The sequence below is a fragment of the Massilia sp. 9I genome, from assembly GCF_902506415.1.
In the GTDB taxonomy this organism is placed as follows: Bacteria; Pseudomonadota; Gammaproteobacteria; order Burkholderiales; family Burkholderiaceae_D; genus Telluria.
This window is the reverse complement of sequence record NZ_LR733275.1, coordinates 4,506,945-4,961,007: the sequence shown is the minus strand read 5'-3', so window position 1 is coordinate 4,961,007 and position 454,063 is coordinate 4,506,945. Positions and strand designations below refer to the sequence as shown.

Below are 454,063 nucleotides of genomic sequence, written 5' to 3'. Positions count from 1 at the left end.
CCTTCGCCGCGGATCAGGGCGTCGAGCGCGCGCAGGTTTTCCGGCAGGTCGTCGACGATCAGGAGTTTGCTTGGGTCTTGGGCGCTCATGAATGGTTCCTCAGCATGGGAAGCAGTGTCCGGATGCCGGACAGGGGCAGCACGAGATCGGGTGCGCAGCGGCGGATGGCTTCCTCGGGCATCGCGCTGGCCTGGGCTTCATTCGGGTCCTGCACCACGGTCAGGCCGCCGCGTTCGCGGATGTGGCACATGCCGGCCGCGCCATCGTGGTTGGCGCCGGTCAGCAGGATCCCGGCCATCAGGGGACCGTAGGCGTCGGCGCTGGACTCCATCAATACGTCGATTGCCGGACGCGCAAACTGCACCGGCGGCTCGCAGCTGAGCGAGAAGCAACGGTCGCGCTCGACAGACAGATGATAGCCCGAACCGGCGAAATAGATGACGCCGGGCTGGAGCGGCTCCTTGTCGCGCGCCTCGCGCACCGGCAGCGCGGCGCGCAGGTCGAACAGCTCGGCCAGGCGGCTGTCGCGGTCGGCCGGCACGTGCAGGATGCAGACCACGGTCGAATCGTAATTGGCCGGGATCTCCGGCAGCAGGCCGATGAGCGCATCGACGCCGCCGGCCGAGCCGCCGATCACGACCAGCTCGGTGCGGCGGCCGTGCAGGGCTTCCCCGACCTGCTCCAGGGTGCTGACCGGGATGCTCACGCGGTACCCTTGCGGTAGATGCGCTCGCGCCGCAACAGCACGTCGAAGCGCCCGGCGTAGCTGGAGAACTCGATGCTCTCCTTGCTGCCCAGTCCCATGAAGCCGCGGTAGCACAGCGATTCGTGGAACAGGCCCAGCACCCGGTCCTGCAGCTTGCGGTTAAAGTAGATCAGCACGTTGCGGCAGCTGACGAAGTGGGTCTCCGAGAACACGCTGTCGGTGGCCAGGCTGTGGTCGGCGAAGGTCACGTTCTCCGTCAGGCCGCGGTCGAACAGCGCGCCGTCGTAGGCCGCCGTGTAATAGTCGGAGAAGGCGCGCTTGCCGCCCGCCTTCTGGTAGTTCTCGGTGTACTGGCGCATGGCCTCGAGCTTGAATACGCCGCGCCGCGCCGCTTCCAGCGATGCCGGGTTGATGTCGGTGGCGTAGATCAGCGAGCGCTCCAGCAGCCCTTCTTCCTGCAGCAGGATGGCCAGCGAATACACTTCCTCGCCGGTGCTGCAGCCGGCCACCCACAGCTTGAGCGATGGGTAGGTCTTCAGGAACGGGACCACGTGTTCGCGCAGCGCGAGCCAGTATTCCGGGTCGCGGAACATTTCGGTGACGGGAATCGTCAGGTACTGCAGCAGCTGGGCGAAGCCGTCCGGCTCGTGCATGACCTTGGCCTGCAGGGCGGACACGGTCTCGCACTCCATCTCGCGCATCGCCACCAGGATGCGGCGCTTCTGCGACGCGCCGGTGTAGTCGCGGAAGTCGTAGTTGTACTTCAGGTAGACGGCTTCCACGAGCATTTTCAGCTCGATGTCGAAGTCGTCCGGCGGGTTCGGGTCCAGCGGGTTCAAATGCGCTCCAGCGCCGGCATCCACACACGCAGCAGCGAGTACAGGCGGCTCAGGTCAATCGGTTTGGCCAGGTAGTCGTTGGCACCGGCGGCCAGGCACTGCTCCTGGTCGTCCTTCATCGCCTTGGCCGTGATCGCGATGATCGGCAGGCGGTCGAAGCGCCCGTCGGCGCGGATGCGGCGCGTCGCTTCCAGGCCGTCCATACCCGGCATCATCACGTCCATCAGCACCAGGTCGATGCCCGGCACCTCGTCCAGCTTGGCGAGCGCTTCGAAGCCGTTGCGGCCCACTTCGACCTTCGCGCCGCGCGACTCCAGCGCGCTGGTCAGCGCGAACACGTTGCGCACGTCGTCGTCCACCAGCAGGATGGTACGCCCTTCGAACACGCGGTCGCGTCCGCGCACGGCCTTCAGCATCGTCTGGCGCTCGGACGAGAGCTCGCTCTCGACCTTATGCAGGAACAGGGTGACTTCGTCCAGCAGGCGCTCGGGCGAGCGCGCGCCCTTGATGATGATCGAGCGCGAATACTTGAGCAGCTCGGCCTCTTCGTCGCGCGTCAGGTTGCGGCCGGTGTACACGATCACCGGCGGGAAGGAACACAGCTCCTCGATCGACATGCGCTCGAGCAGCTCCCTGCCCTGCATGTCGGGCAGCTTGAGGTCGATGATCATGCAGTCGAAGATCTGCGCTTTGAGCAGGCCGAGTGCTTCGCCTCCGGTACCCACCGCGGCGATCTCGACGTCGGCATCGGCGATCAGCTTCACCACGCTCTCGCGCTGGCGCTCATCGTCCTCGACCAGCAGCACGCGCTTGATCTTCTGGCTCGATTTCTCCTGCAGCTTGCGGAACACTTCTTCCAGCTGCTCGCGCGAGGTGGGTTTCAGGGCATAGCCGATCGCGCCCAGGTGCAGGGCTTCGCCGCCGTTCTCGATGCTCGACACGATGTGCACCGGGATGTGGCGGGTGGCCGGGTTGTCCTTCAGCTGCTGCAGCACCGACAGGCCGGAACTGTCCGGCAGGCGGATGTCGAGCAGCACCGCATCCGGCTTCTGGGTCGCGGCCAGCGCCAGGCCTTCGCCCGCGGTCAGGGCCACCAGGCAGCGGTAGTCGAGTTCGTGCGCCAGGTCGAACAGGATGCGTGCGAATTCGGGTTCGTCCTCGATCACCAGCACCGTGCGCTTGCCCGTGCCCGCCTCGTCGCGGTCGTCGGCGAAGCTGGCCGGCGGCTCGCTCACGGCCGGCGCAGGCGCAGTCGACGCCGCCAGCGCCGGAGTGGCCGCCGGCAGCGGCTTGGCCGCCGACAGCACCGGTGCGGCCGGCGGGGTCGCCGCCACCGCGCCGCTGCGCGGCAGGCTCAGGGTGAACAGGCTGCCCTCGCCCGGATTGCTCGACACGTTCAGGGTACCGCCCAGCAGGCTGGTGAGGTCGCGCGAGATCGACAGGCCCAGGCCGGTGCCGCCGAAGCGGCGGCTGGTGGTGCCGTCGGCCTGGTGGAAGGCATCAAAAATCTTTTCCTGCTGGTCCGGGGCGATGCCGATGCCGGAGTCGCGCACGCCGAACTGCACCCAGCCTTCCGGCGTCACGCCCACCGTCATGGCGACGCTGCCGCGGTCGGTGAACTTCACGGCGTTGGACAGCAGGTTCTTGAGGATCTGCTCCACGCGCTGGCGGTCGGTATTGATCGCGGCCGGCACGTTCGGATCGATGCTGATGCTGAACTCGAGCGATTTCTGGCGCGCCAGCGGCTCGAAGCTGCGCGCCAGGCCCTCGACCATGCGGCGCAGCGGCACGTCTTCCGGCACCAGTTCGAGCTTGCCTGCCTCGACCTTCGAGATGTCGAGGATGTCGTTAATCAGGTGCAGCAGGTCGTTGCCGGCCGAGTAGATGGTCTGGGCGAAGCGCACCTGTTCGTCGTTCAGGTTGCCGGCCGCGTTATCGGCCAGCAGCTTGGCCAGGATCAGCGAGCTGTTGAGCGGCGTGCGCAGCTCGTGCGACATATTGGCCAGGAACTCGGACTTGTAGCGGCTGGCACGCTCCAGTTCGAGGGCGCGCTGGCGCAGCTCTTCCTGGGCGCCGGTGAGGGCCGCGTTCTTCATGTCGAGGTTCAAGGCCTGTTCGGCCAGCTGGTCGTTGGTGGCGCGCAGCTCGGACTGCTGGTTCTCCAGCGCGCTCTGCGACTCTTCCAGCGCGCGCGACTGCTCTTCCAGCTCCTCGTTGGCGGTACGCAGTTCTTCCTGCTGCACCTGCAGTTCCTCGTTCAGGGTCTGGGTCTCTTCCAGCGCATGCTGCAGGCGCAGGCGGTACAGCACGGCCGCCATCGAGGCCCCGACCGCCGGGGCGATCAGCTCCATGAACTCGCGGTCGCGCGCAGTCACCGGATGCAGGAAGCCGATCTCGATCACGCCTTTGATCTTGCCGTGGTTGTGCACAGGTGCGATCAAGAGTTCGCGCGGGGGCGACTCGCCCAGCGACGAAGACACCTTGATGTAGCCCGGCGGCAGGTCACGCAGCACCAGTACCCGGTTCTCGGTAACGGCGCGGCTGGCCAGCGAATCACCCGGCATGATGACCTGGGCGTCGTCGGCCTTGTCGTAGGCGAAGCCATAGGCGCCGATGCGGCGCAGGACGCCGTCTTCGCCGTTGACGTACATGGCTGCGACCAGACCGTCCAGGTAGCGCGTCAGGTGGCCCAGTACGGTGTCGGCCAGCGGTTCCAGCGAGTGGATACCGGAGCTCAGCGCCGCCAGTTCGGTCTGGCCGGAACGCAGCCAGTCCTGGTGGCGCAGCTGGGCATTGTGTTCGGCCTCGTGCTCGAGCGTCTCCTGGTAGGAATTCGACAGGCTGACCAGCTGGCGGCGGCCGAACAGGGCCAGGCCGATGCCGACCAGCAGGCTCAGGACCAGGAAGCTGACCACCGACCAGGTGGTAACGCGGCGCGCCGCGTCGTTGCGCTCCTGCAGCAGGCGGCGCTCGGCGTCGAGGAAGAGCTGGAAGGTGTTGCGGATGTCGTCCGTCAGGTTCTTGCCGCGGCCCGAGCGCACCGGCGTGACCACGTCGCCGTCGGCGCGCCGCACCCTGATCATCTCGTTGGCGAATGCTTCCCACTGGGTCTGCGCCGACTGCACCCGGCGCACGCGGTCGGTCTGGACCTGGTTGTCATCCACCAGGCGGCCGAGGTCGCGCAAGCCGTCCTGCATGCGCTGGCGCGCCAGCTGGTAGGGCGACAGGAAAGCCTCGTCGCCGGCGATCAGGTAGCCGCGCATGCCCGTCTCCATTTCGGCGGACAGCTTGCTGACTTCCTGGGCCTGGCCGATCACCCGCTCCGAGTGCTCGACCCAGTTCAGGACATTGATCAGGTAAGCGATGATGCCGACGAAGACGATCGCCGTCACGACGCTCAGCGCCAGGGGCAGGGCCACATTGCGGGTCAGAATGCGGCGAAACTGTGAATTATCGATGGATGGGCCGGGCATGCGTGACGAAAAGTGAGGAAAAAATATCCTAAGTGTAATGCATTGACCCGTTTTCCCTTCACACAATTGAATGCATTAAAAACATCTCAATTGACGCATTGAAAATACATTTTCACAAATCTAGCTGGGCAGGTGTTTCGCCAGGTGGGGCGCGGTGCGGCTGGCGCGGCAGGCCGCGACTTCTTGCGGCGGCCCGGCGCAGATCAGCTTGCCGCCTTCGTCGCCGGCGCCCGGCCCGACGTCGATCACCCAATCGCAGCCCGCGACCACCCGCATGGTGTGCTCGACTACGATCACCGTATTGCCGGCATCGACCAGGCGGTTCAGCTGGACCACCAGGCGGTCGGCGTCGCGCGGATGCAGGCCGGTAGTCGGCTCGTCCAGCACGTACAGCGTGTTGCCGCGGCCGGCGCGCTGCAGCTCAGCCGCCAGCTTGATGCGCTGCGCCTCGCCGCCCGACAGTTCGGTCGCCGGCTGGCCAAGGCGCAGGTAGTCCAGACCCACCTCGCTCAGCACGCCCAGGGCGCGCTCCACCAGCGCTTCACCCTCGAAGAAGGCGATCGCCTCGCCCACGGTCATGCCCAGCACCTCGGCGATGTTCTTGCCGCGGTAGCGCACCTCGAGGGTCTTGGCGTTATAGCGCGCGCCTTCGCAGGTCGGGCACGGCGCATACACGCTGGGCAGGAACAGCAGCTCGACCATGACGAAGCCCTCGCCCGCGCAGTGCTCGCAGCGGCCCTTGGCCACGTTGAAGGAAAAGCGGCCGGCATCGTAGCGGCGTTTCTTCGCGTCCGGCGTGGCGGCGAACAGTTTGCGTACCTGGTCGAACAGGCCGGTGTAGGTCGCCAGGTTGGAGCGCGGGGTGCGGCCGATTGGCTTCTGGTCGACCCGCACCATGCGCCGCACCTGGTCCATGCCGGCCACGATGCGCCCTTCCAGCGGCAGCGCGGTTTCCTGTTCCAGCCCGGCTTCGTCGGTATCAGGCGTCTCGGCCTCCGGCGCGGCCTGGCCGAGGGCGGCGCCGACCAGCTCCACCAGCACCTGGCTGACCAGGCTCGATTTGCCGGAACCGGAGACGCCGGTGACGGCGCTCAATACGCCGAGCGGGAACTCCGCCGAGATGCCGTCCAGGTTATTGCGGCGCACGCCTTCCAGGCGCAGCCAGCCGCTCGGCTGGCGCAGCGCGCGCTGTTCCAAGGGCGCCTCATTGAACAGGTAGCGGCGGGTCTCTGACTCCTTCACGCGCTTCAGGCCATCCGGTTCGCCGCTGTACAGCACCTGGCCGCCCTTCTCCCCCGCTGCCGGCCCGACGTCCACGATCCAGTCGGCCTCGCGGATCACGTCGAGCGCGTGCTCGACCACGAACAGCGAATTGCCCGCAGCTTTGAGCTGCGCGAGCGCATCGAGCAGGGCCTCGGTGTCGACCGGGTGCAGGCCGGCCGAGGGCTCGTCCAGCACGTAGACCACGCCGAACAGGTTGGAGCGCACCTGGGTCGCCAGGCGCAGGCGCTGCAGCTCGCCCGGCGACAGCGTCGGCGTGCTGCGCTCCAGCGCCAGGTAGCCCAGGCCCAGGTCGAGCAGCACGCCGAGGCGCGCGCATAGGTCCTGGGCGATGCGCTGGGTGACGATCATCTGTTCCGGGTGCGCCTTCGCGCGCGACTTGTCATTGGCCGCCTTGCCCGACGCATAGGGTTTCAAGAGATCGGCGAGTCGCGCCAGCGGCATGCGCGACAGTTCCATGATGTCGATGCCGGCAAAGGTCACCGACAGCGCTTCCCGGCGCAGGCGCTTGCCGCGGCACATCGGGCATTCGGTACTGACCATGTAGCGCGCCACGCGCTTCTTCATCGAGGCGCTTTCGGTATTGGCGAAGGTCTGCAGCACGTAGCGGCGCGCACCGGTAAAGGTGCCCTGGTAGCTGGGCGTTTCCTTGCGCCGCAGCGCCGCTTTGGTTTCCTTCGGCGTCAGGCCGGCGTACACCGGCACCGTGGGCGTCTCGTCGGTGAACAGGATCCAGTCGCGGTCCTTCTTGGGCAGGTCGCGCCAGGGCGTATCGACGTCATAGCCCATGGTGACCAGGATGTCGCGCAGGTTCTGGCCGTGCCAGGCCGGCGGCCAGGCCGCCACCGCGCGTTCGCGGATGGTGAGGGTATCGTCCGGCACCAGCGACTTCTCGGTCACCTCATACACCCGGCCCAGGCCGGAGCATTCGGGACAGGCGCCTTCCGGCGTGTTCGGCGAAAACGACTCCGCGTACAGCAGCTCCTGGCCGGCCGGATAGTCGCCGGCACGCGAGTACAGCATGCGCAGGGAATTCGACAGCGTGCTGACGCTGCCGACCGAGGAGCGCGCAGTGGGCGAGCCGCGCTGCTGCTGCAGGGCGACCGCGGGCGGCAGGCCGTCGATCTCGTCGACCTCGGGCACCGGCATCTGGTGGAACAGGCGGCGCGCATAAGGCGAGACCGATTCCAGGTAGCGCCGCTGGGCTTCCGCATACAGGGTGCCGAAGGCAAGCGAGGACTTGCCCGAGCCGGACACGCCGGTGAACACCACCAGGCTGCCCCTTGGGATGTCGACGTCGACGTCCTTGAGGTTGTGTTCGCGGGCGCCGCGCACCCTGACGTAACCCGCCCGGCTCTCGCCGGCGTGCGCGCTGCTGTGTTCATGCTGCGTTGGCTTGTGGCGCATGGCTTCCCCGGCATCGTCAACTCGAAGCGCCCATTTCAGCCTACGCAGGAGAAATTGACTGTGCGCTTACCCACAGTTCATGCAGCAAGCGCCGCCAGGGCGTCACATAGCGGCCACAGATCGGCCGGGCGGCTTGCGGAAGCTACCCTGCGGCAAGCTTCCAGCACGGCTTGCCTCCCAACAATCCGGTCCAGGCGCCGCGCGAGCCGTCCCGGACTGATGTGCGCCGCGCGCAGGCTGGCGCCGACACCCAGCGCGCGCACCCGCGCCGCGTTATCGAACTGGTCGTGGGCCAGCGGCACCACCAGCTGCGGCGTGCCCGCACGCAAGGCCTCGGCCGTGGTGCCGATGCCCCCATGGTGGACCAGCGCCGCCACGTGCGGGAGCAGCAGGCGCAGCGGCACGTAATCCTGCCACAGCACCGGGGTCGGCAGCTGGGCCGGCAACTGCTCGCGGTGCGGCGTGAGGAGGATGGCCCGGTGGCCGCGCCGCGCGCAGGCATCGAGCGCGCAGCGGAAATAGTGGGCCGCCTGGCGGTTGCCGGTGCCGGGCGTGAACACGACCGGCGGCGCGCCCGCCTCCAGGAAGCGTGCGACTTCCGGCGCCAGCTCGGCGTCAAGCGCCGGGTCGTACAGGGGAAAGCCGGTGCGTAGCATCGGCTGCGGCCAGTCGGGCTGGGTCGGCGCGAACCACTCGGGAAACAGGGTGATAGACAGGTCCGGCACCTGCATCAGGTAGTCGACGAGGCCTGCCACCGGCGCCAGGCCGTGCTGCGCACGCGCCGCGTTCACGTCGGGCAGGGCCACCGGGTCGATCAGCGCTTGAGCAAGGCGCCGCCACAGCCAGCGGCGCGCTCCGTGCGGCACCCAGCGCGGGACTAGCCAGGGTCCCAGCAGCAGCGGGTCGTGCACGGTCGGCAGATTCGAAGGCGCGAGGTAGGCCGCCGCCACTTTCAGGCCCGGCCGGTGCGCGCGGCACAGGTCGGCCTCCGGCAGCGCCAGTGGATGCACCAGCAGCACGACGCGCTCGTCCGGCGGTAGCGCGGCGACCAGTTCCGGCACCTGTGCCATCGCGGGCCGGGTCGCGCGCCAGACTACGGCCAGGCCGCGGGTCGGATGCCACAGGTCGGGATGGTCGAGCACCGCCTCGTCCGCCGGCAAGCCGTGGAACGCCAGGCCGGTCGGCGCGACGAAAGGCGCGTGCTGCATCGGCCCCAGCATGCTGACCCGGTGCCCGCGCTCGCGCAGCGCGAGCGCCACGCGCATGAAGGGGAACAGGTCGCCGGCCGAGCCGATGGTGACGACCACGAAGTGCGGCGCAGGCATCGGCGGGCTTAGAAGCTCAGCGTGCCTTCGATCGAATCGTCGAGCGTCTTGCCGATGACGGCGCCCACCACCACCTTGGCGCCGGCCACCGCGTTGCCGTGCTTGTTGTCCCAGTAGTAGCCCTGGCGCGGGATGACGCGGATGACGGTGATGCGCGGGTCATCCTCGCCTTCGGTGAACCAGGTCTTGAGCATGAAATTCCACAGCGCGTGAATGCGGGCGCGGTCGGTGAGCACTTCGGCATAGCCGTCGACTTCGAGGAAGCCCGCATGCGCGCTCTTCTGGAAGTACAGCTTCACGGCCGGGTTGGCGGCAATCTCGGCGTTCTTGTGGCTGTCGCTGGCGCTCAGGAACCAGAGCTGGCCGGCGTCGTCCGCCTCGCGCACGCTCATCGGCCGCACGCCGCGGTTCGGCCCCAGACCGCCGCCCGTCACGAAGAAGCAGCTGTCGGCGTCCTCCACCATGTCTTTCATGCGGTGTACGGCGTCCTGGCCGCTGAGGTCGAGCCGGTTGGCTTCCGGCTGGTTACGGTTGATCGAATCCATGAAGTCTCCCGAATGCGCGTTGGCGATGGGAGAACTTTACTTGTGCTGCAAGCGCCGGTATGTGGGCACGCGTACGCTGGCCGTCGCTGCCCAGGTCAATCCCGTTGCGGGCCGGGTTCCAGGGCCGCGGCCTGCGCCAGCCAGCGCGCGACAGTCTGCAGTTCTTCCGGCGAGAAGCCTGCGCTGAGCCGGCTGTTGAGCTCGACCAGGTAAACGCCTGCCTGCTCGGCCGCGGCCAGGCCCGCCATGCTCAGGCGCAGCCGGGTCAGGCGCGCATCCCTGGCGTCGGCAACGCGCTCGACCAGACCGGCCGCCTGCATGCGCTTGGACAGGTTGGTCACGGCGGCGGGCGCCACGCCGAGGGCCGCGGCGATTTCGCCGATGGGAGCGTCGCTGCGCGACTTCAGGAGGAACAACAGGCCTACCTGCGCCGCGCTGGCCCCATCCCAGGCGCCGGGACGTCCTTCGATCCAGCGCTGGATGGCGCGCTGGGCGTGGTTGAGCAGGTTGGCGAAACGCGGGCGCGCGGCGCGCGCAGCCGCTGCGCCGGCCTTGCCCGGCAGGTCCGGGGGAAAATCAGCCGGCCGCATACGCCACCTCCTCGATGTCGTAAGGTTCGCGTTCGAGCTGTGCCGCCAGCCAATCGGCCACTTGCGGCCACAGGCTCGCTTCGCAGCGGCGCCGGAAGAAACCCATGTGCCCCACCGCCGGCACCCCTAGCGCGCGCGGGTCGATGTCGCGCCGCTCCATGCGCGCGTTCACCAGGTGCGATACCAGCATGTCGACCGCCTGGGGATTGGCCCAGGGATCGTCGTCGAAGCCGAGCACCAGCAGCGGGATGTCGACCCGCGCCATGCGCCGCGCCGCGTCCATCGCCGGGTCGTCGAAGAAGTAGCGCGGCAGCGCGGTCCAGCGCGCCCACTGCAGCATGACGCCGCGCGGCAGGTCTTCGCCCAGGCCGAAGCGCTTGCCCGGCATGTAGCCGCAGACGGCGCACAGCAGCGGCGCCAGCACGCGCAGCATGAAGCGCACCCGCAGCCGCTCCCGGAAGCCGCGCACGGTGCGGGTGGCGCCGGCGTGCGAAGCCACCAGCACCGCGGCGCGAAGGCGTGCGCTCTCGGGCGACAGGCCGATCGCGTGGCCGCCCACGCTGTGCCCCACTGCCAGCAGCGGCAAGCCCGGGAAGCGCCCCTCGGCCCAGCGCGTGACGACCGCCACGTCCTTGTCGATCCAGGCCGACATGGTCGCCTTGAAGCCGCGCAGGCTGAGCGGGCGCGAGCGGCCGGTGCCGCGGTAATCATAAGTGACGACGTTGAAGCCCTGCTGCGCCAGCCAGCCGGCAAACGCCGCGTAGTAATCCTGGGTGACGGCAGTGGCCGGATGCAGCACGACGGTGGCTACGGCGCCGGGAACGGCCCAGCAGGTGGCTTCGACCGGGATCCGGCCGGCGGGGATGGACAGGTGTTCTGGCTTCATGACGCTGGTTCCGTTAACGTGTTAACGACTTTAGCACCAGCATGCAGCCTTTGCAACAGGCCTGTATGGGATTACGGAATCAGACGAGCGGCGCGCAGCTGGGCGAACAGGTCGAAGAAGGACTCGTCGGTGGCCTGGTAGGCCGCGAAGCCCAGCTTGCGGCTGCGCGCCATGTCGGTCATCACCTCGATCGGGCGGCCGAGGTCGAGATCGGTATGCCAGGGCGATGCCAGGCGGTCGAGATCGGGCTCCGCCAAGCCGTGACGCGCGGCGATGTCGCGCCACAGGGCGTGGTCGTTCGCCATCGCGGCCTCCAGGGGCTGCACCGTGCCGCTGAAGTCCGCGGCCTGGACACCGAACCAGTCGGCGATGCGGCCCCACAGCCAGCTCCAGCGGAACAGGTCGCCGTTGACGATGTTGAAGGCTTCGTTGCGCGCGGCATCGGTATCCGCCGCCCAGACCAACTGCTTGGCGAGCATGCGCGCATCGGTCACGTCGGACAGGCCGTTCCACTGCGCTTCCGAGCCGGGGAACTGGAAGGGGCGCCCGGTTTCCTTGCAGATGGTGGCGTACACCGCCAGCGTGGTGCCGAGGTTCATGGCATTGCCCACCGCGAGGCCAACGATCGAATGCGGACGGTGCACCGTCCAGGTGAAGCGGTCGCGTGCGGCCGCGGCATACACCTCGTCTTCCTGGGCGTAATAGAAATTCTCGACCGGCAGACGCGGCTGGCTTTCGCGCAGCGGCGTGTCCGGCAGCGTGCCGGAGGCGGCATAGGCCTCGAAAGGACCAAGATAGTGTTTGAGGCCGGTAACCAGGGCGACGTGGCGCAGCGTCTTGCGCGACGAGAGCGCGGACAGCAGGTTGCGCACCATGGCCGCGTTGACGCGGATGTTCTCCGCCTCGGACTCCTGGCGCATCCAGGTGGTGATGAAGACGTGGGTCGGCGACACATCGGCCAGCGCGGCGGCCAGGCCTGCTTCGTCGAGCAGGTCGGCCGCGACCGGGATCACGCCATCGATGGCGCTGGGGCGGCGCGCCAGCCCGTAGACCTGCCACCCATCCGCCACCAGCGCCCGGGCCGTGTAGTTACCGCCGATACCGCTTGAGCCCACCACCAGTGCAGTCCGTTGCATTGCCGCCTCCCTTCAGAAATCTGGAGGAAGACCTTAGCACGGATGGCAAACAGGCTGCGTCTTACAGAAAGCGGTCGAGGATCTTGCGGCTGTGCTTGTCGATGCGCCACATGTCGCGCACCAGGAAGTTGATGCCGTGGCTGTCCGAGACCAGCAGCGAAGCCTCGCCGACGCGGCGGATGTCTTCGTCCACCTTGAGCACGAACTCGGTGTCGCCGCGGTCGGTCTCCACGAACCAGGTGCAGGGCGTGGCAAAGCTCGACACGTCCTTGATGTGCAGGATTTCGGGGATGAACTCGCGGCCGTCGATCTCTTCCTGCACCAGCGCCCGGATCTGTTCCGGCACCTCGGCCAGGTCGTCGATCCAGGCCACTTCCTTGCCGCCCTCGCGCACCAGCGAGATGCCGCGCGTCGGCGCCTGGATCGGGAAGGCGCGCACCGGGATCACACCGACGTGCTCTTCCCCCTCGGCGCTCGTCAAGACCAGCTTGCCGAAACTGTCGCGGCGGAGTTGAAAAGTCGTCGTCATCAGTCTTCCTTATCGTCCGGATCCTGGTCCACGTTGCGCGCCTGCGCTTCGTAGAGGCGGTGGTAGGCGCCCTCGCGCGCCATCAGCGCGTCGTGGCTGCCCTCCTCCACCACCACGCCGCGGTCCAGCACCACCAGGCGGTCGGCCCGGTGCAAGGTGGACAGGCGGTGCGCGATGGCGATCGTGGTGCGGCCCTGCACCAGGTTGTCGAGCGCCTTCTGGATCTCTTTTTCGGTTTCCGAGTCCACCGACGACGTCGCTTCGTCCAGGATCAGGATCGGCGGGTCGATCAGCAGTGCGCGCGCGATCGAGATGCGCTGGCGCTCGCCGCCCGACAGGCCCTGGCCGCGCTCGCCCACCATCGAGTCGTAGCCCTGCGGCAGGCGCAGGATAAACTCGTGGGCGTGGGCCGCGCGCGCCGCCGCGATGATCTCTTCGCGGCTGGCGCCTGGCTTGCCATAGGCGATGTTCTCGGCAATCGTGCCGAAGAACAGGAAAGGCTCCTGCAGCACCAGGCCGATGTGGCGCCGGTAGTCCGCCACCGCGAAGGAGCGGATGTCGGTGCCGTCCAGCAGGATCGCGCCTTCGGCCACATCGTAGAAGCGGCAGATCAGGTTGACCAGGGTGCTCTTGCCCGAGCCCGAATGACCGACCAGGCCGACCATCTCGCCGGCCTTGATTTTCAGGGAGATGCCGCGGTTGACGGCGCGGTTGCCGTAACGGAAACCGACTTCGCGCAGCTCGATGTTGCCCGCCACCTTGTCGACCTTCACCGGGTTCACCGGGTCCGGCACGCTCGAGACATGGTCGAGGATGTCGAAGATGCGCTTGGCGGCCGAGGCCGACTTCTGGGTCACCGACACGATGCGGCTCATGGAATCGAGCTTGACATAGAAGCGGCCGCTGTAGGCGATGAAGGCGGTCAGGGTACCCACCGTGATCTCGCCTTGCGACACTTGCCAGATACCGAAGCACCAGATCACGAGCAAGCCGATCTCCGTCAGCAGCGACACGGTCGGCGAGAACAGCGACCAGACCTTGTTCAATTTGTCGTTGACGGCCAGGTTGTGCTTGTTCGCTTCGCGGAAGCGCAGCGCTTCGCGCTTTTCCTGGGCAAAGGCCTTCACCACGCGGATGCCGGGGATCGTATCGGCCAGCACGTTGGTGACCTCGCCCCAGACCCGGTCGATCTTCTCGAAGCCGGTGCGCAGGCGGTCGCGCACCACGTGGATCATCCAGGCGATGAAGGGCAGCGGCACCAGCGTGACCAGGGCCAGCCAGGGGTTCATGCTGAACAGGATCACACCCGTCATGATGATCAGGAGGACGTCCGACAGGAAGTCGAGCAGGTGCAGCGACAGGAACACGCTGATCCGGTCCGAGCCGCTGCCGATGCGCGACATCAGGTCGCCGGTGCGCTTGCCGCCGAAGTACTCGAGCGACAGGCGCAGCAGGTGTTCATAGGTGGTCGAGCGCAGGTCGGCACTGATGCGCTCGGACGCCAGCGCCAGCACGTAGGTCTTGCCCCAGCCCAGGGCCCAGGCCAGCAGCGCGGCGCCGAACAGGCCGCCCATATATAAATAGACGAGCGAGGTATCGATGGTCTGGCCGTTCTGATACGGGATCAGGACGTTGTCCATCAGCGGCTTGGTCAGGTAGGGCGGAATCATGTGCGCCCCGGTCGAACCGAGCATCAGGAGAAAGCCGACCAGCAGCTGGCCTTTGTACGGCCTGGCGAAGCGCCACAGGCGGAACAGGGTCCAAGTGGACGGTGGGGTGTGCAGCACCTTGGCGCAGACGGCGCATTCAGCATCGTCGGCCTCGAGCGGCGCCTTGCAGCTCGGGCAGCTGTGCTGCTCCGGGGCCACCACCGCCACACCGGAGACTGCGCTCTTGACCTGCTCGTTGAAATGGTCGACCACCCGGATCGCGCCCAGGTTCTGGCCCAGGGTGAAGCGCCAGCCGGCCAGCAGACCTTCGGTATCGACCAGCTCCAGGTGGCCGACGCCGGCATGGTCATGGTGGCGCAGGGTCAATCCGGGACGGTAGCCCCAGTCGCGCCAGCCGTCCTCTCCCGGGGTCTTGGCCAGCAGGCGGCGGTCGGTCACGACCACCAGGCCCTTCTTGAAACGTAATTTCGCATCGAGGTCAACCTCGACGCCGGTTAAAACGTTTTCCCCTGGTGCAAGCTGTTTCGCAACGTCATTTTGCCAATGTTCGGGCAGAACGCCGGCGGTCACCGCCAGGGACGACGGAATAGCAAGTTGTTGAGTTGTCATGTATTGCGCCCGACATCAGGCATTTTTGGTTCTGGTGGGAGGGGTAAATCAGGCGCTTGACGCGGCACAGGACTGCCGGGATGCCCATTTGCGTGAAACGCTCCACAAACAGGCATAACGTTTCTGCGTATCCTTTGGATGACAGGAATAACGGCAACTGGCAGAAAAGGTTTCGACCCGGTAAGCTTCGGGCCGGCAAGTATACATGATGTGCGCTGCGGAATACCTTCTTTCGGTACCGTGGCAACAGGCAGGCAACCAAAGGTAACGCAGGCGGCGTGCAGGAAGCCCGCAGCCGGCAAAGACATTTTTTCATGAACAAGAAGAACGACATCAAGTTCCTCCGCGTGACCCACCTGCGCGGCCCGAACATCTGGACCTACCGACCGGTGATCGAGGCCTGGCTCGACATCGGCGAACTCGAAGACTTCCCCTCGAACACCCTGCCCGGATTTACCGAGCGCCTGACCGCCTGGCTGCCGGGCCTGGCCGCCCACCATTGCGGCGTCGGCTACGAAGGCGGTTTCCTGGAGCGCCTGCGCGACGGCACCTGGGCCGGCCACATCCTCGAACACGTCGTGCTCGAGTTGCAGAACATGGCCGGCATGAAGACCGGCTTCGGCAAGACCCGCTCCACCAGCCAGCGCGGCGTGTACAAGATGGCATTCCGTACGCGCGACCCGGTCGTCGGCCGTGCCGCGCTCGACGCCGGCCATGCACTGATGATGGCCGCCATCAACGATACCCCCTTCGACATGGCCGCCACGGTGCAGGAGCTGACCGACCTGGTCGACCGCTGGTGCCTGGGTCCGTCGACAGCGCACATCGTCGATGCCGCCACCGAGCGCCGCATCCCCTCGATCCGCCTCACCGAGGGCAACCTGGTGCAACTCGGCCACGGCGCCGCACAGCGCCGCATCTGGACTGCCGAGACCGACCGCACCAGCGCCATCGGCGAAGGTATCGCCAGCGACAAGGACCTGACCAAGACCCTGCTTGCCTCCTGCGGCGTGCCGGTGCCGGAAGGCGCCCTGGTGCGCTCCGCCGAAGCGGCCTGGGAAGAAGCGCAGGACATCGGCCTGCCGGTGGTGGTCAAGCCGGTCGACGCCAACCACGGCCGCGGCGTGACCCTGAACCTGATGAACGAAGCCGACGTCACGGCCGCCTACGCCATCGCCGCGGAAGCCGGAGAGAGCAGCGCCGTGCTGGTCGAGCGCTTCATCCCGGGCAACGAACACCGCCTGCTGGTGGTCGGCCGCCAGGTGGTGGCCGCCGCGCGCGGCGAATCGCTGTGGGTGACGGGCGACGGCAAGTCGAACGTGATCGCCCTGTGCGACAGCCAGATCAACATCGATCCGCGCCGCGGCGAGAGCGAAGAGCATCCGCTCGGCCGCGTGAATCCCTTCGACAGCGAAATCATGCTGGACCTGAAGCGCCAGGGCCTCACGCCGGAGTCAAGGCCGCAGGCGGGCCAGAAGGTGCTGATCCAGCTGAACGGCAATGTAGCGGACGACGTCACCGACCTGATTCACCCGGAAGTGGCGCATGCGGCAGCCCTGGCCGCGCGCATCGTCGGCCTGGACATCGCCGGCATCGACCTGGTGTGCGAAGACATCACCCGCCCGCTGGAAGAACAGCGCGGCGCGATCATCGAAGTCAATTCGAGCCCGGGCCTGCTGGCCCACATCAAGCCGGCTAGCGGCAAGCCGCGCAACGTCGGCAAGGCCATCGTCGACCACCTGTTCGCGCAAGAGGAAACCGGCCGCATCCCGGTGGTGGGCGTCACCGGCACCCTCGGCACCAGCCTGATCGCACGCCTGGTGGGCTGCTTGGTCCACATCACCGGCAAGCACGTCGGCGTGGCCAACGGCGAAGGCCTGTACCTGGACGCACGCGAAGTGAGCAGCCGCGACTCGACCGGCTTCGAAGCCGGCCAGCGCATCCTGATCAACCGCACCGTTCAAACCGCCGTGTTCGAATCGAACGCGCGCACCATCCTGGCTGAGGGCCTGCCCTACGACCGCTGCACGGTCGGCATCGTCACCGACATGGAAGGCCTGGATGGCCTGGCCGAATACCACGTGCACGACCAGGACGCGCTGCGCAACGTGATCCGCAGCCAGGTCGACGTGATCCTGCCGGAAGGCGCAGCGGTGCTGAACGCGGCCAACGAGCAGGTGGCGGAGCTGGCCGAGCTGTCCGACGGCCGTGTGATCTTCTATGCGCTCGACGAGCACAACCCGGTCATGGCGGCGCACCGCGCCAGCGGCGAACGCATCGTGTTCGTGCGCGACAACCGCATCGTGCTGGCCGAAGGCGTTGAAGAAACCGCCCTGCTCGACCTGGCGAAGATCCCGCCGGCGACGGTGAAGCATCCGGACAGCGTGCTGGCAGCGGTGGCCGCGGCCTGGGCGCTGGGCGTGCCCTCGGACCTGATCTGCGGCGGCCTGCGCGCGTTCGACGCCACCCCAAAGAAAACGCATCATTAAAAAAGAACGGCCTGGCACGTGTCGGGCCCTGGCGCAGCTTGATGCTGCGTCCCGAAAGGACTGAAGGTTTATGGAAGTATCTCGCGTACGGGCCCTGCGTGGCCCCAACCTCTGGAGCCATCACACCTCGGTGGAGGCGATCGTCTCCTGCTCGCCGGACGAAGAATCGATCCGCGAGCTGGCCGGCTTCGAGACGCGCCTGCGCGCGCGCTTTCCGCAGGTAGGCGAACTGCAGCCCGCCGGCCATGACGACACCGTGTCGCTGGCCCAGGTGCTCGAGCGCGTGGCACTGGCCCTGCAGGCCGAAGCCGGCTGCCCGGTCACCTTCAGCCGCACCACCGCGACCATCGAGCGCGGCGTCTACCAGGTGGTGGTCGAATACAGCGAAGAAGACGTCGGCCGCCTGGCGCTGGAACTGGCGCAGCAGCTGGTCGAAGCGGCGCGCAGCGACAATGCTTTCGACCTCGAAGGCGCCCTGACGCGCCTGCGCGAGGTCGACGAGGACGTGCGCCTCGGCCCGTCCACCGGCTCCATCGTGCAGGCCGCCGTGGCCCGTAACATCCCGTTCCGCCGCCTGACCGAGGGCAGCCTCGTGCAATTCGGCTGGGGCAGCCGCCAGCGCCGCATCCAGGCCGCCGAGATCGACGCCACCGGCGCCATCGCCGAAACCATCGCCCAGGACAAGGAACTGACCAAGAAGCTGCTCGACGCCGCCGGCGTGCCGGTGCCGATGGGCCGCAGCGTGAGCGATCCGGAAGACGCCTGGGCCGCTGCCCTCGAAGTCGGCCTGCCGGTCGTGATCAAGCCGAAGGACGGCAACCAGGGCAAGGGCGTGACGGTCAACGTCACCACCAAGGAGCAGCTGGTGGCCGGCTTCCATACGGCCTCCGAATTCCGCGACGACATCCTGGTCGAGCGCTACCTGCCGGGCCACGACTACCGCATGCTCGTCATCGGCGACAAGCTGGTGGCCGCCGCGCGCCGCGATCCGCCCTTCGTGGTGGGCGATGGCGTGCGCACCGTGCGTGCGCTGGTGGAAGAAGTCAACAAGGACCCGCGCCGAGGCGAAGGCCATTCGACCTCGCTGACCAAGATCCGTTTCGACGACATCGCCCTGGCGACCCTGGCCGCACGCGGCCTGAACGCCGACTCGGTGCCGGACAAGGGCCAGCGCGTGGTCCTGCGCAATAACGCCAACCTGTCGACCGGCGGTACCGCCACCGACGTCACCGACGACGTCCATCCGGACGTGGCCGAACGCTGCATCGCCGCCGCCCACATGGTCGGCCTGGACATCTGCGGCGTCGACCTGGTGTGCGACAGCGTGCTGAAACCCATCGAGGACCAGCACGGCGGCATCGTCGAAGTCAACGCCGCACCGGGCCTGCGCATGCATCTGTCGCCCTCCTTCGGCAAGGCGCGTCCGATCGGCGAAGCGATCATGGACACTCTATTCGCACCGGGCGACGACGGCCGCATCCCGGTGGTGGCCGTGACCGGCACCAACGGCAAGACCACCACCGTGCGCCTGATCGCCCACCTCTTGACCGCATCGGGCCTGCGCACCGGCATGACCAACACCGACGGCGTCTACATCGAAGGCCGCCGCATCGACAGCGGCGACTGCTCGGGCCCGCGTAGCGCGCGCAACGTGCTGCTGCACCCGGACGTCGATGCCGCCGTATTCGAGACCGCGCGCGGCGGCCTGCTGCGCGAAGGCCTGGCATTCGATCGCTGCAAGGTCGCGGTGGTGACCAACATCGGTGCGGGCGACCACCTCGGCCTGAACTACATCACCACGCTGGAAGACCTCGCAGTCCTGAAACGCGTGATCGTCCAGAACGTGGCGGACGGCGGCATGGCCGTACTGAACGCCGCCGATCCGACCGTGGCCGCGATGGCCGAAGTCACCCGCGGCGACGTCACCTTCTTCGCGCTCGACGTCGGCAACCCCTTGATGTCGATGCACCGGGCCCAAGGCCGCCGCGTCGTCTTCGTCGAAGACGGCCACCTGGTCGCCGCCCAGGGCAGGTTCGAAGAGCGCGTGCCCCTGACGGACGTGCCGATCACGCGTGGCGGCGCGGTCGGCTTCCAGGTCGAGAACGTGATGGCCTCGGTGGCCGCGGCATGGGCCGTGGGCATCAGCTGGGACAAGATCCGCGTGGGTCTCAAGACCTTCGTAGGCGAGAGCGACAACGCGCCGGGCCGCTTCAACGTGTTCGACTACCGCGGCGCCACCGTGATCGCCGACTACGGCCACAATCCGGACGCGATCGCGGCACTGGTGAATGCCGTGGAAGCGATGCCGGGCAAGCGCCGCTCGGTGGTGATCAGCGGCGCCGGCGACCGCCGCGACCAGGACATCACCCAACAGACCGAAATCCTCGGCAAAGCGTTTGACGATGTGCTGCTGTACCAGGACCAGTGCCAGCGCGGCCGCGCCGACGGCGAAGTCGTGGCGCTGCTGCGCAAGGGCTTGACGGGCGCCACCCGCACTGGTCACGTCGAGGAAATCAATGGCGAATTCGTCGCCATCGACCGCGCCCTGTCGCGCCTGGAATCCGGTGACCTGTGCCTGATCCTGATCGACCAGGTGGACGAAGCGCTGGCGCACATCAAGCAGCGCGTGGCCGAGGGCTGATGCCCGCTTCTTCTCTTGCCCATGTGCCGGCGCTGCCGGCCATGGGGCCTGCCATCCTGCTGCGGGCGCTGTTCAAGCGTCCGCGGCGCCCTCTTCCTTCCGCGCTGCCGGAAATCGTCAGCGAATACCGGCTCGACAGCCTGCCGCTGGACGATATAGCTCGCTATCGTGCGGCCTTCGGGTTCGCTGGCGAGCACATTCCGGTGACGTGGTGGTATCTGCTCGCGCAACGCGCGCACCTGGCGACGATGTTGCAGCCTGCGTTCCCGTTCAAGATCGCCGGGCTGGTTCACATGGAGAACGCGCTAGAAGAACATGGTCGCGCGACGCCCGACCAGCCACTACTGATTCGCACCGTGCTGCGCCTGCTCCCGCCCTCCTCCAGCGGCGCGCTGCGCTGCGTGCTCGAGACCACCGGGAGTGCGGATGGGACACCGGTCTTCAGCTGCAGCAGTACCTACCTGATCCGGCGTGGCACCAGCGGAGGCGCGAAACCTTCTGAACCAGACTCGCTTCCTTTCGGTTCGCAGGTCGCACATTGGACACTCGACAGCGCAGCTGGCCGCCGCTACGCACGCCTGTCCGGCGACTGGAATCCCATCCACCTGTATGGCTGGAGCGCCCGCCTGATGGGCATGCGCGCGCCGATCATCCATGGCATGCACACGCTGGCGGCAAGCTGTGCTGCGTTGGAGCGCGAGAGGAACGCCCGTGCCACCCGCATCACTTGCCGCTTCCAGGCGCCGGTTTCCCTAGGAAGCAGCGTCGCGCTATTGGCGATGCAAGGCGAGGAGTTTGTCGTGAAGTCCCGCGACAAGATCGCAGTGACGGGAAACTGCATGTTGCTCTAAACGCGAGCGGCAGCATAGTTCGTTTCATAATAGTCATGCTAAAGCTGACACTCTGCACGACTAACAAGCGACTTCTATTGGTAATGCATCATGCGAAGAATTCGCCCATCACGTTTTGAGATCTCGATCACAAATGCACCCCCTTGCGGGGCGAAATTAGGTAGCGTCCCTTCAACGTTCCAGGTCGTTCCACGACGGATAAGTGTTACCTTGAACGGCCGCTCACTATCGATTAGCTTCTGACCGTACACGGGAACTAGAACAGCGTAAGCAATTTGTTCCGCAACCTTTGCGTTAGGCACATATCCTTCAGGTGGGAGATAGTTTTCCTTGTCCGACTGCTTATAGTTTTGCGCACTCGCTACCGGTGTTACTCCGATTATTCCCGCTAACGTAAGCGTAATTAGCAAATTCTTCATTTGACTTCACCCCTTAAGTGATCAGAACACACTCTCTAAGTGTGCTTCAAGCAATCCTACGTGCCCGCCCCTCTACTTGAAGCGTAATGGTGATGAGCACGATGTGAGCTCGCATCACCGCCAATATTGACGCAGTCGGCAGATAAGTTTACTTTGGAACCGATTCCAACCATCCTCCAAGGCCATCGCTGATGAAACTGTCGCGTCTTTTTTTCTATTCGATATGGGCGGCCCTGACGCCGCTGACCGCGCTTGCACAGGCCGACGCAGGTACTTTGGCAGCAGTGCATGTCAGGACGTCGATCGCGGCGATCCCCTATCCTTTGACAGTTCAGGCACCGGATGGCGCGGCAACGATTAACGGTAGTGAGCTGACCCTCAGTGCGGCCAAGGGCACCGACTTGTATGCCAATGTCGATGGCAGCAAGATCGTCGACGATACCCCGCGCGTGCTGTTCGCGCCGTGCGGCGATTTTATTTTCTCGGCCAGAATCCAGGCTGGCTTCCACGGCGCATTCGATGGAGCGGCGCTGCTGGTGTATGCAGGCAAAGCGGCGTGGGGCAAGGTTCTGTTCGAGCGCATGCCGGACGGCAGCAATGCGGTCACGACGACCATTACCAAGGGCACCGGGGACGACGCACTTCACCAGCAGATAGAAGGCAACGTAGTGCATTTAAAGATCGCGCGCAAAGGCGGTGTGTACGTGTTCTACCTCTCGGCCGACGGTGCCGCCTGGCGCATGCTGCGTACCTTCGCGCTGCCGACAGATCAGCCGCTTCAGGTAGGCTTCTCTGTGCAGTCACCGAAAAGCGAGCAGTTCACAGCGCACTTCTCCGACCTGCGCTGGCGCGCGCGCGGCTTCGACAATTACTGGCAAGGCGAGTAGCTTGCATACAGCGGGCTCAGAGTATGAAAAAGTCTGTCTACGCCAATTGAAGAAGCATTTGCGTAGTGCTTAGCAGCAATGCAACGCGGCGCGGCCGGGATTGTCCGTCTTACAGCGTTTGGCCACCCGATCGCGGTAAAATGTTGAGCCCTGGCTCAGCACCCGCCTTGCCGTACTGAATCACAAATACATGAACGCTCCCAACGAAATCAATGCCGCAGCCATCAAGACCGGCGCGACGGAAAAAGTCACACCGATGATGCATGGGTGCTTACTAGAACAGGAAGGAGCCAAGAAGGATAGAAGTTACGCCAAAAGTTACGCCGGAAGGTTTCCTTTCATCAACGCTAACTAGTAGAATCGCGGACGCGCTCAACTTTTAGACGCTTTAATTCGATGACTACACATATCCCTGATCTTCCTCAGCCCGCAAGGTCAAACCGGTGGTTCGATCCTCATACTGCGTTTCTTGACCTGAAGATCGTTCGTCGTACGGTTACTGGAATCGTCTTACTTATGGCGATTGCCGCTATTTGTATATTGGTAAACGATCGCCTTATTTTTGATCTCTCAAGCGATGGACTGAATACAGCTGCAACTTTATTTAAAGTGCCAATTGGAATTGGGACTTTGTCGATTCCGGCCTTGGCACTGTTAGCTGCCAATCACCGTTCCGAGCAAACAAGACAGCAGATGGCACTGACGCTGGACCAAATTAAAAGAACAGATCTACAAATAAACATTGCTCAAGGTCAAAATATTTTCTCAAACTACTTCAAGCACTTTGAAGAGTTTGAGAACAGGTACCAAAAAAAAGAAGGCGTCTTTGATGCCGCCTATGTTAAGGACACCCATAAGGCTCACCGAAACATATTCCCAGCGGCGCGGCGTGGTGACTTGAGCGTTGGGAAAGATTTTCTCCATTTCTTCACAGAACGCACTCGGGTTTTTTTGCAGCTATGCAAAGGATACGGGTCGTTTGACAGTTGGGAAGCTACTTCATATTCGATAACGCTGCTAATTTCTGAACTAAAGCGTCACTTCCACATTGAGCGCCGATTGATTGGCAGCGAAGTGACAAGCAGCGGATATAACTTTGTACTCCCTGGAGGTTCGGTAGTATCTTCGTTAATATATTATCAAGAAATATTTGCGTATATGGATGAAATACTTTCTTTCGATCCAGATTATGTTACACCCCAAGAAGTAAAGCGCTTTTTAGAAATCGACCTAGAGGATCTGCGTGCGCCGAATTATAACAACAGCATGCATCAACCATTCGATGCAGAAATTTTCGCGTAGAGAGATGATTGCCTCAGTTATTTCGAGCGGCCTCCTCCTAAGCTTGGGAAGCCGTATGGAGAATCGCTGAACCATGCGGCCTTGACAGCCTTTTTTGCTCCACAATACCGCAGAATTTAACCGGCTAAAGCGCAGTATCCATGCGGCGCTTGTCGAGTTTGTGGAGCAATTTAATTCATGTTCATTAAGGCTCAGCAGCATCCAGACATCGAGTTCAACCCGGCAGGCGGTCAGACGGAACCCACCTTGGTACACCACTTCAGCAACCGCGGTGACCCGTCCAAGTCTGTGCTGCCGGTGCTGGCCGGCGCTGAGGGTGAGCAGGTGTTAGTTGTGCAGTCGCCGCTGGCGGAGCTGGTCGACTGGACGATCCAGCTGCATGCGCATCCAGACTTCCCTGGCCGCGCCGTGGTCGACCAGAAGCACCGGGCGTTCTTCGAAGCGGTGAAGGCGTCGCTGGACCAGGTGACGGCGAAGCTCGAGCAGATCGAATATGTCGCGCTGGACGATGACTGAGGCACGATCCGGAGCCAATCCAACCGCTGCACGCCATTCCGATTGGTCCGCTTTCGACCCATTGCGGACAGTCAGGCATGCTTTCGTCAGCGCTAGATGCTTCTCCCTCTAAGTGCAAAGCCTTATGCGGTGTTCCTCGCGCAGAGCATACTTAGGTGCTCACTTCTTTGAGTACGTCTTCCCGTTGAAGCAGAGCTTTCCGACATAAGTATCGATGTCGAAGTGGCCGTTGTGTTTCGTCCGAAGCACCTTATAAGCACCGCCTTCCATGCCGCACCAGTTCGCAATCTGGACCCACTTCATGTCCTGTTTCATGAAGACGTAATGCTGCTCTCCGCACGAGCCACCGTCGTAGGCGAAGATGATCTCCTTCTTGCCATCGCCGTTGAGGTCGACCGCAGAGAAGGCATCGACGCCCTTTACGTCGCATACCGGAACGCCCACCTCTTTGCAGATCTCTTTCGGAAGAATCTCCCCAGCATTTGCTGCCTGGGATGTGAAGAGGATGTGGAATAAGGTGACTAGACAGAATAGATACCTTGAGGCTTTCACGAGTTTTCCCGGAGGTGTTGACTACTGTTAGTTGTTGGCGTTTCTGGCTTAGCCAAGGTCCCCTCCTGGCCGAGTGCGGCCGTCGCGCCGAGCACGGCAGGTTGCCAAGCCCGAAAATCGCTGACTGTCACAAACGACAGAATCCGACCCCTAGCGGTCGTAAGACCACTCTAAGAACTCGCCAACAGTATCCGATGAGGTCAGTTCTAGCAATGCCTCTGCAAGCTCGTGTTGTCCTTTGGCGGCGGCGGTAGCAGACAAGGCACATGCCGTAAAACCAGTGCTCCATTGCGTTCCTGCGAGTCTTGGAACCAAAGCAGGGATGCGGCTTAGTGAATCGAAATAATCTGCCGCCAGCTCATCGGGAACATCGACGCCATTCTTGTGTCGACAGATTTCGACCCATGCCGGGAAGTGGAAATACACATCGGACACACGTTCTGGGGAACTAACGATTGCCGCGATCACGTGTGGAACCGCTGCGAACGAAGCAGAGTACACATCGCCTTGGTGAGCAAGGGCGCTCCATAGACCGGACCACGGCTCGGAACTGCCATCATCACTGGGAAAAGTCGATAGCTGCCGAAGAAGCTCAGGAATCGTTCCAGCGCTGCCGTACGCATCGCTCAGGTCATTCCATCGTGGACTATTCAGTTCCAGCATCTTTTCCCTTCATGTTGTGACGTACTGCCTCGCCAACGTCTGCTCTTGGCCGATTGCAGACCTATTGTAGCGTCCGCTTCGACACAGAGCGGACGTTGTAGGACTCAAGGCAACCTTCAGTAGTCCCCCTATCCTGAAGTCGCAGTTGACGCTCCCTAGGAGAGCATTCTGAGCTACCCGCCAGAACGCTGCCTGACGACATATGTCCGACGTTATTATGGCCTATCACTCCTGCTGCGATAGCCAATGAAATCGCTTCTTACGACGCTCGCAATTATCATCGCCATCCTCTCGCTACCAGCCTGCACCAGCATCGCTGCATATCCGGTGATCGAGCAGAGCATATATCGACCCTTGCCACTGGCAGTCGCTGTCAAGCAACGTTTCTACGTGCGTGAGCGAGAACGACCGCTCCTGCCGACTATCGAAAGCGCCAGCAATGCAATTGTCCGGTTCCTGCTTGACGTCAGTCATCCGTTCAAGGGAGCAGTCGCAGACGTCCGGCCTGTGCTCGAAGAATCGCGCCCTCTACTGCGCCTGCCGCCGGCCAGATCCATGGGGCCGGGCCGCTATGTCGGCATGCTGGTGTACTGCTGGGAGAGCGAGGGAAGCGATCGGCTGCGCTTCCTGGTCGAATGGGCGGATGTGACGAGGGCGCGGTACACCGATTCATATGTCTTCGTGCGACGTGGATCGTCCTGGTATTTCGAAAAACACGGTGCCATAGAGCCTTGGCATTGGACTCAGACGCAGCTCTGGTTCCAACGGGAGTGTCCAAAGTGAGCCCATGCACAGACAGCATGGATGCGTGCAGCATTGCCTCGCCGCAGTAAGGCGACGTGCTGTTGCGTAGCACGGTTGAACAGCTTCCTCATACGTTGAGCATTCGAACGACCGCTTTTGGCCGGTAGCAGACATTGGAATAGCTCAGTGTACGAGGTTGACGCTCGACCCACAATGAAGAGAGCAATCTGCAAACTAAGCTTCGGGTGTCAGCTTCGGGAATTCCTTAATGCAGGGTTCCTCGGCCAGCTTGGCGCGCAGGGACGCTAGCAGATCGCCCTGTTGCCCTGGCAAGGTCCCCAGCATACGCTGCAGCTGATCTGCGTACAGCACCAGGGAGCGCAGGCGGGCAATCTCTTAGAGCGCTGCGCGCATGTCGTCCGAGTCGAGGTTGCTCGCTTAGATAGCCTCGAGGTCGGCGCGCGTTAGGGGCGTCTTGAATCGCATGTGCCAAGTATAGCAGCGGAATTAATTTACCGTATATACAAATAATGCTTGCATTTTGCATTTGCTGTATATACAGTAATTACATGGACATCCAATTCGACACCGCCAAGGACCAGACTAATACCGAGAAGCACGGCGTCTCGCTGGCAGCAGCAGCTGGTATCGAATGGGACGATGCTCTTGTTTGGTCCGACGAGCGCGAGAACTACGGCGAGCAGCGCATGTGCGCCATCGGATACATCGGCCTGCGCCTGTTCTACGTGGTGTATGTCGATCGCGAGAACGTCCGCCGAATCATTAGCCTGCGCAAGGCAAACAACAGGGAGATCAAACGATATGCCGAAGCTTAAACCGGGGACGGAAGTCCCTACGCTCGAAGAGGACTCGACGATCACTAGGGCCGCAATGGAGGACCCCGATGCGAGGCCGTACACGGATGAGGAATGGACGGCCGTGAAGCCTAAGCGCTCGCGCGGTCGGCCGAAGACTGATGCGCCCAAGCAGCCGATCAGCATCCGGGTGGATAGCCGCGTGCTCGACGCTTTCAAGGCGACGGGAGACGGGTGGCAAACTAGGATGAACGACGCCCTAGTCGAATGGGCGGGGCAGCACGGCATGCTGGCCGAGGGCGCTGAGAGTTGATCGGGATCATTCAGCGCCTAATAAGAGAAGGAGAGTTCCCAAAACCTCGCCAGTTATCTGGGCGACGGGTAGCATGGCTAGTGAGGGAGGTGGAACATTGGACAGAGCAACGGCCGGTATCAAATCTAGCGCCGCCGGCTAACACTAGCCGTGGCACTAGACGCCAACCTGCTAATTCAGGATCCTGTCCAAGATGAAATCCCTCAATGGGGTAGGATTTCCGTCTCTGTGGGCAACGATTGCAGCACTGTAGTTTGGCCGATCATCCAAAGGCCATGACTGAGGGTCCAGCTGAAAACGCTTCAGGATGACCAACACTATCAAACGACCGGTATGCCCGTTCCCGTTAGCGTAGGGATGAATCGTAAAATAGTACACTAGGTACTTCGCCAGGAGCTCTGCCAACGAGAGGAGAAGTTTACGATCAAATTTACCGGCTTTTTGCAAATCCTGAGCGAACGTCTTGACAGCAAAACCAAGGTGAGCTTCAAACAGACTCATCTCGAACTTGACATCCTTAGGCGGTGTACCAACGCGACTATCATTGCCGGCAATAACGCGGTACTCTTTGAGACAGGGGAAGTTAGAACCTCGGTAATTACCTGCAAAGTAGCCGCAATTTTCAGGGGTGACCCCATGGAACATGTAGCGATGAGCTCTCAACGTTGAATACCCGTTGAAAATCCGTGGTCGACCTTTAAGCATCAACACCAGACGGCGACACCTTTCGGTAACACGCTCCGCCTCAGGATGGTCCTCGTACTCCCACTCCGAACACTTTACGTCGATCCCATCTTTCATCGGCGACTACGTTATGCCTTTCCAGAAGAAATCTGCTCAAGCCATTCGCTAGAGAAGGAAGGCAAGTTTGCATTGATACGCTCAAGCGCTTGGTCGGCCTTTGCAATGGTCGACGCGTCAAATTGTCCTTCTTGAGTAAGGTGTCGATTTCGAATACTGTCATTGATCTCAGCCCGAAGCCGTACCAAATCACTGTCCATCGCAGGCAGGATCGTTCGGGAACTGTGTTGTACAGAGACATCCGCAGGTATCGAATGGACAAAAGCGACATGTTTGTCGGCTGTCGAACTTGGTCCTACGCTGACAGTCGCTGCTGCAGCTGAAACAGCGAACACCGCCATAGCACCCGCTCGAGCAGCAGTTGACTTAACAACTTGAACTACATCATTTGCGGCATTTATTAGACCTTCGCTCAGCCATGCCGAGACTCGAAAATCGTCGAAAGCGTGAAAGTTATTCATTATTCAGCCTTTATTCGCCAGCAGCAATACGCTCTGCAATCTTGCCCAGTTCTACGCTAAACGGCGCAAACAGGGAAGTCCTTAGGTCCACGCGCACAACAGCCTCAATGTCAAGCTTACTGGAGGTAGCCAGCTTAGCGTTAGCATAAGCATTAACGTGATAAAAATCTATGCACGTCTCATGCCCAGATAATGCAAAGTTCGCAACGTTCGCAATCAATTTAGCCGAGTGTGCTGGCTCAGCATTCACCTGGACAAGCTGTTCATCCTTGAGCTTAATCAGCTGCCTAGCACGCTCCAGTTCCGATTGTACATTCACATACAAAGCCCGAACTATGTCATTAAAAGCATTCAAGTTGATCTTGATTGACAGTGCCGACTCAAGACCTTGCCCGAAAATCTTAGTTTGGGCGAACACAATGTTAACTTCGAAACCATTGTAATCAACTGTGGCAATATCGGCAACATACCTTCTTTGAGGCACAGGTGCGTTGTTCAAGTTGACGGCGTAGCGCACTGAGCCGTCTGGATATCTCTCGACCTCCATGCCGTCCACCGCAGCCCCTTCCGAACGCGACGGCGTAGCTTGAGACGTCAAGCCCATCAGCAGCTTAGATGGCGGGGCCTTTTGAACTTGCGCAGTGTTGACTCTATTTTTTGCCATAGCCAAGTGAAATTCGAGGAAACGGGAATGATAGCATGCTAGCGGCCAGATATAGGAAAGCAACTTTACAGCTTAGATCGTAGCCAAATGTTCGAGTCTTTCGCTGAGAAGCACTGGCCACTCGCGGCCTTCCTCGTCGTAACGATGACGATTGTATACATTCGTTCCCGTGTCTGGCGGTATGTGGCCAATCAGAGCCTCACCTATAGGATCGGGGCACCCCATCACAGCAAGCAAAGTACGACAAGGCCGGCGTAAGTCGTGTGGAGTCCAATATTCGACAGGGAGCCGCGGTCGATGCTGCTCTGGACGCGCGGCCGAGTAAGGCATGTGCGTCCACACGACCACCCCGATCGTCTTCTACTCAACATGGGGACTCTTTCCGCTCGAAGGGAACAAGTAACCTGCGCCCGCTACTTCCAGGCGCCTGCGCACGATGGCCTCAGCCCGCCCCACAAGTGGCACGCGGTGATCCACCGCACGTTCACGCTGTCGATTCTTTGTCTCGGCCTTCGGGATCGTCCACCAGAGCCCGTCCTTCTCTTCTGCAATATCTTTAGAATGCATCGAGGTGATCTCGCCGCCGCGCAGCAGCGTCCAAAGGTAGAGGGTCAACGCGTCGTTCACCATGCGCGAGAAGTTCGGAAGCCCGCGGATCACCTGGCCCAGCTCGGCCTCGCTCAACACGCGCTTCCCCGCTCCGACTCGCTCGCCCTGACGCACGCGCCCCTCGCTACGTAGCTTGCCGCGCATGATCAGCCGCCACCAGCTCGGCACGTTCTCGTTGAGGCGCCCGGCATCTAGCGCGTGGTCCGATGCGGCACCAAGCTTACGGCGCAGGTTCGATGCCACTACAGGCGTTTCGATCATTCCTTGCAACAGGTCGAAAGCCTGCGAACGCGTGAGCTTGGCCGGGATGGTTCACATGGATAACGCGCTGGAAGAACACGGACACGTCGCGTCGGGCCAGCCACTACTGATTCGCACCGTGCTGCGCCTGCTTCCGCCCGCCTCCAGCGGCGCCCTGCGCTGTGAGCTGGAGACAACCGGAACTGCGGACGGGATGCCGGTCTTCCGCTGCGCCAGCACTTACCTGATCCGCAGAGGTGCGCGCAGCAGTGCGAAACCAGCCCAGCCAGAGATCCCTTCCATCGGCATCCCGATCGCCCGGTGGGTTCTGGATACTGCGGCTGGCCGCCGCTACGCGCGGCTGTCCTGCGACTGGAACCCGATCCACCTGTTTGGCTGGAGCGCGCGCCTCATGGGCATGCGCGCCCCGATCATCCATGGCATGCACACGCTGGCTGCAAGCTGCGCCGCTATCGAACGCGACCGGGACCGGCATGTCACGCGCATCGAATGCCGATTCCGGGCGCCGGTCGCGTTGGGAAGCAGCCTCACGCTGCGCGCCGGACAAGACGGCGACTTTGTCGTGGAGTTCGCGGACAAGGCGGCGGTGACGGGGAACTGTTCACTGTCCTGAGCTGACCTTGCAGCGTGAGCGACTGTTTGGGCTTACTCAGCCCGGCAGCTTCGCCGCCAGAACGTCCACCTTTTCGATTGACGGGGGCGTGGCGAACAAGTCCCCAGCTTTTTCCATCAGCGCGGCCGCGACCTTTCCGGACAAATGAGCTTGTCGCCCAGCCTCATCTGGAAACGCGTCAAAAATCCCGAAGGTGGACGGTCCCAGGCGGATGCCGAACCAGGCTGTCGTAGCCGGCTCTGCCTGAACCAGGGGAAGACCGCTTAACAGGAAGCTCTCTACCTCTTTCTCCTTACCCGGCTTGGCTTCCAGACGAACGAACAACGCGAGTTTGACCATGATATTTCTCCTGTTGTTAAACCAACCGCCTCGTGAGACGTTTCCAGTATCTGACAGGCTCGCCCCGGAGTCGAGCGGCGTCCTCGTAGCATTTCGGCAGCAACGCAACGCGCGTTAGCCGGGATTGTCCGTTTTGCAGCATTCGGCTAGCCGAACGCGGTAAAATGACGAGCCCTGGCTCAGCACCCGCCTTGCCGTACCGAATCACGACCACATGAACGCTCCCAACGAAATCAACGCCGCAGCCATTAAGACCGGCGCGACGGAAAAAGTCACACCGATGATGCAGCAGTACCTGCGCATCAAGGCCGATTACCCCACCATGCTGGTGTTCTACCGCATGGGCGATTTCTACGAGCTGTTCCACGAAGACGCGCAGAAGGCAGCGCGCCTGCTGGGCATCACGCTGACGGCGCGCGGCAGCTCGAACGGCCAGCCGATCCCGATGTGCGGCGTGCCCTTCCACTCGCTGGACGGCTACCTGGCCAAGCTGGTCAAGATCGGCGAATCCTGCGCGATCTGCGAACAGATTGGCGACCCGGCCCTGTCCAAAGGTCCGGTCGAGCGCAAGGTGGTACGCGTGGTCACGCCGGGGACGCTGACCGACAGCGACCTGCTGCCGGAAAAGGCCGAGCGCCCGCTGCTGGCGATGTGCCTCCTCTCACAGCGCAAGAATATGACCGTCGGCCTGGCCTGGCTGTCGCTCGCGAGCGGCGTGCTGCGCCTGATGGAATTCTCGGGCGACCAGCGCGCCGTCGAGACCCGCCTCGCCCAGGAACTCGAACGCATCGCGCCGGCCGAGATCCTGCGTGCCGACTGCGCAGACATGTTCGACGCCGAGCCGGTGGCGCACACCAACCGTGTGCCGGAGTGGCACTTCGACGTCCTCAAGGGCCACGGCGCCCTGCTCGAGCAACTGGGCGTGGCCACCCTCACCGGCTTCGGCGCGGACGGCATGGGCGCGGCCTTCGGCGCGGCCGGCGCGCTGCTACGCTATGCCCAGTCGACCCAGGGCCGTGGCCTGCAGCACGTCAAGAGCCTGGCCTGCGAAACCGAAAACGAATACATCGGCCTCGATGCGGCTACGCGCCGCAACCTGGAGCTGACCGAGACCATCCGCGGCCAGGAATCGCCGACCCTGTTCTCACTGCTGGACGGCTGCCGTACCGCGATGGGTTCGCGCCTGCTGCGCCACTGGCTGCACCATGCGCGCCGCAACCAACGCGTGGCGCGCTCGCGCCACGAGGCCATCGAAGCGCTGGCCCAGGCCGACGCCACCCACGGTTTATCGAGCACGCTGGCGAACGTCCCGGACATTGAACGCATCACCACCCGCATCGCCCTGCTGTCGGCGCGCCCGCGCGACCTGTCCTGCCTGCGCGACGGCCTAAAAACATTGCCGGCACTGCGCGAGATGGTGGCGCGCTGCTTCATCCCGGGCGACACCTGCCTGCTGCGCGAGATCCACGACCTGCTCTCTCCGCCCGAGGCCTGCCTCGACCTGCTCAGCCGGGCCATCCTCGAAGAACCGAGCGTGATGGTGCGCGACGGCGGCGTGTTCGCGCGCGGCTTCGACGCCGAACTCGACGAGCTGCGTGCGCTGTCCGAGAACGCCGGCCAGTTCCTGGTCGACCTCGAAACCCGCGAGCGCGCCCGCACGGGGATTGCCAACCTGCGCGTCGAGTACAACCGCGTGCATGGCTTCTACATCGAAGTCACCAACGGCCAAGCCGACAAGGTGCCGCTCGACTACCAGCGCCGCCAGACCCTCAAGAACTGCGAACGCTACATCACGCCGGAACTCAAGGCTTTCGAGGACAAGGCCCTGTCCGCGCAAGACCGCGCGCTGGCGCGCGAGAAGATGCTGTACGACCAGCTGCTTGGCGACCTGGCCCCGTTCATCGGCGTGCTGCAATCGGTCGCCGGCGGCCTGGCGCAGCTCGACACCCTGGTCGCGCTCACCAGCCACGCGGTGCGCAACAACTGGTGCGCGCCGCAGCTGGTCGACGAGCCATGCTTGAACATCGTCGAAGGCCGCCACCCGGTGGTGGAAAACCAGATCGAACGCTTCATCTCCAACGATTGCCGCCTGTCGGACGAGCGCCGCATGCTCCTGATCACCGGCCCGAACATGGGCGGTAAATCGACCTTCATGCGCCAGGTGGCATTGATCACGCTGCTGGCCTACGTCGGCAGCTACGTGCCGGCGACCAGTGCCACGATCGGCCCGATCGACCGCATCTTCACCCGTATCGGCGCCAGTGACGACCTGGCCAACGGCCGCTCGACCTTCATGGTCGAGATGACCGAATCGGCCGCGATCCTGAACGGCGCCACCGAACACTCGCTGGTGCTGATGGACGAAGTCGGCCGCGGCACCTCTACTTTTGATGGCCTTGCGCTGGCCTGGGCCATCGCGCGCCACCTGATCGAAACCAGCCGCAGCTTCACGCTGTTCGCGACCCACTACTTCGAACTGACCCAGCTGCCGGAGACCCACGCCAGCGCGGTCAACGTGCACCTGTCGGCGGTCGAGCACAAGGACAGCATCGTGTTCCTGCACGCGGTGCAGGACGGCCCGGCCTCGCAGAGCTACGGCCTGCAGGTGGCGCAGCTGGCCGGTGTGCCCCCGGCCGTGATCCGCGCCGCGCGCAAGCACCTGGCGCGCCTGGAATCACAGGCAGTCGGTGCAACGCCGCAGCTCGACCTGTTCGCCGCGCCCTGCGACGACGTCGAGGAAGCACCGGTCGCGTCCTACGACGCAGCTGCCGATGGCGTGCAGGACGAACTGCAGAAGGCCCTCGCGGCCATCGATCCGGATGCCCTGAGCCCGCGCGAAGCGCTCGAGCGGCTCTATGAGCTGAAGAGGCTCGCCGCCTGATGCCGGCGCGCCGTCACCTCCTTCTCGCTAGCCTGCTCGCGGCGGCCGTGATCACGGTCCCGGGCACCGCGCGCGACAGGAAGAAGGCGACGGAAGTGCTGGAGGATCCGCGTGTACACAGCTTCGCCGTGGTCGGACACCGCGCTGCCGAGGGCGGCGAAGCCGCACTGAAGGACGTGCTGCAGGAGGCCAAGGACGAGGACCTCGCCTTCCTCGTCGTCACCGGCATCAAAGGCGAACAGGAAGCCTGCGGCGACCGCGTCTACCAAAAGCGGCGCGAACTGTTCGACAAGGAAAAGCGCCCCGTGATCCTCTCCTTGAGCGGGAGCGACTGGACCGGCTGCCGCAATTCGGCCGGCCGCACCAACGCCATCGAACGCCTGAACCGGCTGCGCGAACTGTTCTACGGCGAGCCCGAAGCGCTGGGCAAGGAAAAGCTGCCCGTCACGCGCCTGTCAAGCAGCCCACGGTTCCGCAGCTACGCCGAGAACGCCCACTGGCAGGTCGGCAAGGTACTGTACGCCACCATCAACCTGCCCGCTGCCAACAACCACTACCTGCCGGCGGCGGGACGCAATAGCGAATACGAGGACCGGTCGGTGGCCAACCGCTTCTGGCTGAACCGGCTGTTCGCGATCGCCAAACAGGACAAGGTGGACGCGGTGGTGCTGTTCGCGGAAGGGAATATGCAGCCCTTGCTGCAGCCGGCCAATGGCCTGCGCGCGCTGCTGCAGCGGGCGCCGACCGGGCATGACGGCTTTGCCGATACGCGCCGTCAGGTGCAGACGCAGGCGGCCAAGTTCAAGGGACGGGTACTGGTGGTGGACAGCGCTGGGCTGTCCAAGGATGCGCGGCCGGGAATCGAGTGGCGCGGCAATCTGGGGCACTTGTCCGTCGGGGCGCACGCAGTCGAGGTGCACGTGGCGGGCAAGGGCGAGAATGTGTTCAGCCTGGGCGAGGCCTCACGCTGAGGGTTTGATCTACGGTGGGCGGAAACCACCCACCGTACGAAGGTCTTAGTTCAGCGGCTGGCTACGGAAGTGGTCGCCCTGTTCGCTGTCTTCCATCTCTTCGTGATGGTGACCATGCGCGCCATGCACGTGGCCGTGGGCGATTTCTTCGGCGGTGGCTTCGCGCACGTCGATCACCGACAGGTCGAAACGCAGGGCCATGCCCGCCAGCGGGTGGTTGCCGTCCAGAACCACCTTGTCGTCCGCGATGTCGGTCACGGTGAAGATGGTCGGCTCGTCGTCCACGCCTTCCGCCATGCCTTCGAACTGCATGCCGACTTCGAGCGGCTCCGGCAGGCGCTTGCGGTCTTCGACCTTCACCAGTTCCGGATCGTAGTCACCGAAGGCGTCTTCCGGCTCGACCTGGATCGTCGACGAATAGCCGGTTTCCTTGCCGTCGAGTTCTTCTTCGATCTTCGGCAGGGTGTTTTCGTAGCCGCCGTGCAGGTACACCATCGGCTGCGAGCCCTCTTCGATCAGGTTGTTCTGGGCGTCCGACAGTCGATAGTTGACCGACACGACCGTATTCTTGGCAATCTTCATCGCAGATCCTTTCGTTGTAAGCCCCGGATTATACCCCTCACGCGACCGTGGCACTTATCACACTGGTTATAATGGCGCATGAAAAAATTACAGCTTCTCGGGAATATTACTCCCGCCCAGTTCCTGCGCGATTACTGGCATAAGAAACCCCTGCTGATCCGCCAGGCGATCCCCGGTTTCAAGCCCCTGCTCACCTTCGAGAAACTCGCCGAACTCGCCCGCCAGAATTACGTCGAATCGCGCCTGGTTACCCAGCGCGACGGCCAGTGGGACATGCAGCACGGTCCGCTCACCGAACTGCCGGCGCGCAATGAGCGCGAATGGACCATGCTGGTGCAAGGCGTCAACCTGTACGACGAGCGCGCCGACGAGCTGCTGCGCCAGTTCCGCTTCGTGCCGGATGCGCGCCTCGACGACCTGATGGTGAGCGTTGCCGGCGATGGCGGCGGCGTCGGTCCCCATTTCGATTCCTACGACGTGTTCCTGCTGCAAGCCCAGGGCAAGCGCCGCTGGAAAATCAGCGCCCAGCAGGACCTGAGCCTGGTCGAAGGCCTGCCGCTCAAGATCCTCGCCAACTTCGAGGCGGAAGAAGAGTTCGTGCTGGAACCGGGCGACATGCTCTACCTGCCGCCGCATTACGCCCACGACGGCGTGGCCGAGGGCGAATGCATGACCTATTCGATCGGCTTCCGCTCGCCCTCCTATCAGGAACTGGGCGAAGCCTTCCTACAATTCATGGCTGACTCGATCGACCTGCCGGGCCGCTATGCCGACCCGCAACTGCAGCAGCCGAAGAACCCGGCCGAGATCCCGCGCGAGATGCTGACGACCATCACCGAGGAACTGAACAAGGTGCGCTGGGACGAGGAAGACGTGACCATCTTCCTGGGCGAACATCTTTCCGAACCGAAGCACAACGTGTTCTTCACCGGCCCGGCCAAGCCGCTGACGGTGGGACGCTTCATGGAGACGGCGGCGAAGAAGGGGCTCAAGCTGTCGAGCAAGACCCTGATGCTCTACCGCGGCAAGAACGTCTTCATCAACGGCGAATCCTTCGCCGTCGGCCGCGCCGACAAGGCCGTGCTGGACGTGCTGGCCAACGAGCGTCGCCTGAGTGGCGCCCTCCTGGGGAGCGCGACCGACGACGTGCTGGAAGCGCTGTACACCTGGTACCAGGACGGCTGGATCGAACTGGGCTGACAAGGGGGAGCCATGCAGGAAGCGACTTCGACGCGTTTCGATACCCGGGCGGAATGTGAAGCACATTTCCGCGCCTGCCTGGCCGCCGCCCGTACCCGGCTCGACCTGTTCGACCCGGACTTTGCAGTGTTCCCGCTGGGCGCGAGCGACGTCGACGCGACGCTTCGAGAATTCTTGAAACGTGGCGGCGTGCTGCGCCTGGCGATGCACACACCCGGCCACATCGAGCGCCACTACCCGCGTTTCCTGCGCCTGCTGCGCGACTACAGCCATGGCGCAGAATGCCGCGCCACGCCCAAAACTCTACATCAACTGACGGATTCGTTCTGCATCGTGGACGACGCCCACGTGCTGCGGCGTTTCCATAGTGACCACATGCGCGGTGAAGCGGCATTCGCCTCTCCGGGCGCCGTGGATCTGCCGCGCCATCGTTTCGATGCGATTTGGGAAGAATCAAAAGCTGTTTTACAGTCAACCAAAACCGGCTTGTGAACGTTATATGTGGACTGGTCGGCCAAATGCTCCAGCAGGTTGCATCTTGTAACAAGATAAACCTTGTTGGAGCTGAAAATACTTTCGCTAGAGCATGAGTTTGCTATTGCGATTCAGTAAATTTGGCTATAATATCAGGTCAGGAAGGTTCCGTTGCCTATCTGGCAGTATTGCTTTTCTTAAAAGCACGAGAATTCCTCTGAGCAATAATTACCGGTAATTATTATTCAAACAAGCAGTACTTACTTTTGAAATATTAAGGAAAATCATGAAAAAATCCCTGCTGATCGTTTCCCTGATGGCTGTTGCTCTGGCTGCTTGCAGCAAGAAAGAAGAAGCTGCTCCGGTCGCTCCTGCTGCTGTCGAAGCTCCTGCTGCTGCAACCACCGACGCAGCCGCTACCCCGGCCGCTACCGACGCAACCACCGCTGCTCCGGCTGCTGACGCTGCTGCTGCCGCTTCGGCTGCTGCTTCGACCGCTGCTGACGCTGCTGCTGCTGCTTCGACCGCTGCTTCGCAAGCTGCTGACGCTGCTGCAACCAAGTAATCAGCTCGATCTGATTCAAAACCGGCCTTTCGGGGCCGGTTTTTTTTCGTCGGTACGTTTTAAACGCGATCGGTACGCCTCCAAAATTGGATCCCGGCCTTCGCCGGGATGACGGTCTTTAGGCTAACGAAACTTCGTTGTGGCCACCCCTCTCAGCACGTCGTTCCGGCGCAGGCCGGAACCTAATTTCTCAAGCAAACCACCCACGCATAAAAAAACCGGCCTAGAAAGGCCGGTTTCTCATTGAAGCTCGAACGTCCGATTACTTCAGCTCATCCGTCAGCAGCTTCAGGATCTTCGCGCCGGTCTCGCCGGTTTCCGATTTGCCGTCATTGGTCTGCACGCTCACCTGGCTGGTCGACGCGCCCTGCTCCGCCTTGACGAGCACGCGGTAGCGCTGCGCTTCCTTGGCCTTCTCTTCCGCGCTGCCGAAGGTGAACAGCTTCTTGAGGAAGCCTTCCTTGTTGGCGGCGTCCGGATCGACGTAGCGCACGAAGTACACGCCCTGCACGCGGTCGCGGTCTTCGACGGTGAAGCCGACGCGGTCCAGCGCCAGGCCGACGCGGCGCCATGCGCGGTCGAAGCCTTCGTCCAGCTCGACGACGTTGCCGACCAGCTTGGCGTGCTGAGCGGCCACCGGTGCGTTGGCGACCATGGTCTCGGCCTGCTTGGTTTCCTTCACGCCGGTCAGCTGCGCGACCAGGCGGCCCAGGAATTGCGACTCGAGGCCCGGATCGTTCGGACGCACGGTCCAGATCGTGGTTTCCTTCTGCGCGCCCTGCAGCACTTCTTCGGCGCCGCGGTGGCTGATGTAGACCTCGGTCGAGCCGTCCGGCAGGCGCTCGAGGCGGGTGCGGAACTTGTCGCGCTCGCCGGTCGAATAGGCGCGGTCAAACACTTTGCCCAGCGCGTTGCGGATGAAGTCCTGCGGGATCTTCGAGCGGTTCTCGACCCAGTTGGTTTCCATGGTGCCGGTCGTGGCCGATTCGGTCTCGATCGCGAAGCCCTGGTTCTCCCAGAACTGGCGCAGTTGCGGCCACAGCTGTTCCGGGGTCTGCTTGACCACCAGCCAGCGCTGGTCGCCGTTGCGCTGTACGCTCACCGCCTCGGTCGAGAGCGGACCGATGGCTTCCATCGAACCCGCGACCGGCGCGGCGCCTGACTGGCCGGCGCGCTGCTGCATGCCCGAGGCAGTCGCCACGCCCTTGCCGTCGGGGACGGCGTAGCGGTTGTCGCGTTGCAGAGCGGTGAGGTCGGGCGGGACTTCGAGGTTGGCAGCCCGCTTGGCGCCGCGGTAGTCGACCTTGTCCGATTCGAAGATGGTGGTGCAGGCCGAGAGGCTCAGCGCGATCGCGGTCAGCGTCAGCACGCGCGCGGCGGCAGGAGTCGTGTTAGTGCGGTTAGTCATGGCTTTCGATATCAGGTACTGGGAACCGGAACCTTGCGGGTTCAGGCAGTGAGAAGGCCCGCCTGGGCCAGCGCGCCACGCACGGTATCGTGGTACGACGAAGACAGCGGCGCCAGCGGCAGGCGCAGGCCGAACGGGATCTTGCCCATTTCGCCCAGCGCCCACTTGACCGGCACCGGGTTTGGCTCGACGAAGAGCTTGGCGTGCAGGTCGAGGACGCGGTTGTTGATCTCGACCGCGCGCGCGACCTCGCCCGCCATCGCGGCCACGCACAGTTCGTGCATCGCGCGCGGGGCCACGTTGGCGGTGACCGAGATGTTGCCGGCAGCGCCGCAGAACATCAGGGCCATCGCGGTCGGATCGTCGCCCGAATACACGGCGAAGGATTTGTCGACCATGCGCAGCAGCTCGATGCCGCGGCCGATGTTGCCGGTAGCGTCCTTGATGCCGACGATGTTGTCGATCGGCGCCAGGCGCGCGACGGTCTCGTTGCTCATGTCGGCAACGGTGCGGCCCGGCACGTTGTACAGGATGACCGGCAGGTCGACCGCTTCCGCGATCGCCTTGAAGTGGCGGTACATGCCTTCCTGGCTCGGACGGTTGTAGTACGGGACTACCTGCAGCGTGGCGTCCGCGCCGACCTGCTTGGCGTGGGTGGTCAGCGCGATGGCTTCAGCGGTCGAGTTGCCGCCGGCGCCGGCGATCACGGGGATGCGGCCGCCGGCGTGCTCCACCGCGACTTTGATCAGTTCTGCGTGCTCCTCTGGGGAGACAGTGGCCGATTCGCCCGTGGTGCCGACGATCACGATGCCGTCGGTGCCTTCCGCGATGTGCCAGTCGATCAGCTTGCGCAGAGAGTCGCGGTCAAGACTGCCGTCCTCGAACATCGGGGTGACGATTGCTACGATGCTGCCCTTAATCATATGCGTTGGCCGTGCCGGAAAGTAAATAAAAGTCTGATTGTAGCGGATCGCCCGCCTCTATGGTTCATTCACGACCACATTATGGTCGAGCTTCGCTTCGGTTTTGGCAAAGCCTGGACCCGCCGCGCATAGGCGCTGTACCTGGGCCGGGTTGGGACGGTCGACGTGGCCATCTTCATAAGCCAGCACCTGCAGCCCGCCATCGCGCGCCAGGTCCAGCAACTCGCCCGGCGCCAGCAGGAAGTCCGGGTTCGAGGGCTTGCCGTAGACCTGGTTGCCCTGGGCGAAGGTTTCGTAGATCAGGATGCCGTCCGGACGCAGGCTGGCGGCCAGCTGCGCGAACAGCGGACGGTACAGGTAATTGGTCACGACGATCAGGAAGAAGCGGCCAGGCTCGAAGGGCCAGACCGCATCCCCGGTTTCCAGGTCGTGCTGCAATATGGTGACGTTCGGGCCCGCAAGCGGGCTCAAGAGCTCGGCCTTGCGGTCGAGCGCCGTCACCTGCAACCCCTGCGCCGCCAGCAAGCGCGTATGACGGCCGCTGCCGCAGGCCAGGTCGAGGGCTTCGCCCGGTTTGGCCAGGGGCGCGAAACGCGCAACCCAGGGCGAGACCGGCAGGTTCATCATGTTCATGTAAGCAGCAGCGTCAGCGGCGACGCGATCAGCTGCAGCAGCATGCGGCCCAGGGCCATCACCGGCATCACCCAGAAGGCCAGCAGGTTGAAGAAGATCAGCGCCAGCACGATGAAAAAGCCGTACGGCTCGATGCGCGCGAACTTGTAGGCCAGGCGATTCGGCAGCATGCTGGTCACAACGCGACCGCCATCCAACGGCGGGATCGGCAGCAGGTTGAAGGCGAACATCAGCAAATTGGTGAACAGGCCAGCTTGCGCCACCTTGTGCGGGAATTCCTCGCCCACGTTGAAGGCGACCAGCAGCACCGCCAGGATCAGCCACATCAGCGCCATGATGAAATTGGCGCCGGGACCGGCCAGGGCCACCCAGGCCATGTCGCGCTTGGGATTGCGCAGGCGGCCGAAGTCGATCGGCACCGGCTTGGCGTAGCCGAACACGAATCCGGTGGTCAGGTAGAGCGCGATCGGAATGACGATGGTTCCGAAGATGTCGATGTGCACCAGCGGGTTCAGGGTCATGCGCCCGGCGGCATAGGCGGTGTTGTCGCCGAAATAGCGGGCGACGTAGGCGTGGGCGGCTTCGTGCAGGGTAATCGCAAAAAGAACGGGCAGCGCGTAGACAGCAATGTTGCGTATGAGTTCATCCATGTGCGCGATTCTATCAGAGGCGGGAAGCCCGGCCGTTAAGGGATGCTGAAGCCACCCTTACAGCCCGAAGGCGGCCGGATCGCCCCTGCCCTCGCGCACCAGCTCGGGCGCCGGGCCGGTCAGGTCGATGACGGTGGTCGCTTCCAGGGTACCGGCGCCGCCGTCGATCACCAGTTCGATCTGCTTGCCGAGGCGCTCGAGCACCTCATCCGGATCGGACAGCATGTGGTCGTCGCCCGGCAGCTGCAGGGTGGTGCCGATCAGGGGTTCGCCCAGTTCTTCGATCAGCGCCAGCATGATGTGGTTTTCCGGAATACGCACGCCGATGGTCTTGCGCGAGGGATGCGACAGGCGGCGCGGCACTTCGCGCGTCGCTTCCAGGATCACGGTGTAGGGGCCCGGCATGGTCGCCTTGAGCAGGCGGTACTGGGTATTGTCGACGCGCGCGAAGTGGGCGATCGCGGACAGGTCGTGCACCAGCAGCGTCAGGTGGTGCTTGTCGTCGACGCCGCGGATGCGGCGCAGCTTCTCGACCGCCGCCTTGTCGTCGAGGCGGCACACCAGGGCGTAAGCCGAATCGGTGGGCGCGGCCACGATTCCGCCCGCGCTGATGATCTGCGCGGCCTGCTTCACGAGGCGCGGCTGCGGGTTTTCGGGGTGGATCTGGAAATGTTGGGCCATGCGTAGCCGCCTTTCTGATTGTTGTTTAGCGCAGCGCCTGCAGCGCGGCGATGCGCTGCTCCATCGGCGGGTGGGTCGAGAACAGCGCACCCCAGCCGCCGCCGCTGCCCGAGATGCCGGATGCGGCCATCGAGGACGGCAGCGCGCCCGGTTCGAGGCCGCCGAGGCGGGCCAGCGCGTGCTGCATCGGCACGGACGAGCCCATCAGCTTGGCCGAACCGGCGTCGGCGCGGAATTCACGCTGGCGCGAGAACCAGGCGACGATGATCGAGGCGACGATGCCGAACAGGATCTCGCACACGAACACGGTCACCATGTAGCCGATGCCGGGACCGCGGTCGTCGCTGCGCAGCAGCACCTTGTCGACAAAAAAGCCGACCACGCGCGCCAGGAACACCACAAAGGTATTCACCACGCCCTGGATCAGGGTGAGCGTGACCATGTCGCCGTTGGCGATGTGGGCCACCTCGTGGCCCAGCACGGCCTCGACCTCGTCCTGGTTCATGTTGGCCAGCAGGCCGGTGGACACGGCCACCAGCGCGGAATTTTTAAAAGCGCCGGTCGCGAAGGCGTTCGGCTCGCCTTCGTAGACGGCGACTTCCGGCATGCCAATGCCGGCGCGTTCGCTCAGGCGGCGCACGGTATTGACGAGCCACTGCTCGGTGCTGTTGGCGGGCTGCTCGATGACGCGCGCGCCGGTCGACCACTTGGCCATCGGTTTGCTCATCAGGAGCGAAATGAAGGAACCGGTGAAGCCGACCACCAGCGAGAACACGGCGAGCGCGCCAACGTCGATGCCCTGCCCCGTCACGGCACGTCCCACCCCAAGCAGGTTGAGCACGAGCGACACCACCAGCACGACGGCAAGGTTGGTGGCGAGGAACAGAACAATACGTTTCATGGACGAGCCTCCCGGCAGCTTGATGATGTCAGGCTGCCAAGATTGGGCTGTCCAGCAGGATTTTCAAGTAGGGTGGGCGGGTCTTCCCGCCCACGCGGTCAACGGCCGCCAGCAATACGACGGATCAAAACCAGTCGTGCCACACCGGCGTCAATCCGGCGGGCAATGGTGGCAATTCGGCAAACTCGACCCGGGCTTCGCCGGGCGCATGGAAGTCGGTGCCGCGCGAAGCCAGGAAGCCGTAGCGCCGCGCCAGTTCGGCGTAGGTCTGGTACTGGTCCGGCGTGTGGCTGCCGGTCACCACTTCGATGGCCGTGCCGCCCAGCTTGCGGAACTCGTCGAACAGTGCGCCTTCGGCAGTGTCGCTGAAGGGATAGCGTCCTGGATGCGCGATCACGGGGATGCCGCCGGCGCCCTTGATCCAGCCGACGGCCTGCTCGAGCGTGGCCCAGCGGTGCGGCACATAGCCCGGCTTGCCTTCCGTAAGATATTTGCGGAACACCTCGGAGGTCGAGCCGCAGGCGCCGATCTCGACCAGGTAGCGGGCGAAGTGGGTGCGCGAGATCAGGTCCGGGTTGCCGACGTAGCGCAGCGCGCCCTCGTAGGCGCCGGGGATGCCGGCGTCGGCCAGCTGGGCCGAGATTTCCCTGGCACGCTCCTGGCGGCCGTTGCGGGTGGCGGCCAGGCCCTGGATCAGGGCGGGGTTGTCCTCGTCGATCTGCAGGCCGACGATGTGCACGGTCTCGTTGGCCCAGGTCACCGAGATCTCGACCCCGGCCACGAAGCGCATTCCGAGCTCGCCGGCAGCAAGGCGCGCGGCCTTGATGCCGCCCACCTCGTCGTGGTCGGTCAGCGCCCAGACGTCGACACCGCTTTTACGGGCATACGCGGCGACGGCGGCGGGTGCGAGCACGCCGTCGGAGACGTTGGAATGGCAGTGGAGATCGACTTTCATAAACCGGCGACGACAATGGCAATGGAGCGAAACATTGTACGCGCCAATCGGCCTGCCGTGCGGCCGGCAAACCGGATCAGTTGGACTGCAGCATCGAACGCACGGTGCCCTCTTTCGCCAGCACGTAATCGTGGCCGGCGAGCACCAGGTTGGTGGTCGGCTGGATCACCTTGACGTTCACGAACACCGCTTCGCGGGTTTCGGCATAAGAACCGACCACGACGGCCTGGGCATTGTGGGTGTGGGCCACGTCGCCGATCTCGCGCGTGAGCATCAGTTCGCCCTGGTTGCGCTTGAGGTAGACGCTGTTGCGCAGCTTCATTTCCAGCATCTTCATGCCGCCCTGCGCCAGGCGCGTCGACAGCTGTTCGGACACCAGGCGGCCCAGCATCGAGGTCTGTTCGAGCGCATCGATGTTGACGATGGTGGCCATGATCAGGGGCTTGTCGTCGCCCAGCTTGCCGCGCAGCTGGAGCGCCAGCGCATCGGCGGCGCGGTAGTTGGCGGCGACGAAGGCGTTGGCCGAGACCGAGGTGTAATTGGTGTCTTCCTGCGGCTGGGTCGAGCAGGCGCCCAGCAGCAGCGGCAAGGCCAGGACGGCGGCGCGGAGGAGTCGGGAGCGCATCATGGGCCTCACTGGTTACGGACCGCGAAGGTCTTGGAAGGCGAGAAGGCGGCGTCGTACAGGGTACGGTCGCTGTCGGTCGTGTAGTAGACGGAGGTGGCGCGCGCGTAGTAGCGCGACTCGTCCGCCAGCGACAGGTTGACGATGATCTCGGTTTTGGGCGTCTCGCCCGTGGCGAACTGCGAGCGGAACCAGGAATAGGCGTCCTGGCCGGCGATGGCCGCCGTGGCCAGCCATTCGATCGTGTGGTCGATACCGGTCAGCACCCAGGCGCCGGCCACCAGCGCGGTGCGCTCGCCGGCGAACTTGTACTGCGGACGTTTGGCGGAGAAAGCGACCACCTGGGTATCGAGTTCGATGCGCAGCGTGTTCGCGTCCGGCACCTTCACCACGATGTAGCCGTCGTTCACCAGCGCCGTCACCAGGTGCGCGCTGACGCCCTGGGCGAACGCGCTCGACTGCTGCGAGCTCACGTACAGCGGGCGGCGCGCATTCACCTTCAGTGACGGGCTGAGCTGGGTCGCCATGTGGCGCGCGATCACGCCCCAGTGGGCAGCTGCCTGCAGCTTGGCCTGCTGGGTGCTGGGGAAATTGGTGGCTACCGGGGCCGGGCTGTAGGGAACGGCGCAGCCTGCCGTCAGGAGGGCGCCGCAAAGCGCGAGGCCGGCTCGAAATCGCATGTGTGTCCTGTCCGTCTGTCTCGATGGCGCCAAGGTAGCGCCGGTTCGGGATGGGACTGTAGCACAGGCATTTCCCTGCGGCAATTCTCGGAGGGTGAGTGAGGGGTGCTTACAACGCTAGCGAGACGCGAAGGAAAATTGGGTTCCCGCCTGCGCGGGAATGACGGTCTTAAGGCCAACACGGTAAGCACCGTCCTTCCGGCGCAGGCCGGAATCCAATTTTGGTGATCAGCCCGGAACTTCGTCGCCCGTCAAAAACGCCTCGATCATCCGCGCCAGCAGTTCAGGCTGATCATGGTGCAGCATGTGCCCCGCCCCCGGCATCATGCGCGCCGTGACCTTGGCGAGGTGCTCGCGCCGGCGGTCGATCTCTGCCCGCGCCTGCTCCTTCGGGCCCATCCAGCGCCACATCTCGGTGTCTTCCGCCTCGATCCACAATACCGGCGCCGTGATCTGGGTCCAGCAGGCCAGCACTTCGTCGGCGTGGTACAGCAGCGGCCCGGTCATCTTGTGCGCCGGGTCGCCCAGGATGCGCCACTGGCCGTCGGCGTCCAGGGCCGACCAGTGCCCCGCCAGGAAGGCCGCCCGTTCACCTGATAAACGCGGATTGGTCTTCTGCAGCCGCCCCGCCACCTCTTCCAGGCTGGCGTAGCCGCGCATCTCGGGCCTTGCCTTCAGTTCGTCCAGCCACTTGGCGTAGCGGCCCGGCGCCTGCGACGGGCGCGTGGCAGGCAGGCCAAAGCCTTCCAGGTTGATCAGTTTGGCGATGCGCTGTGGCCGGATGCCGGCGTACAGGCTGACGATATTACCGCCCATGCTGTGGCCGAGGAGATTGACTTGTCCCTCCGGCTGGTAATGGTCGAGCACCGCTTCCAGGTCGGCCAGGTAGTCCGGGAACCAGTAGGTATCCGAGTGGGCGCGCTCGCTCAGCCCGAAACCGCGCCAATCGAAGGCGATCACGTGCCAGTCCTGCTGCAGGCAATCGACCACGAACTGGAAGGAGGCGGCCACGTCCATCCAGCCGTGCTGCATGAAGATCTTGGGGGCGCCTTCGCGGCCCCAGTGGCGCACGTGGGTGCGCAGGCCGCGCACGGTAAGGAATTCGGAACGGGACGGGATCATGGATATCTGCATTAAAAAAAGTACGACCGTTCGCAGTATAGCGTCCCGCTTGATATTGCGCTGGACAGCCCCATCTTCCACCGACCGGACGATAGCGGGCAGGCGGTTTACAATAGCGGCATTCCAACCCTTCCCGAGCACATCCATGGCGATTTACCAGCTGGGCGAGCACGCCCCCGAGATCGACGCGTCGAGCTTCGTGGCCGATTCTGCAACCCTGATCGGCAAGGTCACGCTCGAGGCCAATGCCTCGGTGTGGTACGGCGCCACGCTGCGCGGCGATAACGAACGCATCACCATCGGCGAGAACAGCAACGTGCAGGAAGGCACGGTGATGCACACCGATATGGGCTTCCCGCTCACGCTGGGCAAGAACGTGACGGTCGGCCACCAGGCCATGCTGCACGGCTGCACGGTCGGCGACGGTTCGCTGATCGGCATCCAGGCCGTGATCCTGAACGGCGCCCGGATCGGCAAGGGCTGCCTGGTGGGCGCAGGCGCCCTGGTGACCGAAGGCAAGGAGTTCCCGGACGGATCGCTGATCCTCGGTTCCCCTGCCAAGGTGGTGCGCACCCTGACGGAAGAAGACCTGCTGCGCCTGCAGGCCAGCGCCGCGAGCTATGTGGCGCGCGGCCAGATGTTCAAGGCGCAGCTCAAGAAAATCGGATAAAGAATGACCACTACTGACACCCGCGACACCCTGCAAAAATTCATCTTCGATAACGCCGCCGTCCGCGGCGAGCTGATCGAGATTTCCGACACCTGGCGCGAGATCCAGGCCCGCCACGCTTACCCGAAGGCGGTGCGCACGGCCCTCGGCGAAATGGTGGCGGCCAGCGCCCTGCTGTCGGCCAACCTGAAGTTCAACGGCGCCATCGTGATGCAGATCTTCGGCGACGGTCCGGTGCGCCTGCTGGTGGTCGAGTGCGACGCCAACCTGCGCATCCGCGCCACCGCCAAGCTGGCGCCGGACGCCGAGATCGCCGAGGATGCGAGCCTCGAGCAGATGTTCAATGCGCACGGCAAGGGCCGCTTCGTGATCACCCTCGACCCGGTCGACAAGGTGCCGGGCCAGCAGCCCTACCAGGGCGTGGTGCCGCTGATCGGCGAAAACATGGCGAGCGTCATCGAGAACTACATGCTGCGTTCCGAACAGATGGACACGCGTCTGTGGCTGGCGGCCGACGACCAGGTCTCGCGCGGCATGCTGCTGCAAAAGCTGCCGCGCCACAGCGGCAAGGACGACCAGCAGAAGCAGGCCTCGGAAGCCGAAGACCTGGAAACCTGGAACCGCGCCGTGATGCTGGGCCAGACCCTGAAGCGCGAGGAACTCCTGAGCACCGGCATCGAGACCCTGCTCAAGCGCCTGTTCTGGGAAGAGACCATCCGCGTGTTCGATCCGCAGCACCCGCAATTCCACTGCAGCTGCACCCGCGAGAAGGTCGGCAACATGCTCAAGATGCTGGGCCAGGCGGAAGTGGATTCAGCGCTGGCCGACCTGGGCGAGCTGGGCATCAACTGCGATTTCTGCGGCAAGCACTACGCCTTCGACAAGGTCGACTGCGCCCAGCTGTTCGCCAGCGATACGCCGGTGGAAACCATGATGCCGCCGAGCGGCGCGATCAACTGAGGATTGCTTGACGATGAAAGACACGCCCCGCAGCGCATTCCCCCATTTTCTGTCGATCCCGACACGCTGGATGGACAATGACAGCTACGGGCACGTCAACAACGTCAACTACTACAGCTTCTTCGATACCGCGGTGAACCGCCACCTGATCGACCAAGGCGTACTGGACATCCACCAGGACGGCACGGTGGGCCTGGTGGTGGAAACCGGCTGTTCTTACTTCAGTTCGATTTCCTTCCCGGACACGGTGCACGCCGGCGTCCGGGTGGCCAAGCTGGGCAACACCAGCGTGCGCTACGAGATCGCACTCTACCGGAACGACGAGCCCCTGCCCTCGGCAGCCGGGTATTTTGTTCACGTCTACGTCGATCGGGCCTCGAATCGCCCGACCCCGATTCCCGCCAAGGCGCGAGCCGTGCTCGAGCGTCTCATACCTGAGTAACTGTCGGGATTCCTTACATCATGATTCCTACAGTTAATGACTTTTAAGTAAGTCATTGATCCGTTTAACAATTCACATACTGGCATGGATCGTGCTACTTGCTGGGGACTTTAACGTACGGAAAGGTTCCTAATGCGCAAGGTTGTAGCAGGTTTATGCTTGATGGCCGGCATTGCCGCCTCGTCGGTCGCCGGTGCGACTGTCCTCAACGGCACGATTGCCAACTTCGATGCCGACGCCGATGGCATCGCGGACGATCTGAACATCGCGCGGATCACGTTCAACGTGAGCGCCGGCACCCAGGTCTTCTTCGATGTGCTGGCGCGCGAATCGACCGGCGTCGACCTGAACGGCGACGGCCTGATCACCGGCTTCGACAGCTACCTGATGCTTTTTGATGCGCGCGGGAATACCCTGACCATCGGCGACGACTGGATGGCGCCCACTCCCGACGGCTCGGTGGATTTCTTCGATTCGGCGATCCGCTGGACCTTCGCCGAAGCCGGCACCTACATGATCACGCTCGGCCAGGGCACCTACTTCCAGGACGAAGCCCTGCAGGGCTATGAAGCGAACCGTCCTTACGACGCCTTCATCGGCAACCAGAACTTCGGCGCCTGGCGCCTGACCATGACCGCAACCGGCGGCACGCTGTCGGACGTGGTGCAGGACGGCGTGCCCGTCTCCCAGGTGCCGGAACCAGGCTCGCTCCTGCTGCTGGGCGCCGGCCTTGCCGGTGTCGCGGCCGCGCGCCGCAAGCGCGCAGCGCGCCTGTAACACCTCCCTGCGCCGGCGGCTCAGGGCTGGGTGCCCGCCACCGGCGCGACGAACTCGTAGACCACCAGGGTGTCGTTGTCCCAACTCTTGTCGCGCAGCGGCACCGTATAGCCTTCTCCATGCGGCTGTAGAGGCAGCCCGGCCTTGCGCGTGCCCGACACCAGCGTGGCCTTCGCCAGCGGCTTGGGCGAGCGGTAGATGTAGCCCACCATCGGCAGATTGCACAGGCCGCCCGTCGCCACCGCGCCGGCGCGGTACAGCAAGGGAATCTCTTCCTTGCGCACCGCAACCGACACTTCGCACTCCAGGCGCAGGTCGCCCAGGCGGCGCGCGTTCTCCGGCACGCCCGGCGAACGCACCAGTGGACGCCAGCGGAACTGGTCTTTTTTGCGGTTCAGCAGCAGGTCAGCCTTGTCGTCCAGGGCTTCCTGGCTGCGCGGCAGCGCGAAGGTGCTTTCGGCGTCGATCGGCAGCGGAATATCCACCTTGTCGCCGGCGATGCGCAGTTGCAGGCCTTCCGGTGCGGCGATCTTGCCGTCCGCCGTCCGCAGTTCGAAGCGCAGGCTGGCATTCGGCGCCAAGGCCCGCTTCTCCTCCCAGGTATCGAGGCCGCGCACCATATGGCTGTAGGGGCGCAGGGCCGGATCCTTGATGCTGCTGACCCGCACCTCTTCGGTCACGGCGGGCCCCGCGGCCGTTTCCCCGTCCTGGGCAAACGCGGGCGCAGCCATGACCAGCAGCGCAGCCATGATGGAGAATCGCTTCATGCATATCCTTGATAAGTTGATAACCGGAGTACATGGATTGTAAGTACTGCCGGGCAATCAATCCACAGATATTTGCTTGTCCCACTCTCGAACCGGGACACTCAAAATACGCATTTTCCTTGTCGGTGCTAAGCTGATGCTTCTTTGACAGTGTTGTCATTTCCACACAAACACGACCGTTGACCTGAGGAGAAACACAATGCACATGGATACCGGAATCGGCACCGAAGACCGTGCCAAGATCGTCGAATCGCTGTCCACCGTCCTCGCGGACGCCTACATGCTGTACCTGAAGACCCACAACTTCCACTGGAACGTCACCGGACCGATGTTCTCGGCCCTGCACGTGATGTTCGAGGAGCAGTACACCGAGCAGTGGAATGCGCTGGACGAGATCGCCGAGCGCATCCGCGCCCTGGGCCACTTCGCCCCGGCCACCTACAAGCGCTATGCCGAACTGTCCAGCATCAAGGAAGAGCCGGAAGTGCTGTCGGCCAAGGACATGATCCGCCAGCTGGTGGACGGCAACGAAACCCTGATCCGCACCCTGCGTGCGGGCGTCCGGGTCGCGGACGAACTGGACGATTATCCGACCGCCGACATGCTCACCACCCGCATGGAAGTCCACGAAAAGAACGCCTGGATGCTGCGTTCCTTCCTGGAGCAAGGCGCCGGTTCGCACCAGGGCGACGCCTCGTCGGAATAAGCGCAGCGCGCCCCTAAAGCAGAAACGCGCCGGAAGGCGCGTTTTGCATTGAGGCGCGGGCGCTTCAGCCGCGTCCCGACATGTGCAGGTCGACCACCTTCATGATCTCGAGGGTGAGATCGAGGTTGAATTCTTCCGCCGTCAACGCGGCCTGCAGTTCTTCGCGCGGCATGCCGACGGCGGCGGCCAGCAGTCCGAGGCCGGGCGCCTGCGCCACGGCGCGCATGGCGGCCGTGATTGCGGCGCCGTCGCCGTCTTCGAACGCGTTGGCCAGCAGGTCGGCGATCGCGTCGAGCGAATCGAGGGAGGGGTTCTGTTTCGTCATGGGGTGAAAACGAAGCTCAGTGCTTCGTCTTGTCTTTCGGCTGTGGCGGTGGCGGCGGCACGGTCATCGAGACCGAGGGCTGTTCGTCCTTGCGCAGCACCTGCACGAAGATTTCGTTCTGCTTGATCATGCCCAGCTCGTAGCGGGCGCGCTCCTCGACCGCGCCGAAGCCGTCGCGCAGGTCGCGTACTTCCGACTCGAGCTTGTCGTTGCGCGTTTCCAGCATCTCGGTCTTGCGCCGGGTCTGGTCGACCTGGTAGCGCATGTCGGCGACGTCGAGCCAGCCGCCCTTCCCCAGCCACAGCGGGTACTGGATCAGCAGCAGCAGGACGGCAAGTGCAATGGTAATGAGTCGCATGGTCGTACGCGCAGCCGGACAACCCGTTCGGGCTGTCCGGCTCGAGGTCTTACTTCAGGTTGTAGAAAGCGTCGCGGCCCGGGTAGCTGGCAACGTCGCCCAGGTCTTCCTCGATGCGCAGCAGCTGGTTGTACTTGGCCATGCGGTCCGAACGCGACATCGAGCCGGTCTTGATCTGCAGGGCGTTCAGGCCCACCGCGATGTCGGCGATGGTCGAGTCTTCGGTTTCGCCCGAACGGTGCGAGATCACGGCCGTGTAGCCGGCGCGCTTGGCCATCTCGATGGCGGCGAAGGTCTCGGTCAGGGTGCCGATCTGGTTGATCTTGATGAGGATCGAGTTGGCGATGCCCTTCTGGATGCCCTCTTTCAGGATCTTGGTATTGGTGACGAACAGGTCGTCGCCCACCAGCTGCACCTTCTTGCCCAGCGCGGCGGTCAGGATCGCCCAGCCTTCCCAGTCGCCTTCGTGCATGGCGTCCTCGATCGAGATGATCGGGTAGCGGTCGCACCAGGTGGAGAGCATGTTGGTGAAGTCCTGTGCGCTCAGGGCCAGGCCGCCTTCGCCTTCGAGCACGTACTTGCCGTCCTTGTAGAATTCGCTCGCGGCGCAGTCCAGGCCGATGGCGATGTCCTGGCCGGCCACGTAGCCGGCCTGCTCGATCGCCTGCATGATCAGCTTGATCGCTTCTTCATGGTTGGCCACCGACGGGGCGAAACCGCCTTCGTCGCCGACCGCGGTGTTCAGGCCCTTCGAGTGCAGGATCTTCTTCAGGGTGTGGAACACCTCGGCGCCGTAGCGCAGCGCTTCCTTGAAGCTCGGTGCGCCGATCGGGATGATCATGAATTCCTGGATGTCCAGGTTGTTGTCCGCGTGCGCGCCGCCGTTGATGACGTTCATCATCGGGACCGGCATCTGCATCGCGCCCGAACCGCCGAAGTAGCGGTACAGCGGCAGGCCGGCTTCTTCGGCCGCGGCCTTGGCGACGGCCATCGAGACGGCCAGCATCGCGTTGGCGCCCAGGCGGCTCTTGTTTTCGGTGCCGTCGAGATCGATCAGGGTGCGGTCCAGGAAGGCCTGTTCATTGGCGTCCAGGCCCATGATCGCTTCGGAGATCTCGGTGTTGATATTCTCGCAGGCCTGCAGCACGCCCTTGCCGAAGTAACGCTTGGGGTCGCCGTCGCGCAGCTCGATCGCTTCGCGCGAACCGGTCGATGCGCCCGACGGGACGGCGGCGCGGCCCATCACGCCCGACTCCAGCAGGACGTCGCATTCCACGGTCGGATTGCCGCGCGAGTCAATGATTTCGCGGCCGATGATATCAACGATAGCACTCATGTTTTTCAGTCTCCGGAAGGGTAAGAATCTGGTGCGGCTAGCAGGCTAGCCCAAATCGATTGGCATTGTAACAAATGCGCGCGAGCGCCCGGCCGCCGGGCACAACGCGCGCATTTTCGTGCTGCAGTGTTACTTGAAGCTGGCTTCCAGGAAGCCGGTCTTCTTGACGATGCGGTCGATCTCGACCAGGGTCGTCAGCAGTTCCTTCATGCGGCCCAGCGGCACGGCGTTCGGGCCGTCCGACATCGCGTTGGCCGGATCCGGATGGGTCTCCATGAACAGGCCGGCGACGCCCGCCGCCACCGCCGCGCGCGACAGCACCGGCACGTGCTCGCGCTGGCCGCCGGACGAGGTGCCCTGGCCGCCCGGCAGCTGCACCGAGTGGGTCGCGTCGAACACCACCGGGCAGTTCGATTCGCGCATGATGGCGAGCGAACGCATGTCCGACACCAGGTTGTTGTAGCCGAAGGAGGCGCCGCGTTCGCAGGCCATGAAGTTGTCTTCCGGCAGACCGGCGTCGCGCGCGGCGGCGCGCGCCTTGTCGATCACGTTCTTCATGTCGCCCGGCGCCAGGAACTGGCCCTTCTTGATGTTGACCGGCTTGCCCGAACGCGCGCAGGCGTTGATGAAGTCGGTCTGGCGGCACAGGAAGGCCGGGGTCTGCAGCACGTCGACGACGCTCGCCACCTGCGGGATCATCTCTTCGTCATGGACGTCGGTCAGGACCGGCACGCCAATCTCCTTGCGCACGTCGGCCAGGATCTCCAGGCCCTTGTCGATGCCCGGGCCGCGGAAGGTCTTGCCCGACGAGCGGTTGGCCTTGTCGAAGGACGACTTGTAGATGAACGGGATGCCAAGCGCCGACGTGATTTCCTTCAGCGTGCCGGCGGTGTCGAGCGCCATCTGGCGCGATTCGATCACGCAGGTACCGGCGATCAGGAAGATTGGGTGCTCGAGGCCGACCTCGAAACCGGCGAGTTTCATGCTGCATCTCCTTGCAGTGCCGGCGCCCTTGGCGCCGAATTTGCGTCATTTACCGCTACGTTGGTCTTGGCCGCCTGATGCTTCAGGGCGGCCTGGATGAACGACGTGAACAGCGGGTGGCCGTTACGCGGAGTCGACTTGAACTCCGGGTGGAACTGCACGCCGATGTAGAACGGGTGGACTTCGCGCGGGAGTTCCATGATCTCGAGCAGGTCTTCGTTCGGGGTGCGCGCCGAGACCACCAGGCCCGCCGCTTCGATCTTCGGCAGGTAGTAGTTGTTGCCCTCGTAGCGGTGACGGTGGCGCTCGGTCACGACATTGCCGTAGATCTCGGCCGCCAGGGTACCCGGGTTCACCGCGCAGGTCTGGGCGCCCAGGCGCATGGTGCCGCCCAGGTCCGAGTTGACGTCGCGCTTCTCGACCTTGCCGTCATGGTTCTGCCATTCGGTGATCAGGGCCACGACCGGCTGGTCGGTTTCCGCATCGAACTCGGTCGAGTTGGCGTTCGGCAGGCCGGCCACATGGCGGGCGTACTCGATCAGCGCGACCTGCATGCCGAGGCAGATGCCCAGGTAAGGGATGCCGTTTTCGCGCGCATAGCGCGCGGCCATGATCTTGCCTTCCACACCGCGCTTGCCGAAGCCGCCCGGCACCAGGATGGCGTCGTACTTGGCCAGGTGGTCGCAGCCACGGCTTTCGATCTCTTCCGAGTCGAGGTATTCGATGTTGACGCGGCTCTCGGTATGGATGCCGGCGTGGCGCAGCGCCTCGGTCAGCGACTTGTACGATTCGATCAGGTCGACGTACTTGCCCACCATGCCGATGGTGATTTCGTGCTTCGGGTTTTCCAAGGTGTGAATCAGTTTGGTCCACATCGACAGGTCGGCTTTCGGCGCTTCCAGGCCGAGCGCTTCCAGGATGATGTCGTCCAGGCCCTGGTCGCACAGCACCTGCGGCACCTTGTAGATGGTGTCCACGTCCCACACCGAGATCACGGCCTGCTCTTCCACGTTGGCGAACAGCGAGATCTTGGCGCGCTCGTCGTCCGGGATGCGGCGGTCGGCGCGGCACAGCAGCGCGTTCGGCGAAATACCGATCTCGCGCAGCTTCTGCACCGAGTGCTGGGTCGGCTTGGTTTTCAATTCGCCGGCCGAGGCGATATACGGGACCAGGGTCAGGTGCACGAAGGCGGCGCCCTTGCGGCCGGAGCGCAGCGACAGCTGGCGCGCGGCTTCCAGGAAAGGCAGCGACTCGATGTCGCCCACAGTGCCGCCGATCTCGACCAGCGCCACGTCGACGCCTTCGGCGCCGCGGCGGATGTAGTCCTGGATCTCGTTGGTGATGTGCGGGATCACCTGCACGGTCTTGCCGAGGTACTCGCCGCGGCGTTCCTTGCGAATCACGGATTCGTAGATCTGCCCGGTGGTGAAGTTGTTCACCTTCTTCATGCGGGTGCTGATGAAGCGCTCGTAGTGGCCCAGGTCCAGGTCGGTTTCGGCGCCGTCGTCGGTGACGAACACTTCGCCGTGCTGGGTAGGACTCATCGTGCCCGGATCCACGTTGATGTACGGGTCGAGCTTGAGCATGGTGACTTTGAGGCCGCGGGATTCGAGGATCGCGGCGAGGGAAGCGGCAGCGATCCCCTTGCCCAGGGAAGACACGACGCCGCCAGTGACGAATACGAATTTGGTCATTTGTACTGAAGGTGCCGAATGGCACGCGCGGGAAATAGAAATTATACCTTAAAGCGCGCAAATACTTCTGGTCACCATGCCAAGGCGGGCCGAAAAAGCGCGGGCAGCGCGAGAATATGCCTCATCAATTGACCAACGGGCCGGGTGGCCACCTATACTGGGCTTTTTGCCCCGTCAACATGCATACCCTGATCGACCCGCCCGGCCCCTTCAGCCTGGATGCACCTGCTCCCATCCCTCAGCCGCGTCCGCTGTCGCTGGCCTTCACCGGCGACGGGCGCGAGTATTTCCGCATCTGGGTCGTCAACCTGCTGTTGAGCTTGGCGACTTTCGGTATCTACTCGGCCTGGGCCAAGGTGCGCCGGCTGCAGTATTTCGACCGTAACACGGTGCTGGCCGGCGCCAGCTTCGATTTCCACGGCAACCCGCGCGCCGTGCTGGTCGGGCGCCTGCTGTCGGTGGTGATGCTGGTGGCCTACCATTACGCCTTCGGCTTTTCCAGCAGCTTCGGCATGGTGGTCATCGGCGGCCTGCTGCTCGCCTTCCCCTGGCTGATGCGCGGGGCGCTGCGTTTCAGGCTCGGGAACACCAGCTACCGCGGCCTGCGCCTGGGCTTCGACGGCTCGGTTGGCCAAGCCTACCTGGCCTGGCTGCCGCCCGCCTTCACCTTCCTGATGCCGGGCGTGCTGCTGGCCCTGTACCCCGAAAAACCCTACCTGGCGGCGCTGCCGGTGCCGCTCTACCTGCTGTGGCCCCTGATGCATGCGCAGATCCGCCGTTTCCAGCATGCCCACTTGCTGTTCGGCGACCAGCATGCCCAGTACGCGGTCAAGTCGCGCCGCTTCTACCGCTTCTACCTGGTGGCGGGCGGCCTGGCCCTGGTGGCGGTGCTGGCCGCCGGCGTGGCGGCAGGCGTAGCGGGCGCCATGGCCGGCAACAAGCCGGGCGTGGCCCTGTTCATCGGCCTCGGCGTCGGTGTGGTGTCGGTCTACGTGGCCTATCTGCTGGTCGGGCCCTACATGGTGGTGCGGGTATCGAACCTGGCCTGGTCGAATACCAGCTTCCCCGGCCTGCGCATCCGCTCGACCCTGCCGGCGCGCGCCTTCATGAAGCTGCAGACCAAAAACGTCCTGCTCACCCTCCTCACGCTCGGCCTGTACCGCCCGTTCGCGGTGGTCAACGTCTACCGCTTCCGCCTGGCGCACCTGCACATCGAGGTCGACGGCGACATCGAAGCGACCGCCGCCCACGTGGCGACGCGCGCAGGCGCGGCCGGCGACAGCGTCGCCGACGGCTTCGGTATCGATCTCTCCTGGTAAGAAAGAGCAATCATGAGCGCAGCACACTACTTCGACGGCCGCAGCGCACGCCTGTACGTGGTCGACCTGAGCGCCGGCGACGGCGCCATCCACCTGCGCGGCGAAGCCACGCGCAGCTATTCCACCGCCGGCACCCGCCTGGCCGAACCCTTCGAACACGCCCCGACCGTGCTGTACTTCGAGGACGGCACCCACGCCGAGCTGCAGGACCCGGCCATGCGGCAGGTCGTGGCCGCGGCGCTCGGCTACCGCAAGCCCTGGGTGGTGCGCTGGCAGGAACACACTGCGGCCGCGCTGGTAGCGCTGGCGCTGCTGGTGGCCCTGATCCTCGCCGCCTGGCACTGGGGCGTCCCGGCTGCCGCCGAGCGCTTGTCGAACCAGGTGCCGCCGCAGGCCGACCAGGCCCTGGGGCAGCACGCCCTGTCCCTGCTGGAGCGCCAGGGCATGTTGCAGCCTTCGCGCCTGAGCGACGACCGCATCGCGGCCCTGGGCGCGATCCTGCAGCGGGTGCAGCCGGCCGCGCCGCGCATCCCGCTGCGCCTGCGCGTGGCGTCCGCACCGCGGCTGGGAGCGAACGCGCTGGCCTTCCCGGACGGCACCATCGTCCTGACCGACGAAATGGTGCGCCTGGTGATGGGCAAGAACAACGACCTGGATGCCCGGGCGGCGGCGGCGCTGGCCGGCGTGCTGGCGCACGAAGTTGCCCATGTCGAGGAGCGCCACAGCGTGCGCGCGATCACCCGTTCCTCGCTCACCGCGGCGCTGTCGGCCACCCTGTTCGGCGACTTCAGCGCGGTGGCTGCCGGCCTGCCGGCAGTGCTCACCAATACTGAATATTCGCGCGCCAACGAACAGGCCGCCGACGACTACGCGGCGCGCACGCTGCGCGCGCGCGGCATCCCGACCGCGCCGCTGGCCGACCTGTTCGAACATCTCGACAGGAATGACGACAAGATGCCGAAGTTCTTCCGCCAGGCGATGTCGTATGCGGCGACCCACCCGGACGGCGATGCCCGCAGCCGACGCCTGCGCCAGGGTGAACCCGAACAGGTCGATTGAGAATGTTGTAAATCGTCTATACAAGCACCGATAATAGTTGCATAGAGACAACAAAAAGCTGCGCTCGCGTTTCGGTTGGGCAATAATTGTTACTTTCAATTGTATGCATGGGCGGGCCAAGCGGGCCTGCCCCCCTACCTGACCTATGCGCACTTTCAATAATCTCAGCATCGGCATGCGCCTTGCGGCCGGCTTTGCCCTCACCCTCCTGATGGTCGTGCTCATCGCCGGCACCGGCGTCTGGCGCCTCAGGCAAGTCGATGCCGCCACCCAGGCCACCCTGGCCGAGCCGCTCACCAAGGAGCGCCTGATTGCCGAGTGGTACACCCAGATCTACGCCGCCGTGCGCCGCACCGCCGCAATCGTCAAGAGCAGCGACCCGTCGCTGACCGCCTATTTCAAGGAAGATTCGGCCGCGACCGCCAAGCTGTCGACCGAGCTGATCAAGCAGATCGAGCCCTTGATCAGCGGTGACAAGGAAACCGCCCTGTTCCAGCGCATCCAGGAACAGCGCAAGCTGTACGGCGCCGCGCGCGACAATGCGGTCAAGGCCAAGTCCGAGGGCAATCCCGAGTTGGCCGACAAGATCCTCGAAGAGAGTTTCACCCCGACCGCCAAGGCCTATCAGGAATCGGTGCGCGAACTGGTCTCCCTGCAGCGCGAGAACATCGCCGCCACCGCCGCCGGCATCGACGCCATCTCCGCGCGCGGCGAGATGGTGATCGCCGGCCTGACCGCGTTCTCCCTGCTGCTCGGCGCGCTGTCCTCGTGGCTGCTCACGCGCGGCATCGTCGGCCCGATCCGCACCGCGGTGCTGGTCGCCGAAACCGTGGCCGCCGGTGACCTGACCCAGCGCATCGAAGCCGATACCAAGGACGAAACCGGCGCCCTGCTGCGCGCCCTCGCCCACATGAACGAGAGCCTGGCGAAGATCGTCAGCGAAGTGCGCAACAGCACCGACACCATCGGCACCGCCTCGGGCGAAATCAGCGCAGGCAGCCTGGACCTGTCGAGCCGCACCGAACAGCAGGCCGCCTCGCTGGAAGAAACCGCCGCCTCGATGGAGCAGCTGACCGGCACCGTGCGCCAGAACGCGGACAATGCGCGCCAGGCCAACCAGCTGGCGATCACCGCATCCAACGTGGCGGTCGATGCCGGCAGCGTGGTGGGCCAGGTGGTGACCACCATGGGCTCGATCAACGAATCCTCGCGCAAGATCGTCGACATCATCGGCGTCATCGACGGCATCGCCTTCCAGACCAATATCCTGGCGCTGAATGCGGCGGTGGAAGCGGCGCGCGCGGGCGAACAGGGCCGCGGCTTTGCCGTGGTGGCATCGGAAGTGCGCACCCTGGCCCAGCGTTCGGCGGCAGCGGCGAAAGAGATCAAGACCCTGATCGGCGACTCGGTCGAAAAGGTCGACGCCGGCACCAAGCTGGTCGACCGGACCGGCGCCACCATGGAACAGGTGGTCACCTCGATCCAGCGCGTCACGGACATCATGGCGGAGATCGCATCGGCCAGCCAGGAACAGATCCATGGCATCGAGCAGGTCAACCATGCCGTGGGCCAGATGGACGAATCGACCCAGCAGAACGCCGCGCTGGTGGAAGAATCGGCCGCCGCCGCCGGCGCCCTGCAGGAACAGGCGCAGCGCCTGGCCGGCATGGTCGGCGTGTTCAAGCTGGACGCGCGCCTGGCAGCGCAGGCCCCGGCTGCGCCTGAAGTCAAACTGCCGGCGCGTGCACTGACTGTCGTGTCCAAACCCGTGCGCAAGGAGCCGCGCATGGCGGCGGCCAAGTCGGCTGCACCTGCCACGGCAGAGGAGTGGGAAGCCTTCTGAACCGCACAAAAAAAATGACGAAACGCCCGGCCCGTGAGCCGGGCGTTTTTGCTTTTGTGCACATATTTTTTCAAATTACTGGATCAAATAGCCAGAATTTGACGATTTCGCGCGACAGTCGCACTTTGTTTCCTTGACGCACTACTGGCACTGGGGCACAGTTTTGCCTGAGCAGCGGCCTCGCCGCATCCCCTTCATTTCTTGCCGATCCCATGCCCGTCGATTACCAGCAGCCGCCCGCCGAAGTCGCCCAGGTCCAGCCTGCCGCCACCGCTTCCTTCGATGAACAGTACGAGCAGGCGCGCAGCCTGGCCAATACCGTCCAGCCAGAGCTGGCGCTGGCCGCCTACAACGCCCTGCTGGCGCGTTCTCCCGGCAACGTCGACGTGCTGCTCGGCCGCGGTATCGTGCTCAGCCGCCTGGAGCGCTGGAGCGAGGCCGAAGCCGACCTGACGGCGGCGGCGAAGGCCTCGCCCGACTACGCCGACGTCTGGTTTGCCCTCGGTAACCTGCATCAATGGCAGGGCCAGTCCGCCAAAGCCGCCGAGGCCTACGGCCGCGCCGCCGCCCTGCGCCCTGACGACGCCGCCGCGCCGGCTGCGCGCGACCGTGCATTGCGCGCGCTGCAGCCGCGCCCGGGTACTCCAGAGGCAGCCGTCGCCGACGGCATCACCTGGTCCGCCGGCCTGTCCGGCAGCTGGCAGGATGTGGGCAGCGGTCCGCGCTGGAACGACCAGACCCTGAGCCTGCGCCATTACATGAAACGCGGCTCGATCGGCTTCGAAGCCCTGCGCGCGCACCGCTTCGACCAGACCGGCCGCGCCTGGGCGATCGACGCCTACGCCAGCCTGTGGGACGGCGCCTATGCCAACCTGCGCTACCAGCGCGCGCCCAGCGAACGCCTGTTCCCGGCCAACTCCGGCCGCATCGAGCTGTACCAGTCGCTCGGCGGCGGCTGGGAAGCCTCGCTCAGCGACGACGTGCTGGGCTTCGATTCGCGCGTGAACATCTATGGCGTCGGCCTCGGCAAATACACCGGCAACTTCTACCTGCAGCTGCGCCACCAGAACATCGTGTCCGAAGGCTCGCACAGCTCGGGCGACCGCCTGCTGGCGCGCTGGTACTACGCGGGCGACGGCGACAGCTGCCTGGAAATGACAGCCAACCGCGGCCGCAGCGACGATCCGCTCTCGCTCACCGGCGGACGCGCGCGCTCGGGCGGCGGCAGCGTGAACTGGGTGCACTACCTGTCACGCCACTGGGGCGGCAAGGTCGGCGCCAGCTTCGCGCGCAGCGGCGCCAACGAGGCGCGCGAACGCGGCCTGACGTTCGGCATCTACCGACGCTGGTAAGCCATGGACGGCTTGCGGACCCGCCTCGCCGCGGCGCTGGACGCCGCCGCGTTCACCCTGACATTGCTGCCGGCGCTGGCGCTGGCCTGGCTGTGCCTGCGCATCGCCGAAGGCATCCATGCCGGCGCCGCCGGCGTGCCGCAGTCGACCCTGTTCGGCGTCGGCATCGGCAACGACGCGCTGTCCCTGCTGCGCTACGGCTTCGTGTTCCTGCTCGCTTCCCTGCCGCTGGCCTTGACCGCCTCGCGCCGCCTGCACCTCGCCTGTCTCGGCACGCTGTGGAGCGTACTGCTGGTCGCGCAGGCCGCGCTTCTGCAATACCACTGGGTGTCGGGCGTGCCGCTTGGCGCCGACCTGTTTGCCTACAGCGGCGTTGAAATAGCGACCACCGTCGCCGGGGGTTGGCAGGCAAGCGGCCTGCTGGCCGGCGCGCTGATGCTGAGCCTCGCCGTGCTGTGGGGCCTGCTCCTGTTGTCGCGCCATGAACTGTGGCCGCGCGCGAGCGCCCGCGGCACGGCGTATGTGCTAGCGGCCAGCCTGCTCGCCTTCGTACTCTTGCCGGGACGCGTGGCCCCAGGCGTGGTCCGCACCGACGCCGACCTGAATTTCGTCACCAACAAGGCCGCCTTCTTCGCCGACAGCAGCCTGGCCGGCCTGCGCGGCGATGCAGTCGCGGACACGCCGGCCCAGACGCCGGGCCAGGCGCCCTGGGACGGCAAGGACCCGCGCTATCCTTTCGTGCACGCCGAGCGCACGCCCGACACCCTCGGTCCCCTGTTCAGGAAAGCGGGCGCGCCGCCCAACCTGGTCTTTATCATCGTCGAAGGCCTGGGCCGCAGCTTTTCCGGTCTTGGGGCGCGCCAGGGCAGCTTCACGCCCTTCCTGGATGAACTGGCCGGGCGCAGCCTGTATTTCGAGAACTTCCTGGCCGGCCAGGGCCGCACCTTCGGCGTGCTGACCACGGTGTTCGGCTCGCTCCCCTTCGGCGAGCAGGGCCTGGCCGCGCTGGGCGAGCGCATGCCGCGTCACAGCTCCCTGCTCTCGGTCCTGAAAAGCCAGGGCTACGGCCTGCGCTTCTATTCCGGCTCAAACGTCGAATTCGACAACGAAGGCAGCTTCCTGCGCCGCCAGGGCGTGGACACGATCGTCAGCGAACGAGACTTCGACCACGGCGCCCGGCGCGCCAATGACTGGGGCTACGCCGACCGCGACCTGATGCAACTGGTCCTGCGCCGCGAAGCCGAGGCCAAGGCCCGGCCTTTCGTGAGCATCATCCAGACCACCAGCATGCACACGCCCTTCAGCTTCCCCGGCAAGGAAGACTACCTGCGACGGGTGGACCAGCACGTCGCCCGCCTGGGTCTTGGCGAGCGCCCCGAATACCGCAGCCAGCGCGAGATCTTCGCCAGCATCCTCTACACCGACGACGCCCTGCGCCTGTTCTTCGAGCGGGCCGCACAGCTGCCCGGCTACGACAACACGGTGTTCGTCATCACGGGCGACCACCGCCTGCCCGAGCTGCCGATGGACACTCGCATCGAGCGCTACCACGTGCCGCTGATCGTGTATTCGCCGCTGTTGAAAAAGCCGGCCGCGATCAAGGCGGTGTCCTCGCAGTTCGACATCGCGCCGTCGCTGCTGGCCTGGCTGTCGAAGGACTACGGCATCAAGACGCCGCAACAAGTGACCTGGCTCGGCACCGGCCTCGATACCGAACGGAGCTTCCGCAACCTGCATGCGCTGCCGCTCAAGCAGACCAAGACCGAGATGAGCGACTTCGTCTCCGGCACCGCCTACCTGGCGCAGGGCAAGCTGTACACGCTGAGCGACGGCATGACCGTCGACCGCGCCGACAATCCGCAGTCGCAATCGCAGGCGCAGACCCAGTTCCGCGCTTTCCTGAAAGCCAACCGTCAGGCCGGCGGCAGCGCCGCACTGGCGCCGGAAGGCGGCGGCCTCTCCAGTTACGGCGGCGAGCGCAGCCTGCACGGCGTGCCGCTGGTGCAGCAGGCCGGCGAGGTCGTGGTGCGCAGCCTGCGTGCGCGCCCGGGCGCCGGCGCGCTCGTGGTCGAAGCCAGCATCAGCAACGGCGGGAAAGCGGCCTCGCGCCCCTTCGCCCCGCTGCTCGTGCTCAGCAACGAGCACGGCCTCGAACTCGGCGAGACCACGGGCGAGGTCAGGGCACTGGGCGCCGGCGAAACGATGCGGGTGTCCTTGCGCCCGGACCTGAAGCGCCTGCCGCCGGGCACTTATTACCTGTCGGTGATTCCGTCCGATCCCGATACCGGGCATTCGATCGGCGTCGGTCAGTACCACGTGGAGCTGAAGCTATGAAGCGCGCCTTCGCCCTGCTCGCGCTGCTGCTGGCCTGCGCCACGCCGCAGGCCGCCGAGGCGCCCGGTCCGCGCGCCATCTGGACCTGGGAAGAAGACAGCAGCGCCATGCTGGAGCGGCCTGCCGCGGCCACACGCGCGATCGACTTCCTGAAGGCGAAATCGGTGGACACGGTGTTCCTGTACGCCGACGCCTTCGAGGGACGCAACCCGATCGTCTCCGACCCGGCGCGCTACCGCCGCCTGTTGCGCCGCCTGCATGCCTCCGGCCTGCGCGTCTACGCCCTGCTCGGCTCCGGCTACCTGCACACCGAACGCTACGTGCTGCCAAAGCACCATGCCGACGCGGTGGCGATGCTGCAGCGCGTGCTCGACTACAACCGCAGCGCGGCGCCCGAAGAGCGCTTCGACGGCGTCAACGTCGACATCGAACCGCACATCCTGGCCGAGTGGCCGGCCCGTAAGATGGACCTGCTGGCGGGCTTTCTCGACATGTCGGACGCACTGATGCGCACGGTGCGCGCATCCGGCCAGGCGCTGCCGGTCGGCCCAGCCATCCCGTTCTGGTGGGACGGCATCCAGCTGGAGTGGAAAGGCCGGCGCAAGGCCGTGAGCCAGCATGCGCAGGATACCTACGACTACGTGGCGCTGATGGATTACCGCGACCGTGCCGAAGGCGGCGACGGCATCGTCAGCCATGCGCTGGACGAGCTGCAGTATGGCGAGACCATCGGACGCAAGGTCCTGATCGGGGTCGAGACCATGCCCAACGCGATCAAGAAGGTCTCCTTCCACCACCTGGGCGAAGCGGACCTCGAACGCGAGCTGGGCGAGACCCGCGACGCAGTCGGCCGCATGCCGTCATTCGGCGGCTTCGTGGTGCACCACTATGGCTCCTACCGCAAGTGGCTCGGGCTGGATTGAACAGCCCAGGCTCCTGTCCGGATTTTTCGGATAAAATATACACCGTATAAATAAAGGAGCTGCCATGATATCGGGACACGTCTTCATCGCCACCAGCCTGGACGGCTACATCGCCCGCCTGGATGGCGACATCGATTGGCTGCTGCAGCGCGACGATCCTGCGGAGGACCACGGCTACCACGACTTCATCGCGGACAAGGACGTGATCGTGATGGGACGGGGCAGTTTTGAAAAGGTACTGGGTTTCGATCCCTGGCCCTACGACCGGCCGGTACTGGTGCTATCGCGCCAGCTCGCCGGCACGCCGGTGCCGCCGGGTCTCGCGGATAAGGTGCGCTTCTCCAACGCCACGCCGGAACAGGCCATGGCGCAGCTGTCAAGCGAAGGGGTACGCCGGGTCTATGTGGACGGCGGCCAGCTGGTGCAGTCCTTCATCCGCGCCGGCCTGGTCGAGGACATGGTCCTCACCACCGTGCCGGTGCTGATCGGCGCCGGCCGGCCACTGTTCGGCACGCTGCCGCAGGACCTGGACCTGAAACTGGTGGCGAGCCGCAGCTTCCCTTCCGGCCTGGTGCAGTCCACCTACCGCTTCGCACCATGAGCCGGCCACGCGGCCGTCCCGCCGGCGCACAAGGCTTGAGCCGCGACGCCATCCTGTCCGCCGCCCTCGACCTGCTGGGCGAGGACGGCGCCAGCCTCGGCATGCGCTCACTCGCCGCGCGCATGGGCGTCACCCCGATGAGCCTCTACCGCCACGTCGGCGACCATGCATCCCTGCTGCAGGCGCTGTCCGAGCGGGTGTACGGCGAGGTGCTGGAGGAAGTGGACGACGGCGCCGACGCACCGGCACGGGTACGAGCGCTGCTCACGCGTTATCACGACGCGGTGGGGCGGCATCCGCAGCTGACCCTGGCCATCTTCGCCGAACCGGCCGCCTTGGCCGGCACGGCGCAGCGCATCACCGAGCGCCTCACCGGGCTGCTGGCTGCCATCACGCCCGAGTACCTGCTGTGGCGCGATATCCTGGTCGATCACGCCCATGGCAGCGGCCTGGCCCTGTGCGCGGCGCGCGGCGACGGCGCGCAGCTGGATACCATGCGCGCGCAGTACCAGCGTGCGCTGGACTGCATGCTGGAGCGGCTCACCGGACTGGCCGCCGGTGGCCCGGGTTAGATGGGACGACATTGGCCGGGGAGGCGTTCGGCGCTACAATCCCCAAACCCTTGCAACCGCCCTGCTCCATGGACTTCCTTCCTGTACGCCTGCACCCCGACCAGGACTTGCGCTGCGCGCTGGAAGCGCTGCTGTCCGAACGTGGGATGAGCGCCGCCTTCGTCCTGCAAGGTATCGGCAGCCTGAGCGTGGCCCGGATCCGGTTCGCGGGCCGGAGCGAAATCACGGAACTGCGCGAAGACCTGGAAATCCTGAGCCTGGGCGGCTCGCTGTCGCCCGACGGCGCGCACCTGCACATGACGGTGTCGGACGCCCGAGGACACGTCACCGGCGGCCACGTTGCGCCGGGATGCATCGTCCGCACCACGGCGGAAATCCTGCTGGCGCCCCTGCCGGACCACCGCTTCAGCCGCGAGCCGGATGCCGCATCCGGCTGGGACGAACTGGTCATCCGGCTGGCACGGTAGCGTAAGCCGAACCTGCGCAAGGCAACTGGCGCTACTTTGCCGCTTCCTGCTGCACAGTCGTTGCGGTGGCGCTAATATCTGCGCCGCATTCACCCCATTGAGCGAACATCATGCACTTTCCTTCCCTGCGCGCCGCGCTCCTGCTTGCCGCCCTGCTATTCCCGGTTAGCGCTTCCGCCGGCATCCTCGACGAGGTGCCGGACATCGGCGCCGTCACCGATTACCGCCCCAAGATCCCGCTGCGGGTCTATTCAAGCGACAAGGTCCTGATCGGCGAATTCGGCGCCGAACGGCGCGACTTCGTGCCGATCGCGAAAATTCCGCCGCTGATGAAGGCAGCCGTGCTGTCGATCGAGGACGCGCGCTTCTACGAGCATGGCGGCATCGACTGGATCCGCGCGCTGGGCGCGGCCAAGGCCAACCTGGCTTCGCTCGGCGGCGGTTTCCGCCAGGGCGGCTCGACCATCACCATGCAGGTGGCGCGTAATTTCTTCCTGTCGCGCGACAAGACCCTGCCGCGGAAGCTGACCGAAGTGGCGCTGGCCTACAAGATCGAGCAGGCCCTGTCCAAGGACCAGATCCTCGAGGTCTACATGAACCAGATCTACCTGGGCCAGCGCTCCTATGGCTTTTCCAGCGCCGCGCGCACCTATTTCGGCAAGCCCCTGGAAAACCTGAGCGTCGCCGAAATGGCGATGCTGGCCGGCCTGCCGCAGAACCCGTCGCGCCACAATCCGGTCGCCAATCCGGAACGCGCGCAGCAGCGCCAGCGCGTGGTCTTGCGGCGCATGTTCGAGCTGGGGAAAATCACTGAGCCGCAGTACCGCAAGGCGCTGGCCGAACCGCTGCGCGTACGGCAGGGCGGGGGCGGCCCGGACGTCAACGCCGACTACATCGCCGAGCTGGCGCGCCAGGCCGCCTACGCCCGCTTCGGCCAGGCCGCCTATGAGCATGGCTATACGGTCACCACCAGCATCGTCGCGGCAGAGCAGAGCGCGGCCTACGAGGCGGTGCGCCGCAACGCCATCGCCTACGACCGCCGCCACGGTTACCGCGGCCCGGAAGCGCGCATTACGCTGCCCAAGGCGGCGGAGAAACGCGAGGACGCGATCGCCGAGGCGCTGCAGAAGCGCCCGGCGGTCGACGGCTTCACGCCAGCCGTGGTCCTGTCGGCGTCGCCGAAGCGCGTAAAGCTCGCCACCCGTGACGGCGAAGAGATCGAGGTCAAGGGGGCCGGACTCGCCTTCGCCGCCCCTGCCCTGGCGCCGGCGGCCAAGGCGAGCCTGAAGCTCTCGCCCGGCGCCGTGGTGCGCATTTCCTCCTCCGGCAAGGACGGCTGGGCGATCAGCCAGTTGCCACAGGTGGCCTCGGCCTTTGTCGCCCTCGACGCCCAGACCGGCAGCGTGCGGGCACTGGTTGGCGGCTTCGACTTCCAGCTGCAGAAGCTCAACCACGTGACCCAGGCCTGGCGCCAGCCGGGCTCCAGCATCAAGCCATTCGTGTATTCGGCGGCGCTGGAACGCGGCTTCTTCCCGGGCACCACCATCCTCGACGAGCCGCTCGATTTTTCGGACGAGAAGGCCTACGCCAACTGGTCGCCGCGCAACGACGACAACACGTTCGAGGGTCCGGTGACGGTGCGCCATGCGCTCACGCACTCGCGCAACGTACCGACGGTGCGCATGCTGCGCGCGCTCGACGTCGACTATGCCCGCGGGCACCTGGCACGCTTCGGCTTCGACATGGCGCGCCACCCGAGCAACCTGACCCTGGCCCTGGGCACCGGCGCAGTGACGCCGCTGCAGCTGGCCGGCGCCTATGCGGTGCTGGCGAATGGCGGCTACCGGGTCGAGCCGCAGCTGGCAATGAGCATCCAGGATCGCGACGGCAAGCTGCTGTTCGAAAGTGGCAAGCCGCGGCCAATCCAGGAAAGCGCACGCGTGCTGGATGCACGCAACGCCTTCATCGCGGACAGCATGCTGCGCGACGTGGCAAGGGTCGGCACCGGGGCCCAGGCTTCGCGCCTGCTCAATCGCACCGACCTTGCGGGCAAGACCGGCACCACCACCAATGCCATCGACGGCTGGTTCGCCGGCTATGGCGGCAACGTGGTGGCGGTGGCGTGGATGGGCTACGACGAACCGCGCTCGCTGGGCGGCCGGGAATTCGGCTCGACCCTGGCGCTGCCGATCTGGGTCGACTACATGCGCGTGGCGCTGGCGAAGACGCCGCAGCGCGAGCGCACGCCGCCCGAGGGCGTGGTGCGCGCGGGCGGTGACTGGGTGTATGCGGAATTTGCCGAGCCGGCGCCCACGAGCTCGGAAGCCGCGGCCGCGGCGATCATGGCGCAATGAAGCGCAGCGCCGGGCTTCGCCCCGGGAGGCTTAGTTCGGCGGCGCCGGGAACAGGATCACCGGGCCGGCCGGCTTCACGCCGGGCGCCAGTCCGGCCGGCGCCGGCTTGCCTGCCGGTCCGAGGTGGCGCACGAAGCGGTAGATCGCGCGCAGGTCTTCCTTGTCCATGATGTTCACGGCGAACCATGGCATCGGCGGACGCGCCTTCAGGGTCTGGGCGCGCTTGATCCAGTCGTTCTCGCTCATGGCGTTGATCGACAGGCGCAGATTCGTCGGGTAGGTGGTGCCCCAGGGACCGTGCCAGCCCAGCTGGTCGCCTTGCAACCATTCCTTTTCCGGCACCTGGCCGGCGCTCATGCCGTAGCCGGCGGTGTGGCAATCGTTACAGCCGCCGACCTTGACCAGGTAGCGTCCGCGCTCGATGTACTTGCCCTGGGCCGAGGCGTTGGCGCCAGAAGCCGGGGGGGTGTTCTGGGCCGCATGGGCCGGGATGCCGAGCACCAGCAGCATGGTTGCGTGCACGGCGGCGTGCTTGGCTGCATGGGTGAGTGCGAGCGAAGTCTTGTACAGAAGCTTGATCATGGTGGTCCGTTCCAGGTGTTTTTATCGAATGGCGACAAGATAGTCGTCATTCGCCACCCGGGGCAGCCCCACGCCGGGGGGGATCGACCATACCCCCGGCACCGGTTCAGGGCAGGCCCTGGACCGTCCCCTCTTTCGGATAGTCGATCACGTAGTCGACGTTGAAGCGGGCGGTCTCGTTCGGCTTCAGGCTGCGCTCCCAGCCGACCAGGCCACGGCGCTGCTGCCAGTCCTTGACGTTCGCTTCCGGGCTGAGCGCCACCTTCACACTGACCTTCTCGTCCTGGCTGACCGGCGTCGGCTCCAGCACCAGGATGTCGACCGGCTGGCGATGGAAGCTGGTCACCACGTAGGTGTCGGCGACGCGCTTCTGGTTCTCCTGCTTGAAGATGCCCACCTGCCCCGACTTGGCGTTGCGGTTTTCCACCGTGACGCGCACCAGCGGATCGCGGCCGAAGGACATCGAGAAGCGCTCGCTGTCCTGCGGATTCCAGTAGATCGCGCCGACATAGGAGCCGTCGCGGCGCAGCTGCACCTGGCCCGGCAGCCAGACGCCGTCGGGACGCGCTGCATCGGCGGTCAGCACCGCCGTGTCCCGGCTCACGCGCGGGGCGATACGCACCAGCTGCTTGACGCTCAGGTTCTGCTTGCTCAGCCCGACCGAGATCTCGCGCCCGTCCGCCGCCAGGCTGACCTTGGCCGGCACCTCGTATTCGGTGACGAAATTCCCCTGCGTTTCCACCATCGGGGCGATGTAGTCGTCCGCCCCCTTGGCGAGGCGCGAGCCGGTGACCGTCACCGGTGCCGGTGGTGCCGGCGGCGCAGCGGGCCTGATGCTGCGGTACAAGGCCGTTCCTGCACTTCCTGCACTTCCTGCGGCGGCTTCCAGGTCAGCAGCCACGGATGGGGATCGGGCGCATAGGCCGTCCGGCTCGGCTGGCCGGTCGACAGGCGCAGCCTGACGTTGCTCCAGTCCTCGCCGGTCTTCTGCGAGATCGTGGCCATCCGTTCCAGTTCGATGGCCGATGCATTCGAATCGAGCGAGGCGCGATACAGCGGCATCCATCCGGCGCGGTTGACCTGGTAGCTCAGCACCAGCCTGCCCGCCTGCTTCACCGCCACGGCCACCGTCATGGTCCGGCTCTCGCGCGTATTGGCCTGGACCTTTTCCAGGTCGCGCTTGAGCGCTTCCAGTTGCTTGTTCACGGAGCGTTTGCGCACCTCGGCTTCATGCATGCGCGCCAGGGCATCGCTGCCGCCCTTGCGGATCGCATCCAGGGTACCCAGCAGGGCCTTGGGATCGCTCGGGACAGCGCGGCCGGCGCCCTCGCCGCCTCCCAGGTGCTCGAGGTAGCCCTGCACCAGCTGGGCCGACTTATAGTCGGCATCGATGACGGTGAGCTGGTCCTGCAGCGCCTGGATCTTCGCTTCGAGCTCCGCCTCGCGCGGATTGCGGCTGTCGGCCGTCGCCTGGTCGCGCGTGACGACCTGCCCGACCTGGATGCCCGGGTCGGCCTGCAGCAGCACGGTGTCGCTATTGAAGTTGGCCAGCAGGCCCGTGATCTCGACCTGGGTCATGCCTGGCGTGAGCTGCACCACGCGCTCGACGGTGGCGCTGCCGGGATACAGGGTGACACTCTGGATAGGCGCCTCGACGGCGGACGCATGGGAAGCGACGAGCGCCAGCACGACGGACCATTGCTGTTTGATTGCCATGGAATCTCCCTTGGAATGGATGATTCGGCGAGATTAACAGATGGCAAGCTTAGGAAAAACACAAATACTCACCCTCAGGCAACTCTTGTGTAAGCAGACGTTTCAAGGGCGCGGCGCTCAGTCGGTGACGACGTGCCAGACACCATTTTTCTTGTCGCCCTTGCGTTCGCCCGGCTTGTCGTCGCCGCTGTACAGGTAAAGCGGCCTGCCCTTGTAGGCAAGCTGGCGGCTGCCGTCGTCCCGTGTGACGATCGAGTAAGGCGATTCGATCCAGTCGACGTTCAAGGGCACGGGCGGCCACATCTTCGCGCACTGGCCGTTGCAGCTGCTCTTGCCGGAACCGGCGACGTCCTTGTCGAAGGTATAGATGGTCATGCCCGCGCCGTTGACCAGGATGCCGTCGCTTACATTGATCGGCTGCGCCATGGCGGCGCCAGCGGACAGCACGAGCCCACCGCCCAGCGCGGCGAGTACAGCGTGAATCGTTCTCATGGCATGCTCCCGGAAGTCGACCTGCATGTTCAGTATAAGTCGCGGCAGCGAACGCTCAAGGTCTGGTTGACAGCGCCAGCGCCTGCTTGACAAGCACCGCCGGCGGGTCACGCACATCGAGGGTGACGCCGCACTCATCGGCCTGCAGGGGCTCGAGATCGCGCAGCTGGCTGTCGAGCAGCGAAGGCGGCATGAAGTGACCACTGCGCGCCGCCATGCGCTGGGCGATGAGCGCGGGGTCGCCATGCAGGTGGACGAAGCAGACCTTGCCGTCACCGCCGCGCAGCACGTCGCGGTAGGCGCGTTTCAGCGCCGAGCAGGCCAGCACCGGCACCTCCCCTGCCTGTTGCACGCGCTGGATTTCGGCCCGCAGCGCGCCGAGCCAGTCCCAGCGGTCGGCGTCCGTCAGCGGCACGCCGGCCGACATCCTTGCCAGGTTCCGCGGCGGATGGAAGCCGTCGCCTTCGATGAAGCGCGCGCCCAATACTTGGGCCAGCCGTTGGCCGACCTCGCTCTTGCCACAGCCGCTCACGCCCATGACGACCCAGGCGGTCGGCGCTTTATCGTGTGTGCTGGTTTCCATCGTCGTATTGTCGCGCAATCCGGTCTGGACCAGGCATCAGCAGAAATCCCGGCTCGGCGCGCGCAGCTTGCCGAGCAGGTGCGACATGTCCACCAGCCGCTTGGCCACCAGGTGGCGCACCTCGCCCTGTTTCTGCCAGATGCCGTACACGCCCAGCAGCGGCGCATTCAGTACCTCGCGCCGCTGCTGCTCCACCAGAGTCGGCCAGACGATCACGTTGATGTTCCCGGTCTCGTCCTCCAGCGTCATGAACAGCACGCCCTTGGCGGTGCCGGGGCGCTGGCGCACCGTCACCAGGCCGCAGGCGCGCGCCAACTGGCCGTCGGCGTAGTCCGCCAGTAGCGAAGCCGGCATGAAGCGCTTGGCCAGCAGCCCTTCGCGCAGCAGGGCCAGCGGATGGCGGCCGAGCGTGAGGCCCTGGGCCCGGTAATCGCCGACGATCTCGTCGGCCTCGGTGGGTGCGGCCAGCTGCGGCATCTCTTCCTGCGGTGTGGTCGGGCGCAGCAGGTCGCGGTCCGGCACCGCGCCCACCGCCTGCCACAGTGCTTCGCGCCGGTGGCCGGCCAGCGACTGCAGTGCATTGGCGCCGGCCAGCACCTGCAGGTCGCCGCGGTCCAGCTGGGCGCGGCGCGCGAGGTCGGCCACGCTTTCGAATGGACGCACGGCGCGCGCCATCTCGATGCGCAGGGCCACTTCCTGCTTCAGCCCGCGCTGTAGCGAGAGACCGAGGCGCACCGCCGGCTGGCGCGCGCGGTCCACCGGGTCGAATTCTTCCAGGGTCGAATCCCAGCCGCTGATGGCGACGTCGCAAGGGCGCACCTCGATGCCGTGGCGGCGCGCGTCCTGCACCAGCTGCGAGGGACTGTAAAAGCCCATCGGCTGGCTGTTGAGCAGCGCGCAGAGAAAAGCCGCCGGCTCGTGGCACTTGAGCCAGGAGCTGGCATAGGCCAGCAGCGCGAAGCTGGCCGCGTGCGATTCGGGGAAACCGTATTCGCCGAAGCCCTGGATCTGGCTGAAGATCGCCTCGGCGAATTCGAGCGTGTAGCCACGCTCCAGCATGCCGCGCACGATGCGGTCGTAGTATTTCTCGAGCCCGCCCTTGCGCTTCCAGGCCGCCATCGCGCGGCGCAGCTGGTCGGCCTCGCCCGGCGTGAAGCCGGCGCCGAGGATCGCCACCTGCATCACCTGCTCCTGGAAGATCGGTACGCCCAGGGTGCGTTCGAGCGCCACTTTCATCTCGTCGCTGGGGTAGTGGATCGGCTCCAGGCCCTGGCGCCGCCGCAGGTAGGGATGGACCATGCCGCCCTGGATTGGGCCGGGACGCACCACGGCCACTTCGATCACGAGGTCGTAGAAGCGGCGCGGGCGCATGCGCGGCAGCATGCTCATCTGGGCGCGCGACTCGATCTGGAACACGCCCACGGTGTCGGCCGCGCAGATCATGTCGTAGGTGGGCTTGTCGTCGGGCGGAATGTCCTGCATCTCGAACAGGTTGCCGTAGCGCTGGCCGACCAGCTCCAGCCCGCGGCGCATCATCGACAGCATGCCCAGGGCCAGCACGTCGACCTTCATCAGGCCGAGTTCTTCCAGGTCGTTCTTGTCCCACTGGATCACGCTGCGGTCCGCCATGGTGGCGTTCTCGATCGGCACCAGGCGCGACAGCTTGCCGCGCGCGATGACGAAGCCGCCCGGATGCTGCGACAGGTGGCGCGGGAAGTTCAGCAGCTTGTCGGCCAGCGTGGCCCACTGCTGCGCCAGGCGCGATTCCGGGTCGAGGCCCGCCTCCGCCAGGCGCGCCAGCAAATCGGCGCGGCTGTCGAACCAGTGGTGGGTCTTGGCCACCTTCTCGACGATGGCCAGGTCGATGCCGAGCGCGCGCCCGCTGTCGCGCAGCGCGCTCTTGGGACGGTAGCTGATCACCACCGCCGCCAGCGCGGCCCGCTGGCGCCCATATTTTTGATAGATATACTGGATCACCTCTTCGCGGCGCTGGTGCTCGAAGTCGACGTCGATGTCGGGCGGCTCGTTGCGCTCCCTGGAGATGAAGCGTTCGAACAGCAGGCTGGCGCGCGCCGGGTCGACCTCGGTGATGCCGAGGCAGTAGCACACCGCCGAATTGGCGGCCGAGCCGCGGCCCTGGCACAGGATGTGCTGCGAGCGCGCGAAGCGCACGATGTCGTACACCGTCAGGAAGTAGTGCTCGTACTTCATCTCGGCGATCAGCTGCAGCTCGTGCTCGACCTGGGCCTGCACCTTGGCTGGGATGCCGTCGCGGAAGCGCCGGTGCGCGCCGATATAGGTTTCCTGGCGCAGGAAGCTGGTGGCGTCGTGGCCGGGAGGGACCACCTCGTCCGGGTACTCGTAGCGCAGCTCGTCCAGCGAGAAGGTGCACAGGCGCGCGATGCGCAGGGTCTCGTCGAGCGCCTCGCGCGAATAGATGTTGGCCAGGCGCAGGCGCGAGCGCAGGTGCTGCTCGGCGTTCTGGGCCAGGCCGTAGCCGCAGTCGGCCACCGGCTTCTTCAGGCGGGTGGCAGTGAGCGTGTCCTGCAAGGGCTTGCGCGAGCGGACGTGCATCACCACGTGGCCCAGCGCCGTGATCGGCAGGCCGTGCTGCCAGCCCACCTCTTCCACCGTCTCGCGGTGTGGTTCATCGAAGGCGCGGTGCAGCAGCACCAGGCCGAGCCAGGCGCGGCCCGGGAAGGTCGAGGCCATCCACGCGGCCTGCCGGTGCAGGCGGTCGACGTCCGCCGCCTCGTGCGAGGGATAGTGCGGCAGCAGGATGGCGAGGCAGTCCGGCATGTGCTTCAGGTGCGCATATTCGGGTGCCGGCCGCGCCAGGTCATCGAGCGTGAGGAAATAGGTCCCTTTTTCGCTGCGCGTGCGGCCCAGGGTGATCAGCTCCGCCAGGTTGCCGTAGCCGTTGCGGTTCTTGGCCAGAAGGATGAGCGACAGCGCCGCGCTGCCGTCCGGGTTCTTCAGGTGGAAGTGGGCGCCGATCACCAGGGGAAGGCCGGCCTTCTTGGCTTCGGCATGGGCGCGCACCACACCGGCCAGCGAGCATTCGTCCGTGAGCGCCAGCGCAAAATAATCCAGCTGCACCGCGCGCGCCACCAGTTCCTCCGCATGCGAGGCTCCTTCGAGGAAGGAGAAGTTCGACAGGCAGAACAGCTCCGCATAGGGCGGAAGGATCTGCGGCGGCTGGGAGAGCGGATCGGTCATCGGCAAGCAAAGGGCTAACGGGCTACAATGCTAGTCAAACCAGCAATACTGTATAAAAACACAGTATAACCGAGACGACCAGATCGACAAGGAAATCGCATGCAGATCCGTGCACTGACCTGTTTTGGCGCCACGCCCGGCACCGGCAACCCCGCCCTCGTCATCGAAGGCGACGCCTCGGATGAAGCGGCGCGCCGCGCGTTTGCGAAAGCGCGCAACACGACCTGCGTCTACCTCGACGGCGACATCGTTGATTTCTACTATCCGCACACGCGCAGTCCGCTGTGCCTGCACGCCACGCTGGCCGTGGCCCATGTGCTGTTCGCGCGTCATCCTGAAGCCAGCGTGCTGTCGGTGATGACGGCGATGCGCGGCCAGCGCCTGGAGCTGCTGCGCGGCGAGGACGCCTTCTTTATCCGCCTGCAGGCGCAGGAGATCGCGCAGCCGGAGCTGGCAGGCGACTTACCGGCTCGCTTGCTAGCAGCGCGAGGACTCGTTCCTGCTTCCCCTCCACGCGTCGCCTCGGTCGGCAGCCCCAAGCTGCTGGTCGAAGTCGCCGATGCGGACACACTGCACGCGCTGCATCCCGACCTGGAAGCGATCACGGCATGGGGCAAGGAGGCCGGCATCAACGGCATCTACGCCTGGTGCCGCCTTCCAGATGAACGCTTCGAAGGCCGCAACTTCAACCATCTCGATCCGGCGCTGGAGGACAGCGCCACCGGCGTGGCGGCGGGCGCGCTCACCGCGCTGCTCGGCCATGGCATTACGCTGCTGCAGGGTCATGCCACCGGCCAGTCCTGCCTGATCCAGACGCAGGTGATCGACGGCGCGATCCTGGTTGGCGGCCGCGCGGAGCCGGCTGCCGTTGTCCAATCCGAGCGGAAGTCCTGATACGTTTGGTAGCAATCCTTACCGATTCAATTCACCTGCCAAGCCCGGTTCGCGGTGTAATGGACCCATCGCGAAAGCACACGCGTCACCAGGAGAATGAAAATGAAATCGACCTTGATCGCATCGGCACTGATTGCCCTGACCATGAGCGCAAGCGGCAGCGCGTTCGCCCAACGCGGCGACCATGGGTACGACCGTGACAGCCGCAACGGCCAAGCCTACGGGCAGGACAGCCGCCGTTACGACAATGATCGCCGTGACAACGACCGTCGCTACGACAACGACCGCCGTGACAACGATCGCCGCTTCGACAACGACCGTCGCGACAACGACCGCTATTACGATGCCCGCCAGTTTCATCGCGACGACCGGCGCGGCGGCGGCCCGCGCCACGACCTGCGCCGCGGCCAGCGCCTGGACAGGGAATACCGCGACAGCCGCTATGTCGTCACGGACTGGCGTGCCCGCCACCTGAGCGCGCCTCCGCGTGGCCATCAATGGGTCCGCGCCGGTAACGACTACGTACTGGCCGCGATTGCCACCGGCCTGATCGCACAGGTCCTGCTGAGCAACTAAGCAGCTATCCGGCCGCGCCGTGCAAACGGCGCGGCCGTACTTACACCACAAGCAAGGCTGTCCGCCGCCCGCGAGCTGGTATACACTTCCGCGCACGCTCTACCGGAGCTCACCCATCCCGCGGACATGAAACCACAACTCCTCACTTACGCCCTTCCCCTGCTCCTGCTCGGCGCCAGCGCCACCGCGCGTGCCGACGTCGATTACCAGCTGAAGATCACCGATGCGGCCCAGCACCTGGCCGAAGTGCGCGCCACCTTCCCGGCCGCCACCAGCACCACGCTGGACGTGCAAATGCCGAACTGGCGCACCGGCCGCTACAACATCCTGAACCTCGCCAACGGCGTGCGCCTGTTCAAGGCCTTCGACGCCAAGGGTCAGGCACTGCCGGTCGCCAAGACCGACAAGGGCACCTGGCAGGTCCGTACCAAGCCAGGCGACGCGGTCACGGTGCAGTACGAGCTGTACGCCAACCTGCTGGGCGAGCGCACCCGCCACATCGACGATACCCACGCCTACCTGGATGCCAGCGGCGTGTTCGTCTACGCCGCCCCGTTCCGCAAGGAGCCGGTCAAGGTCAAGCTGGACGTGCCGCAGGGCTGGAAATCGCGCTCGGGCATGGATTCCGGTAGCTGCGACCACTGCTTCGTCGCGCCCAACTACGACGTGCTGATCGACGCGCCGATCGAGACCGGCATCCACGAGTTCTACACCGACAAGGTCGATGGCCGCAGCATCGAACTGGCGATCTGGGGCCGCGGCAACCACGACGGCAAGCAAATGATGACCGACCTGAAGAAGATCGTGCTTGAAACCGCGAAGCTTTATGGCGGCAAGTATCCCTTCCAGCGCTACCTGTTCATCGTCCACGCCACCGACGGCGTCGGCGGGGCCACCGAGCACGCGAATTCCACCGTGATCCAGAAACCGCGCTGGACCTACGGACCGCGCAAGGGTTACCTCGACTTCCTGCGCGTCGCCGCGCACGAGTTCTATCACACCTGGAACGTCAAGGCCTACCGTCCGAAGGAGATGGTCCCCTACGACTACCAGAACGAGAACTACAACCGCCTGCTGTGGATCGCCGAAGGCCACACTTCCTACTTCGAAGAGCTGATCGTGCTGCGCGCCGGCCTCGAAAAGCGCGACGAATTCCTGGAGGAGTATGCCAAGCTGATCGACGACTACCAGCACCAGCCGGGGCGCTTGCAGCAAAGCGCGGCCGACGCCAGCTTCGACGAATGGATCGCCGTCGGCGGCGAGCGTGCCCGCAACGCCTCGGTCAACATCTATTCCAAGGGCCAGTTGCTGGCCCTGATGATGGACATCGAGCTACGCCGCCAGACCAAAGGCAAGAAGGGCCTGGAAGACATGCACCGCATCCTGTACGAGCAGCACTCGACCGCCCAGGGCGGCTACGACGTGGCGGCCGTGCTGGCAGCGCTGCGCGCCGTCAGCGGCCAGGACTGGAGCGGCTGGTGGGCCCAATACGTGGATGGCCTTGCGGAGATCCCGTTCGACAGCCTGCTGGCCCAGGTCGGCCTGCAGAAGCTGGTGGACGTGCCGAAGGATGCGGACCAGAAGACCGAATGGTGGGCCGGCTGGACCCTGCGTGAAGGCAGCGACCCGGCGGTGGTCACCGTCGTCGAGCGCGACGGCCCGGCATGGAAGGCCGGCGTGGTAGCGGGCGATACCCTGGTCGCGGTGAACGGCGTGCGCGTCTCAAGCAAGGACATCGGCGACAAAATGTCGCTCTCCAAGGCCGCGCCTTTCAAGCTGCACCTGTTCCGCCGCGACGAGCTGGTCGAGATGCCGATCACGCCGCGGCAGCAGCCGAAAGGCAAGGCCAAGATCAAGTCGGTCGACAAGACCAGCAGCGCGCAGCAGTCGATGAACGCTTCCTGGCTGGGCGTGGCCTGGCCAAAGGACGATTCTGCGAGGGCGGAATCGACACCGAAGAAGCCGTAAGCGCTTCACGCAATCCGCGCAAAACCGCGGCCCCGGTCCCGCACCGGCGCCGCGGTTTTTTCATGGGCGCCGTTCCAGCACCCGGTCGATCAGGCCGTACTCCGCCGCCTGGCCGGCCGACATGAAATTGTCGCGGTCCGAGTCCCGTTCGATGCGCTCGAGCGGCTGTCCGGTACGCTCGGCCAGCAGGCTGTTGAGGCGGTGGCGCTGGTACAGGATCTCGCGCGCCTGGATTTCGATGTCGGCCGCCACGCCCTGCGAGCCGCCATGCGGCTGGTGGATCATGATGCGGGCGTTCGGCAGCGCGTAGCGCTTGCCGATGGCGCCCGCCGCCAGCAGGAAGGAACCCATGCTGGCGGCAAAACCCGTGCACAGGGTCGACACATCAGGCTGGATGAACTGCATGGTGTCGTAGACCGCCATGCCCGCATATACCGAGCCGCCGGGCGAGTTGATGTAGAGCGCAATGTCCTTGTCCGGATTGTCTGACTCCAGGAACAGCAGCTGGGCCACGACCAGGTTGGCCGACTGTTCGGTCACCTCGCCCACCAGGAAGATCACGCGCTCCTTGAGCAGGCGCGAATAAATGTCGAAGGCGCGTTCGCCGCGCCCGGTCTGTTCGATCACGGTGGGCACCAGGCCCAGTCCCATGGGAGAAATTGAGGAATTCGGCATCATGCTGTCCTTTCGCGGTAAAGTGGAACTACCCGCATGACGCCCGGCCCTGGTGCCGTGTGACGGCCCCAAAAAAATATCGCTCGCCTGTCACATCCTGGCGCGCTAGAGCGTCAAGTGGAGAGACCACCATGACAGGAGACCACCATGCCACCCACCCTTGACCCGGACGGCGCCGACTTCGAACGGCTGCGCCCGCGCCTGACGGCGATCAGCTGCCGCATCGTCGGCAGTGCCGCCGAGGCCGAGGACATCGTGCAGGATTGCTTCCTGAAGTGGCACGGCGCCGAGCAAAGCGCGCTGGCGACGCCCGCCGCCTGGCTGACGACCGTGGTGCAGCACCAGTCGATCGACCGCCTGCGCCGACGCGCCCGCGACGAGGCGGCGGCGCGCGTCGCGATGGAACTGCTGCCCGAGACGCCGCCCGCGCTGCCCGAGGAAGGCCTGCTGCGCCAGGCCGTCCTGGGCGAGGCGCTGGCCCGCCTGCTGGCGTATTTGTCGCCGGCCGAGCGCCTGGCCCTCGTGCTGCACGAAGCCTTCGATTGCAGCCATGCCGACATCGCGGCGATCCTGGGAACGAGCGGCGCGAACGCGCGCCAGCACCTGGCTCGGGCGCGCCGCCGGCTGCGCGCGCGCTCGCTGGAGGCGCCGCCGGAAGAAAAGCTGTGCCGCGCGCTGCTGCGCCGCTTCGAGGCCGCGATCAACGGCATGGACTTGCCCACGCTCGTCAACCTGCTCGCCGGCGAACAGCCGCTGTCGGTGTATGCGCCGCCGGCGCCCCAGCTACGCAACAGCGCCGCCGCCAACGATGCCTGCTACCGCCCCACCCTCGCCGCATGAAATGCGGGTCCTGCATGAAAATATTGCAATACATCCACATATAATGCCGGAGGACGTCCAACCAGGTACGTCACCGTCACAGGGAAAGCAATGGACCAGCCCAGCCGGCTTCACGCATTCGACAACCTCCGCGCCGTGATGATGTGGCTCGGCATCCTGCTCCATGTCGCCATCAACCACACGACCGGCCCTTCTCCCCTGCCCTGGCGTGACGCGCAGACCACGCCGGTGGCCGACCTGATCCTGGTCTTCATCCACGCCTTCCGCATGCCGGTGTTCTTCATCCTGGCCGGCTATTTCGTGGCCCTGCTGATCGCGCGGCGCGGCCCCAAGGGCATGCTGAAGCACCGCATGCGCCGCCTGGCCTTGCCCTTCGTGGTCTTCTGGCCGGTGCTGATCGTCTGCACCACGGTCTTGATGCTGGTCTACGTGCACCTGATGGCGCGCGGCACCGTCGGCATCGACGTCTCGCTGCTGGCCCGCAAGGGCGCCGGCGCCTCGCCCTTCAACACCATGCACATGTGGTTCCTGTACTACCTGATCTGGTTCTGCGTCCTGAGCGCCGCGTTGGCGCCGGTCTGGGCCAGGCTGCCGGCTGCGCTGCGCGCCGGCGTCGACACGGGCTTCGTCAAACTGGCCGGCAGCTGGTGGGGGCCGCTGCTGCTCGCGGTACCGCTGGCGATCGTCGGCTCCTTCTACCGCGCCGGCATGCTGGCCGCGAACGGCTCCTTCATCCCGCAGCTGCCCGACCTCGTGCACCACGGCCTGTTCTTCACCTGCGGCCTGCTGGCCTGGCGCCACCAGGACAGGCTCTTCCCCTACCTGACCCGGACCTGCTGGCGCAATCTGCTGCTGGGTTTCGCGGTGTTCGTCGTGGCGCTCGCGGGCTTCAAGATCTTCACCACGCGACCGGGCAGCGTCCCCCATCTGGAAGCCGGCATCGCCTACGTCTACAACCTCACCAGCTGGCTGTGGAGTTTCGCCCTGATTGGCCTGTTCCTGCGCTATGTGCCGCACCAGAACCGCGTGCTGCGCTACGTCTCCGAGAGCTCCTATTGGGTGTTCCTGGTGCACATGCTATGCACGATCGGCTTCGGCGCCATGCTCTACACCCTGCCCGCCGGCGCAATCACGAAAATGGCGCTGAACATCCTGGCCACGACGGTGGTGTGCCTGCTTAGCTACCAGCTGCTGGTGCGCCACACCTTCATCGGCGTGCTGCTCAACGGCAGGAAGCAGGAGAAAACCGGGCCGGTCGCGGCGGGCAGCGACCAGGCGCTGGCCTGACACCTCTGACATTCTCATCATGGACGACGCCGCCACCATCCACGCCCGCTTCAATCCCCTGATCAAGCCCTTCCTGGTGGTGAAGATCGGCTTTGTCATGATGTCGACCATCGTCGGCATCCCGCTGGCGATCGTCTGGTTCCTCGGGATCGGCCGCTGGTGGGCCCAGCATTATTTCGACCGGCTCGAATGCCAGCTCGACGCGCGCAGCCTGCGCTACCGGAAAGGCATCCTGGTCACCACCGAAAAGACCATCCCGCTCGAGAACATCCAGGACGTGACCTTCGTCGAAGGGCCGATCCTGCGCCGCTTCGACCTGAGCACCCTGAAGTTCGAGACCGCCGGCCATAGCGCGGGCCAGGCCGCGGACATGCAGCTGACCGGCATCATCGATGCCCAGGCTTTCCGCGCCAGCATCCTGCAGGCGCGCGAAGCCCTGCGCCACCGGCCGCAGGAAGGCGCGGGCGACGCGCAGCTGGCCGCGCTGCGCGCGATCGAAGCGAAGCTGGACCAGATCGCCGAGCTGCTGCGCGCCCGGCAGTAAGAGGCTTCGCCCGCTCAGGCGATACGGAACACCTCGACCTGGCGCGCCAGGTCCCGGGCCTGGTCGTGCATCGATTCGGCCGCCGCCGCAGCCTGCTCGACCAGCGAGGCGTTCTGCTGGGTCAGGTCATCCACCTGTCCCACTGCGGCATTGATCTCGCGTACGCTCACGGCTTGCTGATCGCTGGCGGCCGCGATCCGCTCGATCAGGACGTTCACGCGCTGGACACTGTCGAGGAGTTCGCGCATGGTCTTGCCGGACTGGTCGACCAGGGCGGCGCCGTCGTCGATCTTCGACACCGAGGCATGGATCAGTCCCTTCACGTCGCTTGCGGCATTCGTGCAGCGCTGTGCCAGCTGCCGCACTTCGCCCGCCACGACCGCGAATCCGCGTCCCTGCTCGCCCGCGCGGGCCGCCTCGACGGCCGCGTTCAGCGCCAGGATATTGGTCTGGAAGGCGATGCCGTCGATGACCGAGATGATGTCGACGATCTGGCTCGATGCATGGCCGATGTCGCCCATGGTCTTGACCACTTCGCCCACGATCGCGCCGCCGCGGTCGGCGATGCGCGAGGCTTCGGCTGCCAGCTGGCTGGCTGCGCGCGCGTCGGCGGCATTGCGGCCGACCGTGTCGGTCAGCACATGCATCGTGCTGGCGGTTTGCTGCAGCGAACTGGCCTGGGCTTCGGTACGGGCCGACAGGTCCTGGTTGCCGGACGCGATCTCGCGGCTGCTGGTGGAGATGAATTCGGTGCCCTGGCGCACGCCATGGACGATGCCGGCCAGGCCTGCGCTCATCCGCGTCAGGCTCTGGAGCAGTGTGCCGATCTCGTCGCGTGAGGAAGCATCGATGCGGGCGGTCAGGTCGCCTACCGCGACGGCTTCGGCAAACCGCGATGCCTCGCGCAGTGGACGGGTGATGCCGACCGTGACCCAGTAGGCCAGGAAAGCGCCGATTGCCAGTGCGATCGCGGCGATGGCGACGACGATGGTCTTCGAGCTGGCCAGCACGGTGTCGACGCGGTCGCTCGCCGCATTCATCTGCGATTCGATGTTCCGGATGACCACGTCGAGGTCCGCCACGATCTGACGCCGCAAAGGGCTGCATTCGTTGACGAGGAAGGCGCCGAATTCGGCCATTTGCTTGGCACTGCGGTACTGGCGCGGACGCGCAAGTTCGCGCGCCATGGCCTGCAGGCCGGCATTCGCCTTCTTGAAATCGGCGCGCTCGCCAAGGATCGGCTCCAGCTTCTGGAGGCGATCCACGAAAATGGCGCGTTGCTGGTCCAGCAGGTCGAGCTCCCTGCTCGCATCCTCGTCGCGCTCGTAGATGTAGGCATTGCGGGCCGCCAGGCCGGTCTGTCCCAGCGCCTCACGCAGTTCGACCAGTTGCGCGAGCTGAGTCGTGCGGATGTGCTTCTCTTCGGCCACCGTTTGCGCCGTGTCTCCCATGCGCAGCAGGACAATCGCTGCCAGCAGCAAGGTCAGCATGCCGATGGCGCCGAAGCCGAATGCGAGGCGGGCGCCGATTTTCAGGTTCTTCAACATCGTTGTCTTCCTCTTATGTGATGGGGTCTTGCACAAGTTCTCACCAAAGAGAGGGATGCACAGGCCTGATCCATACTAGAGCAAAGTAAGACAACTCCTACAAAATATTAATTTTTAGTTCATCAAATATGAAATGTTGTTGCTCGGATTCAACAGAAAATCGACCGTGTGCGAAATAGGCCTAGGTTATATGTTTACAACGTTGTGTTAATGCTACAGCTCCTTGGTACTCATCCGTCGGATTGTTTAGTATCCAGCTTTCCCTCGGAGAAAACTTGTGCTCACACTCAAACGCCTTCCCCAATCGGTCCTGCTCGCCCTGTACGGCGGCGCCGCACTCAGCCTTCTGAACCCAGCCGCCCACGCCCAGAGCACGGCGCCGACGGCCCCTACTCCCTCAGCGTCGGCCAACGCCGACGGCAGCAACATCCAGAGCGTCAACGTGGTCGGCTCGCGCCGCGTCGGCAACTCGTCCGCGATCGAGACGCCGGTGCCGGTCGATACCATCTCGATGGCCAAGGCTACCGAACAGGGCGGCCAGTTCGATCTGGCCCAGGTCCTGACCAACGTGTCACCCTCGTTCAACTCGACCCGCCAGACCGGCGCCGACGGCGCCGACCTGGTCGATTCCGCGGCCCTGCGCGGCCTCGGTTCCGACCAGACCCTGGTCCTGATGAACGGCAAGCGCCGCCATACCACCGCACTGGTGAACCTGTTCGGCGCGCGTAACCGCGGCAACACCGGCACCGACATGAACGCGATTCCGGTCATGGCGATCCGTAACGTGCAGGTGCTGCGCGACGGCGCCGCCGCGCAGTACGGCTCGGACGCGATCGCTGGCGTGATCAACATCGAACTGAAGAAAAGCCTGGGCTGCGAAATGGTGGCAGGCTTCGGCCAGTACACCGAAGGCGACGGCGACAACTACCTGGCCTCGGCCTACTGCGGCGTGGCCGTCGGCGGCGGCGTGCTGGGCATCACCGGCGAGTACTACGACCGTGGGCGCTCGAACCGCGCCGAGGAAGGCAATCCGCGCATCATCGGCGACACCAAGTCGCAGAACAGCACCCTCTACCTGAACGGCGAAATTCCGGCGGGTCCGGGCAAGGTCTACTTCACTGCGGGCGTACAGAACCGCGATGCCTCGTCGGCGGCCTGGGCGCGCGAAGGCGTGGGCTCCGAGGACATCCCCTCGCGCAACTCGGCCGCGATGTACCCGAACGGCTTCGTCCCCTTCATCAACGGCGACATCGACGACCGCTGGGGCACCGTCGGCTACCGCTTCGACGTGGCCGGATGGAACACCGACCTGTCGCAGACCCTCGGCTACAACAGCATGAAGTACCACATCGCGAACACGCTGAACGCGTCGATCGCGAACCGCGACCTGAGCCGCGGCGGGCGCGGCATCAGCGCCAGCATCTTCGACGCCGGCGGCTTTTCCTTCCGCCAGGCCACCACCAACCTGGACTTCTCGCGCTTCTACGAAGGCCTGGGCAATGGCACCAACGTCGCCTTCGGCTTCGAGCACCGCCGCGAGAACTACAAGATCGAGGCGGGTGAACCGGGTTCCTACATCGACGCCGACGGCGTCGGCGTAGGCGGCAATGCCGGCAGCCAGGGCTTCCCGGGCTTCCAGCCGGGCGACGTCACCGACAGCGACCGCCACTCGAGCGCGGCCTACCTCGACATCGAGACCGACCTCTCCGAGCACCTCAAGCTGCAGGCCGCGCTGCGCCACGAACGCTATTCGGACTTCGGTTCGACCACCACCGGCAAGCTTGCCGCGGGTTTCCGGATCAGCCCGAGCGTGCTGCTGCGCGGCTCGGCCAGTACGGGCTTCCGTGCGCCTTCGCTGCAGCAGGTGTACTTCTCCTCGACCTTCACCGACTTCGTCAGCGGCCAGCCGCTCGACGTGGTGCTGGCGCCGAACGGCGGCCGCGTCGCCAACGCCGCCGGCATCCCCAAGCTCACCGAGGAAAAGTCGAAGAGCTACACCCTGGGCCTGACCTGGTCGCCGAGCCAGGCGACCTCGCTGACGGCCGACCTGTACCGCATCAACATCGACGACCGCATCGTGCTGTCGGGCCGCTTCGACGCCGACAACTACCCTGCCCTGGGGACCACCCTGCAGCAGCTGGGCGTGGGCCAGGCGCAGTTCTTCGTCAACTCGGTCGATACCAAGACCCAGGGCCTGGACGTGACGCTGTCGAACCGCAGCGACCTGGGCGCCGGCAAGCTGAATACCTTCCTCGCCCTAAACTTCAGCAAGACCGAAGTGACCGGCGTCCATGCGCCAAGCGCACTGCGCGGCTTCGAGGACGTGCTGCTGTCCGAGCGCGAGCGCCTGTTCATCGAGGAAGGCGCGCCGCGCCGCAAGGCCACGCTGGGCTTCGACTACAGCCTGGGCAAATGGGAGACCGCGCTGCGTGTCGTGCACTTCGGCCCGCAGACCCTGGGCACCTTCTCGGGCCCGCCGGTGCCGAACCAGTACTACAAGGCGAAGACTTCGGCCGACCTGTCCTTCACCTGGGCGATGGACGCGAAAACCAAGTTCACCGTCGGCGGCACCAACATCTTCAACGTCAAGCCGAGCGAACAGGATCCGAACGAAACCGACAACGGCTTCAAGTACGAGAGCGTGCAGTTCGGCCTGAACGGCGCGGCCTGGTTCGCGCGCCTGTCGCACCGTTTCTGACCGCGGCTGGGGTCGCAGACAGCAAGGGTCCCTGCGGGGACCCTTTTTTATTAAAAGTTGTATCTGCGTTTGTAACAATGCGGAATCAACACAATTGCTTGCGTATATAATGCCTCGCATAATCGCGTCGGCAGCATGCGACGTTCCCCACCCACGCCGCATGATGCGGCACCTGCAGGCCGCACTATGACCACCGCCGTACCCGACCGTATCTCCACCGGCATCGCCGGTCTCGACGACATCCTCGGCGGTGGCCTCACGCCGCAGCGCATCTACCTGGTGGAGGGCTCGCCCGGCGCCGGCAAGACCACGCTCGGGCTCCAGTTCCTGCTCGACGGCGCGGCCAAGCAGGAAAGCGGCCTGTACATCACCCTGTCCGAAACCGCCGACGAACTGGCGGCGGTGGCGGCCAGTCATGGCTGGGACATCGGCGTGCTGTCGATTTATGAACTGGCCGGCGACACCGACCTCGATCCGGACGCCCAGCAATCGGTGTTCCATCCTTCCGAGGTCGAACTCGGCGAAACCACCCGCAACGTGATGGACCGGATCGACGCCGTACGCCCGGTGCGCGTGGTGTTCGACAGCCTGTCGGAAATGCGCCTGCTGGCGCAGAACCCCCTGCGCTACCGGCGCCAGATCCTCGCCCTCAAGCAGTTCTTCGCATCGCGCGCCTGCACTGTCCTGCTCCTCGACGACAAGACCAGCCAGTCCGACCAGCACCTGCATAGCATCGCGCATGGCGTGATCAGCCTGGAACAGATCGCCAAGGAATTCGGCAAGGAACGTCGCCGCGTGAACATCATCAAGATGCGCGGCATCCGCTTCCGCGGCGGCTACCATGATTATCTCCTCGACACCGGCGGCATCACCATGTTCCCGCGCCTGGTCGCGGCCGAACACGCGAGCGACTTTGTCCCCATGGTGCACCCGACCGGGTCCGACGGCCTGGATGCCCTCCTCGGCGGCGGCCTGGTGCGCGGCACCAATACCCTGATGGTCGGCCCTTCCGGCATCGGCAAGACCACGCTCTCCACCCGTTGCCTGCTGAGCGCCATGGAGCGCGGGGAGCAGGCCTCGTTCTACCTGTTCGACGAAGGTCTCGGCACCTTCTTCGCGCGCAACCACGCCTTCGGCATGGAGCTGCGCAAATACGTGGACAGCGGCCAGCTGCGCATCCACCACATCGACCCGGCCGAGCTGTCGCCGGGCGAATTCGCGCAGATGCTGCGCGATGCAGTCGAAGTCCGCAAGGTCGGCTTCATCGTCATCGACAGCCTGAATGCCTACCTGCAGGCGATGCCGGGCGAGCAGTACCTGATCCTGCAGATGCACGAACTGCTGTCCTACCTGAACCAGCAGGGCGTCACCACGATGCTGGTGCTGGGGCAGCACGGCATGATCGGCGAAGTGAAATCCGACGTCGACCTGAGCTACCTGAGCGACAGTACGGTCCTGCTGCGCTTTTTCGAATCGAACGGCCGCCTGCGCCGCGCCATTACCGTCATCAAGAGCCGCGCGGCGGAGCATGCGCTCACCATCCACGAGCTGCAACTGGGCGCCGATGGCATCAAGGTCGGCGCACCGCTCGAAGGCTTCGATGGCGTGCTGACCGGCCTGCCCAGCTACCGTGGTGCGACGCCGATGATGTCGGACATTCCTCCCGATGTCAGCGCCTGACCGGCACGAAGAACGTATCCTGATCCTCGCGCCGCGCGGACGCGACGCCGAGGTCATGTGCGCCGTACTGGCACAGGACGGTGCTGCCTGCGCTGTCATCTCCGACTTCAGCATGCTGACGGCCGCCGTCGGCGAAGGGGCCGGCATGGCCATCCTGGCCGAAGAGGCCTTGCATGGCGCCGATCTCGTTCCCCTGTACGCCTGGCTGGCGGAGCAGGAACCGTGGTCGGACTTTCCCTTCGTGCTCCTGCTCGGCAAGGCGCTTGGCCCGGCGGCGGCCGCGGCCCGGGCACGGCTGGAAGAACTGGGCAACATCATCCTGCTCGAACGCCCGTTCAATGCCCAGACCTTGCGCAGCGCCGCCAGCTCCGCACTGCGCGCGCGCCGCCGCCAATACCACGCGCGCGACCTGCTGGCCGACGGCGCGCGCACCGCGGCGCGCCTGGAACAGAGTCAGCAGGCCTTGCTGCTGCTGAACGAAACCCTGGAATCGCGCATCGAAGAGCGCACCCGCGCGCTGGCCCAGGCCAACGACCGCCTGATGAACGAAGTCATCGAGCGCGAGCGGGTGCAGCAGGCGATGGTGCAGTTCCAGAAAATGGAAGCGGTGGGCCGGCTGACCGGCGGCATCGCGCACGACTTCAACAACCTGCTCAACGTGGTCCAGGGCAGCATGGACCTGATCCTGCTGCTGTCGAAAGACGAAGTGGCGCGCCAGCGCGCCGAGATCGCGCGCCGCGCTTGCCAGCGCGGCGGCAAGCTGACCAGCCAGCTGCTCGCCTTCGCCCGCAACCAGAACCTCGACCTGCGTCCGGCGGAGGTGGATGCCTTGTTCGACGGCGTGCGCGAACTGGTCGCGACCTCGCTCGGTTCGCGCATCGGCCTGCGCTTCGAGGTTGCGCCAGACTGCGCGCGCGTGTTCGCGGACGCCAACCAGATGGAGATGGCGTTGCTGAACCTGGCCATCAATGCGCGCGACGCCATGGATGGCAGCGGCCACCTGCTGTTCCAGGCCGGGAATGCCCGGCCGCCGGAAGGCCTGTTGCCGGCGGGCGACTACGTGCGCATCGCCGTGACCGACGACGGTCCGGGCATGCCACCCGAGCTGGTGGCCAAGGTGTTCGAGCCCTTCTTCACCACCAAGGCGGTCGGCAAGGGCACGGGCCTCGGCCTGAGCCAGGTGTATGGCATGGCTCAGCAATCGGGCGGTGCGGCGCGCATCCTGAGCCAGCCCGCGGTCGGCACCACGGTCGAGATCTGGCTGCGCGCCTGGGACGGCAGCAGCGAGCAGGAAGTGGCGCCCCTGCCGGTCGCGGCGCCCGACGCAGGACCGGGCGTGCACATCCTGGTGGTCGAGGACGACAATTTCGTGCGCGAATCGATGGTGCTGTCCTTGGAAGCCTTTGGCCACGCGGTGAGCCAGGCCGCCAGTGGCGAAGCGGCCCTGCGCGAACTGCAGCACGGACGCCCCGACCTGATCATCACCGATTACCTGATGCCCGGGATTACCGGCGCCGAACTGATGCTGCGCGCGCGCGAGGTCTTCCCCGGGATACCGATGATCATCGCCACCGGCTACGCGGACATGCATGCGATCGACGAGGTGCTGGGCGACGACATCCTGCTGCGCAAGCCCTTCCAGCTGGCGGAACTGGCGCGCAGCGTCGAGCGCGCGCTCGGGCGCGTCAACCCGTCCGCGCCGCACCACTGAGCGGCCCGGCAGCGAGCCGGACGCCGCCCAAAACCGCCCTGTGCCACACTGGCTCCATCATCGTTTGGACCATGGCATCCGGGAGCACATCATGAGCAACGAACAGAAATCGCAGGAGCAGGCGCAGGGCGCGCCTCAGCAGGGGCAGCAGAAGGCGCAGCAGGACGCCGCCGCCGAGCTGGATGGCCTGGCCAACAAGAAGCCGGAAGAGCTGACGCCGGAAGAGTTAAGGCTGATGGCCGACACCATGCCGGGCGAAGGACCGGGGGACTGATGTTCCTATTCTTCTCGAACAAACTCGGCTGCCTCGGCTCCATCGTGGTCTCGGTCGTGCTGACCCTGATCGTCTTGCTGATCTTCGGCGTCCTGTAAGAAGGCTTACTTCTTCAGCGAGCGGACAAAGGCCAGGACCTCGTCCTCGCGTCCCTCGCCCACCGCCTCGGCGGCGCTCTTGCCGCCGAGCGCGCCCTGGGCTTCGTTCATCCAGGCGCTCGCCGCATCGTCATTGCCCACGATGGCGCGCACTTCGTGCATCACCGTGTAATAGGCCTGCGCCTTGCGCGACTGCTGGCCGAAGCGCTCCTTCAGCGCTGCAAAAGCATCCGGTTTGATGGGATCCTCGCTCGTCATGCTGCCGCTCCTTATTTGGTGACGCTCAGGACCGAGCGCTTGCCGCCCTTGAACGAATACAGCGTGATGGTGCCGTCGCGGATGTCGCCGCGTGCATCGAAGGCGATTGGGCCGGTGACGCCCTTGTACTGGATCTTGGCCAGCACCGGCAGATACTTCGCCGGCTGCGAAGAGCCAGCTTTCACCATTGCCTCGGCCATGGTCATCACTGCGTCATAGGCGTAGGGTGCGTTGATCTGCACGTCGATGCCGAAGCGCTTTTTGTAGTCGGCGCGGAACTTGTCCATGCCGGCCTTGGCCTCGCCCTGCACACCGCCCGCTTCCGCGCACACCACCTGGCCGTCGACCATGGTGCCGCCGGAGAGCTTGTGGATCTCGTCCGAGCAGATGCCGTCGCCGCCCATCATGCGTACGTTCATGCCGAGCTGCTTCATCTGGCGCAGCATCGGGCCCGCGGTTGCGCTCATGCCGCCGAAGAAGACCAGGTCCGGCTTGGTGGCGCGGATGCGGGTGATGATGGCGGAAAAATCGGTCGCCTTGTCGTTGGTGAACTCCTTGGCCACCACCTTTCCGCCCTGCTTCTGCAGGCTGCGCGAGAACTCGGTGACCAGGCCCTGGCCGTAGGCGGTGCGGTCGTCCACCACGGCGACGCGCTTGGCCCCCATGCTGCCGATGGCATAGCGGCCCAGCGCCTGGCCCAGCTGCACGTCGTTGGCCACCACACGGAAGGTCGTGTTGAAGCCCTGCTGGGTGTAGGCCGGCGAGGTGGAAGACGGCGAGATCTGCGGAATGCCGGCGGTATGGTAGATCTTCGAGGCCGGGATGGTGGTGCCCGAGGTTTCATGGCCGACCATGCCGTTGATCTTGCGGTCCACCAGCTTCTGCGCCACGGCGGTGGCCTGCTTCGGATCGCCGCCGTCGTCCTCGGCCACCAGTTCGAAGCGGACCTTCTTGCCGGCGATGACCGCGCCTTTGGCATTGAGCGCCTCGATCGCCATGCGCGCGCCGTTCTCGGTGTCCTTGCCGAAGTAGGCCACCGGGCCGGTCACGGCGGCCGCATGGCCGATTCTCACCACTTCCTGCGCGGAGGCGCTAGCCGCCAATGCGCACGTCGCCAACAGGACTGCATGCTTCTTCATCGATTCCTCGTCAATATCCGCCGGGGGTGCGCCCCGTTGAGCAAAACGGCCATTCTACCGCCTGCGCGTTCTGCTTGCCGAAGCGGACATGCTCATACTGTTACAATTGGAGAGAATTCAATACGGAAACTCTTGTATCCTCCCGGACTCACATAAATACGAGAGGAGCCGGCGAGGCCGAGCATCCTCCAGCATCACGGAGACCACCATTCTCACCATCGCCTCGCGCGCCGCGGTTCTCACGACCGGCGCCCTGCTCTCTTGCTTGCCGGCGCACGCCCAGCCATCTTCTTCAAGCCTGGATGCTGCCGCAGTGCGACCGCGCGCCGGCCTGCAGCACAAGCACGAATGCCGCCGCCTGCGTGCGGCCATCCTGGAATCGGAACAGGCGGACCGGCGCACGCGCGCCGCCGTGATGGAATCGGTGCAGCAGGACCTGCTCATCCTGCGCGAACGCTACCGCAAGCTGGGCTGCCAGGGCGGCGCTAGGACTTGAAGCTGACCGTGGCGGACAGGCCGCCCAAGCGTTCGGACTGGCCGAGCGTCAAGGCAGCGCCATGGCGCTCGGCGATGGCCTTGATGATGGCCAGGCCCAGCCCACTGCCCGCCGCTTCGCTGCCGGCAACCCGGTAGAAGCGATCGAACACGCGCTCGCGTTCCTCAGGCGGGATGCCGGGACCGCTGTCCTCGACCGTGACCACCACCTGCCCCGCGTCGCTGCGCACCGAGATGTCGGCGGTGCCGCCAGCCGGCGTGTACTTGATGGCGTTGTCGACCAGGTTGCGCAGCAGGATGTGCAGCGCGTCCGGCTGCCCTTCGACGACTGCCGGATCGGCGTGCTGGACGCCCACGTCGACGCCCTTGGCCGCGGCCACCCCGGCCAAGTCGGCCACCGTGCGGCGCGCCAGCTCGGCCAGGTCGACCGGGCGGGCCGCCGTGCTGGTGGCGGCCGCTTCCTGGCGTGCCAGCACCAGGAGCTGCTCGACCAGGCGGGTGGCGCGGTCGATGCCGGCGGTCAGGCGCGACACCGCGAGCTTGCGTGCGTCCAGCGATTCGGCGCGCTCCAGGCTCTGCGCCTGCAGCCGCAGCGCGGCCAGCGGCGTGCGCAATTCGTGCGCGGCGTCGGCGACAAAAGTCTGCTGGGCGTCGAAAGCGGTCTTCACGCGCCCGAACAGCAGGTTCAGTTCCTGCACCAGCGGGCGCACCTCGTCAGGCAGGCCGGCTTCCGACACCGGCGACAAATCGTCCGCCTGGCGCGACGCCACCTGCGAGCGCACCCGCGCCACCGGGTCGAGCGAGCCGCTCACCACCCACCACACGACCAGCATCAGGATCGGCATCATCACGGCGATCGGGCCCAGCGTGCGCAGCGCCAGGTTGCCGGCCATGTTGCGGCGCACGGCGAGATCCTGGGCCACCTGCACCGTCTGGTTCGCGGTCTGGATCGAGAACACGCGGTAGACCGTACCGTTGGCCTTGACGTTGGAGAAGCCCAGCACCGCGCGCTGCGGCAGCTTGGCGCGCGAGACGCTATGGAAGACCTGCACGCCGTCGGGCGACCACATCTGCACCACCATGTCGTCGTTGTTGGTCCCGCCTTCGGCCTGGGCTTCCAGGCGCTGCTGCGCCTCGGTGTTCGACAGCGGCGTGCCCGAGCGCAGCGACAGCGCCATCTGCTGCATGTGGTAGTCGAAGATCTGGTCGGCGTCGTGCAAGGCCGTGCGGTAGGCGATCGAAGCCTGCGCCAGCGCGGCGAGGGTGATCGCCGCCAGCAGGTACCACAGCAGGCGCCCACGCAGCGAGTGCGTGACCCTGGGCCTGATGAACTTCATGCCTTGGGGACCATGTAGCCGACGCCGCGCACGTTCTGGATCAGGTCACTGCCCAGCTTCTTGCGCAGGCCGTGGATATAGACTTCGACCGCATTGCTGGAGACTTCGTCGCGCCAGCTGTACAGCTTTTCTTCCAGCTGGGCGCGCGACAGCACCGCGCCCGGGCGCGCCACCAGGGCTTCCAGCACGGCCCATTCGCGCGCCGACAGCGCGACGTTGGCGCCGTCCACCAGCACTTCGCGGGTGGCCGGGTTGACCGAGATGTTCTTGTATTCGAAGACCGGTTCGCCGCGTCCGGCGGCGCGCCGCAGCAGCGCGCGGATGCGCGCCAGCAGTTCGTCGAGGTCGTAGGGTTTGAGGACGTAATCGTCGGCGCCGGCGTCCAGTCCGGCAATGCGCTGGGCCACCGAGTCGCGTGCGGTGGCGACCAGCACCGGGGTACGGTCCTTGCGCGTGCGCATCGAGCGCAGCACTTCGAGGCCGTCCTTGCGCGGCAGCCCCAGGTCGAGCAGCACCAGGTCATAGTTCTGGTTCTGCAGCAGGGCCGTGTCGGCCATCTCGCCGTCCTTGACCCAGTCGACGGCGTAGTGCTCGGCCCGTAACAGGTCGAGCACTACTTCGCCGATCATCGTATCGTCTTCTACCAGCAATAGCCGCATGAATTCCCCGTTCTTGAAACCGTGCGGGCCGAGGACGCTACGCTTCCCTTAACCAATCCGCACCGGAATGAAGATTCTGTCATTCCCGCGCTGGATCAGCAAGGCCACCGACTTGTTGGCTTTCGCCACCACGTCGCGGACCTGGGCGAGCGAGTTGACCGCCCGCCCGTTGACTGCTACCAGAACGTCTCCCGGCTCGACGCCGGCAATCGCGGCAGCGCCTTGCGCATCCTCGATCACCAGGCCCGAGGCGATGCCGCTCTGGCGTCGTTCGATCGGCTCCAGCGGACGCAGGGCCAGGCCCAGCTTGGCGCCATTGCCGTCATCGTTCGCCGCCAGTTCTTCCGGCGCGCTGCGCTTGGCTTTCTCGTTGGCGTCGCCCAGGGTCGCATCGATGCGCACCAGCTTGCCGTCGCGCCAGACGTCGAGCGCCACGCGCTCACCCGGCTTGGACATCGAGACGTTGCTCGACAGGTCGATCGAGGCCAGGATGGGCTGGCCGTTGATGCTGCGGACGATATCGCCCGGCTTCAGGCCGGCGCGGTCGGCCGGACCGCCACGCTCGACGCTCTGGATCAGGGCACCGCCCGGCGAATCGAGGCGGAAGGAATCGGCGAATTCCTGGCCGACTTCCTGCACTCCCACGCCCAGCTTGGCATGCTGCACCTTACCGGTCGTCATGATCTGGTCCTTGATCTTGACCGCGACGTCGATCGGGATCGAGAAGGACAGGCCCTGGTAGCCGCCGGTCTGGCTGTAAATCTGCGAGTTGATGCCCACCACTTCGCCGCGCGTGTTGAACAGCGGGCCGCCGGAATTGCCCGGGTTGACCGCGACGTCGGTCTGGATGAAGGGCACCTGGTTGTCCTGCAGGTTGCGGCCGGTGGCGCTTACCACGCCGGCGGTGACGGTGCTCTCCAGGCCATATGGCGAACCGATGGCCAGTACCCATTCGCCCGCGGCGACCTTGCTCGATTTGCCGAGCGGCGCCACCGGCAGGTTCTTGGCATCGATCTTCAGCACGGCCACGTCGGTGCGCGGGTCGGAGCCCACGACCTTGGCGCGGAATTCGCGGCGGTCCTGCAGCTTGACGGTGACTTCGTCGGCGCCCTGCACGACGTGGGCGTTGGTCAGGATGACGCCGTCCGGGCTTACGATGAAGCCCGATCCGGCGCCGAAAACGGGTGCTCCACGACCGCTGCTGCGCGGGTCCTGGAACTGTCGGAAGAATTCATAGAACGGGTGGCGCGGATCGAGTTCCGGTACGTTGCCCCGGTTCGCGGTCTTGATGCCGCCGACCACGCGGATGTTCACCACGGCCTTGCCGTTCTGCGAGGCGATGCGGGTGAAGTCCGGCAGGGTCACGGTCGTCGCGGGCGCGGCGGCAGGCGCCGGAGCCACTGCGGCAACAGGGGCGGGTGCAGCGACAGCGGCGGGCGCAGGTTCGGCTGCAACGTTGTTGTGGTTGACTGCAAGCGCACCGACCGCTCCGCCAATGACGCCCGCGGCACACAGGGCCAGCGTCAGTCCTTTGGCAGTGATGGCAGTGACGGCACCTTCGTTACGCATGTATGTGCTCCTGATGGAAAATGGTTGACCGATGATGGTGTCTATCGATGGATGTAGTGTCCCAAAGCTGGCTTAGACCATGCTTAAGCTGGCAACTTTCACGCTTAGGCTACTCTTAACCGCAGTGGGTAAAAACCGCGTCCCCATCGTCAAAAAGGGCGCCCCGCGGGACGCCCTCTTTCAAGCTGTTACTCTGTACGGCGGGCGTTCGGTCCCTTGTGAGACTTACGCCGCCTCGCGCTGTTCCAGCGCCTGGACATTGCCGGTGTTGCCGTTGGCGTCACCGATCGCGATCTTGCGCGGCTTGAAGGCTTCGGGCACTTCGCGCACCAGTTCGATGGTCAGCATGCCGTTGTCGAAGGATGCGGTGGTGACCTTCACGTGGTTCGCCAGCTGGAAGCGCTGTTCGAAGTCGCGCGCCGCGATACCGCGATGCAGGAAGGTGCGCTGGGTCTCGTCCTTCTGCTTGCGGCCGGTGACGTGCAGGGTGTCGCGCTCGGTCACGATTTCCACTTCGTCGCGGGTGAAGCCGGCCAGGGCCATCACGATGCGGTATTGGTCTTCGCTCACCAGTTCGATGTTGTACGGCGGGTAGCTCGGCTCGCCACGCTGCTCGAGCAGGTTGGCCAGGCGATCGAAACCGATGGCGGAACGGTACAGGGGAGTCAGGTCAAAAGTACGCATGATAAATATCCTTTTTAGGTTAAGCGATAAGTTGCCGGACCTCATCGTGAGCATCCGGTGAGTCCAATCTAGTGCCATGCCAAGGCTGTTTCAAGGCATACGAAATATGGATTTTTAAGCGATTTTGCAAATATTATTTGCATCACGTTTGACGATTGAAACATTGCCTCGCGTGCTACACTCGGCCGCTGGATAGCCTGGAGGGGAGCAAAACGTGAAGACCATTGGCCTGATCGGCGGCATGAGCTGGGAGTCCACCGTCCCCTACTACCGCAGCATCAACGAGACCGTGCGCGAGCTGCGCGGCGGCCTGCATTCGGCCAGGCTGGTGCTGGTGAGCGTCGACTTCGACGAGGTCGAGCGCCTCCAGCGCTCGGGCGACTGGGACGCGGCCGGGCTTCTCCTGGCCGACTGCGCACGCAGCCTGGAACGGGCGGGCGCCGACTTCATCGTCCTGTGCACCAACACCATGCACAAGGTGGCGCCCGCGATCGAAGCGGCCGCCGGCATTCCCCTCTTCCACATCGCCGACCCTACCGCGGAAGCGATCCGCGCCGGCGGCCAGCGGAGAATAGGCCTGCTCGGCACGCGCTTCACCATGGAACAGGACTTCTACCGCGCGCGCCTGGAGCAGCAGCATGGGCTGGAGGTCCTGGTGCCGAATGAGGCCTCGCGCGTGCTGGTGCACCGCGTGATCTACGAGGAGCTTTGCCAGGGCAAGGTGCTGGACGCTTCGCGCGAAGCTTACCGGGCGGTGATCCGCGAACTGGTGGACGCCGGCGCCGAAGCGGTCATCCTGGGCTGCACCGAGATCGCGCTGCTGGTCGGTCCCGGCGACAGTCCGGTGCCGGTGTTCGACACCACCGCACTACATGCGCGCAAGGCCGCCGAATATGCGCTAAGGTGATGGCCCCAAGCCACGTCCGTTGCCTCCATGTTTTCGATCGTCCTGAATATCGTCGGTACCCTGTTCCATCTGTACGTCGCCGCGCGCCTGTATTCGCTCGATGCGGTGCGCACGCGCATCCCGCGGCGTGCCTGGTGGATCGGCGCTTTTCTCATCTGGCTGCTGTATTTCGTGGGCGTGCGCGTCGGTGACGAGGCGCTGGACTGGCGCTGGTGGCCCGGCCAGTTCGCACTGACCTGGCTCGGGATCACTTTCGTGATGTCGCTCTGCATGCTGGTGGCGGACCTCGCGAGCGGGTTTGGTTTCTGGTGGCGCGCACACACGCAGAAGCTGCGTGCGCTCGGAGCGAGCGCCGGCCTGCTGTTGGCCGCCTTCGCCCTGTTCCAGGGCATGCGCGCACCAAGCATCGTCGATCAGGAAGTGGTAATGAAAGACCTGCCCAAGGCGCTGGACGGCACCGTGATCGTGGCGGTGAGCGACATCCACCTCGGCGCCCAGCGCCGCTCGGAATGGCTGGCGGCGCGCGTGGAACAGATCAATGCCTTGACGCCTGCCGCGGTGCTGATGCTGGGCGACCAGGTCGAGGACAATCCCGTCGGTGAACCCCAGCTTGCCCCTACCCTGCGCCGCCTGCGCGCGCCCTGGGGCGTGTGGGCGGTGACGGGCAACCACGAGTTCTACGGCGACGCCGAGACCACGGTGCGGGAGTTCGAACAAGGCGGCGTGCGCTGGCTGCGCGACGAACAGGTGGAGCTGATGCCCGGCCTCGTGCTGGCCGGAATCGAGGACATCGGAAGCCGTATGCGCAATGACCGCGATATCAGCTCGGGCCTGGTGCGCACCCTTCCGGCTGCGACCAACACCGCCACCATCCTGATGGCCCACATCCCGGCCGCCGCAATCATCGAAGAAGCGAGGGCGCGCGGCGTCGACCTGATGCTGTCGGGGCACACGCACGGCGGCCAGATCTGGCCCTTCAGCTACGCGGTCCAGCAGCGCTTCGCCAAGTATGCCGGCGCCTACGACGTCGGCGGCATGCTCTTGTACGTGACGCGCGGCGCCGGCAGCTGGGGGCCGCGCATGCGCCTGTGGCAGCCGGGCGAGATCATTCGGCTGACGCTCAGATCTCCCACTGCAGCTTGAGCGTCAACGATTTGCTGCGCGTACCCACCAGGGGCATCTTCTCGTCCACGTAGCCGGCCGACGCGGTGCGGCCGTGGCGCCACTGGTAGCGGTAGAGCAGCGAGCGGTGTACCTGGCGCTCGTTCCACACCTCCAGCTGAGTGACACCATCGTCGCGCCGCGCGGCCCAGGTGTTCTGCGCCAGCAGGCGCAGCGAAGCGCGCGGGCTGAAGTGCAGGTGGGCGAGCCAGCGCCAGGCATTGTCGGCAAAGGCCGGATGGCCCAGCGTGCCCTGGACCCAGGCGCGGTTCACGTGGTGGTCGAGTTCCAGCGACCAGCCGCGCAGCAAGGGGAAGCGCAGGCCGACGTCCAGCGTCACGTTGCCGCCGGGCCCCACGCGGTCGGCGTCGGCGTCGAGCTGGCGTCCCAGCGCCACCTCGCCTGCGATCTTCGACACCCAGGGCAGCGGCGTGCTGGCGAAGCCGAAGTGCAGCGCACGCGTGTCGTGCAGCCGGCCGTGTGGACGGGCGCGCTGGCGGTCGAAGCCGAGCAAGGTCCAGAACTCGGTCTGGCGCGGCCCCATCATCCACAGGCCCGGACGCAGGTGGCGCTCGACCACTTCGCCGCCTGGCTGCCCGGACGCACGCTCATGCAGGGTGCGCACCTCGGCCAGCTGCAGCAGGGTTTCGAACTCGTAGAGTTCGATCCCCGCGAACGACTGCTGGCCGCGTTTGCGGCTGAGCTCCGCTTCGGCCTTGACGATGCCGGCCTGCGGCACGAAGCCGTTGTCATTCACAAAACCGGGCGCGATCGCTTCCAGCACGAACTCGTTCCACCAGTCGTCGGAACTGTGGATGTACTTGCCGTGCAGGTAGCTGCCCGACTCGCGGCTGCTCTTCAGCGGGCGCCCTTCCCCGTCGAAGCCGGAGGTGGTGCGCGCATGCATGGCGGTGAGGCTGGCCTGGCGCTGCGCGCCGCCATCGAGCGCCGCGCTGCGCCACTGCGCGTCCACGCCAAGCACGTCGTTGGATCCCAGGCCCTCCACTTCGCGCTGCGAGGCGAAGGCGCCCAGCAGCAGGCCGTCGCCGTGCCAGCGCGAGCGCCACAGGCTGGCCCGGGTCGGACGCGGCTGGATAAATTCGACGGTCTCGTAGGGGCGGCCGCGCAGCACCAGGCCGCCCTCGGCGTCGCGCAGGCTCATTGCGGTGGCGTCGGCGTCGGCGGCGCGCCAGGTGGCGCGCAGGCCCCAGGCCGGATTGCCCACCGTGCGCGAATAAAAGGCCGGCAGCGGCAGGCCGAGCACGTCGGCGCTCTCGAGGAAGAAGCCGCGCTTTTCCGGCAGGCTGAGGGCGATGTTGCCGGCGCCCTGGGATACCGGCTGGTCGAGCTCGACCTGCGAGTAGTCCGGGTTGATGGTGGCGTTGAACACCCAGTCGGCGCGCGGGCGGGCGTTGATTTCCAGGCCCAGGTCGGCCTGGTGGCCGCGGTGCGGCGCACCCTCGCTGCGGCCACGCTCGGCGCGCAGCGTGAGCTCGGGCCGCAGCTCGATGAAGCGGCGGTCGCGCACCGCGGCCACGGTCTCGCCCATGCCCTCCACTTCGCGCAGGAAGGACAGGTGGCTCAGGGCGTCCAGGCGCAAGGGCGCGCTCACCAGGAGCGTGCCGTCGGCATGCGGGACGCTGCGCTCGACCAGCAGGCGCCAGTCCTTGCCGCCGCGGTAGGGAAAGCGCAGGTTCGACAGCGGCCAGCGCACTTCCATGCTGTAGCCGTCCGGCAGTCGCTCTACCCTCGCTTCGACCGGGAAGTCGGGGCCGAGGTCGGATTCGTTGTCGCTTGCCCTGTGCAGGCCGTCGCTGACCACGCCGGCCAGGTTCACGCGCACGAACTGGGCCGCGCGCCCATGGCCCACGGGATCGATCCAGATGCCGATGAAGTCCTGGTCCATGTCCACCTTGTCGCGCCGCGCCAGCGCCCCGCGCATTTGCTGCGGGTCTGCATCCCACGCGCGGATGCCGAACACCAGCGCATGCTCTTCGACCAGCAACCGCACCGTGGTGCGCAGGCCGCCCGGCGCCGCCTTGCCGTCGCGAGGGGCGTGCTTGTGGAAGTCGTCGTAGACCGGGGCGCCCTGCCAGGCCGGCTCGTCGAGCAGGCCGTCGATGGTGGGCGCAGGCAGGCCGGCGCTGCGCGCGGCGCGCAGGGGCTGGCGCTCTTCGACAGCGCCGGCGTCGGCGGCGAGCATGGCGGACAGGAAAAGGCCGGGAAGGCGATACGGGAAACGTGACACGTCGGGACCGGAAGCTGGCAAACAGCCGGCGAGTGTAGCATGTGCGTTTGTCAACAGGGACCTGGGCCGCCCTCCCCTTGGGGAGAGATGCAACAGGCTTAGTCGGGCAGGCGCGCGTCGTTGGTGACCATGTCCTGCAGGGTCTCGCGCGACAGCGCGGGGCTGAAGTAATAACCCTGCATCTGGTCGCAGTCGTGCTGGCGCAGGAAGGCGATCTGCTCGCGCGTCTCGACGCCTTCTGCCACCACCTTGAGCTTGAGGTTGTGGCCGAGCGCGATGATGGCGCGCGTGATCACCAGTTCGCCGTTGTGGCCGACGCCACCGAGGAAGGAGCGGTCGATCTTGATGTAATCGACCGGGAATTTCTGCAGGTGGCTCAGGCTCGAATAGCCGGTGCCGAAGTCGTCGATCGACAGGCGCACTCCCAGCGCCTTGAGCTGGGCCAGCGCGTCCAGCGCCTCCTCCGGGTGGTCCATCAGCTGGCTTTCGGTCACTTCGAGTTCCAGGTTGCGCGGGTTGACGCCGTGGCGGCGCAGGCGCTCGCCGAGCCGTTCGGCGAACTGGCGCTGGCGCAGCTGGCGCGCCGACAGGTTGACCGCGATGACGAAGTCGTCGATGCCGAGCGCCGCCATCGCCTTGAGCGCCCCGCAAGCCTCGTCGATCACCCATTCACCCAAGGGGACGATGAGCCCGGTCTCCTCGGCCACCGGGATGAAGCGGTCGGGGGGAATCACCCCCTCCACCGGATGGCGCCAGCGCACCAGGGCCTCGGCGCCCACCACCTTTCCGCTGCGCAGGTCGACCTTGGGCTGGTAATCCAGCATCAGCTCGTTGTCGCGGATCGCGCGGCTCAGGTTCGCTTCCAGCAGCAGGTGCTCGTGCACCACCTGGTTCAGTTCCGCCGAATAGAACTGGAAGTTGTTCTTGCCGATGGTCTTGGCGTGGTACATGGCGGCGTCGGCGGCGCGCATGATCTTTTCCAAGCTGTCGCCATCGTCCGGAAAGATGCTGACGCCGATGCTGGTGCCGGGCACGATCTCCTGCCCGTCCACCCGCACCGGCGCCGTCACACTGATGCGGATGCGCTCGATCAGTTCGGCCACCTGTTCCCGGCTGGCCGGGTCGCAGATGATGAGGACGAATTCATCGCCGCCCATGCGCGCGATGGTGTCGTCTTCGCGCATGTTGACGCGCAGGCGCTGGGCCACTTCGCGCAGCACCGCATCGCCCGCCTCGTGGCCGAAGTTGTCGTTGATGTGCTTGAAGTTGTCGAGGTCGAGGAAGGCCAGCGCGACCAGGAAGTCGTCGCGCGCCGCGCATTCGATCGCGTGGCGCAGGCGTTCCTGCAGCAGGGTGCGGTTGGCCAGGCCCGTGAGCGGGTCGTGGTGGGCCAGGTGGTGCAGCCGGCGCTCGTAGTGGCGGGCCTCGGTGATGTCGTTGATGACCCCGACGAAATGGGTGATCTCGCCGTCGAGGTTGGACACCGGATCGATGCGCAGGTCGTTCCAGAACACTTCGCCGTTCTTGCGCGCGTTGCGCAGCACGGCGCGCACACCTTCCTTGCGCCGCAGCGCCTCCCGGATGCGGCGCCGCTCGTCCTCGTCGCAGCCCTCGATGCGCATGAAGCGCGGGTCGCGGCCGCGGATCTCGGCCAGGGTATAGCCGGTGATGCGCTCGAAGGCCGGGTTGACGTACTCGATGCGGTGCTCGTTCTCTTCGCAACGGGTGATGAGGATGGCGTTCAGGCTCGAGTAGATGGCGCGCTCCCGCACCCGCAGGCCGTGCTCGGCCTGGCGCCGCGCGGTGATGTCCAGGCCGGTGCCGAAGACGACCGGCACGTTGCCCAGGCTGCTGCGGGCGCACTGGAACAGGAAGGAGGTGCGCTTGCCGTGCTTGCCCACCAGCTCCGCCTCGTGGTTGGAGCAGCCGTCCTCGAAGGCGCTGAGGATCTTGTCGACGATGAGAGGCCGGTCCTTCTCGTCGAAGAAGAACTTGACGTTGGAAGTCGGCAATTCTTCGGGCTCCATCTGGAGCGCTTCTTCCAGCGGGCGGTTCCACAGCAGCAGGTGGCCGCTCTGGTCGATCACGTAGAACACGCAGGGCAGCGACTCGATGATGTCGGCCACCGGCAAGTCCTGGATCAGTGCGTAGCGCGGCGGGATCTTGCTGGTGCGCGGGATCAGGATGACGCTGAAGCTGCCGGGCGCCTCGAGGTCGAAGGACTGGGGCGCGACCGTGATGCGCACCGGCAGGCGGCGGCCATCGGCGGTCTTCAGGACGCCCTCGTTCTCGGCATCGGCGCGCGCGGCCAGGCGCGGTTTGACCCCGGACGCAGCGCCCGAAGGCTCATCGAACTCGACGATCCGCTCCAGCGTCATGCCCTGGATGTCGGCCGCGCCGTAGCCGGCCAGCTTTTCGCACGCCTTGTTCCAGCTCGTGACGGTGCCGGCGGCATCGACGACGAACACGGCAAGGGGCAAGGGCGAGAGGTTCAAAGGTCCTCCTGGGTGGCCACGCATGCGTGCACGCGGCTCGCTATGAACTCGTATCGTAAATACATCATAGCGCAGCGGGCGAAGACGGGGTCGCACGCGAGGATATGTCGTGCGGTGAAGATAGAAAACAGGCGGCTTGCCTTACAATGCGCGGGATAAAAGGAAAGGCAATGGTGGAGATCGATCCGGCGGAAGTCGAGTTCAGCGCGATCCGGGCCCAGGGGCCGGGCGGGCAGAACGTGAACAAGGTGTCGTGTGCGGTGCACGCGCGCTTCGACGTGGCCGCCTCCTCGCTGCCGGCGGCGGTCAAGGAGCGCTTGCTGGCGCTGCGCGACGCCCGCATCACGCAGGAAGGGGTGATTGTCCTCAAGGCCCAGGGCTCGCGCAGCCTCGAGCAGAACAAGCTCGATGCGCTGCAGCGCCTGCAGGCCCTGGTCGACCGCGCTTGCGCCGTGCCGGTCGTGCGCCGCGCCACCCGGCCAACGCGCGGCTCGCAGCTGCGCCGGCTGGATGGCAAGACGCGCAGCGGACGCGTCAAGGCGCTGCGCGGCAAGGTCAGCGAATAAGCACGCTCAGGCGGGCGCGCCCGGCCCCGCCTTCTGGATCATGGCGGCCACGTTCTGGAGCTCGCGCACCACGCCGATGACGGTGGGCTCGAAGCGCTCGAACATGTACTGGGTGGCGGCCTCGGCGCTCAAGCCTTCCGGCGTCTCGTGCACCAGGCTTTCGTGCCCCGGGCGCTTCATCGCCAGTTCGCGCACGTGGTAGGCGAACAGCAGTTCGCTGTAGTCGGTCTTCGCTTCCATCGTTTCCTCATCGCTTGGTAGAGCCGTGACGATAGCATGCGGCGGCAGTATCATCGCTTTGTCGACAACCTCGAACCCAGCGCCCATGCCCGTCTCCCCTGCCCTGCATGCCACACTCGACCGGCCGGTCTGGTCGGCCCTCGACGGCGGCCACCGCCACTTCGCCCTCGGCGGTGCGCTGGCCAGACGCTACCCGCGCGAGATTGGGCCATTCGCGGCCGTGGCCGACGATAGCCGGGAAGCCTGGGACGCACTGGCGGCATTGCTGTCGCCGGGCGAAGCGGCCATGCTGGTGACGCCCTGCGCGCCGCCGCAGATGGCGGGCTTCACGGTAACGCCGCTCGACCCGGTACTGCAGATGGTGGCGACACGCGCGCCTGAAGCCGCTACGCTGCCCTTCCTGCTGCTGGGCGAGGCCGATGCGCTTGACATGCGCGCGCTGGCCGAGCTGACCAATCCGGGCCCCTTCGCGCAGCGTACCCACGAGCTGGGCGAATTCCTCGGCATCCGGGAAGATGGCCGGCTGGCGGCGATGACGGGAGAGCGAATGCGCCCACAGGGGGCGGTCGAGGTGAGCGCCGTGTGCGTGCATCCCGCGCACCGCGGCAAGGCGTATGCGCGCCACCTGCTGGCCGAGCGGACGCGCCGCATCGCCGCGCAGGGCGACCAGGCTTTCCTACATGTGTATCCGAGCAACAAGGGAGCGATCGCGCTGTACGAATCGCTGGGCTATGTGGTGCGCACGCAGCTGCACCTGACGCGCGTGGTGCTGGCGGGGTGATCAGGTACGCAGCAGCTGGAGAAGATTGTCGATCTTGTAGGGCTTGGCAATGAACAGCTGCTTGAGCGGCCGGCCGTCGAACATGGACGGCGCCATGTAGCCGGAGGCGAGGATGATCTTGACCTTGGGATAGTTGCCGGAGATACGCTCAGCCAGTTCCAGGCCGTTCATGCCGGGCATCATGACGTCGCTCACGACGGCGTCGATGTCGGGATGGGCGGCCAGCATGTCGAGGGCCTGGGCGCCCGAATAGGCGACCACGGTATCCATGCCGTGTGCCGCCAGCAGCATCTCGGCCAGGTCCGCGACGTCGGCCTCGTCGTCGACCACCAGCACCTTGCGGATGGCGCCTACCTGCGCTTCGGCGTCCTGCCCATAGGGCCGTGCAGCTCCGGGCGGGAATCCCGGACGCCCCGTCTCGCTACACCAGCTGCTCATCAAGCCGAACACTCAGCCTTCCCTCCATCCGATTGTCGCTCGCCAACACAGGCGCGGTGCACCATGCACGCGGCCTGTCGGCACAACGTTAGTATCGCCCAAGCGCGCGGATTGAAGCGCCCGGTTAGCGCCAGCTTAGTGCCCGATGAGCGCCAGGATGGGTAGGGATGGGCCGCGCTAGCCGAACAACCCGTGCAGATACCAGCGCGGTTCGGCATCCTCGCCGGAGCCGACGATGCGCTCGCGGTAGATCCAGTACAGCGTATGGTCCTGCCCTTCCGCAATGAAATAGTCGCGGGTCTGGGTATCGCTCCACCAGCCGGCCTCGATGCGTTCGGGCGTCGTGGCCACCTTCAGCGGCGAGCCATAGAAAGGCCGGTGGTTGCGCATGAGCAGTGCGATCGGCTTGGCCAGCAGCCAGCTCGGGCGCGGCAGGCTGGCGACGTCCGGCGGCAGGCGCGCCGCGCCCGCCGCTGCACGCTCGGCCTTTTCCTGCACCGGCACCCACTCATTGGCAACCTCGGGCCGGTAATCGGCCTGCGGCAGTGCCTGCAAGACGTTGTCCGCGCCCAGCCGCGCCACCAGCAGCTCGAGCATGCGCATCCGGTCTTCTTCGGTGCCGCCCGGTTCGGGAAACAGCGATTCGGTGGGCGGCGCCATCGCCTTCACCTGACCCGCTTCCAGGCCGAGCCCGATCACGGGCGCCGGCAGCTCCTGCCGCGCCAGGCGTTCCTTGAGCAGGCGCACCAGGTGCTCGTCGCGCCAGGTAGGTTCGGCCAGGGCGATTTCCAGGGCGGTCGGCGGCATCGCCACCCTTCCCCGCTCGTGTTCCATCAGCAGCGTGATGCGCTCGACCGCGAGCTGGCGTGCGCACAGCCAACCGACCAGCTGCAGCACCAGGTGGTGGGCGCCGGCCAGCAGCAGATCGGCCTGCTCGATGCGGTCGAACAGTTCCAGCCGGGCCCGGAAACTTTCGGGCGGCGCCACCCATTCGAACAGTTCGGGGCACAGGCCATAAGCGGCGTCGAGCACGTCGAGCAGTTCGCGTCCGCAACGCCGCTGCAGTCCCGGGCGCGGCAGGCGCCGCAATTCTCCCAGGCGTTCGCAGCCGATGCCTTCGAACCAGGACATGTAGGGCCGTGCCGGCAGCAGTAGCGCCACCGGCAGCCGGTCGAGGCGGCGCTCGAGCGAGGCCATGCGCAGTGTGCGTGCGCCGCTGCGGCCGCGGCCGCGCGCCTTGTCATGCGCAAGCTGCTGGGCCCCGGCGCGCGCCAGCAGCCAGGCCGCGCGCGCCGTCGGCGCGCAGCTGACGGCGGCGGTGAAGCCGAGCGCGCGCAGGCTGGCGCGCACGCGTGCGCACAGGGCGCGGATGCCGCCGAACAGGCGCAGGCTGGCGCCGATGTCGAGCAGCAGGGTCGCTTCCTCGGCCAGCGCGACCTGGGGCGTAAATTGCAGCATCGCCAGCGCGACCGCATCCAGCGCCTCGGCTTCGCGCGCGGGGTTGCGCTCATACAGGCGCGCCTCGGGCATGAGCATCAGCACGCCGCCGCGGCGCATGCCGCGTCCGACGCCGGCCGCACGCGCCAGCGGCGAGACCGCCAGCACCCGCTCCTGCTCGAGCACGACGCTGCCCGGGTCACTGCACCAGTTGGGGCTGAAGACCTCGAGCGGCAGCTGGGGTAAGGACAGGCCGATCCACAAACGCATGTCGTTGCAAGAGAGAAGAAGTAAGGGGTAAACCAAGCGGCAGGAACAGCGGCGCATCGCGCTGCGGCCCCCGGCGCTTGACGAAGTCGATGTGCATGCCGCCGGCCGCCGGACGCAGCCCCAGGCGCAGGGGCGCGGGCGACGCGTCCTGGGCCGCGGCCAGCGGGCGCAGCATGAAGAACAGGGTTTCGCCGGCCTGGGCCGCCAGGTGCAGGCGGCGCAGGCTTTCGCCACGCGCATGGTTGGCCCAGAACAGCAGCGCACCGCAACTGCCGCTGCGCAGCACCTGTTCGGCCGCCCACAGGGCGTCCGCGCTGCGGCTGGTGCGCAGCCACAGCAGTTGCGAAGGCGGCAGGCCGAGCGCGGCCAGCGCCAGGGCCTGGGGCGGATGGGGCGGCTGCAGCAGGACAATGCGGCGTTCGGCGCAGGCTTGCAGGGCCGGGCGCAGCAGGCGCATTTCGCCGATGCCGGGCTGCTGCTGCAGCAGCTCGACCAGAGTGCCGGCGGGCCAGCCGCCGCCCGGCAGCTGGCCCGACAGCGCCGCATGGCCGGTATCGACGCAGCGCGTGCCGGCGCGCGCCAGCTGCGAGGCGCGCCAGAGCGAAGGATGCAAAGCCTCCGGCGCAGCCAGCGGGGATGCCCCCGTAATGGATGAGCTGTTCATGATGAGTTGGCAAACAAATACTGTATAAACATACAGTACTCGCTGAGCCCGGATTTGGCAAGACGTATTCATTTCGGCCATACCAGTCGGGTGATTGGTATTGACAGAACCTAAAGGTGCGCAATGCCCGTAAATCCGGGGCCCCTGCTCCGAATCATGGAATAATGCTGGCTCGTCCATTTACATCCAGACAATGCGCAATCTGTCTCCCGCACGCCACGGAGTCCGTCCGTGAATACGCTCCAGCTCACCGGCGCCATCCTGTTCGCGATCGCCCTGGTCCACACCTTCTCCACCAAGCTGTTCCACTCGCTGGCCCGGCGCCACCCGCGCCATGCCGGGCTGTTCCACCTGCTGGGCGAAGTCGAGGTGGTGTTCGGCTTCTGGGCCTTCGTGCTGGTCCTGTCCATGGCCCTGCTGGCCGGCGGGAGCGAAGCCGTCCGCTATGCCGAGACGCGCCAGTACACCGAGCCGCTGTTCGTGTTCGTGGTGATGGTGATCGCGGCCTCGAAACCGGTACTGGACGCCGTGCGCGACCTGCTGGCCCTGCTGGCCCGGCTGGCGCCGGTGCGCACCGAGGTGGCGCTGTGCTGGCTCGGGCTGGCGCTGGTGCCGCTGAGCGGCTCCCTGATCACCGAGCCGGCCGCGATGACCCTCGCCGCCCTGATGCTGGCGCCGCAGGTGTTCCGCCCCGGCATCCCGGAATGGCTGAAGTACGGCGCGCTCGGCGTCCTGTTCGTCAACGTCTCGATCGGCGGCACCCTGACCGCCTATGCCGCGCCGCCAGTACTGATGGTCGCCAAGACCTGGGGCTGGGACAGCGCCTACATGGCCTCCACCCTCGGCTGGCGCGCCGCACTGGCGGTGGTCTTCAACGCCACCGTCATCACCCTGCTGCTGCGCCGTCACCTGGCGCCGGGCGCCGTGGTGCAGGACGCGCGCATGCCGCTCGTCGTGTCCTTCGTCCACCTGGCCCTGCTCGCGGGCGTGGTGCTGCTGGCGCACCACCCGGTGCTGTTCATCGGCCTGTTCCTGCTCTTCCTCGGCTATACCCAGGCCTACCCGAAGCACCAGTCGCCGCTGATCCTGAAGGAAGGCCTGCTGGTCGGCTTCTTCCTGGCCGGGCTGGTGGTCCTGGGCGGCATGCAGCAGTGGTGGCTGCAGCCGCTGGTCTCCAGCCTGGAGCCGACCGCCCTGTTCTTCGGCGCGCTGGCCCTGACGGCAATCACCGATAATGCGGCACTGACCTACCTCGGTTCGCTGATCGAAGGCCTGTCCGACCACGCCAAGTACATGCTGGTGGCCGGCGCGGTCGGCGGCGGCGGGCTGACCGTGATCGCCAACGCGCCCAATCCGGCCGGCGCCGCCCTGCTGCGCGACGGTTTCAATGAGGGCTCGATCGGCATGGGGGGATTGTTTCTGGGGGCGCTGGGGCCGACCTGCGTGGCGGCGGCGCTGTTCCTGATCTGATGGAAGTGAAAGGCGAAACACGATGGACGACGACATCCTGGTACACAAAGCCGGCACCATCGAACGCTGCTGCCGGCGTGCACGCGAGGAATACGAGAAGGACCCGACCACGTTCGTCAGCGACCTGACGCGCCAGGACGCGGCCACCCTCAACGTGATCCGCGCCTGGGAAGCCGCCATCGAGATGGGCGACTACGTGATCGGCAATGCGCGCCTCGGGCTGCCGCACGACGAACGCGAAGTCATCACCCTGCTGGCCGAACACGGCTGGATCGCGCCGGCGCTGGCCGAGGACCTCAAGCGCACCGGCGAATTCTGCCGCGCCGAATGGGATTACCAGGAAGCGCCGCTGCCGGCGCTGGTGACGATCATCAAGCGCGGGCTGGACGACTTCAGCGTCTACGCACAGGCCCTGGTGGCGGGCGCCGCTAGTGGAGGCACCTCGGGAGCCGAATGATGGTGCAAGACCGCGCTGCGCTCCTGGCCTGCTATGCCATGCTCAAGCAGCCAGGCGAGCGGCTTCAGTCCGTCAGCGAACCCTGCCGCACTGCCATCATTGTCGATACTGCCCTCGGCATAATCGGCAATGGCGGATTCCAATACTTTTTCGAAGCGAATTTCCCGGACGATCCCGACTACAGCCTGTTTATCGAGGCATTCGATCGCGTTGGCCTAAGCGAGATAGCACAGGGGATGGCCACCCTCGTTACCATGTTCCCCTTCGAGGCGCCGCACCAGTCCGCCGAACGGCGCCTGCGCTTTCTCGAGACTGGTCCGGCCGAATTCGAACAGGCAGCGCAGCAGCTGGAAAACAGCATCTATGCCCGCACGGACCTGGATGCCATCGTGGACGATTTCCTGCGGCGTTCAACGGCGTCGTAAGCCTGGGTTCAGGGCTGGGGCTCGTGCACGTCGTCGACCGTCACATCCTCGGCGGCGATCTTCTCTTCCGCCAGCGCGTGGTCTTCTTCGTCCGCCACCAGGCCTTCCTGGCCGGCGCCGCGTGCGCTGTCGTAGGTCAATTCGACAAGCATCGGGAAATGGTCCGAGCCGAAGGATGGCAGGCGCCGGATGAAGGACAGCGTGAAATGCTCGCTGTGGAACAGGTGGTCGAGCGGCCAGCGCGCAAACCAGTAGCCGGCGTGGAAAGTATTGAACATGCCGCGTCCGATGCGCGGATCGAGCAGGCCGCTGATCTTGCGGAACAGCCGCGTCGTGGTCGACCACGCCACGTCGTTCAGGTCGCCCGCGACGATCACCGGCGTCTCCAGGCCGGCCTCTGCCACGCTCTTGGCGACCACCAGCAGTTCGGCGTCGCGCTGGGTCGATTCCATGTGCTCCGTCGGGCTGGGCGGCGTTGGGTGCACGAAATGCATGCGTACCTTGTGCCCGGACGGCAGCACCACCAGGGTATGCATCGAGGGGATGTCGTCCTCGACCAGGAACTGGATGGCGCTGTCTTCCAGCGGGAAGCGTGAGTACACGTGCATCCCGTACAGGTTTTCGAGCGGGCACTTCAGCGTATGAGGATAGTCCCGTTCCAGCACGTCCAGCCTGTCCTCCCACCACTGATTCGTTTCCAGCGTGACGAAGATATCAGGCTGATGCTCGCGGATCAGGGCGATCAGGCCTTCGGTATTCCGGTTCGGCATCAGGACGTTCGCCGTCAGGATACGGAACTGGCGATGGGAGTCGGCGACCACCGCAGCCTTCACTTCATGCGGGTAGGCCTTGGTATAGGGAAGGATCCACCAGGCCTGGTAAGCCAGGCAAGCGGCATTCGCCAACAGCAGCAGGTAGAAGGGACTATCGCGCCAGTCGAGGAAGGCGAACTGTCCGGCCAGCACCACGAGCGACAGGACCGCCAGTTGCAGGCGCGGAAAATCCAGGTCGCGGATCCACCAGCCCGTACATCGCAACAAGGGCAGCAGTGTCGCAAGGACGATTACGGCAACCAGGGTTACGAAGGTCGGAAGCAGCATGGCGATCTCAAGTCGGTAGTGGCTCATCAATGTGATGACCTCGACTATGCGCTGTCCGGGTGCAGCAGTCTGTGCGCTAGCGTGCGTACGCGCTAGGAAACAGTAAAAAACAGGTGAAATGCCGCATGGAAATTTGTAACTATTCTTTTCAGTTTGCGTTTAACACTTGAAACTTTTGGCAGAGGCCGTAATCTCACTCACGTAAGCGGACACCACGGAGGAAACATGAATACCATCCGAGTAACGCACGCGAGACATTTCCCAAAAAGGCAATCGCTCCGCAGGCAGCGCATCGACTACTACCCGCTCCTGGGCCTTCTCATGGTCGCACTGGCAGCCGTACTCGGCTACGGCGCCCTCTACCTTCTCCTCTGGGCCTGAGGCCCGCAGCCGCTCAAGCGGCTGCAGCCATTTTCGGCTATTGGGCGATCCTCACGATCAGCTTCCCAAAATTGCGTCCCTGCAGTAAATCGATGAAAGCTGCCGGCGCCTGCTCCAGCCCGTCGACGATGTCTTCGCGGTAGCGCAGCGACCCATCGGCAATCCAGCCCTGCGCCTCTTGCAGGAAGGCTGGCCGCAGGCCGGCGAATTCGCGCTGGATGAAGCCGCGAATGCTCAAGCTTTTCTTGAGCACGTCGCGCATGACGAGGGCCAGGCGATCGACGCCCGGCTCGGCCTGCGGCAGTGCGTTGTACTGCGCGATCAGGCCGCAGACCGGGACCCTGGCGAAGTCGTTCAGTAGCGGGAACACCGCATCCCACACCTTGCCGCCGACGTTTTCGAAATACACGTCGATCCCGTCCGGGCAGGCTGCGGCCAGTTGCTGCGCGAAGCCGGGCGCGCGGTGGTCGATCACGGCGTCGAAGCCGAGTTCGTCACGCACGAAGGCGCACTTGTCGGGACCGCCCGCGATGCCGACCGCTCGCGCGCCCTGGATGCGCGCGATCTGCCCCACCGCCGAGCCGACCGCACCGCTGGCCGCGGCCACCACCACGGTCTCGCCTGGCTTCGGCCGGCCGATCTGCAACAGGCCGGCCCATGCGGTAAAGCCCGGCATGCCGAGCACGCCGAGCGCGGTGCTGGGCGGCGCCGCGCCCGGGTCCAGCTTGCGCAGGTTCTCGCCATCGGACAGCGCGTAGCGCTGCCAGCCCGAATGGGATAGCACGATCTCGCCCACCGCGTAGTCGGCATGGCGCGAGGCGATCACGCGCGCCACCGTGCCGCCTTCCATGACCGCGCCGATCGCGACCGGCGCGGCATACGACTTGGCGTCGTCCATGCGGCCGCGCATATAAGGGTCGAGCGACAGGTACAGGACCTCCAGCAGCAGCTGGCCATCAAGGGGAACGGGGACCGGCTCCTGCACGATCCGGAAATTCTCCGGCCGTGGCAGGCCCTCGGGACGGGAAGCGAGCAGGACCCGCTGGTTCGGCGCTTGAGTCATGGTTGGCGTCTCCTGACGAATTGGCAAACGAATATGCTACGCCGTAACGAAAAAAATTTCTGGCGGCCCGATTACAAGCCCTTACAGAATTTCGTACTGCCGCGCCTTCTCAAGCATTCGCCGGACTTGTACCATAGGCGGTATCTCGTCAGCTCTCCGAAAGACCCGCAATGAATCAAAGTATTTTCTCGCGCACCCTGTGCGTGGCCGCCTTCGCGCTCGCCTGCGCTGCACCGACTCAGGCCACCAGCCTGACCTCGTCCGCCTCCAGCGCGGGCTCGGCTTCGTCCGGCAGCATTTCCGATTCGATCGGCGGGTCCAGCAACAGCTCCAGTGGCGACAACAAAGTAGCCGCTGGCGACTACCGCGTGATCGACATCGCCCAGGCCCCGGCCAAGGTGGACACCACTCGCATGACCCTGCGCGCGGTGGCTGCCGGCCCGGCCCGTGAGTTCTATCTCGACGTGCCGAACCGCGCGCTGGCCGCGCGTGCCGTGAGCAAGGGTGAGCTGGTGCAGGTCAGCGAGCGTGTGTATGGCTTCGAGTTCGCCCACGCCGACACCAAGCGCTCCTTCTTCCTGGCCCTGCAGGACGACTGGTACCGCGACCTCGCCTCGCGCAAAGTCACCATCTGATCTGATGTTCAGCAAGTTCGCCGTCGCCGCGCTGCTGCTGGGCGCGAGCGCCGGCGCAGCGGCCGGCCTGCCGGTCTTCTGCCAGCAATCGATCGACATCAGCGCCGCCGAACAGGACCGCGTGCTGCGCTTCGCGGGTGCGGTCAAGAACGAGCTACAAGCTTCCGGTGCGCGGGTCGCGCTGATCGCACGCGCGGGCCTCGACCTGAGCCGCTTCGGCCAGCTGTACTCGCACGCCGGCGTCGCCCTGCGCGACAATCCCGGCGGTCCCTGGGCCGTGCGCCAGCTCTACTATGCCTGCGACGAATCGCGCCCGCGCCTGTTCGACCAGGGCGTGGCCGGCTTCGCCTTGGGCGCCGATGCGCCGACGCGTGGCCATGTCGCGCTGCTGTTCCTGCCCGAAGAAGATGGCGCCCTGCTCGAGCAGGCCGCGCTCGACAAGCGCCTTGCCCTGGCCTTGCTGGCCGGGCAATACAGCGCCAACGCCTATGCCTTCGGCACCCGCTACCAGAACTGCAACCAGTGGGTGGCCGAGCTGCTGGCCAACGCCTGGGGACGCCTCGACGGCAGCGCCAGCGCACATCCGCGCGAAGATGCCCAGCAATGGCTGCGGGCCCAGGGCTATGCCGCCGGGCCGGTCCGGATTCCTTCGCACTGGATGATGTTCGCGGGCCAGTTCGTGCCGCTGGTGCACCTGAACGACCACCCGCTGGAAGACGTGCAGGCGCTCGCGCTGCAGGTCAGCGTACCGGCCTCGATCGAAGCCTTCGTGCACAAGCGGGCGCCGCAGGCGCGCAGGGTCGAGCTGTGCCATACGCAGGAGCGCATCGTGGTGCGGCGCGGCTGGGAGCCGCTGGGCGCCGCCTGCGAACCGGCGCCGGGCGACGAGGTGATCGCGCTGGCGCCCTGAGCCCGCGTTCAGCGGCCGTTGATGCTGAGGATGTTCCCGTCAGGGTCCTTCAGCCACAAGGCCTTCATGTTCATCGCGTCCATGACGTGGATGTCGCCTTCCAGGCGCATGCCTTCGAAGCTGTAATGCTCGAAGCGCGCGCCCTTCTCTTTCAGCGCCGCGGCCACATCTTCGATCCGGTCGCCGACGTCCCAGGTGATCGCCGTGGCCTGGTTGGTGCCGGCATAGTCCGACCGGTACACCTGGATGCGCGAACGGCCGCTTTCGAAGATCAGCACCTCGGCCGGACCGTCGCCGCCGAGCTCGCGCAAGCCCAGCAGCTTGCCGTAGAACTCCCTTGCTTTCACCACATCGCGCACACCCACTGTTGCAACCGCATCCGCATTTGCCAGCATGATGGTCTCCCGACAGGTAGTGCCGTCAGCCTAGCGCGTCCGGTTCAGGAACAGCGCAGCCTTGCCTAAAAAAAAGCCCTGCTCGCGGCAGGGCTTGATCGGGTCTGCGGACGGCTTACTTGGCTGCGGCCTCGGCCAGCTTGCGCAGGACGGCGGGCGACACCGAGTCGCGGCCGCGGCTCAGCTGGTACAGGGTACGGAGGTCGACCTGGCCACTGCGGGCGACGGCAGGCACCGGAACATAGAACAGGCTGCGGAAGAATTCGATGATGGTAGACATGATGGTTTTCCCTGAAATCTCTTTTGGATGACATCAGTATGGGCGCTTTCAGATAGAAATCAAATTGCGATTCATGATGAATGCCATTCACCAATCAACTATCTTCAACACATGTTCATTTGCCAAAACATTTGTGCAAATGCATGTTGTGTTAAACTAACGCCCACTGGTCCCAGGGACCAGTGTCCATATCCCTCGCCAGTCAGGACCATTGCGCAAGTGTGACAAGCACGCGGCACCCGGTCCATACTGAAGCCTGTCATGCAGGCTATCCGTCCAAAGTGCAAAGTGGCAGCAGCGCCAGGGCAGTTTCGTGCCCGGGCCGCGCCCTTATGCACCAATCAGGAGAACTCATGCAAATGCTCTGCTCTGCGGGCTTTATTTTCCTCATCGTCTTATGGGGGATCCTCGCCCCGGACAACATGGCCTCCGTCTTCGAGACCATGCTCGCCTCCCTCACCCGCAACTTCGGCTGGTTCTACCTGTGGGTAGTGCTCGCGCTGGTCCTGTTCGCCGCTTTTGTTGCCTTCAGCCGCTACGGCAGCCTCAAGCTCGGTGGTGAAGACGAAGACCCCGAATTCACGGTCGGCAGCTGGTTCGCCATGCTGTTCGCCGCCGGCATGGGCATCGGCCTGGTGTTCTGGGGCGTGGCCGAACCGATCTCGCACTACGTCACCGCCCCGCCCGGGATCAAGGCCGGCACGCCGGAAGCGGCCAACGCCGCCATGCGCTACGTATTCTTCCACTGGGGCCTGCATCCCTGGGCCGTGTACAGCGTGGTTGCGCTGGCGATCGCCTTCTTCCAGTACCGCCGCGCCGGCAATCCCCTGATCAGCACCGTCACCAGCTCCCTGCCCTGGCGCCCGGTGCGCGCGATGTCGGGGCTGTTCAACGGTCTCGCCGTGGTGGCCACCGCTTTCGGCGTGGCCGCTTCGCTGGGCGTGGGCGCGCTGCAGATCAACAGCGGCCTGAACGCGGTGTTCGGGCTCGAGATCAGCCCTGGCGCACAGGTCGGGATCATCGTCGTGACGGCCGCCATGTTCATCACATCCGCCGTGAGCGGCGTCGAAAAAGGCGTCAAGCTCCTGTCCAATGCCAACATGATCGTGGCAGCCCTGCTCGCCCTGGCCGTGTTCCTGCTCGGGCCGACGGTCGCGATCATCGATACCTTCACCAATACCCTGGGCAGCTATGCCAGCGAACTGGTTCGCATGAGCCTACGCTCCACGCCCTTCCGCGATAGCACCTGGGTCGGCAACTGGACCATCTTCTACTGGGCCTGGTGGATCTCCTGGTCGCCCTTCGTCGGCCTGTTCATCGCGCGCGTCTCGCGCGGGCGCACCATCCGCGAATTCATCCTCGGCACCGTGCTGGCGCCTTCGCTGGCGGCCTTCGTCTGGTTCTCGATCTTCGGCGGCACCGCGCTCTACCTGGAAATCTGGCAGCACGTGCCGCTGAGCGAGGCCGTGAAAGCCGATGTCGCGACAGCCCTGTTCGCGATGTTCGATGCGATGCCCTTCGGACAGGTCATGTCGGCGGTGGCGACGCTACTGGTGGTGGTGTTCTTCGTCACCTCGGGCGACTCGGCCGTGCTGGTGCTGGGCATGATGAGCCAGGGCGGCAACCCGAATCCGAGCACCCGCGTGAAACTGGTCTGGGGCGCCCTGATCGCCGGCATCGCCATCAGCCTGCTGCTGGCGGGCGGCATCGACGCGGTGCAGACCGCCACCATCCTGTTCGCCCTGCCCTTCGCGCTGGTGATCGTGCTGATGGTCATCGCCCTGTGGCGGGCCCTGCGCGAGGACTGGCAGGAAGAGGCGCGCCGCGAACGTGCACTGCGGCGCCGGATGCGCGAGATGGCGGCGCACTGAGCCGGTCGGGGTCGGGGACGCGCGTGCCTCGGCTGTAGCCAAACTGGTATCATGCGCGTTTTCCGGATCCCGGCCCGGACTCTGTCCGACAGCGCCGCCGTCCCTTACCCTACAGAACATCAAGAATGACTACTCCGACCAATCTGCCGGGCTTCTTCAGCCGGCTTTCGATCGCCTTCGGCGCCTTCTTCAAATCACTTGGCGACGCCGAGTTCGCGGCGCGTGTGCGCGATGACGGAGTGGGCCCGGTGGCCATGCCGACGCCTGCCCCGACCGCCGCGCCTACCGCAGCACCGACGCCGGCCCCGACCGCCGCGCCGCTGCGCGCCCCGAGCGCCGAGTCGGCCCTGCAACTGCTGGGCCTGTTCCAGCGCGAAGCGCGCCTGATCGACTTCACCCAGGAAAACCTGAGCGCCTATTCCGACGCCGACATCGGCGCCGCCGCCCGCGTGGTGCACGAAGGCTGCGCGCGCGTGCTGCGCGAGCACTTCACGATCGAGCCGGTGCGCCTTGAAACCGAAGGCACCCGCATCACGCTGGAAGAAGGCTTCGACGCCGCCAGCGTGCGCCTGACCGGCAACGTGGTCGGCCAGGCGCCGTTCAAGGGCACGCTCTCGCACCGCGGCTGGCGCGCCAGCAAGGTCCAGCTGCCGCAGCTGGCCGAGAAGCATGATGCGCGCGTGCTGGCGCCGGCGGAGGTGGAGCTGTGAGCGATCCTCGCTACGCCATCGGCATCGACCTGGGCACCACTCACAGCGCCCTGTCCTATGTCGACCTGCAGGCCAGCGACGGCGAGAAGACCGTCGACGGCGTGCTGCCGGTCCCGCAGCTGACCGCTCCCGGCACCGTCGAAGCGCTGCCGCTGCTGCCCTCCTTCCTCTACCTGCCGCACCCGGACGAACTGGCGCCGGGCGAAACCGCGCTGCCGTGGAGCGCCGGCGGCGAAGGCTTCGTGGCCGGCGAGATGGCCCGCAGCCGCGGCGCCACCACCCCGATCCGCCTGGTGTCCTCGGCCAAGAGCTGGCTGAGCCACCCGAGCGTGGACCGCCGCGCCGCCATCCTGCCGCACGACGCGCCGGAAGAAGTCACCCGCGTCTCGCCGCTCGAAGCCTCGACCCGCTACCTGGCCCACTTGCGCCAGGCCTGGAACGCCGCCCATCCGGATGCGCGTTTCGAGGAGCAGCAGGTCACGGTCACGATTCCCGCTTCGTTCGACCCGGGCGCGCGCGAACTCACCGCGGAGGCGGCGCGTAACGCCGGCTTCGCGCCGACCTTGCTGGAAGAACCGCAGGCGGCCCTGTACAGCTGGATCCAGGGAAGCAAAGGCGCGTGGCGCAAGCAGGTCAAGGCCGGCGACATCGTGTTGGTCGTGGACGTGGGCGGCGGCACCAGCGACTTCTCGCTGATCGCGATCCTCGAACGCGACGGCACGCTGGAACCGCACCGCGTCGCGGTGGGCGACCATATCCTGCTGGGCGGCGACAACATGGACCTGGCGCTGGCCCACTTCGTGGCACGCAAGCTCCAGGCGGGCGGCACCCAGCTCGACTCCTGGCAGATGCGCGCCCTCACCTACGGCTGCCGCAGCGCCAAGGAACACCTGCTGGCCGATGCGAATGCCACCGTGTGGCCGATCGTGGTGCCGAGCCGCGGTTCGAAACTCATCGGCGGCTCGATCCGCACCGAACTCACGCGCGACGAAGTCACCGCCTTCATCACCGACGGTTTCTTCCCGCGCGTGGAAGCCACGGCGCGTCCGGCTACCCGCACCCGCGCCGGCCTGACCCAGGTCGGCCTGCCGTACGCGCAGGACGCCGCGATCACGAAGCACCTGGCAGCCTTCCTGGCGCGCCAGGCCGGCGCCACTGCGGAGCTGGAAGGCTTCGGCCGCGCGGTGAATCCCGAACACAGCTTCCTGCATCCGAGTGCGGTGCTGTTCAACGGCGGCGTGTTCAAGTCGGCCATCCTGGCCCAGCGCGTGATGGACACCATCAACGACTGGCTCTACATGGAAGGCGCCGAGCCCGCACGTATGCTGGAGGGCGCCGACCTGGACCTGGCAGTCGCGCGCGGCGCGGCCTACTTCAGCTACGCGCGCCGTGGCGGTGGCGTGCGCATCCGCGGCGGCACCGCCCGATCCTACTACGTCGGCGTGGAATCCTCGATGCCGGCGATCCCCGGCATGGAACCGCCGATCGAAGCCCTGTGCGTGGCGCCTTTCGGCATGGAAGAAGGCAGCGAACTCGAACTGCCGGGCCAGGAATTCGGCCTGGTGGTGGGCGAGCCGGTCACCTTCCGCTTCTTCGGCTCGACTACGCGCCGCCAGGACCGCATCGGCGAGGTGCTGGAATTCTGGGGTCCGGACGAGCTGCAGGAGATGAACGAAATCCAGGCGACCCTGCCGGGCGAAGGCCGCGTGGCCGGCGACGTGGTGCAGGTGAAGCTGCACGCGCTGGCCACCGATGCGGGAACGCTGGAGCTGGCCGCTGTTGCGCGTGACGGCCAGCGCTGGAAGATCGAGTTCGACGTCCGCCAGCAGTGAGCTACCTCGTCAGCATCGACCTGGGCACCACCAACACGGTGCTGGCCTATGCCGCACTTGGTGCGGCACAGGTCGAGCTGTTGCAGATCGAGCAGCTGGTGGCGCCCGGTGAAGTAGCAAGCGCGCCACTGCTGCCCTCGATGCGCTATCACCCTGCGCCGGAAGAACTCGCCCCTGGCGAACTCCAGCTCCCATGGCCTCAGCAGGACCCGGCCGGCATTGAACGCGTCGCCGTCGGCCGCCTGGCGCGTGCGCTGGGCGCGCAGACGCCGGGCCGCCTGGTCGCCAGCGCCAAGAGCTGGCTGTCGCATGCAGGCGTGGACCGCATGGCGGCCATCCTGCCCTGGGGCGCCGAGGAGGCCGACGTCGCGAAGCTGTCGCCGGTGGCGGCCAGCGCCAGCTACCTCGCGCACCTGCGCGCGGCCTGGAACCGGCGCTTTCCCAAGGCGCCGCTCGAGCGCCAGCAGATCGTCCTCACCGTTCCCGCGTCTTTTGATGAAGGCGCGCGCGCACTGACCCTGCAAGCGGCGCGCATGGCCGGCCTGCCGGAGCTGCGCCTGCTGGAAGAACCGCAAGCCGCCTTGTATGACTGGCTGTACCGCCATCGCGCGACATTGGCCCAAGACCTGGCGCACACGAAACTGGTGCTGGTGGCCGACGTCGGCGGCGGCACCACCGACTTCAGCCTGGTCAAGGTCGAGCTGGAGGACGATGGCCAGCCGAAGCTGACACGTATCGGCGTCGGTAATCACCTGATCCTCGGCGGCGACAACATGGACCTGGCGCTGGCGCACTTGGCCGAATCGCGCCTGGGCAATCCAGAGCGCCTGTCCGCCGGCCGCCTGGCGCAGCTGACGGAACGCTGCCGCGCCGCCAAGGAACAGCTGCTGGCGCCCGATGCGCCGGACCAGGTGAACGTGACCCTGCTCGGCTCCGGTTCGCGCCTGATCGGCGCCAGCCGCTCGGCCACCATCGCGCGCGATGATGTGCAGCGCATCGTGCTCGACGGCTTCCTGCCGCCCAATGAAACTCAGGAGGCGGCCAAGCGCGCACGCGCCGGCATCGTCGAATTCGGCCTGCCGTATGCGAGCGATCCGGCCATCACGCGCCACCTGGCCGGCTTCCTGCGCCAGCACGCGCAGGCGGCGCGCGAAGCGCTCGGCATCGGGGACGACGGCGCTTTGCCCGTGCCCGACACCCTGCTGCTCAACGGCGGCGTGTTCCGCGGCGCCGCGTTGGCGCAGCGCCTCGCGGACGTCCTGTCGGCCTGGCGTGGGGCGCCGATCCAGGTGCTGCACAACGAAGATCCGGACGTGGCCGTGGCACGCGGCGGCGTCGCCTATTCGCTGGCGCGTGCCGGCCAGGCGCCCGCCATCGAAAGCGGCTCGGCGCGCAACTACTACCTGCTGCTCGATGCCGAGCAGTCCGGCGACTCCGTCCGTGCCGTCTGCCTGCTACCGCGCGGTGCGCCGGCCGGCGAAGAAGTGCGCCTTGAAGGCCGCAGCTTCGCCCTGCGCCTGGGCCGCCCCGTGCGCTTCCATCTGGTCTCGTCGACGGCCGATCCGGCCGGCGTGCTGCCGCAGGCCGGCGATTTGCTGGACCTGCCCGCCACGGACATCGTACGCCTGCCCGCCATCTCCACGGTATTACGCAGCAAGCGCAGCGCCGACATTCCGGTGCAGCTTGCCGCGGTGCTGTCCGAAGTGGGCACGCTCGAGGTCTTCTGCATCGCCGAAGAGGATGCGTCCCAGCGCTGGCGCCTCGAATTCCAGCTGCGCGCGCAGGACGAACCGGTCGAGGAGGAAGCGCTGCCGGTCGAACTCGATGAAGCGATCGCCCGCATCGACCGCATCTTCGGCAACCGCTCGCTGCAGGTCGACCCGCGCGAAGTGCGCCAGCTGCGCGGTTCGCTCGAACACCTGCTGGGCGGACGCGAACGCTGGACGACGCCGCTGCTGCGGCGCCTGTTCGACGCTCTCTTGGTGCGCGCCAAGGGCCGCCGCAGGTCGAGCGAGCATGAACGCGTGTGGCTGAACCTCGCCGGTTACTGCCTGCGGCCCGGCTTCGGCCATCCGCTCGACGAATGGCGCATCGAGCAGCTGTGGAGCATGTTCGAGAACGGCGTCCAGTACCACAAGGACAGCCAGGCGCGCGCCGAATGGTGGACGCTGTGGCGCCGCGTGGCCGGCGGCCTGTCGACTGAAGCACAGCTGCGCCTGCTCGACGACTTCGCCTTCAACCTGCAGGCCGACGAATCGGAACGCGGGCGCCGCCCTGTGACGCTGGTGGACGGCAGCGAAGACGACATGCTGCGCGTCGGCGCCTCGCTCGAGCGCATCCCCTCCGCCTACAAGGCCGAGATCGGGGATTGGCTGATGGGACAGATATTGGCAATGCCGAGCGGCGCGAAGATCGACGCTCGCGCCGCGGCGCGTTATGGACGCTACCTGTGGGCCCTCGGCCGTGTAGGCGCGCGCCAGTCCTTCCACGGCGCCGCGCACGAAGTGGCGCCCGCCGCTTCCGCAGAAAGCTGGCTGGGCCAGCTCCTGCAGCTCGACTGGAAGAAGATCGAACCGGCCGGCTTTGCCGCCGCCCACATCGCCCGCATGACCGGCGACCGCTCGCGCGACATCAGCCTGGCGGTGCGGGACGAGGTGCTGCGCCGCCTGGCCGCCAGCGGCGCACCGCCAGCCTGGGCGGCCATGGTACGCGAGGTAGTGGAGCTCGACCAGGCGGTCGAGACCCGCATGCTGGGCGACGCGCTGCCGCCCGGACTCAAGCTGCTGCGCTAGGCACCGCGGCGGCGGGCCGGCTGTAGGCGGCCCAGGCGACCAGCAGGAGTGCGAGGATGCTCATGGCGGCGCCGCCGAACAGCACGGCCGGATACGCCATGCCTGCGTTCAGGACCGCCGCCCCCAGTGCGGCGCCGATCGCATTGCCGAGATTGAAGGCGCCGATGTTGACCGAGGACGCCAGGCCCGGCGCTTCGCTTGCCGCGCGCATCACGCGCATCTGCACCGGCGGCACCAGCGCGAACGCCGCGGCGGACCAGACGAACAGGCCGATGGCCGCACCCGCCTTGCTCGCAGCCAGCCACGGGAAGGCGATCATCGTCGCGGCTTCGACCAGCAGGAAGAACAGGATGGTGCGGTCGACCGAACGGTCGGCCATCTTGCCGCCGATGGTGTTACCGACCGTGAAGCCGATACCAATCAGCGCCAGCATCATGGTGATGAAGCCGGGCGAGGCCTGCGTGAAAGTCTGCAGCACCGGATTGATGTAGGTGTAGAGGGCGAACATGGCGGCCGAGGACAGCACGGTGGTGAGAAGCGCCTGCAGCACCACGGGGCGCGCCAGCACCTTGAGCTCGCGCTTGACGTCCAGTGCCCGTCCGCGGCTCCCGGCCGGTAGGAACATCATGAGGGCCGCCATCGCGGCCACACCGAGCATGCCGATGGCGCCGAAGGACTGGCGCCAGCCCAAGTGTTCGCTCACCCACGTCGCCGCCGGCACGCCGCCGATGTTCGCGATGGTCAGGCCCAGGAACATCATCGCCACCGCGCTCGCCTGGCGCTCGCGCGGCACGATGCTCGCCGCCACCACCGAACCGATGCCGAAGAACGCGCCGTGCGCCAGGCTGGTGACCACGCGCGCCGCCATCAGGCTGGCGTACTGCGGGGCGAGCGCCGACAGGATGTTCCCGAGCGCGAAGATGGCCATCAGGGCAACCAGGGCACGACGCCGCGGCCAGCGCGCCAGCAGCAGGCTCATGACGGGCGCGCCCGCCATGACGCCGATGGCGTAGGCGGACACCAGCATGCCGGCCGCCGGAATCGAGACGCCGACGCCGCTCGCGATCGTCGGCAGCATGCCCATGGGGCCGAACTCGGTGGTGCCGATGCCGAAGGCGCCGACGGCCAGGGCCAGCAGGGCCAGGCCCGCGCCGCCTTTGGCGTGCTGGGAGGAAGAGATATCGCTTGAAGAAGAAGGTGCGTGCATGGACTCGGCTTTCGTGTAACAGGCCGAGCATTATCGCGAAGATCATTTTTCAGATAAAGTAGGCAATCCGAGAAATACTTTTGCTGAAATCGAGAAAATGAAGATCGAGCTGGACGAGCTGGTTGTGTTCCTGGCCATCGTAGACACGGGGTCGATGACGGCGGCCGCCGAGCGCCTCGGGCAGCCGGTATCGACGGTGAGCCGGCTGCTCGGCCGGCTGGAAGAAAAGCTGGCGACGACACTGCTGCGCCGGACCACGCGCCGGCTCGATCTCACCGACGAAGGCGATGCTTTCCTCAGCGACGCCCGCGGCATCCTGCATGCCGTGCAGGCCGCCGAAGACCGCATCGTGGAACGGCGCGGACAGTTGTCGGGCCAGCTGCGCATCGATGCGGCGACGCCCTTCATGCTGCACGTGCTGGTGCCGCTGATACCGGAATACCGCGCGCTGCATCCGAACGTGACGCTCACGCTCAGCAGCAACGAAGGCTTTATCGACCTGCTGGAACGCCGCGTGGACCTGGCGGTGCGGATCGGCGAACTGAAGGACTCGACCCTGCACAGCCGCCTGCTGGGCCATGCGCGGCTGCGGTTGGTGGCCAGCCCCGACTACCTGCACCGGCGCGGCACGCCGGCGAATGTGGCGGAGCTGATGGGTCACGAACTGCTGGGTTTCAGCGAACCGGATAGCCTGAACGTCTGGCCGCTGCGCGACCTCGAGGGCAAGCGGGTGCGGATCGAGCCGACCCTCAAATCCTCCAGCGGCGAAACCCTGTGCCAGCTCGCCCTGCAGGGCATGGGCATCGCCAGCTTCTCCGACTTCCACACCGCGAGCGACCTGGCCGCCGGCCGCCTGGTGCAAGTGCTGCCCGAGCTGACGATCCCGGCAAGCCGTCCGATCCATGCCGTGTATTACCGGCATTCCGCCGTCTCGGCGAAGATCGAATCGATGGTGAACTATCTTGCCCAGGCCCTGCCGCGCCAGCCCTGGCTGACCTGAGCTACGGCTCAGCAGAACACGAAATCTTCATTCGATTTCGGCAGCGCGGCCATTACACCACGCACCACGGACCATCCAAACCCGGCGACGGGGACCAGCAGCAACCAGAACGCAGACATGATCGACTCCTTGTGCACAGCTCGTTTCGCACACCTGTGCGAAATCATTTCAAAAAAAGGGACAGGCATGGCCGGTCCCGCACTTCCCTACTCCAGGTCGTTGAAGCTCTTGTACGTCGAGATCAGGCGGTTGAATGCCCGTTGCGCCCGCCGCGGCACCGCGTTCGCGCGCAGGAAGCGGGCGTCGTGCATCACACCGATGGCCAGGCTGTAGATCTCGAACACCAGCTGCTCGGGTTCGGTATCCGGCCGCAGGTGCCCGGCTTCCATCGCCTGCAGCACAGTCTTGCGCATCGACCCGCGCCAGCGGTTCACCCCGGCCTCGATACGGTCGCGCAGTGGACCGGGCACGTCGTCGAACTCGAAGGCGCCGGCCGTGTACAGGCAGCCTCCGCGCGTGGTTTCGTTGCCGATCTTCTTGAGCCACAGCTCGACCTGCATGGTCAGGCGCGGCAAGCCGCGCTCCACCTGCAGCGCCGGCATGAACACCTCTTCGCCGAAGCGGCGGTCGTACTCGTCCAGCACCGCCGCCTGCAGGGCCTCGAGCGAACCGACGCGCGAGAAGATGCCGCTCTTGCTGATGCCGGTCCGCTTGGCCAGTTCGCCCAGCGATACCTTGCCGATGCCCTCGGCGGCCGCCATGTCGTAGGCAGCTTCCAGGATGGTCGCAAAGGTGGCTTCGCTTTTGGCAGTGGTGTTCATGCATCCACTTTAGCACACCTGTGCGAAAGAACAAGGATTATCGTTGCCCTCCCGTTACCAGAACTTGTAGCTGGCCGAGAACGCGAACTGGCGGCCGAACAGGTTCTGGCTGTGGTCATAGCCTTCCCAGCCGTTCGGATCGTAGTAAGGCTTCTTGTCCAGCACGTTCTTGATGTTGAGCCCCAGGTTCAGGTTCTTCAGCGGTTTCCAGTTGAAGCCCAGGTTGACCGTCGTGTACGACGGCGCGCCATCGCACAGGTTAGCCGGCAGCGATACGCCGGCAGCAGTGCAGTTGGCCGGCACGTTGTCGGTGTCGTAGTCGCCGTAGGCCCACTTGGTCTTGCCCGTGTAGTTCACGAACAGGCTGGTGGTGAACTTCCCGTAGGTCCAGTCGGCGTTGAAGGTGCCGCGCAGGCGTGGCGAGCCGTAGTAACCGACGTAGTTGCCCGAGAAGCCGCTGCCGTCCTCGTAGTTGTAGGTCTCGCGGCGGCGGATGGTGAAGGCCACGCCGGTGTTCAGGCGGCCATAGTCGCCCAGGCCGATGCGGGTGCGCGCGTCGATGTCGAAGCCGTCCACCAGGGTGCGGCCGCGGTTCAGGTAGGAGTTGATCAGGCCACCCAGGTTACCGACCGAGTAGGTCGGCAGCTTGCCGGTGCAGGCCGCGGCGTTGGCCGGATTGGCGCACATGGTGGCCACGGCCGCCATGTTGGCGCGGTCGGCGTCGGTCAGCGCGTTGCGGATCGCCTTGTCGGTGCCGGCCAGGCTCGGGCCGTATTGATCGACCAGTTCGGTGAACAGCTGGTTGAAGTCCTGGCGCACGATCTCGTTGCGGCGGTTGACGATCCAGTAGTCCAGCGAGACGCTGACGTCGCGCACCGGCTGCAGCACCAGGCCGAGGGTGGCGATCTTCGCCTTCTCCGGTTCCAGTTCCGGGTTCGGGGGAGTCAGGCCGCCCGCCGTGGTCGAGCAGTTCGAGTTGAGCAGGTTGCGGCCCAGGTCGACCTCGGTCGCCGAGACGGATTTCATCAACAGGCGCGCAATGGCATTGGTCTCGTCGCAGCGCACGGTGTCGCGGATGCCGCCCACCTGGGCGAACACGCCGCCAGAGCCGGATTCGGCCAGGTTGGGGGCGCGGAAGCCTTCCGAATAGGTGCCGCGCACCATCACTTCCGGCGTGGCGCGCCACACGGCGCCGATCTTCGGCGCCAGGTTGGCGCTGAAGTTCGGGTACTTGTCCAGGCGCGCCGCGGCGTTCAGTTCCAGCTTGTCGGTGAGCGGCACCACCACTTCGCCGAACAGGGCCGAAATGGTGCGCTTGCCGTCGAACCAGGAACCGCCCTGCTGGGTGATCAGGCCGTTGGCGGCGTCCGCATTGCCCGGGGTGTCGAAGCTTTCGCGCATCAGGCTGGTGCCGAAGGCGGCGCGCACTTCGCGCCCGCCGATCTTGGCGAGCGTCCCCTCGACCTTGGCGTCCCAGGTAATCAGCTTGGTCCAGGACTGGATGTCGAAGGTCGGGTAGGCCTGGCGCAGCAGGGCCGCATTGGCTTCGCTTATCTCGCCGAATTTGTAGGCCGGGTTGTCGGCGATGTAGGTGCGGCCCGTCACCGGGTCGGTGGTGAAGGGACCGAAGGCCTTGGCAAAGCCCGCGGTATTGATGTTGATGGTCTGGTACAGGGTCGAATGGCTGCCCGCCACCGCCAGCGCGGTCTCGAATTCCCAGTCGCCGAACACGGTGCCGCGCACGCCGGCCAGGGCGCGGTAGCTGTCGTCGATGTTCTTCTGGCCGAAGTGGCCGGTGGCGTCCTGCATCAGGTAGTTCAGGCCGGCCGCGCCGCCCATCTTGGCCGCCATGTCCGGATCCAGCCTGCCCTTCAGGTAGACGTTGTTCGGGCCCAGGTAGGGAATCGCGAAGGTGTTCAGCTTGGTGCCGGTGTTACGCGCGAACCAGTTGTTGGTGCTGCCGCTGTTGAAGCTGCGTGGGCCGTTCTCGCCGCGCATCTTGATGTGGGTGTAGGCCGCTTCGGCGAAGCCTTCGAAGCCATTCCCGAAGCGCATCCGGCCGGCCAGGTAACCGGTGGCGCGCTTGGACGACGGGCCGGTGTCGAGCGCATACGGCAGGTTGTTCCAGATGCAGCGGGTGCCGGAAGCTTCGGTGATCATGGTCGGGCAGCCCGGCACCGCACGCTGGGTGCGGGCATTGTTCTTGGCCGGGTCGAACACGAAGAAGGTGCCCTGGTTCAGCACGCCCGGCTCGCTGCCGGTGCCGATCCGGAAGTTCGGGATGAAGCTCGGGTTGTTGACGTAGAAGTGCTCGGGGCGCTTGTCATAGGTGTCGGCCAGCGCGATGCGGTCGCGCTGGTAGACGTTTAGCGAGCCGATCACGTTGTAACCGTCCTCGCCCAGGTCGCCGGTGCCGAACACCAGGCCGCCCTGGCGTTCGCCGTAGGAATCCACTTCGGCCGAGGAATCGTGGCTGAACTTCGCTTCCAGGCCCTGGTAGTTCTTCTTGGTGATCACGTTGATCACGCCGGCCACCGCGTCGGAACCGTAGACCGCCGAGGCGCCGTCGGTCAGGATCTCCATGCGTTCGATCGCCGCGGCCGGAATCGCGTCGATGTTCACGAACATGGTCTGGAATCCGGACGGCGCGCCGTAGAAGGACAGACGGCGGCCGTTGAGCAGCACCAGGGTGCCTTGCGCGCCCAGGCCGCGCAGGTTGGCCTGCGAGCCGCCGTCGGAGCCGGTGAACATCGAGCGGAAGTCCTGCTGGGCCGGACGCGCGGCAGGCAGGTTGTCCAGCACCTGCATCAGGGTGCGGGCGCCCATGTTCTCGATCTGCTTGGCGTCCACCACCTGCACCGGCGACGCAGTTTCGGCGTTGATGCGCTTCAGGCTGGAACCGGTGACTTCGACGCGCGCCATCTTGGCGTCCTTGCCGTCCTCGGTCTTGGTAGTGGTGGTTTCCTGCGCCAGCGCGCCGGATGCCAGGCCGGCGGCCGCCAGCGCGGCCATCAGTGTGTTGAGTCTCATTGCCTCTCCTTTTGTTATAGATGTGTGCCCTGTGGGGCGATGGTGGGTCTCGTTATTGCAGCGGCAGCGTGTCGACGTTCACCGCGGGCGCGCTGCCGGTCGCGGGACGGGTGAAGCTCTGGTTGATCGGCACGTAGTCGCTGAAGAAGCCGCCGTTACGCAGGTAGAAGCGGCCGTTGCGCAGGCCGCCCGCGTAGTCCATGCGCTGGGCGTTGGCGGCAGTGGCGTCGCCGGTGAAGCGGGCGTTCAGGATCTCGGTCCAGGTCCCGGCCGTGCTGCGCGCCCACTGGTTGCCGTGTTCGGCCTGCCGGCCCAGGTAGCCGCGGGTGTCGATGAAGTTCTCGAGGAAGGAATACACGCCGGCGTGGTAGGTCGTGGTGGCCGGGCGCTTCCAGGTGGCGATGTAGCGCCAGGTGCCGAGTTCCGGCGCGAAGAACCAGGCCGAGAAATCGGTGGCGCCGGCGCCGTCCGGCCGCGCACGGGTCAGGAAGCGATAGGTGTTCCCCGCCAACCAGTTGTAGACCAGGTAGCTCTGTCCGCCCGTGCCCTCGCCGCCGAAGCCGTTGTCGACCACGCCGGCGCCCTTGCCCGCCAGGGTGGTCTTGGCGCCGTTGTCCGCGTCCCACACCGAGAACAGCACCCAGCGCTCCGATGGCGATTTGACCTGGATGCCGAAGTAGCCGCCGTTGAAGCCGTTGGCCATGTAGTAGGAACCGATCGGATCCTGCCCGCCAGGTACCGTGATCTCGCTGTAGAAGTACTCGGTCTGGGCCGGCACGGTGTACCCCAGGTGGACCGATGGGCCGCGCCGCGACCAGTAGTAATTGGCCGCGTCGTTGGCGTAGTTCAGGCCGGAGGTTGTCGTCACCTTGATCCCGGAGACTTCGCCAAACCAGGTGCTGTCCTTGCTCACGCCCTGCAGGTCGACCCGGATGTAGCCGGCCGGCAGGCTGAGGGTGCCGACCGCGTAGGTCTTCTGCGGTCCCTTGCTCAGCTTGACTTCGAAAGGCGTGCCGTTGACCGTCACCCGCACGGTGCTGTTTTTACCCTTGGACAGGCTGGCGTCCAGGCCGATCGTGGCGCTGCCCGCCTGCGCCATCCGGAACCAGGCGCTGCTCACGGTGGAGGCGCTGGTCCAGTTGGTGAGGCCGGCGGTGGAGATGGTCTCCGTCGCGCCGCTGCCTGCCGTGGTGACAAAGGCGTTACCCTGCAAGGCGACCGTGGCCTGGGCCGCGGCCTGGGTGCCGGCCAGGCCGAGAGCGAGGGACAGCGCGGCGGTATTCAACATCAGCATCGTGCGTTTCATCGGGTCCTCCCGGGAAGGTGGATGGGTTTAATAGCGGTCGTCGAAGGCGAAGATCGGCTTGCGGCTGCGCCAGCTGCCGCCGGTGAAATCGGGGAAGTCGAGGGTCTGGAAGCCGAGCGCGATGGACTGCTCGGACAGCGGCGTGATCGCACTCCAGGTGATGGCGTCGTAGATATCGATGGGCATCGGCGCGTTCTCCTTCAGCGCGGAGATGAAGGCGTGGATCACGAAGTAGTCCATGCCGCCGTGGCCGGCGCCGGCCGCCTGCTCGGCGTACTTGCGCCACAGCGGGTGGTCGTACTTGTCCTGCCAGGCCTTGAAGTCGTCCCACTGGTGCGGCTTGCTGATGCCCTCGATGTGCATCCCGCGGTTCACGTCCATCCACAGGCCTTGCGTGCCCTGCACCCGGAAACCCAGCGAGTACGGGCGCGGCAGCGAGGTGTCGTGCTGCAGGATGATGGTCTCGCCGTTGTCGCAGGCCAGCGTGGTGGTGACGATGTCGCCCAGGCGGAAGCGCGACTTGGCGTTCGGATGGTCCTTGCCGCCTTCGCGCAGCACGTACTCGTGCAGGCCGGCGGCCTTGCTGGCAAAGGTGTTGATGCGGGTGAAGCGGTTGCCGCGGTTGATGTTGGCGTACATGGCGAGCGGGCCGATGCCGTGGCTCGGATACAGCTCGCCGTTGCGGCGGACCGAGTGCTCGGTGCGCCAGCGCGCCTCGGACCATCCCTTCGTGCCGAACTCGACGCCGCTGCCATATGGCTTGGCCGGATCGCCGCTGTTGAACTTCACGGCGCGCAGGTCGTGCTGGTAGCCGCCCTGCATGTGCACCAGTTCGCCGAACAGGCCGGAGCGCACCATGCGCAGCACCGCCATCACGTCGCGCCGGTAGCACACGTTCTCGAGCAGCATGTAGGGGGTGCCGGTCTTGAGCTGGGCGTCGAGCACGTCCCAGTGGTCCTGCAGGGTGACGCCCGCCACCACCTCACAGCCGACCGGCACCTTGGCGCGCATTGCCTCGATCGCCATCGGCGCATGCCATTCCCAGGGTGTGGCGATGATCACGCCATCGAGCTTGCTTGGGTCGAGCATGGCGCGGTAGGCCAGGCTGCCTTCCGCGCCGTAGGCGGCCGGACGCGGCTTGCCGGCGGTTTCGACCATCTTGAGCGCGCGCTCCAGCATGATCGGCTCGATGTCGCACAGCGCCACCACCTCGACGTCGTCGCGCCGCACCAGTTCACGCAACAGCACCTGGCCGCGCATGCCGGTGCCGATCATGCCGATGCGTACGCGGTCACGGGTAGCCGCGCCGGCGCCGGGAGCTGCGCCGGCCAGTAATGCGCCGCCTGCCAGTGCAGGGCCGAGGGAGAGAAAATTGCGTCGCTTCATGTGCTGTTTTCCGTTCAGTTTTCAGGTCGAAGGATGAGCGAGGCCCTCCCCGTCCGAAGAGGGGCTCGCAGACTACGTTGAAGAGAAAGGGCTTAGCGCTGGCGGACCGTGGCGCCCTCAAGTCCGGTCAAGGCCGCGTTGGCCCAGTTGCCACACGAACGGGACGACTTGTCGCCCAGTGTGCGCAGGCTTAGTTGCGTCAGGCCGCGCACGTCGATCTCGGGCTTGACCACCGCCGGCGCCGTAACCACGCCGCTGTCGTAGAGCAGGCGTTCGCCGCTCCAGACCTGGAAGCGCATGCTGCCCGCGCTGCGGCAGCTGTCGTCCACGCCGAGGTCGGCGCGCAGCAGGTGCCAAGTGCCGTCCAGTTGCAGGTCGAGGCGGCTGTTCGCTCCCACGCCGATGCCCTTGTTGAAGCGCAGGCCGTTCATGCGCATCTCGCCCGCTTTACTGAGCGGCTTGTCGCGCCCGAAGTTCTTCGGCAGTGGCAGCTCGCTCAGGTAGCGGCGCAGTTCGCGTCCTTCCGGCGCCTGGTGCTCGAGCACGCGGAATTCGGACAGCGTGATCGGCGACACCTCCAGTGGTGCGGCGGCATCGAAGGCGCGCGCCGGCGCTGCGCCGTTCACCGCGGTCACCATCGGGTCGGTGCTGGCGGCGCCGCTGCCATCCGGGTTCTGGGTGCTCAGCACGCGGAAGCGCAGCAGGCGGCCGGCGGTGGCCGGGAAGGCGATCGCCTGCATGTTCTCCGCCAGGTTCAAGCGGCCACGCTGCACCGGCACGCCCCACTCGCCGTTGCTGTCGGCGATGTAGATCTCGTAGTCGCGCACCTGGCCGTGCTTCCAGTTCTTGTCGCTGCGCGGGGCGATCTCGATGCCGTCCACCAGGCGGCGTTCGGTGAAGCCGATCACCCACTCGTGGGCGCCGCTCTTGACGGCTTGGCTGCGCACCGTGCGGAACCAGGTCTCCGGCTTGCCGTCGAAGGCATTCTCGAGCGGATGGCCCGGCTCTTCCGCTGGGCGGTTGACGACGATCATCGCGTCCGCCGGCAGCGCGCGGCCCTGCACCGGGGCAGTCGGGAAGGCATCGTCGGCGCCTGGCGCGGTGACGCCCTGCAGCGCGAAGGACAGCGGCCAGCGGATGTCCTGGACCGGGGCCTTCACGTGCACAGTGCCGAGGCGTTCGGCGGCGTCGAAGAACCAGCCGGCGTCGAGCGCATCGAACTCGGCGCGGCTGGCGGCCTGCTTCAGGCTGGCCGCACCTAGCTGCACCTGGGCAGGCTGCTGGCGGCTCGGCAGGCGCAGGCTGTAGCCGCGCCGCGCTTCCTGGCCGTCGTAGCTGCCGTCCACCGGATGGATGGTGACGTCCACCTTGCCGCCCTGCTCGCGCATCGCGATGCGCTGGCGGCTGAATGCGCCCTGCTGGTAGCGGCGGGTGTTGCCGTCGTCTTCGTACAGCACGTACTCCGACTCGCCCTGGGGGTAGAGGTCGAGCGTGAGCCTGTCCTTCGGCTTGTGGCCGTCGTACAGCATGTCCGGATACATCGGGATGATGGCGCCGGCCCGCACGAACACCGGCAGCTTGTCGAGCGTGACTTGCAGGTCGATGTCGCGCCCCTCTTTGCCGGCCGCGAGCTGGCGGCCGTCCCAGTAGTCGATCCAGCGGCCCTGCGGCAGGTGGATGCCCTTGCGCCAGCCCTGGCTGACGGCCTGGCTGCGGTAGACCGGGGCGACCAGCAGGTCGCGCCCAAGGAGGAACTGGTACTTGTGCGCCTCGCTCAACGCGGCCGGGTCGTTCGGGTAATCCCACATCAGGCCGCGCACCAGCGGCGCGCCCTTCTCTTCCGCCTCGTGCGCCAGCGTGTACATGTAGGGGGTCAGGCGCATCTTGAGCTTCAGGTAGCGCCGGTTGATGCTGCGATAGGGTTCGTCGAACCACCACGGATGCTTGCGCGCGCTGGCCGACCAGCCCGACATGCCCATCAGGACCGGGGTAAAACTCTTCCACTGCAGGTCGCGGGTATAGGTTTCCGGGCTGCCGCCGAAGATCGCATCGACGTCGCCGGTGGCGTAGGCCTGGCCGGACAGGCCGGAGCCGATCAGGGTCGGGACATGCCAGCGGATGTAGTCCCAGCTGGCGCTCTGGTCGCCGGTCCAGGCCACGGCATAGCGCTGGGTGCCGGCCCAGCCCATCACGGTCCAGATGAAGGGGCGGCTGTCGGAGTTGTTCAGGATGCCGTCGTAGGCCGCCTTGTTGGCGTCCAGCGAGAACTGGTAGCCCTTGCCGGTCCAGGCCACGTCCAGCTTCTGGGCGCGGGTGCCGGCCTTGCCGACTTCCCAGGCGATCTTGTCGACGCCGTTCTCGGTCCACAGGCCGGTGCGGAAGCCGTATTTGGCCAGGCCCTGCACGGTTTCCGGCAGCGCGGTATAGCCGCAGCCGTAGCCGTCGTTCGGCAGGATCCAGCCGCCCGGCATGTCGTGCTCGCGATACTTGCGCGCCACGCTGTCGATGACGTCCGGGGTCTTGCCGGTGGGGCCGTCGCTCCAGCCGCGCGGCGCGGTGCCGGGCTTCTTGACGTTGTCGCCGTCGTTGTAGCAGTCGGCGTCGCCGTATTCCAGGGCCCAGCGCGGCAGCATGCGCGCGCGGCCGGTCCATTCGGTGTAGCGCGCCAGCACCTCGTGCATCGACTTGCCGACGAAGTAATAGGCGTCGAAACGGCCTTCGTCATGCTGGAGCGTGAGCTGTCCGTCTTCCCGCAGGTCGTAGTTCCCGTCGGCCCAGGTATTGCGCAGCATGCCCCAGCCGCGGGAACTCATCAGGAAGGGCGCCGGATTCGGGCGGTCACCCTCTTCCCAGCCGCCCGAATACGAGACCGGCAGCTCGCGGCCCTTGAATTCGAACCGGCCATTTTGCTGGCCTCCGCCGTAGAAGCGCTCGGCCTTGTCGCTGGAAAGCACCTGCACGTTCTGCTTCTCACCCAGGTCGAGGGGCTGCAGTTCGCGCCACAGCGGCTGGGCGTCGCCGGTGCGGTACAAGCTAAAACGCAGCGGGGCGCGGTCGACGCGCAGGGTCAGCGCGGCGGTGCGCAGCACCAGTTGGCCGTTCTCTTCCTTGAATTCATGCGGCACGTCCTTGCTTGCTTCGGCCACCACGATCGGTGCCGCCTTGTCGCCGGGGCCGCTCAATTCCTTGCGGCCGGCCTGGATGCGCAGCACGTCGGCACGCGGCAGGCTGACGCGGATGCGGGCGCCGGATTCCGCCACCAGATCCCATGACGGGCCATCGCCCTGCGCGGCACTGAAGCTGTGCAGTTTGCCGATCGGCGCGGCCGCTGCCAGGCTGGGGAGCGCCGACAGGACTGTCAGCGCCAGTACGGGCACGGTAAAGGAAGGTCGCAGGCGGGAGTCGTATTTCATGAGGTCTCGGGGATCCGTGTTGCGTTTTGATGAAGATAATGTATGAACAAAAGCAAGGCAGGTCAACAGAAAGGAAAGGAAAAGTACAAAAAAGTTCGAAATAATGCGGAAATCATGCTTAAAACCTTTCGTTTAAGCTAAAAACTCAGCACATACCTTTCGATTAGGGCATAGCCTGTAGCCTTGGAACCACAAACAGGGAACGAAACGATCATCTATTCGCGCTTTTCGATCTTTCATATCTTTCGTTTTCTTTCGTGTTTGACTTTCGCAAACTTTCTATTTAAGATTGGTCGCACTGAAAACTTTATACATTTCTTTCGATGACTACTCTTCTGCAGCGAAGCCAACAAGCGTGGAGCGACATCGGCGGTTTGCATACCGCCGAGGAGATCGTTCACCAGCCCGCGCTCTGGGGCGAATTGTCCACTCGCCTGCAGGACGGGCGTGAGCGCGTCGCCGCCTTCCTGGAGGGCTGCCTGGCCAATCCGCTGCAACGCGTGATCCTCACCGGTGCCGGCAGCTCGGCCTATGTGGGCGAGATCATCGCCGACGAACTAAATGCCGCCTGGCCGGCCCAGGTGCGCGCCATCGCCACCACCACCCTGCTCACCCATCCCGAGCTCTATATAGAGACCGGCGCGCCCACCCTGCTGGTGTCCTTCGCCCGCAGCGGCGACAGCCCGGAAAGCCTGGCCGTCGTCGAACTGGTGCGCGAGCTGCTGCCGGACGCGCGCCTGCTGAACATCACTTGCAACCCCGAAGGCCGCCTGGCGCGCGACAGCGCCGGCGACCGCAAGGCCTTCAATCTCCTGATGCCTGCCGCCAGCTGCGACCGCGGCTTCGCCATGACCAGCAGTTTCACCTGCATGCTGCTGGCCGCGCTGGCCGTCCTCGGCAAGGAGGATCAAGTCGACCGCATCGCCACCCTGGCGCGCCTGGCCGAACCAGCAATGACGGCCTGGGAAGCGCCGGTGGCCGCGCTGGCGGCGAGCGAAGCCGGCCGCGTGGTCTACCTCGGCAGCGGCCCGCTCGAAGGCCTGGCCAAGGAAAGCGCCCTCAAGCTGCTCGAACTCACGGCCGGGCGCGTGCCGGCGATGGCGAACACGCCGCTGGGCTTCCGCCACGGGCCCAAGTCGGTGCTCAACGCCGATGCGCTGGTCTTCGTGTTCGGCAGCGCCAAGAAGCTGGCGCAACGCTACGAGGCCGACCTGGTCGACGAACTGCGGCGCGACGGCGTGGCCGGCCGCATCCTGACCATCGGCCCGGGCGGCGACATCGGCATCGAGGTCCCGAACTGGTCCGACGCCTGGCTGGCGCCCCTGTGGCTGCTGGTCGCGCAGCAGGTGGCCCTGCACCAGTCGGCCGCGCTGCAGCTGCGCCCCGATAATCCTTTCGCCAGCGGCACGGTCAACCGCGTCGTCAAGGGCGTCACCATCTACCGCCATGACGAACACTGAACATACGGGTTGCCACGGCATCGACATCGGCGGCAGCAAGATCGAGCTGGTCTCCTTCGCCATCGACGGCGCCGAGCTGCGCGAAGTCTTCCGCGAACGCGTCGCCACGCCGGGCCATGATTTTTCCGCCTTCGTGCAGGCCGTCGCCGGCCTCGTCGAGCGCGCCGATGCGGCCCTGGGCGGCGCGGCGCCGGTGGGCATCGGCCTGCCGGGCGTGGCCGATTCCCGCACCGGCCGCCAGCTCAGCTCCAACGTACCGGCCCTGAACGGACGCCTGGTCGCTCCCGCGTTGGAACAAGCGCTCGAACGCCCCGTCGTGAGCGGCAACGACTGCCAGTGCTTCGCCCTGTCCGAAGCGCAGGGCGGCGCGGCCGATGGTGTGCCCACCATGTTCGGCGCCATCCTCGGCACCGGCGCCGGCGGCGGCTATTGCGCCGGCGGACTCCTGCTGCGCGGCTTCAATGGCGTGGCCGGCGAATGGGGGCACTGGTCGGTACCGGGCCACCTGCTGGCCCAGTACCGCCTGCCCTCCATCCCCTGCCCCTGCGGGCGCGAAGGCTGCTTCGAACGCTACGTGTCCGGCCCGGGAATGCGCATGCTGCACCGCCATTTCGGCGGCGACGGCCTGGAACCGATGGAGATCGCCGCGCGCGCCAACGCCGGCGACAGCCTGGCGGCCCTCACGCTGGGCGCCCACCTCGACCTGCTGGCCCACGCCCTTTCTGGCCTGGTGCTGGCGATCGACCCGCACGCCATCGTGCTGGGCGGCGGGCTGTCGCAGCTGCCCCACCTGTACCAGGAGCTGCCGGCCGCCGTGCGTCGCCACCTTTTCTCCGGCGCGCAAGTGCCGCCGATCCTGCCGCCGCGTTTCGGCGACGCCGGCGGCGCCCGCGGCGCCGCCCTGCTGGCCCGCCAACAACTGAACGCTACCGCACCATGAACCAGGACCTTTCCCCCATCCAGCAGGTCATCAAGGCCCACCGCCGCGGCGAGCCCGCCGGCCTGTACAGCGTCTGCTGCAGCCATCCGATCGTGCTGAGCGCCGCGATGAGCGTGGCCGCGCGCTACGATACCCTGCTGCTGGTCGAAGCGACCTCGAACCAGGTCGACCAGTTCGGCGGCTACACCGGCATGAACCCGGCCCAGTTCCGCGACTACGTGCGCCGACTGGCGCAGGAACGCGGCTTCCCGCTCGAGCGCCTGGTGCTCGGCGGCGACCATTTGGGCCCAAACGCCTGGCAGGGCCGTCCGGCGCTGGAAGCCATGGCGCATGCCGATGAGCTGGTCGCGGCCTATGCGGCCGCCGGTTTCCACAAGATCCACCTCGACTGCAGCATGCGCTGCGCCGACGATCCGGCCACCCTGGACGACGAAACCGTGGCCGCGCGCTCGGCGCGCCTGGCGGCGATCGCCGAAGCCGCTGCAGCGCAGGCCAGCCATCCGCCGCCGGTCTACGTGATCGGCACCGAGGTGCCGGTGCCGGGCGGCGAATCCTCCCTGCTTGATGCCGGGGCGCCGACCTCGCCGCAAGCGGCCAAGCGCACGCTGGACGTGCATTGCCGCGCCTTCCTGGGCGCCGGCCTGCACGCCGCATGGCGCCGCGTAATCGCCATGGTGGTGCAGCCGGGTGTCGATTTCGACCACAGCCACATCCAGCACTACGACGCCGCGCAGGCGGCCAGCCTGTCGGCCTTCGTGGCCGGCCGCCCCGGCCTGGTGTTCGAGGCGCACTCGACCGACTACCAGCGCGAGTCGAGCCTGCACGAGATGGTGCGCGACCACTTCGCCATTTTGAAAGTCGGCCCGGCCGCGACCTTCGCCCTGCGCGAAGGCCTGCTGGCCCTGTGCCAGATCGAGGACGAGCTGGTGCCGCGCGAACAGGCCTCGCGCCTGATGGCGGTGCTCGACGAAGTCATGCTGGCCAAGCCCGAACACTGGCGCAAGCACTACCCGGGCAGCAGCGAAGAGCAGCGCGTGATGCGCCGCTACGGCCTGTCGGACCGCTGCCGCTACTACTGGAACGAAGCCCCGGTGGCGGCCGCCGTCGAGACGCTGTGCGCCAACCTGGATGCGATCGAGATCCCGCTGCCGCTCCTGAGCCAGCACTTGCACGAGCAGTACCTGGAGGTGCTGCAGGGCCAGCTCGGTACGGGCGCGCGCGAACTGCTCGAGGACAAGGTGGGGCGTGTGCTGGCCCAGTATGCGCGCGCCTGCAAACGCAATGCGGCGGTGGCAGTCGATCACGCCGCATCGATCTGTTAAGCTCGGCGTTTTCGACCGCCAACCCGAGCCGCCACCATGCGAAACACGACCCAACGCCGCGAAGCCATCCTCCAGCAACTGACCCGCAACGGTGCGGTCCAGGTGACCGACCTGGTGCAGGAGTTCGGCGTCTCGGCCGTGACCATCCGCAACGACCTGAGCGCGCTGGAGACGCAGGGGCTGGCCACGCGCAGCCATGGCGGCGCGACCCTGATGCGCACCCCGCCGCCGGAGCAATCGATCCGCCAGAAGGATGCGATCAACCAGGAGCAGAAAGACCGTATCGGCGCGCTGGCCGCGACCCTGGTGCAGGAAGGCGACAACATCATCATCGACTCGGGCACCACCACCATCTCGCTGGCGCGCCACCTGCGCGACGCCAACGGCGTGACCGTGATGACGAATGGCCTGAACATCGCCTGGGAGCTGGCCGACACCGCCGGGGTCGAGCTGATCCTGACCGGCGGCCTGCTGCGCAAGCAGTCGCTGTCGATCCAGGGCAGCCAGGCCGAAGCGACCCTGCAGGCCTACAACTTCGACAAGCTGTTCCTGGGCGTGGACGGCTTCGACCTGCAGTTCGGGGTCACCACCCATCACGAAGCCGAAGCGAGCCTGAACCACAAGATGGTCGAGCGCGCGAAGAAGATCATCGTCCTCACCGACGCCTCCAAGTTCGGCCGCGTCAGCCTGCACCGCATCGTGCAGGCCGGCCAGGTCGATACCGTCATCACCGATGCCAGCATCAGCCCCGAGTACCGCGAGGGCCTGCAGAAGCTGGGCATCGAATTACTCATAGCGGACTAAATGCTCAGCGGCAGAATCCTCACTCCCTCCGGCTGGATCACAGGCAGCATCGATTTCAGCGAACGCATCCACCGGATCATCGAAGGCCCTGCCGCATGCGGGCACACCATCCTCCCCGGCTTCGTCGACTTGCACGTGCACGGCGCGGCCGGCACCGACATCATGGAAGGCGGTGAGGCCGGCGCCGTCGTCGCCCGCACCCACGCGCGCCACGGCACCACCGCGCTGCTGGGCACCACGCTGACGGCCAAGGAACCGGACATCCGCCGCGCCCTGCACGGGCTGGCCGGCGTAATCGAGAAGCGCCCCGCCGGCGGCGCGCGCATGCTGGGCGTGCACCTGGAAGGCCCTTTCCTGAACCTGCAGCGCCTCGGCGCCCAGCCACCCGACGTGATCCCCGCGCGCCTGGACCTGGTGCGCAGCCTGCACGCCATCGCGCCGATCCGGGTGCTGACCATGGCGCCCGAGGTCGATGGCAACTTGGCCTTGATCGCGCCGTTGAAAGAACTCGGCATCCGCGTCCAGATCGGCCATAGCGCCGGCAGCTACGAGGACGGTGTCGCCGCATTGAATGCGGGCGCGGCCGGCTTCACCCACCTGTTCAACGGCATGAGCGGCCTGCTGCACCGCGAGCCCGGCATGGTCGGCGCGGCGCTGGCCCATGCCGAGTACGCGGAAATCATCCCGGATTTGCAGCACGTGGCCCCGGGCGCCCTGCGTGCCGCCCTGCGCGCCATCCCGCGCCTGTACGGCGTGACCGACGCCACCTCGGCCACCGATATGCCGGACGGCGAGTATGCACTGGGCAGCCAGCGCGTGTTCAAGTGCGGCGCCTGCGTGCGCCTGGCCAGCGGCTCGCTGGCCGGCAGCGTGCTGACCATGGACCAGGCGCTGCGCAACTTCGTCGAGCTGGGCCTGGACCTGGCCGAGGCGTCGACGCGCCTGTCGCGCTACCCGGCCGACTACCTGGGCGAATCGGAGCGCGGGCGGCTGGCGCCGGGCGCCTGGGCCGACATCGTCGTGCTCGACGCGGCGCTGCGGCCGGTGGCCGTGTTCGTCGAAGGCGAAGCGATCCAGCTCTGAAGTACACACCTTAAAAATCACTGGAGACACCATGACCGCAACCGACCTCGCGCCCGTGGGTGCCAAGCGCTACCTGCTGTTCATCGCCGGCATGGGCGGCCTGCTGTACGGCATCGACGTCGGCATCATCGCCGGCGCCCTGCCCTACCTGGAATCGACCGCCACCCTGGCCTGGAAGCTGAGCACCCAGCAGCTGTCCTTCATCGTCGCCGCGGTACTGCTCGGGTCGGTGTTGTCCTCGCTGTTCGCAGGTGCCCTGTCCGACCTCATCGGGCGCCGCTGGGCCATGGTGCTGGCCGGGGCGCTGTTCACGATCAGCATCCCGATGATCGCGCTGTCCGACGGCTATTCTCCGCTGCTGCTCGGACGCCTGCTGCAGGGGATCAGCGGTGGCCTGATCGGCGTGGTGGTGCCGCTCTACCTGGCCGAGTCGCTGCCGGCGGCCCAGCGCGGCCGCGGCGCCGCCCTGTTCCAACTGATGCTGACCATCGGCTTGGTTGGCGCCGCCATCATTGGCCTGAGCCAGGCGCGCACGGTCGATGCCGTGACCCAGGCCGCCGCCGCACTTGAACCAGGTGCGCGCAGCGCAATGGTGTTCGCCGCCCAGGACCATGCCTGGCGCACCATCTTCTGGCTCTGCCTCGCGCCGGGCCTGGTGTTCACCCTCGGCAGCCTGGCTTTGAAGGAATCGCCGCGCTGGCTGGCGCTGCGCGCCGGCGGCCAGGCTGTCACCGACGCGAAGCTGCCCGTCGTGGCGGCGCGCGATTCGCTGGCCAGCCGCCGCTACGTGCTGCCCTTCCTGCTGGCCTGCCTGGTGCTGGCCCTGACCCAGGCCACCGGCATCAATTCGATCCTGGCCTATGTGGTGACGATCCTTAACCAGGCCGGCCTGCCCGGCTCCACCGCCAACACGGCCGACGTGGCCCTGAAGGTGCTCAACGCCCTGATGACCGTGGTGGCCGTGGTGCTGGTCGACCGCAAGGGCCGCAAGTTCCTCCTGATGCTGGGCAGCGGCGCGATCGTGGTGGCGCTGGTCTCGGCCGGGATGCTGTTCCGCGGCGCCGAGGGCGCACAGCGCGACGTGCGCGCCCAGGTCGAGGCCCAGGTGCGCGACAACAGCCTGTCCCTGCGCCTGGATGCGGACCAGCTGGTGCGTCTTGGCGCCGGCAGCAGCGCGCCGCAGCAGCTTACCGTCGCCTACGCCTACGGTCCGTTCACCAATGTGAAATCGCTGCGCAGCGACGACCCGCTTCTCCCAAGCGTGTTGCTGAGGCGCGAGGATGCGATCGACGAGGATAGCGTGATCGGCGCCACCCTGCGCCGCTGGCACCTGAACCCGTTCGCCGATCCGGCCGCGGGGCGCGCGGCGCCGCTCACCATCGAGCGCGCCTGGCTGGGCGCGGTGCCGTCCGAGGCGCATGGCTGGCAGGTGGCGTTCGCGATCTGCCTGTTCGTGGCCGGCTTCGCGGTGGGGCCTGGGGTGTGCGTGTGGCTGGCTTTATCGGAGCTGATGCCGACCCGTATCCGTTCGAACGGCATGAGCATTGCGCTGCTGATCAACCAGTTCGTGTCGACCGTGATCGCCGCGACCTTCCTGCCGACGGTCGGCTACTACGGCTACTCGGCGGTGTTCTTCGCCGGCGCGGGCTTTGCGGTGCTGTACTTCCTCACCGCCGCCTTCCTGCTGCCGGAGACCAAGGGCAAGACTCTGGAAGAGATCGAGCTACATTTCACCAGCGCCGGCCGGCCGCAGCCGGGCTAACGAACTCCGTGCCTGCTCAATAAGGACTACCATCAGGCGCTCCCCAACTCAGGAGCCCAGCATGGATTCGGACAGCAAGAAAGACGGCGTCGCTCCTTCGCGGCGCCGCTTCGTCAGCAGTGTCGCCACTGGCATCGCGGCATCGGCCGCCGCCGTTCCGGCACTGGCCCAGCAGGCTGAAGGCAATCAGCCGCCGCCGGGCCGCGCCCGCGAAGCCGCCGCGCGCTATCCGGCGCCGCCTTTCCCCAACCAGCAGCAGCCCTGGCCAGGGCTGGCCAGCAAGATGACGCCGCGTCCGGACCATGGCGAAACCACCTACCGCGGCAGCGGACGCCTGGCCGGACGCAAGGCCTTAGTCACCGGCGGCGACTCGGGCATCGGCCGCGCCGCCGTGATCGCCTTTGCGCGCGAAGGCGCGGACGTGGCCATCAACTACCTGCCGGCCGAGGAGCAGGATGCCCAGGAGGTGGTGCAGCTGATTCGCCAGGCCGGCTGCAAGGCGGTGGCGATTCCCGGCGACATCCGCGACGAAGCCTTTTGCCGCAAGCTGGTGGAGGAAGCCGTGCGCCAGCTGGGCGGGCTCGACATCCTGGTCAACAATGCCTCGCGCCAGAAATCGGCCAACTCGATCCTCGACATCTCGACGGCGGACTTCGACTGGACCATCAAGACCAATGTGTATGCGATGTTCTGGATCACCAAGGCGGCGCTGCCGCACCTGAAGGCCGGCAGCTGCATCATCAACACGGCTTCGCAGCAGGCCTACGACCCGTCGGAGAACCTGCTGGATTACTCGATGAGCAAGGCGGCCGAAGTGGCGATGACCAAGTCGCTGGCCAAGCAGCTGGCCTCAAAGGGAATCCGGGTCAATGCGGTGGCGCCGGGGCCGGTATGGACGCCGCTGCAGGTGTCGGGCGGCCAGACGCAAGAGAATCTGAAGAAGTTCGGCAGCGATACGCCGATGAAGCGTCCGGGCCAGCCGGCCGAATTGGCGGCGACCTATGTCACGCTCGCTTCGGACGAATCGAGCTATACCACCGGACACGTCTACGGGGTGTCCGGCGGCGGTGGCCAGCCCTGAGGCTAGCCTGGATTTGGTCCTGAGACTGGCGCGCGGGCTGGGGCCAACCCGCGCGCTGCGCCCCGGTTCAGCGGCGGCCGAACCAGCTCAGGGAGGCGAAAACGGATGCAAGTGCAGACGTCACCGAGCGGGTCGGGATACGTTTGCTGAACAGACCGGTGTAGTGGCAGCGCTTGGTAACAGTCATTTCTTTTTTCTCCGAAACATTACTTAGCACAATAACTACAGTGCAAATACCGTTCTGTGCGCTACCTCGCTTAGCGCGCAAGCAACAATGTCCTGTCGCGCGCGCCCCACGACGATTGAGCCATATCATGCGATCAGCAGGGCTGGGTTCTACCCTTGCCGGGTAAACCCGCTGTCCTGCGGGTACTTCAAGCACAAGGAGGCAAGCGATGAGCTACGCAGATCGTGACAGATATGGCATGTACAGGAACACGCGCAGTACCGGTCCGGGGCCTGCGCTGATGGGCGCCGATACGCTGATCGGCGACAGCGTCGTCAATGCGCAGGAGGAAGACCTGGGCGACATCAAGGAGATCATGCTCGACATGCAGACCGGCCAGGTCGCCTATGCCGTGCTGGCCTTCGGCGGCTTCCTTGGAATGGGCGAGAAGCTGTTCGCCGTGCCCTGGCAGGCCCTGCACCTGGACACCGTGAACAAGCGCATGGTGCTCAACGTCGACAAGGAAAGACTCAAGAGCGCCCCCGGCTTCGACAAGGACGCCTGGCCGGACATGAGCGACACGAGCTGGTCCAGCGGCATCCACAGCTTCTACGGCACCGATCCACAGCGCTCTAGCGCACCGACGATGGGGCCGGGCAGCGGGGGCGGTGGCCTGGTCGGCAGCGCCAGCTCGGACGCGGGTTCGGCAATGGGACGTGGCATGGGCTCGAGCATGGGCGCAGGCTCGGCCGGGACCGGCGGCGGCGCGGGCAGCAGCCTGGGCGCTAGCGTCGGATCGGGCAGCGCGCACGGCGACTCGTATGGTGTCGGCGGCAGCGCCGATCCACGGCCCAGCCATGAAGGCGACGACAAGGACCTGAGCCGCATCCGCGGCAGCAATATCGGGTGATCTAGCGTTGCACTTGTAGGGTGGGCGGCTATGCCGCCCACGCGGCCAACCGGGCTGTGAAGAGACACGTCGCGTCAGTTCATCTGGAGGCTGACCGCGTGGGCGGGAAAACCCGCCCACCCTACGAACATCATCGAATCATCGACTCCCACACCTTCTGCAGGCGCTTGGCCGATACCGGCATGGGCGTGCGCAGTTCCTGCGCGAACAGCGACACGCGCAGCTCTTCCAGCATCCAGCGGAACTCGATCATGCGCGGATCGTTGTTCTTGCCCGCCTGGTTCTTCAGCGTGCGCTGGAACTGGCTGGCCGCGTTCTGCCACTCCGCCATCAGCTGCGCATCGCGCGACGGATTGCCGCGCAGCTTCTCGATCCGCACATTGATCGCCTTCAGATAGCGCGGGAAGTGCGCCAGCTGGCTGTACTCGTTGTCGGCGATGAAGCGCTTGTGGATCAAACCCTGCAGCTGCGCCTGGATGTCCTGCTGCACCGCCGGCGCCAGGCTCTGGATGCGCTTCGGCATGCCGTGGAACTCGGCCAGAATCGACCCCACCAGGCGCGCGATCTCGTTGATCAACAGGCCAATGCGGCCCTTGCCTTCGTCCTTGCGCTTGTTGAACTCTCCCGAGTTGATCGGCAGCGGGTCCTGCAGGCAGGCGATGTCGATCGCCTTGGCGATGATCTGGTCGCGCAGCTCTTCCTGCGTGCCCACACTCATGAACTGCATGCCCATGCCCTGCAGGCCGGGGATGTTCTTCTCCGCGAACTTGAGCTGGTCCTTCAGCTGCAGCGCGAACAGGCGGCGCAGGCCGATGCGGTGGGTGCGCGCCGCAACGTTCGGGTCGTCGAACACTTCCAGGTCGCAGTGCGTGCCCTTGTCCACCAGCGCCGGGAAGCCGATCAGGGTCAGCTTGCCCTGCGTGATTTCCAGCAGCTCGGGCAGCTCGCCGAAGCTCCAGGTGGTGAGGCCGGTGTGCTGGACCGCACCCGGCGCCGCCGCCGGCGCCTGGGTCGCGGCCGGCCCTGCCGCCTTCGTGACCGGCGCATTGCCCTTGCCTTTCGCCGGCGCCGCGGCCGGCTGGGCAGCGGGCTGCAGGGCCTGCAGCTTCGCCGGCGCGGCCGGCGTCGCTTCCGCCATCTTCTGGAAGCTCTGGCGCGCCTGCCCGCCCAGCTCCGCCTGCAGCGTCGCCAGGTTGCGGCCCATGTCGAGCTGGCGCCCGTGCTCGTCGATCACCTTGAAGTTCATCGACAGGTGCGCCGGCAGGGTTTCGAGCTTGAAGTCGGTCGTCAGCACGCGCGCGCTGGTGTGGGCGTGGATGTCGGCGATCAGCGCGTCGATCAGGTCGCCCCGGCCGAAGCGCACCGGGTCCTGGTTGCGCTCGAAGAAGTTTGCCGCGTACTCCGGCAGCGGCACGCAATGGCGGCGCAGCTTCTGCGGCAGGGATTTCAGCAGCAGGTGGACCTTCTCCTTCAGCATGCCCGGCACCAGCCAGCCCGCGCGCTCCTGCGGGATCTGGTTCAGTGCGAACAGCGGCACGGTGAGCGTGACGCCATCGCGCGGGCTGCCCGGCTCGAAGTGATAGCTCAGGCCCATCTCGATGCCGGTGACGTTCATCGTCTTCGGGAACAGCTCGGTGGTGACGCCGGCCGCTTCGTGGCGCATCAGCTCCTCGCGGTTCAGGAACAGCAGCTTCGGGTTGTCGCGCGAGGCGTCCTTGTACCACTTCTCGAAGCCCGCGCCGTTCACCACCGACTCCGGGATCTCCTTGTCGTAGAAGGCGGCGATCAGCTGCTCGTCCACCAGCACATCCAGGCGGCGCGACTTGTGTTCGAGGTTCTCGATCTCGCGCACCAGCTTGTGGTTGTGCGCATAGAAGGCTGCGCGCGTCTCGTAGTCGCCCGCCACCAGCGCGTCGCGGATGAAGATCTCGCGCGCTTCCCGCGGGTTGTGCTGACTGTAGTTGATGCGGCGGTTGCTGTAGACGACGATGCCGTACAGGGTCGCGCGCTCGGTCGCCGTCACCTGCGCCTGGCGCTTTTCCCAGCGCGGCTCGCCCCAGGATTTCTTCAGCAGGTGGGCGCCGATCTTCTCCACCCACTCCGGCTGGATCTGGGCGATGGTGCGTGCGTACAGGCGCGTGGTCTCGACCAGTTCGGCCGCCATCACCCAGCGTCCCGGCTTCTTGGCGAGGTAGGAACCCGGCCAGATGTGGAACTTGATGCCGCGCGCGCCCAGGAACACCGGCTCGTCCTCGGCCTTGAAACCGATATTCCCCAGCAAGCCGGTGAGCAGCGCCATGTGCAGCTGGTCGAAGGTGGCGGGCGCCGCGTTCAGGCGCCAGCCCTGCTCGCGCGCGACCGTGAGCAGCTGCGAATGCACGTCACGCCACTCGCGCAGGCGCAGCTGCGACAGGAAGTTGGCGCGGCAGTTTTCCTGCAGCTGACGGTTCGACTTCTTGTGTTCGATCGCGTCCTCAAACCAGGCCCAGATTTTGAGGTAGCTGAGGAACTCGGACTTCTCGTCGGCGAACTTCTTGTGCTTCTCGTCGGCCTGCTGCTGGTATTCGATCGGGCGGTCGCGCGGGTCTTGCGTGGACAGCGCCGAGGCCACGATCAGCATCTCGGTCAGGCAGTCGTTGTCGACCGAGGCCAGGATCATGCGGCCCACGCGCGGGTCGAGCGGCAGCTTGGCCAGCTTCTTGCCCAGCGGGGTCAGCTCATTGACGTCGTCGACCGCGCCGACTTCCTGCAGCAGCTGGTAGCCGTCGGCGATCGCGCGGCCCTGCGGCGGCTCGATGAAGGGGAAGGTCTCGACGTCGGTCAGGTGCAACGATTTCATGCGCAGGATGACCGAGGCCAGCGACGAACGCAGGATCTCCGGATCCGCGAACTTCGGACGCTTGTTGAAATCGTCCTCCTCAAACAGGCGGATGCAGACGCCGTCGGCCACACGGCCGCAACGGCCGGCGCGCTGGTTGGCCGAGGATTGCGCCACCGGCTCGATCTGCAGCTGCTCGACCTTGTTGCGGAAGCTGTAGCGCTTCACGCGCGCCAGGCCCGTATCCACCACGTAGCGGATGCCCGGCACGGTCAGCGAGGTCTCGGCCACGTTCGTCGCCAGCACGATGCGGCGCGCGTTGGTGGTGCGGAACACGCGGTCCTGCTCTTCGACAGACAGGCGCGCGAACAGCGGCAGGATCTCGACGTGCGGCGGATGGTGCTTGCGCAGCGCTTCCGCGCAGTCGCGGATCTCGCGTTCGCCCGGCAGGAACACCAGCACGTCGCCCGAGCCGATGCGGCACAGCTCATCGACCGCGTCGACCACGGCTTCCATCAGGTCGCGCTTGTCGCGTGCGACTTGTGCTTTCGGCGCCGGCTCGCCCGGTTTCGCGTTGGTGGTCGTGACGGGGTCGCGATCCACTGGGCGATAACGCACTTCCACCTTGTACAAGCGGCCCGAAACCTCGATGACGGGCGCCGGTTTCTCCGGCGTGCCGAAGTGGCGCGAGAAGCGCTCCGCATCGATGGTGGCCGAGGTGATGATCACCTTGAGGTCCGGGCGGCGCGGCAGCAGCTGCTTCAGGTAGCCGAGCAGGAAGTCGATGTTCAGGCTGCGCTCGTGCGCCTCGTCGATGATGATGGTGTCGTAGGCGCGCAGCAGCGGGTCGGTCTGGGTTTCGGCCAGCAGGATACCGTCGGTCATCAGCTTGACCGAGGCGCCCTTGGTGAGCGTGTCGTTGAAACGCACCTTGAAACCGACGTTCTCGCCCAGCGGCGAACCGAGTTCCTGCGCAATGCGCTTGGCGGTGCTCGAGGCGGCGATACGGCGCGGCTGGGTGTGGCCGATCAGGCCCTTCTGGCCGCGGCCCAGTTCCAGGCAGATCTTCGGCAGCTGGGTGGTTTTACCGGAACCGGTTTCGCCGGAGACGATGACCACCTGGCTTTCTTGAATCGCTTTCGCGATCTCCGCGCGGCGCCCGGAGACCGGGAGGTCTTCGGGGAAGGTAATCGGCGGGATCGGGTTGCGGAAGCGCGGGCTACGATCGTCCTCGCGCGGTGGGCGCTCTCCACGCTCACGCGGCGGCTTTACAGCACCCTGCGCGTTCGCTGGACGCGGGCCGTTATCGGTACGCGGCGCCGGCGCACGGCGCGGTCCGCTGCCTTCCTTTTTGGTCTGCAGTTCGCCATCGCGCGTCTGCGTCATGGGCGTGCGCAGTTCGCCCGCGGGCCGCTGTTTACGCGGCTCGTTGGCGGAAGAATTCTGGGAAGCGGCGCGCGCCTGCTGCGGCGAAGGCTTGTTACTCTGTTCAGACATTGATTTTTACAAGGTATTTGGTGCGCACAACGCGCAGCGAATTATAATGCGGCAAATGGAAAACCCTACCCAATTCGTCCAGTGGCTGCGCTCTGTCGCGCCATACATTCACACCTTCGGCGGCAAGACCTTCGTCGTCGCTTTTCCGGGCGAACTGGTCACCGCCGGCGCACTGCCGGTGCTGGCCCAGGACTTGTCCCTGCTGCTCGGCCTCGGCATCCGCCTGGTGCTGGTGCACGGATCGCGTCCTCAGGTGGCCGAACAACTCGGCCTGCGTAACGTCGAAGGCCGCTTCCACAACGGCATCCGCGTCACCGACCCCGCCGCGCTGGAATGCGCGAAGGAAGCCGCCGGCGAATTGCGTCTCGACATCGAAGCCGCCTTCAGCCAGGGCCTGCCGAACACCCCGATGTCGCACGCCCAGATCAGCATCGTGTCGGGCAACTTCGTCGTCGCCCGCCCGCTCGGCGTGATCGACGGCGTCGACTTCGAGCTCACCGGGGTCACCCGCAAGATCGCCGCCGACAAGATCCAGCCGATCCTGCAGACCGAAGACAGCCTGGTGCTGCTGTCGCCGCTGGGCTTCTCGCCGACCGGCGAAATCTTCAACCTGACAATGGAAGACGTGGCCGCCTCCGCCGCGATCGCCCTGCACGCCGATAAGCTCATCTACATCACCGAAACCGGGATGATGACGGATGCCGCCGGCGCCGAGATCCGCGAACTGTCCTCGCACCAGGCCGAAGCCGTGCTGCAGGCCGGTTTCCTGCCGGCCGATGCCGCCTTCTACCTGCAGCATGCCATCAAGGCCTGCAATGCCGGCGTCGACCGCGCCCACATCGTCCCGTTCGAGATGGATGGCTCCGCCCTGCTCGAGCTGTTCACCCACGACGGCGTCGGCACCATGATCAGCCACGAAAACCTGGAGAGCCTCCGCCAGGCCACAATTGAGGACGTTGGCGGGATTATCAAGCTCATCGAACCACTGGAAGCCGATGGCACCCTGGTGTATCGCGGCCGCGAGCTGATCGAGCGCGAAATCGAGCAGTTCTCCGTGATCGACCACGACGGCGTGATCTTCGGCTGCGCGGCGCTCTACCCGTTCCCCGAATCGAAGATGGGCGAGATGGCCTGCCTGACGGTGAGCCCGGACGCCCAGACCCAGGGCGACGGCGAACGCATCCTCAAGCACATGGAGAACCGCGCCCGCGCGGCGGGCCTGACCAAGCTGTTCGTGCTGACCACCCGCACCGCGCACTGGTTCAAGAAGCGCGGCTTCGTGCCCGCCACGGTGGACGACCTGCCCAAGGACCGCCAGCACATGTACAACTGGCAGCGCCGGTCACAGGTTTTCATCAAGACTTTATAATGGCGGTCTGGCAGCGACCCGCATCATTAACAGAATTACAGGAGTAAGACCATGGCCCGCACCGTCCAATGCATCAAACTGAACAAGGAAGCCGAAGGACTGGACTTCCCGCCGGTACCAGGCGAAATGGGCAAGAAGCTCTACCAGTCGGTTTCGAAAGAAGCCTGGCAGGCATGGCTGAAGCACCAGACCATGCTGATCAACGAAAACCGCCTGAACCTGGCCGACGACCGCGCCCGCAAGTACCTGGCGACGCAGATGGAACGTCACTTCTTCGGTGACGGCGCTGCCGACCAGGCGCAGGGCTACGTGCCGCCGAGCGCGTAAGTCTTTTAGTACCGTCAGCCTCAAGACCGTCATTCCCGCGCAGGCGGGAATCCAAGTTCTTAGCGCTCCACTACCTCCAAACGTAGTGGTTTGCATAGAAAATTGGATTCCCGCCTACGCGGGAAGTCAGGGGCGCCAGTGGCGCCCCTGACGTTTTTACGCTAACGAATACTGAAACGTCGCAGGTCCGCGAGAATCACATCTTCACGCACTGGCGCAATTCACAACGCGCCGTAAACACCTTGCCGTTCTCACAGCGCATCCGGTACACCTCCACCGGCCCTGCTTCCGTCATCAGCCCGGCGCCCTGCCCGCCCGTGCAGCCTTCCTGCTTCGCCATCTTCTCGACCGTCGCCGAGGACACGCCCGTCCTGAACGGCACGCGTTCGATCGGGGTGCCGTTTGCGTCGAGCAGCCCCGGCGTCGCCGGCTTTGCGGCCGCCACGGGTGCCGGCGCCGGTTTCACCTTGCTCTTGAAGTGGGAACAACCGCCCAGCAGGATTGCCACCAGCACCAGTGCGCGCTTCATCGTGCGTTCTCCGCTCAGAAAGTCAGGGTCTTGACGCCTTCGGACGTGCCCAGCAGGCAGACGTTGGCGCCCGCCTTGGCGAACAGGCCGACGGCGATCACGCCCACGATCTGGTTGATCTGCTCTTCCAGCGCCACCGGGTCCGTAATCGACAGGCCGACCACGTCGATGATCTCGCCGCCGTTGTCGGTGATGAAGGCCTCATCGCTGCCTGCCTTGGTACGCAGCCGCGGCTGGCCGCCGAGAAGCGCCAGCTGCCGCATCACGGAAGCGCGCGCCATCGGGATCACTTCCACCGGCAGCGGGAACTTGCCTAACGTTTCGACAAGTTTCGAACCGTCCGCGATGCACACGAATTTCTTCGATACCGAGGCGACGATCTTCTCGCGCGTGAGCGCCGCACCGCCGCCCTTGATCATGGCGCCGCTGTCCGTGATCTCGTCGGCGCCGTCGATGTAGACCGCCATCGACGTGACCTCGTTCAGGTCGAACACCGGGATGCCATGGCCGCGCAGGCGGCTTGCCGTCGCTTCCGACGAAGCCACGGTGCCCTTGATGCGGTCCTTGATCTTGGCCAGTTCGTCGATGAAGAAGTTGGCCGTCGAGCCGGTGCCGACGCCGATGATCTCGCCGTCCACCACGTAATCGATCGCGGCGCGCGCCACGGCTTGCTTGAGTTCGTCCTGGGTCATGATGCTGTTGGAGTAGATAAGGGAAGCCGACATTTTAGCGGATCACGCGCTTCAATCCCCGGAAACGACGCTTCATCGCATGCAATGCATAGTGCATTGCCAAGCTGTCATCTCATACAGCACACTGGGTCTTTCCGCAGGCATACCGAGAGAACGATGAAACTGTTTACCAAGAAGCGCGTGGCGATCGCCGCCGCGGTGATCGCCGTGGGCGCCGGCGCCTTCGTGGCGCTGGGGCCGAAAGGCGAACCCAAGGTGCCGCCGTCGAAGTACCGCAGCACGGCGGTCGACATGGGCACCATCAACCAGACCGTCACGGCCACCGGCACCATCAACCCGGTGGCGCTGGTGAACGTCGGCTCGCAGGTGTCCGGCACCGTGGTCGAGCTGAACGCCGACTTCAACGACCGCGTGCGCAAGGGCCAGGTGCTGCTCAAGCTCGACCCGACCATCTTCAATGCCCAGATCCGCCAGGCCGAAGCCAGCCGCGCTTCCGCCACTGCGAACCTGAAGCTGGCCGAGGCCAACTACCACCGCAACCAGCAGCTGGTGGCGCAGAACTTCGTGTCCAGCACCGCGCTCGACCAGTCGCGCCGCGAGATGGACGTGGCGCGCGCCAACGTCCAGCTGTCGCAGGCCCAGCTCGACCGCGCCAGAGCGGACCTGAACAACAGCGTGATCCGCTCGCCGATCGACGGCGTGATCATCAAGCGCACCATCGACCTGGGCCAGACCGTGGCGGCCTCGTTCAACACGCCGAACCTGTTCCAGATCGCGCGCGACCTGACCAAGATGCAGATCGATACCAGCGTGTCGGAAGCCGACGTCGGCGCCCTGAAGGACGGCCTGCCGGCACGCTTCGTGGTCGACGCCTACCCGGACCGCGAATTTCACGCCACCATGCGCCAGTTCCGCCTGGCCGCCAACGTGGTGCAGAACGTCGTCACCTACAACGTGGTGCTCGACGTCGACAACAAGGACGAGATGCTGAAACCCGGCATGACGGCCCAGGTGCGCCTGGTGGTGGACAACCGCGCCAACGTGATGCGCATCCCGACCACCGCCCTGCGCTTCACCCTGCCCGAGGAAGAACTGGAAAAGCAGCGCAAGCAGGACAAGGAAAAGGGCAATGTGAAGCAGGTCGCCTTGACGCCGGCGTCGACGCCGGACGACGACCTCGCCTTCCGCAGCGCCAGCGAGACCGCGCGCATGTTCAAGGTCTACCGGCTCGACGCGCTGAACCAGCCGCAGCCCGTCGACATCCGCATCGGCCTGTCGAACTTCCGCTATACCGAAGTGCTGTCGGGCGGCCTCAAGGTGGGCGACAAGGTCGTCACCCGCTCGCTGGCCCAGCCCAAAGAAGATCTATGAACTCTCCGCTGATCGACATCCGCGGCGTCACCAAGACCTATGTCAGCGGCAGCGTCGAGACCCGGGTCCTGCACGGCATCGACCTGCAGGTCATGCGCGGCGACTTCGTCTCCATCATGGGCCAGTCGGGTTCCGGCAAGTCGACCCTGATGAACATCCTCGGCTGCCTCGACCAGGCCAGCGGTGGCAGCTACCACCTGGATGGCGTCGACACGCTTTCGCTGTCGCGCGCCCAGCTGGCCGACATCCGCAACCGCAGCATCGGCTTCGTGTTCCAGAGCTTCAACCTGATCAAGCGCATGAACGTGGCCGAGAACGTGGCGCTGCCGCTGATCTACGCCGGCGTGGGGCGCGGCAAGGCGCATGCGCGCGCACTGGAGGAACTGGACCGCGTGGGTCTCGCCGGCCTGGCCAAGCGCACGCCCAGCCAGCTCTCCGGCGGCCAGCAGCAGCGCGTGGCGATCGCGCGGGCGCTGGCCACCGAACCACCGATGCTGCTGGCCGACGAACCGACCGGCAACCTCGACACCCAGACCAGCGACGACATCATGAACAGCTTCCGCCAGCTCAACAAAGAGCGCGGCATCACCATCGTGCTGGTCACCCACGAAGCCGACGTGGCGGCCTACAGCCGCCGCCTGGTACGCCTGAAGGATGGCCGCGTGCTGTACGACGGCCCCTCGCAAGAAGGGCTGCGCCAGCTGAACGCCAGCCACGTTGAGGTGCCTGCATGAACTTCATCCAGATCCTGATCGAATCCTTTCGTTCGATGGCGGCGAACCGCCTGCGCACGGCCCTGACCATGTTGGGCATCATCATCGGCATCGCCTCGGTGGTCCTGCTGCTGGCCATCGGCGACAGCATGCAGCGCTTTATCGGCAAGGAGCTGCAGCAGCTGGGCACCAACATGCTGTTCGTGGTCCCGGGGGGCGACCGCACCACCGCGCAGCGTGCCCGCGCGGGCGCCGTGCCCTCGCTGTCGATCCACGATGCGGAAGCCCTGAACGCCCTGCCCAGCCTGACCGGCGCGGCGCCGGCACTGCAGGGCAGCTTCAAGCTCAGTGCCGGCAACGAAAGCACCAACAGCCAGGTGCACGGCGTCACCCCGACCATGTTCAAGATCCGCAACTGGAAGCTCGACCAGGGCAACCTGTTCAGCGAAGCGGACGTGCGCGCCTCGAGCCGCATGGTCGTGATCGGCCAGAAAGTGGCGGACCAGTTCTTCTACAAGAGCGATCCGCTGGGCCGCTACATCCGCATCGAGAACGTCGCCTTCCAGGTGATCGGCGTGCTGGCCGGCGAAGGCAAGCAGACCGACGGTTCCGACCTGGCAGAGCTGGTGCTGGTGCCGATCAGCGCCGCCAGTGCAAACCTGATCAAGACGCCCTTCCCGCAGAACGTCCACTACATCGCGGCGCAGGGCCGGCCGGACATGGCGCTGAACGATGCGGTCGAAGACATCAAGGAGACGCTGCGCGCCCGTCACCGTATCCGCGGCGGCGATCCGGACGACTTCCGGGTGCACAACCTCGCCTCGTTCGCGGAGACCGCGGGCAAGATCAGCGCCGGCGTCGCCCTGCTGCTCGGCCTGATCGGCGCGATCTCGCTGCTGGTCGGCGGCATCGGCATCATGAACATCATGCTGGTATCGGTCACGGAGCGCACCCGCGAGATCGGCATCCGCATGGCGATCGGCGCGCGTCCAAGCGCGGTGCTGCTGCAGTTCCTGGCCGAGTCGGTGGTGATCTGCGTGGCCGGCGGCCTGGTGGGCGTGGCAATCGCAATGGGCGGTGCGGCCGCGATCACGGCCACAGGCAAGTTCGATGTGTTCCTGACCTTCCAGGGCGTGCTGGTGGCCTGCGGCTTCGCGACGGCGGTGGGCGTGTTCTTCGGCTTCTATCCGGCGCGCCGCGCCTCGCGCCTGCTGCCGGTGGATTGCCTGCGCTATGAATAAGGCGGTCTTGCGGCAGGCCTGCAGTGCCGACATCCCTGCGATGTCGGCGATCCGGCTGTCGGTGCGCGAAAACGTGCTGTCCGATCCTTCCCGCGTCACCTTGCAGATGTACGAGGATTACCTGGAACGGGACGGGCGCGGCTGGGTCGCCGAGGTCGAAGGCAGGGTGGCCGCGTTCTGCTACGCGGACCGCCACCGCGCATCGATCTGGGCGCTGTTCGTCGACCCGGGGCATGAAGGCCTGGGGCTCGGCAAGGCGCTTTTGGCGCTGGCCGTGTCCTGGCTGTTCGAGCTTGGCCACCAGCGGGTTACCCTGGGCACCACGCCCGGCACCAGGGCCGATCGCTTCTACGCCGCCCAGGGCTGGACCCGGATGCCGCAGGAGGGCGCCGAGGTCGGGTATGTGCTTGCGCGGGCTGCATCATCGACTGGAACGAACTCACGCCCATGAAGCTCTCTTTTCCTTTCCTACTGGCCGCCCTTCTCGTGCTGCCGGCGGCATCCGTCGCAGCCCAGCAGACGCTGGTCACGGCAGCGAAAGACGTCCCCAAGGTGAACATCCACCGCAAGACCAATCCCGGCGACCTGCCCTATCGCAGCTTCTTCGGGATGCAGAACTATGTGACGAAGCTGCTGCCGACCGGGAGGCGCGTCATCGACCTGCGCCTGCGCGTGAACTTCGCTACCGACAAAAGCCCGGCCTACGACCAGTTCGACCCCAAGTCCTGGGCCGTGGCCATCGTCGGCGAATCGACCGACCAGGTCGTCCCCACCAGCCGTGGCGGCTACTTCCTGCTGCCCGAGCTGCCCGATGCCGCGCACGAAAACGCCACCATCATGTTCAACACCCCGACCCGGGAAGGACGGATCGCCGTCGAATGGAAAGTGCGGGTCGGCGCAAGCCAAACCCTGTCTTGGGCCGAGTTCGCGCAGGCGCTTGACGAAGCCAGGGCGGTACAGCGCAAGATTCCGTGGGATCGCAGCGGCATGCGCGAGCTGCGCCTGGTCGAATACGACGGCCTGCGGGCGTGCTTCCGCAGCGGCGAGGGACGCATCGAAGTCGGTGGACAAGAAGTGGCAACGAGCTTCGACGGCGGCTGCCGGGTGCTGAAGTTCGATCCGGCCAGTGTGGCGCCGGGCGACATTCGCTTCGTCGGGCCACTCGACATCGTCACCCTGAGCCGCAACAGCGTCCTCTAGGCGGCGCGCTCGATGCGCAGCGCGTAGCAGCCATAGGTCGGAAAGCGCGCCAGCACGAAGCTGACTTCCTCCTGCGCAAAGAACGTCGCCAGCTCGCTCGCGGCGGCATGCGGGCTGCTCATCCGGGCGTCGACAATCCGCTCTTCCCGCGAATAGGCGCGCAGCACGAAAGCCTCTCCCAGGTAGGGCTGCGCTCCACCCACCGGTAGCGTGCCGAGAGGCGGCTGTTGCTGCGCGTCCGCCGCCACGAACACCGGCCCGTACTCCCGGTAGGGCCCCGCCACCGTGAAGGGACAGTAACTCGCCAGCAGGATCGCCTCTCCGGGACTGGCGCGGCGCAGGCAGTCGCGCAGCGGTTCGCCGCCTTTGGCAATATGCCGCTCCACCGGCTGGTCCAGGTCGTCGCGACCATCGCGCACCCACGCGAGGTAGGCGGTAGGAAGCGTAACGATGCGCAGGGCGGGCGCCAGCTGCGTGGCGATGGATTCTAGAGCTGCGTGCATGGGTTTCCTCAGAAGTGGCGAGTCCGCGCAAGATGCCCTGACCGTCCCTTCCCGGCACTCCGCTTCTTGCGCGCGAATCCCGGCCGCAGTGCGATATGCATGCATATTGCCGCACTCAAAAATTGTCAGATGTCCTAAATTTGTATCCTCAAAGCAACTTCCACCATCGAGGGGGGAAGCGTTCGGCGCGCCGTCAATACCGGCGCAAACGCTTTTAAAATCTCGCCAAAACCCACCCTTTCCACATTGGCAGCCGATTCCGTCCCGGATGGCTTACCAGCTTCCCAGGACCTGATCGTGCACAGTAACCCAAGCAGGACTAGCCAGGCCGCCGGCGACAAGCCGCAACGACGCCGGCTCCTGATCGTCGACGACAACGCGGATGCGGCCACGCTGCTGTCCCTGGCCCTGACGCGCCAGGGGCACCACGTCGAGACCGCGTTCAGCGGCACCGATGCGCTGGCGGCGGCGATCCGCTTCCGGCCCGAGCTGGTCTTCCTCGACCTCGTCATGCCGCGCATGAGCGGCTTCGAGGTGGCGCGCCGCCTGCGTACCCTGCCCAGCCTCGCAGGCACCCGCATCGCCGCGCTCACCGGCCGCACCGATCCTGAAACCCGCGCCGCCACCGCGGCGGCCGGCTTCGACCATCACCTGGCCAAGCCGCCCGACCTGGCCGAGATCGCCGCCGTGCTGGACCGCGCGGAACCCGCCGCCAGAGGCACTAACTGAAACGGAGCACGTCCATGTTGCCCAAGACCCTGAAAGGCAGGCTCACCGCCGCCGTGACGGCGCTGGTCGCCGCCGCTTGCGTGATGGTGACCGCCGTCGCGCTGGAAGTCGCCTACCGAGAGATGAAGGAATCGACCGGCCAGCAGCAGTACTCCCTGCTCACCAGCGCGGCCGCCCACCTGGCCTTTGAGCTGGAGACCAAGCACACCTTGCTGCGCACCCTGGCCGAAGAGATCGCGCTGCAGCAGGCCGACGGCGGCGCGCCGATCCAGGACGTGCTGGCGCATCATCCGGGCCTGCGCCAGGCCTTCGCCGACCTGGTCGTCCTCGACACCGCTGGACGCATCGCCGGCCTGCAGCAACCGGGTTACTTCCTGCGTTCGCAGCTGGCCGACAGCAGCTGCCTGCAGGAGACCCTGCGTGCGGGCGCGGCCCTCACCCTGCAGCCGCCTGCCGGCAAGGCGAATGGCCGCGCCGTCGTGGTGCTGAGCCAGCCGGTGGTCGACGCCAAGGGCCGCACCGCCTTCGTCCTTTGCGGCGGCACCAGCCTGGAAGACTCGTCCTTCTTCGGCCAGGCGGCGCGCCTGCGCCCTGGCGCCACCGGCTACCTGTTCGCCCTGACGCGCGACGGCACGCTGCTGTACCACCCGGACCGCGGCCGCCATGCGCTCAAGGCCGGCGAGGCCGCGCCCCTGCCCGCGATGGCGCGCGCCGCCATGGAAGGCTGGGATGGCTGGGCCTTCGGTAACGATGCGCAAGGCACGCCTTCGCTGCTCACCTACAAGCAGGTCGGCAATTCGGGCTGGGTGCTGGCCTCGGCCTTCCCGGCGGACGAAGCGCTGGCCGGCATCGCCAGGGCACGCCACCACGCCTGGATCTGGACCGCGGCGCTCGCGATCTGCGCCGGGGTGGGCGGATGGGCGATCATGGTGGTGCTACTGCGGCCGCTGCGCGCGCTGCGCCGCCATGTCCACGCGGTCGAGCGTGAAGAAGCCGAGATCGGCGTGCTCGATCTCGAGCGCGAGGACGAAGTCGGCGCGCTGGGCCGCGCCTTCCACTCGCTGTCCGTCAAACGCCAGATCGCCGAACAGCAGCTGAAGGAGCTGAGCCTGACCGATACCCTGACCGGGCTCGGGAACCGGCGCCAGTTCGACCACGAAGTCGCGCTCCTGATCGACCAGGCCTCGCGCTACCGCTTCGGATTGGCGGTCGCCTTCCTGGATGTGGACTGCTTCAAGGCGATCAACGACACCTACGGCCATGCGGCGGGCGACGCGGTGCTGCGCGAATTCGCGCGGCGCCTGCGCACCGTGACCAGGCCCACCGACCGCACTTACCGCCTGGCCGGGGATGAATTCGTGATCGTGTCGGAGCGCCTGGAGTCGGGCGAGAACGCGCGCCGCTTCGCCGCCAAGATCCTGCGCGCGATCCGCCGCCCCTTCGATATCGGCGCAGGGGTGTCGCTGCCGGTCACCACCAGCATCGGCCTCGCCGTCGCCCGCTTCCCGGTAGCGCCGGTCGGCGACATGATGCAGCACGCCGACGCGGCCCTGTACCAGACCAAGCGCAATGGGCGCGACGGCTACACCATCAAGGAGCTCGGCATGCCGGCAGTTGCGTCCACGCCTAGCCGGCGCCCGGGCCTGCGCACGGTCGCGCCCTGATCCCTAGTAGACCGAGCCGCCCGGCTGGGTCGAACTGAGCACGCCCTGCACTGCTGAAATCGAATAATTGGTCGTCGATCCGTAGCCGGCCCAGTTGTTCAGGTCGAAGCTGCCGACGCCGGACAGGCGCTGGACGCCCAGGCTACGGTAGGTCAGCGGCGTCTTCGGCGCGCACACCTGCGGCAGGCCGACGGTCTGCAGGAAGTAGACCGAACCCAGTCCCACGCGTCGCGCCTGGCCGTTCTCGACCAGCAGCGCCGTCTCGACGTCGACGCCGAGCCCGCGCGCAGTGCCGCTCCAGCCATCCTTGACGATGCGGCCCAGGAAGGCGACCAGGCGGCCGATGCGGTCGCGCGTGTCCAGGTGCGAATCCGTGATCACCCGGCCCATGGTCGGGAGCGTGAGGAAATCGCGTCCGAGGGTGAGGTTCTTGTTGTAGGGGTCCGCCAGGGCTTCCGGCGATGTGACCGACTGGTTCTCGCCGGTATAGATGAACTGCCCCAGCACCGCCAGGCCCGCGCTGGTGCCGCCGATGGGGATTTTGCGGTTGGCCAGCTCCTGCAGGGTGTCGTCGAGCGGTGTGCCCTTCCAGAAGCGCATGTAGTCGCTCTGGTCGCCGCCGGCGATGAACACCGCTTCGGCATTACGCACGCGTTCCAGCACGAAGGGGTCGCTTGCGGCGGTGCGGCTCGGGATGATCAGGGTCTCCACCGAACGCACGCCGCCCATCGCGTAGATGTAGGGGTTATACGCATCCGTGCCGGTGGCGCGGATGACGACGAAGTTGCCGCCGCCCGACTTCTGGATCATCCATTGGAAGGCCGCATCGACGTCGGGCCCACCGCCCATCAGCACCAGCGACGGATAGGCCGGCTTGGGCAGATTGACGTTGCTGCCGTCGCCGACGACGAAGTGCTGGTAAGGCTTGCCTGCGAGCGCGGCTTGCGAGGCGCCGAGTGCGATCGTGAACAGTGCGGTGCGGAAAATCCGCGAGAGGAAGGAGGTGCTCATGGGACCCTTTCAGAACAGAAAGCGGGAACCCATTCTCGCATTGAATATCAAGCGAGCACAACCGGTCGGCAGGAATCAGGCTGCAGTTCGTTGCCGCGCCAGCCAGCGCGCCGGACCGCGATGAAGATGGCGGCGGTCCGAGGGATCGGCCAGGAAAGCGCTCAGGACCTGCTCGTACAAGGCCAGGCTGTCGCGATAACGCCCCTGCCGCATGGCCTGCGGCTTGCGCAGGAATTTCAGCACGAAGTAATCCGCCAGCAGGTCGCCCTGCGCTTCCATGTTGTAGTCGGCCAGGCTTGCGCCTTCGCGCAGGGTGTAGGCATACGGCAGCCCGATGCGCACGGCGCCGCGCAGGCGCACCGGATAGCCCAGCTGGTGCTGCCACACGTGCACCATCTCGTGCATGAACCAGTGGATCGCGCCGGGGTCGCCGCGGGTGTAGTCGGGCAGGAAGCAGGAACGGTGGAAGTACATGCTGCCGTTCGGGGTCATGCAGCAGTTCTTCGGCTGGAAGGGCATGTAGCGGCGGCCGTGGATGCGCACGCGGCCGTAATCGATGGCGTCGCCGAACAGCAGCGACGCCATCGCGATCTCGTTCTCCGTCAGCGGACGGGAACGAGCCTGTTTCCTTGAATGCTTATGCAGCACGCAGCGCGGCGGCCGCTTTCGCCAGTTCGGTGATGCCGGCCCAATCGCCGGCGGCGATCAGGTCCTTCGGCGTCAGCCAGGAACCGCCAACACAGGCCACGTTCTTACAGGCCAAGAACTTCGGCGCGGTCTCGATCGAGATGCCGCCGGTCGGGCAGAAGGTCACGTCCGGCAGCGGGCCGGCGATCGCGTTCAGCATGCCGACGCCGCCCGCCGGCACTGCCGGGAACAGCTTCAGTTGCTTGAAGCCGTGCTCGCGCGCGGCCATCACTTCGGACGGCGTCATCACGCCAGGCAGCAGCGGCAGGCCGCTCTTCTTCGCGGCCTCGATCATGGTCGCGGTCAGGCCCGGCGAGACGCCGAACACGGCGCCGGCGTCGCGCGAGGCTTCAAACTCGTGCGGCTGGGTCAGGGTGCCGACGCCGACGATCGCGCCTTCCACGCTGCTCATGTCACGGATCGCCTGCAGGCCGTGTTCGGTGCGCAGCGTGACTTCCAGCACGCGGATGCCGCCCGCAACCAGGGCTTTCGCCAGCGGCACGGCGTGGCTCGGGTCGTCGATGGCGATGACGGGGATGACGCTCGCCGAGCGCATGATTTCAAGTAAGCTCATTTGTGCCATTATTTCTGCGTCCTAAAGAGAAAGTCTTCGTCCGAACCGGGCTGCCCTTCTTCGACGTGGGCGCCTTCATGCAATGGTACGGTAGTTTCGATTGGCGAAGGCAGCGGGAAGGTCGCCGCGCCCTGCTCCGCCGGGCTGGAATGGGTGCGGAACATGGCGAACAGTTCGCGGCCCATGCCGATGTGGCTCTTCGACAGGTCGGCCGTGGCCATGCTGCGCCCGGCCCATACTTCGTCCGGCACCAGGGCGTCGAGTTCGCCGGTGATGGCGTTCACGCGAATCAGGTCGCCGTCGCGCACCAGGCCGAGCGGACCGCCGGCCAGGATCTCGGGCGAGACGTGGATCGCCGCCGGCACCTTGCCGGAGGCGCCCGACATGCGGCCGTCGGTGACCATCGCCACCTTGTAGCCGGCGTCCTGCAGGTTCGACAGCGCCGGCGTCAGCGCATGCAGTTCCGGCATGCCGTTGGCGCGCGGGCCCTGGAAGCGGATCACGGCCACGAAGTCGCGGTTCAGTTTCCCCGCCTTGTAGGCGTCCATGAAAGCTTCCTGCGAATCGAAGGTGATGGCCGGCGCCTCGACCACGTGGTACTCGGCCTTCACCGCCGAGATCTTCATCACGGCGCGGCCCAGGTTACCCTGCACCAGCACCATGCCGCCGTTGTTCGCGAACGGATTGCTGGCCGGGCGCAGTACCGCTTCGTCGCCCGATTGCGCAGGCACGTCGCGCCATACCACGCGGCCGTCTTCGCCCAGGAACGGCTCCCTGCAGTGGGCGCGCAGGCCGTGGCCGAGGATGGTGTTGACATCCTCGTGGGCCAGGCCGGCATCGAGCAGTTCGCGGATCACGAAGCCCGGACCGCCGGCGGCCTGGAAGTGGTTCACGTCGGCTTCGCCGTTCGGGTAGATCCGGGTGAGCGACGGCACCACCTTCGAGAGTTCGTCGAAGTCATTCCAGTCGATCACGATGCCGGCCGCGCGCGCGATCGCCACCAGGTGCAGGGTGTGGTTGGTCGAGCCGCCGGTCGCGTGCAGTGCGACGATCGCGTTGACGATGCTCTTCTCGTCGACGATGCGGCCGATCGGCATGTATTCGCCGCCCTGCTGCGAGATCTTCACGGCCTGGTGCGATGCGGCTTTCGTCAGCGCGTCGCGCAGCGGCGTACCCGGGGTGATGAAGGCGGAACCCGGCAGGTGCAAGCCCATCATCTCCATCAGCATCTGGTTGCTGTTGGCGGTGCCGTAGAAGGTGCAGGTGCCGGCGCCGTGATAGGACGCCGATTCGTTCTCCAGCAGTTCCTCGCGGGTGGCTTCGCCCTTGGCGTAGCGCTGGCGGACGGCCGCCTTTTCCTTGTTCGAGATCCCGCTGGTCATCGGGCCGCCCGGCACGAAGATGCCCGGGATGTGGCCGAAGTGCAGCGCACCGATGAGCAGGCCCGGCACGATCTTGTCGCAGATGCCGAGGTAGAGCGCGGCGTCGAACATATTGTGCGACATCGCCACCGCGGTCGCCATGGCGATGGTGTCGCGCGAGAACAGCGACAGTTCCATGCCCGGCTGGCCCTGGGTCACGCCGTCGCACATGGCCGGCACGCCGCCCGCGAACTGGGCCACCGCGTCGACTTCGCGCACGGCCTCCTTGATCACCTGCGGGTAATACTCGAAGGGCTGGTGGGCCGACAGCATGTCGTTGTAGGACGAGACGATCGCCACCGACGGCTTCTTGTATTCCTTCAGCTTGAGCTTGTCGTTGGCGGGGAAGGCGGCGAAGCCGTGCGCGAGGTTGGTGCACGACAGCGCCCCGCGCTGTACACCCTGGATGCGGGCGGCTTCGAGATGGGCGAGGTAGGCCGCGCGCGAGGGACGGCTTCGCTTGATGATCCGGTTCGTTACCTGTTCGACTACGGGGTGCAGCGCCATGATCGTTCCTCTTAAATTTGGTATCTGAAATTTTACTACAGATTGTTGGAGAGCGCAGAAAGCGAGATTCCCCTATCACGGCCGACTTAAGCCATCGGCGCCGGGAATCTCGCATGCCGGCAGCTGCTGACAAGCCGCTACCTATTTATGTAGTGAATTTACGCTAGCATCCTGTATTATTCGATAATCTGCTATTGACAATATTGTTTCTTCAACACCGACCCCATGCGCCAGCCTTCTTCGACCCCATCGCTCACCAGTACCGCCAGCTTCCAGGCCCTTGAAAACCACGCCGTTCAGGCCGAAGACTGGGAGATGCGCAGCCTGTTCGCCGCCGATCCGCAGCGCTTCGAGAAGCTGTCGGTCGAGGCCGCGGGGCTGTTCCTAGACTATTCAAAAAATCGTCTCGACGGGCGCACGCTTGAACTGCTGGCGGCGCTGGCGCGCGAGCGTGGCGTCGAGGCGCGCCGCGATGCCATGTTCGCGGGCGAACGCATCAACAATACCGAGAACCGCGCGGTCCTGCATACCGCCCTGCGCGCGCCACGCGGCAGCCAGCTGGTGGTCGATGGCCAGGACGTGAACGCCGACGTCCATGCGGTGCTCGACCGTATCCGCAGCTTCACCGATGCGGTGCGCAGCGGCGAATGGCTGGGCCACACGGGCAAGCCGATCACCGACATCGTCAACATCGGCATCGGCGGCTCCGACCTGGGCCCGAAGATGGTGGTGCTGGCCTTGCGCCACTACGCGCACCCGCGTCTGCGCATGCACTTCGTGTCGAACGTGGACGGCCACGACATGGATGCGGCCTTGTCCCAGGTCGATCCGGAGACCACCCTCTTCATCGTCGCCTCCAAGACCTTCACCACCGCCGAGACCATGATGAACGCGCAGACCGCGCGCAGCTGGTTCCTGGAGCGCGCCCCGGAAGAAGCGCTGGCCAAGCACTTCGTCGCCGTTTCGACGAATATCGAAGCGATCAAGGCCTTCGGCATCGACCCGGCCAACATGTTCCCGTTCTGGGACTGGGTGGGCGGGCGCTACTCCGTGTGGTCGGCCATCGGCCTGTCGGTCGCGCTGGCGGTCGGCTACGGCTACTTCAGCGATTTCCTGGCCGGCGCCCACGCCATGGACGAGCACTTCCGCACCGCGCCCGTCGAGCAGAACATGCCGATGCTCCTGGCCCTGGTCGGCTTCTGGAACCGCGAGTTCCTGGATGCGCACTCGGTCACCATCGCGCCCTACCACCAGGACCTGAACCGCTTCCCGGCGTATCTGCAGCAGCTCGACATGGAAAGCAACGGCAAGTCGGTCACGCGCGAAGGCGCGCCGGTCGACACCCCGACCTGCCCGGCGATCTGGGGCGAGCCGGGCACCAACGGCCAGCACGCCTACTTCCAGCTGCTGCACCAGGGTACCGACGTCACCCCGATCGACTTCATCGCCGCCCTGCGTCCGGCGCACGAGATGGAGCACCACCACAGCGCCCTGCTGGCGAACTGCTTCGCGCAGTCGGAAGCCTTCATGAAGGGCAAGACCATCGACGAGGTGCGCGCCGACCTGCATGGACAAGGCCTGGCGCCGGACGAGATCGAGCGCCTGGCGCCGCACAAGACCTTCCCCGGCAACCGCCCGAGCAACACCATCCTGATGGAGCGCCTGACGCCGTCGACCCTGGGCGCCCTGATCGCGCTGTATGAGCACAAGACTTTCGTGCAAGGCGTGATCTGGAATGTCAACAGTTTCGACCAGTGGGGCGTTGAACTCGGTAAGGTGCTGGCCAAGAAGATCGAGGCCGAACTGACGGGCGACGCGCAACCGGCGAATCACGACAGCTCCACCAATGGCCTGATCGCACGCGCGAAGGCCGCTTTCTGAACCTGAACGCACAATCACATGGCAAGCGATAAATTCGAAGTGGTGCACGACGCGCCGATGCTGGTCGGCGAAGCCGCAACCTGGCACGAGGTCGAGTCGGCCCTGTACTGGGTCGACATCAACGGCCGCACGGTCAACCGGGTCCACCCGGCGAGCGGCAAGTTCTCGAGCTGGAAGATGGACTCGGAGCCTTCGGCCCTGGCGATCGACAGCGACAACAACCTGGTGGTCTCGCTGCGCACCGGTCTGGTGTGCCTGAACACCACCAGCGGCAAGGAGACGCCGATCGCCGGCGCGCCCTACGACACGAACATCGTCCGTTTCAATGACGGCCGCGTCGATCCGGCGGGCCGCTTCTGGGTCGGCACCATGTACGAACCGCGCGACAAGCCGGCAGCCGAGATGTATGTGCTCGAGCGTGGCCAGTTGCGCCAGGCCTGGGCCGGCAACATGACCAACTCGAACGGCCTGGCCTGGAGCCTGGACGGCCGCACCATGTACCACGCCGATACCACCACGCACCGGATCGACTGCTACGACTATGATCCCGAGACCGGCGTGCACGCCAATGGCCGCACCTTGAAGACCTTCTCGACGGACAAGAGCGCGCCCGACTACGGCGGCCGCCCGGACGGCGCCACGGTCGACAGCGAAGGCGCCTACTGGGTGGCGATGTTCGAAGGCGGGCGCGTGCTGCGCCTCGCCCCGAACGGCGAGATCCTGCGCGAGATCGCGCTGCCGGTGCGCTGCCCGACCTCGGTCGCCTTCGGCGGCCCGGACCTGCGCACGCTGTATATCACCACGGCCAGCCATGGCCGCTCACCCGAGGAGCTGGCGCATTATCCGCTCAGCGGCAAGCTGCTGTCGATCCGCGTCGACGTCGCCGGGCGCGTAGAGCCGGAATACGTCCACCATTGATCCCGGAGGTGGCCAGCCCGGCCACCCCAGAATTGCGTAGTAGAATTTCTTGTCAAGCGAATATCTGTGTAGTAAATTTACACAAACGCTTCCACCCCTCAATCAGATATTCCCATGGCTCTTCTCGACTTCGACCTCGTTTTCTTTGGCGGCAGTGGCGACCTTGCGATGCGCAAGCTTCTCCCAGCCATGTACGCCCGTGACGTCTGCAACGACCTGCCCGACACCGCCCGCATCGTCTGCGTCGGCCGCGATGACTTCACACAGGACGAGTTCCTGCAATTCGTCGAGAAGAACTCGAAGCCGAACATCAAGGAGACGCCGGACGAAGCAACCTGGGCCCGCTTCCTTAAACGCATCGTCTACGTGGCGCTGAACGCCACCGACCTGACAAGCTTCGGCCCGCTGGTCGACACCCTGCGCAATGACGAGGGTCTGACCCGCGTCTACTACCTGGCCACCCCGCCGCACCTGTTCGCGACCATCTGCGACAACCTGGCCGCCTCCGGGCTGGTGACGCCGACCTCGCGCGTGGTGCTGGAAAAGCCCCTGGGCCGCGACCTGGCCTCGGCCAAGCAGATCAACCTGGACGTCGGCAAGGTGTTCGCCGAATCGCAGATCTACCGCATCGACCATTACCTGGGCAAGGAGACCGTGCAGAACCTGCTGGCCCTGCGCTTCGGGAACATCCTGTTCGAGCCGCTGTGGCGCCGCGAGTGGATCTCGGACGTGCAGATCACCATCGCCGAGAAGATCGGCGTCGGCAACCGCCTGGGCTACTATGACACCTCGGGCGCGCTGCGCGACATGCTGCAGAACCACCTGCTGCAGCTGCTGTGCATCGTGGCGATGGAGCCGCCGACCTCGATCGCGCCGGACGCCGTGCGCGACGCCAAGCTGCAGGTGCTCAGGTCCCTGAAGCGGTTTACCCCGACCACGCTGGCGCAGAACATCGTGCGCGGCCAGTACCGCTCCGGCCACATCGACGGCCAGGCAGTGCCGGGCTACCGCGACGAACCGGAAGCGCCGAAGGGCTCGAAGACCGAGACTTTTGTCGCCATGAAGGCCGAGATCGACACCTGGCGCTGGGCCGGGGTGCCCTTCTACCTGCGCACCGGCAAGCGCATGGCCGACCGCCTGGCCGAGATCGTGGTGCGCTTCAAGCAGATCCCGCATTCGATCTTCAACCAGCCGACCAACAGCTTCCAGCCGAACAGCCTGGTGATCCGCCTGCAGCCGGACGAAGGCCTGTCGATGAACCTGATGGCCAAGACCCCGGGCGACTCGATGCGCCTGAAGCAGGCCGAGCTCGAACTCGACTTCCGCGAACAGTTCACCAGCCCGCGCATGGAAGCCTACGAGCGCCTGCTGGTCGACGTGCTGCGCGGCCAGCTGACCCTGTTCATGCGCGGCGACGAACTGGAAGCGGCCTGGGAATGGGTCGAACCCATCCTCGAACACTGGGAACAGGACGACAGTGCGCCGGTGCCCTACACTTCAGGCACCTGGGGCCCCGCCGCCTCGAGCGCCCTGATCGGGCGCGACGGGCTGCAGTGGCGCGAAGAAGTGCTGCCGGAAGACTGAACGGGACGACACCATGCTGCTCGACTCCATCCGCACCCAGCTCGACTCGCTCTCCAAATCCGAACGCAAGGTGGCGCTGGCCGTACTGGCCGCCCCTGCCAATACGGTGAGCCAGAACATCACGGCGCTGGCCAAGAGCGCCCAGGTGTCGGAGCCGACCGTGGTGCGCTTCTGCCGCACCCTGGGTTACGACGGCTGGCACGAGTTCAAGCTCAAGCTGGCCCAGGGCCTGGCGCTGGCGCTGCCGGGCGCGAACGAGCAGCCAGCGCCGGACGACCTGGCGGCGGACCTGGTGAACAAGATCTGCAGCCGCTCCATCAATACCCTGCTCGACCTGCGCAACAACCTCAAGCCGGAACTGGTCCAGAAGGCGCTCGACATCCTGTCGCGCGCCAACAAGATCGAGTTCTACGGCCAAGGCTCGTCCGGCTTCGTGGCGGCCGACGCCCAGCACAAGTTCTTCCGCTCGGGCGTGCCGACCGTGGCCTATACCGACCCGGCGATCCACTCGATCGCGGCGGCCCTGCTGCGCCAGGGCGACGCGGTGGTGGCGATCTCGCAGCGCGGCAACAACCCGGCGCTGACCCGCTCGGCCAAGCTGGCGCGGCGCGGCGGCGCCGACGTGATCGTGCTGGCGCCTTCGGGCACGCCGCTGGCGGAAATCGCGACCCTGTTCATCCCGATCGACCTGGTGTTCGCGATCGACCCCTACACGCCGATTTCGGCGCGCCTGGCATATCTCGTCGTGATCGACGTGCTGGCAGTCGGCCTGGCGCTGCAGCGCGGGCCGGAATTCCGCAAGAAGATGCAGAACGCGCAAAAGGCGCTGCAGGAATTCGACATGCAGTTCGATTCCTTCATCGGCTGAGTGCGCGGCTGACGCACGGCTGACACGAGCGCAGCGAAGCCGCCACGGGTGTAAAATACCCGGTTTCCATAGCATCCCGGGTACCGCAATGCACATCAATCCCGAACGCAGCTCCCGCCCCGACTACGCCCTGCTGGTGCGCCAGGTCGAGAGCGTCCTCGAAGGCGAACGCAATCTGATGGCGAATGCCGCCCAGTTTTCCGCTCTCGTCTACGACACCCTGGCCGACCTGAACTGGGCCGGCTTCTACTTCACCGTCCCGGCGCGCAAGGGCGACGGCAATGACCTGCTGGTCGGGCCGTTCCAGGGTAAACCTGCCTGCGCCCGCATTCCCTTCGGGCGCGGCGTCTGCGGCGCCACCGCGGTCGAGCGCAAGACCATCGTCGTGCCGGACGTGCATGCCTTCCCGGGCCACATCGCCTGCGATTCGGCCTCCGCATCGGAGATCGTGATCCCGGTGATCAAGGACGGCGAACTGCTGGGCGTGTTCGATATCGACAGCCCACTGCCGGACCGCTTCTCGGACGAGGACCGCGCCGGCCTCGAAGAAATGCTCGCCGCCTTCATCGACGGCACCGACTTTTAATCTGCACTCCATCCCGCCATGAACCAACTCGAACAGCTCAAGCAGTACACCACCGTGGTCGCCGACACCGGCGACTTCCAGTCGATCAAGGCCTACGCGCCGCAGGATGCGACCACCAACCCGTCGCTGATCCTGAAGGCCGTGCAGAAGCCGGAATACCGCCCGCTGCTGGAAAAGGCGATCGCCGACGCGCCGCACGCGACGGTCGATGAAATCGTCGACAACCTCCTGATCGGTTTCGGCGTCGAGATCCTGAAGTACGTGCCGGGCCGCGTCTCGACCGAGATCGACGCCGCCCTCTCCTTCGACACCGAAGCCACCGTCGCCAAGGGCCGCGAGCTGATCGCCCTGTACGAAAAGGCCGGCGTTTCGCGCGAGCGCGTCCTGATCAAGATCGCCTCGACCTGGGAAGGCATCCGCGCCGCCGAGATCCTGGAGAAGGAAGGCATCCACTGCAACCTGACCCTGCTGTTCTCGCTGTGCCAGGCGATTGCCTGCGCCGACGCCGGCGTCAAGCTGATCTCGCCGTTCGTCGGCCGCATCTACGACTGGTACAAGAAGTCGACCGGTACCGAGTACACCGGCGCGGACGATCCGGGCGTGCAGTCGGTCAAGCGCATCTACCAGTACTACCGCAAGTTCGGCTACAAGACCGAAGTGATGGGCGCGAGCTTCCGCAACACCTCGCAGATCCTGGAACTGGCGGGCTGCGACCTGCTGACCATCTCGCCGGACCTGCTGCAGAAGCTGGCCGACACCGAGGCGCCGGTCGAGCGCAAGCTGACGACCGACGCCAGCGCCGACATCGACAAGATCACCGTCGACGAGAAGACCTTCCGCTTCATGCTGAACGAAGACGCGATGGGGACCGAGAAGCTGGCTGAAGGCATCCGCGCCTTCGTGGCCGACTCGATCAAGCTGAAGAAGATGATCGAAGAGATGAAGAAGTAAACAAGAAAGCGCACCCTCGGGTGCGCTTCTCACATGGGGCGGCGGTTTACGCCGCCCGCAAGCCATCCAGATAGGTATCGATCACCGTCCCGCCCAAGGTCATCAAGTCGAACATGGTCGGCTCGAAGATCCAGTTGCGGATCAGGCCATCGACCATGATCCAGCCGCCCTGCGCGGCCGCCAGCGTTTCCACACCCGCGCGTAGCAGGCCTTTTTCCTGCGCCTGCTTCAGGTGCCCTTCCATCCGGTCCTGCCACAAGCCGATCGATTCGCGCCGGCGCGCGCGCACCGAATCCACCTCGTCGATGAATTCGGTTTTCAGGGTAGCGATCTCGAACACGCGGCGCGCCTTCTCGTCCTCGACCACGATGCGCAGCACCGTCATCATGTCGTCGCGCAGGCATTGCAAGGGGTCCTTCACGTCGCGCTGGTTGTCGAGCACCTGCATCGCCTCGTCCATCGGCATCTTGGCGCGGTCGAACATGGCGTTGAACAGCGCGCCCTTGTCCAGGAAATGCCAATAGATCGCACCGCGCGTCACGCCCGCAGCGCTTGCAATATGCTGTAAAGTCGTCCTTGAGACGCCTTGTTCAGCAAACAATCTTTCAGCAGCATCCAGGATGCTGTCGCGGGTCGCCGCGGCTTCCGCTTTCGTTTTACGCGCCATTTTTTTCAGTGCCCTCCCGTTTGAAGGGGTGTCCGGCAATAAACATACAGCCGTGATAGTATATAAAACTGTTCGTAAAAGCCAGTGACGATTCGAGTGCAGTGGAAGTGTCTGCGCCGGATGTCGAAACAACAATGAGAAGGAAGCATACGTAATGCGCTCAGACCACTCCTCCCTTTCCCTGACCCGCATCGCCGCCGGCACCCTGGTCGCGCTAGCCCTGCTCTCGGGCTGCGGCAAGAAAGACGCCGCCCCTGCCGCAGGCGGACCCGGCGGCGGCATGCCGGCGCCGGAAGTCGGCGTCATCACCACCAAATACGAGCCGGTCGCGCTGCTGACCGAACTGCCGGCTAGAGCCGAACCGATCCGCACCTCGCAGGTGCGCGCGCGTGTCGATGGCGTGGTGCTCAAGCGCCTGTTCACCGAAGGCAGCATCGTCAAGCAGGGCCAGTCGCTGTTCCAGATCGACCCGGCGCCCTACCAGGCGCGCCTCGCCGCGGCCCAGGCCGACGTCGGCAGCGCCCAGGCGACCCTGAACCAGGCCACCGCCCTGGCCGAGCGCTACAAGCCGCTGGTCGAGGCGCAGGCCGTCAGCAAGCAGGAATACACCAACGCCGTCGCCGCCCAGAAGCAGGCCGAAGCCGCCGTGGCGGCCGCCCGCGCCCAGGTGCGCATCGCCCAGATCAACACCGGCTACGCCAACGTGTATGCCCCGATCTCGGGCCGCATCGGCCGCGCGCTGGTGACCGAAGGTGCGCTGGTCTCTGCCACCCAGGCCACCGAACTGGCCCTGATCCAGCAGACCGATTCGATGTACCTGAACATCACCCAGTCGGCCAGCGAGCTGCAGCGTCTGCGCAAGCAGGCCGGCGGCGGTTCCGATGCCTCGGTCAGCGTGATCCTCGACGACGGCACCGAACTGGCCACCAAGGGCCGCCTGCAGTTCTCCGACATTACCGTCGACCCGAGCACCGGCCAGGTCACCCTGCGCGCGACCATCGCCAACCCGGGCAATGCCCTGCTGCCTGGCCAATACGTGCGCGTGCGCCTGGCCCAGGCCCAGATCCCGAACGGCATCGTGGTGCCACAGCAGGCCGTTACCCGCGGCGGCCAGCAGGGCGACACCCTGATGGTGGTCGGCGCCGACAACAAGCCGGCCCAGCGCGTCGTCAAGATCGGCTCGCAGCAGGGCTCGAACTGGATCGTCACCGATGGCCTGAAGGAAGGCGAACGCGTGATGGTGGACGGCTTCCAGAAGCTGCAGATGCTGCCGCCGGGTACCCCGGTCAAGCCGGTGCCGTGGACCTCGAACGCGGCAGCGCCGGCCCCAAGCACCGCCAGCGCGGGCGCCGCTGCCGCCCAGACCGCGGGCCAGGTCCCGGCCTCGGCGCCGTCCGGCTCCACCACCAGCGCCACCCCGGCCGCAGGCACGCCGCGCCGCTAAGCGCCGCAGGAACAGAACAGGACTAAGCAATGGCTCGTTTTTTTATTGACCGCCCCATTTTTGCCTGGGTGATCGCGCTGTTCATCATGGTGATCGGCGGCGTGTCGATCACCCAGCTGCCGATCGCACAGTATCCGAACGTGGCCCCGCCATCGATCGTGATCAACGCCGCCTACCCGGGCGCCTCGGCACAGACCCTGGAAGACTCGGTCATCTCCGTCATCGAACGCGAGATGAACGGTTCCCCAGGCCTCGTTTACATGGAATCGAGCAGCACCGCCAACGGCAGCGGCTCGATCACCCTGACTTTCGAAACCGGCACCAACCCGGAACTCGCACAGGTGGACGTGCAGAACCGCCTGTCGCGCGCGGCTCCGCGCCTGCCGGCGGCGGTGAACCAGCAGGGCGTGCGCGTCGACAAGGTGCGCGCGAACTTCCTGCTGTTTACCATCCTCTCCTCGGACGATCCGAAGTGGGACCCGATCGCGCTGGGCGACTACGCCTCGCGCACGGTGCTGCCTGAAATCCAGCGTATCAAGGGCGTCGGTACCGCGCAGCTGTTCGGTACCGAGCGCGCGATGCGCATCTGGATCGACCCGGCCAAGCTGGTGGGCTTCCGCCTGTCGCCGGCCGACGTCAACAACGCAATCCGCAGCCAGAACGCCCAGGTGGCCTCGGGCACCATCGGTGAACTGCCGCTGGCCAAGGGCCAGGAAATCAACGCGACCGTGGTCGTGACCGGCCAGCTCTCGACCGTCGAACAGTTCGGCAACATCGTGCTGCGCGCGAATCCGGACGGCTCGACCGTGCGCCTGAAGGACGTGGCGCGCATCGAGATCGGCGGCCAGGCCTACGGTACTTCGGCGCGCCTGAACGGCAAGCCTTCCACCGGTATCGGCGTGCAGCTGGCGCCGTCGGGCAACGCGCTGGAAACCGCGCGCCTGGTGCGCGAACGCATGGACCAGCTGTCGAAATTCTTCCCGGCCGGGATGAAGGCCACCGTGCCATTCGACAGCTCGAAGTTCATCGACATCTCGATCGAGCAGGTGCTGCATACCCTGGTCGAAGCGCTGGTGCTGGTGTTCCTGGTGATGTACCTGTTCCTGCAGAACTTCCGCTACACGGTGATCCCGACCATCGTGGTGCCGGTCGCGCTGCTCGGCTCGCTGGGCACGCTGCTGGCGCTGGGCTATTCGATCAACGTGCTGACCATGTTCGGCATGGTGCTGGTGATCGGTATCGTGGTCGACGACGCCATCGTGGTCGTCGAGAACGTCGAGCGCATCATGTCCGAAGAGGGCCTGCCGCCGCTGGAAGCCACGCGCAAGGCGATGGGCCAGATCTCCGGCGCGATCGTCGGCGTGACGGTGGTCCTGATGTCGGTGTTCGTGCCGCTGGCCTTCTTCGCCGGCGCCGTCGGTAACATCTACCGCCAGTTCGCGGTGGTGATGGTGTCCTCGATCGCCTTCTCGGCCTTCCTGGCGCTGTCCCTCACCCCTGCCCTGTGCGCGCACCTCTTGAAACCCGTCGAAGCCGGCCACCACCACGAGAAGCGCGGCTTCTTCGGCTGGTTCAACCGCCGCTTCGCCAAGACCGCCAAGGGCTACGAAGGCTGGGTCGGCAAGCTGATTCGCGGCTCCGGCCGCGCGCTGGTCGGCTTCGTGCTGGTGTGCGGCCTGGTCGCGCTGCTGTTCACCCGCATGCCGAACTCCTTCCTGCCGAACGAAGACCAGGGCTACGTGATCGCCAACATCCAGCTGCCGCCGGGCGCCACGCTCGAACGCACCAATGAGGTGATGCGCACCGCCGAAGCCTTCATCATGAAGCAGCCGGAAGTGGCCAACATGGTCAGCGTGCTGGGCTTCTCGTTCTCGGGCGCCGGCCAGAACATGGCGCTGGCCTTCATCCCGCTGAAGGACTGGAGCGAGCGCAAGGGCGAAGGTTCGAGCGCGCAGGACCTGGCCGGCCGCATCATCGGCGGCCTGTCGGGCGTGCGCGATGCCTTCATCTTTGCGCTGTCGCCGCCGCCGATTCCCGAACTGGGCCGCGGCACCGGCTTCAGCTTCCGCCTGCAGGACCGTGGCGGCAACGGCCACAATGCCCTGCTGGCGGCGCGTAACCAGCTGCTCGGCATGGCGGCGCAGAGCCCGATCCTGGCCGGCGTGCGTCCGGAAGGCCTGGAGGACGCGCCGCAGGTGATGCTCGACATCGACCGCGACAAGGCGCAGGCGCTCGGCGTCACCTTCGACGCGATCAACACCGCGATCTCGACCTCGCTCGGTTCGTCGTACGTGAACGACTTCCCGAACGCCGGCCGCCTGCAGCGTGTCGTGGTGCAGGCCGATGCCAGCGCCCGCATGCAGCCGGACGACCTGCTGCGCCTGAACGCGCTCAATACGCAAGGCCAGCCGGTGCCGCTGTCCTCGTTCGCGACCACGCGCTGGGTGACCGGCCCGATGCAGACCCTGCGCTACAACGGCTATCCGGCGATGAGCATCTCGGGCGACGCCAAGCCTGGCTATTCGACCGGCGACGCGCTGGCCGAAATGGAGAAGCTGGCCGCCAAGCTGCCGCCGGGCTTCGCCTTCGAATGGACCGGCCAGTCGCGCGAAGAACAGCTCTCGGGCGGCACCATGGGCATCCTGATGGCCTTCTCGCTGCTGGCGATCTTCCTGGCCCTGGCCGCGCTGTATGAAAGCTGGACGATCCCGGTGTCGGTGCTGCTGGTGGTGCCTTTCGGTATCCTGGGCGCGGTGCTGGCGGCGTTGATGCGCAGCTACCCGAACGACGTGTACTTCAAGATCGGCCTGGTGACCATCGTCGGCCTGGCCGCGAAGAACGCGGTGCTGATCATCGAGTTCGCGAAGGACCTGCAGGCGCAGGGCAAGTCGCCGGCGGAAGCGGCGATCGAGGCGGCGCACCTGCGCTTCCGCCCGATCATCATGACCTCGATGGCCTTCATCCTGGGCGTGCTGCCCCTGGTCATCGCAGGCGGCGCCGGCTCGGCATCGCAGCGCGCGATCGGTACCGGCGTGATGGGCGGTATGATTACGGCTTCCACGCTGGGCGTGCTGTTCGTCCCGCTGTTCTTCGTCGTGGTCCGCAAGATCTTCAAGGGCAGCAAGCGCCAGACCGAGAAGTATGCGCACCACGGAGACACCGCTTCGGCAGTCGAAGGAAAACAACCATGATCGATACGATGAAAAAACTGACTCCGCTGGCTCTGGCAATGATGCTGGCAGGCTGCATGTCGCTGGCGCCGAAGTACGAGCGTCCGGCGGCTCCGGTGGCCCAGGCCTTCCCCGAGCTGCCGAAGGCCGCCAGCGCCCCCGCCGCCCAGCTGGCGAACGAGGCGCCGGCGAGCATCGCCTGGCAGCGCTTCTTCCCGGACGCGCGCCTGCGCAGCCTGATCGAACAGGCGCTCACCAACAACCGTGACCTGCGCGTCTCGATCGCCAACATCGAGCAGGCCCGTTCGCAATACCGCATCACCCGCGCCGATCGCCTGCCGACCGTGGGCCTGGGTATCAGCGGCCAGCGCCAGACCACCGGCGAGGACCAGCCGATCTCGAGCCTGTACCAGTCGGGCTTCTCGGTTTCCGCTTTCGAGCTCGACCTGTTCGGCCGCGTGCGCAACCTGTCGCAGGCGGCGCTGGCGCAGTACCTGGCGACCGAGGAGGCGCGCAAGTCGGCGCAGATCAGCCTGATCTCCTCGGTGGCCAACGTCTACCTGCAGCTGCTGGCGGACGAAGAGCTGCTGGCGATCACCCAGCAGACCCTGGGCACGCGCCAGGAATCGATGCGCCTGACCCAGCTGCGCTTCGACAACGGCGTCGCGTCGCGCTTCGAACTGCAGCAGGCGCGCTCGCTGGTCGAGACCGCGCTGGCCACGCTCGCGGCGCAGCAGCGCCAGCGTGCGCAGGACATCAACCTCCTGACCCTGCTGGTGGGCACCCCGGTGCCGGCAAGCGCAGCCGCCGGCGCCACCCTGGCCACCACCGAGCTGCCTGACCTGCCGGCCGGCCTGCCTTCGGACTTGCTGGCGAACCGTCCGGACATCCGTTCGGCCGAGCAGCAGCTGATCGCGGCCAATGCCAACATCGGCGCGGCGCGCGCCAACTTCTTCCCGCGCATTACGCTGACGGGCAGCGTGGGCAGCGCCAGCACCGAGCTGTCGGGACTGTTCAAGTCCGGCACCTTCGGCTGGACCTTCGCGCCGCAGGCGATCCTGCCGATCTTCGACTACGGCCGCAACACGGCGGTGCTGGGCTCGGCCCGTGCGCAGCGCGACATCGCAGTGGCGCAGTACGAGCGCTCGATCCAGCAGGCTTTCCGCGAAGTGGCGGACGCGCTGGCGGGCCAGTCGACCTTCAGCGAGCAGCTGCGCGCGCAGCGTGCGGTGGCGGAGGCGGAAGGCGACCGCTTCAACCTGGCGGACCTGCGCTACCGGAACGGCGCAGCCAGCTACCTCGAGCTGCTGGACGCCCAGCGCGCGCTGTTCCAGGCGCAGCAGCAGGCGGTGCAGGCCAACCTGCAGCGCCTGCAGAACCAGGTCACGCTGTACAGCGTGCTGGGCGGCGGCTGGACCGAGGCCGCGACGCCGGTGGCTTCGCGCTGAGCTGTTCTTCGCTTTACCGAAAACCGGGCTGTGCGCAGCCCGGTTTTTTTTCGCCGGCGTTTCCTGAAGCGGGCACGAATTGAAGCGCGGAATTGAAGCGATGCCAGATTCGCAAGCTCGCTACACTGGACGCATGAACGCTTGCAGGCTCGCCGCCCGACTGTCATGCGCAAATTCGCACGCTCACACTGGAAAGTCCTGATCCTGATCCTGCTGGCGGTCGCGCTGGCTACCTTGACCTTGGAAACCGACTCCGCCCCTCCCACCAGCCCCGGCCCGGAACTCGCCACCCGCCTGCGCAATCATGTGGAGGCGATCGCCAGCGAGGAGCACAACACCGCCAGGCCGCGCGCGCTGGAACAGGCCGCGCGCCACATCGAGGCCACGCTCGAAGGCTACGGCTACCGCTTGACGCGCCAGGAGTACGAGGCCGACGGCCAGAAGGTGCGCAACATCGAGGTCTCGGTCTCGAACACCGTGGCCGGCGCGAAGCCGGAACGGATCTTCATCGTCGGCGCGCACTACGATTCCGCACGCGGCGCGCCCGGCGCCAACGACAACGGCAGCGGCACCGCCGCGGTGCTGGAACTGGCGCGCCTGCTCAAGACCATGCAGCCGAGCCGCGGCACCGAAGTGAAGTTCGTGTTTTTCGTGAACGAGGAACCGCCCTTCTTCATAGGCGAGGAGATGGGCAGCATGCAGCATGCGCGCGCGCTCAAACGGGGCGGCCACAACGTAGCCGGCGCGCTCATTTTGGAAACCATCGGCTGGTATTCTCAGGAGAAGAACAGCCAGAAGCTGCCGCCGGGGCTGGAGAAGCAGTACCCGAGCAGCGGCAACTTCATCGCTTTTGTGGGCACGCTGGAATCCTCGGCGCTGGTGCGCCAAGCGCTGGCGGCCTTCCGCGCGCAGTCGGATTTCCCGGCCGAGGGCCTGGCCGCGCCGGCCCATGTGATGGGCGTGACGCTGTCGGACCACAGTTCGTACAACCGGCAGGGCTACCCTGCCCTGATGATCACGGATACCGCCTTCCTGCGTTATCCCTACTATCACACGGCTGAGGACACGCCGGACAAGCTTGACTACGCGAGCATGGCGCGGGTGGTCAAAGGCCTGGCGCGTACCATCGACGCGTTGGCGGGTGCCACGAAAACGTAGGGTGGGCGGCTTGTCCGCCCACGCGGTAATTGTCGAGGACTCCGCTTTCGCGCCGGATGATCTCGCCGCAAACAATCAGCGCGTGGGCGTTCGTAATCCCGGGCATTGCCCGGCATTACCCCGCCCACCCTACGACCCCAAAAACATCTCCTGCAGATCATTCAGGAATCGCTGGCCCAGCTCGGTCGGCTTGATCAGCTTGTGGTCGCGGTACAGCAGCCCCTTGCCTTCCGCCTCGTTCAGCGCCTTGGTGATGGCGCTGATGCCCATGCCGGTACGCTCGCCAAACAGGTTCGGATCAAAGCCCTCGGTCAGGCGCAGCGCGTTGAGCATGAACTCGAAACCCATGTCGCCGCGCCCGATCTCGTGCTCTTCCTGCACCGGGTTGCCGCGCTTCGCCGCCTCGATGAAGGAGCCCGGCTGCTTGTAGCGCGCCTGGCGCAGTACGCGGTGCGGGAAGGAGATCTTGGAGTGAGCGCCGGCGCCGATGCCGAGGTAGTCGCCGAACTGCCAGTAGTTGAGGTTGTGCTGGGCGCGCTTGCCCGGCTGGGCATAGGCCGAGACCTCGTAGTGCTCGTAGCCCGCGTTGGCGGTCGCCTCCAGAATCATGTCCTGCATGTCCGCACTCGTATCGTCGTCCGGCAGGGCCGGCGGGTACTTGGCGAACACCGTGTTCGGCTCCATCGTCAGGTGGTACATCGACAGGTGCGGTGGCGCAAACGAGAGCGCGGTCTCGAGGTCACGGCGTGCCTCCGCCAGCGTCTGCGACGGCAGCGCGAACATCAGGTCGAGGTTGAAGTTGTCGAAGGTCGAACGTGCGATATCCACCGCGCGGCGCGCCTCGGCTTCGTCGTGGATCCGGCCCAGAGCCTTGAGGTGGGCCCCGTTGAAGCTCTGGATGCCGATCGACAGGCGGTTGATGCCGCTGTCGCGGTAAGACTTGAAGCGCTCGGCCTCGAAGGTGCCGGGATTCGCTTCCATCGTAATCTCGGCGTCCAGCGCCAGCGGCAGCAGGGTGCGCACGTCGGACAGCAGGCGGTCGAGCCCCGCGGCCGACATCAGGCTCGGCGTGCCGCCGCCGATGAAGATGGTGTGGATCTTGCGGCCCCAGATCATGGGCAGCGACTGCTCCAGGTCGAGGCGCACGGCGTCGAGGTAGTCCTTTTCCGGCAGCTCGCCCTTGGCCTCGTGCGAATTGAAGTCGCAATACGGGCACTTGCGCACGCACCACGGGAAGTGGATGTAGAGCGACAGCGGCGGCAAGGCCGTCAGGTTCAGCGCGCCGGGCTGCAGGTATTGAAGCGCTGTAGTGGCCGGGGAGCGTGGTTCGCCCGGCACGGGGCCGGCGACTTTAATCGGGATCATTTCAGTTTTTCTACCAGTGCACGCAGGGCCTGGCCGCGGTGCGAATGGGCGTTCTTCACGCCCGGTTCGAGTTCGGCGGTGGTCTTGCCGAGCGACGGAATCAGGAAGTGCGGGTCGTAGCCGAAGCCGTTGGCGCCGCGCGGGGCGGCGATGATCTCGCCGTGCCACTGGCCGTCGGCGATCACCGGCTGAGGGTCGTCGGCATGGCGCACGTAGACCAGCACGCAGTAGTAATAGGCCGACTTGTCGGCGTGGCTCGCCAGGTCCGCGACCAGTTTTTCGTTGTTGCGGGCGTCGGATTTCGGTTCGCCGGCGAAGCGGGCCGAATACACACCGGGGGCGCCGCCCAGCGCGTTGACGCATACGCCCGAGTCGTCGGCAAGAGCCGGCAGGCCGGTCAGGCGCGCGGCATGGCGGGCCTTGGCCAGGGCGTTTTCCACGAAGGTGCCGAAGGGCTCTTCCGCTTCCGGGACATTGAATTCGCCTTGCGGGTGCAGTTCGAAGCCGATGGGTTCGAGCAGTTGGGCGAATTCCTTGAGTTTGCCGGCGTTGTTGGAGGCGAGGATCAGGCGTTGGGTCATGGGGGCTCGGGCGGTGTTTTTTGCGGAGGGGGGATATTTTAGCGCGTTGGGGTAAAGGGCGCTGTGGCGGCTGCGGTGCGAACTTGGATCCCGGCCTGCGCCGGGATGACGGTTTATCAGCTAACAATGGTCGTTACTATTCGACCCGCAGCCTCCGCACGTCGTCCCGGCGAAGGCCGGGACCCAAGTTCCAGACCGAAGTCGAGCAAGCTGATCAGCCAACCAAGCCGAGAGATTGCTTTTGCAACCTAATCAGCTCCGCAATCCCCAGCTGCCCCAGGTCCAGCAGGCGGTTCATCCCCGCCCGATCAAACGCCGCACCTTCGGCCGTGCCCTGCACTTCGATGAAGTGCCCCTGCTCCGTCATGACGACGTTCATGTCGGTATCGCAATCCGAATCCTCGACATAATCCAGGTCCAGCACCGGCGTGCCCTTGTACACGCCGACCGAGATCGCGGCAACGAAGTGCTTCACCGGCACGGCAGGCAGGACGCCCTGCCCCACCAGCGCCTGGAAGGCGTCGTAGGCGGCCACCATGGCGCCGGTGATCGAGGCAGTGCGGGTGCCGCCGTCGGCCTGGATCACGTCGCAGTCCAGGTGCAGGGTGCGCTCGCCAAAGGCTTCCAGGTCGAAGGCGGCGCGCAGCGAGCGGCCGATCAGGCGCTGGATTTCCTGGGTACGGCCGGTCTGCTTGCCGCGCGCGGCTTCACGGTCCATGCGGGTGTGGGTGGAACGCGGCAGCATGCCGTATTCCGCGGTCAGCCAGCCCTGCCCCTTCCCTTTCAGGAAGCCCGGCACCTTTTCTTCGATGCTGGCGGTGCAGATCACCTTGGTGTCGCCGCACTCGATCAGCACCGAACCTTCGGCATGTTTGGTGTACTGGCGGGTGATGCGGATCGTGCGCAGCTGGTCGACCGCGCGACCGCTCGGGCGTTGTTCGAAGCTCATGTTGGACCTTTTTATTTAAGTAATTGGGAAGACTTCTCGATCGCCTCGCGGATCTCGGCAATCGCTTTTTCGATTTCGTCTTCGTCGAAGGCGTCCGCCCCGGACGGCAGGGGCTGCCCGGCAGTGATGGTCGAGCTGACCGCATCCTCGGGCAGCATCTGGGTCGAGATCATGTCCGGCGTGGTGGCGCCGGCCGCGTCCGCGCCCTGCCAGGTGATCGCCAGCGCGGTCGTGTTGTCGGCGCGCGCACCACCGATCGCGGCGGCCATCGCCACCAGGTCCGGCACCGCCTGCACGATGGTCGAGGTGGCCAGGCGGTGCACGATCTCGGTCTCCGGCAGCATCGACCACAGGCCGTCGGAACATAGCAGCAGGGTGTCGCCCGGTTCCAGGCTGACCTGGCTTGAGATGTCGATCTTCGGCGCCTGGCCGGCGCCCACGCAGTTGTACAGCTTGTTGCGGTCCGGGTGGGTATTGCGCTCGGCTTCCGTGGCGCGGCCGCGCTCGATCAGGTATTCGAGGTGCGAATGGTCGCGCGTGCGCGCCAGCACCTGGTTGCGGCGCATCCAGTACAGGCGCGAGTCGCCGCAGTGCGCCCACACGGCGCAGTTATGCTGCACCAGGCAGGCCACCACGGTGGTGCGCGGGGTCTCGGGCATCTTGTGCTTTTCGGCGTAGGCCAGGATGTCCCAGTGCGCCTGGTTCAGCGCATCTTCGAGGAAGCGCTCGGGCTTTTTCACATACGGGCGCGCCTGCATGCGGAACATCATCGACAGGGTCTGCAGCGTGATGGTGGCGGCGATCTCGCCGGCCAGGTGCCCGCCCATGCCGTCGGCCAGCACCAGCAGCAGCGCATCGCGCGTGAAGCTGTAGCCCATGCGGTCCTGGTTGACCTTGCGGCCGCCGATGTGGGTCTGCTGGTAGACGGAAAACTGCATGTTCGCTCCCTCAGGTTCAGGCCTTGCGGCCGATGCCGCCGAGACGGCCGACCAGCCCGCGCCAGCCCCCTGGCCGCGCCGGCTCGCCGTCGTCATCCTCGTGCTGCGGCGCCAGCGTGGGCGGCGCCTGCAGTACCTTCTGCATCGCGAACACGCTCTGGGGCCGCGCCAGCGGATCGAGCGCCATGCAGGAGCGCACCATCTCGACCAGCTCCGGCGAATAGCTGCCCGCGAGCTTCGCGAACTGGGCCTCGGTCTTGTCCTCTTGCCGGCGCGCTTCCACCGCCGGCGGCATCGAGCGCGTCATGCAGGCATACATGGCAGCGCCGATGCTGTAGATGTCGGTCCAGGGACCGAGCGTCGCGACCTTGCTGTACAGCTCGGGCGCGGCGAAGCCCGGGGTGTACATCGGCGCCAGCATGGGCGCGTCGATATTGATGGTCTGGCGCGCGGCGCCGAAGTCGAGCAGCAAGGGCGATCCGTCGACGCGCAGGTAGATGTTGGCCGGTTTCAGGTCCAGGTGCAGCAGCTTGTTGGCGTGGACTTCGCGCACACCGGCGCAGACGCCCTTGAACAGCTGGCGGATCGAGGTTTCGCTCATGCGGCTGCCGCGCGCATGCAGGCGCGCGATGTGATCCTGCAGCGTGTGGCCGGACTCGTAGGCCATCACCATGTAGACCGTCTCGTGGGCGCGGAAGAAGTTCACCACCCGCACCACGTTCGGATGGACGATGCGCGCCAGGGCCCGCCCCTCTTCGAAGAAGCACTTCAGGCCGATGCGAAACACCGCTAAATTGGGCTTGGAGACGCTGGGCGCGAGCTCCCCGGGGGCGCGCAGGGCGAGCTGGCTGGGCAGGTATTCCTTGATGGCGACCGCGTTGCCTTCAGCGTCATATGCCAGATAGACAATACTGAACCCACCGGACGCAATTTTCTTTACAATGCGATATCCGGCAATTTCCAGGCCGTCGGGCAGTGGGGCGTTATTCTGTGCGGCCATCGGGGAAGGTTTCCTTGCTTAACAAGGGGATTGTGTGGGATAAATGTCGGCTTTGTAAAGGCCACCCCGCGAAACCGACACGGGGTGTATAAAGAATAAGAAAACGGGGAATTCATTGAGCATTTCAAGCATGACAGGTTATGCGGTGGCCACCAGCGAAGGCGCTGCGGGCACCCTCACGATCGAGATCAAGAGCGTCAATTCGCGCTTCCTCGACCTCCAGTTCCGCATCAATGACGACCTGCGCGCGCTCGAGCCCGACCTGCGCGCCGCCATCATGGCGGCCATCACGCGCGGCAAGGTCGAAGTGCGCCTCTCCTTTGGCCGCAAGACGACCGGCGGCTCGCAGGCGCTCAACCAGGAACTGCTGTCCGACCTCGCGCGCCTGCAGACCGAGGTAACCAAGCACTTTGCCCAGGCGCCGCAGATGACGGTGGCCGAGCTGCTGCGCTGGCCCGGCGTGATCGAGGAATCGACCGTGGGCCAGGAGTCGCTGCAGGCGGACGTCGCCGCCCTCACCGCCACCACCGTCGCCGCCTTCGTCGACAGCCGCAAGCGCGAAGGCGCGGCGCTGGAAGGCATGCTGCTGTCGCGCATCGAGGCGATGGAAGGCATCGTCAAGCGCATCAGCCCGCTCATCCCGCAGGTGATCTCGCAGTTCCAGCAGAAGGCGGTCGAGCGCATGCAGGACGCGCTGGGCCTGGCCGGCCACGGCAACCCCTCGGTGCTGAGCCGCCAGGAAGTGCTGGAGCGCATCCGCCAGGAAGTGACGCTGTACGGCATCCGCATCGACGTCTCCGAAGAGCTGTCGCGCCTGTCGGCCCACCTGAACGAGACCCGCCACATCCTGAGGAAAGGCGGCCAGGTCGGCAAGCGCCTGGACTTCATGATGCAGGAGCTGAACCGCGAGGCGAATACGCTGGGCGCCAAGGCATCGGTGAAGGAGCTGGCGGATGCGTCGATGGAGCTGAAACTTCTGATCGAGCAGATGCGCGAGCAGGTGCAGAACCTCGAATAATTTGATTTAGATTGTTGTCGTTGCGCAACATAATGCAACGGCGCATTGAACGCGTGGGCGGGAGACCCGCCCACCCTACGAACGGCATACAGCGTTTCGTAGGGTGGGCAAGTTTCTTGCCCACGCGTTCAACGTTATGATGAACACATGCAGCGAACGATATCGCTGCGCGATACACACGTCACAAGGAATTAACATGATTACTCCCGCCCTCTCCGGCAGCCTGTTCGTCGTCGCCGCACCCAGCGGCGCCGGCAAATCGACCCTGGTCAACGCCCTGCTGAAGCTGGAACCGGGCATCAAGCTGTCGATCTCGACCACCACCCGCCCGCCGCGTCCGGGCGAGCAGGATGGCCGCGAGTACCACTTCACGACGGCGGAAGACTTCGTCGCGCGCGCCGACCGCGGCGAGTTCCTGGAATGGGCGGAAGTCCATGGCAACTATTACGGCACCAGCCGCGTGACCGTGGAACAGGAAATGAAACTGGGCACCGACATCCTGCTGGAGATCGACTGGCAGGGCGCGCGCCAGGTCAAGAAGCAGTTCCCCGACGCGGCCGGCATCTTCATCTTGCCGCCGTCGATCGAAGCCCTGGAGGAGCGCCTGCACAAGCGCGGCACCGACGAGCCTCACATCATCACCCGCCGCCTGCTGGCCGCCGGGGGCGAGATCGCTCACGCTCCGGAGTTCGAATATGCTATCATCAACGAAGAGTTCAACGTCGCCCTCGCAGAGCTGCAGGCGATTGTCAAAGCGACACGTTGCCGTTTCGCCCAGCAGGCGGCGCGCAACGCCGACTTGTTTGCCCAGCTGGGAATCCACGCGCAACAACCTACGTAATACCAAGCGCGGCGTCCGCAAGGACGTCGCTGATTGTCATTCAGGAGTGAGAACATGGCCCGCATCACCATCGAAGATTGCCTCAAGAACGTCCCGAACCGCTTCCAGCTGACCCTGGCCGCGACCTACCGCGCACGCCAGCTGCTGCAGGGCCACACCCCGAAGGTCGAAGCCAAGGACAAGCCGACCGTCGTCGCCCTGCGCGAAATCGCCGCCGGTAAAGTCGGCCTCGAGATGCTCAAGAAAGTGCCGATGTAAGACCCTTGCAGGGCCTGGGTTTCGTCATATCGATATTCTGTTATTCTGTGCCTACACTGGCTGATCGATATTACATATGAGTTTGTCTTCCCCGGATTCGACCCATCCAGGCCCCGCTCCTACCCGGAACAAGCGTCCGGGTAAACCGCAAGACGCCGAAGCACCGGCGCCCGCTCCGGGCGTCGCCTCGGTGACGCAGCTCATCAACAAGCTGTCCGATTACCTCACCCCCGCCGAGCTCAAGAAAGTCAAGGAAGCCTACCGCTTCTCGGACGAGATGCACCTCGGCCAGGTCCGCAAGTCGGGCGAGCCCTATATTTCCCATCCGATCGCCGTCGCGGAGATCTGCGCCGAGTGGAAGCTCGATGCCCAGGCCATCATGGCCGCGCTGCTGCACGACGTGATCGAAGACCAGGACGTCAAGAAGGACGAGCTGATCGAACGTTTCGGCGCCCAGGTCGCCAACATGGTCGACGGCCTGTCCAAGCTCGAGAAGATCGAGTTCCAGAGCCAGATCGAGGCCCAGGCCGAGAACTTCCGCAAGATGCTGCTGGCCATGGCCTCGGACGTGCGCGTGATCCTGATCAAGCTCGCCGACCGCCTGCACAATATGCGCACGATGGGCGTGATGATCCCCGCCAAGCGCCGCCGCATCTCGATCGAGACCATGGAAGTCTACGTCCCGATCGCGCACCGCCTCGGCCTGAACGACATCTACCGCGAGCTGCAGGACCTGTCCTTCTCGCACCTGTACCCACTGCGTTATTACACGCTGGCCAAGGCCGTCAAGGCGGCGCGCGGCAACCGCCGCGAGGTGGTCAAGAAGATCCTCGACACCGTCAAGAACCAGCTGGCGACCGCCGGCATCCAGGCCGAGGTCTACGGCCGCGAGAAGACCCTGTACGGCATCTATAAAAAGATGCGCAACAAGCACCTGTCGTTCTCGCAGGTGCTGGACGTGTACGGTTTCCGGGTGGTGGTCGACACCGTCCCGAACTGCTACGTGGCGCTCGGCACCCTGCACGCCCTGTACAAGCCGATGCCAGGCAAGTTCAAGGACTACATCGCGATCCGCAAGATCAACGGCTACCAGTCACTGCACACCACCCTGATCGGCCCCTACGGCACCCCGGTCGAATTCCAGATCCGCACCCAGGACATGCACCGCACCGCCGAAAGCGGCGTGGCGGCGCACTGGCTGTACAAGACCGGCGACTCGAACATGTCGGACCTGCAGCAGCGCACCCACGCCTGGCTGCAGTCGCTGCTCGACATCCAGCAGCAGACCGGCGACTCGGCCGAGTTCCTGGAACACGTCAAGGTCGACCTGTTCCCGGATTCGGTCTACGTGTTCACGCCGAAATCGAAGATCATCGCGTTGCCGCGCGGCGCCACCGCGCTCGACTTCGCGTATTCGATCCACACCGGCATCGGCGACCACACGGTCTCGGTCAAGATCAACAACGAGCCGGCCCAGCTGCGCAACGAACTGCACAACGGCGACATCGTCGAAATCGTCACCGATCCGGAGTCGCGCCCGAGCCCGACCTGGCTGGGCTACGTCCGCACCGGCAAGGCGCGTTCCGCGATCCGCCACTACCTGCGCACGGTAAACGTCAACGAGTCGGTCGAGCTGGGCCAGGAACTGCTGGCCGGGGCCCTCGCCGCGCGCAACATCGGCGCCGAGCTGCCCCCGAGCACCGTGGAAAAACTGCTGGCCGAGTCCTCGGCCAAGTCCTTGGAAGAGCTGTACGCCGACATCGGCATCGGCAAGCGCATGCCGCAGCTGGTGGCGCGCCACATCTTCGGCCTGATGGACGCCGACCCCGAGCAGAAGCCGACCGCCCTGCCGGCGCCAAGCAGCGACATCGACCCCGTCACGATCTACGGCAGCGAAGGCGTGTCGGTGCAGCTGGCGCCCTGCTGCCTGCCGATCCCGGGCGACCAGATCATCGGCCAGCTGCGCCGCGACCAGGGCCTGGTGGTGCACACCTGCGAGTGCCTGCCGGCCAAGCGCATCCGCGCCAAGGAACCGGACCGCTGGATTGCCGTCCAGTGGGGCGAAGAGCTCAACCGCCGCTTCGACTGCCGCATCCGCCTGCTCATCAACAACGAGAAGGGCATCCTGGCGCGCGTGGCCGCAGAGATCGGCGAGTCCGACGCCAACATCACCTATGTCGGCATGGACGAGGACGACGAACACCTGATGACCCAGCTGCGCTTCACCATCCAGGTCAAGGACCGGGTGCACCTGGCGCAGCTGATCCGCAACCTGCGGCGGGTGGCGGGCGTCAACCGCGTCGAGCGCGAACGCTCGTAACGCGCTTTCCTCAGTGCCGCCGCGCCTTTCCCGGCGCGGCGGGCACCAGCTCGGTAAAGACCAGCGTTTCCCCCGACAGCAGCGTGGCTTCGTCATGGCGGAAGCCGGACAAGGCGTTCGCCAGCATCAGCGGCACTTCGAACAGGCAGTCGACGTCGGCCTCGAGGCCGCCGTGCTCGTCCTGGGTCGCCCGCATTTCGTCGTGAATGGTGGCCAGCAGCGGCGGCGGCGTGCCGCCCACCGCCAGGTGGTACAGGCCCTCCTCCGACAGGTGCGCCACGTCCCAGACCTTGGCGCCATCCCTGTACTGGAAGGCGGCGCTGGCCATGATGTGCTCTTCCACCTGGCAGGCGAGCGCTTCGCAGCCTTCGGACAGCCGCGTCATGCTCTCCGCCTGGACGGCCGGGTGGGCCATGTCGTTGAAGAAGACCAGGTAGCCGCCGCCCGGCAGCGCCGCGCCCAACACCGGGCATTCGCCCGCCTCGTCCGGCGCGCCGGTGTCAAGCAGCGCCAGCTGGGCCAGTATGTCCTCCTTCGATTTGCCGCGCACCGCGATCCAGGCGATCGAATATCCCATGATGGTCTTCCTTTTCTTGCTGTTGAACTGCCGGGCAGGCGCCAGTGTGGGGCAAGCGCGGGCCCTTGGCAAATCACTATCCAGCAATTGTGTCGAAGGGCGTATGATGTGGCCATCTTTCCATTCGTACTGGACGCTATGCTCTCGTTGGACCAGATCCAGGCAGTCTTCAACAGCTCGGCGATTCCCACCGCCCTGTTCTCGCCCTCGGCCGATCCGGTCTTCATCGCGGTCAACAACGCCTTCCTGCAGATCAGCACCCGCTCCCGGGAAGAGCTGCTGGGAACGCGCCTGTTCGCGGCCTTCGACGCCCCGGGCAGCCCCGCGGACGATCCGCGCGTGGCCCTGCGCGACTCGATCGCCGAGGCGATCCGCAGCGGCACGCCGCAGACCATGCCGGCGCAGCACTACCCGATCCGCGTGCGCCAGCCGGACGGCAGCGAGGTGGTCGAGGAACGCTACTGGAACGCCGTCAACGCGCCCGTGTTCGACGCCGCCGGACAGCTGATCTTCATCCTGCACTACACGCTCGACATCAGCGAACAGGTGAAGGCGCAGGAACAGCAGCGCACCACCACCGAGCTGTACAGCAAGCTGATCGAATCGATGGACGACGGCTTCTGCATCGTCGACATCCGCTATGACGAAGACGGCAAGCCGGTCGACTACCGCTTCCTCGACATCAATCCCGCCTTCGAGGCCCAGACCGGCCTGGTGAACGCGCGTGGCAAGTACGTGCGCGAACTGGTGCCGGGGCTGACCGACACCCACTGGGCCGAGTTGTACAGCAGCGTGGCACTGACCGGAAAGCCGCTGCGCCTGGCCGAGGAACCGTCGCCGATCGGGCGCTGGTTCAACATCTACGCGACCCGCGTGGGCGACCCGGCGCTGGGCAAGGTCGCGGTCCTGTTCAACGACGTCACCGAGAGCCGCCGCACGCGCGACGACCTGCGCAGCCTGGCCAACGACCTGGCCCGGGAGAACCGGCGCAAGACCGAGTTCCTGGCCACCCTGGCGCACGAACTGCGCAATCCGCTGGCGCCGATTCGCACGGGCCTGGACCTGCTGCGCCTGTCGGGCGCGACCCCGCCGGCGCGTATCCACGACATGATGGAACGCCAGCTGGGCCAGTTGGTGCACCTGATCGACGACCTGCTCGACATCGCCCGCATCAACAGCGGCAAGGTGGAACTCAAGCGCGAACGGGTCGTCCTGCGCGATGCCATCGCCACCGCGGTGGAGACCGCCCAGCCCCAGATCCAGGCGGCCGGCCACACGCTCGACCTGTCGATTCCGGACACGCCGCTGCTGCTGCACGCCGACCCCACGCGCCTGGCCCAGGTGTTCAGCAACCTGCTGACGAATGCGGCCAAGTACACGCCTGCCGGCGGACGGATCGGGGTGCGGGTGGAACACGACGGGCGCAGCGTGCGCGTTGCCATTACCGACACCGGGATCGGCATCCCCGCCGAGGCCTTGTCCGAAGTGTTCGAGATGTTCAACCAGGTGTCGCGCAACATGGGACGGGCGCAGGGCGGGCTGGGGATCGGGCTGGCGCTGGTGCGCGGCCTGGTCGAGATGCATGGCGGCGCGGTGCACGCCGAGAGCGCGGGCGAGGGACAGGGCAGCAGCTTCGTGGTGGAGCTGCCGCTGGCCGGCGCCCTGCCGGATGCCCAGGCGCCGCAGCCGGCATCCGCCGGCGACGCTTCACCCGGCAGGCGGCTCAAGGTACTGGTCGCGGACGACAACATCGACGCCGCGCACACCATCATGGCCCTGCTCCAGCTGGACGGGCACGCGGTGGACGTGGTGCACGACGGCCGCCGCGCCCTGGAGCGCGCCAGGACCGGCAGCTACGAGCTCGCGATCCTCGACATCGGCATGCCGGGACTGGACGGCTACGAGGTGGCGGCCGCGCTGCGCGCCGACAGCGCCTGCCGCCAAACCTACCTGGTCGCGCTGACCGGCTGGGGCTCGGAAGGCGACCGCGCCCGCGCCAGAGCGGCGGGCTTCGATGCGCACCTGACCAAGCCGGCCGGCAGCGCGGAAATCAAGCGCCTGCTGGCGCACCTGCCGGCAAACGCAGCAGGGCGCTAGCGCGGCGGCGGCTTCCATCAGCGGCAGCGCCATTCTTGACGCTGGCAGGGTCATGCTCTATCGTAATGGCCAGAAACCGCCCTCCATCCTCCGGCGCCAGCCTCCCTGCAGGAACCATTGATGCCTCCCCCCACCGACGAACTCCAGACGCTTGCCGACGAAGCCCTGCATGCTGGCCTGAACGAGCTCGAAGCCGGCCAGTTCGAGCAGGCCGGCGCGCTGTTTCGCGCCGTGCTCGAACTCCAGCCCGCCCGCGCCGAGGCCCACTTCGGTCTGGGCATGCTGGAGCGCCGCGCCGGCGATGCGGGCGCGGCGATCCCGCACTTCGCCAATGCGCTGCAGGCCGCGCCAGAGGAAGCGTCATACTGGATCGTCTACCTCGATGCCTTGATGGAAGCCCGCCAGTACGCGACCGCGCGCGAGCTGATCGCACTCGGACGCAGCCAGGGCCTCGAAGGACCGGAAATCGATGCGTTCGAGCAGCAGCTGGATCGGCAAGGCGCGCCCTCGGATCAGCGGATCGAGGCGGCCGGCGCCCTGTACGCGAAAGGAAAAAAGGAAGCCGCGGGCAGGCTGGCGCGCAAGCTCACCGAGGAATTCCCGCAGCACCCCTTTGGCTGGAAGCTGCTGAGCGGCGTCCTGTACAGCCAGCGCGATTTTCCGGAAGCACTGGCGGCGATGTCGAAGGCGGCGCAGTACGGCCCCGACGATGCCGAAACCCTGTGCAACCTGGGCCTGATGCTGCGCGGCGCCGGCCAGTTGGACGATGCAAAGAGCGTGCTGGAGCGCGCCGCGGCGCTCGACCCGGACAACATCAACGCCTATAACCACCTGGCCGCGACCTTGCAGGAAATGGGGCGCCCGACCGAAGCGCTGGCCGCCGTCACGGCCGCCCTGGCCATCGACCCGGAGGATACCGGCGCCCTGGCCAGTATCGCCGTGATCCTCGATAACCTGGGCCGGGCCGACGAAGCGGTGGATGCTTACCGGCGCCTGCTGGCGCGCGAGCCGAACCATTCGAACGCCTACGGCAACATGCTGTTCTGCATGAGCCACATGGAGCGCTTCACGCCGGACGAACTGTTCGCCGAGCACGTACGCTTCGGTCAGAACTTTGCCAGCCGCATCAAGGCGGCGCGCAAATGGACCAATACGCGCGAGCCGGGCCGGCCCATCAGGATCGGCTTCGTCTCCGGCGACCTGCGCAACCATGCGGTCGCGAGCTTCATCGCGCCGATGTTCCGCGAACTGGGCAAGCGCCCCGGCCTGGCGCTGCATGCCTATTACACCCATCCAGTGCAGGACGACACCACCGCCGCCCTGCGCAGCCATGTCGCGCACTGGCGCGAGGTCAGTGCGCTGGAGGACGACGCGCTGGAAGCGCTGATCCGCAAGGACGGCATCGACATCCTGGTCGACATGAGCGGCCACACCGCCTACAACCGCCTGCACGTGTTCGCGCGCAAGCCGGCGCCGATCCAGGTGTCCTGGCTGGGCTACCCGGGCACCACCGGACTGGCGACCATGGATTACTACCTGTACGACCGCCACTTGCTGCCGCGCGGCGAATACGAGCACCTGTTCACGGAAGCGCTGGTGCGGATCCCGGTGGGCTCGGCCTTCGAACCGAACGCCGAGGCGCCGGAGGTCACGCCGCTGCCGGCGCTGGCGAACGGCTACCTGACTTTCGGCAGCTTCAACCGGCTCAGCAAGATCAGCCGCGAAGTGATCGCCCTGTGGAGCGAGCTGCTGCGGGCACTGCCGAATGCGCGCCTGGTGGTGGCCGGCATGCCGGTCGAAGGCGGCGGCCACGAGCAGCTCGCTAGCTGGCTGCAGGAGGAAGGCATCGACGCGGCGCGCACCAGCTTCCATCCGCGCACCGGCACCCCCGACTACCTGGCCATGCACGGCGGGATCGACATCTGCCTCGATACCTTTCCCTACACGGGCGGCACCACCACCCTGTTCGCGCTCTACATGGGCGTGCCCACCCTGAGCCTGGCGGGCCGCTCGATCGCGGGCCGCCAGACTGCCGCCCTGCTCGCCCACCATGGGCTGCAGGATTTCGTCGCCCGCGACGGCGCGGATTTCGTGGCGAAGGGGATCGCGGCCAGCAAAGACCTGGCGGCGCTGGCGCAGGTTCGCGCCACCCTGCGCAAACGCTCTCCCTTGTGGACGCCGGCAGGCGTGGGCGCCATCGTCGACGCCTTCGAATATGCGCTGCGCCACATGTGGGAACGCTGGTGCGCGGGCTTGCCGGCGGAAGGTTTCGAGGTGCCGGCGCAGCATCCGCTGGAACCGGACTGAACCCTCCGGCAATTCCATATTGCTATTAAAACCCGGACGCTCTAAGCTTGGCGCTCCTCAACTAGGAGAAAAACATGAAACGGGTTACCGGCATCGGCGGCATCTTCTTCAACGCACAAGACCCGGTGGCCTTGCGCGCCTGGTACAAGCAGCATCTGGGCGTCGACGTACTGGACTGGGGCGGCGCGGCCTTCACCTGGAGCGACGAGGCGCGCCAGCCGGACGGCGGCGTGACGATCTGGTCGATCGGCCAGGCCGGCAGCGACCACTTTGCGCCGGGCAAGGCCAATTTCATGATCAATTACCGGGTCGCCGACCTGGACGCCCTGCTGCAGGCCTTGCGCGAGGAAGGCTGCAATGTGCTGGACAAGACCGACGACTCGGAGTTCGGCAAGTTCGGCTGGGTGGTGGACCCCGAAGGCAACAAGGTCGAGCTCTGGGAGCCGCCCGCGGGGCAGTAAGCCGGCTTGTTCAGCCCGCCAGCGCGGCGCGCTGGCGTTCTTCCTGCTCACGCAGTTCCGGCGTCATGGCGTCGCCGAAGTCTTCCATGTCGAAGATCTGGCGGATCTCGATCTCGGCTTCGCCGCCGGCCATCGGCATCGGCACGCGCTTGACCCATTCGATCGCCTCTTCCTTCGACTTGACCTGCCAGATCCAGAAGCCGGCCAGCAATTCCTTGGTCTCGGCGAAAGGACCGTCCACGACCCGGACGCTTCCACTTTTGTCGAAATGAACGCGCGCGCCGCGCGAGGACGGATGCAGGCCCTCGCCCGAGACCATCACGCCCGCCTTGATCAGTTCGTCATTGAAGTTGCCCATGTCGGTGAGCAGCTTCTCGTCCGGCATTTCGCCCGCTTCGCTGTGTTTGTCGGCTTTCAGCAGAATCATGAATCGCATCGCAATCTCCTTCAGTTGTTAGATATGGCGATTTGTCCGCCATTTGACATGACGACGATCGGCGCGCTGCGAAATCGACAGCCGCGCCCAATTCTTTTGAATTATTTTCTCAAGGGAGCCAGGCCCAGGATGGCGTCGAAGGCCGCGCAGGCGCCGGCGCAGGCTTCGGCGATTTCTTCCGGGCTGGTGACGTGGGCGCGCAGGGCCAGCATGAAGGCGCGCCAGCGCGGGCCCGGGCCGGCCGCGTCGCCGCGCAGGTAGCGCAGCGGGTGCGGGGCCAGCGGCCCGGCCAGATTGCCGTACAGGACAGCCCCGCCCAGCTGCGATCCTTCGATCACGTAGGCGACGCCCCAGCGGTAGGCGGTGCTGGCATCCAGCGGCCATCCGGCGGCCAGGCGCGGCGGCGCGTCGACCATGCCGGGTTCGGCCAGGTCGGCATCGATCAGGGCCAGCCGCGCGGTGGGCGGCAGCGTGGGCTCGCGCTGGGGGCCGTCGGCAAAGCCGGCCAGCCAGCGCTCGAGCGGCGCCAGCCAGTCGCGCACCATTGCCAGGTGCGCGGCGTAGTCTTCCAGGCTGGGTAGGGGTGCGGACAGCGGCAGGCCGCTGTCGAGCCGCCCGTGCCGCGAGGCAGTCGCAGTCCGCAGCGCGGCCAGTACATCGGTGTCGCGCACGGAATCGTTTGGACGGTTCATGAAGGCTCGAGGAGGTTCTCGATGGGCGGCAATCGTCCATCTTACCACCCGGGCGCTTCAGTCCGTGATGGGCTCCGGATATTCGACCGAAAGAATTTCAAGCTCGTCCGTACCGAGCGGGGTCTGTAGCGTGGCAACATCACCTTCCCGACACTTGGTGAGGGCGCGCGCCACCGGCGAGACCCAGCTGATCTTGCCGCGCAGCGGATCGAGCTCGTCGATGCCGACGATGGTGACGGTGTGCTCCTCGCCCGCCTTGTTCAGGTAGCTGACGGTGGCGCCGAAGAAGACCTGGTCGTTGCCGTAGTGCACGCTGGGGTCGACCACGAAGGCCGAATCCATGCGCTTGGTCAGAAAACGGATGCGGCGGTCGATCTCGCGCAGGCGGCGCTTGCCGTAGATGTAGTCGCCGTTTTCCGAGCGGTCGCCGTTCGACGCCGCCCAGTGCACGACCTTCACCACCTCGGGGCGCTCGACGTCGATCAGCTGCAGGAGCTCGTCCTTGATGGCCTGGTAGCCGGCGGGCGTGATGTAGTTCTTGGCCCCGGCCGGGATGGCCTGGGCCAGCGCCAACGCGTCCGCGTCGTCGTCGTCGTTGTCGGACTCTTTTACGAATGCCTTGTTCATGGACCTTATTGTAATGGCAAGCGGCGCCCGGGCGCTCCCGCTTACCGTATCATGCACACCATGAAACGAGCGAAACAAGCACGCTCCCGGCTTCTGGCGCCGCTGGTGACCCTGGCGGCGCTGATCCTACTCGTCGAAGCCTGGACCTGGGATGTGGGCAGCCGCGCCGCAGCCCGCATGGGCGCCTGGCCGCCGCTGCGCTGGCTGGAAGCCGGCATCCGACGATTGCCAGCCTGGGCCGCCCTTTGCGCCTTCGTGCTGCCCGGATTATTACTGCTGCCGGTGAAGCTGCTGGCCCTGCTCGCGATCGCCCACGGCCACGCGCTGGCCGGCGTGGCCGGCTTCGTCGTGGCCAAGCTGGGCGGCGCGGCGGTGGTGGCGCGCATCTATGTGCTGACCCTGCCCACCCTGCTCACCCTGGGCTGGTTCGCGCGCTGGCACGGGGGCTTCCTGCGCCTGAAAGACCGCCTGCTGGCGGCCCTGCGCGCCAGCCACTTCTGGCGCCAGGTACGCGCCGCCGTCTCGAATACGCGGCGCGGCCTGCGCCGCGTGCTGCGCCGGGCCGGACGCCAGCCCAGCCACCTGATGCGCGTGCTGCGCCGTTTCAAGAACCGCGTCAAGGCGCGCGAAGCGGCGCGGCGACAAGAAAAAACAGAAACCGAACTGCCATGAGCCCACTCCCCTCCCTGGCCGCCGAGATGCAGGCGGCCGCATCGGAAATCTACCTGCTCGACGCCGAGACCCTGGCGGTGGTCGACGCCAACCAGGCCGCGCGCCTGAACCTCGGCATGGACGCCGGGGCGCTGGGGGGCACCGATATGTATACCCTGGCGCCGGGCCTGGAGCGCGCCGCCCTGGCCGAGCTATTGACGGGCCTGGGCGACGAGATCGGCGCCCAGGTCGGCCTGCGCACGCATTTGCGCCGGCTTGACGGCAGCAGCTACCCGGTGCGCCTGTGTTTCCTGCGCATCGTGCGCGACGACCGCGCCCTGCTGCTGGCGATCGCCGACGACCTCAGCCTCGAGCAGGCCTCGGCTCGGGCCCTGGCCCAGTCGCAGGCGCGCTTCGACGCCATCGTCCGCAACACGCCCGGCCTGGTCTACCAGTTCGTGCTGCATCCGGACGGGCGCGCCGACTTCCCCTGGCTGAGCGACGGCTGCTCGGCCCTGCTGGGCCTGTCCGTGCTGGAACTGCAGCACGACGCCAGCCTATTCGAGCGCCTGATCCTGCTTGACGACCGCAAGGGCTACCTGGAATCGATGCAGGCCTCGCGCGCCGCAATGTCGGGCTGGAACTGGGAGGGACGGATCTGGATCGACGCCTGGAAGGACGTCAAGTGGATCAACCTGCGCGCCACCCCGCACCTGGTGGACGGCGGCGCGGTGCAGTGGGATGGCATCATGAGCAACATCAGTGCCAGCAAGCAGGAGCAGCAGGAAGTGCTGCGCTCGCGCGCCCGCCTGGCCGAGCTGACCGACCACATCGAGCAGGTGAAGGAACAGGAACGGGCCCGCATCGCGCGTGAAATCCACGACGACCTGGGCGGCAACCTCACCGCCATCAAGATGGCGCTGGCGATGCTGGCCGCGCGCCTGCCCGACAGCCAGCCGGCGCTGCTGGAAAAGGCAAATTACCTGGACGACCTGGTCGACCGTACCATCGAGGCGGTGCACCGCATCTCGCTCGACCTGCGCCCGACCATGCTGGACCTGGGCATCGTCGCCGCGCTCGAATGGCAGGCGCGCGAATTCGAGAAGCAGATGGGGATCGCCTGCGTGTTCCGCGGCCCGGACGAGGACATCCTGCTCGACGACGACCACGCCACCGCCCTGTTCCGCATTTTCCAGGAAGCGCTCACCAACATCGCCAAGCACGCCGGCGCCACCCGGGTCACGGTGCTGCTGCGGCGCCAGCGCGGCCACCTCAGCCTGGATATCTGCGACAACGGCCGCGGCATCCAGCCAGCCGACCGCCTCAAGCCCCATTCCTTCGGCCTGCGCGGCATGAGCGAGCGCGCCAAGGCGCTGGGCGGCACGCTGAGCTTGTCGTCCGCGCCCGGAGGTGGCACGATGGTGACTATCAAAATCAGGCTGGCAACACCGCAACGCACCGAGACATCCAAGGAATGAGTGACAAGGCAACAATTCGTGTATTCATCGCCGACGACCACGCGATCGTCCGCGAGGGCCTGAAGCAGATCCTCGCCGAGCAGCGCGACATCATCGTCGCCGGCGAGGCCGAGACCGGGCTCGATGCCGTGAAGCTGGTCGGCAAGGCCAAGCCTCACGTGATGCTGCTCGACATCTCCCTGCCCGACCGCAACGGCATCGAGGTGCTCAAGCAGATCAAGAAGGACCGGCCGGAGCTGGCCGTGCTGATGCTGTCGATGCACCGCGAAGACCAGTACGCGATTCGCTCGCTGAAAGCCGGCGCGGCCGGCTACATGACCAAGCAGAGCGCGCCGCGCGAGCTGGTCACGGCGATCCGCCAGGTGGCGGGTGGCCAGAAATACGTCAGCGCCGCGCTTGCCCAGACGCTCGCCGCCCAGGTCGGCGAAGACCACGAGGCGCCGCCGCACGACAGTCTGTCCGACCGCGAATACCAGACACTGACGATGATCGCCTCCGGCATGTCGGTCAGCGACATTGCGCGCGAATTGTCGCTGTCGGTGAAGACGGTGAGCGAATACCGCGCCCGCCTCTTGGTAAAAATGAAACTCAAGAATAGCGCCGAGCTGACCCATTACGCGATCCGCAACCAGCTGGTGGGCTGAACCCGCAACTGTTGCAGATGCGCGGCTGAAACGGTTTGTTTCTGTTTTTTAATTGATGGTTGGCAAGAAAGCTGCTTATCATTACGCTAAACAGCAATTCCTGTCATTACACGCCATGTCCATCTCGCCCCCGCCCGCCACCGGCCAGAATCCCGCCGATATCGCCCGAGAAGCCTTCCGCCGCCTCGCGACACGCCGTATCGCGCCTACGCCGGATGCCTACCGCGCCATCTACGACGAGATCGCCGGCGTGCCGCCCGCGCCCCCTGCCCCTCTCGACACCGGCAGCGGTCCCGCGGCCGAGCTGCTGGAAAGCTTCGCGCGCAAGCTGGCCGATACCCCGGGCGAAGTGTCCGACTACGGCCGCCGCATGCTGCGCGCCGTGAAAGTGAGCGACTGGACCGGCTATGCCCAGGCCTTGACCCAGGTGGCCGACCGCCACCTGCGCCGCAACACCCCGGTGATGGCGCTGGGCGACGAGGATCCCGACGCGCGCCACCTGCGCGAGATGCTGAACCGTTCGCTGGCCTTTGCGCTGGCCACTTTGCTGGCCGGCAGCCCGGCCCTGGTACAGGAGGCCGAAGCGCTGGGCGGCGCGGTGAAACTGGCGCGCGGCGAGGCCGAGCTGGGCGATCTGTCGGCCCGCCTGAAGCAGCTGTGCTACCAGATCGAACTGCGCAGCGGCGACACGGCCGAGGAGCGCGAACTGCTGCTGCGTCTGTTCCGCCTCCTGCTCGACAATGTCACCGAGCTGCTCGACGACGACAGCTGGATGCGCGGCCAGATCGCCGCGGTGCAGGACCTGATCGCCGGTCCGCTCGACGCGCGCGCCCTGGAAGACGCGACGCGCAGCCTGAAGGACGTGATCCTCAAGCAGGGCCGGCTGCGCCACAGCATCTCGGACGTGCGCGCCACCATGAAGAACATGATGATGACCTTCATCGACCGGCTCGGCTCGGTGGCGGCCTCGACCGGGGACCACCATGCGCGCCTGGCCGGCTACTCGGAGCGCATCGGGCGCGCCGGCGACATCAACGAGCTGAACGAAGTCATGGACGAAGTGCTGCGCGAGATGCGCGCCGCCCAGGAAGAGGCGCTGGCCTCGCGCGACCGCATGGTGGCGGTGCACAAGGAAGTGCAGGAAGCCGAGGACCGCATCCGCATGCTGGAGGCGGAGCTGCAGCACATGAGCGAGCTGGTGCGCGAAGACCAGCTCACCGGCAGCCTGAACCGGCGCGGCCTGGACGACGTGTTCGAGCGCGAGAGCGCGCGCGCCGACCGCCGCAACACGCCGCTGTGCGTGGCCATCCTCGACCTCGACAATTTCAAGAAGCTGAACGATACCTACGGCCACCTGGCCGGCGACGGCGCCCTGAAGCACCTGGTGAAGGTGGTGCGCGACACCCTGCGCTCGATGGATGTGATCGCCCGCTTCGGCGGCGAGGAATTCGTGATCCTGATGCCGGAAACCGCGGTGGAAGCGGCGGCCGCGGCGATGGTGCGGGTGCAGCGCGAGCTGACCCGCCATTTCTTCATGCACGACAACGAGAAGATGCTGATCACCTTCTCCTGCGGCGTAGCCCTGCGCCTGCCGAACGAGGACCAGGCCAGCCTGGTGGCGCGGGCCGACCGCGCCATGTACCAGGCCAAGCAGAGCGGCAAGAACCGCGTGGTGGTGTCCGACTAGCGCTTGACTACTGAGAGGACAGCGGACGCGGCGCGTTCGCCATCTCATCCTTCGCACCCTGGGCGCCGACCGCCTTGAGCATGCGGTCGGTCGACGTGCGGTCCTTGATGCGGCTGCCGGTCATCTGGTGGCCATCTTGGCCGGCGGTATTGCCGGCACTGGCGACCAGTTCCTGCTCGGTCGGGCCAGGGCCCACCTCCTGGGTGGCGCATCCTGCGAGCGCCAGGGCAAAGCATGCTGCTGCGATCATCTTCATGTTGTGATTCTCTCCGGACAAGGATTGCTGGGAGCTCGTCAGTACGGCAGAGCTTGTCAAAATCCTAGCATCCGATTGGCGCTGGCGCGCGTTTCCCGCCAAATTATTCCTGCCGGGTGAGCAAATTGACAAGCTTCCTCCCCTTTTCCAGCCTGTCCGGCTCCACCTTGAGGAAAAAAATAAATGTTTTTTCGCCCTAAAGTTCCCGTTTTCGCTGTCGTCTAAACGCGTCGCCAGAGGGAACTTGAGCAGAAAACCGCAGAATTATTTTCAGTGCTGAGCATCAAGTTTTTGCCGTGGAGCACGTTACCAGCAACAACAGCGGTGTGATCGTCACGGAACAGGGTGGCGCACCAAAGTGAACAGGGCACAGCGGCCCACCCCGAAATAAAGTCTGGAGAAATACCATGGCATCCGTAATCAATACCAACGTTGCATCCCTGAACTCGCAGCGTAACCTGTCGACCTCGCAATCCTCCCTGAACACCTCGATCCAGCGCCTGTCCTCGGGCCTGCGTATCAACAGCGCGAAGGACGACGCAGCCGGTCTGGCCATCTCGGACCGTATGAACGCGCAGATCAAGGGCATGACCCAGGCGACCCGCAACGCGAACGACGGCGTGTCGATGGCCCAAACCGCGGAAGGCGCCCTGTCGAGCTCTGGCGACATCCTGCAGCGTGTCCGCGAACTGGCAGTGCAGTCGTCGAACTCGTCGAACTCGGCCAGCGACCGCAAAGCCCTGCAGACTGAAGTCACCCAGCTGACCTCGGAACTGAACCGTATCGCCAACACCACCGAATTCAACGGCCAGAAGCTGATGGACGGCACCATGGGCACCGCCAACTTCCAGGTCGGCGCCAATGCAGGCCAGCTGATCTCGATGGGCGGCGCGAACTTCACCACCTCGACCTACGGCAACAACAACGCCGTGTCGGGCGCCCCGTCGGCATCGTCGACCGCCGCCATCAGCGCCGGTACCATCACCATCAACGGCTACCAGGGTTCGAAGCAGATCAGCGTCGGCAGCGGCAGCGCCACCAGCGCCAAGGGCGTCGCAGCAGCGATCAACGCCGAAAGCGCCAACACCGGCGTGAGCGCCACCGCCAAGACCGAAGCCAAGGTCAGCGCCGCCGCCAACTCGTCGGTGACCATCAAGCTGGCGTCGGACAACGCTACCAGCGATCCGGTGACCATCTCGTTCAAGGTCGGCGCCAACCAGGATGCCGACGGCTACGCCGCCGCCATCAGCGCCTTCAACGCACAATCGGCCAAGACGGGCGTGACCGCTGCCTATGACAACGGCGGCATCAAGCTGACCAACACCAGCGGCGCCAACATCAAGATCGACAACGACGCCAGCTCGGGCGCTGCCGTGAACGTCGGCAACTTCGCCGCGGACGGCACCCTGCAGTCGGCCTCGGTGGCTGTCGGTGGCAGCTCGACCGCGATCGGCCGCGTGAACCTCGACTCGGAGCAAGGCTTCTCGGCCGTCGATACCGGCTCGAACATGGGCCTGACCAAAGCGTCGGATCTGAAGTCGGTTGCGAATCTGGACGTCACCACCTTCGACAACGCCCAGATGGCGATCAAGATTGCCGACGCAGCACTGGCATCGGTCAACAGCAAGCGCGCCGAATACGGTGCACTGCAGTCGCGTTTCGAATCGGCGATCTCGAACCTGTCGTCGTCGACCGAGAACCTGTCGGCATCGCGTAGCCGCATCGTCGACACCGACTTCGCTGCTGAAACCGCGAAAATGACCCGCGGTCAGATCCTGCAGCAGGCTGGTACCTCGATGCTGGCCCAGGCGAACTCGCTGCCGAACGGTGTCCTGTCGCTCCTGCGTGGCTAATGATTGACGGACTAACAAGTCCATCCGTGCAGTAACCCATCCTCGGCTGAAGAAATTCAGCCGAGGATTTTTCGCTAGGGAGTCACATGAACATCCAATCGCTTGGTTCACCCGTGGCAGCGCCGCTCGTGGCGCCCGATCAGCCGGCAGCAGGGCCCGTCAAGGCTGCCGTCGCCGCCAAGGCCGTCGAAGGCCGCGAAGCCGAAGCCGCCGCCGCGCCCTCGCGCGAACAGGTCGGCGATGCCGTCAAGAAGATCAACGACGGCATGCGCGCCTCGTCGCAGAGCCTGGAATTCGCGATCGACGAGGACAGCAAGGACATCGTGGTCAAGATCATCGACCAGAACACGCGCGAAGTGGTCCGCCAGATCCCTTCCGTCGAAGCGCTCGAGATTGCCAAGTCGCTCGACAAGATGCGCGGTCTCCTGATCAGCCAGACGGCCTGAGCCACACCGCTGCCGCTGCCAGTCGGGCCAGGGCGCGCTTCCTGCCAGGGAAGCGCGCGGCATACTTGCGCGCCTGACAATCTATTCTCAACTATTTGAATTGGGACACATTTCCCACTCTTAAGTCCGGTTTGCTTCTGTCGATAATGACTTACATTATCGCTTTCACGGGAGAAACAAAGTGGGCATCAGTTCATCCGGCATCGGTTCCGGGCTCGACGTAGACGGTCTCATCAGCAAGCTGATGGCTGCCGAGTCGGCGCCACTGGCCAACTTCGACAAGAAGGCGTCTGCGCTGCAGCAGCGCATGGCTGCCCTGTCCAAGGTCAGCGCCGCGGTCGGCTCCTTCCAGGGCGCCCTCACCTCGCTGAATTCTCCCGCAACCTTCAGCGCCCTGAACGCCAGTTCCGGCGACAAGGACGTGCTCACCGGCAGCGCCGGCGCAGGCGCGGTGGCCGGCAAGTACAAGATCAACGTCAGCCAGCTGGCCTCGGCCCAGAGCCTGACCACCAGCGGCCGCGCCAGCATGTCGGCCACCATCGGCGGCACCGCGAAAACCACCCTGACCTTCCAGTTCGGCAGCATCAGCGGCGGCAGCTTCGGCGTGGCCGGCAGCACCCTGGCCGCGTCGACCGCCACCGGCGGCATCAGCAACGGCTCGCTCACCATCAACGGCACCGCGATCACCACCAGCGCCGCCACCCGCAGCGCGGCCCAGCTGGCCGAAGCGATCAATGCCAAGAGCGAAACCACGGGCGTCACCGCCAAGGCCAGCGCCGCCACCAGCGCCGCCAACCTGTTCGCCGGCTTCGGCGCCGTCACTACCGACTCCAGCTCCAGCTACGCGCTCACCGTGGGCGGCGTGCAGATCGTGTCGCAGGCCGGCACCGGCGCCTCGCTCGATGCGACCGACATCGACACGGCCCTGGCCGGCGGCACCGTCGGCGCGGCCCTAACGGCAGCCAACATCAGCTTCACCGGCCGCGCAGACCTCGGCACGCTGCAGTTCACCGCGGCCGACGGCTCCAACCTGACGGTCGCCGAAGTCATCGGCGGCACCGGCACCGTGCAGGGCGGCACCAAGGGTGACGGCGTGGACAATACCGGCACCAGCGCCACCAGCACCGCCGGCCTCACCCTGGCCTCGCGCGACGGCAACCAGATCCTGATCGGCGGCACCAATCCGGCCGCCGCCGGCTTCAGCGCCGGCAGCGCCGGCAGCTACCTGGGGGGCGCCAGCTTCAGCCAGGACGGCTCGCAGGCCAGCGGCGTCGTGACCCTGGATGCCGGCGACCAGTCGCTGCAGGGCATCCGCGACGCCATCAACAAGGCCAACATCGGCGTCACCGCGACCATCGTGTCGGACGGCGGCACCAACCCCTACCACCTGGTGCTGACCTCGAACAAGACCGGCGAAAAGTCCTCGATGAAGATCAGTGTCGACGGCGTCGACGGCCAGGCGGCGGACCCGGCAATCGCCGCCCTGCTCGGCCACGACCCGGGCGGCGTGCAGGGCCTGACCCAGACCAGCGCGGCCCAGGACACCCTGATCAACATGAACGGGATCGACATCCGCAGCACCAGCACCACCGTCACCGAGGCGGTGCAGGGCGTGTCGCTGGACGTCACCGGCCTGGGCAGCACCACCCTGAACGTGACGCGCGACACCGCCGCGGTCTCGAGCGCGGTCAACAACTTCGTCAAGGCCTACAACGACCTGAACAAGACGATCTCGAGCCTGGCCGGCTACAACGCCGAGACCAAGACCGCCGGCGTGCTGCAGGGCGACGCCTCGGTGCGCTCGATCCAGAGCCAGCTGCGGCGCCAGCTGGGCGCCTCGGTCGAAGGCCTGGGCGGCAAGCTGACCACCCTCAGCCAGGTCGGCATCACCTTCCAGAAGGACGGCAGCCTGGGCGTCGATACCGGCAAGCTGAACAAGGCCGTCACCGAGAATTTCGCCGAGATCGGCGGCCTGTTCGCCGCGATGGGCTCGACCACCGACGGCCAGATCAAGTTCGACAAGTCGAGCGCCGCGACCAAGCCGGGCAACTACGCCGTCTACATCAGCGACCTGGCCACCCAGGGCACGCTCACCAGCGCCTCCCCGCTGGTGGGAACGGCGACGATTCCCGCGAACACCACCTGGCGCGTGACGCTGAACCAGACCGACCCGGTCACCGAAAGCAAGATCCAGGAGATCAAGCTGACGGCCGGCACCTATACCAATGTCCAGCTGGCCGCCATGCTGCGCGCGGCGATCAACGGCAACACCACCTTCTCCGGCGCCGGCGACACGGTCGAGACCAAGGTCGAGGACGATGGCCGCATCTCGATTTCTTCGAGCAAGTACGGCGAGGCCTCGAACATCCAGATCAGCCACATTGGCGGCTACGACCCGGCCCAGCTGTTCGGCGGCGCCCAGGCCAAGGGCGCGAACGTGGTCGGCACGATCGGCGGCGTGGCCGCCACCGGCAATGGCCAGTCGCTGACCGCGGCCGCCGGTTCGCCGGCGGAAGGCATCCAGATCTCGATCACCGGCGGCGCCACCGGCGAACGCGGCAATGTCAGCTTCTCCAAGGGCTTCGCCTTCGAGCTGACCAACCTGGCGGCCGGCTTCACCGGCAAGGACAGCCTCCTGACCAGCAAGACCGACGGCCTGAACGTCACCCTGAAATCCATTTCGACCGCGCGCGACCGTTTCGAGACGCGCCTGGAGTCGATCGAAAAACGTTACCGGGCCCAGTTCACGGCGCTCGACACTGCCCTGATGTCGATGCAGTCGACCTCGGCCTACCTGACCCAGCAGCTTGCGGCGCTCACCGCGAACGCAGGCTAAGCAACCACCTGGAGAACACGATGTTTGGAACCATGCAACGCGGCGTCGGCGCCTATGCGAAAGTCGGTCTCGAGACCGGCGTCGCTAGCGCCTCCCCGCACAAACTGATCGTCATGCTGTACGACGGCGCGATGGTGTCGATCCTGAGCGGCATCAGCAACATGAAGGCCGGGAACGTCGCCGCCAAGGGCGCCGCCATCTCGAAGGCCATCAACATCATCGACAACGGCCTGCGCGCCGCCCTCGACAAGAAGGTCGGCGGCGAGATCGCCCAGAACCTCGACGCCCTGTACGAGTACATCAGCGCGCGCCTGCTCAAGGCCAACCTGAGCAACGACCCGGCGATCCTGGAAGAAGCGCATTCCCTGCTGTCCGAGCTGCGCGACGCCTGGAACGCGATCGATCCGCAGGCCGCCGCCGACCAGAGCGCCGCCGCTCCCGCGCCGATGCGCGCCCCGACCCTGATGAGTGCCTGAACACCATGCCACAGATGACCAGCGAAGATATCGTCGACGTGTACGAAACGATGGCGGTGATCACCGACCAGATGCTGCGCGCCGCCAACGACAACGATTGGGACCGCCTGGCCCAGCTCGAGCAGCAGTGCGCGCTGCACGTGCGCCAGCTGAAGGAACACGAGCCGCAGGCCCTGGCCGGCGCCCAGCGCGTGAAAAAGGTGGACGCGATCCGCCGCATGCTCGCCGCCGACCGCCAGATCCGCGACCTGACCTCCCCGTGGATGGCGCGCCTGTCGGCCCTGATCAACAACACCTCGACCGAACGCCGCGTCGCGCGCGCCTACGGCGTCTAAGCCGCGGGAGCCGACGCACCGCCATGCTGCCGCGCGAGCTCGTCGCCGCCGTCGTGCGCACCGGGCCGGTCCTGCCGGTCGAGCAGCTCAATGACCCGCGCCAGCAAGCCTTCCAGCGCGCCCTCGCCCCCCAGCTGGGCAAGGCGCTGCACGGCGAAGTCCTGGCCAAACTGACCGACGGCAGCTTCGTCGTCAAGGTCGCCAATATCCCCGCCCGCATGCAGCTGCCCGCAGGCGCCCAGGTGGGCGCCGACGTGCCGCTGACCCTGGTTTCCGTCAACCCGCGTCCCACCTTCCAGGTCGGGACCGGCGCCAATCCCGTCTTCAGCGAAGCCGGCCCGCCGCTGCCGAAGGGAGCAGACCCGGGCAAGGCGCCGCTGGCCATGCGCGAAGGCAGCGCGCCCCAGGCCGGCGCCGCGGTCGGGCGCGCCAGCGCGCTGCTGCAGGCGACCGCCGCCGGCGCCGCAACGCAGACCCTCGGCGCGGAGGCCAACAACACCACCCTGAGCCAGGCCGGCAAGACCATCGGCGGCGTGCTCGCGGCCGCCCAGAAGGCGGACGTGCCGATGACCGCGGCGCTCGGCCGCGCTCCGATCGTGGCCGCGGCCGGCCTTGATGCCGCCAGCATCGCCGCCGGCCTGCAGCAGGCGATCGGCAAAAGCGGCCTGTTCTACGAATCGCACGTGGCCGAATGGGCCCAGGGTGCGCGCCCTCTGGCCGAGCTGAACGCCGAACCGCAGCAGCAGCTGGCGCGCGAGGGCGTGCGCCAGTCGCCGCTGGACCCGGCCACCGCCCAGTTCATCAACCTGCAGCTGGCGACCCAGGAGCAGGCGCAGCTCGCCTGGCAGGGCAACCTGTGGCCGGGCCAACCGATGCAGCTGGAAGTCCAGCGCGACACGCGCGAAGGCCACGAGGAGGCGGGCGAGCCCGAGACCTCCTGGCACAGCCGCCTGCGCCTGCACTTCCCCGAGCTGGGCGAGCTCGACGCGCGCCTGACACTCTCCAACGGGCGCCTGCAGCTGCAATTCGCGGCCGGCAGCACGGACACCGCGGATCTGCTGCGCCGTCACATGGGCAGCCTGGCCGGCGCCCTGGAAGCTGCCGGCACCCAGCTCGCCGGCTTCGACGTGCGCGCGCTCCCGGACGCTTCTCCCCATGACTGAAGCGAAGGACGGCGCACAGGCGCGGCGCCAGAGCGCCGTCGCCATCGCCTATGGCAGCGGTGACGCCGCGCCCAAGGTCGTGGCCAAGGGCCAGGGCCTGGTGGCCGAACAAATCATGCGCCGCGCCAAGGAAGCCGGCGTCTTCGTGCACGAATCCAAGGATTTGGTGCAATTGCTGATGGGCGTGGACCTGGACCGCGAAATTCCGCCCGCGCTGTATCGCGCAATTGCGGAACTGTTGGCCTGGCTATATCATATTGAGTCGGCTCAAAAGCAGGGGGCCCCGCTTGGGCAACCGCTTCCGCCCCCGCCCGATCCGACGCCCCACCTCAACCTGGACGACGCGGCAAACGCTGGTACAAGTAATGAATGATCAGGACCTGGATAATTGGCACGACTACGAGGTGGAGTCGCGCCGCGAGATCATGGCGCTGTTGCGCCAGATCGGCGAGAAGCACCAGCTGGTGCGCATGCTGATCAAGGGCGAGGCCGACGTCTGCGTCACCACCGTCCTCGAAGTCGACCCGGATACCAACAGCATGGTGCTGGACCGCTCGATCGAGCGCATGCAGAACGAGCGCATCATCGACGCCGGCACGGTGCGCTGCGAGACCTCGCTCGACAAGATCCGCATCCTGTTCAAGGCCGAGAACCTGCGCCCCACCCTGTACAAGGGCGATAGCGCGCTGCGCGCCGACATTCCCCCCAGCCTGATCCGCCTGCAGCGCCGCGAGTACTACCGCATGGAGACCCCGGTCTCGAACCCGGTGCGCGCGATCATCCCGCTGCCGCCCGAACTGGGCGCCGGCACCGCCGTCTTCCCGCTGCACGACATCAGCTGCGGCGGCATCGCCATCCTCGACAACAAGTTCCAGCTCAGCACCACGATCGGCGAAACGATCCCCAACTGCCGCATCGAGCTGCCCGAAATCGGCCCGGTCACGGTCGCGCTGCAGATCCGCAACTCGCTCGACATGACCCTGCTGAACAACAAGACCAACCGCCGCATCGGCCTGCAGTTCATCGACATTTCGCGCGGCGGCATGGCCGGCGTGCAGCGCTATATCACCAAGCTGGAACGCGAACGCAACGCCCGCCTGGCCGGCCTCGCCTGAGCCATCGCCGAACTTTACCGCTTGGCAATTTTGCTGTCTTTTTAACATCGTATCAGCTACACTTCAGGCACTTTCTTGCCGAGTGCCCTGGATGTCCACGCCTGCTCCCGACATAAATCACTACCATGCTGCCTTCTCCCAGTCGGATACGGGTATGGCGCTGCTCGACCTGAACGGACACTGGATCGACGTCAATCCTGCGCTGTGCCGTCTGCTGGGATACACGCATACATCGCTGCAGCAGCGCGACTGCAAGGACATCAGCCATCCCGACGACCACGTCAGCGATCTCGACTGGGTCGAACGGCTGCGCACAGGCGAGATCGACGCCTTCAGGTCGGAAAAACGTTACCGCCGCGCCGACGGCAGCATCATCTGGGGCCTGCTGACCGCAACACTGTGCCGGGACACGCTGGGCCGGCCGCATTTCGTCGTCGTGCACATTGTCGACATCACAGAGCAAAAGAAGGCGCTCGAAGACCGCGACGCCTTGTTCGCCCTGTCGCCCGACCTGCTGTCGATCTGTAATCCCAATGGCTACCTGGTCCAGGTCAATCCTGCCTGGCGCGAGCTGCTGGGATGGGACGAAGTTGAGCTGATGGCGCGGCCATTCATGGAGTTCATCCATCCGGACGATGTGGGCCGCACCACCGAACAGGCGAGCACGCTTGCCGGCGGCGGCTCGGTGCTGGGCTTTCGCAATCGCTTTCGCCACGCCAATGGCAGCTGGCGCTGGATCGAATGGAGCACCCGCGTCGACAGCGACGGCCGCATGTTCTGCATGGGGCGCGACGTTTCCGAGCAGCGCCGCATGTCCGAGCAGCTGCACTACCGCGCCACCCACGACTTCCTGACCGGCCTGCCCAACCGCTACGAATTCATGGGCCGCCTGCAGCACGCGATCGACGCCCTCGGACGCGCGCCGCGCCCGCTGGTGCTGCTGTTCATCGACCTGGACGGCTTCAAGGCCGTCAACGACCTCTGCGGTCACGAAGCCGGAGACGCGGTGCTGAGCGCCTTCGGCCAGCGCCTGAGAATAGCGGTACGTCGCACCGACGTGGTGGCGCGCCTGGCGGGTGACGAATTCGTGGTCCTGCTCGATCACCTGGGCGATACCTGGCACGACGCCGAACAAGTAGCCGGCAAGATCCTGCACGCGGCAAGCCAGCCCTACCCCGAACTGGCCGGCCGTACCGAGCCCGGCGCAAGCATCGGCATGGCCCTCTACCGCCCGGGCGACAGCGCCGACCGCCTTCTGTCGCGCGCCGATGGGGCCATGTACGTGGCCAAGAACGCGGGCAAGAACAGGATGGCGTGCGAGCGCGACGGCCAGTGGGTGGTCGGCGTCGCCTGAGGAGAAAAGCGGCGGCATGTCACACCGCGTGCGGCTGGCTCGTCTTGCAGGCATGGAGGGCGCAAAGGGCGCCTTCCCCATTCCTGAAAGGACCCGCAGCATGACGCACGCAGCCCGCATTCCCCTGTTCACCCTCGCCCCCGCCAACCTGAAGGCGATGATCGCCCTGTCCCAGTCCACCAAGAACAGCTCGCTCGGTGCGCGCCTGGTGGAACTGGTGCAACTGCGCGTCTCGCAGCTCAATGGCTGCGGGGTCTGCGTCGACATGCACTGGCGCGACCTCATCAAGCAGGGCGCGGATCCGCGCCACCTGAACGCCCTCGCCGGCTGGCGCGAAGCGCCTTTCTTCAGTGCGCGCGAACGCGCCGCGCTGGCCTGGGCCGACGCCGTCAACGCCCTACCCGGACGCGACGAGACCGACAGCGCCTGGCCGGCGCTGCGCGAGTATTTCAGTGACGTGGAAATTGCCGAACTGGGCTATACGATCGCCGCGATCCGCGGCTGGAACGTGATCAACCTGAGCCTGCGCAACCCGCTGCCGGAGCACCCGGCGCCGGGCATGTAAGGATTCAGGCCGAGCAGGCCTGGGCGCCGGCGCCGCCGGGGCGGATCAGGCCGCGCTGGGTGGCCACCACCACGGCATGGGTGCGCGCGGTGGCGTCGAGCTTGCTCATGACTCCCTTCACGTGGGTCTTCACGGTGCCCACGCCGATGCCGAGCTTGCGCGCGATCGACTTGTTGCAGCAGCCCTGTGCCAGCAGCTGCAGGACGTCGGTCTCGCGGCCGGTGAGCGACTCGCGCGTCAGGCTGTCGGCGACGCTGCGGGTCATCGATTCGCTCAGGTAGCGCTGGCCGCGCGCCAGCTGGTCGACCGCGTGCGCCAGTTCGTCGGTGCCGCAGGACTGCAGCAGGTAGCCGGCCACGCCGGCATCCATCGCCAGGCGCACTTCCCATTCCTTGTCGAACTGGGTCACGACCAGCACGTTGGGCGCCAGCCCGCCCAGGGCCGGCTGGCGCGCCAGCGCGATGCCGCTGTCGTAATCGGTGACGAGTACACGCGCGACCCGCTGTGCCTCGGGCTGGCGCAAGTGGGTGGTGACGCGCAGACCCGGCTGGTCGGCGAGGACGGCATGCAGCCCGACGGTCATGATCGGGTCGGCGTGCATGATATGTACGGCGGAAGAGATCGGTTGCATGTGCTTGCTCCGGCAAACGGCGACGGACGGTAAGGACCTGTGGTCCGGAATTCCGACATATTGAAACGGCAAGAACGGTTAGGCAAGTAATGCTTTGTAATAACTGGTCGATATGTATGCCATCTGCATGCCAAATGGCGTTCGGCGGCGGTGGTATGGGGTATACTCCGCTGATCATGCGCCTGACCTCCTTCACCGATTACACCTTGCGGACCCTGCTCCATCTGGGCAGTAATCCGGGCCGCCTGGTGACGATCCAGGAGATCGCGGACCTGCACAGCATCTCGAAGAACCACCTGATGAAGGTAGTGCACGAGCTAGGCCGTAACGGCGTCATCGAGACTATCCGCGGCCGCAATGGCGGCTTCCGGCTGGCGCACCGTCCGGAAGACATCAATATCGGCGCCGTCGTGCGCCAGAGCGAAACCGATTTCTACATGGCCGAGTGCTTCGACCCGGCCGGCAATCCCTGCGGGCTGGTCAAGGCCTGCAGCCTCAAGGGCGTACTGACCAACGCCACCTCGGCCTACCTCGCCGAACTCGACCGCCACACCCTCGCTTCGCTGCTGCCGGAACCGGCGCCGCGCGACGGCAGCATCCCCGTTACTTTCCAGCGCAAAGAAACCCGCGCAGCATAAGTGGCTTCCGTCGGACAGACCTAGTCCGGCCGGTCCAGCACCTCATATTTTCCATCGCAGGCGCCGCAGGCGCAGGCCATCGCTACATGCCGCGAGCCGGATGCACTGCGTTCGCCCTCCACCGTGAGCAGGATGAGCGCGCGGCAATCGGGGCAGCGCGCCCGGGCGGCCCGCCCCGCGCGGAAATCGACCAGGGCGGCCCGCACCGCCTCGTCGACCGGGCGGACCACAAGTGGCGGCAGGGGCACAGCCGCTTCCCGGCGGGACACCTCCCGCATGGCGCAGATCGCCACCGCCGACACCGCCGCGATCCAGAGATAGCCGCCGGCGCCGAGGCCGAGCGACAGGGCCGCAGTGCCTGGGTCCCCGGCGCAGCCGATTGCGGGCAGCACCGAGGCAGCGGCAAGCACGAGCGTGAAGACACCGCCCAGCACGGTGTATTTGCCGCGTGAACCGAACAGGGCCGAGCAAAGCATCCAGAGGGCTAACGGATTGGCCAGCCAGCGTGGATCGAGGGCGAGCAGACCGACCCAGCCCGTCATCAAGACTTCGTAGCCGAGGAAACCCTCGCCCGTGGCGCAGATAAAGGCCGGCGTGGCCAGGCTGGCGCCGTAGGCGGCGAGGGCCAGCAACAGGATCGGGCGCAGGTAGCGCGGTGCAGGAAGGCGCAAGGATGACGGAATGGCTGGCATGGCGGTGGGTGCTGACAATATCCGTCCAGCTTATCAGTTGCCCCTTAGAAAAAACTAACCAATCTCCACGATCATTCCGCCATAAAAAACCGGCCGCGCAGTATTCAGGGTCACGTCTAACATTCATACACGACCTCGACAGTACGACGAGTGCTAGCCGCTTTTGCGCCTGATACTTCAACGAAAATCGGGTCTACGGTAGAGGCCGTGTAGAAATGTTAGACCTGACCCCGGTAGGGGCTTCAAAGACTTATCGGCAATAAAAAACCGGCCGCGCGGGCCGGTCTCTTGACTGGAACTTGCCAGGCTTACACCTGCATGTTCATGATGTCGTGATAGGCTGACACCAGTTTGTTGCGTACTTGCACCGTACCCTGGAAAGCGATGCTGGATTTCTGCATCGCGATCATCGTGTCGGACAGACTCACGGTATCATCGCCCATCGCAAAGCGTTGACCGAGCTCCTCCGCAGTTTTCTGGGTATTGCTGACCTGCTGGAGCGAGCTCTTCAGCGCATCGGCGAAGTCGAGCTTGGCGACGGCCGGCTGGGCCACGCCACCAATGCCTGCCGGCGCAACGGGACTGGCCGCCGGCTTGGTTGCCGCGGATTTCAGCTGCTCCATCATCGCCTGGATGCGGCTACTGTCGATGCCGCCGATTCCACCAATACTCATCGTTCTCTCCTGCTCGTGAGGCAATCCACTTTGTTCAGGCTGTCAGAATATCAGTGCCCAAGCAATTTCCTCGTGTGAAGAAGCACGGTTTTCCACCCCTATTTCAGGGTTTGAATGTTGCTCTGTGGCTTCATAATCTCGTCTAATCCCTCCATCCTGGACAGTTAACCCACCATGGCAGCAGTTGCTGAAGAACTGATCGACACCCCGGCGCCCGACCAAGAGGCGAAACAGGGCTTTTTGCAAACGACAATGGGCAAGCGCGTCGCCCTCGGTGGCGGCATCGCCCTGGTCGTGGCCATCATGGCCGCCCTCTGGATGTGGAGCCAGGCGCCGGAATACCGCGTGCTGTTCTCGAACTACAGCGACCGCGACGGCGGCGCGATCACCGCCTCGCTCGACCAGATGGGGGTCAAGTACAAGTTTTCCGAAGGCGGCAGCGCGATCCTGGTCCCGGCCGAACAGATCCACGACCTGCGCCTCAAACTCGCCGCCCAGGGCCTGCCGAAGGGCGGCAACGTCGGCTTCGAGCTGATGGAAAACCAGAAGCTGGGCACCTCGCAGTTCGTCGAACAAGTCAATTACCAGCGCTCGCTCGAAGGCGAGCTGGCGCGTTCGATCCAGTCGCTCGGCTCGGTCAGCGCTGCGCGCGTCCACCTGGCCCTGCCGAAACCCTCCGTGTTCGTGCGCGACCAGCAAAAGCCGACCGCCTCGGTGCTGCTCAACCTGCAGCCGGGCCGCGCCCTCGATCCGGGCCAGGTCAGCGCCATCGTCCACCTGGTCGCCTCCAGCGTGCCGGAACTGACGGTCGGTAACGTCACCGTCGTCGACCAGAACGGCAACCTGCTGTCCGAGACCGGCACCAAATCTCCGGGCAACAAGGGGCTGGATGCGACCCAGCTGAAATACGTCGACCAGGTCCAGCAGAACATCATCAAGCAGGTCGAATCGATCATCGCCCCGCTGGTCGGCAAGGAAAACGTGCGCGCCGAAGCGACCGCCGAGATCGACTTCGCCCAGGTCGACACCGCCGCCGAGATGTACAAGCCGAACTCGCCGCCGGAACCGCAGGCGATCCGCAGCCAGCAGACTTCCGAGTCGAGCCAGCCAGGCGCCGGCGCCTCGGGTGTGCCGGGCGCACTGTCGAACCAGCCGCCGGGCGTGGCCACCGCACCGATCGACGGCCAGCCGGTGCCAAACGGCGCCCCAGCCGCGAACGGCCCGACGCGCAAGGACGCCACCACCAATTACGAAGTCGACAAAACCATCCGCTACGAACAGCGTCCGATGGGCGGCGTCAAGCGCCTGACCGTGGGCGTGGTGGTGAACTACCGCCGCTCGATCGATCCGAAGACCGGCAAGATCGTCGTCAAGCCGCTGGCGGCCAACGAAGTCGCCCAGATCAACGAGCTGGTCAAGCAGGCGATGGGCTACTCGCAGCAGCGCGGCGACACCCTGAACGTGACCAACGCGCCGTTTGACGGCGTGGATCGCCCGGACGACACCCCGCAGGCGCCGGACTGGTGGCGCGACCCGGCCAACCTGCCGCTGGCCAAGGAGATCGGCAAGTACCTGCTGCTGTTCGCGGTGCTGGCCTTCCTCTACTCCCGGATCCTGCTGCCGCTCATGCGCCCGGCGATCAAGAAGTTCGACGAGGTCACGGCGCTGCCGCCGGAACCGGAACCGGAAGTGGTCGACGAGGTCGCCGAGGAAATCGCGGCCGAACTCGCCGAAGAAGAACTGGAAGAACAGGAAGTCGAACGCAGGAACCAGGGTTACCGGAAGAACCTGGAAATGGCGCAGGAGCTGGCCCGCCAGGACCCGCGTATCGTTGCTAACGTCGTGAAAGCATGGTTGGGATCAAATGAGTGACAAGGACAAGGAAGGCGTACAGCAGGCAGCGATCCTGATGCTGGCCCTGGGTGAAGCTGAAGCGGCCGAAGTGATGAAGTTCCTGGGCCCGCGCGAAGTGCTGAAACTCGGCGGCGCGATGGCGCAGATGAAGGCGGTGCAGCACGGCGAAGTGGTCAAGGTGCTGGAAGCCTTTGTCGAAGAAACCAACCTGCATTCGACCGTCGGCCTGGATTCGGACGAGTACATCCGCCAGGTGCTGACCAAGGCGCTGGGCGACGACAAGGCCGCCGTGCTGCTGAACCGCATCCTGGGCGGCAAGGACGCCTCCGGCATCGAAAGCCTGAAGTGGATGGATTCGCCGTCGGTCGCCGAACTGATCCGCAACGAGCACCCGCAGATCATCGCCACCATCCTGGTGCACCTCGAGCGCGACCAGGCCTGCGAGATCCTGGCCAACTTCACCGAGCGCCTGCGCAATGACGTGGTGCTGCGTATCGCGACCCTGGACGGCGTCCAGCCGGCCGCCCTGCGCGAGCTGAACGACGTGCTGACCAAACTGCTGTCGGGTAACGAGAACATCAAGAAGTCCTCGTTGGGCGGCGTGCGCACCGCGGCCGAGATCCTGAACTTCATGAGCGGCGAACAGGAATCGGCCGTCATGGACAACATCAAGAACTACGACAACGACATGGCGCAGAAGATCATGGACGAGATGTTCGTGTTCGATAACATCATCGACATCGACGACCGCGGCATCCAGCTGCTGCTGCGCGAAGTCCAGTCCGAGATGCTGATCATCGCGCTCAAGGGCGCCTCGCAAGACCTGCGCGAGAAGATCTTCAAGAACATGTCGCAGCGTGCCAGCGAGATGATGCGCGAAGACCTGGAGTCCAAGGGTCCGGTGCGCCTGTCGGAAGTGGAATCCCAGCAGAAACAGATCCTGCAGATCGTGCGCCGCCTGGCGGACGAAGGCCAGATCGTGCTGGGCGGTAAGGGTGAGGATTCGTTCGTCTGATGATTCCGAAGGAACAGCAAAGCGCTTACCAGCGCTGGGAAATGACTTCGTTCGGCGACGAGCGATCGAGCGCCCAGGCGCGCCGCGCCGCGATGGCGCCCCCGGTCCCGGCGCCGGCGCCGGAACCGATCGAGATCGTGCCCAATGTGGTGCTGCCTACGCTCGAGGAACTCGAAGCGATCCGCGAGCAGGCGCGCGCCGAGGGCTATGCCGAGGGCTATGACGAAGGCCGCGCCGCCGGCCAGGCCGAGGGCTACGCAGACGGCGCCAAGGCCGGCCAGATCGAAGCCGAAGGCGAGCTGGAACACCTGCGCGCGATCGCGGCGACCTTCAGCGACGCCGTGGTGCAGGCCGACGAGACCATCGCCCACGACGTACTGGAACTGGCCCTGCGCCTGGCGCGCGGCATGGTGCGCACGGCTTTCGATGTGCGCCCTGAACTGATCCTGCCGGTGGTGCAGGAAGCGATCGGCTACCTGCCGGTGCTGTCGCAGCCGGCCACCCTCACCCTGAACCCGCAGGACGCCGAGATCGTACGCCAGGCCATGGGCCAGGAGCTGATCAAGGGCGGCTGGCGCATCGTGGAAGACGCCGGTATGGCGCGCGGCGGCTGCAAGGTCGATACCGCCAGCAACCAGATCGACGCCCAGGCCGGCGCCCGCTGGGCGCGCCTGACGCACGCGCTCCAATCCAACGTGGACTGGCTGGGCCATTGATCCCGTAACCGACATGACGACCAACACCGCCGACCGCCACACCGCCCGCTGGAAATCCTTCATCAAGGACTGCGATTCCCTGGTCGGCTTTGCCGAACCGATGCAGGTCTCGGGCCGCGTCACGCGCGTGGCCGGCCTGGTGATGGAATGCGTCGGCCTCAAGCTGGCCGTGGGCAGCGCCTGCACCATCCCGGTGGCCAACGGCTTGCGGATCGAGGCCGAAGTGGTCGGCTTCGAGGGCGAGCGCCTGTTCCTGATGCCGCAGAGCGATGTCGAAGGCGTGGTGCCGGGCTCGCGTGTGTTCCCGGTCGAATCGGCCCTGCCCAAGCCGGGCACGGTGCAGCACCCGCGGCGCCGTCCGAGTGACCGCGCGCGCCACCTGCCGGTCGGGATGCAACTGCTGGGCCGGGTGGTGGACGGCGCCGGCCGCCCGCTCGACGGCAAGGGCCCACTCAATACCGACGAGGTCGGCCCGCTGAACGCGCGCCCGATCAACCCGCTCGACCGCGCCCCGATCTCGGACACCCTCGACGTGGGCGTGCGCGCCATCAATGCCATGCTGACGGTCGGCCGCGGCCAGCGCCTGGGCCTGTTCGCCGGTACCGGTGTCGGTAAATCGGTGTTGCTGGGCATGATTGCGCGCTATACCACCGCCGACGTGATCGTGGTCGGCCTGATCGGCGAACGAGGTCGCGAGGTGAAGGAATTCATCGAGCAGATCCTCGGACCGGAAGGCCGCGCCCGCTCGGCCGTGGTGGCCGCGCCGGCCGACGCCCCGCCCCTGATGCGCCTGCAGGGCGCCGCCTATGCCACCGCGATTGCCGAGCACTTCCGCGAACAGGGCAAGAATGTCTTGTTGATCATGGATTCGCTGACCCGCTACGCCATGGCCCAGCGCGAAATCGCCCTGGCGATCGGCGAGCCGCCGGCGACCAAGGGCTATCCGCCCTCGGTATTCGCCAAGCTGCCGGTGCTGGTGGAACGGGCCGGCAACGGCGTCGAAGGCGGCGGCTCGATCACCGCCTTCTACACCGTGCTGTCCGAAGGCGATGACCAGCAGGATCCGATCGCCGACGCCGCGCGCGGTATCCTGGACGGCCACATCGTGCTGAACCGCCACCTGGCCGAAGCCGGCCACTACCCGGCGATCGACATCGAACAGTCGATCTCGCGTGCGATGCACGGCATCACCACCCACGAGCACCAGCTGGCGGCGCGCAAGCTCAAGCAGCTGTACTCGCGCTACCAGCGCTCGCGCGACCTGATCAGCGTCGGCGCCTATGCCGCCGGCAGCGACCCGGTGCTGGACCAGGCGATCGCCAAGCACGAGCAGATCGAGGCCTTCCTGTGCCAGGAAATCCACGATAACGCGGGCATGCTGGAGAGCTTGGGGCAATTGACCTCTCTATTCGACTGATAAAAGGATTCCTCTGGGCACTATACTGTGCCCATAACGTGAACCTTTTATGGCCAATACTTCCGCACTCGAGACCCTGATCGACCTCGCGCAACGCGATTCCGACGACATCGCCAAGCGCCTGGGCGCCGCCCTGAAGGCGGTCGAGGATGCCGAGCAGAAGCTGGTCATGCTGGATGGCTATCGCGACGAGTACGTCCGCAAGCTCGACGCGGCCCAGATGGCGGGCATCACGCCCTTCGCCTACAACAACTTCGTCGCCTTCATCGGCAAGCTGGACAACGCGCTGATCGGCCAGCGCGAAGTGATCAAGCATGCGAAGTACAAGGCGGACATGGAAAAGAAGGCATGGCAGGAAAGCGAGCGCAAGCGCCTGTCGTACCGCACCCTGAACGAACGCGCGGCCGCCGAGGCGCTGGCGATCGAGAACAAGCGCGACCAGAAACTGATGGACGACCACGCAGCCCGTGGCGCCCGCTACAAACAACGCTGAAGAAGCCGAGCTTTTCACCATGACGATGCAGACCACCACTCTCCCGTTCCAGGTTTCCGGCGCCAACGCGCTGGCCCAGCCGCAACGCAATGCCGCCGCGGGCGTGCAGGCCCCGGATGCCGACGCCTTCAGCGCCTCGCTGTCGCGCGCGATGGCGCCGACCATGGCGCCATCGCCCGCGCCGAGCGCGGCGCCGGCGCCTGGCCCGGCCAACAAGCAGGCTACGCCGGCCAAGCAGGCCGACAAGCCGGCCGCGCAAGGCCCGAAGACCGCGGCGCGCGAGCCGGCCAGGCAGAACGAGGCAGCGGATGCGCCGGCGACGGCCCAGCAGGCGGCTCCCGGCGCCGAAGCCGCCGACCCGGCCAAGGATGCGGCAGCCGCCGCGGAATCCGCCAGCGCGGCCGCCGAAGCGGCGACCACGCCGGTCACCGACATGCTCGCCTTCATGGCCAGCCTGGCCCAGCCGGCCCCGGCTGCGCCAGTGGTGGCCGCGCCAAGTGCGGCGCAAGTGCCTGCCGCGGCCGTCGCCGCCGGCGGCGCCGAGCTGCAGCTGGCCGCGCTCCAGTCCGCGTTCGCGAAACTCGAGACCACCGATGGCGCCGCAGTGGCGACCGACCCTGCCCTCGCGACCGCCACCGATGGCGAAGCGGCGGCGAGCGGCTTCTCGCTGGCGGCCGGCGTGCAGCCGGCGGCGCATGACAGCGCCGACCTGCGCGCCCTGCAGCAGAGCGCCCAGGCCGCCGTCCAGCAGGAACCGGGCAAGGTCCAGCCGCAGGCGCGCGATGCCGCGGCCGTCCAGGCCAACCCGGCCGTCGAGGCGCCGGCGCCGTCCGTCACCCAGCTGCAGGCCCAGGCCGCCAAACTGGAAACCGTGCCGAACCCGGCCGCCGTGCCGACCGACCGCATCCCGGCGCGCGTCGGCACCCAGGCCTGGGACAACCAGGTCAGCCAGCGCATCGTCTACATGGTGGGCAAGGAGCAGGCCGCGACCCTGACCCTGAACCCGCCGGACCTCGGCCCGGTGCAGGTGGTGCTCAACGTGAGCAATGACGGGGCCAGCGTGGCCTTCTCCTCGAACCAGCAGGAAGTACGCCAGGCCCTGGAAAACGCCCTGCCGCGCCTGCGCGAGATGATGGGCGAGAACGGCATCGCGCTCGGTAACGCGACCGTGGACGCGGGCATGCCTGACCAGCGCCAGGCGCAGCAGGACGGCGAGCGCCGCAACCAGGGAGGTAGTGGCGGCTTCGGCAACGCGGGCGGCACGGGCGCGGCGAACGAAGACAGCGCAGCCCGTCCGGCGACCCGGACCGTGGCCCTGGGTGACAACGGCCTGGTCGATACCTTCGCATAATGCGTTTCTGATCGGCTAACGATCTACCAAATCGTCAACACGTCGACGCAACAATCGGCGGGATTACCATCGCTTATTCCCTCTTTTCGGGGCATGGCAGGCTTTGTTTCCCCGCGATAATGCCATAATGACGGACACATTCTTTAGGCAGTAAGAGGCATCTTGATGGCGAATGCAAAAACCAAAGTCGACCCGAAGGCAGACGCAGCGGCGGCAGCCCCGGCCGGCTCCAAGAAAAAGCTGATCGTGATCGCCGCGGCGGCAGTGCTGCTGCTCGGCGGTGGCGGCGGTGCGGCCTGGTATTTCATGCATGCGGGCGGCGACGCGGCTGCGGCCGAGCACGACAGCCCGAAGGAATCGAAGAAAAAGAAAAAGAAGGATTCCGAAGCCAAGGCCGAGTATGTCCCGGTCGAAGCCTTCACCGTCAACCTGCAGCCGGAAAATGGCGAGCAGTACCTGCAGGTGCAATTCACCCTGCAGGTGGCGGGCGCCGAACAGGCGACCTTGGTGAAAGACAATATGGCGATCGTGCGCAATCGCGTGCTGCTGCTCCTGTCGGGCAAGAAGGCATCGGAAATCAGCACGGTCGAAGGCAAGCAGCAGCTCGCCGCCGAGATCCAGGCAATCGTGCAGGAACCTTTCGAGAAGGACGGCGACGAGCAGGACGTAACCGACGTATTATTTACCTCGTTCATCATCCAGTAAGCCCGACCTACCATGGCCGATAATTTCCTCTCACAGGAAGAAGTCGATGCCCTCTTAAAGGGGGTCAACGGCGATCAGGACGACATTGCGACGCCTGAAGACACCTCGGGAGTCCGCACCTATAACCTGGCAACGCAGGAGCGGATCGTCCGCGGCCGCATGCCGACGCTCGAAATCATCAACGAGCGTTTCGCCAGGTATCTGCGGGTTGGCCTGTTCAACTTCCTGCGCCGCAGCGCCGAGGTCTCGGTGGGCTCGGTGCGGGTCTCGAAGTACAGCGAGTTCATCCGCAACCTGGTGGTGCCGACCAACCTCAACCTGATCCACATGAAGCCGCTGCGCGGCACGGCGCTGATGGTGTTCGACCCGGGCCTCGTGTTCCTGCTGGTGGACAACCTGTTCGGCGGCGACGGCCGCTTCCACACCCGCGTGGAAGGCCGCGACTTCACCCAGACCGAGCAGCGCATCATCATGCGCATCCTCGACATCGTGTTCGAGGCCTATGCCAAGTCGTGGGAACCGGTGTACCCGATCGAATTCGAGTACATCCGTTCCGAGATGAACACGCAGTTCGCCAACATCGCGACCCCGAACGAGGTCGTGGTGTCCTGCACCTTCACCATCGAACTCGGTTCGGTGTCGGGCCAGATCCACTTCTGCATGCCCTACTCGATGATCGAGCCGATCCGCGACGCGCTGACCTCGAGCATCCAGGGCGAGGCGCTGGAAGTCGACAAGCGCTGGGTGCGCCTGATGACCCAGCAGATCCAGGTGGCCGAAGTCGAGCTGGTGGCGGTGCTGGGCGAAGGCCGCGCCAACTTCGACGAGATCCTGAACATGAAGATCGGCGACATCATCCCGATCACGGTCCCGGAAACCCTGCAGGCCACGGTCGACGGGGTACCGGTGATGGATTGCACCTATGGCGTCTTCAATGGCCAATACGCCTTGAAGGTCGAGAAGCTGCTTGCCAACAGCGACAACTTCAACAAATAACAGTATGAAACGGCCTGCGCACGGCGCGGGCGACACAGGAGAGCAGCATGTCTGATACCCAGGACGACCAGGACAATCTCGACGACGATTGGGGCGCGGCGATTGCCGAGCAGGCCGCGGCCGAAGCGGCGGCGCTCGAACGCCAGCAGACCCAGCAGGCGACCGCCAGCGCGGCCGTGTTCAAGGACTTCTCGAACAAGGGCGCGCGCAACGAAACGCCGAACGACATCGACTTCATCCTCGATATCCCGGTCCAGCTGACCGTGGAACTCGGCCGCACCAAGATCGCGATCAAGAACCTGCTGCAGCTGGCCCAGGGCTCCGTGGTCGAGCTCGACGGCCTGGCTGGCGAACCGATGGACGTACTGGTCAACGGCTGCCTGATCGCCCAGGGCGAGGTCGTGGTCGTGAACGACAAGTTCGGTATCCGTCTGACTGATATCATTACGCCATCGGAACGGATCAGAAAACTGAATAAATGACCTCGCGCAACGTCGCCACTCGGAATCCCACGCGTTCAAACCCGGCGAGATTCGCCCGTGCGGCGTTGCACCTGCTAAGTGCGCTGATGTTTGCGCCCCTGGCCGCCTGCGCGTCGCCCGTCGTCGCCGATCAGGCCCCCGCCGCTCAGCAGCAGCAAGCCACTCCGCAGGCAGCCCCGCAAGCACAGCCGGCGCCCGACGCCACCGCACCGATCCCGGTCCCGGCGCCTGCCTCGCAAGAAACCCAGGCCCTGCCCCGCGGCGCCACCACGACCGGCCGCCCGGCCACGCCTGCCCGTCCCGCACCTTCCGGCCCGGTTTCGACGCCGGTCCAGGCGCCCGGCCCGGCGCCAACGGAAGCCGCACCCGCAGCCGAACAGCCTGCCCCGGCTGCTTCTCCCGTGAGCACCCCGGCCCCGGACCAGCGCCCGCCGCAGGTCGTGATGCCCGGCTCCGCGGCGCCGGCAACCGGCGGCCTGCTGCAGACCATCATGGCCCTGGTGCTGGTGATCGGCCTGCTGCTCGCCCTGGCCTGGTTCATGAAACGCTACGGCCCGCGCGCCATGGGCGCGAGCGCCAACATCAGGCTGGTCGGCGCCCTCAATATCGGCGGCCGCGAGCGTATCATGGTGGTCGAAGTGGGCGACCAGTGGATCGTCGTCGGCGCCTCGCCGGGACGCGTCAATGCCCTGGCCACCATGCCGCGCCAGGAAGGCGCGCAGTCCGATGGGCCGCAGGCCGCGCTCGCCGCCCATATGCCGAGCGCCGGATCCTTCGGCGACTGGCTCAAGAAAACGATAGACAACCGTAATGCGAAATAAAAAACTCCTGCTGGGAGCTGGCCTGGCAGGCCTGGTACTGCTGCCGCTGGCCGCCCTGGCCCAGCCCGGCATCCCCGCCTTCACCACCAGCCCGGCCGCAGGGGGCGGCACCGCCTATTCGCTGCCGGTCCAGACCCTGATCCTGCTGACCGCGCTGACCTTCCTGCCGGCGGCGCTCCTGATGATGACCGCCTTCACCCGCATCATCATCGTGCTGTCGCTGCTGCGCCAGGCGATCGGCACCCAGACCGCGCCGCCGAACCAGGTGATGGTCGGGCTGGCGCTGTTCCTGACCTTCTTCGTGATGGGCCCGACGTTCGACCGCATCTACACCGAGGCCTACCAGCCGCTGCAGGAAAACCGGATCCAGATGCAGGAAGCGCTCAACCGGGGCGTGGTGCCGCTGAAGGAATTCATGATCAAGCAGACCCGCCAGTCCGACCTGGCGCTGTTCGTCAAGATTTCGCGCTCGCCTGCGCTGCAGGGACCCGAAGACGTGCCGCTGCGCGTCCTGATCCCGGCGTTTGTCACGAGCGAGCTGAAGACCGCGTTCCAGATCGGCTTCGCCATCTTCATTCCCTTCCTGATCATCGACATGGTGGTCGCCTCAGTGCTGATGGCGATGGGCATGATGATGATGTCGCCCGCGGTCATCTCGCTACCGTTCAAGCTGATGCTGTTCGTGCTGGTCGACGGCTGGCAGCTGCTGCTGGGCTCGCTGTCCCAGAGTTTTTACTAGGGAAAACCAACATGACTCCCGAATCCGTCATGACCATGGGCCGCACTGCGATGGAAGTCACGCTGATGGTGTCCGCCCCGCTGCTGCTGGTGGCGCTGATCATCGGCCTGATCATCTCGATCTTCCAGGCCGCGACCCAGATCAACGAAGCGACCCTGTCCTTCATCCCGAAGCTGGTCGGTATCTTCATCGCCCTGGTCGTGGCCGGGCCCTGGATGCTGTCCACCATGCTCGACTACATGCGCCAGGTGTTTACCAGCATCCCCAGCCTGATCGGTTGAGCACATGTTAAGCCTGACCACGGGCGAGATGAACGCCTGGATCGCGGGCCTGATCTGGCCGCTCACGCGCATCCTCGGCCTGGTCGCCTCCGCGCCCCTGTTCGGCAATGCCGGCGTGCCGATGTCGATCAAGGTCGCGCTCGGCGTGCTACTGGCCTCGGTCATCGCCCCTACCGTGCCCGAAATTCCGGCCGTCGACCCGAGCTCCTGGGCCGGCATCCTGATCCTGGTAAAAGAACTCCTGATCGGCGTCGCGATGGGCTTCGCGATGCGGATCGTCTTCGCCGCCATCGAGTACGCCGGCGAGATCGCCAGCATGGCCATGGGCCTCGGTTTCGCCGTTTTCTTCGACCCGATGACCAGCGGCCGCTCGGCGGCGGTGGCCCAGTTCCTGGCGCTGGTCGCGACCATGGCCTTCCTGGCCGTGAACGCGCACCTGATCCTGCTCGCGGCGCTGGCCGAGAGCTTCCACGCGCTGCCGATTTCCGCCACCCCGTTCTCGGGCAACGCCCCACTGGAGCTGGCGCGCTGGGGCGCCAAGATCTTTTCGAGCGGGCTGCAGCTGTCGCTGCCGATCATCGCCGCGCTCCTGATCACCAACGTCGCCCTCGGCATCCTGACGCGCGCCGCGCCCCAGCTGAACATCTTCGGCATCGGCTTCCCGGTCACCCTGGGCGTCGGTTTCCTGACCCTGAGCCTGGCCCTGCCCTACCTCGGCATGCCGATCGTGAACCTGTTCAACGAGGGCATCGAGGCCGGGCGCGCCGTGCCGCGCGCGGGCCTGCAGCGCAACGCCGCACCGCCGCCGGCGCCGTCGGTCCCCGCACCGCGGCCCGCACCCGGCTAGTCGCGGGCGCGCCTGAAAGCGATTTTTCGGTTAGGGTTGTGCATCCGAACTACCCTGCGATTCCCATGCCAAGCTTCCAGCCCCTGCGCCTCCTGATCGCTGCTGTCCTGGGCAGCATGTGCCTCGCCGCCAGTGCCGCCCCCACCCCGCCCGCCATACGCGCCGAGATCGACGGCCTGATGGCGCGCATGAGCGACTCAGGCTGCCAGTTCGAGCGCAACGGCAGCTGGCACAATGCCGCCGACGCGCGCACCCACCTGCTGCGCAAGCTGGACTACATCGAAGGCCGCCGCGAGACGCTGCAGAGTACCGAGCAGTTCATCGATCTGGCGGCATCGAAAAGCAGCTTTTCCGGCCGCCCTTACCGGGTCAAGTGCGGCAGCGGCGAAGCCCTTCCCAGCCGCGATTGGCTGCGCCGCGAACTGAAGCTGCTGCGCGCCCCGGGCCGCCAGGCGGGATAGGCAAACTCTTGCGTGGCGACAGTTCGGCGCGAGCCCGGCTACAGTCGAGTCATCGATTGCCACTTGCACAGGAGTTTTCCATGTCTATTCGCAGCCTGCTCCCTTCCTTCCTGATCGGCGCCGTCGCCAGCGCCCGCTCGATGACCCCCATGGCCACCATCGCGACGGCGCGCCTGAAGGGTCGTGATACGCCGGGAGAACTGTTCCTGCTCGATCGCCCGCTCTTCAAGTACGGCGCGCTTGCCATGGGTGTGGGAGAACTACTGGGAGACAAGATGAAAACGGCGCCCGACCGCACCGTCTTCCTCGGCCTGCTGGCGCGCGTCATGAGCGCCGGTATCGCCGGCGCCGCGCTGGCCGCGCCCGGCCGCGAACGGGCCGGCGCGGCGGCTGCGGTCGCTACCGCGGTTCCGCTCGCCTACCTCACCCTGGCCGGCCGCAAGCGCGCCATGGAGAAGATGGGCCAGACCAAGAGCGGCCTGATCGAAGATGCCCTGATCGTCGCCGCCGGCACCGCGGTGGTGGCCCTGTCGACCCGGCCGGAATACCGCTGACGGGTCTATACTTGCGGCCTCTGCAACCACCCTGAATCGATATGAAAAGTAGTTCAAGCGGCGGCCTGGTGTATTCCACCGAGAGCGGCCGCATGTGTCCCGAGTGCCGCAACGCGATCGCGCAGTGCACCTGCAAGGCCAGGGCGGCCCCCTTGGGCGACGGCGTGGTGCGGGTGTCGCGCCAGACCAAGGGCCGCGGCGGCAAGTGCGTCACCCTGGTCAAGGGGCTGGCGCTGGACGCCGTCGCCCTGGCCCAGCTGGGCAAGCAGCTGCGCACCGCCTGCGGCTCGGGTGGCACGGTGAAGGACGGGGTGATCGAGGTGCAGGGAGACCACTGCGACCTGATCATGGAAACGCTCAGGAAACTCGGCCACGACCCGAAGCGGGCCGGTGGCTGAGCCTTACAGGTAGTTGAACAGCGACAGTCCCGACATCGTCTTGAACGACATCTGCGCCGCCTGCAGCGTGGTCTGCTGCATCGAGAAATCGGAGATCGCCTTGACCATATCCAGGTCCTGCAGGTCGCCCAGGGTGGTCGAGTACTGGATGTCGAGGTCGTCGCCGGCGCTGTCGAGGTAGTCGAGTTCCTTCATGTGCGCGCCGACCGAGGCCTGCACCGTCAGCACGTTGTCGTGGGCGCCCTTCAGGTTGTCGATCGCGGTATTGAGCTTGTTGGTGAGCGCGGCCTTGCCGCTCGAGCCGTCGACCGGGGCGCGCAGCGCCGCGATCAGGTCGGTCACGGTGGTGAACACCGACTGCTTCTCGCTCGGCTTGGCCGTGAAGGTGTCGCCGTTGGCCGGGTCGCCCTTGATGTCGAAGCTCAGGCCGCCGAAGCTGATGGTCTTGCCGGCCTCGTAGGTGATGGCGGTCTGGCCGGGCACCGCGACGTCGGTGCCGGTGGTGGTGTCGACCACGCTGTAGGTGGTCACGGCCGGGGTGCCGGTCACCGCGAAGGTCAGCTTGTAGTCGCGCCCGGCATTGACCTGGGCGCGGTCGACCACCGCGCCCGACGAGATGATGGCGGCGCCGGTATTGGTGGCGCCGGCCTGGGTCTGGAAGCTGCCGTTGCCGGTCGGATTCGCTTCGAACACGGCCGAGCCCGAGGCCGACAGCGGCATCTTGCGCGAGGCCGCCACCTGCAGCTGGCGCTGGCCCTGGTCGCCCTGGTAGGCGGCGCCGCCCGGCGTGCGGGTGAAGGGCTGGGTGGTGGCCTTGTAGCCGGAGAACAGGAAGCCGCCGGCGCCGTCGGTGGTGTTGGCCACGCCCAGCAGGTCTTCCAGCCGGCCTTCGAGTTCGATGGCGAGCGCCTCGCGGTCCTGCGGCAGCATGGTGCCGTTGCCGGCGCTGATCGCCAGTTCCTGGATGTCCTGCAGCAGGTCGCCCGCGTTCTGCAGCGAGCCTTCCACCGCCGCCAGCGAGGAACGGGCGCTCGCGCGGTTGGTGGCGAAGCCCTCGTTCATCGACTTCGACTGGCTCACTTCGAGCGCGCGCGCCGAGGCCACCGGGTCGTCCGCCGGGGTCAGGATGCGGCGGTTGGTCGACAGCTGCAGCTGGGTGCGCGCCAGGGCGCTCTGCAGCGTGTTCAGCTGCGAGGTGGCGTTGCCGTAGATCGAGAGGGTACTGATGCGCATGGGAGCCTCGTGTTACGTCGGTTTTACTCGTCAGCGGCCGATCGACAGCAGGGTGTCGAAGATGGTGCCGGCGATCTGCATGACCTTGCCCGCGGCCTGGTAGGCCTGCTGGTACTTGATCAGGTTGGTGGCTTCCTCGTCCAGGTTCACGCCCGAAACGTCGGAAGCGCTGGCCTTGGCCTGGGTCAGCAGGGCTTCGGCGGCTTCGCCGTTGACCTGCACTTCGCGCGTCTTGTTGCCCACGGTGCTGACCAGCTGGGCATAGGACGACTGGATGGTCGCGCTGCCGTTGTTGAAGATGTTCTTGGTCTGCAGGTCGCCCAGCAGGCTGATGTTGCGGGTGTCGCCCACGCCGCCGCTGTTGGCTTCGATCTTAAAGGTGTCGCCATTGCCCGGCGCGCCCGTCATGGTCACGCTGACGCCGCCGAAGGTGTAGGTGGCGCCGGCGGCGAAGGCGACGGTGGTGGCCGGCGCCGGGTAGTTGGTCACGGTGCCGTCCGATGCCGTCACGCGCACCGGCAGGCCGGACGGGAAGCCGTTCAGGTTGCCGGTGGTGCTATTGAAAGCCAGGGTCACCGGCAGCGCCGGCGCGCCGCTCAGGAAGCTGCTGTCGACCTTGCCTTCGCTGATCTTGGCGGTGCCGGTATTGCCCACCGGGGCGCTGGTGGCGATCGGCGCGGCGGCGGCGATGCTGGCCGTGTCCTTCACCAGGAGGTTGAAGTTGGCGGCGCCGCCGATGGTCGGGCGCACCAGGAAATTGTCTTCCTTGGCAGCCGTGCCCGAGATCGTGAACTCGACGCCATCGATGGTCTGGGTGGTGCCGGACGCGCTGTAGGGCGTGACCGGAGTGACCTTGTTGTCCGACAGGCGGATCACGTTGAAGTTGGTGCCGTCGAACTCGACCTTGTAGTCGCTGTCCATCAGCTTGGCGGGGTCGGTCACCTTGGCCTGCACCGCGGTGGTGCTCGACAGCGCATTGTTGATGTTCTTGCCCACGTAGGCCGGCGCCACGTTGAAGAAATCCTTGCCGGCCACGCCGTTCTGGTCCAGGCCCAGCTTGTGCTGGGCATTGAATTCGATGGCCAGGCCGATCGCGACCTTGCCCAGCGCGCTCTGGGCCGGATCCAGGGTCTTGCTGCGGAACTCGAGGGCGCCGCCGAGGGTGCCGCCGCTCAGGGCGTTATCGGCCAGCACCGACACCTTGGTGCCGGCCACGTAGCCGACTTCCACGCGGGTCAGGTCGGTCGGCGACTTCATGGCCGCCAGCTGGAAGGTACGCTGGCCGACCACCAGCGGCTGGCCGCTGCCGATCGAGATCGTCAGGCTGTTGTTGTCGCCCGGCGTGACGGTGGCCTTGACCTGGCTGTTCAGTTCCAGCACCAGCTGGTCGCGCTTGTCGAGCAGGTCGTTCGGCGCGCGCTGCTGGGCGGCGGCGAAGGTGCCGATCTTGTCGTTCAGGTCGGCGATCTGCTGGGCGTAGGAGTTGATCATGGTGACGCTCGACTCGATGGTGCTGTTGACACCGTCGCGGATCTCGTCGAGGCGCGCGTCCAGCGCCTGGAAGCGCGTTGCCAGGGTGTCGGCGCTCGACAGCATCGACTGGCGCGACGGCACCGAAGCGCGGTTGGCCGCCATGTCCTGCACGCCCTTGAAGAAGCTCTGCATGGAAGGCGACAGGCCGGAGGTCTGGTCGGCCAGCATGTTGTCGATCTGGCTGATCTGGGCGTAGTAAGAGTCGAGGCCGCTCTTGCTGGCCTGGGCGTTGCGCACCTGCGAGTTGAGGAATTCGTCGCTGTAGCGCTTGATCTGGGAAACCTGGGTGCCGGTGCCCTGGAAGCCGACGCCGGTATCGAGCATCGGGCCGGTGGCCTGCACCACCACCTGGCGGTTGTAGCCGGCGACGCTGGCGTTGGTGATGTTGTGGCCGGTCGTGGCCAGGCCCGCCTGTGCTGCGAACAGGCCGCTCTTGCCAATGCTGAGGAGGTTACCGGACATATGCTTGTTCTTTCTCTGACTGGTCTAACAACGGCAGATTTTCGGGAAACTTGACCGTGCTCTTATGCCAATGAATTTTTGATAATGCGGGTCAACTTGGCCGCGTACATCGGATCGGTGGCGTAGCCGGCGCGCTGCAGGCCGTGGGCGAAGGCCGCGGCATCGCCGCCGCTGGCCAGCACTTTCTCGTAGCGCGGGTTCTTGGCCAGCATGTTGGCGTAGTCCTTGAAGGAATCGGCCGGGGTGTCGTAGGCGCGGAACTTCTCGACCTTCTGGTGCGCGCGGCCGTTGACGTATTCGGTGGTGACGGCGGTGGCGACCTTGCCCTTCCAGCCCGGGCCGGCCTTGATGCCGAACAGGTTGTTGCTGTTGGTGCCGTCGGCATTCCTGATCATGCGCTTGCCCCAGCCGCTTTCCAGCGCCGCCTGGCCCAGCATGAACTTGGCCGGCACGCCGGTGGCGCGCTCGGCTTCGGCCGCGTGCGGGTGCAGCTTTTCCTGGAAGGCGCGCACATGCGGCGCCTGCACGCGGCCGGAATCGGTCGTGAGCGGCAGCGCCGGCGCGCCCGGCTGGCGGGCGCCGCTCTTGATCATGGTAGCCGCGTCCATGCCCGGACGCATGCTGCCGTCGAGCGGCGCCAGCGCCGAGGCTGCGGCGGCGGCCTTGCCGGCGGCGACGCCGTCGGCGCCGATGGCCAGCGCCTGGGCGCCGACCTGGTTCGAGGTCAGCTGGCGGGTCAGCACGTCGGCCAGGCCCATGCCGCGCTTGGCCAGGTTCTGGCTCATCTGCTGGTCCAGCATGCCGGTGAACATCTTGCTCTGCTGGTTATCCAGCATCCCTTCCTGCGGCGTCGCATCGCGCATGCTCTTCATCATCATGTTGATGAACATGGCTTCGAACTGCGTGGCCGCCTCCTTCAGCGCGGTGGGCGAGCCGTTCTTGGCGCCTTGCTTGAGTTCGCCCAGGCCCTTGGTGTCGAGGGCGAACTTGCTGGTCAGGTCAGTGGAAGGAGAGCCGATCATAATGTGCTTTGCGACTTGTTAGATGATCTCGAGTTCGGCGCGCAGCGAGCCCGCGGCCTTGAGTGCCTGCAGGATCGCCAGCAGGTCTTGCGGGGTGGTGCCGATCGCGTTCATGGCCTTGACCACTTCGGCCAGCGAGGCGCCGCCCTTGATCATCAGGACGCGGCCCGGATCCTTCTTGACGTCGACCGAGTTGGTCTGGGTGATGGCGGTGGCGCCGCGCGAGCCGGCCGGCGGCTGGCTGACGTTGGTGTCGGCGCCGACCGTCACGGTCAGGTTGCCGTGCGAGATCGCGCAGTTGTCCAGCATCACGGCCTGGTTCATCACGACCGAACCGGTGCGGGCATTCATGATCACCTTGGCCGCATCCTTGGCGCGGGCGATATCGATGCTTTCCAGCTGGCCGATGAAGGCCACCCGCTGGTCGCTCGAGGACGGGGTGCGCACGCGGATCACGCGGCCGTCCAGGGCGGTGGCGATGCCGGCGCCGAACTGGTCGTTGATGGCTTCCACCACGCGCGCGGCGGTCGAGAAATCGGTCTGGTTCAGTTCCAGGCGGATCTGGTTGTCGGCGCCCAGGTTCGAGGCGACGGCGCGCTCGACGGTGGCGCCGCTGGACACCTTGCCGACCGACAGGTGATTCACCTGCACCTGCGCGCCGCCCGACTGGGCGCCGACGCCGCCGACCAGCACGTTGCCCTGGGCCATGGCGTAGACCTGGCCGTCGGCGCCGTGCAGCGGCGTCATGAGCAGGGTGCCGCCGCGCAGGCTTTTCGCATTACCGATCGAGGACACGGTGATGTCGATGGTCTGGCCCGGCTGGGCGAAGGCCGGCAGCGAGGTCGTGACCATCACGGCCGCGACGTTCTTCAGCTGCAGCTGGGTGCCGGGCGGCAGGTTGACGCCCTTCTGCTGCAGCATGGCCTGGATCGACTGCACGGTGAACGGGGTCTGGCTGGTCTGGTCGCCGGTGCCGTCCAGGCCCACGACGATGCCGTAGCCCGACAGCTGGTTCTGGCGCACGCCGGCGATGCTCGCGAGGTCTTTCAGGCGCTCGGCCTGGACCAGGGGCGCGGCGCTAATCATGGCTGCGGCGATCAGGGCGATGGAAGCGAATTTCATGATGATCTACCCTCGCCTCAGAACGGCAGCATCGACTGGAAGAAGCGCGAGAACATATTGCTCAACTCGGCTTTGTCGACGCGGCTGTTGGTGCGGTATTCGACGCGCGCATCGGCGACCACGGTCGACGCGACCATATTGCCCGGCTGGATGGTGTCGGGCGCGACCATGCCCGAGAAGCGGATGTACTCGATGCCCTTGTTCATGGCGACCTGCTTCTCGCCGGCCACGATCAGGTTGCCGTTAGCGAGCACTTCGGTGACGGTGACGCCGATCGTGCCGGTGAAATTGTTCGAGGCGCTCTGGGTGTCGGCATCGGCAAACTTGTTCGCGCCTTCCACACCGACGCTCCCGCCGATGCGCGCCTGCAGCGGGCCCGGCACCGCGAAGCTGGCGCTGCCCGACTTGCTGCCGGTGCTGGCGCCCGACTTGCCGGCCGAGGTGCGCTCGGTGATGTTCACCGTCAGCAGGTCGCCGATGTGGCGCGCGCGGCGGTCTTCGAACATCGGGCGGTAGCTGTTGGCGTTGTAGATGGCGCCGTCGTTGCTCGGGGCGGCCTGCACCAGCATCGGACGGGCCGTCAGCGGACCCTGGACGATGCTGCTCGGGGTGGTGGAGCACCCGGCAATGGCGACCAGCGCGGCCGCAGCGAAGAAGGATTTCATGTTCATTGACTTTACAGCTGGGACAGTTTCTGCAGCATCTGGTCGGAGGTGGTGATCGCCTTGCTGTTGATCTCGTAGGCGCGCTGGGTCTGGATCATGTTGACCATTTCCTCGACCACGTTCACGTTCGACGATTCGACATGGCCCTGCATCAGCACGCCGGAGCCGTTGGTGCCCGGCACGTTCAGGTTCGGATTGCCCGAGGCGCCGGTCTCGACGTACAGGTTCTCGCCGCGCGACTCGAGGCCGGCCGGGTTGATGAAGGTGGCCAGCTGGAGCGAACCGACCTGGGTCGGGGCGGTAGTGCCCGGCAGTTTCACGGACACGACGCCATCGCGGCCGACGGTGATCGCTTCGGCATTCGCCGGAATGGTGATGGCGGGCTGGACCACGAAGCCGCTGGACGTCACCAGCTGGCCGTTCTGGTCGGTCTGGAAGGAGCCGTCGCGGGTATAGGCCTGGGTGCCGTCCGGCAGCAGGACCGGGAAGAAGCCCGAGCCGTTGACCATGACGTCCTTCGAATTGCCGGTCAGCTGGGGATTACCCTGGGTGAAGATGCGCTCGGTGGCGACGGTGCGCACACCGGTACCGATCTGCAGGCCCGAAGGCAGGTTGCTCTGCTGCGAGGACTGGGCGCCGGGCTGGCGCACGTTCTGGTACAGCAGGTCCTCGAACACCGCACGCGAACGCTTGAAGCCGTTGGTGCTGACGTTGGCGAGGTTGTTGGTGATGACGTCGAGGTTGGTTTGCTGCGCTTCGAGGCCGGTCTTGGCGATAAACAGCGAACGGATCATGGAATTCTCCTTTTGTGGCGGACAAGGTTCGCCACGTACAGGAGAATTATGCTGCAGCAACTATCAATTCAAAGCGAGGATCTGGGTGGCTTTCGCGGCGTTATTCTCGGCGTTCTTTAACAGGCTCATTTGTGTCTCGAAAGAACGTGCCAGGCTGATCATGTTGACCATGGAATCGATTGCGCTGACATTGCTGCCCTCGAGCGCGCCGCCGGCCACGCTCACCGCCGCGTCCGGCTGGGCGGTGCCGCCGTCCCTCAGGCGGAACAGGCCGTCGTCGCCGCGCACCATGTTCTCGCTTGGCGGATTGACCAGTTTCAGGCGGCCCAGGATGTTGGCGACGGCCGGCTGGTCGGTGGTGGACACGGTCGAAATGGTGCCGTCGCCGCCCACGGTGACGGTGACGTCGGGCGGGATCGTGATCGGACCGCCCTCGCCCGCGATGGTGGCGCCGCCGGCGGTGGTGAGCAGGCCGTTGGGACTGGTTTGCAGGGAACCGTTGCGGGTATAGGCCTCGGTACCGTCAGGCATCTGCACCGCGAACCAGCCCTGGCCCTTGATCGCGACGTCGAGGTCGCGCCCGGTCACCTGCAGCGCGCCGGCGCTGAAGTCCGAGGCCGGGCTCGAATTGACGACGAAGGCGCGCGTCGGCAGGCCTTCGCTCTGCACCGGCACGGCGCGGAACACGTCCAGCTGGGCGCGAAAGCCCGTGGTGTTCACGTTGGCCAGGTTGTTCGAGGTCGTGGCCTGCTGTTCCAGGATGTGCTTGGCGCCGCTGCCGGCGGTGTAGATCAGGCGGTCCATCTTGTTTTCTCCAATGTACGGCTGCGCTTGCGCCGGTTGAACGCGTGGGCGGGAAACCCGCCCACCCTACGGCTCGTGGCTTTCGTAGGGTGGGCAGGTCCCCTGCCCACGCGTTCAACGTACGCCAAAGACTTCCATTAACGCAGATTGACCAGGGTCTGCAGCACCGAGTCCTGGGTCTTGATGGTCTGCGCATTCGCCTGGTAGACGCGCTGCGCGGTGATCATGTTGACCAGTTCGGCCGTCAGGTCGACGTTCGAGCTTTCCACCGCGGACTGCTGCAGCACGCCGAAGCTGCCCGAGTTCGGGGTGCCGACCAGCGGCACGCCCGAGCTGGCCGATTCGGCCCAGGCATTGTTGCCCAGCGGCTCGAGGCCGTTCGGGTTGGTGAAGTTGGCCAGGATCACCTGCCCCAGCGGCTTGGTCTGGCCGTTGCTGTACTGGCCCAGGATCACGCCGTCGGCGCCGGTGGTGAAGCGCTGCAGGTTGCCGGCCGCGTAGCCGTCTTGGGACAGTTTCTTCTCGCTCATCTTGGTGCCGTACTGGGTGGTGCCGTCGAAGTCGATGGTGATCGGCATGGTGTTCTCGGAACCGGTCGAGGGGAACACCGGCAGGGTCACCGCCAGCTTGCCGGCGTCGGTCGAGGTCACCTTGTTCAGGCCGCCGTTGGTGTCGAACACCAGCTTGCCTACCGGGACCGCGGGCACCTTGATGGCCTTGGCCATGGCGGCGTCGATCTCGTCCGGGGTACCGCCCGGCACCGCCGCGGCGGTGGTGGCGGCAGTGGTGATCTCGGTCTGGTTGGCGGCGGTGGCGCCGGCGGTGCCGGCGGCGGCCGACACCATGGCGCTGGCGGCGGTGGCGTAGCCGCTCAGGGCGGCGGCGATGGTGGCCGGCACCGGCGGCACGGCCTTGGTCGCGGTTTCCCAGGCGGCGCGGGCGGTATTCACGGCGCTGTAGGCGGCGCCGGTACCGGTGGCGGCGCCGGCGACCTTCAGGTTGGTCACTTCGGTGCCGTCGTTGGCGGCGTACACGTCCCAGGTGCCCGGACCGCTCTTGACGTAGTAGGTCGACAGCACGTGCGGATTGCCCAGCGTGTCGTACACGCTCATCGGGGTCTGCTTGTTGTAGGTGGTCGGGTCGTCCGCGTTGAAGGGCGAATTGGTCGGATTCAGGCTGCGCGAGTCGAGGTTCAGCTCCATCTTGACCGCCGTGGTGGTCACCGGCTCCAGGTCCGCGGTGTCGATCTGCAGCGGGGTCGGGGCGCCCGCCACCAGCGCGCCGTTGGCGTTCAGGCCGTAGCCGGTCAGCTTGGCGCCCTGCGCGTTGATCAGGAAGCCGTTCTTGTCGAGCGAGAACTGGCCGTTGCGGCTGTACTGCACCATGCCCGAGGCTTCGGTACGGAAGAAGCCGGCGCCGTTGATGGCGATGTCGAGCGGGTTGTTCGAGGCTTCGACGTTACCCTGGGTGAACTGCTGGGCGATGTTCGCCACTTTCACGCCGATACCGGCCGAGACGCCGCCGGCGCCGTTCAGCGAACTGGCGTAGACGTCGGCGAACTGGGTGGTCGAGCCCTTGAAGCCGACCGTGCTCGAGTTGGCGATGTTGTTACCGATGACGTCGAGGGATTTGGCTGCGCCGTTCAAGCCGCTCAGGCCTTGTTGGAAAGACATGGTGTACTCCTGATGTAAAGTGCTACGAAGTAAGCGGCTCGGCTTACAGAACTTGTTTGATATCCGCCATGGTGACGACACCCTTGACCGGCAGGTTCAGCTTGACGCCGTCCTTGCCGTTGGTGGTCACGCTGGCCACGCTGTCGAAGGACAGGGCCTTGGCGTCGGTGAGCGCTTCGCCGCTGCGCGTCGCAGTCACCTTGTAGGTATAAGTGCCGTCGGCCAGCACCTTGGGCTTGCCCTCGGCGTCGAGGTCGTCCTTGTCCGGCACGCCGTCCCAGGCGATCGGCACGATGCCGGCTTCCTGGGCGCCGAGGTCGATGGTGGCGACCACCTTGCCGGTGGCTGCGCTGGTGATTTCCACTTCGACCTTGTCGGCGGCGCTGCCGAGTTCCACGCCGAGGATCGCCTTGCCCTGGCTCAGGCCGAGCTTGTTGCCCTCGACCAGCACGCCGTGGCCGATCAGATTGGTTGCCTGCATCGCTTCGGACGACTGGTAGCTGCTCTTGAGCGATTCCAGGGTAGCGTTCAGCTTGTTGACGCCGGTGACGGTCGACAGCTGGGCCAGCTGGCTGGTGACCTGGGCGTTGTCGAGCGGGTTGAGCGGATCCTGGTTCTTCAGCTGGGTGACGAGCAGGGTCATGAACTTGTTGGTGTCCGCTTCGACGCCGTCGACTTCGGCCTTCTTGCCGTTCATGGTCGACATCAGGTCGTTGATGTTGTTGGCGGCGCCGGTGGTATTGGTGACTGTGGTCATGGCTTAATCTTGTTTATTGACCCAGGGTCAGGGTCTTGAGCAGCATGGTCTTGGCCGCGTTCATGGTCTCGACATTGGTCTGGTAGGAGCGCGAAGCCGACAGCATGTTGACCATCTCGTCGACCACGTTCACGTTGGGCATCGAGACATAGCCCTTCTCGTCGGCCATCGGGTGCTTGGGGTCGTAGACCTGCTTCAGCGGCGACGGGTCCTCGACCACTTCGCGCACGCGCACCGCGGTGGCGCCGGACTGCTGGGGCACCGCCTCGAACACCACCGCCTTGGCGCGGTAGGCTTCGCCGGTGGGGCTGGTGGCGCTGTCGGCGTTGGCCAGGTTGGAGGCCACGGTGTTCAGGCGCTGGGCCTGGGCGCTCATCGCGGAACCGGAAACGTTGAAGATATTAAAGAGAGACATGGGGGTGATCCTTTAGCCTTATTGACCCTGGATGGCCGCCAGCAGGCCTTTGATCTGGTGGTTGATCATCGTGATCCCTGCCTCGTAGCGCAGCGCGTTGTCGGCAAACTGGTTGCGCTCGACGTCCATGTCCACCGTATTGCCGTCGACATTGCCCTGCACTTCGCCGCGGTACTGCACCGGAGTGCCGTTGGCCAGCACGTCGCCGCTCGGCTTGCCGCGGCCGATGTGTTGCTGGGCGGTCGTCGCCAGGTTCGCATTGCCGGTCTTGCCGGCCAGGGCGTTCTGCAAGGCGTTGGAAAAATCAATGTCGCGCGCCTTGTAGTTCGGGGTGTCGGCGTTGGCGATGTTCGACGCCAGCAGTTCCTGGCGCTGGGCGCGCAGGGACAGGGCCGTTTCATTGAAACTCAGGTACTGGTCGATTTTGCCGATCATGCCGCCTCCTCGAGAGACTTGTTGGGACAGGACCGATGATACGGACAGGCAACAGTTCCCAATCGATCGATAAAGACGGCCAAACCCCGGCTATTCAAAGTTTCACTACGGAATCACGCTGCCTAAAATGGCAGCATTCCCGATTTCCCCTGTCGCTAATACTCATGAAACGCCACCTTGCCGCCCTCCTGCTCCTGGTCGCACCGTTCGCGGGCGCGCAACAGCCTGCCGCACAGCGCCAGAACCTCCCTGCCCTGCGCACGGTCGTCGAGCAATACCTGCAGACCCAGACTGCCGGCCTGCCCGGCCAGGTGACGATCAAGGTAGGCCAGGTCGATCCGCGCACCAGCCTGGCGAGCTGCCCGGCGCCGGAAGCCTTCCAGCAGCCGGGCGCACGGGCGTGGGGAAAAACAACGGTCGGGGTGCGCTGCACCGCGCCAAGTCCATGGACGGTGTATATTCAGGCCACCGTGAACGTCGTCGCCGACTACGTCGCGGCCGCCGTGCCGCTGGCCCAGGGCCAGGCGGTGGACGCCAGCCAGCTGGTCATGATGAAAGGCGACATCGCCGCCATGCCGAACGGCATCATCACCGACATGGCCCAGGCGATCGGCCGCACGCCGACCGCTTCCCTGCCTGCCGGCACCCCGCTGCGTCTCGACACGCTGAAGTCGAAGCCGGTGGTGCAGCAAGGCCAGGCGGTGCGCCTGGTGACCAAAGGCGCGAATTTCTCGGTATCGAGCGAGGCGCGCGCCATCAACAATGCCGGCGAAGGCCAGGTGGCGCAGGCGCGCACCCAGTCCGGGACCGTGGTAAGCGGTACGGCGCGCCTCGGCGGCATCATCGAAGTGGCGATCTGACGCCGTTCCCGGGTAAGCCGCATATTTTCATTCCAACGCCCTTTTCTGCACTAAAGTTTGTGAAATCCTTGCCGATACAAATGCAGATCCCGGAGTTTCCGGCTCCGAACAGAGAAGGATGATGCTGTGAAAATCAACGATACCCTCAAGGGCAACCCAGGCCTTCAGCCGACCAACACCAACGGCACCGCGAATGCACGCGGCGCCGACAAGGCGGCCACGACGTCCACCGCCGCCGCATCGTCCACGGCTGCGGCCGCGACCGACAGCGTCCGCCTGTCCTCGGCCGGCCAGGCCATGGCCAGCGCCGTGAGCGGCAACAACCAGGTGTTCGACACCAAGAAAGTCGAACGCATCAAGATGGCCATCGCCGATGGCCAGTTCCAGGTCAACTCCGAGAAAGTCGCCGACGGCCTGCTCGACACCGTGCGCGACTTGCTCCATTCACGCAAGCGATAAACCTTCATGCCGACCAGCCCCATCTCGACCGTTTCCCAAGAACAGCAACACGTCAGCTCCCTGATCGAGCTGATGAAACAGGAACAGCAGCTGCTCGTCGCAGCTGACGCCGATGGGCTGGCGGACACTACTCCCCGCAAGAATGCACTGCTGCAGGCGCTCGCCGAGCTGTCGGCCCAGCGCCACGCGGCGCTCGCCGCGGCCGGCTGCGAAGGCTCGGAAGCCGGCATGGAACCCTGGCTGGCGGTGAGCGGCAACGATGAGGCACGCGCCCAGTGGGAAGCCCTGCTTGGCCTGTCACGCGAAGCCAAGGAACTGAACCGCGTCAACGGCATGCTGATCAACAAGCAGCTGGCGCATAATCAGGGCGTGCTGAACGCCCTGCGCATGCCGGCCGGCGCCGAAGCCGGCGGCGTGTATGGCGCCAGCGGCCAGGCGGTCGGCAGCGGTCCGTCGAAGCGCTACGTGATCGGCTGAGCGCCCCTTCCCCGCTACTCCAATGAAAAATGGCCGCGCATGCGGCCATTATCGTTTCCATCATCGCTGTTATTTGAACGCGCTCATGTCGGTCTTGCGCAGCAGGGCGACGTTGGCGCGCTGCTCCTTGGTGAACGAGGCCAGCATGTCGGCGGCCTGCTTCTTGTTCATGCTCGGCTCCAGCCCCACGAACATCCCGGCGTGCAGCATGGCATAGGTGGACAGCGCGAACTCGCGGGTGCCCAGGCCGTGTTTGGCCAGTACCGCTTTGGCGCGCGGCTCCTTGTCGAGCACGCGTGCGAAATCTTCCGCCGACAGCTTGTCCTTGCCATCCTTGGCGTCCTCGTCCTTCTTCTCCAGCTTCTTGATGTCCGGCGCGGCGGCCTTGAGCTTGGCCAGCAGCGCCGGCGTGAGCTGGAAGTGCTCTTCGGGTTCGGCGGCATTGGCGCCGGCGTGGCTGGCGCCCAGCAGGATGGCGACGAAGGCGGCGGCGAACAGGCGGTTGAGTTTCATTGTTTTCCTATGTATGTTGCGAATAGGAAATAAGTCTAGGACCTTAGCCTGTTCCTGACGACCCCCACCAGTGGTGTAATCGACGAGATTTATGCTTGGAAAATAATGTTTGTCGTAAGAGCAATCAGGGTCGTAGACTGCACTCGGAAGTCAATACATCTACCTGTTCGGGAGCGGCTTTTTCTCATGCATATTCCACGAGTACAAGCTGTACTTCGCCCGGCCTGCTTCGCCACGGCAGCGGCTCTACTGTTCGGCTGTAGCGCGCTCCCGTCCCCTTATTACATGGGCGAAGATGGCGCCACGCTCGCGGTGACGGTGCTGACGAGCAGCGGGTTGCCGCCTACGTTGACGCTCCGGCGTATCGACAATGCGAAAGAAATCGACATCGAGTTCGTCAAGCACTTTGACAGGATTCTCGCGCCGGTAGCGCCGGAAGATAAGCAGGTCAGGCTGGGCATGATTCGCCGTGTCCAGCCTGGCGAGTACGCGCTGGTCAGCGCCAGCCTGGGCCCGTCCTCCGGCCCCTTCCAGTTCCAGACAAGGCTCCAGGCGCCGCTCCGCTTCACCGTGAGCGCGCGCGAAGTCAACTACATCGGCTCTTATCATGTAAGCGTGAAACCCATGCCGGATGCGACAGAAACGACCAGCAAGGACGGGAGCGTCACGACGATCACTGGGCTCGGCATTTCCTTCTCCGCCGCCGACAACATGCGCTCCGACTTGCGGGCCTTCGCCGCCGCAGATCCGGCACTCCAGCTGACGGGTGCAAGAAACGCTATGCCAAGGCTCGACGGGAAAACCGACTAGGCTGACAGTCCACGCAGCATCGCCTCGATATTGCCCGGCGCGACCGGCCGGCTGAAGCAATAGCCCTGCATCTGGTCGCAGCCGCGCTCCTGCAGGAAAGCCAGCTGCTCGCTGGTCTCGACGCCTTCGGCGATCACGTTCAGCTTCATCGAATGGGCCAGCGCGATCACGGCGTTGACGATGGCGGCGTCGTCGGCGTCCTGGGTCAGGTCCATCACGAAGGAGCGGTCGATCTTCAGGCTGTGGATCGGGAAGCGCTTCAGGCTCGCCAGGCTCGAGTAGCCGGTGCCGAAGTCGTCGATCGCCAGCTGCACACCCATCGCCGCCAGCCGGCCCATGGTCTCGGTGGCGGCGGCCGGGTTCTCCATCAGCACGCTCTCGGTGATCTCCAGGGTCAGCATGGCCGCGTCGCATCCGGTTTCCTCGAGCAGCGTGCTGACGCGCTGGGCCACGTCCTGGCCCAGGAACTGGCGCGCCGACAGGTTGACGCTGATGCGCACCGGCGGCAAGCCGGCCTCGCGCCAGGCCACCTGCTGGCGCATGGCGGTCGCCAGCACCCAGTCGCCGATCGGCACGATCAGGCCGGTCTCCTCGGCCAGCGGGATGAATTCGGCGGGCGAGACCATCGGGCGATCCACCGGCTGCCAGCGCAGCAGGGCCTCGACCCCGGCCACGCGGCCGCTGCCGATGTCCACCACCGGCTGGTAGACCAGCAGGAATTCCTGGCGCTGCAGGGCGCGCTGCAGCGCCCCTTCCATGCGCAGGTGCAGGGCCGCCTGCTCGCCCATCTCGGCGGCATAGAAGGAGTAATGGTTGCCGCCCTGCCCCTTGGAGCCGTACATGGCGTTGTCGGCGCACTTGAGCAGGGTGGCGCTGTCCTCGCCGTCGCGCGGGTACATCGCGATGCCGATGCTCCCGGACGGGAACACTTCCTGGCCGCACAGGCTCATCGGCTGGAACAGGTTGTCCAGCAGCTTGCGCGCCACCAGGGTGGCGTCGTCCTGGCTGGCCAGGTCGGGCAGCACCACCACGAACTCGTCGCCGCCCTGGCGCGCCACGGTGTCGCTCTCGCGCAGGCTGTTCGACAGGCGGCGCGCGATCTCGACGATCAGGGCGTCGCCCGCATCGTGGCCGAGGCTGTCGTTGACGTGCTTGAAGCGGTCCAGGTCGATGAACATCACGGCCACCTGGCGCTTGGCGCGGTGGGCGTGCATGATGGCCTGGCTCAGGCGGTCCTGCATCAGGACCCGGTTCGGCAGGCCGGTCAGGGCGTCGTGGTTGGCCATGCGCAGCAGCGCTTCCTCGGCCTGTTTCTGGCGCTGGATGTCCTTGATGACGCAGATGAAGCGCTGGTTGCCGTTGGCGTCGCGCATGCTCGAGGCGTTGACGCTGACCCAGACCCGGGCGCCGTCGCGCCGGATCAGGCGCTTCTCGCGCTGGTAGTCGTTGATCTCGCCGGCCTTCAGGCGCGAGATCATGGCCAGCTCGTCCGCCAGGTCTTCCTCGCAGGTGAGCTGCTGGAAGAAGCGCTGCAGCAGTTCGATCTCGGAGTAGCCCAGGATCTGCGACATCTTGCTGTTGGTGCGCAGCACGCGCCCGTCACTGCCGAGCAGCACGATGCCGACCGCGGCCTGGTTGAAGGTCAGGCGGAAGAATTCCTCGCTTTCCTGCAGGCGCATCTTGGCCTTGCGGCGGAAGGTAATGTCCTGCCCGATCAGGAGCAGCATGTAGCTGCCGTCCTTGCGCGCGCGGCGGATGTTGAAGTCGACGTAGCGCACGCCGTCGGCGCGGCCATCGAGCGTGACCAGCACGTTGTCGTGCGGCGCACCCGAGGCCAGGGCCTCGGCGGCGCGGTTGGCCAGTTCGGCGCCGGGAATCAGATCTTCCAGCGCGATGCGCTGCTCGAGCAGCAGGCCGTCGGGCACGCCCAGCAGGTCGGCCATCATGCGGTTCATCGAATGCGCGCGCAGCTCGGCGTCGACCACTACCAGGCCGGCCGGCATGCCGTCGATGACCTGCTCGAGGTAGTTCTGGTTCTGCAGGCTGCTGCGCTGGTCGGCCTGGGCATAGGTATCGAGCGCCAGGCCCATGTCGAAACCGACGATCTTCAGCACCGCCTCGACCGCGGCATGGAAACGCTCCGGCTGCCCGTGCAGGCGGCGCCACAGCATGCCGACCAGCTCCGACAGATACTTGCGGTAGGCCCCGATGTACCACTTCGGATCGAGCCCGATGCGCTGGTGGGTGGCGCCCACGCGCAGGCGTTCGCGGATGTAGTCCTCGCCGTACTCCCCGGCCGTGAGGCTGCTGAAGTAGGACGCCTGCACGTGGCGCAGGCGCGCCTCGGCACCGTCGCCCAGCATGCCGCGCAGCTTCGGGAAGGACATCAGGTGCGCGTAGAAGCGGTCCGAGAAGGCGTCGCGGTGGCACTCGAGCAGCTCGTGCACGTCGCGCAGGGCCGCGACGTCCTCGTCACCCAGCTCCAGGTAGGCCTTGCGCGCCTCCACCTCGTCGCGGTCGAGTCCGATCTCGCGGGCGAGGTCGTCGACGTAGTCGTGAAGGGCGGTCATGACCGGCCTCCCACGCGTCCGGGGCGGAGTCTGGGCTGGGGTTTCATCGGGGAAATCCTGCAGGAGAAAGCGGTATTTACTTGCGGATAGATTGATTGCATCATAGCAATCGACCGATGATTGATCGAGTAAACCTTAAACAAATGTTTACTAACAAGCGCATTTGTTGTTAATTGGCCATACCGTCAGTGTGGTTTTGTTGCCCATAGTAAATAGACGCTTGGGATTGCTCAAAGACGAGGCCCTGCGCGGGCGCACAGTAGGCTGGTACCCATCCAAGGAGCCCGCCATGCACCGCCCTCGCTCGCCCTTTGCCCTGCTTCCCCTCCTGCTCGCCCTCGGGCTGCCCGCCCTGCCCGTCCTGGCCCAGGACGTGAGCGTGACGATCGCTCCGGCGCGCGACAAGTTCGCGCGCAGCGACGAGGTACTGGTGCGCGTCACCCTGCAGAACACCAGCGCCACGCCGCAATACCTGCTGAAGTGGCACACCCCGGCGGGCGGCGTCGAGGCGCCGCTGTTCGAGGTGCTGCGCGACGGGCAGCCGGTACGCTACCTGGGCATCAAGGTCAAGCGCGCCGCCCCCGGCCCGGACGACTACCTCAAGCTCGAGCCGGGCACTGCACTGAGCAGCACGGTCGAATTGTCGTCCCTGTACGAGATGAACGTGACCGGCCCCTACCAGCTGCGCTACCGCACCGCCTCCGGCAACCTGGTCGCCGCGGCGGGCATGCGTCCCCAGCCCGGCGCGCTGGCCTCGAGCCCGGTATCGATCTGGATCGACGGCCGCCTGCCGCGCGGGGCGCAGCCGCCGGCCAAGCAGGCCGCCGGCGGCGCTGCGCTGGAATTCAGCAAGTGCTCGAACCCACAGCAGGAACAGCTGGCGGCGGCAGTGGATGCCGGGCGCGCCATGACGGTCGACGCCCACCAGTACCTGGCGGCCGGCGCCGGCGGCGCCCAGTACGGCGCGCGCTACGGCACCTGGTTCGGCGCCCTCGACGCCGGCCGCGCCGCCATTGTGAACACCAACTTCACCGCCATCCGCGAGGCCTTCGAGACCAAGCCGGTGAAGATCGACTGCGGCTGCAATGCCGATTACTTCGCCTACGTCTATCCGGCCCAGCCCTACACCATCTATGTGTGCAAAGCCTTCTGGAATGCGCCCCTGACCGGCACCGATTCGCGCGGCGGCACCCTGCTGCACGAGATGAGCCACTTCGACGTGGTGGCCGGCACCGACGACAAGGTCTACGGCCAGCAGGGCGCGTCGGACCTGGCGCGCACCGACCCGGCGCGCGCGGTGCGCAATGCCGATTCGCACGAGTATTTTGGTGAGAATTCGCCGCCGCAGCAGTAGAAAAACCGGCGCATGCAGACAACGAACATGCGCCGCGCATAGGCCCGCCGGCCGGGTCCATTCCCGGCCAAAAATCCCCCCTTGCAGGGTGGTTTCTTCCTCGCAACTTCTGCAGCACACTCCAGCCCGAAACAGATCGCACGCCGCGCGTGCATCTCGTCAATCCCGCCTTCGTTCCGTGAGCCGGGGAGCCGACAGAATCTGAGGCGCACATGCGTGCAGGCCCCGTCCGACGCACGCTTGTCCGATCAGAGCACCCGTAACCAACCGGGAAATTTTGATCCTGAAAGGAGCAGTACATGTACGATAGTAATTCCCAGGCCCTCAGCGACAAGCTGAAAGCGGCCTCGTCGACGGTCTTCACCCAGGAGACCATCGACAGCATCCTGTCCCTGGTCTCGACCAGCACCGACACCAAGGTCGTGGTCGATACCGTCGATGGCGCCAACAACGGCACCGTCAGCGCCGCCGCAGGCACCGAAGTGGTGTTCGTCAACACCTCGGAAAGCTCGGTCACCAAGCTCACCGTCAGCGCCAACACCCAGGCCGTGTTCTTCCAGGGCGCGGGCGGCGTCGACGCCACCATCACCACGCCGCCACCGAACGCCGCAGGCAACCAGTCGGCCGCCACCGTCGACCCCGACGCCATCCAGCGCGTCGTGGTGGGCACCGCGGGCGCCGACACCATCCGGATCGCGGACAACAAGAACACCCAGGTCATCGCCGGCGACAAGGACGTGATCATGGCGGGCAACGGCCATACGGTCGTGGTCGCGGCGCAGGGCAGCAGCAAGGTGATCGGCGGCGCCGAGACCATCGTCCAGGCCAAGGGCGACGACGACGACTTCACCATCGTCGTGGATGGCGCCCATGCCAAGATCAGCAATGCGGCGACCAAGGTCGCGGTCGACCTGGTCAACGTGAGCTACGTCCAGCTCGACAACAAGCAGGCTCTGATCTTCGCCGACAACCTCAAGCAGGCCACCGTCGCCAACCTGTACCAGGCCGTGCTCGGACGTACCGCCGACTTCTCCGGCCTCGACTACTGGTTCCACCAGGCCGACCTGGGCGTTTCGGTGAAGACCATCGCGCAGGGCTTCATGTCCTCGAGCGAGTACAAGCTCGGTGCGCTGAACAACACCCAGTTCGTCGACGCCCTGTACCACGGCATGATGGGCCGTAACGCCGACGCCGCCGGCGCCCAGTACTGGGTCGACGCGCTGGCGCACGGCGTCTCGCGCGCCGACGTGGCGATCGCCTTCGCCGAAGCCGCCGCCAGCAGCTCGGGCGAGGTGAGCGTGGTCGGTTCGGTCACGATCGTCCCTGACATCGTCACCCACCAGTAACACGGCCGCCATGCAAGATCCAAAAGGGGGCTCCGCCCCCTTTTTCCCTTCCCAATGCGTGCCGCGCCTGCGCGACGACGCACTCCTGACCCGCGCGCTGGAAGCGTTCGCGGCGGGCCGGCACGCCGATGCGCTGCTGGCCGCCGAGCATGTTTGCCGGCGCTTTCCCATGAAGTCGATCCCGGCCATCCTGCGCGCCCGCATCGTGCAAAGCGCCTATCCACAGCTCGGCGCGCGCGCCTGGCACGCGGCCTGGGCGACCGACCCCGAGAATCCGCTGCTGCAGGACCTGATGCTGAAAAGCTGGCTGCAGGACGGCGGCCGCCGCGACGTCGCCAGCCTCGGCCCGGCCTTCCTGCCGGCGCGCTGCCGCAGCGGCCGCCACGCCAGCCTGCTGCCGCTGCTGCGCGCGGCCGGCGCGGTCCATGCCGGCGCCTGCTGGAAGGACGGCGAGGCGATCGAAGCCATGGTCTTCCTCGGCGCCGTCGCCGGCGCCAGGGGCGCGGCACCGCGCGCCACCCTGCTGCTGTCCGACGAGGACAGCGAATACCGATTCGAGGTGCCCGGCGACGGCAGCCGCGTGCGCCTGGCGCCGCCCCGTCCCGGCGCCGTGTGGTCGCTGACGCTGCTCGCGCCCGACGGCCGCCGCCAGCTGCTGCCCGGTTCGCCGCTGGCCTACTACGATCCGCCCGCGATCGTCCAGGCGCCGGCGCGCGCGAGCGCGGCGCGGGAGGTAGCGATCGTGGTGCCGGTCTACCGCGAGCTGGCGCTGGTGCGGGCCTGCCTGGACAGCGTGCGCGCCAGCCTGGCGCACAACCGTACCCCCGCCCGCATCGTGGTGGTGGACGACGCCAGCCCCGAGCCCGCCCTCTCGGGCTGGCTCGACACCCTGGCCAAGGCCGGCCACATCACTCTGCTGCGCAACCGCTGCAACCTGGGCTTCATCGAAACCGTCAACCGCGGCATGCGTGCGCTGCCGGACCGGGACGTCCTGCTGCTCAACGCCGACACCCAGGTCCATGGCGACTGGATCGACCGCTTAGCTAGCAGCCTGTACGGCGACGCGGACGTGGCCTCGGCGACGCCCTGGACCAACAACGGCGAGATCAGCAGCTTCCCGGTGCTGCGCCAGGCGGCCCAGGCGCCCGACACGCGCGAACTGGCGCTGCTGGATTCGGCCGCGGCGCGCGTGCGCGCGGCGCCCGGCGGCGTGGACGTCGAACTGCCTTCCTGCTGCGGCTTCACGATGCTGATCCGGCGTGAGGTGCTGGACGCCGTCGGCATGCTGGACGGCAGCGCGCTGCAGCGCGGTTATGGCGAAGAAGTCGACTGGTGCATGCGTGCGCGCGCCGCCGGCTGGCGCCACCTGCAGGCCACCGGGGTGTTCGTGGCCCACGCCGGCACAGTCTCGTTCCGCGCCGAGAAGACCCTGCGCGTGGCCCAGAACCGCAGCGTGGTGGCGGCCCGCTATCCCCACTACTACCCCGAGTTCACGGCCTTCGTGCGGCAGGATCCGCTGCGCACGGCGCGCGCCGCGCTGCGCGCGGAACTGGCGCGCTGCGGCATGCAGGCATGGCTCGACAAGGCCACTGGCGCCGAACACGGCGCGGCCCTGCCGCAGATCGTGGCCGCCACGCCGCTGCCGGCCGTCCTGCGCCCCCTGGCATCGAGCCACCGGCGCATCGGCGTCTGGGGCCTGGCTGGCGGCACGCCGGCCGCAGCCCAGGTGCTGGCGCTGGCGCGCCTGGTCGCCAGCCGCCCGCAGCTCGGCCTGCGCCTCCTGGTCAGCGGCGACGCCGGCGAAGCGCTGTGGCGCACAGGCGTGGTCGACCACCTGCCGGTGCTGGCCGAAGCCGCGCTGCCGCTGCTGGACGACGCGCGCCTGATGCAGGCGGCCGGCTGCGCCAGCGTGCTGGCCGCCGACCCGGCGGGCCTGCCCGCCGGCCTGCCGGCCGTCCTGCTGGACCAACACTTCGACGCCGCCGCCTGGCTTGCCGACTGGATCAACCGCAACGAGGGCGCCAAGGCCGCCTGACCGGACAACCTGACATGAACATCGACTCCGACCTCACCATCGCCGCCACCGCATCTTCCGTCCGCTGGCATGGCGCCGTCGACGGCATCCACCAGCGCCTGCTGTACGGCTGGGCCTTCGACAGCGCCCGCCCCGACGCCAGAGTGGTGATCGAGATCTGCCTCGACGACGTCGCCGTCGGCTGCGTGGTGGCCGATTGCGCCCGCATCGACCTGGCCGGGCAGCTGGAGCCGCTCGGCGCGGCCGACCTGTGCCATGGCTTCGTGGCCGACCTCGGCAGCCTGCCCTGCGACGCCGGCGGGACGATGTCGGCGCGCGTCGCCAACACCGCCGCCCTGCTGGCCGGCGGCATGCGCCTGGAGGCGCCAAAGGCGCCACCGGCGGGCGCGGTCAGCACCGTCATCGGCGACGGCGGCCTGCGCCTGCACGGCTGGGCGCTCGACCCGCTCGATCCGAAGCGCACGCTGGCGGTGCGCGCCTACGTTGGCCACACCCTGGTCGCCGAGGCCAGCGCCAACGTGATCCAGCCGGCCATGCGGGGCCACATCGACGGCGCCCACGGCTTCGACCTGGCACTGCCTGCCACGCTGGCCGACGGCCGCGTGCACAGCGTGCGCGTGGTGGACGAGGAGGGCCGCCCGCTGAACGGCAGCCCGCTCACGGTCTGCTGCAGCCTGGACGGCCTGGCCGCCCTGCTGCCCGCCGCCAGCGACGATCTCCTGCTGCGCGTGGCCGACATCTATGAGCGCCACCTGCCGCGCAGCCTGCCCTTGTCGAACTGGCCGCACTGGCCGGCGCGCTTCGACACCGATGGCCCCTCGTTCCTGCCGGCGCTCTCGGCCGCGGTGATGGTGACCGGTGCCGCCGACTCCGAGCTGCTCGACGCCACCATCGCCAGCGTGCACGCCCAGCGCGGTGTCACACTGCGGGTGTTCGCCGGCGAGCCCTTCGGCGTGATGCTGGCGCAGGCGCTGGAATCGAACTGCGAGGTGCTGTGCTGCCTGCGCGCCGGCGACATCCTGGCCCCGCAGGCCCTGGCCTGGGCCCTGCAGGGCTTCGCGCTGCCACAGGCGCAGCTGGTCTATGCCGACAGCGAGACCGATGGCCAGCCCTGGTTCAAGCCGGCCTGGAACCCGGACTATGCGCTGGCCAGCGACTACCCGCTCGACCTGCTGCTGGTGCGCCGCCCCGTGGCGCGCGGCCTGGCCGATGCGTGCGACGGCGCCGGGTTCGCATGGTCGGCGCTGGCGGCCGTCTGGGCGCAGGGCATGGAAGCGATCGTGCACGTGCCGCGCGTGCTGGTCAGGAGCTGCGCGCCGACGCCGGCCGAACGCGCGCAACGCTTCGCTGCCGCCGCACGTGCCCTGCAGCGGCTCGCGCCGCAAGCGGCGCTCGAAGAACTCGGCGATGTGCCGGCCGGCGTGCACCACGCCGCGCGGCGCGTACGCTACCCGCTGCCGCCAGAAGCGCGCGAGATGACGGTCAGCCTGGTGATCCCGACGCGCGACCGCGCCGACCTGCTGCAGCGCTGCCTCGACACCATTCGCCAGTACACCGACTGGCCAAAGCTGGAGATCATCGTCATCGACAACGGCTCGGTGGAGGAAGCGACCCACGCCTATTTCAAGCGCATCGCGCAGGAAGGCGTGCGCGTGCTGCCGATGCCCGGCCCGTTCAACTACGCGGACCTGAACAACCGCGCGATCGCCCAGGCCGGCGGCGAGATCGTCGGCCTGGTCAACAACGACATCGAAGCGCTGCACGCCGGCTGGCTGGAAGAGATCGTGTCGCAGCTGCTGCGCCCCGAGGTGGGCGCGGTCGGCGCCAAGCTGCTGTGGCCGAACGGCATGGTGCAGCATGGCGGCGTCGTGATCGGCGTCGGCAACGTGGCCGGCCACTTCGGCAACCGCCTGCAGGATGCGGACTGGGGCGACCATGGCCGCAACCAGCTGGTCCAGCAGTTGAGCGGCTGTACCGCTGCCTGCCTGTTCCTGCGCCGCCAGGATTACTTCGCGCTCGGCGGCATGGACGGCCACGCCTTCCCGGTGGCCTTCAACGACGTCGACCTGTGCCTCAAGGTGCGCGCCAGCGGCAAGGCGATCGTGTGGACCCCGCACGCGAAGCTGCTGCACGCCGAGTCGGCCAGCCGCGGCCACGAGGACACCCCGCAGAAGAAGGCCCGGGCCCAGCGCGAAGTGGACCAGCTGCGACGCAAGTGGGGCCATGTGCTGCTGCGGGATCCGGCCTACCACCCGAGCCTGAACCTGGACCCGGCCAGCCAGGCCTTCGGCGGGCTGGCGCTGCCGCCGCGCGAGCGCACTGCCCGCAACGGCGCCTTCCCCCATCGTTGAAACGGATAGGACAAGCATGCAACGTCATAATAACTATTCCACCACGATTGCCCTGACCATCACGGTGCATGAGGAGGGCCTGCTGCTGGTGCCGGCCCTGCAAAGCGCCTTGGGCGCCGCCGAAGCCTGCCAGGCCGAGGGCGTCGCCTGCGTCGTCGCGGTGCTGGGTTGCGCGCCCGACGCCCGGACGCGACGCATCGTCGAACGCTTCCAGGCCAGATCCAGCCTGGTCGGCTACACCGAGCTCGCGCCCGGCACGCCTTTCCACCAGCACGCGCTCACGCAGATCAACGCCGAGTTCTACTGTTTCCTGAACGGCGACGACATCCTCCAGCGCGAGTGGCCGCTCAGCGCCTACCGCCACGCACGGCAGTCGAAGCACCTGAACTGCATTTACCACAGCGAGCTGCTGGCGGGCTTCGGCGACACTCTCTTCGTGCGCACCCAGCTCAAGAGCAACGACCCGATCTTCCACCCGCTGCACTGCCTGCTGTCCCAGCACTTCGGGCACAACATGTTCTGCCACGCCGCGATCCTCGAGCACGCGCCGGCCCTGGTGCGACAAAGCGCCGCCCCGCACGCCTTCGAGACCTGGCACTGGGGCTGCGAGACCCTGGCCCTGGGCATCGGGCGCGACTGGGTGCCTGGCACGGTCCAGTTCTGCCGGCTGGATGCGGCGCCGGCCAGGTGCGAGGCAGTCGCCGCGCGCTGCGCGCTGTTGCAGGATGCGCTGGCAACCGGTTCCTACGGCGCCTTCAGCGGCCTGCACGACGGCGCCCGCGCGGGCCAGCTGGCGGCGCAGGGCGCGCTGCGCTACCGCGACGCCCTACCCGACTGGCTGTACCGCGAGGCCAAGCGCGCCAGCGCCTTCGACAGCGAGGTGTACGCGCTGCTGAACGCGTCCGGCGCCCTCGCCTGCGAGACGCCCCCGATCAGCCTAGGCGCCGGCTACCTGCTGGCGCGCGCGGCGCGCTTCTGCGCCGAGTCCTATACGATGGTCGCGGTCGACTGCGACGCCCTGGGGGCGGAACAGGCCGCGACACTCGAACTGGGCCTGCGCCAGGCGCGCCAGCGCCAGCGCATCCTGGTGCTGTGCGGCGACGCCCTTACCCATGGGACGCTCGCGCGCGAGGAAGCCGGCATCTGCTACCTGAACCTGCGGATGGCGGCGCGCGCCTGCGACGGCCCCGCCCTGCCGGAACGCGTGCTGGCGGCGGTACTGGCGAATTGCGCGCCGCGCGCCCTCGTCAACCTCAATTTCGACCTGGTCGACGAGTTCTGCGGACGGCAAGCCCGCCTGCTAGCGGCAAGCCAGGTGCCGACGGTGCGCTACCTGCTGGACGCGCTCGAGGACGTCCACACCGGCTACAACGAGCGGCGCGTGCTCGCCGCCCTGAACCAGGGTCGCTTCGCCTGCACCCACCTGGCAGTGACGCACTTCGACAACTACCGCTATGCCAGGTCGCTGTACGGGGCCGCCGGCCTGGAAGTCCTGCTGGTGCCGGCGCGCCTGAGCCATATCGGCGCCGTGCTCGAACACATGGCCAAACAAAGCATGTCCGGCCTGCCTGCCGCGGCGCCTGCGCCGGCGACGGTGCAGGCGCCGGGTCCGGTCGACGTCAGCTGCATCCTGAACCTGCATCGCGAAGGGAACATCCTGATCCCGACCTTCCGTTCGATCGCGCGCATGCTGCACTTCGCGCAGCAGCAGGGCATCGTCTGCGAACTGGTGCTCGTGCTCGACCGCGCCGACGGCCACAGCCGCCGCCTCGCGATCGAAGCGCAGTCCGGCGTGCTGGCCGGGCTGCCGAGCAGCCTGTGCGAGGTGGACAACGGTGACCTCGGCCGCTCGCGCCGCGACGGCGTGGCGCAGGCCCGAGGCAGCTACATCGCCTTTCTCGACGGCGACGACCTGTATTCGGAAAACTGGATAGCCGAAGCCTTCCTGCTGGCGCAATCGGAAGCCGGCCAGGCCACCATCTACCACCCCGAGCTGAACGTCTACTTCGGCGAGCATCACCGCACCTTCTGGCATCCCGACGCCCAAGCCCTGGGGGCCACTGAAAAGGCCGGCCTGCTGCTGGAGAACTTCTGGACCTCGCTCTCCTTCGGCCCGCGCGCGCTCTACCAGGCCCACCCGGTCGACGACAACGGGCTGCAGCAGGGCTTCGGCTACGAAGACTGGCAGTGGAACATGCGCACCAGCGCCGAGGGCATCGCGCACCGCCCGGTGCCGCGCACCCTGCACTTCATCCGCCTCAAACCCTCGGGCAGCCTGAACAGCCATTCCTCGAAGCGCAGCGTGATCGTGCGCCCGTCGCGTCTGGCGGAGCGCCTGGTGTTCGGCAAATCCGGCAAGGCGCAGCAAGGCCAAGCCCCAACCCTGACTGCAGGCTGAAGCCATGAACGAAGCTACTTCAACAACGCGCGCCCCGGCGCCCGCGGTCCCGGCGCACTGGGACGAACAGGCCTACCTGGCCGCCCACAGCGACGTCGCGGCCGCGGTGCAAGCGGGGGAGCTGGACAGCGGCTATACGCACTTCATCGCGCAAGGGCTGTGGGAAGGACGCGAGCCGGCCTTCCGCTCCCAGGGCGCCGCCGGCGCGATGGCGGGCGCGCGGTTCTGGCCCTGGTCGGACCAGCTCTACCTGGAAGCGAATCCCGGCCTGAAGCTGGCGCTGGCCATGCATGGCCAGGCCCCGTCCGCTCACTACCAGCACAGCGGCAGGGAAGAAGGCCGCCCCACCGGACTCGAGTCGCGCCTGCAGGACTGCGTCGAACGCACCGGGCTCCCGGGCTGGGTGCTAGACGAGATGGGCGCGCAGTCGCATTTCGAGCCGGGCCTGGATTGCCTGGCCTTCCCGGCGCCCCTGCACTACAGCCCGCTGTCGAAGACTGCCTGGGCCAGCGGCATCCTGGAGATCGGCAAGCACCTGCGGCATGCGAGCTACGACTTCCTATTCTTCCTGCCCTGGCTCAAAAAGGGCGGCGCCGACCTTGCGAGCCTCTACCACATCAAGGCCGTCGCCAGCCGCGGCACCCGGGTTGCCGTGGTCCTCACAGAGAACACCGAATCGGAGTGGGTGCAGCGCCTGCCGGCGAACGTCGACGTGATTCCCTTTGGCGCGATCTTCGATGGGGTCGACTTCCATTGCCAGGCGCAGCTGGTCTACCACCTGATCCTGGCTTTGCGCGCCACCCGGGTCCACATCATCAACAGCAATACGGCCTGGGAATCACTGCGCCGCTTCACCCTGCCGATGAAGTCGGCTGCCGCGATCTACGTCTCGCTCTACTGCTACGACTACACCGACATCGGCGAACCGGTGGGCTACGCGCGCCTGATCCGCAAATGCATCGACGGCGTGGCCGGCATCTACACCGACAACAGCACCTTCAAGCAGCACTTGGTGGAGGACATCGGGATCGAGGCCGACATGATCCACGTCCTGCCCCACCCGGTGCTGAACCGCCCGGCGGCGCGGCCCTATCCCCACTTGTCGCGCAAGGTGCTATGGGCCAGCCGTCTCGACCGCCAGAAGCAGCCGGAGATCCTGCTCGCGATCGCCAGGCGCATGCCGCAGTTGGTGTTCGAGGTCTACGGATCGGCCGTGGTGGGCCAGGAAAGCCAGCTGCTCCAGCAGCTGCAGGCGGCGCCCAACATCGTCTACAAGGGAGGCTTCTCGACTCCTTCGGAACTGATGCGCGAACAGTACCGCTGCTTCCTGTACACCTCGCTGTGGGACGGCCTGCCCAACATCCTGCTCGAGATGCTGTGGGCAGGCATGCTGGTGGTGGCCCCCGACATCGGCGGCATCCGCGCCGACATCGGCCCGGAGCACTGCCTGATCGTCGACGACGCCGCCTCGGTGGACGCCTATGTGCGGGCGCTGCAATGGGTGATCGAGCATCCGTTCGACGCCGAGCAGCTGCGCCTCTCGGGCCAGGCTTACGTAAAGGCACGGCACACCAGCGAGAACTTCGAAGGCGTGCTGGAACGCAGCGCGTATTTCCCGGCGCCCGCGGCCACGCGCACACTGGCACATGACACCGAAATGGACAAGCAATGAAAATACTGATCTTGTGGCCTTCGGGCTCGGTCGAACAATCGCGCAGCGGCCCGGTCGTGCGGCGCAAGGTGTTCGAGTCGGTCACGGAAGACATGAACCGGGGCGACCTGTTCGTGCACGAGGCGACGCTGCGCACCCTCGACTACGACTACATGGAAGAGGTGCGCCCCACCCTGGATGAGATCACCGAGGAAGTCTATGCGTACTACAACACCAGCTTCGATTACCTGGTGATCCGCGGCTCGAACTACATCCGCAACGACGGCAACCTGGGCGAATGGCTGCCCTTCTTCCGGCGCATCGAGATCCCGATCCTGGCCTTCGGCATCGGCGCGCAGGCGCCGAGCGCGGACCAGCCGGAGGCGCTGCAGCCGGACGTGGTCGAGGCCCTGCACGAGATCGCGCGCAAGTCGGTGCATTCGATCGGCGTGCGCGGCGAGTACACGCGCGCCCTGCTGGCCGGCCTGGGCATCCGGAACGTGACCGCGATCGGCTGCCCCAGCATCTTCAGGGAGCGCAATCCCGACTTGAAGATCAGCTGGCAGCCGGCCAGGACGCAGAAACTGGCTTTCACCACCCACCCCTACCTGGCCGGCCTGTACACACGCAACGTGTGGAATTCGCGCGTGCTGCAGACCCGCCTGATCGGCAAGCTGCGCGCGGCCGGCTATCAGCTCGCCTACCTCACCCAGGGCATCGCGGCGGAGACCAAAATCGCCTACGACAAGGATGCGGAAAGCGGTGTGCACGAACTGCGCGAGATCGGCTGGTTCGGCGAGGACGAGGGCTTCGTCGAGGACTTCCGGCGCCACGCCGTCTGCTTCGAGACGGGGGACGACTACTACCGCTTCTCTGCAACCTGCGACCTGAACATCGGAACCCGCCTGCACGGCAACATCACGGCGCTGGCGATGGGCCGGCCGGCGATCTTCGTCACCTACGACACCCGCACCGCGGAACTGGCCGAGCTGTTCTCGATCCCGACCCTATCGGAAGATCTGATAGGCGAGGACTTCGCAGTCGAGGACTTCTTGAATAAGGTCTCCTTCGCTTCCTTCAACCGCAAATTCCGGCATCGCTACAATGCTTTCGTCAGGTTCCTCGACGATAACAAGGTGACCCACCGCATGCGTGACAAGGTCGCCGCATGAGGAACCCGCTGCCGGGCGTGCCGCATGTCGAGTCGCCCTTCTTCTCGCGCCTGTTCAGCGGCCCGGAGACCGACCCGGAAACCCGCCGCATCGCCCTCGAACTGGCGGTGCGCGGCTTCGCCATCATCGACTTCCCCGAGCCCGGTTTCGACAACATGGCCGAACGCGTCAAGCGCGACCTGCACGGCCACTACGACTTCGCCGGCTGGCGCGCACACGGCCACGCGGCAGGCAGCAGCCTGCGCGTGCAGGACGCCTGGTCGTTCAACGAGGACGTGCGCCGCATCGCCTGCAACGAGCGCGTGATCGCCCTGCTCTCGCGCCTGTATGGGCGCCAGGCCTGGCCCTTCCAGACCCTCAACTTCCCCGTCGGCACCCAGCAGCACTTCCACACCGATTCGTTGCACTTCAGCTCCAGCCCGGAGCGCTTCATGTGTGGCGTCTGGGTGGCGCTGGAGGACATCGATGCGAGCAACGGCCCGCTGATGTACTTCCCCGGCAGCCACCGCTGGCCGATCTATACCAATGAACACATCGGCGCTTGTGTCGCCGAGCTGGGCGGCACGCCGACCCAGGCGATCTACGAGGCGATGTGGCGCGAGCTGGTGGAGGCGCACGGGGTGCAGCCCGAGTACTTCCACGCGAAGAAGGGCCAGGCCCTGATCTGGGCCGCCAACCTGATGCACGGTGGGACGGTCCAGCGCGATCCGGCGCGCACCCGCTGGTCGCAGGTCACCCACTACTTTTTTGAGGACTGCGCCTACTACACGCCGATGATGTCCGATCCCTTCTACGGCAGCATCGCCTTCCGCACGCTGACCAGTATCGCGAGCGGCGGGCCGGTTCCCAACCGGGTCGCCGGCGACGATGTGCCGGAGAAATTTATCGAGGCGACTACGCCGGGCCAGACCCGGTGGCGGGAGGAAGACGCTTTCGACCCGGCGCTCTATCTGCTGGCCAATCCGGACGTCGCGGCGGCCGGCGCCGATCCCGCCGCCCACTACCTGCTGCACGGGCGGCGCGAGAAACGCAGGCTCCGTCCGTAAGTAGCCGCCTAACACTTGTGTAGACAAATTACCAGCGCACGATTGCGCTTTTTGGCGTTTTGTTGACACTTCACAAAAATTGTCACGCTTTGCCGGATTCAACTTTACACATGTTCATGTTTCCGTAAATATCGTGTTGAGTTATCTCATGTCATATGGGTAACTCGATAAGGCCAAGATAAGGCCACATAACTATTTTTCATACGGAGAATGAACATGAGCTTGAAAGGCATCTGGAAGTCGGCATTGGGCATGGCTGCGCTCGCGGCAGCCTGCAACGTGGCCGCGGCGCCGAAAGGCGTGGCGGTCAGCGTGGTCCCCGAGAAGAATGCGCTGGGGCAGAACGACGACGTGGTGGTGCGCGTCACCATCACCAACAATTCTGGCGCGCCGCAGTACATCCTGAAGTCGCGCACGCCCTTCGAAGGCGTGGAAGACGCGCTGTTCGAGGTCAGGCGCGACGGCCAGCCGGTGCCCTACCTCGGCGCCCACGTCAAGCGCGCGGCCCCGACCGCGGCCGACTACTTCCTGCTCAAGCCGGGCGCCAGCCACAGCATGAAGGTCGAGCTCTCCAGCCTGTACGACATGAGCGTGAGCGGCGACTACCAGATCAGCTACAAGCAGGTGTCGCCACAACTGTTCCTGCCGACGCAGGCCGCCGCTGGCCGCAGCGGCGCCGCGGCCGCCTTCGATGCCGACAGCGACAACGCGAGCCTGGTATCGGCGCCGGCCACGGTGTGGATCGACGGCCGCGTTGCGCGCGGCCAGAAGTCGCAGGTGATGCTGGACATCGAAGCGATGAAGCAGGCCGCAGCGGCACCGGCTGCCGCCAGCCTGAGCTTCAGCAAATGCACCACCTCGCAGCAAACCACCATCACGCAGGCCATGTCGGCCGGCTCCTCCATGGCGAGCGACGGCGACGCCTACATGCAGCGCGGCGTGATCGGCAGCCGCTACACCAAGTGGTTCGGCGCCAACGATGCCGGCCGCGTGGCTACCGTCAAGTCGCACTTCGCCGCCATCAAGGACGCCTTCGCGAACAAGCCGGTGACGGTCGACTGCGGCTGCAACAAGACTTATTACGCCTACGTGTATCCGACCCAGCCGTACAAGATCTACGTCTGCAAGGCCTTCTGGGCGGCGCCGATGACGGGTACCGACTCGAAGGGCGGCACCCTGGTACACGAGATGAGCCACTTCAACGTGGTGGCCGGCACCGACGACCACGTGTACGGCCAGTCGGGTGCGGCCAGCCTTGCAATCAGCAATCCGGCCCAGGCAATCGACAACGCCGACTCGCACGAATACTTCGGCGAGAACACTCCGGCACTCAACTAAGCCGCATGGAGCAAGACGGCGCGGCCAAGGCCGCGCCGTTTTCATTGGCGCTTCAGGGCGCCGGCGGCCGCAGCCCGCGCTGGAAGATGTAGTCCACCACCTGGTGCGACACCGCCCTCCCCGCCTGCTTGTCGAACTGCCAGTGCACACCGAGGTAGATGCGGCTCTGCCCGGCCTCCTCTTCCGCATGCGTCAGGTTCCTGTAGCTGCGCGGGATCTTCGGACGCACCCGGCCGTCGTTGTCGCGCGTGACGCCGTCGTACTCGTCGGAGACGAAGGTGAAGGGCTGGCTGTCGCCGTAGAGCTTACGCAGCACATGGAACAGGGCGCCGCCCTCGCAGGCGTGGCCCGACGGGTAGGACGGGAACGGCGGCGTGAAGTCGGGGCCGGTCAGGTTGCTGGCGGGCGCACCGAGCGGCGTCCAGTTCGGGTCGCCGTGGGTATCCGGATTGCCGTCGCCCTTGCCGGTCGGGCCGGTGCCGGGACTGGCTTCGCGTACACCGTGCACCGGGCGCCAGAAGTCGTAGTGGTACTTGGCCGCCCAGCCGGCGATGGTGGCGTCGGCAATCCCCACGTTGACCAGGGCCAGGGCACGCGCCAGCTCCATCGCGTCGCTGGTCTTCCTGAGCAGCAGCTGCATGGCGATCTGGTTGTACATGCGCACCGGCGTACCGAGCCAGGCGACGCTGTCGTAGCCCCAGAAGATACCGGTCACGGTCTGGTCCGGGGTGCGCCGCGTCGGCGTGCTCACGCCGTCGCCGCCCAGCGCCTTGACCTCGTTGAAGGCCTGGGTGTACGCGCTGCTGGTCAAGGCCGGCGGCGGCGGCGCGCGGAACTGGCTGCCGGATGCGAGCACAAAGGGCCGCACCTTGCCCCAGTAAGCGCCGACCGCATACGGGATCTGGCTCACCGGGTCCGGACGCCACTCGCCCGGCTCCTTGCCGAGCGGGTAGTCCTGGCCTACCACCGGCTCGCCCTGGTAGCTGCCGTCATCGGCGCGCAGCGCCAGGATGGCGGCGGCGGCGCGCCGTCCGACGTCGATGCCATTGAGCTTGGCGCGCCCGTCCGGCAGGCGCGCCAGGTCGTCGCGCAGCCAGGCGTCGATGCGCGCGGCCTGGCGCGGATACAGCGCCACCAGCGTGTCGTGCGCGGCCTGGGCGATGGCGGCGTCACGCGAGCTGTCCGGGTAGGCGGGCAGCGTACCGACGTAGGGCCTGTAGCGGGCGCAGATCGCGGCCAGCGCATCGTGCATGGCGATGTGGACGATCGCGAATACGCGGCTGACCCGGGTGCGCCCCATCTGCTCCGGCTGCCAGTTTTCAGTGGGACTGGTCGGCGGCGCGTGGTCATAACCCTGGACCCGCTGCGCCAGCTCGTTCCACCACGCCAGCCGCGCCAGGGCATTCGGGCCGCCGGGCGCGGCATAGCGCCACGGCGGCTCCTGGGAGTCCGGCTGGGTCAGGTATTGCACGGGCATCGGCGGCGGCGTCGAGAAGCTCGCCGGTTGGGGGGCGCTTGCGGCCAAGGTCGGCACGAGCAAGGCACAGAGCAGGATCCTGATGCGCGAAGTCATGATGGCACACTCCGGTGGATAGCCCGGCTCCGGATGAAGCCGGCGCGGGAAGCGAACTAGCTGACTCGACAGTACAAGCTCGCCCACACGCTCACAAGCGCAACCCGGAGCGCCATTGATCAACCACAGGACGGATGCCAGCCGGCATGAAGCCGGCGTTGGCCCGGCGCAAAACGATTCAAATTCTTGCGTTTTTACATGTCTCGGAGGACAGGCTCAGCGCGCCGTAAAGCTGAAGCGCACCGGCGCCGCAGGGCTGTGCCGGACCGCATCGAGCTGGGTGGTATCGAGCAGCCAGGGGCCGTCGTAGCGCACTTCGTAGTTGCCCGCGCCCTTTCTGAAGGCGTAGGTCGGCGTGATGTCGATGGTGTTCATGTGCATCGTGTGCGGGGCCACGGCTTGAAAATCCGCAGCGCTCAAGGCGGCGCGCTTGACCATCATGCCGGTATAGGCCAGCGGCGCGCCGGCCTTGCCACCCTTGACCTCGCGCAGCTCGAAGCGCGGGCCGGTCAGCTCGTCGCCGGCGGCGACTTCGCGCGGGACGTAGATCGTGGTCTCGCCGCGGTTCTCGACCAGCAGGCGCAGCTTCACCTTGCCGCCCGTGGTTTCCACTTCGAGCTGGTGGCGCACCTGGTCTTCGCTCTCGACCGCGCCGACGGTACTCACCAGGCCTCCGAGGGCGAGCAGCAGCGGTGGCAGGATGCGTTTCGCATGCATGTGGACTCCTGAAATATTATTTCAAAACAAGCACGAAAATGAAATATTATTGCACGCCTGTCGGCAAGGGCTCCGGCAGCGCGGCCAGGATCATCACCGCCACGCGCCGGTTGCGGGCCTGGTTGGCGGCGCTGTCGTTCGGCGCCACCGGACGCGTGGCGCCGTGGCCGATCGCCGCCAGGCGCGCATCCTGGATGCCGTTCTCGATGAACAGCCGCACCACGCTGGCCGCGCGCACCGCCGACAGTTCCCAGTTCGACGCGTATTTCTCGCTCGCGATCGGGGTGTTGTCGGTATGGCCTTCGACCTCGATCCGGTGCGGATCGTTCTTGAGCAATCCTGCCACTTCGCCCAGCACCTCGCGTGCGTCCGGCTGCAGCGTCGCCTCGCCTTGCGCGAACAGCACGCTGGCATTGAGTTCGATGCTGATGCCGCGCGCATTCTGCGTCACCCGCACCTGCCCCGATTTCACCAGGGGCAGCAGGGTCGCGTTCAGGTCGCGCGCCAGGGTCTCCATGCGCTCGCGTTCGCGCTTGGCGGCTTCATGGCGCTTGCGGTTGACGATGTGCGACAGCGGCAGCACCGGCTCGACGCTGGTATAGGCCTGCGGCGCCATCTGGCGTCCGCCAAAGGCGTCGCCCAGGGCTTCGGACAGGACCGCGTACTTGCCCTCGTTGACGATCGAGATCGCGTACATGACGACGAAGAAGGCGAACAGCAGCGTGATGAAATCGGCATAGGAAATCAGCCAGCGCTCGTGGTGTTCGCCCGTGCCTTCCTCGTAGCGTTTGCGCGCCATGATGTGCTTAGTGGCGCGTCAGCAGGCTGGCCACCCGCTCGTCGACGACGCGGGTGTGGTCGCCGCTGGCGAGGTCGTGGAAGACTTCGGCGAGGATTTCGTACTGGGCCACCTTGTCGCTGACGATGGCCTTCAGCTTGTTCCCGACCGGGTAGAAGAACAGGTTGGCCAGACCCACGCCGTACACGGTGGAGACGAAAGCCACCGCGATGCCGGAGCCCAGGCGCGCGGGATCGGACAGGTTTTCCATCACGTGGATCAGGCCCAGCACCGCGCCCAGGATGCCGATGGTCGGTGCATAGCCGGCCGCCGATTCCCAGATGCGCGCGGCCTGGCGCTGCGCGAATTCGTAGGCGTTGATCTCGTTCTCGAGCAGGCTGCGGATCTTGTCGGGGGCGATGCCGTCGACCACCAGGCGCAGGCCCTTCTGGATGAATTTGTCTTTGGTGGCCATGTACTGCTCGAGCGAGAGCAGGCCATCGCGCCGCGCCGAGAGGCTCCACAGCGCGATCTCGCGCGACAGTTTGTCGCGGTCGGATTTGGGCGGAACGAACACCCAGCGCAGCATGCGCAGGCCCAGCATGAAGCTGCGCCGTTCGCTCTGCAGCAGCACGGCGCCCGCGGTGCCGATCACCACGATGGCGAAGGCGGCCGGCTGGATCAGCGAGGCGAACTTGCCGCCATCCAGGGTATGGCCGACCAGTACGCCCGCGATCGCGAGCACCAGGCCGGCTACGCTGGCCCAGTCCATAGCTGCTCCTTGAGTGCGGCGCGCAGGCGTGAAACGGCCTGGGTGTGCAGCTGCGACACCCGCGATTCGCTCACGCCCATGACGGCGCCGATTTCCTTCAGGTTGAGTTCTTCCTCGTAGTAGAGGCCCATCAGCATCTTCTCGCGCGGCGGCAGGTTATCGATGGCGTCGATCACGGCCTGGCGGAAGCCGGTATCGAGCAGGCTGCGCAGCGGATCGTCGTCGTCCACCGCATAGCGGTCGAGGAAGCCGTCACTGCCGCCTTCTTCGTCGTGGAAGTCTTCGTAGTACAGCAGCTGATGGCCGCCGGAGTCGCCCAGCATCTCCTGGTAGTCGCCGAGCGACATCTTGAGGGACTTGGCGATCTCGGATTCGCTGGCCGGACGGCCCAGGCGCTGCTGCAGCGCTTCCATCGCGGCTTCGACCTTGCGCATGTTCTGGCGCGTCGAGCGCGGCATCCAGTCGCTGTTGCGCAACTCGTCCAGCATGGCGCCGCGGATGCGCAAGACGGCATAGGTCTCGAACTGGGCGCCGTGGTTGTCCTCGTAGCGGTTGATCGCGTCCAGCAGGCCGATCATGCCGGCCTGTACCAGGTCATCGACTTCCACCGAAGGCGGCAGCTTGGCCTTCATGTGGTGGGCAAGACGCTTCACCAACGGCATGTGCTCCGTCAGCAAATGGTTCTTGTCCGCTTTCCCTTTGACCGTGTACATGCGTTCTGCTTATCTTTCCCGCGTTTCGTGTTCTTCTTAATGCCCGACGTGTGCACTGCCTCCCCTGCCCAGCCCGGGCATCGCGTGCAGCGCGAACTTGCCCGCCAGGCGCCGGAAGGCAACCGAAGCCCCCGCCAGCGGGAAGGCATCGACCACCGCACGGCCCAGGCGCGCGGCCCGGTGCAGGTACTCGTCGGCCGGCACCGAGCCCATCGAGCCCAGGCTGACCGCCAGGTAACGTGTTGCCGCGGTAGACATATTATCGTATACCACCTTGGCCTCCGCCTCTGTCGCGCCGGTAACAAGGATGCCGAAAGGACGGCGCCCCAGCTGCTGGGACAGGCGCTTGATCAGCGCGTAGGCGTTGGTGATCGAGGCGGCGGAGGTTCCCACCTGCACCACGATCTCGGAACTGGCCATCAGGGGCAACGGGAAGTCGCCATCCGGGCCCAGTTCGCCGTCGACCATCACGATGCCGGCCTGCTTGACCAGCACGTCGAAGGTCTTGGCCAGGCGGCGCGCATCGGACGTCCCGGCCGGCGTACCGAGCGAGGCCACCGAGAAACCCTGCGGCACCGCGTGCAGCACCTGGTTCAGGCCGCACTCCTGGCGCGCCACGTTCGCCAGGCTGGCGGCGCGGCTCAAGCCCAGGCGGCGTGCCACGCCATAGTCGCGTTCGCAGGCGTCGACGATCAGGACTTCGTTGCCGGTCTGAGCCAGCGAGGCGCCCAGGTTGACCAGCATCGCGCCCTTGTCGTCTTCAGGGGTGGCGGAGAGGAAGGTGACGATGCGCGGGCGCGGGCCCTGCAGCATCCGGCGCAGGCCTTCGGCCTGGTCGAAATCGAAACTAGCCAAGGTGCACCTCGCGCAGCGAACGGTCGGCGGCGGCAGCAGCCATCATCAGCGGCAGGTCGGCGTCGCCGAACTGGGCGGCGCTATTCCTGGTATTGCGGAAAGCGCGGTCGATCAGCATGGCGCGGTCGGCCAGGTGCAGGTCTTCCGGCACGCGCTGGCCGTTCGAGATGTAGTGCAGGTTCAGCTTCTGGCGGATCACGACGTCGAGCACGTTGCCGATCGAAGCGGCTTCGTCCAGCTTGGTCATGATGCAGCCGGCCAGGCCCGAGCCTTGATAAGCGCGCACCACTTCGTTCAGGGTCTCGTTGGTCGAGGTCGCGTTCAGGCACAGCAGGCGCTTCACGTCGGCGCCGGATTCGGACAGCATCGCCACCTGTTCGGTCACCATCTGGTCGCGCTGCGACATGCCGATGGTGTCGATCAGCACGGTGTGCTTGTTCTTGAGTTCTTTCAGGGCGATGCGCAGGTCGGCTTCGTCCTTCACCGAGTGCACCATCACGCCCAGGATCTTGCCGTAGATGCGCAGCTGCTCGTGGCCGCCGATACGGTAAGCGTCGGTGGTGATCAGGGCCAGCTTGTCCGGGCCGTGGCGCATCACGCAGCGCGCGGCCAGCTTGGCGGTGGTGGTGGTCTTGCCGACGCCGGTCGGACCGACCAGGGCGAACACGCCGCCGCGGTTCAGCAGGTCGTCTTCGTTGGCGATGGTGGTCAGGTTACGCGCCAGCACGGTCTTGATCCAGCGCAGCGCTTCAGCAGCATCTTTGGTCGCCGGCATCTTGTCGATCAGGTAGCGCGCCAGGGTCGCCGAGAAACCGGCGGCCAGCATCTCGCGCAGCACGGCGGCCTTCTGCGGCTCGCGCTGGGCGGTGGCGTTCCAGGACAGCTCGGCCAGCTGGGTTTCCATCAGGCCGCGCATGGCGCGGATCTCGTTCATCATGCCGCTCATCTCTGCGGCGGCCGATTCCTTGGCAGAGGCGATGGCGGCGCTCATCATCTGGGTCATGGCGGCCATGTCGATGCCCGGTTCCTGCGTCGGGGCGCGGCGGTTGACGTAGGTCGGCGGGATTTCCGGCTCGGCCAACGGGGCGGCGCGGCGTTCGACGTAAGGCTGGCCGGCGAACGGGTCCAGCTTGGGCTGGGCGGCGCGCGGGGCCGGGGCCGGGGCGCGGGCAAATACCGGTTCCGGGTCGAAATCGTTGTCGAAAGCCTGGAAGCTCGGCACCTGCGGCTCTTCGATGGCCGGGGAAGCCAGCGAGGCGACGTCGTCGTTGTCGAGTGCGAGGATCTCGACCACGCCGTCGACCGGACGGTTGGAGAGGATGACCGCGTCAGGGCCGAGCGCCTCGCGCACCTTGCGCAAGGCGTCACGGGAAGTAGCCGCTGTAAATTTCTTCACGTTCATCGTTTCTCTCCGCACTTCACTTGTACTGTTCTATGTTCGTCGCAGGCGCAATCGCCCGTCCATAGTCAGCATTATTGGCGATGCCGTAAGGAAACCATCGGGAGAGAAAGAAGGGGAAAACGGCTTATTTCAAAAGGCGGAGGTTTGCTGCGCGAGGAGCGGCGGGACGACGAAAGATGCCGGATTGGCTACTGGCGATGCCAACGTCGCGTAAGTACGCGTTATCTACCCTCTATCAACGTCGTCCCGGCGAAGGCCGGGACCCAATTTCCCGTCCGAAGTCGGGCCATCGACTATTCAACAAAATTGGGTTCCGGCCTTCGCCGGAACGACGGTTTTGCTGCTAGGTGAACAAAAGAAGGCTGACGGTCCACTACTTACATCGGCACGCCGACCAAACTGGTCACCCGAATCGTCTTGGTCTCCGGAATCTCGTTATGCGACAGCACCTTCAGCTGCGGCACCGCGCGGCGCAGGAAGCGCGACAGGAGCACGCGCAGCGGGGCCGGCACCAGGAGTACCGGGCTCAGGCCCATCTGCTCCTGCTGCTGGGCGGCATTCGCCGCCTGCTGGGCGATGGTGTCGGCCAGGCCCGGTTCGATGCCGGCGCCATCGCCGCCCGCGCCCATCGCCTGCATCAGGAGGCGCTCGAGGCGGTTGTCGAGGGTCATCACCGCCAGCTCGCTGGCGCCGGGGAACAACTGCTGCACGATCGCGCGGCCCAGCGCCACCCGCACCATGGCGGTCAGTTCGTTCGGGTCCTGGGTCTGGTTGGCATATTCCGACAGCGCTTCGATGATGGTGCGCATGTCGCGGATATGCACGCCTTCCTGCAGCAGGTTCTGCAGCACCTTCTGCAGGGTCGACAGCGAGACGACCTTCGGCACCAGGTCTTCCACCAGCTTCGGGGTTTCCTTTTGCAGGTGGTCGAGCAGCGCCTGCACTTCCAGGCGGCCCAGCAGTTCCGAGGCGTGGGTCGTGATCAGGTGGTTCAGGTGGGTCGCCACCACGGTGCCGGCGTCGACCACGGTGTAGCCCATGCTCTGCGCCTCGTCGCGCAGGCTGGCGTCGATCCAGGTTGCCGGCAGGCCGAAGGCCGGATCGACCGTCACCAGGCCCGGCAGCGTGCCGCTGGCCATGCCCGGGTTGATTGCCAGGAACTGGCCGTTCATGGCTTCGCCGGTGCCCACTTCCACGCCCTTCAGGGTGATGCGGTAGGCCGAGGGCTTCAGTTCCAGGTTGTCGCGGATGTGCACCGGCGGCGCCAGGAAGCCGACTTCCTGGGCGAACTTCTTGCGGATGCCCTTGATGCGCTTGAGCAGCTCGCCGCCCTGGGTCTTGTCGACCAGCGGGATCAGGCGGTAGCCCACTTCGAGGCCCAGGGTGTCGACCGCCATGACGTCCTGCCAGGTCGCCTCTTCCGACTCGGCCGGGTTGGCCGCGCCGCCCGCCGCAGCGGTGGCCGCCGCTTCGGCCGCCGCTGCCGCTTCCTTCTCCGGCTGTTCCTTCTTGCGCTTGGCAATCATGTAACCGCCGCCGCACAGGGCGCTGCCCAGCAGCAGGAACACCAGGTTCGGCATGCCCGGGATCAGGCCCAGCGCGAAGATGATGCCGCCGGTGATGTACAGGGCTTCCGGGCGCGCGAACAGCTGGTTGGTCAGCTGGCTGCTGATGTCTTCGTCGCTGGCGACGCGCGACACCACCATACCGGCCGCGATCGAGATGATCAGCGAAGGAATCTGCGCCACCAGGCCGTCACCGATGGCCAGCAGGGTGTACAGCTTCGAGGCTTCGCCGAAGGACAGGTCGTGCTGCACCACGCCGACGATCAGGCCGCCGATGACGTTGATCAGGGTGATCATGATGCCGGCGACGGCGTCGCCCTTCACGTACTTGGAGGCGCCGTCCATCGCGCCGTAGAACTCGGCTTCCTGGGCCACTTCGTTGCGGCGCTTGCGGGCGTCGGCTTCGCCGATCAGGCCGGCATTCAGGTCGGCGTCGATCGCCATCTGCTTGCCCGGCATCGCGTCCAGTGCGAAACGTGCGCCGACTTCGGCGATACGGCCCGCGCCCTTGGTCACGACGGAGAAGTTAATGATGGTCAGGATGATAAAGACCACGATACCGACGGTGTAGTTGCCGCCGATGAGGAAGTGGCCGAAGGCTTCGATGACCTTGCCGGCGGCGGCGCCGCCGGTGTGGCCTTCGGTCAGCACGATACGGGTCGAGGCCACGTTCAGCGACAGGCGCAGCATGGTGGAGACCAGCAGGATGGCCGGGAAGGCCATGAAGTCGAGCGGCTTGACCGTGTACAGGGCGGTCAGCAGGACGATGACGGACAGCGCGATGTTAAAGCTGAAGAACACGTCCAGCACGAAGGCCGGCAGCGGCAGGATCATCATCGCCAGCAGGACGATGATCAGGAGCGGCGCAGCCAGGGCGCTGCCGCCCCGGCTACCGAGGCCGCTCATCCATGCCGGCAGTTTGATGCTGTTCATTAGTGCAGTGCTCCGTCGTTGTCGCTATTCGTTGCGTTGCTGCCCGGCCCCTTGTAGGCCGGATCGTTCGGGTCCATCTCGGCCGGCACCGCCAGCTTCTTCGGACGATCCGGGTAGTCGCCCTCGCCCTTCTTGTAGGCGCGCAGCTGGTAGACATAGGCCAGCACTTCCGCCACGGCCGAGAACAGCTTCTCCGGGATCTCTTCGTCGATGTCGGTGTGCTTGTAGAGCGCACGGGCCAGGGCCGGGGCTTCCAGCAGGGTTACCTTGTGCTCGGCGCCGAGTTCGCGGATCTTGGCGGCGACCTCGTCGATACCCTTGGCCACCACCCGCGGCGCGCCCTTCTGGCCGTCGGTGTACTTCAGCGCCACCGCATAGTGCGTCGGGTTGGTGACGATCACATCGGCAGTAGGGACATTCTGCATCATGCGGCTACGCGCCATTTCGCGCTGCATCTGGCGAATCTTCCCTTTAATCTGCGGATTGCCGTCCGATTCCTTCGATTCCTGGATCATCTCCTGGCGCGTCATCTTCATCTTGTCGTGGTAGTGCCACAGCTGGTACGGGCCATCGATGGCCGCGATCACGCCCAGGGCGCCGACGATGAACAGGAAGGCCTTGGCCACCATGGCGCCCACGTGGGCGCTGCTTTCGCCCAGCGGCTCGACCGCCAGGCCCAGCACCGCTTCCTTCTGGCCCATGATGACGACCCAGGCCACGGCGCCGACCACCAGGGTCTTGGCGATGGCCTTCAGCAGTTCGATCAGGGCATTGGTGGAGAACATGTTGCCGATCCCGCTGATGGGGTTCAGCTTCATGAAGTTCGGCACGAAGGCCTTGGAGGAGAAATTCCAGCCGCCGATCAGCAGCGGCGAGGCCAGCGCGACCAGCATCACGAGGCCGGCCAGCGGCAGGCAGGCGAGCAGCACCGCCACCAGGTCGACCGTGATGCGCTCGATCAGGACGTTCGGGTTGTAGACCTGGTCACGGGTGAGCGACAGGCCGGAATGCAGGGCCTCGCCCAGCTTGCCGACCAGCGAGCCGCCGGTCATCCACAGGCCGGCGCCGGTGGCCATCAGGACGGTAAAGGTAGCGATTTCGCGCGAACGGGGAACGTCGCCTTCCTCACGGGCTTTCTCGAGCCTTCTGGGTGACGCTGGTTCTGTCCGTTCCGCGTCGCTGTCGTCCGCCATCCACCGCTCCCGTTAACGAAATCTATCGAAAACAGGATTATCTCAGGTGTTGCCGTACGGCTATAAGGGGAGAAGGATGGGAAAAGGCTGCCTATTCAGCGCCGCCCCTTGTCAATCGAACAGTTCGGCGGCCGGGAAAGGCAGGCCCTTGTCATCCTTGCCGGAGACGATCGGCGCGCCCTGCAGCGGCCAGTCGATCGCCAGGGTCGGGTCGTTCCAGGCGATGCAGCGCTCGTGCTCGGGGGCGTAGTAGTCGGTGGTCTTGTACAGGAACTCGGCCGACTCCGACAGCACCAGGAAGCCGTGGGCGAAGCCTTCCGGCACCCAGAGCTGGGTACGGTTCTCGGCGCTCAGCACCTCGCCCAGCCACTGCCCGAAGGTGGGCGAGGAACGGCGCAGGTCGACCACCACGTCGTAGACGCTGCCGGCGGTGACGCGCACCAGCTTGCCCTGGGGCTGGCGGATCTGGTAGTGCAGGCCGCGCAGCACGCGCTTAGCCGACTTCGAGTGGTTGTCCTGCACGAAGTCGAGCCTGCGGCCGATCGCTTCCTCGAAGCGCGCCTGGTGGTAGCTCTCGTAGAAGAAGCCGCGCTCGTCGCCGAACACGCGCGGCTCGATGCGCAAGACATCGGGAATGGCCAGCCGGGTGATCCGCATGCTAATACACCTTCTCCTTCAGCAGCCGCATCAGGTACTTGCCATAGCCGTTGTTCTTCATGGGCGCGGCCAGGGTTTCCAGCTGGGCGGCATCGATCCAGCCCTTGCGGTAAGCGATCTCCTCAGGGCAGGACACCTTCAGGCCCTGGCGCTTTTCCAGCGTCTCGATGAAATGGCTGGCGTCCAGCAGCGATTCGTGGGTGCCGGTATCGAGCCAGGCGTAGCCGCGCTGCATGATCTCGACCTGCAGCCGGCCCATGTCCATGTAGGCGCGGTTCATGTCGGTGATCTCGAGTTCCCCGCGCGCCGACGGCTTGAGGGTGCGTGCGATGTCGACCGCCTGCGCGTCATAGAAATACAGGCCGGTCACCGCGTAGTTCGAGCGCGGCTGGAGCGGCTTTTCTTCCAGGCTGACGGCGCGCCCCAGCGAGTCGAACTCGATCACGCCGTAGCGCTCCGGGTCCTGCACGTGGTAGGCGAACACGCTGGCGTTCTCGCTCTGGTTGGCGCGCTCGAGCATGAACATCAGGTCGTGGCCGTAGAAGATGTTGTCGCCCAGGACCAGGGCCGACGGACTGCCGGCCAGGAAGTCGGCGCCGATCAGGTAGGCCTGGGCGATGCCGTCGGGCGACTCCTGCACCGCGTAGGTGATATTCAGGCCCAGGTGGGCGCCGTCGCCCAGCAGCTGCTGGAAGCGCGGCGTGTCCAGCGGGGTCGAAATCACCAGGATGTCCTGGATCCCGGCCAGCATCAGGGTGCTGAGCGGGTAGTAGATCATCGGCTTGTCGAACACCGGCAGCAGTTGCTTCGAGACGGCCAGCGTGGCCGGATACAGGCGGGTGCCGCTGCCGCCCGCCAGGATGATGCCCTTGCGCTTCATGGTTTTCCTTGTCCTTGTTCTTGTGCCACCAGTTCGTCCACCAGGCGATCCACGTGATGCCGCCAGTCCGGCAGCACCACGCCGAAACGGCTGCGGAACTTGATGCAGTCCAGGCGCGAATTGGCCGGCCGCCGCGCCGCCGCGGCGAAGTCGCTGCTCGACACCGCCCGCACCCCCTCCGGCCCCGCCTTCAGCATGGCGCCCTGCTCGCGCGCGCGCGCCAGCACGTGGCGCGCATAGTCATGCCAGCTGGTGGCGCCGCCCGCCGCCAGGTGATAGGTGCCGGAATAGCTGTCCGCCTCACGCCCGCTGAGGGCGATGCGGTACAGCGCCAGCGCAGTGGCGTCGGCCACCAGCGCCGCGCCGGTCGGGGCGCCGACCTGGTCGGCCACCACGTCCAGCGTGTCGCGTTCGCGCGCCAGGCGCAGCATGGTCTTGGCAAAGTTAGCGCCGCGCGTGCCGAACACCCAGCTGGTGCGCAGGATCAGGTGGCGCGCGCCGCTGGCGCGGATGCGCTCCTCGCCTTCGCACTTGCTGCGGCCATAGGCCGACAGCGGCGCGGTGGCATCCAGCTCGTTCCAGGCGCCCTCCTTGCTGCCGTCGAACACGTAGTCGGTCGAATAGTGCACCAGCCAGGCGCCGCGTGCCTGCGCCTCACGCGCGAGCACGCCGGGTGCAACGGCGTTCACCAGGCGCGCCCGGTCTTCGTCGGTCTCGGCGCGGTCGACGGCGGTGTAGGCGGCGGCGTTGACGATCAGTTCGGGGCGCACGGCGCGCACGCGTGCGCCCAGCGCTTCCGGGTCGAGGAAGTCGGCGTCCAGCCTGCCCCACGCGACCAGGTCGCCCAAGGGGGCCAGGCTGCGCTGCAGTTCCCAGCCGACCTGGCCGTCCTTGCCCAGCAGGAGGATCTTCATGGAGCCGCTTGCCCGTACTGGCGCTCGACCCAGTCGCGATAGTGGCCGCTGGTGACGTCCTGCACCCAGTCCTGGTTGGCCAGGTACCACGCGACCGTCTTGCGGATCCCGGTCTCGAAGGTCTCGAGCGGACGCCAGCCGAGTTCGCGTTCCAGCTTGCCGGCGTCGATCGCGTAGCGGCGGTCGTGGCCGGGGCGGTCCTTCACGAAGCTGATCTGGGTGGCGTAGGACTGGCCGTCAACGCGCGGACGCAGCTCGTCCAGGATGGCACACAGGGTCTGCACGACCTCGATGTTGGCTTTCTCGTTGCAGCCGCCGACGTTGTAGGTCTCGCCCAGCCGGCCTTCGGCCAGCACGCGGCGGATCGCGCTGCAATGGTCGCCCACGTACAGCCAGTCGCGCACCTGGCGGCCGTCGCCGTAGACCGGCAGCGGCTTGCTGGCCAGCGCGTGGTGGATCACCAGGGGGATCAGTTTTTCCGGGAAGTGGTAGGGACCGTAGTTGTTCGAACAGTTGGTGGTCACCACCGGCAGCCCGTAGGTGTGGTGCCAGGCGCGCACCAGGTGGTCCGAGGCGGCCTTGCTGGCCGAATACGGACTGTTCGGCTCGTAACGGTGCTGTTCGGTGAAGGCCGGTGCGGTGGGCGCCAGCGAGCCATAGACTTCGTCGGTCGAGACGTGCAGGAAGCGGAAGCCCGTCTTTTCTTCGCCTTGCAAGCCATCCCAGTAGGCGCGCACCGCTTCCAGCAGGCCGAAGGTGCCGACCACGTTGGTCTGGATGAAGGCGGCGGGGCCGTCGATCGAGCGGTCGACGTGGCTTTCGGCGGCAAAGTTGATGACGGCCCGCACCCGGTGCCCGTTCAACAGGCGCGCCACGAGCGCGCCGTCGCCGATGTCGCCGCGCACGAAGTGGTGGCGCGGGTCGTTCGCGATCGAGGCCAGGTTGCCGAGGTTGCCGGCGTAGGTCAGCTTGTCGAGGTTGACGACCGGCTCGCTGTGCTGCGCCAGCCAGTCGATGACGAAGTTCGCGCCGATGAAGCCCGCCCCGCCCGTTACAAGAATTGTCATGCGCTGCAGTTTCCGAGTATCCGATTGCCCATTCTCGGTTGACATGGCGGCTGGGTCAACCCGCCGCCGTGGGGGGAAACTGCAGGTAGCGTTTTAGAGCGCCTAACAAAACCCTCAGGGCAAGGCGCGTCGTCGAAGACAGTACGCTAGTACGGCGAGACGACGCAACGCCGCCATGAGGGGAATTGTTAGGCGCTCTACAGGCCGCGCTGGATGAAGGAGGAGTTGGGCGACTCGAGGGCAATGTCGGCCAGCGGGGTGGCCAGCGGCGCCGGGCGCTGCATGCGGCGGCGGCGCGCCCACCAGGCCGACACCACGAAGGCGTACACCGACAGGTACAGCAGGAAGCTGGCCAGTACGCCCTGCAGAAGGGCTTCCGGCACGGCGGCGAAGCGCACCGCCGTCATGGCCGGCACCAGGGCCACCGCCCACGAGAAAGGCGAGACGCAGGCATTGCGCAGCGGCGCCGGCAGTGCGCGGAAGTAGCGCGCCGCGATCGCGGTCTTGACCAGGCTGTGCAGGTGCCAGCTGTCCGGGTGGCCCGGATGGCGGCGGCACCACAGGCGGCGCACGATGGTGAACACGGTCTCGAAAATCGGATAGCCGCAGGCCAGCAGCGGCGCCCAGGGCGAGACCAGCGGATTGCGGTAGACCAGCATCACCGACAGCCAGGCCAGCAGGAAGCCGAGCAGGTAGGCGCCGCCGTCACCCAGGAACAGCTTACCGAAGGGGAAGTTCACCACGAAGAAGCCGGCCGTGACAGCGCAGACCACGAAGCAGAGCTGGCCGAGTGCGGCGTCGCCGGCATCCTGGGCGATGATGCCGAGCGCGGCCATGCCGATCAGCACGGTGCCGCTGGCCAGGCCGTTGAAACCGTCGATGATGTTGACGGCATTGGCCACGCCGCCCACCGCGAAGGCGGTGAACAGGACCGAGGCCGGCAGCCAGCCGAGCAGGATGTCGAGCGGCGCGACGCCGATGTGCAGCAGGGTGACGCCGGTCAGGCCCCAGCAGCAGACGCCGCTGGCCATGGTGGCGAGCAGGCGCGCGCGCACCGACACGTTGCGGGTCAGGTCTTCGGCCAGGCCGAACACGAAAGCGGGCATGGCGGACACCAGCACCGGCAGCAGCAGTTCCTGCTGGTCGGGCGGCAGCACGCCGAGCGAGAGCCAGAGGCCGAGCATGATGGCGGCGCCACCGATGCGCGGGGTCGGGGTGATATGGAACTTCTGCACGCCGTGCGTCGCGTCCAGCGAATAACGCCCGTGCCAGCGCGTCGTGAGGACGAGCAGCAGGGAACAGGCAAGCGACACGATAAACCCGAGCTCGAGGCCGGCGAATGGCAAATTAATAATACTCATAGAACCACTTTGTTAACTCGTCAATTCTATCGCATTTCTATTTAACCAACCCCCAATCGTGTTACAGACTGTTTCCTCGCTTGGCGGCGCAAGTTGTTGATTGTTCAAGCACAATTCGGCGATTCTGAGACTTTGAGGAGTCGCAATCAAGCTCCCATAAACTTCTCCTAATATTTCTCGACAATTTGAGACACTTTATTGGCGGCAATTTTCCTGCTGGTTGAACCCAGCATAGAGGAGACAGCATGGGGTTCAGCCGACGTGTCATCCTCGCCGCATCCCTCCTTCCCTGTTTCTGCCTGCAGCCCGTGCTGGCCCAGACGTCAAGCGAACTGGCCGAGCTGCGCATGCGCCAGTTGGAAGCCGAAACGCGCCAGGCCGTGGCCGAAGCGGAACGGGCCGAACTGCTGGCACGCCTGCCGCCCAGCCAGTCGAAACCCCTGAGCGGCGCGGTCGACACGCGCCAGTTCGGGGCCGCCGGGCTGGTGCGCGCCTTCGACCTGGCGCGCGAACTGGCCGCGCTGCTCTGCACCCGTCTGCCCGCAGGCCGTCCTGCCGCCCTGTACGATCCGTCCACCGCCCAGGGCATGGTAGCGGCGCGCACCGTGGACAGCGCCCTCGCCCGCCTGTCGAACGACATGGCGGAGCGCAACAAGGAATTGCAACGCTACCTCGACACCCACCGCCAGCCGGGTTCGAGCGCGCTACCGGCCGCCCTGTTTACCTTTCTCACCGTGGTGCCAGCCACCGTGCGCGCCGGCGCCGACCTCGCCGCCCTGCTGCGCAGCGACGTATTGGCGAGTGGGATCGGCTACGGCGAAGGCGCGCGCAGCCTGTTCGCCAGCGCCCTGGCCCAGTCCTGCCCCGAGCGCATCAGCGGGCTCGGCGCCGGCTACCTTGGGGAACTCGACTGGGCGCGCTACGAGAAGCTGCTGGGACGGCTGAAGGCCCTGGCCGACCACCGCGCCGGCTACGCCCAGCGCATCGCCGAACTGCAAGCTCTGCTTGACGCAGTCAAGGGCGAGGAAAAAAAGGAGTTCGCGCAAGTGGCACAGGCCGCGCTGGCCCAGCTGAAGGTGGTGGACGCCTTTGTGGACTCCCTCAAGGCTGGCGAAGCAAGCGAGAAAAGCCCGCTGTTCAATGCCGCGCGCTATCTCGGCTACAGCGAGCGCACCGCGGGCAGCCTGGTGCTGGACATCGACCTGCGGCTGGAAGGCATGAGCATCGTGAAGGAAAACCTGTTCAGCGGCCAGCAGCTGCGCCTGTCGGGCACCGCCTTCCTGTGGTACCGGCTGCACGAGCCGGACGGGCGGCTCGTGAGCGCCGAGGTGCTGCGCCGCATCAGCCGGCCCGTGGAGGTGGATCTGCGCGGCAGCGGCGCACCCGACGCCTTCTGGTCGGGGCCGTGAGGCTCAAGGTTCCAGACGTTTGACCGTCTGGTCGATGGCGCCGAAGATCGACTTGCCCTTCTCGTCCAGCATCTCGATGCGGATGCTGTCGCCGAAGCGCATGAAGGGCGTGCTGGGCGAGCCTTCGGCGATCGTCTCGAGGCAGCGCTGCTCGGCGATGCACGAGTAGCCGCGGCTCACATCCTTGTTCGAGACCGTGCCAGAGCCGATGATGCTGCCGGCCCGCACCCGGCGGCTCTTGGCCAGGTGCGCGATCAACTGCGGGAAGTTGAACACCATGTCGGTGCCGGCATCCGGCTGCCCGACCAGATGGCCGTTCCAGGTCGAGCGCAGCGGCAGGTGCACCTTGCCGTCGCGCCAAGCCTCGCCCAGTTCGTCCGGCGTCACCGCCACCGGCGCGAAGCTGGTCGCCGGCTTCGATTGCAGGAAGCCGAAACCCTTGGCCAGTTCGTCGGGAATCAGGTTGCGCAGCGAGACGTCGTTGGCCAGCATGAGCAGGCGGATCTGGCCATGCGCCTCGTCCGGGGTCGCGCCCATGGGCACGTCGCCCGTCACCACCGCGACTTCCGCCTCGAAGTCGATGCCCCACTCCTCGTGCGCCAGCATGATGTCGTCCATCGGCCCGATGAAATCGTCACTGCCGCCCTGGTACATCAAGGGATCTTCCCAGAACGAAGCCGGCATCTCGGCCTTGCGCGCCTTGCGCACCAGTTCGACGTGGTTGACATAGGCGGAGCCGTCCGCCCACTGGTAGGCGCGCGGCAGCGGCGCCATGCACCTGGCCGGGTCGAAGTCGAAGGGGCGGCGCGCGCGGCCTTCGTTCAGCAGCAGAGACAGGTCGGCCAGCTGGGGCGCGATGAAGCCCCAGTCGTCGAGCGCGGCCTGCAGCGTGGGCGCGATGCCGTCGGCGACGTGGGCGGTCTTGAGGTCGCGCGATACGACCAGCAATTGGCCGTCGCGGGTACCGTCGTTGAGGGTGGCGAGTTTCATATGGCGGACTCCAGTGAGCAGTCCGCCATTGTAATGTCGGCTTGGCCGCCCGTCAGTATTGGACCACCACGCCAGCGCCGATCGTGCGCTGGAAGTAGTTGTAGTCGATCAGGCTCTGGCCGTATCCCGAGAACCAGTGCAGGTAGCCCTTGAGCGGACCGGCCAGCGGGAAGGCCCAGCCGAGCTGGGTCGCACCCTTGCGGGTCGAGAAATTGCGGCGCAGCAGGGCGGAGAACTCGTGGCCGTCGACGCGATAGGTGCCGGCCAGCTCGGCGCGGCCCATGTAGTCGGTGATGTCCGGGTTGTTGTCGTCCTCAGCCGATTCCTTGATGCGCTTCCACACCCGCCCCGTCAGGGACAGGCGCCCGCGCTCCAGGCCGACCTCGGCATAGAGCCGGTTCCAGCTGCGCGACAGGGTCGAGGACTGGCCGTTCGACTGGTGGTTCAGGCCCAGGTTCAGGTATTTCAGGTTGGCGCCGAACACGCCGAAGTTCAGCGGCGTCACCACCATCACCTCGGGCTGGTAATTGGTTTCGCGGAATGGGCTCGAGGCCTCGCGGTTGCCGGCCTGCCAGAAGCTGTTCTGGGTATAGCCGAACCAGACGTCGACCGGCGATTCGAAGGCCGTCTCGACCAGCTTCATCTTGAAGCCGAGCTGGTACTGCAGTTCGGCATGCGACAGCTTGCCGGTGAAGTCGGCGGCGCGGAAGGGCTCGTAGGGCGCCTCGTTGGGGCGGTAGGTACGGGCCGCGATCAGGTAGTTCGGGTTGTGCGGGCGGAACACGAAGGTGCCGCGGCGGTGCTTGTCGTCCAGCTCCCAGTGGCCGGCCATCGTGTATTCGGCGGCGGCCTCGACCACCGGGTCGACCGACGCGGCCGGGTCCGGCTGCGGCTTGACCGGGAAGGCGGTCGGCTGCTGGCCCGGCGTCATGCTTGCCACGGCGGGCGCCGGCGCCGCTTCGAGAGCGGGCGCAGCGGGCGTGGCGCCATGGGCGACGGCCAGGCGGTCGAAACAGGCCAGGCGCGCATTCGTTTCGACGAGCTTGCTGCAGTCGCCCAGCTGCTGCTGGATCGACGGCGGAGTCTGTTGGGCGGTGGCTGGAAGGGCGAACAGGAGCGGCAGCAGCGCTGCAGGAATCTTCTTTAAGTGCATGGGCTTTCTTCGGAAACGGCTATGCGGCCGCGCTGCCATGCACAAGAGCTTGCATGACTTGGCGGATTGTCAACAGCAGTGTCGCGGAAAACCGGGGAAGATGGCGCACCGTTTGCCGCAGCGCGGCAAACGTATCTGGAAGCTCAGGGTACAAGAAGGTCGAGCTGTTCCTGCTCCAGGAAGCACCACTCCCCTTCCTTCAGGCCGAGGGATTCGAGCGTCAGCCCGCCGATCTGCGAACGGTGCAGCGCGCTGCAGTGGTTGCCGGCGGCGGCCAGCATGCGCTTGACCTGGTGGTACTTGCCCTGCTCCAGCACGATCTCGAGCAGGTGCTCGCCGCGCTGCACGCAGGACACCGCCTTCAGGGGCGCCGGCTCGTCATGCAGCTGCACGCCCGCCAGCATCTGATCGACCAGCGCCTGGGTCACCGCTTCGGCAGTGGTGGCCTGGTAGACCTTGGGCACGTGGCGCTTGGGCGAGGACTGGGCGTGGATGAAGGGGCCGTCGTCCGACATCAGGAGCAGCCCGGTGGTGTCGTGGTCGAGGCGGCCGACCGGCTGCACGTCGCGCCAGCCGAACTGCTCGGGCAGCAGGGTCAATACACCCGGATGATGGCTCGGCTTGCGCGAGCATTCGTAATTGGCCGGCTTATACAGGGCCAGATAGACGTGCTCGCGGTAGCGCCATTCCTCGTCGAACACGGTCAGCACCAAATCCGAGGTATCGAAGGTCGCCTTGAAATTGTCTTCGACCGTGCCGTTGACCAGCACGTCGCCGTCCTCGATCAGGGCGCGGCAGTATTTGCGGGTGCCGAAACCCTGCGATTGCAGGATGCGGTCCAGGGATAATTTGCTCATGGGGCGCCACTGTAACAGAAGCGGCGCGCAAGGGGCAGGCCCGCCAAAATACCTCCAAAGTAAGAAGCCTTACCCACCCTGCCTGAACCGCTCCCCCTTTCCTGGGGTAAAGTATTCCGACAGCCTTCGGATGCATCCGTTCATTTGACGAGCGTCAAGCCTAGGAAGTTTCCTATTGATAGACTTCAACGCGTTAGGAATCCGCCTAATCACTTGAGGACTTTTAAGCAAAGTTTCTCCATACTAATAGGACAAGACCGTGCACACCAACGCGCAACCGACCAAAGGCCCGATCCCGTTCGACGTCGACCCTGACGAACGGCGCCAGATTGCCCGATACCACGCCGCCCTCTTCCCCACGCGCCTTGCCTTGTCGCGCTGGCAACATGGCGGCCATATCCCGCACCTGCACCATGGCGCCCCGGCTGTGCGCGCCGCCTGGTATGCCGCCGCCCGGCGCGATTTCCAGGCCTGGCTCGACCGCGGCGGCTTCATGCAGCACGAAGACGCACCGCTGCCGCTGCGCCCGCCCGAAATCACCGATTGCCAGCCGGCCCGCGACGGCGATACCCAGCACCTGGGCACCTGCACCTGAATCTGCCGTCCCGAAAATGAAAACGACGGCCGAGGCCGTCGTTTCCATTTCCTGTGAAGGAACACCACTGTGAGGAATTGAATTCTCTCGAAGCTGCACGCGCGGTGCAGTGGGGGAGCGTCCTTCGAGCAAGTGGTGATAACGCTATGTGTCGCCACCGGCCTGCCTTCAAGTCGCTACACCCAATATAGAACAAGTTCCGCAGGATGCAAGCAAAATGTCATCTTACCTGCGGAATAGCGCCCTTGTAGGCGGCGCTGACGGCGCCATTTCCCACTGCCGCGCCGAATTTCTTCAGGACGCGTTCCGGCAAGCCTTCGTGGGCGGTGTAGTCGACGATGTCCTCGGCCTTGACGATGTCGCGCGCCACCGTATCGACGGTGCCGAAGCCATCGGCCAGGCCCATCTGGACTGCCTTGGCGCCGGTCCAGTACAGGCCGGAGAAGGTTTCCGGGGTTTCCTTCAGGCGCTTGCCGCGGCCCGCGCGCACCACCGAAATGAATTGCTGGTGGATTTCGTTCAGCATCGCCTGGGCGTGCGCCTTGTGCTTGTCCGACTGCGGGCTGAACGGATCGAGGAAGCCCTTGTTCTCGCCGGCGGTGAGCAGGCGGCGCTCGACGCCCAGCTTTTCCATGGTGCCCACGAAACCGAAGCTGTCCATCAGCACGCCGACCGAACCGACGATCGAGGCCTTGTTCACATAGATGCGGTCGGCCGCCGACGCGATGTAGTAGCCGCCCGAGGCGCAGATCTCGTCCACCACCACGTAGAGCGGCTTGTCCGGATAGGCGCGCTTGAGGCGCTGGATCTCGTCGACGATGATGCCGGCCTGCACCGGGCTGCCGCCGGGGCTGTCGATGCGCATCACCACCGCGGCCGAGCCCGCGTCGGAAAACGCCTTGTTCAGCGAAGGAATCACGGTATCGGCTGCGCCGCTGCCCTCGGATTCGATCTCGCCGTTGATTTCGATGAGAGCGGTGTGGCGGCCCAGGTTCTCGTCGCCGCCGAAGCCGAAGGTGGAATCGTAATAGGTCAGCAGGGCCAGCACGGCCACCAGCAGGAAGCTGAGCTTGAAGAAGATGCCCCAGCGGCGCGCCGCGCGGCGTTCCTGCACGGTGGCGAACACCAGCTTTTCCAGGGTGGCGCGCTCCCAGTTGCTGATCGTGGGATCGGCGGCGAGCCGTTTATCGAGCGGGCTGTCGCCCGCGGGGTCGTGGTCGTGACGCGTTTGGTCGCTCATTCGCTGGGCATTCACTTAATGTTCGGTGTTGATTCCTCGGGTGCGGGTGGACGCACCATGTCGTCGGGCTGCCACCAGATGCCGCCGTCGCGTTCGCTCACGGCGATCGGCCGCAGCCGGCCGCCGCGGCACGGACCGCCGGCGCACTTGCCGGTATCCGGCTCGTACACCGCACCGTGGGTCGCGCACATCAGGTACAGGCCGCTCGACTCGAAAAAGTCGCCTTGCGACCAGTCGAGTTCGATCGGCACGTGTGCACAACGGTTCAGATAGGCAAATGGTTTACCGTCATAACGTACCACAAAGCCCGTCGTCGGGTGCCCAAAGGCAATGACCGCAAAGCGGACGCCCTTGCCGCCGTCAAGCAGCGCATCCGCTTCGCACACGAACAGGCTGTGATCGTCGGCCATCCTTACGCGTTCTCCAGCAACCACGCATGCAGCTCGGGAATCGAGCGGGCCGAGAAGATCGGGTTGCAGGCCTGCAGCTGGTGCACCGGATGGGCGCCGAACTCGACCGCAATGCCGGAGGCGCCGGCATTGTTCGCCATCATCAGGTCGTGCGTTGTGTCGCCGATCATCACGGTGCGGCGCAGGTCCTGGCCCAGTTCGCGCGTCAGTTCCTGCAGCATCGCCGGGTGCGGCTTGGAGAAGGTCTCGTCGGCGCAGCGGGTGGCGTCGAACATGGACAGCAGGCCGGCCGCGTTCATGGCCCGGTTCAGGCCTACCCTGCTCTTGCCCGTGGCCACCGCCAGGAAGTAGCCGTCGGCCGCAAGTTCGCTCAACATCTCGCGAACTCCCTTGAACAGCACCAGTTCGTGGTCTTTGGTCAGGAAGTGATAGCGGTAGCGCTCGACCATTTTCGGGTACAGCACCGGGTCGATGTCCGGCAGTACGGTCTGCATTGCTTCGGACAGGCTGAGGCCGATGACGTGCGAGGCCGAGGCATCGCTCGGCACCGGCAGGCCGAGATCACGCGCCGCCGACTGGATGCAGCGCACGATCGCGGCCGTACTGTCCATCAGGGTGCCGTCCCAGTCGAAGACGATCAGGTCAAATTGCTTTCTTGGCATGCTCTTTATATGCGCGAGAGGCGGATTTCCCGCCTCACATTGCTATTTATATGATTGGTTGCCCCAAGCTTACCAAGAATCGGTCGCACTCGGCCGGCAGCGGCGCGCGCAAGGTCATCGGCTGGCCGGTGTCGGGGTGGGTGAAGGTGATCTGGTAGGCGTGCAGGAACATGCGCTTGAGGGCGCCGCGCTCATTGGTTGCCTTCTGAAGCTGCTTGTTCAGCGCAAAATCGCCGTACTTCTCGTCGCCCAGGATGGGGAAGCCACTCGATGCCAGGTGCACGCGGATCTGGTGCGTGCGGCCGGTCTTGAGTTCGGCTTCTAGCAAGGCGAAGTCTTTCCATTTGCGCTTCAGGTTGAACACCGTGTGCGCTTCCTGGCCGCCGGCCTGCACCACCACGCGGCGCTCGCCGTCGGGGGTCGTGAATTTATGTAAAGGGAGCTTTACATGCTGGCGCTTGTTGGTCCAGTCGCCGACCACCGCGGTCAGGTAGCGCTTGTCGGTCACGCCGTCGCGCATCTGGTCGTGCAGGTTGGTCAGGGCCGAACGTTTCTTGGCGATGAGCAAGAGCCCAGAAGTTTCCCGATCGAGCCGGTGCACCAGTTCCAGGAACTTGGCCTGCGGCCGCGCCGCGCGCAATTGTTCAATGACACCGTAGGACACGCCCGAGCCGCCATGCACGGCGACGCCGGCCGGCTTGTCGATCACGAGCAGGTGCGTGTCCTCGAACACGATGGGGAATTCGAGGCCCGGTGTGGCCTGCTGGCTGGCCTTCTCGGCAATGCGGATCGGCGGGATGCGCACCAGGTCGCCCTCGGCGAGGCGGTACAACTGGTCGATGCGGCCCTTGTTGACCCGCACTTCCCCCGAACGGAGGATGCGGTAAATATGGCTCTTGGGGACGCCTTTGCAGACACGCAACAGGTAGTTATCGATCCGCTGACCGGCTTCTTCTTCGGTAATTGTGACGAACTGCGCCTGGATTGTTGGCTGTGATGAAGGGGGAACAACATCGTTCTGTACCACTGTTCGCATTGTCTTCCCAGAAATTCTCTCTAAGTCCTTCATTTTGAATATATAATCGACAGGCGGCGGTCAAACCTCTGCTGGTGTAAGAATTAAAACGATATTTTACACAGGGGCGCGCTCCACCGGCCCCGCTTATCAGCAAATTCGGTGGAAAAAAACGTGTACGCACATTCAGGCGCCGATCAGGGTTGCACCTGCAGTTGCAATCGGGTTGTGTGGCTGAGTGCAGGATTGGTTTGTTTGGATTTGTATGGATAAGTACCGGAAAGCCACCCAATGGCGGCTCGCCGGTTGATGGTGTCGATAACGCTTGTCGTCTTCGCCCGACCCGATGTAGGCCTCACCTGAAGGCTGGAATAGCGAAGGCTGATTGATCGCCTCGGTATCGAAGTCTCGGTTGTTCGCTGGCTACGGTCTGGCCCGTTGTTGCACACCGACCCGCTGTCCCCGCCGTGCCCACCCCAACGTGGTGGCAGGCGGGCCAGTCGCTGGTTACGGCGTGCGTAGACAATGACGTTCGGCTCCATTTGCGCCCTGTGTGGCAGCGATGCCTGGCATCGCCCTGCCCCGTCCCGGGTATTCCCCCCTCCAACATTCCCTTCTCCGCGTACATTCCATGTACTTTCGCCGCGCCTAACCAGCGCGGCATGACACGGCCTTCGGGTCGCGGAGTTAATAAAAATGAAACGCATGTTGTTTAACGCTACGCAGCAAGAGGAGCTGCGCGTAGCGATTGTCGACGGCCAGAAGCTGATCGACATCGATATCGAGACCGCTGGTCGCGAGCAACGCAAGTCCAATATCTACAAGGGTGTCATCACCCGCATCGAACCCTCCCTCGAAGCTTGCTTCGTCAGCTACGGCGAAGACCGCCACGGTTTCCTCCCCTTCAAAGAAGTTGCCCGTACCTATTTCCGCGATGGCGTCGACGTGCGTAACTGCACGATCAAGGAAGCCCTCAAGGAAGGCCAGGAAATCATGGTCCAGGTCGAGAAGGAAGAGCGCGGCAACAAGGGCGCAGCCCTGACCTCGTTCATCTCGCTGGCGGGCCGCTATCTGGTCCTGATGCCGAACAACCCGCGCGGCGGCGGCGTGTCGCGCCGTGTCGAAGGCGAAGAGCGCCAGGAACTGCGCGAGACCATGGACAAGCTCGACCTGCCGCAGGGCATGTCGGTGATCGCCCGTACCGCCGGCATCGGCCGCACGGTCGAAGAACTGCAGTGGGACCTGAACTACCTGATGCAGCTGTGGCGCGCGATCGAAGGCGCCGGCAAGTCGGCCGCCGGTCCGTTCCTGATCTATCAGGAAAGCTCGCTGGTGATCCGCGCGATCCGCGACTACTTCCAGCCGGACATCGGCGAAGTGCTGATCGACACCGACGAGATCTACGAACAGGCGCAGCAGTTCATGTCGCACGTGATGCCGGACATGGCGCACCGCGTGAAACGCTACAGCGACGACGTGCCGCTGTTCTCGCGCTTCCAGATCGAACACCAGATCGAGACCGCCTACGCGCGCACCGTGCCGCTGCCGTCGGGTGGCGCGATCGTCATCGACCACACCGAAGCCCTGGTCTCCATCGACGTCAACTCGGCGCGCGCCACGCGCGGCTCGGACATCGAGACCACCGCCTTCAACACCAACTGCGAAGCGGCCGACGAAGTCGCCCGCCAGCTGCGCCTGCGCGACCTGGGCGGCCTGATCGTGATCGACTTCATCGACATGGAAGTGGCCAAGAACCAGCGCGAAGTGGAACAGCGCCTGAAGGACGCCCTGCACCATGACCGTGCACGCGTCCAGATGGGCAAGATCTCGCGCTTCGGCCTGATGGAACTGTCGCGCCAGCGCCTGCGTCCGTCGCTGTCGGAAGGCTCGCACGTGACCTGCCCGCGCTGCTCGGGCACCGGCCACATCCGCGATACCGAATCCTCGGCCCTGCAAGTCCTGCGCATCATCCAGGAAGAGGCCATGAAAGAGAATTCGGCCGCGATCCACGTGCAGGTGCCGGTCGACGTCGCCGCGTTCCTGCTGAACGAAAAGCGCGGCGAAGTGCTCAAGATCGAGAACCGCCACCGCATCACCGTGATCCTGATCCCGAACAAGCATCTGGACACCCCGCACTACAAGCTCGAGCGCATCAAGCACGACGATCCGCGCCTGGAAGACGTGGCCGCCAGCTACACCATGGCGGAATCGGCCGAGACCGACATGAGCTTCTCCAAGCGCCAGAAGGAAGAAGCCAAGCCGCGCCAGGAAGCCGTGGTCAAGACCATCACCCCGGCCCAGCCGGCGCCGATGGTGGACCGCAGCGAAGCGGCCAAACCGGTCAAGGCGGCAGCGCCTGCCCCGACGCCGACGCCAGCCGCACCGGCCCCGAGCGAACTGGGCTTCTTCGCCCGCATCAAGAACTTCTTCATGGGCGCACCGGTTGCACCGGCGCCGGTACCCGCACCAGTGGTGGCCGAGAAGCCTGCGTCGCCTGCAGCAGCCGAGCGCGGCGAGCGCGGTGGCCGCAACGGCCAGCGCACCCGCAACGGCCGCGGCGCCAAGGGCGGCCGCGAGCGCGACGAGACTGCAAAGCTCGACGACAGCGCCAAGCCGGTGGAAGCCGAAGGCAAGCCGGCCCGTCCGCCGCGCGAGAAGCGTGAACCGCGCGAGCCGCGTGAGCCACGTGCGCCGCGCGAGCAGGTCGAAGGCGCACCGGCACGTGCCGAACGCGAACCGGGCGAACGCAAGGAACGCGCACCGCGCCAGCCGCGTGGCGAACGCGCTGCCCAGCAGACCGAAGCCAAGGCTGAAGAGCTGAGGCTCCAGGCCGTCCCGGCGCCGAGCGACGAAAGCGAACTGTCGACCACCACCCCGCACGGCGACGTGCTGGACCACGCGGTGAAAGTCGCGGCAACCGGTCCGGATGGCGAGGAACTGGAAAGCGAAGGCGGCGACGAGCCGCGCCGCCGCCGCCGCCGCGGTGGCCGCAACCGCAACCGCCGCGACCGTGACGGGCTGGATGGCGTCGAGTCGGGCGAAGGCGTCGACGGCGCACCGGCATTCACCCCGGTGGCCGACGAGGAAGCCGCCAAGGTAGCTGCCGAAGCCAGGTCGCCGAAGAAGGCTGCCCAGCTTGAGGCGGGTCCGTGGCCGTTCCCGACCTCGGCATCGATGGCTGCCAAAGCGAAGGCCGAAGCCGACGCCGCTGCCCGCGCTGCCGCCAAGGCCGCTGCTGCGGCAGCCGCTGCGGCTGCACCGGCGCCGGCGCCGGTTGCTGCAGCACCTGCTCCAGCTCCGACCGTCGCAGCCGATCCGGGTCCGTGGCTGTTCCCGACTGCAGCATCGATGGCCGTCGCCCAGGCGCCGGCAGTGGAAGCCGCACCGGCGCCGGTCGCCGAAGCGCCCGCCGCTCCGGCCGCTCCGGTCGCTCCGGTCGCTCCGGTCGCACCTGCACCTGCCCCGGTTGCTGCTGCTCCGGCCCCGGTTGCTGCTGCTCCAGCCCCGGTCGCCACCCCGGCTCCCGCGGACCTGAACGAAGTCCTGTCCGCCGCCGGCCTGCAGCTCGCGTCGACCGACCCGGAAAAGCTGCGCGCCGCCCAGGAAGCCGCGGCCCAGGCCAACACGCCTCAGCGCGTCGGCCGTGCCCGCAAGAAGGTAGAGGCGCCGGTGGACGAGCCGCTGGTCCAGGTGGACACCCGTCAGTAATCCGCTGACCGCCACGTAAAAAAGGGGGAGGCTTCGGCCTCCCCTTTTGTATTGATGGGTTAGCATTAAGCCCATGCACGCTCCCACACCCGTCAGCTTCCGCGAAGCCCTGCTCTACTGGCTCAAGCTGGGCTTCATCAGCTTCGGCGGCCCGGCCGGCCAGATCGCACTGATGCACAGCGAGCTGGTCGAGCGCCGCCGCTGGATTTCCGAGCAGCGCTTCCTGCACGCGCTGAACTACTGCATGCTGCTGCCCGGCCCCGAGGCGACCCAGCTGGCCGTCTACATCGGCTGGCTGCTGCACCGGACATGGGGCGGCATCGTGGCCGGGCTGCTGTTCATCCTGCCTTCGCTGCTACTCCTGATCGGCCTGTCCTGGATCTACCTGGCCTGGGGCCACTTGCCGGTCATTGCCGGGATCATGGCGGGCATCAAGCCGGCCGTGGTCGCGATCGTCATCGCGGCTGCCTGGCGCATCGGTTCGCGCACGCTGCGCAATGGTGCACTGGCGGCGATCGCCGTGCTGGCCTTCATCGCCATCGCCCTGTTCGAGGTCCCCTTCCCGCTCATCGTGCTGGCGGCCGCACTGGCCGGCCTCGTGGGCGGACGCGTGTCGCCTCAGCGCTTCGGCCCCGGCGGCGGCCACCCGGCCGACCGCAAGCACTACGGTCCGGCCCTGATCGACGACGACACGCCGACGCCGGCGCACGCCCGCTTCTCGCTGCGCGGCCTGGTGAAAGCCTGTGCAGTCGGCATCGGCCTGGCCCTTGGCGCCTGGCTCCTGCTGGCCCTTGTGTACGGCGTGGACGGCACGCTCACCCGCATGGGCTGGTTCTTCACCAAGGCGGCGCTGATGACCTTCGGCGGCGCCTATGCGGTGCTGCCCTACGTGGTGCAGGGCGCGGTCGAGAAATACGGCTGGCTCAGCGCCACCCAGATGATCGACGGTTTGGCGCTGGGCGAGACCACGCCCGGACCCTTGATCATGATCGTCGCCTTCGTCGGCTTCGTCGGCGGCTGGACCCATGCCCTGTTCGGCCCGGCCGCGCTGCCGTTTGCCGGCATCGCCGGCGCGCTGGTGGCGTCGCTGTTCACCTTCCTGCCCTCGTTCGTCTTCATCCTGGCCGGCGGTCCGCTGGTCGAGTCCGGGCGCGGCAACGTGCGCCTCACCGCGCCGCTCACCGCGATATCGGCCGCGGTGGTGGGCGTGATCGCCAGCCTGGCCGTGTTCTTCGGCCAGCACGTGTTTTTCGCCGGCGGCCGGGTCCAGCCGGCGGCGATCGCGATCGGGGCTGCCGCCAGCGTCGCCCTGCTGCGCTACAAGGTGGGACCCATCAAGCTGATCGCCGCCTGTGCGCTGGTGGGCGTCGTGCTATCGTATTGGCATGCCTGAAAAAATCATCCTGCTGAACGACCTGCGCTCGCCCGCGCTGGCTGTGCCGAGTGCGCCGGAAGCCCCGACTGGCCTCCTGTCGGATGCCCTCGGCCGGCCGCTGCACGACCTGCGCATCTCGGTGACCGACCGCTGCAATTTCCGCTGCGTCTACTGCATGCCGAAAGAGGTGTTCGACAAGGACTACGCCTACCTGCCGCACAGCGACCTGCTTTCGTTCGAGGAAATCACGCGCGTGGCGCGCCTGTTCATCGCGCACGGGGTCGAGAAGATCCGCCTGACCGGCGGCGAGCCGCTGCTGCGCAAGAATCTCGAACGCCTGGTCGGCATGCTGCGCGCCCTGGGCACGCCGAGCGGCCGCCCGCTCGACCTGACGCTCACCACCAATGGCTCGCTGCTGGCGCGCAAGGCGCGTGCGCTCAAGGACGCAGGCCTGGACCGCGTGACGGTCTCGCTCGACGCCCTCGACGACGCCGTATTCCGGCGCATGAACGACGTCGACTTTGCCGTCAGCGACGTACTGCACGGCCTGGACGCCGCGCATGAAGCCGGCCTGGGGCCGATCAAGGTCAACATGGTGGTCAAGCGCGGCACCAACGAGGACCAGATCCTGCCGATGGCGCGCCACTTCAAGGGCTCGCCCTTCATCCTGCGCTTCATCGAATACATGGACGTTGGCGCGTCGAACGGCTGGAACATGGATGAAGTGATTCCGTCCGCCGAGGTGATCCGCCGCATCGGCGCCGAGCTACCACTGGCCCCGGTCGGCGCCAATTACCTGGGCGAGACCGCCGCGCGCTGGCGCTACCTGGACGGCAGTGGCGAAGTCGGCGTCATCTCCAGCGTCACCCAGGCCTTCTGCCACGACTGCACCCGCCTGCGCCTGTCGACCGAGGGCAAGCTGTACACCTGCCTGTTCGCCACCCAGGGCCACGACCTGCGCGCGCTGCTGCGCACGGATCGCAGCGATGCGGACATCTCGGGCGCCATCGCCCAACTGTGGCGCGGCCGCGCAGACCGCTATTCCGAGACCCGCACCATCGACACCTCGGGGCTCGCGCGCGGCAAGAAAGTCGAAATGTCGTACATCGGCGGCTGATACTTCGAACAACATGGAAAAGACACTCATCACCGGATTGATCCTGGCGGGCGGGCGCGGCTCGCGCATGGGCAACGTCGACAAGGGCCTGCAGCCTTTCCGCGGCAAACCAATGGCGCAGCACGCGATCGAGCGCCTGCTGCCGCAGGTCGGCTCGGTCATGGTCAACGCCAACCGCAACCTGGAAAGCTGGCTGGAGCTGGCCGCGCCGGTGTGGGCCGACGAGACGCCCGGCTTCGCAGGGCCGCTGGCCGGCCTGGAAGCCGGCTTGATCCACTGCGCCACGCCCTGGCTGCTGGCCGTGCCCTGCGATTCGCCCTTCCTGCCGCTCGATCTGGCCGCGCGCCTGTCGGCTGCGGTCGAAGAACAGGACGCCGACCTCGCCTTTGCCGTCACCCAGGAAGCTGGCATGCGCCCGCAGCCGCATCCGGTGTTCTGCCTGGTGAAAGCGAGCCGGCTGCCGGTGCTGTCGCGATACCTGCGCGAGGGCGGCCGCCGCATGGACGGCTGGTACAAGGATTTGAAGACGGTCGAGGTGCTGTTCGAGGACGCGGACGCGTTCCGCAACATCAATACCCTGGACGAGCTGCACGACCTGGACCTGACGCGGCCACCCAGCATGGCGCAGGTGGTCAGCTGCCTCTCCAGCTACGATCCCGAAGCCTTGCCCGTGCGCGACGCCCAGCGCATCATCCGCGAGTTCGTGCAGCCCGTGCGCGCCATTGAGAAGGTCGCGCTGCGCGCTGCGCTCGGCCGCGTGCTGGCGGCGGACATCATCTCGCCGATCAACGTGCCGGCCCACGACAACTCTGCCATGGACGGTTTTGCCCTGCGCGGCGCCGACCTGCAGGGCGATGCGCCGGTGACGCTGCGGGTGATCGGCACCACCTTTGCCGGTAATGCCTCACCCATAGTCCCCGCCAGCGGCGAATGCGTGCGCATCATGACGGGCGGCGTCATGCCGGAAGGCTGCGACAGCGTGGTGCCGCAGGAGTTCGTCACCCAGGACGGCGACCTTATCACCCTTCCGGCCGGCGTGATCCGGCCAGGCGACAACCGCCGCTTCGCCGGCGAAGACCTGAAGGCCGGCAGCGCGGCCCTGCAGGCGGGCCGCGTAGTGCGCCCGCCCGACCTCGGCATGTTGGCCTCGCTCGGCATCCCGGAAGTCGCGGTGCAGCGGCGCCTGCGCGTGGCCTTCTTCTCGACCGGCGACGAACTGCGCTCGGTCGGCGAGCCGCTGGGCGAAGGCTGCGTCTACGACAGCAACCGCTACACCATCTACGGCATGCTGCAGCGCCTGGGCTGCGACATCATCGACATGGGCGTCGTGCGCGACGACCCTGCTGCGCTGGAAGACGCCCTGCGCGGCGCCTGCGAGAACGCGGACGCCATCATCACCTCGGGCGGGGTGTCGGTCGGCGCCGCCGACTACACCAAGCAGATCATGGCCAAGCTGGGCGACGTGACCTTCTGGAAGATCGGCATGCGTCCCGGGCGTCCGCTCGCCTTCGGACGCGTCAATTCGAACGGCCGCAGCGCCTTCCTGTTCGGGCTGCCGGGCAATCCGGTGGCGGTGATGGTTTCGTTCTACTTTTTCGCGCGCGAAGCGCTGCTGCGCATGATGGGTGCGGAAGCGCCGCTGCCGCTGCTGCGCGCGCGCTCGAGCGGCGCGATCCGCAAGAAGCCGGGGCGCACGGAGTACCAGCGCGGGATCCTGGCGCGAGGCGCGGACGGCGAGCCGGAAGTGCGCATCACCGGCTCGCAGGGCTCGGGCATCCTGCGCTCGATGTCGGAGGCGAACTGCATGGTGGTGCTGCACGACGAGCAGGGGAATGTCGCCGCGGGCGACATGGTCGATGTGCTCGTGTTCGAGGGTTTGATGTAGGGTGGGCGGCTTTGCCGCCCACGCGGTGATAGTTGCGACGTGAGCAGCCGCGCAGGCTGCAGTACCGTGATTTGAACGCATGGGCGGGAAACCCACCCACGCTACGTCAATCGTCTGCGTCCAGCCTGTCCGGCCCCAGCATCAGCTGCGCCGCCTCGGTCGGCAGCGCCTCCACCGACTTCAGCTTCTTCGCCATCGCGCGGCTGCGCACCTCGGCGCTCTCGATGTTCTTGGCGGCCTTCTCCAGCGTCGCCTTGGTGGTGGCCAGCACGTCGCCGAACTTGGTGAACTCGGTCTTTACCGCACCCAGCACCTGCCACACTTCGGACGAGCGCTTTTCCAGCGCCAGCGTGCGGAAGCCCATCTGCAGGCTGTTGAGCAGCGCCGTCAGCGTGGACGGGCCGGCGATGGTCACGCGCAGCGAACGCTGCAGGTCGTCGGCCAGGCCGGGACGGCGCATCACTTCCGCATACAGGCCTTCGGTCGGCAGGAACAGGATCGCGAAGTCGGTGGTCTGCGGCGGCGACACGTATTTTTCGCAGATGGTCTTGGCTTCGCCCCGCACCGCGCGTTCCAGCTCGGCGCCGTAGCGCGCCACACCCTCGGCGTCGGCCAGTTCCGAGGCTTCCAGCAGGCGTTCGTACTGCTCCTTGGGGAACTTGGCGTCGATCGGCAGCCACAGCGGCGCACCGCCGTCGACCACGCCCGGCAGCTTGATGGCGAATTCGACGCGCGCGCCGGTGCCGGCCACGGTCTCGACGTTCTTGGCGTACTGGTCGACGGTCAGCACCTGCTCGAGCAGCATCTCGAGCTGGACTTCGCCCCAGGTGCCGCGCGTCTTGACGTTGGTGAGCACGCGTTTCAGGTCGCCCACGCCGATCGCCAGCTGCTGCATCTCGCCCAGGCCCTGGTGCACCTTCTCCAGCCGCTCGCTGACCTGTTTGAAGCTCTCCGTCAGGCGCGTTTCCAGGGTCGCGTGCAGCTTCTCGTCGACGGTCTGGCGCATCTCTTCCAGGCGCTTGGCGTTATCGAGCTGCAGGTCGCGGATCTTGGTTTCCAGCGTGCCGCGCACTTCCAGCATGCGCTGGGCATTCGATTCGGTCAGGTTGGACAGGGTGAGCTGCAGGGTGTCGGCGAAGCGCTTCAGCGCGCGCGCCTGCTCCTCGCGCCCGCTGGCCGAATGCAGCTGCATCTGCTGGCGCATGCCGTCCAGCTGCTGCACGGTGGCCGCGTGGTACTGCCCCATGTGGCCGGACACTTCCTGGCGCGTGGCCTGCGCGGTCGATTGCATCTCGAGCCGCAGCTCGCGCTCCAGGCGTTCGATGTGGCGGCCGTCGCCGTTGGGACGGGCGCGCGCCAGCAGCAGGAACTGCAGGACGATGACGATCGCCACGGCGACCAGGATCAGGATCTCAATGATGCTCATGCGTCTCAGTCAGCCTTGTTCCGCATCCAGTCGGCGGTATGGTAGAAGGACTGCATCATTCGCATGCGCAGTTCTTCGTCGTAGCCCAGGTCTTCCATCGCCCAGGCCATGGCGCGCAGCCACTGGTCGCGCTCCTGCGTGCCGATGGCGAACGGGAGGTGGCGCGCGCGCAGGCGCGGGTGGCCGTAGCGTTCCACGAACAGATCGGGACCGCCGGTCCAGCCGGACAGGAACATGAACAGTTTTTCGCGCGAGCTGTCGTTAGGTTGCGGGTGCATGGCATGGATGCCGGCGAACTCGGGCTCCAGCTGCATCAGGTCGTAGAAGCGGTCGACCAGTTCGCGCAGGCGCTCGGCGCCGCCCATCACCTCGTAGAGGGTTTGTGCTTCGGGGGTGTTCGGTTCAGACATGCCGCCATCATAGCTTGCCGGGGCCGCTCGTGGCCACCCCGGCGCTGCACTGTTGTCAGCTTAACGCATCATGCCTCACGCAGGGTCTGCAGCGGCGGCTGGCGCAGCACGCTGCGCAGGCCTAGCCAGCCGCCGACCAGTGCGCACAGCGCGCCGACCACGACGCCCGCCAGCCACACCTGCGGCTCGAACTTCCAGGCGAACTTGAAGACGTACTCGGCCAGCACCCAGCCCATCGCCGCCGCGCCGGTGGCGGCCAGCACGCCGGACAGCCCGCCGACCAGTACGAATTCGATCCGCTGCGCGCTCGCCAGCTGGCCGCGGGTGGCGCCGAGCGCGCGCAGCAGGCCGGCTTCGCGCGTGCGCTCCGACTGCGATCCCATCAGGGCCGCGTACAGCACCAGCACGCCGGAGGCCAACGTGAACATGAACAGGAACTCGACCGCCACCACCACCTGGTCCAGCACTTCCTGCAGCTGGCGGATAATGCCGGAGACGTCGATCACGGTCAGGTTCGGATAAGCGCGCGTGAGCTTGTTGGTCAACTCCCCGCCACTGCCGGGAACGTGGAAGGCCGTCATGTAGCTGGTCGGCGCATTCGCCATCGCCGCCGGATTGATGATGACGAAGAAGTTGGCGCGCATCGAGCCCCACTCCAGCTTGCGCAGGCTGGTCACCTTCGCTTCGACCGGCAGGCCGCCCATGTCGAAGCGCATGACGTCGCCCAGCTTCAGGCCCAGGGTCTTGGCCAGCCCCTGCTCTACCGACGCTTCGGCCACGCCCGGCGCGTCCTTGTACCAGCTGCCCGCGACGATCTCATTGGTCTCCGGCAGATTGGGCACCGTCGACAGGTTGAACTCGCGCTCGGCCAGGCGGCGCGCGTCGCCGTTCTGGTAGCTGTCGCGGGTCAGCTGCTTGCCGTTGACGGCGGTCAGGCGGCCGCGGATCATCGGGTACAGCATCACGTTCTGCACGCCCGCGCCGCGCAGCTGCTGCTCGACGCCCTTGGCCTGCTCCGGCTGGATGTTGATGATGAAGCGGTTCGGCGCGTCCGGCGGCGTCGCCGTGCGCCAGGCAGCCATCAGGTCGCCGCGCACCACGGTGAGCAGCAGCAGCGCCATCAGGCCCAGCGACAGCGACACCACCTGCACCACGGTGGCGCCGGGACGTCGCTGCAGCGAAGTGATGGCGAAACGCCAGCTCTGGTTCCTGGAGGCGCCGCGCAGGCGGCGCAGCAGGCGCAGGCCGAGCCAGGCCACCAGGGCGAACACGCCCAGGCCGCCGAGGAAGCCGCCGGCCGTCATCATGGCCAGCTTCGTATCGCCCGCCTGCCACAGCAGGAGCAGCAGGAACACGCCGATGCCGAGGCCATAGGTGGCCAGCGCCAGCGGCTGCGGCGCGGCGGCCTCGCGCCGGATCACGCGGTTGTGCGGCACGTTGCGCAGCTGGAGCACCGGCGGCAGCGCGAAGCCGACCAGCAGCAGCATGCCGGTGGCGATGCCCTGCAGGGCGGGCAGCAGCGAGACCGGCGGCAGGTCCGGCGGCAGCAGCGTGCCGATCATCTCGAGCAGGACGAAGTGGGCGCCGAAGCCCACCGCGACGCCCAGCACGCTGCCGGCCAGGCCGACGATGGCGAACTCGATCAGGTACAGGGCGCCGACCTGGTTCTGGGTCATGCCGAGGCAGCGCAGCATCGCGCAGGCGTCCAGGTGGCGCTGCATGAAGCGGCGCGCCGCCATGGCGACCGCGACTGCCGCCAGCATCGCCGACAGCAGGCCGACCAGCGACAGGAAGCTGTCGGCGCGGTCCAGGGTGGCGCGCATCTCGGGGCGGCCGTTCTCGAGCGTCTCGATGCGCACCCCGCGCACGTTGCGCGCGGCGATGTCGGCGCGCAGCCACTTCTCGTAGGCGGCCACGCCGGCGGTGTCGTTCCTTGACTTGGACGCCACCTGCAGGCGGTAGCTGACGCGCGAGAACGCATCCACCAGGCGCGTGGCCGGCAGGTCTTCCATCGCCAGCATCACGCGCGGCGCGAAGTTGGCAAACGAGGCGCCCTTGTCCGGTTCGGTGGCGATCAGCTGCGCGATGCGGAACTGCTTGTCGCCCAGCTGGATGGTGCCGCCCACCTTGGTGCGCAGGGCCGGCAGCAGGTTGGCGTCGACCCACACGGTGCCGGGCGCGGGGATGGCCGTGGTCTTCTGGCCGAGCGCGCGGCTGGCCTGTTCGGGATCATTGCTGACGGTGAGCTGGCCGCGCAGCGGATAGCCGGGAGTGACCGCCTTCACCGCCGCCAGCTGGGCGCTCGAGTTCTCGCCCTCGCCCGCCTGGGCCATGCTCTGGAAAGTCGCCGTTTCGGCGATGAGCAGGCCGCGGCGCGTGGCCTCGTCTCGCCAGCGCTGCTGGATCGGATCGTCGGCGTTCAGCAGCAGGTCGGCGCCCAGCAGCTGGTGGGCGTCGCGGTTCAGTCCCGCACGCATGCGGTCGATGAAGAAGCCCACCGAGGACAGCGCGGACACGGCCACGATCAGGGCCACCAGCAGGAAGCGCAATTCGCCGGCACGCCAGTCGCGCGCGGTCATGCGGAAGGATTGGATCAGCATGGGGTCCCTAACGTGGCGGCGTTGGCGAAGAATTCATCCACCTCGGCCAGGCATGCGCGCTTGCGCTCCGGGTCGAGGAAGGAGGCGGCGAAGCTGTTGCGGGCCAGCTGGCGTGCGTGGCCGGCGTCGAGCGGCAGCGCCTCGAAGGCGGCGATGAAGTTGTCGTTCATGTAGCCGCCGAAGTAGGCCGGATCGTCCGAATTCACCGTGGCGGCCAGGCCCGCATCTAACAGCTCGCGCAGGTTGTGGCTGCCCATCACGTCGAAGACGCGCAGCTTGATGTTCGACAGCGGGCACACGGTCAGCGCCATGCCTTCGCGCGCCAGGCGCTGCACCAGCTCCGGGCTCTCCAGGCTGCGCACGCCATGGTCGATGCGCTCGACCTTGAGCACGTCGAGCGCGCTTTCGATGTAGGCAGGCGGGCCCTCCTCGCCCGCGTGCGCCACCAGGCGCAGGCCGAGCTGGCGGGCACGCTCGAACACGCGCGCGAATTTTTCCGGCGGGTGGCCGACCTCGGACGAGTCCAGGCCCACGCCGATGAACTTGTCGCGGTAAGGCAGCGACTCGTCCAGCGTGGCCAGCGCTTCTTCTTCGGACAGGTGGCGCAGGAAGCACATGATCAGGGTGGCGCTGATCGGGCCTTCCTGGCAGGCGCGCCAGATGCCATTGATGACGGTCTCGAAGGGCACGCCGCGCGCGGTATGGGTCTGTGGGTCGAAAAAGATCTCGGCATGCCGCACATTGTCGGCATGGGCACGCGCCAGGTAGGCCGCCGTCATATCGTAGAAATCCTGCTCGGTGAGCAGCACGCTGGCGCCTGCGTAATAGATGTCGAGGAAGGATTGCAGGTCGCTAAAAGCGTAGGCCTCGCGCAACGCCTCCACCGAGGGATAGGGCAGCGATACGCTGTTTCGTTGTGCCAACGCAAAGATCAGCTCGGGCTCCAGCGAACCTTCGATATGGATGTGCAATTCTGCCTTCGGCATGTTCTGCAAGATGCTGCGCAGCTGGTCATTCAGCATGATGTTCTCCGGCGCTGGACAAGGGTCGATGGGACATGGCCGACAAGTGTAACGCATGCCCGCCAAGGCCTTGCGCCATAGGCGAAATGGTCCGATTCAGGCCAGGCGGTATTGACAGTACGCGTGCGCCACAGCTTGAGCATATCGTGCACTATCGGATCACACCTGTTGATATTCAGGCAGCCTGAAGCGGCCCGAATCGACCGCTTCAACACCACGTCAAAGGCTGTTCCGGAACACGTTTCGAAGGGGCCGCGGAAGCCGCTCGAAATCGCGTTTTTCTTATTCGATTCAAGCACTTGCATATGCATTACCTGCACGCACGACACTGCTTTGACTTCGGGAACTAATAGGCACATAATAAATTTCACAAACGCAAAAAAGACGCTCTCCAAGCAACGGGAGACCGGCAGGGCCGATCAGGACCTCACCGGGACCACAACAAGAAAATCGCCAGCATTTCCGGCGCCGGCCAACCCGGTTCCGCATGCGGCGACCCACAAGGAGTACGCCATAAAAGAGACCGGGGCCTGAGGCAGCCCTGCACAGTCGGCTGCCATGACGTGATCGTTGTTCGCACATTAAAGGACATTCGAAATGAGCATCTTTGACAACTACACCGCCCGTTATGAGCGTACCCGGGAAGAGGAATACTCCATGACGGAGTTCCTTCAACTGTGCAAGAAAGACCCACTGACCTATGCCAGCGCGCCGGAGCGCATGCTGGCGGCCATCGGCGAACCCACCCTGGTCGATACCCGACTCGACCCGCGCCTGTCGCGCATCTTCGCCAATAAAGTGATCAAGATCTATCCAGCCTTCCGCGAGTTCTACGGCATGGAAGAAGTGATCGAACAGGTCGTCTCCTACTTCCGCCATGCGGCCCAGGGGCTGGAAGAACGCAAGCAGATCCTCTACCTGCTGGGCCCGGTCGGCGGCGGCAAGTCTTCGATCGCGGAAAAGCTGAAACACCTGATGGAGCAGGTCCCCTTCTATGCCATCAAGGGCTCGCCGGTGAACGAATCGCCGCTCGGCCTGTTCAACGAAGAAGAAGACGGCACCATCCTGGAAGAAGACTACGGCATCCCGCGCCGCTACCTGCGCACCATCCCGAGCCCCTGGGCCGTGAAGCGCCTGCACGAGTTCGGCGGCGACATCAACAAGTTTCGCGTGGTCAAGCGCTACCCGTCGATCCTGAAACAGGTGGCGATCGCCAAGACCGAGCCGGGCGACGAAAACAACCAGGACATTTCCTCGCTGGTCGGCAAGGTCGACATCCGCAAGCTCGAGGATTACGCCCAGGACGATCCGGACGCCTACAGCTACTCCGGCGGCCTGTGCCTGGCCAACCAGGGCCTGATGGAATTCGTCGAGATGTTCAAGGCGCCGATCAAGGTGCTGCACCCGCTGCTGACGGCCACGCAGGAAGGCAACTACAAGGGTACCGAGGGCTTCGGCGCGATTCCTTTCGAAGGCATCGTGCTGGCGCACTCGAACGAATCCGAGTGGAAGACCTTCCGCAACAACCGCAACAACGAGGCATTCCTCGACCGTATCTACATCGTCAAGGTGCCTTACTGCCTGCGCGTGTCCGACGAGATCAAGATCTACGACAAGCTGCTCCACAACTCCTCGCTCGACAAGGCGCCCTGCGCGCCCGGCACGCTGCGCATGATGGCGCAGTTCGCGATTCTGTCGCGCCTGAAGGATCCGGAGAACTCGAGCGTCTATTCCAAGATGCTGGTGTACGACGGCGAGAACCTGAAGGACACTGATCCCAAGGCCAAGTCGATGCACGAATACGTCGACTACGCGGGCGTGGACGAAGGCATGAATGGCCTGTCGACCCGCTTCGCCTTCAAGATCCTGTCCAAGGTCTTCAACTTCGACAATACCGAAGTGGCGGCCAATCCGGTGCACCTGCTCTACGTGCTCGAGCAGCAGATCGAACGCGAGCAGTTCCCACCGGAGACCGAGCAGCGCTACATGTCCTATATCAAGGAACACCTGGCGCAGCGCTACGTCGATTTCATCGGCAAGGAAATCCAGACCGCTTACCTGGAAAGCTATTCGGAATACGGCCAGAACATTTTCGACCGTTACGTGACCTTCGCCGACTTCTGGATCCAGGACCAGGAATTCCGCGACCCGGACACCGGCGAGAGCTTCGACCGCGAATCGCTCAACGCCGAACTCGAGAAGATCGAGAAGCCGGCCGGCATTTCGAATCCGAAGGATTTCCGCAACGAGATCGTCAACTTCAGCCTGCGTGCGCGGGCCACCAACGCCGGCAAGAATCCGGCCTGGACCAGCTACGAGAAATTCCGTAGCGTGATCGAGAAGAAGATGTTCTCGAACACCGAAGAACTCCTGCCTGTCATTTCCTTCAATGCGAAAGCGAGCGCCGAGGATGCTAACAAGCATGCCGACTTCGTGGCCCGCATGGTCGAGAAAGGGTATACGCCGAAACAGGTGCGGCTGCTGTGCGAATGGTACCTGCGCGTGAGGAAGTCCTCCTGACAAGGGCACCGCGCCGCGAAATGAGGCGTGCGCCGTACGCGTAATTGCGCTGCGTATTAAGATGGATGCATCGAGATGCCGCCAGCCCACCCGCAAAGTACTGGCGGCACTTCGTGCCACCACAGGAGGTTAGTTTGACTTACCTTATTGACCGTCGCTTGCAGGGCAAGAACAAGTCCGCGGTCAACCGCGAACGCTTCCTGCGCCGTTACAAGGCGCAGATCAAGGATGCGGTCGGCCGCGCGATCAAAGGCCGCTCGATCACCGATATCGAGAACGGCGAAAAAGTCACGATCCCCGTCAAGGACGTGAACGAACCCCACTTTGGCCACGCCCACGGAGGCGTCTGGGAAACCGTCAACCCGGGCAATACCGAATACCAGAAAGGCGACCAGTTCAACCGTCCGCGCAGCGGCGGTGGCGGCTCGGGACGCGGGCGCGCCGGCAACAGTGACCAGACCGTCGAGGACGATTTCATCTTCGAGCTGTCGCGCGAAGAATTCATGAATTATTTCTTCGAGGATCTTGAGCTGCCGAACATGATCAAGACGCAGCTCACGCAGACCATCGAATTCAAGAACCAGCGCGCCGGCTACAACGTGTCCGGCACGCCCTCCAATATCCACGTGCTGCGTTCGCTGCGCGGTGCACTGGGACGCCGCATCGCGGTCGGCGGCCCCGCCAAGCGCCAGCTGAAAGAAGCCGAGGAAGCGCTGCAAGCCCTGTTCGACGAAGGCGCGCCTTCCGATGATGAGCAAGTGATCGAACTCAAGGACAAGATCCACCACCTGCACATCCGCCTGAACGCGATTCCCTTCATCGACCCCTTCGACCTGCGCTATTCGAACCGGATCAAGGTGCCCAAGCCGAGCACCTCGGCCGTGATGTTCTGCATCATGGACGTGTCGGGCTCGATGGACGAAACGCGCAAGGACACCGCCAAGCGCTTCTTCATCCTGCTCTACCTCTTCCTCAAGCGCGTCTACGAAAAGATCGAAGTCGTCTTCATCCGCCACCACACGGCCGCGGCCGAGGTCGACGAGAACGAGTTCTTCCACTCGCGCGAATCGGGCGGCACCGTCGTGTCCTCGGCCCTGCACCTGCTGCAGAAGGTGCTCACCGAACGCTACGGCAGCGCCGACTGGAACGCCTACGTGGCCCAGGCCTCGGACGGCGACAACTGGGACAACGACTCGGTGCTGTGCAGGCAGATCCTGACCAACGCGATCATGCCGCGGGTCCAGTACTACACCTACGTCGAGATCACCGACGGCCCGCCGCAGAACCTGTGGGAACAGTATTGCGAGGTGGCCGACAACCACAAGAACTTCGCGATGCAGAAGATCGTCACCCCGGCCGACATCTACCCGGTCTTCCGCGAGCTGTTCAAGAAACAGCCCCGGTGACCAACAACGGAGGCCCGCCATGCCAAGAGACCCGAACAACCCGCGCGCCCTGCCTGACCAGTCGGAATGGACCTTCGACCTGATCGAACAGGCGCACGAGGAAATCAAGCGGGTGGCCAAGCGCTACGGCCTGGACACCTACCCCAACCAGCTCGAGATCATCACCGCCGAACAGATGATGGACGCCTACACGTCCGTCGGCATGCCGGTGTCGTACAACCACTGGTCTTTCGGCAAGCACTTCCTGAGCACCGAGAAGAGCTACAAGCGCGGCCAGATGGGCCTGGCCTACGAGATCGTCATCAACTCGAATCCCTGCATCGCCTACCTGATGGAGGAAAACAGCCTGACGATGCAGGCGCTGGTGATCGCCCATGCTGCCTACGGGCACAATTCCTTCTTCAAGGGCAACTATCTGTTCCGCACCTGGACCGATGCCGACGCCATCGTCGACTACATGGTGTTTGCGAAGAACTATATTGCCGAGTGCGAACAGCGTTACGGCATCGATGCGGTGGAAGAACTGCTCGATTCCTGCCATGCGCTGCAAAACTATGGCGTGGACCGCTACAAGCGCCCGGCCAAGCTGTCGGTGGCGCAAGAGACCGCGCGCCAGAAGGAACGTGAGGAATACGCCCAGTCGCAGGTGAACGAAATCTGGCGCACGCTGCCGCTACGCGAGGAACAGGTCGCCAGTGCGGCGCCGATGCGCTTTCCGCCCGAGCCGGAAGAAAACCTGCTCTACTTTATTGAAAAGTATGCGCCGCTGCTGGAACCCTGGCAGCGCGAGCTGGTCCGAATCACCCGCAAGATCTCGCAGTATTTCTATCCGCAGCGCCAGACCCAGGTGATGAACGAAGGCTGGGCCACCTTCTGGCATTACACCATCCTGCAAGACCTCTATAAAGAAGGCATCGTCGGCGATGGCTTCATGCTGGAGTTCCTGCAGAGCCATACGAATGTCGTCTACCAGCCGCCGGCGACCAGTCCGTATTACAGCGGTATCAATCCGTACGCGCTCGGTTTCGCGATGATGACCGACATTCGGCGCATTTGCGAAGACCCGACCGATGAAGACCGCCAATGGTTCCCGGACATCGCCGGCAGCGACTGGCTCAAGACCCTGGACTTTGCAATGCGCAATTTCAAGGACGAGAGCTTCATCGCCCAGTACCTCTCGCCCAAGCTGATCCGCGAGTTCCACTTCTTCGCCGTGCTCGACGACGACCGCAGCGACAAGCTGACGATCTCGGCGATCCATGACGAGCAGGGCTACCGCTACGTGCGCCACAAGCTGGCCGACCAGTACAACATCGGCAGCCGCGAACCGAACATCCAGGTCTGGCAGGTCAATACCCGGGACGACCGCGCCCTGACCCTGCGTCATACCCAGTTCAACCGCCGCCCGCTGAACCAGCAGGCCCAGGAAGTGCTGAAGCACGTCGCCCGCCTCTGGGGCTTCGACGTGCGCCTCGAAACCGTGGACCCGAGCGGCCACGTGGTCAGCTTCCTGGAGTGCAGGCGCGAGAAACGCGGCCGCTGAACCGGGCCGGGCGCATTCCCCAGGCCGAGCGGCGCCCGCCCGGCCACCCGCCAGGCTGTCTGCCCGGCCACTAGCCGACCGGTCTCCCTCACGCGTCGCGTGCGGAGTTCCTTTTTTTCTACGACCGCGCTACACTGGCAGGCCGCTACTCGGCCGTGGCATATGTCCACATGCAGTTGCGCACCGCACTTACCTACCGTCCGCAGCACTAGCTTCCATGCCTAGCCGCATGTTTTGCCACCCCTCCCCCATTTAAATGACCAGTGCCACGTAATTTTTTTGCGCGTCGGTGCGCGAACGCACTGTTCAAATCGCTCATTTCCGTGTAGTTTTGCCATGCATGAGAAGCAGATATCTCGCGTTCGGTTGACAGAAGCACAACTGAAGCATATCAAGACGCGTTTCTCCCATGAGTTTCAGCTATGGGCTGGAGAGGGAAAACGGGTTGCGATGCGCTGCTCAACAGGACGCGGGGCTTCCGAGAAACTGGCTATAGTTTGTAAAAAGATCCACAAACTGGTATATGAAATTTGCCATTTAGCTGTTTTGGCATGAAATATTTGGCAAAACCGACATCCATGCCTGATGATCCACAGATGGAGGACACGCACTACACAAAATTACAAATCACCCCTGCTTTCTGGACCACGCACACCCCGGTGCCAAGCTTGTATAGATGAGCTCGTTTGGGCGTTTTTAGAGGCAGTTTAGACCCCTTTTGGCGGTGTAAAAATGTCTCCTCAAAAAAGAATTCGTAGGTATAATTCTTTGATGTCCCGGATGCGGCCCTAGGTTTTTGTCGTGTTTAGTGGGTTTAGTGGCAACAAAAAAGAGTTGGTATTGGAGAAAGATGGCATGAATTTTACGCATGATAAGCAACCGGGTAGGAATTTCACCGGCCTCGCCATTGTTATCCTGTTGCACGTTCTGGTTGCTTGGGCCGTCATCAATGGCCTGGGTACCCGCATCGTGAGCAAGGTGGCCGAGGCTGTGGAAACGAAACTGATCGAAGAGGTGAAGCCGCCGCCACCGCCGGAAACGCCGCCGCCGCCACCACCGCCAGAGATGAAGGCTCCGCCACCGCCGTTCATCCCGCCGGTCGAAGTGCAGGTGCAGACGCCGCCGCCGCCGCAGAACGCGATCACCACTGCAACCAATACGCCGCCGCCGACCACCTCGCTGGCTCCTCCGGCTCCTCCGGCGCCGCCGGCCCCGCCGGCAGCACCGCGCGGTCCAAGCGTCACCCAGGCAGTGGTCGACTTCAATACCTGCTCGCGTCCGGAATATCCGCGTTCGTCGCAGCGTAACGAAGAAACCGGCACCACCACCCTGCAGTTCCTGATCGGCGCCGATGGCGGCGTGAAGGAATCCAAGCTGCAGAAGTCGAGTGGCTTCCGTGATCTGGACCGCGCAGCACAGGCGGCTCTGAGCAAATGCCGATTCAAGCCGGCCATCGTCGATGGTCAGCCGAAAGAAGGTTGGACAGCGGTGCAGTACGTCTGGACGCTGGAATAAACCGAGACAGAACACCGTCTCAACACTATGATTTTCGTTGTTACTAAGTTCAGCGAACTGTCTATTTTATATTTTTGGAGGAAGCATGTTTAAGAATACCCGTTTGTCCGCTATGCTGGCGGCTGTCCTGTTCTCGGTATCGGCAGCATCGGCCCTGGTCTCCGCACCGGCCTTCGCTGACGCACCTGCCGCAGGCGCTGCTGCTCCGGCGGCTGACGCGGCTGCAGCACCGGCTGCCGACGCAGCTGCTGCACCGGCTGCCGACGCAGCCGCCGCTCCGGCTGGCGACGCTGCCGCTCCGGCCGCTGGCGCGACCGAAGAAGTCAAGAACCCGTACGGCTTCGCAGCCATGTGGGAAGAAGGCGACTTCGTCAACAAAGGCACCATCATCATCCTGTCGCTGATGTCGATGGGTTCGTGGTACATCATCATCACCAAGCTGATCGACCAGCAGAAGATCATGCGCCAGTCGAAGGAAGCTTCGGCCAAGTTCTGGAAAGCACCGTCGATCGCCGCTGGCTCGGCTCAGCTGAAAGAAGGCTCGCCGTTCCGCTTCATCGCTGAAACCGGCACCAAGGCAACCCAGCACCACGACGGCGCCCTGCTCGAGCAGATCGACCTGTCGACCTGGGTGACCATGCAGATCCAGCGCGCCGTGGACCGCGTCCAGTCGCGTCTGCAAGATGGCCTGTCGTTCCTGGCAACCGTCGGTTCGACCTCGCCGTTCATCGGCCTGTTCGGTACCGTCTGGGGCATCTACAACGCGCTGACCGCCATCGGTATGTCGGGTAACGCATCGATCGACAAAGTGGCAGGCCCGGTGGGTGAAGCACTGATCATGACCGCATTCGGTCTGTTCGTGGCAGTCCCGGCGGTTCTGGGTTACAACTGGCTGGTTCGTCGTAACAAGTCGGTCATGGAAGACATCCGTTCGTTCTCGGCTGACGTTCACTCGGTCCTGATCTCGGGTGCCATGTCGACCTCGAACGCAGCTGCTGGTGCCAAGAAGGCTGGTTAATCATGTCGATGAGTGTCGGCTCCGATTCCGGAGATGAAGATGCCGTGATGTCAGAGATCAACACGACGCCGCTAGTCGACATCATGTTGGTTCTTCTGATCATCTTCCTGATCACCAGCCCGGTGGTTCTGAATCTGCAGAAAGTGAACCTGCCTGCAGAAACGAACCAGGTCACCAAGTCCAAGCCGGAAGACGTCAACATCACCATCAACAAAGATGGCGAGATGTACTACAACCAGACGCGCATCGCGAACACGGACGAGCTGTTCAAGTTCCTCGCGGAGCAGTCGGTGAAGCAGCCGCAGCCGGCCGTAAAGGTTCGTGGTGACCAAGCGTCGCGTTACGAAGCTGTCGGCCGCGTGATCTACACGGCTCAGCGTGCTGGGATTCAGAAGGTCGGTTTCATCATCGAACCGCCTGACAAGGGCTAACGTCCTGTCCGCGATATCGGGGTTTTCTACGGAAGACCTTGATATCGCGTCCGTGACCCCAACATTTGAAAAGGAAACACCATGGGCATGAACGTAGGTTCAGGCTCCGCTAAAGGAGCTGATCCAGAACCGATGATGGAAATGAACATGACGCCGTTGATCGACGTCCTGCTCGTTCTCATCATCATGATGATTATCACGATTCCGAAGCAAGACCACTCGGTCAATCTGAACATGCCGGTCGGCACCCCGCCGCCGCAGACCACCCAGCCGGTGGTCGTGACGATTGACGTGGACTTCGACGGCACCATCCTGTGGGATGGCCAGGTTGTCCCGGATCGTGCGAGCCTGGAAGCCAAGATGAATGCTGTGGCAGCAATGCCTGACCAGCCGGAAGTGCACCTGCGTCCGAACAAGCTGGTCGAGTACAAGGTGGTCGCCGGTGTCATGGCAACCGCCCAGCGTCTCGGTGTCACCAAGATCGGCATGGTCGGTAACGAGCAGTTCCAGTAATCGATCCATGTATGACCAACACGGCAGGGTTTCCCTGCCGTGTCCATTTTGAAGAAGGATGTTTTCAGATGATTAAATTCCGTCTCGCACACCTTGGCCTGGCACTGGCCGCCCTCGGCTTCACCGCCGCCCTGCCGGTCATCGGCCTGGCACCTGTGCACGCCGCGGTCTCCCTGCGTCCGGAAGTCGGCAAGCCGCTGCAACAAGCGCAGACGCTGATGAAATCGGGTAACGCCAAGGGCGCACTGGCCGCCCTGCGCGACGCGGACAAAGCTGCGAAAACCGACGACGAGCGCTTCCTGATCGAGCGCGTGCGCGCCTCGGCGGCCTCCTCGGCCGGCGATTGGGGCACCGCTGCCAAATCCTTTGAAGCCCTGCTCGATTCGGGCAAGCTGAGCGCCGGCGAGCGTTCGCAGTTCTCGGAAGGCCTGGTCGGCATCTACATGCGCGCAGGCGACCTGAACAAGGCAAACGAGACCATCAAGAAGCTGCTGCAAAAGGGTAACGATCCGAAGCTGCGCGCCTACCTGCTGCAGAACTACTACAAGCAGGGCAATGTCGCCGCGCTCGAGCAGGAACTGCGCGTCGCCGAAAAGAACGGCCGCCTGTCCGAAGACGAACTCGGCATGCTGGCGAACATCCAGCTGAAGAAGAACGACAAGTCGGGCTATGTCGACACCATCGAGAAGCTGGCCGCCAGCTATCCGAAGGCACAGTACTGGAACGACCTGCTGAACCGCGTGCAGGGCAAGCCTGGCTTCTCCGGCCGCCTGATGGTGGACGTGTACCGCCTCAAGCTCGCCAACAACCTGATGAAGAAGCCGAGCGAGTTCATGGAAATGGCCCAGCTGGTGCTGCAGGCGAAAGCCCCGGCCGAAGCGCTGAAGGTCATCGACAAGGGCTACAAGGCCGGCGCACTGGGTACCGGCGCCGATGCCGAACGCCACAAGCGTCTGAAGGACCTGGCCGACAAGAACATGGCCGAGCAGAACAAGGCCGTCGCCGCCCTCGAAGCCGAATACACGGCTGCCAAGGACAACGACGCGCTGGTGGGCCTGGGCTACGCGCTGGTGCAGGCTGGCCAGGCCGACAAGGGTCTGAAGATGATGGAATCGGCCGTCAAGGCTGGCGGCCTGAAGTACGCTGAAGAAGCCAAGCTGCGCCTGGGCGAAGCCTACGCCGCGGCCGGCAAGAAGCAGCAGGCCATCAGCACGCTGAAGGGCGTCTCGGGCAAGGACGGCACCGCCGACCTGGCTCGCTACTGGATCATGGCGATCAATCGCCCGATCTCGGGCTAAGACGACGCTTCGAACTTCATCGAAACGTCAAACGCCGCCTGTTCGCAGGCGGCGTTTTTTATTGCGGCACCACATCGGTGTCCGGCATTCTCGCGAGTCCCCGCCCTACTCTGGGGCATCGTTGCTGTGCAACATGCGAGTTACCGTATAATCAGGTATTTCGCGCCGGAGCGGCCGGCTGCGCATTTGGAACATTGATGAAGGTATTTCGCGGACTTCCCAACGACAGGGCGCGTGCACCATGCGCCCTCACGATCGGCAACTTTGACGGTGTCCACCGCGGCCACCAGGCATTGTTGGCGCACGTGCGCGGCGCTGCCGCCGAACTGGGGATCGAAGCCGCCGTGATGACCTTCGAACCGCATCCGCGCGAGTATTTTGCCCGCCGCGCAAACGACCTGTCCAAGGCCCCGGCCCGCATCGCCAACCTGCGCGACAAGCTGGGCGACCTGTCCCATGCCGGCATCGACCGCGTCATCGTCGAACACTTCAACGAACACTTCGCGTCCCAGTCGCCGCAGGATTTCATCGAACGCGTGCTGGTCGAGGGCCTGCACGTCAAATGGCTGATGGTAGGCGACGACTTCCGCTTCGGCGCCCGCCGTGCGGGCGACATCGCCATGCTGCAGGAAGCCGGCCGCGAATACGGTTTCCAGGTCGAGACCCTGAAGGCCGTGATGCTGGGCGAACGCCGCATCTCGTCCTCGGCCGTGCGCGAAGCGCTGGCTGCGGGCGACTTCCGCGCCACCCAGCAACTGCTCGGCCACCCCTACACCATGTCCGGCCACGTGATCCACGGCCAGAAGCTCGGCCGCACGCTGGGCTTCCCGACCCTGAACCTGCGCGTGGCGCACCGCCCCGCCCTGGCCGGCATCTTCGTGGTGCAGGTGCACGGCCTGGCGGACTCGCCGCTACCGGCGGTCGCCAGCCTGGGCGTGCGCCCGACCGTGGAAGACGCCGGCCGCATGCTGCTGGAAGTGCACGTGTTCGATTACGCGCAGCCGTCCTACGGCAAGCTGGTGCGGGTCGAATTCCTCGCCAAGCTGCGCGACGAGGAAAAATACGTCGACCTGCCCACCCTCACCGCCGCGATCGAACGCGACGCCGCGCAGGCACGCGCCTACTTCACGCACCGCAACGGCGCCCTGACGGCGACCGATCGAATTTGACACGCGTCCGCCGCGCCTTGCAGCGCGGCCGGCGCATGCAGCCACCGCATACGGCCGGCAGTCCACCGCGGCCACATGGAATCCCCTTGAGAAGAGCTTATGTCCGATACCAAATCAATGAATAACGGCGCAGTCCAGAACGGCAATCAGAAAGCCGCCAAGAAGCCAGAGAGCAAATACCCGGTCAATATGACCGACACCCCTTTCCCGATGCGCGGCGACCTCGCCAAGCGCGAGCCGGGCTGGGTCAAGCAATGGCAGGACAAGAAGATCTACCAGCGCATCCGCAAGGCGAGCGCCGGCCGTCCGAAGTTCATCTTGCACGACGGTCCGCCGTACGCGAACGGTGACATCCACCTGGGCCACGCCGTCAACAAGATCCTGAAGGACATGGTCGTCAAATCGCGCACCATGGCCGGCTTCGACGCGCCCTACGTACCGGGCTGGGACTGCCACGGCATGCCGATCGAGATCCAGATCGAAAAACTGTACGGCAAGAACCTGCCGACCGCCGAGGTGCTGCAGAAAGCCCGCGCCTACGCGCTCGAGCAGATCGACCGCCAGCGCGCCGGCTTCATCCGCCTGGGCGTGCTGGGCGAATGGGAAAACCCCTACATGACCATGGCCTACGGTAACGAGGCCGACGAACTGCGCGCGCTCGGCAAGTTGCTGGAAAAAGGCTACGTCTACCGCGGCCTGAAGCCCGTCAACTGGTGCTTCGACTGCGGCTCGGCCCTGGCCGAAGCGGAAGTGGAATACCAGGACAAGCGCGACCCGGCGATCGACGTCGGCTTCCCGTTCGCGGAACCCGAGAAAGTGGCGGCTGCCTTCGGCCTGCCTTCGCTGCCGAGCACGAACGGCTTCATCGTGATCTGGACCACCACCCCGTGGACCATCCCGTCGAACCAGGCGCTGAACGTCAATCCGGAAGTCACCTACGCGCTGGTGCAGGCCGAACGCGACGGCCAGCCGCTGCTGCTGATCCTGGCGCAGGACCTGGTCGAAGCCACCCTGCAGCGCTACAAGCTGGAAGGCAGCGTCATCGCCACCACCCTGGGCGAGAAGCTGGACGGCCTGCGCTTCAAGCACCCGCTGCATGCGCAGGATCCGTTCTACGACCGCACGTCGCCGGTCTACCTGGCCGACTACGTCACGGTCGACAGCGGCACCGGCGTGGTCCACTCGGCGCCGGCCTACGGCCTGGAAGACTTCCAGTCCTGCAAAGCGCACGGCATGAAGGACGACGAGATCCTGAAACCCGTCATGGGCGACGGCCGCTTCACTTCGACCCTGCCGCTGTTTGGCGGCCTCACCATCTGGGAAGCTTCCAAGCCGATCTGCGAAGCCCTGCGCGGCGCGGGCGCGCTGTTCGAACTGAAGATGTTCGACCACAGCTACATGCACTGCTGGCGCCACAAGACCCCGATCGTGTACCGCGCCACCAGCCAGTGGTTCGCCGGCATGGACGTCACCCCGAAAGATGGCGGACCGACCCTGCGCGAAACCGCGCTGGCCGGCATCGCCGAGACCCAGTTTTTCCCGGACTGGGGCCAGGCGCGCCTGCAGGGCATGATCGCCAACCGTCCGGACTGGACCCTGTCGCGCCAGCGCCAGTGGGGCGTGCCGATGGCCTTCTTCATCCACAAGGAGACTGGCGAACTGCACCCGCGCACTCCCGAGCTGCTGGAGCAGGTCGCCAAGCTGATCGAACAGAACGGCATCGACGCCTGGCAAAACCTCGACCCGGCCACCCTGCTGGGCGCGGACGCCGCCACCTACGAGAAGAACAAGGACACGCTGGACGTGTGGTTCGACTCCGGCTCGACCCACCAGACTGTGCTGCGCGGCTCGCACAAGGAGCAATCCGCCTTCCCGGCCGACCTCTACCTGGAAGGTTCGGACCAGCACCGCGGCTGGTTCCACTCGTCGCTGCTGACCTCCTCGATGCTCAACGGCCGTCCGCCCTACAAGGCGCTGCTGACCCACGGCTTCACCGTCGACGAGAACGGCAAGAAGATGTCCAAGTCGCTGGGTAACACCCTGGCGCCGCAGAAGATCTCCGATACGCTCGGCGCCGACATCCTGCGCCTGTGGGTGGCCTCGACCGACTACACGGGCGAGCTGTCGATCGGCGAAGAGATCCTCAAGCGTGTGACCGAATCGTATCGCCGCATCCGCAACACCCTGCGCTTCCTGTTGGCGAACACCTCGGACTTCGATCCGGTGACGAACGCCGTGCCGCTGGCCGAGATGTTCGAGATCGACCGCTACGCGCTGGCCGAGACCGAGAAGCTGCAGCGCGACATCGCAGCGCATTTCGAGCGCTACGAATTCCACCCGGTGGTGGCGCGCCTGCAGAACTTCTGCTCGGAAGACCTGGGCGGCTTCTACCTCGACATCCTGAAGGACCGCCTGTACACCACGGGCGTGGACTCGCTGGCGCGCCGTTCGGCCCAGACCGCGCTGTGGCACATCGCGCACAGCCTGCTGCGCGTAATGGCGCCGATCCTGTCCTTCACCGCCGAGGAGGCCTGGGCCGTGTTCGCGGGCCAGCAGAACTTCCAGGAGTCCGACGAGACCATCTTCACCCAGACCCTGTGGAGCTTCCCGCAGCAGCCGGACGCAGAAGCGCTGCTGGCCAAGTACGCAGCGCTGCGCGAAGTACGCGCCGATGTCACCAAGCAGCTGGAAGAAGTGCGCGCCTCGGGCGCCATCGGCTCCTCGCTGCAGGCGGAGCTGGCGATCAAGGCCGCCGGCGAGAAGTACGCGCTGCTGTCCAGCCTCGACGATGACCTGAAGTTCGTGTTCATCACCTCGCAGGCGACGGTCGAGCAGGCGGCGGACGCCGCCAACGAAGCGGTGAACGTGACCCCGTCGGACGCGGAAAAGTGCGAGCGCTGCTGGCACTACCGCCGCGACGTCGGCCACGACCACGCGCATCCAGGCCTGTGCGGCCGCTGCACCAGCAACCTGTTCGGCAGCGGCGAAAAGCGCCGCTTCGCCTGACGACATCCCCTCGCGGGGTCCTACCGCCATGCCGCGCTCAGGAGATCAAGCGCGGCATGGCGGGCACCACCACCTCTACCATGGCCACTAAAAAGAAAACCGCATCGCCGGGCGCCAAGCCGGTCTACAAGTCTTCCGCCAGCCTGCTGCCCTGGTTCGGCATCGCCGTGCTGGTGATCCTGCTCGACCAGGTCACCAAGCTCACCGTCGAGCGTAGCTTCGCCTACGGCGAGACGCTGCCGGTAACAAGCTTCTTTAACCTGATCAAGGTCTACAACCCGGGCGCAGCCTTCAGCTTCCTGGGCGACGCCGGCGGCTGGCAGCGCTACTTCTTCACCGGCATCGCGATCGCCGCCGTCGGCTTCATCCTGTACCTGATGAAGAAGCACGCCACCCAGCGCCTGTTCTGCTTCGCGCTGGCCCTGATCATGGGCGGCGCCATCGGCAACGTGATCGACCGCCTGGCCTACGGCCACGTGATCGACTTCCTCGATTTCTACTGGAAGGGCGTGGGCCACTTCCCTGCCTTTAACATCGCCGACATCGGCATCTCGGTCGGCGCCTTCCTGTTCATCGTCGACGAGCTGCGGCGCGTGAACAAATCCTGACCACCCAGGAGGCATCATGAGCATGGAGCTCAAGGACAAGAAAATCGTTCTCGGCCTGACCGGGGGCGTGGCCTGCTACAAGGCGGCGGAACTGTGTCGCGCCCTGGTCAAGCAGGGCGCCAGCGTGCAGGTGGTGATGAGCGAAGCCGCCACCCACTTCATCGGCACCGTGACCATGCAGGCCCTGTCCGGCCGCCCGGTCTACACCGACCAGTGGGATGCGCGCATGGCCAACAACATGGCCCACATCGACCTGACGCGCGAGGCCGACGCGATCCTGATCGCACCCTGCTCGGCCGACTTCATGCGCAAACTGGCGCACGGCGCGGCCGACGACCTGCTGTCGACCCTGTGCGTGGCGCGCCCGCGCCGCGTGCCGCTGCTGGTGGCGCCGGCGATGAACGTCGAGATGTGGGAAAACCCGGCGACCCAGCGCAACGTGAACCAGCTGCAGGAAGACGGTGTGTGCCTGTTCGGTCCCGCGGCCGGCTCCCAGGCCTGCGGCGAGACGGGGCTCGGGCGCATGCTCGAAGCCGACGAACTGGTCGAAGAGCTGGTGGCGTCCTTCCAGCAAAAGGTACTGGCCGGCCGGCGCGTCCTGATCACGGCCGGGCCGACTTTTGAGCCGATCGACCCGGTGCGCGGCATCACCAACCTTTCCTCGGGCAAGATGGGCTATGCGGTGGCGCGCGCAGCGCGCGAAGCCGGCGCCGAAGTCACCCTGGTCTCGGGCCCGACCGCCCTGCCCACCCCGCACGGCGTGCGCCGCATCGACGTCCTGACCGCCCAGCAGATGCACGACGTGGTCATGGCCGGCATCGAAGGCCAGCACGTCTTCATCGGCGTGGCGGCCGTCGCCGACTGGCGCGTGGCGAATGCCAGCGACGAGAAGATCAAGAAGGCCGAGGGAGGCGGCGCGCCGCAGCTGGAATTCGTGCAGAACGCCGACATCCTGGCCACCGTCGCCGCCACCACCACGCTGTCCGGCTGGCCCTACTGCGTGGGCTTCGCCGCGGAGTCCGGCAACCTGATGGAATTCGGCGCGGCCAAGCGCGAGAAAAAAGGCATTCCCCTGTTGGTGGGCAATATCGGGCCGCAGACCTTCGGGCAGGATGAGAACACCATCATCCTGTTCGACGAAAGCGGCCATACCGTGCTGCCGCGCGCCGACAAGCTGAGCCTGGCGCGCCAGCTGGTTTCCGAAATCGCGAAACGCCTGGAACGGCGCTCGCTCCTGACCTAAAAGAAGAAGATGAAACGTATCGACCTCAAGATCCTCGACCCGCGCATGCAGGAGCTCCTGCCGGCCTACGGCACGCCCGGCAGCGCGGGCCTGGACCTGCGCGCCTGCATCGACGCGCCCCTCGTCATCGAGCCCGGCCAGACCGTGCTGGTGCCGACTGGCCTGGCCATCCACATTGGCGATCCGGGCTATGCGGCCATGATCCTGCCGCGCAGTGGGCTCGGCCATAAGAACGGCATCGTTCTCGGCAATCTGGTAGGCTTGATCGACTCCGACTACCAGGGCCAGCTCATGGTCTCGACCTGGAACCGCGGCCATTCCACCTTCACGCTGCAGCCGATGGACCGCCTCGCCCAGCTCGTGATCGTGCCGGTGCTGCAGGTGGAATTCAACGTGGTAGAGGAGTTCGCATCGAGCGAACGGGGCGCCGGAGGTTTCGGTAGCACCGGCAAACAATAACAATAGAGTACTCTAGGAGGAACATGAGCCGTATTCATTTGCGCAAGGCTGCGCTGGCAGTCGCAACCGCCGTGCTGCTGTCGGCCTGCGCCACGCAGGGCCCGATGCGGCCAAGCCAGCCGCTCCCGCCGGGGCAGACTGCACCGGAAACACCGCAAGTGACGCCGGAGATGACGGCGGCAGCCGAGACCCTGACCCGCATGGCGGCACTGCAGGACCGCCTGTACAAGGTGGCGGCGCCCCTCCTCATCGACAACGCGGAACTGTGCACGCGCCACGCGCGCAACCTGCTCGGCTTCACGGCCAAGAACCGCTACACCTACCCCGGCAGCTACAACGAGGCCGCGCACGCCGTGCTCGGCATGGGCGAGCGCCTGCAGGTGACCAACGTGCTGGCCGGCAGCGGCGCCGCCAAGGCCGGCCTGCGCCAGGGCGACGAACTGGTGGCCGCCGCCGACAAGCCGCTGCCGACCGGGCCCAATGCGCTGTCCCAGGCCGGCGCCGTGTTCGGCCCGATCGTGCAAAAGCAGGCCAGCCTGCCGCTGACCATCGAACGCCGCGGCCAGCAGCGCGACCTGACGGTACCCGTCACCCGCGCCTGCGCCTTCGGTATCGAGCTGGGCAACGCCGACAACGTCAACGCCTATGCCGACGGCCAGCGCGTGATGGTCACGCGCGGCATGATGGGCTTCGTCAAGAACGACGACGAACTGGCGTACGTAGTAGCGCACACAATGGCGCACAACATGCTGGGCCACGCCGCCAGCCAGCGCAACGCCGCCACCATCGGCAGCATCATCGACAACCTGACCCGCATCGCGCCGGACACCTCGATGCTGATCGGCAGCGGCGGCATCAAGGCGATGCCGGCCACGCTCGACACCGCGGCCGACCGCCTCGCGGTCTACCTGCTCGCGCGCGCCGACTACCGCATCGAAGGCGTGTCCGGTTTCTGGAAGCGCTTCGCCGACACCTATCCGGCCACGGTCCTGAACGGCCACACGGCCAACCACCCGTCGATGGCCCAGCGCACCGCCACCATCGACAAGGCGGTGGCCGAGGTTAAGGCCAAGAAGTCGGACAAGAAGCCGCTGACGCCGTAAGGCTTGAGGCTTGCCCATCCAGGACGGACGCCGCGTGCGTCCGTCGTCGTTTTCAACTGGCGAGACGGCGTTCGGCAAGCTGGGCCCGTTTTTTGTATCATTGTCCATCCGGACCACCATTGCCCACCATGGACAGCATCGACCTCGACGTACTCAAGACCTGCGACGCCTGGCTTGCCGCGGGCCGCCGCTGCCAGCTGGTGACTGTCATCAAGACCTGGGGCTCGAGCCCGCGCCCGATTGGCGCCACCCTCGGCATCTGCGAAGACGGCAGCGTGGTCGGCTCGGTCTCGGGCGGCTGCATCGAGGACGACCTGATCGACAAGGTACGATCCAACGGCATCGAACTGGCGCGGCCCGAGATCGTCAGCTACGGCATCAGCGCCGATGAGGCGCACCGCTTCGGCCTGCCCTGCGGCGGCACCATCGAACTGGCCATCGAGCCGCTCGGCCCCGAGAGCCGCATTGGCGAACTGCTGGCGCGCCTGCTTGATGGCGAACTGGTGGAGCGCCGCGTGGACCTTGCGAGCGGCGCCGTGAGCCTGGCGCGCGCGCAGGCCAGCGCCATCCAGCGCGTCGAAGACGGCGCGCTGTTCACCCTTCACGGCCCGCGCTGGCGCCTGTTCATCATCGGCGCCGGCCCGCTGTCGCGCTTCCTGGCGCAGGTGGCGAGCGGCATGGACTACCGCGTGGTCGTGTGCGACCCGCGCGAGGAATACCGCAGCGGCTGGAATCTCCCTGGCGTGGAGCTGGTGCACGCGATGCCGGACGACCTGGTAATCGAAGCGCGCCTGGATGCGCGCAGCGCGGTGGTCGCCCTCACCCACGACCCGAAGCTGGACGACCTGGCGCTGATGGAAGCGCTCAAGTCGGATGCCTTCTACGTCGGCGCGATCGGCTCGCGCCTGAACAACGAGAAGCGGCGCGAGCGCCTGAAGCTGTTCGACCTGGATGATGTCCAGCTGGCGCGCCTGCACGGCCCGGTCGGCATCTATATCGGCAGCAAGACCCCAAGCGAGATCGCGATCTCGATCATGGCCGAGATGACGGCCGTGAAGAATGGCGTCCCAAGCCACATGCTGGTGCCGCATGCGGCGGCCCCGCAGCCGGCGACGACTGTGGCCTGCGTCGTCGAGCGCTCCGCTTGGTCCGCCGCGTGAATTCGACCGCAAGAACCGGATGGCGCGGCGCGTCCCCATCCGCCACCATTGTCCCTTTGCCAGGTAGTCCCCGATGAACACCGTGAACATGCTGCGCCTGGTGGCGCTGGCCGCCATCTGGGGCGGCTCCTTCCTCTTCATGCGCATCGCCGCGCCCGTGCTCGGCCCGGCCGTGCTGATCGAATACCGGGTGCTGTTCGCAGCCCTGTTCCTGGCCGCCGTGGCCTGGGTCATGGCGCGCCGCGGCAAGGGCAGCCCCCTCGAGCTGCGCCAGCACTGGAAGCACTACCTGATGCTGGGCTTCTTCAATTCGGCGCTGCCCTTCCTGCTGTTCGCCTTCGCCGCGCGCACCCTGTCGGCCTCGGTGCTGTCGGTGCTGAATGCGACCGCACCGATGTTCGGCGCCCTGGTCGGCGCCGTGTGGGCGCGCCAGAAGGTCTCCGGGCGCGCTGCGCTTGGCCTGGTGCTGGGCACGGTGGGGGTAAGCCTGCTGGTCGGCTTCGACCACGTGTCGGAGCGTCCGGGCGCGGCCGCCGCGATTGCCGCGGCCCTCGTCGCCGCGTTCAGCTACAGCGTGGCCAGCCAGTACGCCAAGTCGGCCAAGGCGGTGGCGCCCTTCGCCAATGCACACGGTTCGATGTGGGCCGCCACCATCTGCGTGATCCCAGCATTGGCCTTCTTCCCCGCGCCGGGCGAGCCGACCGTCGGCATCATGGCCGCCGTGCTGGCGCTGGGCGTGCTATGCAGCGGCATCGCCTACATCCTCTACTTCAAGCTGATCGAAGAAGTCGGCACCACGTCGGCACTGACGGTGACCTTCCTGAATCCCATGTTCGGCATCCTGTGGGGCGCGCTCTTCCTGCACGAGGTGATCGGCTGGCATACGATACTTGGCTCGGCCATCGTGCTGGTCGGCACTGCGCTGGTGACGGGCTTCGTTCCCTCTTTCCTGCGCGCGCGCAGCGCCCAGGCCCGCTAAGGACCCGCGATGCGCCTTGATCTCGCGATCGAGCTGCCGCCTGGCTACCGCAGGGAGGACGTGCTCACCTTTCACAGCCGCGATGCTGAGGCGGTCGCGGAACAGGTAAGTCCCGGCGGCCTGCGCAAGGGTGTGCTGCTTGGTGGCGTGCCGGTGGTGCTGGAAGTGGCGTTCGATGCGGATGTTGCCGACTGCACGGTGAACGCGGATGGGGACATGACGCCGGCCCTGCTCGAACGTGCACGCGAGGCGCTGCTGAACATCCTCGGCCTGCGCATCGACCCGGCCGCGTTCGCGCAATTCGTGCGCGACGATCCCGCGCTGGGGCCGGTGGTAGCGCGCCAGCCGGGCCTGCGCATCATCCAGTCCGCCACCGTATTCGAGGCCCTAACCTGGGCCATCATCGGCCAGCAGATCAACCTGCCCTTCGCGATCTCGCTGCGCCGGACCTTCATCCAGCTGGCCGGCCGCACGCATGCGAGCGGCCTGTGGAGTTATCCGGAAGCGGCGGACGTAGCGCGCCTGGAATTGGAGGCGCTCACCAGCCGCAAGTTTTCGCGCGCGAAAGCCGAGACCCTGCTGCGCCTGGCGCAGCTCGTCGTCGATGGCCAGGTACGCCTCGACCGTGACTTGCCGGTCGACCAGTTCGTGCAGCAACTGCTAGCGGTAAAGGGCATCGGACCCTGGACCGTCAATTACACCTTGCTGCGCGGATATGGCTACCCCGACTGTTCGCTGGAAGGCGATGTGGCGGTGCGTACCGCCCTGCACCGCCTGCTGGGCGGTGAAGCGCGTCCCGACATTCCCACTGCGCAGCGTCTGCTGGAGCGCTATGCGCCGCACCGCACGATGGCGGCCGCTTACCTGTGGGCCAGCCTCAGCGACCAGGCCGGCTGAGCTGTCCGATCAATTCCAGCGTGGTAAATCGTCGAACTGCTGCGCACTTTCCCCAGAAAAACGGATCAGTTCCGGCAAGGGCACCGTGGCCAGGTTGTCGCGTCCGTAGTGCCCGCCGAGCGCACTAGGAATCTTGAGGCAATATTTTCTTCCCTCGGCCAGCGGACCGAGCGTGGATTCCGCCAGGTGTACGACTTCCGGCATGTACCAGTCGTTGAGGAAATCCTGATTGTAGGCCAGCGCGTCGAGCGCGGCGCGGCTGTCGGCGACCGGCTCGCAGCACAGGTCTTGCGGACGCAGCCGCCAGTAGCGCCCTTCGTCGTCGCGGATGATGAGGTTGCCGAAAGGATTGGACCCAAGGACCTCGACAGCGGTCAAGCCGACCCAGCCCCAGGCCTCGTTGATGTCGTCTACGTTGATCATGTCTGCCTCCTCCAAACCAGCGGTTCGCATGTTGGACAAGGCTGGCTCGACAACATTCCGGGCGGCTGCGTCCGGTTTGCGCTGTGTCGTCTAATAGCGTCTAACAAAAGCCTCAGGGCCAAGGCGCATCGTCGAAGACAGTACGCTAGTACGGCAAGACGATGCAACGCAGCCATGAGGTTTTTGTTAGGCGCTGGAATTGAAAAAGCCGTTGATCCTTGCGGATCAACGGCTTCGAATTTGGTTGCGGGGACAGGATTTGAACCTGTGACCTTCGGGTTATGAGCCCGACGAGCTGCCAGACTGCTCCACCCCGCGTCTGATGGAATGAATTATACGCCGAATGCGCCTTTTAGGCAAACCCAATCCTCCCCAGGTGTGCGATTGCAGCACAGTATGGCTCATCGGTCATCATTGGAGCACGCGCCGGCGCCGGCATAAGCCGCGTAAATCAGTGTAAAGTAAGCACAATTCCAACCTGCCGCTGACCTATGAAATTCTGTTCCGAGTGCGCCCACCCTGTCGCCCTGGCCATTCCCGAAGGCGACAACCGGCCGCGCTACGTCTGCCCGCACTGCCACACCATCCATTACCAGAATCCCAAGCTGGTCATCGGCTCGATTCCCGTCTGGGAACAGGACGGCAAGCTGCAGATACTGCTGTGCAAGCGTGCCATCGAGCCCCGCTACGGCTACTGGACCTTGCCGGCAGGCTTCATGGAGAACGAGGAGACCACCGAGCAGGCCGCCATGCGCGAAACGGAAGAGGAAGCCGGCGCCGACGTCGAGCTGGGCAAGCTGTTCACCCTGCTCAACGTGGCCCACGTGCACCAGGTCCACCTGTTCTACCTGGCGCGGCTGCGCAACCTGGACTTCGCGCCGGGTGAGGAAAGCCTGGAAGTCCAGCTCTACACCCAGGACGAGATTCCCTGGGACGACCTGGCTTTCCCGACGGTACGCACCACGCTGGAACTCTTCTTTGCCGACCGCGTCAAAGTGCGCGAGGGCGGCGAGTACGGTTTCCACAGCCGCGATATCGTGCGGCCGATGCTGGCTCCCCGCGAACCCGACTGATTCATCGAGGGCCGCATGATCCCCTGGCTCGAGCCGACATCGCCGTTTCCCGACGTCTCCGAGGCGCTGACGATCGACGCGCCCGGCCTGCTTGCGGCCGGCGCCGACCTGTCGCCGCAGCGCCTGCTGCTGGCCTACCAGAACGGGATCTTCCCCTGGTTTTCGGAAGGCCAACCCATCCTGTGGTGGAGCACCGACCCGCGCATGGTGTTGCGTACCGAGCAGTTCAAGGTGAGCGACAGCCTCAAGAAGACCCTGCGCAAGGTCGAGCGCAGCCGCATCGAGGGCGGCCCGTGGACCGTGCGTTTCGACAGCGCCTTCGAGGAGGTGATGCGCGCCTGCGCCGCACCGCGCAAGGATGGGCCGGGCACCTGGATCTCGGAAGAGATTATCGACGGCTACACCGGCCTGCACGCGATGGGCTACGCCCATTCGGCCGAAGTCTGGCTGGACGGCGAGCTGGTGGGCGGCGCCTACGGGGTTTGCATCGGCCGCATGTTTTATGGCGAATCGATGTTCGCGCGGGTATCAGATGCGTCCAAGGTGGCGCTGGCCTACCTGGTCGCCTTCCTGCGCAGCCAGGGTGTACAAATGGTCGACTGCCAGCAGGAGACCGGCCACCTGGCCTCGCTGGGCGCCGCGCCGATTCCGCGCAGCGCCTTCCTGGCGCACCTGGCCAAAGCCATCCGTGAACCGTCGATCACCCGCTGGGAACCGGTGGCACCGTTGACTGCCTAACAGTGGCGGCGCCTTGATTTCGCTAAAATAGGTTCATCACGTCGTCTCGAGAGCTTTTGCATGACGCACCTAAATGACCTGCCCTTCGCCACGCTCCAGTTCTACACGACGGCGCCGTATCCCTGCAGCTACCTCGACGCCCGCCAGGCCCGGTCCCAGGTGGCGACCCCGTCGCACCTCATCAATGCCGACGTGTATTCCGAACTGGTGCGCAACGGCTTTCGCCGCAGCGGCATCTTCACCTACCGCCCCTACTGCGACGGCTGCCAGGCCTGCATCCCGGTGCGGGTCAAGTGCGAGGACTTCACCCCCAGCCGCACCCAGCGCCGCGCCTGGAAGCGCCATGGCAACCTGGTGGCAATGGTGGCCAACCTGGCGTTCTCGGACGAGCACTACGCGCTCTACCTGCGCTACCAGACGACCCGCCACGTCGGCGGCGGCATGGACCAGGACAGCCGCGATCAATACGCCCAGTTCCTGCTGCAGAGCCGCGTCAATACCCGCCTGGTCGAGTTCCGCGAACCCGACGGCCTGCTGCGCATGGTGTCGATCATCGACGTGCTGTCCGACGGCCTGTCCTCGGTCTACACCTTCTTCGATCCGGACCTGCCAGGCGCGTCCTTCGGCACCTACAACGTGATGTGGCAGGTGAACCAGGCACGCGAGCTGGGCCTCCAATATGTCTATCTCGGCTACTGGATCGAGCAGAGCCCGAAGATGGCCTACAAGATCAACTTCCGCCCGCTGGAAGCGCGCATCAAGGGCGTCTGGAGCGTGCTGGAAGCCTGAGCCGCGCCTGCGCCAGGCTGTAAAATGGCGGGAGTCCAAATTTTGAGTCCCCCATGTCCGACAAGCTCCTGTATTCCCTCGCCCGCCCGCTGCTGTTCTCGCTCGACGCCGAGCAAGCCCACAACCTGACCCTGCCGCTGCTGCGCCGCGCCGCCGCGCTCGGCCTGACCAAACTTGCGGCCAAGCCGGCGCCGGATCCGCGCACGGTCATGGGCATCAGCTTCCCGAACCCGGTGGGCCTGGCCGCGGGCCTGGACAAGGATGGCGCCTACATCGACGGCCTGGCCTCGCTCGGCTTCGGCTCGATCGAGATCGGCACCGTGACACCCCGCCCGCAGGGGGGCAACCCGAAGCCCCGCATCTTCCGCCTGCCGCAGGCGCAGGGCATCATCAACCGCATGGGTTTCAATAATGGCGGCGTGGACGCGTTTGTCGCGAATGTCCAGGCCTCGCGCTTCTACCAGGACAAGCAGGGCGTGCTCGGCCTGAACATCGGCAAGAACGCCGACACCCCGATCGAGCGCGCCGCCGACGATTACCTGCACTGCCTGCGCAAGGTCTATCCCTTCGCCAGCTACGTGACGGTCAACATCTCCTCGCCCAACACCAAGAACCTGCGCCAACTGCAGGGCGAGTCCGAACTGGACGCGCTGCTGTCGCAACTCAAGGAAGAGCAGTTGCGCCTGGCCGACCAGCACAAGCGCTACGTGCCGGTGGCGCTCAAGATCGCGCCGGACATCGACGGCGACCAGGTACGCAACATCGCCGGGGCCCTGCTGCGTCACAAGATCGACGGCGTGATCGCCACCAACACCACCCTCAGCCGCACGGCCGTGCAAGGCATGCAGCATGGCGACGAGGCCGGCGGCCTGTCGGGCGCGCCGGTATTCGAGCTGTCGAATACGGTGATCCGTTCGTTGAAGAGCGAGCTGGGCGACGCCCTGCCGATCATCGGCGTGGGCGGCATCATGCGCGGCGAGGATGCGCGCGCCAAGATCGACGCGGGTGCCCAGCTGGTGCAGCTCTACACCGGCTTCATCTACGCCGGCCCGGCGCTGGTGCGCGATTGCGCGGCCGCGCTGCGCCGCCGCTAAAGGAGGCAGCATGGAACGCAGGCAGCTGGGACAAACCGATCTGCAGGTCTCAAAAGTGTGCCTCGGCACCATGACCTTCGGCGAGCAGAACACCGAGGCCGAGGCACACAGCCAGCTCGACTACGCGCTCGAGCGCGGCATCAACTTCATCGACACCGCCGAGATGTATCCGGTAATGGCGAGCCCGGATACGCAGGGCTCGACCGAGCGCTTTATCGGCAGCTGGCTGAAGAAGAGCGGCCGCCGCGCCGACATCGTGCTGGCTACCAAGGTCGCGGGACCGAACAAGATGATGCCGTGGATCCGCGGCGCCAATCACAACCTGGACGCCACCAATATCCGCGCTGCGGTCGAGGACAGCCTGCGCCGCCTGCATACCGATTACATCGACCTGTACCAGATCCACTGGCCGAGCCGGAACCTGCCGATCTTCGGGGCCAACAGCTACAACCCGGAAGGGGAACGTCCTGCCGTGCCGATCTACGAGACGCTGCAGGCGCTGGACGAACTGGTGCGCGAAGGGACCATCCGCCACATCGGCGTCTCCAACGAAAGCACCTGGGGCGTGTGCCAGTACATCAAGCAGTCAGAGATGCGCGGGCTGCCGCGCATCGCTACCGTGCAGAACCTGTACAACCTGACGGCGCGACATTTCGAGACCAGCCTGATGGACGAGGCCTGCCACCGCGAAGGCGTCAGCCTGCTGGCCTACAGCCCGCTGGCCTTCGGGCAGCTGACGGCAAAATACCTGGACGATCCGAATGCGGTCGGGCGGCTGACGGTGTTCCCGAAAAACTGGAGTCCGCGGTATGTGAGGCCGGCGGTGCTGGCGGCGACCGCGGAGTATGCGGCGCTGGCGCGGGCGCATGGCATGTCGCCTGCGCAGATGGCGCTGGCGTGGTGCTATTCGCGCTGGTTCGTGGGGTCGACCATCATCGGGGCGACCAATCTCACGCAGCTGAAAGAAAACATCGATGCGGCGGAGCTGGTGCTGTCAGCGGAGGTGGTGAAGGGGATTGATGAGATTCATGTGCGGTACATGAATGTGGGGCAGTGAGGCGCTAGGGGTGCGCTGACAAGATTGGATCCCGGCCTTCGCCGGGATGACGTGCTAAGGGAGCGGGATAACGAAACGTCCGTAAGCTGCTAGCCTAAAAGCCCTCGTCCCGGCGAAGGCCGGGACCCAAGTCCGCACTGCAATCACTCCGCCTGCAGCGCCTTCTCGATATCCGACCGCGTATACCCCTGAGCAAAGCGCTCGATGAAGTGATACGCATACGCCCGCAGGTAGGACCCCTTGCGCACCGCCAAGCGCGTCACGTTCGGCGCAAACAGGTGCGACGCCTCGATCGCCCGCATCCCCTTGTCGCGGCCATGATCAAAAGCCATCGACGCGACGATGCCCACGCCCATCCCCAGCGACACGTACTGCTTGATGACGTCCGAATCCATCGCGGTCAGCACGATGTCCGGCGCCAGTCCCGCTTCGACAAAGGCTGCGTCGATATGGCTGCGGCCCGTAAAGCCGACGTCGTAGGTGATGAGCGGATACTCGGCCAGGTCTTCCAGGCGCAGCGGCTGGGGCGCGCTGAAGATCGGGTGGCCTTCCGGCGCCACGATCAAGTGGCTCCAGCGGTAGCACGGGAAGGACACCAGGTCCGTGAATGCCGACAGGCCTTCGGTCGCGATGCCGATGTCGGCCTTGCCCGACAGGACCCATTCGGCGATGTGTTCCGGTGCGCTCTGCTGCAGGGCGATGCGCACCCCCGGGAAGGCGTTGCGGAAGGACTGCACCACTTGCGGCAGCGCGTAGCGCGCCTGGGTGTGGGTCACGGCCACCGTCAGGGTGCCGCTATCCTGGGCCGCGAATTCGGCGCTGGCCTGCTGCAGGTTCTCGGCCTCCACCAGCAGGCGCTCGACGATCTTGAGGATGCCCTTGCCCGGCGGCGTCAGGCCGGTCAGGCGCTTGCCATTGCGTTCGAAGATGACGACCCCGAGCTCTTCCTCCAGCTCGCGGATCTGGCGCGACACGCCCGGCTGGGAGGTGAACAGCGCATTGGCCACCTCGGTCAGGTTGAAGTCGCGGCGTGCGGCCTCGCGCACGGAGCGCAGCTGCTGGAAGTTCATATGCCCTCTCCTGCATCCACGAACACTTCGATACGGCGCGGCTTGACCACCAGGGTGTCGCCCTCAACGAAGCCGTGACGGGCGAACACTTCGTTCGGCATCACCGCCTCGATCAGTTGCTGGTTGTCGGCGCGCTCCAGGTCGAGCTGGGCCAGCGGACCGATCGCATGCGCGCGGCGCAGCTTGGCCACCACGCCGCCCTTGTCGCCTTCGCCGGGCGTGTAACGCTCGACATCGAGGTCGTGCGGGCGGACGTAGCCGACACCCTCGCCGCTGCCGGCGTGCTGCGGCACGTCGAACTTGACTTCGCCGCTGGCCAGCACGCCGTCATGCACGCGGCCGTGGAACAGGTTGACGTTGCCCAGGAAGCCGTAGACAAAAGGCGAGGCCGGATTGTTGTAGACCTCGCCGGGCGCGCCGAGCTGCTCGATGCGGCCCTTGTTCATCAGGACCACCTGGTCCGCCACTTCCAGCGCTTCTTCCTGGTCGTGGGTGACGAAGATCGAGGTCACGTGCAGTTCGTCGTGCAGGCGGCGCAGCCAGCGGCGCAGTTCCTTGCGCACCTTGGCGTCCAGCGCGCCGAATGGCTCGTCGAGCAGCAGCACGCGCGGCTCTACCGCCAGCGCGCGCGCCAGGGCGATACGCTGGCGCTGGCCGCCCGAGAGCTGCGGCGGATAGCGGTCGGCGATCCAGTCGAGCTGCACGAGTTCCAGCAGCTGGCGCACCTTGTCGCGGATCTGCTGTTCCGACGGGCGCTCCTTGCGCGGTTTCACGCGCAAACCAAAAGCGACGTTCTCGAACACGGTCATGTGCTTGAACAGCGCGTAGTGCTGGAACACGAAGCCGACCTGGCGCTCGCGCACGTGGCGGTGCGAAGCGTCCTGGCCGTCGAGCAGCACGGCGCCCGAATCGGGATGCTCGAGACCCGCGATGACGCGCAGCAGCGTGGTCTTGCCGCAGCCTGAGGGGCCCAGCAAGGCGGTCAGCTGGCCGTCGGGGAACTGAAGCGAAACGTCGTCGAGCGCGGTGAACTGGCCGAACTGTTTGCGGATGTGCTGGACTTCGATGGTCATGCTGCGTGCTCCAAAATGCGGCTGTCTGCTTTACGTGCCTGGTGCAGACGCCATTCGACAAAACTCTTCACCGCCAGGGTCACCAGTGCCAGCAGCGCCAGCAGCGACGCCACGGCGAAGGCGGCCGTGAAGTTGTACTCGTTGTAGAGGATCTCGACGTGCAGCGGCATCGTGTTGGTCTCGCCACGGATGTGGCCGGACACCACCGACACCGCGCCGAACTCGCCCATCGCGCGGGCATTACACAGGATGACGCCGTACAGCAGGCCCCATTTGATGTTCGGGATCGTCACGCGCCAGAAGGTCGACCAGCCCGAGGCGCCCAGCACCAGCGCGGCCTCTTCCTCTTCGGTGCCCTGCTGCTGCATCAGCGGGATCAGCTCGCGCGCCACGAACGGGAAGGTGATGAACACGGTCGCCAGCACGATGCCCGGCACCGCGAACAGGATCTTGATGTCGTGCGCGGCCAGCCACTCGCCGAACCAGCCCTGGGCGCCGAACAGCAGCACGTAGATCAGGCCCGCGATCACGGGCGAAACCGAGAACGGCAGGTCGATCAGGGTCAGCAGGAAGCTCTTGCCGCGGAACTCGAACTTGGCGATGGCCCAGGCGGCGGCGACGCCGAACACCAGGTTCAGCGGCACCGAGATACCGGCCGCGATCAGGGTCAGCTTGATGGCCGAGACGGCATCCGGATCCTTGATCGATTCGAGGTAGGTGTCCCAGCCCTTCTTCAGGGCTTCGGTGAACACGGCGGCCAGCGGCACGAACAGAAACAGCGTGAGGAAGGCCAGCGCCACCGCGATGAGTGTGTAGCGCACCCAGTTCGGTTCCAGCACATTGGTCTTGGGGCGGCGGGCCGGGACGGCAGCCTTTGGCGCCGCGTTCAGCTTGTCGAGGACGGCGCTCATTTTTTCCCTGCCCGTTTGCGGGTCCACGCCTGCAGCAGGTTAATCGTCAGCAGCAGGATGAACGAGATGATCAGCATGACCACCGCGATCGCCGTGGCGCCCGCATAGTCGTACTGTTCCAGTTTGGTGATGATGAACAGCGGCGTGATCTCGGACACCATCGGCAGGTTGCCGGCAATGAAGATCACCGAGCCGTATTCGCCGGTGGCGCGCGCAAAGGCCAGCGCGAAGCCGGTCAGCAGCGCTGGCACGATCGTCGGCAGCACCACGCGCCAGAAGGTCTGCAGCGGCGAGGCGCCCAGGCTGGCGGCGGCTTCTTCCAGCTCGCGCTCGGCTTCTTCCAGCACCGGCTGCACCGTGCGCACCACGAAGGGCAGGCCGATGAAGGTCAGCGCGATCAGCACGCCGAGCGGGGTGAATGCCACCTTGATGCCGACCTTGGCCAGCTGTTCGCCGATCAGGCCGTTATGCGAATACAGGGCGGTGAGCGTGATGCCGGCCACCGCGGTGGGCAGCGCGAACGGCAGGTCGACCAGGGCGTCGATGATGCGCTTGCCGGGGAAGGTATAGCGCACCAGCACCCAGGCCACGATGCCGCCGAAGATGACGTTGATGAGGGCTGCCAGCAGCGAGGCGCCGAAAGTGAGGCGGTAGGAAGCCATCACGCGCTCGGAGGTGACGGCGCTCCAGAAGGCGTCCCAGCTCATCGTGAAGGTCTTGAGGAAGACCGCCGACAGCGGGATCAGGACGATCAGCGTCAGGTAAAAAATCGTGAAGCCCAGCGAGATGCCAAAGCCGGGTATCACCCGGCCCGGGGATCTGCGTGGCGCACTGTGCGTTTGCACGAGGGAGGTCATGGAAGCCTTATTACAAATTCTTCTAACGGGCTACCATAATCTCACGCAGCCCTTATATTACAAACGAAGCATTCCTTATTTGCATAGACATATCAGCTATTACGATTTACAGGACCAGCTTGGCCGCGACACCGGTCAGCGTGGTCGCCAGCAGGCCCCGCAGGAAGCGTTCCGGCACCTTGCGCGCCGCCATGGCGCCCAGCGTAATGCCCGGCACCGAGCCGATGAGCAGGGTCAGCAGCAGCATCCAGTCGATCGAACCCAGCCACCAGTGGCCGAAGGCGGCAATTGCCGTCAGCGGCACGGCGTAGGCGATGTCGGTGCCCGCCACTTCGGCCGGCGTTAGGCGCGGATAGAGCATGACCAGCAAGGTGGCGCCGATCGCGCCTGCGCCGATCGAGGAGACGGTGACGAGCGTGCCCAGCACGGCGCCCGCGGTGATGGTGGCGATGGTGAGCGCCCTGCCCTGCAGCTGGCGCTCCGGTTTGGCGTTGACCCAGGCCAGCATGCGCGCGCGGAACATCAGCGCGACCACGGTCAGCATCACGGAGCCGGCGATCGAGTAACGAATCAGCTGGCCGATCTCTTCGTCGAGGCCGCCGAAGTGCTTGAGCGCGAGCGTCGAGAGCAGCGCAGCCGGCAAGGCGCCCAGGCACAAGCGCCGCACGATCGCCCACTGGACGGTGCGGTTGAAGCGGTGGGTGACGGTGCCGACACCCTTGGTGATGGAAGCGAATGCCAGGTCGGTGCCGACGGCAACCGAGGGCGAGACGCCGAAAAGCAAGGTCAGCAGTGGCGTCATGAGCGAGCCTCCGCCCACGCCGGTCATCCCGACCAGCAGCCCTACTGCGAAACCCGCGAACATATACGTCGTCGACATGCAAGAACCCTTACGTTAAGCCACAGCGTAAGGGGACTCGGCAGTGAAGCAAACAACAGGTTTCTTATTTGCTTATGCGGCGAATGCGGAACGATGACGCCGGCGTTGTCAACGTCCGGCGTCAAACAAACACATTACTTGTTCGGCTGCGGCGTCAGGCGCAGGTAAGGACGCGGCGAGGTGTAGCCCTTCGGATACTTCTGCTCGATGACGGCCGGATCCTGCACGGTCAGCGGGATGATGACGTCGTCGCCATCCTTCCAGTTGCCCGGGGTGGCCACGGTGTAGCCGTCGGTCAGCTGCAGGGCGTCGATCACGCGCAGCACTTCGTCGAAGTTGCGGCCGGTGCTCATCGGGTAGGTGATGATCAGGCGCACTTTCTTGGCCGGGTCGATGATGAACAGCGAACGCACGGTGGCGGTTGCCGAAGCTTCCGGGTGGATCATGTCGTACAGGCCGGAGACCGATTTATCCGCGTCGGCGATGATCGGGAAGCCGACCACGGTCTGCTGGGTCTCTTCGATGTCCTTGATCCAGTCGCGGTGCTTGTCGGCCGGGTCGACCGACAGCGCGACCGCCTTGACGTTGCGCTTGTCGAATTCCGGCTTCAGTTTGGCAGTCAGGCCCAGTTCGGTGGTGCAGACCGGGGTGAAGTCGGCCGGGTGCGAGAACAGCACCACCCAGGAGTCGCCCGCCCATTCATGGAAGCGGATCTTGCCGATGCTGGAATCCTGCTCGAAGTCGGGGGCGGTATCGCCGAGGCGTAAGGTCATTGTCATCTCTCCATGGTTTGGACTGCGGGGAGCCGGTCGACGCCGGCCACATCAAGACATAGTCTAAGAGGACTTGGCAATCAGGCAAACGACTGCTTTGTTATTTGCTTGTACGACAGCTGACTTAAAGATAACGGTTGTACAACACTACCGCCCAGGTCGCAAGCGCCAGAAGGAGGGTCAAGGCGACGGCCGCGCTGCCCATGTCCTTGGCCACCTTGGACAGGGGATGACGTTCCAGCGAGATACGGTCGACGATGGCTTCGATGGCCGAGTTGAGGATCTCGACGATCAGGACCAGGATCAGCACGCCGATCAGCACCAGCTTCTGGAAACTGGATACCGGCAGCGACAGCGCCACCACGGTGGCGATGGCGATCACCACGACCTCCTGGCGGAAGGCGGCCTCGCTGCGCCAGGCCCAGGCCAGGCCGTCCGCGGTATTGCGGCAGGCCGCCAGCAGGCGCGCGATGCCGCGCTTGGTCTTGAATTCGCTGATCTCCATGTATTTCTCGTATGTAAATGCCGGGATGCCATTATGCCGCGCTGTGGGCCTGTTGCACACCGCAGCCCATCGGTTTGCATCTGCGTTTCACATCATGGTATAAAGGTGTGAATACTGCACTGCACCAACCACATCATGAAAATGGAAACCCCAGAATTGGCCGCCGCGGCACCCGCCAAAACCTCGATCCAGGTGATCGAGCGCATGATGGCGCTGCTCGACGCGCTGGCCAATTACTCCGATCCGGTGAGCCTGAAGGAACTGTCCAAGGTCTCCGGCCTGCATCCCTCGACCGCGCACCGCATCCTGAACGACATGGTCGTTACGCGCTTCGTCGACCGCGTCGAACCGGGCACCTACCGCCTCGGCATGCGCCTGCTGGAACTGGGGAACGTGGTGAAAAGCCGGCTGTCAGTGCGCGAAGCGGCGCTCGACTTCATGCGCTCCCTGCACAAGAAGACCCAGCAGACCGTCAACCTGTCGGTGCGCCAGGGCGACGAGATCGTCTACATCGACCGCGCCTACTCCGAACGCTCGGGCATGCAGGTGGTGCGCGCAATCGGCGGCCGGGCGCCGCTGCACCTGACCTCGACCGGCAAGCTGTTCCTGTCGATCGACGACGCCAAGGCGATCCGCGCCTACGCCACCCGCACCGGCCTGGCCGGCCACAACAAGAATTCAATCACCGACCTGGCGCGCTTCGAGCGCGAGCTGAGCCTGGTGCGCGCGCGCGGCTATGCGCGTGACAACGAGGAATTGGAACTGGGAGTGCGCTGCATGGCCGCCGGAATCTTCGACGACAGCGGCAAGCTGGTGGCGGGCCTGTCGATCTCGGCCCCGGCTGACCGCCTGCAGGAAGAATGGCTGGAGGACCTGGTGCAGACCGCCTCGAGTATCTCGGCAACGCTGGGCTACCGCCCTACCCCCGCGATCTGAGCGCCAGAAAAAGCCCGCATGGCGGCGTTGCATCGTCTCGCCGTACTATCGTACTGCCTTCGACGATGCGCCTTGCCCTGCAGGCTTTGTCCGACGCTCGTTATTGCAGCGCCGGCGCCGCCACGGTGGCGGTGCTCATGATCGGCGTATCCCTTGCGCCGAGCGTCCCCGGCGCCAGCACGTCGAGCTTGCTCGGGGCCAGCGCCTCGAGGAAGCGGCGTACACGTCCCGCGTCGGCGGTGCGCGACATCTTGCCCTTCGAATCCAGGAACACCATGATCACGTTGCGCCCGTGGATGGCCGCCTGCATCACCAGGCAACGCCCCGCTTCGTTGATGAAGCCGGTTTTCTGCAGGCCGATGTTCCAGTCCGGCAGCGCCACCAGGTAGTTGGTGTTGGCGTAGCGCATCGGGCGGCCGCTGGCCTTCACGATCGAGTTCGGGGTGGTGGAATATTCGCGCAGCAGCGGTTCCTGGTGGGCGGTGGCCACCAGGCGCGCCAGGTCGCGCGCGCTCGACACGTTGCGGCTCGACAGGCCGCTGGAATCGACGTAGTGCGTGTCCTTCATGCCCAGTTCGTTCGCCTTGGCGTTCATGGCTGCGACAAAGGCGTCGATCCCGCCCGGATAGTTGCGGCCCAGGGCCGAAGCGGCGCGGTTTTCCGAGCTCATCAGGGCAATGTGCAGCAGTTCGCGGCGCGTCATGCGCGTGCCGACCGGCAGGCGCGAGCTGGAGTACTTGTGGCGGTCGACGTCGGCGTCGGTGACGCGCAGGACTTCGTCGAGGTCTTGCTTGGCCTGCACCACGACCAGGCCGGTCATGAGTTTGGTGATCGAGGCGATCGGCAGGGCGATGTTGGCATTCTTTTCGAACAGCACTTCCGAACTGTTCTGGTCGAGCACGAAGGCAACGTTGGAACGCAGCGACAGCGGATCGACGGTGCGGCGCAGGCCGGCGACGTCGCCCAGGCTGCGCGGGTCGATGGCGGGCGCGGCGCCGGCGGCGCGGCGCACCACCTGGTAGGTCACTTTGCGTTTACCGCGCACCATTTCCACGCGGCGTACCATGCGCTGGCGGTTGTCGTCGGCGATGGCCTGGGCCAGGTCCTGGCGCTTGGCGCGCGCCTTGCGAGCCGGCTTAGCGGATGCGGCGCGGCGCTGCTTCTTGACGAGCTTCTTCTTGCCGGCCTTGGCCTCGCTCGAAGCGCCTGCGCCTGCGCCGGCTCCTGCTCCGGCCCCGTAGACGGGCTGGAACGCAAACAGCAGCGACACGACGGCAGCCAATGCAAGTTTAAACATCTGGAACCCTTCGACGCAAACTGATGAGATACGGAATGCAGTTTAGCTGAACGAGGCCTGATCGCAAGCGAAAGTTATATTCCGTGCGGCAACGTTCTGAAAAACGACATTCCTTATCAATCAAGTATTTACGTCAGATTTTATTCCCGGAACTGAGCGAAATCTTGAACAGGAACACGCTCTGTCACCAGGGAATTTTCTATGCAGGCAGGGTCGGCCCAGCCGAGCGCCATGCCGCACACCACCATTTCATTTTCCGGCAACCCGAGCTGTTGCGCAATCACGCGGTGATACTGTGTGAAGGCCGCCTGCGGACAGGTATCGAGCCCGCGGCCACGCGCGGCGACCATGATGTTCTGCAAAAACATGCCGTAATCGAGCCAGGAACCCTGTTCCATGATGCGATCGATGGTGAAGATCAGGCCTACCGGTGCGTCGAAGAAGCGGTAGTTGCGCGCATGCTGGGCCGCCATGCCGGCCTTGTTGTCGCGCGTCAGGCCGAGCAGCGTGTACAGGTCCCAGCCCACCTTGCGGCGCCGGTCGACGTAGGGCGAGACCCACTCCCGCGGGTAGTAGGCGTATTCCTCGGTGTGCTGGCGCGCCTGCTCCGGATCGGCATTCACCGCCAGGATCGCGTCGCTCAGGTCCTGGCGCGCCTGCCCCGTCAACACGTAGACCTTCCACGGCTGCGTATTGGTGCCGGACGGCGCCCGTGCCGCCACCGCGAGGATGCGCTCGATGTCGGCGCGCTCGACCGGCTTGTCCAGGAAAGCGCGGATCGAGTGGCGCGCGGTGATGGCCGCATCGACGGCTTCCTGCTGGGGGCTGGTAATCATGGAGGGTCTCCTTATTTTCGAACGACAAATGCGACGCCCAGCACGGCGATCGCCATGCCGGCCAGTGCGAGCGGGCTGAAAGACTCGCCAAACAGCAGCCAGGCCATGACGGCGGTGGTGGGCGGCGTGAGGTACATCAGGCTGGTCACCTCGGTGGCGCGACTGCGCCGGATCAGGGTGAATAATAAAAAGATGGCGCCGATCGACAGCGCGAAGACCGACCAGAGCCAGGCGACGATGAAGTCCGTGCTCCATGTGACGGTCGAGAATCGCAGGTCCAGGCCCTCGAACAGGATGGCCAGCGGCAGCAGCACGGCCACGGTGGCGCCGAACTGGATCACGGTGCCGGTGCGCAGGTCGAAGCTCGGACACCAGCGCCGCTGGTACATGGTCCCCGCGGTGATGCAGAACAATGCGAACACGCACAGAACAATGCCGGCCGTAGTGAGGCCGGCCAGGTGCAGCTTGGCCTGCACCACCAGCGCCACGCCCGACAGGCCGAGCACGAAGCCGATCCACTGGCGCGGCCGCACCCGTTCGCCGATCAGGGGCGCGGCCGCGGCGGTAAGGATCGGCTGCATGCCGACGATCAGCGCGGTGAGTCCGGCCGGCATGCCCAGCTTGATGGCGGCCCAGACACCGCCCAGATAGCCGGCCTGCAACAGCAGGCCCGCAACTGCAACGTGCAGCAAGCGGTCGCGCGGCCACGGGGCGCGCAGGAGGAAGACCACCGGCAGCAGTACCGCCAGCACGCCGAGGCAGCGCAGGATCAGGAAGGTGAGCGGCGGCGCGTAGGGCAGCCCGAGCTTGGCGACGATGAAGCCGGTGCTCCACAAGAATACGAACAGCAATGGAACGGGCGACAGCCAGGAGCCGCTTGTGCCAGAATGCGTGTTTGTTCGGGTGCTGGGCGACATGGATGGAATGCTGCACAGCAGCTTATCTTGACTCGGCCTGGTGATGGACTTGTTAGTCTAGCATGTTGGCGCGCCCGGCTTCGCCTGCCCTTACCGGGCGCATGTTTCTTGCGTTAAATCAAATGTAAGTCCTTGAAATTTCTTGTAATCAATGCATTCAAGAAATTTATGCACACTTTATGGTGCATCGCATCAAATCTGCTTGACTCCCCCTGAAACTTGGTTGAAAATTTGCCCTGTTGCGGTGCACAAAAAAGAGTTTCGTTGCAAGACGACGGAAAAAATCTGCCTCACCGGTCCAAGCAACATTTCATCCACTGAACACATTGAACTTTTGGAGAACCACATGTTTGCAATTCCTGAGCAGTTCTCGAACGCCACCAAAGCCAACCTGGAATCGCAGTTTGCCCTGCTGTCCTCGCTGACCGCCAAGACCTTCGAAGGCATGGAGAAGCTGGTCGACCTGAACATCAGCACCGCGCGCAGCACCCTGGAAGATTCGTCGAACGTCGCCCGCCAGCTGCTGGGCGCCAAGGACCCGCAAGAGTTCTTCTCGCTGACCGCTTCGCAGGCCCAGCCGACCGCTGAAAAAGCCCTGTCGTATAACCGCCAGCTGGCCGCCATCGCTTCGGGCACCGGCGCCGAGTTCTCGAAGGCCGCCGAAAGCCAGATCGTCGAAACCAACCGCAAGGTCATCGCCCTGGTCGACGAAGTGAGCAAGAACGCCCCGGCCGGTTCGGAAACCTTCGTTGCCGCCGTCAAGACCGTGATCAGCAACGCCAACGCCGGCTACGAGCAGTTCAGCAAGACCAGCAAGCAGGCTGCCGAAGCAATCGAAAACAACGTCAACGCTGCAGTGAGCCAGTTTTCGGCGACTGCTCGCAAGGCTACTGCGACTGCTACTGCTGCGACCCAATCGGCCGCCGCCTAAGCTGCGACTCGTCAAATAGAAAAGCCGGAACGGTAAGGTTCCGGCTTTTTTGTTTTTCGGCGAAGCCGACCGCCTACTCCCCAAGATACGCGGCCTGAACCCGCGGATCGTTCAGCATCTGCGCCGCATTCCCGGTCATCGTCAGGCTGCCCGACTCCATCACGTAGCCGCGGTGCGCGGCCTGCAGCGCCAGCTTGGCGTTCTGCTCCACCAGCAGGATCGTGATGCCCTGCTGCGAGACGTCGCGGATCACCTCGAAGATCTTCTCCACCATGATCGGCGACAGGCCCATCGACGGCTCGTCCAGCAGCAGCAAGGTCGGGTGGCACATCAGCGCGCGCGCCATCGCCAGCATCTGCTGCTCGCCGCCCGACAGCGTGCCGGCCAGCTGGCTTGACCGCTCCTTCAGGCGCGGGAATACCGCATACCACTTCTCGATGTCTTGCGCGATGCCCGCCTGGTCATCGCGCGTGTAGGCGCCCATGAGCAGGTTCTCGTGGATCGTCATGCGGGTGAACACGCCCCGCCCTTCCGGCACCATGGCGAGCTTCTGCTGCACCATGCGGAAGCTTTGCGTGCCGCGCAGCGGCTTGCCGAGGTAGCTGATCTCGCCCTCCACTTTGCAGGGCGGCAGCGTGCCGGTAATGGCTTTCAGGGTCGTGGTCTTGCCGGCGCCGTTGGCGCCGATCAGGGTCACCAGCTCGCCCTTGTTCACTTCCAGGTCCAGGCCTTTTACCGCCTTGATGCCGCCGTAGGCGACCTTCAGGCCAGATACTTTCAGGATGTTGTCGGTCATTGGTGCGCTCCGCCGAGGTAGGCCTTGATCACGGCTTCGTTCTTCTGGATCTCGGCCGGCAAGCCTTCGGCGATCTGCTTGCCATATTCGAGGACCGTGATGCGGTCGCACAGGCCCATCATCAGCTTGACGTCGTGCTCGATCAGCAGCACGGTCTTGCCTTCGTTCTTGATCTTGACCAGCAGCTCTCGCAGGGCCAGCTTTTCGGTCGCGTTCATGCCGGCCGCCGGTTCGTCCAGCGCCAGCAGCTGCGGATCGGTGGCCAGCGCACGCGCGATCTCGAGGCGGCGCTGGTCGCCGTAGGACAGGTACTTGGCGGTGCGGTTGCCAAACTGGCCGATCCCGACGAAGTCCAGCAGCTCCTGGGCGCGCCGGCGGATCGCCGCTTCTTCTTCGCGCGCCGCCTTGTGGCGGAAGATCGCGCCGATCACGCCCTGGCGGGTGCGCACGTGGCGGCCGACCATCACGTTCTCCAAAGCGCTCATCTCGCCGAACAGGCGGATATTCTGGAAGGTGCGCGCAATCCCCGCCTTGGCCACCTCGTGCGGGGCCGAAGGCGAATATGGCTTCCCGGCCAGCTCGAAGCTGCCACTGTCCGGCTGGTACAGGCCCGTGATCACGTTGAAGAAGGTGGTCTTGCCGGCGCCGTTCGGGCCGATCAGGCCATAGATCTGGCCGCGCTCGATGCGGATGCCGACGTCGGTCAGCGCCTGCAGGCCGCCGAAGCGCTTGTTCACGCCGGAGATGTTGAGAAGGATCTGGCTCATGCCTTGGCCCCCTCCTCTTCCTCGCGCGCCAGGGCGGCGTTGGGCCGCTCTTCCTTGTTCGGCGAGGGCCACAGGCCGGCCGGATTGACCAGCATGATCAGGACCAGCGCCAGGCCGTAGAGCAACTGGCGCAGCACCTCGGCCTCGATCACGACGGTGCCGAACAGCGCCTGCTGCGCCGGCTCCACCACGTGGCGCAGCACTTCCGGCAGCGCCGCCAGCAGCACGCCGCCCAGCACCACGCCGGGGATATGGCCGATCCCGCCCAGCACCACCATCGCCAGCACGGCAATCGATTCGGTCAGCGAGAACGATTCCGGCGACACGAAGCCCTGGAAGGCGCCGAACATCGCGCCGGCCACGCCGCCGAAACTCGCGCCCATGGCAAAGGCGAGCAGCTTGACGTTGCGCGTATTGATGCCCATGGCCTTGGCCGCGATCTCGTCCTCGCGGATCGCCACCCAGGCGCGGCCCAGGCGCGAGTGCTGCAGGCGCGAGGTCACGAAGATGGTCGCAATGGTCAAGGCCAGGAACAGGAAGTAGTAGGCGTTCACCGAGGGCATCGAGAAGCTCCCGATATGCACCGTGGCCTGCGACCCCGCCTCGCCCGCCAGCGACACGCCGAACACGCGGATCGGGTCGATCATGTTGATCCCCTGCGGCCCGTTGGTGAAGTTGATCGGGTCGTTCAGGTTGTTCATGAAGATGCGGATGATCTCGCCGAAGCCGAGCGTCACGATGGCGAGATAGTCGCCGCGCAGCTTCAGGGTCGGCGCGCCCAGCAATGCACCGAACAGGCCCGCCACCAGCGCGGCGAGCGGCACGATCGCCCACACCGACAGGTGGATGCCGTTCTGCTGGATCTCCGGGCCGAAGAAGGCGACCAGGGCTTCGCCCAGCGCCGGCGAATAATAGATGACGGATTCCAGCAGCGCGGCAAACTGCGGCGAGGAGAACAGGCCGACCAGGTAGGCCCCGACCGCGAAGAAGGCGATATAGCCGAGATCCAGCAGGCCGGCGAAGCCGACCACGATGTTCAGGCCCAGCGCCAGCATGATGTACAGCAGCGCGATGTCGATGATGCGGACCCAGGAGTTGCCGAACTGGGAGGCAATAAAGGGGAAGACCAGTGTCAAGACGAGCACCACCGCCATGCTGGTATAGGCCTGGCGCGGCTTGTGCTGGACGTCGAAAGTCAGGAGTGCCATGGTGTCTGTCCTCCCCTCGTCAAGCGCGGTCCGCCACGCGCTCGCCCATGATGCCGGACGGGCGCAGGGTCAACACGAGGATCAGCACGACGAAGGCGAAGATGTCCTGGTAGTGGCTGCCCAGGAAGCCGCCGGTGAGGTCGCCGATGTAGCCGGCGCCCAGCGCTTCGATGATGCCCAGCAGGATGCCGCCGATCATGGCGCCGTAGATGTTCCCGATCCCGCCCAGCACCGCGGCGCAGAAGGCCTTCAGGCCCGGCAGCACGCCCATGGTGAATGTAATCGAGGCATAGTTCGCGCCCCACATCACGCCCGCCACCGCGGCCAGCGCGGCGCCGATGGCGAAGGTGGCGACGATTACGCGGTTCGAATCCACGCCCATCAGGCCGGCAACGCGCGGGTTTTCGGCCACGGCGCGCATCGCGCGGCCCATGCGGGTGCGCTCGACCAGCAGCACCAGGCCGACCATCGCGAGCGCGGCCAGCACCAGCAGCAGGATCTGGGTATGCGAAATCAGGGCGCCGCCGATCGACACCGGTTCGGGCGAGAGCAGCTGCGGGAAGGGCAGCGGGCTGCGGCCCCAGATCATCATGGCGAAGGTCTGCAGCAGGATCGACACGCCGATCGCGGTGATCAGGGGCGCCAGGCGCGGCGCATTGCGCAGGCGGCGGTAGGCGACGCGCTCGATCAGGATGTTGACCAGCACTGCCACGGGAATCGCGCCGATGATCGCGACCGCCAGCTGCACGTAGCCCGGCAGGCCAGGGGCATGGGCTTCCAGCAGCTTCAGGATGGTCAGGCCGATCATGGCGCCGATCATGAGCACGTCGCCGTGGGCGAAGTTGATCAGGTTGAGTACCCCGTACACCATGGTGTAACCGAGCGCGACAAGGGCGTACATACTGCCCAGCACCAGCCCGTTGAGGATTTGTTGGATGAATGTTTCCATCGTGCGCCTTGTTCTCCCGTTGCAATCCAAGAAAAACGGCACTCCGGGTCGCCCCGCAGTGCCGTCTGGCCTGGCGTTCATTTCCGATGCCAGCATCATAACTTGGCAAATGGAAAACTTACACCGGAAAACAAGTGATACGACGAATTTTTACGCAGCCTTGGCGCCGTCCAGGCCTTTCGGCAGCGGGAACACCACGTGCTCTTCCACGCCTTCCAGCGCGCGCACGCTGGCCGCACCGAGTTCCTTGAGGCGGTCGATCACGGCCTGCACCAGCACTTCCGGCGCCGAGGCGCCGGCGGTCACGCCGATACGCTTTTTGCCGACGATCCATTGCGGATCGATGGCGGCGGCATTGTCGACCATGTAGGCCGGGGTGCCCATCTTGTCCGCCACTTCGCGCAGGCGGTTCGAGTTCGAGCTGTTCGGGCTGCCGACCACGACCACGACTTCCACCTGCGGCGCCATAAACTTGACGGCTTCCTGGCGGTTGGTAGTGGCGTAGCAGATGTCGCCCTTCTTCGGCTCGATGATGTTCGGGAAGCGCGCCTTGAGCGCGGCGATGATGTCGGCGGTGTCGTCCACCGACAGCGTGGTCTGCGACACGTAGGCCAGCTGGTCCGGGTTATTGACCTGGAGCGTCGCCACGTCGGCCACCGTCTCGACCAGGTGCATGCCCTCTTCCGCCTGGCCCATGGTGCCTTCGACTTCAGGGTGGCCGTCGTGGCCGATCATGACGATCTCGCAGCCCTGCTTGCGCATCTTGGCCACTTCCACGTGGACCTTGGTCACCAGCGGACAGGTGGCGTCGAAGATGGTCAGGCCGCGTGCCTCGGCATCCAGGCGCACGGCTTTCGAGACGCCGTGGGCCGAGAACACCAGGGTATTGCCGGCCGGGACATCCTCGAGCTCCTCGATGAAGATCGCGCCCTTGCTGCGCAGGTCTTCCACCACATAGGCGTTGTGCACGATTTCGTGGCGCACGTAGATCGGCGCGCCGAACTGGCGCAGGGCGCGCTCGACGATCTCGATGGCGCGGTCCACGCCGGCGCAGAAGCCGCGCGGCTGGGCAAGCAGAATTTCGTTTTCCATGAAGGTTTCCTGTTTTACAGAACCGAAATCAGTTTCACTTCGAACTGCAGGGCCTGGCCGGCCAGCGGGTGATTGAAGTCGAACAGCGCGGTGGTCTCGCGCATTTCCAGCAGCACGCCGGCGAAGCGGCCGCCCTTGGGTGCATTGAACTCGATCAGCTCGCCCACCTTGTAGTCGGCATCGGGCACCGAGTTTTCCGCCAGGGTCGCCTTCGACACCGGCTGGATCAGGTCAGGGTTGCGCTCGCCAAAGCCTTCCTCGGCGGTGAGCTGGAAGGTCTGGTGCGCCCCCTCCTCCAGGCCGATCAGTTTTTGCTCGAGGAACGGAGCCAGCTGGCCCTGGCCCAGCAGCAAGGTGGCCGGGGTGCCGTTGAAGGTAGTGATGAGATCAGTACCGTCGGCGGTGGCCAGCCGATAATGCAGGGTCAGGTAGGACGATTCGTTGACGACGTTGGACATGTTCTTTGTGATGACAGGCGGGCCTGTTGCGGGCAAACCGCTATTGTAAGCCACCGCTGGCCGTCGCGCCTTGGCGTGCCCTTTTTTATGGCAAGGATCAGACAATGAGGATCACTGAATGGCCGGAAGAGCAACGCCCGCGCGAACGGCTGCTGCGCGGCGGTCCCGGCGCCCTGTCGGACAGCGAACTGCTGGCCATCTTCCTGCGCGTGGGAGTGACGGGCAAGAGCGCGGTGGCGCTGGCGCGCGACATGCTCGACCATTTCGGCTCGCTGCACCGGCTGCTGCACGCAACGTCGAGCGAGTTCGGCGCCCTGCACGGGCTGGGGCCGGCCAAGTACGCCCAGCTGCAGGCGGCGGTGGAGCTGACCCGGCGCGCCGTGGCCGAGGAATTCGAGCGCGAAGGCATGTGTTCGCCGGAAGCGGTGCGGAGCTACCTGCGCCACCAGTTCGCGCTGCAGGCACATGAATCCTTCGTCGTGCTGTTCCTGGACGTCAAGAACCGCCTGATCAACTACGAAGAGATGTTCCGCGGCACGCTGACGCATACCAGCGTCTATCCGCGCGAAGTGGTCAAGGCGGCGCTGCGCCGCAACGCCGCCGGCGTGATCCTGGCGCATAACCACCCGTCCGGCGTGGCGGAACCGAGCGAAGCCGACCTGCGCCTGACCTCAGCGCTGGTACAGGCGCTGGCGCTGGTCGACATCCGGGTGCTCGACCATTTCGTGGTGGCCGGCACCCAGGTCCACTCCTTCGCCGAGCACGGACAGCTGTAAACCTTATTTGCCGCCGAGCGCTTCCTCGATCTTCTTGCGGTCCACGAACTGGACATAGGCGCTGATCGATTCCGCCACCGACGGGTTGGAGGTCAGCTCCATCATCGCGACTTCGCCCAGCGACTTGAACGAAGCCAGCATGCCCGCCGGGCCTTCTTGGCCGGCTGCACGCGCCTGGGCGGCGCAGTTCACGGTCAGCAAGCGGGTGACCAGGTCGGCCATCTGCTTGTTGGTGCCGGTGCGAATCTGCTCGTTGACGGGCGCGAAGCTGCGGATTTCCGGATGTGCCGACATCGAGACAAAGATCCAGCGTGCCAGGTCCTTGCGGTCCTTGCCGCTGGTGTTGTCCTTCAGGCAATTGCCCAGCGCATCGGACGCGGGAGAGGCCATGGCGGCTTGCGGAACGACGATGGCGAGGCTCAGGATGAGGGAGGCGAGTATGCGCATGGAATAGCTTCTTTCAACGAGAGGACACGGGGTCAAAACCGGACGACTCTAGCATGTATATCCGTGAGGCAACAAGGCCACTGCCCCCTCTGTTGTTGCAGCGTTTTCACACGCAAAACCGCTACTGGCTGTTCCGTAAACCGGCATCAAAACAAGGGACTAGCCAACTCATCGGCAATTGTTAAATATGTTAACTGACGAAAGACACAATTGTTTTCTGCAAGTGATTGATTTGCTTTCAGTTTTCACGCTATACTCTCGTTTTTCCAATCCTGGATATTCTTAAGGAGTGCACTATGGCACGTGTCTGCCAAGTTACCGGCAAGGGAGTGATGGTTGGCAACAACGTCTCCCACGCTAACAACAAAACCAAGCGTCGTTTCCTGCCGAACCTGCAGAACCGTCGCATCTACGTGGAATCGGAAAACCGCTGGGTCTCCCTGCGTCTGTCCAACGCCGGTCTGCGCGTGATCGACAAGCTCGGCATCGACGCCGTGCTGGCCGACATGCGTGCCCGTGGCGAAAAAGTTTAATTAGGGAGCTATCATGGCAAAAACTGGCCGCGACAAAATCAAGCTGGAATCGACCGCAGGTACCGGTCACTTCTACACCACCACCAAGAACAAGCGCACCATGCCGGCGAAGATGGAAATCACCAAATTCGACCCGAAGGCACGCAAGCACGTGATCTACAAGGAAACCAAGATCAAGTAATCGATCTGGTTCCGCGAAAAAGCCGCCCGCTTCATGCCGGCGGCTTTTTTATTGCTTGCGCTCCATGCGCGCTCCGGTAAGCTGGCGCCACGATGACAGAAACGCAAGCTCCCGCCTCCACCAGCCGCATCGATGCCCTCGACGTATTGCGCGGCTTCGCGCTGGTCGGCATCTGCCTGGTCAACGTCGAATTCTTCAATCGCCCGGTTGCCCAGTCCGGCGCCGGCATGCCGCCCGGCCTGCAGGGCCTGGACTGGCTCGTAGCGTGGGTGGTCGCTTACTTCTTCAGCGGGAAGTTCTGGACCATCTTCAGCCTGTTGTTCGGCATGGGCTTCGCCCTGATGCTGGAACGGGCGCGGCTTGCGAACCGTCCCTTCCTGCCGGCCTACCTGCGCCGCATCGGCGCCCTGCTGGTATTCGGCCTGCTGCATTACTGCCTGCTGTGGAGCGGCGATATCCTGATCAGCTACGCGATCGGCGCCCTGTTCTTGCTGCTGACCCTGTTCACGCGCGGACGCTGGCTGCTGGCGGCGATCCTGGGCTGCATGGCGCTGTCGCTGCTGCCGGCGCCCTGGCGCACCCTGGGCGGACTGGCGCTGCCGCTGGGCTTTGTCGGGCTGGTAGCGCTCTACTTGCGCGGCAAGCCGGACAAAGCCGGGTTTGCGCTGGCCATGTTCCTGCCCGGCGCGCTGATCCTGATCGCCGCCCTGTTGCAATTCTTGCTCGACGCGGGGGACGCCTTGATGCTGGCTGTAGCCGGTGGGGTGTTGGTCGGACTCGGCTGGCTGGCGCTGCGCCATGGCGGTACAGGCACTGGCCGCCTGTGGCGCGCCGGCATCGCCATCTACGTCCTGACTTTCGGGCTGGTGACGGCGGAAGGCGGCTTGCGCTACCTCTCACCCGGCGCGGCCGCCCTCGGCCCGGCGGCAGCGACTGCGATAGACGGCCGCGAAGTCGACGCGGACGTCGCGCGCGGACTGCGCCATCGTGAACTGGTCCAGCGCAGCGCGCAGGAGCGCAGGGTGCTCACGCAGGGCAGCTACGCGGATGCGGTCGCCATGCGCATCAGCCATCTGGGCGAACGCCTGCGCGACGAAGCGGGATTCTCGGTCATCCTGGTCGGCGTATTCCTGATCGGCGCCTGGTGCGTGCAAAGCGGCATGGCGGCCAATCCCGCTCCCTGGCAGGCGCTGCTGCGGCGCCTCGCCTGGATCGGCCTGCCGCTTGGCATCGGCCTCGGCCTGGCAGGCAGCCTGATCGCCACCGGACGCCCTCCCGGGGTCGACGACCAGGGCTACGATTTCGCCTATGGCCTGCTGGCGCTGGGCAGCTTGCCGGCCTCGGTCGGCTACATGGCCGCGCTGCTCCTGCTGCTGCCGCGCTGGCCCGTGCTGGCCCGCGTGTTCGCGCCACTCGGGCGTATGGCGCTGAGCAATTACCTGCTGCAATCAATCGTACTGTCGCTGCTGTTCTACGGCTACGGCGCCGGCCTGTGGGGCATGGGACGCGCCGCCCAGAGCGGGGTGGCGCTCGCTCTGTGCGGCGTGCAGGCCTGCGCCAGCGCATGGTGGCTGGCGCGCTACCGCTACGGTCCGGCCGAGTGGCTGTGGCGCGCCGTCACCTACCTGCGCCTGCCGCAAAATACGACAAAGCCTTGACGGCGCTCAGCAGCGCGGGATGCATATATTGCTATTTTCGCTGGACCGTGAAAGCATAAGGCGTTGTCGACTTCACCATCCATGGCATGTCCCCGCTGCTGAAGCTTCCCGTCTTGTCCGCCCTGGCCGCGCTGCTATGCGCCCTGCCGGCGCATGCCCAGTCCGAGCTCCCGGCTCCCGAGCAGATCCAGACGGTCGAAGTCAAGGCCGCGCATACCCGCCTGGTCCCGTACAAGGAATTGTTCTACCCGATGGCCAAGGCGGTCCAGCAAAGCCTGGCCGGGCGCGCCGCGCTCGCGGTCCAGCTGCGCCCGGCACGCGCCGGCGTACGCACCGACGACCTGGCCGTCTGGCTGGAGGGCGGCGGGGAGTCGTTGCAGGTGCGCCCAGGCGAGCACGGCCTGTACATCGTTCCCGTCGCCGACCGCACCGCGCAGCAGGACGGCAGTTTTTCGATCAACAAGAACCCATCCGACCTGCGCGCCAACCTGGTGATCGTCCCCACCCTGGCGCCGGATGCCTGGACCATCGGCGAAGTACGGCGCCTGCTGCACGACGTGCACGCGGCCATCGATCCGCTGGTGCCCTGGCACCACCGCTTCCTGATGCGGGCCTTCACGCGCAAGCTTGGCGTGTCCGTGTGCAGCCTGTCGCCCAGCGGCCACGTCGACGTGCGCGACGGCGAGCGCCTGCTGGCCACCTACCCCACCAGCGAACCGGGGCGCAACCACGCCAATGCGCCGGTCTACTGCCACCGCTTCACCGGCAACGAAGACTTCGATCCGCGCGCGCGGCTGGTGCTGCCGGATGATGCGCAGGTGCTCCTGATCTAGAAAAGAAAACGGCTCCCCGCGGGGAGCCGTCTTGCTGGCAGGCCTGAACGCTTACGCGTAGCTGCGCAGGCGCAGCGAGAATTCCTGCAGGGCCTTGATGCCCGAGGCTTCGGCGCGCGCGCACCAGTCCTGCAGCTGCTGCAGCAGCTGCTCGCGGGTCGAGTGCGAACGTTCCCAGATCGCGCCCAGTTCCACGCGCATCTGGTGCATGGTTTCCAGCGCCTTGCTGTGCTGGAACAGCTCGACCAGCTGCTGCTTGTGCGAGGCTTCCAGCTTGGCCGGCTCGCGCTGCATCAGCTTGCGCGAGCTCTTCAGGAAGCGCGCTTCCAGCTCGGCCTTGTGCTTCAGGTGCTCGAATTCCTCGCGGAAAGCGTGGCGCACCGACTTGGCGTACTTCGCCATCACGTCATAGCGGTTGGCGATCACCGACTGCAGGGTGTCGAGGTCGGCCACCAGCTTGTCCTTGGCGAATTCCGGCTTCGGCGCCACCTTCTTGACCTTGGCCAGGCGCAGGGTTTCCAGGATGCGGATATAGCCCCAGCCCAGGTCGAACTCATACCACTTGCTCGACAGCTTGGCCGAGGTGGCGAAGGTGTGGTGGTTGTTGTGCAGTTCCTCGCCGCCGATCAGGATGCCCCACGGCAGGATGTTGGTGGCAGCATCGCTGCAGTCGTAGTTGCGGTAGCCCCAGTAGTGGCCGATGCCGTTGATAATGCCGGCGGCGGTGATCGGGATCCACATCATCTGCACGGCCCACACCGAGATGCCGACGATACCGAACAGCGCAAAGTCGATCAGCAGCATCAGCACCACGCCCATGGCGCTGTGCTTGGTGTACACCTTGCGTTCGATCCAGTCGTCCGGCGTGCCGTGGCCGTACTTCTCCATCGTTTCCTTGTTCTTGCTCTCAGCGCGGTACAGCTCGGCGCCTTCGAACAGCACCTTGCGGATGCCGCGCGTCTGCGGGCTGTGCGGATCTTCTTCGGTATCGCACTTGGCGTGGTGCTTGCGGTGGATCGACGCCCATTCCTTGGTCACCTGGCCGGTAGTCAGCCACAGCCAGAAGCGGAAGAAATGGCTCGGAATGGCGTGCAGCTCCAGGGCGCGGTGCGCCTGGTGGCGGTGCAGGTAGATCGTCACGGCGGCGATCGTGATGTGCGTCAGCCCCAGAGTGACAAAAAAGATCTGCCAGCCGCTGAGGTCGAGCAGGCCGGTCGACAGGAAACTCAGCACGGCTTGCACGGGTTCGCTACTAATGAAATTCATTCAGTCTCCATGGATATCGCGTGGTGCGCTGCGTCGCAGCGGCCCGCAACCCGATATTTTACGCGGTTCCAGTGACGCACGGCACGTTTAAAAGCTGCCGAGCATGGCTTATTTCAAGGCGCGGTAGGGGTTCGCGCCACAAGCGATGTGATATGTGCATCGAGCAGGCGGGTATCCATTGACGGATGACCAAGTTTGATCTCGCCGGACTGGACAAGTGCATAAATCTCCTTGTTCACGTCGGAAATCGGCCCGCCCTGCCCGTTCTCCGGGTCGCCCAGCCAGAAGCCAACTTCCAGCGCGTAACCATCTTGCGCAAAAGCATTCAGCAAAACGTTCGGCGCCGGCTCGTCCAGCACCCGCGGCACGCCGCGCGGCAGCGCTTCCAGCAACGGCATGACGACCGACAGGTCGCTGTCGTAGGACACGGTCAGCGTGGTCACGGCGCGCACGTTGCGGTTGGTCGAGGACTGGTTGAGCACCACGCCGGTGATCAGCATTTCGTTCGGCAACAGGGTCTGGGTGCCGTCGGCGCCGCGCAGCACCGTGTAGCGCGTATTGATGCGCGCCACCTTGCCCGAATATTTATCGAGCGTGATCGGGTCGCCGATAGTCAGGCTGCGTTCCAGCAGGATGATGAAGCCGGACACATAGTTACTAGCAATGCGCTGCATGCCGAGACCGAGGCCGACGCCCAGCGCGCCGCCGAACACCGACAACACGGTCAGGTCCAGCCCCGCCAGCGACAGGCTGAACAGCACCGCGACGAGGATCAGCACCGCCCGGCTCATGCGCGCCAGCACGACCTTGATCGAGCTGTGCATGCGCTCGACGTGCATCAGGCGCTCTTCCAGCGCGGCGCCGGCCCACAGCGCCAGCATCATCAGGACGACGATCGAGACAATGCCTTCGACCAGGTCGGACAGCACGATCTTGTGCTTGCCGATCGGCAGCTGGGTGTGCTCGAAGTAGTGGATGACGTCGGGTAGGACGCCCGTGATGTGCAGGGCCACGCCCAGCCAGACCACCAGCGCGAAGATCTTTTCGAAGGTCTGCAGCGCCTCACCCAATTGCCCGCGGCGCGCGAACACCCGGCGCAGCAGGTAGAAGAAGGTGCGGATCACCGCGAACGAAGACGCCAGCGGCACCGCCACATCGAGCAGGTGCACGCTCTGGTAGTGATGCATGACGGCGCGGGTCGTCACCAGGAGCCCCAGGATCAGCAGCGGCGGCAGCACGCGGCTGAAACTGGCCATGCCGAGGCCGATCAGGCCCTGGTGCTGGTCCTGGTGGCTCGCCAGCCATGACCGGTGCATCAGCCGCGCCAAACCCCAGCCGACTGCCACGCACAATACGATGGCCAGCGCCTGCCACAGGATGGCAGGCTGATGGATGTCGCCGAGCAGGTCGGCCAGCAGTTGCTGGAGCGGCATGTGTCGGCGTTATTCCTCGATCGGCTCGTCGGCCGGCGCCGCCTTGGCCTTGGCCTTGCGTTCGAGGACTGCGGCGAAGAAGCCGTCGGTCTGGTGCTTGTGCGGCAGCATCTTGAGGTAGCGGTCCATCTTGAGCGGGATCTTTTGCTCGGCCAGCACTTGACTCGCCGGCACCAGCTCGAAGTCCGGGTGCGTCGCCAGGAACTGTTCGACGATCACGTCATTCTCTTCGTTCAGCAGGCTGCAGGTGGCGTACACCAGGCGCCCGCCGTTCTTGACCAGGCGCGCCGCGCCGTCCAGGATCGCAGCCTGCTTTTCCTGCATCTCGCCAATCGCGTCAGGGCGCTGGCGCCACTTGACGTCAGGGTTGCGGCGCAGGGTGCCCAGGCCGCTGCAAGGTGCGTCGACCAGCACGCGGTCGATTTTGCCGGCCAGGCGCTTGATCTTGGCGTCGCGCTCATGCGCGATCAGGACCGGATGCACGTTCGACAGCCCGCTGCGCGCCAGGCGCGGCTTCAGCTTCGACAGGCGCTTTTCGGAGACGTCGAAGGCGTACAGGCGGCCGGTATTGCGCATGGTCGCGCCCAGCGCCAGGGTCTTGCCGCCGGCGCCGGCGCAGAAGTCCACCACCATCTCGCCACGGCGTGCGCCGAGCAGCTGGGCCAGCACCTGGCTGCCCTCGTCCTGCACCTCGATCGCGCCTTCCTTGAACAGCGGCAGGTTTTGCAGCGCAGGTTTTTTCTGCACGCGCAGGCCCAGCGGGGCATACGGCATCGGCTCGGCCACGATCGGCGCCTTGGCCAGTTCGGCCATCACCTCGTCGCGGTCGGCCTTGATCGAATTCACGCGCAGGTCGAGCGGCGCTGGAGTATTCAGCACGGCGGCCAGCTCGAGGGCTTCGGCTTCACCGAACTGGGCCACCAGCTTGTCGTACAGCCAGGCCGGCAGGTTGGCGCGCATCTGCGGCGGCAGCAGCGAACGGTCGACATCCTTGACGCGGGTAAGCAGATGGGTTTCTTCCTCGCTCAGGCCGCCGAGGGCGTCGATGCCCACCGTTTCGGCCAGGCCCAGCAGGGCAAGTTTACGCATCGAGGGCGTGTTGCCCGAGCCGGCGAAATCGGTATAGAAGGATTTGTTGCGCAGGACGGCATACACCGCTTCGGCGATGACGCCGCGCTCGCGGCCGCCGAAACGCGGGTGGTCCTTGAAGTAGCGCGACAGGGTGACGTCGGCAGGCGACGTGAAGCGCAGGATATCGCGCAATACTTCTTCGGTATTGCCGATGATCGCTGGAGGCAATCTCATGGTGTTCCTTAATTAAATACTTGTGGATTCAGGCGGCCGCACGATCGAGTATGCGCACATCGCCATTTTCAATATTGAGCCTGTCTTCGACGAACAGGCGCACCGCATATGGGTACAGTTTGTGTTCCTCGACCAGCACACGCGCCGACAGGGTCTGTTCGGTGTCGCCAGGCAGCACCGGCACCCGCGCCTGCGCCACGATCGGACCGTGGTCCAGCTCGGCTGTGACAAAGTGCACGGTCGCGCCATGCTCCTTCTCCCCGGCATCGATGGCCTGCTGGTGCGTACCCAGTCCCGGGAACAGCGGCAGCAGCGAGGGGTGGATGTTCAGCATGCGGCCGGCGTAGTGCTCGACAAAGGGCGCCGTGAGGATGCGCATGAAGCCGGCCAGCACAACGAGGTCAGGGCTGAAACGGTCAATCGTTTCCTGCAGCGCCGCGTCGAACTCGGCGCGGGTGGCATATTCCTTGTTCGCTATCACCGCGGTCGGGATGCCGCGGGCGCTCGCGAATTCCAGGCCCTTCGCTTCCGGCTTGTTGCTGATGACGGCTGCGACACGGGCCGGCCAGGCTTCGCTTTCCATGGCGCGAACCAGCGCTTCCATGTTGCTGCCACGGCCGGAAATGAGGATCACGATATTTTTCATACCCCACATTGTACCGTATCGCCGGCGGGCAACCGCCGTGGGCAGGGCTCAGGCAGGGATCGCGAAGGAGTAGAATACGCGGAACGGGACTTTCTTTTCGGCCCAGAACTCAGCCGCGTCGCGGAACACGTCGAGCAGGTTTTCGCGTGCTTCCTTGTCGAATTTTTGCGCGCTCGGCAATTGTTCAAGGACGACGAGGAAGCCGGGCTGGGGCCCTGCTTCGCTGAGGGTCTCGGTCAGGCACTTGCGCAGGGCGTCGAAGTTTTTGCTGCAGGGTTTGGGGAAATAAAAGTTCTCGCCGATGCGGGCGCACACCTGCTGCTTGGTCAAGGTATTGGCACAATGCGCATACAGGAAGTGCTGACCTAGGCGCGCAGCCTCCTGCTGCAGCTCGGCGACGCGGAACGCGCGGATCGACTGCACAAGATTGGGCGGCACTCTCATCAACAGACTCATTTTTTCCTCAAGATGACCAGGTCGGTGTGATGTGGCGCCCTCAGCACCACGCGTCGCGACGGTCGGTATCCGCCACATTCTTCTCTCCCGCTATTGTTTCCACGCGCCAATAAAAAAACCCTTAGTGTGTAAGGGTAACGTTTTGTGGTATGGGAAGCAACCCAAATGTGATCCCGGGAATCCCATTTGTAAAAATTGGTATGTTCATATATGCACAACTTAACGCCTCACCAACAGCTCTGCCATTCTGGCGGCAGGGCTCGAAGGCTTGCGTTGCTGTTACATTTTGTTGCCACGGGGATTCGTCGACCCGGCCGGATCGGATTACCATAGGAGCCATGGAAGTCCGGTCGGTTCCCACCCCACCAGACCCGTCGAATACACCACTACGAGGTAGACCATGAACACTCAAGCCAAACTGATCATTGCCGCGCTGGGCCTGGCCGCCCTGCCGCTGGCACAGGCCCAGGATTTCGAAGACTTCGGCCGCGTGGTGCGCGTGCAGCCACGCGTGGAACAGATCCGCACCCCGCGCCAGGAATGCCGCACCGACTACGTGCAGGTGCCGGCGCAGCAGCAGCGTGGCGTCGGCGGCGGCATCGTCGGCGGCGTCGTGGGCGGCCTGCTCGGCAACCAGATCGGCAGCGGTAACGGCCGCGTGGCCGCGACGGCGGCCGGCGCCATCGCCGGCGCGATGGTCGGCGACCGTGCCGAAAACGCCAACCGTCCACAGGGCGTGCAGGAACAGGCGGTGCGCCAGTGCCGCAACGTCGACGCCTACGAGTCGCGCACCAACGGCTACGACGTCACCTACGAATACCGCGGCCAGACCTACAACACGCTGATGAACCGCGATCCGGGCAACCGCGTGCGCCTGCGCGTCTCGGTGCAGCCGGTTGACGCCTACGCTCCTGATCGCTACTGATCCTCAGCCGGCCACGCCGGCTTCCCGCAGCGCCGGTTGAAGGCGTGCTTGCGCTGCGGGAACCCCTCCCCCGATAATAGGGCGATTCAATCAGGTTGCCCTATGCTCATCAAACGCAAATCCATCGAACAGGCCGAATCCTCGCGCCGCCCCGCACGCAAGCCCAAGTTCGCCCCCGTTACCCTGTCCGAACAGGACGGCGTCCGCTATCTCCACTTCGGCACCGAGTGGGTGCAGGGCGCGATGCGCATCCGCAAGCCGGACTGGCCGGAGCTGGAATATGCGCAGCAGATGATGGCCTGGATGCTGTTCATCGACGCCCCGCGCGCCATCGCCCAGCTGGGGCTGGGCGCCGCGACGCTCACCAAGTTCTGCTACCGCCAGTTTCCTGAGGCGAGCGTCACCGCCGTCGAACTGAACGAATCGGTGATCGCCATCTGCGCCTCTATGTTTAAACTGCCACCCGAAGACGAGCGCCTGAACGTGCTGGAGATGGATGCGCTGGATTTCGTGAACGATCCGGGCAATCACGGCGCCTTCGACGTGCTGCAATGCGACCTGTACGACGCCACCGCGCGCGGGCCGGTGCTGGATACGCCGGAGTTCTACCAGGCCTGCAACGCATGCCTGGCCGAGGGCGGCATCATGACCGTCAACCTGTTCGGCGACCATCCGAGCTTTGCCAAAAACCTGAAGGCGATGAAGTTCGCCTTCGCGCATGTGATCTGCCTGCCGGAAGTCCACGAAGGCAATGTGGTGGCGCTGTGCTTCCGCGACCGTCCGCAACTGGACAAGGAAGCGCTGGCGGCCCGCGCCGCCCAGATCGTGGCGAGCACCAAGCTGCCGGCCAAGTCCTGGGTCAAGGGCATCCTCGCCGCCAACTAGACTAATTACCGGGAGCCGAACGTGAACACGCAAGCCGTCCCCACTACCGCCAAGGCGCCGCGCCTGCGCACGCTCGACCTGCAATCGATCTTCTCGTGGCTGCTGGCCGACGGCATCGTCACCAAGGAACACGTCAAGGCACACTTCACGCAGGCTCAGGGCATCCTGAAGAATGCGGCGGGGTCAATGCACCCGCTCACTGCGGTCGCCCAATGCAAACTGGTCTCGGCGCTGCCACCGCATCGTTTGTTGACGCTCGACGTGCTGACCGAATGGTGCGCGACCAAGGTCGGCCTGCCCTTCATCCGCATCGACCCGCTGAAAATCGATTTCACCAAGGTGGCGGACGTGATGTCGGCCAGCTATGCGGCGCGTTTCAATATCCTGCCGGTGGAAATGACCGGCTCCACGCTGGTGGTGGCGACCGCCGATCCGGCCAACGTGGAATGGGAAGCGGAAATCGCCAAGGTCTCGCGCCGCAAGATCGAACTGGTGCTGGCCAATCCGCTCGACATCGCCCAGTACATCTCGCAATTCTTCAGCCTCGCCAAATCGATCCGCGACGCCAACCGCAATACCGGGCAAGACCTGGCGATGCGGAACAACTTCGAGCAGCTGGTCGAACTGGGCAAGTCGAACAAGCAGTTCGATGCGAACGACCAGCACATCGTGAATATCGTCGATTGGCTGTGGAGCTACGCGTTCGAGCAGCGCGCCTCTGATATCCACCTGGAGCCGAAACGCGAATTCGCTGTGATCCGCTTCCGCATCGACGGCGTGCTGCACCAGGTGTATCAGGTGCCGGCGGTGGTGATGATCGCCATGACCGCACGCATCAAGCTGCTGGGCCGGATGGACGTGATCGAAAAGCGGCGCCCGCAGGATGGGCGTATCAAGACGCGTACCGCTGGCGGCCAGGAAGTCGAACTGCGTCTGTCGACCTTGCCGACAGCATTCGGCGAAAAGCTGGTGATGCGTATCTTCGATCCCGAAGTGGTCGTGAAGACACTGCCGGAACTGGGCTTCCCGCCGGACGATGCGGCGCGCTGGGATGCGCTGACCAATCGGCCGCACGGAATCATCCTGGTTACCGGGCCGACCGGTTCCGGCAAGACGACGACGCTATACACGACGCTCAAGACGCTGGCGACCAGCGAAGTGAACGTGTGCACCGTGGAAGATCCGATCGAAATGGTCGAGGCCTCATTCAACCAGATGCAGGTGCAGCCGGGGATCGACCTGTCGTTTGCAGATGGCGTGCGCGCGCTGATGCGTCAGGACCCGGACATCATCATGGTGGGCGAGATCCGCGACCTGCAGACGGCCGAGATGGCGATCCAGGCGGCGCTGACGGGTCACCTGGTGTTCTCGACGCTGCACACGAATGATGCGCCAGCCGCCGTCGTGCGTTTGCTGGAGCTGGGCGTGCCGGATTATCTGCTGGAAGCGACGCTCATCGGGGTGATGGCCCAGCGCCTTGTGCGCACGCTTTGCCCTGACTGCAAGGCGAGTGGCGGCGAATTGAGCGACGAGGTGTGGCAAAGCATTGGGGGAGCTTGGAGTATCCCGAAGCCGACCACCGTGTATCGTCCGATCGGCTGCCCCGAGTGCCGCCAGACCGGATATCGCGGCCGTACCGGCATTTATGAATTGCTGACGGTGAGCGAAGGGTTTGCGCACGCCGTGCGCGAATCCGCCGACATCCAGAAGCTGCGCCAGCAGAGCGTGGCTGACGGCATGAAGCCGCTGCGCATTGCGGGCGCGATGAAGGTTGTGGAAGGTGTAACTACGGCAGACGAGGTGCTGAAAGTGACGGCGGCGCTGGTCTGAGATGCTGCTGCACAGTTAGCACTAGCGCAAACCCGAACGCCCGGCTATAATGCTGCCTCTTTCGGGTCGTTAGCTCAGTTGGTAGAGCAGCGGACTTTTAATCCGTTGGTCGCTGGTTCGAGCCCAGCACGGCCTACCAGAATTAGTTGTAGCAAACAAGGCGTTACGAGTGATCGTGACGCCTTTTTTGTTTTGCATGTCCTATTCCAACGAGCGGTCCGAAATAACATCGCTCGTAAGTCGTGAATCTTTCTCGAACTAATAGCACGAAAAAAGAAACGCTCTCCTACGGAGGCGTCGTTTTCTTTGGATAAATGAACAGCAGGACCAGTGCGCATATATAAACTGGTATAAAAGAAAAGATGAGTGCGTAGGTAACAAGGCGACTAGCGCCTTCGTGATGGCTGAAAAAATACAAAGAATGGAAAGCCAACCAGGACGCCGCAAGTCCGACAACCCCATACCAACTAAACAGAATCAAGGGCCGAGGCAGGACAACTAATCGCAACTTGTGCAGAATCACGAGCAGTGTCAAGAAAGCTGTGAACCCATAAACATAAAATATATCTAGCTTACTAGTTAGCGCCCCGATGGAATTCATATTCACGCGCGCGCCTCCGTAGGCCAAGTTGCACTATTATGCGTAGCTGCGATCATCTTTGGACGACCGACTGGTGGGTTGGGCGTCGCTCCCTCCTGGGAGCCCCAGTCTAGCGGCATTTCCACAAAGAACCCGTGTATGTTTGCGCGCAGCTCCTTGTATGCCTCCTCAATTTTCGGCTTGTTACCGTTCATAAATGCGGGCGCAAGCAATGCTGGTTTGGAAAGATCGTATTTACCCTTCTTGGCATTGAGGACCGGATAAGCCAGACTGAGTCCCGCTGTCAAGGTCCGGTGACTATTTGACGGCACTTGTGGAAATATTTTCTGGTATGTAAGCGCATTCTTGCGAGCCAACGCCAGCATTCCGTTAACACTTTCCCTCGAAAGTGGCTTCTCAATATCTATGCCGCTCGGCACATCCGATTCCTTCTGCACACCGGTCGTGGTCTCATCAACTAACATGCCTAAGTGTTTTTTCCACAAATTTATGCGTAACTCTCGCGCAAAATTGCGGGTTGTGACTTTGACGCCCTGCCCCATGTCGGTCATGCTCGCGTTTGCCGTATCCACCACGATGGCTGCAAGTTCGGTATCGCCGTCGCCGTTCAGGCTACGATCGTTGATGTTCGCACTTCCAATGATCGCAACCGCATCGTCGACAATTAAGAGTTTGCTGTGCACGTATATCATTTCCGTTATGACGTTCGTCGACGTGCGGCCAAAATTACGCAGATTTAAGACGGTCAGATAATTGCGCCATTCCTCGGCCATCCCATGTCTTTGCAAGATGTCGAATATGCCGGAATTTGTTTCCGGTTCCCTCATAACGCCCCAAGCCTTCATATGTTTGTTGAAAATTGCCGCGTTAATGCGGCTAATTAAGCTATTGCTACCTCGTTTTATTCCCTGCAGAGCCCACCACGCTTGTGATTTCGCAGCATCCTCCTCCAATTTCCCTTCAGGCTGTACCGGCAGCACAATGTACACATGGAATGGCTTTCCAGCATATACGGCTCGTGCAATCGCATTTGCAAGAGCGGATAAAATTTCGTTATTTGCTGGCGATTTTGTACCGTAGGCATCACTGCCACACTCAGAGATAAAAAATTGATTCTCAATATAGATCATCGCCTGCGCAGACGCGATGCAATTTATCATTGCGTCTTTAATGCTTGTCTGGTGTGTACTCGCCCATGCCTCTCTCGCTTTTTGAACCTTTTTTCGACGTTCCACACTTGGCTGCTTCCAGTCGTCGTGAATATATTTGTAACGATCGCCCCACAGCCTGAGTTCGTCCAACAGCTGCGCAGACGAGGCTGAACGGGAGATTTGCACGGTGGCGCTCCCATCGCCAGATGCTAAGGGATCAACCAAGTAATCTTGTCCCCTAGCTCGCTCAAACCATGTCGACGCCATCGGGTTGTCGAAGCCATTGGTTCCGGAACCAGCGAAACTGTTCCAACGTAAAACAAAATTAACGAAAACATCGTATACCGCTGGACCTTTAATATGCAGAGCGACGTCTTGCCAAGGTTGGCGCGGCTGAAAACGTTCGTCAAAAACCTTGCCTTTATATGGAGGATGAAATGGCGGACATCCCTTAGGCGAATTTGGAAAACCTTCCGGTTTTGTTAAAACTTCCTCAACGCTCGTCATTAACCGGGCTGGCTCAATCTGCATATTGTATGCATCGTTGATAACGCGTTTAGTGGGGTCAATTACCACGTTAAACGCGTTTGTATCCCAGCGGCCATATGCAATGTCCAACCCGCCCAAGAAAGCAACCATGCCATCGACAACAACAAACTTTTGATGATGCGAGAAAAAAACATTTAGGTTGTCAAGCTTACGGACGTAAGGCCGCCCTGTGTTTGGATTTGCCAACAGTACTTCAATCGAGCCTTTGCCATTTCCTTTTGGAATCGCGTTTAGGAGGTCTTGCGAAACGTCGTCGTTCGTAGACGCCACCATGACAGAGTCATACAGCATGAATTTCACGTGCACACCGCGCTGTGTTGCTTGATAGACGAGTTCGGACAAACGTCCGGGATGTCCCGGTTCGCCCCGGTGGTCCAATTCAACATCGATGTCGCATTGCCAGTCCGCGATCAACACGAAGCTTTTTGCCTCCCGAATTGCCTTGGCAACCGCAGCCATATAGTCGCGACCATTCAAATACGCACGGCACTCGTTGCCAATCCGAGGGAACGCAAATGGCTGCTCTGTGTCGAAATACTGTCTAGTCACCGAGGTGATCGTATTAACAGTAAGCTGAGCGGTGTATTTATCAATAGGCATGTGTTATTTGCTCTTCGATTTTTCACTAGCCGCAACAATTTTCATAGATCCACCTTACGCTTCAGCGTATTCGTCGTGACAGCGGGATCGTTTTCAGTTGCCGCCAATCCGATGTAGTTTGTCAAAACCTCGTCCAACTCACGGCCATAATGCGCGAAGTTGAGCGCATCGAGTACCCGCCGGGGATTTGATTGCGCGGCAGTAGTCGTCCAACTTGCTGTTTTCAACGCCATAGCTGTGAGGCCGGAAATTAGCCAGATGCGGCCCGGCTGTATCTTTACTTCCTCGAAAATCTTTCGCTTCTGGTCTTCTGTAAGGGAGAGCACCCCATCGGCGGGCACAATTCCCTCGTAGAGGACGCTATGCCAATTGTTCTCGTTAAATATTTGTGGATTCAGCCCACCACCGCAGTTGTCACTGAGCCCCGCACCCGAGTGCATCATTACAACCTTCCATTCCTCCCCAGCCGGGACAACCCCATATCTGCCTGGAATATCCTGCAGCCTCAAGTCGAATTTGAGAGGTTCGATGACTGACCGCGGCATCTGTGGAAGCGGGTAAGAGAGACTTTGCGGGCTGTTGAAGTGCTTCTTGCTGGCATTGATAACAAGCTGACCTGGGCATTGCACAACGATGTTGCCACCGGTGATGGTGAGATTGGCCCCGCGAGCAGTCGACAGACAAATGCTTTGGGGCGAGGCCCAATCGACATGCGCATTTGCACTGATGACTTTGATATCGTCCCGGGCTTTGACCTTTAGCTCATCGGCCTGCGCCTGAATGTTGACCGCATCTTTTGCGGTAATGAGCTGTAACCCTAGACTGTTTTCTCCTACCTTAACGGCTCCTCCAAGTGCGCCAGTTACCTGCCCCATATGCATCCGCATCTGTCCACCGCTGACATACTGCATGTCCTGCCCACATGCCAGGAGCGCAGTCTCGCTACAGGCAAGCTGTACGCTCTGCCCTGCAACGGCATCGAATCCCGCCTGCGCCGCGATCGCGACAATCGGATCGGTCGTATGGGGCACCTTGGTCTTGCTGCTGCTGGTGTTCTTTGCACCAACGTCGGACCGGGCCTGAGCGAGCGAATCGGTACTGACCATTCCTGAGGCCACCTTTAAGACAGCCTTCAATGGCGCCGATTTATCATCCAGTGCACTCTCATCTGCCGCGCTCACTCCCAGATGCGTTGCCAGTCCAACCGTTTGATGCGTAACGGTTGCTGTACTAAAGGAAGCCGCCAGCTTCTCGGAAGTAATCAGCATCGCGATTCCGGCAGCGCCCTCCCCGACCACATCGCGTTCGGTAGCGTTGTGACTGATCTTGTAACTCGTTATTTGCATACCAGCGCCCGCCCGCACTGCGCCATTAGCATCGCTGCGCAGTTCCACACCTAGGCCTCGGCAACTGCCACGGTAGTTATCCGCGAGGTGCATCAGATGTCCGAGATTCAGCTCGCTGCCCACGTGCGTGCTTTTAGATTGCACATGACCCTGTCCGTCGGTGTCATCGAATAGGAGTTGAGAGTAGCCATACCCACCAAATTCCTTGCTACGGATTCCCGAATGCGCCGCAGGGTTGCGATGTCCAGCACTGTCAGCGGACGCGCCATGCCATACCGGACTGTGCCCGGCGCTGAGGTTTCCCTGTCCTGAAGCTGCGTGATCACGCGCAGATTCAAAACAAAAGAAGCCTGCCTCGCCGTCGGGACGCCCACCTGGCGTAGCGACAACTCCACCCTCCCCTCGACCGTTGTAGAGCGCGCCGACGACGATCGGGCGATCAATGTCGTTCTCCAGAAACTGCACCAGCACTTCCTGACCGATCCGCGGCAAAAATTGCTGGCCCAGGCCACCGCCGGCGGAACGTTGTGCGACGCGTACCCAGGAAGTCATGTTGCCGTTATCTTGCCAATGGAAACGAATGCGTATCCGTCCCGAGCTGTCGCAGTACAACTCATCCGCACCGCTCGGTTGGTCGTTGCCGTCAGCCCCGACCACGATGGCACTTTGCGCCCCAAAAGCGACTGGCTTGGGATAGCTGCGACCGCTGATACTCTCTAATGACGGCCGCCAAATGAGTTGGCTTGCGACAGCGCTGAAACAATTCGCATAACCCGTCTCCCGCGCCTGTGCGATCGCCAGTTCGAAGTCGTCGGGCATATCGGTCCGGGTGAGATCTTGCAGCAGCTCAGGTATCGGCCCGAACAGTTCAGCAAGCGCATGCTGCGCCGTTGGCGGCATGTTGTTGACGCCAATGCTGAGCACACGCAGTACGGTGAACGAGGCTGTTTCGCTAAGCTGCTGCAACGGAGCACCGAGGACCTGCATCCGGGTGCCGGCACGCAGCGTTCTCACGGTAGAGCGACCGTTCCACATCTGCCCACGCGCTTCCTGCTCCTGCATGCGCAGATCCGCATAGTGCTGTGCTTGCTGCCAGTCCGCATAGGCATACTGCCCAGGCACGTCGTACGATTCGAGCACCGGCAACTTGCTGCCGCAGGTGTAGTGCGACGGCGAACTGGCCGCGACCGCCTGCTTCGCCTTGTAGTCGTAACTGAGCACGGTCGTCAGCGAGGCATGCAAACGACGCTGCGCCGACAATGCCTGGATGCTGTCCGATTCCTCGACCGACCGCGCGCCGTGGAACCGGATACCGCCATGTGCCTCGCTGCTAGTGTCTTCCGGCACAGCGCTCAGCTGGCTGCTGTCGGCAAACAGCACCACGCCGGGCCCATCCTCGATCTGCTCGATGCGCCAGCACAGTCCCTCTTCGGCAAGGAGACGCGAGACGAAGTCGAGGTCGGACTCGCGATACTGGCAGCAGTAACTGCGCGGCGACACTTCATCCAGAAAAGAGCCGGTATCCTCGCTCCAACGCCAGCGTGCCAGCGGCTGATAGGCCTCGAATACCGCATCGACGATCTCGATAACGCTCTTGTCCTGCCACACGCGGCAATTGCGCACCTGCTCCAGCCGCCATAACCAGGACGACATCCGGATGCGATACCGCGCCAGCCCGCCATCGCTGCCGAGCATGGCGGCTTCACAGATTTCCCCACCAAAGCGCTCGCGAACGCCATCCGCCAGGCAGATCTCCAGCGTCGCCGGCTGCCCCAGCAGACTATCGAGTTCCAGGTAAGCATCCGTAGACAGCGCAATCACATCGCGCGTCCCGACTTCCTGCACGCCATCCTGTGCAAAGAAGGCTTCGACCAGCAGCCCGCCTTCTTCTCCATCGCCGATCTTGAGGTCGTACAGCCGGCTTGCGCTGCTGAATTCAGCCAGGGCGGTAAAGATCTGATCCGTCAACGTCATGCTCATGACCGTAACCGTTCCTCGTGAACTCGGCAGCCGAAGCCCTCACGATATAAGCAGTCCGCACAGCAATTCTTGCGCCGTGTCATCAGTTGCAGAGCTCTGCAAACCGAACACGTCTATTGCAAATATTTAGTTAAATTATTTGCAACTCACGCTCCTCAGTGCATCGTGAAATTCATCCAGAACATCTTCCTCAATGTGATCATCTGGGCACGCTGCAGGAACTAACGGATTGCGGGAGCAGGACGCGTGGTCGGTTCATTACAAGGCGCGGGGGGAAGCGAAGGAAGCGATCAGCAAGGCTGCCTACCAGGCGGGGAGTCAAAATCCGGGACAGTACCGTGATGGTGAGACGGGTCTGCAATGCGGTCGACATGGCTACTACGACCCTCATGCCGGCAGGTTCATTTCGCGTGACCCCATCGGCCCGTTCGTGCCGATGCTGCCAGCCGTGTCCTGGCGAACAGTCACGCACATCTTGCAATGCTAGAGTAGCTACACTCCCTGTCGCGAGGCGCCCGTGAAACACTTGCAGAAACTCAGCTCCATTGGCTACATCCTCATCGCCCTGTTGTTCTTTATTTGCGGGTTCACCCTGATCGCCCTGGCCACGATGGAAATCTGGTCGGCTATCATGGGCAAAGGCGACCAGACGGTCCAGCAGCAGTTCCAGCTGATTCTGGAATGCGTGGGCCTGCTGACGATCTCGGTCGCCGCTTTTGAGCTGGGCCAGACCGTGCTGGAAGAAGAAGTGCAGCGCGAAGTGCATGTCAGCTCGCCAACCCGCCTGCGCCGCTTCCTGTCTCGCTTTCTCATCGTAGTCGTCGTGTCGCTCGGGGTGGAATGCCTGGTCGGGGTGTTCCAGTTCCTGCATACGAAACCCGAGCTGCTTCCACAGGTCGCGTCGATCGGCGTCGCCGCCGCCATCCTGCTGGCCAGCTGGGGCTTGTTTGTCCGCCTGAACGTCGAGGCCGAAAAGCTGGAACCGGAAGCGATGCACCAGGCGCAGGAAGAGGACAAGCACGTCGAAACTTGACCGCCGCCCGAGCGAGCGTCACCGCTTGAACAGCCCCCGCACAAGCGAATCGACCACGCCCCGGGTCACGGCGTCCTTGACAGTATTCCCTGCGGACGGCGTAGCCTGTTTCTCTTCCGGTGGCGCTTCCTGTCCCGCCATGGCGGCCTGCATCGCCGCCCCCATGCCCGGCATCAGCGAAGCAACCGATTTGAGCCGCACCTTGACGTCCCATTGCGGCTCCCAGGTCACCTTCGGATCCTTCGGCCGCGGCGGATAGGCCATATTCAGCTCTTCGCCATACGCGATCACGCGCGACATCGACATCGCACTGACCGCCTCTTTCGGCGCCATGCACTCGGTCGCCGCCGCCGGCAGCAGCACCTTTTCCTTTTGCCACTTGCTGACGGAGCCATTCGGCTGGTAGTTCACCAGGCCCATGCCCATGTCCGGCAGCTCGCTCGAGGTCCAGTACACCATTTCCATGTCCCCGCTCTCGGCCTTGGCAGGGTCGCGCATGCCCATCGCCTGCACGAACCAGCCGGTGGCCTGCTGCATCGGCTTCCACTTGAACAGCACGCCTGCGCCCTCGTCGTTGCGGGCCGCTTCGACGGCGGGCATCAAATCGTGCTGGGCGTCGATGTTGAACTTGAAGCCGTCCACCACGCCATCGCCGGCGAAGGCATGCTCGCCGATCAGCGAGGCGCCCTCCGGCAGGCGACGGGCATCGTTCTTGTTCGGCCAGCCCGGGCGGCCCGGCGCCGGGCGCGGCACGCGGGTGGTGGCGCCGCGGTTCTGGAAGAACTTGTTGAACTGGGTGGGATCCATCTTGGCCAGGTCGATGACCAGAGGCTGTCCTTTGCGCACTTGCGCGCCGCAGCCCCAATACAGGTACATTTTCCCCTTCGGCATCTCGAACTTCGGTGGTTCCGTGTCGGTAATCTCGTCCGGGATGGGCTCCACCGGTCCCTGCTCCGGCGCCAGCAGGTTCAGCACGGGCGCCAGCCTGGAGCCGGCCGGCACGCTTTGCGTCGCGGTTTTCAGCTTGCCATTGTTGCGGGTCAGGAGCGTCACGTCCATCCAGCGGCCCGGGCTCTGGGCCTGGGTCATGCCGAAGCTATTGTCGTTGTTCTTGGCGCCGAACAGGCCGCCCATCATGCCGCCCCCGCCGCCGGGCATTGGCGCGCCGCCGGAAAAGGTTGCGAGGTCAATAAAGGCCTGGCTCACAGGCGGCTTCACTTTCTGGACCGGCTGCGCAGCCAGGGCGCCGGGCAGGACGAACAGGCTGGACACAGCCAGCGCGAGGTTTTTTAGCTGGAACATGGGATTCTCTAGAGAGCAAATCGGATGCCGCCAGTGTGCTGGCATCCCGCTCTCAGTCCCATCCCCCCGGGAGGGGGAACTTGGCGCAACCTGGATAGGATTGCCTGCAACGCTAACAAATTGAAACGAAGCACTTGGATATTCGCGCAAACGCCGCTATAATCTTGGCTTCTTCGGGTCGTTAGCTCAGTTGGTAGAGCAGCGGACTTTTAATCCGTTGGTCGCTGGTTCGAGCCCAGCACGGCCTACCAAAGATTCAGCAAGGAAGGCGTCATGAGAAATCGTGACGCCTTTTTTGTTTTGCTCGTCATATTCCTGTCATCCCCGCCTCCTATGCTGTCGGTTTTTCAAAGGGAACCCGACAATGCCGTTTCTTGACCACGCCGCTCCTCCGAAAACGCTGCGCATCCTCGGCGCCGCCATGCTTGCCGCCGGCCTCCTCGCCGGCTGCGGCAGCAGCCATGACGACGAAGAACTGACGCCAACGACGCTCGCGCTGGAAAAGATCGGCAGTTACAACGGCGGCAAGGTCGGCGCCGCCGAGATCACGGCTTTCGACGCCGCTAGCAAGCGCCTGTTCGTGGTCAACGGCGCCAACGGCACGGTCGACGTGCTGGATCTTTCCACCCCGTCCGCACCGAAACTGGTTGGCACCATCAACGTGAGCGGCCTGGGCGCCGGCGTGAACAGCGTCGCCGTCCACGACGGCCTGGTGGCGCTGGCGATCGAAGCCGCGCCCAAGACCAATCCCGGCACCGTCGCCTTCTACAATGCCGCCGACCTGAAGCTGGTGAACAGCGTCAAGGTCGGCGCCCTGCCCGACATGCTCACCTTTACGCCGGATGGGCGCACCCTACTGGTCGCCAACGAAGGCGAACCGAACAGCTACGGATTGGCGGATTCGAGCGATCCGGAAGGTTCAGTCAGCGTCATCACGGTCAATCGTGGCGGCACGCCGACGGTGGCCACCGCCGACTTCCGCGCCTTCAACGGCCAGGAAGCCGCGCTGCGCGCACAGGGCATCCGCATCTACGGTCCTGGCGCGAGCGCGGCCCAGGATTTCGAGCCGGAATACATCGCCACCAGCGAGGATGGCCGCACTGCCTACGTCACCCTGCAGGAAAACAATGCGGTCGCGATCGTCGACGTCGCCACCGCCAAGGTCACCGCGATCAAGCCGCTCGGCACCAAGAACCACAACCTGGCCGGCATGGGCCTCGACGCCTCGGACGAGGACGGCGGCACCAATACCAACAGCGGCACCCCGGCCGTCCGGATCGCCCCGCAGCCGGTGAAAGGCATGTATTTACCTGACGCGATCGCCCGTTTCACGGTGGATGGCAGCACCTACCTGATCACCGCCAATGAAGGCGACGCGCGCGCCGACTGGCCAGGCTTTAATGAAGAAACGCGCGTGCGCACCCATTGCAGCGCCGGACTCGACCCGGCCCTGTTCGGCGATGCCGCCAACCTGATCCTCGATTCGAACCTGGGCCGCCTGCGCATCACCACCACCCCGAACGGCGGCAGCACCGGCAAGAATGCGGCGGGCCAGTGCACCGAGCTGTACAGTTTCGGGGCCCGCTCCTTCTCGATCTGGGACAGCAACCTGAGCCGCGTGTACGACTCGGGCGACGAGTTCGAACGCAAGACCGTGTCGCTGCCGAACGCCCAGTTCAACGCCAGCAACGACAACAACACACTCGACAGCCGCAGCCCGGCCAAGGGTCCGGAACCGGAAGGCGTGGCCGTGGGCCGCTTCGGCAAGAAGACCTATGCCTTCATCGGCCTGGAGCGCGTCGGCGGCGTCATGGTCTACGACGTCAGCAAGCCATCGGCGGCCAGCTTCGTTACCTACCTCAACACGCGGACCAACGACACCGGCGACCTGGGTCCGGAAGGCCTGACCCTGATCCCGGCCGACAAGTCGCCCAACAGCAAGCCGCTGCTTATCGTCGGCAACGAGGTCAGCGGCACCACGGCCATCCTGCAACTCAACCTCAGCTACTAAGCTCCCCGGGAAATGCCAGCCATGACGGTTGGCATTTCTTCCCGCGCCGCCGATAATCGGCGCCATGCCTTATTCCATCGCTGCCCCCGTCCACTTCGAACTCGTCATCAAGAAGAGCCGCTTCATCGCCTGTGTCCAGCCGATGCCGGACCGCGCCGGCGCCCAGCAGGTCGTGGCAAGCCTGCGCGCCGAGCATCCCGGCGCCGCCCACGTGTGCTGGTCGCTGCTGGCGGGCGGCCAGTCGGCCGCGGTCGACGACGGCGAGCCGAGCGGCACGGCGGGGCGTCCGATGCTCGACGTGCTGCGCCACCAGGACCTGGAAGGCGTGCTGGCCACCGTGGTGCGCTACTTCGGCGGGGTCAAGCTGGGCGCCGGCGGACTGGTGCGCGCCTACACCGACAGTGTCGCCCAAGCCCTGCTGCAGGCGCAGAAGGTGCCGATCATCAAGCTGCAGCAGCTGCGCTGCACGGCGCCGTATGCACTGGAAGGCCTGGTGCGGCGCGAGCTCGATGCGGCAGGCGCCCGCCTGCTCGAGGTGGCGCATGGCGACGAGGTCTTGTTCGATTTCAGCCTGCCGGCCCAGGATGCCGGCGCCCTGCGCACCCGCCTCGACAACGCCGGCCACGGCCGCATTGGCTGGCCACAAGGCGAAGATGGCGTGCCTGCATAGGCCTGCGCTATACCAGTCATCACGACTCGAAAGCGGACTCGGGGCGCGCTAGGGGCTATAGTGGCCGATCCACTAAGATGAGAAATCTGCCCGTTTTGATCAAGAAAAGCCTCTTTCCCCTCGCCCTCGGCGGCTTCGGCATCGGCATGACCGAGTTCGTCATCATGGGCATCCTGCCCGACGTCGCCAGCGGCCTGAATATCAGCATCCCGCAGGCCGGCCACCTGATCACCGCCTATGCACTGGGCGTCGTGGTCGGCGCGCCGCTTCTAGTCAGCCTGATGGCGCATCGTCCGCCGCGCACGGTCTTGACGTGGTTCATGGCGATGTTCACGCTGTTTAATGCGATGTCGGCTTTTGCGCCGAACTTCGAGATCATGATGCTGTCGCGCTTTATGGCCGGCCTGCCGCACGGCGCCTTCTTCGGCGTCGGCGCGGTCGTGGCCAGCCGCCTGGCCGACGAGGGCAAGGTCGCCGCCGCGCTGGCCACCATGTTCACCGGCCTGACCCTCGCCAACGTCGTCGGCGTGCCGGCCGGAACCTGGCTCGGCCATAACATGAGCTGGCGCGCGGTGTTCCTGGTGGTGGCGGCGATCGGCCTCGTCACCGTGCTTGCGCTGCTCCGGCTAGTGCCCCATATCGAAGCCAAGGCGCGTACCAGCCTGATGCAGGACTTGCGCATCTTCCGCAAGCCGGCCCTGTGGCTGGCGCTGGCCATCACCTCGATCGGGACCGGCGGCTTCTTCGCCTTCTTCAGCTATATCGCGCCGCTGCTGACCGAAGTCACCCACTTCGCACCCGCCTCCATTCCGCTGGTGATGACGGTGGTCGGCGTCGGCATGACGGTGGGCGTGAACCTGGGCGGCCGCCTGGCCGACCGCGTACCGCCGCTACAGGCGATCCTGATCCTGCTCGCCACGATGACGACCCTGCTGCTGTGCAATGGCATGTTCGCCAGCTCGCAGCCGGCCATGCTCCTGCTGGCCTTTGCCTGCGGCGCCAATGCGCTGGCGTTGGGTCCGCCGATCCAGATGCTGCTGATCGAGCATTCGCGCGAAGCGGAAATGCTGGGCTCCTCGCTGGGACAATCGGGCTTCAATATCGGCAACGCCCTAGGTGCCTTCCTCGGCGGGATTCCGCTAACGCTGGGCTACTCGTATGCCTCGCCGCAATGGGTCGCAGCCGGTCTCGCCTTCGCGGGCGTGGCGCTGTCGGTGGCGATGCTGATGCAGGGCCGCGCGCAGACGCGCTGCGTCTGCTGACAAAAAAGGCGGCTTCAGGCCGCTGCGGGAATCGCACGTATGCGCTTGCGGCGGCTGGCAAAGGCCACGCCGACGCCGGCCAGCATCAGGGCCAGCGTGCCCGGCTCCGGCACGGTGATGTTGGAAGGATCGGTCTGCAGGTCACGGAAACCCGCGAGCTGGGTCGGCGTGAAGTAATGGTTGGAATTCACCTGGATGGTCGAGTTCCAGCTGCCCACCACCACCTGGCCATTGATCACGCCCCAGTCGGCGGTGACGGCTGCTTTGGGCGCCAGCACGCTGCCGATGATGCCCTTGACGTTGAGCGCCTTCGCATCCGGGAAGTTGAACAGCACGTTGTAGTTGCTCAGCGGCTCGAAGCTAATGCCGCCGTCGTTGAAGGTGGCGCTTTCTCCGCTGATGTTGAAGATCAGGGTCTGGCCGGCCACCAGCTTGTCCAGGGTCCAGCTGCTCGACGTACGGAACATGTCCGCCGACACATTGAACACGTCCACGCTACCGAGGCCGCTGCCGGTCAGCTTCACACCGCTCCACAGCTTGCTCACACTACCGGTGCCCTGGACCGCCGCCAGCTCGCTCGACAGTTTGAGGTAATAGGACGAGGCCGCCGCGAAATCGACGGGGCTGGTGCTGGTGCTTTGCGGCCTCGTCGCGTTTTCCAGCGTGACCTTGCCGCCGGCGTACATCTTGCCGTTGCTGATCGATCCACCCTTCAGCGTAATGTCGCCACCTGCAATCACCGCATGGCTGCCGTAGGCGGCCCGCTTGTTGGCATTGATGGAATAGGCACTGATGTTGACGTTGCCGCCGGCGATGACGGCGCCTTCGACGTCGCTCGACCGGGCCGAAAAATTCCCCAGCGTGTAGATATTGGCGCCGCCCATCATGCTGCCCAGGTCGAGGACACCGGCCTGGGCTGACCCAGCCGCCAGGAGTGCTGCGAACGCTACTACCTTCAGTGCTGGACGGTGCATGATGATTCCAAAAGGAAATATAAGATTCCCAATGGTATCATCAGATCTGGCAGTTTGCTCATGCCAGCGCTGTCACTACCTCTTCTGTCCATATAACTGTTGCAAATTCGCCATGCAGGCTAGCCAGGGCCGTGTCGTGCATCTCCTCGGCCGTGAAGTGGCGGCCGTCCGGACCGGTGCGCTCGAATGTGGCGGTGGCGTCCGCCACGAACCAAGTGTCGAAGCCGAAGTTGCCGGCCATGCGCGCCGTCGTCGAAACGCAATGGTCGGTCGTGAGCCCGACGATCACCAGCACCCCGATGCCGGCCGCACGCAGGCGCGCCTCCAGGTCGGTGCCGATAAAGGAACTGTTCACGCTCTTGACGATGACCGGCTCGCCCGCCAGCGGCCGACCTTCCGGCTTGTGCGCGAAGCCGGGCGTTCCTTCACGGAACAGGCCGGTCGGCGAGGCCGAGCGGTGCTGGATGTGGAAGATGGGGCGCCCTGTCTCGCGCCAGGCTGCCAGCAGCGCGGCGATGTTCTGCTCCGCGTCTGGATTGTTGCGCTGGCCCCAGCGCGGGTCGTCGAAGGCCTGCTGCACGTCGATGCTGATCAGGGCGGCGTTGGAGGGCAAGGCTTGCATTGTCTGTCCCAAAAAGAGAGAAGGCGGCGAGAGCGGCGGCAAAAATCAGAATTCAGGAATCAAACCAGCGCAACGTCGCCCAGCGCCTGGGCGGTGTCCGCGGCTTCGCTGCGCAGCAACTGCAGCGTGGCGGCGTCGAGCGGACCGCTGGCGTAATCGTCGTGCTGGCCCACGCCGCCCAGCGGCGAGGCCACCATGGCGTAGCGGTTGGCCAGCACCAGGGTGTCGAGCAGGGACTGCGGCTCCTGCGACAGCACCGCGTCGCGCAAGCCGCAGACGGCGTCGGCCACGTCGGCCGGGATCGCCAGCTTGCGCATGATCTCCACGCTCGCCACGTCCTCCACCAGCACGCCCCAGTTCTCGGTATCGTCCTCGAGCAGGCCGGGGAATTCGTCGGCGCGCGACAGCAGGTAGAAGCCGCCGACTTCGTGCACGATGCCGGCGAACAGGGCGGTGTCGGGATCGACCTTCGTGACGTGGCGCGCCAGTGCCTGCGCCAGCGCCGCCACCTGCACGCTGTGGGTCCACAGCTGCTCGGCCCGGGCGCGCAGCAGCGGGTCGGCGATGCGGTGGCCAAACTGGCGCACCATCAGGGCGGCGACCAGGCCGCGCAGGCGGCGGTAGCCGATGCGCAGCACGGCGGCGCGTACATTGTTGACCTGCGCGCCGCCGGCGCCGCTGCCGTAGGCGGCAGTGTTGGCCAGCGCCACGGTGCGTGCGGCCAGCTGCGGTTCGGACAGCACGAGGCGGATCGCCTCGTCCACGTGGCAATCCGGATCGTCCAGGGCCAGCTGCAGGCGCAGCACGGCATTCACGCTGGTGGGAAAGGTGATGTCCCCGCGTGCGGCCTGGGCGGCAATATATCCGAAGGCTTCAAGTTTGTTCACAAAGTAATTATACCCCTGCGCTCTGTGCCGCCCCGGCAATATGCGGCGGCGCATTCCAAAGAAAAAGCCCGCACGGCGCACCGTGCGGGCTCGGGACCTGAGCGATGCTGCAGGCTTACTTGACCTTGATGGTGCTCTTCACCTTGGTCACGCCTTCGACGCCCTTGGCGACCTTCTCGGCGCGCTCGGCTTCGGCCTTCGAGTCGACGAAGCCGCTCAGCATGACGACGCCCTTCTCGGTCTCGACCTTGACGGCCAGGGCGCTGGTGTCCGGCGCCGCGGCCAGGCCGGCCTTGACCTTGGCGGTGATGGCCGTATCCGACATCGCGGTCGCGGTGCGCGAGCCGGCGCGCTCGGTCGCCTTCTCGGTCTTGTCGGCCGCGGTGGAGGCGGTGTCGCGGGTCTTGTCGCCGACGTTCTCGGCAGTACGCTCGGTGCGGGCCGCGGCGCCGGAAGTGACTTCACGGGTCTTGTCGGCCACGTTATGGGCCGCTTCCTTGGTCTTGGCGACCACGCCGGCCGCGGCGGCGCGGGTCTTCTCGCCGGCGCGCTCGAGGGCGGTGTCAGGCTTGTCCTTGTTCTCGACCAGGCAGGCGGTCTTGTTGCCCTTTTCTTCGCACTTCTCGACGGCAGCCGCCTTCACCGGATCCTTGGTGTCGGTGCTGGCGACCAGGCCGGCGCTGCCGGTGGCGGCGGTGGAGCCGCTGCCGCCGGTGCTGGCAGCCTTGCCGTCGGTCGTGCCCTTGATGTCTGCCAGGGCGGCGGTGCGCACCGACTTGGCATTGTTCATGCAGCTGTCCTTGGCGTTGCCCTTCATGGTGTCGCACTTCTCTTCGGCCAGTTCGTACTCGGCCTCGGCCAGCTTGCGGCGTGCCGATTCGCGGTTGGCGCTGGTGTTGTCGTACTTGGTCACGGCAGCCAGTTCGGCTTTTGCGCGGGCGACGTCGGCCTGTTCCTCGCAAACGTCCTCATCCTTGAGCGCATCGCATTTCTGCTTGGCGGCCTTGTGGTCGGCTTCGATCTTCTGCATTGCCGTGCGGTAGCCGGCGGCGTCGTTCTGGGCAAAGGCCGGAGCGGCGGCGATGGTGGTGCCGGCGACGGTGGCGAGCAGAGCGGCGAGGAGTCGGTTCATGATGTGTCCCTTGGTGTAGGTTGTTGTGATGTCATCATTAAACGCCCGACGCTCGAGGCCATCTGTGCGACAGCGAACGCTCATCAACGATGTGTCATTACGCCAAGCCTATTCGGTGGCGAGCAGGCCCTCGCGCCACAGTCCGTCCACGTTGTCGAAGGGCGCATCGAGCTTGCCGAAAGCGGCGCCGTCGCCCGCCAGGCGCACCCAGGCGCGGGTGTCGTGCCCGCTACGCGGCACGCTGACCCGGTCGCGCACGCCGGCCAGCCACTGGTAGACGCGCGCGTACTCGTCTGGCTTGCTGCGCCGGGTCCAGGCCAGCGCGGCCAGGTCGGCGAAGCCTTCTTCGCGGCGCGTCTCGCGCATCGCTTTCGAGGCCGCCAGCAGCGACGAGTCCGCGGCGCGCTCCTCGCCCACTTCGACGAAGCCGGCCGGCAGCGCGTGCCAGGCGCCTTGCGCATAACGCCAGCAGTGCGCGATCTCGTGCGCCGCCATGGCTTCGATCAGCGCGCCCTGCTGGGCTTCGGGGATCCCGGCCAGCACCGTCTCGGCATCCGGGTTGTTGCGCAGCGACATCACCAGTTTGCAGCGGCCCTTGTCGAAGCCCATCGCCAGCGGCACGTCGCCGGGACGCGGCTGGGGCTGCACGGTGATGTCGAGGGGGAGTTTAAGTTGCTGGGAGTAGGCCAGCACCGGCCCGGCGGCTTCCAGCCAGCGCTTTTCCAGCGTGGTCAGCTCGGCGGCGTGGAGTGCCGGAGCGAACAGGCTTGCCGCCAGTACGCCGGCCATGAAGGGCTTGAACATCGCGATTTCTCCCAGGGACAATGAAATGCCTAACGGCAATTCTAGCCCGGGCTCAAGCCCTGCTTTGAGGAAAATATTTGTCCGTGTTTAGAACGGCAAACTTGTCAGTTTTGCCCGGCAGCTGCGGGCTCGCCGCCCTGCAGCGGCGGCAGGATGGCAGCCAGGCGCTGCACTTCCGCTTCCATGGCGGCTGCCGCGGTGGATGCCTGCAGCAGGGCCGTGGTGCGGCGCGCGCTTTCGCTCTGGCCCGGCGCCTGGCCATCCTCGAGGCCGATCGCCGAGGTCACCGCGGTGACCCGCGCCACCGCGTTCGCGATCGCCTGCAGCGCGCCGGCGTCTTCCATCTGGGCCACCGGGCTGCCGACCAGGTCGCGGATATCCTTCACCACGGCCGTGGAACGCAGCGCCAGCGCTTGCAGTTCCTGGACCACGGCGTTGCTGTCCTCGTCCTGCTCGCCGCTGCGCAGCGCATGCACGGCGGCGTCGAGCGCCAGGATGTTGGCGCGGAAGGCAAGGCCGTCGATGGCGCCGACGATGTCGTCGACACGCTTGGGCGGCGCGGCAGGCGGTTGGTCCGCTGCGGGATCGTCCTTCAGCGGTTCAGCCTCCGTGCGCGGCAGGGCGCGCAACACATACCAGGTGCCGAACACGGCCGCTGCGACGGCGCCTGCGCACAGCAGCACGATCCACTGCGAAAAACCGGAGGCCAGCTGGCGCGCATGGGCCATGTCGTCGGCCGACAGCTTGCTTTCGAGTTCGATGAAACGCGCAAGGCTGGCCTGCCAGTCGACAAAGGCCGGCGCCACCTGCTGCGCCAGCAGGGCCCTGGCTTCCTGGGTTTCTCCCAGGGCGTGCAGCGCGACCATGCGCTCGACCAGCGGACGGGTGCGTCTTTCCTGTTCCTTGATCGCGGCCAGCGATTCCCGCTCCCCGAGCTGGATACTCGGGAGTTCGTGGAACAGCGCGTCCAGCGGCGAGGCCGCTTGCGCATAAGCATCGGCCAGGGTCTTGAGGCGGGCGATCGGGGCTGCGGCTGCGGCCGGATCGGGAGCGAGGGCGACGTCGCGCACAGCGATCGCGCGGTCGCGCACGCTGGAGCGCAGCTCGAAGGCATAGCGCTGCTTGATGCCGTTGACGTCGTCGATGCGGAACAGGAGCTGCTCGATCTGCCCCGCGCGCGCCGCGGCGAGCACGGCCAGCGCGATCATCAGGAGGATCACGGCGCCGTAGCCGATGGCCAATCGCGCGCCAGTGGAGAGGGGCTTCGTCGTCATGTTCTTGTCGTTCAGGCCGCGGGACGGCGCCGGGACAGCGCACAATAATTTCCCCGAAGCAATGCTGTGACTATAACACGGAGCCTGTATGGATTGACGAGGCTTTCAGTTTAGATTAAGTAAATTCGGCGGCACTGTTGCGTACGTGCCAAACAGGCCGCCGAATCGGCATTACTTCGTCAGCGAAGCCGCTGTCACGAAGCTCGGGCGGATGTCGTTCGGCACGCTCGATTTCAGCTTGTCGAGCGCCTTCTGCACTTCCGGACGGATCACCACGTACTTCGTCATCATCGCTTTGGCAGCGTCGTAGTCGCCGGTGGCTTCGATGGTCAGGAACTCGCGGTCGAGGTCCGCGACCGCTCCCTTGATCTTCTTGAAGTCGACCGAGAAGGTGCCGTCGCCATTCGCCACGAAGCCGCCCTTGTCGAGCAGGTAGTTGACCTGGATCGCCATGCCGCGCGCGTGCGAGGAAGTCAGGCCGAAGTGCAGGGTGCGGAAGCTCGAGGCCAGGAAGGTGTTGTAGAGCTTGCGTTCGGCGGCCGCGCCCTGCCCCAGCGTGTCCTTCAGCAGGCTCTTGTCCATCATATAGCCCAGCGCCCACAGGCCGGTGATGTCGGCCTTGGCTTCCTCGATGGTCGAATAGGTGTCCTTCAGGTCCTGGCGCGGGGTCGATTCCTTGCCGTCCTTCTTCGTGTGGTGCGGACCGAGGCCGTGCATGATCTCGTGCGCCAGGATGTGGGTGAAGAAGGAATCGAAGTCGAGGTCCTTCTGGTCTTGCGGGCGCAATACCAGCTTCGAGATGGGCTTCAGGGTCGACTGGAACTTCGCTTCCTGCACGTTCTTGAGCATCACGCGCTTGGAGCCGCGCTCGCGGATCACGCGCTCGTCGTTCGGCAGGTTGTAGGCGGCAGTCTGCACGCCCATGTTGCCATCGCCGGCGCCGTAGACCTGGTTCACCACCACCATCGGGGCGATCGCGCCGACCTTCGGATTGCGGTACTGCTTGTCGACCGGCAGGTTGTCTTCCAGTTCCTGCAGGTGCTTGCCGAAGAAGGCCAGCTTCTGGGTTTCCTTCTGGTCGCGGATGCTCACGTAGGCTTCGAAGGCGGCCTTGTAGCCGAACAGCTCGTCGTTATAGGTTTCGTACGGGCCGATGGTGACGTCGACCGGAGCGTCCAGGTCCATCCAGGCGAAGTCCGAGGCCAGGTAGTCGTTCGACAGGAAGGCGTCGGCGCGCAGGCTCAGGAATTTCTTGAGCGAGGCGTTGTCTGTGGAGGCCGCGGCGTCGCGCAGCAGCTTGGCCAGCTTTTCCAGGTCAGCGCGGTATTCGTCGGAATACTTCACGGTGCGGAACTTGCCGTCGGGGCCAGTGCGGATCACGGTGAAGAACCACTGCGCATCGGCTTTCTGCGCGGCCGGCAGAGCGTTCATCCAGCTTTCCAGCGCTTCCTTGGTCGCGTTCTCGGGATAGAAATTGGCGCCCAGCGGCTTCTTGGCCGGGATCTTGATGCCGGCATACTCGGCGGGCATGAAGGACTGGTTGTCGTCGAGGCCCGACCACGGGCCCTTGTTCAGCCAGAAGGCGTTCTGGCGCGCCTTGCCCAGTTCCGAGTTGTCTTTCTGGAGCGCAGCCCACAGCGCTTCGTTGCCGGACCAGCGCTGGCGCAGCTGCAGGGTGTCGATGATCTTGGCGGCCTCGATCAGCTTGGCCATGGCGGCGCGGTCGCCTTTCGAGAGCTTCGAAGTGTCGGCCTTGAGTTCGGCCGGCGCGAAGCGCTTGGCCATGCCGTGCAGTTGGGCGGCGGTGGCCGGCTCAGCCGCTTGTGCCGCATTGGCGTACGCGGCGCCGAGGGCCGCGACCAGCACGAGGGGTGCGAACAGCTTGTTCATGGAGTCTCCTGTCAGGGTGTTATTGTGCGGCGATTGTAAACCTCATTGCAGCGCGGGCCCCGTGTACTTCATCAGCAAGCCTTTCGGTCCCACGGCCCAGCCCTGAGTCGGGCTGGCGAAGCCGACCGTGTTCATCGGTGTCTTGTCGAGTTCGGTCCAGTTGCGGCCGGCATTCAGCGAATAGCCCGAACCCGCCAGGCCTGCGGCAACGAGCGCACGCGGCGCGCCGGGTACGGGCATCACCACCGACATGTAGCCGGCGGGCGCGACCTGCACCGGCGTCCAGCTGGCGCCGCCGTCCGTGGTGAAGGCGCCATTGGTGCCGGCCATGCGGGTTTCCTTGTAGTCGCCGCCGGCGGCGAAGCCCTCTTTCGGATTCAGGAAGGCGACCGAGAACACGCCGCGCGCGGCGGCGCCGGCAGGAATCGGGGTCGCGGAAGCGCGCCAGGTCTTGCCGCCATCAGGGGAGTGGAACACGCGCGAAGTGGCGCTGCCGCCGGTCGCGATCCAGGCGTCGCTGCTGCCTGCCACGGCGAGGCAGGTGCCGCTGGCGGCAAAGGCGCCTTCGTTCGGCATCGCTTCGATACCTTTCGAAGCGATCTCCTGCCAGGAGCGGCCGCCGTCGTTCGTCGTGTAGACCTGGAAGCTGCCCTTGACCGGGTCGCCGAACAGGATGCCCTTGTCCTTGTCCCAGAAGGCCATCGCGTCCCAGAAGCCTTCGGCCACCGGGTTGGTGACGATCAGCTTCCAACTGGCGCCGCCATCGTCGGTGCGGTAGATGCGCGAGGCCGCGCCCGGCCCTGCGCCCATCACGACGGCGCTGTTCGCGTCGAACGCCTGGATGTCACGGAAGTCGATCTTGTCGGCGTCCGGCACCTGCATCGCCTGCCATTGCTGGCCATCGACGGTGCGCAGGACGGTGCCCTTGGCGCCGCTGGCCCAGGCCACCTTGCCGTTCACGACCGACAGGCCACGCAGCTCGGCGCCGGTGCCGCTGGGGACGGCTTGCCAGGATTGGGCGCTGGCCGCACTGGAAACCAGGAGGGCAGCAAGGAACAGGGCGCGTGCAGGCAGGGACATGATGCGGATCCTCGTATGGTTGAGTGATCCGCATTGTAGCCCTACTTTACTGCGGCGCTTTCGCGATCGTAGCGAGTGCTTCGCCCTGCTCCCAGCCGCCGCCGAGCGCACGCGCCACGGCGACGGTCGCCAGCAGGCGCTGGGTGCGGATCTGGCTTGCCGCGCGGTCCGCCGCCAGCGAGGTGCGCTGGGCTTCGGTGACGTCGAGATAGGTCGACAGGCCGCGCTGGTAGCGCGCCTGCGCCACCAGCAGCGCGCGCGCCGCGGCTTGCTGCGACTGCGTCTGCACCTCGCCCTGGCGCTGGCGCTGCTCCACGTCCGACAGCGCGTCTTCCACTTCGCGCAGCGCGGTCAGGAGGCGCGTCTGGTGGTTGGCCACCGCTTCCTCGTAGCGTGCTTTCGACAGCGCCAGGTTGGCCTTGTTGCGGCCGCCGTCGAAGATCGGCAGCGACAGCGCCAGCGGACCGAAGGAGAACTGACGTGCGCCGCCGCTGGCCAGGTCGCGCAGGTGCTCCGAGGCGAAGCCGAAGTTCGACGTGAGCGACAGCGACGGGTAGAACGCGCCTTCGGCCACGCCCACCTGGGCGTTGAAGGACTTGATCTGGGCGACGCTGGCCGCCAGGTCGGGACGCTGCCCCACCAGGCTGGCCGGCAGGCCGACCGGAATGTTTGGGGGCTGCGGCAGCTGGGCCTTCGCGTCGCCCGCCAGCAGCGGCGCGCTCGGCGAGGCGCCGACCAAAGTGGCCAGCGCGTGTTCGACCGTATTGCGCTGGCGCTGCACCTCGTGCAGGTCGGCTTCGGCGTTGGCGCGTTCGATGCGGGCGCGCGAGACGTCCAGTTCGTTCGTCAGCCCGCCCCTGAAGCGCGCTTCGACCAGGTCTTGCGCTTCGCGCCGCGCCGCCAGGGCGTCGCGCAGGATCGCCAGTTCGGCATCGAGCCCGCGCAGCTGCCAGTAGGAGCTCGCCACTTGGCCGGACAGCATCAGGAGCACGCCGTCGCGGTCGTTCTGCGCGGCCAGCGCCTGGGCGTCGGACGCTTCCACCACGCGGCGCACGCGGCCCCACAGGTCGAGTTCATACGAGAGCGAGGCGCCGACGCTGAAGTTGTTGCCTTCGATCGAACGGTGGCCCAGCGCGATACCCTGCGAGGTCTCGCTCGAAGTACGCGAGTTCGACACGCCCACGCCCACCGAGACGTTCGGCACCTGGCCGGCGCGCACCACGCCCAGCTGGGCTTGCGCCTGCAGCAGGCGCTGCGCGGCGGCCTGTACGCCCGGGTTGTCGCGCAGGGCGCGCGCTTCCAACTGGTCCAGAGTGGCGTCGCCGAACACGGTCCACCACTGGGCCGGCAGGCGCGCGGCGTTATTGTTCGACGCCGCATGGCGGTATGAGGTATCGGCCGCGCTGGCAGGGGCCTTGAAGTCGGGACCGACGGTGGTGCAGCCACCGAGTGCGGCGCCCAGGACGCTAAGGAGTACGAGTTTCTTCAGCATGTTCATTCTCTTCATTCGAGTTCAGTGGGCGCCCGATGCACCGCCGGGAGACTTCACCTTGTCCGCCAGCCAGATCGCGGCGATGCAGCCGATCAGCACCAGGCCGACAATCCAGAAGCCGTCGTTGTAGGCCATCACATAGGACTCGCGCCGCACGATGCGGTCGATCACGGCCAGCGCCTGGTTGGCGGCCGTCGCCGGGTCCATGCCGCCCGCCATCAGGCCCTGGGTCAGCTGGTCCAGGCGCTGCTGGGTCGCCGGCGCGTACTGCGACACCGCCTCGCCCAGCCGCGCCGAGTGGAAGTGTTCGCGGTTGGTCAGGCTGGTGGCCAGCAGTGCGATGCCGATCGAGCCGCCCAGGTTACGGGTCATGTTGAACAGGCTCGAAGCCGACGGCATGTCCTTCGGGGCCAGGCCCTGCATCGCGAAGTTCGACAGGGTCAGCATCACGAAGGGCTGGCCGATCGCGCGGATCACCTGGGTCACCATCAGCTGGTCGTAGCCGGTGCTCGCATCCATGAAGGCGTTCATCAGGCAGGAGCCGCCGAACAGCAGCAGGCCGAAGGAACACAGGATGCGGTTGTCGACCTTCGAGGACAACGCGGCGGCAAACGGCATCACGAGCAGCTGCGGCAGGCCGACCCAGGCGATCACTTCGCCGATCTGCATCGGCGTGTAGCCGGCGATCTGGCCCAGGTAAAGCGGCAGCAGGAACGACGAGCCATACAGGCCCATGCCGGTCACCGCCGACAGCACGGTCGCGACCAGGAAGTTGCGCTGGCCGTAGAGGCGCAGGTTCACGAAGGGGTCCGGGCGCGAGAAGCTCACCGCCACCCAGCCCAGGATGCCGAACAGCGACAGCGCAGCAAAAGTAACGATGAAGCTCGACTCGAACCAGTCCTTCGAATTGCCCTCTTCCAGGAAGATGGTCAGGCAGGCCAGGCCGAGCGCCATCAGGCAGATGCCGAGCCAGTCGGCGTTGAGCAGGGTTTTCAGGTTCGGCTTTTCCGGATCGAGCCCGTACACCATGCCGGCGATGAGCAGCACGCCCGGCACCCAGTTGATGTAGAAGATCGAGGGCCAGCCATACAGCTCGGACAGGTAGCCGCCGAGGGTCGGGCCCATGGCCGGCGCCAGGGTGGCGGTGAGGCCGAAGATCGCCATGCCGACCGCGCGCTTGGAGGCCGGCAGCCGCGTCATCACCAGGGTCATCGCCATCGGAATGAGCGCGCCGCCGGTGAAGCCCTGCAGCATGCGGAACACGATCATGCTTTCCAGGTTCCAGGCCGCACCGCACAGGGTCGAGAACAGCAGGAACAGCGAGGTCGTGCCGATCATGTACCAGCGCGCCCCGAAGGCGCGGGTGAACAGCGCGGTCATCGGGATCACGACGATCTCGGCGCACAGGTAGGCGGTCGAGATCCACGAGCCCTCTTCCTGCGTGGCCGAGAGCGTGCCGAGGATGTCGCGCAGCGAGGAGTTGGTGATCTGGATGTCGAGCACCGCCATGAAGGCGCCCAGCATGCCGGCGGCCACCGCGATCCAGGTGCGCGCGTCGATGCGGGCGCCGTTGGCCGGCGCTCCGGGCATGGCCCCCGGCGCGGCGGCCTTCGTGAGGCTAGTCATTGCCGATCCTTAGTGCGCAGCTGCTGCGGTCTGGGTGTGCTGGACCTTCTGGCCGAGTTCGACTTCGGCCACCACCGACATGCCCGGCACCAGGCGGCCGGCGTACTTCTTCACGTCCGCAGGATCGAGCACGATCTTGACCGGCACACGCTGGACGATCTTGGTGAAGTTGCCGGTGGCGTTATCGGCCGGCAGCAGCGCGAACTGGGCGCCCGAGGCCGGCGAGAAGCTGTGCACGCGGCCTTCCAGGTGCTTGCCCGGCAGCGCGTCGACTTCGAGCGAGACCTGCTGGCCCGGCTCCAGGCCGGCCAGCTGGGTTTCCTTGAAGTTGGCGGTGACCCAGACCTCGTCCTCGACCACGGCCAGCAGCTGCTGGCCCGGCTGTACGCGCGCGCCGACTTCGATGCTGCGCTTGCCGATGCGTCCCGCCACCGGCGCCACCACCTGGTTGTAGGCCAGCTGCTGGCGCGCGTCCTTCAGCTGCGCCTGCAGCACCTTGATTTGCGCCTTGAGCACGTCGCGGCCTGCGCTGGCGGCGCTCACCTGGGCCTGGGCCGCGCTGGCGCTGTCGCGCCGCGCCGCCACGTCGGCGGTGGCGGCGGCGCGCGCCGCGCTCGAGGCGTCGACTTCCGCCTTGGAGACGGCCTTCATGGTGTCGTTGTACAGCTGGCCGTAGCGCTCGGCGTCCTGGCGCGCACGCACCAGCTGGGCCTCGGCCTGCTTGATCTGGGCGCCGGCGGCGGCGGCCTGCGCCTTCACCTGCGCCACCTGGGCGTCGGCCTGGCCGATCTGCTGCTCCACGCTGGCGATCTGGGCTTCGATCTGCTCGACGCGCACGCGGTGGTCGGCCGGATCCAGTTCGGCGATCAGGTCGCCGGCCTTCACCAGCTGGTTGTCATCCACCAGCACGCGCGTGACCACGCCGGCCACGCGGCTCGACACCGGGTGCACGCGGCCGGTGACGTAGGCGTTCTCGGTCTCGACGAAGTGGCTGCTGCGGTACCACATGCGCCCGCCCGCGCCGAGGGCGACCAGGGCGATCAGTCCCACCACGCCCAGCACGCGCTTGTTGGGCGGGGTCTTGCCCGGCGCTGCCGGCGCGGTGGTCGGGGCGGCTGCCTGCGCGGTGGGGGTGTGCGATTCTGCCATGGGGTCAAACTCCGAAGATAAATGAAATGGGTCCATCGCATTATTCGACATGACGGGACCGAAGTCAAGAAATGAAACGGTTGCATTTCATTTTTAGGTGCATTACTCTATCCGGCATGAGTAAAGCCCATTCCGACACCACCGACACCCTTGATACCGGCAAGGCTGCGAGCAAGTCCGCCGGCCGCCCCAAGGCGTCGGAAGTCGAAGCACGCATGCGCGATCTGATCGACGTGGCCGGCTGCCTGTTCCTGAAGCACGGTTATACCGGCGTCAGCCTGGAAGCCATCGCCCGCGAAGCGCGGGTGGCGGTGAGGACCATCTACGTCAAGTTCGGCGGCAAGGCCGGCCTGCTCAAGGCGGTGCTGGCGGCGCGCCGCGAGCGCTTCTTCCCGGTCGGGAAAATGGACGTCGACCAGCGCCCGCTGCGCGAAGTCATCGGCGAGTTCGCCGGCTATTTCTACGACATGCTATGCGAATCCGACGCCATGGCCTTGCAGCGCGTGGTCATCGCCGAAGCCGGCAGCAGCCCGGAACTGGCCGAGGCCTTCTATGAAGCCGGGCCGCGCGCCACCCGCGAAATGCTGGAGCGCTACTTCAGCCGCCCCGACGTGCGCGCCCAGCTGCGGCCGGACGTACCGGTCGCCCTCCTCCCTGCGCACCTGATCGCCTGCATCAATGGCGACCCGGTCGTGCGTTTCCTCTTCCCCGACCAGGAACCGATTCGCGCCGAAGCGCGCCGTCTGCTTTCCGAGCGTCTAGAGTTGTTTTACCGCAGCATTTTTTGACCAAATGGACTCCGGTCTGTGCGTGATCGCACCGACGTATGGGGAATAAATGTGTCAATCTGACATCCTTATTACAGGAGGATGTCATGAACAATAAAACGACAGCGGCAGTTCGCCGCGAGGAGGAAGCATGAGCAAGTCTTCCCGCTATGAATGGCGCGACCAGCAGGCTGCCCTGCAGGAACGCATGAAGCTGTTCTTGCAGAACCCGAACAACGAACAGCTGGAAGCGGTCGTTACGGAAATGCGTGCCTACGCCGCGGCGGCCCAGTCGGGCAGCATCGATATTCCGCAGCGTTTCATCGCGTTTACCTGAACCGGCACACGCCCGAACAAGCCGCCCCGCGCAAGCCGGGCGGCTTTTTTACGCCTGTCAGTCGGCCAGTGCGGGCGCCGGACTGCCCTGCGCCTGGGTGTCGAAGTCGTGCAGGCGGGTCAGGCAGTAGACCTTGCGCGGAGCGCGGTGGCGTTCGTGTATTTCGCGGGTCATGACTTCGACCCGGCGCGGCTGCAAGGATACCTGGCGCGGGTCGATCGGGTCCGGCGCACCGCCGGCGAAGCGCGCCGCCAGCTGCTGGGAAATGGTGCCGGTGACGATCGCCGACTCGCCATGGACGGTGGTCCTGAGCTCGAAGCAGCGGGTTTCGGGCAGCACGAATACCGTGCCGACGTATTCATTGCCGTGTTCGTACATCGCAGCCTCCCTGTAGCCGACTCACACACGCCCATCATAGCGTCAATATGGGAGCTTGCCCTCATGGCACGATTGGAATCCCGCCACGCCTGCAACTCGCGCTGCCGGGACGCAACTCGCGCCCGTCGGCGGCATGTCCGTCGCAAGGCCGGGCCGCAGCAGTCAGTCCTGGCTACAGTGCTTCCATCGACAACCTGATGGAGACCACACATGAACACGATCCGCAGCGCCGCCTGCCTCGCCCTCGCCCTGTTCAGCTGCGCCGCCGGCGCCGCCGACCTCACCGTCCGCGTCACAGACATCAAATCAAGCCAGGGCAAGATCATGGTCGCCGTCTACGATTCGCCGGGCGGCTTCCTGCGCAGCCCGGTGCAGACCGCCCAGGTCGCGGCTGCACCCGGCAGCGTGGACGTCGTCATCAAGGACTTGCCGGCGGGCGGCTACGGCATCGCCCTGTACCACGACGCCAACGACAACGGCAAGATGGACCGCAATTTCATGGGTATCCCGCTCGAAGACTACGCCTTCAGCAACAACGCCCTCGGCGAGATGGGCCCGCCGAGTTTCGACCAGGTGAAGCTCGCACTGCCGGCCGCCGGCGCCACCGCCACCATCAGCCTGCGTTGAGGAGTCGAACATGGACCGCCGCCGCTTCCTTGCCGCTGCCGGCAGCCTGGCCTTCGCAGGCAGCGCCCGGGCCGACGAACAGACGTACCGGCGCTTCCACGCCGCCCTCGCCCGCGAGCCGGCGCTGGCAGTGTATGCGGACACGGTCGGCAGCCAGGCCGGCGCAGCGCGCATCGAGGGGCGGCTGCCGGCCGACCTGCAGGGCAGCTTCTACCGCAATGGCCCCGGTCGATTCGAGCTGGGCGGCGAGCGCTACCACCACTGGTTCGACGGCGACGGCTTCGCCCAGCGCTGGACCGTCGCCGACGGCAAGGTCCGGCACCAGGGCCGCTTCGTCGACACCCGGCGCTTCGTGGACGAATCGCAGGCCGGCCGTTTTCTCTATCCCTCCTTCGGCACCTACGTGGCGCGCCGCGGCTTTCGCGACAACGACACCCTGAACGCCGCCAATACCAACCTGCTGCCCTTCAACGGCCGCGTCTACGCGCTGTGGGAAGGCGGCTCGGCCACCGAGGTCGATCCCGAGACGCTGGCCACGGTCGGTGTGAAAACCTGGCGCGACGACCTGCGCTCGATGCCCTTCTCCGCGCACCCGAAAATCGACCCGCAGGGTGGCATGTGGAACTTCGGCGCCCTGCCCGGCTCGGGCAATATCGCGCTGTACCAGATCGGCGCCGACGGCCAGGTCCTGCGCATGGCCCTGATTCCAGTGCCGCAACAGGCCATGGTGCACGACTTCGTGGTGAGCGCGAACCACCTGATCTTCATGGTCCCGCCCTACGACCTGCTGCCCGGGAACGACACAAGCTTCGCCGAGCGCCACGCCTGGGCCGGCAGCGGTTCGAACGCGCGGCCGCTGCGCATCATCGTGGTGGCCAAGGACACGCTCACGGTGCGCCAGGTGTTCGAACTGCCTCCCCGCATGGTGTTCCACTTCGGGAATGCCTGGGAAGACGGCGCCTGTACCCGCTTCGACGTCGTGCTGCATGCGGGCGACGTGCTGGCCGAGCTGGGCGGTCTGATGGCGGGAGAGCGCCCATCCAGACTGCAGACGCGCAGCGAGGCGGTGCAGGTCTGCCTCGACTACGCCGCCGGGCAGGCGCGCACCAGCCGCGTGTTCGGCGCCAGCGAGTTCCCGCGCGTCGCACCGCAAGTGGTCGGCAGCCGCCATCGCAAGCTGGTGCTGCTCGGCGGCAGCGACACCGTGCTGTCCTCCGTGAACCTGGTCGACACCGACAGCGGCAAGGTCGACGGCTACCGCTTCGGCGCCGGCTGGCAGGTCGAGGAGCACGTGCTGGTCCCGCGCCGCAACGCACGCTCCGAGACCGACGCTTATCTGCTTGGCGTGGCCCAGGACCTGCGCAAGGGCGTGGGCGTGATGACGGTGTTCGACGCAGCGCGCGTGTCCGCCGGGCCGGTGGCGCTGGCGCGGCTGCCTTATCGCACACCGCACTGCTTTCATGGTAATTTCTTGACTGCATGATCACCGTCACTTCACCCACCCAGGCCCGCGAGCGCGGCCATCCGCTGGAACTGATCCCGCTGTTTCGCCGCTGGCCGCCCTCGCTCGCACGCGACCTGCTGTACACGGCCATCTGGAGCAGCATGCTCGGGCTCGGCCTCACCGTGCTACAAAAACTTTTCGGCCGCGAGATGTCCTTCTGGCGCCTGCTGTTCGCGACCCTGGTCATCAGCAACCTGATCGGTTTCATGATCCACGGCGCCTTGCGCCTGCTCGACCGCTACCTGTCGCGCGAGAACATGCGCCTGTTCCGCGGCAGCCAGATCGTTGCGATCACGATGGCCAGCGTGATCGGCATCCCGTTCGGGAATGCCCTGGTTGCCGGCAGCGACCCATTGCGCTTCTACCAGTACAGCGCCACCGTGATCTTCCTGCTCGCCTTCGGCCTGATGACGGCCGTGCTGATGGTCCTGCTGCTGTCAGCCGGCGAACGCCGCATGCGGCGCGCAGCGGAAGCCGCACGCCAGCAGGAACAGATTGCCGCCGCGGGCCGGCTGGTCGCCGAGGCGCGGCTGCGCGCGCTGCAGGCCCAGATCGAACCGCACTTCCTGTACAACACGCTGGCCAACGTCGTCAGCCTGATCGACAGCCAGCCGGCCAAGGCGCGCCGCATGCTGGAGCGCTTCATCGACTACCTGCGCGCCAGCCTGTCGGCCAGCCGCGCCGAGCATGCGAGCCTGCAGGGCGAGATGGACCTGGCCGGCGCCTATCTCGACGTGCTGGGCGTGCGCCTGGAGGGGCGCCTGCGCTGGCGCTTCGAGCTTGACCCGGCCCTGGGCGCCCTGCCGATCGCGCCGATGCTGCTGCAGCCGCTGGTCGAGAACGCGATCATGCACGGCATCGAGCCCAAGCTCGAGGGCGGAGAGATCGTGGTGCGCGCGCAGTTGGACGACGGCGTGCTGTGCATCGAAGTCTGCGACAGCGGCCTTGGCCTGCGCACGGCGCCGCCGCGTCCTGGCGGTGGCGTCGGCCTGTCCAACCTGCGTGAGCGCCTGCGCCAGCTGTATGGCGCCGGCGCGCAGCTGCAACTCATCGAAAACCCCGCGGGCGGCGTCACCTCGCGCCTGCTGCTACCCCTATTGGTGCCATCATCGACCATCCACGCGCCCTGATCGCAGACGACGAACCGCATCTGCTCGACTACATGGAAACCCAGCTCGCGGCCGCCTGGCCCGAGCTGCGCGTCACGCGCGCCGCCAACGGCGTGCAGGCGCTCGCACTGATCGACGAGCTGGCGCCGCAGGTGGTCTTCCTCGACATCCAGATGCCGGGCCTGAACGGCATCGAACTGGCCGCGCGCCTGTGCGCCGGCGCCAATCCGCCACGCGTCGTGTTCACCACCGCCTATGACCACTACACGCTGCAGGCCTTCGAGCATGCGGCCTTCGATTACCTGCTCAAGCCGATCGGGCTGGAACGCTTGTCACGCACAGTAGCGCGGCTGAAGCAGGCGCTGGACACGCCGGCGCCGGCGCCGGTTCCGGATGCGCTGGCGGCGCTGCTGCGCCAACTGGGCGTAGCCGCACCGGCGCCCGCCCCGCTGCAGTGGATCCGCGCGGCCAAAGGGCAAGAGACGCGCCTGATCGCGATCGATGAGGTGATCTACTTCCAGAGCAACGACAAGTACACCAGCGTGTTCCTGGCCGACGGCGAAAGCCTGATCCGCACGCCGCTCGCCAAGTTGAAGGAACAGCTCGACCCGCAGCAGTTCTGGCAGATCCACCGCGGGGTGATCGTGGCGGCGAAACACGTGGTGGGGACGCGGACGGATTTTCGCGGGCGGGTGCATGTGCGGCTCAAGGGGCGGGATGAGCAGCTGGTGGTGAGCAGGAATTATGTGGATTTGTTCAAGCAGATGTAGGTGTTCGGGCAAAAATTGGATCCGGCCTTCGCCGGGATGACGGTCTCCCTGCTAGCAGTACAAATTGCTTTACCTACCTGCTTCACCACGTCGTCCCGGCGAAGGCCGGGACCCAAGTCCGCACCGTCGCCACCAGCGCAAAAAAGAAAGGGGACCGCCAGGTCCCCTTTCCACTAACACGCTAGAACAGCGATCACTTCTTCCGCGCCGGCGGCAGGTCGGTGCAGACGCCCTTGTAGGCTTCTGCCGCCATGCCGATCGACTCGCCCAGGGTCGGGTGCGGGTGGATGGTCTTGCCGATGTCCACGCCGTCCGCGCCCATCTCGATGGCCAGCGCCACTTCGCCGATCATGTCGCCGGCATTGGTGCCGACGATGGTGCCGCCGATGATGCGCTTGGTCTCGGCGTCGAACAACAGCTTGGTGAAGCCTTCGTCGCGGCCGTTGGCGACCGCGCGGCCGCTGGCGTTCCACGGGAAGTGGCCCTTCTCGACCGCGATGCCCTTCTGCTTGGCTTCGTCTTCGGTCAGGCCGACCCACGCCACTTCCGGATCGGTGTAGGCCACCGACGGAATCACCTTGGCATCGAAGAAGGCCTTCTCGCCATGCGCCGCTTCGGCCGCCACGTGCGCCTCGTGCACCGCCTTGTGCGCCAGCATCGGCTGGCCCACCAGGTCGCCGATGGCGAAGATGTGCGGCACGTTGGTGCGCATCTGGCCGTCCACGCCGATGAAGCCGCGGTCGGTGACCGCAACGCCGGCCTTTTCGGCGGCGATCTTCTTGCCGTTCGGGCTGCGGCCGACGGCCACCAGCACCAGGTCGTACAATTGCGGCTCAGGTGCGGCGGCGCCGGCTTCGGCGGCTTCGAACGTGACCTTGATCCCTTCCGGCAGTGCTTCCACGCCGACGGTCTTGGTCTTCAACATGATGTTGTCGAAGCGGTGCGCGTTGTACTTCTGCCAGACCTTGACGGCCTCGCGGTCCGCGCCCTGCATCAGGCCATCCATCATCTCGACCACGTCGATGCGCGCACCCAGGGTCGAGTACACGGTTGCCATCTCCAGGCCGATAATGCCGCCGCCGATCACCAGCATGCGCTTCGGTACCTGGCGCAGTTCGAGCGCGCCGGTCGAATCAACGATGCGCGGATCTTCCGGCACGAAGGGCAGCTTCACCACTGCGGAACCTGCGGCGATGATCGCTTTCGCGAACTTGACGACTTTCTTCGAACCGTCGGCGGCAGTCACTTCGATGTGGTTCGGGCTGAGGAACTGGCCCACGCCCTGCACCACATTGACCTTGCGCGCCTTGGCCATGAAGTTCAGGCCGCCGGTCATCTTCTTGATCACGCCATCCTTATAGGCGCGCAGCTTGTCGATGTCGACGTCGGGCCTGGCGAAGCTCACGCCCAGGTCGGCCATGTGCGCGGTTTCGTCCATGATGTGCGCCACGTGCAACAGGGCCTTGGACGGGATGCAGCCCACGTTCAGGCAGACGCCGCCCAGGGTCGCATACTTCTCGACCAGCACGGTGTTCATGCCGAGGTCGGCCGCGCGGAAGGCGGCGGAATAGCCGCCCGGACCCGCGCCCAGCACCATCATGTCGCATTCGATGTCGACCTGGCCGCTGTAGCTGGCCGCGCCAGGCGCCGGCGCCGCTGCCTGAGCAGCTGCGGGCGCCGGGTGCGCCGGTGCGTAGGAATCGGTCGGCGCGGCAGCGGCGGTCGGCGCCACTGCCTGCGCGCCGATCTGGGCTGCAGGCTTGGCTTCGGCCGCTGGTGCGGCTGCGCCGGCGCCGGATTCCTCGATCATCAGCAGCAGCGAACCTTCGTTCACCTTGTCGCCGACCTTGACCTTCACTTCCTTGACCACGCCTGCGTTCGTCGACGGGATCTCCATGCTGGCCTTGTCCGATTCGACGGTGACCAGGGACTGGTCGACCTTGATGGTATCGCCCGGCTTGACCAGCAGTTCGATGACTTCGACGTCCTTGAAGTCGCCGATGTTCGGAACCTTCACTTCAACAGTGCTCATGCTCGGCTCCTCACAGAAGGGTCTTGCGCAGGTCGGCCAGCACATCGGCCAGGTAGGCGGCGAAGCGCGCAGCGCCCGCGCCGTCGATGACGCGGTGGTCATAGGACAGCGACAGCGGCAGCATCAGGCGCGGCTGGAAGCTCGAACCATCCCACACCGGCTTCATCGCCGACTTCGACAGGCCCAGGATCGCCACTTCCGGCGCATTGATGATCGGCGTGAAGGCCGTGCCACCGATGCCGCCCAGCGACGAGATGGTGAAGGTCGCGCCCTGCATTGCGCTCGGCGACAGCTTGCCGTCGCGCGCCTGTGCCGACAGCTCGCCCATTTCGACGGCGATCTGCGAGATGGTCTTCTTGTCCGCATCCTTCACGACCGGAACCACCAGGCCGTTCGGGGTGTCGGCCGCGAAGCCGATGTTGAAGTACTGCTTGACGATCAGGCTGCCGCCGTCTTCGGACAGCGACGAATTAAATTGCGGGAACTTCTTCAGTGCTGCCACCGAGGCCTTGATGACGAAGGCCAGCATGGTCAGCTTGACGGTCGACTTCTGCTTGGCCAGCGCGGCATTCGAATCGACGCGGAACTGTTCCAGGTCGGTGACGTCGGCGTCCTCGAAGTGCGTCACGTGCGGAATCATGACCCAGTTGCGGTGCAGGTTCGGGCCCGAGATCTTCTTGATGCGCGGCAGGGCCACGGTTTCGGTCGGACCGAACTTCGAGAAGTCGAGCGATGGCCAGGCCAGCACTTCCATGCCGCCGCCGGAACCGCCCTTCGACGGGGCAGCAGCCGTTGGGCCGGCAGCCATCACGCCCTTGACGAAGTTCTGCACGTCCTGCTGGGTGATGCGGCCTTTCGGGCCGGTGCCCGGCACGCGCGCCAGGTCCACGCCCAGTTCACGGGCGAACTTGCGGATCGACGGCGAAGCGTGGGCTTTCGAGCCCGTGACGCCTTGTGCGGGCGCTGCGGCAGGCGCCGGCGCTGCGGCAGCTGGTGCAGGGGCAGCAGCGGCCGGTGCGGCAGCGGCTGGCGCCGCAGCAGCAGCGCTCGGTGCGGGAGCAGCTGCACCGCCGGTGGATTCCACCAGCAGCACCAGCGAACCCTTGGCAACCTTGTCGCCCACCTTCACTTTGATTTCCTTGACGGTACCGGCGTGGCTGGACGGGATCTCCATGCTCGCCTTGTCCGATTCGACCGTGATCAAGGACTGGTCGACCTTGATCTGGTCGCCCGGCTTGACCATTAGTTCGATGACTTCGACTTCCTTGAAGTCGCCGATGTCCGGCACGGTGACTTCGACGATGCCGCCCGATGCTGCAGGAGCTGCAGCCGGTGCCGGCGCGGCTTCAGCGGCCGGTGCAGGCGCTGCAGCGGCAGGTGCGGCAGCTGCGGGCGCAGCGGCAGCGCCGCCTGCTTCCTCGACCAGCAGCACCAGCGAACCTTCGGCAACCTTGTCGCCGACCTTCACTTTGATTTCTTTCACGACGCCGGCGTGGCTGGATGGGATTTCCATGCTGGCCTTGTCCGACTCGACGGTCACCAGCGACTGGTCGACCTTGATCGTGTCGCCCGGCTTGACCATCAATTCGATGACTTCCACTTCCTTGAAGTCGCCGATATCAGGGACTTTGACTTCCACAATGCTCATAGTGTTAGCTCCGTTATTCTTTGAGTTAGCTTCCGCACGTCGTCCCGGCGCAGGCCGGGACCCAAGTTTTGCGTGCACTCATACAAACTTGGGCTCCGGCCTTCGCCGGAGCGACGGTGGTGAGCATTTACTGGGTCACAGGATTCGGCTTGTTCTGGTCGATGCCGTACTTCTGGATCGCCTGCGCCACGACGGCGCGGTCGATCTTGCCTTCATCGGCCAGCGCACGCAGCGCGGCGACGGTGACGTAGTAGCGGTTCACTTCGAAGAACTCGCGCAGCTTGACGCGCGAATCCGAGCGGCCGAAGCCGTCGGTGCCCAGCACCTTGTAGGTGCGGCCCTGCGGCATGAAGGCGCGGATCTGCTCGGCGAACATGCGCATGTAGTCGGTGGTCGCGACGATCGGGCCGGCGGTGTTCTGCAGCAGCGAGGTCACGTACGGCACGCGTTGCTCGGCGTCCGGGTTCACCATGTTCCAGCGCTCGGCGTCCTGGCCGTCACGGGCCAGCAGCGTCAGCGACGGCGCCGACCACACGTCCGCATCCACGCCCCAGTCGTTCTTGAGCAGTTCGGCGGCGAAGATCGACTCGCGCAGGATGGTGCCGCAGCCGATCAGCTGCACACGCTTGGCCTGGTCCTTGCTGCCCTGGATCGCGGCGCCTTCCTGGAGCAGGTACATGCCCTTCAGGATGCCCTCTTCCTGGCCCGGCTTGATGCCCGGATGCGCGTAGTTCTCGTTCATGATGGTGATGTAGTAGAACACGTCTTCCTGTTCTTGCACCATCCGGCGCAGGCCGTCCTGGATGATCACGGCCACTTCATGCCCGAAGGTCGGGTCGTACGGCAGGCAGTTCGGCACGGTGGCCGCGATGATGTGGCTGTGGCCGTCCTCGTGCTGCAGGCCTTCGCCGTTCAGCGTGGTGCGGCCGGCGGTGCCGCCCATCAGGAAGCCGCGCGCGCGGATGTCGCCCGCCAGCCAGACCAGGTCGCCCACACGCTGCATCCCGAACATCGAGTAGAAGGTGTAGAACGGGATCATGGTGCGGTTGTTCGACGAGTACGAGGTCGCCGCGGCGATCCACGAGCTCATGCCGCCCGCTTCGTTGATACCCTCCTGCAGGATTTGGCCGGCCTTGTCTTCACGGTAGTACATCACCTGGTCGCGGTCGACCGGCTCGTACAGCTGGCCCTGCTGGTTGAAGATACCGATCTGGCGGAACAGGCCTTCCATGCCGAAGGTACGCGATTCGTCGACCAGGATCGGCACGATGCGCTGGCCGATGCTCGGGTCTTTCAGCAGGCTGGTGATCACGCGCACATAGGACTGGGTGGTCGAGATCTCGCGGCCTTCCGCGGTCGGCTCCAGCACCGACTTGAAGGTCTCGAGCGCCGGCACCATCAGGTTCTCGTCGGCCTTGGAACGGCGCTGCGGCAGGTAGCCGCCGAGGGCCTTTCGGCGCTCGTGCAGGTACTGCATCTCCGGCGAATCGTCGGACGGCTTGAAGAACGGGATCTCGGCCAGCTTGTCGTCCGGGATAGGAATGTTGAAGCGGTCGCGCATCTCGCGGATCGCGGCATCGTCCAGCTTCTTGGTCTGGTGCGCGGTGTTGCGCGCCTCGCCCGACTTGCCCATGCCGAAGCCCTTGACGGTTTTCACCAGCAGCACGGTCGGCGAACCCTTGTTCTCCTGGGCGTTCTTGAACGCGGCGTAGATCTTGTGCGGGTCGTGGCCGCCGCGGGTCAGGCGCCAGATGTCGTCGTCGCTCATGTTGGCGACCATCTTGAGCAGCTCCGGATGCTTGCCGAAGAAGTGCTTGCGCACGTAGGCGCCGTCCTTGGCCTTGTAGTTCTGGTATTCGCCGTCGACGGTTTCCATCATCACGCGCTGCAGGATGCCGTCCTTGTCCTTCGACAGGAGCGCATCCCACTGCGAGCCCCAGATGACCTTGACGACGTTCCAGCCGGCGCCGCGGAAGTCCGCTTCCAGTTCCTGGATGATCTTGCCGTTGCCGCGCACCGGACCGTCCAGGCGCTGCAGGTTGCAGTTGACGACCATGACCAGGTTGTCGAGGCGTTCGCGTGCGGCCATGCCGATCGCGCCCATCGATTCCGGCTCGTCCATCTCGCCGTCGCCGCAGAAGACCCAGACCTTGCGGTTCTCGGTGTCGGCGATGCCGCGCGCGTGCAGGTACTTCAGGAAGCGCGCCTGGTAGATCGCCATCAAGGGGCCCAGGCCCATCGAGACGGTCGGGAACTGCCAGAAGTCCGGCATCAGTTTCGGGTGCGGATACGAGGACAGGCCCTTGCCGTCGACTTCGCGGCGGAAGTTCAGCATCTGCTCTTCGGTGATGCGGCCTTCCAGGTAAGCACGCGCATAGATGCCCGGCGACGAGTGGCCCTGGATGTACAGCAGGTCGCCGCCATGTTCTTCGGTCGGGGCGTGCCAGAAGTGGTTGAAGCCGATGCCGAGCATGTTCGCCAGCGAGGCGAAGGAGGAGATGTGGCCACCCAGGTCGCCGTCGGCGCGGTTGGCCTTGACCACCATCGCCATCGCGTTCCAGCGCATCCACGAGCGCAGGCGCTCTTCGTATTCCAGGTTGCCCGGGCAGTTCACGTTCAGGTGCGCCGGGATGGTGTTCACATAGGCGGTATTGCTCGAGAACGGGATGTGGGCGCCACGGCGGCGCGCCAGGTCGACCATGCGCTCCATCAGGTAGTGGGCGCGCTCGGTACCTTCATGTTCGATCACCGCTTCCAGCGCATCCAGCCATTCCTGGGTTTCGAGGGTGTCCGGGTCGTTGGCAGCTTGTGCCGTCAACTGGTCGAGTTGAGCTGACATTAATGCGTCTCCTAAGATTTGCGCCCCACCCGATACCAATCATGGCTGGCGGCGATATGGTGAAATTTCAAATGTCTGGAAATAAACCCTTCGATTCTATCAGTAGCGTTTGGCTTTTTCAAATTGCGATATGTCATTTCACATAATGAAATTCGATGCTGCGACCGCACATTTTTCACTGTGGAGCGGATTGGCAATCGTATAACGAAGCCGGCGGCGCACGCTCCCACCTTTGGCACAGGCGGCCTATAAATATGACCATGCTTCGCCGGCTGCGGCGCGCGATAGTGGATGAAGACCTTATAATTTCATTTTTGCCTAGCCGTGAGCCAATCCATGCCTGCCCAGAACATCGACGGAGTCCTCCTTTCCCAACAACTGCGCGGCGAAATCGCCCAGCGTGCCGCGAAACTCACCGCCAGCGGCCGCCAGCCGGGCCTGGCCGTGATCCTGGTCGGCGAGGACCCGGCGAGCCACGTCTACGTGCGCAACAAGGTCAAGGCCTGCGGCGATGTGGGCTTCCACTCGGTGCTGGAAAAGTACGACGCAGATTTGAGCGAGCAGGCACTGCTCGATCGCATCGCCGCCCTCAACGCGGACCCGGCGATCCACGGCATCCTGGTGCAGATGCCGCTGCCGAAGCACATCGACCCGAGCAAGGTGATCGAAGCGATCGCGACGTCCAAGGACGTGGACGGCTACTCGGTCCTGTCGGCCGGCGAACTGGTCGCCAACCTGCCGGGCTTCCGTCCCTGCACCCCGTACGGCTGCATGAAGCTGATCGAGACCACCGGCGTCGACCTGCGCGGCAAGCACGCGGTCGTGATCGGCCGCTCGAATACGGTCGGCAAACCGATGGCTCTGCTGCTCTTGCAAGCCAACGCCACCGTCACCATCTGCCATAGCGCGACCCCGGACCTGGGCCTGTACACCCGCCAGGCCGATGTCGTGGTGGCCGCCGTCGGCCGCCGCAATACCCTCACGGCAGACATGGTGAAGCCGGGCGCGATCGTGATCGACGTCGGCATGAACCGCGACGACGCGGGCAAGCTGTGCGGCGACGTGGATTACGCGGGCGTACGCGAAGTCGCTTCGCACATCACTCCAGTGCCGGGCGGTGTCGGCCCGATGACGATCACCATGCTGTTGATGAACACCGTGGAGTCCGCGGAACGCGTGCACTCCAGTAGCCAGAACTGCCCCAGCCAGGCAACGGGAATGGAACCGAAGCCGGGCGTGGCCTGAACCTTGTAAAGGAACCCCATGACCATCGCTACCCGCAATCCCCTTCTCGATTTCTCGGGCCTGACCCGGTTCGACCTGGTCAAGCCGGAGCACGTGACGCCGGCCATCGAACAGCTGATCAAGCAGGCGGCCGACGTGGTCGCCCAGCTGGAGGCACCAAGCGATAGCGTGTCGTGGGACAGCTTCGTGATCCCGCTCGAGGAAGCCACCGAACGCCTGGGCCGGGCCTGGGGCGTGGTCAACCACCTGAACCACGTGGCGGACACGCCCGAGCTGCGCGCCACCTACAACGAGAACCAGCCGAAGGTCACCGAATTCTGGACCTCGCTGGGCCAGAACGAGGCGCTGTTCGCGAAGTACAAGCAGCTGCGCGCGGGCAGCGAGTACGCCACCCTGAGCCCGGCGCGCAAGCGCATCGTCGAGAACGCGCTGCGCGACTTCCGCCTGGGGGGCGCCGAGCTGCCGGAGGATAAGAAGGAACGCTTCGCCGAGATCCAGGAACAGCAGGCCGCCACCTCCACCCGCTTCTCGCAGAACGTGCTGGACGCAACCAACGACTACAAGCTGCTGGTCGAGAACGAAGCCGAACTGTCGGGCATCCCGGACGACGTCAAGGCCGCCGCCCGCGCCTCGGCCGAGCAGGACGGCAAGTCCGGCTGGCAGTTCACCCTGCACTTCCCGTCCTACTATCCGGTACTGCAGTTCTGCGACAACCGCGCCCTGCGTGAGACCATCTACCGCGCCAGCGCCAGCAAGGCCTCGGACACCGGCACCATGTTCAGCAAGGCGGCCGAGTGGGACAACACCGCCAACATCGTCAAGCTGCTGCAGCTGCGCCATGAAGAAGCCCAGCTGCTGGAATACGGCAGCTTCGCCGAGGTCTCCTTGGTGCCGAAGATGGCGGAAAGCCCGCAGCACGTGGTCGAGTTCCTCGAAGACCTGGCCAAGCGCGCCCGCCCGTTCGCCGAGAAAGACCTGGAAGAGCTGCGTGCCTTCGCTAAAGACGAGCTGGGCATCGAGGACCTGCAGTCCTGGGACGTGGCCTATGCCTCCGAAAAGCTGCGCGAGCAGCGCTACGCCTTCTCGGAGAAGGAAGTGAAGGAATACTTCCCTGAGCCGAAGGTCGTCGAAGGCCTGTTCACCGTCATCCAGGACCTGTTTGGCGTGCGCGTCAAGCAGGACGTGGCGCCTGTGTGGCACCCGGACGTGCGCTTCTTCCGCATCGAGCGCGATGGCCAGCTGATCGGCCAGTTCTACCTCGACCTGTACGCGCGCGCCGGCAAGAACCAGGGCGCCTGGATGGACGACGCGCGCGGCCGCCGCGTGACGATCGGCGGCATCGTGCAGACCCCGATCGCCTACCTGACCTGCAACTTTACCCCGCCTGCAAGCGTGGACGGCAAGCTGCAGCCATCGCTGTTCACGCACGACGAAGTCATCACCCTGTTCCACGAATTCGGCCACGGCCTGCACCACATGCTGACCGAAGTCGAGGAGCTGTCGGTGTCGGGCATCTCGGGCGTCGAATGGGATGCGGTTGAGCTGCCTTCGCAGTTCATGGAAAACTTCTGCTGGGAGTGGGACAAGCTGCAGCAGATGACCGCGCACGTGAAGACCGGCGAGCCGCTGCCGCGCGCGCTGTATGACAAGATGCTGGCGGCGAAGAACTTCCAGTCCGGGATGATGACGCTGCGCCAGGTCGAGTTCTCGCTGATCGACATGCACCTGCATTACGACTTCGACCCGAAAGCCGAGCGCACCGTCCAGAACCTGATCGACGACATCCGCAAGCAGTTCTCGGTGATGATTCCGCCGAGCTTCAACCGCTTCCAGCATTCCTTCGGCCACATCTTCTCGGGCGGCTATGCGGCCGGCTACTACAGCTACAAGTGGGCCGAGGTGCTGTCCGCCGACGCCTATGCGGCCTTCGAGGAAGCGCTGGAGTCCGGCCAGCTGCAGGAAACCGGCAAGCGCTTCCAGCAGGAGATCCTGGCGGTGGGCGGCTCGCGTCCGGCGCTGGAATCGTTCAAGGCCTTCCGCGGCCGCGAACCCTCGATCGACGCGCTGCTGCGCCACAGCGGCATGCACCAGGGCGGCGCGCAGAACAACGCAGGCGCCTGATGTTCCCAAGGGGCGGCCAGGTGCCGCCCCGTTCTACAATAGCACCATGACCCGTATCGACTTCCACACCAACATCCCCGACAAGCTGGCCTACGCCTGCCGCCTCGCCCGCAAGGCTTACGCATCGAAGGCCAGGGTGGTGGTGCTGGCCGAGGACGCCGCCCAGGCCGAGGCGCTGAACACGGCCTTGTGGACGCTCGCGGACACCGACTTCGTCCCCCACGTGCCGGCCGGCGACCCGCTGGCGGACCAGACGCCGGTCATCGTCACCTTTGATGAGGCCCTGCCATTGCCGCATCATGAGATGCTGGTCAACCTCACCCGCCGCACACCTGCGCTACTATCGCAGTTCGCGCGCGTGTTCGAGATCATCTCGGTCGACGAAGAAGACGCCGCGGCCGGGCGCCAGCGCTACGTCGCCTACAAGAAGCAGAACTATCCCCTGACCCACTTCGTCGCAGGACAGTCATGAGCCAGAGCCCCGCTTTCGACCCCAGCATCCCGGTACTGACCGAAGTCGTCACCGAGCCGGTGGCGCCCGCGCCGGCGCCGGCCCAGGAACCTGTGGCCGAACAGCTCGAACGCCGCGCCACCGAACGCTGGACCGGCGAGGAATGGAGCGTGCTGGAACGCCGCGTCACCGAACGCGTGCTGCAGCAGCTGCAGGGCCGGGTCGACTTCGTGCTCGAGCAGCGCGTGCGCGACGCCATGGCCGATGCCATGCAGCGCACCCTGGAAACCTTCACCGCCGACCTGCGCGAAGGGCTGCACGAGGCGCTCGGCGAAATCGTCGGCCAAGCCGTAGCTAAAGAAATCGAATACCTACGATCGTAGGGTGGGCGGGTCTCCCGCCCACGCGTTTAAATCACGCTTGATCTGACGCACACTCCAACTCCGGCACCGAACTACCATGCGTCGATGCCTCACTATCGCCGCGCCCTGACCGGCACTTCCTACTTCTTTACGGTCGTCACCCACCGCCGCCGCCCAATCCTTTGTGACGGCGCCGTGCGCGATGCACTCCGTCATGCCATCGAAAACGTGCGGACTCGGCTTCCATTCACGACGAATGCAATGGTCCTGATGCCGGATCACCTGCATTGCATCTGGACACTGCCCGACGGTGACACCGATTTTTCATTGCGCTGGTCACAAATCAAACACTACGTTTCGCATGCATGCGGCCAGCGGTATTCGGGGACGCTGTCGGCATCGCGACAGCGCCAGCGCACTGCGGCGATCTGGCAACGTCGTTTCTGGGAACATCAGATTCGGGATGAAACTGATATGGAACGACATGTGGATTACATACATTACAACCCCGTGAAGCATGGGTTCGTGGCCGCCGCGTCTGCGTGGCCATATTCAACGTTCAGTCGATTTGTCCGTGCGGGCATATACCCTGCAGATTGGGGTGGGAACCCCGCATGCGATGGTATGGAGTTCGAATAGCATCGCACCTACGCATCAGCCGGTTGAACGCGTGGGCGGGAGACCCGCCCACCCTACGAACACCATATCCCCGATCCGTTGCAAATGACACGGCGCTCCTCCTTCGGCTAAGATTGCAGCCTCTGCAATCAATCACCGTCCCTTGTGAACCGCAAAGTCCTCATCGCCGCGCTTGCGGGCGCAGGCGTCGCCATTGCCGGCGCCGTCCTCTATTTCACCGATACCATCGAGCGCCAGCCGGGCGCGCTGGCGGTGTTCACGCCGAAGGCGGCGAAAACCGTTCCTTTCTGGCCTGCGCGCGTGACCACGCTGGCCGGCGACGGCATTCCCGGCGCCGCCGACGGCCCGGCCGCATCGAGCCGCTTCGACGATCCGTTCGGCGTGGCCCTGGACACCAAGGGCAAGGTCTACGTCGCCGACGCCGGTGACACCAACCGCATCCGCATCATTGCGCCCGACGGCACGGTCGCGACCTTCGCCGGCAGCAAGGAAGGCTTCCAGGACGGCATGGGCACCGCTGCCGCCTTCCACACCCCGTCCGCCCTCGCCTTCGACCACGAGGGCAGCCTGTTCGTGGCCGACACCGGCAACCACGCGATCCGGAAAATCACGAAGGACGGCAGCGTCACCACCCTGGCGGGCAACGGCACGCCGGGCGATGCGGACGGCATTGGCCGTGCGGCCCAGTTCAACGGCCCGGTCGGCATCGCGGTGGACGACACTGGCGTGGTCTACGTGGCCGACACCTATAACGACCGCATCCGCCGCATCGGCCGCGACGGCGTCGTGACGACCATCGCGGGCGGCGCCAAGCCGGGCTACGCGGACGGCGTCGGCGCCGCCGCCAGTTTCGATACCCCGAGCGCGCTGGCGGTGACCACCAACGGCACGCTGTATGTGGCCGACACCGGCAACAACGCGATCCGCCGCGTCGCGAGCGACGGCACCGTCACCACCATCGCGGCCCCGGCTGAAGGCGAGCGCCGCGCCCCGCTGCGGCGCCCGGTCGGCCTGGCCCTGACGCGCGACGGCTACCTCTACATCGCCGCCAGCTCGGGCGGCCGCATCCTGCAGCTCACGCCGGAAGGCGAAGTGCGTCCGCTGCCCGACGCCGATGTGCCGGCCTCGAACGACGGCTTCGGCCCCGACGGCACCGTGCAGCTCTACGGCCCGCGCGGCATCGCGGTCGAGCGCGATGGCAGCCTGGTGGTGGCAGACGCCCAGGCCCACCGGCTGCACCGCCTGTCCAGTCCACGCCAGGGCGAAGCGGCGCCCGCACGGCCGCAGCCGGTCGCGGTGGCGCGCAAGGAGCCGATGCCCTGGCCGGTCGGCCCGCAGGACATGGTGCATGAGGTGGTGGGCGTGATGGGCGAGGTGCGCGGCAGCTACAGCGGCGAGAGCCGCGACCACTTCCATGCCGGCCTCGACGTACGCGCCGACGTCGGCTCGAAGGTGCTGGCCGTGTTCCCGTCCAAGATCTCCGACCCTTACGCCAACTGGGGCTTCGATTCGCTCAGCGAGGGCATCAGCCTGGGGCCGCTCTCGTACATCCACATGCGCGTCGGCCGCGACACCCGCGGCAAGCCGCTCGACCCGCGCTTCATCGTGCTGACCGGGGAACGCGGCAAGGCCGAGCGCGTGCGCATACCGCGCGGCACCCGCTTTGCCGTGGGCGACCCGCTCGGCACCATCAACGCCATGGCCCACGTCCACCTCGACTATTACCAGGGCGGCGCGGTGGTCAATCCGCTCAGCCTGCCCTTTGTGGGCTTCACCGACACGGTGGCGCCGCGCATCAACAGCATCGCCCTGTTCGACAGCACCGGCAAGCGTTTGCGCGCGCCAGTCGGCACGCGCAAGCACCCGGTTGCTGACAAGCGCCTGCGCGTGCCACGTGCGCTGGGCGAGGTGAACATCGTGGTCGACGCCTACGACCAGGTCGACGGCAACCTGGCGCGCCGCCGCCTCGGCCTGTACAAGCTCGGCTACCAGCTGCTGCGCGCCGACGGCACGCCCGTGGCCGGTTACGAGCGTCCCCTGATCACCCAGGTCTACGACCGCCTGCCGCGCAACCCGGATGCGGTGAAGGCCGTATATGCGCCCAACAGCGGCATCACCGTGTACGGCAGCCAGGCCACCCGTTTCGCCTATGCGCTCCACAGCCGCCTGCAGGATGGCGAGGTGCAGACCGGCAGCTGGCAGCTCGGCGGCGTGGCGCCTGGCGAGTACATCCTGCGCATCTACGCGGCCGACTACGCCGGCCAGGTGGCGCTCGAAGGACGCGACCTGTCGCTTGTCATCGAGTGAGCCTACAATGAAGTTCGGATAACCGCGGAACATCCGTCCCGCGGCGGCATCTGTGCAAGACGAAGCTTGTAACAGGAGCTCATCATGGACCGATATGACGTACTCGTCGCCGGTGCGGGCCCCACCGGCATGGTGCTGGCGCTGGCGCTGGCCAAGCAGGGCATCCGGGTCTGCATCGTCGACCGCGCCGAGGAGCCGGGCACGACCTCGCGCGCGATGGCGGTTCAGGCGCGCACGCTGGAACTGTATCGACCGCTCGGCCTGGCCGAGGAGGTGGCGGCCGCCGGCCGGCCGAATCCCTGCATCAACCTCTGGGTCAAGGGCAAGCGCCGCGCCCGGCTGTCGCTGCGCGACGCCGGGTCGCGCCTGACGCCCTACCCCTATGTGCTGATCTATCCTCAGGACGCGCACGAGCAACTGCTGGAGCGCCACCTGGAAGCCGCCGGCGTACGCATCCAGCGCCGCACCGAACTGGCGGACTTCGAGGAAACCGCGGACGGCGTCACTGCCCGGCTGATCCAGGCCGGCGGGCCGGACCTCGAGGTCGGCGCGCGCTACCTGGCCGGCTGCGACGGCGCCCGCTCGATGGTGCGGCACAAGCTCGGCACGGGCTTCGGGGGCGGCACCTACGACCACATCTTCTACGTCGCCGATGTCCAGTCGCGCGGCCGGGCCGCCAACGGCGAGATCCACCTCTCGCTCGAAACCTCCGACTTCGTGATCTTCCTCGGCTACGACGATGCCGGACGCGGGCGCCTGGTCGGCACCATCCGCGACGAGCGCGGCGATGTCGACGCGCTCACTTTCAACGACGTCAGCCACCGCGCCATGGCCGCGCTCGGGCTCGAGGTCGAGCAGGTGCACTGGTTCTCGACCTACCGTGTGCACCACCGGGTCACCGACCACTACCGCCAGGGGCGCGCCTTCCTGCTCGGCGACGCCGCCCACGTGCACAGCCCGGCCGGCGGCCAGGGCATGAACACCGGCATCGGCGACGCCATCAACCTGGCCTGGAAGCTGGCCGCCGTGGTGCGCGGCGACGCACGCGACAGCCTGCTCGACACCTACGAGAAGGAGCGGATCGCCTTCGCCCGCAAGCTGGTCGACACCACCGACCGCCTGTTCAGCTTCGTCACCGCGGAGAGCAGCGTCGCCGACTTCGTGCGCACCCGCATCGCGCCGACCTTCGCCAGCGCGGCCTACGGCGTCAAGCCGGTGCGCGAGTCGATCTTCCGGATCCTGTCGCAGACCACCATCAACTACCACGACAGCCCGCTGTCGAGCGGCGTGGCGGGACGCGTGCATGGCGGCGACCGCCTGCCCTGGGTCGCCAGCGGCGAGGACGGCCAGGACAACTACGCGCCGCCGGCGCGCATCGACTGGCAGGTGCACGTCTACGGCCAGGCCTATCCCGACCTGCGCGCCTGGTGCGACCGCCACGGCATGATCCTGCGCGAGTTCGAGTGGCGCCAGGAGCACGACGAGGCCGGCTTCGCGCGCAACGCGGGCTACCTGCTGCGGCCGGACGGCTACGTCGCGCTGTGCGACCCGGGCGCCTCGGCGCAGGCGCTGGAGGATTATTTCTGCGACCTCGACTACCAGCGCTTCCGCGTCTGCATGCCTAGACCAGCCGTTCTATGAATCACGCATAAGTGCTGCGGGCGGCTTTGAAATTTGTAGACACACATGTCTAGTTAATTTATTGTCGAGGCATTCCCACCGCTCACGGAGTGCCTCGCATGCTGAAACGATTCGCCGCCGCCCTGCTGCTCGCCGCCACCGCCCTGCCCGGCATGGCGGCGGACCTGCCCAACCATCCCTTCATCCACGTCAACGCGACCGCCGACCAGTACATCATGCCGGACGTCGGCGAAATCGATATCGACATCGTGTCGCTCGAACCCGATGCCGAGGCGGCCTTCAAGCTCGTCAACGAACGGCTGGAAGCCGGCCGCGCGCTGTTCGCCGAGAACGGCATCGCGCCTGAGGACGTGCTGGTGCAGGACATCGTTCGCCGCCCGCGCAAGGTCGAGGTCCTGCCGGAGGGCCAGCCGCTGCCGATGGAGACCCGGGTCTCGCTGCACATCACCGTGCGCAACCTGGAACACTGGACACCGGTCATGCGCGCGCTGCTGGTCATGAAGGACCTCGAATCGCTGACCGTCGCGTTCAATCGCAGCGACCGCCAGAAGGTCGAAGCGGACCTGCTGCAGCAGGCGCTCCGCATGGCCAAGGCGAAGGCCCAGGAGATTGCGCGCGGCGTCGGCGCCAAGCTGGGGCCGGCCAGCGGCGTGTCGATCGGGGCTTTGAAAAACCTGTCGAACGCGATGGGCATGGCCAGCGACTCGAATGCCCGCTCCAGCGGCGGCCGCCGCACCGGAGCGCGTACCGAAATGGCGCTGGTGCAGGCTATCCGCCTGGCGCAGTCGGTCGACGTGATCTACCGGATCGGCGGCAAATAAAGACGCTCCCTGGCATGCAATTGCCGATTGGACGCGCGCTCGGCATCACCGAGCACCCTACAAAAAACAAAAGCGCGCTCTGCTTTCGCAGGCGCGCTTTTCTCATTCGCGGATGACGATTACTTCTGCGACAGCACCCATTTCACCAGGCTGCGGGCTTCGGCCTCGCTCACCTGCGGGTTGGCCGGCATCGGCACCGGGCCCCAGACGCCCGCACCGCCCTTCATGACTTTCTGCACCAGCTTGTCTTCCGCGCCTTTCTGGCCCTCGTACTTGGCCGCGACGTCCTTGTAGGACGGGCCGACCAGCTTGTTGGCGACTGCGTGGCAAGCCATGCAATTCTTGGCTTTCGCCAGGTCGGCTTGGGCGAACGCGCTGGTGGACGCGAAGGCCGACATCACCACACACAACAACAACGAGCGTTTCATTTGTTTCTCCAGGTTTATGACGAATGCATTCTACCGTGGATTGTCGCCAGGTTCATGGCGGGATACACCCTGTTACGCCGGTAACAGGGCTGCATTGTTGGCGGATCTTCACAAAGTGTGAGATTTTTCCACGCGGCAACGTTTTTATGGTTAATATGCATGGGATAAGGAGTCCTCCCATGCCCCTCATCCTCTTGATCGCCGCCCTGAGCGGCCTGCGCTTGTTCGAAGTCTGGCGTTTCGCCGACCTGTCCTGGTGGTCCATCATCGGGCTGATGGTGGTCGCCTTCATCTGGTTCGAGTTCATCGAGAAAGTGCTCGGACTCGACAAGAAGAAGGAACACAATGTCCTCAACAGCCGCCGCGAGGCCCGCGTGAAACAGGCATTCGACAAGCGCCGCAAGACCTGAATCCGCAATAAAGCGCGCCGTGTAGTGTGATATGTTCTGCATATCACCGGCCCCAATCCATACACAGCGCGTATCAATGAATCTCGAACTCCGCCAGCTCCGCCATTTCGTGACGGTGGCCGAAGAACTCCACTTCGGCCGCGCCGCCGAGCGCCTGCACATGACGCAGCCGCCGCTGTCGCAAAGCATCGCCGGGCTCGAGGAGCTGCTCGGCGCTCCGCTGTTCCTGCGCAACCGGCGCCAGGTGGCGCTCACCGCCGCCGGCAGCGCACTGCTGCCGGAAGCGCGCCGCATCCTGCAGGAGGCCGGCGCCCTGCCCGATCTGGTGCGCCGCGTCGCCAACGGCGAAGCGGGCCGCCTCACCCTCGCGTTTGTCTCCACCGCCGACTACAGCGTGCTGCCGTCCATCCTGCAGCGCTACCGCGCCGCCTTCCCCGGCGTGCGCCTGGTGCTGCAGGAAGCCACCACCGACGTCCAGCTGGAAGCGCTGCTGCAGGGCCGGGTCGACGCCGGCTTCGTGATCCCGCCACTGTCCGTGATGCCCGGCGACGCGCTCGGCTACCGCAAGGTCTTGGCCGAGCCGCTGATCCTGTGCGCGCCCGCTGGGCTGGACGCGCTGCGCGGCAAGGGGCCGGTACGGCTGCGCGACCTGCCGCCGCTGCCGCTGGTGATCTTCCCGCGCGCGGCCGCACCGGCTCTGCACGACGCCATCCTGGGGGCGTTTCGCGCGGCTGGCATCACCCCCGTCATCGGGCAGGAAGCGCTGCAGATGCAGACCATCGTCAGCCTGGTTTCCGGCGGCATGGGATTGGCACTTGTGCCACAATCCGTGTCGAACCTGATGCGCGCGGGCGTAGAATACCGGGCCCTGGTCGATCCGACGCCGCTGGCCGAGACGGGCCTGGCCTGGCGCCGCGACAATGCCTCGCCCGTGCTCAGGGGCTTCCTGGACTTACTCGAGAAAGAATAAACAATGCTAGTACACCCGCAGCCGGATCCCATCGCTTTTGCCATCGGACCGGTGCAGATCCATTGGTATGGCCTGATGTACGTGGTGGCCTTCGCCCTGTTCCTGATCCTGGGCCGGGTGCGCATCCGCCAGCCGCACATCGCGGCTCAGGGCTGGAAGGCCGAGGACCTCGACGACATGCTCTTCTACGGCATGCTGGGGGTGGTGCTGGGCGGGCGCCTGGGCGAGGTGCTGTTCTACCAGCCGCTCTACTTCCTCCAGCATCCGCTCGAGATCTTCATGGTCTGGCGCGGCGGCATGTCCTTCCACGGCGGATTCCTGGGCGTGCTGATCGCGATGGCGCTGTGGGCCCGCAAATCCAAGCGCAACCTGCTCGACGTGTACGACTTCATCGCGCCGATGGTGCCGCTCGGGTACGCCGCCGGGCGCCTCGGCAACTTCATCAACGCCGAACTGCCGGGCCGCCTGGCCGACCCGAGCCTGCCCTGGGCCATGCTGTGGCCGGGCGTGGAAGGCCCGCGCCATCCGTCGCCGCTGTACCAGATGCTGCTCGACGGGATCGTCGTGTTCCTGATCCTGTGGCCCTACGCCCGCAAGCAACGCCCGCGCCTCGCGGTCGGCGCCATGTTCACGCTGCTGTACGGGTGCGCGCGCTTCACCACCGAGTACTTCCGCGTGCCGGATTGGGAAGTGAACGTGCTGGGCATGCCGATCACCTCGGGCCAGATGCTGTCGCTGCCGATGATCGTCGGCGCCCTGATCATGCTGGCCTGGGCCTACCGCCAGCCGAACGGCCGTCCGGCGCACGCCTAATCACACTGCGGGCGCCAGCGCCCGCTGCAGGTCTTCCAGCGAGGCCGGCTTGGTCAGGTGCAGGTCGAAGCCCGCCCCCAGCGCCTGCGTCACGTCGGCGCGCTGGCCATAGCCGGTCAGCGCCACCAGCCGCAACTGCGGAACTTCGCGGCGCAGGACGGTCGCCAGCGCATAGCCATCCATGTCGGGCAGGCCAATGTCCAGGATCGCGACATCCGGTGCCTGGCGCCGCACTTCCCCCACCGCCGCCACCGCCGTTCCCGCCACCCGCACCGCGTGGCCCAGGTGCGCCAGCACCGCGGCGGTCGACTCGGCCGCGTCCAGGTTGTCGTCCACCACCAGCACCGCCAGCTGTCCCGCCATCGCCAGCGGAGCCGGATCCGGCGCGGCCGTGGCCCCGGCGCCGAGCGGCAGCAGCACCTCGAAGCGGCTGCCCTTGCCCGCGCCCTCGCTGTGGGCGCTCACTGACCCGCCGTGCAGTTCGACGATGCGGCGCACGATCGCCAGCCCCAATCCGAGCCCGCCGGTGTGGCGCGCCAGCGGCTGCGGGGCCTGGAAGAAGGGTTCGAACACGCGCTCCAGCATCGCCTGGTCCATGCCGACGCCGTCGTCGATCACGGCCAGGCGCGCCTGCCCGTTCTCGGCCGCCAGGGTGACGCGGGTGGTCTTGTGGCCGAAGCGCGCCGCATTCGACAGCAGGTTGCTGAGCACCTGCGTCAGGCGGCTCTCGTCGCCGTGCACCCAGAGCTCGTGCGGCGCCCCCGCGTCCAGCTGCACGCCCGGGAAGGAAGCGGTCACGTGGCGCACCAGGTCGGCCAGGTTGAGCGGGCGCCGTTCGATGCGCAGCTTGCCGCTGGTGATGCGCGAAACGTCGAGCAGGTCGTCGACCAGGCGCTTGAGGTGATTCGCCTGGCGCCGCAGGATGGTGCGCTCGCGCTGGCTGCCCGCTTCGTTGCGCAGGTCCATCAGGTCGAGCGAGGCGACGATGGGGCTGAGCGGATTGCGCAGCTCGTGGCCCAGCACCGCGAGGAACTCGTCCTTGACCTTGGCCGCGCTGCGGCTGTCGGCCAGTGCGCGCTCGAGCGAATCCAGCAGCCGCGAGCGCTCGGCCTCGTGCGCGTCGCGCAGGCCGGCGGCGGCCATCAGGGCGCTGCCGGTGTCGTCGATCTCACTGATGCGCGAAGGCGGCACGGAGACAGGCAGGCCGGCGCCCAGCGCCGCGCCGCCCTGCTGCAGGCTGCGAAAGGCGCGCACGATGCGGTTCGACAGCAGCGTGGCTAGTACCGCACAAGCCAGCAGCGAGGCGGCCAGTCCGGCCGCATACAGGACGATGCCCTGCAGCGGCCCCAGCGCCGAGGGCGGTACACCGATCGCTACCTTCCAGCCGAAGCGCGTGCGGCTGAAGCCCGTCACCACTTGCGCGCCTTCGAGCGTGGTGGTGGGGGCTACCGCTTCCTGCCCGGCGCCGCGCATCAGCGCGACCAGCGAGGGGCTGGGCAAGCCGCCCACCAGGCGCTGCTGCCCTTTCGAGCGCGCGACAATCGCGCCGCTGCTGTCCATGATGCCGATCACCGAATTGGCCGGCACCTTCTGGCGCTCGAGCACACGCAGCATGCGGCCAGGCTGGATCACGGCGCTCAGCACGTACTGGCGGCCGGCATTGTCGGTGACGGGAACGCGGACCGGGAAGGCAGCGCGGCCGCCCTTGCCGATCACGACGCGGCCGGCCAGGGGCTCGCGGGTGTCGATCGCGCGCTGCAGGCTGGGGGGATCGGCAATGACGCCGGGGGGACCGCCGAAAGCTGCATTGGTGCGGAACAGGACGGCGCCCTTGTCGTCGGTGAGGATCACGGCCAGCCATTCCGGCTGGCTTGCCGCCTGCATGCGCGCGATCTCGTAGACCTGACGCAGGTCGCCGTCCGCCATCGCCGGGGTGCGCGCCATCGCTTCGAGGGCCGAAGCGGCGCCATCGAGTTCGGCATCGACGGCGCTCGACAGCGCGCGCGCCAGGTCGAGCAGGTAGCGCTCCTGTTCGCGCTGCTGGTAGTTGCCCACCAGGTGCAGGCCCCACACGCCCAGCAGCGCCAGCGGCAAGAGGCCAAAGGCGGTCAGGAGCACCAGCAGGCGCCGGAGCGAAACAGTGAAGCCCTGGCGCAGCAGCATGGGATGGCCTGTGTCGAAAAACACATTATAGGCACATTGGAGTGCCCGCCATCAAAACCCGCTGTTACAAGCCGCTGTTATTCGAAGTCTTCGGCCAGGTTCTTCCAGCCGCGGCTCTTGGCGAAGGCCGTGAACTCTTCGGGGGCCTCGAGCACGACCAGGCGGCTCTCCTGCAGCCCCGGGTCGCTGTGCCCGAAGTCGGGCCCCTTATAGCCGAGCGCGCGCAGGCGGTCGACGAGCTGGCGCAGCAGCGCCGTGTCCTTGTAGGCGCCGGGTTCCAGCCGGTCCTTGAAGTCCACGTACACGTCGATGATGCCGTAGCCTTCGTCGAAGATGCGGATCGCCTTCACCTCGAGGGTGCGGCCGTTGCCGTCCTTGGCCTGAAAGGGGCCGGACAGTTCGATGTCGGAATCGGTAGTCATGCCCCCAGCATACCACCGCGCGCCCCGAGGTGGTGCGCGACCAGGGCGTTGGCGTGGCCATGCCCCAGCCCGTGCTCGGCCTTGAGCCAGCCGACCAGCTCCATGTGCTTCATGCCCGGTCTCTCAGCCAGCAGGCTTAGCCAGTGGGACACCGGCTGGCCGTATTTCTTCTCGATCGAGGGGAAGTAGGATGCGGGACCTTGGGCTGTTGTCTTTTCAGTCATAATACTCTCCATGGTGGTTGAGGAAGCTGTGCATTCCCACGACGAACGGGGCGAAACAGAATCGACATGGTAAAGATGCGGCGACATCGATGGTGGCTGGCGCTGGCGGCGCTGGCCGTGCTGGCGCTCGCCGCCTTCCTGTTCATGGGGCGCCCCGCCCTGGAGCCGCAGACGGCGCCACCCCGCTTCGACGCCACCCTGGTCGCGCGCGGGGCAAACCTGTCCCGGCTCGGCATGTGCGCGGCCTGCCACACGGTCGATCCAGCGCGCCCCTTCGCCGGCGGCCTGGCGCTGAAGACCCCCTTCGGCACCGTCTACAGCACCAACATCACGCCGGACGCGCAGACCGGCATCGGCGCCTGGAGCGAAGCCGCCTTTACACGCGCGATGCGCGAGGGCGTCGCACGCGACGGCCGCCTGCTCTACCCTGCCTTCCCCTACAACCACTACACCAAGCTGGCGCAGGACGACGTGCGCGCGCTATACGCCTACTTCATGACGCGGCCCGCGCTGGCCGCCCCGGCGCGCGAGAACCGGATGCACTTCCCCTTCAATTTCCGTCCGCTGGTGGCGTTCTGGAACCTGCTCTACCTCGACGAATCGCCCTGGCAGGGGGACCCGCAGCAGTCGCCACAATGGAACCGCGGCGCCTACGTCGCCAACACCCTCGCCCACTGCACGGCATGCCACACGCCGCGCACGGCGCTGGGCGGCCCGGACCTGAAGCGCCAGCTCGACGGCGGCGACGCCGAGGATTGGTACGCGCCGGCGCTGAATGCGAACTCGCCCTCGCCCCTGCCATGGACGCGCGAACACCTCGCCGCCTACCTGCGCACCGGCATCGCACCCGAGCACGCGGTGGCGGGCGGCCCGATGCAGGACGTGGTGGTCAACCTGGCCCAGGCCGACGCGCGCGACGTCGAAGCCATCGCCACCTACATCCACAGCTTCCTGAAGCAAGCCCCGGCCCGCACTACGCCGGCCCGGCAAGCAGGCAGCCTGCCCGCGCCCGCCGAGAACGATCCCGACCTGGCCCGTATGCGCCTCGGCTACGATACTTATATGCAGGCCTGCGCCAGCTGCCATGACCTTGGCCGCGGCGCGAGTTCCGGCGCCGCCCTGCAGCTGCACAAGGCGGTGGCCCTGTATGATCCGGACCCGCGCAGCTTGGTCCACATCATCCGCGACGGCATCGAACCACCAGAGGGCGAAACCGGCCGCTGGATGCCCGGCTTCGCCACCGTGCTGAACGACGCCCAGCTGACCGCACTGGCGGCCTACCTGCGGCGCTACGGCGCGAGGGGCCAGCCGTGGGAGCGGCTCGACGACGCGGTCAAGAAAGCGAGGGAACAGTGAGCAAATTCCAGCTGCAGGTCAACGGCAAGGCGCAAACGGTCGACGTCGACGCCGACACGCCCCTGCTCTACGTGCTGCGCAACGACCTGAAACTCAACGGCGCCAAGTTCGGCTGCGGCCTGGGGCAGTGCGGCGCCTGCACCGTCATGCTCGACAAGCAGGCCGTGATGTCTTGCCTGGTGCCGGTCTCGATGGTCGGCGCGCGCGCGGTGCGTACGGCGGAATCGGGCGGCACGCGCTGGGTGCCCGCCTCGGTGCTGCAGCAGGCTTTTGTCGACGAGCAGGCCGCGCAGTGCGGCTACTGTATCGCCGGCATGATCATGCGCGCCACCGCCCTGTTCGAGCAGGTGGCTTCGCCCACCGACACCCAGATCCGCAGCTGGATGCAGCCGAACCTGTGCCGCTGCGGCACCCACATGCGCATCCTGCGCGCGGTGCGCCGCGCCGCCGATGTGCTGGCGGCCCAGCCGATCCGGAACTACTGATGACTGCACCGCCAGATCCGCGCCCCGGCCGGCGCCGCTTCCTCGCCGCCGGCGGCGCCCTGACGCTCTCCTTCGTCCTGCCGCTGCCGGCCAGCGCGGCGCTGCCGGGCAGCCTGGAAGACGAACCCTGGCTCGACGCCTGGATTCGCGTCGGCGCCGACAACCGCGTCACGATCTTCACCGGCAAGGTGGAACTGGGCCAGGGCATCAAGACCGCGCTGCTGCAGGTAGCCGCGCACGAACTGCAGATCGATCCCGGGCGCATGATCCTGATTACGGCCGATACCGAGCGCACGCCGGACGAAGGCTACACCGCCGGCAGCCACTCGATGCAGGACAGCGCCACCGCCATCCGGCATGCCGCCGCCCAGGTGCGCGCCCTGCTGCACGAGAAAGCGGCGGCGCATCTCAAGGTGCCGGCGGCGCATCTGGCGCAGGACAACAGCGTGTTCCGCGCACCGGACGGGCGCCGGGTCAGCTTCAGCGACCTGGTGGCCGGCAGCGACCAGCATGTGCGCGCGACCGACACCCTGCCGCCGCGCATGCCGAACGCGCGGCGCTGGATCGGCGCCACCATGGAGCGGGTCGATATCCCCAACAAGCTCAAGGGTTACCTCGCCTACATCCAGGACATTCGCATGCCGGCGATGGTGCATGGCCGCGTGGTGCGTCCGCCCGCACCCGGCGCGCGCCTGCTCGGCGTCGACACGTCGCTAGTCGCGCGCATGACCGGCGTGCTGGAAGTGGTGCAGGACGGCCGCTTCCTGGCCGTGATCGCCGACGAGGAATACCGCGCCGTCAAAGCGGCGAAAGCGCTGGCGCAGGCGGCGCGCTGGGAAGTTCCGGCCAGCCTGCCGGCCGGGCGCGACGTCGCCGCGCTGGTGCGCAGCCTGCCGTCGGCGCCGCAGGAAGTGCTGGCGCGCGGCACGCCAGGAGCCAGCGGTAGAACGCTGCGCGCCACTTACACCCGCCCCTACCAGCTGCACGCCTCGATCGGTCCCTCGTGCGCGATCGCACTGCGCGAAGGCAGCCGCTACACCGTGTGGACGCATGCGCAGGGCGTCTTCCCATTGCGCAAAGCCCTGGCCGAGATGCTGGGCATCTCCGAGTCCGCACTGCGCTGCATCCACGCCGAAGGTTCCGGCTGCTATGGCCACAATGGCGCCGACGACGCCGCGGCCGACGCGGCGCTGCTGGCGCGGGTCTTCCCCGACGTGCCGGTGCGGGTGCAGTGGATGCGCGAGGACGAACATGGCTGGGAACCCTTCGGCCCGGCGATGGTGGCCGATGTCGCCGCCACCCTCGGCGCCGACGGCAGGATCGCTGACTGGCAGTACGAGGTCTGGAGCCAGGCCCATTCGACCCGTCCCGGTAAGGCCGGCAACCTGCTGCCGGCCACCCTGCTGGCGCGGCCCTTCGCACCGCCCGCACCAAAAGCGATCCCGCAGCCGGACGGCGGCGGCGACCGCAACGCCATCCCCTATTACGCGCTGCCGAACGTGCGCGTGACCCATCGGTACCAAGGCGCCGGTCCCTTGCGCACCTCGGCGCTGCGCTCGCTCGGCGCCTACTGCAACGTGTTCGCGATCGAAAGCTTCATGGACGAACTGGCGCGCGCGGCCAATACCGACCCGGTGGCCTTCCGCCTGCGCCACCTGGAGGATGCGCGCGCGATCGACGTCGTCAAGCTGGCGGCGGCAAAGTTCGCCTGGAACGGCTACAGGAAGACCGCCCGGCGCGGGCGCGGCTTCGCCTTTGCGCGCTACAAGAACTCGGCCGCCTACTGCGCGGTGGCGCTGGAAGTCGAGGTGGCGCTCGACACCGGCTTCGTGCGCATCCTGCGCGCCGACGCCGCGGTCGATTGCGGCGAGGTGGTGAGCCCGGACGGGGTGCGCAACCAGATCGAGGGCGGCATCATCCAGTCGGCCAGCTGGACCCTGCTGGAGCAGGTCCGCTTCGATGCGAGAGGCGTGACGAGCCTGGACTGGGGCGGCTACCCGATCCTGCGCTTCAACGGCGTGCCGGACAAGGTCGCGGTGCACCTGGTCGATCGCCCAGGCCAGCCCTTCCTCGGCACCGGCGAAGCGTCTCAGGGTCCCGCCGCGGCGGCGCTGGCGAATGCGGTGGCGGATGCCATTGGTACGCGCGTGCGCGATCTGCCAATGAACCGGGAGCGCATGCGCCAGCTGGCGACCTGAAAGCGCGTCAAGCCTGGCGGGTTTCCTTCAACTCGGGGCTCTCTTCGACCGCCGGCGTGGCGGCGCGCAGGCTGACGCGCAGGCTGGCCTCGCGGTCGATCAGGAAGGCGACCAGCAGCACCAGGCCGGTGAAGGTCGTGCTCAGGTTGCGCAGTTCGCCGGTGGCGCAGAAGGCCAGGAACAGCGGTAGGTTGACCAGCGCGCAGACCGCCAGGTGACGGCGCACCACGCGCGGCGCCAGCGGCCAGGCGCGCCACAGCACGATCCCCAGCACCGCCACGGTGCCGATGAAGGCGCGCGACGGACCCACCAGGCCATAGGTGGTCTCGAGCCGGAAATAGGCATTGCCCGACAAATAGGCCTGGATGTTCGAGAGCAGGTGGAACTCGAGCGCACCGCCGAAAGCCTCCAGGTAGGCCGCCTTCAGGGCCACGTTCATCAGGCCCGCGAACAGCACCAGGGTGCCCACCGCCAGCCAGGCGTTGCGGCGCGACTGGTGCCGGCGCAGCAGCGGGTACAGGCCGGGCAGCACGAAGAAGAAGGTCTCCTTGTTTAGCGTTGCCACCAGCACCAGCGCCGCCAGCGCCACCAGCCGCCCGCGCAGGGCCAAGAGAAAAGCCAGGCTGGCGAACAGCAGTTCCACGGTGTCGTAGAAGTAGCCGCCGACCGTCTGCAGGTAGGGGAAGGCCAGCGCGAACGCGGTCGGCGCCAGCACCGCCGCCAGTGGCGAAACGTTGAAGTGCAGGAGAATCCGGCGCAGCACGAACAGGCTGCCCAGCAGCGAGAAGAAGCTGGTGTACCAGACGATCGCGTAGCGGAAGCGCGCACTGTCCGTGGCGCCCGGATGGCTCTTGGCAAAGACCTCGTCCGGGCGGAAGCGCTTGGCCACCCGTTCCTTGATGCGCTCGGAGGCGACGGCGTCGAGCCGGCGCGCCAGGTCCGGCACCAGCTGGCGGTAGACGAAGGGCTTGTGCGCTTCCATCTCGAGCATGGCCGCCACCCCGAAGCGCGGATCGCCGTCACGCAGTCCCCATTTGCCGGCAAAACCCGAGAAGGCAGCCGCGGCCACGATCCAGAAAAAGGCGAACAGCAGGAAGCCGGCGGCCAGGCGCGACATGGCCCCCTGACTGGCGGGAGCGGTGACTGGAACGAGATGGACGGTATCGGATGACATGCTGGTCTGACGTTATCGAAGCCGGGCCCCGGCGTCAATATGCCGGGGGCGGCAGGCGCGGGATTGTATCGCTACAGCCTCACTTCGTCACCTCCCCTGCCCCGGGAAGAATGACAATAAGTGCTCAATCAGTTTGCCGAGCGCTTACTAACAGCTGGACTTCCGAAAAAGGCCGTCATTTGCGCTGTCATGCACAAGTTGACTCATCTGATTTACCGAGTGGTTCGCACTGCAAGCCATTTGACGCAAACTATCTGTCAAAGCAGCTTGCTATTCAAGACGGTATATGACCCCAGCCGGGAGTTTCGGTGTTGAAGGCGCCGCTACCGCCTTCAGTTCACCGCCTTCCAGAACATATACGCCGCCAGCGCATACAGGATCACCGCAAACACCTTCTGCAGCTGCCGCACCGGCATCTTGTGCGCCGTGCGCGCCCCCACCGGCGCCATGCTCACGCTGGCCAGCACGATGATCGCCAGCGCCGGCAGGTAGATGAAGCCCAGCGAATACTGCGGCAGCCCGGGTTCTCCCCAGCCGAAATAGATGTTCGAGATGGTGCCCGAGAGCGCGATCGGGAAGCCCAGCGCGGCGCTGGTGGCGACCGCATTGTGGATGCGGATGCCGCACCAGGTCATGAAGGGCACCGAGACGAAACCGCCGCCCGCGCCGACGATCCCCGACAGCGTGCCGATGAAGCCTCCGGCCGCGAACATGCCCGGCGCCCTTGGGAGCTCGCGGGCCGCGGCGGGCTTCTTCCCGATCAGCATCTGGGTCGCCGAGAACGCGACGAACACGCCGAAGAAGGCAGCCAGCACGGTGGAATCCATCTGCTTGCCGATCCACGGTCCGATCCAGGAACCCACCAGGATGCCCGGCGCCAGCAGCTTCACCACGGGCCACAGCACCGCGCCGTGCTTGTGGTGCGCGCGCACCGAGGAGAGGGACGTGAACAGGATGGTGGCGAGCGAGGTCGCGATCGCCATGTGGATGGTCAGCTCGGGCGCGAAGCCGCGCGCGGTGAAGATCATGGTGATGAAGGGAACCAGCACCATGCCGCCGCCGATGCCGAGCAGGCCCGCCGCGAAGCCGCCGAAGGTGCCCATCGCGAGCAGGGCGAGGATCAGGCCGAGGTCCATCAGCGCTTCTCCCGCAGCAAAGCGACGATCGCATGCCACTGCCCCGCCGTCACCGGCGACACCGACAGCCGGCTGCCCTTCTGCAGCAGCACCATGTCTTCCAGCGCGGGGATGCCACGCATCTCGGTGAGCGGCAGGTAGCGCCCCGCTTCCACGGCGCGGACGTCGACCGAGATCCAGCGCGGATTTTCCTGCGTCGCCTTCGGGTCGTGGTAGGGAGAGGACGCATCGAACTGGGTCGCATCCGGATACGGGCTGCTGGCCACTTCGGCGATGCCGGCCACGCCGGGCACCGCGCAGCTGGAGTGATAGAACAGGATGCCGTCGCCGACCGACATGGCGTCGCGCATGAAGTTGCGCGCCTGGTAGTTACGCACGCCGAACCACGCCACCGTCTTCTGCGGCGCCGCCAGCACGTCGTCGAAACTGACTTCGTCCGGCTCCGATTTCATCAACCAATAGCGCATCGCGCCTCCAGCAAATGGCACGCCCGCTCCAACCGGACGCACAAAGAAAAAGCGGCTGCGTACCAAGGTGCGCAACCGCTCGTAGATGTAGCCCCGCCTGTGTCGTTATTGCCGGCATCCCGAACCAAAAGGCTCAAGGTGGTCGCAGTCAGCTCAATTTCGGGTTCGTCAGACTAGTGACGCTCGCGCCCACCAAGCATGTCCCACAACCTATGCGAAAGAATGGTTCAAGGAATATATGACAAATCTCGAACACCGCAGGGTAGAGCGCAGTTTACTCGCTTGGCCGAGCATGTCAACCGAATCCGGATTCAATCCCGCTATTCAGGACAGATTTTCCTGCGGCGCCAGCGCCTGGTCCAGGACGGAGTGCATGGCTTCCAGCTTCTGCTTCACTTCCAGGATCGACATGTCGGACAGCGGCCCCTGGGGCGACTTGACCGACAGGAATTCCGCCGCCACGCTGAGCGCCGCCATGACCGCGATGCGGTCGGTGCCCTTGACCTTGCCAGAGTCGCGCAGCGCGCACATCTTGCCGTCCAGGTAGCTGACCGCTTCGCGCAGGGTACGCTCTTCGCCTTCGCGGCAGGCCAGGCGGTAGGTCTGGCCCATGATGGTGCAATCGAGATGGATCATTGGGTGGCCTCGTTCGCCTCGTCGGCGCCGCCTTCAAGCTCCCCCTCGTGCGCCGGGGCGTCCGGTGCGGGGAACTGCTCGAGCAATGCCTCGACGCGTTGCTGGGCCTGGGCGAGCCGCTCCTTGAACGCGAGATTCTCGGCGCTCAGCAGGCTGTTGGCCTGGCGCAGCAGGTAGTTCTCGGCGCGCAGCGACTGGGTCAGCTGGGCGAGCCGGTCGATTTTGTCGGAGAGGTCTTGAAATTCGGAAATCATTCGACACTATAGGACTGAGTTCGTTTTTCCGTCAACCGAATCGCGCGTCCATGAGAGGGAAGACGGGCGCCCGGGCCGTGGCCGTGGCAAGAATTGCCATCCGTGCGGCCCCTGCCCGCCGTTCCGGTGTACCCTGCCCGGCTGTCGTTGCGGATGCCGCGAGCGAGAGTGTACAACCCTCCTATTGGATTGTGTTTTCGCAAAAAAGTCGGTTCGCTCACCCACATTCCCGCTTGAAATGGGGACTTATGATCCCTATAATCACGTTGCGTTAGCACTCATCAACCGAGAGTGCTAACAACTGTTTCCAAGGCCGACGCCTCCGGCGGCGGCGCACAATAGCTAGTCAAACCACTGAAAAATAAGGAGTTTTGCATGAACCTTCGTCCTCTGCACGATCGCGTAATCGTGAAGCGTCTCGACCAGGAGACCAAGACTGCATCCGGCCTGATCATCCCAGATGCGGCCGCCGAGAAGCCGGACCAGGGCGAAATCCTCGCCGTCGGCAACGGCAAGGTGCAGGACAACGGCCAGGTTCGTCCGCTGGAAGTGAAGGTCGGTGACCGCGTCCTGTTCGGCAAGTACTCGGGCCAGGCCGTCAAGGTCGATGGCCAGGAACTGCTGGTGATGCGCGAAGAAGACATCATGGCCGTCGTGGCCCAGTAATCCTCTTCGTATAGAACATCCACGAATTTCATTCGGAGAAATAACAAATGGCAGCTAAAGAAGTAGTGTTCGGCGACGCAGCGCGCGCCAAGATGGTCGAAGGCGTCAACATCCTCGCCAACGCAGTCAAAGTCACCCTGGGCCCGAAAGGCCGCAACGTGGTGCTGGAGCGCTCGTTCGGCGCCCCGACCGTCACCAAGGACGGCGTCTCGGTCGCGAAAGAGATCGAACTGAAAGACAAGCTCATGAACATGGGCGCGCAAATGGTGAAGGAAGTCGCTTCGAAGACCAGCGACAACGCCGGTGATGGCACCACCACCGCGACCGTGCTGGCACAAGCCATCGTCCGCGAAGGCATGAAGTTCGTCGCCGCCGGCATGAACCCGATGGACCTAAAGCGCGGCATCGACAAGGCCGTCGCAGCGACCGTCGAAGAACTGAAGAAGATCGCCAAGCCGACCACCACCTCGAAAGAGATCGCCCAGGTCGGCGCCATCTCGGCCAACTCGGAAACCTCGATCGGCGAGCGCATCGCTGAAGCGATGGAAAAAGTGGGCAAGGAAGGCGTCATCACCGTCGAAGACGGCAAGTCGCTGAACGACGAGCTGGACATCGTGGAAGGCATGCAGTTCGACCGCGGCTACCTGTCGCCGTACTTCATCAACAACCCGGACAAGCAAGTCGCGGTTCACGAGAACCCGTTCATTCTGCTGTGCGACAAGAAGATCTCGAACATCCGTGACCTGCTGCCGGTGCTGGAGCAAGTCGCCAAGGCCGGCCGTCCGCTGGTGATCGTCGCCGAAGACATCGAAGGCGAAGCACTGGCGACCCTGGTGGTCAACAACATCCGTGGCATCCTGAAGACCGTTGCCGTCAAGGCGCCTGGCTTCGGCGACCGCCGCAAGGCCATGCTGGAAGACATCGCCATCCTGACCGGCGGCCAGGTGATCGCCGAAGAAGTCGGCCTGACCCTGGAAAAGGTCACGCTGAACGAACTGGGCCAGGCCAAGCGCGTCGAAGTGGGCAAGGAAAACACCATCATCATCGACGGCGCCGGCGCCGCTGAATCGATCGAAGCACGCGTCAAGATGGTCCGCGTCCAGATCGAAGAAGCGACCTCGGACTACGACCGCGAAAAACTGCAAGAGCGCGTGGCCAAGCTGGCAGGCGGCGTTGCCGTGATCCGCGTCGGTGCAGCTACCGAAGTCGAGATGAAAGAGAAGAAGGCACGCGTGGAAGACGCGCTGCACGCAACCCGCGCTGCCGTCGAAGAAGGCATCGTTCCGGGCGGCGGCGTGGCCCTGCTGCGCGCACGTTCGTCGATCGACATCAAGGGCGACAACCCGGACCAGGACGCAGGTATCAAGATCGTCCTGCGCGCCATGGAAGAGCCGCTGCGCATGATCGTTCAGAACGCCGGCGATGAGCCGTCGGTCGTGGTCGCTGCAGTCATCGCCGGCACCGGCAACTACGGCTACAACGCTGCCAACGGCACCTACGGCGACATGGTCGAAATGGGCGTGCTGGATCCGGCCAAGGTCACCCGCTCGGCACTGCAGAACGCAGCGTCGATCGCCGGCCTGATGCTGACCACCGACTGCATGGTCTCGGAAGTCACCGAAGACAAGCCGGCCGGCGGTATGGGCGGCATGGGTGGTATGGGCGGCATGGGCGGCATGGACGGCATGATGTAATTCGCTCGGTCACGCGCCGGAGCTTTTCCGGCGCTGTCGTGTCCAAAAGCCTGCAAGGTTCGCGCCTTGCAGGCTTTTTTCACTTTTGGAGGATTTTCGAATGGCGACTGTCAACGCCGACGATCTGGAAAACGCGATGCTGCTGGTGAGCGGCCAGGGTGGATTGGCCGAAGCGTGGGTCAGCCTAGAGACTGGCTCAGTGTACGTGCGGAGCGACGACATTCCCGAAGAAGCCGGTCCCCTGCCCGAAGATATCGACGACCCGGCACGCTATGCAAGCGTGCCCGATTCAAACAGCCTGGACCTGGGGCAGGCACTGGTGTTCGCTTTCACCGAGGCCGAGATGCCGGACGAGTATGAGCGCGTCAGGCAGATGTTCCGGCGCCCTGGCGCTTACCGCAATTTCAGCAGGCTGGTCGACGATCGCGACCTGCGCGATCGTTGGCACGACTACCGTAACGAGCGTACCGCGGCCGCACTGCGCGACTGGTGCGAAGAGAACGGCCTGCAGCTGGCGGGCTGACGGCCCTTGCTGTCCGTAGGGTGGTCGTCTTGCCGACCGCGTGTCCAACAGGTGCACAGGCAGCTGTAACGCAAGCCGGATCTGAACGCGTGGTCGGCGGAGCCGACCACCCTACCGGCAAACAGCGGTGGCGGCGCTGGAGAGGCGGCGCACGTCAGCGGGCGAGGCCAAGGCCGCCGCCCCATCGCCGATGCGGGCGTGCAGCAGGGTCGCCATCATCAGGACCGCCGGGTACAGCCAGCCGCCGCCCGGAATGCTCTGGGTCCAGCCGTTGCCGGTGTGCGCAACCAGGGCGCCGGCCAGCAGCGGCAGCAAAGCCAGCGAGGCGACGCGGCCATGGATGCCGAGGATGATCACGGTGCCGCCGGCCAGCTCCAGCAAGGCCACGGGCCAGGCCATCGGCGTCGGCATGCCTTCGAGGGCGAGGAAGCTGCCCAGCGCCGGCATGCTGAAGGCCGCGAGTTTCAGGAAGGCGTGCGACAGCCAGGCGGCGCCGAGCGCGAGGCGCAGCAGGAGGGCGGCGTAAGGCTTGATGCGGTAGTCGTTCATGGTAGTCTCTGGCAAGGGTGGTTGACGAGGTCCCCACTCTATCGGCGCATGCACACGATTAAAATAAGCAGCCATGAAAGCACCCTCTGCAAATCTGCAATCGAAGCTGGGCCTGACGGACCTGGAGACCATCCTGGCCCTGCACCGCGGCCGCACCCTGGCCGGCGCCGCCGAGCGCCTGAAGGTGGATGGGTCGACCGTGTTCCGCGCAATCAGGCGCATCGAAAAGGACATCGGCGAGGTGCTGTTCGACCGCGGCCGCCACGGCTACGCGGCCACGACGCTGGGACGGGCGCTGGCGGCCCATGCCGAACGCATCGAGAAGCAGCTGGAAGAAGCGCGCGAGACCGCCTTCAACCAGGACGCCGAGCCTTCCGGCCTGCTGCGCATCACGCTCACCGAGACCCTGTTCCACACCGTGCTGCTGCCGGTGCTGCCGCGCTTCGCAAGCGCCCATCCGCGCATCGAGCTGGAACTGGTGACCACCAATGCGATCGCCAACCTGGGGCAGCGCGAAGCCGACATCGCGATCCGCGTCACCAACACGCCGCCGGAGCACCTGGTCGGCATCCGGCTCGGCACCATGCGTTCGGCCGTCTGGGGCGGTCGCGATTATCTCGCCGCGCAGCCGGCAGGCCGGCCGGTCGAAGCAATGGACTGGATCGCGCTCGACGACAGCCTGCCGGATCATCCTTCGCACATCTGGCGCCGCACGGCGTTACCGGCGGTGGCGCCGCGCTACAAGGTGGGCAACCTGCTGGCGGTGGCGGGCGCAGTGGTGAACGGCCTGGGCGTGGGCGTGGCGCCGCTGGCGGTCATGCACGCGCATCCGAATGCGGTGATGCTCGACGGGCCGCTGCCGGAACTGGACATCGGGCTGTGGGTGCTGGCGCATCCCGACACCCGCTATCTTGGAAGGATGAAAGCCATGTTCGACTTCCTGCGTGCAGAGATCGCGCTACCGGCATGAGCACGATCGAGCCGACCTTCTTCGCCGATGCCACGGCTTTCCGCACCTGGCTGGAAGCCCATGCGGCGGCTGCCTCCGAGCTGCTGGTCGGTTTCCACAAGGTGGGCAGCGGGCGGCCCTGCATGAGCTGGTCGGAGTCGGTGGACGAGGCGCTGTGCTTCGGCTGGATCGACGGGCGGCGCAAGAGTATCGACGAGAACACCTATTCGATCCGCTTCACGCCAAGGAAGCCCGCCTCGATCTGGAGTGTGGTGAACATCGCCAAGATGGACAAGCTGCGCGCCGAAGGCAAGATGCAGCCCGCTGGAGAGGCAGCCTTCGCCCACCGTTCGGAGGCGAAGTCCGGTATCTATTCGCACGAGCGCAGCGACCTGCCCGAGCTGACGGCGCAGGAGCTGAAGCGCTTCCAGGCAGATAGCGCGGCCTGGGCCTATTTCGAGACCGTCCCGCCGGGCTACCGCAAGACGATGCTGCACTGGATTACCAACGCAAAGAAGGAAGAGACGCGCGCCGGCCGCCTGGCGCAACTGATCCAGGCCTGCGCGGCCGGCACGCGCTTACGCTAGGGCGGCCTCTCCCGCGAGGATACGGGCGAGCACGCCGCCGCGCCGCAGGACGAAGTCACGCAGGCGCTCGGGATAGTCGGCGGCGACGGCGCCGGCCACCGAGGGACGCTCCGCCAGGGCGCGGCGCCAGGCGGTCACCTTGACCAGCGCTTGCGGCACGCAGTGCACGCCGTGCGCATCGAACAGGTCGAGGTAGCGGAACACCGGACCGAAAGCCGCATCGACCAGCGAGAAATCCGCGCCGGCGAAATACGGTCCCTCCCCCACCACCGGTTCAAGCGCGGCGAAGCGTTCGCGCAGCAGGCCGAGCGCCGCCTCGAACGCCGCCTTGTCCTGCGCCGAGTACAGGCCACCGATGGTGCTCAGCACCGAGGACGCGTACTCGATCCAGCCACGGTGGCGGGCGCGCACCAGGTCGTCTTGCGGATGCAGGCGCGGCGCCAGGATGTCGTCGAGGTACTCGCAGATGACGGCGGATTCGAACACCGGCTGCCCGTCCGCCAGCAGCACCGGCGTCTTGCCGAGCGGGGACACTGCCTTGAACCAGGCCGGCTTGTCGGCCAGGTCGATGTCGATCCGCTCGTAAGGGGCGCCCTTTTCCTCGAGGGCGATCACGGCGCGCTGCACGTAGGGGCACAGCGGATGGCTGATCAGCTTCAGGTCCATCACGCCGCCTTCAGGCCTTCCGCCGCCATCGCCGCCTGCACCGCCGGACGCGCCGCCACGCGGGCGCGGAAGCCGTTCAGTGCGGTCCATTTGTCCAGGCTGATGCCCAGATAGCCGGCCCAGTTGGTCACGACGAACAGGTAGGCGTCGGCGATCGAATAGCGCTCGCCCATCAGGTAGTCGTTCCGAGCCAGGTGGCGTTCCAGCACGTCGAAGCGTTGGCCCAGCTGCTCGACGAACAGCGCTTTCGCATCCGCCGGCATCTGCGGCTTGAACAGGGGCGAGAAGGCCTTGTGGATCTCGGAGGTGATGAAGTTCAGCCAGGACTGCAGCTGGTAGCGTTCGAGCGTGCCGCTCGGCGGCGCCAGCTGCGCGCCAGGGACCCTGTCGGCGAGCAGCTGCAGGATGGCCGGGCCTTCGGTCAGCACCAGGCCCGGTTCGATCTCCAGCGCCGGCACATAGCCGTTCGGGCTGATGGCGAGGAAATCCTTGCCTTCGGCGCTGCGTTTGGTGGCAATATCAACTTTATCCATCGTGAAATCGAGGCCGGCCTCCCTCAGGACGATGTGGGAAGCCAGCGAGCACGTGCCCGGTGCGTAATACAGTTTCATGGTGAGCCTCGTAGGTGGTTGCAAGGGTTCCCGCGTCGGGAATGGCCCTACTCTATCTATGCGAAAATGCAATTAAAATAGGCACCCATGAAACTTCCCTATGCAAAAACGCAATCGAAGCTCGACCTCCCCGACCTCGAGCTGATCCTCGCCCTGTACCGCGGCCGCACCCTGGCCGGCGCCGCCGAGCGGCTGCAGGTCGATACCTCGACGGTGTTCCGCTCGATCAAGCGCATCGAGAAGGACCTGGGCGAACTGCTGTTCGAGCGCAGCCGCCAGGGCTATGCGGCGACGGAACTCGGGATCGCGCTGGCCGGCTACGCCGAGCGCATCGAGTCGCAGCTCGAGCAGGCCAGGGAAGCCGCCCTCGACACCGACACCACGCCCTCGGGTACGCTGCGCATCACCACTACCGACTCGGTCATGCACAGCGTGCTGCTGCCGGCGATGCCGAAGTTCACGGAGCGCTACCCGCAGATCGAGCTGGAACTGATCGCCTCCAACGCCCTCGCCAATCTGAGCCACCGCGACGCCGACATCGCGATCCGCGCCACCAAGACGCCGCCCGAGCACCTGGTCGGCGTCAGGCTCGGCCGGCTGGAAGCCGCCGTCTACGCCAGTAAGGCCTACCTGGCCGCGCACCGCCACATCCCTGACTACCGCGACATGGACTGGATCGCCTTGGACGCCACCCTGCCCGACCATCCCTCGCAGCGCTGGCGCCGCCAGCACCATCCGAAGGTCATCCCCCGCTACCGCATGAACAGCGTGCTCTCGGTCGCCGGCGCGGTGATACACGGCATGGGCGTGGGCGTGGTGCCGCTGGCGGTGCTGCGCGATCACCCACTGGTCGAGATCGTGGACGGGCCGATCGCCGAACTCGAGACGGAATTGTGGGCACTGGCCCATCCCGATACCCGTCATCTGCAGCGCATGAAGGTGATGTTCGAGTTCCTGCGCAATGCGCTGGACCTGGGTTAGCGTAGCAGGCACGCGGGGACGCAAGCGCTACTTCGACGCTTGTTTTGGACGATCGCGTTCCTCCCCCCCGCCGCCGCTCGATGGCGCCGGCCTGCGCGCAGGCAGCCCGGCGCAGATGGCTACAGCCGGTTGAAGGTCGATCCGCTCGCCTGGTAGCGGACGACTTTCCTGAAGTTTCCGGCGCCGTAGGACACCTCGAACCAGCCGCCGTTCGGCACCTGCAGCACGCCGTCGCCGTCGTTGCGGGCGCCGTTCGCCAGCGCGAAGGTATTGCGGAACCAGAAGCTGCTGGCGGACTTCTCGCTCACCACGATCCGTTCGCTGTCACCGTTGCTCGAGACCAGGTCCACGGTTGCGGATTCCACCGCCGCGTAATCGAAATTGAGCGGCGCCTTCAGCTCGATGCCGAAACTCCCATAGGTGAGCGAGCTGGGCCGGCTGCTAAAGCCGCTGTTGAATACCTCGATGGTGGTGTCGTCCTGCGCCATATAGGCCAGGCTGGCGTTCCAGGCAGTGTTGAAGGCGATCCAGCCTTCGGTATAGCCGGCGCCGGCATTCGGCGCGAACGGATAGGCCGCTTCCTTGGGCGCGCCGTCGATTACCCCGTGTACCGCCATCAGCTGGCCATTGCCGCCGTTCAGGTAGGTGCTCCAGCCGACTTCCACGCCCTCCACTTCGCGCGGGGCATCGTACGAGAAGTGGCGGCCGTGCGGATTGCGCCCGAAGCCGTTGTCCACCTGGGCCATGGCGATCTGGCGCAGGCGCTGCCGGGTCGCGGCGTCGGGCAGCACCTGCACTGCCGCCAGCGCGGCCGCTGGGAAGCCGAGTACATTACCCGGTTCGTTGAAGTCCGGGATCACCCATTGGGTCGCGCTGTAGCGGCGGAAATCCCACATGTTCGACGAGCGTGCGATGGCGACGGCGGCCCAGTCCTCGATCTTCGCAAGCAGGCCGGCCGGCGCCTGGGCCGGATGCATCTTCTGGAAGAAGGCCAGTCCTTCCATGGTCTTGTGCTCGCTCATGCGCTGGCCCTTGGTTGCCGCCGGATCGTTCCAGTCGAGATTGGAGATCATCCACTGGGCCTGGTTGTACGCGGCGTCGAAGTAGAGCTGGGCGTCGGAGCGGCCCTCGCGCAGCGCCACGGCGTACAGCATCAGGTTCGGCGCCACCGAATGCCCGGGCGGGAACTGGCCCTTGCCGCTGCCCATGACGGTGTACACCGACAGCATGTTGCCGCTCGGCGCAGGAGACAACTCGTACCAGGCCACGTTGCCGGTGCCGGCGTGGCTCCAGTTGTTAAAGGTGTAGTCGCGCACCCGTTCGTAGTCCGCCTGGCTGATCCAGTCTTTCATTTGCGGCCAGGCGTACAGGAAGGCCGCGAGCTCGCCCTTGAGCAGCGGGTGGTTGCCGGTTGCCGTGTTGTTGACCTTCAGTATGCGGTCCACGCCCCAGTGGATCATCTTGACGATGTCGGGCGCGTCCGCGGCCGGCGCGCCGAGGGTCTGGTAAGACGGATTGAATGCGTAGGCGTATTTGCGCGGCATGCGCGTATAGGCGCTCGGGTTCGACATGAACATCTGCACCAGAGTCGATACCTCGAAGGAGAACTGGTGCGAATCGCGCCAGGCTAGCCCAGTGATGCAGGTGTTGCTGACGCTGTTGTAGCAGCGCGACTCGATCATGAAGTCGAGCGCCAGCTGGTAGGAGACCCGCTCAATCCAGTTCGGGCCGATCGCGAACGGATAGGATTCCTTGCCGCCGGCCTGGATCAGGTAGTCGCCACTCTCGGCCGGATCGAAGTCGCTGAAGTCGCCCACCTGCCCGCTGATCGTGCCGGTGTAGACGCTGGCTGCCTGCCCCGACCTGTGGATGGTGAACGGCGTGCCGTCGGCCATCAGCGGCGCCGTGAAGCGCTTGGGCTTGCCGATGTCGTAGCCGCTCAGGTTGACCAGGATGTCGGTGCGCGGAGTGCCGGCTGCCGGCGGCGCGCTGCCCAGGCCCGGACAACCCGACAGGGCGCTGGCGAACAGCTTCAGTTCCTTGACCCGCACGTAGCCGCTGTCGCTCGCCACCAGGCGCATGCGGCTGGTGGTGACCGGGTTGGTGAACAGCATCTGGACGTCGACCGCGGTGTTCCCGCTCATCGATGCCCCGGGAACGTCGACCCAGGCGCTGCCGTTCCAGGATTGCAGCCTGGCGTTGGCCACCGCGCTGCCGCCGCCGTAGCCGGTGTGCAGGTGGGCGCAGATCAAGGTGCTGCTCGCGCCCAGGTCGACCGTCAAGGTGTGCGGCCCGGCCGTATTGGTGCTCAGCCAGCGCGAGCTGTCGTCGATGACGCCGTCCACCGCGTTGGCGGCGACATTGCCGCCGTCGGTGGAGCTGGCGCTGGCGGGCTGGTTCAGCGCCACGTTGGCTGCCTGGGTAGGCTCGAAGCGCACCGCATCGGCGATCGTGTAGCCGCTCGCGTTGGCGTGGATGCGCACGTAGTTGGCGGTGCCCGCTGCCAGCGAATACTGCCCCAGCAGCACCCAGTTGCCGCCGCCGGTCTGCTGGTTGACGGCTTTCGAGGTATCGAGGCCGCCGGCGTGGCGGATCTCGACCGGCGCCGCGCTGGGGCGATTGGCGGCGGCCGGCCAGCGCATGTAGACCAGGTATTCGCCGGCGCTGGGGATGGTCGGCGTCCAGGTGGCGTACTTGCCGCTATCGGCGCCGGCGCTGCCATCGTGCAGGTAATTGGTGCCGTGGTAGCCGGCATCGAAGGTGCTGGCGGTCCAGGCGCCGACGGTGGTGAAACCGGGACCGCCGTTGTCGACGACGATGTCGGCGGCGAAAGCCGGCAACCCCGTCAGGCACAAGCATCCGGACAGTACAACGTGCGCAAAACGTTTCATCTTGCTGTCTCCTGTAGCTGGTATGAGAACGCCCGTGGCCGCACGGCTTCTCCGTCCGGCGGTCCACGGGCGCATGGCGTGTGCCCGACGCTCCCTGGGCAGGTCTACGGCATGGCGGCTCCTTCGATCAGGAACAGGCCGCCGGAGCCCGGGGCGTCCGCCAGTTGGCGGGGGCCGAGCCGCATTCTCGAGGTGGTGACGAACAAGCGCCCGCCGGGGGCGAAGCACAGGCTGCTCACGTGCGGGGCCGGCACCCGGACTTGCTGCAGGAGGGCGCCGTCCGGCGCCAGCTGGACCACGCAGCCTCCGCCCCACATGGCCACCCACAGGCTGTCGTCGGGGGCCGCCGCCAGGCCGTCCGGCTTGCCCGGCAGGCCCAGGAAATCGCTCACGATAAGCGGCTCGGAGAGGCTGCCGGCGTCGACATCCGCACGGTAGGCCAGCAGGGTGCGCGCCAGCGTGTCGATCACGTACAGGGTGGTGCCGTCGCTGCTGAAGGCCATTCCGTTGGGTACGCCCAGTCCGGACGCGACTTCGCGCGGGATGGCCCTGGAGTCGGCGGCGTAGTACAGCTTGCCGTCGCCCGCGAGCAGGCCGCCGTGCATGGCGCCGGCCCACAGGCCGCCGCGCGCATCGACCGCCATGTCGTTCAGGCGCATGCCCGGCGCCAGCGCCGCGCCCGGACCGCGCTCCAGGCTGCCAGTGGCCGGGTCGACGGTGCAGAATCCCTGCGCCGTGTTGGCGGCCAGGCGGCCGTCGGGCAGTGCGGCGAGCGCATACAGGCTCTCGTCCAGCGCCGTGGCACGCCAGACGCCGCCCTCTTCCAGGCGCAGCAGGCGGCGGCCGGGCGGATCTGTCCACACCAGGCGCCCGTCCTGCCACACGGGCGATTCGCCCACGCCCGCCTGTGGGTTGCAGACCAGTGTCGCCTTGCGTCCGAGCCAGGCGCGATCGAAGTAAGGCAGCATGGCGCGCGCGCGGACGCCGACTTCCTCCGCGCCCATGCCCGGCTTGTACAGGTCGCTGCCGATGCCGAAGGCGCCCGCGCCCGCGGCCGCCAGTTCAGCGCCGTTGAGGGCATTCACGCCTCCCACGCCGACCAGCTGCACCTCGCGCGGCAGCACGCTACGCAGGGCCGACAGATCGCCGGCGCGGCCGGCGGACGGGAACATCTTGAGGTGGCGCGCCCCCGCCGCCACGGCGGCGAAGGCTTCGGTGGCGCTCAGGAAGCCCGGCACCGGCACCATGCCGTGCGCCAGCGCGGCTCGGATCACGTCGGGATCGGTGTTGGGCGAGACGCACAGGGTGGCGCCGCAGGCGGCCAGCTCGGCTACCTGTTCCACGGTGACTACGGTGCCGCCGCCCAGCACCATGCGTTCGCCGAAGTGCTCCACCAGCAGGCGGATCGTGTCGAAAGGCTCGGGCGAATTGAGCGGGACTTCCGCCACCCGGATGCCCGCTTCATACAGCGCGTCGACGATCGCCAGCGCTTCGCCGGTCCGGATGCCGCGCAGGATGGCGATCACGGGAAGCTGGGCCAGGGTGTCGTCCAGGTGCTTCGCTGCGGCGGCGTTCATCGCGCACCCTCAAGATGCACGGCGCTGAAGCCGCGCAGGCAGGCTTCGCGCGAATCGACGAAACAGCCCTGCACACCCACCGCCTCGAGCGCCGCCGCATACAGGCGGCATACGGGGCCGCTGCCGATCAGCGGCAGGCGCGCGCCGGCCAGGGCCGGATGGATCGCCAGGGCGTCGGCGATCTCCGCGCCGATCAGGAGGCCGCGCAGGAAGGACGCTGCGTCGGACCTTGCCAGTTGGCCGCGGATCACGCGGGCGCGGGCGCCGAACAGCAGCGTACCGAGGCCGAGCGCGCGTTCGCCGCCCAGGCGCACACCTTCGAAGAAGGCGTCGCCCGCCTGCGCCTCGCCCTCGACGATCGAGGCCAGCAGGCCGCTCGAGGTCAGGCGGTCGAACATCTCGCCCGACATGCTGGTGAAGAAGTCCTGCAGTTGGCCATCCGCGAAACGCACCCATTTGGTATGGGTGCCCGGCAGCGCCACGAAGCCGTTCCAGCCTGGCTCCATCGCGGCGAAGCCGAACAGTTCGATCTCTTCGCCACGCAGGATGTCGGGGCCGCCGTCGTAGGCGCGGGTGCAGGTCATGCCGGGCACGATGCGCAGTGCCACGCCGCCGATGTCAACCGGCACGGTGCCCGCCGCCAGTGCGGCCAGTCCGGCCGGCGCCACGACGTAGGGCGCTTCCTGCCAGCCGATGTTCGATCCCACCATGCCGGCCGCGTACACGGCGCCCTCGCCGGCCACCGCGCGCGGCCAACGCTGGGCCAGTTCGCGCATCAGCGCTTCCATGCCGGCGCGGTCGAGATTCGCCACCCCGGCGGGACGGCTGAATTCGTCGCGCAGCGTCCCGTCCGGGCCGATCAGGTAGGCGCGGAAGTTGGTGCTGCCCCAGTTGATGCCGACGATGCTATCTGCGTGTGACACTGGCGCCTCCGTCAATGGGATAGACGGCGCCGGTGATCCAGGCAGCGCTGTCGGAAACGAGGAAAAGCGCCAGCTCGGCCACTTCGCCAGGGGTGCCGAAGCGCGCCAGCGGGTGGCGCGCCCGGTTGGCTTCCAGCGCCCCGTCCGGACGATCGGCGTAGGAGGCGCGCAGCATCGGCGTGTCGATCGAGGCCGGGGCGATGGCGTTGACGCGGATCCCATCCGGTGCGAACTCGAGCGCCGCGGTCCTGGCCAGGTTCTCGAGCGCGGCCTTGGTGGCGGCATAGGCGGCCAGGGTCGGCGTGGCGAAGCCGGCGTTGATCGAAGACAGCAGCACGATCGCCCCGCCCTCGGCGCACCGCATATGCGGCACGCAGCGCCGCAGCAGGCGCACCGCGCCGATCAAGTTGACGTCGTAGGCGTCGGCCCAGGCGGCGGGATCGAGGTCGAGGCAGCCGCCCTTCGGCTGCGAGGCGGCGGCATGGACCAGGATGTCCGGCATGCCGATGCTGCCGGCCATCGTCTCGACGGCGCGGTCGAGCTGTGCATCGCTGCGCAGGTCGGCCACCAGCGGGCAGGCCACGCCAGGGCTGGTCTCCAGGTCCAGGCCCGCGACCAGCGCCCCGGCCTGGCCCAGGCGCGCGGCGATGGCGGCGCCGATGCCGCTCGCCGCGCCCGTCACCAGGGCGCGCCGGCCCTTCAGGATATCGGTCATGCATTTCCTCCGGTTGGGTGCCGCCGCATCAGAACTTCATGCTGACGCTAGCCTTGAAGATGCGGCCAAATTGCGCATTGGTGCGCAGCGCCTCGACCACGCCGTCGTAGGTGCGCTGGCGGCTGTTGAGCAGGTTGTTGGCTTCGAGGTTGAGCGACACCGACTTGCTGATGTCGTAGCGCAGGGTGGCCGCGACGTCGGTGAAGGAACCGCTGTAGATCCCGGTATTGGCGGCCGACAGGCTCACCAGGTATTCGTCGCGCCAGTTGTAGGCGGTGCGCACGCTCAGCGGGCCGCTTTCGTAGTACAGCACCAGGTTGACGTTGTTCTTCGACAGGCCGGGGAACGGCAGCACGCGTCCTTCGGCGTCGCGGATCGGCGTGGTCGAATCGATGTAGGAATAGGTGGCCATCACGCCGAAGTCCTTCAACAGCGCCGGCGCGAAGTAGAACGGCAGTTGCACCAGCAATTCGGCGCCCTTGACCTTGGCGCCCTGCCCGTTCACCTTGCGGTTGATGAAGTAGTTCACGCCGTTGTACGACTCGGCGCTCTGGCGCTGCACGATGAACGAGGAGATGTTCTTGTTGAACAGGCCGACCGAGGCCAGGGCCTGCTTGCCGAAGTATTTTTCGAAGGAGACGTCGACTTGGTTGGCCTTGAACGGATCGAGGTTGGGCGAACCGCCCGCGCCGGAGCCGACGCCGGTCTGCACGCCGTTCACGAACACCGCGTTGTTCGACAGGGTCACGCCGTTGTTCAGGTCCGCCGTGTTGGGGAAGGCGGCGACCCGGGCCGCACCCAGGCGCACCAGGTTGCCGTCGCCCAGGTCGATGCGCGCCACCGCCGACGGCAGCGCCTGGGTGTCGTCGCGCAGGAAGGTGGTCGGCACGGAAGCGCCCGAGGCGTTCATGATGTTGCCGACCGATTCGAGCTTGCGCTTGACGAAGCGGACCCCGGCATTGCCCGACACGTCGGCGCCGCCGACCTGGGTACCGTAGTTGGCCTTGACATACGCATCGGTGAAGGTTTCGCGCACGTTAAAGGTGCCGGCGCGCGAATTGATGGTCGCAGCTGGATTCGTGCACTGCGGGTCCTGGCTGATCGAAGCGATGCCGGTGAAGGCGGCGCAGCTGCCGAAACTGCCCTTGGCCGCTACCGCATAGTTGGCGGGCAGGCCGCCGATCGCGCCGGAGCTGCCGTACTGGCCGATGAAGCCGCCCATCTGGGTCGCCGGAATGCCGCCGGCCGGCCGGATGTCGGCGCGCAGCGGGTTCTGCAGCGAGTCGAGCTCGTTGTAGCGGGCCCCGAACTCGATGGAGTCGACCAGGTCCCAGCCGGTGGAATGGGTGAAGTCCAGGCGCAGGGCCTTGGTGTCGGTCTCGGCGCGGTACAGGTTGTCGAACAGGATGGTGTGGCGCAGCGAGGCCGGGTTGGCCATGTCGATGCCGCTGATCGCATACTCCCCGAAGTTGCCTTTGGTGAGGTCGAAGTTCACCACCGGCTGGATGCCGCTGAGGGGCTGCAGGCGGAAGTAGAGCTGGTGGAAGCTGGCGCTCGAGGTGCCGTAGGATGCCTCGGCGGTGGCGCGCAGGGAATCGGTGACGGCAAAGCGCGCGCGCACCGCGGTCGACCTGACGTCCGAGTCGACCGCGGCGAACTCGGTGTTCGACAGCACGGCGGTGGTGGCGCGGCCCGACAGCAGGATGTTGTTGGACGAGTAGACCGCGTTGCTCAGGCCATCGGTGGGGTTGAACGAGAGCCAGTAGCGGTCGCGGTCCGATTCCAGCTTCGACATGAAGGTATCGGCGCTGATCTCGAGCCGGTTGCTGGGGCGCCACTGGATGGCCGCGTTCAGGCCGCGCTTCTCGCGCTTCTCGGCGATGTCCTGGGCGCGCACGTCCTGGTTGCCGAAGCGGTTGCGCGCGCTGCCGGTGCTGGTCTCGCTGTAGGCACGGTAGCCAGAGAAGGTGTCCAGGCCCTCCTGCGCCAGTTTGCGGGTGTCGGCCGACACCGACAGCAGCAGACCCAGGGTGTTGTCGTTGAATTTTCCGGACCACATGCCGAACAGCTCGGAACCGGTCTTGCCCGGTAGCTGGTCATAGGTGGCGGCCGCGCGCAGCGCGAACTGCGAGGCCGGTCCGTCCAGCGGCATGCGGGTGCGGATGTCGATGATGCCGCCCAGGCCGCCGGAAATCTGCTCGGCGCCGGCCAGCTTGGTCACGTCCAGGCGCGCGATCAGGTCCGACGGAACCAGCGCCATCACGCCGTAGGTCGAGGTGCCGTTCTGGTCCAGGCCGATGCCGCCGCGGCCGGTGGAGTCGAAGATCTCGCGGCCATTGAACAGAGTGACGTTCTGGCGCAGGCCGCGGATCGACACGCTGGTGCCCTCGGCGATGCCGCGGTCGACCTGCACGCCCGAGACGCGCGACAGCGATTCGGCCACGTTCCGGTCGGGCAGCTTGCCGATGTCGTCGGCCACGATCGAATCGACGATCTGCGAAGCGTTGCGCTTGGCGTTGCGGGCCGATTCCAGGCTGCGGCGGATACCGCTCACGATCACGGTCTCGGCGGGCATGCCGGCGGGCGCCTCCACGGCGGGCGCCGGGGGCGCGGCCACCGGTCCGGTGGCGTCGGGCGCCGTACCGGCCGCTGGCGCCTGCGCTTCCTGCGCGAAGACAGATTGCGAGGCGAGACCGGATGCGGTGAGGGCCGACGACAGCAGCAGGCCGTAGATGGTTGCGTGTTTCATCGATGCTTTCCTTTTATTCGTCGTTTTTCTAGGAGCTGCGCTCATCAGTGTACAGGCGGGACACCCGGCCCCACCCCGCAGCTGCCGCCGGGCGATGCCGTCCGATGTCTCCTCATCGGCTCTTCTTTGGCATCTGCTGTATACCATATAGCAACAAAATTATGAACGCAATCAGTTTTTCAACATCACAATTCGCTTGGCATTCGATATGAAAAAAACTTCTAGGAAAAACATCACAGTCGAGCTATGCTAATACAGCAACACGTCGCCGGTCGCCTCCCTGTCATGCAAGCATCTGGCTTACATAGGGATAAAGAAGGGCGGAAGGCGGTCCGCGGCGTACCCAAGACCGAAACATCGCACCGAAAAATGTTGCTTTTTTGTGTGGTAAGTTCGCTACAATATTTTTTGAAGGGGCCGGCAAGGACCGCCCCGGCTGCATCATCAGGCAATATGCTATAGCAGCAACGACCAAGGAACCCACCCATGACGCAGAACCTCAGCAGCAAAGCACCCGCCCTGGAGGGCGTGCTCCCGATCCTGCCGACCATCTTCACCGAGCGCGGCGAGATCGACGAACCCGGCATGCGGCGCGTGCTGGACTACGTGGTGGACAGCGGCGCGACCGGCATCGTGTTTCCCGGCCTGGCCAGCGAATACGACATGCTGGAGAAGGACGAGCGCCTGCACCTGACGGCCAGGGTCGGCGAGTGGGTGGACGGCCGCACCGACTTCGTGGTGGGCGCCAGCGCACCCAGCACCGCCGATGCCGCCGCCTACGCGCTGGCCGGCGCCCGCGCCGGCGCCTCGGCCGCGATGATCCTGACGCCGCACGCTATGGCGGACGACCTGGCGGCGATGGCCGCCTTCTTCCGCGACGTGCACGCCGAAGCCGGGATCGACATCATGCTGCAGAACGCCCCCGCGCCGATGGGCATCGGCCTGGCGCTCGACCGCGTGGCGGCGCTGGCGCGCGAGGTGCCGGGCATCCGCTACGTCAAGGAAGAGGCCCCGCCCTCGGGCCAGCGCATCACCCGGCTCGGCGAACTGGCCGGCGACGCGCTCGACGCGGTGTTCGGCGGCGCCGGCGCGCGCTACGTGATCGACGAACTGACGCGCGGCGCCCGGGGCACCATGCCGGCCTGCGAGATCACCGAACTGCACGTCGCCATGCACCGCGCCTTCGCGGGCGGCGATGAGGCGCGCGCGCGCGACCTGTTCGAGCGCACCCTGCCGCTCCTGAACATGCAGGCGATCTTCCGCTGGCGCCTGACCAAGGCGGTGCTGCGGCGGCGCGGCTTGATTGCCAGCGCCTACACCCGAGCCAAGGGGCCGGAACTGGACCGCTACGACCGCATCGAGCTGGACGCCCTGCTGGCGCGCCTGGCCGACCTGCTGCCCTTCGCCGCGGAGACGGCGGCATGACGACCGGCGCCGCCGGGCGGCGCGCCGTCCCGCGCCGGGTCGCGAAAGTCGAGACCTTCATCGTCACCCTGCCGCGCGACACGCCCTATCTCGGGCCGCTCGGTCCGGACGAATCGGTCAATCCGCGCGGCTACATCGTCCGCAAGGGCAACGGCACCATCTACCCGACCGTCGACCGCTCGATCGCGGTGCGGGTGACGCTGGACGACGGCAGCGAGGGCTGGGGCGAGACCTACGGCATCTGCGCGCCGCGCGCCACCTGCGAGATCATCAACGACCTGCTGGCGCCGGTGCTGCTCGGACATGACCCTGAAGAGGTCGAGGCCATCTGGGACGAACTGTACGGCCTGATGCGGGTGCGCGGCTGCGGCGGCGGCTTCCACGGCGACGCCCTGGCCGCCCTCGACATCGCCCTGTGGGACCTGCGCGCGCGCGGCCGCGGCCTGCCGCTGGCCGCCCTGCTGTCCAGCGAGGCGCCGCGCCCGGTTCCCGGCTACCTGTCCGGCCTGCCTGCCGCCACGCTGGCCGAGCGCGTCGAGATGGCGCGCGCCTGGCAGCGCCAAGGCATCGATGCCTTCAAGTTCGCCGCCGTGGTCAGCCACGAAGGCATCGCGGAGGAATTCGCGGCCCTGCGCGTGGCGCTCGGCAGCGACGCCGACATCATGGTCGACCTGCACTGGAAGTTCGACGCCGCCAGCGCCCATGCCCTGGCCTCGCGCCTCGCCCCGTACAAGCCGCGCTTCCTGGAGGCGCCGGTCAAGCCGGAGCTGGTGGGCGAACTGGCCGCCGTGTGCCGCAGCTGGCCCGGCCTGATCGCAGCCGGCGAAGAGTGGTACACCGAATACGAGGCGGCGCTGCGGCTGCCGGCGGCCCCGCTGGCCTATGTCCAGCCCGAGATGGGCCACACCGGCATCACCCAGTTCCGCCGCATTGCAGCCCTGGCCGGGCGCTACGGCGCGCTGGTGGCGCCGCATGCGACCATCGGCACCGGGATCTTCCTGGCGGCCAGCCTGCACGTCTCGAGCACGCTGCCGAACCTGTGGAAGCACGAATGGCAGCATTCGGTGTTCGCGCGCAACCTGGCCCTGCTCGATACCGATATGGGCTGCGAACGCGGCGTCTACCGTCTTCCCGGCGGCCCTGGCCTGGGCGTCAAGCCCGGCGCGGCCTTCTGGGAACATGCCCGGCTGGTGGCGTGATGGATGCGCTTTCGGTTAGGCTATCGCTGCCGGACGGAAGGCTGTCCGGCGCCGGCCCCGACATGGCGCCGGCACAACGACCCGATTTCAGAAAGTCCCTTCCTATGCGCTACCAACCCGGCGCCCAGCCGAACCAGAGCCTGATCGACGGCATTGCGACCCTGCAGGCGCTGGCCTCTTCGCCGGAGCCGGTCGGCTGCCGCGAGATCGCGCGCCAGCTAGGCCTCGACCCGACCAAGGTCAACCGCCTGCTGAAGACCCTCACCTATCTCGGCATCGCGCGCCAGACCGCCAACCGCAAATACGCCGCGGGCTCCGGCATGCATGTGCTGGCCGCCCAGAGCCTGTTCGCTTCGGGCCTGATCAACCGCGCCCTGCCGACGCTGGAAAGCCTGCGCCGCTTCGGCCACACGGTGGCGCTGGGCGTGCTGTGGAACGACAGCGTCAGCTACCTGTTCCACGCGCCGCCCGGCCTGGAAGTCTCGCGCGGCCTGGGCAGGATCGGCCTGCTGCCGGCCAGCACCAGCGGCATCGGCATCGTGCTGCTGGCCGAGCTCGACGACGCGGAAGTGACCGCTATCTACGAGGGCAAGGACATCCCGCGCTTCCCGCAGGGGATCGCCCAGCTGCTCGACAAGCTGGCCGAGGTGCGCGCGCTGGGCTACGCCCGCATCCACGTCGACGACGAGCGTAACTTCGACGTGGTCGCCGTCTCGACCGGCGAGCCGGCCCATGCCGGCCTGGCGCTGTCGGGATGGATTCCGGAAGGCGCCACCGCACCCTTGGTAGAAGCATTGCGCGCGGCCGCGAAAGAGATCGGCTGAAGCCTGCCGCGAGGAGCAAGCGCCCTGCTCGCCGGCAGTCGAGCCGTCACCCGGCGCAGCCCGGGGCCCAGGTTTGCTCGCGTTCCCGCGCGGCCTTCGCGTCAACGCTCTGCATCGAATCCGGGCTCCGGCTTGTGCCGGAGCGACGTCGCTGAAATTCAGGCATCAACAAATATCGGGAGACCACGCATGACCGACGTATTCCAACCAGGCCGCCGGCGCTGGGCAATCCTGGGATTGCTGTTCGCCTCGACGATCCTCAACTACGTCGACCGCCAGACCCTGTCGATCCTGGCCGCCTCGATCCAGGCCGACCTCGGCATGTCGACGCTGGAATACGCGAAGGTGGTGCAGGTGTTCCTGATCACCTACACCATCGCCTACGTGGGCGCCGGCTGGGTCACCGACCGCCTCGGGACCAAGGCCAGCCTGGCCCTGTTCGTCGGCTGGTGGTCGCTGGCCAACATGCTGACCGGCCTGGTACAGAACGTGACCCAGCTCGGCGCCGCCCGCGCCGCCCTCGGCCTGGGCGAGGCCGGCAACTACACGGCCGGTCCGAAGGCGGTCTCCGAACACTTCCCCCCGAGCGAGCGCGGTTTCGCGGTCGGTGTCTACACGGCCGGCGCCATGGTCGGCGCCACCATCGCGCCGCCGCTGATCGCCTGGCTTGCGCTGACGCATAGCTGGCGGGCCGCCTTCGTCATCACCGGCGCGGCCGGCTTCGTGTGGATCGCGGCCTGGCTGTGGATCTACCGCAGCGCCCCGCGGCGCGCCGGCCAGCCGGCCGCCGCCGTCGCCTATCCATGGTCGCGCGTCGTGCGCGACCGCGCGGTATGGAAACTTGCCGCTGCACGCATGGTTGCGGACCCGGTCTGGTATTTCTACCTGTTCTGGCTGCCGAAATACATGGGCGACCAATATCAGGTCGGGCTGGTGGAGGTGGCGCAGTTCGGGTGGGTGGTCTACCTGGCCGCCGACTTCGGCAGCATCAGCGGCGGCCTGCTGTCCGGCGCCCTGGTTCGGCGCGGCGTGCCGGCCGTGCGCAGCCGCCTGATGGCCATGAGCCTGGCCGCGCTGCTGGGGCCGATGGGCATGTTCATCGCCGGCGGCGTCGGCATGGGACCGATGCTGGCGCTGGCGGCCGTGGTCTGCTTCGCCCACCTGGTGTTCCAGGTGAATCTGACTTCGCTCGTGATCGACCGCTATCCAGGCCATGGGGTGGCGACCATCTTCGGCGTGATCGCAGCCGGCAGTGGTGTCGGCGGCATCCTGTCGACCCAGGTCGTGGGAGAACTGGTGAGCACCACCGGCTACGCCGCCCTGTTCGTGATGATGGGCTGCCTGCACCCGCTGGCTTGCGTCCTGGCTTGGTGGGCGGTCGGCGGCAAGGACCGGTCGACCCAAGTTGCCGGAGAAACATGCAAGGTGTAGACTGCCTCGTCATCCCACGAGGCCGTCCATGTCCCTGCGCACTGCACCTTCTTCCTCCCTGCTCCTGCTGGCCCCCGCCCTCGCGCTGGCGCTGACGGCCGCCGGCTGCAAGCGCGCCGAGCGCGAAACGCCCAAGCCGGCGCCCGCGGCCGCCGAGAAAGCGCCTCAGCGCACCAAGGAACAGGCGATGGCCTCCCTGCTAGCCGTGCCCGAACTGAAGGCCTGGTCCGAGCAGATCGAGAAGCGCTCCAAGGGCAAGGCGCACGGCGCTGTAATCGAGGACGACCCGGCGCCGCGCGAGATCAACGGCAAGAAGTACTACCAGCTCACCTTTGTCGAGAACCGCGCCGCCGACGTGCGCCGCCGCGAAAGCTTCCTGGTCGCCCAGCAGGGCAACGAGATCCTGGTGGAAGATCCCGAGACCGACACCCTGCTCACGCTGCAGGAATGGCGCCGCAACATCGAGCGCGTCGAACTCAAGAGCGCCGACTAGCCACCCCGCGCCATTGGCTCCTTTGCCACACCGTGCGCAAAGCGTTTGACTTTTTGTCCTAGGGAAACTTAAATGTCGGTTTCCCAACAAGAAGAACAGCCATGGCAGACTATCGCGGTACCGACGGCAACGACAACATCGACCAGGACAAGCTGGGCCTCCCGGCCGGCACGAACATCTTCGGCGGCAAGGGGGATGACACCATCGTCATCTCGAACGGCAACGCGTCCGGCGGCGAGGGCAACGACACCATCACGTCCCTGCAGCGCTGGGCCGGCGTCGCTTACTGGGATTCGCCCAGCGGCATCAAGGTCAACCTGGCGACCGGCATCGCCCAGGACGGCTTCGGCACGGTGGATAGGCTGATCAATGTGCGCACCCTCCAGGACTCCAACCACAGCGACGAGTTCATCGGCAGCGCCGAGTCGGAACAGTTCTGGCTCAGCGGCGGCTCGGACCGCGTCACCGGCGGCGGCGGGCAGGACGTCGTTACCTACTGGGACCTCAAGCCGTCCGAAGTGAGCATCACCTATGTGCGGGCCAGCGACAGCTTCACGGTGGTCAAGCAAGGCACCAACGGCAGGGTCGGCACCGACACGCTGACCGGGGTCAGCAGCATCCAGCTGCTGGGACTGAGCGGCACCACCGCCCAATATACCCGCGACATGTTCGATGACAGCACGGGCTTCCTGCGCCAGAAGACGGTCCTGCCATCGTTCGAGATGAACACGGTGAACCAGATGCGCGCGGGCGATTTCAACGGCGACGGGATCGCCGACATCCTGGTGATCCGCACCCGTGGCGACATGGGCGCCACGCCGGTGCCGATCCAGGTCCTGGTCGGCGACGGCAAGGGCGGCTTCAGCGACCAGACGGCCTCGCTGTTCAAGGGAGGTGTCCCCTACGTGAATTACGTGCCGCGCATTTTCGCGGCCGACTTCAACAAGGACGGCATCACCGACATCTTCAACCCCGACTTCGGCCTCGACCTGCCACCCTTCCCGGGCGGGCAGAATTCGCTGTACCTGTCGAACAAGGCGACCGGGCTGCTGGAGAACGCCAGCGCCAGCCTGCCGCAGGGCCTGAAGCAGAACCACGGCACCGCGCTCGGCGACGTCAACCACGACGGCAACATCGACATCCTGGTCAATGCCCTGAACGAAAACACGGGCAATGCCAACCAGATCCTGATCAACAACGGCGCCGGCGGCTTCACGCCGAGCCAGTCGCTGCTGCCGGCCAGCCTGCGTCCGGCCGGCTTCGATCCGGGCAATACCTGGTCCATGCTGCGCGACCTGAACGGCGACGGCTGGGACGACATGGTGCTCGGCACCTGGAAACCGAACCCGAGCCCGAGCGTGGTGGTACTGAACGACGGCAAGGGCAGTTTTGCGAACGCGACGCCAATCGCCCTGCCCCGCCCTGGCGGCTTCACCGAAGTCGTGGTCGGCATCGAGACCATCGACCTGAACGGGGACGCGCTGCCCGACCTGATGCTCAGCGTGACGAACGACGGCACCCACGAGGAGTTCTACAAGCTGCCCTACATCCAGCTGCTGGTCAACGACGGCAACGGGCGTTTCCACGACGAGACCGCGCTGCGCCTGCCGCAGTCGAAAACCATCGGCTCGACCACGGGCTGGTACCACTCGGCCACCGCCGTGGACGTCAACGGCGACGGCTTCCAGGACATCATTGCCGACGCCAACGGCCTGGGCTCGCGCGTCTACATGAACGACGGCACCGGCAAGTTCAGCCTCGGCTGGACCGGCAGCGACAACCAGCACGTGCTGGCGCTGGACGTCAACGGCGACGGCAAGCCGGACCTGGTGGAAGCCGCCGCCGCCGGCTTCTCGGTGCTCCTGAACACCACGGCCGACAAGATCGGCGCCAGCCACGTGTACCGCTTCGGCGACACGGGCGGGAAGGTCGCCGGCACAGCGGCGAACGAGACCATCCACAACGGCAAGGGCGCCGACCGCGCCGATGGCCGCGCCGGCCTGGACAAGATGGTCTTCGACGGCAAGCGCGCCGACTTCAGCGTCAAGAAAACGGCCGACGGATACAGCGTCAGCAGCGGCGGCGTGGTCGACAGCCTGGCCAACATCGAACGCCTGGTGTTCAGCGACGGCGCCATCGGACTCGATGTCGACGGCGTCGGGGGCCAGGCCTACCGCATCTACCAGGCCGCCTTTGCCCGCACGCCCGACCTCGGCGGCCTGGGCTACTGGCTGAGCCGGATGGATGGCGGCAGCTCGCTGCGGAGCGTGGCGCAGGAGTTCGTCAGCTCGGCGGAATTCAAACTGAAGTACGGCGCCACGCCGACCAACCTGGAAATCGTTTCGAAGTTCTACGAGAACGTCCTGCACCGTCCCGGCGAGAAGGCCGGCATCGACTACTGGACGGCCGAGCTGGACAGCGGGCGCCAGAGCGTGGTCGACGTGCTGATGGGCTTTAGCGAAAGCAACGAGAACAAGATCGGGCTGGTGGGCGTGATCGCGGACGGCTTCGCCTATACGCCCTATCCCTGACCTTCAGCTATCCAGGTGCGAGATCTGGAGGCGGCGCACATCCTGCGCCTCCCCGTGCTGGCCGTCCAGCGAAATACCCACTGCGAGGATATCGATCAGCAGCAGCTGCAGGATGCGCGAGATCATCGACAGGAAGCTGGTGCTGTCCTCGGCATGGTCGACCGCCAGGCAGACGGTCGCCTTGCGCGCCAGCGGCGACTGGCTGTTGCTGATCGCGATCACGTCGGCGCCGGCGTTGCGCGCGATGTCCACGGCGCTCAGGAGCTCGGCGATACTGCCCGAGTTCGATACCGCGATCACGACGTCGCCCGGCTGCAGCAGTTCGGCCGCGAGCCTGAACAGGTGCGAGTCGCCGTACAGCGAAGTCGGAATGCGGAAGCGGAAGAACTTGTGCTGGCCATCCAGCGCCACGGCGCGAGAATTCCCCATCGCGAAAAACTCGACGCGGCGCGCCCGGCTCACCAGTTCGATGGCGCGGTCGAGCGCGCGCACGTCCAGCTGGTCGCGAAAACGCAGGATCGCCGACACTGTGTTGTCGATCACCTTGGCCGACAGGTCGTGGGTGCTGTCGCTGGTGCGCACCTGGCTGTGGCGTACCGGGATCGAGCCGGTCAGGCTGCTCGCAAATTTCAATTTGAAGTCGGCCAGGCCCTGGAAGCCGAGCGAGCGGCAGAAGCGGATCACGGTCGGCTGGCTCACATCCGCCAGGCGCGCAATCTCGGCGATCGGTTCGTTCAGCACGAGGCGCGGCTGCTCCAGCACCAGGCTGGCGACGCGCTGCTCGGCCGGGCTCAAGCTGTGGCGCAGCTGGGTGACGCGCTCCATCAGGGTGTTGGCGCCGCTGCGGCCGCGCAAGTGCTCGGCCAGGATGGTCGCTACGCCGTGCAAGGCCGGCGTGGACGCGGTGATGACGTAGGTCGGGATCTGCGCGATATAGCCGCTAAAGCGCCCCTTGGCTTCGAAGCGCGCGCGAAAAGGGGATTGCGCGAACCACTCGCCCATGCGCGGCACGATGCCGCCGCCGATGAAGATGCCGCCGAAAGCGCCCAGCGTCACCGCCAGGTTGGCGGCCGCGGCGCCCAGCATGCCGCAGAAGCATTCCAGCACTTCCAGGCACAGCGGGTCCTGGCGCTCGAGCGCGTCGGCGATGATGTCGGCCGCCTTGCGCCCCGGCGCCTCGACGCCGTTACGCTCGGCCAGCGCGCGGTGGATGATCTCCATGCCGGGGCCGGAGATCAGTCGCTCGTTGGAGACGTGCTGCCATTCCCGCCAGGCGGTTTGCAGGATGGCGAACTCGCGTTCGTCGCCGGGCGCGAAGTTGACGTGGCCGCCTTCGCTGCCGAGGGTGACGAAACCGTCGGCGGTGGGAATCACGCCCGATACACCCAGGCCTGTGCCCGGTCCCAGCACACCGATCACGGCATTCGGCGCCGGCGTGCCCTGCCCCACCTGCATCAGCTCATTCCGGGCGAAGCCGGGAATCGCCATCGCCAGCGCGGTGAAGTCGTTGACGATCAGGAGCGTGGTCAAGCCCAGCTCGCGCCGCACGGCGTCGGTGGAGAACTGCCAGTCGCGGTTGGTCATGCGGACGAAGTCGCCGCTGATCGGATTGGCGACCGCCAGCGCCGCATGATGCAAGCGGACGTCCACGTGGTCCTTCAGGTAGTAGCGCAGCAGCGGGACGATGCCTGCGAAGTCCTCGCACTTGAGCACCCGCACGGCGCCGAACACGCCGGGCGCGGTCTGCAGCGCAAAGCGCGCGTGGGTGGCGCCGATGTCGGCCAGCAGGCGCGGGCCGTCGGCGAACGCGGTGCGGGCGGACTTTTCCGCCAGCTTGGCGACCTCGCCCGCGCTGCCCATCAGCGGGCGCTTCCTGGGACGCTGCCGAACCAGGCGCCGTACGGCGGCAGGGTCACTTTGCCGCCCGCTGCCTGGCCAGGCAGGCCGTGGGCGTCGAGCATCGCGGCGCCTGCAGTCTCTGGCCAGTCGAAGCTGACTTCGCGGTCCGACAGGTTGAATGCGGCCAGCACGCTGTCCATGCCTTCGACATCGCGGCGCAGCGCCAGCACCGGTTCCGGCGCATCGAAGAAAGCGATCTCGCCGCGGGTCAACTGCGGCATGGTCTTGCGCCAGGCGATGAAGCGGCGCTGGAAGTTCAGCATCGACGCCGGGTCTGCATCCTGCCGGGCGACGCTAGCCGCGCGGTGTGGCTCGGCCACCGGCAGCCACGGCGTGCCGCTGGTAAAGCCGGCATTCGGCGCCTCGCCGGTCCACGGCATCGGCGTGCGGCAGCCGTCGCGGCCCTTGAACTCGGGCCAGAAGGTGATGCCGTAGGGGTCCTGCAGCAGCTCGAAAGGCACGTCCGCTTCGCTTAATGCCAGTTCGTCGCCCTGGTACAGGCAGGGCGTGCCCTTGAGCGAGAGCTGCATCGCCAGCACCAGCTTGGCCAGCGCGGGCGTCGCGTCCGGACCGCCCCAGCGGGTCATGACGCGGATGGCGTCGTGGTTGCCGACCGACCAGGAGGCCCAGCCGTCCTTCACACGCTCGTTGAATTCCTCGACCTGCTTGCGGATGTGGCTTGCGGTGAATTGTGGCGTCAGCAGGTTGAAGCTGTAAGCCATGTGCAGCTTGTCGCCGCCTTCGGTGTACTCGGCCATCTGGGCCAGCGCGTCGTCGGAGCTGACTTCGCCGATCGACACCGCGCCGAATTCGTTGAGCTGCGCACGCACGCGCTGCAGGAAGGCGACGTTCTCAGGCTGGGTCTTGTCGTAGATGTGGGCCTGCATGCCGTAGGGGTTCACGTCCGTCACGGTCGAGGTGTCGCGTACCAGCGCCGGCGGATTGCTGCGCAGCTGGCGGTCATGGAAGTGGAACACGCAGGCGTCCATGCGCACGCCGTCGACGCCGCGCTCGAGCCAGAAGCGCTGGGCATCCAGGTGGGCCTGCTGCACTTCCGGGTTGTGGAAGTTCAGCTGCGGCTGGCTGGTCAGGAAGTTGTGCATGTAGTACTGCTTGCGACGGGTATCCCACTGCCAGGCCGGGCCGCCGAACACGGACAGCCAGTTGTTGGGCGGGTTGCCGTCCGGGAGCGGGTCGGCCCACACGTACCAGTCCGACTTGGGATTGTCGCGGCTCTTGCGGCTCTCGACGAACCAGGGATGGGTGTCGGCCGTGTGCGACATCACCTGGTCGATCATGATTTTCAGGCCCAGGCTGTGCGCCTTGGCGACCAGCTTGTCGAAGTCGGCCAGGGTGCCGAACAGCGGATCGACGTCGCAGTAGTCGGCGATGTCGTAGCCGAAGTCTTTCATCGGCGACTTGAAGAAGGGAGACAGCCAGACGATGTCCACGCCCAGGCGCGCGATGTAGTCGAGCTTCTCGGTGATGCCCGGCAGGTCGCCCACGCCGTCGCCATTGGTGTCGAGGAAGCTGCGCGGATACACCTGGTAGATGATGGCTTCTTTCCACCAGTTCGGGTTGTCGGTCTTCGAAGTCTGGGTCATGGCTGCTGTCCGGAGAATGTCAGAATTCTAGCCAATATACAGGACGATGGAAAAATTTACAATTACGCCAACTGGGCATTTAAAACACATAAACCCTTCATATTCATACACTTAGAGCTCTCATGCGCGGCCAGCAAGGGACAAGAAAGTAGCTAAACTACGGGTTATTAATATCTTATTTGTATCTCAGCGATATTTTTATTGCAAAGTCACTCAGCCTCGGCATAGCATCGCGTCTGTTTCGATATTCAAGAGGACGCCATGAACGCCCCCGCCGTGAATGAAGTGAAGACCGCCGGCCGCATGCCGCGGCAGATCCCCTACATCATCGCCAACGAAGGCTGCGAGCGTTTCAGCTTCTACGGGATGCGCAACATCCTGACGCCCTTCCTGATCTCGACCCTGCTGCTGTTCGTGGCCCAGGACCAGCGCGCCAGCGAAGCCAAGCACGTGTTCCACACCTTCATGATGGGCGTGTACTTCTTCCCGCTGCTGGGCGGTTATCTAGCCGACCGCTACTTCGGCAAGTACAACACCATCTTCTGGTTCAGCCTGATCTACTGCGCGGGCCACGCCTGCCTCGCCATTTTTGAAGACAGCGTCAACGGCTTCTACTTCGGCCTGTTCCTGATCGCCTTCGGCTCGGGCGGCATCAAGCCGCTGGTGGCCAGTTTTGTCGGTGACCAGTTCGACAAGACCAACAAGGACAAGGCGAAGGTGGTGTTCGACGCCTTCTACTGGATTATCAACTTCGGCTCCTTCTTCGCATCGCTCCTGATGCCGATCTTCCTGCGCGACTACGGTCCCGCGGTCGCCTTCGGCATCCCGGGCATCCTCATGTTCGTCGCCACCATGGTCCTGTGGAGCGGCAAGAAGAAGTACGTGCATGTGCCGCCGGCGGCTGTCGCCGACCCGCATTCCTTCGCGCGCGTGGTGCGCACCGCCCTCTTGACCCAGCGCCCGGGCGCCGGCCGTCCGGGCCTGGTGGTCGCCGGCTTCGGCGCGCTGGCCGCCATCGTCTCGCTTGCAATGACCCCGAGCTGGGGCTTCGTGATCGCCGCCTGTACCGCGCTGGTGCTGCTGCTGGCCTGCGTCGGCATCGGCGCCTCGATGCAGCTCGACCGCGCCCGCGGCGTGCATCCGGACATCGCGGTCGACGGCGTGCGCGCCGTGCTGCGCATCCTGATCGTGTTCGGTCTCGTGACTCCGTTCTGGTCGCTGTTCGACCAGAAGGCCTCGACCTGGATCGTGCAGGCCAATGCCATGTCGACCGAAGTCAGCCTGCTGGGCTGGACCTTCAACGTGATTCCGGCCCAGATGCAGGCGCTCAACCCGCTGCTGGTGATGCTGCTCATCCCCTTCAACAACCTGGTCCTGTTCCCGCTGCTGAACAAGATCGGCCTGGTGCCGACCGCCCTGCGCCGCATGACCGCAGGCATCGCCTTCTCGGCGCTGGCCTGGATCGTGGTCGGCAACCTGCAGGTGCAGCTCGACGCCGGCGACGCGGTGTCGATCGCCTGGCAGATCCTGCCCTACGCCCTGCTGACCCTGGGTGAAGTGCTGGTCTCGGCCACCGGGCTCGAGTTCGCCTACAGCCAGGCCCCGGCCTCGATGAAGGGCGTGATCATGGCCCTGTGGTATCTCGCCGTCACCGTCGGCAATCTGTGGGTGCTGATCGTGAACTCCGGCGTGAAGAACGAGGCCGTCATCGCCCACATCGAGAACTCGGGCATGGGGGTGATCGCCTTCCAGATGTACTTCTTCGCCGGCTTCGCGCTGCTGGCGGCCCTCGCCTTCGGCCTGTACGCCAAGCGCTACAAGATGGTCGACCACTACCGCGCCTGACCTTGCCGGGGCGGGCTCCGGCCCGCCCTGCTCCACCTTCTTCCTCGCCACGATGACCCGAATCCCTTACGCCGCCTTCGCGGCCGCCGCCCTCGCCTCGTCCGCGCACGCCGCGGTTCCTCTCGAGACCTGCGACACCCCGTCCTTCCAGCAGGTCCTCCATGCCTCCGATGCCGCGCTGGATGCGCGCGCCGTCTGGCTCGACCGGCGCCTGCTGACCTGGCCCGGCGCCGACGCCGGCGCCACGTTCCGCCTGTATCACTCGGCGAAAGCGTCCATCGTCGCCAAGACGGGCGCGAAGGTCGAAGGCGCCGACGGTGCGCTGGCGCTCGATGCCTCCAGCGCGAAGCTGCCTGTACGCTTCAAGTATGTCGCGGCCGGTCCGGTGCTGGCGCTGCGTTCGGCCGATGTCCAGCGCATGAAGGAGCTACACCGCGGCCAACTGGTGCTGGTGCAGGAGTCGGCGGACGGCACGGTGCTTGCTGCGACGCGCATTCAGGTGGCGGGCGCGCTGGACGACCTGTACGCCGCCGCCGACGGGATCAAGGACCTGGGCGCCACTCCCGGCAAGGGCCGCACCGCCTTCCGCCTGTGGGCGCCGACGGCGCGCAGCGTCGCGGTCTGCACCTACGACAGCGCCGGCGGCCGCGCCACCGGCGTCCACGACATGGCCTTCGAGGAGCGCACGGGCGCATGGGCGGCGCGGCTCCCGCGCGACCTGTCGGGCACCTATTACAAGTACGCGGTGGACGTCGCGGTCAACGGGATGGGGCTGGTGCGCAACCTTGTCACCGATCCCTATTCGGTCAGCCTCACCACGGATTCGAAACGCAGTTACGTGGCCGACCTGGATGCGGCTAACCTGAAGCCAAAGGGCTGGGACGCCACGCGCGCACCGAATACGGTGAAAGCGCAGACCGACATGGTCATCTACGAGCTGCATGTGCGCGATTTCTCGATCAACGACCCGAGCGTCCCGCTTGAGAAACGCGGCAAATACGCCGCCTTCGGTGAAACGAATTCGAACGGCATGCGCCACCTGAAGGCACTGGCCAAGGCCGGCATGACCGACATCCACCTGCTTCCGGTGTATGACCTCGGCAGCGTGCCGGAAAAGGATTGTGCCGTGCCCCAGCCAAACGGCGCACCAAGCGGCGACAGCCAGCAGGCGCTGACCCGCAAGACCGCGCACACCGACTGCTTCAACTGGGGCTACGATCCCTACCACTACAGCGCGCCGGAAGGCAGCTACGCCACCGACCCGGCCGACGGTGCGCGCCGCATCCTCGAGTTCCGCCAGATGGTGATGGACCTGCACGGGGCTGGCCTGCGCGTCGGCACCGACGTGGTCTACAACCACACCTTCATCGCCGGCCAGGCAGAGAAGTCGGTACTGGACCGCGTGGTGCCGGGCTACTACCACCGCCTGAATGCGCTAGGTAGCATCGAGCGCTCGACCTGCTGCGACAACACCGCCACCGAAAACACGATGATGGCCAAGCTGATGATCGACTCGGCCGAGCTGTGGACCCGCCACTACAAGATCGATTCCTTCCGCTTCGACCTGATGGGCCACCAGCCGCGCGCCGCCATGGAACGCCTGCAGAAGCGCGTGGACAAGGCCGCCGGCCGTCACGTCCAGTTGATCGGCGAAGGCTGGAACTTCGGCGAAGTCGCGGACGGCGCCCGCTTCGTGCAGGCTTCGCAGCTGTCGCTGAACGGCTCCGGCATCGGCACCTTCAGCGACCGTGCGCGCGACGCCGTGCGCGGCGGCTCGGCGGGCGATTCGGGCGAGGCAATGATCCGCCGCCAGGGCTACATCAATGGCCTCGTCTACGACCCGAATGCGCTGGGCGGCGAGCACCAGCGCGTCGACCTGCTGCGCGCGGCGGACATGATCCGCGTCGGCCTGGCCGGGTCGGTGCGCCCCTATCCGTTGCAGACCTTCGACGGCAGCACCCGCAAGCTGGAAGACATCGCCTACGGCAACCAGCCGGCCGGCTATGCCAGCCAACCGGGCGAGGTAGTCAACTACGTGGAAAACCACGACAACCAGACGCTGTTCGACATCAACGTGCTCAAGCTGCCGCTGCGCACCAGCACCGCCGATCGCGCCCGTGTGCAGGTGCTGGGCATGGCGATCAACGCCTTCAGCCAGGGCGTGGCCTATTACCACGCCGGCATCGACACCCTGCGTTCAAAGTCGCTGGACAAGAACAGCTTCAATTCGGGTGACTGGTTCAACCGCATCGACTGGAGCTACCAGGACAACTACTTCGGCACCGGCCTGCCGCAGCAGGACGACAACGGCAAGGACTGGCCGCTGCTCAAGCCCTTCCTGGCGAATGCCGCGATCAAGCCGCAGCCGGCGGACATCGCTTTTGCACGCGACGCCTTCCGCGACCTGCTGGCCATCCGCGCCAGCTCGACGCTCTTCCGGATGCGGGCGACCGAGGACATCGTGCAGCGCCTGCGCTTCTTCAACACGGGAACCCAGCAACAGCCAACCGTGCTGGCGGCCTGGATCGACGGCAAGGGCTATCCGGGCGCGCGCTTTGCCGGCATCAGCTACCTGGTGAACGTGGATACCGAGGCGCACACGGTGAGCGATGAAGGCTTGCGCGGCAAGCGCCTCAAGCTGCATCCGGTGCACACCGCGGCCGGCGCAGCCGACAAGCGCGGGGCACAGGCACGCTTCGACAGCGCGAGCGGCAGCTTCACCGTGCCGCCGCGCACGGCAGTGGTGTTCGTCGCCGAGTAAAGAGAAACGGAATCAGCCCGCCGGACCGACCAGGCGGGCGATTTCCACCGAGCCCTTCTCGTCGAAGATCGGGCACTCCTCGGCCAGGCTGACGGCCTCATTGAAATCGGCTGCGGTGATGATGGAGTAGCCCGACAGCGAGGAGCTGCTCTGTTTGGGTCCGAGCAGCCTGCTCGGCATCTGGATGCTGCTGAGCGCCAGGCTACCGCGGTCCACCAGCGCCGCACCCAGCATCTCGAACCATTTATCCCACTCTTGGGGGTTGTGCTGCGGGCCTTCCGCCTCGTCGACGGTCGATCCGCGGTAAACGATCAGGTAGCGTTCCATGCGGACTCCTCTGCTAATGATCAGCAAACCTTAGCAGAAGCCCTGCACGGGCGACGCACAGCTCACTCCAGGCGGATGGCGGTGTCGAAGATCCAGGTGCGGCGGATTTCGACCACGTCGTACTGGCGCGCCAGCGCCGGCGGGAATGGTCCATAGGGCGCCTGGCTGGCGATAACCTTGCGCACGGCTTCGTCGAGGACGGGCACGCCGCTCGACGTCACGAAAGTCACTTTCTCGACGCTGCCGTCGGCGCGTACCGCCACGGTGACCACCGGACGCACATGCGGCTGCTTGACCAACTCGCGCACCATGTCGAAGGTCATGTTCAGCTCGATCTTGCGGCCCATCGCCTGCGCGTACTGGACCAGCTCGACGTTCGGATCGGCGCGGCCGAATAGCCAGCCGCGACGCAGGCCGCTTGCCGTCGGCTGGCGCTGGGCGGCTTCCTGATCCAGCTGCCGGCCGATCGCGCGCAGCCGCTCCTCGCGTTTTGCTTCCTGCTCGGCACGCTCGCGCTGCGCCTGATCCTTCTGGGCCTGCTCGCGCTTTGCCGCGTCCTGGCGTGCCTGCTCCTGGCGTGCTTGCTCCTGGCGTGCTTGCTCCTGGCGTGCTTGCTCCTGCCGTGCTTGCTCTTGTCGCGCCTGCTCCTGACGTGCCTGTTCTTGCCGCGCCTGTTCCTGTCGTGCCTGTTCCTGCCTTGCTTGCTCTTGTCGGGCCTGTTCCTGCCTTGCTTGCTCCTGTCGAGCCTGTTCCTTCCGCGCCTGCTCCTGCCGCACCTGTTCTTGCCGCGCCTGTTCCTGTCTTACTTGATCCTGCCGTGCTTGCTCTTGCCGCGCCTGTTCCTGCCGCGCCTGCTCCTGTTTGGCAGCTTCCAGCCGCGCGGCTTCGGCGCGTTCCCGTTCCCGGATACTTTCCTGCCGTGCCTGCTCCGCCAGCTTCGCCTGTTCCTGGCGCTGCGCTTCCAGTTGCGCCAACCTGGCCTGTTCGTTCCGCGCTGCCTCCAGGCGCGCCGCTTCTACGCGCGCCGCTTCCTGTTTTGCGAGTGCGATCACCTCGGTCTGCCGCTGTTCCGCTTCCTGTTTCTCGCGTTCCAGCTTGGCCTGCGCTAGCGCACGTTCGCGCGTCTCGTTGTCGCTTCGCTTCTGCTCCGCATCGTCTGTCTTGCTGGGAATCGCTTGAACCACGACAGGTGCACTGGGCCGCTCGGCTTCGGCTTGCTTGACCACCGCCACAACGGGTGGCGCGGCTTGTTCGGATGGTTTTGGTGGGGGTGGGGCTGGAACGGGAGCGGCGACAGGAAGGTCAGCGACAGGTGCGGGTGTGACGGCAGGCGGCGCCTCGGCCAGTACGATGCGCAGGTCATGCGCGGCGAGGCGCCTTTCCTCCCAGGGAAAGCGCAGACCGGGCAGTCCGAATGCATCGCCGCCCACGCTCAGGCTCAGGAAAAGGGCGTGCACCAGCAGCGACACCAGCACGGCAATCCGCATGCGCCATGGGAAAGCCGGCTGCATCAGCGGGGTCGCAGTGCGGCCGTCCTCGGGCAATGCCGCGTTGCTTTCTGCCTGTGGAAGAAGGACCGGATCGAGCATGTAGCGACGACGAGGGATGCCAATAAGCAAAGAATCCGACGATGCTAACACAAGGACAGATGGAAATAATTGGAGGAAATGCAGCGAAGGACTTTCGCTATACTTGAGCGGATATGGCCAGCTTCCCGATTTCTTCCGCCTCCCCGTTCCTGCCGGAGCGCCGCCTGTCCGGCCTTATCGCCACGGTCCTGGTCCACGCGGTCCTGATCCTCGCCTGGCAGTTCACGCGCACGCTGTCGGTACCGGCCGCACACGAAGGGCCGACCATGCAGTGGATCCACTTGCCGCCTCTCGCGCCGGAGCTGAAGCCGGCGCCGGTCGCAGCAGTACCCGCACTGCGGCCCGTACAACCTGCGCCTGCGCGCTCCGCCAGTGCGGCATTACCACACCCTGCCCCTGCCGCCCCGGTACCCTCCGCGAGGTCTGTAGTATCGCCACCCACAGCGCAGGAAGCCGCAGCGCAGCCTGTCGCCACGCCGGAGGCGCCGACGAAGCCGGACGCCGCAGCCATCCTGGAAAATGCACGCCGCAGCGTCGGCAGCATCGACCGCGCCCTGCGGAAGGAATCCCGGCCCCTGATCGTGGCGCCGCCGGACAGCCCTGAACTGCGCATGCGCCAGGGCATGGAGCAGGCGCGCGCGCTGGCGCCGACCCGCATCTGGGAAGCGCCAAAAGTGGAAGAACTGGTGAACAACACGGGCGACGGCGCGCGCCGTACGCGCGTGATCACTGGCCGGGGCACCTATTGCGTGACGGAGCGCTCACCCGCCACCAATGTCGAGATGATCGAGATGCACGGCAAGATCAGGCTCACCAATTGCCCCGCGCCCGAAGAACCGGCAAAACAGCAAGAGTGGCGCACCGCGCGCGACTAAGTACTCGCCCTGAAATAAATGTGTTTTTGGCTGCCATAACCGGCGCGCTGCTGCGTTGGCTCCTGCTTGCAGTGCTCGCACTGCGGCGCACTCGCCACCTTGCACCGCATCGGGAAGCCGCACCCCGGTTCTGTTTGCCAAAACTCACATCTATTTCTTGTCGAGTACTTAGCTGGCGGATTACCTGGGGAAGGTGATCCCCGCAAACCTGTTCGACTCGCCAGCTGTCCTGGTACGCAGTTGGCGCGGTCCCTGGGCCAGGATGCGCGCCGACACATGTTCCGGCACGCGTTCGTCGCGGAGCAGGACAAGCGCCCATTCGGCGCCACACTTCCTTTCGAGCTTCAGGGCAGCCTCCACGATGGCATCGTGGATGCGGTTTTTCCTCCTGCAGGAAAATGTGGGCACCAGCACGTCTGGCGGCGGCGCAGAGGGCCTGGCGCCATGTGGCGCGCGTGTCTGTTCCGTGCGCAGTACTCTCTCTGCAATATCCCTCGGGATATGTTCCCGCTCCAGATAGGCGCGTGCCTCATCCAGGCCGAGCATTTCCTTGTAAACCAAGGCGACGTCGATGTGCTGGGCAACCAGCTTTTCGTGGCGTACGTCGTTTCTCATCAAAACTCCCCCTCACGCACCAGACCAAGCGTACCGCAAAGTCATTAATTTTTTTATTTGATTCTACAGGGACAATGGTAGGACACAATAGCGGACGTTGGCGCCTGGGTCGCGCCAGCAACGGAACTTAGTGTTACAAGCTCTTGACGTCGTTTTACATTCGGCAACATTTCTTAACTAAAGCGCTACCTAGAATGTTTGGCCATGACGACCAAGCTAGCCACGGTAACGCCGGTACCTTCCTTTCACTTTCGACCGGCGATGCTGGTCCGGGCCGGCGCCTATTTCGCCGCCATTCTGCTGTTCTGCCTGAACTACTGGATCAACCGCTACTTCGGCAAACCCGATCTCGACCAGATCGTGTACCACCTGCAGTTCGGCGCCCAGGGCCTGGCTGCGACGGATTCCCTGATCGTCCGGCGCTTCGTGCGCTGGAGCGTACTGGTGCCATTCACCCTGCTGGCCCTGGTGCTGCTCGCCGAACACTGGGCCACCGTGCGCCGCTACCGTTTCATGCTACGCGTGCGTCCGATGCTGCCGTCAGCAGTACTGCTTTGCGCGGTCGTGTTCACGCTGCAGCAGCTTTCGGTGGTCGACTACCTCGCTTCGAGCCTCGGGCCCGACTACTTCGCCCGCCATTACGTAGAGCCGTCTACGGTCAGCATCCAGGGCAGCAGGCCGAAGAACCTCATCCTCATCTACGTCGAGAGCCTGGAGACCGGCTATGCCGATGCCGACGTCTTCGGCGACAACCTGATCGCGCCGATGACGGGCCTGGGCGCCAGCAGCTTCGGCGCCTACGAACAGGTACCCGGCACCAGCTGGACCATCGCCGCGATCGTCGCCACCCAGTGCGCGGTGCCGCTCAAGCGCATTACCGTCTTCGACGAGAACAAGCAGGGCGAGCTCGTGCCCTCCTTTCTGCCCAATGCCACCTGCCTGAGCGACATCCTGGCCGCGCATGGGTACCGCAACGTATTCCTGGGCGGAGCATCGAGCAGCTTCGCCGGGAAAGGCCGTTTCCTGAGCGCCCACCGCTACCACGAGGTCAAGGGCAAGGAAGACTGGCAGGCACAGGGCGTGCCGCAGGAGCGCATGAACGGATGGGGATTGTTCGACGACGAGCTGTTCCGCCGTGCCCTCACCAGGCTGGATCAGCTGCATGCCGCCAGCCAGCCCTTCAACCTGACGCTGTTGACGGTGGACACCCACGAACCGGCCGGCCACCTGTCGCGCAGCTGTACGCAGAAGGGTTATGCCGGCTTCGAGGGCGTGGTCCGCTGCGGCGCCGGCGAGGTGGCCGCATTCGTGCGCGAGGTGCGCGCACGCGGCTATCTCAAGGACACCAATATCGTCATCCTGGGCGACCACCTGGCGCGGCGCAATCCGCTGTCGGACACACTCGAACGCGTCCCGCAACGCACGCTGTTCAACGCCTTCATCGGCGAGGAGGCGCCCGCCAGGAACCGCGAGCAGCTGGTGCACTTCGACCTGCTGCCCACCATTCTCGAGTTCAGCGGCCTGCAGGTGAGCGGCGGCAGGCTCGGTCTCGGCTACAGCGGTTTCAACCGGCATGGCAGCCTGCCGGAACCGGGCCGGCTGGCCGAGATGCGGGCATCGGTCCTGAACCCCTCCGACACCTACCGCTCCTTGTGGGTCGCGGCGACTCCTGTCGCGGTGCCCGCGCTGTCGTATCGTGCGGACGCAGCGCACCCTGTGCGCTGACAGCGCGCTTGCACCGCTACAGGCCGAGCTGCCCCAGGATCGCATCCTTCATCGCCTGCAGCTGCGGCTCCGAGACCTTGCGCGGATGCGGCTGCGCGACCGTGAACACCGACTGGATCGTGGTCGGCCGCGGTGACAGTACCACGACGCGGTCGGCCAGGTAGAGCGCCTCCTCCACGTCGTGGGTGATCAGGATGACCGTGTGGCGCTCTTCGCGCAGGATGCGCAGCAGCTCGTTGCGCATCTTGAGGCCAGTGAGCGCATCGAGCGCCGAGAAGGGTTCATCCATCAGCAGGATGTCGGGCTTGACCGCCAGTGCGCGCGCAATCTCGACGCGCTTGAGCATGCCGCCCGAAAGTTCGTGCGGGTGAGCCTTCTCGAAGCCCTTCAGTCCCACCACCTCGGCGTAGTGGTCGGCGGTCGCCACCTTGGCGGCGGTGTCCTTGCCGGACAGGCCGAACATCAGGTTCTCGCGCACCGTCAGCCACGGGAACACCGAACCGTGCTGCGAGATGACGATCGCGTTCGGCGAAGGCCTGGTGACCGGTACGCCGTCGATCGCCACCGCGCCGTCGTCGGGATGCTCGAAGCCCGCCAGCAGTTTCATGAGGGTCGACTTGCCGCAGCCGGAGGGCCCGACGATGGCCACGAATTCGCCCGGCGCCACCGTCAAATCAATGCCGCCGACGACCGCCAATGCTTTGAAGCCCTTCTTCAGTCCGCGGATGTCGATCTTAGCGTCCATAGCGCCACCTTACCCCTTTGAGTCCTTCGAGCCGGCGCATCAGGACGTCGATGCCCAGGCCAATCAGGCCGATGATGATCATTGCCGCCACCACCAGGTCATAGCGGTTGCCGGCATTGCGCGAGTCCATGATCAGGTAGCCGAGGCCCGAGCTGCGCACGATCATCTCGGCCGCCACCACCACCAGCCAGGCCACGCCCAGGCCGATGCGCATGCCGGTCAGGATCTCGGGCAGCACGGCCGGCACGATCACCTGGCGGAACAGCTTGGCGCGCGGCACCCCGAAGTTTTCGGCAGCGCGCAGGTAGCGGCCGTCGATGGCGTGCACGCCGGCCGAGGTCTGCAGGATCATCGGGAACACCGAGGCCAGGAAGATCAGGAACACCGGCGACATGTCGCCCACGCCGAACCACAGGATCGCGATCGGGATCCAGGCGATCGGCGAGATCGGGCGCAGGATCTGGAAGATCGGATTGAGCGTGTGATAGGCGGCATCGACGCGTCCCATCCACAGGCCGAGCGGCAGCGCCACCAGCACCGCGATCAAAAAACCCGTGGCCACGCGCAGCAGCGAGGCGCCGATGTGCTGCCACAGCGTGCCGTTCTTCGCCAGTTCGAGCGTACCGGCGGCGACCTGGCCCGGCGTCGGGAAGATCACGCTGCCGCTTTGCTCCACCACGATCCACCAGATCGCGACCACGCCGGCAAGCACCAGCAGCGGGGGCCAAATCCTGTTCAGTCTATCCATCGCTTATGTATTCAGTAGGGAGTGGAGGCGCCACATCAAGCGTGGCAGGCCCGCGGCCGGCGCATCGACGACCAGCACCGTCATCCGGCCGCTGGCGTGCGCCGTGCAGTCGAAGGGATGTTCGCCGGCCTGGGCGAAAGGCAGGCGAAAGTCCTGGCCAGGCATGATCAGGACCGGGCCGAACATCTGCGGCACCGTGTCGCTATTGCGCAGCAGGAGTACGTCGCGCACGCCCAGCATCAAGGTCAGCTGCTCGGGCAGGATGCTGGACTTGTCGCCCTTCATGCGCCGGTCCCAGGTGCCTTTTGGGATCTCGAACAGCAGGTCGCGCGAGCCCGCCTGGAGCGGCGCCAACGCGGCCCAGGCCGTTGCTGCGAGCAGCAGTGCAATGACGACAGCGATGCCGGTCCGCATCTTCACCTTGTCATTCATTCCGCGGCGAGCACGTTCACGTCGTGCACCATTTCGTCGGCCGGGCGGCCGAACGGCATCAGCGCGCGCAGCATGCCCTTCTTGTCGATGAAGTAGAGGTAGGACGAGTGCCCCATCTGGTAGCCGCTCTGCCCTGCCGGCGCCGCGAACTTCGTGGCCGTGATGCCGTAGTCCTTGCGGATCGCCGCCATCTGTTCCGGCGTGCCGGTCAGGCCCACAAAACTCTTGTCGAACTGCGCCAGGTAGGCGTTCAGGCGCGCGGGCGTGTCGCGTTCGGGATCGACCGAGATGAACACCACCTGCAGGCGGTCCGCGTGCGCGCCCAGCTTCTGGCGCGCCTGCGCCAGCATGGCCAGCGAGGCCGGGCATACGGCCGCGCAGTGGGTGAAACCGAATTCCAGCACCACGACCTTGCCGCGCAGCGCGGACAGGCGGAAGTCGCTGCCGTCGGCGGCCTTTTGCGCGATCTCGGGCGCGACGCGCGCCGGTGAAAAGGTGCCGGACTTCAGCCCCGGCGCCGCGTGCACCCAGGCGGCGGCGCACAGCAGCATGGCGGTAAACACGCGGCGCTTCACAGCGCCACCTTCACCGGCTGGATATTCCTGACGAAGCTCTCGTCCACATACTGCTCGTAGCGCACGGGACGCTTGAGCGTGCCCGCCTGCACCGACAGCTGCATCAGCTCGTCGAACTCGGGGCGCAGCATGCGCAGGTCGCCGTAGGTCACGCGGTCGCTCGGGTTCTGCATGACGAAGCGGATGATGTTCGGGTCCTGGTTGAAGAACTTGCGGTTGGCGGCGATGACGGCCGCCTTGTCGCGGTTGGCCGGCGAGGCGTCCAGCCAGTTGCCGGCCGCCTGCACGTAGTTGACCAGCTCCTGCACCGCCGGGCGATTGGTGCGGATGAGTTCTTCGCGCACGGTCAGCACGCAGCAGATGTAGTTGGGCCACTCGTTGCGCGTCATCGACAGCGGCCGCGCATAACCGGCGCGCTGGGCGGCGGCTCCAAAAGGCTCGCCGGTGCAGTAGCCGTCGACGGCGCCCGCGTACAGCGCGGCCGGCATGTCGGGCGGCGCCATCTCGATCACCTGCACGTCCTTGGCCGACATGCCTTCGCGCGCCAGCATCTTGCGCAGGAAGAGGTAGTCGACCGCGAAGCGGCTCGGAATGGCGATGCTTTTTCCGCGCAGGTCGGCAAACTTGCGGTAGGGCGAATCGGTGCGCACCATGATCACCGCGCCGGAGCGATGGCCGAGCGAGACGATCTTCAGCGGGATGCGCCAGTCGGTCAGGTCCATGACCAGGGGCGCCAGCATGTAGGCCGCCTGGATGCGGCCCGTCATCAGGGATTCCTTGATCTCGGGCCAGCCGGAGAACTTGTTGTACTCGAAGGCGGTGAAGGACGCGTCGGGCTTGCCGTCGGCAACGGCGCGCGCCTTGCAGGCGATCGGCAGCGTCAGGTTGCAGGTGACGGGCAGGCCGCCAACCTGCAGGGGGCCGGGACGGGCCGCCGCACTCGCGCCGCCCATGCCCACCAGCGGCAGGCTCAGTGCGCCGCCGAGAAGCCGGCGGCGGCGCGGGGAATGCTCAAACATGGAAACGCTTCCAAAATCCTGGGGTGGGCCAATTCTAGCACCGTATTGACCTAGATCAACCCACCTTGAATACTAAATGTCGAGGTGCGAGATCAGCAGCTTGCGCTGGGCGTCGCCCTCGCCCGCTTCGCCCTGCGCGCCCTGGGTGCCGAGCGAGATCCCGACCGACATGATGTCGATGAGGAGCAGCTGCAGGATGCGCGAGATCATCGACAGGAAGGTGGTGCTGTCTTCGCTGTGGTCGACCGCCAGGCAGACCGTCGACTTCTTGGCGAGCTGCGACTTGCTGCTGGTGATGGAGATGACGTCGGCCCCGGCGGCGCGCGCGGTGTCGACGGCCGCCAGGAGCTCCGGCAGCTGGCCGCCGGTGGAGATGGCGATCACCACGTCGCCCGGTCCGAGCAGGCCGGCGGCCAGGGCGAACAGGTGCGAGTCGCCGTACAGCGCGGCCGGGATGCGGAAGCGGAAGAACTTGTGCTGGCCGTCCAGCGCCACCGCGCGCGCATTGCCCATCGCGTAGAACTCGACGCGGCGGGCGCGCCGCAGCAGCTCGATGGCGCGGTCGATCGCGTGCACATCGAGCTGGTCGCGGAACTTCAGGATGGCCGACACCGTGTTGTCGATCACCTTGGCCGACAAATCATGGGTGCTGTCGCTCATGCGCACCTGGCTGTGGCGCACCGGGATGGTCCCGGTCAGGCTGCCGGCGAACTTGAGCTTGAACTCGGCCAGGCCCTGGAAGCCGAGCGAGCGGCAGAAGCGGATCACGGTCGGCTGGCTCACATCCGCCAGGCGCGCGATCTCGGCGATCGGCTCGGACAGCACCTTGCGCGGATGCTCCAGCACCAGGGCGGCGACACGCTGCTCGGCCGGCGAGAGTTCGTGGCGCAGCTGCTGCACCCGGTCCATCAGGGTGTTGGCGCCGCTGCGCCCGCGCAGGTGTTCGGACAGGATCCGCGACACGCCATGCAGCGCCGGGTTCGGCGTCATGATGACGTAGGTCGGGATCTGCGCGATGTATTCGGTAAAACGGCCCTTGGCTTCGAAACGCGCGCGGAAGGGAGATTGCGCGAACCATTCGGCGATGCGCGGCACGATGCCGCCGCCGATGAAAATGCCCCCGAAGGCGCCCAGGGTCACCGCCAGGTTGGCCGCTGCGCCTCCCAGCATGCCGGCGAAGGTCTCCAGGGTTTCCAGGCACAGCGCATCCTTGTCGTCCAGCGCGCCGCTGACGATGTCGGCGGTGCTGCGCGCCGGGGCCTCAACGCCGTTGCGCCTGGCGAGCGCGCGGTACATCAGTTCGATGCCGGGGCCGGAGATCAGGCGCTCGTTCGACACGTGCGGCCATTCCTGCCAGGCGTACTGCAGGATGGAGAACTCGCGCTCATCGCTAGGGGCGAAGTTGACGTGGCCGCCTTCGCTGCCCAGCGTCACAAAACCGTCGATGGTCGGGATCACGCCCGACACGCCCAGGCCGGTACCCGGGCCGAGCACGCCGGCCACCGCATGGCTCTGGGGGGCGCCGCCGCCGACCTGCAGCAGGTCCTGCGGCTGGAAGCCCGGCAGCGCCATCGCCAGCGCCGTGAAGTCGTTCACGATCAGCAGCGTCGACAGACCGAGCGCGCGGCGCACCTCGTCGGTCGAGAACTGCCAGTCGCGGTTGGTCATGCGGATGTAGTCGCCGCTGATCGGATTGGCCAGCGCAAAGGCGGCATGGTTGATGCGCACGCCCCCGAGCTGAGCCAGGTAGGCGTGCAGCAGCGGCACGATGCCGGTGTAGTCGTCGCAATGGAGCACGGCGACCTGGCGCAGCACGCCGGGCGCGGTCTCGAGGCCGAAGCGCGCATGGGTGGCGCCGATGTCCGCGAGCAGGCGCGGACCGTCGGCGAATGCGGCGCGGGAGGGTTTCAGGTCGGTGTCGGGTTCAACGGTCATCGCACTAGGATACCATTGATCGATTGACAAAAAAACGTCCCCTTATTTCGCCAGCCCTTTCAGCAAGGCGCGGTGGAACTGGGCCGGATCCTGCATCTGCGGCGCATGGCCCATCTCCGGGAAGCTCACCAGCGTCGCCTTCGGGATGCGATGCGCGGTGTGCTTCGCCAGGTCCGGATAATTCCCGAGCTTGGGGCGCAGCGCTTCCGGCGCCGCGTCCTTGCCGATCGCGGTCGTGTCCTTCAGGCCGATCATCAAGAGCACCGGCATCTTCAACAGCGGGAACTCGTACACCACCGGCTGGGTATAGATCATGTCGTACAGGAGCGCCGAGTTCCAGGCCACGATCTGCTTGCCCGGCCCGCGGTACATCCCTGCCAGCATCTGCACCCAGGGCTCGTATTCCGGCTTCCAGGTGTTCACATAATAGGTCGATTTCTCGTAATTGCGGATGCGCTCGGCCGTGGTGGCAAGCTCGCGCTCGTACCACTTGTCCACACCCAGCGAGGGCACGCCCAGCGCCTTCCAGTCTTCCAGGCCGATCGGGTTGACCAGCACCAGCTGCTCCGCCTGCTGCGGGAACATCAGTCCGTAGCGCACCGCCAGCATGCCGCCGGTGGAGTGGCCCATGACGATCGCCTTGTCGACGCCGATCGACGCCAGCAGCGCACGGGTATTCTCGGCCAGCTGCTGGAAGCTGTACTGGTAGTGTTGCGGCTTGGTCGATTTGCAGAAGCCCACCTGGTCCGGCGCCACCACGCGGTAGCCGGCGCTGCTCAGCTCCTTGATGGTGCCGGCCCAGGTCGCGCCACAGAAGTTCTTGCCGTGCATGAGGACCACGGTGCGGCCGTTCGGCTTGGCCGGCTTGACGTCCATGTAGGCCATCTGCAGCTTGACGCCCTGCGAAGTGAAGGCGTAGCGCTGCACCGGATACGGATACTCGAAGCCTTCCAGTTCGGGGCCGTAGGCAGGCTCGTCGGCGGCCTGCGCGGGAATGTAAGGAAGGAGGCTGAAGGCGGCGCACAGCAGGGTGGGCGCCAGGCGTGTCGGTACAGGCATGGTTAAAGGATGCTGGGTTGACGGAACACCCAGTCTAGCCGAATTCAGGGCTGTTCCGGTTCGTTGCGCGCGTCGCGCTCAGAGCTAGGCCTATGCAGCGGAATGCGCACCGTGAACTCGGCGCCCTTGCCGGCGCCTTCGCTGCGCACCTCGACCGTTCCCTGGTGCAGGGACACGATTTCCTTGACGAGCGCCAGGCCGATGCCCAGTCCCGCGCCGCGCTCGGCCCGTCCACCCTCGGCCTGGGTAAACACGTCGAAAATCCTGGGAAGCATGTTCGGCTCGATGCCCTTCCCGCTGTCCTTCATGTAGCAGATGAAGTGCGTCGGGTCGATGGTTGCAGTGAGCCATACGTGGCCGCCCTGCGGCGTGAACTTGATCGCGTTGTTGAGCAGGTTGACGAATACCTGCTGGATCCGGCGCGCATCCACGTCGACCGCGATGGGCAAGGGTGGAAAACTGCGGTGTATCGTAATGTTCTTGAACTGCGCAGCGGTTGTGCAGCTTTCCACGGCCTCGTTCAGCAAAGCCTGGTACTCCACCTGCTCGTAACGGATGCTCATCTTTCCGGAGTTGACCCGGGCGACGTCGACCAGGTCCTCGACCAGGTGCTCCAGCACACCGAGCTGGCGCTCCATCACCTGGAGCGGCCGATCCATGGCGGCGGCCTCGCGCGCCTGCATGCGCATCAACTGCACCGCGGTTTTCAGCGGCGAGAGCGGATTGCGCATTTCGTGCGCGATCGTCCCGAGGAAGACGTCGCGTTCGGCCTCACGCTCGCCGGACGCCTTCAACTCGTTTTCGAGATAGCGCGTACGCACCCGCAGGTGCGTGGCATCACGAAAGATCTTGACGAACCCCGTTACCCGCTCTCCTTCGCGATGCAGGGGCAGGCTGACGCCGCTCGACCAGAACCAGGAACCATCTCGCCGCATGTGCCAGCGCTCGTCCTCGCCCACGCCCACCAGCGCAGCCGTACTCGCCTCGTGCTCGTCGAGCTTGCGCTCGCGGTCTTCCGGGATGAACAGCATGCCGGTCGGCTGGCCCAGCACCTCTGCCGCGGTCCAGCCGGTGATGAACTCGGCGCCCGAGTTCCAGCCGGTGATGCGCAGCCCGGCATCGTAGAACATGATGCCGTATTGACGGGTTTTCTCGAGCAGGAGGACGTGCAGGGCCTCGGCGTCCTCGCGCTTCCAGTACAGGTTTCCGGTGTCGGTCATCTCGACGCTCAGTTCGATGGTCTCGGACACCTATTGTATCGGGCTGCATGCCGCGCACGGCAGGACCGTGGCGGCAATCGGAACGGGGCTAGTCCTGGGCGATCAGGGCCGCCGGCGCCGCCTCGCCGAACTGGACCTTGCCGTTGGTGACGACGGCCGACTTGCCCGTGTACCAGTCGCGCACGGTCTGGCCGTCGTTGAACACGCCCGCCACCGAGATCGGCAGCGCCTTGTCGTTCGGCAAGTCGAGCGCGATCACCACGCGGTCGGTGACGCCGTCCTTCTGCCAGGTGCGCTTGAAGGTGTAAGGGCTGGAGCCGAGCATCTGGTGCACACCCGCCCCCACTGCCGGATGGGCGGCGCGGAAGCGGCCCAGCTTGGCCCAGTGTTCGCGCACGTCGCCGACGCGGTGGATGCCGCGCTGGGTGTTGGCCTTCAGTTCGTCCCAGTTCATGAAGGAGCGCAGCTTGGCGTCGCCCTCAGCGCCTTCGATGTTGAGCAGGCGCGCGGTTTCGTCGCCGTAGTAGATCTGGGCCGCGCCGGGCGCCAGCAGCAGCTTGTTGGCCGCTTCCAGCGGGCGCTGGCGCGCCGGGTCATAGGGGCTGCCGTCGTCGTGCGAGCTGATGTAGTTCAGCACCGAGTAGCCCTTCATCGGGCCGTGCAGCGCGTTCGAGTAATCCGAGAACAGCTTCTCGTAGCCCTGGGCGGCGTCGGACTTCATGCTGAAGTTGATCATGCTGTCGAAGCCGTTGGCGAGCCAGTCGACCTTGACGTTGCCGCCCATGTCGAAGCTGTGGCCATGGTTGATCGAGTAGCCGTAGACTTCGGAGACCATGAAGAAGGGCTGGTTGCCGAGGCGCTTGGCCGGATTCTTGCGCTTCCAGTCCTCATAGGCCAGGCTGGCTTCCTGCTTGAGTTCCTTCCACACGCCCGGCTCGGTGTGCTTGACGGTGTCGGCGCGGAAGCCGTCGACGCCGTACTTGCGCACCCAGTCGGCGTGCCACTTGACCAGGTAGAAGCGCGGCGCGCGCGGATAGCCGGTGCGCTTGAAGAAGGCGTCCAGCTCCTTCACTTCGCGCTCGTAGCGCCCTTCCTTCTTCCACTTCGCCACCAAGGCCGGCGGCAGCGGCACGTTGGCGTTGCTGTTGGTGAGGAAGTCCGGCAGGTTGTCGACCAGGGTGCAGTCGACCGTGGTCGATACATCCTTGTAGGTGCAGGTCGGCTTGGTGCGCACCCAGTCGGCCGGCCAGACCGGGTCGGTCGGGGTAACCGGGCCGGTATGGTTCATCACCACGTCGAGCAGCACGCGGATGCCGTTGGCGTGCGCGGTCTCCACGAAAGTACGGAAGTCCTGCTCGGTGCCAAGGTTGGCGTCCACCGCGGTGAAGTCGCGCGCCCAGTAGCCATGGAAGCCATAGGACTTGCCAGTGCCTTCATCGGTCGATCCGTGGATCTGCTCGACCGGCGGCGTGAGCCAGATGGCGTCGACGCCGAGTTCCTTGAAATACCCCTCCTTGATCTTG

The 454,063-nt window shown here is 65.8% G+C and carries 412 protein-coding genes, 3 tRNA genes and 1 other RNA gene (2 of these 416 only partly in view); 215 read left to right on the top strand and 201 right to left on the bottom strand.

Annotated features, from left to right (window positions below; translation table 11 throughout):
- The 12 genes from GV068_RS22150 to GV068_RS22095 all read right to left on the bottom strand — a co-directional run.
- On the bottom strand, positions 1 to 89 hold the 5' end (the start) of the coding sequence (locus GV068_RS22150) for a hybrid sensor histidine kinase/response regulator (RefSeq protein ID WP_159703039.1). The gene continues 1,126 nt to the left of window position 1, outside the view; only the first 89 of its 1,215 coding nucleotides appear in the window; it begins with the start codon at positions 87 to 89; its stop codon lies off the left edge, out of view.
- The gene (locus GV068_RS22145) at positions 86 to 706 is read right to left on the bottom strand and encodes a chemotaxis protein CheB (RefSeq protein WP_229464414.1); all 621 of its coding nucleotides are present in this window, start codon (positions 704 to 706) and stop codon (positions 86 to 88) included. Before GV068_RS22145 ends, GV068_RS22150 begins: the two co-directional genes overlap by 4 nt.
- Positions 703 to 1,494 (bottom strand): protein-glutamate O-methyltransferase CheR, encoded by a 792-nt coding sequence (locus tag GV068_RS22140; protein ID WP_159705412.1) that lies wholly within the window; start codon positions 1,492 to 1,494, stop codon positions 703 to 705. Before GV068_RS22140 ends, GV068_RS22145 begins: the two co-directional genes overlap by 4 nt.
- A gap of 47 nt (positions 1,495 to 1,541) precedes the next feature.
- Positions 1,542 to 5,018 carry a response regulator gene (locus tag GV068_RS22135; RefSeq protein ID WP_159703036.1) on the bottom strand — a complete coding sequence of 1,159 codons (3,477 nt, stop codon included), beginning with the start codon at positions 5,016 to 5,018 and terminating at the stop codon, positions 1,542 to 1,544.
- A gap of 120 nt (positions 5,019 to 5,138) precedes the next feature.
- Positions 5,139 to 7,706 carry an excinuclease ABC subunit UvrA gene (locus tag GV068_RS22130; protein ID WP_159703033.1) on the bottom strand — a complete coding sequence of 856 codons (2,568 nt, stop codon included), beginning with the start codon at positions 7,704 to 7,706 and terminating at the stop codon, positions 5,139 to 5,141.
- Between the two features lie 77 nt (positions 7,707 to 7,783).
- A complete protein-coding gene (locus GV068_RS22125) occupies positions 7,784 to 9,031 on the bottom strand; it encodes a glycosyltransferase (RefSeq protein WP_159703030.1) in 1,248 nt (415 codons plus the stop codon).
- A gap of 8 nt (positions 9,032 to 9,039) precedes the next feature.
- The gene (locus tag GV068_RS22120; protein WP_159703027.1) at positions 9,040 to 9,576 is read right to left on the bottom strand and encodes a pyridoxamine 5'-phosphate oxidase family protein; all 537 of its coding nucleotides are present in this window, start codon (positions 9,574 to 9,576) and stop codon (positions 9,040 to 9,042) included.
- A gap of 95 nt (positions 9,577 to 9,671) precedes the next feature.
- Positions 9,672 to 10,166, bottom strand: a complete 495-nt coding sequence (locus tag GV068_RS22115) for a MarR family winged helix-turn-helix transcriptional regulator (protein ID WP_159703024.1) — start codon at positions 10,164 to 10,166, stop codon at positions 9,672 to 9,674.
- Positions 10,153 to 11,052, bottom strand: a complete 900-nt coding sequence (locus GV068_RS22110; protein WP_159703021.1) for an alpha/beta fold hydrolase — start codon at positions 11,050 to 11,052, stop codon at positions 10,153 to 10,155. The genes GV068_RS22115 and GV068_RS22110 overlap by 14 nt, the downstream gene beginning before the upstream one ends.
- 71 nt (positions 11,053 to 11,123) lie before the next feature.
- A complete protein-coding gene (locus GV068_RS22105; protein WP_159703018.1) occupies positions 11,124 to 12,188 on the bottom strand; it encodes an SDR family oxidoreductase in 1,065 nt (354 codons plus the stop codon).
- 61 nt (positions 12,189 to 12,249) lie between these two features.
- Positions 12,250 to 12,717 carry a DUF1854 domain-containing protein gene (locus tag GV068_RS22100; protein WP_159703015.1) on the bottom strand — a complete coding sequence of 156 codons (468 nt, stop codon included), beginning with the start codon at positions 12,715 to 12,717 and terminating at the stop codon, positions 12,250 to 12,252.
- Positions 12,717 to 14,996 carry an ABC transporter ATP-binding protein gene (locus tag GV068_RS22095; RefSeq protein ID WP_159703012.1) on the bottom strand — a complete coding sequence of 760 codons (2,280 nt, stop codon included), beginning with the start codon at positions 14,994 to 14,996 and terminating at the stop codon, positions 12,717 to 12,719. The genes GV068_RS22100 and GV068_RS22095 overlap by 1 nt, the downstream gene beginning before the upstream one ends.
- Before the next feature lie 314 nt (positions 14,997 to 15,310).
- On the opposite strand from GV068_RS22095, the gene cphA (GV068_RS22090) reads away from it, so the two are divergent.
- From cphA (GV068_RS22090) to GV068_RS22080, 3 genes are all read left to right on the top strand, one after another.
- Positions 15,311 to 17,485, top strand: coding sequence for a cyanophycin synthetase (gene cphA, locus GV068_RS22090; RefSeq protein WP_159703009.1), 2,175 nt, complete (start codon positions 15,311 to 15,313; stop codon positions 17,483 to 17,485).
- Between the two features lie 70 nt (positions 17,486 to 17,555).
- The gene (cphA, locus tag GV068_RS22085; protein ID WP_159703006.1) at positions 17,556 to 20,126 is read left to right on the top strand and encodes a cyanophycin synthetase; all 2,571 of its coding nucleotides are present in this window, start codon (positions 17,556 to 17,558) and stop codon (positions 20,124 to 20,126) included.
- Positions 20,126 to 20,977: a MaoC/PaaZ C-terminal domain-containing protein gene (locus GV068_RS22080; RefSeq protein WP_159703003.1), complete on the top strand. Its 852-nt coding sequence runs from the start codon at positions 20,126 to 20,128 to the stop codon at positions 20,975 to 20,977. Before cphA (GV068_RS22085) ends, GV068_RS22080 begins: the two co-directional genes overlap by 1 nt.
- A 74-nt stretch (positions 20,978 to 21,051) precedes the next feature.
- On the opposite strand, the gene GV068_RS25515 is transcribed toward GV068_RS22080, so the two are convergent.
- Entirely contained in the window at positions 21,052 to 21,396 is a 345-nt protein-coding gene (locus GV068_RS25515; protein ID WP_159703000.1) for an NTF2 fold immunity protein, read from the bottom strand.
- A 191-nt stretch (positions 21,397 to 21,587) separates the two neighbouring features.
- Here GV068_RS25515 and GV068_RS22070 point away from each other — a divergent pair, with 191 nt between their 5' ends.
- From GV068_RS22070 to GV068_RS22060, 3 genes are all read left to right on the top strand, one after another.
- On the top strand, positions 21,588 to 22,283 hold the full coding sequence (locus GV068_RS22070) for a DUF1349 domain-containing protein (protein WP_159702997.1): 696 nt from the start codon (positions 21,588 to 21,590) through the stop codon (positions 22,281 to 22,283).
- Between the two features lie 396 nt (positions 22,284 to 22,679).
- Positions 22,680 to 23,585: a hypothetical protein gene (locus GV068_RS22065; protein ID WP_159702994.1), complete on the top strand. Its 906-nt coding sequence runs from the start codon at positions 22,680 to 22,682 to the stop codon at positions 23,583 to 23,585.
- 177 nt (positions 23,586 to 23,762) lie between these two features.
- On the top strand, positions 23,763 to 24,101 hold the full coding sequence (locus GV068_RS22060; protein WP_159702991.1) for a hypothetical protein: 339 nt from the start codon (positions 23,763 to 23,765) through the stop codon (positions 24,099 to 24,101).
- A 159-nt stretch (positions 24,102 to 24,260) separates the two neighbouring features.
- On the opposite strand, the gene GV068_RS22055 is transcribed toward GV068_RS22060, so the two are convergent.
- On the bottom strand, positions 24,261 to 24,653 hold the full coding sequence (locus tag GV068_RS22055; protein WP_159702988.1) for a hypothetical protein: 393 nt from the start codon (positions 24,651 to 24,653) through the stop codon (positions 24,261 to 24,263).
- 150 nt (positions 24,654 to 24,803) lie between these two features.
- On the bottom strand, positions 24,804 to 25,316 hold the full coding sequence (locus GV068_RS22050) for a hypothetical protein (protein WP_159702985.1): 513 nt from the start codon (positions 25,314 to 25,316) through the stop codon (positions 24,804 to 24,806).
- A gap of 246 nt (positions 25,317 to 25,562) precedes the next feature.
- Between GV068_RS22050 and GV068_RS22045 the strand changes: the two genes are divergently transcribed.
- From GV068_RS22045 to GV068_RS22030, 4 genes are all read left to right on the top strand, one after another.
- Positions 25,563 to 26,099 (top strand): hypothetical protein, encoded by a 537-nt coding sequence (locus GV068_RS22045; protein ID WP_159702982.1) that lies wholly within the window; start codon positions 25,563 to 25,565, stop codon positions 26,097 to 26,099.
- A 530-nt stretch (positions 26,100 to 26,629) separates the two neighbouring features.
- On the top strand, positions 26,630 to 26,896 hold the full coding sequence (locus tag GV068_RS22040) for a BrnT family toxin (protein WP_159702979.1): 267 nt from the start codon (positions 26,630 to 26,632) through the stop codon (positions 26,894 to 26,896).
- Positions 26,814 to 27,188: a BrnA antitoxin family protein gene (locus GV068_RS22035; RefSeq protein WP_373888426.1), complete on the top strand. Its 375-nt coding sequence runs from the start codon at positions 26,814 to 26,816 to the stop codon at positions 27,186 to 27,188. Before GV068_RS22040 ends, GV068_RS22035 begins: the two co-directional genes overlap by 83 nt.
- Positions 27,185 to 27,385, top strand: coding sequence for an AlpA family transcriptional regulator (locus GV068_RS22030; RefSeq protein ID WP_159702973.1), 201 nt, complete (start codon positions 27,185 to 27,187; stop codon positions 27,383 to 27,385). Before GV068_RS22035 ends, GV068_RS22030 begins: the two co-directional genes overlap by 4 nt.
- On the opposite strand, the gene GV068_RS22025 is transcribed toward GV068_RS22030, so the two are convergent.
- The 4 genes from GV068_RS22025 to GV068_RS22010 all read right to left on the bottom strand — a co-directional run bounded on the left by GV068_RS22025 (position 27,360) and on the right by GV068_RS22010 (position 29,984).
- Positions 27,360 to 27,989 (bottom strand): Fic family protein, encoded by a 630-nt coding sequence (locus GV068_RS22025; RefSeq protein WP_159702970.1) that lies wholly within the window; start codon positions 27,987 to 27,989, stop codon positions 27,360 to 27,362. The genes GV068_RS22030 and GV068_RS22025 overlap by 26 nt on opposite strands.
- A gap of 11 nt (positions 27,990 to 28,000) precedes the next feature.
- Positions 28,001 to 28,450, bottom strand: a complete 450-nt coding sequence (locus GV068_RS22020) for a hypothetical protein (protein WP_159702967.1) — start codon at positions 28,448 to 28,450, stop codon at positions 28,001 to 28,003.
- Positions 28,451 to 28,460: 10 nt separating this feature from the next.
- The gene (locus GV068_RS22015) at positions 28,461 to 29,120 is read right to left on the bottom strand and encodes a hypothetical protein (RefSeq protein ID WP_159702964.1); all 660 of its coding nucleotides are present in this window, start codon (positions 29,118 to 29,120) and stop codon (positions 28,461 to 28,463) included.
- Positions 29,121 to 29,474: 354 nt separating this feature from the next.
- Positions 29,475 to 29,984, bottom strand: a complete 510-nt coding sequence (locus GV068_RS22010; RefSeq protein WP_159702961.1) for a hypothetical protein — start codon at positions 29,982 to 29,984, stop codon at positions 29,475 to 29,477.
- Positions 29,985 to 30,039: 55 nt separating this feature from the next.
- Between GV068_RS22010 and GV068_RS22005 the strand changes: the two genes are divergently transcribed.
- Complete coding sequence (locus GV068_RS22005; RefSeq protein ID WP_159702958.1) at positions 30,040 to 30,597, top strand: MaoC/PaaZ C-terminal domain-containing protein; 558 nt, start codon at positions 30,040 to 30,042, stop codon at positions 30,595 to 30,597.
- Between the two features lie 36 nt (positions 30,598 to 30,633).
- Here the strand turns inward: GV068_RS22005 and GV068_RS22000 are convergent, their stop codons facing one another.
- Positions 30,634 to 30,936: a putative quinol monooxygenase gene (locus tag GV068_RS22000; protein WP_159702955.1), complete on the bottom strand. Its 303-nt coding sequence runs from the start codon at positions 30,934 to 30,936 to the stop codon at positions 30,634 to 30,636.
- A 214-nt stretch (positions 30,937 to 31,150) separates the two neighbouring features.
- Here GV068_RS22000 and mutS point away from each other — a divergent pair, with 214 nt between their 5' ends.
- Together mutS and GV068_RS21990 are read left to right on the top strand one after the other, a co-directional pair.
- A complete protein-coding gene (gene mutS / locus GV068_RS21995) occupies positions 31,151 to 33,817 on the top strand; it encodes a DNA mismatch repair protein MutS (protein WP_201303335.1) in 2,667 nt (888 codons plus the stop codon).
- Positions 33,817 to 34,788 (top strand): hypothetical protein, encoded by a 972-nt coding sequence (locus tag GV068_RS21990; protein ID WP_159702952.1) that lies wholly within the window; start codon positions 33,817 to 33,819, stop codon positions 34,786 to 34,788. The genes mutS and GV068_RS21990 overlap by 1 nt, the downstream gene beginning before the upstream one ends.
- A 45-nt stretch (positions 34,789 to 34,833) precedes the next feature.
- On the opposite strand, the gene GV068_RS21985 is transcribed toward GV068_RS21990, so the two are convergent.
- The gene (locus GV068_RS21985) at positions 34,834 to 35,370 is read right to left on the bottom strand and encodes a peptidylprolyl isomerase (RefSeq protein WP_159702949.1); all 537 of its coding nucleotides are present in this window, start codon (positions 35,368 to 35,370) and stop codon (positions 34,834 to 34,836) included.
- A gap of 78 nt (positions 35,371 to 35,448) precedes the next feature.
- On the opposite strand from GV068_RS21985, the gene GV068_RS21980 reads away from it, so the two are divergent.
- From GV068_RS21980 to GV068_RS21970, 3 genes are all read left to right on the top strand, one after another.
- The gene (locus GV068_RS21980; protein ID WP_159702946.1) at positions 35,449 to 36,570 is read left to right on the top strand and encodes a cupin domain-containing protein; all 1,122 of its coding nucleotides are present in this window, start codon (positions 35,449 to 35,451) and stop codon (positions 36,568 to 36,570) included.
- A 12-nt stretch (positions 36,571 to 36,582) separates the two neighbouring features.
- Positions 36,583 to 37,062 carry a hypothetical protein gene (locus GV068_RS21975; RefSeq protein ID WP_159702943.1) on the top strand — a complete coding sequence of 160 codons (480 nt, stop codon included), beginning with the start codon at positions 36,583 to 36,585 and terminating at the stop codon, positions 37,060 to 37,062.
- Between the two features lie 268 nt (positions 37,063 to 37,330).
- The gene (locus tag GV068_RS21970; RefSeq protein WP_229464412.1) at positions 37,331 to 37,609 is read left to right on the top strand and encodes a hypothetical protein; all 279 of its coding nucleotides are present in this window, start codon (positions 37,331 to 37,333) and stop codon (positions 37,607 to 37,609) included.
- Positions 37,610 to 37,871: 262 nt separating this feature from the next.
- Here GV068_RS21970 and bamC read toward each other — a convergent pair whose 3' ends face one another.
- The 10 genes from bamC to GV068_RS21920 form a co-directional block, all read right to left on the bottom strand.
- A complete protein-coding gene (gene bamC, locus GV068_RS21965; RefSeq protein WP_159702937.1) occupies positions 37,872 to 39,017 on the bottom strand; it encodes an outer membrane protein assembly factor BamC in 1,146 nt (381 codons plus the stop codon).
- Positions 39,018 to 39,058: 41 nt separating this feature from the next.
- On the bottom strand, positions 39,059 to 39,940 hold the full coding sequence (gene dapA, locus GV068_RS21960; RefSeq protein WP_159702934.1) for a 4-hydroxy-tetrahydrodipicolinate synthase: 882 nt from the start codon (positions 39,938 to 39,940) through the stop codon (positions 39,059 to 39,061).
- Between the two features lie 57 nt (positions 39,941 to 39,997).
- A complete protein-coding gene (locus GV068_RS21955) occupies positions 39,998 to 40,573 on the bottom strand; it encodes a class I SAM-dependent methyltransferase (protein ID WP_373888425.1) in 576 nt (191 codons plus the stop codon).
- Positions 40,570 to 41,223 carry a site-2 protease family protein gene (locus tag GV068_RS21950; protein ID WP_159702931.1) on the bottom strand — a complete coding sequence of 218 codons (654 nt, stop codon included), beginning with the start codon at positions 41,221 to 41,223 and terminating at the stop codon, positions 40,570 to 40,572. Before GV068_RS21950 ends, GV068_RS21955 begins: the two co-directional genes overlap by 4 nt.
- A 57-nt stretch (positions 41,224 to 41,280) precedes the next feature.
- Positions 41,281 to 41,904: an L-threonylcarbamoyladenylate synthase gene (locus GV068_RS21945; protein ID WP_159702928.1), complete on the bottom strand. Its 624-nt coding sequence runs from the start codon at positions 41,902 to 41,904 to the stop codon at positions 41,281 to 41,283.
- Between the two features lie 25 nt (positions 41,905 to 41,929).
- Positions 41,930 to 42,805, bottom strand: coding sequence for a protease HtpX (gene htpX / locus GV068_RS21940; RefSeq protein ID WP_159702925.1), 876 nt, complete (start codon positions 42,803 to 42,805; stop codon positions 41,930 to 41,932).
- 124 nt (positions 42,806 to 42,929) lie between these two features.
- Positions 42,930 to 43,760, bottom strand: a complete 831-nt coding sequence (locus GV068_RS21935; RefSeq protein ID WP_159702922.1) for a 3',5'-nucleoside bisphosphate phosphatase — start codon at positions 43,758 to 43,760, stop codon at positions 42,930 to 42,932.
- 76 nt (positions 43,761 to 43,836) lie between these two features.
- Positions 43,837 to 44,385 (bottom strand): FlgO family outer membrane protein, encoded by a 549-nt coding sequence (locus GV068_RS21930; RefSeq protein WP_201303408.1) that lies wholly within the window; start codon positions 44,383 to 44,385, stop codon positions 43,837 to 43,839.
- Positions 44,386 to 44,393: 8 nt separating this feature from the next.
- A complete protein-coding gene (locus GV068_RS21925) occupies positions 44,394 to 45,065 on the bottom strand; it encodes a hypothetical protein (RefSeq protein WP_159702916.1) in 672 nt (223 codons plus the stop codon).
- Between the two features lie 228 nt (positions 45,066 to 45,293).
- Positions 45,294 to 46,187 carry an alpha/beta fold hydrolase gene (locus tag GV068_RS21920; protein ID WP_201303334.1) on the bottom strand — a complete coding sequence of 298 codons (894 nt, stop codon included), beginning with the start codon at positions 46,185 to 46,187 and terminating at the stop codon, positions 45,294 to 45,296.
- A gap of 145 nt (positions 46,188 to 46,332) precedes the next feature.
- On the opposite strand from GV068_RS21920, the gene GV068_RS21915 reads away from it, so the two are divergent.
- From GV068_RS21915 to GV068_RS21900, 4 genes are all read left to right on the top strand, one after another.
- Positions 46,333 to 46,857: a gamma carbonic anhydrase family protein gene (locus GV068_RS21915; RefSeq protein WP_159702913.1), complete on the top strand. Its 525-nt coding sequence runs from the start codon at positions 46,333 to 46,335 to the stop codon at positions 46,855 to 46,857.
- Between the two features lie 3 nt (positions 46,858 to 46,860).
- Positions 46,861 to 47,817 (top strand): Hsp33 family molecular chaperone HslO, encoded by a 957-nt coding sequence (gene hslO / locus GV068_RS21910; protein ID WP_159702910.1) that lies wholly within the window; start codon positions 46,861 to 46,863, stop codon positions 47,815 to 47,817.
- 13 nt (positions 47,818 to 47,830) lie between these two features.
- Positions 47,831 to 48,259 (top strand): thioesterase family protein, encoded by a 429-nt coding sequence (locus GV068_RS21905; RefSeq protein ID WP_159702907.1) that lies wholly within the window; start codon positions 47,831 to 47,833, stop codon positions 48,257 to 48,259.
- Positions 48,260 to 48,421: 162 nt separating this feature from the next.
- The gene (locus GV068_RS21900) at positions 48,422 to 49,036 is read left to right on the top strand and encodes a DVUA0089 family protein (RefSeq protein WP_201303333.1); all 615 of its coding nucleotides are present in this window, start codon (positions 48,422 to 48,424) and stop codon (positions 49,034 to 49,036) included.
- A 20-nt stretch (positions 49,037 to 49,056) separates the two neighbouring features.
- Here GV068_RS21900 and GV068_RS21895 read toward each other — a convergent pair whose 3' ends face one another.
- On the bottom strand, positions 49,057 to 49,803 hold the full coding sequence (locus GV068_RS21895) for a hypothetical protein (RefSeq protein ID WP_159702901.1): 747 nt from the start codon (positions 49,801 to 49,803) through the stop codon (positions 49,057 to 49,059).
- A gap of 199 nt (positions 49,804 to 50,002) precedes the next feature.
- Between GV068_RS21895 and GV068_RS21890 the strand changes: the two genes are divergently transcribed.
- Positions 50,003 to 50,509 (top strand): Dps family protein, encoded by a 507-nt coding sequence (locus GV068_RS21890; protein WP_159702898.1) that lies wholly within the window; start codon positions 50,003 to 50,005, stop codon positions 50,507 to 50,509.
- 64 nt (positions 50,510 to 50,573) lie between these two features.
- Here the strand turns inward: GV068_RS21890 and GV068_RS21885 are convergent, their stop codons facing one another.
- The 5 genes from GV068_RS21885 to GV068_RS21865 form a co-directional block, all read right to left on the bottom strand.
- Positions 50,574 to 50,834 (bottom strand): DNA-binding protein, encoded by a 261-nt coding sequence (locus GV068_RS21885; RefSeq protein ID WP_159702895.1) that lies wholly within the window; start codon positions 50,832 to 50,834, stop codon positions 50,574 to 50,576.
- Positions 50,835 to 50,850: 16 nt separating this feature from the next.
- Positions 50,851 to 51,192, bottom strand: coding sequence for a cell division protein FtsB (gene ftsB / locus GV068_RS21880; protein ID WP_159702892.1), 342 nt, complete (start codon positions 51,190 to 51,192; stop codon positions 50,851 to 50,853).
- Positions 51,193 to 51,241: 49 nt separating this feature from the next.
- Positions 51,242 to 52,528 (bottom strand): phosphopyruvate hydratase, encoded by a 1,287-nt coding sequence (eno, locus tag GV068_RS21875; protein ID WP_159702890.1) that lies wholly within the window; start codon positions 52,526 to 52,528, stop codon positions 51,242 to 51,244.
- A 129-nt stretch (positions 52,529 to 52,657) separates the two neighbouring features.
- Positions 52,658 to 53,512 (bottom strand): 3-deoxy-8-phosphooctulonate synthase, encoded by an 855-nt coding sequence (kdsA, locus tag GV068_RS21870; RefSeq protein ID WP_159702887.1) that lies wholly within the window; start codon positions 53,510 to 53,512, stop codon positions 52,658 to 52,660.
- Positions 53,509 to 55,206 (bottom strand): CTP synthase, encoded by a 1,698-nt coding sequence (locus tag GV068_RS21865; RefSeq protein ID WP_159702884.1) that lies wholly within the window; start codon positions 55,204 to 55,206, stop codon positions 53,509 to 53,511. Before GV068_RS21865 ends, kdsA begins: the two co-directional genes overlap by 4 nt.
- A 179-nt stretch (positions 55,207 to 55,385) precedes the next feature.
- Here GV068_RS21865 and GV068_RS21860 point away from each other — a divergent pair, with 179 nt between their 5' ends.
- The 10 genes from GV068_RS21860 (at position 55,386) to GV068_RS21815 (ending at position 68,030) form a co-directional block, all read left to right on the top strand.
- On the top strand, positions 55,386 to 56,525 hold the full coding sequence (locus tag GV068_RS21860; RefSeq protein WP_159702881.1) for a YjgN family protein: 1,140 nt from the start codon (positions 55,386 to 55,388) through the stop codon (positions 56,523 to 56,525).
- A 12-nt stretch (positions 56,526 to 56,537) separates the two neighbouring features.
- Positions 56,538 to 57,584 (top strand): M48 family metallopeptidase, encoded by a 1,047-nt coding sequence (locus GV068_RS21855; RefSeq protein ID WP_159702878.1) that lies wholly within the window; start codon positions 56,538 to 56,540, stop codon positions 57,582 to 57,584.
- 145 nt (positions 57,585 to 57,729) lie between these two features.
- Positions 57,730 to 59,427 (top strand): methyl-accepting chemotaxis protein, encoded by a 1,698-nt coding sequence (locus GV068_RS21850; protein WP_159702875.1) that lies wholly within the window; start codon positions 57,730 to 57,732, stop codon positions 59,425 to 59,427.
- Between the two features lie 212 nt (positions 59,428 to 59,639).
- Positions 59,640 to 60,779 (top strand): YaiO family outer membrane beta-barrel protein, encoded by a 1,140-nt coding sequence (locus GV068_RS21845; RefSeq protein ID WP_159702872.1) that lies wholly within the window; start codon positions 59,640 to 59,642, stop codon positions 60,777 to 60,779.
- Positions 60,780 to 60,782: 3 nt separating this feature from the next.
- A complete protein-coding gene (locus tag GV068_RS21840; RefSeq protein WP_159702869.1) occupies positions 60,783 to 63,113 on the top strand; it encodes an LTA synthase family protein in 2,331 nt (776 codons plus the stop codon).
- Positions 63,110 to 64,036, top strand: a complete 927-nt coding sequence (locus GV068_RS21835) for a hypothetical protein (protein WP_201303332.1) — start codon at positions 63,110 to 63,112, stop codon at positions 64,034 to 64,036. Before GV068_RS21840 ends, GV068_RS21835 begins: the two co-directional genes overlap by 4 nt.
- A 64-nt stretch (positions 64,037 to 64,100) precedes the next feature.
- Positions 64,101 to 64,637: a dihydrofolate reductase family protein gene (locus tag GV068_RS21830; RefSeq protein ID WP_159702866.1), complete on the top strand. Its 537-nt coding sequence runs from the start codon at positions 64,101 to 64,103 to the stop codon at positions 64,635 to 64,637.
- Entirely contained in the window at positions 64,634 to 65,209 is a 576-nt protein-coding gene (locus GV068_RS21825) for a TetR/AcrR family transcriptional regulator (RefSeq protein WP_159702863.1), read from the top strand. Before GV068_RS21830 ends, GV068_RS21825 begins: the two co-directional genes overlap by 4 nt.
- A gap of 68 nt (positions 65,210 to 65,277) precedes the next feature.
- Positions 65,278 to 65,676, top strand: a complete 399-nt coding sequence (locus tag GV068_RS21820) for a PPC domain-containing DNA-binding protein (protein ID WP_159702860.1) — start codon at positions 65,278 to 65,280, stop codon at positions 65,674 to 65,676.
- 110 nt (positions 65,677 to 65,786) lie between these two features.
- Positions 65,787 to 68,030 carry a penicillin-binding protein 1A gene (locus GV068_RS21815; protein WP_159702857.1) on the top strand — a complete coding sequence of 748 codons (2,244 nt, stop codon included), beginning with the start codon at positions 65,787 to 65,789 and terminating at the stop codon, positions 68,028 to 68,030.
- A 30-nt stretch (positions 68,031 to 68,060) separates the two neighbouring features.
- On the opposite strand, the gene GV068_RS21810 is transcribed toward GV068_RS21815, so the two are convergent.
- The 6 genes from GV068_RS21810 to GV068_RS21785 form a co-directional block, all read right to left on the bottom strand.
- Positions 68,061 to 68,612, bottom strand: coding sequence for a c-type cytochrome (locus GV068_RS21810; RefSeq protein WP_229464410.1), 552 nt, complete (start codon positions 68,610 to 68,612; stop codon positions 68,061 to 68,063).
- Positions 68,613 to 68,718: 106 nt separating this feature from the next.
- Positions 68,719 to 69,459, bottom strand: a complete 741-nt coding sequence (locus tag GV068_RS25365; RefSeq protein ID WP_159702854.1) for a DUF4139 domain-containing protein — start codon at positions 69,457 to 69,459, stop codon at positions 68,719 to 68,721.
- Positions 69,408 to 70,328, bottom strand: coding sequence for a mucoidy inhibitor MuiA family protein (locus tag GV068_RS25360; RefSeq protein ID WP_159702852.1), 921 nt, complete (start codon positions 70,326 to 70,328; stop codon positions 69,408 to 69,410). The genes GV068_RS25365 and GV068_RS25360 overlap by 52 nt, the downstream gene beginning before the upstream one ends.
- Positions 70,329 to 70,445: 117 nt before the next feature.
- Positions 70,446 to 70,820: a hypothetical protein gene (locus tag GV068_RS21795; RefSeq protein WP_159702849.1), complete on the bottom strand. Its 375-nt coding sequence runs from the start codon at positions 70,818 to 70,820 to the stop codon at positions 70,446 to 70,448.
- A 55-nt stretch (positions 70,821 to 70,875) separates the two neighbouring features.
- Positions 70,876 to 71,421 carry a gluconokinase gene (locus tag GV068_RS21790; protein WP_373888424.1) on the bottom strand — a complete coding sequence of 182 codons (546 nt, stop codon included), beginning with the start codon at positions 71,419 to 71,421 and terminating at the stop codon, positions 70,876 to 70,878.
- Positions 71,422 to 71,439: 18 nt separating this feature from the next.
- Positions 71,440 to 74,622: an error-prone DNA polymerase gene (locus tag GV068_RS21785; protein ID WP_159702846.1), complete on the bottom strand. Its 3,183-nt coding sequence runs from the start codon at positions 74,620 to 74,622 to the stop codon at positions 71,440 to 71,442.
- 99 nt (positions 74,623 to 74,721) lie between these two features.
- Between GV068_RS21785 and GV068_RS21780 the strand changes: the two genes are divergently transcribed.
- The 3 genes from GV068_RS21780 (at position 74,722) to GV068_RS21770 (ending at position 78,060) form a co-directional block, all read left to right on the top strand.
- Positions 74,722 to 75,516 (top strand): PhzF family phenazine biosynthesis protein, encoded by a 795-nt coding sequence (locus GV068_RS21780; protein WP_159702843.1) that lies wholly within the window; start codon positions 74,722 to 74,724, stop codon positions 75,514 to 75,516.
- A gap of 102 nt (positions 75,517 to 75,618) precedes the next feature.
- The gene (locus GV068_RS21775; RefSeq protein WP_159702840.1) at positions 75,619 to 76,092 is read left to right on the top strand and encodes an RcnB family protein; all 474 of its coding nucleotides are present in this window, start codon (positions 75,619 to 75,621) and stop codon (positions 76,090 to 76,092) included.
- Between the two features lie 126 nt (positions 76,093 to 76,218).
- Entirely contained in the window at positions 76,219 to 78,060 is a 1,842-nt protein-coding gene (locus tag GV068_RS21770) for a M61 family metallopeptidase (protein ID WP_159702837.1), read from the top strand.
- A gap of 60 nt (positions 78,061 to 78,120) precedes the next feature.
- Here the strand turns inward: GV068_RS21770 and clpP are convergent, their stop codons facing one another.
- Positions 78,121 to 78,735 carry an ATP-dependent Clp endopeptidase proteolytic subunit ClpP gene (clpP, locus tag GV068_RS21765; RefSeq protein WP_159705394.1) on the bottom strand — a complete coding sequence of 205 codons (615 nt, stop codon included), beginning with the start codon at positions 78,733 to 78,735 and terminating at the stop codon, positions 78,121 to 78,123.
- 147 nt (positions 78,736 to 78,882) lie between these two features.
- On the opposite strand from clpP, the gene GV068_RS21760 reads away from it, so the two are divergent.
- The 3 genes from GV068_RS21760 to GV068_RS21750 all read left to right on the top strand — a co-directional run bounded on the left by GV068_RS21760 (position 78,883) and on the right by GV068_RS21750 (position 81,406).
- Positions 78,883 to 79,575 carry a sigma-70 family RNA polymerase sigma factor gene (locus GV068_RS21760; protein ID WP_159702834.1) on the top strand — a complete coding sequence of 231 codons (693 nt, stop codon included), beginning with the start codon at positions 78,883 to 78,885 and terminating at the stop codon, positions 79,573 to 79,575.
- 90 nt (positions 79,576 to 79,665) lie between these two features.
- The gene (locus GV068_RS21755) at positions 79,666 to 80,862 is read left to right on the top strand and encodes an acyltransferase family protein (RefSeq protein WP_159702831.1); all 1,197 of its coding nucleotides are present in this window, start codon (positions 79,666 to 79,668) and stop codon (positions 80,860 to 80,862) included.
- 19 nt (positions 80,863 to 80,881) lie between these two features.
- Entirely contained in the window at positions 80,882 to 81,406 is a 525-nt protein-coding gene (locus tag GV068_RS21750; RefSeq protein ID WP_159702828.1) for a PH domain-containing protein, read from the top strand.
- 14 nt (positions 81,407 to 81,420) lie between these two features.
- Here GV068_RS21750 and GV068_RS21745 read toward each other — a convergent pair whose 3' ends face one another.
- Complete coding sequence (locus GV068_RS21745) at positions 81,421 to 82,953, bottom strand: methyl-accepting chemotaxis protein (protein ID WP_159702825.1); 1,533 nt, start codon at positions 82,951 to 82,953, stop codon at positions 81,421 to 81,423.
- A 277-nt stretch (positions 82,954 to 83,230) separates the two neighbouring features.
- Here GV068_RS21745 and GV068_RS21740 point away from each other — a divergent pair, with 277 nt between their 5' ends.
- The 4 genes from GV068_RS21740 (at position 83,231) to GV068_RS21725 (ending at position 89,316) form a co-directional block, all read left to right on the top strand.
- Positions 83,231 to 85,651: a TonB-dependent siderophore receptor gene (locus tag GV068_RS21740; RefSeq protein ID WP_159702822.1), complete on the top strand. Its 2,421-nt coding sequence runs from the start codon at positions 83,231 to 83,233 to the stop codon at positions 85,649 to 85,651.
- A gap of 186 nt (positions 85,652 to 85,837) precedes the next feature.
- Entirely contained in the window at positions 85,838 to 87,331 is a 1,494-nt protein-coding gene (locus tag GV068_RS21735; RefSeq protein ID WP_159702819.1) for an ATPase domain-containing protein, read from the top strand.
- Positions 87,318 to 89,042, top strand: a complete 1,725-nt coding sequence (locus tag GV068_RS21730; RefSeq protein WP_159702816.1) for a response regulator — start codon at positions 87,318 to 87,320, stop codon at positions 89,040 to 89,042. The genes GV068_RS21735 and GV068_RS21730 overlap by 14 nt, the downstream gene beginning before the upstream one ends.
- 91 nt (positions 89,043 to 89,133) lie before the next feature.
- Positions 89,134 to 89,316 (top strand): hypothetical protein, encoded by a 183-nt coding sequence (locus GV068_RS21725; RefSeq protein ID WP_159702813.1) that lies wholly within the window; start codon positions 89,134 to 89,136, stop codon positions 89,314 to 89,316.
- Positions 89,317 to 89,420: 104 nt separating this feature from the next.
- Here GV068_RS21725 and GV068_RS21720 read toward each other — a convergent pair whose 3' ends face one another.
- Both GV068_RS21720 and GV068_RS21715 read right to left on the bottom strand, forming a co-directional pair.
- Positions 89,421 to 89,672, bottom strand: a complete 252-nt coding sequence (locus tag GV068_RS21720; protein WP_159702811.1) for an antitoxin Xre/MbcA/ParS toxin-binding domain-containing protein — start codon at positions 89,670 to 89,672, stop codon at positions 89,421 to 89,423.
- Positions 89,673 to 89,683: 11 nt separating this feature from the next.
- Positions 89,684 to 90,811, bottom strand: coding sequence for a branched-chain amino acid ABC transporter substrate-binding protein (locus tag GV068_RS21715; RefSeq protein WP_159702809.1), 1,128 nt, complete (start codon positions 90,809 to 90,811; stop codon positions 89,684 to 89,686).
- A gap of 313 nt (positions 90,812 to 91,124) precedes the next feature.
- Here GV068_RS21715 and GV068_RS21710 point away from each other — a divergent pair, with 313 nt between their 5' ends.
- The gene (locus tag GV068_RS21710; protein ID WP_159702807.1) at positions 91,125 to 91,307 is read left to right on the top strand and encodes a hypothetical protein; all 183 of its coding nucleotides are present in this window, start codon (positions 91,125 to 91,127) and stop codon (positions 91,305 to 91,307) included.
- Here the strand turns inward: GV068_RS21710 and GV068_RS21705 are convergent.
- The 4 genes from GV068_RS21705 to GV068_RS21690 form a co-directional block, all read right to left on the bottom strand.
- Positions 91,297 to 92,643: an ATP-binding protein gene (locus GV068_RS21705; RefSeq protein ID WP_159702805.1), complete on the bottom strand. Its 1,347-nt coding sequence runs from the start codon at positions 92,641 to 92,643 to the stop codon at positions 91,297 to 91,299. The two genes, GV068_RS21710 and GV068_RS21705, sit on opposite strands and share 11 nt — an antisense overlap.
- Entirely contained in the window at positions 92,640 to 93,302 is a 663-nt protein-coding gene (locus GV068_RS21700; protein ID WP_159702803.1) for a response regulator transcription factor, read from the bottom strand. Before GV068_RS21700 ends, GV068_RS21705 begins: the two co-directional genes overlap by 4 nt.
- A 48-nt stretch (positions 93,303 to 93,350) precedes the next feature.
- Positions 93,351 to 94,871, bottom strand: a complete 1,521-nt coding sequence (locus GV068_RS21695; RefSeq protein WP_159702801.1) for a Do family serine endopeptidase — start codon at positions 94,869 to 94,871, stop codon at positions 93,351 to 93,353.
- Between the two features lie 225 nt (positions 94,872 to 95,096).
- The gene (locus tag GV068_RS21690; protein WP_159702799.1) at positions 95,097 to 95,555 is read right to left on the bottom strand and encodes an Hsp20 family protein; all 459 of its coding nucleotides are present in this window, start codon (positions 95,553 to 95,555) and stop codon (positions 95,097 to 95,099) included.
- 214 nt (positions 95,556 to 95,769) lie between these two features.
- Here GV068_RS21690 and GV068_RS21685 point away from each other — a divergent pair, with 214 nt between their 5' ends.
- Both GV068_RS21685 and GV068_RS21680 read left to right on the top strand, forming a co-directional pair.
- Positions 95,770 to 96,462, top strand: a complete 693-nt coding sequence (locus tag GV068_RS21685) for an aspartate/glutamate racemase family protein (protein WP_159702797.1) — start codon at positions 95,770 to 95,772, stop codon at positions 96,460 to 96,462.
- Between the two features lie 27 nt (positions 96,463 to 96,489).
- Positions 96,490 to 97,605 carry a metallophosphoesterase gene (locus GV068_RS21680; RefSeq protein ID WP_159702795.1) on the top strand — a complete coding sequence of 372 codons (1,116 nt, stop codon included), beginning with the start codon at positions 96,490 to 96,492 and terminating at the stop codon, positions 97,603 to 97,605.
- Here GV068_RS21680 and GV068_RS21675 read toward each other — a convergent pair.
- Positions 97,583 to 99,826 (bottom strand): hypothetical protein, encoded by a 2,244-nt coding sequence (locus tag GV068_RS21675; RefSeq protein ID WP_201303331.1) that lies wholly within the window; start codon positions 99,824 to 99,826, stop codon positions 97,583 to 97,585. The two genes, GV068_RS21680 and GV068_RS21675, sit on opposite strands and share 23 nt — an antisense overlap.
- 143 nt (positions 99,827 to 99,969) lie before the next feature.
- On the bottom strand, positions 99,970 to 102,366 hold the full coding sequence (locus GV068_RS21670) for an EAL domain-containing protein (RefSeq protein WP_159702792.1): 2,397 nt from the start codon (positions 102,364 to 102,366) through the stop codon (positions 99,970 to 99,972).
- 170 nt (positions 102,367 to 102,536) lie between these two features.
- On the opposite strand from GV068_RS21670, the gene arfB reads away from it, so the two are divergent.
- Entirely contained in the window at positions 102,537 to 102,932 is a 396-nt protein-coding gene (arfB, locus tag GV068_RS21665; protein WP_159702789.1) for an alternative ribosome rescue aminoacyl-tRNA hydrolase ArfB, read from the top strand.
- A 6-nt stretch (positions 102,933 to 102,938) separates the two neighbouring features.
- Here the strand turns inward: arfB and GV068_RS21660 are convergent, their stop codons facing one another.
- A complete protein-coding gene (locus GV068_RS21660) occupies positions 102,939 to 103,172 on the bottom strand; it encodes a hypothetical protein (RefSeq protein WP_159702786.1) in 234 nt (77 codons plus the stop codon).
- Positions 103,173 to 103,257: 85 nt separating this feature from the next.
- On the opposite strand from GV068_RS21660, the gene GV068_RS21655 reads away from it, so the two are divergent.
- Positions 103,258 to 103,953, top strand: coding sequence for a GNAT family N-acetyltransferase (locus tag GV068_RS21655; RefSeq protein WP_159702783.1), 696 nt, complete (start codon positions 103,258 to 103,260; stop codon positions 103,951 to 103,953).
- Here GV068_RS21655 and GV068_RS21650 read toward each other — a convergent pair whose 3' ends face one another.
- From GV068_RS21650 to imuA, 3 genes are all read right to left on the bottom strand, one after another.
- A complete protein-coding gene (locus GV068_RS21650) occupies positions 103,954 to 104,391 on the bottom strand; it encodes a response regulator (RefSeq protein ID WP_159702780.1) in 438 nt (145 codons plus the stop codon).
- Positions 104,392 to 104,568: 177 nt separating this feature from the next.
- Positions 104,569 to 106,098 (bottom strand): DNA polymerase Y family protein, encoded by a 1,530-nt coding sequence (locus GV068_RS21645; RefSeq protein ID WP_159702777.1) that lies wholly within the window; start codon positions 106,096 to 106,098, stop codon positions 104,569 to 104,571.
- The gene (gene imuA, locus GV068_RS21640; RefSeq protein WP_159702774.1) at positions 106,028 to 106,762 is read right to left on the bottom strand and encodes a translesion DNA synthesis-associated protein ImuA; all 735 of its coding nucleotides are present in this window, start codon (positions 106,760 to 106,762) and stop codon (positions 106,028 to 106,030) included. The genes GV068_RS21645 and imuA overlap by 71 nt, the downstream gene beginning before the upstream one ends.
- A 231-nt stretch (positions 106,763 to 106,993) precedes the next feature.
- Here imuA and GV068_RS21635 point away from each other — a divergent pair, with 231 nt between their 5' ends.
- The 3 genes from GV068_RS21635 to GV068_RS21625 are packed head-to-tail and all read left to right on the top strand — an operon-like array spanning position 106,994 to position 109,114.
- Entirely contained in the window at positions 106,994 to 108,232 is a 1,239-nt protein-coding gene (locus GV068_RS21635; RefSeq protein WP_159702771.1) for a putative Na+/H+ antiporter, read from the top strand.
- Between the two features lie 22 nt (positions 108,233 to 108,254).
- A complete protein-coding gene (locus tag GV068_RS21630) occupies positions 108,255 to 108,689 on the top strand; it encodes a DUF86 domain-containing protein (RefSeq protein WP_159702768.1) in 435 nt (144 codons plus the stop codon).
- Positions 108,686 to 109,114: a hypothetical protein gene (locus GV068_RS21625; RefSeq protein WP_159702765.1), complete on the top strand. Its 429-nt coding sequence runs from the start codon at positions 108,686 to 108,688 to the stop codon at positions 109,112 to 109,114. The genes GV068_RS21630 and GV068_RS21625 overlap by 4 nt, the downstream gene beginning before the upstream one ends.
- 8 nt (positions 109,115 to 109,122) lie before the next feature.
- Here GV068_RS21625 and GV068_RS21620 read toward each other — a convergent pair whose 3' ends face one another.
- Positions 109,123 to 110,214 carry an endonuclease/exonuclease/phosphatase family protein gene (locus tag GV068_RS21620; protein WP_159702762.1) on the bottom strand — a complete coding sequence of 364 codons (1,092 nt, stop codon included), beginning with the start codon at positions 110,212 to 110,214 and terminating at the stop codon, positions 109,123 to 109,125.
- Between the two features lie 418 nt (positions 110,215 to 110,632).
- Positions 110,633 to 111,658: an NADP-dependent oxidoreductase gene (locus GV068_RS21615; RefSeq protein ID WP_159702759.1), complete on the bottom strand. Its 1,026-nt coding sequence runs from the start codon at positions 111,656 to 111,658 to the stop codon at positions 110,633 to 110,635.
- 170 nt (positions 111,659 to 111,828) lie between these two features.
- On the opposite strand from GV068_RS21615, the gene GV068_RS21610 reads away from it, so the two are divergent.
- Both GV068_RS21610 and GV068_RS21605 read left to right on the top strand, forming a co-directional pair.
- A complete protein-coding gene (locus GV068_RS21610) occupies positions 111,829 to 112,293 on the top strand; it encodes a hypothetical protein (protein WP_159702756.1) in 465 nt (154 codons plus the stop codon).
- A gap of 4 nt (positions 112,294 to 112,297) precedes the next feature.
- Positions 112,298 to 113,203 carry a DUF2145 domain-containing protein gene (locus tag GV068_RS21605; RefSeq protein WP_159702753.1) on the top strand — a complete coding sequence of 302 codons (906 nt, stop codon included), beginning with the start codon at positions 112,298 to 112,300 and terminating at the stop codon, positions 113,201 to 113,203.
- Positions 113,204 to 113,211: 8 nt separating this feature from the next.
- Here the strand turns inward: GV068_RS21605 and GV068_RS21600 are convergent, their stop codons facing one another.
- Both GV068_RS21600 and GV068_RS21595 read right to left on the bottom strand, forming a co-directional pair.
- Positions 113,212 to 113,598: a VOC family protein gene (locus GV068_RS21600; RefSeq protein WP_159702750.1), complete on the bottom strand. Its 387-nt coding sequence runs from the start codon at positions 113,596 to 113,598 to the stop codon at positions 113,212 to 113,214.
- 115 nt (positions 113,599 to 113,713) lie between these two features.
- Positions 113,714 to 113,878 carry a hypothetical protein gene (locus GV068_RS21595; protein WP_159702747.1) on the bottom strand — a complete coding sequence of 55 codons (165 nt, stop codon included), beginning with the start codon at positions 113,876 to 113,878 and terminating at the stop codon, positions 113,714 to 113,716.
- Between the two features lie 353 nt (positions 113,879 to 114,231).
- Between GV068_RS21595 and GV068_RS21590 the strand changes: the two genes are divergently transcribed.
- The 4 genes from GV068_RS21590 to GV068_RS21575 all read left to right on the top strand — a co-directional run bounded on the left by GV068_RS21590 (position 114,232) and on the right by GV068_RS21575 (position 121,083).
- Positions 114,232 to 115,749 carry a BCCT family transporter gene (locus GV068_RS21590; protein WP_159702744.1) on the top strand — a complete coding sequence of 506 codons (1,518 nt, stop codon included), beginning with the start codon at positions 114,232 to 114,234 and terminating at the stop codon, positions 115,747 to 115,749.
- A gap of 125 nt (positions 115,750 to 115,874) precedes the next feature.
- Positions 115,875 to 116,459 (top strand): DUF2760 domain-containing protein, encoded by a 585-nt coding sequence (locus GV068_RS21585; protein WP_159702741.1) that lies wholly within the window; start codon positions 115,875 to 115,877, stop codon positions 116,457 to 116,459.
- Positions 116,456 to 118,291 (top strand): Hsp70 family protein, encoded by a 1,836-nt coding sequence (locus GV068_RS21580; RefSeq protein WP_159702738.1) that lies wholly within the window; start codon positions 116,456 to 116,458, stop codon positions 118,289 to 118,291. Before GV068_RS21585 ends, GV068_RS21580 begins: the two co-directional genes overlap by 4 nt.
- Positions 118,288 to 121,083, top strand: a complete 2,796-nt coding sequence (locus GV068_RS21575) for an Hsp70 family protein (RefSeq protein ID WP_159702735.1) — start codon at positions 118,288 to 118,290, stop codon at positions 121,081 to 121,083. Before GV068_RS21580 ends, GV068_RS21575 begins: the two co-directional genes overlap by 4 nt.
- Here GV068_RS21575 and GV068_RS21570 read toward each other — a convergent pair.
- Positions 121,067 to 122,290, bottom strand: a complete 1,224-nt coding sequence (locus tag GV068_RS21570; protein ID WP_159702732.1) for an MFS transporter — start codon at positions 122,288 to 122,290, stop codon at positions 121,067 to 121,069. The two genes, GV068_RS21575 and GV068_RS21570, sit on opposite strands and share 17 nt — an antisense overlap.
- 97 nt (positions 122,291 to 122,387) lie before the next feature.
- Here GV068_RS21570 and GV068_RS21565 point away from each other — a divergent pair, with 97 nt between their 5' ends.
- Positions 122,388 to 123,290: a LysR family transcriptional regulator gene (locus tag GV068_RS21565; protein ID WP_159702729.1), complete on the top strand. Its 903-nt coding sequence runs from the start codon at positions 122,388 to 122,390 to the stop codon at positions 123,288 to 123,290.
- Between the two features lie 206 nt (positions 123,291 to 123,496).
- Here GV068_RS21565 and GV068_RS21560 read toward each other — a convergent pair whose 3' ends face one another.
- The 5 genes from GV068_RS21560 to GV068_RS21540 form a co-directional block, all read right to left on the bottom strand.
- A complete protein-coding gene (locus GV068_RS21560; protein ID WP_159702726.1) occupies positions 123,497 to 124,111 on the bottom strand; it encodes a TetR/AcrR family transcriptional regulator in 615 nt (204 codons plus the stop codon).
- Positions 124,112 to 124,165: 54 nt separating this feature from the next.
- Positions 124,166 to 127,141, bottom strand: a complete 2,976-nt coding sequence (locus tag GV068_RS21555; RefSeq protein WP_159702723.1) for a TonB-dependent siderophore receptor — start codon at positions 127,139 to 127,141, stop codon at positions 124,166 to 124,168.
- Between the two features lie 52 nt (positions 127,142 to 127,193).
- Positions 127,194 to 128,447: a DUF3472 domain-containing protein gene (locus tag GV068_RS21550; RefSeq protein ID WP_159702720.1), complete on the bottom strand. Its 1,254-nt coding sequence runs from the start codon at positions 128,445 to 128,447 to the stop codon at positions 127,194 to 127,196.
- A 27-nt stretch (positions 128,448 to 128,474) separates the two neighbouring features.
- Positions 128,475 to 129,833, bottom strand: a complete 1,359-nt coding sequence (locus GV068_RS21545) for a Gfo/Idh/MocA family protein (RefSeq protein WP_159702717.1) — start codon at positions 129,831 to 129,833, stop codon at positions 128,475 to 128,477.
- Between the two features lie 92 nt (positions 129,834 to 129,925).
- Positions 129,926 to 133,246: a TIM-barrel domain-containing protein gene (locus tag GV068_RS21540; protein WP_159702714.1), complete on the bottom strand. Its 3,321-nt coding sequence runs from the start codon at positions 133,244 to 133,246 to the stop codon at positions 129,926 to 129,928.
- A gap of 323 nt (positions 133,247 to 133,569) precedes the next feature.
- On the opposite strand from GV068_RS21540, the gene GV068_RS21535 reads away from it, so the two are divergent.
- From GV068_RS21535 to GV068_RS21500, 8 genes are all read left to right on the top strand, one after another.
- Positions 133,570 to 134,706: an SIS domain-containing protein gene (locus GV068_RS21535; RefSeq protein ID WP_159702711.1), complete on the top strand. Its 1,137-nt coding sequence runs from the start codon at positions 133,570 to 133,572 to the stop codon at positions 134,704 to 134,706.
- Positions 134,693 to 135,646 carry an ROK family protein gene (locus GV068_RS21530; RefSeq protein WP_159702708.1) on the top strand — a complete coding sequence of 318 codons (954 nt, stop codon included), beginning with the start codon at positions 134,693 to 134,695 and terminating at the stop codon, positions 135,644 to 135,646. Before GV068_RS21535 ends, GV068_RS21530 begins: the two co-directional genes overlap by 14 nt.
- On the top strand, positions 135,643 to 136,968 hold the full coding sequence (locus GV068_RS21525) for a D-tagatose-bisphosphate aldolase, class II, non-catalytic subunit (protein ID WP_159702705.1): 1,326 nt from the start codon (positions 135,643 to 135,645) through the stop codon (positions 136,966 to 136,968). Before GV068_RS21530 ends, GV068_RS21525 begins: the two co-directional genes overlap by 4 nt.
- 36 nt (positions 136,969 to 137,004) lie before the next feature.
- Positions 137,005 to 137,772, top strand: coding sequence for a DeoR family transcriptional regulator (locus GV068_RS21520; RefSeq protein WP_159702702.1), 768 nt, complete (start codon positions 137,005 to 137,007; stop codon positions 137,770 to 137,772).
- Positions 137,773 to 138,855 carry an N-acetylglucosamine-6-phosphate deacetylase gene (locus tag GV068_RS21515; protein ID WP_159702699.1) on the top strand — a complete coding sequence of 361 codons (1,083 nt, stop codon included), beginning with the start codon at positions 137,773 to 137,775 and terminating at the stop codon, positions 138,853 to 138,855.
- Positions 138,856 to 138,886: 31 nt separating this feature from the next.
- Complete coding sequence (locus GV068_RS21510; protein WP_159702696.1) at positions 138,887 to 140,617, top strand: MFS transporter; 1,731 nt, start codon at positions 138,887 to 138,889, stop codon at positions 140,615 to 140,617.
- Between the two features lie 61 nt (positions 140,618 to 140,678).
- Positions 140,679 to 141,698, top strand: a complete 1,020-nt coding sequence (locus GV068_RS21505; RefSeq protein WP_159702693.1) for an SDR family oxidoreductase — start codon at positions 140,679 to 140,681, stop codon at positions 141,696 to 141,698.
- 425 nt (positions 141,699 to 142,123) lie between these two features.
- A complete protein-coding gene (locus tag GV068_RS21500; RefSeq protein WP_229464407.1) occupies positions 142,124 to 142,774 on the top strand; it encodes a PRC-barrel domain-containing protein in 651 nt (216 codons plus the stop codon).
- A 130-nt stretch (positions 142,775 to 142,904) separates the two neighbouring features.
- Here GV068_RS21500 and hrpA read toward each other — a convergent pair whose 3' ends face one another.
- Complete coding sequence (gene hrpA / locus GV068_RS21495; protein WP_229464405.1) at positions 142,905 to 147,089, bottom strand: ATP-dependent RNA helicase HrpA; 4,185 nt, start codon at positions 147,087 to 147,089, stop codon at positions 142,905 to 142,907.
- Positions 147,090 to 147,144: 55 nt separating this feature from the next.
- On the opposite strand from hrpA, the gene argA reads away from it, so the two are divergent.
- Entirely contained in the window at positions 147,145 to 148,458 is a 1,314-nt protein-coding gene (gene argA / locus GV068_RS21490; protein ID WP_159702687.1) for an amino-acid N-acetyltransferase, read from the top strand.
- Positions 148,459 to 148,509: 51 nt separating this feature from the next.
- Positions 148,510 to 148,785, top strand: a complete 276-nt coding sequence (locus tag GV068_RS21485) for an oxidative damage protection protein (RefSeq protein WP_159702684.1) — start codon at positions 148,510 to 148,512, stop codon at positions 148,783 to 148,785.
- 196 nt (positions 148,786 to 148,981) lie between these two features.
- On the opposite strand, the gene GV068_RS21480 is transcribed toward GV068_RS21485, so the two are convergent.
- Positions 148,982 to 149,314: a hypothetical protein gene (locus GV068_RS21480; protein ID WP_159702681.1), complete on the bottom strand. Its 333-nt coding sequence runs from the start codon at positions 149,312 to 149,314 to the stop codon at positions 148,982 to 148,984.
- A 14-nt stretch (positions 149,315 to 149,328) separates the two neighbouring features.
- Complete coding sequence (gene rpiA / locus GV068_RS21475) at positions 149,329 to 150,006, bottom strand: ribose-5-phosphate isomerase RpiA (protein ID WP_159705388.1); 678 nt, start codon at positions 150,004 to 150,006, stop codon at positions 149,329 to 149,331.
- A gap of 156 nt (positions 150,007 to 150,162) precedes the next feature.
- On the opposite strand from rpiA, the gene GV068_RS21470 reads away from it, so the two are divergent.
- From GV068_RS21470 to GV068_RS21450, 5 genes are read left to right on the top strand one after another with little or no spacing between them, the layout of a single operon-like run.
- The gene (locus GV068_RS21470; protein ID WP_159702678.1) at positions 150,163 to 151,377 is read left to right on the top strand and encodes an efflux RND transporter periplasmic adaptor subunit; all 1,215 of its coding nucleotides are present in this window, start codon (positions 150,163 to 150,165) and stop codon (positions 151,375 to 151,377) included.
- On the top strand, positions 151,374 to 152,111 hold the full coding sequence (locus tag GV068_RS21465; RefSeq protein ID WP_159702675.1) for an ABC transporter ATP-binding protein: 738 nt from the start codon (positions 151,374 to 151,376) through the stop codon (positions 152,109 to 152,111). The genes GV068_RS21470 and GV068_RS21465 overlap by 4 nt, the downstream gene beginning before the upstream one ends.
- On the top strand, positions 152,108 to 153,331 hold the full coding sequence (locus tag GV068_RS21460; RefSeq protein ID WP_229464403.1) for an ABC transporter permease: 1,224 nt from the start codon (positions 152,108 to 152,110) through the stop codon (positions 153,329 to 153,331). The genes GV068_RS21465 and GV068_RS21460 overlap by 4 nt, the downstream gene beginning before the upstream one ends.
- Complete coding sequence (locus GV068_RS21455; protein ID WP_229464401.1) at positions 153,324 to 153,782, top strand: GNAT family N-acetyltransferase; 459 nt, start codon at positions 153,324 to 153,326, stop codon at positions 153,780 to 153,782. The genes GV068_RS21460 and GV068_RS21455 overlap by 8 nt, the downstream gene beginning before the upstream one ends.
- Positions 153,779 to 154,531, top strand: coding sequence for a hypothetical protein (locus GV068_RS21450; RefSeq protein WP_159702672.1), 753 nt, complete (start codon positions 153,779 to 153,781; stop codon positions 154,529 to 154,531). Before GV068_RS21455 ends, GV068_RS21450 begins: the two co-directional genes overlap by 4 nt.
- Here GV068_RS21450 and GV068_RS21445 read toward each other — a convergent pair.
- Positions 154,528 to 155,034 (bottom strand): DUF1203 domain-containing protein, encoded by a 507-nt coding sequence (locus tag GV068_RS21445; RefSeq protein ID WP_159702669.1) that lies wholly within the window; start codon positions 155,032 to 155,034, stop codon positions 154,528 to 154,530. The genes GV068_RS21450 and GV068_RS21445 overlap by 4 nt on opposite strands.
- 297 nt (positions 155,035 to 155,331) lie before the next feature.
- Between GV068_RS21445 and GV068_RS21440 the strand changes: the two genes are divergently transcribed.
- Both GV068_RS21440 and GV068_RS21435 read left to right on the top strand, forming a co-directional pair.
- Positions 155,332 to 155,763: a response regulator gene (locus tag GV068_RS21440; protein ID WP_159702666.1), complete on the top strand. Its 432-nt coding sequence runs from the start codon at positions 155,332 to 155,334 to the stop codon at positions 155,761 to 155,763.
- 14 nt (positions 155,764 to 155,777) lie between these two features.
- Entirely contained in the window at positions 155,778 to 157,427 is a 1,650-nt protein-coding gene (locus GV068_RS21435; protein ID WP_159702663.1) for a sensor domain-containing diguanylate cyclase, read from the top strand.
- A 3-nt stretch (positions 157,428 to 157,430) separates the two neighbouring features.
- Here the strand turns inward: GV068_RS21435 and GV068_RS21430 are convergent, their stop codons facing one another.
- The 4 genes from GV068_RS21430 to edd form a co-directional block, all read right to left on the bottom strand.
- On the bottom strand, positions 157,431 to 158,438 hold the full coding sequence (locus GV068_RS21430) for a cyanophycinase (RefSeq protein ID WP_159702660.1): 1,008 nt from the start codon (positions 158,436 to 158,438) through the stop codon (positions 157,431 to 157,433).
- Positions 158,439 to 158,513: 75 nt separating this feature from the next.
- Complete coding sequence (locus GV068_RS21425) at positions 158,514 to 159,023, bottom strand: Rhs element Vgr protein (protein WP_159702657.1); 510 nt, start codon at positions 159,021 to 159,023, stop codon at positions 158,514 to 158,516.
- A 52-nt stretch (positions 159,024 to 159,075) separates the two neighbouring features.
- Entirely contained in the window at positions 159,076 to 159,699 is a 624-nt protein-coding gene (gene eda / locus GV068_RS21420; protein ID WP_159702654.1) for a bifunctional 4-hydroxy-2-oxoglutarate aldolase/2-dehydro-3-deoxy-phosphogluconate aldolase, read from the bottom strand.
- Between the two features lie 8 nt (positions 159,700 to 159,707).
- Positions 159,708 to 161,627: a phosphogluconate dehydratase gene (gene edd, locus GV068_RS21415; protein ID WP_159702651.1), complete on the bottom strand. Its 1,920-nt coding sequence runs from the start codon at positions 161,625 to 161,627 to the stop codon at positions 159,708 to 159,710.
- A gap of 225 nt (positions 161,628 to 161,852) precedes the next feature.
- Here edd and pgi point away from each other — a divergent pair, with 225 nt between their 5' ends.
- From pgi to tal, 6 genes are all read left to right on the top strand, one after another.
- Positions 161,853 to 163,508 (top strand): glucose-6-phosphate isomerase, encoded by a 1,656-nt coding sequence (gene pgi / locus GV068_RS21410; protein WP_159702648.1) that lies wholly within the window; start codon positions 161,853 to 161,855, stop codon positions 163,506 to 163,508.
- Between the two features lie 18 nt (positions 163,509 to 163,526).
- Entirely contained in the window at positions 163,527 to 164,426 is a 900-nt protein-coding gene (locus GV068_RS21405; protein ID WP_229464399.1) for an SMP-30/gluconolactonase/LRE family protein, read from the top strand.
- A 114-nt stretch (positions 164,427 to 164,540) separates the two neighbouring features.
- Positions 164,541 to 166,010, top strand: coding sequence for a glucose-6-phosphate dehydrogenase (gene zwf, locus GV068_RS21400; protein ID WP_159702645.1), 1,470 nt, complete (start codon positions 164,541 to 164,543; stop codon positions 166,008 to 166,010).
- Positions 166,011 to 166,023: 13 nt separating this feature from the next.
- Positions 166,024 to 166,878: an SIS domain-containing protein gene (locus GV068_RS21395; protein WP_159702642.1), complete on the top strand. Its 855-nt coding sequence runs from the start codon at positions 166,024 to 166,026 to the stop codon at positions 166,876 to 166,878.
- An 88-nt stretch (positions 166,879 to 166,966) separates the two neighbouring features.
- Positions 166,967 to 167,464, top strand: a complete 498-nt coding sequence (locus GV068_RS21390; RefSeq protein ID WP_159702639.1) for a GAF domain-containing protein — start codon at positions 166,967 to 166,969, stop codon at positions 167,462 to 167,464.
- An 18-nt stretch (positions 167,465 to 167,482) separates the two neighbouring features.
- Positions 167,483 to 168,415 carry a transaldolase gene (gene tal / locus GV068_RS21385; RefSeq protein WP_159702636.1) on the top strand — a complete coding sequence of 311 codons (933 nt, stop codon included), beginning with the start codon at positions 167,483 to 167,485 and terminating at the stop codon, positions 168,413 to 168,415.
- Between the two features lie 46 nt (positions 168,416 to 168,461).
- Here the strand turns inward: tal and GV068_RS21380 are convergent, their stop codons facing one another.
- Positions 168,462 to 169,082 carry a TetR family transcriptional regulator gene (locus GV068_RS21380; RefSeq protein ID WP_159705376.1) on the bottom strand — a complete coding sequence of 207 codons (621 nt, stop codon included), beginning with the start codon at positions 169,080 to 169,082 and terminating at the stop codon, positions 168,462 to 168,464.
- A gap of 154 nt (positions 169,083 to 169,236) precedes the next feature.
- Here GV068_RS21380 and GV068_RS21375 point away from each other — a divergent pair, with 154 nt between their 5' ends.
- The 4 genes from GV068_RS21375 (at position 169,237) to GV068_RS21360 (ending at position 176,302) form a co-directional block, all read left to right on the top strand.
- Positions 169,237 to 170,526, top strand: a complete 1,290-nt coding sequence (locus GV068_RS21375; protein ID WP_159702633.1) for an efflux RND transporter periplasmic adaptor subunit — start codon at positions 169,237 to 169,239, stop codon at positions 170,524 to 170,526.
- 29 nt (positions 170,527 to 170,555) lie between these two features.
- Positions 170,556 to 173,717 (top strand): efflux RND transporter permease subunit, encoded by a 3,162-nt coding sequence (locus tag GV068_RS21370; RefSeq protein ID WP_159702630.1) that lies wholly within the window; start codon positions 170,556 to 170,558, stop codon positions 173,715 to 173,717.
- Positions 173,714 to 175,144 (top strand): efflux transporter outer membrane subunit, encoded by a 1,431-nt coding sequence (locus GV068_RS21365; protein WP_308637497.1) that lies wholly within the window; start codon positions 173,714 to 173,716, stop codon positions 175,142 to 175,144. Before GV068_RS21370 ends, GV068_RS21365 begins: the two co-directional genes overlap by 4 nt.
- Before the next feature lie 165 nt (positions 175,145 to 175,309).
- Positions 175,310 to 176,302: a M28 family peptidase gene (locus GV068_RS21360; protein ID WP_159702627.1), complete on the top strand. Its 993-nt coding sequence runs from the start codon at positions 175,310 to 175,312 to the stop codon at positions 176,300 to 176,302.
- 129 nt (positions 176,303 to 176,431) lie between these two features.
- Here the strand turns inward: GV068_RS21360 and hemW are convergent, their stop codons facing one another.
- From hemW to GV068_RS21335, 5 genes are all read right to left on the bottom strand, one after another.
- Positions 176,432 to 177,667, bottom strand: coding sequence for a radical SAM family heme chaperone HemW (gene hemW / locus GV068_RS21355; protein ID WP_159702624.1), 1,236 nt, complete (start codon positions 177,665 to 177,667; stop codon positions 176,432 to 176,434).
- Positions 177,664 to 178,248 (bottom strand): RdgB/HAM1 family non-canonical purine NTP pyrophosphatase, encoded by a 585-nt coding sequence (gene rdgB / locus GV068_RS21350; protein ID WP_159702621.1) that lies wholly within the window; start codon positions 178,246 to 178,248, stop codon positions 177,664 to 177,666. Before rdgB ends, hemW begins: the two co-directional genes overlap by 4 nt.
- A gap of 214 nt (positions 178,249 to 178,462) precedes the next feature.
- Positions 178,463 to 179,197, bottom strand: a complete 735-nt coding sequence (rph, locus tag GV068_RS21345) for a ribonuclease PH (protein WP_159702617.1) — start codon at positions 179,195 to 179,197, stop codon at positions 178,463 to 178,465.
- A gap of 11 nt (positions 179,198 to 179,208) precedes the next feature.
- The gene (locus GV068_RS21340) at positions 179,209 to 180,135 is read right to left on the bottom strand and encodes a PP2C family serine/threonine-protein phosphatase (protein WP_159702614.1); all 927 of its coding nucleotides are present in this window, start codon (positions 180,133 to 180,135) and stop codon (positions 179,209 to 179,211) included.
- A gap of 16 nt (positions 180,136 to 180,151) precedes the next feature.
- Entirely contained in the window at positions 180,152 to 181,135 is a 984-nt protein-coding gene (locus GV068_RS21335) for a serine/threonine-protein kinase (RefSeq protein WP_159702610.1), read from the bottom strand.
- A gap of 130 nt (positions 181,136 to 181,265) precedes the next feature.
- On the opposite strand from GV068_RS21335, the gene GV068_RS21330 reads away from it, so the two are divergent.
- The 4 genes from GV068_RS21330 to GV068_RS21315 all read left to right on the top strand — a co-directional run bounded on the left by GV068_RS21330 (position 181,266) and on the right by GV068_RS21315 (position 185,572).
- Positions 181,266 to 182,153 carry a YicC/YloC family endoribonuclease gene (locus GV068_RS21330; RefSeq protein ID WP_159702607.1) on the top strand — a complete coding sequence of 296 codons (888 nt, stop codon included), beginning with the start codon at positions 181,266 to 181,268 and terminating at the stop codon, positions 182,151 to 182,153.
- 196 nt (positions 182,154 to 182,349) lie between these two features.
- Positions 182,350 to 182,994 carry a guanylate kinase gene (gmk, locus tag GV068_RS21325; RefSeq protein WP_159702604.1) on the top strand — a complete coding sequence of 215 codons (645 nt, stop codon included), beginning with the start codon at positions 182,350 to 182,352 and terminating at the stop codon, positions 182,992 to 182,994.
- 54 nt (positions 182,995 to 183,048) lie between these two features.
- Positions 183,049 to 183,252 carry a DNA-directed RNA polymerase subunit omega gene (rpoZ, locus tag GV068_RS21320; protein ID WP_005665923.1) on the top strand — a complete coding sequence of 68 codons (204 nt, stop codon included), beginning with the start codon at positions 183,049 to 183,051 and terminating at the stop codon, positions 183,250 to 183,252.
- 76 nt (positions 183,253 to 183,328) lie between these two features.
- Positions 183,329 to 185,572 carry a bifunctional (p)ppGpp synthetase/guanosine-3',5'-bis(diphosphate) 3'-pyrophosphohydrolase gene (locus GV068_RS21315; RefSeq protein WP_159702601.1) on the top strand — a complete coding sequence of 748 codons (2,244 nt, stop codon included), beginning with the start codon at positions 183,329 to 183,331 and terminating at the stop codon, positions 185,570 to 185,572.
- A 10-nt stretch (positions 185,573 to 185,582) separates the two neighbouring features.
- On the opposite strand, the gene GV068_RS21310 is transcribed toward GV068_RS21315, so the two are convergent.
- Entirely contained in the window at positions 185,583 to 186,149 is a 567-nt protein-coding gene (locus GV068_RS21310; protein ID WP_159702598.1) for a hypothetical protein, read from the bottom strand.
- A 138-nt stretch (positions 186,150 to 186,287) separates the two neighbouring features.
- Between GV068_RS21310 and GV068_RS21305 the strand changes: the two genes are divergently transcribed.
- The 3 genes from GV068_RS21305 to GV068_RS21295 all read left to right on the top strand — a co-directional run bounded on the left by GV068_RS21305 (position 186,288) and on the right by GV068_RS21295 (position 191,014).
- Complete coding sequence (locus GV068_RS21305; RefSeq protein WP_159702595.1) at positions 186,288 to 188,246, top strand: ATP-binding protein; 1,959 nt, start codon at positions 186,288 to 186,290, stop codon at positions 188,244 to 188,246.
- A 120-nt stretch (positions 188,247 to 188,366) separates the two neighbouring features.
- Positions 188,367 to 190,553 carry a tetratricopeptide repeat protein gene (locus GV068_RS21300; RefSeq protein WP_159702592.1) on the top strand — a complete coding sequence of 729 codons (2,187 nt, stop codon included), beginning with the start codon at positions 188,367 to 188,369 and terminating at the stop codon, positions 190,551 to 190,553.
- 74 nt (positions 190,554 to 190,627) lie between these two features.
- Entirely contained in the window at positions 190,628 to 191,014 is a 387-nt protein-coding gene (locus GV068_RS21295) for a VOC family protein (protein ID WP_159702589.1), read from the top strand.
- A 10-nt stretch (positions 191,015 to 191,024) separates the two neighbouring features.
- Here GV068_RS21295 and GV068_RS21290 read toward each other — a convergent pair whose 3' ends face one another.
- The 3 genes from GV068_RS21290 to greB all read right to left on the bottom strand — a co-directional run bounded on the left by GV068_RS21290 (position 191,025) and on the right by greB (position 192,769).
- Entirely contained in the window at positions 191,025 to 191,450 is a 426-nt protein-coding gene (locus GV068_RS21290; RefSeq protein ID WP_159702586.1) for a YciI family protein, read from the bottom strand.
- Positions 191,451 to 191,551: 101 nt separating this feature from the next.
- Positions 191,552 to 192,142, bottom strand: coding sequence for a biliverdin-producing heme oxygenase (locus GV068_RS21285; protein ID WP_159702583.1), 591 nt, complete (start codon positions 192,140 to 192,142; stop codon positions 191,552 to 191,554).
- Between the two features lie 57 nt (positions 192,143 to 192,199).
- A complete protein-coding gene (gene greB, locus GV068_RS21280) occupies positions 192,200 to 192,769 on the bottom strand; it encodes a transcription elongation factor GreB (protein WP_159702580.1) in 570 nt (189 codons plus the stop codon).
- A 60-nt stretch (positions 192,770 to 192,829) separates the two neighbouring features.
- Between greB and GV068_RS21275 the strand changes: the two genes are divergently transcribed.
- The 4 genes from GV068_RS21275 to GV068_RS21260 all read left to right on the top strand — a co-directional run bounded on the left by GV068_RS21275 (position 192,830) and on the right by GV068_RS21260 (position 197,229).
- Positions 192,830 to 193,441 carry a hypothetical protein gene (locus GV068_RS21275; protein WP_201303330.1) on the top strand — a complete coding sequence of 204 codons (612 nt, stop codon included), beginning with the start codon at positions 192,830 to 192,832 and terminating at the stop codon, positions 193,439 to 193,441.
- The gene (locus GV068_RS21270) at positions 193,438 to 194,898 is read left to right on the top strand and encodes an ATP-binding protein (RefSeq protein WP_229464397.1); all 1,461 of its coding nucleotides are present in this window, start codon (positions 193,438 to 193,440) and stop codon (positions 194,896 to 194,898) included. Before GV068_RS21275 ends, GV068_RS21270 begins: the two co-directional genes overlap by 4 nt.
- A complete protein-coding gene (locus GV068_RS21265; RefSeq protein ID WP_159702577.1) occupies positions 194,895 to 195,542 on the top strand; it encodes a response regulator transcription factor in 648 nt (215 codons plus the stop codon). Before GV068_RS21270 ends, GV068_RS21265 begins: the two co-directional genes overlap by 4 nt.
- A gap of 115 nt (positions 195,543 to 195,657) precedes the next feature.
- Positions 195,658 to 197,229: a GGDEF domain-containing protein gene (locus GV068_RS21260; RefSeq protein WP_159702574.1), complete on the top strand. Its 1,572-nt coding sequence runs from the start codon at positions 195,658 to 195,660 to the stop codon at positions 197,227 to 197,229.
- A gap of 7 nt (positions 197,230 to 197,236) precedes the next feature.
- On the opposite strand, the gene GV068_RS21255 is transcribed toward GV068_RS21260, so the two are convergent.
- Positions 197,237 to 197,485 (bottom strand): hypothetical protein, encoded by a 249-nt coding sequence (locus tag GV068_RS21255; protein WP_159702571.1) that lies wholly within the window; start codon positions 197,483 to 197,485, stop codon positions 197,237 to 197,239.
- Between the two features lie 407 nt (positions 197,486 to 197,892).
- On the opposite strand from GV068_RS21255, the gene GV068_RS21250 reads away from it, so the two are divergent.
- The 10 genes from GV068_RS21250 (at position 197,893) to GV068_RS21205 (ending at position 207,628) form a co-directional block, all read left to right on the top strand.
- Positions 197,893 to 199,338, top strand: a complete 1,446-nt coding sequence (locus GV068_RS21250) for a flagellin (RefSeq protein ID WP_159702568.1) — start codon at positions 197,893 to 197,895, stop codon at positions 199,336 to 199,338.
- Positions 199,339 to 199,424: 86 nt separating this feature from the next.
- Positions 199,425 to 199,784, top strand: a complete 360-nt coding sequence (locus GV068_RS21245; protein ID WP_159702565.1) for a flagellar protein FlaG — start codon at positions 199,425 to 199,427, stop codon at positions 199,782 to 199,784.
- A 181-nt stretch (positions 199,785 to 199,965) separates the two neighbouring features.
- Positions 199,966 to 202,620, top strand: a complete 2,655-nt coding sequence (gene fliD / locus GV068_RS21240; protein WP_159702562.1) for a flagellar filament capping protein FliD — start codon at positions 199,966 to 199,968, stop codon at positions 202,618 to 202,620.
- Between the two features lie 20 nt (positions 202,621 to 202,640).
- Positions 202,641 to 203,096 (top strand): flagellar export chaperone FliS, encoded by a 456-nt coding sequence (gene fliS / locus GV068_RS21235; RefSeq protein WP_159702559.1) that lies wholly within the window; start codon positions 202,641 to 202,643, stop codon positions 203,094 to 203,096.
- Between the two features lie 5 nt (positions 203,097 to 203,101).
- Positions 203,102 to 203,431, top strand: coding sequence for a flagellar protein FliT (locus tag GV068_RS21230; protein WP_229464395.1), 330 nt, complete (start codon positions 203,102 to 203,104; stop codon positions 203,429 to 203,431).
- A gap of 23 nt (positions 203,432 to 203,454) precedes the next feature.
- Complete coding sequence (locus GV068_RS21225) at positions 203,455 to 204,594, top strand: flagellar hook-length control protein FliK (protein ID WP_159702556.1); 1,140 nt, start codon at positions 203,455 to 203,457, stop codon at positions 204,592 to 204,594.
- Positions 204,587 to 204,967 (top strand): EscU/YscU/HrcU family type III secretion system export apparatus switch protein, encoded by a 381-nt coding sequence (locus GV068_RS21220; RefSeq protein ID WP_159702553.1) that lies wholly within the window; start codon positions 204,587 to 204,589, stop codon positions 204,965 to 204,967. The genes GV068_RS21225 and GV068_RS21220 overlap by 8 nt, the downstream gene beginning before the upstream one ends.
- Positions 204,960 to 205,709 (top strand): flagellar brake protein, encoded by a 750-nt coding sequence (locus tag GV068_RS21215; RefSeq protein WP_159702550.1) that lies wholly within the window; start codon positions 204,960 to 204,962, stop codon positions 205,707 to 205,709. Before GV068_RS21220 ends, GV068_RS21215 begins: the two co-directional genes overlap by 8 nt.
- Positions 205,710 to 205,800: 91 nt before the next feature.
- Positions 205,801 to 207,063, top strand: coding sequence for a diguanylate cyclase domain-containing protein (locus tag GV068_RS21210; protein WP_267874538.1), 1,263 nt, complete (start codon positions 205,801 to 205,803; stop codon positions 207,061 to 207,063).
- A gap of 100 nt (positions 207,064 to 207,163) precedes the next feature.
- On the top strand, positions 207,164 to 207,628 hold the full coding sequence (locus GV068_RS21205) for a carboxymuconolactone decarboxylase family protein (protein WP_159702544.1): 465 nt from the start codon (positions 207,164 to 207,166) through the stop codon (positions 207,626 to 207,628).
- Between the two features lie 4 nt (positions 207,629 to 207,632).
- Here GV068_RS21205 and GV068_RS21200 read toward each other — a convergent pair whose 3' ends face one another.
- Positions 207,633 to 208,259, bottom strand: a complete 627-nt coding sequence (locus GV068_RS21200) for a response regulator transcription factor (RefSeq protein ID WP_201303329.1) — start codon at positions 208,257 to 208,259, stop codon at positions 207,633 to 207,635.
- Positions 208,260 to 208,435: 176 nt separating this feature from the next.
- Here GV068_RS21200 and GV068_RS21195 point away from each other — a divergent pair, with 176 nt between their 5' ends.
- On the top strand, positions 208,436 to 208,897 hold the full coding sequence (locus tag GV068_RS21195; RefSeq protein ID WP_159705361.1) for an Rrf2 family transcriptional regulator: 462 nt from the start codon (positions 208,436 to 208,438) through the stop codon (positions 208,895 to 208,897).
- A gap of 20 nt (positions 208,898 to 208,917) precedes the next feature.
- On the opposite strand, the gene GV068_RS21190 is transcribed toward GV068_RS21195, so the two are convergent.
- Both GV068_RS21190 and fliE read right to left on the bottom strand, forming a co-directional pair.
- On the bottom strand, positions 208,918 to 209,589 hold the full coding sequence (locus GV068_RS21190) for a hypothetical protein (protein ID WP_159702541.1): 672 nt from the start codon (positions 209,587 to 209,589) through the stop codon (positions 208,918 to 208,920).
- Positions 209,590 to 209,897: 308 nt separating this feature from the next.
- Positions 209,898 to 210,263: a flagellar hook-basal body complex protein FliE gene (gene fliE / locus GV068_RS21185; RefSeq protein ID WP_159702538.1), complete on the bottom strand. Its 366-nt coding sequence runs from the start codon at positions 210,261 to 210,263 to the stop codon at positions 209,898 to 209,900.
- Positions 210,264 to 210,437: 174 nt separating this feature from the next.
- On the opposite strand from fliE, the gene fliF reads away from it, so the two are divergent.
- From fliF to GV068_RS21105, 16 genes are all read left to right on the top strand, one after another.
- On the top strand, positions 210,438 to 212,135 hold the full coding sequence (gene fliF / locus GV068_RS21180) for a flagellar basal-body MS-ring/collar protein FliF (protein WP_159702535.1): 1,698 nt from the start codon (positions 210,438 to 210,440) through the stop codon (positions 212,133 to 212,135).
- Entirely contained in the window at positions 212,128 to 213,132 is a 1,005-nt protein-coding gene (gene fliG / locus GV068_RS21175) for a flagellar motor switch protein FliG (protein ID WP_159702532.1), read from the top strand. Before fliF ends, fliG begins: the two co-directional genes overlap by 8 nt.
- Complete coding sequence (locus GV068_RS21170; protein WP_201303328.1) at positions 213,132 to 213,848, top strand: flagellar assembly protein FliH; 717 nt, start codon at positions 213,132 to 213,134, stop codon at positions 213,846 to 213,848. Before fliG ends, GV068_RS21170 begins: the two co-directional genes overlap by 1 nt.
- A gap of 13 nt (positions 213,849 to 213,861) precedes the next feature.
- Entirely contained in the window at positions 213,862 to 215,265 is a 1,404-nt protein-coding gene (gene fliI, locus GV068_RS21165) for a flagellar protein export ATPase FliI (RefSeq protein ID WP_159702529.1), read from the top strand.
- Positions 215,266 to 215,314: 49 nt separating this feature from the next.
- Complete coding sequence (fliJ, locus tag GV068_RS21160) at positions 215,315 to 215,758, top strand: flagellar export protein FliJ (RefSeq protein ID WP_159702526.1); 444 nt, start codon at positions 215,315 to 215,317, stop codon at positions 215,756 to 215,758.
- A gap of 19 nt (positions 215,759 to 215,777) precedes the next feature.
- Positions 215,778 to 217,109 (top strand): flagellar hook-length control protein FliK, encoded by a 1,332-nt coding sequence (locus tag GV068_RS21155; RefSeq protein WP_159702523.1) that lies wholly within the window; start codon positions 215,778 to 215,780, stop codon positions 217,107 to 217,109.
- A 165-nt stretch (positions 217,110 to 217,274) separates the two neighbouring features.
- Complete coding sequence (gene fliL / locus GV068_RS21150) at positions 217,275 to 217,814, top strand: flagellar basal body-associated protein FliL (protein ID WP_159702520.1); 540 nt, start codon at positions 217,275 to 217,277, stop codon at positions 217,812 to 217,814.
- Between the two features lie 12 nt (positions 217,815 to 217,826).
- Complete coding sequence (fliM, locus tag GV068_RS21145; protein ID WP_159702517.1) at positions 217,827 to 218,810, top strand: flagellar motor switch protein FliM; 984 nt, start codon at positions 217,827 to 217,829, stop codon at positions 218,808 to 218,810.
- Positions 218,811 to 218,857: 47 nt separating this feature from the next.
- Complete coding sequence (gene fliN, locus GV068_RS21140) at positions 218,858 to 219,292, top strand: flagellar motor switch protein FliN (protein ID WP_159702514.1); 435 nt, start codon at positions 218,858 to 218,860, stop codon at positions 219,290 to 219,292.
- Positions 219,293 to 219,378: 86 nt separating this feature from the next.
- Positions 219,379 to 220,113: a flagellar biosynthetic protein FliO gene (fliO, locus tag GV068_RS21135; protein WP_159702511.1), complete on the top strand. Its 735-nt coding sequence runs from the start codon at positions 219,379 to 219,381 to the stop codon at positions 220,111 to 220,113.
- The gene (gene fliP, locus GV068_RS21130) at positions 220,103 to 220,852 is read left to right on the top strand and encodes a flagellar type III secretion system pore protein FliP (protein WP_159702508.1); all 750 of its coding nucleotides are present in this window, start codon (positions 220,103 to 220,105) and stop codon (positions 220,850 to 220,852) included. Before fliO ends, fliP begins: the two co-directional genes overlap by 11 nt.
- Before the next feature lie 11 nt (positions 220,853 to 220,863).
- Complete coding sequence (gene fliQ / locus GV068_RS21125; RefSeq protein ID WP_159702505.1) at positions 220,864 to 221,133, top strand: flagellar biosynthesis protein FliQ; 270 nt, start codon at positions 220,864 to 220,866, stop codon at positions 221,131 to 221,133.
- A 4-nt stretch (positions 221,134 to 221,137) separates the two neighbouring features.
- Positions 221,138 to 221,980 (top strand): flagellar biosynthetic protein FliR, encoded by an 843-nt coding sequence (fliR, locus tag GV068_RS21120; protein WP_159702502.1) that lies wholly within the window; start codon positions 221,138 to 221,140, stop codon positions 221,978 to 221,980.
- Positions 221,981 to 222,045: 65 nt separating this feature from the next.
- Entirely contained in the window at positions 222,046 to 222,441 is a 396-nt protein-coding gene (locus GV068_RS21115) for a DUF5329 domain-containing protein (RefSeq protein WP_229464393.1), read from the top strand.
- A gap of 80 nt (positions 222,442 to 222,521) precedes the next feature.
- Positions 222,522 to 222,995, top strand: coding sequence for a hypothetical protein (locus GV068_RS21110; protein WP_159702499.1), 474 nt, complete (start codon positions 222,522 to 222,524; stop codon positions 222,993 to 222,995).
- A gap of 41 nt (positions 222,996 to 223,036) precedes the next feature.
- Positions 223,037 to 223,393, top strand: coding sequence for a translation initiation factor Sui1 (locus GV068_RS21105; RefSeq protein WP_159702496.1), 357 nt, complete (start codon positions 223,037 to 223,039; stop codon positions 223,391 to 223,393).
- A gap of 3 nt (positions 223,394 to 223,396) precedes the next feature.
- On the opposite strand, the gene flgL is transcribed toward GV068_RS21105, so the two are convergent.
- From flgL to flgB, 11 genes are all read right to left on the bottom strand, one after another.
- Positions 223,397 to 224,626 (bottom strand): flagellar hook-associated protein FlgL, encoded by a 1,230-nt coding sequence (flgL, locus tag GV068_RS21100; RefSeq protein ID WP_159702493.1) that lies wholly within the window; start codon positions 224,624 to 224,626, stop codon positions 223,397 to 223,399.
- A 30-nt stretch (positions 224,627 to 224,656) separates the two neighbouring features.
- Positions 224,657 to 226,621, bottom strand: a complete 1,965-nt coding sequence (flgK, locus tag GV068_RS21095) for a flagellar hook-associated protein FlgK (RefSeq protein WP_159702490.1) — start codon at positions 226,619 to 226,621, stop codon at positions 224,657 to 224,659.
- A gap of 62 nt (positions 226,622 to 226,683) precedes the next feature.
- Positions 226,684 to 227,643 (bottom strand): flagellar assembly peptidoglycan hydrolase FlgJ, encoded by a 960-nt coding sequence (flgJ, locus tag GV068_RS21090; protein WP_159702487.1) that lies wholly within the window; start codon positions 227,641 to 227,643, stop codon positions 226,684 to 226,686.
- 18 nt (positions 227,644 to 227,661) lie between these two features.
- Positions 227,662 to 228,765 carry a flagellar basal body P-ring protein FlgI gene (locus GV068_RS21085; RefSeq protein WP_159702484.1) on the bottom strand — a complete coding sequence of 368 codons (1,104 nt, stop codon included), beginning with the start codon at positions 228,763 to 228,765 and terminating at the stop codon, positions 227,662 to 227,664.
- Between the two features lie 17 nt (positions 228,766 to 228,782).
- A complete protein-coding gene (locus tag GV068_RS21080; RefSeq protein WP_159705352.1) occupies positions 228,783 to 229,430 on the bottom strand; it encodes a flagellar basal body L-ring protein FlgH in 648 nt (215 codons plus the stop codon).
- 11 nt (positions 229,431 to 229,441) lie between these two features.
- Positions 229,442 to 230,224 (bottom strand): flagellar basal-body rod protein FlgG, encoded by a 783-nt coding sequence (gene flgG / locus GV068_RS21075; RefSeq protein ID WP_159702481.1) that lies wholly within the window; start codon positions 230,222 to 230,224, stop codon positions 229,442 to 229,444.
- A 63-nt stretch (positions 230,225 to 230,287) separates the two neighbouring features.
- Entirely contained in the window at positions 230,288 to 231,028 is a 741-nt protein-coding gene (flgF, locus tag GV068_RS21070) for a flagellar basal-body rod protein FlgF (protein WP_159702478.1), read from the bottom strand.
- Positions 231,029 to 231,165: 137 nt separating this feature from the next.
- The gene (locus tag GV068_RS21065; protein WP_159702475.1) at positions 231,166 to 232,701 is read right to left on the bottom strand and encodes a flagellar hook protein FlgE; all 1,536 of its coding nucleotides are present in this window, start codon (positions 232,699 to 232,701) and stop codon (positions 231,166 to 231,168) included.
- A 43-nt stretch (positions 232,702 to 232,744) separates the two neighbouring features.
- Positions 232,745 to 233,458: a flagellar hook assembly protein FlgD gene (locus GV068_RS21060; RefSeq protein WP_159702472.1), complete on the bottom strand. Its 714-nt coding sequence runs from the start codon at positions 233,456 to 233,458 to the stop codon at positions 232,745 to 232,747.
- Between the two features lie 13 nt (positions 233,459 to 233,471).
- Positions 233,472 to 233,873, bottom strand: a complete 402-nt coding sequence (gene flgC, locus GV068_RS21055; RefSeq protein ID WP_159702469.1) for a flagellar basal body rod protein FlgC — start codon at positions 233,871 to 233,873, stop codon at positions 233,472 to 233,474.
- Positions 233,874 to 233,891: 18 nt separating this feature from the next.
- Positions 233,892 to 234,308 carry a flagellar basal body rod protein FlgB gene (gene flgB, locus GV068_RS21050; RefSeq protein ID WP_159702466.1) on the bottom strand — a complete coding sequence of 139 codons (417 nt, stop codon included), beginning with the start codon at positions 234,306 to 234,308 and terminating at the stop codon, positions 233,892 to 233,894.
- Between the two features lie 164 nt (positions 234,309 to 234,472).
- Between flgB and flgA the strand changes: the two genes are divergently transcribed.
- The 3 genes from flgA (at position 234,473) to GV068_RS21035 (ending at position 236,104) form a co-directional block, all read left to right on the top strand.
- The gene (flgA, locus tag GV068_RS21045; protein ID WP_159702463.1) at positions 234,473 to 235,168 is read left to right on the top strand and encodes a flagellar basal body P-ring formation chaperone FlgA; all 696 of its coding nucleotides are present in this window, start codon (positions 234,473 to 234,475) and stop codon (positions 235,166 to 235,168) included.
- A 126-nt stretch (positions 235,169 to 235,294) separates the two neighbouring features.
- Positions 235,295 to 235,627, top strand: a complete 333-nt coding sequence (gene flgM, locus GV068_RS21040) for a flagellar biosynthesis anti-sigma factor FlgM (protein ID WP_159702460.1) — start codon at positions 235,295 to 235,297, stop codon at positions 235,625 to 235,627.
- 6 nt (positions 235,628 to 235,633) lie between these two features.
- Complete coding sequence (locus GV068_RS21035) at positions 235,634 to 236,104, top strand: flagella synthesis protein FlgN (RefSeq protein WP_159702457.1); 471 nt, start codon at positions 235,634 to 235,636, stop codon at positions 236,102 to 236,104.
- Between the two features lie 69 nt (positions 236,105 to 236,173).
- Here GV068_RS21035 and GV068_RS21030 read toward each other — a convergent pair whose 3' ends face one another.
- A complete protein-coding gene (locus GV068_RS21030; RefSeq protein ID WP_159702454.1) occupies positions 236,174 to 236,617 on the bottom strand; it encodes a hypothetical protein in 444 nt (147 codons plus the stop codon).
- 186 nt (positions 236,618 to 236,803) lie between these two features.
- Between GV068_RS21030 and GV068_RS21025 the strand changes: the two genes are divergently transcribed.
- Positions 236,804 to 237,427 carry a hypothetical protein gene (locus GV068_RS21025; protein WP_159702451.1) on the top strand — a complete coding sequence of 208 codons (624 nt, stop codon included), beginning with the start codon at positions 236,804 to 236,806 and terminating at the stop codon, positions 237,425 to 237,427.
- On the opposite strand, the gene GV068_RS21020 is transcribed toward GV068_RS21025, so the two are convergent.
- A complete protein-coding gene (locus tag GV068_RS21020; RefSeq protein ID WP_159702449.1) occupies positions 237,424 to 239,997 on the bottom strand; it encodes an EAL domain-containing protein in 2,574 nt (857 codons plus the stop codon). The genes GV068_RS21025 and GV068_RS21020 overlap by 4 nt on opposite strands.
- A gap of 289 nt (positions 239,998 to 240,286) precedes the next feature.
- Between GV068_RS21020 and GV068_RS21015 the strand changes: the two genes are divergently transcribed.
- From GV068_RS21015 to GV068_RS20975, 9 genes are all read left to right on the top strand, one after another.
- Positions 240,287 to 241,351 carry a M35 family metallo-endopeptidase gene (locus tag GV068_RS21015; protein WP_159702446.1) on the top strand — a complete coding sequence of 355 codons (1,065 nt, stop codon included), beginning with the start codon at positions 240,287 to 240,289 and terminating at the stop codon, positions 241,349 to 241,351.
- A gap of 299 nt (positions 241,352 to 241,650) precedes the next feature.
- Positions 241,651 to 242,697: a DUF4214 domain-containing protein gene (locus GV068_RS21010; protein WP_159702443.1), complete on the top strand. Its 1,047-nt coding sequence runs from the start codon at positions 241,651 to 241,653 to the stop codon at positions 242,695 to 242,697.
- A gap of 10 nt (positions 242,698 to 242,707) precedes the next feature.
- Positions 242,708 to 244,732, top strand: coding sequence for a glycosyltransferase (locus tag GV068_RS21005; protein WP_159702440.1), 2,025 nt, complete (start codon positions 242,708 to 242,710; stop codon positions 244,730 to 244,732).
- Between the two features lie 14 nt (positions 244,733 to 244,746).
- Positions 244,747 to 247,083 (top strand): glycosyltransferase, encoded by a 2,337-nt coding sequence (locus GV068_RS21000; protein ID WP_159702437.1) that lies wholly within the window; start codon positions 244,747 to 244,749, stop codon positions 247,081 to 247,083.
- 16 nt (positions 247,084 to 247,099) lie between these two features.
- Positions 247,100 to 249,481 carry a glycosyltransferase family 2 protein gene (locus GV068_RS20995; protein ID WP_159702434.1) on the top strand — a complete coding sequence of 794 codons (2,382 nt, stop codon included), beginning with the start codon at positions 247,100 to 247,102 and terminating at the stop codon, positions 249,479 to 249,481.
- A 4-nt stretch (positions 249,482 to 249,485) separates the two neighbouring features.
- Positions 249,486 to 251,153 carry a glycosyltransferase family 4 protein gene (locus tag GV068_RS20990; protein ID WP_159702431.1) on the top strand — a complete coding sequence of 556 codons (1,668 nt, stop codon included), beginning with the start codon at positions 249,486 to 249,488 and terminating at the stop codon, positions 251,151 to 251,153.
- Complete coding sequence (locus tag GV068_RS20985) at positions 251,150 to 252,304, top strand: polysaccharide pyruvyl transferase family protein (protein ID WP_159702428.1); 1,155 nt, start codon at positions 251,150 to 251,152, stop codon at positions 252,302 to 252,304. The genes GV068_RS20990 and GV068_RS20985 overlap by 4 nt, the downstream gene beginning before the upstream one ends.
- A complete protein-coding gene (locus GV068_RS20980) occupies positions 252,301 to 253,350 on the top strand; it encodes a phytanoyl-CoA dioxygenase family protein (RefSeq protein ID WP_159702424.1) in 1,050 nt (349 codons plus the stop codon). The genes GV068_RS20985 and GV068_RS20980 overlap by 4 nt, the downstream gene beginning before the upstream one ends.
- Positions 253,351 to 253,566: 216 nt before the next feature.
- Entirely contained in the window at positions 253,567 to 254,688 is a 1,122-nt protein-coding gene (locus GV068_RS20975) for a M35 family metallo-endopeptidase (protein ID WP_229464391.1), read from the top strand.
- A gap of 52 nt (positions 254,689 to 254,740) precedes the next feature.
- Here the strand turns inward: GV068_RS20975 and GV068_RS20970 are convergent, their stop codons facing one another.
- From GV068_RS20970 to GV068_RS20905, 14 genes are all read right to left on the bottom strand, one after another.
- On the bottom strand, positions 254,741 to 256,261 hold the full coding sequence (locus GV068_RS20970; protein ID WP_159702418.1) for a vanadium-dependent haloperoxidase: 1,521 nt from the start codon (positions 256,259 to 256,261) through the stop codon (positions 254,741 to 254,743).
- A 216-nt stretch (positions 256,262 to 256,477) separates the two neighbouring features.
- On the bottom strand, positions 256,478 to 256,978 hold the full coding sequence (locus tag GV068_RS20965; protein ID WP_201303327.1) for a hypothetical protein: 501 nt from the start codon (positions 256,976 to 256,978) through the stop codon (positions 256,478 to 256,480).
- A gap of 46 nt (positions 256,979 to 257,024) precedes the next feature.
- Positions 257,025 to 257,777: a flagellar motor protein MotD gene (motD, locus tag GV068_RS20960; RefSeq protein ID WP_159702415.1), complete on the bottom strand. Its 753-nt coding sequence runs from the start codon at positions 257,775 to 257,777 to the stop codon at positions 257,025 to 257,027.
- A gap of 7 nt (positions 257,778 to 257,784) precedes the next feature.
- Positions 257,785 to 258,528: a flagellar motor protein gene (locus tag GV068_RS20955; protein ID WP_159702412.1), complete on the bottom strand. Its 744-nt coding sequence runs from the start codon at positions 258,526 to 258,528 to the stop codon at positions 257,785 to 257,787.
- A complete protein-coding gene (locus GV068_RS20950; protein WP_159702409.1) occupies positions 258,510 to 259,241 on the bottom strand; it encodes an RNA polymerase sigma factor FliA in 732 nt (243 codons plus the stop codon). Before GV068_RS20950 ends, GV068_RS20955 begins: the two co-directional genes overlap by 19 nt.
- A 36-nt stretch (positions 259,242 to 259,277) precedes the next feature.
- A complete protein-coding gene (locus GV068_RS20945; protein ID WP_159702406.1) occupies positions 259,278 to 260,096 on the bottom strand; it encodes an antiactivator of flagellar biosynthesis FleN protein in 819 nt (272 codons plus the stop codon).
- Positions 260,089 to 261,498 carry a flagellar biosynthesis protein FlhF gene (gene flhF / locus GV068_RS20940; protein WP_159702403.1) on the bottom strand — a complete coding sequence of 470 codons (1,410 nt, stop codon included), beginning with the start codon at positions 261,496 to 261,498 and terminating at the stop codon, positions 260,089 to 260,091. Before flhF ends, GV068_RS20945 begins: the two co-directional genes overlap by 8 nt.
- Before the next feature lie 377 nt (positions 261,499 to 261,875).
- On the bottom strand, positions 261,876 to 263,996 hold the full coding sequence (flhA, locus tag GV068_RS20935) for a flagellar biosynthesis protein FlhA (protein ID WP_159702400.1): 2,121 nt from the start codon (positions 263,994 to 263,996) through the stop codon (positions 261,876 to 261,878).
- Positions 263,996 to 265,189 carry a flagellar biosynthesis protein FlhB gene (flhB, locus tag GV068_RS20930; protein WP_159702397.1) on the bottom strand — a complete coding sequence of 398 codons (1,194 nt, stop codon included), beginning with the start codon at positions 265,187 to 265,189 and terminating at the stop codon, positions 263,996 to 263,998. Before flhB ends, flhA begins: the two co-directional genes overlap by 1 nt.
- Positions 265,190 to 265,300: 111 nt before the next feature.
- Positions 265,301 to 265,846: a dTDP-4-dehydrorhamnose 3,5-epimerase gene (gene rfbC / locus GV068_RS20925; protein WP_159702394.1), complete on the bottom strand. Its 546-nt coding sequence runs from the start codon at positions 265,844 to 265,846 to the stop codon at positions 265,301 to 265,303.
- Position 265,847: 1 nt separating this feature from the next.
- Positions 265,848 to 266,726 (bottom strand): glucose-1-phosphate thymidylyltransferase RfbA, encoded by an 879-nt coding sequence (gene rfbA, locus GV068_RS20920; protein ID WP_159702391.1) that lies wholly within the window; start codon positions 266,724 to 266,726, stop codon positions 265,848 to 265,850.
- The gene (gene rfbD, locus GV068_RS20915; RefSeq protein WP_159702388.1) at positions 266,723 to 267,640 is read right to left on the bottom strand and encodes a dTDP-4-dehydrorhamnose reductase; all 918 of its coding nucleotides are present in this window, start codon (positions 267,638 to 267,640) and stop codon (positions 266,723 to 266,725) included. Before rfbD ends, rfbA begins: the two co-directional genes overlap by 4 nt.
- Positions 267,637 to 268,707: a dTDP-glucose 4,6-dehydratase gene (gene rfbB, locus GV068_RS20910; protein ID WP_159702385.1), complete on the bottom strand. Its 1,071-nt coding sequence runs from the start codon at positions 268,705 to 268,707 to the stop codon at positions 267,637 to 267,639. Before rfbB ends, rfbD begins: the two co-directional genes overlap by 4 nt.
- Positions 268,708 to 268,904: 197 nt before the next feature.
- Positions 268,905 to 270,068 carry a glycosyltransferase gene (locus GV068_RS20905; RefSeq protein ID WP_159702382.1) on the bottom strand — a complete coding sequence of 388 codons (1,164 nt, stop codon included), beginning with the start codon at positions 270,066 to 270,068 and terminating at the stop codon, positions 268,905 to 268,907.
- Positions 270,069 to 270,313: 245 nt separating this feature from the next.
- Here GV068_RS20905 and GV068_RS20900 point away from each other — a divergent pair, with 245 nt between their 5' ends.
- Positions 270,314 to 271,477, top strand: a complete 1,164-nt coding sequence (locus GV068_RS20900; protein ID WP_159702379.1) for a hypothetical protein — start codon at positions 270,314 to 270,316, stop codon at positions 271,475 to 271,477.
- Positions 271,478 to 271,480: 3 nt separating this feature from the next.
- On the opposite strand, the gene GV068_RS20895 is transcribed toward GV068_RS20900, so the two are convergent.
- The 3 genes from GV068_RS20895 to GV068_RS20885 all read right to left on the bottom strand — a co-directional run bounded on the left by GV068_RS20895 (position 271,481) and on the right by GV068_RS20885 (position 274,477).
- Positions 271,481 to 272,467, bottom strand: a complete 987-nt coding sequence (locus tag GV068_RS20895; protein ID WP_159702376.1) for a fumarylacetoacetate hydrolase family protein — start codon at positions 272,465 to 272,467, stop codon at positions 271,481 to 271,483.
- Positions 272,468 to 272,519: 52 nt separating this feature from the next.
- Positions 272,520 to 273,620: a phospholipase A gene (locus GV068_RS20890; RefSeq protein WP_159702373.1), complete on the bottom strand. Its 1,101-nt coding sequence runs from the start codon at positions 273,618 to 273,620 to the stop codon at positions 272,520 to 272,522.
- Between the two features lie 143 nt (positions 273,621 to 273,763).
- The gene (locus GV068_RS20885; protein WP_159702370.1) at positions 273,764 to 274,477 is read right to left on the bottom strand and encodes a pseudouridine synthase; all 714 of its coding nucleotides are present in this window, start codon (positions 274,475 to 274,477) and stop codon (positions 273,764 to 273,766) included.
- A gap of 259 nt (positions 274,478 to 274,736) precedes the next feature.
- Between GV068_RS20885 and GV068_RS20880 the strand changes: the two genes are divergently transcribed.
- Positions 274,737 to 275,072, top strand: coding sequence for a hypothetical protein (locus tag GV068_RS20880; RefSeq protein WP_159702367.1), 336 nt, complete (start codon positions 274,737 to 274,739; stop codon positions 275,070 to 275,072).
- 220 nt (positions 275,073 to 275,292) lie between these two features.
- Here GV068_RS20880 and GV068_RS20875 read toward each other — a convergent pair whose 3' ends face one another.
- Genes GV068_RS20875 through GV068_RS20860 form a run of 4 tightly spaced genes read right to left on the bottom strand, consistent with a single transcriptional unit; the run spans position 275,293 to position 278,420 of the window.
- Positions 275,293 to 276,312 (bottom strand): S49 family peptidase, encoded by a 1,020-nt coding sequence (locus GV068_RS20875; RefSeq protein ID WP_159702364.1) that lies wholly within the window; start codon positions 276,310 to 276,312, stop codon positions 275,293 to 275,295.
- 11 nt (positions 276,313 to 276,323) lie between these two features.
- Entirely contained in the window at positions 276,324 to 276,722 is a 399-nt protein-coding gene (locus tag GV068_RS20870) for a Rieske (2Fe-2S) protein (protein ID WP_159702361.1), read from the bottom strand.
- A gap of 2 nt (positions 276,723 to 276,724) precedes the next feature.
- Entirely contained in the window at positions 276,725 to 277,384 is a 660-nt protein-coding gene (locus GV068_RS20865; protein WP_159702358.1) for an HAD-IIIA family hydrolase, read from the bottom strand.
- Between the two features lie 46 nt (positions 277,385 to 277,430).
- The gene (locus GV068_RS20860; RefSeq protein ID WP_159702355.1) at positions 277,431 to 278,420 is read right to left on the bottom strand and encodes an RluA family pseudouridine synthase; all 990 of its coding nucleotides are present in this window, start codon (positions 278,418 to 278,420) and stop codon (positions 277,431 to 277,433) included.
- Between the two features lie 675 nt (positions 278,421 to 279,095).
- On the opposite strand from GV068_RS20860, the gene GV068_RS20855 reads away from it, so the two are divergent.
- The 4 genes from GV068_RS20855 to glp all read left to right on the top strand — a co-directional run bounded on the left by GV068_RS20855 (position 279,096) and on the right by glp (position 286,484).
- Positions 279,096 to 282,107 carry an Rne/Rng family ribonuclease gene (locus GV068_RS20855; protein WP_159702352.1) on the top strand — a complete coding sequence of 1,004 codons (3,012 nt, stop codon included), beginning with the start codon at positions 279,096 to 279,098 and terminating at the stop codon, positions 282,105 to 282,107.
- Between the two features lie 73 nt (positions 282,108 to 282,180).
- Positions 282,181 to 283,500, top strand: coding sequence for a chromate efflux transporter (gene chrA, locus GV068_RS20850; protein ID WP_159702349.1), 1,320 nt, complete (start codon positions 282,181 to 282,183; stop codon positions 283,498 to 283,500).
- Complete coding sequence (gene moaA, locus GV068_RS20845; protein ID WP_159702346.1) at positions 283,493 to 284,599, top strand: GTP 3',8-cyclase MoaA; 1,107 nt, start codon at positions 283,493 to 283,495, stop codon at positions 284,597 to 284,599. Before chrA ends, moaA begins: the two co-directional genes overlap by 8 nt.
- A gap of 13 nt (positions 284,600 to 284,612) precedes the next feature.
- On the top strand, positions 284,613 to 286,484 hold the full coding sequence (glp, locus tag GV068_RS20840; protein WP_159702343.1) for a gephyrin-like molybdotransferase Glp: 1,872 nt from the start codon (positions 284,613 to 284,615) through the stop codon (positions 286,482 to 286,484).
- 106 nt (positions 286,485 to 286,590) lie between these two features.
- Here glp and GV068_RS20835 read toward each other — a convergent pair whose 3' ends face one another.
- The 4 genes from GV068_RS20835 to GV068_RS20820 form a co-directional block, all read right to left on the bottom strand.
- The gene (locus tag GV068_RS20835; protein WP_159702340.1) at positions 286,591 to 287,910 is read right to left on the bottom strand and encodes a DNA recombination protein RmuC; all 1,320 of its coding nucleotides are present in this window, start codon (positions 287,908 to 287,910) and stop codon (positions 286,591 to 286,593) included.
- A gap of 5 nt (positions 287,911 to 287,915) precedes the next feature.
- Positions 287,916 to 288,320 (bottom strand): group II truncated hemoglobin, encoded by a 405-nt coding sequence (locus GV068_RS20830; protein ID WP_159702337.1) that lies wholly within the window; start codon positions 288,318 to 288,320, stop codon positions 287,916 to 287,918.
- 68 nt (positions 288,321 to 288,388) lie between these two features.
- Positions 288,389 to 290,920 carry an ABC transporter permease gene (locus GV068_RS20825; RefSeq protein WP_159702334.1) on the bottom strand — a complete coding sequence of 844 codons (2,532 nt, stop codon included), beginning with the start codon at positions 290,918 to 290,920 and terminating at the stop codon, positions 288,389 to 288,391.
- Entirely contained in the window at positions 290,914 to 291,942 is a 1,029-nt protein-coding gene (locus tag GV068_RS20820) for an adenosine deaminase (protein ID WP_159702331.1), read from the bottom strand. The genes GV068_RS20825 and GV068_RS20820 overlap by 7 nt, the downstream gene beginning before the upstream one ends.
- Positions 291,943 to 292,539: 597 nt before the next feature.
- Between GV068_RS20820 and GV068_RS20815 the strand changes: the two genes are divergently transcribed.
- The 17 genes from GV068_RS20815 (at position 292,540) to GV068_RS20735 (ending at position 312,810) form a co-directional block, all read left to right on the top strand.
- A complete protein-coding gene (locus GV068_RS20815; protein ID WP_159702328.1) occupies positions 292,540 to 294,462 on the top strand; it encodes a PrkA family serine protein kinase in 1,923 nt (640 codons plus the stop codon).
- Positions 294,463 to 294,596: 134 nt separating this feature from the next.
- Positions 294,597 to 295,868 (top strand): YeaH/YhbH family protein, encoded by a 1,272-nt coding sequence (locus GV068_RS20810; RefSeq protein ID WP_159702325.1) that lies wholly within the window; start codon positions 294,597 to 294,599, stop codon positions 295,866 to 295,868.
- Positions 295,869 to 295,887: 19 nt separating this feature from the next.
- On the top strand, positions 295,888 to 297,411 hold the full coding sequence (locus GV068_RS20805) for a SpoVR family protein (protein ID WP_159702322.1): 1,524 nt from the start codon (positions 295,888 to 295,890) through the stop codon (positions 297,409 to 297,411).
- Positions 297,412 to 298,266: 855 nt separating this feature from the next.
- Positions 298,267 to 298,926, top strand: a complete 660-nt coding sequence (locus GV068_RS20800; RefSeq protein ID WP_159702319.1) for an energy transducer TonB — start codon at positions 298,267 to 298,269, stop codon at positions 298,924 to 298,926.
- A gap of 85 nt (positions 298,927 to 299,011) precedes the next feature.
- A complete protein-coding gene (locus tag GV068_RS20795; protein WP_201303326.1) occupies positions 299,012 to 299,944 on the top strand; it encodes a MotA/TolQ/ExbB proton channel family protein in 933 nt (310 codons plus the stop codon).
- A 2-nt stretch (positions 299,945 to 299,946) separates the two neighbouring features.
- Entirely contained in the window at positions 299,947 to 300,375 is a 429-nt protein-coding gene (locus GV068_RS20790) for a biopolymer transporter ExbD (protein ID WP_159702316.1), read from the top strand.
- An 81-nt stretch (positions 300,376 to 300,456) separates the two neighbouring features.
- A complete protein-coding gene (locus GV068_RS20785; RefSeq protein WP_201303325.1) occupies positions 300,457 to 300,888 on the top strand; it encodes a biopolymer transporter ExbD in 432 nt (143 codons plus the stop codon).
- Positions 300,889 to 300,956: 68 nt separating this feature from the next.
- On the top strand, positions 300,957 to 302,186 hold the full coding sequence (locus GV068_RS20780) for a lipopolysaccharide assembly protein LapB (RefSeq protein WP_159702313.1): 1,230 nt from the start codon (positions 300,957 to 300,959) through the stop codon (positions 302,184 to 302,186).
- A gap of 197 nt (positions 302,187 to 302,383) precedes the next feature.
- Complete coding sequence (locus GV068_RS20775) at positions 302,384 to 303,355, top strand: bifunctional riboflavin kinase/FAD synthetase (RefSeq protein ID WP_159702310.1); 972 nt, start codon at positions 302,384 to 302,386, stop codon at positions 303,353 to 303,355.
- 99 nt (positions 303,356 to 303,454) lie between these two features.
- Positions 303,455 to 306,361: an isoleucine--tRNA ligase gene (gene ileS, locus GV068_RS20770; protein ID WP_201303324.1), complete on the top strand. Its 2,907-nt coding sequence runs from the start codon at positions 303,455 to 303,457 to the stop codon at positions 306,359 to 306,361.
- Between the two features lie 80 nt (positions 306,362 to 306,441).
- A complete protein-coding gene (gene lspA, locus GV068_RS20765) occupies positions 306,442 to 306,969 on the top strand; it encodes a signal peptidase II (protein ID WP_159705337.1) in 528 nt (175 codons plus the stop codon).
- Between the two features lie 22 nt (positions 306,970 to 306,991).
- Entirely contained in the window at positions 306,992 to 308,212 is a 1,221-nt protein-coding gene (gene coaBC, locus GV068_RS20760) for a bifunctional phosphopantothenoylcysteine decarboxylase/phosphopantothenate--cysteine ligase CoaBC (protein WP_159705334.1), read from the top strand.
- Positions 308,213 to 308,221: 9 nt separating this feature from the next.
- Complete coding sequence (gene dut, locus GV068_RS20755; RefSeq protein ID WP_159702307.1) at positions 308,222 to 308,671, top strand: dUTP diphosphatase; 450 nt, start codon at positions 308,222 to 308,224, stop codon at positions 308,669 to 308,671.
- A gap of 23 nt (positions 308,672 to 308,694) precedes the next feature.
- Entirely contained in the window at positions 308,695 to 309,774 is a 1,080-nt protein-coding gene (locus tag GV068_RS20750; protein ID WP_159702304.1) for a M48 family metallopeptidase, read from the top strand.
- Positions 309,775 to 309,902: 128 nt separating this feature from the next.
- Positions 309,903 to 310,934, top strand: a complete 1,032-nt coding sequence (locus GV068_RS20745; protein WP_159702301.1) for an XdhC family protein — start codon at positions 309,903 to 309,905, stop codon at positions 310,932 to 310,934.
- A gap of 73 nt (positions 310,935 to 311,007) precedes the next feature.
- Positions 311,008 to 311,913, top strand: coding sequence for a DMT family transporter (locus tag GV068_RS20740; RefSeq protein WP_229464389.1), 906 nt, complete (start codon positions 311,008 to 311,010; stop codon positions 311,911 to 311,913).
- A gap of 9 nt (positions 311,914 to 311,922) precedes the next feature.
- Complete coding sequence (locus tag GV068_RS20735; RefSeq protein ID WP_159702298.1) at positions 311,923 to 312,810, top strand: DNA-3-methyladenine glycosylase; 888 nt, start codon at positions 311,923 to 311,925, stop codon at positions 312,808 to 312,810.
- A gap of 9 nt (positions 312,811 to 312,819) precedes the next feature.
- Here the strand turns inward: GV068_RS20735 and GV068_RS20730 are convergent, their stop codons facing one another.
- The gene (locus tag GV068_RS20730; protein WP_159702295.1) at positions 312,820 to 313,233 is read right to left on the bottom strand and encodes a T6SS immunity protein Tdi1 domain-containing protein; all 414 of its coding nucleotides are present in this window, start codon (positions 313,231 to 313,233) and stop codon (positions 312,820 to 312,822) included.
- Positions 313,234 to 313,474: 241 nt separating this feature from the next.
- Positions 313,475 to 313,551 (bottom strand) — tRNA-Met (locus GV068_RS20725).
- Positions 313,552 to 313,724: 173 nt separating this feature from the next.
- On the opposite strand from GV068_RS20725, the gene GV068_RS20720 reads away from it, so the two are divergent.
- Genes GV068_RS20720 through GV068_RS20700 form a run of 5 tightly spaced genes read left to right on the top strand, consistent with a single transcriptional unit; the run spans position 313,725 to position 317,984 of the window.
- Complete coding sequence (locus GV068_RS20720; RefSeq protein ID WP_159702291.1) at positions 313,725 to 314,306, top strand: NUDIX hydrolase; 582 nt, start codon at positions 313,725 to 313,727, stop codon at positions 314,304 to 314,306.
- Positions 314,307 to 314,321: 15 nt separating this feature from the next.
- Entirely contained in the window at positions 314,322 to 315,044 is a 723-nt protein-coding gene (aat, locus tag GV068_RS20715) for a leucyl/phenylalanyl-tRNA--protein transferase (RefSeq protein ID WP_159702288.1), read from the top strand.
- Between the two features lie 60 nt (positions 315,045 to 315,104).
- A complete protein-coding gene (locus tag GV068_RS20710; protein ID WP_159702285.1) occupies positions 315,105 to 315,833 on the top strand; it encodes an arginyltransferase in 729 nt (242 codons plus the stop codon).
- A gap of 53 nt (positions 315,834 to 315,886) precedes the next feature.
- Positions 315,887 to 316,927, top strand: coding sequence for a quinone-dependent dihydroorotate dehydrogenase (locus GV068_RS20705; RefSeq protein WP_159702282.1), 1,041 nt, complete (start codon positions 315,887 to 315,889; stop codon positions 316,925 to 316,927).
- 10 nt (positions 316,928 to 316,937) lie between these two features.
- A complete protein-coding gene (locus GV068_RS20700) occupies positions 316,938 to 317,984 on the top strand; it encodes an aldo/keto reductase (RefSeq protein WP_159702279.1) in 1,047 nt (348 codons plus the stop codon).
- Between the two features lie 143 nt (positions 317,985 to 318,127).
- Here GV068_RS20700 and GV068_RS20695 read toward each other — a convergent pair whose 3' ends face one another.
- The 7 genes from GV068_RS20695 to GV068_RS20665 all read right to left on the bottom strand — a co-directional run bounded on the left by GV068_RS20695 (position 318,128) and on the right by GV068_RS20665 (position 324,053).
- Positions 318,128 to 319,054: a CysB family HTH-type transcriptional regulator gene (locus GV068_RS20695; protein ID WP_159702276.1), complete on the bottom strand. Its 927-nt coding sequence runs from the start codon at positions 319,052 to 319,054 to the stop codon at positions 318,128 to 318,130.
- Positions 319,051 to 320,127: a sulfate/molybdate ABC transporter ATP-binding protein gene (locus tag GV068_RS20690; protein ID WP_159702273.1), complete on the bottom strand. Its 1,077-nt coding sequence runs from the start codon at positions 320,125 to 320,127 to the stop codon at positions 319,051 to 319,053. Before GV068_RS20690 ends, GV068_RS20695 begins: the two co-directional genes overlap by 4 nt.
- Positions 320,124 to 321,038 (bottom strand): sulfate ABC transporter permease subunit CysW, encoded by a 915-nt coding sequence (gene cysW / locus GV068_RS20685; protein ID WP_159702270.1) that lies wholly within the window; start codon positions 321,036 to 321,038, stop codon positions 320,124 to 320,126. The genes GV068_RS20690 and cysW overlap by 4 nt, the downstream gene beginning before the upstream one ends.
- Positions 321,035 to 321,895: a sulfate ABC transporter permease subunit CysT gene (gene cysT / locus GV068_RS20680; protein ID WP_159702267.1), complete on the bottom strand. Its 861-nt coding sequence runs from the start codon at positions 321,893 to 321,895 to the stop codon at positions 321,035 to 321,037. Before cysT ends, cysW begins: the two co-directional genes overlap by 4 nt.
- Positions 321,896 to 322,001: 106 nt before the next feature.
- Positions 322,002 to 322,775, bottom strand: a complete 774-nt coding sequence (locus tag GV068_RS20675) for a sulfite exporter TauE/SafE family protein (RefSeq protein ID WP_159702264.1) — start codon at positions 322,773 to 322,775, stop codon at positions 322,002 to 322,004.
- 134 nt (positions 322,776 to 322,909) lie between these two features.
- Entirely contained in the window at positions 322,910 to 323,548 is a 639-nt protein-coding gene (locus GV068_RS20670; protein ID WP_159702261.1) for a peroxiredoxin, read from the bottom strand.
- Positions 323,549 to 323,672: 124 nt separating this feature from the next.
- The gene (locus GV068_RS20665) at positions 323,673 to 324,053 is read right to left on the bottom strand and encodes a diacylglycerol kinase (protein ID WP_159702258.1); all 381 of its coding nucleotides are present in this window, start codon (positions 324,051 to 324,053) and stop codon (positions 323,673 to 323,675) included.
- Between the two features lie 135 nt (positions 324,054 to 324,188).
- Here GV068_RS20665 and GV068_RS20660 point away from each other — a divergent pair, with 135 nt between their 5' ends.
- Positions 324,189 to 324,989, top strand: coding sequence for an IclR family transcriptional regulator (locus tag GV068_RS20660; RefSeq protein WP_159702255.1), 801 nt, complete (start codon positions 324,189 to 324,191; stop codon positions 324,987 to 324,989).
- A 100-nt stretch (positions 324,990 to 325,089) separates the two neighbouring features.
- Here GV068_RS20660 and GV068_RS20655 read toward each other — a convergent pair whose 3' ends face one another.
- The 3 genes from GV068_RS20655 to GV068_RS20645 form a co-directional block, all read right to left on the bottom strand.
- Positions 325,090 to 326,286: a serine hydrolase gene (locus GV068_RS20655; RefSeq protein WP_159702252.1), complete on the bottom strand. Its 1,197-nt coding sequence runs from the start codon at positions 326,284 to 326,286 to the stop codon at positions 325,090 to 325,092.
- A 140-nt stretch (positions 326,287 to 326,426) separates the two neighbouring features.
- On the bottom strand, positions 326,427 to 327,122 hold the full coding sequence (locus GV068_RS20650; protein WP_159702249.1) for a nitroreductase: 696 nt from the start codon (positions 327,120 to 327,122) through the stop codon (positions 326,427 to 326,429).
- Between the two features lie 11 nt (positions 327,123 to 327,133).
- The gene (locus tag GV068_RS20645; protein WP_159702246.1) at positions 327,134 to 328,039 is read right to left on the bottom strand and encodes a DMT family transporter; all 906 of its coding nucleotides are present in this window, start codon (positions 328,037 to 328,039) and stop codon (positions 327,134 to 327,136) included.
- A gap of 346 nt (positions 328,040 to 328,385) precedes the next feature.
- On the opposite strand from GV068_RS20645, the gene phaP reads away from it, so the two are divergent.
- Positions 328,386 to 328,970, top strand: a complete 585-nt coding sequence (phaP, locus tag GV068_RS20640; RefSeq protein WP_159702243.1) for a TIGR01841 family phasin — start codon at positions 328,386 to 328,388, stop codon at positions 328,968 to 328,970.
- A 73-nt stretch (positions 328,971 to 329,043) separates the two neighbouring features.
- On the opposite strand, the gene GV068_RS20635 is transcribed toward phaP, so the two are convergent.
- From GV068_RS20635 to GV068_RS20610, 6 genes are all read right to left on the bottom strand, one after another.
- Entirely contained in the window at positions 329,044 to 329,766 is a 723-nt protein-coding gene (locus GV068_RS20635; protein WP_159702240.1) for an ABC transporter ATP-binding protein, read from the bottom strand.
- Complete coding sequence (locus GV068_RS20630; protein ID WP_159702237.1) at positions 329,763 to 330,533, bottom strand: ABC transporter ATP-binding protein; 771 nt, start codon at positions 330,531 to 330,533, stop codon at positions 329,763 to 329,765. Before GV068_RS20630 ends, GV068_RS20635 begins: the two co-directional genes overlap by 4 nt.
- Positions 330,530 to 331,741 carry an ABC transporter ATP-binding protein gene (locus tag GV068_RS20625; protein ID WP_159702234.1) on the bottom strand — a complete coding sequence of 404 codons (1,212 nt, stop codon included), beginning with the start codon at positions 331,739 to 331,741 and terminating at the stop codon, positions 330,530 to 330,532. The genes GV068_RS20630 and GV068_RS20625 overlap by 4 nt, the downstream gene beginning before the upstream one ends.
- Before the next feature lie 19 nt (positions 331,742 to 331,760).
- The gene (locus tag GV068_RS20620) at positions 331,761 to 332,690 is read right to left on the bottom strand and encodes a branched-chain amino acid ABC transporter permease (protein WP_159702231.1); all 930 of its coding nucleotides are present in this window, start codon (positions 332,688 to 332,690) and stop codon (positions 331,761 to 331,763) included.
- A 150-nt stretch (positions 332,691 to 332,840) separates the two neighbouring features.
- Positions 332,841 to 333,782, bottom strand: a complete 942-nt coding sequence (gene ispH / locus GV068_RS20615) for a 4-hydroxy-3-methylbut-2-enyl diphosphate reductase (RefSeq protein WP_159702228.1) — start codon at positions 333,780 to 333,782, stop codon at positions 332,841 to 332,843.
- A 14-nt stretch (positions 333,783 to 333,796) separates the two neighbouring features.
- Positions 333,797 to 334,240 (bottom strand): peptidylprolyl isomerase, encoded by a 444-nt coding sequence (locus GV068_RS20610; protein ID WP_159702225.1) that lies wholly within the window; start codon positions 334,238 to 334,240, stop codon positions 333,797 to 333,799.
- Positions 334,241 to 334,344: 104 nt separating this feature from the next.
- On the opposite strand from GV068_RS20610, the gene radC reads away from it, so the two are divergent.
- Positions 334,345 to 335,016 (top strand): DNA repair protein RadC, encoded by a 672-nt coding sequence (radC, locus tag GV068_RS20605; RefSeq protein ID WP_159702222.1) that lies wholly within the window; start codon positions 334,345 to 334,347, stop codon positions 335,014 to 335,016.
- Between the two features lie 3 nt (positions 335,017 to 335,019).
- Here radC and GV068_RS20600 read toward each other — a convergent pair whose 3' ends face one another.
- Positions 335,020 to 335,463, bottom strand: coding sequence for a hypothetical protein (locus GV068_RS20600; RefSeq protein WP_159702219.1), 444 nt, complete (start codon positions 335,461 to 335,463; stop codon positions 335,020 to 335,022).
- A 296-nt stretch (positions 335,464 to 335,759) separates the two neighbouring features.
- On the opposite strand from GV068_RS20600, the gene rpmB reads away from it, so the two are divergent.
- The 4 genes from rpmB to GV068_RS20580 all read left to right on the top strand — a co-directional run bounded on the left by rpmB (position 335,760) and on the right by GV068_RS20580 (position 338,668).
- A complete protein-coding gene (rpmB, locus tag GV068_RS20595) occupies positions 335,760 to 335,996 on the top strand; it encodes a 50S ribosomal protein L28 (protein WP_005665737.1) in 237 nt (78 codons plus the stop codon).
- Between the two features lie 13 nt (positions 335,997 to 336,009).
- Positions 336,010 to 336,177: a 50S ribosomal protein L33 gene (gene rpmG / locus GV068_RS20590; protein ID WP_005665735.1), complete on the top strand. Its 168-nt coding sequence runs from the start codon at positions 336,010 to 336,012 to the stop codon at positions 336,175 to 336,177.
- Between the two features lie 92 nt (positions 336,178 to 336,269).
- Positions 336,270 to 337,835, top strand: a complete 1,566-nt coding sequence (locus GV068_RS20585; RefSeq protein ID WP_159702216.1) for a DUF418 domain-containing protein — start codon at positions 336,270 to 336,272, stop codon at positions 337,833 to 337,835.
- 86 nt (positions 337,836 to 337,921) lie between these two features.
- Entirely contained in the window at positions 337,922 to 338,668 is a 747-nt protein-coding gene (locus tag GV068_RS20580; protein ID WP_159702213.1) for a hypothetical protein, read from the top strand.
- A 51-nt stretch (positions 338,669 to 338,719) separates the two neighbouring features.
- Here GV068_RS20580 and GV068_RS20575 read toward each other — a convergent pair whose 3' ends face one another.
- From GV068_RS20575 to GV068_RS20555, 5 genes are all read right to left on the bottom strand, one after another.
- Positions 338,720 to 339,934: a fatty acid desaturase gene (locus GV068_RS20575; RefSeq protein WP_159702210.1), complete on the bottom strand. Its 1,215-nt coding sequence runs from the start codon at positions 339,932 to 339,934 to the stop codon at positions 338,720 to 338,722.
- A 113-nt stretch (positions 339,935 to 340,047) separates the two neighbouring features.
- Positions 340,048 to 341,367, bottom strand: a complete 1,320-nt coding sequence (locus GV068_RS20570; RefSeq protein ID WP_159702207.1) for a mechanosensitive ion channel family protein — start codon at positions 341,365 to 341,367, stop codon at positions 340,048 to 340,050.
- Positions 341,368 to 341,376: 9 nt separating this feature from the next.
- Positions 341,377 to 342,672, bottom strand: coding sequence for an RsmB/NOP family class I SAM-dependent RNA methyltransferase (locus tag GV068_RS20565; RefSeq protein ID WP_159702204.1), 1,296 nt, complete (start codon positions 342,670 to 342,672; stop codon positions 341,377 to 341,379).
- A gap of 28 nt (positions 342,673 to 342,700) precedes the next feature.
- Positions 342,701 to 343,318 carry a phosphoribosylglycinamide formyltransferase gene (gene purN, locus GV068_RS20560; RefSeq protein ID WP_159702201.1) on the bottom strand — a complete coding sequence of 206 codons (618 nt, stop codon included), beginning with the start codon at positions 343,316 to 343,318 and terminating at the stop codon, positions 342,701 to 342,703.
- A gap of 48 nt (positions 343,319 to 343,366) precedes the next feature.
- Positions 343,367 to 343,852, bottom strand: coding sequence for a barstar family protein (locus GV068_RS20555; RefSeq protein WP_229464387.1), 486 nt, complete (start codon positions 343,850 to 343,852; stop codon positions 343,367 to 343,369).
- 322 nt (positions 343,853 to 344,174) lie between these two features.
- On the opposite strand from GV068_RS20555, the gene GV068_RS20550 reads away from it, so the two are divergent.
- The 4 genes from GV068_RS20550 to GV068_RS20535 all read left to right on the top strand — a co-directional run bounded on the left by GV068_RS20550 (position 344,175) and on the right by GV068_RS20535 (position 347,553).
- Positions 344,175 to 344,699 (top strand): glycine zipper 2TM domain-containing protein, encoded by a 525-nt coding sequence (locus GV068_RS20550; protein WP_159702198.1) that lies wholly within the window; start codon positions 344,175 to 344,177, stop codon positions 344,697 to 344,699.
- A gap of 102 nt (positions 344,700 to 344,801) precedes the next feature.
- On the top strand, positions 344,802 to 345,584 hold the full coding sequence (locus tag GV068_RS20545; RefSeq protein ID WP_159702195.1) for a spermidine synthase: 783 nt from the start codon (positions 344,802 to 344,804) through the stop codon (positions 345,582 to 345,584).
- A 186-nt stretch (positions 345,585 to 345,770) separates the two neighbouring features.
- Positions 345,771 to 347,414, top strand: coding sequence for a GspE/PulE family protein (locus GV068_RS20540; protein WP_229464584.1), 1,644 nt, complete (start codon positions 345,771 to 345,773; stop codon positions 347,412 to 347,414).
- A 63-nt stretch (positions 347,415 to 347,477) separates the two neighbouring features.
- Positions 347,478 to 347,553: transfer RNA gene (locus GV068_RS20535), tRNA-Lys, on the top strand.
- Between the two features lie 464 nt (positions 347,554 to 348,017).
- Here GV068_RS20535 and GV068_RS20530 read toward each other — a convergent pair.
- Positions 348,018 to 350,315, bottom strand: coding sequence for a phospholipase D-like domain-containing protein (locus GV068_RS20530; protein WP_159702192.1), 2,298 nt, complete (start codon positions 350,313 to 350,315; stop codon positions 348,018 to 348,020).
- A 41-nt stretch (positions 350,316 to 350,356) separates the two neighbouring features.
- Positions 350,357 to 353,641 (bottom strand): type VI secretion system Vgr family protein, encoded by a 3,285-nt coding sequence (locus GV068_RS20525; RefSeq protein WP_159702189.1) that lies wholly within the window; start codon positions 353,639 to 353,641, stop codon positions 350,357 to 350,359.
- Positions 353,642 to 353,870: 229 nt separating this feature from the next.
- Here GV068_RS20525 and GV068_RS25510 point away from each other — a divergent pair, with 229 nt between their 5' ends.
- Together GV068_RS25510 and GV068_RS20515 are read left to right on the top strand one after the other, a co-directional pair.
- Entirely contained in the window at positions 353,871 to 354,128 is a 258-nt protein-coding gene (locus GV068_RS25510; RefSeq protein WP_159702186.1) for an RHS repeat-associated core domain-containing protein, read from the top strand.
- Positions 354,129 to 354,158: 30 nt separating this feature from the next.
- On the top strand, positions 354,159 to 354,674 hold the full coding sequence (locus GV068_RS20515; RefSeq protein ID WP_159702183.1) for a hypothetical protein: 516 nt from the start codon (positions 354,159 to 354,161) through the stop codon (positions 354,672 to 354,674).
- An 18-nt stretch (positions 354,675 to 354,692) separates the two neighbouring features.
- On the opposite strand, the gene GV068_RS20510 is transcribed toward GV068_RS20515, so the two are convergent.
- The gene (locus GV068_RS20510) at positions 354,693 to 355,976 is read right to left on the bottom strand and encodes a hypothetical protein (protein ID WP_159702180.1); all 1,284 of its coding nucleotides are present in this window, start codon (positions 355,974 to 355,976) and stop codon (positions 354,693 to 354,695) included.
- Positions 355,977 to 356,151: 175 nt separating this feature from the next.
- Between GV068_RS20510 and GV068_RS20505 the strand changes: the two genes are divergently transcribed.
- The 4 genes from GV068_RS20505 to GV068_RS20490 all read left to right on the top strand — a co-directional run bounded on the left by GV068_RS20505 (position 356,152) and on the right by GV068_RS20490 (position 359,919).
- A tRNA-Lys gene (locus GV068_RS20505) sits at positions 356,152 to 356,227 on the top strand.
- A gap of 113 nt (positions 356,228 to 356,340) precedes the next feature.
- Positions 356,341 to 357,987, top strand: coding sequence for a choice-of-anchor I family protein (locus GV068_RS20500; RefSeq protein WP_159702177.1), 1,647 nt, complete (start codon positions 356,341 to 356,343; stop codon positions 357,985 to 357,987).
- A gap of 64 nt (positions 357,988 to 358,051) precedes the next feature.
- Positions 358,052 to 358,657, top strand: coding sequence for a YigZ family protein (locus GV068_RS20495; RefSeq protein WP_159702174.1), 606 nt, complete (start codon positions 358,052 to 358,054; stop codon positions 358,655 to 358,657).
- Positions 358,658 to 358,734: 77 nt separating this feature from the next.
- Positions 358,735 to 359,919 carry an MFS transporter gene (locus tag GV068_RS20490; RefSeq protein WP_229464385.1) on the top strand — a complete coding sequence of 395 codons (1,185 nt, stop codon included), beginning with the start codon at positions 358,735 to 358,737 and terminating at the stop codon, positions 359,917 to 359,919.
- Positions 359,920 to 359,933: 14 nt separating this feature from the next.
- On the opposite strand, the gene GV068_RS20485 is transcribed toward GV068_RS20490, so the two are convergent.
- The 11 genes from GV068_RS20485 to GV068_RS20435 form a co-directional block, all read right to left on the bottom strand.
- The gene (locus GV068_RS20485) at positions 359,934 to 360,893 is read right to left on the bottom strand and encodes a choice-of-anchor A family protein (RefSeq protein ID WP_159705319.1); all 960 of its coding nucleotides are present in this window, start codon (positions 360,891 to 360,893) and stop codon (positions 359,934 to 359,936) included.
- 58 nt (positions 360,894 to 360,951) lie between these two features.
- Positions 360,952 to 361,515 carry a cysteine hydrolase family protein gene (locus GV068_RS20480; protein ID WP_159702171.1) on the bottom strand — a complete coding sequence of 188 codons (564 nt, stop codon included), beginning with the start codon at positions 361,513 to 361,515 and terminating at the stop codon, positions 360,952 to 360,954.
- Between the two features lie 59 nt (positions 361,516 to 361,574).
- Positions 361,575 to 362,402, bottom strand: coding sequence for an HDOD domain-containing protein (locus GV068_RS20475; RefSeq protein WP_229464382.1), 828 nt, complete (start codon positions 362,400 to 362,402; stop codon positions 361,575 to 361,577).
- 115 nt (positions 362,403 to 362,517) lie between these two features.
- A complete protein-coding gene (locus tag GV068_RS20470; RefSeq protein WP_159702165.1) occupies positions 362,518 to 363,534 on the bottom strand; it encodes a BON domain-containing protein in 1,017 nt (338 codons plus the stop codon).
- A gap of 108 nt (positions 363,535 to 363,642) precedes the next feature.
- Complete coding sequence (locus tag GV068_RS20465; protein ID WP_159702162.1) at positions 363,643 to 364,338, bottom strand: hypothetical protein; 696 nt, start codon at positions 364,336 to 364,338, stop codon at positions 363,643 to 363,645.
- A 104-nt stretch (positions 364,339 to 364,442) separates the two neighbouring features.
- Positions 364,443 to 365,612: a methyl-accepting chemotaxis protein gene (locus GV068_RS20460; protein ID WP_159702159.1), complete on the bottom strand. Its 1,170-nt coding sequence runs from the start codon at positions 365,610 to 365,612 to the stop codon at positions 364,443 to 364,445.
- A 171-nt stretch (positions 365,613 to 365,783) separates the two neighbouring features.
- Positions 365,784 to 367,502: a hypothetical protein gene (locus GV068_RS20455; RefSeq protein ID WP_159702156.1), complete on the bottom strand. Its 1,719-nt coding sequence runs from the start codon at positions 367,500 to 367,502 to the stop codon at positions 365,784 to 365,786.
- A 42-nt stretch (positions 367,503 to 367,544) separates the two neighbouring features.
- Complete coding sequence (locus tag GV068_RS20450) at positions 367,545 to 368,582, bottom strand: YCF48-related protein (protein ID WP_159702153.1); 1,038 nt, start codon at positions 368,580 to 368,582, stop codon at positions 367,545 to 367,547.
- A 46-nt stretch (positions 368,583 to 368,628) separates the two neighbouring features.
- The gene (locus GV068_RS20445) at positions 368,629 to 370,074 is read right to left on the bottom strand and encodes an efflux transporter outer membrane subunit (protein ID WP_159702150.1); all 1,446 of its coding nucleotides are present in this window, start codon (positions 370,072 to 370,074) and stop codon (positions 368,629 to 368,631) included.
- Between the two features lie 21 nt (positions 370,075 to 370,095).
- On the bottom strand, positions 370,096 to 371,700 hold the full coding sequence (locus GV068_RS20440; protein WP_159702147.1) for a DHA2 family efflux MFS transporter permease subunit: 1,605 nt from the start codon (positions 371,698 to 371,700) through the stop codon (positions 370,096 to 370,098).
- Between the two features lie 9 nt (positions 371,701 to 371,709).
- Positions 371,710 to 372,849 (bottom strand): HlyD family secretion protein, encoded by a 1,140-nt coding sequence (locus tag GV068_RS20435; RefSeq protein ID WP_159702144.1) that lies wholly within the window; start codon positions 372,847 to 372,849, stop codon positions 371,710 to 371,712.
- Positions 372,850 to 372,965: 116 nt separating this feature from the next.
- On the opposite strand from GV068_RS20435, the gene GV068_RS20430 reads away from it, so the two are divergent.
- Positions 372,966 to 373,637: a TetR/AcrR family transcriptional regulator gene (locus GV068_RS20430; protein ID WP_159702141.1), complete on the top strand. Its 672-nt coding sequence runs from the start codon at positions 372,966 to 372,968 to the stop codon at positions 373,635 to 373,637.
- Positions 373,638 to 373,767: 130 nt separating this feature from the next.
- Positions 373,768 to 373,953 carry a hypothetical protein gene (locus tag GV068_RS20425; protein ID WP_159702138.1) on the top strand — a complete coding sequence of 62 codons (186 nt, stop codon included), beginning with the start codon at positions 373,768 to 373,770 and terminating at the stop codon, positions 373,951 to 373,953.
- Positions 373,954 to 374,010: 57 nt separating this feature from the next.
- On the opposite strand, the gene GV068_RS20420 is transcribed toward GV068_RS20425, so the two are convergent.
- Complete coding sequence (locus GV068_RS20420) at positions 374,011 to 374,331, bottom strand: hypothetical protein (RefSeq protein ID WP_159702135.1); 321 nt, start codon at positions 374,329 to 374,331, stop codon at positions 374,011 to 374,013.
- 210 nt (positions 374,332 to 374,541) lie between these two features.
- Here GV068_RS20420 and GV068_RS20415 point away from each other — a divergent pair, with 210 nt between their 5' ends.
- Genes GV068_RS20415 through GV068_RS20400 form a run of 4 tightly spaced genes read left to right on the top strand, consistent with a single transcriptional unit; the run spans position 374,542 to position 378,341 of the window.
- Positions 374,542 to 374,958, top strand: coding sequence for a DUF2141 domain-containing protein (locus GV068_RS20415; RefSeq protein ID WP_159702132.1), 417 nt, complete (start codon positions 374,542 to 374,544; stop codon positions 374,956 to 374,958).
- A 10-nt stretch (positions 374,959 to 374,968) separates the two neighbouring features.
- Positions 374,969 to 376,441 carry a carotenoid oxygenase family protein gene (locus GV068_RS20410; RefSeq protein ID WP_159702129.1) on the top strand — a complete coding sequence of 491 codons (1,473 nt, stop codon included), beginning with the start codon at positions 374,969 to 374,971 and terminating at the stop codon, positions 376,439 to 376,441.
- On the top strand, positions 376,438 to 377,592 hold the full coding sequence (locus GV068_RS20405) for a sensor histidine kinase (protein ID WP_159702126.1): 1,155 nt from the start codon (positions 376,438 to 376,440) through the stop codon (positions 377,590 to 377,592). The genes GV068_RS20410 and GV068_RS20405 overlap by 4 nt, the downstream gene beginning before the upstream one ends.
- Positions 377,593 to 377,624: 32 nt before the next feature.
- The gene (locus GV068_RS20400; RefSeq protein ID WP_159702123.1) at positions 377,625 to 378,341 is read left to right on the top strand and encodes a LytTR family DNA-binding domain-containing protein; all 717 of its coding nucleotides are present in this window, start codon (positions 377,625 to 377,627) and stop codon (positions 378,339 to 378,341) included.
- A gap of 193 nt (positions 378,342 to 378,534) precedes the next feature.
- Here the strand turns inward: GV068_RS20400 and lpdA are convergent, their stop codons facing one another.
- The 3 genes from lpdA to aceE all read right to left on the bottom strand — a co-directional run bounded on the left by lpdA (position 378,535) and on the right by aceE (position 384,860).
- A complete protein-coding gene (lpdA, locus tag GV068_RS20395; RefSeq protein WP_159702120.1) occupies positions 378,535 to 380,373 on the bottom strand; it encodes a dihydrolipoyl dehydrogenase in 1,839 nt (612 codons plus the stop codon).
- Between the two features lie 10 nt (positions 380,374 to 380,383).
- Complete coding sequence (gene aceF, locus GV068_RS20390) at positions 380,384 to 382,021, bottom strand: dihydrolipoyllysine-residue acetyltransferase (RefSeq protein WP_159702117.1); 1,638 nt, start codon at positions 382,019 to 382,021, stop codon at positions 380,384 to 380,386.
- A 127-nt stretch (positions 382,022 to 382,148) separates the two neighbouring features.
- On the bottom strand, positions 382,149 to 384,860 hold the full coding sequence (gene aceE / locus GV068_RS20385) for a pyruvate dehydrogenase (acetyl-transferring), homodimeric type (protein ID WP_159702114.1): 2,712 nt from the start codon (positions 384,858 to 384,860) through the stop codon (positions 382,149 to 382,151).
- A gap of 336 nt (positions 384,861 to 385,196) precedes the next feature.
- On the opposite strand from aceE, the gene folD reads away from it, so the two are divergent.
- The 8 genes from folD to GV068_RS20345 all read left to right on the top strand — a co-directional run bounded on the left by folD (position 385,197) and on the right by GV068_RS20345 (position 394,447).
- Entirely contained in the window at positions 385,197 to 386,105 is a 909-nt protein-coding gene (gene folD / locus GV068_RS20380; protein ID WP_159702111.1) for a bifunctional methylenetetrahydrofolate dehydrogenase/methenyltetrahydrofolate cyclohydrolase FolD, read from the top strand.
- 18 nt (positions 386,106 to 386,123) lie between these two features.
- A complete protein-coding gene (locus GV068_RS20375; protein WP_201303322.1) occupies positions 386,124 to 388,226 on the top strand; it encodes a M3 family metallopeptidase in 2,103 nt (700 codons plus the stop codon).
- 46 nt (positions 388,227 to 388,272) lie between these two features.
- Positions 388,273 to 388,698, top strand: coding sequence for a DNA polymerase III subunit chi (locus GV068_RS20370; RefSeq protein WP_159702108.1), 426 nt, complete (start codon positions 388,273 to 388,275; stop codon positions 388,696 to 388,698).
- Positions 388,695 to 389,060, top strand: a complete 366-nt coding sequence (locus GV068_RS20365) for a hypothetical protein (RefSeq protein WP_159702104.1) — start codon at positions 388,695 to 388,697, stop codon at positions 389,058 to 389,060. Before GV068_RS20370 ends, GV068_RS20365 begins: the two co-directional genes overlap by 4 nt.
- Positions 389,061 to 389,144: 84 nt before the next feature.
- Positions 389,145 to 389,678, top strand: a complete 534-nt coding sequence (locus tag GV068_RS20360; RefSeq protein WP_159702100.1) for a transposase — start codon at positions 389,145 to 389,147, stop codon at positions 389,676 to 389,678.
- A gap of 144 nt (positions 389,679 to 389,822) precedes the next feature.
- Positions 389,823 to 391,985: an NHL repeat-containing protein gene (locus tag GV068_RS20355; RefSeq protein WP_159702097.1), complete on the top strand. Its 2,163-nt coding sequence runs from the start codon at positions 389,823 to 389,825 to the stop codon at positions 391,983 to 391,985.
- A gap of 84 nt (positions 391,986 to 392,069) precedes the next feature.
- Positions 392,070 to 393,626, top strand: a complete 1,557-nt coding sequence (locus GV068_RS20350; RefSeq protein WP_159702094.1) for an FAD-dependent oxidoreductase — start codon at positions 392,070 to 392,072, stop codon at positions 393,624 to 393,626.
- A 98-nt stretch (positions 393,627 to 393,724) separates the two neighbouring features.
- A complete protein-coding gene (locus GV068_RS20345) occupies positions 393,725 to 394,447 on the top strand; it encodes an SIMPL domain-containing protein (RefSeq protein ID WP_159702091.1) in 723 nt (240 codons plus the stop codon).
- 119 nt (positions 394,448 to 394,566) lie between these two features.
- Here the strand turns inward: GV068_RS20345 and GV068_RS20340 are convergent, their stop codons facing one another.
- Positions 394,567 to 394,875 (bottom strand): c-type cytochrome, encoded by a 309-nt coding sequence (locus GV068_RS20340; RefSeq protein WP_159702088.1) that lies wholly within the window; start codon positions 394,873 to 394,875, stop codon positions 394,567 to 394,569.
- Positions 394,876 to 395,054: 179 nt separating this feature from the next.
- On the opposite strand from GV068_RS20340, the gene GV068_RS20335 reads away from it, so the two are divergent.
- From GV068_RS20335 to lgt, 3 genes are all read left to right on the top strand, one after another.
- On the top strand, positions 395,055 to 395,285 hold the full coding sequence (locus GV068_RS20335; protein WP_159702085.1) for a TIGR04438 family Trp-rich protein: 231 nt from the start codon (positions 395,055 to 395,057) through the stop codon (positions 395,283 to 395,285).
- A 76-nt stretch (positions 395,286 to 395,361) separates the two neighbouring features.
- On the top strand, positions 395,362 to 396,255 hold the full coding sequence (locus tag GV068_RS20330; RefSeq protein ID WP_159702082.1) for a LysR family transcriptional regulator: 894 nt from the start codon (positions 395,362 to 395,364) through the stop codon (positions 396,253 to 396,255).
- Positions 396,256 to 396,258: 3 nt separating this feature from the next.
- The gene (gene lgt, locus GV068_RS20325; protein ID WP_159702079.1) at positions 396,259 to 397,068 is read left to right on the top strand and encodes a prolipoprotein diacylglyceryl transferase; all 810 of its coding nucleotides are present in this window, start codon (positions 396,259 to 396,261) and stop codon (positions 397,066 to 397,068) included.
- Here the strand turns inward: lgt and GV068_RS20320 are convergent, their stop codons facing one another.
- The 3 genes from GV068_RS20320 to GV068_RS20310 all read right to left on the bottom strand — a co-directional run bounded on the left by GV068_RS20320 (position 397,069) and on the right by GV068_RS20310 (position 399,877).
- Complete coding sequence (locus tag GV068_RS20320; RefSeq protein WP_159702076.1) at positions 397,069 to 399,231, bottom strand: ATP-binding protein; 2,163 nt, start codon at positions 399,229 to 399,231, stop codon at positions 397,069 to 397,071. It lies immediately after the preceding gene.
- A 77-nt stretch (positions 399,232 to 399,308) separates the two neighbouring features.
- Entirely contained in the window at positions 399,309 to 399,653 is a 345-nt protein-coding gene (locus GV068_RS20315) for a hypothetical protein (RefSeq protein ID WP_159702073.1), read from the bottom strand.
- Positions 399,650 to 399,877 (bottom strand): DUF4287 domain-containing protein, encoded by a 228-nt coding sequence (locus GV068_RS20310; RefSeq protein ID WP_159702070.1) that lies wholly within the window; start codon positions 399,875 to 399,877, stop codon positions 399,650 to 399,652. Before GV068_RS20310 ends, GV068_RS20315 begins: the two co-directional genes overlap by 4 nt.
- A 75-nt stretch (positions 399,878 to 399,952) precedes the next feature.
- Between GV068_RS20310 and GV068_RS20305 the strand changes: the two genes are divergently transcribed.
- The 3 genes from GV068_RS20305 to GV068_RS20295 are packed head-to-tail and all read left to right on the top strand — an operon-like array spanning position 399,953 to position 403,916.
- Entirely contained in the window at positions 399,953 to 401,233 is a 1,281-nt protein-coding gene (locus tag GV068_RS20305) for a cytochrome c (RefSeq protein WP_159702067.1), read from the top strand.
- The gene (locus tag GV068_RS20300) at positions 401,230 to 401,718 is read left to right on the top strand and encodes a (2Fe-2S)-binding protein (protein WP_159702064.1); all 489 of its coding nucleotides are present in this window, start codon (positions 401,230 to 401,232) and stop codon (positions 401,716 to 401,718) included. Before GV068_RS20305 ends, GV068_RS20300 begins: the two co-directional genes overlap by 4 nt.
- Entirely contained in the window at positions 401,718 to 403,916 is a 2,199-nt protein-coding gene (locus tag GV068_RS20295; protein ID WP_159702061.1) for a molybdopterin cofactor-binding domain-containing protein, read from the top strand. The genes GV068_RS20300 and GV068_RS20295 overlap by 1 nt, the downstream gene beginning before the upstream one ends.
- Before the next feature lie 7 nt (positions 403,917 to 403,923).
- Here GV068_RS20295 and GV068_RS20290 read toward each other — a convergent pair whose 3' ends face one another.
- From GV068_RS20290 to GV068_RS20265, 6 genes are all read right to left on the bottom strand, one after another.
- Positions 403,924 to 405,090 (bottom strand): hypothetical protein, encoded by a 1,167-nt coding sequence (locus tag GV068_RS20290; RefSeq protein WP_159702058.1) that lies wholly within the window; start codon positions 405,088 to 405,090, stop codon positions 403,924 to 403,926.
- A 332-nt stretch (positions 405,091 to 405,422) separates the two neighbouring features.
- Positions 405,423 to 406,226 carry a sulfite exporter TauE/SafE family protein gene (locus GV068_RS20285; protein ID WP_159702055.1) on the bottom strand — a complete coding sequence of 268 codons (804 nt, stop codon included), beginning with the start codon at positions 406,224 to 406,226 and terminating at the stop codon, positions 405,423 to 405,425.
- On the bottom strand, positions 406,226 to 406,693 hold the full coding sequence (locus tag GV068_RS20280) for an EVE domain-containing protein (RefSeq protein WP_159702052.1): 468 nt from the start codon (positions 406,691 to 406,693) through the stop codon (positions 406,226 to 406,228). The genes GV068_RS20285 and GV068_RS20280 overlap by 1 nt, the downstream gene beginning before the upstream one ends.
- Before the next feature lie 86 nt (positions 406,694 to 406,779).
- Positions 406,780 to 406,960, bottom strand: a non-coding RNA gene (ssrS, locus tag GV068_RS20275) — 6S RNA.
- Positions 406,961 to 407,017: 57 nt separating this feature from the next.
- Positions 407,018 to 407,329 (bottom strand): cell division protein ZapA, encoded by a 312-nt coding sequence (locus tag GV068_RS20270; RefSeq protein ID WP_159702049.1) that lies wholly within the window; start codon positions 407,327 to 407,329, stop codon positions 407,018 to 407,020.
- Positions 407,326 to 407,583, bottom strand: coding sequence for a hypothetical protein (locus tag GV068_RS20265; RefSeq protein WP_159702046.1), 258 nt, complete (start codon positions 407,581 to 407,583; stop codon positions 407,326 to 407,328). The genes GV068_RS20270 and GV068_RS20265 overlap by 4 nt, the downstream gene beginning before the upstream one ends.
- A gap of 375 nt (positions 407,584 to 407,958) precedes the next feature.
- On the opposite strand from GV068_RS20265, the gene groES reads away from it, so the two are divergent.
- The 3 genes from groES (at position 407,959) to GV068_RS20250 (ending at position 410,466) form a co-directional block, all read left to right on the top strand.
- Positions 407,959 to 408,249 carry a co-chaperone GroES gene (gene groES / locus GV068_RS20260; RefSeq protein ID WP_159702043.1) on the top strand — a complete coding sequence of 97 codons (291 nt, stop codon included), beginning with the start codon at positions 407,959 to 407,961 and terminating at the stop codon, positions 408,247 to 408,249.
- Between the two features lie 47 nt (positions 408,250 to 408,296).
- Entirely contained in the window at positions 408,297 to 409,943 is a 1,647-nt protein-coding gene (gene groL, locus GV068_RS20255; RefSeq protein ID WP_159702040.1) for a chaperonin GroEL, read from the top strand.
- Positions 409,944 to 410,043: 100 nt separating this feature from the next.
- Positions 410,044 to 410,466, top strand: coding sequence for a UPF0158 family protein (locus GV068_RS20250; protein ID WP_159702037.1), 423 nt, complete (start codon positions 410,044 to 410,046; stop codon positions 410,464 to 410,466).
- Between the two features lie 111 nt (positions 410,467 to 410,577).
- Here the strand turns inward: GV068_RS20250 and GV068_RS20245 are convergent, their stop codons facing one another.
- The gene (locus GV068_RS20245; protein WP_159702034.1) at positions 410,578 to 411,015 is read right to left on the bottom strand and encodes a DoxX family membrane protein; all 438 of its coding nucleotides are present in this window, start codon (positions 411,013 to 411,015) and stop codon (positions 410,578 to 410,580) included.
- A gap of 73 nt (positions 411,016 to 411,088) precedes the next feature.
- Here GV068_RS20245 and GV068_RS20240 point away from each other — a divergent pair, with 73 nt between their 5' ends.
- The gene (locus GV068_RS20240; RefSeq protein ID WP_159702031.1) at positions 411,089 to 411,985 is read left to right on the top strand and encodes a LysR family transcriptional regulator; all 897 of its coding nucleotides are present in this window, start codon (positions 411,089 to 411,091) and stop codon (positions 411,983 to 411,985) included.
- Positions 411,982 to 412,551, top strand: coding sequence for a YdeI family protein (locus GV068_RS20235; protein ID WP_159702028.1), 570 nt, complete (start codon positions 411,982 to 411,984; stop codon positions 412,549 to 412,551). The genes GV068_RS20240 and GV068_RS20235 overlap by 4 nt, the downstream gene beginning before the upstream one ends.
- Here GV068_RS20235 and GV068_RS20230 read toward each other — a convergent pair.
- On the bottom strand, positions 412,543 to 413,217 hold the full coding sequence (locus GV068_RS20230; protein WP_159702025.1) for a glutathione S-transferase family protein: 675 nt from the start codon (positions 413,215 to 413,217) through the stop codon (positions 412,543 to 412,545). The genes GV068_RS20235 and GV068_RS20230 overlap by 9 nt on opposite strands.
- Entirely contained in the window at positions 413,217 to 413,828 is a 612-nt protein-coding gene (gstA, locus tag GV068_RS20225; RefSeq protein WP_159702022.1) for a glutathione transferase GstA, read from the bottom strand. The genes GV068_RS20230 and gstA overlap by 1 nt, the downstream gene beginning before the upstream one ends.
- Before the next feature lie 87 nt (positions 413,829 to 413,915).
- On the opposite strand from gstA, the gene GV068_RS20220 reads away from it, so the two are divergent.
- The gene (locus GV068_RS20220; RefSeq protein WP_159702019.1) at positions 413,916 to 414,809 is read left to right on the top strand and encodes a LysR family transcriptional regulator; all 894 of its coding nucleotides are present in this window, start codon (positions 413,916 to 413,918) and stop codon (positions 414,807 to 414,809) included.
- A 119-nt stretch (positions 414,810 to 414,928) separates the two neighbouring features.
- On the opposite strand, the gene GV068_RS20215 is transcribed toward GV068_RS20220, so the two are convergent.
- The 5 genes from GV068_RS20215 to GV068_RS20195 form a co-directional block, all read right to left on the bottom strand.
- Positions 414,929 to 417,700: a discoidin domain-containing protein gene (locus GV068_RS20215; RefSeq protein WP_159702016.1), complete on the bottom strand. Its 2,772-nt coding sequence runs from the start codon at positions 417,698 to 417,700 to the stop codon at positions 414,929 to 414,931.
- A gap of 104 nt (positions 417,701 to 417,804) precedes the next feature.
- Complete coding sequence (locus GV068_RS20210) at positions 417,805 to 419,277, bottom strand: 2-dehydro-3-deoxy-6-phosphogalactonate aldolase (RefSeq protein ID WP_159702013.1); 1,473 nt, start codon at positions 419,275 to 419,277, stop codon at positions 417,805 to 417,807.
- Positions 419,274 to 420,200 (bottom strand): 2-dehydro-3-deoxygalactonokinase, encoded by a 927-nt coding sequence (locus GV068_RS20205; RefSeq protein ID WP_159702010.1) that lies wholly within the window; start codon positions 420,198 to 420,200, stop codon positions 419,274 to 419,276. The genes GV068_RS20210 and GV068_RS20205 overlap by 4 nt, the downstream gene beginning before the upstream one ends.
- Entirely contained in the window at positions 420,184 to 420,915 is a 732-nt protein-coding gene (locus tag GV068_RS20200) for an SDR family NAD(P)-dependent oxidoreductase (RefSeq protein ID WP_159702007.1), read from the bottom strand. Before GV068_RS20200 ends, GV068_RS20205 begins: the two co-directional genes overlap by 17 nt.
- Before the next feature lie 28 nt (positions 420,916 to 420,943).
- Positions 420,944 to 423,664, bottom strand: coding sequence for a TonB-dependent receptor (locus GV068_RS20195; RefSeq protein ID WP_159702004.1), 2,721 nt, complete (start codon positions 423,662 to 423,664; stop codon positions 420,944 to 420,946).
- 486 nt (positions 423,665 to 424,150) lie between these two features.
- Between GV068_RS20195 and GV068_RS20190 the strand changes: the two genes are divergently transcribed.
- From GV068_RS20190 to GV068_RS20165, 6 genes are all read left to right on the top strand, one after another.
- Positions 424,151 to 425,089, top strand: coding sequence for a dihydrodipicolinate synthase family protein (locus tag GV068_RS20190; protein WP_159702001.1), 939 nt, complete (start codon positions 424,151 to 424,153; stop codon positions 425,087 to 425,089).
- Positions 425,086 to 426,288 (top strand): mandelate racemase/muconate lactonizing enzyme family protein, encoded by a 1,203-nt coding sequence (locus tag GV068_RS20185; protein WP_159701998.1) that lies wholly within the window; start codon positions 425,086 to 425,088, stop codon positions 426,286 to 426,288. The genes GV068_RS20190 and GV068_RS20185 overlap by 4 nt, the downstream gene beginning before the upstream one ends.
- Positions 426,289 to 426,392: 104 nt before the next feature.
- The gene (locus tag GV068_RS20180) at positions 426,393 to 427,112 is read left to right on the top strand and encodes an IclR family transcriptional regulator (RefSeq protein ID WP_159701995.1); all 720 of its coding nucleotides are present in this window, start codon (positions 426,393 to 426,395) and stop codon (positions 427,110 to 427,112) included.
- A gap of 189 nt (positions 427,113 to 427,301) precedes the next feature.
- Positions 427,302 to 428,543 carry an MFS transporter gene (locus GV068_RS20175; protein WP_159701992.1) on the top strand — a complete coding sequence of 414 codons (1,242 nt, stop codon included), beginning with the start codon at positions 427,302 to 427,304 and terminating at the stop codon, positions 428,541 to 428,543.
- Positions 428,544 to 428,571: 28 nt separating this feature from the next.
- Positions 428,572 to 429,036 carry a hypothetical protein gene (locus GV068_RS20170; protein ID WP_159701989.1) on the top strand — a complete coding sequence of 155 codons (465 nt, stop codon included), beginning with the start codon at positions 428,572 to 428,574 and terminating at the stop codon, positions 429,034 to 429,036.
- A 101-nt stretch (positions 429,037 to 429,137) separates the two neighbouring features.
- Entirely contained in the window at positions 429,138 to 431,567 is a 2,430-nt protein-coding gene (locus GV068_RS20165; RefSeq protein ID WP_159701986.1) for an FG-GAP-like repeat-containing protein, read from the top strand.
- A gap of 3 nt (positions 431,568 to 431,570) precedes the next feature.
- On the opposite strand, the gene GV068_RS20160 is transcribed toward GV068_RS20165, so the two are convergent.
- Complete coding sequence (locus GV068_RS20160; RefSeq protein ID WP_159701983.1) at positions 431,571 to 433,427, bottom strand: glucokinase; 1,857 nt, start codon at positions 433,425 to 433,427, stop codon at positions 431,571 to 431,573.
- The gene (locus GV068_RS20155) at positions 433,427 to 435,070 is read right to left on the bottom strand and encodes an alpha-glucosidase (RefSeq protein WP_159701980.1); all 1,644 of its coding nucleotides are present in this window, start codon (positions 435,068 to 435,070) and stop codon (positions 433,427 to 433,429) included. Before GV068_RS20155 ends, GV068_RS20160 begins: the two co-directional genes overlap by 1 nt.
- Before the next feature lie 303 nt (positions 435,071 to 435,373).
- Here GV068_RS20155 and GV068_RS20150 point away from each other — a divergent pair, with 303 nt between their 5' ends.
- A complete protein-coding gene (locus GV068_RS20150) occupies positions 435,374 to 436,915 on the top strand; it encodes an oligopeptide:H+ symporter (protein WP_201303405.1) in 1,542 nt (513 codons plus the stop codon).
- Between the two features lie 52 nt (positions 436,916 to 436,967).
- On the top strand, positions 436,968 to 439,676 hold the full coding sequence (locus tag GV068_RS20145) for an alpha-1,6-glucosidase domain-containing protein (RefSeq protein WP_159701974.1): 2,709 nt from the start codon (positions 436,968 to 436,970) through the stop codon (positions 439,674 to 439,676).
- Between the two features lie 12 nt (positions 439,677 to 439,688).
- On the opposite strand, the gene GV068_RS20140 is transcribed toward GV068_RS20145, so the two are convergent.
- Together GV068_RS20140 and GV068_RS20135 are read right to left on the bottom strand one after the other, a co-directional pair.
- Positions 439,689 to 440,003 (bottom strand): hypothetical protein, encoded by a 315-nt coding sequence (locus GV068_RS20140; protein WP_159701971.1) that lies wholly within the window; start codon positions 440,001 to 440,003, stop codon positions 439,689 to 439,691.
- A gap of 62 nt (positions 440,004 to 440,065) precedes the next feature.
- Positions 440,066 to 441,592, bottom strand: coding sequence for a TonB C-terminal domain-containing protein (locus tag GV068_RS20135; RefSeq protein ID WP_159701968.1), 1,527 nt, complete (start codon positions 441,590 to 441,592; stop codon positions 440,066 to 440,068).
- A 113-nt stretch (positions 441,593 to 441,705) separates the two neighbouring features.
- Here GV068_RS20135 and GV068_RS20130 point away from each other — a divergent pair, with 113 nt between their 5' ends.
- Positions 441,706 to 442,467 carry a hypothetical protein gene (locus GV068_RS20130; RefSeq protein ID WP_159701965.1) on the top strand — a complete coding sequence of 254 codons (762 nt, stop codon included), beginning with the start codon at positions 441,706 to 441,708 and terminating at the stop codon, positions 442,465 to 442,467.
- 180 nt (positions 442,468 to 442,647) lie between these two features.
- Here GV068_RS20130 and GV068_RS20125 read toward each other — a convergent pair whose 3' ends face one another.
- A complete protein-coding gene (locus tag GV068_RS20125; protein WP_159701962.1) occupies positions 442,648 to 443,082 on the bottom strand; it encodes a hypothetical protein in 435 nt (144 codons plus the stop codon).
- A 204-nt stretch (positions 443,083 to 443,286) separates the two neighbouring features.
- Between GV068_RS20125 and GV068_RS20120 the strand changes: the two genes are divergently transcribed.
- Positions 443,287 to 444,807, top strand: a complete 1,521-nt coding sequence (locus GV068_RS20120) for a sulfatase-like hydrolase/transferase (protein ID WP_159701959.1) — start codon at positions 443,287 to 443,289, stop codon at positions 444,805 to 444,807.
- A 16-nt stretch (positions 444,808 to 444,823) separates the two neighbouring features.
- Here GV068_RS20120 and GV068_RS20115 read toward each other — a convergent pair whose 3' ends face one another.
- From GV068_RS20115 to GV068_RS20075, 9 genes are all read right to left on the bottom strand, one after another.
- Positions 444,824 to 445,552, bottom strand: a complete 729-nt coding sequence (locus tag GV068_RS20115; protein ID WP_159701956.1) for an ABC transporter ATP-binding protein — start codon at positions 445,550 to 445,552, stop codon at positions 444,824 to 444,826.
- The gene (locus tag GV068_RS20110) at positions 445,542 to 446,300 is read right to left on the bottom strand and encodes an ABC transporter permease (RefSeq protein ID WP_159701953.1); all 759 of its coding nucleotides are present in this window, start codon (positions 446,298 to 446,300) and stop codon (positions 445,542 to 445,544) included. The genes GV068_RS20115 and GV068_RS20110 overlap by 11 nt, the downstream gene beginning before the upstream one ends.
- A 3-nt stretch (positions 446,301 to 446,303) precedes the next feature.
- The gene (locus GV068_RS20105) at positions 446,304 to 446,714 is read right to left on the bottom strand and encodes a hypothetical protein (RefSeq protein WP_159705313.1); all 411 of its coding nucleotides are present in this window, start codon (positions 446,712 to 446,714) and stop codon (positions 446,304 to 446,306) included.
- A 14-nt stretch (positions 446,715 to 446,728) separates the two neighbouring features.
- Positions 446,729 to 447,295, bottom strand: a complete 567-nt coding sequence (locus GV068_RS20100; RefSeq protein WP_229464379.1) for an SCO family protein — start codon at positions 447,293 to 447,295, stop codon at positions 446,729 to 446,731.
- Positions 447,296 to 447,303: 8 nt separating this feature from the next.
- Complete coding sequence (locus tag GV068_RS20095) at positions 447,304 to 448,326, bottom strand: ABC transporter substrate-binding protein (protein WP_159701950.1); 1,023 nt, start codon at positions 448,324 to 448,326, stop codon at positions 447,304 to 447,306.
- A gap of 72 nt (positions 448,327 to 448,398) precedes the next feature.
- Positions 448,399 to 450,261 (bottom strand): glucokinase, encoded by a 1,863-nt coding sequence (locus GV068_RS20090; RefSeq protein WP_159701947.1) that lies wholly within the window; start codon positions 450,259 to 450,261, stop codon positions 448,399 to 448,401.
- Positions 450,262 to 450,303: 42 nt separating this feature from the next.
- Positions 450,304 to 451,320 carry an alpha/beta fold hydrolase gene (locus tag GV068_RS20085; protein WP_159701944.1) on the bottom strand — a complete coding sequence of 339 codons (1,017 nt, stop codon included), beginning with the start codon at positions 451,318 to 451,320 and terminating at the stop codon, positions 450,304 to 450,306.
- Positions 451,321 to 451,364: 44 nt separating this feature from the next.
- A complete protein-coding gene (locus GV068_RS20080; RefSeq protein ID WP_159701941.1) occupies positions 451,365 to 452,570 on the bottom strand; it encodes a PAS domain-containing sensor histidine kinase in 1,206 nt (401 codons plus the stop codon).
- 58 nt (positions 452,571 to 452,628) lie between these two features.
- Positions 452,629 to 454,063 carry the 3' portion of an alpha-amylase family glycosyl hydrolase gene (locus tag GV068_RS20075; RefSeq protein ID WP_159701938.1) on the bottom strand. Its footprint extends 239 nt past the window's final position, so only the last 1,435 of its 1,674 coding nucleotides appear in the window; its start codon lies off the right edge, out of view; the stop codon is at positions 452,629 to 452,631.

Coding starts and splice junctions, on each gene's coding strand:
- GV068_RS22140 (WP_159705412.1), bottom strand. CDS start 1,494: ATGCTCGTGGAAGCCGTCTACCTGAAGTACAACTACGACTTCCGCGAC.
- GV068_RS22135 (WP_159703036.1), bottom strand. CDS start 5,018: ATGCCCGGCCCATCCATCGATAATTCACAGTTTCGCCGCATTCTGACC.
- GV068_RS22130 (WP_159703033.1), bottom strand. CDS start 7,706: ATGCGCCACAAGCCAACGCAGCATGAACACAGCAGCGCGCACGCCGGC.
- GV068_RS22125 (WP_159703030.1), bottom strand. CDS start 9,031: ATGCCTGCGCCGCACTTCGTGGTCGTCACCATCGGCTCGGCCGGCGAC.
- GV068_RS22120 (WP_159703027.1), bottom strand. CDS start 9,576: ATGGATTCGATCAACCGTAACCAGCCGGAAGCCAACCGGCTCGACCTC.
- GV068_RS22115 (WP_159703024.1), bottom strand. CDS start 10,166: ATGCGGCCGGCTGATTTTCCCCCGGACCTGCCGGGCAAGGCCGGCGCA.
- GV068_RS22110 (WP_159703021.1), bottom strand. CDS start 11,052: ATGAAGCCAGAACACCTGTCCATCCCCGCCGGCCGGATCCCGGTCGAA.
- GV068_RS22105 (WP_159703018.1), bottom strand. CDS start 12,188: ATGCAACGGACTGCACTGGTGGTGGGCTCAAGCGGTATCGGCGGTAAC.
- GV068_RS22100 (WP_159703015.1), bottom strand. CDS start 12,717: ATGACGACGACTTTTCAACTCCGCCGCGACAGTTTCGGCAAGCTGGTC.
- GV068_RS22095 (WP_159703012.1), bottom strand. CDS start 14,996: ATGACAACTCAACAACTTGCTATTCCGTCGTCCCTGGCGGTGACCGCC.
- cphA (WP_159703009.1), top strand. CDS start 15,311: ATGAACAAGAAGAACGACATCAAGTTCCTCCGCGTGACCCACCTGCGC.
- cphA (WP_159703006.1), top strand. CDS start 17,556: ATGGAAGTATCTCGCGTACGGGCCCTGCGTGGCCCCAACCTCTGGAGC.
- GV068_RS22080 (WP_159703003.1), top strand. CDS start 20,126: ATGCCCGCTTCTTCTCTTGCCCATGTGCCGGCGCTGCCGGCCATGGGG.
- GV068_RS25515 (WP_159703000.1), bottom strand. CDS start 21,396: ATGAAGAATTTGCTAATTACGCTTACGTTAGCGGGAATAATCGGAGTA.
- GV068_RS22070 (WP_159702997.1), top strand. CDS start 21,588: ATGAAACTGTCGCGTCTTTTTTTCTATTCGATATGGGCGGCCCTGACG.
- GV068_RS22065 (WP_159702994.1), top strand. CDS start 22,680: ATGACTACACATATCCCTGATCTTCCTCAGCCCGCAAGGTCAAACCGG.
- GV068_RS22060 (WP_159702991.1), top strand. CDS start 23,763: ATGTTCATTAAGGCTCAGCAGCATCCAGACATCGAGTTCAACCCGGCA.
- GV068_RS22050 (WP_159702985.1), bottom strand. CDS start 25,316: ATGCTGGAACTGAATAGTCCACGATGGAATGACCTGAGCGATGCGTAC.
- GV068_RS22045 (WP_159702982.1), top strand. CDS start 25,563: ATGAAATCGCTTCTTACGACGCTCGCAATTATCATCGCCATCCTCTCG.
- GV068_RS22040 (WP_159702979.1), top strand. CDS start 26,630: ATGGACATCCAATTCGACACCGCCAAGGACCAGACTAATACCGAGAAG.
- GV068_RS22035 (WP_373888426.1), top strand. CDS start 26,814: ATGTCGATCGCGAGAACGTCCGCCGAATCATTAGCCTGCGCAAGGCAA.
- GV068_RS22025 (WP_159702970.1), bottom strand. CDS start 27,989: ATGAAAGATGGGATCGACGTAAAGTGTTCGGAGTGGGAGTACGAGGAC.
- GV068_RS22020 (WP_159702967.1), bottom strand. CDS start 28,450: ATGAATAACTTTCACGCTTTCGACGATTTTCGAGTCTCGGCATGGCTG.
- GV068_RS22010 (WP_159702961.1), bottom strand. CDS start 29,984: ATGATCGAAACGCCTGTAGTGGCATCGAACCTGCGCCGTAAGCTTGGT.
- GV068_RS22005 (WP_159702958.1), top strand. CDS start 30,040: ATGGATAACGCGCTGGAAGAACACGGACACGTCGCGTCGGGCCAGCCA.
- GV068_RS22000 (WP_159702955.1), bottom strand. CDS start 30,936: ATGGTCAAACTCGCGTTGTTCGTTCGTCTGGAAGCCAAGCCGGGTAAG.
- mutS (WP_201303335.1), top strand. CDS start 31,151: ATGAACGCTCCCAACGAAATCAACGCCGCAGCCATTAAGACCGGCGCG.
- GV068_RS21990 (WP_159702952.1), top strand. CDS start 33,817: ATGCCGGCGCGCCGTCACCTCCTTCTCGCTAGCCTGCTCGCGGCGGCC.
- GV068_RS21985 (WP_159702949.1), bottom strand. CDS start 35,370: ATGAAGATTGCCAAGAATACGGTCGTGTCGGTCAACTATCGACTGTCG.
- GV068_RS21980 (WP_159702946.1), top strand. CDS start 35,449: ATGAAAAAATTACAGCTTCTCGGGAATATTACTCCCGCCCAGTTCCTG.
- GV068_RS21975 (WP_159702943.1), top strand. CDS start 36,583: ATGCAGGAAGCGACTTCGACGCGTTTCGATACCCGGGCGGAATGTGAA.
- GV068_RS21970 (WP_229464412.1), top strand. CDS start 37,331: ATGAAAAAATCCCTGCTGATCGTTTCCCTGATGGCTGTTGCTCTGGCT.
- bamC (WP_159702937.1), bottom strand. CDS start 39,017: ATGACTAACCGCACTAACACGACTCCTGCCGCCGCGCGCGTGCTGACG.
- dapA (WP_159702934.1), bottom strand. CDS start 39,940: ATGATTAAGGGCAGCATCGTAGCAATCGTCACCCCGATGTTCGAGGAC.
- GV068_RS21955 (WP_373888425.1), bottom strand. CDS start 40,573: ATGAACATGATGAACCTGCCGGTCTCGCCCTGGGTTGCGCGTTTCGCG.
- GV068_RS21950 (WP_159702931.1), bottom strand. CDS start 41,223: ATGGATGAACTCATACGCAACATTGCTGTCTACGCGCTGCCCGTTCTT.
- GV068_RS21945 (WP_159702928.1), bottom strand. CDS start 41,904: ATGGCCCAACATTTCCAGATCCACCCCGAAAACCCGCAGCCGCGCCTC.
- htpX (WP_159702925.1), bottom strand. CDS start 42,805: ATGAAACGTATTGTTCTGTTCCTCGCCACCAACCTTGCCGTCGTGCTG.
- GV068_RS21935 (WP_159702922.1), bottom strand. CDS start 43,760: ATGAAAGTCGATCTCCACTGCCATTCCAACGTCTCCGACGGCGTGCTC.
- GV068_RS21930 (WP_201303408.1), bottom strand. CDS start 44,385: ATGCGCTCCCGACTCCTCCGCGCCGCCGTCCTGGCCTTGCCGCTGCTG.
- GV068_RS21925 (WP_159702916.1), bottom strand. CDS start 45,065: ATGCGATTTCGAGCCGGCCTCGCGCTTTGCGGCGCCCTCCTGACGGCA.
- GV068_RS21920 (WP_201303334.1), bottom strand. CDS start 46,187: ATGATCCCGTCCCGTTCCGAATTCCTTACCGTGCGCGGCCTGCGCACC.
- GV068_RS21915 (WP_159702913.1), top strand. CDS start 46,333: ATGGCGATTTACCAGCTGGGCGAGCACGCCCCCGAGATCGACGCGTCG.
- hslO (WP_159702910.1), top strand. CDS start 46,861: ATGACCACTACTGACACCCGCGACACCCTGCAAAAATTCATCTTCGAT.
- GV068_RS21905 (WP_159702907.1), top strand. CDS start 47,831: ATGAAAGACACGCCCCGCAGCGCATTCCCCCATTTTCTGTCGATCCCG.
- GV068_RS21900 (WP_201303333.1), top strand. CDS start 48,422: ATGGCCGGCATTGCCGCCTCGTCGGTCGCCGGTGCGACTGTCCTCAAC.
- GV068_RS21895 (WP_159702901.1), bottom strand. CDS start 49,803: ATGAAGCGATTCTCCATCATGGCTGCGCTGCTGGTCATGGCTGCGCCC.
- GV068_RS21890 (WP_159702898.1), top strand. CDS start 50,003: ATGCACATGGATACCGGAATCGGCACCGAAGACCGTGCCAAGATCGTC.
- GV068_RS21885 (WP_159702895.1), bottom strand. CDS start 50,834: ATGACGAAACAGAACCCCTCCCTCGATTCGCTCGACGCGATCGCCGAC.
- ftsB (WP_159702892.1), bottom strand. CDS start 51,192: ATGCGACTCATTACCATTGCACTTGCCGTCCTGCTGCTGCTGATCCAG.
- eno (WP_159702890.1), bottom strand. CDS start 52,528: ATGAGTGCTATCGTTGATATCATCGGCCGCGAAATCATTGACTCGCGC.
- kdsA (WP_159702887.1), bottom strand. CDS start 53,512: ATGAAACTCGCCGGTTTCGAGGTCGGCCTCGAGCACCCAATCTTCCTG.
- GV068_RS21865 (WP_159702884.1), bottom strand. CDS start 55,206: ATGACCAAATTCGTATTCGTCACTGGCGGCGTCGTGTCTTCCCTGGGC.
- GV068_RS21860 (WP_159702881.1), top strand. CDS start 55,386: ATGCATACCCTGATCGACCCGCCCGGCCCCTTCAGCCTGGATGCACCT.
- GV068_RS21855 (WP_159702878.1), top strand. CDS start 56,538: ATGAGCGCAGCACACTACTTCGACGGCCGCAGCGCACGCCTGTACGTG.
- GV068_RS21850 (WP_159702875.1), top strand. CDS start 57,730: ATGCGCACTTTCAATAATCTCAGCATCGGCATGCGCCTTGCGGCCGGC.
- GV068_RS21845 (WP_159702872.1), top strand. CDS start 59,640: ATGCCCGTCGATTACCAGCAGCCGCCCGCCGAAGTCGCCCAGGTCCAG.
- GV068_RS21840 (WP_159702869.1), top strand. CDS start 60,783: ATGGACGGCTTGCGGACCCGCCTCGCCGCGGCGCTGGACGCCGCCGCG.
- GV068_RS21835 (WP_201303332.1), top strand. CDS start 63,110: ATGAAGCGCGCCTTCGCCCTGCTCGCGCTGCTGCTGGCCTGCGCCACG.
- GV068_RS21830 (WP_159702866.1), top strand. CDS start 64,101: ATGATATCGGGACACGTCTTCATCGCCACCAGCCTGGACGGCTACATC.
- GV068_RS21825 (WP_159702863.1), top strand. CDS start 64,634: ATGAGCCGGCCACGCGGCCGTCCCGCCGGCGCACAAGGCTTGAGCCGC.
- GV068_RS21820 (WP_159702860.1), top strand. CDS start 65,278: ATGGACTTCCTTCCTGTACGCCTGCACCCCGACCAGGACTTGCGCTGC.
- GV068_RS21815 (WP_159702857.1), top strand. CDS start 65,787: ATGCACTTTCCTTCCCTGCGCGCCGCGCTCCTGCTTGCCGCCCTGCTA.
- GV068_RS21810 (WP_229464410.1), bottom strand. CDS start 68,612: ATGATCAAGCTTCTGTACAAGACTTCGCTCGCACTCACCCATGCAGCC.
- GV068_RS25360 (WP_159702852.1), bottom strand. CDS start 70,328: ATGGCAATCAAACAGCAATGGTCCGTCGTGCTGGCGCTCGTCGCTTCC.
- GV068_RS21795 (WP_159702849.1), bottom strand. CDS start 70,820: ATGAGAACGATTCACGCTGTACTCGCCGCGCTGGGCGGTGGGCTCGTG.
- GV068_RS21785 (WP_159702846.1), bottom strand. CDS start 74,622: ATGACCGATCCGCTCTCCCAGCCGCCGCAGATCCTTCCGCCCTATGCG.
- GV068_RS21780 (WP_159702843.1), top strand. CDS start 74,722: ATGCAGATCCGTGCACTGACCTGTTTTGGCGCCACGCCCGGCACCGGC.
- GV068_RS21775 (WP_159702840.1), top strand. CDS start 75,619: ATGAAATCGACCTTGATCGCATCGGCACTGATTGCCCTGACCATGAGC.
- GV068_RS21770 (WP_159702837.1), top strand. CDS start 76,219: ATGAAACCACAACTCCTCACTTACGCCCTTCCCCTGCTCCTGCTCGGC.
- clpP (WP_159705394.1), bottom strand. CDS start 78,735: ATGCCGAATTCCTCAATTTCTCCCATGGGACTGGGCCTGGTGCCCACC.
- GV068_RS21760 (WP_159702834.1), top strand. CDS start 78,883: ATGCCACCCACCCTTGACCCGGACGGCGCCGACTTCGAACGGCTGCGC.
- GV068_RS21755 (WP_159702831.1), top strand. CDS start 79,666: ATGGACCAGCCCAGCCGGCTTCACGCATTCGACAACCTCCGCGCCGTG.
- GV068_RS21750 (WP_159702828.1), top strand. CDS start 80,882: ATGGACGACGCCGCCACCATCCACGCCCGCTTCAATCCCCTGATCAAG.
- GV068_RS21745 (WP_159702825.1), bottom strand. CDS start 82,953: ATGTTGAAGAACCTGAAAATCGGCGCCCGCCTCGCATTCGGCTTCGGC.
- GV068_RS21735 (WP_159702819.1), top strand. CDS start 85,838: ATGACCACCGCCGTACCCGACCGTATCTCCACCGGCATCGCCGGTCTC.
- GV068_RS21730 (WP_159702816.1), top strand. CDS start 87,318: ATGTCAGCGCCTGACCGGCACGAAGAACGTATCCTGATCCTCGCGCCG.
- GV068_RS21725 (WP_159702813.1), top strand. CDS start 89,134: ATGAGCAACGAACAGAAATCGCAGGAGCAGGCGCAGGGCGCGCCTCAG.
- GV068_RS21720 (WP_159702811.1), bottom strand. CDS start 89,672: ATGACGAGCGAGGATCCCATCAAACCGGATGCTTTTGCAGCGCTGAAG.
- GV068_RS21715 (WP_159702809.1), bottom strand. CDS start 90,811: ATGAAGAAGCATGCAGTCCTGTTGGCGACGTGCGCATTGGCGGCTAGC.
- GV068_RS21705 (WP_159702805.1), bottom strand. CDS start 92,643: ATGAAGTTCATCAGGCCCAGGGTCACGCACTCGCTGCGTGGGCGCCTG.
- GV068_RS21700 (WP_159702803.1), bottom strand. CDS start 93,302: ATGCGGCTATTGCTGGTAGAAGACGATACGATGATCGGCGAAGTAGTG.
- GV068_RS21695 (WP_159702801.1), bottom strand. CDS start 94,871: ATGCGTAACGAAGGTGCCGTCACTGCCATCACTGCCAAAGGACTGACG.
- GV068_RS21690 (WP_159702799.1), bottom strand. CDS start 95,555: ATGCGTACTTTTGACCTGACTCCCCTGTACCGTTCCGCCATCGGTTTC.
- GV068_RS21680 (WP_159702795.1), top strand. CDS start 96,490: ATGTTTTCGATCGTCCTGAATATCGTCGGTACCCTGTTCCATCTGTAC.
- GV068_RS21675 (WP_201303331.1), bottom strand. CDS start 99,826: ATGCTCGCCGCCGACGCCGGCGCTGTCGAAGAGCGCCAGCCCCTGCGC.
- arfB (WP_159702789.1), top strand. CDS start 102,537: ATGGTGGAGATCGATCCGGCGGAAGTCGAGTTCAGCGCGATCCGGGCC.
- GV068_RS21660 (WP_159702786.1), bottom strand. CDS start 103,172: ATGGAAGCGAAGACCGACTACAGCGAACTGCTGTTCGCCTACCACGTG.
- GV068_RS21655 (WP_159702783.1), top strand. CDS start 103,258: ATGCCCGTCTCCCCTGCCCTGCATGCCACACTCGACCGGCCGGTCTGG.
- GV068_RS21650 (WP_159702780.1), bottom strand. CDS start 104,391: ATGAGCAGCTGGTGTAGCGAGACGGGGCGTCCGGGATTCCCGCCCGGA.
- GV068_RS21645 (WP_159702777.1), bottom strand. CDS start 106,098: ATGCGTTTGTGGATCGGCCTGTCCTTACCCCAGCTGCCGCTCGAGGTC.
- imuA (WP_159702774.1), bottom strand. CDS start 106,762: ATGAACAGCTCATCCATTACGGGGGCATCCCCGCTGGCTGCGCCGGAG.
- GV068_RS21630 (WP_159702768.1), top strand. CDS start 108,255: ATGGACGACGACATCCTGGTACACAAAGCCGGCACCATCGAACGCTGC.
- GV068_RS21625 (WP_159702765.1), top strand. CDS start 108,686: ATGATGGTGCAAGACCGCGCTGCGCTCCTGGCCTGCTATGCCATGCTC.
- GV068_RS21620 (WP_159702762.1), bottom strand. CDS start 110,214: ATGCTGCTTCCGACCTTCGTAACCCTGGTTGCCGTAATCGTCCTTGCG.
- GV068_RS21615 (WP_159702759.1), bottom strand. CDS start 111,658: ATGACTCAAGCGCCGAACCAGCGGGTCCTGCTCGCTTCCCGTCCCGAG.
- GV068_RS21610 (WP_159702756.1), top strand. CDS start 111,829: ATGAATCAAAGTATTTTCTCGCGCACCCTGTGCGTGGCCGCCTTCGCG.
- GV068_RS21605 (WP_159702753.1), top strand. CDS start 112,298: ATGTTCAGCAAGTTCGCCGTCGCCGCGCTGCTGCTGGGCGCGAGCGCC.
- GV068_RS21600 (WP_159702750.1), bottom strand. CDS start 113,598: ATGCTGGCAAATGCGGATGCGGTTGCAACAGTGGGTGTGCGCGATGTG.
- GV068_RS21595 (WP_159702747.1), bottom strand. CDS start 113,878: ATGTCTACCATCATCGAATTCTTCCGCAGCCTGTTCTATGTTCCGGTG.
- GV068_RS21590 (WP_159702744.1), top strand. CDS start 114,232: ATGCAAATGCTCTGCTCTGCGGGCTTTATTTTCCTCATCGTCTTATGG.
- GV068_RS21585 (WP_159702741.1), top strand. CDS start 115,875: ATGACTACTCCGACCAATCTGCCGGGCTTCTTCAGCCGGCTTTCGATC.
- GV068_RS21570 (WP_159702732.1), bottom strand. CDS start 122,290: ATGCACGCACCTTCTTCTTCAAGCGATATCTCTTCCTCCCAGCACGCC.
- GV068_RS21565 (WP_159702729.1), top strand. CDS start 122,388: ATGAAGATCGAGCTGGACGAGCTGGTTGTGTTCCTGGCCATCGTAGAC.
- GV068_RS21560 (WP_159702726.1), bottom strand. CDS start 124,111: ATGAACACCACTGCCAAAAGCGAAGCCACCTTTGCGACCATCCTGGAA.
- GV068_RS21555 (WP_159702723.1), bottom strand. CDS start 127,141: ATGAGACTCAACACACTGATGGCCGCGCTGGCGGCCGCCGGCCTGGCA.
- GV068_RS21550 (WP_159702720.1), bottom strand. CDS start 128,447: ATGAAACGCACGATGCTGATGTTGAATACCGCCGCGCTGTCCCTCGCT.
- GV068_RS21545 (WP_159702717.1), bottom strand. CDS start 129,833: ATGAAGCGACGCAATTTTCTCTCCCTCGGCCCTGCACTGGCAGGCGGC.
- GV068_RS21540 (WP_159702714.1), bottom strand. CDS start 133,246: ATGAAATACGACTCCCGCCTGCGACCTTCCTTTACCGTGCCCGTACTG.
- GV068_RS21535 (WP_159702711.1), top strand. CDS start 133,570: ATGACTACTCTTCTGCAGCGAAGCCAACAAGCGTGGAGCGACATCGGC.
- GV068_RS21530 (WP_159702708.1), top strand. CDS start 134,693: ATGACGAACACTGAACATACGGGTTGCCACGGCATCGACATCGGCGGC.
- GV068_RS21525 (WP_159702705.1), top strand. CDS start 135,643: ATGAACCAGGACCTTTCCCCCATCCAGCAGGTCATCAAGGCCCACCGC.
- GV068_RS21520 (WP_159702702.1), top strand. CDS start 137,005: ATGCGAAACACGACCCAACGCCGCGAAGCCATCCTCCAGCAACTGACC.
- GV068_RS21515 (WP_159702699.1), top strand. CDS start 137,773: ATGCTCAGCGGCAGAATCCTCACTCCCTCCGGCTGGATCACAGGCAGC.
- GV068_RS21510 (WP_159702696.1), top strand. CDS start 138,887: ATGACCGCAACCGACCTCGCGCCCGTGGGTGCCAAGCGCTACCTGCTG.
- GV068_RS21505 (WP_159702693.1), top strand. CDS start 140,679: ATGGATTCGGACAGCAAGAAAGACGGCGTCGCTCCTTCGCGGCGCCGC.
- GV068_RS21500 (WP_229464407.1), top strand. CDS start 142,124: ATGTACAGGAACACGCGCAGTACCGGTCCGGGGCCTGCGCTGATGGGC.
- hrpA (WP_229464405.1), bottom strand. CDS start 147,089: ATGTCTGAACAGAGTAACAAGCCTTCGCCGCAGCAGGCGCGCGCCGCT.
- argA (WP_159702687.1), top strand. CDS start 147,145: ATGGAAAACCCTACCCAATTCGTCCAGTGGCTGCGCTCTGTCGCGCCA.
- GV068_RS21485 (WP_159702684.1), top strand. CDS start 148,510: ATGGCCCGCACCGTCCAATGCATCAAACTGAACAAGGAAGCCGAAGGA.
- GV068_RS21480 (WP_159702681.1), bottom strand. CDS start 149,314: ATGAAGCGCGCACTGGTGCTGGTGGCAATCCTGCTGGGCGGTTGTTCC.
- rpiA (WP_159705388.1), bottom strand. CDS start 150,006: ATGACCCAGGACGAACTCAAGCAAGCCGTGGCGCGCGCCGCGATCGAT.
- GV068_RS21470 (WP_159702678.1), top strand. CDS start 150,163: ATGAAACTGTTTACCAAGAAGCGCGTGGCGATCGCCGCCGCGGTGATC.
- GV068_RS21465 (WP_159702675.1), top strand. CDS start 151,374: ATGAACTCTCCGCTGATCGACATCCGCGGCGTCACCAAGACCTATGTC.
- GV068_RS21460 (WP_229464403.1), top strand. CDS start 152,108: ATGAACTTCATCCAGATCCTGATCGAATCCTTTCGTTCGATGGCGGCG.
- GV068_RS21455 (WP_229464401.1), top strand. CDS start 153,324: ATGAATAAGGCGGTCTTGCGGCAGGCCTGCAGTGCCGACATCCCTGCG.
- GV068_RS21450 (WP_159702672.1), top strand. CDS start 153,779: ATGAAGCTCTCTTTTCCTTTCCTACTGGCCGCCCTTCTCGTGCTGCCG.
- GV068_RS21445 (WP_159702669.1), bottom strand. CDS start 155,034: ATGCACGCAGCTCTAGAATCCATCGCCACGCAGCTGGCGCCCGCCCTG.
- GV068_RS21435 (WP_159702663.1), top strand. CDS start 155,778: ATGTTGCCCAAGACCCTGAAAGGCAGGCTCACCGCCGCCGTGACGGCG.
- GV068_RS21430 (WP_159702660.1), bottom strand. CDS start 158,438: ATGAGCACCTCCTTCCTCTCGCGGATTTTCCGCACCGCACTGTTCACG.
- GV068_RS21425 (WP_159702657.1), bottom strand. CDS start 159,023: ATGGCGTCGCTGCTGTTCGGCGACGCCATCGATTACGGCCGCGTGCGC.
- eda (WP_159702654.1), bottom strand. CDS start 159,699: ATGAGCTTACTTGAAATCATGCGCTCGGCGAGCGTCATCCCCGTCATC.
- edd (WP_159702651.1), bottom strand. CDS start 161,627: ATGGCGCTGCACCCCGTAGTCGAACAGGTAACGAACCGGATCATCAAG.
- pgi (WP_159702648.1), top strand. CDS start 161,853: ATGCGCCAGCCTTCTTCGACCCCATCGCTCACCAGTACCGCCAGCTTC.
- GV068_RS21405 (WP_229464399.1), top strand. CDS start 163,527: ATGGCAAGCGATAAATTCGAAGTGGTGCACGACGCGCCGATGCTGGTC.
- zwf (WP_159702645.1), top strand. CDS start 164,541: ATGGCTCTTCTCGACTTCGACCTCGTTTTCTTTGGCGGCAGTGGCGAC.
- GV068_RS21395 (WP_159702642.1), top strand. CDS start 166,024: ATGCTGCTCGACTCCATCCGCACCCAGCTCGACTCGCTCTCCAAATCC.
- GV068_RS21390 (WP_159702639.1), top strand. CDS start 166,967: ATGCACATCAATCCCGAACGCAGCTCCCGCCCCGACTACGCCCTGCTG.
- tal (WP_159702636.1), top strand. CDS start 167,483: ATGAACCAACTCGAACAGCTCAAGCAGTACACCACCGTGGTCGCCGAC.
- GV068_RS21380 (WP_159705376.1), bottom strand. CDS start 169,082: ATGGCGCGTAAAACGAAAGCGGAAGCCGCGGCGACCCGCGACAGCATC.
- GV068_RS21375 (WP_159702633.1), top strand. CDS start 169,237: ATGCGCTCAGACCACTCCTCCCTTTCCCTGACCCGCATCGCCGCCGGC.
- GV068_RS21370 (WP_159702630.1), top strand. CDS start 170,556: ATGGCTCGTTTTTTTATTGACCGCCCCATTTTTGCCTGGGTGATCGCG.
- GV068_RS21365 (WP_308637497.1), top strand. CDS start 173,714: ATGATCGATACGATGAAAAAACTGACTCCGCTGGCTCTGGCAATGATG.
- GV068_RS21360 (WP_159702627.1), top strand. CDS start 175,310: ATGCGCAAATTCGCACGCTCACACTGGAAAGTCCTGATCCTGATCCTG.
- hemW (WP_159702624.1), bottom strand. CDS start 177,667: ATGATCCCGATTAAAGTCGCCGGCCCCGTGCCGGGCGAACCACGCTCC.
- rdgB (WP_159702621.1), bottom strand. CDS start 178,248: ATGACCCAACGCCTGATCCTCGCCTCCAACAACGCCGGCAAACTCAAG.
- rph (WP_159702617.1), bottom strand. CDS start 179,197: ATGAGCTTCGAACAACGCCCGAGCGGTCGCGCGGTCGACCAGCTGCGC.
- GV068_RS21340 (WP_159702614.1), bottom strand. CDS start 180,135: ATGCAGTTTTCCGTCTACCAGCAGACCCACATCGGCGGCCGCAAGGTC.
- GV068_RS21335 (WP_159702610.1), bottom strand. CDS start 181,135: ATGGCCGCACAGAATAACGCCCCACTGCCCGACGGCCTGGAAATTGCC.
- GV068_RS21330 (WP_159702607.1), top strand. CDS start 181,266: ATGACAGGTTATGCGGTGGCCACCAGCGAAGGCGCTGCGGGCACCCTC.
- gmk (WP_159702604.1), top strand. CDS start 182,350: ATGATTACTCCCGCCCTCTCCGGCAGCCTGTTCGTCGTCGCCGCACCC.
- rpoZ (WP_005665923.1), top strand. CDS start 183,049: ATGGCCCGCATCACCATCGAAGATTGCCTCAAGAACGTCCCGAACCGC.
- GV068_RS21315 (WP_159702601.1), top strand. CDS start 183,329: ATGAGTTTGTCTTCCCCGGATTCGACCCATCCAGGCCCCGCTCCTACC.
- GV068_RS21310 (WP_159702598.1), bottom strand. CDS start 186,149: ATGGGATATTCGATCGCCTGGATCGCGGTGCGCGGCAAATCGAAGGAG.
- GV068_RS21305 (WP_159702595.1), top strand. CDS start 186,288: ATGCTCTCGTTGGACCAGATCCAGGCAGTCTTCAACAGCTCGGCGATT.
- GV068_RS21300 (WP_159702592.1), top strand. CDS start 188,367: ATGCCTCCCCCCACCGACGAACTCCAGACGCTTGCCGACGAAGCCCTG.
- GV068_RS21295 (WP_159702589.1), top strand. CDS start 190,628: ATGAAACGGGTTACCGGCATCGGCGGCATCTTCTTCAACGCACAAGAC.
- GV068_RS21290 (WP_159702586.1), bottom strand. CDS start 191,450: ATGCGATTCATGATTCTGCTGAAAGCCGACAAACACAGCGAAGCGGGC.
- GV068_RS21285 (WP_159702583.1), bottom strand. CDS start 192,142: ATGAACCGTCCAAACGATTCCGTGCGCGACACCGATGTACTGGCCGCG.
- greB (WP_159702580.1), bottom strand. CDS start 192,769: ATGAACAAGGCATTCGTAAAAGAGTCCGACAACGACGACGACGACGCG.
- GV068_RS21275 (WP_201303330.1), top strand. CDS start 192,830: ATGAAACGAGCGAAACAAGCACGCTCCCGGCTTCTGGCGCCGCTGGTG.
- GV068_RS21270 (WP_229464397.1), top strand. CDS start 193,438: ATGAGCCCACTCCCCTCCCTGGCCGCCGAGATGCAGGCGGCCGCATCG.
- GV068_RS21265 (WP_159702577.1), top strand. CDS start 194,895: ATGAGTGACAAGGCAACAATTCGTGTATTCATCGCCGACGACCACGCG.
- GV068_RS21260 (WP_159702574.1), top strand. CDS start 195,658: ATGTCCATCTCGCCCCCGCCCGCCACCGGCCAGAATCCCGCCGATATC.
- GV068_RS21255 (WP_159702571.1), bottom strand. CDS start 197,485: ATGAAGATGATCGCAGCAGCATGCTTTGCCCTGGCGCTCGCAGGATGC.
- GV068_RS21250 (WP_159702568.1), top strand. CDS start 197,893: ATGGCATCCGTAATCAATACCAACGTTGCATCCCTGAACTCGCAGCGT.
- GV068_RS21245 (WP_159702565.1), top strand. CDS start 199,425: ATGAACATCCAATCGCTTGGTTCACCCGTGGCAGCGCCGCTCGTGGCG.
- fliS (WP_159702559.1), top strand. CDS start 202,641: ATGTTTGGAACCATGCAACGCGGCGTCGGCGCCTATGCGAAAGTCGGT.
- GV068_RS21230 (WP_229464395.1), top strand. CDS start 203,102: ATGCCACAGATGACCAGCGAAGATATCGTCGACGTGTACGAAACGATG.
- GV068_RS21225 (WP_159702556.1), top strand. CDS start 203,455: ATGCTGCCGCGCGAGCTCGTCGCCGCCGTCGTGCGCACCGGGCCGGTC.
- GV068_RS21220 (WP_159702553.1), top strand. CDS start 204,587: ATGACTGAAGCGAAGGACGGCGCACAGGCGCGGCGCCAGAGCGCCGTC.
- GV068_RS21215 (WP_159702550.1), top strand. CDS start 204,960: ATGAATGATCAGGACCTGGATAATTGGCACGACTACGAGGTGGAGTCG.
- GV068_RS21210 (WP_267874538.1), top strand. CDS start 205,801: ATGTCCACGCCTGCTCCCGACATAAATCACTACCATGCTGCCTTCTCC.
- GV068_RS21205 (WP_159702544.1), top strand. CDS start 207,164: ATGACGCACGCAGCCCGCATTCCCCTGTTCACCCTCGCCCCCGCCAAC.
- GV068_RS21200 (WP_201303329.1), bottom strand. CDS start 208,259: ATGCAACCGATCTCTTCCGCCGTACATATCATGCACGCCGACCCGATC.
- GV068_RS21195 (WP_159705361.1), top strand. CDS start 208,436: ATGCGCCTGACCTCCTTCACCGATTACACCTTGCGGACCCTGCTCCAT.
- GV068_RS21190 (WP_159702541.1), bottom strand. CDS start 209,589: ATGCCAGCCATTCCGTCATCCTTGCGCCTTCCTGCACCGCGCTACCTG.
- fliE (WP_159702538.1), bottom strand. CDS start 210,263: ATGAGTATTGGTGGAATCGGCGGCATCGACAGTAGCCGCATCCAGGCG.
- fliF (WP_159702535.1), top strand. CDS start 210,438: ATGGCAGCAGTTGCTGAAGAACTGATCGACACCCCGGCGCCCGACCAA.
- fliG (WP_159702532.1), top strand. CDS start 212,128: ATGAGTGACAAGGACAAGGAAGGCGTACAGCAGGCAGCGATCCTGATG.
- GV068_RS21170 (WP_201303328.1), top strand. CDS start 213,132: ATGATTCCGAAGGAACAGCAAAGCGCTTACCAGCGCTGGGAAATGACT.
- fliI (WP_159702529.1), top strand. CDS start 213,862: ATGACGACCAACACCGCCGACCGCCACACCGCCCGCTGGAAATCCTTC.
- fliJ (WP_159702526.1), top strand. CDS start 215,315: ATGGCCAATACTTCCGCACTCGAGACCCTGATCGACCTCGCGCAACGC.
- GV068_RS21155 (WP_159702523.1), top strand. CDS start 215,778: ATGACGATGCAGACCACCACTCTCCCGTTCCAGGTTTCCGGCGCCAAC.
- fliL (WP_159702520.1), top strand. CDS start 217,275: ATGGCGAATGCAAAAACCAAAGTCGACCCGAAGGCAGACGCAGCGGCG.
- fliM (WP_159702517.1), top strand. CDS start 217,827: ATGGCCGATAATTTCCTCTCACAGGAAGAAGTCGATGCCCTCTTAAAG.
- fliN (WP_159702514.1), top strand. CDS start 218,858: ATGTCTGATACCCAGGACGACCAGGACAATCTCGACGACGATTGGGGC.
- fliO (WP_159702511.1), top strand. CDS start 219,379: ATGTTTGCGCCCCTGGCCGCCTGCGCGTCGCCCGTCGTCGCCGATCAG.
- fliP (WP_159702508.1), top strand. CDS start 220,103: ATGCGAAATAAAAAACTCCTGCTGGGAGCTGGCCTGGCAGGCCTGGTA.
- fliQ (WP_159702505.1), top strand. CDS start 220,864: ATGACTCCCGAATCCGTCATGACCATGGGCCGCACTGCGATGGAAGTC.
- fliR (WP_159702502.1), top strand. CDS start 221,138: ATGTTAAGCCTGACCACGGGCGAGATGAACGCCTGGATCGCGGGCCTG.
- GV068_RS21115 (WP_229464393.1), top strand. CDS start 222,046: ATGCCAAGCTTCCAGCCCCTGCGCCTCCTGATCGCTGCTGTCCTGGGC.
- GV068_RS21110 (WP_159702499.1), top strand. CDS start 222,522: ATGTCTATTCGCAGCCTGCTCCCTTCCTTCCTGATCGGCGCCGTCGCC.
- GV068_RS21105 (WP_159702496.1), top strand. CDS start 223,037: ATGAAAAGTAGTTCAAGCGGCGGCCTGGTGTATTCCACCGAGAGCGGC.
- flgL (WP_159702493.1), bottom strand. CDS start 224,626: ATGCGCATCAGTACCCTCTCGATCTACGGCAACGCCACCTCGCAGCTG.
- flgK (WP_159702490.1), bottom strand. CDS start 226,621: ATGTCCGGTAACCTCCTCAGCATTGGCAAGAGCGGCCTGTTCGCAGCA.
- flgJ (WP_159702487.1), bottom strand. CDS start 227,643: ATGATCGGCTCTCCTTCCACTGACCTGACCAGCAAGTTCGCCCTCGAC.
- GV068_RS21085 (WP_159702484.1), bottom strand. CDS start 228,765: ATGAAATTCGCTTCCATCGCCCTGATCGCCGCAGCCATGATTAGCGCC.
- GV068_RS21080 (WP_159705352.1), bottom strand. CDS start 229,430: ATGAAATCCTTCTTCGCTGCGGCCGCGCTGGTCGCCATTGCCGGGTGC.
- flgG (WP_159702481.1), bottom strand. CDS start 230,224: ATGATCCGTTCGCTGTTTATCGCCAAGACCGGCCTCGAAGCGCAGCAA.
- flgF (WP_159702478.1), bottom strand. CDS start 231,028: ATGGACCGCCTGATCTACACCGCCGGCAGCGGCGCCAAGCACATCCTG.
- GV068_RS21065 (WP_159702475.1), bottom strand. CDS start 232,701: ATGTCTTTCCAACAAGGCCTGAGCGGCTTGAACGGCGCAGCCAAATCC.
- GV068_RS21060 (WP_159702472.1), bottom strand. CDS start 233,458: ATGACCACAGTCACCAATACCACCGGCGCCGCCAACAACATCAACGAC.
- flgC (WP_159702469.1), bottom strand. CDS start 233,873: ATGTCTCTCTTTAATATCTTCAACGTTTCCGGTTCCGCGATGAGCGCC.
- flgB (WP_159702466.1), bottom strand. CDS start 234,308: ATGATCGGCAAAATCGACCAGTACCTGAGTTTCAATGAAACGGCCCTG.
- flgA (WP_159702463.1), top strand. CDS start 234,473: ATGAAACGCCACCTTGCCGCCCTCCTGCTCCTGGTCGCACCGTTCGCG.
- GV068_RS21035 (WP_159702457.1), top strand. CDS start 235,634: ATGCCGACCAGCCCCATCTCGACCGTTTCCCAAGAACAGCAACACGTC.
- GV068_RS21030 (WP_159702454.1), bottom strand. CDS start 236,617: ATGAAACTCAACCGCCTGTTCGCCGCCGCCTTCGTCGCCATCCTGCTG.
- GV068_RS21025 (WP_159702451.1), top strand. CDS start 236,804: ATGCATATTCCACGAGTACAAGCTGTACTTCGCCCGGCCTGCTTCGCC.
- GV068_RS21020 (WP_159702449.1), bottom strand. CDS start 239,997: ATGACCGCCCTTCACGACTACGTCGACGACCTCGCCCGCGAGATCGGA.
- GV068_RS21015 (WP_159702446.1), top strand. CDS start 240,287: ATGCACCGCCCTCGCTCGCCCTTTGCCCTGCTTCCCCTCCTGCTCGCC.
- GV068_RS21010 (WP_159702443.1), top strand. CDS start 241,651: ATGTACGATAGTAATTCCCAGGCCCTCAGCGACAAGCTGAAAGCGGCC.
- GV068_RS21005 (WP_159702440.1), top strand. CDS start 242,708: ATGCAAGATCCAAAAGGGGGCTCCGCCCCCTTTTTCCCTTCCCAATGC.
- GV068_RS21000 (WP_159702437.1), top strand. CDS start 244,747: ATGAACATCGACTCCGACCTCACCATCGCCGCCACCGCATCTTCCGTC.
- GV068_RS20995 (WP_159702434.1), top strand. CDS start 247,100: ATGCAACGTCATAATAACTATTCCACCACGATTGCCCTGACCATCACG.
- GV068_RS20990 (WP_159702431.1), top strand. CDS start 249,486: ATGAACGAAGCTACTTCAACAACGCGCGCCCCGGCGCCCGCGGTCCCG.
- GV068_RS20985 (WP_159702428.1), top strand. CDS start 251,150: ATGAAAATACTGATCTTGTGGCCTTCGGGCTCGGTCGAACAATCGCGC.
- GV068_RS20980 (WP_159702424.1), top strand. CDS start 252,301: ATGAGGAACCCGCTGCCGGGCGTGCCGCATGTCGAGTCGCCCTTCTTC.
- GV068_RS20975 (WP_229464391.1), top strand. CDS start 253,567: ATGAGCTTGAAAGGCATCTGGAAGTCGGCATTGGGCATGGCTGCGCTC.
- GV068_RS20970 (WP_159702418.1), bottom strand. CDS start 256,261: ATGACTTCGCGCATCAGGATCCTGCTCTGTGCCTTGCTCGTGCCGACC.
- GV068_RS20965 (WP_201303327.1), bottom strand. CDS start 256,978: ATGCATGCGAAACGCATCCTGCCACCGCTGCTGCTCGCCCTCGGAGGC.
- motD (WP_159702415.1), bottom strand. CDS start 257,777: ATGGCGCGCAAACGCTACGAGGAAGGCACGGGCGAACACCACGAGCGC.
- GV068_RS20955 (WP_159702412.1), bottom strand. CDS start 258,528: ATGGACTGGGCCAGCGTAGCCGGCCTGGTGCTCGCGATCGCGGGCGTA.
- GV068_RS20950 (WP_159702409.1), bottom strand. CDS start 259,241: ATGTACACGGTCAAAGGGAAAGCGGACAAGAACCATTTGCTGACGGAG.
- flhF (WP_159702403.1), bottom strand. CDS start 261,498: ATGAACGTGAAGAAATTTACAGCGGCTACTTCCCGTGACGCCTTGCGC.
- flhA (WP_159702400.1), bottom strand. CDS start 263,996: ATGAACAGCATCAAACTGCCGGCATGGATGAGCGGCCTCGGTAGCCGG.
- flhB (WP_159702397.1), bottom strand. CDS start 265,189: ATGGCGGACGACAGCGACGCGGAACGGACAGAACCAGCGTCACCCAGA.
- rfbC (WP_159702394.1), bottom strand. CDS start 265,846: ATGCGGATCACCCGGCTGGCCATTCCCGATGTCTTGCGCATCGAGCCG.
- rfbA (WP_159702391.1), bottom strand. CDS start 266,726: ATGAAGCGCAAGGGCATCATCCTGGCGGGCGGCAGCGGCACCCGCCTG.
- rfbD (WP_159702388.1), bottom strand. CDS start 267,640: ATGAAGATCCTCCTGCTGGGCAAGGACGGCCAGGTCGGCTGGGAACTG.
- rfbB (WP_159702385.1), bottom strand. CDS start 268,707: ATGACAATTCTTGTAACGGGCGGGGCGGGCTTCATCGGCGCGAACTTC.
- GV068_RS20905 (WP_159702382.1), bottom strand. CDS start 270,068: ATGAGTATTATTAATTTGCCATTCGCCGGCCTCGAGCTCGGGTTTATC.
- GV068_RS20900 (WP_159702379.1), top strand. CDS start 270,314: ATGGGGTTCAGCCGACGTGTCATCCTCGCCGCATCCCTCCTTCCCTGT.
- GV068_RS20895 (WP_159702376.1), bottom strand. CDS start 272,467: ATGAAACTCGCCACCCTCAACGACGGTACCCGCGACGGCCAATTGCTG.
- GV068_RS20890 (WP_159702373.1), bottom strand. CDS start 273,620: ATGCACTTAAAGAAGATTCCTGCAGCGCTGCTGCCGCTCCTGTTCGCC.
- GV068_RS20885 (WP_159702370.1), bottom strand. CDS start 274,477: ATGAGCAAATTATCCCTGGACCGCATCCTGCAATCGCAGGGTTTCGGC.
- GV068_RS20875 (WP_159702364.1), bottom strand. CDS start 276,312: ATGAGCGACCAAACGCGTCACGACCACGACCCCGCGGGCGACAGCCCG.
- GV068_RS20870 (WP_159702361.1), bottom strand. CDS start 276,722: ATGGCCGACGATCACAGCCTGTTCGTGTGCGAAGCGGATGCGCTGCTT.
- GV068_RS20865 (WP_159702358.1), bottom strand. CDS start 277,384: ATGCCAAGAAAGCAATTTGACCTGATCGTCTTCGACTGGGACGGCACC.
- GV068_RS20860 (WP_159702355.1), bottom strand. CDS start 278,420: ATGCGAACAGTGGTACAGAACGATGTTGTTCCCCCTTCATCACAGCCA.
- GV068_RS20855 (WP_159702352.1), top strand. CDS start 279,096: ATGAAACGCATGTTGTTTAACGCTACGCAGCAAGAGGAGCTGCGCGTA.
- chrA (WP_159702349.1), top strand. CDS start 282,181: ATGCACGCTCCCACACCCGTCAGCTTCCGCGAAGCCCTGCTCTACTGG.
- moaA (WP_159702346.1), top strand. CDS start 283,493: ATGCCTGAAAAAATCATCCTGCTGAACGACCTGCGCTCGCCCGCGCTG.
- glp (WP_159702343.1), top strand. CDS start 284,613: ATGGAAAAGACACTCATCACCGGATTGATCCTGGCGGGCGGGCGCGGC.
- GV068_RS20835 (WP_159702340.1), bottom strand. CDS start 287,910: ATGAGCATCATTGAGATCCTGATCCTGGTCGCCGTGGCGATCGTCATC.
- GV068_RS20830 (WP_159702337.1), bottom strand. CDS start 288,320: ATGTCTGAACCGAACACCCCCGAAGCACAAACCCTCTACGAGGTGATG.
- GV068_RS20825 (WP_159702334.1), bottom strand. CDS start 290,920: ATGCTGATCCAATCCTTCCGCATGACCGCGCGCGACTGGCGTGCCGGC.
- GV068_RS20820 (WP_159702331.1), bottom strand. CDS start 291,942: ATGCTGAATGACCAGCTGCGCAGCATCTTGCAGAACATGCCGAAGGCA.
- GV068_RS20815 (WP_159702328.1), top strand. CDS start 292,540: ATGAGCATCTTTGACAACTACACCGCCCGTTATGAGCGTACCCGGGAA.
- GV068_RS20805 (WP_159702322.1), top strand. CDS start 295,888: ATGCCAAGAGACCCGAACAACCCGCGCGCCCTGCCTGACCAGTCGGAA.
- GV068_RS20800 (WP_159702319.1), top strand. CDS start 298,267: ATGAATTTTACGCATGATAAGCAACCGGGTAGGAATTTCACCGGCCTC.
- GV068_RS20795 (WP_201303326.1), top strand. CDS start 299,012: ATGTTTAAGAATACCCGTTTGTCCGCTATGCTGGCGGCTGTCCTGTTC.
- GV068_RS20790 (WP_159702316.1), top strand. CDS start 299,947: ATGTCGATGAGTGTCGGCTCCGATTCCGGAGATGAAGATGCCGTGATG.
- GV068_RS20785 (WP_201303325.1), top strand. CDS start 300,457: ATGGGCATGAACGTAGGTTCAGGCTCCGCTAAAGGAGCTGATCCAGAA.
- GV068_RS20780 (WP_159702313.1), top strand. CDS start 300,957: ATGATTAAATTCCGTCTCGCACACCTTGGCCTGGCACTGGCCGCCCTC.
- GV068_RS20775 (WP_159702310.1), top strand. CDS start 302,384: ATGAAGGTATTTCGCGGACTTCCCAACGACAGGGCGCGTGCACCATGC.
- ileS (WP_201303324.1), top strand. CDS start 303,455: ATGTCCGATACCAAATCAATGAATAACGGCGCAGTCCAGAACGGCAAT.
- lspA (WP_159705337.1), top strand. CDS start 306,442: ATGGCCACTAAAAAGAAAACCGCATCGCCGGGCGCCAAGCCGGTCTAC.
- coaBC (WP_159705334.1), top strand. CDS start 306,992: ATGGAGCTCAAGGACAAGAAAATCGTTCTCGGCCTGACCGGGGGCGTG.
- dut (WP_159702307.1), top strand. CDS start 308,222: ATGAAACGTATCGACCTCAAGATCCTCGACCCGCGCATGCAGGAGCTC.
- GV068_RS20750 (WP_159702304.1), top strand. CDS start 308,695: ATGAGCCGTATTCATTTGCGCAAGGCTGCGCTGGCAGTCGCAACCGCC.
- GV068_RS20745 (WP_159702301.1), top strand. CDS start 309,903: ATGGACAGCATCGACCTCGACGTACTCAAGACCTGCGACGCCTGGCTT.
- GV068_RS20740 (WP_229464389.1), top strand. CDS start 311,008: ATGAACACCGTGAACATGCTGCGCCTGGTGGCGCTGGCCGCCATCTGG.
- GV068_RS20735 (WP_159702298.1), top strand. CDS start 311,923: ATGCGCCTTGATCTCGCGATCGAGCTGCCGCCTGGCTACCGCAGGGAG.
- GV068_RS20730 (WP_159702295.1), bottom strand. CDS start 313,233: ATGATCAACGTAGACGACATCAACGAGGCCTGGGGCTGGGTCGGCTTG.
- GV068_RS20720 (WP_159702291.1), top strand. CDS start 313,725: ATGAAATTCTGTTCCGAGTGCGCCCACCCTGTCGCCCTGGCCATTCCC.
- aat (WP_159702288.1), top strand. CDS start 314,322: ATGATCCCCTGGCTCGAGCCGACATCGCCGTTTCCCGACGTCTCCGAG.
- GV068_RS20710 (WP_159702285.1), top strand. CDS start 315,105: ATGACGCACCTAAATGACCTGCCCTTCGCCACGCTCCAGTTCTACACG.
- GV068_RS20705 (WP_159702282.1), top strand. CDS start 315,887: ATGTCCGACAAGCTCCTGTATTCCCTCGCCCGCCCGCTGCTGTTCTCG.
- GV068_RS20700 (WP_159702279.1), top strand. CDS start 316,938: ATGGAACGCAGGCAGCTGGGACAAACCGATCTGCAGGTCTCAAAAGTG.
- GV068_RS20695 (WP_159702276.1), bottom strand. CDS start 319,054: ATGAACTTCCAGCAGCTGCGCTCCGTGCGCGAGGCCGCACGCCGCGAC.
- GV068_RS20690 (WP_159702273.1), bottom strand. CDS start 320,127: ATGACCATCGAAGTCCAGCACATCCGCAAACAGTTCGGCCAGTTCACC.
- cysW (WP_159702270.1), bottom strand. CDS start 321,038: ATGAGCGCCGTCCTCGACAAGCTGAACGCGGCGCCAAAGGCTGCCGTC.
- cysT (WP_159702267.1), bottom strand. CDS start 321,895: ATGACCTCCCTCGTGCAAACGCACAGTGCGCCACGCAGATCCCCGGGC.
- GV068_RS20675 (WP_159702264.1), bottom strand. CDS start 322,775: ATGTCGACGACGTATATGTTCGCGGGTTTCGCAGTAGGGCTGCTGGTC.
- GV068_RS20670 (WP_159702261.1), bottom strand. CDS start 323,548: ATGACCTTACGCCTCGGCGATACCGCCCCCGACTTCGAGCAGGATTCC.
- GV068_RS20665 (WP_159702258.1), bottom strand. CDS start 324,053: ATGGAGATCAGCGAATTCAAGACCAAGCGCGGCATCGCGCGCCTGCTG.
- GV068_RS20660 (WP_159702255.1), top strand. CDS start 324,189: ATGAAAATGGAAACCCCAGAATTGGCCGCCGCGGCACCCGCCAAAACC.
- GV068_RS20655 (WP_159702252.1), bottom strand. CDS start 326,286: ATGTTTAAACTTGCATTGGCTGCCGTCGTGTCGCTGCTGTTTGCGTTC.
- GV068_RS20650 (WP_159702249.1), bottom strand. CDS start 327,122: ATGATTACCAGCCCCCAGCAGGAAGCCGTCGATGCGGCCATCACCGCG.
- GV068_RS20645 (WP_159702246.1), bottom strand. CDS start 328,039: ATGTCGCCCAGCACCCGAACAAACACGCATTCTGGCACAAGCGGCTCC.
- phaP (WP_159702243.1), top strand. CDS start 328,386: ATGTTTGCAATTCCTGAGCAGTTCTCGAACGCCACCAAAGCCAACCTG.
- GV068_RS20635 (WP_159702240.1), bottom strand. CDS start 329,766: ATGACCGACAACATCCTGAAAGTATCTGGCCTGAAGGTCGCCTACGGC.
- GV068_RS20630 (WP_159702237.1), bottom strand. CDS start 330,533: ATGAGCCAGATCCTTCTCAACATCTCCGGCGTGAACAAGCGCTTCGGC.
- GV068_RS20625 (WP_159702234.1), bottom strand. CDS start 331,741: ATGGCACTCCTGACTTTCGACGTCCAGCACAAGCCGCGCCAGGCCTAT.
- GV068_RS20620 (WP_159702231.1), bottom strand. CDS start 332,690: ATGGAAACATTCATCCAACAAATCCTCAACGGGCTGGTGCTGGGCAGT.
- ispH (WP_159702228.1), bottom strand. CDS start 333,782: ATGGAAAACGAAATTCTGCTTGCCCAGCCGCGCGGCTTCTGCGCCGGC.
- GV068_RS20610 (WP_159702225.1), bottom strand. CDS start 334,240: ATGTCCAACGTCGTCAACGAATCGTCCTACCTGACCCTGCATTATCGG.
- radC (WP_159702222.1), top strand. CDS start 334,345: ATGAGGATCACTGAATGGCCGGAAGAGCAACGCCCGCGCGAACGGCTG.
- GV068_RS20600 (WP_159702219.1), bottom strand. CDS start 335,463: ATGCGCATACTCGCCTCCCTCATCCTGAGCCTCGCCATCGTCGTTCCG.
- rpmB (WP_005665737.1), top strand. CDS start 335,760: ATGGCACGTGTCTGCCAAGTTACCGGCAAGGGAGTGATGGTTGGCAAC.
- rpmG (WP_005665735.1), top strand. CDS start 336,010: ATGGCAAAAACTGGCCGCGACAAAATCAAGCTGGAATCGACCGCAGGT.
- GV068_RS20585 (WP_159702216.1), top strand. CDS start 336,270: ATGACAGAAACGCAAGCTCCCGCCTCCACCAGCCGCATCGATGCCCTC.
- GV068_RS20580 (WP_159702213.1), top strand. CDS start 337,922: ATGTCCCCGCTGCTGAAGCTTCCCGTCTTGTCCGCCCTGGCCGCGCTG.
- GV068_RS20575 (WP_159702210.1), bottom strand. CDS start 339,934: ATGAATTTCATTAGTAGCGAACCCGTGCAAGCCGTGCTGAGTTTCCTG.
- GV068_RS20570 (WP_159702207.1), bottom strand. CDS start 341,367: ATGCCGCTCCAGCAACTGCTGGCCGACCTGCTCGGCGACATCCATCAG.
- GV068_RS20565 (WP_159702204.1), bottom strand. CDS start 342,672: ATGAGATTGCCTCCAGCGATCATCGGCAATACCGAAGAAGTATTGCGC.
- purN (WP_159702201.1), bottom strand. CDS start 343,318: ATGAAAAATATCGTGATCCTCATTTCCGGCCGTGGCAGCAACATGGAA.
- GV068_RS20555 (WP_229464387.1), bottom strand. CDS start 343,852: ATGTGGCGGATACCGACCGTCGCGACGCGTGGTGCTGAGGGCGCCACA.
- GV068_RS20550 (WP_159702198.1), top strand. CDS start 344,175: ATGAACACTCAAGCCAAACTGATCATTGCCGCGCTGGGCCTGGCCGCC.
- GV068_RS20545 (WP_159702195.1), top strand. CDS start 344,802: ATGCTCATCAAACGCAAATCCATCGAACAGGCCGAATCCTCGCGCCGC.
- GV068_RS20540 (WP_229464584.1), top strand. CDS start 345,771: ATGCACCCGCTCACTGCGGTCGCCCAATGCAAACTGGTCTCGGCGCTG.
- GV068_RS20530 (WP_159702192.1), bottom strand. CDS start 350,315: ATGCCTATTGATAAATACACCGCTCAGCTTACTGTTAATACGATCACC.
- GV068_RS20525 (WP_159702189.1), bottom strand. CDS start 353,641: ATGAGCATGACGTTGACGGATCAGATCTTTACCGCCCTGGCTGAATTC.
- GV068_RS20510 (WP_159702180.1), bottom strand. CDS start 355,976: ATGTTCCAGCTAAAAAACCTCGCGCTGGCTGTGTCCAGCCTGTTCGTC.
- GV068_RS20500 (WP_159702177.1), top strand. CDS start 356,341: ATGCCGTTTCTTGACCACGCCGCTCCTCCGAAAACGCTGCGCATCCTC.
- GV068_RS20495 (WP_159702174.1), top strand. CDS start 358,052: ATGCCTTATTCCATCGCTGCCCCCGTCCACTTCGAACTCGTCATCAAG.
- GV068_RS20490 (WP_229464385.1), top strand. CDS start 358,735: ATGAGAAATCTGCCCGTTTTGATCAAGAAAAGCCTCTTTCCCCTCGCC.
- GV068_RS20485 (WP_159705319.1), bottom strand. CDS start 360,893: ATGCACCGTCCAGCACTGAAGGTAGTAGCGTTCGCAGCACTCCTGGCG.
- GV068_RS20480 (WP_159702171.1), bottom strand. CDS start 361,515: ATGCAAGCCTTGCCCTCCAACGCCGCCCTGATCAGCATCGACGTGCAG.
- GV068_RS20470 (WP_159702165.1), bottom strand. CDS start 363,534: ATGAACCGACTCCTCGCCGCTCTGCTCGCCACCGTCGCCGGCACCACC.
- GV068_RS20465 (WP_159702162.1), bottom strand. CDS start 364,338: ATGTTCAAGCCCTTCATGGCCGGCGTACTGGCGGCAAGCCTGTTCGCT.
- GV068_RS20460 (WP_159702159.1), bottom strand. CDS start 365,612: ATGACGACGAAGCCCCTCTCCACTGGCGCGCGATTGGCCATCGGCTAC.
- GV068_RS20455 (WP_159702156.1), bottom strand. CDS start 367,502: ATGAACAAGCTGTTCGCACCCCTCGTGCTGGTCGCGGCCCTCGGCGCC.
- GV068_RS20450 (WP_159702153.1), bottom strand. CDS start 368,582: ATGTCCCTGCCTGCACGCGCCCTGTTCCTTGCTGCCCTCCTGGTTTCC.
- GV068_RS20445 (WP_159702150.1), bottom strand. CDS start 370,074: ATGCTGAAGAAACTCGTACTCCTTAGCGTCCTGGGCGCCGCACTCGGT.
- GV068_RS20440 (WP_159702147.1), bottom strand. CDS start 371,700: ATGACTAGCCTCACGAAGGCCGCCGCGCCGGGGGCCATGCCCGGAGCG.
- GV068_RS20435 (WP_159702144.1), bottom strand. CDS start 372,849: ATGGCAGAATCGCACACCCCCACCGCGCAGGCAGCCGCCCCGACCACC.
- GV068_RS20430 (WP_159702141.1), top strand. CDS start 372,966: ATGAGTAAAGCCCATTCCGACACCACCGACACCCTTGATACCGGCAAG.
- GV068_RS20425 (WP_159702138.1), top strand. CDS start 373,768: ATGAGCAAGTCTTCCCGCTATGAATGGCGCGACCAGCAGGCTGCCCTG.
- GV068_RS20420 (WP_159702135.1), bottom strand. CDS start 374,331: ATGTACGAACACGGCAATGAATACGTCGGCACGGTATTCGTGCTGCCC.
- GV068_RS20415 (WP_159702132.1), top strand. CDS start 374,542: ATGAACACGATCCGCAGCGCCGCCTGCCTCGCCCTCGCCCTGTTCAGC.
- GV068_RS20410 (WP_159702129.1), top strand. CDS start 374,969: ATGGACCGCCGCCGCTTCCTTGCCGCTGCCGGCAGCCTGGCCTTCGCA.
- GV068_RS20405 (WP_159702126.1), top strand. CDS start 376,438: ATGATCACCGTCACTTCACCCACCCAGGCCCGCGAGCGCGGCCATCCG.
- GV068_RS20400 (WP_159702123.1), top strand. CDS start 377,625: ATGGAAACCCAGCTCGCGGCCGCCTGGCCCGAGCTGCGCGTCACGCGC.
- lpdA (WP_159702120.1), bottom strand. CDS start 380,373: ATGAGCACTGTTGAAGTGAAGGTTCCGAACATCGGCGACTTCAAGGAC.
- aceF (WP_159702117.1), bottom strand. CDS start 382,021: ATGAGCATTGTGGAAGTCAAAGTCCCTGATATCGGCGACTTCAAGGAA.
- aceE (WP_159702114.1), bottom strand. CDS start 384,860: ATGTCAGCTCAACTCGACCAGTTGACGGCACAAGCTGCCAACGACCCG.
- folD (WP_159702111.1), top strand. CDS start 385,197: ATGCCTGCCCAGAACATCGACGGAGTCCTCCTTTCCCAACAACTGCGC.
- GV068_RS20375 (WP_201303322.1), top strand. CDS start 386,124: ATGACCATCGCTACCCGCAATCCCCTTCTCGATTTCTCGGGCCTGACC.
- GV068_RS20370 (WP_159702108.1), top strand. CDS start 388,273: ATGACCCGTATCGACTTCCACACCAACATCCCCGACAAGCTGGCCTAC.
- GV068_RS20365 (WP_159702104.1), top strand. CDS start 388,695: ATGAGCCAGAGCCCCGCTTTCGACCCCAGCATCCCGGTACTGACCGAA.
- GV068_RS20360 (WP_159702100.1), top strand. CDS start 389,145: ATGCCTCACTATCGCCGCGCCCTGACCGGCACTTCCTACTTCTTTACG.
- GV068_RS20350 (WP_159702094.1), top strand. CDS start 392,070: ATGGACCGATATGACGTACTCGTCGCCGGTGCGGGCCCCACCGGCATG.
- GV068_RS20345 (WP_159702091.1), top strand. CDS start 393,725: ATGCTGAAACGATTCGCCGCCGCCCTGCTGCTCGCCGCCACCGCCCTG.
- GV068_RS20340 (WP_159702088.1), bottom strand. CDS start 394,875: ATGAAACGCTCGTTGTTGTTGTGTGTGGTGATGTCGGCCTTCGCGTCC.
- GV068_RS20335 (WP_159702085.1), top strand. CDS start 395,055: ATGCCCCTCATCCTCTTGATCGCCGCCCTGAGCGGCCTGCGCTTGTTC.
- GV068_RS20330 (WP_159702082.1), top strand. CDS start 395,362: ATGAATCTCGAACTCCGCCAGCTCCGCCATTTCGTGACGGTGGCCGAA.
- lgt (WP_159702079.1), top strand. CDS start 396,259: ATGCTAGTACACCCGCAGCCGGATCCCATCGCTTTTGCCATCGGACCG.
- GV068_RS20320 (WP_159702076.1), bottom strand. CDS start 399,231: ATGCTGCTGCGCCAGGGCTTCACTGTTTCGCTCCGGCGCCTGCTGGTG.
- GV068_RS20315 (WP_159702073.1), bottom strand. CDS start 399,653: ATGACTACCGATTCCGACATCGAACTGTCCGGCCCCTTTCAGGCCAAG.
- GV068_RS20310 (WP_159702070.1), bottom strand. CDS start 399,877: ATGACTGAAAAGACAACAGCCCAAGGTCCCGCATCCTACTTCCCCTCG.
- GV068_RS20305 (WP_159702067.1), top strand. CDS start 399,953: ATGCGGCGACATCGATGGTGGCTGGCGCTGGCGGCGCTGGCCGTGCTG.
- GV068_RS20295 (WP_159702061.1), top strand. CDS start 401,718: ATGACTGCACCGCCAGATCCGCGCCCCGGCCGGCGCCGCTTCCTCGCC.
- GV068_RS20290 (WP_159702058.1), bottom strand. CDS start 405,090: ATGTCATCCGATACCGTCCATCTCGTTCCAGTCACCGCTCCCGCCAGT.
- GV068_RS20285 (WP_159702055.1), bottom strand. CDS start 406,226: ATGGACCTCGGCCTGATCCTCGCCCTGCTCGCGATGGGCACCTTCGGC.
- GV068_RS20280 (WP_159702052.1), bottom strand. CDS start 406,693: ATGCGCTATTGGTTGATGAAATCGGAGCCGGACGAAGTCAGTTTCGAC.
- GV068_RS20270 (WP_159702049.1), bottom strand. CDS start 407,329: ATGATCCATCTCGATTGCACCATCATGGGCCAGACCTACCGCCTGGCC.
- GV068_RS20265 (WP_159702046.1), bottom strand. CDS start 407,583: ATGATTTCCGAATTTCAAGACCTCTCCGACAAAATCGACCGGCTCGCC.
- groES (WP_159702043.1), top strand. CDS start 407,959: ATGAACCTTCGTCCTCTGCACGATCGCGTAATCGTGAAGCGTCTCGAC.
- groL (WP_159702040.1), top strand. CDS start 408,297: ATGGCAGCTAAAGAAGTAGTGTTCGGCGACGCAGCGCGCGCCAAGATG.
- GV068_RS20250 (WP_159702037.1), top strand. CDS start 410,044: ATGGCGACTGTCAACGCCGACGATCTGGAAAACGCGATGCTGCTGGTG.
- GV068_RS20245 (WP_159702034.1), bottom strand. CDS start 411,015: ATGAACGACTACCGCATCAAGCCTTACGCCGCCCTCCTGCTGCGCCTC.
- GV068_RS20240 (WP_159702031.1), top strand. CDS start 411,089: ATGAAAGCACCCTCTGCAAATCTGCAATCGAAGCTGGGCCTGACGGAC.
- GV068_RS20235 (WP_159702028.1), top strand. CDS start 411,982: ATGAGCACGATCGAGCCGACCTTCTTCGCCGATGCCACGGCTTTCCGC.
- GV068_RS20230 (WP_159702025.1), bottom strand. CDS start 413,217: ATGGACCTGAAGCTGATCAGCCATCCGCTGTGCCCCTACGTGCAGCGC.
- gstA (WP_159702022.1), bottom strand. CDS start 413,828: ATGAAACTGTATTACGCACCGGGCACGTGCTCGCTGGCTTCCCACATC.
- GV068_RS20220 (WP_159702019.1), top strand. CDS start 413,916: ATGAAACTTCCCTATGCAAAAACGCAATCGAAGCTCGACCTCCCCGAC.
- GV068_RS20215 (WP_159702016.1), bottom strand. CDS start 417,700: ATGAAACGTTTTGCGCACGTTGTACTGTCCGGATGCTTGTGCCTGACG.
- GV068_RS20210 (WP_159702013.1), bottom strand. CDS start 419,277: ATGAACGCCGCCGCAGCGAAGCACCTGGACGACACCCTGGCCCAGCTT.
- GV068_RS20200 (WP_159702007.1), bottom strand. CDS start 420,915: ATGACCGATATCCTGAAGGGCCGGCGCGCCCTGGTGACGGGCGCGGCG.
- GV068_RS20195 (WP_159702004.1), bottom strand. CDS start 423,664: ATGAAACACGCAACCATCTACGGCCTGCTGCTGTCGTCGGCCCTCACC.
- GV068_RS20190 (WP_159702001.1), top strand. CDS start 424,151: ATGACGCAGAACCTCAGCAGCAAAGCACCCGCCCTGGAGGGCGTGCTC.
- GV068_RS20185 (WP_159701998.1), top strand. CDS start 425,086: ATGACGACCGGCGCCGCCGGGCGGCGCGCCGTCCCGCGCCGGGTCGCG.
- GV068_RS20180 (WP_159701995.1), top strand. CDS start 426,393: ATGCGCTACCAACCCGGCGCCCAGCCGAACCAGAGCCTGATCGACGGC.
- GV068_RS20175 (WP_159701992.1), top strand. CDS start 427,302: ATGACCGACGTATTCCAACCAGGCCGCCGGCGCTGGGCAATCCTGGGA.
- GV068_RS20170 (WP_159701989.1), top strand. CDS start 428,572: ATGTCCCTGCGCACTGCACCTTCTTCCTCCCTGCTCCTGCTGGCCCCC.
- GV068_RS20165 (WP_159701986.1), top strand. CDS start 429,138: ATGGCAGACTATCGCGGTACCGACGGCAACGACAACATCGACCAGGAC.
- GV068_RS20160 (WP_159701983.1), bottom strand. CDS start 433,427: ATGGGCAGCGCGGGCGAGGTCGCCAAGCTGGCGGAAAAGTCCGCCCGC.
- GV068_RS20155 (WP_159701980.1), bottom strand. CDS start 435,070: ATGACCCAGACTTCGAAGACCGACAACCCGAACTGGTGGAAAGAAGCC.
- GV068_RS20150 (WP_201303405.1), top strand. CDS start 435,374: ATGCCGCGGCAGATCCCCTACATCATCGCCAACGAAGGCTGCGAGCGT.
- GV068_RS20145 (WP_159701974.1), top strand. CDS start 436,968: ATGACCCGAATCCCTTACGCCGCCTTCGCGGCCGCCGCCCTCGCCTCG.
- GV068_RS20140 (WP_159701971.1), bottom strand. CDS start 440,003: ATGGAACGCTACCTGATCGTTTACCGCGGATCGACCGTCGACGAGGCG.
- GV068_RS20135 (WP_159701968.1), bottom strand. CDS start 441,592: ATGCTCGATCCGGTCCTTCTTCCACAGGCAGAAAGCAACGCGGCATTG.
- GV068_RS20130 (WP_159701965.1), top strand. CDS start 441,706: ATGGCCAGCTTCCCGATTTCTTCCGCCTCCCCGTTCCTGCCGGAGCGC.
- GV068_RS20125 (WP_159701962.1), bottom strand. CDS start 443,082: ATGAGAAACGACGTACGCCACGAAAAGCTGGTTGCCCAGCACATCGAC.
- GV068_RS20120 (WP_159701959.1), top strand. CDS start 443,287: ATGACGACCAAGCTAGCCACGGTAACGCCGGTACCTTCCTTTCACTTT.
- GV068_RS20115 (WP_159701956.1), bottom strand. CDS start 445,552: ATGGACGCTAAGATCGACATCCGCGGACTGAAGAAGGGCTTCAAAGCA.
- GV068_RS20110 (WP_159701953.1), bottom strand. CDS start 446,300: ATGGATAGACTGAACAGGATTTGGCCCCCGCTGCTGGTGCTTGCCGGC.
- GV068_RS20105 (WP_159705313.1), bottom strand. CDS start 446,714: ATGCGGACCGGCATCGCTGTCGTCATTGCACTGCTGCTCGCAGCAACG.
- GV068_RS20095 (WP_159701950.1), bottom strand. CDS start 448,326: ATGTTTGAGCATTCCCCGCGCCGCCGCCGGCTTCTCGGCGGCGCACTG.
- GV068_RS20090 (WP_159701947.1), bottom strand. CDS start 450,261: ATGACCGTTGAACCCGACACCGACCTGAAACCCTCCCGCGCCGCATTC.
- GV068_RS20085 (WP_159701944.1), bottom strand. CDS start 451,320: ATGCCTGTACCGACACGCCTGGCGCCCACCCTGCTGTGCGCCGCCTTC.